Annotated in this window: 374 protein-coding genes, 1 tRNA gene and 9 pseudogenes (2 of these 384 running past the window's edge); 206 read left to right on the top strand and 178 right to left on the bottom strand. The window is 62.2% G+C overall.

The genetic code is table 11. The features are described from left to right. On the bottom strand, positions 1-686 hold the 5' portion of the coding sequence (locus tag N005_RS09740) for an MFS transporter (RefSeq protein ID WP_047700988.1). It extends 685 nt beyond the left edge of the window; the window shows 686 of its 1371 coding nt (coding positions 1-686); it begins with the start codon at positions 684-686; its stop codon lies off the left edge, out of view. Continuing rightward, on the bottom strand, positions 683-1687 hold the full coding sequence (locus N005_RS09735; protein WP_047700987.1) for a cupin-like domain-containing protein: 1005 nt from the start codon (positions 1685-1687) through the stop codon (positions 683-685). Before N005_RS09735 ends, N005_RS09740 begins: the two co-directional genes overlap by 4 nt. 363 nt (positions 1688-2050) lie before the next feature. On the opposite strand from N005_RS09735, the pseudogene N005_RS27780 reads away from it, so the two are divergent. From N005_RS27780 to N005_RS09695, 9 genes and pseudogenes are all read left to right on the top strand, one after another. Beyond that, positions 2051-14800 (top strand): annotated as a pseudogene (locus N005_RS27780) (amino acid adenylation domain-containing protein); the annotation flags it as partial. Positions 14801-14887: 87 nt separating this feature from the next. Beyond that, positions 14888-18175: a non-ribosomal peptide synthetase gene (locus tag N005_RS27770; RefSeq protein WP_280800183.1), complete on the top strand. Its 3288-nt coding sequence runs from the start codon at positions 14888-14890 to the stop codon at positions 18173-18175. Positions 18176-18178: 3 nt separating this feature from the next. After that, a pseudogene (locus N005_RS09725) lies at positions 18179-31762 on the top strand (amino acid adenylation domain-containing protein); the annotation flags it as partial. 530 nt (positions 31763-32292) lie between these two features. Then, positions 32293-33555 (top strand): glycosyltransferase, encoded by a 1263-nt coding sequence (locus N005_RS09720; RefSeq protein ID WP_047700985.1) that lies wholly within the window; start codon positions 32293-32295, stop codon positions 33553-33555. 93 nt (positions 33556-33648) lie between these two features. Further along, a complete protein-coding gene (locus tag N005_RS09715) occupies positions 33649-40914 on the top strand; it encodes an amino acid adenylation domain-containing protein (RefSeq protein WP_047700984.1) in 7266 nt (2421 codons plus the stop codon). Between the two features lie 227 nt (positions 40915-41141). Then, positions 41142-42329 (top strand): FAD-dependent monooxygenase, encoded by a 1188-nt coding sequence (locus tag N005_RS09710; protein WP_047700983.1) that lies wholly within the window; start codon positions 41142-41144, stop codon positions 42327-42329. Positions 42330-42823: 494 nt separating this feature from the next. Beyond that, positions 42824-43651, top strand: a complete 828-nt coding sequence (locus N005_RS09705) for a helix-turn-helix transcriptional regulator (protein WP_047701040.1) — start codon at positions 42824-42826, stop codon at positions 43649-43651. A gap of 84 nt (positions 43652-43735) precedes the next feature. Continuing rightward, on the top strand, positions 43736-45160 hold the full coding sequence (adeC, locus tag N005_RS09700) for an AdeC/AdeK/OprM family multidrug efflux complex outer membrane factor (protein WP_047700982.1): 1425 nt from the start codon (positions 43736-43738) through the stop codon (positions 45158-45160). A 6-nt stretch (positions 45161-45166) separates the two neighbouring features. Next, positions 45167-45373: a YodC family protein gene (locus tag N005_RS09695; protein WP_047701039.1), complete on the top strand. Its 207-nt coding sequence runs from the start codon at positions 45167-45169 to the stop codon at positions 45371-45373. Positions 45374-45578: 205 nt separating this feature from the next. On the opposite strand, the gene hemN is transcribed toward N005_RS09695, so the two are convergent. The 3 genes from hemN to N005_RS09680 all read right to left on the bottom strand — a co-directional run bounded on the left by hemN (position 45579) and on the right by N005_RS09680 (position 48825). Continuing rightward, positions 45579-46967, bottom strand: a complete 1389-nt coding sequence (hemN, locus tag N005_RS09690; RefSeq protein WP_047700981.1) for an oxygen-independent coproporphyrinogen III oxidase — start codon at positions 46965-46967, stop codon at positions 45579-45581. Beyond that, positions 46964-48286, bottom strand: a complete 1323-nt coding sequence (locus N005_RS09685; protein WP_144402652.1) for an oxygen-independent coproporphyrinogen III oxidase — start codon at positions 48284-48286, stop codon at positions 46964-46966. Before N005_RS09685 ends, hemN begins: the two co-directional genes overlap by 4 nt. Positions 48287-48381: 95 nt before the next feature. After that, complete coding sequence (locus N005_RS09680) at positions 48382-48825, bottom strand: CopD family copper resistance protein (protein ID WP_047700980.1); 444 nt, start codon at positions 48823-48825, stop codon at positions 48382-48384. Between the two features lie 385 nt (positions 48826-49210). Between N005_RS09680 and N005_RS09675 the strand changes: the two genes are divergently transcribed. Further along, entirely contained in the window at positions 49211-54820 is a 5610-nt protein-coding gene (locus N005_RS09675; RefSeq protein ID WP_047700979.1) for a putative Ig domain-containing protein, read from the top strand. Positions 54821-55270: 450 nt separating this feature from the next. Here the strand turns inward: N005_RS09675 and N005_RS09670 are convergent, their stop codons facing one another. The 3 genes from N005_RS09670 to N005_RS09660 form a co-directional block, all read right to left on the bottom strand. Continuing rightward, positions 55271-56851, bottom strand: coding sequence for an aldehyde dehydrogenase (NADP(+)) (locus N005_RS09670; RefSeq protein WP_047700978.1), 1581 nt, complete (start codon positions 56849-56851; stop codon positions 55271-55273). Positions 56852-56864: 13 nt separating this feature from the next. Further along, a complete protein-coding gene (gene araD1, locus N005_RS09665) occupies positions 56865-57857 on the bottom strand; it encodes an AraD1 family protein (RefSeq protein WP_047700977.1) in 993 nt (330 codons plus the stop codon). Between the two features lie 148 nt (positions 57858-58005). Then, complete coding sequence (locus tag N005_RS09660) at positions 58006-59328, bottom strand: MFS transporter (RefSeq protein WP_047700976.1); 1323 nt, start codon at positions 59326-59328, stop codon at positions 58006-58008. Positions 59329-59522: 194 nt separating this feature from the next. Here N005_RS09660 and N005_RS09655 point away from each other — a divergent pair, with 194 nt between their 5' ends. The 3 genes from N005_RS09655 to N005_RS09645 all read left to right on the top strand — a co-directional run bounded on the left by N005_RS09655 (position 59523) and on the right by N005_RS09645 (position 67020). After that, positions 59523-61259 carry an IlvD/Edd family dehydratase gene (locus N005_RS09655; RefSeq protein ID WP_047700975.1) on the top strand — a complete coding sequence of 579 codons (1737 nt, stop codon included), beginning with the start codon at positions 59523-59525 and terminating at the stop codon, positions 61257-61259. 202 nt (positions 61260-61461) lie between these two features. Continuing rightward, positions 61462-62181, top strand: a complete 720-nt coding sequence (locus N005_RS09650) for a FadR/GntR family transcriptional regulator (RefSeq protein WP_047700974.1) — start codon at positions 61462-61464, stop codon at positions 62179-62181. Positions 62182-62322: 141 nt separating this feature from the next. Beyond that, positions 62323-67020, top strand: a complete 4698-nt coding sequence (locus N005_RS09645) for a dermonecrotic toxin domain-containing protein (protein ID WP_047700973.1) — start codon at positions 62323-62325, stop codon at positions 67018-67020. Positions 67021-67182: 162 nt separating this feature from the next. On the opposite strand, the gene N005_RS09640 is transcribed toward N005_RS09645, so the two are convergent. From N005_RS09640 to N005_RS09605, 8 genes are all read right to left on the bottom strand, one after another. Beyond that, on the bottom strand, positions 67183-69558 hold the full coding sequence (locus N005_RS09640; RefSeq protein ID WP_047700972.1) for an efflux RND transporter permease subunit: 2376 nt from the start codon (positions 69556-69558) through the stop codon (positions 67183-67185). Between the two features lie 43 nt (positions 69559-69601). Then, a complete protein-coding gene (locus N005_RS09635) occupies positions 69602-70654 on the bottom strand; it encodes a WD40/YVTN/BNR-like repeat-containing protein (RefSeq protein WP_047700971.1) in 1053 nt (350 codons plus the stop codon). Between the two features lie 428 nt (positions 70655-71082). Next, positions 71083-73740, bottom strand: coding sequence for an aminopeptidase N (gene pepN, locus N005_RS09630; RefSeq protein ID WP_047700970.1), 2658 nt, complete (start codon positions 73738-73740; stop codon positions 71083-71085). A gap of 13 nt (positions 73741-73753) precedes the next feature. Next, positions 73754-74584 (bottom strand): DUF2797 domain-containing protein, encoded by an 831-nt coding sequence (locus N005_RS09625; protein WP_047700969.1) that lies wholly within the window; start codon positions 74582-74584, stop codon positions 73754-73756. Continuing rightward, positions 74581-74841 carry a YeaC family protein gene (locus N005_RS09620; RefSeq protein WP_041024166.1) on the bottom strand — a complete coding sequence of 87 codons (261 nt, stop codon included), beginning with the start codon at positions 74839-74841 and terminating at the stop codon, positions 74581-74583. The genes N005_RS09625 and N005_RS09620 overlap by 4 nt, the downstream gene beginning before the upstream one ends. Before the next feature lie 81 nt (positions 74842-74922). Beyond that, a complete protein-coding gene (locus N005_RS09615) occupies positions 74923-75798 on the bottom strand; it encodes a rhomboid family intramembrane serine protease (protein ID WP_047700968.1) in 876 nt (291 codons plus the stop codon). Then, positions 75795-76769: a metallophosphoesterase gene (locus N005_RS09610; RefSeq protein WP_174245343.1), complete on the bottom strand. Its 975-nt coding sequence runs from the start codon at positions 76767-76769 to the stop codon at positions 75795-75797. Before N005_RS09610 ends, N005_RS09615 begins: the two co-directional genes overlap by 4 nt. Then, complete coding sequence (locus tag N005_RS09605; protein WP_024776985.1) at positions 76766-77656, bottom strand: NAD(+) kinase; 891 nt, start codon at positions 77654-77656, stop codon at positions 76766-76768. Before N005_RS09605 ends, N005_RS09610 begins: the two co-directional genes overlap by 4 nt. 103 nt (positions 77657-77759) lie before the next feature. Here N005_RS09605 and N005_RS09600 point away from each other — a divergent pair, with 103 nt between their 5' ends. Next, positions 77760-78731, top strand: coding sequence for a DUF1853 family protein (locus tag N005_RS09600; protein ID WP_047700966.1), 972 nt, complete (start codon positions 77760-77762; stop codon positions 78729-78731). A 126-nt stretch (positions 78732-78857) separates the two neighbouring features. Here N005_RS09600 and N005_RS09595 read toward each other — a convergent pair whose 3' ends face one another. The 4 genes from N005_RS09595 to N005_RS09580 all read right to left on the bottom strand — a co-directional run bounded on the left by N005_RS09595 (position 78858) and on the right by N005_RS09580 (position 84669). After that, complete coding sequence (locus N005_RS09595) at positions 78858-80141, bottom strand: arsenic transporter (protein WP_047700965.1); 1284 nt, start codon at positions 80139-80141, stop codon at positions 78858-78860. Positions 80142-80178: 37 nt separating this feature from the next. Then, on the bottom strand, positions 80179-80529 hold the full coding sequence (locus N005_RS09590; RefSeq protein WP_047700964.1) for a metalloregulator ArsR/SmtB family transcription factor: 351 nt from the start codon (positions 80527-80529) through the stop codon (positions 80179-80181). Between the two features lie 420 nt (positions 80530-80949). Further along, a complete protein-coding gene (locus tag N005_RS27765; RefSeq protein WP_144402651.1) occupies positions 80950-83856 on the bottom strand; it encodes a hypothetical protein in 2907 nt (968 codons plus the stop codon). A gap of 255 nt (positions 83857-84111) precedes the next feature. Further along, complete coding sequence (locus N005_RS09580; RefSeq protein WP_047700963.1) at positions 84112-84669, bottom strand: NADPH-dependent FMN reductase; 558 nt, start codon at positions 84667-84669, stop codon at positions 84112-84114. A gap of 181 nt (positions 84670-84850) precedes the next feature. Between N005_RS09580 and N005_RS09575 the strand changes: the two genes are divergently transcribed. Together N005_RS09575 and N005_RS09570 are read left to right on the top strand one after the other, a co-directional pair. Beyond that, positions 84851-85084, top strand: coding sequence for a hypothetical protein (locus N005_RS09575; RefSeq protein WP_047700962.1), 234 nt, complete (start codon positions 84851-84853; stop codon positions 85082-85084). A 78-nt stretch (positions 85085-85162) separates the two neighbouring features. Then, positions 85163-86056: a LysR family transcriptional regulator gene (locus N005_RS09570; protein ID WP_047700961.1), complete on the top strand. Its 894-nt coding sequence runs from the start codon at positions 85163-85165 to the stop codon at positions 86054-86056. On the opposite strand, the gene N005_RS09565 is transcribed toward N005_RS09570, so the two are convergent. The 4 genes from N005_RS09565 to N005_RS09550 all read right to left on the bottom strand — a co-directional run bounded on the left by N005_RS09565 (position 86022) and on the right by N005_RS09550 (position 89199). Further along, positions 86022-86636 carry a GNAT family N-acetyltransferase gene (locus N005_RS09565; RefSeq protein WP_047700960.1) on the bottom strand — a complete coding sequence of 205 codons (615 nt, stop codon included), beginning with the start codon at positions 86634-86636 and terminating at the stop codon, positions 86022-86024. The genes N005_RS09570 and N005_RS09565 overlap by 35 nt on opposite strands. Positions 86637-86916: 280 nt before the next feature. Next, positions 86917-87669, bottom strand: coding sequence for a DNA polymerase III subunit epsilon (gene dnaQ, locus N005_RS09560; protein ID WP_047700959.1), 753 nt, complete (start codon positions 87667-87669; stop codon positions 86917-86919). Positions 87670-87899: 230 nt separating this feature from the next. After that, the gene (rnhA, locus tag N005_RS09555) at positions 87900-88352 is read right to left on the bottom strand and encodes a ribonuclease HI (RefSeq protein WP_047700958.1); all 453 of its coding nucleotides are present in this window, start codon (positions 88350-88352) and stop codon (positions 87900-87902) included. Positions 88353-88440: 88 nt separating this feature from the next. Beyond that, a complete protein-coding gene (locus tag N005_RS09550; protein WP_047700957.1) occupies positions 88441-89199 on the bottom strand; it encodes a class I SAM-dependent methyltransferase in 759 nt (252 codons plus the stop codon). Positions 89200-89264: 65 nt separating this feature from the next. On the opposite strand from N005_RS09550, the gene gloB reads away from it, so the two are divergent. The 8 genes from gloB (at position 89265) to fabI (ending at position 100062) form a co-directional block, all read left to right on the top strand. Next, positions 89265-90032 carry a hydroxyacylglutathione hydrolase gene (gene gloB, locus N005_RS09545; protein WP_047700956.1) on the top strand — a complete coding sequence of 256 codons (768 nt, stop codon included), beginning with the start codon at positions 89265-89267 and terminating at the stop codon, positions 90030-90032. A 99-nt stretch (positions 90033-90131) separates the two neighbouring features. Then, complete coding sequence (locus N005_RS09540) at positions 90132-91592, top strand: transglycosylase SLT domain-containing protein (RefSeq protein ID WP_047700955.1); 1461 nt, start codon at positions 90132-90134, stop codon at positions 91590-91592. A gap of 265 nt (positions 91593-91857) precedes the next feature. Next, a complete protein-coding gene (locus N005_RS09535) occupies positions 91858-93687 on the top strand; it encodes an extracellular solute-binding protein (RefSeq protein WP_392397531.1) in 1830 nt (609 codons plus the stop codon). Further along, positions 93684-95537 carry an extracellular solute-binding protein gene (locus tag N005_RS09530; protein WP_047700953.1) on the top strand — a complete coding sequence of 618 codons (1854 nt, stop codon included), beginning with the start codon at positions 93684-93686 and terminating at the stop codon, positions 95535-95537. Before N005_RS09535 ends, N005_RS09530 begins: the two co-directional genes overlap by 4 nt. Positions 95538-95541: 4 nt before the next feature. Continuing rightward, a complete protein-coding gene (locus tag N005_RS09525; RefSeq protein ID WP_047700952.1) occupies positions 95542-96615 on the top strand; it encodes a microcin C ABC transporter permease YejB in 1074 nt (357 codons plus the stop codon). A gap of 1 nt (position 96616) precedes the next feature. Then, on the top strand, positions 96617-97636 hold the full coding sequence (locus N005_RS09520; protein WP_047700951.1) for an ABC transporter permease: 1020 nt from the start codon (positions 96617-96619) through the stop codon (positions 97634-97636). A 1-nt stretch (position 97637) separates the two neighbouring features. Beyond that, positions 97638-99248 carry an ABC transporter ATP-binding protein gene (locus N005_RS09515; protein WP_047700950.1) on the top strand — a complete coding sequence of 537 codons (1611 nt, stop codon included), beginning with the start codon at positions 97638-97640 and terminating at the stop codon, positions 99246-99248. A gap of 19 nt (positions 99249-99267) precedes the next feature. Next, the gene (fabI, locus tag N005_RS09510) at positions 99268-100062 is read left to right on the top strand and encodes an enoyl-ACP reductase FabI (protein WP_003202751.1); all 795 of its coding nucleotides are present in this window, start codon (positions 99268-99270) and stop codon (positions 100060-100062) included. 278 nt (positions 100063-100340) lie between these two features. Here fabI and N005_RS09505 read toward each other — a convergent pair whose 3' ends face one another. Beyond that, positions 100341-101303, bottom strand: a complete 963-nt coding sequence (locus N005_RS09505) for a GGDEF domain-containing protein (protein WP_047700949.1) — start codon at positions 101301-101303, stop codon at positions 100341-100343. 147 nt (positions 101304-101450) lie between these two features. Here N005_RS09505 and N005_RS09500 point away from each other — a divergent pair, with 147 nt between their 5' ends. Beyond that, positions 101451-102275 (top strand): helix-turn-helix transcriptional regulator, encoded by an 825-nt coding sequence (locus N005_RS09500; RefSeq protein WP_047700948.1) that lies wholly within the window; start codon positions 101451-101453, stop codon positions 102273-102275. Positions 102276-102299: 24 nt separating this feature from the next. Here N005_RS09500 and N005_RS09495 read toward each other — a convergent pair whose 3' ends face one another. Continuing rightward, positions 102300-102887 carry a LysE family translocator gene (locus tag N005_RS09495; RefSeq protein ID WP_047700947.1) on the bottom strand — a complete coding sequence of 196 codons (588 nt, stop codon included), beginning with the start codon at positions 102885-102887 and terminating at the stop codon, positions 102300-102302. A 178-nt stretch (positions 102888-103065) separates the two neighbouring features. Between N005_RS09495 and N005_RS09490 the strand changes: the two genes are divergently transcribed. Further along, on the top strand, positions 103066-104520 hold the full coding sequence (locus tag N005_RS09490) for a TrkH family potassium uptake protein (RefSeq protein WP_047700946.1): 1455 nt from the start codon (positions 103066-103068) through the stop codon (positions 104518-104520). A 79-nt stretch (positions 104521-104599) separates the two neighbouring features. Here N005_RS09490 and N005_RS09485 read toward each other — a convergent pair whose 3' ends face one another. Beyond that, a complete protein-coding gene (locus tag N005_RS09485) occupies positions 104600-105064 on the bottom strand; it encodes a hypothetical protein (protein WP_047700945.1) in 465 nt (154 codons plus the stop codon). A 157-nt stretch (positions 105065-105221) separates the two neighbouring features. Here N005_RS09485 and N005_RS09480 point away from each other — a divergent pair, with 157 nt between their 5' ends. The 3 genes from N005_RS09480 (at position 105222) to N005_RS09470 (ending at position 107588) form a co-directional block, all read left to right on the top strand. Next, entirely contained in the window at positions 105222-106304 is a 1083-nt protein-coding gene (locus N005_RS09480) for a bifunctional transcriptional activator/DNA repair enzyme AdaA (RefSeq protein ID WP_047700944.1), read from the top strand. Between the two features lie 22 nt (positions 106305-106326). After that, positions 106327-106959 (top strand): DNA-3-methyladenine glycosylase family protein, encoded by a 633-nt coding sequence (locus tag N005_RS09475; protein WP_047700943.1) that lies wholly within the window; start codon positions 106327-106329, stop codon positions 106957-106959. A gap of 140 nt (positions 106960-107099) precedes the next feature. Next, entirely contained in the window at positions 107100-107588 is a 489-nt protein-coding gene (locus N005_RS09470) for a GFA family protein (protein ID WP_047700942.1), read from the top strand. Between the two features lie 97 nt (positions 107589-107685). On the opposite strand, the gene N005_RS09465 is transcribed toward N005_RS09470, so the two are convergent. Beyond that, positions 107686-108291: a MiaE family protein gene (locus N005_RS09465; RefSeq protein WP_047700941.1), complete on the bottom strand. Its 606-nt coding sequence runs from the start codon at positions 108289-108291 to the stop codon at positions 107686-107688. Between the two features lie 160 nt (positions 108292-108451). Between N005_RS09465 and N005_RS09460 the strand changes: the two genes are divergently transcribed. Continuing rightward, entirely contained in the window at positions 108452-109315 is an 864-nt protein-coding gene (locus N005_RS09460; RefSeq protein WP_047700940.1) for a universal stress protein, read from the top strand. Between the two features lie 207 nt (positions 109316-109522). On the opposite strand, the gene N005_RS09455 is transcribed toward N005_RS09460, so the two are convergent. Further along, positions 109523-109993, bottom strand: a complete 471-nt coding sequence (locus N005_RS09455) for a DUF1289 domain-containing protein (protein WP_047700939.1) — start codon at positions 109991-109993, stop codon at positions 109523-109525. Between the two features lie 406 nt (positions 109994-110399). Here N005_RS09455 and acnB point away from each other — a divergent pair, with 406 nt between their 5' ends. After that, entirely contained in the window at positions 110400-113000 is a 2601-nt protein-coding gene (acnB, locus tag N005_RS09450; RefSeq protein WP_047700938.1) for a bifunctional aconitate hydratase 2/2-methylisocitrate dehydratase, read from the top strand. A 310-nt stretch (positions 113001-113310) separates the two neighbouring features. On the opposite strand, the gene N005_RS09445 is transcribed toward acnB, so the two are convergent. After that, entirely contained in the window at positions 113311-114591 is a 1281-nt protein-coding gene (locus N005_RS09445) for a serine/threonine transporter (protein ID WP_047700937.1), read from the bottom strand. Positions 114592-114940: 349 nt separating this feature from the next. Here N005_RS09445 and N005_RS09440 point away from each other — a divergent pair, with 349 nt between their 5' ends. After that, positions 114941-115891: a 2-hydroxyacid dehydrogenase gene (locus N005_RS09440; protein ID WP_047700936.1), complete on the top strand. Its 951-nt coding sequence runs from the start codon at positions 114941-114943 to the stop codon at positions 115889-115891. A 188-nt stretch (positions 115892-116079) separates the two neighbouring features. Here N005_RS09440 and tssA read toward each other — a convergent pair whose 3' ends face one another. From tssA to N005_RS09415, 5 genes are read right to left on the bottom strand one after another with little or no spacing between them, the layout of a single operon-like run. Further along, on the bottom strand, positions 116080-117168 hold the full coding sequence (gene tssA / locus N005_RS09435) for a type VI secretion system protein TssA (RefSeq protein WP_047700935.1): 1089 nt from the start codon (positions 117166-117168) through the stop codon (positions 116080-116082). Beyond that, positions 117165-121031 (bottom strand): type VI secretion system protein, encoded by a 3867-nt coding sequence (locus N005_RS09430; RefSeq protein WP_047700934.1) that lies wholly within the window; start codon positions 121029-121031, stop codon positions 117165-117167. The genes tssA and N005_RS09430 overlap by 4 nt, the downstream gene beginning before the upstream one ends. Continuing rightward, positions 121028-121789, bottom strand: a complete 762-nt coding sequence (locus tag N005_RS09425) for a DotU family type IV/VI secretion system protein (protein ID WP_047700933.1) — start codon at positions 121787-121789, stop codon at positions 121028-121030. The genes N005_RS09430 and N005_RS09425 overlap by 4 nt, the downstream gene beginning before the upstream one ends. An 18-nt stretch (positions 121790-121807) precedes the next feature. Next, on the bottom strand, positions 121808-123139 hold the full coding sequence (gene tssK / locus N005_RS09420) for a type VI secretion system baseplate subunit TssK (protein ID WP_047700932.1): 1332 nt from the start codon (positions 123137-123139) through the stop codon (positions 121808-121810). Between the two features lie 51 nt (positions 123140-123190). After that, positions 123191-123655, bottom strand: a complete 465-nt coding sequence (locus N005_RS09415; protein WP_047700931.1) for a hypothetical protein — start codon at positions 123653-123655, stop codon at positions 123191-123193. 223 nt (positions 123656-123878) lie between these two features. Between N005_RS09415 and tssB the strand changes: the two genes are divergently transcribed. From tssB to N005_RS09360, 10 genes are all read left to right on the top strand, one after another. Beyond that, positions 123879-124439 (top strand): type VI secretion system contractile sheath small subunit, encoded by a 561-nt coding sequence (tssB, locus tag N005_RS09405; RefSeq protein WP_047700929.1) that lies wholly within the window; start codon positions 123879-123881, stop codon positions 124437-124439. Between the two features lie 30 nt (positions 124440-124469). Continuing rightward, positions 124470-125951, top strand: a complete 1482-nt coding sequence (gene tssC / locus N005_RS09400; RefSeq protein ID WP_047700928.1) for a type VI secretion system contractile sheath large subunit — start codon at positions 124470-124472, stop codon at positions 125949-125951. A gap of 235 nt (positions 125952-126186) precedes the next feature. Beyond that, on the top strand, positions 126187-126684 hold the full coding sequence (locus N005_RS09395; RefSeq protein ID WP_014337905.1) for an Hcp family type VI secretion system effector: 498 nt from the start codon (positions 126187-126189) through the stop codon (positions 126682-126684). 10 nt (positions 126685-126694) lie between these two features. Beyond that, positions 126695-127138 (top strand): type VI secretion system baseplate subunit TssE, encoded by a 444-nt coding sequence (tssE, locus tag N005_RS09390; protein ID WP_047700927.1) that lies wholly within the window; start codon positions 126695-126697, stop codon positions 127136-127138. Continuing rightward, positions 127122-128912 carry a type VI secretion system baseplate subunit TssF gene (gene tssF, locus N005_RS09385; RefSeq protein ID WP_047700926.1) on the top strand — a complete coding sequence of 597 codons (1791 nt, stop codon included), beginning with the start codon at positions 127122-127124 and terminating at the stop codon, positions 128910-128912. Before tssE ends, tssF begins: the two co-directional genes overlap by 17 nt. Beyond that, positions 128876-129901, top strand: a complete 1026-nt coding sequence (gene tssG, locus N005_RS09380; protein WP_047700925.1) for a type VI secretion system baseplate subunit TssG — start codon at positions 128876-128878, stop codon at positions 129899-129901. The genes tssF and tssG overlap by 37 nt, the downstream gene beginning before the upstream one ends. A 1-nt stretch (position 129902) precedes the next feature. Next, positions 129903-132446 carry a type VI secretion system ATPase TssH gene (gene tssH, locus N005_RS09375; RefSeq protein ID WP_047700924.1) on the top strand — a complete coding sequence of 848 codons (2544 nt, stop codon included), beginning with the start codon at positions 129903-129905 and terminating at the stop codon, positions 132444-132446. Between the two features lie 57 nt (positions 132447-132503). Further along, positions 132504-132989 (top strand): hypothetical protein, encoded by a 486-nt coding sequence (locus tag N005_RS09370; protein ID WP_047700923.1) that lies wholly within the window; start codon positions 132504-132506, stop codon positions 132987-132989. A 25-nt stretch (positions 132990-133014) separates the two neighbouring features. Beyond that, positions 133015-135024: a type VI secretion system Vgr family protein gene (locus tag N005_RS09365; protein ID WP_047700922.1), complete on the top strand. Its 2010-nt coding sequence runs from the start codon at positions 133015-133017 to the stop codon at positions 135022-135024. Positions 135025-135037: 13 nt separating this feature from the next. Beyond that, positions 135038-135580, top strand: a complete 543-nt coding sequence (locus N005_RS09360; protein WP_047700921.1) for a toxin-antitoxin system YwqK family antitoxin — start codon at positions 135038-135040, stop codon at positions 135578-135580. 1430 nt (positions 135581-137010) lie between these two features. Here N005_RS09360 and N005_RS09355 read toward each other — a convergent pair. Continuing rightward, positions 137011-137406, bottom strand: coding sequence for a DUF4280 domain-containing protein (locus N005_RS09355; RefSeq protein WP_047700920.1), 396 nt, complete (start codon positions 137404-137406; stop codon positions 137011-137013). A 317-nt stretch (positions 137407-137723) separates the two neighbouring features. On the opposite strand from N005_RS09355, the gene N005_RS09350 reads away from it, so the two are divergent. From N005_RS09350 to N005_RS09340, 3 genes are all read left to right on the top strand, one after another. Next, positions 137724-138791: a phosphotransferase family protein gene (locus N005_RS09350; protein ID WP_047700919.1), complete on the top strand. Its 1068-nt coding sequence runs from the start codon at positions 137724-137726 to the stop codon at positions 138789-138791. Between the two features lie 23 nt (positions 138792-138814). Then, entirely contained in the window at positions 138815-139582 is a 768-nt protein-coding gene (locus N005_RS09345) for an SDR family oxidoreductase (RefSeq protein ID WP_047700918.1), read from the top strand. Positions 139583-139794: 212 nt separating this feature from the next. Continuing rightward, positions 139795-140910: a Gfo/Idh/MocA family protein gene (locus N005_RS09340; RefSeq protein WP_047700917.1), complete on the top strand. Its 1116-nt coding sequence runs from the start codon at positions 139795-139797 to the stop codon at positions 140908-140910. Positions 140911-141075: 165 nt separating this feature from the next. Here the strand turns inward: N005_RS09340 and N005_RS09335 are convergent, their stop codons facing one another. Together N005_RS09335 and N005_RS09330 are read right to left on the bottom strand one after the other, a co-directional pair. After that, the gene (locus N005_RS09335) at positions 141076-142524 is read right to left on the bottom strand and encodes an FAD/NAD(P)-binding protein (RefSeq protein ID WP_047700916.1); all 1449 of its coding nucleotides are present in this window, start codon (positions 142522-142524) and stop codon (positions 141076-141078) included. 18 nt (positions 142525-142542) lie between these two features. Beyond that, entirely contained in the window at positions 142543-143106 is a 564-nt protein-coding gene (locus N005_RS09330) for a helix-turn-helix domain-containing protein (protein ID WP_047701036.1), read from the bottom strand. 3 nt (positions 143107-143109) lie between these two features. On the opposite strand from N005_RS09330, the gene N005_RS09325 reads away from it, so the two are divergent. The 7 genes from N005_RS09325 (at position 143110) to N005_RS09295 (ending at position 150311) form a co-directional block, all read left to right on the top strand. Further along, positions 143110-144123 carry a DMT family transporter gene (locus tag N005_RS09325; RefSeq protein ID WP_052126368.1) on the top strand — a complete coding sequence of 338 codons (1014 nt, stop codon included), beginning with the start codon at positions 143110-143112 and terminating at the stop codon, positions 144121-144123. Between the two features lie 130 nt (positions 144124-144253). Further along, on the top strand, positions 144254-147178 hold the full coding sequence (locus N005_RS09320; protein WP_047700914.1) for a monovalent cation/H+ antiporter subunit A: 2925 nt from the start codon (positions 144254-144256) through the stop codon (positions 147176-147178). Continuing rightward, positions 147178-147522, top strand: coding sequence for a Na+/H+ antiporter subunit C (locus tag N005_RS09315; RefSeq protein WP_047700913.1), 345 nt, complete (start codon positions 147178-147180; stop codon positions 147520-147522). Before N005_RS09320 ends, N005_RS09315 begins: the two co-directional genes overlap by 1 nt. Continuing rightward, a complete protein-coding gene (locus N005_RS09310; RefSeq protein WP_047700912.1) occupies positions 147519-149204 on the top strand; it encodes a monovalent cation/H+ antiporter subunit D in 1686 nt (561 codons plus the stop codon). The genes N005_RS09315 and N005_RS09310 overlap by 4 nt, the downstream gene beginning before the upstream one ends. After that, a complete protein-coding gene (locus N005_RS09305) occupies positions 149201-149689 on the top strand; it encodes a Na+/H+ antiporter subunit E (RefSeq protein ID WP_047700911.1) in 489 nt (162 codons plus the stop codon). The genes N005_RS09310 and N005_RS09305 overlap by 4 nt, the downstream gene beginning before the upstream one ends. Further along, positions 149686-149964: a K+/H+ antiporter subunit F gene (locus tag N005_RS09300; protein ID WP_047700910.1), complete on the top strand. Its 279-nt coding sequence runs from the start codon at positions 149686-149688 to the stop codon at positions 149962-149964. Before N005_RS09305 ends, N005_RS09300 begins: the two co-directional genes overlap by 4 nt. Further along, complete coding sequence (locus N005_RS09295; protein ID WP_047700909.1) at positions 149961-150311, top strand: Na+/H+ antiporter subunit G; 351 nt, start codon at positions 149961-149963, stop codon at positions 150309-150311. The genes N005_RS09300 and N005_RS09295 overlap by 4 nt, the downstream gene beginning before the upstream one ends. Positions 150312-150456: 145 nt before the next feature. On the opposite strand, the gene N005_RS09290 is transcribed toward N005_RS09295, so the two are convergent. The 3 genes from N005_RS09290 to N005_RS09280 all read right to left on the bottom strand — a co-directional run bounded on the left by N005_RS09290 (position 150457) and on the right by N005_RS09280 (position 152634). After that, entirely contained in the window at positions 150457-150894 is a 438-nt protein-coding gene (locus tag N005_RS09290) for a DUF3995 domain-containing protein (protein ID WP_047700908.1), read from the bottom strand. Positions 150895-151028: 134 nt separating this feature from the next. Further along, positions 151029-152039 (bottom strand): ABC transporter substrate-binding protein, encoded by a 1011-nt coding sequence (locus N005_RS09285; protein WP_047700907.1) that lies wholly within the window; start codon positions 152037-152039, stop codon positions 151029-151031. 124 nt (positions 152040-152163) lie between these two features. Then, the gene (locus N005_RS09280) at positions 152164-152634 is read right to left on the bottom strand and encodes a hypothetical protein (RefSeq protein WP_047700906.1); all 471 of its coding nucleotides are present in this window, start codon (positions 152632-152634) and stop codon (positions 152164-152166) included. 406 nt (positions 152635-153040) lie between these two features. Between N005_RS09280 and N005_RS28130 the strand changes: the two genes are divergently transcribed. Continuing rightward, positions 153041-153289, top strand: coding sequence for a hypothetical protein (locus N005_RS28130; RefSeq protein ID WP_144402649.1), 249 nt, complete (start codon positions 153041-153043; stop codon positions 153287-153289). A gap of 82 nt (positions 153290-153371) precedes the next feature. After that, entirely contained in the window at positions 153372-153608 is a 237-nt protein-coding gene (locus N005_RS09270; RefSeq protein ID WP_047700904.1) for a DUF2789 family protein, read from the top strand. Positions 153609-153802: 194 nt separating this feature from the next. Here N005_RS09270 and N005_RS09265 read toward each other — a convergent pair whose 3' ends face one another. The 13 genes from N005_RS09265 to N005_RS09210 form a co-directional block, all read right to left on the bottom strand. Further along, positions 153803-155026, bottom strand: a complete 1224-nt coding sequence (locus tag N005_RS09265) for a methyl-accepting chemotaxis protein (RefSeq protein WP_392397530.1) — start codon at positions 155024-155026, stop codon at positions 153803-153805. Positions 155027-155605: 579 nt separating this feature from the next. Further along, positions 155606-156010 (bottom strand): TraR/DksA family transcriptional regulator, encoded by a 405-nt coding sequence (locus tag N005_RS09260; protein ID WP_024780047.1) that lies wholly within the window; start codon positions 156008-156010, stop codon positions 155606-155608. A 326-nt stretch (positions 156011-156336) separates the two neighbouring features. Further along, the gene (locus tag N005_RS09255; protein WP_047700903.1) at positions 156337-157359 is read right to left on the bottom strand and encodes an ABC transporter permease; all 1023 of its coding nucleotides are present in this window, start codon (positions 157357-157359) and stop codon (positions 156337-156339) included. A gap of 53 nt (positions 157360-157412) precedes the next feature. After that, entirely contained in the window at positions 157413-158966 is a 1554-nt protein-coding gene (locus N005_RS09250; RefSeq protein ID WP_047700902.1) for a sugar ABC transporter ATP-binding protein, read from the bottom strand. Positions 158967-159046: 80 nt separating this feature from the next. After that, positions 159047-159973: a sugar ABC transporter substrate-binding protein gene (locus tag N005_RS09245; protein ID WP_047700901.1), complete on the bottom strand. Its 927-nt coding sequence runs from the start codon at positions 159971-159973 to the stop codon at positions 159047-159049. A gap of 53 nt (positions 159974-160026) precedes the next feature. Then, positions 160027-160179, bottom strand: a complete 153-nt coding sequence (locus N005_RS29405; protein ID WP_162843601.1) for a hypothetical protein — start codon at positions 160177-160179, stop codon at positions 160027-160029. Between the two features lie 141 nt (positions 160180-160320). After that, complete coding sequence (locus tag N005_RS09240; RefSeq protein ID WP_047700900.1) at positions 160321-161373, bottom strand: Gfo/Idh/MocA family protein; 1053 nt, start codon at positions 161371-161373, stop codon at positions 160321-160323. Positions 161374-161583: 210 nt separating this feature from the next. Beyond that, positions 161584-162594, bottom strand: a complete 1011-nt coding sequence (gene iolG / locus N005_RS09235) for a bifunctional inositol 2-dehydrogenase/D-chiro-inositol 1-dehydrogenase (RefSeq protein ID WP_047700899.1) — start codon at positions 162592-162594, stop codon at positions 161584-161586. A 22-nt stretch (positions 162595-162616) separates the two neighbouring features. Further along, positions 162617-164548 carry a 3D-(3,5/4)-trihydroxycyclohexane-1,2-dione acylhydrolase (decyclizing) gene (gene iolD, locus N005_RS09230; protein WP_047700898.1) on the bottom strand — a complete coding sequence of 644 codons (1932 nt, stop codon included), beginning with the start codon at positions 164546-164548 and terminating at the stop codon, positions 162617-162619. A 138-nt stretch (positions 164549-164686) separates the two neighbouring features. Further along, a complete protein-coding gene (locus N005_RS09225; protein WP_047700897.1) occupies positions 164687-165508 on the bottom strand; it encodes a TIM barrel protein in 822 nt (273 codons plus the stop codon). 61 nt (positions 165509-165569) lie between these two features. Continuing rightward, positions 165570-166379 (bottom strand): 5-deoxy-glucuronate isomerase, encoded by an 810-nt coding sequence (gene iolB, locus N005_RS09220; RefSeq protein WP_047700896.1) that lies wholly within the window; start codon positions 166377-166379, stop codon positions 165570-165572. Continuing rightward, positions 166376-167269 carry a myo-inosose-2 dehydratase gene (iolE, locus tag N005_RS09215; RefSeq protein ID WP_047700895.1) on the bottom strand — a complete coding sequence of 298 codons (894 nt, stop codon included), beginning with the start codon at positions 167267-167269 and terminating at the stop codon, positions 166376-166378. The genes iolB and iolE overlap by 4 nt, the downstream gene beginning before the upstream one ends. 162 nt (positions 167270-167431) lie before the next feature. Continuing rightward, positions 167432-169369, bottom strand: coding sequence for a bifunctional 5-dehydro-2-deoxygluconokinase/5-dehydro-2-deoxyphosphogluconate aldolase (locus N005_RS09210; RefSeq protein ID WP_047700894.1), 1938 nt, complete (start codon positions 169367-169369; stop codon positions 167432-167434). 311 nt (positions 169370-169680) lie between these two features. Here N005_RS09210 and N005_RS09205 point away from each other — a divergent pair, with 311 nt between their 5' ends. After that, positions 169681-170601, top strand: coding sequence for a MurR/RpiR family transcriptional regulator (locus N005_RS09205; protein WP_041022148.1), 921 nt, complete (start codon positions 169681-169683; stop codon positions 170599-170601). A gap of 159 nt (positions 170602-170760) precedes the next feature. Here the strand turns inward: N005_RS09205 and hcnC are convergent, their stop codons facing one another. Genes hcnC through hcnA form a run of 3 tightly spaced genes read right to left on the bottom strand, consistent with a single transcriptional unit; the run spans position 170761 to position 173760 of the window. Further along, positions 170761-172038 (bottom strand): cyanide-forming glycine dehydrogenase subunit HcnC, encoded by a 1278-nt coding sequence (gene hcnC, locus N005_RS09200; protein WP_047700893.1) that lies wholly within the window; start codon positions 172036-172038, stop codon positions 170761-170763. Next, complete coding sequence (hcnB, locus tag N005_RS09195; RefSeq protein ID WP_047700892.1) at positions 172031-173440, bottom strand: cyanide-forming glycine dehydrogenase subunit HcnB; 1410 nt, start codon at positions 173438-173440, stop codon at positions 172031-172033. Before hcnB ends, hcnC begins: the two co-directional genes overlap by 8 nt. After that, positions 173437-173760: a cyanide-forming glycine dehydrogenase subunit HcnA gene (gene hcnA / locus N005_RS09190; protein WP_041022151.1), complete on the bottom strand. Its 324-nt coding sequence runs from the start codon at positions 173758-173760 to the stop codon at positions 173437-173439. The genes hcnB and hcnA overlap by 4 nt, the downstream gene beginning before the upstream one ends. 296 nt (positions 173761-174056) lie before the next feature. Between hcnA and N005_RS09185 the strand changes: the two genes are divergently transcribed. Both N005_RS09185 and N005_RS09180 read left to right on the top strand, forming a co-directional pair. After that, a complete protein-coding gene (locus N005_RS09185; protein ID WP_047700891.1) occupies positions 174057-174740 on the top strand; it encodes a response regulator transcription factor in 684 nt (227 codons plus the stop codon). Next, positions 174718-176103, top strand: a complete 1386-nt coding sequence (locus tag N005_RS09180; RefSeq protein WP_047700890.1) for a sensor histidine kinase — start codon at positions 174718-174720, stop codon at positions 176101-176103. The genes N005_RS09185 and N005_RS09180 overlap by 23 nt, the downstream gene beginning before the upstream one ends. A gap of 131 nt (positions 176104-176234) precedes the next feature. On the opposite strand, the gene N005_RS09175 is transcribed toward N005_RS09180, so the two are convergent. From N005_RS09175 to N005_RS09160, 4 genes are all read right to left on the bottom strand, one after another. Then, positions 176235-176483 carry a DUF1652 domain-containing protein gene (locus tag N005_RS09175; RefSeq protein WP_047700889.1) on the bottom strand — a complete coding sequence of 83 codons (249 nt, stop codon included), beginning with the start codon at positions 176481-176483 and terminating at the stop codon, positions 176235-176237. 242 nt (positions 176484-176725) lie between these two features. Then, complete coding sequence (locus N005_RS09170) at positions 176726-178210, bottom strand: helix-turn-helix transcriptional regulator (protein WP_047700888.1); 1485 nt, start codon at positions 178208-178210, stop codon at positions 176726-176728. Between the two features lie 95 nt (positions 178211-178305). Continuing rightward, positions 178306-179589, bottom strand: a complete 1284-nt coding sequence (locus N005_RS09165; RefSeq protein WP_047700887.1) for a Zn-dependent hydrolase — start codon at positions 179587-179589, stop codon at positions 178306-178308. A gap of 111 nt (positions 179590-179700) precedes the next feature. After that, the gene (locus tag N005_RS09160) at positions 179701-181179 is read right to left on the bottom strand and encodes an NCS1 family nucleobase:cation symporter-1 (RefSeq protein ID WP_047700886.1); all 1479 of its coding nucleotides are present in this window, start codon (positions 181177-181179) and stop codon (positions 179701-179703) included. 378 nt (positions 181180-181557) lie between these two features. Between N005_RS09160 and hydA the strand changes: the two genes are divergently transcribed. The 3 genes from hydA (at position 181558) to preA (ending at position 185794) form a co-directional block, all read left to right on the top strand. Next, the gene (gene hydA, locus N005_RS09155; RefSeq protein WP_047700885.1) at positions 181558-182997 is read left to right on the top strand and encodes a dihydropyrimidinase; all 1440 of its coding nucleotides are present in this window, start codon (positions 181558-181560) and stop codon (positions 182995-182997) included. Between the two features lie 154 nt (positions 182998-183151). After that, positions 183152-184519, top strand: a complete 1368-nt coding sequence (locus tag N005_RS09150) for an NAD(P)-dependent oxidoreductase (protein ID WP_047700884.1) — start codon at positions 183152-183154, stop codon at positions 184517-184519. Beyond that, a complete protein-coding gene (preA, locus tag N005_RS09145) occupies positions 184520-185794 on the top strand; it encodes an NAD-dependent dihydropyrimidine dehydrogenase subunit PreA (protein WP_047700883.1) in 1275 nt (424 codons plus the stop codon). 114 nt (positions 185795-185908) lie between these two features. On the opposite strand, the gene N005_RS09140 is transcribed toward preA, so the two are convergent. Next, the gene (locus tag N005_RS09140; RefSeq protein WP_047700882.1) at positions 185909-186529 is read right to left on the bottom strand and encodes a TetR/AcrR family transcriptional regulator; all 621 of its coding nucleotides are present in this window, start codon (positions 186527-186529) and stop codon (positions 185909-185911) included. Positions 186530-187098: 569 nt separating this feature from the next. Here N005_RS09140 and N005_RS09135 point away from each other — a divergent pair. From N005_RS09135 to N005_RS09105, 7 genes are all read left to right on the top strand, one after another. Beyond that, positions 187099-188328 (top strand): OprD family porin, encoded by a 1230-nt coding sequence (locus N005_RS09135; RefSeq protein WP_144402657.1) that lies wholly within the window; start codon positions 187099-187101, stop codon positions 188326-188328. 279 nt (positions 188329-188607) lie between these two features. Then, positions 188608-189429 (top strand): NAD-dependent epimerase/dehydratase family protein, encoded by an 822-nt coding sequence (locus N005_RS09130; RefSeq protein WP_047700880.1) that lies wholly within the window; start codon positions 188608-188610, stop codon positions 189427-189429. Between the two features lie 43 nt (positions 189430-189472). Next, a complete protein-coding gene (locus tag N005_RS09125) occupies positions 189473-190378 on the top strand; it encodes an SMP-30/gluconolactonase/LRE family protein (protein ID WP_047700879.1) in 906 nt (301 codons plus the stop codon). Positions 190379-190435: 57 nt separating this feature from the next. After that, positions 190436-191404 carry a TRAP transporter substrate-binding protein gene (locus N005_RS09120; protein WP_042730807.1) on the top strand — a complete coding sequence of 323 codons (969 nt, stop codon included), beginning with the start codon at positions 190436-190438 and terminating at the stop codon, positions 191402-191404. A gap of 76 nt (positions 191405-191480) precedes the next feature. Continuing rightward, positions 191481-192008 (top strand): TRAP transporter small permease, encoded by a 528-nt coding sequence (locus N005_RS09115; protein ID WP_047700878.1) that lies wholly within the window; start codon positions 191481-191483, stop codon positions 192006-192008. Then, on the top strand, positions 192008-193288 hold the full coding sequence (locus N005_RS09110; protein WP_047700877.1) for a TRAP transporter large permease: 1281 nt from the start codon (positions 192008-192010) through the stop codon (positions 193286-193288). Before N005_RS09115 ends, N005_RS09110 begins: the two co-directional genes overlap by 1 nt. 195 nt (positions 193289-193483) lie before the next feature. Continuing rightward, positions 193484-194353 (top strand): aldose 1-epimerase, encoded by an 870-nt coding sequence (locus N005_RS09105; RefSeq protein ID WP_047700876.1) that lies wholly within the window; start codon positions 193484-193486, stop codon positions 194351-194353. Positions 194354-194525: 172 nt separating this feature from the next. Here N005_RS09105 and N005_RS09100 read toward each other — a convergent pair whose 3' ends face one another. Beyond that, positions 194526-195326, bottom strand: coding sequence for a sulfite exporter TauE/SafE family protein (locus N005_RS09100; protein ID WP_047700875.1), 801 nt, complete (start codon positions 195324-195326; stop codon positions 194526-194528). A gap of 293 nt (positions 195327-195619) precedes the next feature. Between N005_RS09100 and N005_RS09095 the strand changes: the two genes are divergently transcribed. After that, the gene (locus tag N005_RS09095) at positions 195620-196483 is read left to right on the top strand and encodes an MBL fold metallo-hydrolase (RefSeq protein WP_047700874.1); all 864 of its coding nucleotides are present in this window, start codon (positions 195620-195622) and stop codon (positions 196481-196483) included. 118 nt (positions 196484-196601) lie between these two features. Here the strand turns inward: N005_RS09095 and bkdR are convergent, their stop codons facing one another. Further along, complete coding sequence (gene bkdR / locus N005_RS09090; RefSeq protein WP_003202929.1) at positions 196602-197090, bottom strand: Bkd operon transcriptional regulator BkdR; 489 nt, start codon at positions 197088-197090, stop codon at positions 196602-196604. Between the two features lie 191 nt (positions 197091-197281). On the opposite strand from bkdR, the gene N005_RS09085 reads away from it, so the two are divergent. From N005_RS09085 to N005_RS09065, 5 genes are all read left to right on the top strand, one after another. Beyond that, the gene (locus N005_RS09085) at positions 197282-198517 is read left to right on the top strand and encodes a 3-methyl-2-oxobutanoate dehydrogenase (2-methylpropanoyl-transferring) subunit alpha (RefSeq protein ID WP_047700873.1); all 1236 of its coding nucleotides are present in this window, start codon (positions 197282-197284) and stop codon (positions 198515-198517) included. A 1-nt stretch (position 198518) separates the two neighbouring features. Next, positions 198519-199577 carry an alpha-ketoacid dehydrogenase subunit beta gene (locus N005_RS09080; protein ID WP_041022171.1) on the top strand — a complete coding sequence of 353 codons (1059 nt, stop codon included), beginning with the start codon at positions 198519-198521 and terminating at the stop codon, positions 199575-199577. After that, on the top strand, positions 199578-200852 hold the full coding sequence (locus tag N005_RS09075) for a dihydrolipoamide acetyltransferase family protein (protein WP_047700872.1): 1275 nt from the start codon (positions 199578-199580) through the stop codon (positions 200850-200852). It abuts the gene before it with no gap. Between the two features lie 14 nt (positions 200853-200866). Next, positions 200867-202252, top strand: coding sequence for a dihydrolipoyl dehydrogenase (gene lpdA / locus N005_RS09070; protein ID WP_047700871.1), 1386 nt, complete (start codon positions 200867-200869; stop codon positions 202250-202252). A 351-nt stretch (positions 202253-202603) separates the two neighbouring features. Beyond that, entirely contained in the window at positions 202604-203623 is a 1020-nt protein-coding gene (locus tag N005_RS09065; protein WP_047700870.1) for a branched-chain amino acid aminotransferase, read from the top strand. 86 nt (positions 203624-203709) lie between these two features. Here N005_RS09065 and N005_RS09060 read toward each other — a convergent pair whose 3' ends face one another. Continuing rightward, positions 203710-204465: an ArsR/SmtB family transcription factor gene (locus N005_RS09060; RefSeq protein ID WP_047700869.1), complete on the bottom strand. Its 756-nt coding sequence runs from the start codon at positions 204463-204465 to the stop codon at positions 203710-203712. Between the two features lie 191 nt (positions 204466-204656). Further along, a complete protein-coding gene (locus tag N005_RS09055) occupies positions 204657-204998 on the bottom strand; it encodes an FKBP-type peptidyl-prolyl cis-trans isomerase (RefSeq protein ID WP_047701034.1) in 342 nt (113 codons plus the stop codon). Positions 204999-205155: 157 nt separating this feature from the next. On the opposite strand from N005_RS09055, the gene N005_RS09050 reads away from it, so the two are divergent. Continuing rightward, positions 205156-206217, top strand: coding sequence for a M4 family metallopeptidase (locus N005_RS09050; RefSeq protein WP_047700868.1), 1062 nt, complete (start codon positions 205156-205158; stop codon positions 206215-206217). Then, a complete protein-coding gene (locus tag N005_RS09045) occupies positions 206217-206540 on the top strand; it encodes a protealysin inhibitor emfourin (RefSeq protein WP_047700867.1) in 324 nt (107 codons plus the stop codon). Before N005_RS09050 ends, N005_RS09045 begins: the two co-directional genes overlap by 1 nt. 4 nt (positions 206541-206544) lie before the next feature. Here the strand turns inward: N005_RS09045 and N005_RS09040 are convergent, their stop codons facing one another. Continuing rightward, positions 206545-206853 (bottom strand): RcnB family protein, encoded by a 309-nt coding sequence (locus tag N005_RS09040; protein WP_047700866.1) that lies wholly within the window; start codon positions 206851-206853, stop codon positions 206545-206547. A gap of 249 nt (positions 206854-207102) precedes the next feature. Next, the gene (locus N005_RS09035; protein WP_047700865.1) at positions 207103-209181 is read right to left on the bottom strand and encodes a putative bifunctional diguanylate cyclase/phosphodiesterase; all 2079 of its coding nucleotides are present in this window, start codon (positions 209179-209181) and stop codon (positions 207103-207105) included. Between the two features lie 246 nt (positions 209182-209427). On the opposite strand from N005_RS09035, the gene pncA reads away from it, so the two are divergent. Together pncA and N005_RS09025 are read left to right on the top strand one after the other, a co-directional pair. Next, positions 209428-210057, top strand: coding sequence for a bifunctional nicotinamidase/pyrazinamidase (pncA, locus tag N005_RS09030; protein WP_047700864.1), 630 nt, complete (start codon positions 209428-209430; stop codon positions 210055-210057). A 4-nt stretch (positions 210058-210061) separates the two neighbouring features. Continuing rightward, positions 210062-210703: a DUF1345 domain-containing protein gene (locus tag N005_RS09025; RefSeq protein ID WP_047700863.1), complete on the top strand. Its 642-nt coding sequence runs from the start codon at positions 210062-210064 to the stop codon at positions 210701-210703. Positions 210704-210765: 62 nt separating this feature from the next. Here the strand turns inward: N005_RS09025 and N005_RS09020 are convergent, their stop codons facing one another. Both N005_RS09020 and N005_RS09015 read right to left on the bottom strand, forming a co-directional pair. Then, positions 210766-212070, bottom strand: a complete 1305-nt coding sequence (locus N005_RS09020; RefSeq protein ID WP_047700862.1) for an ATP-binding protein — start codon at positions 212068-212070, stop codon at positions 210766-210768. Between the two features lie 4 nt (positions 212071-212074). Then, positions 212075-212776, bottom strand: a complete 702-nt coding sequence (locus N005_RS09015) for a response regulator (protein ID WP_024777367.1) — start codon at positions 212774-212776, stop codon at positions 212075-212077. 266 nt (positions 212777-213042) lie between these two features. Between N005_RS09015 and N005_RS09010 the strand changes: the two genes are divergently transcribed. Then, positions 213043-214194: an efflux RND transporter periplasmic adaptor subunit gene (locus N005_RS09010; RefSeq protein ID WP_047700861.1), complete on the top strand. Its 1152-nt coding sequence runs from the start codon at positions 213043-213045 to the stop codon at positions 214192-214194. A 14-nt stretch (positions 214195-214208) separates the two neighbouring features. After that, entirely contained in the window at positions 214209-217307 is a 3099-nt protein-coding gene (locus tag N005_RS09005) for an efflux RND transporter permease subunit (RefSeq protein ID WP_047700860.1), read from the top strand. 50 nt (positions 217308-217357) lie between these two features. Here the strand turns inward: N005_RS09005 and N005_RS09000 are convergent, their stop codons facing one another. After that, positions 217358-221119, bottom strand: coding sequence for an Ig-like domain-containing protein (locus N005_RS09000; RefSeq protein ID WP_047700859.1), 3762 nt, complete (start codon positions 221117-221119; stop codon positions 217358-217360). Positions 221120-221344: 225 nt separating this feature from the next. Here N005_RS09000 and N005_RS27760 point away from each other — a divergent pair, with 225 nt between their 5' ends. Continuing rightward, positions 221345-225316 (top strand): Ig-like domain-containing protein, encoded by a 3972-nt coding sequence (locus N005_RS27760; RefSeq protein WP_052126367.1) that lies wholly within the window; start codon positions 221345-221347, stop codon positions 225314-225316. A 73-nt stretch (positions 225317-225389) separates the two neighbouring features. Here N005_RS27760 and N005_RS08990 read toward each other — a convergent pair whose 3' ends face one another. From N005_RS08990 to N005_RS08960, 8 genes and pseudogenes are all read right to left on the bottom strand, one after another. After that, entirely contained in the window at positions 225390-227714 is a 2325-nt protein-coding gene (locus tag N005_RS08990; RefSeq protein ID WP_047700858.1) for an autotransporter outer membrane beta-barrel domain-containing protein, read from the bottom strand. A gap of 267 nt (positions 227715-227981) precedes the next feature. Then, the gene (locus tag N005_RS08985) at positions 227982-229940 is read right to left on the bottom strand and encodes a hypothetical protein (protein WP_047700857.1); all 1959 of its coding nucleotides are present in this window, start codon (positions 229938-229940) and stop codon (positions 227982-227984) included. 103 nt (positions 229941-230043) lie between these two features. Next, on the bottom strand, positions 230044-232005 hold the full coding sequence (locus N005_RS28875) for a hypothetical protein (protein ID WP_167336854.1): 1962 nt from the start codon (positions 232003-232005) through the stop codon (positions 230044-230046). A gap of 278 nt (positions 232006-232283) precedes the next feature. Further along, positions 232284-233474, bottom strand: a complete 1191-nt coding sequence (locus tag N005_RS08975; protein WP_047700855.1) for a pyridoxal phosphate-dependent aminotransferase — start codon at positions 233472-233474, stop codon at positions 232284-232286. A gap of 42 nt (positions 233475-233516) precedes the next feature. Beyond that, positions 233517-234116 (bottom strand): annotated as a pseudogene (locus tag N005_RS29960) (methyl-accepting chemotaxis protein); the annotation flags it as partial. A 306-nt stretch (positions 234117-234422) separates the two neighbouring features. Then, positions 234423-235142: pseudogene (locus N005_RS29955) on the bottom strand (MCP four helix bundle domain-containing protein); the annotation flags it as partial. 300 nt (positions 235143-235442) lie between these two features. Then, complete coding sequence (locus N005_RS08965; RefSeq protein WP_047700853.1) at positions 235443-236579, bottom strand: glycerate kinase; 1137 nt, start codon at positions 236577-236579, stop codon at positions 235443-235445. 221 nt (positions 236580-236800) lie between these two features. After that, positions 236801-237925: a sugar diacid recognition domain-containing protein gene (locus N005_RS08960; RefSeq protein WP_047700852.1), complete on the bottom strand. Its 1125-nt coding sequence runs from the start codon at positions 237923-237925 to the stop codon at positions 236801-236803. 161 nt (positions 237926-238086) lie between these two features. Between N005_RS08960 and N005_RS08955 the strand changes: the two genes are divergently transcribed. The 3 genes from N005_RS08955 (at position 238087) to rarD (ending at position 241663) form a co-directional block, all read left to right on the top strand. Beyond that, entirely contained in the window at positions 238087-239397 is a 1311-nt protein-coding gene (locus N005_RS08955; protein WP_047700851.1) for an MFS transporter, read from the top strand. Positions 239398-239588: 191 nt separating this feature from the next. Beyond that, positions 239589-240602: an aldo/keto reductase gene (locus N005_RS08950; protein ID WP_047700850.1), complete on the top strand. Its 1014-nt coding sequence runs from the start codon at positions 239589-239591 to the stop codon at positions 240600-240602. Positions 240603-240778: 176 nt separating this feature from the next. Beyond that, a complete protein-coding gene (rarD, locus tag N005_RS08945) occupies positions 240779-241663 on the top strand; it encodes an EamA family transporter RarD (protein WP_047700849.1) in 885 nt (294 codons plus the stop codon). A 116-nt stretch (positions 241664-241779) separates the two neighbouring features. Here the strand turns inward: rarD and hppD are convergent, their stop codons facing one another. Together hppD and N005_RS08935 are read right to left on the bottom strand one after the other, a co-directional pair. Continuing rightward, a complete protein-coding gene (gene hppD / locus N005_RS08940; RefSeq protein WP_047700848.1) occupies positions 241780-242856 on the bottom strand; it encodes a 4-hydroxyphenylpyruvate dioxygenase in 1077 nt (358 codons plus the stop codon). A 248-nt stretch (positions 242857-243104) separates the two neighbouring features. Further along, positions 243105-244049 carry a DMT family transporter gene (locus N005_RS08935; RefSeq protein ID WP_047700847.1) on the bottom strand — a complete coding sequence of 315 codons (945 nt, stop codon included), beginning with the start codon at positions 244047-244049 and terminating at the stop codon, positions 243105-243107. Positions 244050-244275: 226 nt separating this feature from the next. Between N005_RS08935 and N005_RS08930 the strand changes: the two genes are divergently transcribed. Together N005_RS08930 and N005_RS08925 are read left to right on the top strand one after the other, a co-directional pair. Further along, positions 244276-245142 (top strand): LysR family transcriptional regulator, encoded by an 867-nt coding sequence (locus N005_RS08930; RefSeq protein ID WP_047700846.1) that lies wholly within the window; start codon positions 244276-244278, stop codon positions 245140-245142. A gap of 320 nt (positions 245143-245462) precedes the next feature. Beyond that, complete coding sequence (locus tag N005_RS08925; protein WP_047700845.1) at positions 245463-245828, top strand: histone-like nucleoid-structuring protein, MvaT/MvaU family; 366 nt, start codon at positions 245463-245465, stop codon at positions 245826-245828. A gap of 92 nt (positions 245829-245920) precedes the next feature. Here N005_RS08925 and N005_RS08920 read toward each other — a convergent pair whose 3' ends face one another. Further along, complete coding sequence (locus N005_RS08920; RefSeq protein ID WP_047700844.1) at positions 245921-246457, bottom strand: DUF4946 domain-containing protein; 537 nt, start codon at positions 246455-246457, stop codon at positions 245921-245923. Between the two features lie 173 nt (positions 246458-246630). Between N005_RS08920 and gloA the strand changes: the two genes are divergently transcribed. Next, on the top strand, positions 246631-247152 hold the full coding sequence (gloA, locus tag N005_RS08915) for a lactoylglutathione lyase (RefSeq protein WP_047700843.1): 522 nt from the start codon (positions 246631-246633) through the stop codon (positions 247150-247152). Between the two features lie 156 nt (positions 247153-247308). On the opposite strand, the gene ahpF is transcribed toward gloA, so the two are convergent. The 4 genes from ahpF to galU all read right to left on the bottom strand — a co-directional run bounded on the left by ahpF (position 247309) and on the right by galU (position 252270). Then, complete coding sequence (gene ahpF / locus N005_RS08910; protein ID WP_047700842.1) at positions 247309-248871, bottom strand: alkyl hydroperoxide reductase subunit F; 1563 nt, start codon at positions 248869-248871, stop codon at positions 247309-247311. 124 nt (positions 248872-248995) lie between these two features. After that, positions 248996-249559: an alkyl hydroperoxide reductase subunit C gene (gene ahpC, locus N005_RS08905; protein WP_020294651.1), complete on the bottom strand. Its 564-nt coding sequence runs from the start codon at positions 249557-249559 to the stop codon at positions 248996-248998. Positions 249560-249732: 173 nt separating this feature from the next. After that, positions 249733-251088 (bottom strand): glutathione-disulfide reductase, encoded by a 1356-nt coding sequence (gene gorA, locus N005_RS08900; RefSeq protein WP_047700841.1) that lies wholly within the window; start codon positions 251086-251088, stop codon positions 249733-249735. Positions 251089-251430: 342 nt separating this feature from the next. After that, entirely contained in the window at positions 251431-252270 is an 840-nt protein-coding gene (gene galU / locus N005_RS08895; RefSeq protein WP_011061681.1) for a UTP--glucose-1-phosphate uridylyltransferase GalU, read from the bottom strand. A 234-nt stretch (positions 252271-252504) separates the two neighbouring features. Between galU and N005_RS08890 the strand changes: the two genes are divergently transcribed. Together N005_RS08890 and N005_RS08885 are read left to right on the top strand one after the other, a co-directional pair. Continuing rightward, complete coding sequence (locus N005_RS08890; protein WP_047700840.1) at positions 252505-252720, top strand: hypothetical protein; 216 nt, start codon at positions 252505-252507, stop codon at positions 252718-252720. A gap of 116 nt (positions 252721-252836) precedes the next feature. Next, positions 252837-253118, top strand: coding sequence for a putative periplasmic lipoprotein (locus N005_RS08885; RefSeq protein WP_047700839.1), 282 nt, complete (start codon positions 252837-252839; stop codon positions 253116-253118). Positions 253119-253143: 25 nt separating this feature from the next. On the opposite strand, the gene N005_RS08880 is transcribed toward N005_RS08885, so the two are convergent. Beyond that, positions 253144-253494 (bottom strand): hypothetical protein, encoded by a 351-nt coding sequence (locus N005_RS08880; protein WP_047700838.1) that lies wholly within the window; start codon positions 253492-253494, stop codon positions 253144-253146. Positions 253495-253699: 205 nt separating this feature from the next. Here N005_RS08880 and N005_RS08875 point away from each other — a divergent pair, with 205 nt between their 5' ends. From N005_RS08875 to ada, 5 genes are all read left to right on the top strand, one after another. Further along, a complete protein-coding gene (locus N005_RS08875) occupies positions 253700-254002 on the top strand; it encodes a DUF1883 domain-containing protein (RefSeq protein ID WP_047700837.1) in 303 nt (100 codons plus the stop codon). A gap of 25 nt (positions 254003-254027) precedes the next feature. After that, complete coding sequence (locus tag N005_RS29400; RefSeq protein ID WP_162843600.1) at positions 254028-254198, top strand: hypothetical protein; 171 nt, start codon at positions 254028-254030, stop codon at positions 254196-254198. A gap of 150 nt (positions 254199-254348) precedes the next feature. Beyond that, positions 254349-255059, top strand: a complete 711-nt coding sequence (locus N005_RS08870) for a 2OG-Fe(II) oxygenase (protein WP_047700836.1) — start codon at positions 254349-254351, stop codon at positions 255057-255059. Continuing rightward, a complete protein-coding gene (alkB, locus tag N005_RS08865; RefSeq protein WP_047700835.1) occupies positions 255046-255726 on the top strand; it encodes a DNA oxidative demethylase AlkB in 681 nt (226 codons plus the stop codon). The genes N005_RS08870 and alkB overlap by 14 nt, the downstream gene beginning before the upstream one ends. Positions 255727-255814: 88 nt before the next feature. Next, positions 255815-256888 carry a bifunctional DNA-binding transcriptional regulator/O6-methylguanine-DNA methyltransferase Ada gene (gene ada, locus N005_RS08860; protein ID WP_047700834.1) on the top strand — a complete coding sequence of 358 codons (1074 nt, stop codon included), beginning with the start codon at positions 255815-255817 and terminating at the stop codon, positions 256886-256888. Here ada and N005_RS08855 read toward each other — a convergent pair. Next, positions 256852-257340 carry a GyrI-like domain-containing protein gene (locus N005_RS08855; protein ID WP_047700833.1) on the bottom strand — a complete coding sequence of 163 codons (489 nt, stop codon included), beginning with the start codon at positions 257338-257340 and terminating at the stop codon, positions 256852-256854. The two genes, ada and N005_RS08855, sit on opposite strands and share 37 nt — an antisense overlap. 149 nt (positions 257341-257489) lie before the next feature. Here N005_RS08855 and N005_RS08850 point away from each other — a divergent pair, with 149 nt between their 5' ends. From N005_RS08850 to N005_RS08815, 8 genes are all read left to right on the top strand, one after another. Beyond that, a complete protein-coding gene (locus N005_RS08850; protein WP_047700832.1) occupies positions 257490-258563 on the top strand; it encodes an NAD(P)H-dependent flavin oxidoreductase in 1074 nt (357 codons plus the stop codon). 203 nt (positions 258564-258766) lie between these two features. Next, a complete protein-coding gene (gene modA / locus N005_RS08845; protein WP_047700831.1) occupies positions 258767-259519 on the top strand; it encodes a molybdate ABC transporter substrate-binding protein in 753 nt (250 codons plus the stop codon). After that, the gene (modB, locus tag N005_RS08840; protein ID WP_047700830.1) at positions 259520-260200 is read left to right on the top strand and encodes a molybdate ABC transporter permease subunit; all 681 of its coding nucleotides are present in this window, start codon (positions 259520-259522) and stop codon (positions 260198-260200) included. Between the two features lie 3 nt (positions 260201-260203). After that, entirely contained in the window at positions 260204-261283 is a 1080-nt protein-coding gene (modC, locus tag N005_RS08835) for a molybdenum ABC transporter ATP-binding protein (RefSeq protein ID WP_047700829.1), read from the top strand. 236 nt (positions 261284-261519) lie between these two features. Next, complete coding sequence (locus N005_RS08830; RefSeq protein ID WP_052126366.1) at positions 261520-262590, top strand: DNA topoisomerase IB; 1071 nt, start codon at positions 261520-261522, stop codon at positions 262588-262590. 167 nt (positions 262591-262757) lie between these two features. Continuing rightward, positions 262758-263321 carry an ATP-dependent Clp protease proteolytic subunit gene (locus N005_RS08825; RefSeq protein ID WP_041024891.1) on the top strand — a complete coding sequence of 188 codons (564 nt, stop codon included), beginning with the start codon at positions 262758-262760 and terminating at the stop codon, positions 263319-263321. 135 nt (positions 263322-263456) lie between these two features. Beyond that, positions 263457-263639: a con-10 family general stress protein gene (locus tag N005_RS08820; RefSeq protein WP_024777334.1), complete on the top strand. Its 183-nt coding sequence runs from the start codon at positions 263457-263459 to the stop codon at positions 263637-263639. A 63-nt stretch (positions 263640-263702) separates the two neighbouring features. Beyond that, a complete protein-coding gene (locus N005_RS08815) occupies positions 263703-263930 on the top strand; it encodes a hypothetical protein (protein WP_047700828.1) in 228 nt (75 codons plus the stop codon). Between the two features lie 56 nt (positions 263931-263986). On the opposite strand, the gene N005_RS08810 is transcribed toward N005_RS08815, so the two are convergent. Continuing rightward, entirely contained in the window at positions 263987-264520 is a 534-nt protein-coding gene (locus tag N005_RS08810; protein ID WP_047700827.1) for a DUF3087 family protein, read from the bottom strand. 217 nt (positions 264521-264737) lie between these two features. Here N005_RS08810 and ppnN point away from each other — a divergent pair, with 217 nt between their 5' ends. Beyond that, positions 264738-266111 carry a nucleotide 5'-monophosphate nucleosidase PpnN gene (ppnN, locus tag N005_RS08805; RefSeq protein ID WP_047700826.1) on the top strand — a complete coding sequence of 458 codons (1374 nt, stop codon included), beginning with the start codon at positions 264738-264740 and terminating at the stop codon, positions 266109-266111. Between the two features lie 127 nt (positions 266112-266238). Here ppnN and N005_RS08800 read toward each other — a convergent pair whose 3' ends face one another. Both N005_RS08800 and N005_RS08795 read right to left on the bottom strand, forming a co-directional pair. Then, a complete protein-coding gene (locus tag N005_RS08800) occupies positions 266239-266904 on the bottom strand; it encodes an HAD family hydrolase (protein ID WP_047700825.1) in 666 nt (221 codons plus the stop codon). A 93-nt stretch (positions 266905-266997) separates the two neighbouring features. After that, positions 266998-268344, bottom strand: coding sequence for an MATE family efflux transporter (locus N005_RS08795; protein WP_047700824.1), 1347 nt, complete (start codon positions 268342-268344; stop codon positions 266998-267000). A 393-nt stretch (positions 268345-268737) separates the two neighbouring features. Here N005_RS08795 and N005_RS08790 point away from each other — a divergent pair, with 393 nt between their 5' ends. The 14 genes from N005_RS08790 to N005_RS08725 all read left to right on the top strand — a co-directional run bounded on the left by N005_RS08790 (position 268738) and on the right by N005_RS08725 (position 283821). Then, entirely contained in the window at positions 268738-269952 is a 1215-nt protein-coding gene (locus tag N005_RS08790; protein ID WP_047700823.1) for a methyl-accepting chemotaxis protein, read from the top strand. An 11-nt stretch (positions 269953-269963) separates the two neighbouring features. Next, positions 269964-270332, top strand: a complete 369-nt coding sequence (locus tag N005_RS08785; RefSeq protein WP_003203044.1) for a response regulator — start codon at positions 269964-269966, stop codon at positions 270330-270332. A gap of 16 nt (positions 270333-270348) precedes the next feature. Beyond that, a complete protein-coding gene (locus N005_RS08780) occupies positions 270349-270633 on the top strand; it encodes an STAS domain-containing protein (protein ID WP_047700822.1) in 285 nt (94 codons plus the stop codon). Positions 270634-270666: 33 nt separating this feature from the next. Next, positions 270667-272757, top strand: coding sequence for a chemotaxis protein CheA (locus N005_RS08775; protein WP_047701031.1), 2091 nt, complete (start codon positions 270667-270669; stop codon positions 272755-272757). 33 nt (positions 272758-272790) lie between these two features. Next, positions 272791-274449, top strand: a complete 1659-nt coding sequence (locus N005_RS08770) for a methyl-accepting chemotaxis protein (RefSeq protein ID WP_047700821.1) — start codon at positions 272791-272793, stop codon at positions 274447-274449. 38 nt (positions 274450-274487) lie between these two features. Continuing rightward, on the top strand, positions 274488-275024 hold the full coding sequence (locus tag N005_RS08765) for a chemotaxis protein CheW (RefSeq protein WP_024778565.1): 537 nt from the start codon (positions 274488-274490) through the stop codon (positions 275022-275024). Next, positions 275021-275857: a CheR family methyltransferase gene (locus tag N005_RS08760; protein ID WP_047700820.1), complete on the top strand. Its 837-nt coding sequence runs from the start codon at positions 275021-275023 to the stop codon at positions 275855-275857. The genes N005_RS08765 and N005_RS08760 overlap by 4 nt, the downstream gene beginning before the upstream one ends. 8 nt (positions 275858-275865) lie before the next feature. Next, complete coding sequence (cheD, locus tag N005_RS08755) at positions 275866-276363, top strand: chemoreceptor glutamine deamidase CheD (RefSeq protein WP_144402645.1); 498 nt, start codon at positions 275866-275868, stop codon at positions 276361-276363. Positions 276364-276365: 2 nt separating this feature from the next. Continuing rightward, entirely contained in the window at positions 276366-277433 is a 1068-nt protein-coding gene (locus N005_RS08750) for a protein-glutamate methylesterase/protein-glutamine glutaminase (protein WP_047700818.1), read from the top strand. Positions 277434-278169: 736 nt separating this feature from the next. Beyond that, positions 278170-279777 carry an ABC transporter permease gene (locus N005_RS08745; protein ID WP_231983276.1) on the top strand — a complete coding sequence of 536 codons (1608 nt, stop codon included), beginning with the start codon at positions 278170-278172 and terminating at the stop codon, positions 279775-279777. Positions 279778-279788: 11 nt separating this feature from the next. Further along, entirely contained in the window at positions 279789-281093 is a 1305-nt protein-coding gene (locus N005_RS08740; protein ID WP_144402656.1) for an ABC transporter ATP-binding protein, read from the top strand. A 60-nt stretch (positions 281094-281153) separates the two neighbouring features. Continuing rightward, positions 281154-282206, top strand: coding sequence for a sensor histidine kinase (locus N005_RS08735; RefSeq protein WP_047700815.1), 1053 nt, complete (start codon positions 281154-281156; stop codon positions 282204-282206). After that, a complete protein-coding gene (locus tag N005_RS08730) occupies positions 282199-282828 on the top strand; it encodes a response regulator transcription factor (RefSeq protein WP_047700814.1) in 630 nt (209 codons plus the stop codon). Before N005_RS08735 ends, N005_RS08730 begins: the two co-directional genes overlap by 8 nt. A 435-nt stretch (positions 282829-283263) precedes the next feature. Further along, positions 283264-283821, top strand: coding sequence for a GNAT family N-acetyltransferase (locus N005_RS08725; protein WP_047700813.1), 558 nt, complete (start codon positions 283264-283266; stop codon positions 283819-283821). A gap of 16 nt (positions 283822-283837) precedes the next feature. Here the strand turns inward: N005_RS08725 and N005_RS08720 are convergent, their stop codons facing one another. Beyond that, positions 283838-284518: a phytanoyl-CoA dioxygenase family protein gene (locus tag N005_RS08720; RefSeq protein WP_047700812.1), complete on the bottom strand. Its 681-nt coding sequence runs from the start codon at positions 284516-284518 to the stop codon at positions 283838-283840. An 80-nt stretch (positions 284519-284598) separates the two neighbouring features. Further along, entirely contained in the window at positions 284599-285564 is a 966-nt protein-coding gene (locus tag N005_RS08715; protein ID WP_047700811.1) for a hypothetical protein, read from the bottom strand. A 365-nt stretch (positions 285565-285929) separates the two neighbouring features. Between N005_RS08715 and N005_RS08710 the strand changes: the two genes are divergently transcribed. The 3 genes from N005_RS08710 to N005_RS08700 all read left to right on the top strand — a co-directional run bounded on the left by N005_RS08710 (position 285930) and on the right by N005_RS08700 (position 288230). After that, positions 285930-286202: a hypothetical protein gene (locus N005_RS08710; RefSeq protein WP_047700810.1), complete on the top strand. Its 273-nt coding sequence runs from the start codon at positions 285930-285932 to the stop codon at positions 286200-286202. Positions 286203-286669: 467 nt separating this feature from the next. Next, the gene (locus tag N005_RS08705; protein ID WP_047700809.1) at positions 286670-287707 is read left to right on the top strand and encodes an AAA family ATPase; all 1038 of its coding nucleotides are present in this window, start codon (positions 286670-286672) and stop codon (positions 287705-287707) included. Between the two features lies 1 nt (position 287708). Next, entirely contained in the window at positions 287709-288230 is a 522-nt protein-coding gene (locus N005_RS08700; protein WP_047700808.1) for a hypothetical protein, read from the top strand. Between the two features lie 275 nt (positions 288231-288505). Here the strand turns inward: N005_RS08700 and N005_RS08695 are convergent, their stop codons facing one another. Then, positions 288506-290491, bottom strand: a complete 1986-nt coding sequence (locus N005_RS08695; protein WP_047700807.1) for a M10 family metallopeptidase C-terminal domain-containing protein — start codon at positions 290489-290491, stop codon at positions 288506-288508. A 203-nt stretch (positions 290492-290694) separates the two neighbouring features. Here N005_RS08695 and N005_RS08690 point away from each other — a divergent pair, with 203 nt between their 5' ends. Further along, on the top strand, positions 290695-291156 hold the full coding sequence (locus N005_RS08690) for an NUDIX hydrolase (protein WP_047700806.1): 462 nt from the start codon (positions 290695-290697) through the stop codon (positions 291154-291156). Between the two features lie 45 nt (positions 291157-291201). On the opposite strand, the gene N005_RS08685 is transcribed toward N005_RS08690, so the two are convergent. Further along, entirely contained in the window at positions 291202-291642 is a 441-nt protein-coding gene (locus N005_RS08685; protein ID WP_047700805.1) for a GNAT family N-acetyltransferase, read from the bottom strand. A gap of 29 nt (positions 291643-291671) precedes the next feature. After that, positions 291672-292073 (bottom strand): GFA family protein, encoded by a 402-nt coding sequence (locus N005_RS28115; protein WP_081993243.1) that lies wholly within the window; start codon positions 292071-292073, stop codon positions 291672-291674. 135 nt (positions 292074-292208) lie between these two features. Here N005_RS28115 and N005_RS08680 point away from each other — a divergent pair, with 135 nt between their 5' ends. After that, a complete protein-coding gene (locus N005_RS08680) occupies positions 292209-292754 on the top strand; it encodes a hypothetical protein (RefSeq protein WP_047700804.1) in 546 nt (181 codons plus the stop codon). Positions 292755-292798: 44 nt separating this feature from the next. On the opposite strand, the gene N005_RS08675 is transcribed toward N005_RS08680, so the two are convergent. Together N005_RS08675 and N005_RS08670 are read right to left on the bottom strand one after the other, a co-directional pair. Then, positions 292799-293434 (bottom strand): hypothetical protein, encoded by a 636-nt coding sequence (locus tag N005_RS08675; protein ID WP_047700803.1) that lies wholly within the window; start codon positions 293432-293434, stop codon positions 292799-292801. Positions 293435-293565: 131 nt separating this feature from the next. Beyond that, complete coding sequence (locus tag N005_RS08670; RefSeq protein ID WP_047700802.1) at positions 293566-294453, bottom strand: MerR family transcriptional regulator; 888 nt, start codon at positions 294451-294453, stop codon at positions 293566-293568. A 146-nt stretch (positions 294454-294599) separates the two neighbouring features. Here N005_RS08670 and N005_RS08665 point away from each other — a divergent pair, with 146 nt between their 5' ends. From N005_RS08665 to N005_RS08635, 7 genes are all read left to right on the top strand, one after another. Continuing rightward, on the top strand, positions 294600-295046 hold the full coding sequence (locus N005_RS08665) for a PAS domain S-box protein (RefSeq protein WP_047700801.1): 447 nt from the start codon (positions 294600-294602) through the stop codon (positions 295044-295046). Between the two features lie 104 nt (positions 295047-295150). Next, positions 295151-295573: a nuclear transport factor 2 family protein gene (locus N005_RS08660; protein ID WP_047700800.1), complete on the top strand. Its 423-nt coding sequence runs from the start codon at positions 295151-295153 to the stop codon at positions 295571-295573. Beyond that, positions 295570-296322: an SDR family NAD(P)-dependent oxidoreductase gene (locus N005_RS08655; RefSeq protein WP_047700799.1), complete on the top strand. Its 753-nt coding sequence runs from the start codon at positions 295570-295572 to the stop codon at positions 296320-296322. Before N005_RS08660 ends, N005_RS08655 begins: the two co-directional genes overlap by 4 nt. 6 nt (positions 296323-296328) lie before the next feature. Next, a complete protein-coding gene (locus N005_RS08650) occupies positions 296329-297576 on the top strand; it encodes an NAD(P)/FAD-dependent oxidoreductase (protein WP_047700798.1) in 1248 nt (415 codons plus the stop codon). Beyond that, positions 297573-298382 (top strand): DUF1365 domain-containing protein, encoded by an 810-nt coding sequence (locus tag N005_RS08645; RefSeq protein WP_047700797.1) that lies wholly within the window; start codon positions 297573-297575, stop codon positions 298380-298382. Before N005_RS08650 ends, N005_RS08645 begins: the two co-directional genes overlap by 4 nt. Continuing rightward, a complete protein-coding gene (locus N005_RS08640; protein WP_047700796.1) occupies positions 298357-299619 on the top strand; it encodes an SAM-dependent methyltransferase in 1263 nt (420 codons plus the stop codon). The genes N005_RS08645 and N005_RS08640 overlap by 26 nt, the downstream gene beginning before the upstream one ends. Next, positions 299619-300107, top strand: coding sequence for a DUF2878 domain-containing protein (locus N005_RS08635; protein ID WP_047700795.1), 489 nt, complete (start codon positions 299619-299621; stop codon positions 300105-300107). The genes N005_RS08640 and N005_RS08635 overlap by 1 nt, the downstream gene beginning before the upstream one ends. Before the next feature lie 18 nt (positions 300108-300125). Here N005_RS08635 and N005_RS08630 read toward each other — a convergent pair whose 3' ends face one another. From N005_RS08630 to N005_RS08620, 3 genes are read right to left on the bottom strand one after another with little or no spacing between them, the layout of a single operon-like run. Beyond that, positions 300126-300431 carry a DUF6482 family protein gene (locus N005_RS08630; protein WP_047700794.1) on the bottom strand — a complete coding sequence of 102 codons (306 nt, stop codon included), beginning with the start codon at positions 300429-300431 and terminating at the stop codon, positions 300126-300128. Next, entirely contained in the window at positions 300428-300964 is a 537-nt protein-coding gene (locus N005_RS08625; protein WP_047700793.1) for a DUF3833 domain-containing protein, read from the bottom strand. Before N005_RS08625 ends, N005_RS08630 begins: the two co-directional genes overlap by 4 nt. 2 nt (positions 300965-300966) lie before the next feature. Then, positions 300967-301506, bottom strand: coding sequence for a chalcone isomerase family protein (locus tag N005_RS08620; protein WP_047700792.1), 540 nt, complete (start codon positions 301504-301506; stop codon positions 300967-300969). Positions 301507-301613: 107 nt separating this feature from the next. Here N005_RS08620 and N005_RS08615 point away from each other — a divergent pair, with 107 nt between their 5' ends. Continuing rightward, entirely contained in the window at positions 301614-302105 is a 492-nt protein-coding gene (locus N005_RS08615) for a DUF1543 domain-containing protein (RefSeq protein WP_047700791.1), read from the top strand. 425 nt (positions 302106-302530) lie between these two features. Here N005_RS08615 and N005_RS08610 read toward each other — a convergent pair whose 3' ends face one another. Continuing rightward, positions 302531-303742 (bottom strand): MFS transporter, encoded by a 1212-nt coding sequence (locus N005_RS08610; protein ID WP_047700790.1) that lies wholly within the window; start codon positions 303740-303742, stop codon positions 302531-302533. 95 nt (positions 303743-303837) lie between these two features. Here N005_RS08610 and N005_RS08605 point away from each other — a divergent pair, with 95 nt between their 5' ends. Next, positions 303838-304659, top strand: a complete 822-nt coding sequence (locus tag N005_RS08605; protein WP_047700789.1) for an AraC family transcriptional regulator — start codon at positions 303838-303840, stop codon at positions 304657-304659. A gap of 149 nt (positions 304660-304808) precedes the next feature. Here the strand turns inward: N005_RS08605 and N005_RS28110 are convergent, their stop codons facing one another. After that, the gene (locus N005_RS28110; RefSeq protein WP_081993236.1) at positions 304809-304973 is read right to left on the bottom strand and encodes a DUF2986 domain-containing protein; all 165 of its coding nucleotides are present in this window, start codon (positions 304971-304973) and stop codon (positions 304809-304811) included. Between the two features lie 81 nt (positions 304974-305054). Here N005_RS28110 and N005_RS08600 point away from each other — a divergent pair, with 81 nt between their 5' ends. Continuing rightward, positions 305055-305855, top strand: a complete 801-nt coding sequence (locus N005_RS08600) for a hypothetical protein (RefSeq protein WP_047700788.1) — start codon at positions 305055-305057, stop codon at positions 305853-305855. Between the two features lie 62 nt (positions 305856-305917). Here the strand turns inward: N005_RS08600 and N005_RS08595 are convergent, their stop codons facing one another. Then, positions 305918-306667: a substrate-binding periplasmic protein gene (locus N005_RS08595; protein ID WP_047700787.1), complete on the bottom strand. Its 750-nt coding sequence runs from the start codon at positions 306665-306667 to the stop codon at positions 305918-305920. Positions 306668-306947: 280 nt separating this feature from the next. On the opposite strand from N005_RS08595, the gene N005_RS08590 reads away from it, so the two are divergent. Then, positions 306948-307904, top strand: coding sequence for an alpha/beta fold hydrolase (locus N005_RS08590; RefSeq protein ID WP_047700786.1), 957 nt, complete (start codon positions 306948-306950; stop codon positions 307902-307904). Positions 307905-308040: 136 nt separating this feature from the next. Here the strand turns inward: N005_RS08590 and N005_RS08585 are convergent, their stop codons facing one another. The 3 genes from N005_RS08585 to gabT all read right to left on the bottom strand — a co-directional run bounded on the left by N005_RS08585 (position 308041) and on the right by gabT (position 310613). Continuing rightward, a complete protein-coding gene (locus N005_RS08585; protein WP_003203167.1) occupies positions 308041-308529 on the bottom strand; it encodes an Lrp/AsnC family transcriptional regulator in 489 nt (162 codons plus the stop codon). A 44-nt stretch (positions 308530-308573) separates the two neighbouring features. After that, on the bottom strand, positions 308574-309230 hold the full coding sequence (locus N005_RS08580) for an HAD family hydrolase (RefSeq protein WP_047700785.1): 657 nt from the start codon (positions 309228-309230) through the stop codon (positions 308574-308576). Positions 309231-309320: 90 nt separating this feature from the next. Continuing rightward, entirely contained in the window at positions 309321-310613 is a 1293-nt protein-coding gene (gene gabT / locus N005_RS08575; RefSeq protein WP_047700784.1) for a 4-aminobutyrate--2-oxoglutarate transaminase, read from the bottom strand. A 194-nt stretch (positions 310614-310807) separates the two neighbouring features. Between gabT and N005_RS08570 the strand changes: the two genes are divergently transcribed. From N005_RS08570 to N005_RS08560, 3 genes are all read left to right on the top strand, one after another. Beyond that, a complete protein-coding gene (locus tag N005_RS08570; protein WP_047700783.1) occupies positions 310808-311734 on the top strand; it encodes a 2-hydroxyacid dehydrogenase in 927 nt (308 codons plus the stop codon). Between the two features lie 495 nt (positions 311735-312229). After that, on the top strand, positions 312230-313087 hold the full coding sequence (locus N005_RS08565; protein ID WP_047700782.1) for a GNAT family N-acetyltransferase: 858 nt from the start codon (positions 312230-312232) through the stop codon (positions 313085-313087). 33 nt (positions 313088-313120) lie between these two features. Then, the gene (locus tag N005_RS08560; RefSeq protein ID WP_047700781.1) at positions 313121-313828 is read left to right on the top strand and encodes a cupin domain-containing protein; all 708 of its coding nucleotides are present in this window, start codon (positions 313121-313123) and stop codon (positions 313826-313828) included. A gap of 246 nt (positions 313829-314074) precedes the next feature. Here the strand turns inward: N005_RS08560 and N005_RS08555 are convergent, their stop codons facing one another. The 13 genes and pseudogenes from N005_RS08555 to N005_RS08495 form a co-directional block, all read right to left on the bottom strand. Beyond that, positions 314075-315154, bottom strand: a complete 1080-nt coding sequence (locus N005_RS08555) for a tartrate dehydrogenase (protein WP_047700780.1) — start codon at positions 315152-315154, stop codon at positions 314075-314077. A gap of 41 nt (positions 315155-315195) precedes the next feature. Continuing rightward, positions 315196-316653: an NAD-dependent succinate-semialdehyde dehydrogenase gene (locus N005_RS08550; RefSeq protein WP_047700779.1), complete on the bottom strand. Its 1458-nt coding sequence runs from the start codon at positions 316651-316653 to the stop codon at positions 315196-315198. Positions 316654-316917: 264 nt separating this feature from the next. Beyond that, positions 316918-318075, bottom strand: coding sequence for an acetylornithine deacetylase (gene argE / locus N005_RS08545; protein ID WP_047700778.1), 1158 nt, complete (start codon positions 318073-318075; stop codon positions 316918-316920). Beyond that, on the bottom strand, positions 318072-319229 hold the full coding sequence (locus N005_RS08540; RefSeq protein WP_047700777.1) for an NAD(P)/FAD-dependent oxidoreductase: 1158 nt from the start codon (positions 319227-319229) through the stop codon (positions 318072-318074). Before N005_RS08540 ends, argE begins: the two co-directional genes overlap by 4 nt. Next, positions 319226-320602, bottom strand: coding sequence for an FAD/NAD(P)-dependent oxidoreductase (locus N005_RS08535; RefSeq protein ID WP_047700776.1), 1377 nt, complete (start codon positions 320600-320602; stop codon positions 319226-319228). Before N005_RS08535 ends, N005_RS08540 begins: the two co-directional genes overlap by 4 nt. After that, positions 320584-320892: a (2Fe-2S)-binding protein gene (locus N005_RS08530; RefSeq protein ID WP_047700775.1), complete on the bottom strand. Its 309-nt coding sequence runs from the start codon at positions 320890-320892 to the stop codon at positions 320584-320586. The genes N005_RS08535 and N005_RS08530 overlap by 19 nt, the downstream gene beginning before the upstream one ends. Continuing rightward, positions 320889-322733, bottom strand: coding sequence for an ABC transporter ATP-binding protein (locus tag N005_RS08525; RefSeq protein WP_047700774.1), 1845 nt, complete (start codon positions 322731-322733; stop codon positions 320889-320891). Before N005_RS08525 ends, N005_RS08530 begins: the two co-directional genes overlap by 4 nt. A 1-nt stretch (position 322734) precedes the next feature. Next, complete coding sequence (locus N005_RS08520) at positions 322735-323610, bottom strand: ABC transporter permease (RefSeq protein WP_047700773.1); 876 nt, start codon at positions 323608-323610, stop codon at positions 322735-322737. Further along, entirely contained in the window at positions 323607-324563 is a 957-nt protein-coding gene (locus N005_RS08515) for an ABC transporter permease (protein ID WP_047700772.1), read from the bottom strand. The genes N005_RS08520 and N005_RS08515 overlap by 4 nt, the downstream gene beginning before the upstream one ends. A 45-nt stretch (positions 324564-324608) precedes the next feature. Further along, positions 324609-326252: an ABC transporter substrate-binding protein gene (locus N005_RS08510; RefSeq protein ID WP_047700771.1), complete on the bottom strand. Its 1644-nt coding sequence runs from the start codon at positions 326250-326252 to the stop codon at positions 324609-324611. An 85-nt stretch (positions 326253-326337) separates the two neighbouring features. After that, positions 326338-327612, bottom strand: coding sequence for an NAD(P)/FAD-dependent oxidoreductase (locus N005_RS08505; RefSeq protein ID WP_047700770.1), 1275 nt, complete (start codon positions 327610-327612; stop codon positions 326338-326340). Positions 327613-327649: 37 nt separating this feature from the next. Then, complete coding sequence (locus tag N005_RS08500) at positions 327650-328318, bottom strand: haloacid dehalogenase type II (protein ID WP_047700769.1); 669 nt, start codon at positions 328316-328318, stop codon at positions 327650-327652. Between the two features lie 466 nt (positions 328319-328784). Next, positions 328785-329411: pseudogene (locus N005_RS08495) on the bottom strand (LysR substrate-binding domain-containing protein); the annotation flags it as partial. Between N005_RS08495 and N005_RS28855 the strand changes: the two are divergent. After that, positions 329408-329482, top strand: a pseudogene (locus N005_RS28855) (RidA family protein); the annotation flags it as partial. The pseudogenes N005_RS08495 and N005_RS28855 sit on opposite strands and share 4 nt — an antisense overlap. Before the next feature lie 279 nt (positions 329483-329761). Further along, a complete protein-coding gene (locus tag N005_RS08490) occupies positions 329762-331219 on the top strand; it encodes an aldehyde dehydrogenase family protein (RefSeq protein ID WP_047700768.1) in 1458 nt (485 codons plus the stop codon). Positions 331220-331224: 5 nt separating this feature from the next. Here the strand turns inward: N005_RS08490 and N005_RS28105 are convergent. Next, positions 331225-331613 (bottom strand): annotated as a pseudogene (locus N005_RS28105) (GFA family protein). Positions 331614-331702: 89 nt separating this feature from the next. Then, entirely contained in the window at positions 331703-332629 is a 927-nt protein-coding gene (locus tag N005_RS08480) for a LysR family transcriptional regulator (RefSeq protein WP_047700766.1), read from the bottom strand. Between the two features lie 134 nt (positions 332630-332763). On the opposite strand from N005_RS08480, the gene N005_RS08475 reads away from it, so the two are divergent. After that, a complete protein-coding gene (locus N005_RS08475) occupies positions 332764-333162 on the top strand; it encodes a RidA family protein (protein WP_047700765.1) in 399 nt (132 codons plus the stop codon). A gap of 132 nt (positions 333163-333294) precedes the next feature. Here N005_RS08475 and N005_RS08470 read toward each other — a convergent pair whose 3' ends face one another. The 4 genes from N005_RS08470 to N005_RS08455 form a co-directional block, all read right to left on the bottom strand. Next, the gene (locus N005_RS08470; protein WP_047700764.1) at positions 333295-333774 is read right to left on the bottom strand and encodes a VOC family protein; all 480 of its coding nucleotides are present in this window, start codon (positions 333772-333774) and stop codon (positions 333295-333297) included. 144 nt (positions 333775-333918) lie between these two features. Further along, positions 333919-335220, bottom strand: a complete 1302-nt coding sequence (locus tag N005_RS08465) for an Nramp family divalent metal transporter (protein ID WP_047700763.1) — start codon at positions 335218-335220, stop codon at positions 333919-333921. A gap of 159 nt (positions 335221-335379) precedes the next feature. Then, positions 335380-335616 carry a hypothetical protein gene (locus N005_RS08460; RefSeq protein ID WP_047700762.1) on the bottom strand — a complete coding sequence of 79 codons (237 nt, stop codon included), beginning with the start codon at positions 335614-335616 and terminating at the stop codon, positions 335380-335382. Then, positions 335609-336385, bottom strand: a complete 777-nt coding sequence (locus N005_RS08455) for an MlaA family lipoprotein (RefSeq protein WP_047700761.1) — start codon at positions 336383-336385, stop codon at positions 335609-335611. The genes N005_RS08460 and N005_RS08455 overlap by 8 nt, the downstream gene beginning before the upstream one ends. A gap of 329 nt (positions 336386-336714) precedes the next feature. On the opposite strand from N005_RS08455, the gene N005_RS08450 reads away from it, so the two are divergent. The 4 genes from N005_RS08450 (at position 336715) to kefC (ending at position 341217) form a co-directional block, all read left to right on the top strand. Further along, positions 336715-337425, top strand: coding sequence for a response regulator (locus N005_RS08450; RefSeq protein WP_047700760.1), 711 nt, complete (start codon positions 336715-336717; stop codon positions 337423-337425). After that, a complete protein-coding gene (locus tag N005_RS08445; protein ID WP_047700759.1) occupies positions 337422-338771 on the top strand; it encodes a HAMP domain-containing sensor histidine kinase in 1350 nt (449 codons plus the stop codon). Before N005_RS08450 ends, N005_RS08445 begins: the two co-directional genes overlap by 4 nt. Before the next feature lie 96 nt (positions 338772-338867). Next, the gene (gene kefF / locus N005_RS08440; protein ID WP_047700758.1) at positions 338868-339389 is read left to right on the top strand and encodes a glutathione-regulated potassium-efflux system oxidoreductase KefF; all 522 of its coding nucleotides are present in this window, start codon (positions 338868-338870) and stop codon (positions 339387-339389) included. A 1-nt stretch (position 339390) separates the two neighbouring features. After that, entirely contained in the window at positions 339391-341217 is a 1827-nt protein-coding gene (gene kefC / locus N005_RS08435; RefSeq protein ID WP_047700757.1) for a glutathione-regulated potassium-efflux system protein KefC, read from the top strand. A 12-nt stretch (positions 341218-341229) separates the two neighbouring features. On the opposite strand, the gene N005_RS08430 is transcribed toward kefC, so the two are convergent. Next, positions 341230-342198: a GlxA family transcriptional regulator gene (locus N005_RS08430; protein WP_047700756.1), complete on the bottom strand. Its 969-nt coding sequence runs from the start codon at positions 342196-342198 to the stop codon at positions 341230-341232. A 95-nt stretch (positions 342199-342293) separates the two neighbouring features. On the opposite strand from N005_RS08430, the gene N005_RS08425 reads away from it, so the two are divergent. Then, positions 342294-343070, top strand: coding sequence for an MBL fold metallo-hydrolase (locus tag N005_RS08425; protein WP_047700755.1), 777 nt, complete (start codon positions 342294-342296; stop codon positions 343068-343070). Between the two features lie 9 nt (positions 343071-343079). Here N005_RS08425 and N005_RS08420 read toward each other — a convergent pair whose 3' ends face one another. Then, positions 343080-343943: an aldo/keto reductase family oxidoreductase gene (locus tag N005_RS08420; protein ID WP_047700754.1), complete on the bottom strand. Its 864-nt coding sequence runs from the start codon at positions 343941-343943 to the stop codon at positions 343080-343082. A gap of 100 nt (positions 343944-344043) precedes the next feature. Here N005_RS08420 and N005_RS08415 point away from each other — a divergent pair, with 100 nt between their 5' ends. From N005_RS08415 to N005_RS08400, 4 genes are all read left to right on the top strand, one after another. Beyond that, complete coding sequence (locus tag N005_RS08415; RefSeq protein WP_047700753.1) at positions 344044-344946, top strand: LysR family transcriptional regulator; 903 nt, start codon at positions 344044-344046, stop codon at positions 344944-344946. Between the two features lie 194 nt (positions 344947-345140). Then, on the top strand, positions 345141-345815 hold the full coding sequence (locus N005_RS08410; RefSeq protein WP_047700752.1) for an SOS response-associated peptidase family protein: 675 nt from the start codon (positions 345141-345143) through the stop codon (positions 345813-345815). A gap of 20 nt (positions 345816-345835) precedes the next feature. Further along, complete coding sequence (locus tag N005_RS08405; protein WP_047700751.1) at positions 345836-346702, top strand: NmrA family NAD(P)-binding protein; 867 nt, start codon at positions 345836-345838, stop codon at positions 346700-346702. Between the two features lie 69 nt (positions 346703-346771). Next, positions 346772-347152: a RidA family protein gene (locus N005_RS08400; protein WP_047700750.1), complete on the top strand. Its 381-nt coding sequence runs from the start codon at positions 346772-346774 to the stop codon at positions 347150-347152. A gap of 448 nt (positions 347153-347600) precedes the next feature. Here the strand turns inward: N005_RS08400 and N005_RS08395 are convergent, their stop codons facing one another. Then, positions 347601-349031, bottom strand: coding sequence for a mechanosensitive ion channel family protein (locus N005_RS08395; RefSeq protein WP_047700749.1), 1431 nt, complete (start codon positions 349029-349031; stop codon positions 347601-347603). A gap of 226 nt (positions 349032-349257) precedes the next feature. On the opposite strand from N005_RS08395, the gene N005_RS08390 reads away from it, so the two are divergent. Continuing rightward, positions 349258-349815, top strand: coding sequence for a thioesterase family protein (locus N005_RS08390; RefSeq protein WP_047700748.1), 558 nt, complete (start codon positions 349258-349260; stop codon positions 349813-349815). Positions 349816-349952: 137 nt separating this feature from the next. Beyond that, entirely contained in the window at positions 349953-351716 is a 1764-nt protein-coding gene (locus tag N005_RS08385; RefSeq protein WP_047700747.1) for an L-lactate permease, read from the top strand. Between the two features lie 126 nt (positions 351717-351842). Here N005_RS08385 and N005_RS08380 read toward each other — a convergent pair whose 3' ends face one another. Beyond that, entirely contained in the window at positions 351843-352178 is a 336-nt protein-coding gene (locus N005_RS08380) for a lipoprotein (RefSeq protein WP_047700746.1), read from the bottom strand. 264 nt (positions 352179-352442) lie between these two features. Between N005_RS08380 and N005_RS08375 the strand changes: the two genes are divergently transcribed. After that, entirely contained in the window at positions 352443-353099 is a 657-nt protein-coding gene (locus tag N005_RS08375; RefSeq protein WP_047700745.1) for a polysaccharide lyase family 7 protein, read from the top strand. 26 nt (positions 353100-353125) lie between these two features. On the opposite strand, the gene N005_RS08370 is transcribed toward N005_RS08375, so the two are convergent. The 3 genes from N005_RS08370 to N005_RS08360 all read right to left on the bottom strand — a co-directional run bounded on the left by N005_RS08370 (position 353126) and on the right by N005_RS08360 (position 356801). Continuing rightward, complete coding sequence (locus N005_RS08370) at positions 353126-354355, bottom strand: nucleoside permease (RefSeq protein WP_047701029.1); 1230 nt, start codon at positions 354353-354355, stop codon at positions 353126-353128. Between the two features lie 194 nt (positions 354356-354549). Then, positions 354550-355629 (bottom strand): sugar phosphate isomerase/epimerase family protein, encoded by a 1080-nt coding sequence (locus N005_RS08365; protein ID WP_047700744.1) that lies wholly within the window; start codon positions 355627-355629, stop codon positions 354550-354552. Next, positions 355626-356801 (bottom strand): Gfo/Idh/MocA family protein, encoded by a 1176-nt coding sequence (locus tag N005_RS08360; protein ID WP_047700743.1) that lies wholly within the window; start codon positions 356799-356801, stop codon positions 355626-355628. Before N005_RS08360 ends, N005_RS08365 begins: the two co-directional genes overlap by 4 nt. A gap of 179 nt (positions 356802-356980) precedes the next feature. Here N005_RS08360 and N005_RS08355 point away from each other — a divergent pair, with 179 nt between their 5' ends. The 4 genes from N005_RS08355 to N005_RS08340 all read left to right on the top strand — a co-directional run bounded on the left by N005_RS08355 (position 356981) and on the right by N005_RS08340 (position 361526). After that, positions 356981-357991 (top strand): LacI family DNA-binding transcriptional regulator, encoded by a 1011-nt coding sequence (locus N005_RS08355; RefSeq protein WP_047701028.1) that lies wholly within the window; start codon positions 356981-356983, stop codon positions 357989-357991. A 94-nt stretch (positions 357992-358085) separates the two neighbouring features. Further along, complete coding sequence (locus N005_RS08350) at positions 358086-359036, top strand: TAXI family TRAP transporter solute-binding subunit (RefSeq protein WP_047700742.1); 951 nt, start codon at positions 358086-358088, stop codon at positions 359034-359036. Between the two features lie 79 nt (positions 359037-359115). Further along, positions 359116-361143, top strand: a complete 2028-nt coding sequence (locus tag N005_RS08345) for a TRAP transporter permease (protein WP_047700741.1) — start codon at positions 359116-359118, stop codon at positions 361141-361143. Then, entirely contained in the window at positions 361140-361526 is a 387-nt protein-coding gene (locus N005_RS08340; protein ID WP_047701027.1) for a DUF1850 domain-containing protein, read from the top strand. The genes N005_RS08345 and N005_RS08340 overlap by 4 nt, the downstream gene beginning before the upstream one ends. A 41-nt stretch (positions 361527-361567) precedes the next feature. Here N005_RS08340 and N005_RS08335 read toward each other — a convergent pair whose 3' ends face one another. Continuing rightward, on the bottom strand, positions 361568-362659 hold the full coding sequence (locus N005_RS08335) for an SMP-30/gluconolactonase/LRE family protein (RefSeq protein WP_047700740.1): 1092 nt from the start codon (positions 362657-362659) through the stop codon (positions 361568-361570). A 278-nt stretch (positions 362660-362937) separates the two neighbouring features. Between N005_RS08335 and N005_RS08330 the strand changes: the two genes are divergently transcribed. Then, a complete protein-coding gene (locus N005_RS08330; RefSeq protein WP_047700739.1) occupies positions 362938-363906 on the top strand; it encodes an EamA family transporter in 969 nt (322 codons plus the stop codon). A gap of 290 nt (positions 363907-364196) precedes the next feature. Further along, positions 364197-365057, top strand: coding sequence for a CAP domain-containing protein (locus tag N005_RS08325; protein ID WP_047700738.1), 861 nt, complete (start codon positions 364197-364199; stop codon positions 365055-365057). A gap of 100 nt (positions 365058-365157) precedes the next feature. Here the strand turns inward: N005_RS08325 and N005_RS08320 are convergent, their stop codons facing one another. After that, the gene (locus N005_RS08320; protein WP_047700737.1) at positions 365158-365487 is read right to left on the bottom strand and encodes a DUF6124 family protein; all 330 of its coding nucleotides are present in this window, start codon (positions 365485-365487) and stop codon (positions 365158-365160) included. Positions 365488-366036: 549 nt separating this feature from the next. Here N005_RS08320 and N005_RS08315 point away from each other — a divergent pair. After that, positions 366037-367226: pseudogene (locus N005_RS08315) on the top strand (S-type pyocin domain-containing protein). A gap of 6 nt (positions 367227-367232) precedes the next feature. Next, positions 367233-367487, top strand: a complete 255-nt coding sequence (locus N005_RS08310; protein WP_047700736.1) for a colicin E3-like toxin immunity protein — start codon at positions 367233-367235, stop codon at positions 367485-367487. A 62-nt stretch (positions 367488-367549) separates the two neighbouring features. Here N005_RS08310 and N005_RS08305 read toward each other — a convergent pair whose 3' ends face one another. After that, positions 367550-368083, bottom strand: a complete 534-nt coding sequence (locus N005_RS08305) for a cysteine hydrolase family protein (RefSeq protein ID WP_047700735.1) — start codon at positions 368081-368083, stop codon at positions 367550-367552. Between the two features lie 26 nt (positions 368084-368109). After that, complete coding sequence (ggt, locus tag N005_RS08300) at positions 368110-369837, bottom strand: gamma-glutamyltransferase (protein WP_047700734.1); 1728 nt, start codon at positions 369835-369837, stop codon at positions 368110-368112. A gap of 131 nt (positions 369838-369968) precedes the next feature. On the opposite strand from ggt, the gene N005_RS08295 reads away from it, so the two are divergent. Next, positions 369969-370403, top strand: a complete 435-nt coding sequence (locus tag N005_RS08295) for a GNAT family N-acetyltransferase (protein ID WP_047700733.1) — start codon at positions 369969-369971, stop codon at positions 370401-370403. A gap of 179 nt (positions 370404-370582) precedes the next feature. Here N005_RS08295 and N005_RS08290 read toward each other — a convergent pair whose 3' ends face one another. Continuing rightward, positions 370583-370933 (bottom strand): hypothetical protein, encoded by a 351-nt coding sequence (locus N005_RS08290; RefSeq protein WP_047700732.1) that lies wholly within the window; start codon positions 370931-370933, stop codon positions 370583-370585. A 139-nt stretch (positions 370934-371072) separates the two neighbouring features. Between N005_RS08290 and N005_RS08285 the strand changes: the two genes are divergently transcribed. The 7 genes from N005_RS08285 (at position 371073) to N005_RS08255 (ending at position 375097) form a co-directional block, all read left to right on the top strand. Then, positions 371073-371408, top strand: coding sequence for a DUF6388 family protein (locus tag N005_RS08285; RefSeq protein WP_047700731.1), 336 nt, complete (start codon positions 371073-371075; stop codon positions 371406-371408). 224 nt (positions 371409-371632) lie between these two features. Further along, a complete protein-coding gene (gene tusD / locus N005_RS08280) occupies positions 371633-372025 on the top strand; it encodes a sulfurtransferase complex subunit TusD (RefSeq protein ID WP_047701026.1) in 393 nt (130 codons plus the stop codon). Beyond that, the gene (gene tusC, locus N005_RS08275; protein ID WP_047700730.1) at positions 372025-372387 is read left to right on the top strand and encodes a sulfurtransferase complex subunit TusC; all 363 of its coding nucleotides are present in this window, start codon (positions 372025-372027) and stop codon (positions 372385-372387) included. Before tusD ends, tusC begins: the two co-directional genes overlap by 1 nt. Next, on the top strand, positions 372387-372680 hold the full coding sequence (gene tusB, locus N005_RS08270) for a sulfurtransferase complex subunit TusB (RefSeq protein WP_047700729.1): 294 nt from the start codon (positions 372387-372389) through the stop codon (positions 372678-372680). The genes tusC and tusB overlap by 1 nt, the downstream gene beginning before the upstream one ends. Next, on the top strand, positions 372677-373012 hold the full coding sequence (locus tag N005_RS08265) for a TusE/DsrC/DsvC family sulfur relay protein (protein ID WP_047700728.1): 336 nt from the start codon (positions 372677-372679) through the stop codon (positions 373010-373012). The genes tusB and N005_RS08265 overlap by 4 nt, the downstream gene beginning before the upstream one ends. Next, a complete protein-coding gene (locus tag N005_RS08260; protein ID WP_047700727.1) occupies positions 373009-374010 on the top strand; it encodes a glycosyl transferase family protein in 1002 nt (333 codons plus the stop codon). The genes N005_RS08265 and N005_RS08260 overlap by 4 nt, the downstream gene beginning before the upstream one ends. A gap of 88 nt (positions 374011-374098) precedes the next feature. After that, a complete protein-coding gene (locus tag N005_RS08255) occupies positions 374099-375097 on the top strand; it encodes a glutathione S-transferase family protein (protein ID WP_047700726.1) in 999 nt (332 codons plus the stop codon). A gap of 142 nt (positions 375098-375239) precedes the next feature. On the opposite strand, the gene cysG is transcribed toward N005_RS08255, so the two are convergent. From cysG to N005_RS08225, 6 genes are all read right to left on the bottom strand, one after another. Beyond that, positions 375240-376634, bottom strand: coding sequence for a siroheme synthase CysG (gene cysG, locus N005_RS08250; protein WP_047700725.1), 1395 nt, complete (start codon positions 376632-376634; stop codon positions 375240-375242). Then, the gene (serS, locus tag N005_RS08245; protein ID WP_047700724.1) at positions 376635-377915 is read right to left on the bottom strand and encodes a serine--tRNA ligase; all 1281 of its coding nucleotides are present in this window, start codon (positions 377913-377915) and stop codon (positions 376635-376637) included. It lies immediately after the preceding gene. Between the two features lie 13 nt (positions 377916-377928). Further along, on the bottom strand, positions 377929-378306 hold the full coding sequence (gene crcB / locus N005_RS08240) for a fluoride efflux transporter CrcB (RefSeq protein ID WP_047700723.1): 378 nt from the start codon (positions 378304-378306) through the stop codon (positions 377929-377931). Next, positions 378303-379628, bottom strand: a complete 1326-nt coding sequence (locus tag N005_RS08235) for a replication-associated recombination protein A (protein WP_047700722.1) — start codon at positions 379626-379628, stop codon at positions 378303-378305. Before N005_RS08235 ends, crcB begins: the two co-directional genes overlap by 4 nt. A 165-nt stretch (positions 379629-379793) precedes the next feature. Further along, positions 379794-380417, bottom strand: a complete 624-nt coding sequence (gene lolA, locus N005_RS08230) for an outer membrane lipoprotein periplasmic chaperone LolA (protein ID WP_024779296.1) — start codon at positions 380415-380417, stop codon at positions 379794-379796. Positions 380418-380473: 56 nt separating this feature from the next. Continuing rightward, positions 380474-382879, bottom strand: a complete 2406-nt coding sequence (locus N005_RS08225) for a DNA translocase FtsK (protein ID WP_081993234.1) — start codon at positions 382877-382879, stop codon at positions 380474-380476. Between the two features lie 318 nt (positions 382880-383197). Here N005_RS08225 and trxB point away from each other — a divergent pair, with 318 nt between their 5' ends. The 4 genes from trxB (at position 383198) to infA (ending at position 386062) form a co-directional block, all read left to right on the top strand. Continuing rightward, complete coding sequence (gene trxB / locus N005_RS08220) at positions 383198-384157, top strand: thioredoxin-disulfide reductase (protein ID WP_047700720.1); 960 nt, start codon at positions 383198-383200, stop codon at positions 384155-384157. Between the two features lie 84 nt (positions 384158-384241). After that, complete coding sequence (gene aat, locus N005_RS08215) at positions 384242-384922, top strand: leucyl/phenylalanyl-tRNA--protein transferase (protein ID WP_047700719.1); 681 nt, start codon at positions 384242-384244, stop codon at positions 384920-384922. Between the two features lie 56 nt (positions 384923-384978). Beyond that, positions 384979-385686, top strand: a complete 708-nt coding sequence (locus N005_RS08210) for an arginyltransferase (RefSeq protein ID WP_047700718.1) — start codon at positions 384979-384981, stop codon at positions 385684-385686. Positions 385687-385843: 157 nt separating this feature from the next. Beyond that, positions 385844-386062 (top strand): translation initiation factor IF-1, encoded by a 219-nt coding sequence (infA, locus tag N005_RS08205; protein WP_002553999.1) that lies wholly within the window; start codon positions 385844-385846, stop codon positions 386060-386062. A gap of 241 nt (positions 386063-386303) precedes the next feature. Here infA and clpA read toward each other — a convergent pair whose 3' ends face one another. Both clpA and clpS read right to left on the bottom strand, forming a co-directional pair. Beyond that, positions 386304-388574: an ATP-dependent Clp protease ATP-binding subunit ClpA gene (gene clpA / locus N005_RS08200; RefSeq protein ID WP_047700717.1), complete on the bottom strand. Its 2271-nt coding sequence runs from the start codon at positions 388572-388574 to the stop codon at positions 386304-386306. A gap of 29 nt (positions 388575-388603) precedes the next feature. Further along, positions 388604-388966, bottom strand: coding sequence for an ATP-dependent Clp protease adapter ClpS (clpS, locus tag N005_RS08195; protein WP_041023703.1), 363 nt, complete (start codon positions 388964-388966; stop codon positions 388604-388606). 241 nt (positions 388967-389207) lie between these two features. Here clpS and cspD point away from each other — a divergent pair, with 241 nt between their 5' ends. Further along, the gene (gene cspD, locus N005_RS08190; protein ID WP_230166680.1) at positions 389208-389471 is read left to right on the top strand and encodes a cold shock domain-containing protein CspD; all 264 of its coding nucleotides are present in this window, start codon (positions 389208-389210) and stop codon (positions 389469-389471) included. 77 nt (positions 389472-389548) lie between these two features. On the opposite strand, the gene icd is transcribed toward cspD, so the two are convergent. Next, positions 389549-390805 carry an NADP-dependent isocitrate dehydrogenase gene (gene icd / locus N005_RS08185; protein ID WP_024779303.1) on the bottom strand — a complete coding sequence of 419 codons (1257 nt, stop codon included), beginning with the start codon at positions 390803-390805 and terminating at the stop codon, positions 389549-389551. 482 nt (positions 390806-391287) lie between these two features. On the opposite strand from icd, the gene N005_RS08180 reads away from it, so the two are divergent. The 24 genes from N005_RS08180 to N005_RS08065 all read left to right on the top strand — a co-directional run bounded on the left by N005_RS08180 (position 391288) and on the right by N005_RS08065 (position 419634). Next, entirely contained in the window at positions 391288-393513 is a 2226-nt protein-coding gene (locus N005_RS08180; RefSeq protein WP_047700715.1) for an NADP-dependent isocitrate dehydrogenase, read from the top strand. A gap of 214 nt (positions 393514-393727) precedes the next feature. Further along, positions 393728-394174, top strand: coding sequence for an NUDIX hydrolase (locus N005_RS08175; RefSeq protein WP_047700714.1), 447 nt, complete (start codon positions 393728-393730; stop codon positions 394172-394174). A gap of 59 nt (positions 394175-394233) precedes the next feature. Beyond that, on the top strand, positions 394234-395358 hold the full coding sequence (gene mnmA, locus N005_RS08170; protein WP_047700713.1) for a tRNA 2-thiouridine(34) synthase MnmA: 1125 nt from the start codon (positions 394234-394236) through the stop codon (positions 395356-395358). Next, positions 395355-395978 (top strand): high frequency lysogenization protein HflD, encoded by a 624-nt coding sequence (gene hflD, locus N005_RS08165; protein ID WP_047700712.1) that lies wholly within the window; start codon positions 395355-395357, stop codon positions 395976-395978. The genes mnmA and hflD overlap by 4 nt, the downstream gene beginning before the upstream one ends. Before the next feature lie 249 nt (positions 395979-396227). Then, positions 396228-397598 carry an adenylosuccinate lyase gene (gene purB / locus N005_RS08160; protein WP_047700711.1) on the top strand — a complete coding sequence of 457 codons (1371 nt, stop codon included), beginning with the start codon at positions 396228-396230 and terminating at the stop codon, positions 397596-397598. Between the two features lie 84 nt (positions 397599-397682). After that, positions 397683-398849 carry a ribosomal protein uL16 3-hydroxylase gene (locus tag N005_RS08155; protein ID WP_047700710.1) on the top strand — a complete coding sequence of 389 codons (1167 nt, stop codon included), beginning with the start codon at positions 397683-397685 and terminating at the stop codon, positions 398847-398849. Continuing rightward, positions 398842-399267 (top strand): GNAT family N-acetyltransferase, encoded by a 426-nt coding sequence (locus N005_RS08150; protein ID WP_047700709.1) that lies wholly within the window; start codon positions 398842-398844, stop codon positions 399265-399267. The genes N005_RS08155 and N005_RS08150 overlap by 8 nt, the downstream gene beginning before the upstream one ends. Before the next feature lie 252 nt (positions 399268-399519). After that, positions 399520-400281 (top strand): secretin N-terminal domain-containing protein, encoded by a 762-nt coding sequence (locus tag N005_RS08145; protein WP_047700708.1) that lies wholly within the window; start codon positions 399520-399522, stop codon positions 400279-400281. A gap of 492 nt (positions 400282-400773) precedes the next feature. Beyond that, the gene (gene aceA / locus N005_RS08140) at positions 400774-402099 is read left to right on the top strand and encodes an isocitrate lyase (protein ID WP_041021072.1); all 1326 of its coding nucleotides are present in this window, start codon (positions 400774-400776) and stop codon (positions 402097-402099) included. Between the two features lie 629 nt (positions 402100-402728). After that, positions 402729-403142 (top strand): NADH-quinone oxidoreductase subunit A, encoded by a 414-nt coding sequence (locus N005_RS08135; protein WP_024779313.1) that lies wholly within the window; start codon positions 402729-402731, stop codon positions 403140-403142. Between the two features lie 10 nt (positions 403143-403152). Then, the gene (locus tag N005_RS08130) at positions 403153-403827 is read left to right on the top strand and encodes a NuoB/complex I 20 kDa subunit family protein (RefSeq protein ID WP_024779314.1); all 675 of its coding nucleotides are present in this window, start codon (positions 403153-403155) and stop codon (positions 403825-403827) included. Between the two features lie 73 nt (positions 403828-403900). Continuing rightward, on the top strand, positions 403901-405685 hold the full coding sequence (nuoC, locus tag N005_RS08125; RefSeq protein WP_047700707.1) for an NADH-quinone oxidoreductase subunit C/D: 1785 nt from the start codon (positions 403901-403903) through the stop codon (positions 405683-405685). 2 nt (positions 405686-405687) lie between these two features. After that, the gene (nuoE, locus tag N005_RS08120; protein ID WP_024779316.1) at positions 405688-406185 is read left to right on the top strand and encodes an NADH-quinone oxidoreductase subunit NuoE; all 498 of its coding nucleotides are present in this window, start codon (positions 405688-405690) and stop codon (positions 406183-406185) included. Further along, positions 406182-407540: an NADH-quinone oxidoreductase subunit NuoF gene (gene nuoF, locus N005_RS08115; protein WP_047700706.1), complete on the top strand. Its 1359-nt coding sequence runs from the start codon at positions 406182-406184 to the stop codon at positions 407538-407540. The genes nuoE and nuoF overlap by 4 nt, the downstream gene beginning before the upstream one ends. A 137-nt stretch (positions 407541-407677) precedes the next feature. Then, positions 407678-410392: an NADH-quinone oxidoreductase subunit NuoG gene (nuoG, locus tag N005_RS08110; protein WP_047700705.1), complete on the top strand. Its 2715-nt coding sequence runs from the start codon at positions 407678-407680 to the stop codon at positions 410390-410392. After that, complete coding sequence (gene nuoH, locus N005_RS08105; protein WP_047700704.1) at positions 410389-411396, top strand: NADH-quinone oxidoreductase subunit NuoH; 1008 nt, start codon at positions 410389-410391, stop codon at positions 411394-411396. Before nuoG ends, nuoH begins: the two co-directional genes overlap by 4 nt. An 11-nt stretch (positions 411397-411407) precedes the next feature. Then, the gene (gene nuoI, locus N005_RS08100) at positions 411408-411956 is read left to right on the top strand and encodes an NADH-quinone oxidoreductase subunit NuoI (protein WP_024779320.1); all 549 of its coding nucleotides are present in this window, start codon (positions 411408-411410) and stop codon (positions 411954-411956) included. A 9-nt stretch (positions 411957-411965) separates the two neighbouring features. Further along, positions 411966-412466, top strand: a complete 501-nt coding sequence (gene nuoJ / locus N005_RS08095) for an NADH-quinone oxidoreductase subunit J (RefSeq protein ID WP_024779321.1) — start codon at positions 411966-411968, stop codon at positions 412464-412466. Between the two features lie 4 nt (positions 412467-412470). After that, positions 412471-412779 (top strand): NADH-quinone oxidoreductase subunit NuoK, encoded by a 309-nt coding sequence (nuoK, locus tag N005_RS08090; protein WP_017131317.1) that lies wholly within the window; start codon positions 412471-412473, stop codon positions 412777-412779. Continuing rightward, positions 412776-414629, top strand: a complete 1854-nt coding sequence (nuoL, locus tag N005_RS08085) for an NADH-quinone oxidoreductase subunit L (RefSeq protein WP_047700703.1) — start codon at positions 412776-412778, stop codon at positions 414627-414629. Before nuoK ends, nuoL begins: the two co-directional genes overlap by 4 nt. Before the next feature lie 39 nt (positions 414630-414668). Then, on the top strand, positions 414669-416201 hold the full coding sequence (gene nuoM, locus N005_RS08080; RefSeq protein WP_047700702.1) for an NADH-quinone oxidoreductase subunit M: 1533 nt from the start codon (positions 414669-414671) through the stop codon (positions 416199-416201). A gap of 7 nt (positions 416202-416208) precedes the next feature. Next, positions 416209-417672 carry an NADH-quinone oxidoreductase subunit NuoN gene (gene nuoN, locus N005_RS08075; protein ID WP_024779325.1) on the top strand — a complete coding sequence of 488 codons (1464 nt, stop codon included), beginning with the start codon at positions 416209-416211 and terminating at the stop codon, positions 417670-417672. Positions 417673-418228: 556 nt separating this feature from the next. Beyond that, positions 418229-418597 (top strand): DUF6124 family protein, encoded by a 369-nt coding sequence (locus tag N005_RS28085; protein ID WP_081993231.1) that lies wholly within the window; start codon positions 418229-418231, stop codon positions 418595-418597. Positions 418598-418815: 218 nt separating this feature from the next. Then, complete coding sequence (locus N005_RS08065) at positions 418816-419634, top strand: DeoR/GlpR family DNA-binding transcription regulator (RefSeq protein WP_047700700.1); 819 nt, start codon at positions 418816-418818, stop codon at positions 419632-419634. 302 nt (positions 419635-419936) lie between these two features. Here N005_RS08065 and otnI read toward each other — a convergent pair whose 3' ends face one another. From otnI to ltnD, 5 genes are all read right to left on the bottom strand, one after another. Then, the gene (gene otnI, locus N005_RS08060) at positions 419937-420728 is read right to left on the bottom strand and encodes a 2-oxo-tetronate isomerase (RefSeq protein ID WP_047700699.1); all 792 of its coding nucleotides are present in this window, start codon (positions 420726-420728) and stop codon (positions 419937-419939) included. A 10-nt stretch (positions 420729-420738) separates the two neighbouring features. After that, complete coding sequence (locus N005_RS08055; protein ID WP_047700698.1) at positions 420739-422199, bottom strand: GntT/GntP/DsdX family permease; 1461 nt, start codon at positions 422197-422199, stop codon at positions 420739-420741. A 181-nt stretch (positions 422200-422380) separates the two neighbouring features. Further along, positions 422381-423019 (bottom strand): 3-oxo-tetronate 4-phosphate decarboxylase, encoded by a 639-nt coding sequence (gene otnC, locus N005_RS08050; RefSeq protein ID WP_047700697.1) that lies wholly within the window; start codon positions 423017-423019, stop codon positions 422381-422383. Next, positions 423016-424308: a 3-oxo-tetronate kinase gene (gene otnK, locus N005_RS08045; protein ID WP_047700696.1), complete on the bottom strand. Its 1293-nt coding sequence runs from the start codon at positions 424306-424308 to the stop codon at positions 423016-423018. The genes otnC and otnK overlap by 4 nt, the downstream gene beginning before the upstream one ends. 9 nt (positions 424309-424317) lie before the next feature. After that, the gene (ltnD, locus tag N005_RS08040) at positions 424318-425244 is read right to left on the bottom strand and encodes an L-threonate dehydrogenase (RefSeq protein WP_265086718.1); all 927 of its coding nucleotides are present in this window, start codon (positions 425242-425244) and stop codon (positions 424318-424320) included. A 184-nt stretch (positions 425245-425428) separates the two neighbouring features. Here ltnD and N005_RS08035 point away from each other — a divergent pair, with 184 nt between their 5' ends. After that, entirely contained in the window at positions 425429-426535 is a 1107-nt protein-coding gene (locus N005_RS08035; RefSeq protein WP_047700694.1) for an NAD(P)/FAD-dependent oxidoreductase, read from the top strand. 583 nt (positions 426536-427118) lie between these two features. Next, on the top strand, positions 427119-427595 hold the full coding sequence (locus N005_RS08025) for a PA2171 family ribosome-binding persister protein (RefSeq protein ID WP_047700692.1): 477 nt from the start codon (positions 427119-427121) through the stop codon (positions 427593-427595). Positions 427596-427644: 49 nt separating this feature from the next. On the opposite strand, the gene N005_RS08020 is transcribed toward N005_RS08025, so the two are convergent. The 7 genes from N005_RS08020 to N005_RS07990 all read right to left on the bottom strand — a co-directional run bounded on the left by N005_RS08020 (position 427645) and on the right by N005_RS07990 (position 434471). Next, entirely contained in the window at positions 427645-428523 is an 879-nt protein-coding gene (locus tag N005_RS08020) for a LysR family transcriptional regulator (protein ID WP_047700691.1), read from the bottom strand. Between the two features lie 253 nt (positions 428524-428776). Then, a complete protein-coding gene (gene ycaC, locus N005_RS08015; protein ID WP_041024338.1) occupies positions 428777-429406 on the bottom strand; it encodes an isochorismate family cysteine hydrolase YcaC in 630 nt (209 codons plus the stop codon). A 142-nt stretch (positions 429407-429548) separates the two neighbouring features. After that, positions 429549-431387: an amidohydrolase gene (locus N005_RS08010; protein WP_047700690.1), complete on the bottom strand. Its 1839-nt coding sequence runs from the start codon at positions 431385-431387 to the stop codon at positions 429549-429551. Positions 431388-431541: 154 nt separating this feature from the next. Further along, the gene (locus tag N005_RS08005; protein ID WP_047700689.1) at positions 431542-432168 is read right to left on the bottom strand and encodes an antibiotic biosynthesis monooxygenase; all 627 of its coding nucleotides are present in this window, start codon (positions 432166-432168) and stop codon (positions 431542-431544) included. After that, positions 432161-432574 (bottom strand): DoxX family protein, encoded by a 414-nt coding sequence (locus N005_RS08000; RefSeq protein WP_047700688.1) that lies wholly within the window; start codon positions 432572-432574, stop codon positions 432161-432163. The genes N005_RS08005 and N005_RS08000 overlap by 8 nt, the downstream gene beginning before the upstream one ends. Beyond that, positions 432571-433518: a LysR substrate-binding domain-containing protein gene (locus tag N005_RS07995; RefSeq protein WP_047700687.1), complete on the bottom strand. Its 948-nt coding sequence runs from the start codon at positions 433516-433518 to the stop codon at positions 432571-432573. Before N005_RS07995 ends, N005_RS08000 begins: the two co-directional genes overlap by 4 nt. A 131-nt stretch (positions 433519-433649) precedes the next feature. Further along, the gene (locus N005_RS07990) at positions 433650-434471 is read right to left on the bottom strand and encodes an alpha/beta fold hydrolase (protein ID WP_041024343.1); all 822 of its coding nucleotides are present in this window, start codon (positions 434469-434471) and stop codon (positions 433650-433652) included. A gap of 220 nt (positions 434472-434691) precedes the next feature. Here N005_RS07990 and N005_RS07985 point away from each other — a divergent pair, with 220 nt between their 5' ends. Next, positions 434692-437496 carry an ATP-binding protein gene (locus N005_RS07985; protein WP_047700686.1) on the top strand — a complete coding sequence of 935 codons (2805 nt, stop codon included), beginning with the start codon at positions 434692-434694 and terminating at the stop codon, positions 437494-437496. Here the strand turns inward: N005_RS07985 and N005_RS07980 are convergent. Then, the gene (locus N005_RS07980; RefSeq protein WP_047700685.1) at positions 437443-438906 is read right to left on the bottom strand and encodes an ATP-binding protein; all 1464 of its coding nucleotides are present in this window, start codon (positions 438904-438906) and stop codon (positions 437443-437445) included. The genes N005_RS07985 and N005_RS07980 overlap by 54 nt on opposite strands. A 183-nt stretch (positions 438907-439089) precedes the next feature. Further along, positions 439090-440040, bottom strand: coding sequence for a GlxA family transcriptional regulator (locus N005_RS07975; RefSeq protein ID WP_047700684.1), 951 nt, complete (start codon positions 440038-440040; stop codon positions 439090-439092). A gap of 294 nt (positions 440041-440334) precedes the next feature. Between N005_RS07975 and N005_RS07970 the strand changes: the two genes are divergently transcribed. The 3 genes from N005_RS07970 to N005_RS07960 all read left to right on the top strand — a co-directional run bounded on the left by N005_RS07970 (position 440335) and on the right by N005_RS07960 (position 442193). Then, positions 440335-441057 carry a pirin family protein gene (locus tag N005_RS07970; RefSeq protein WP_047700683.1) on the top strand — a complete coding sequence of 241 codons (723 nt, stop codon included), beginning with the start codon at positions 440335-440337 and terminating at the stop codon, positions 441055-441057. A 326-nt stretch (positions 441058-441383) separates the two neighbouring features. After that, complete coding sequence (locus N005_RS07965) at positions 441384-441785, top strand: hypothetical protein (protein ID WP_047700682.1); 402 nt, start codon at positions 441384-441386, stop codon at positions 441783-441785. A 201-nt stretch (positions 441786-441986) separates the two neighbouring features. Continuing rightward, the gene (locus N005_RS07960) at positions 441987-442193 is read left to right on the top strand and encodes a hypothetical protein (RefSeq protein WP_047700681.1); all 207 of its coding nucleotides are present in this window, start codon (positions 441987-441989) and stop codon (positions 442191-442193) included. A gap of 64 nt (positions 442194-442257) precedes the next feature. Here N005_RS07960 and N005_RS07955 read toward each other — a convergent pair whose 3' ends face one another. Beyond that, a complete protein-coding gene (locus N005_RS07955; protein WP_047700680.1) occupies positions 442258-443298 on the bottom strand; it encodes a GlxA family transcriptional regulator in 1041 nt (346 codons plus the stop codon). Positions 443299-443558: 260 nt separating this feature from the next. Here N005_RS07955 and N005_RS29950 point away from each other — a divergent pair. Then, positions 443559-444641 (top strand): annotated as a pseudogene (locus tag N005_RS29950) (cache domain-containing protein); the annotation flags it as partial. Positions 444642-444647: 6 nt separating this feature from the next. Next, complete coding sequence (locus tag N005_RS29945; protein ID WP_425337466.1) at positions 444648-445502, top strand: methyl-accepting chemotaxis protein; 855 nt, start codon at positions 444648-444650, stop codon at positions 445500-445502. A 153-nt stretch (positions 445503-445655) separates the two neighbouring features. On the opposite strand, the gene N005_RS07945 is transcribed toward N005_RS29945, so the two are convergent. Continuing rightward, positions 445656-446261 (bottom strand): dimethylsulfonioproprionate lyase family protein, encoded by a 606-nt coding sequence (locus N005_RS07945; protein WP_047700678.1) that lies wholly within the window; start codon positions 446259-446261, stop codon positions 445656-445658. A gap of 92 nt (positions 446262-446353) precedes the next feature. Then, positions 446354-447256: a glycine betaine ABC transporter substrate-binding protein gene (locus N005_RS07940; protein WP_047700677.1), complete on the bottom strand. Its 903-nt coding sequence runs from the start codon at positions 447254-447256 to the stop codon at positions 446354-446356. A gap of 290 nt (positions 447257-447546) precedes the next feature. On the opposite strand from N005_RS07940, the gene N005_RS07935 reads away from it, so the two are divergent. Next, positions 447547-449583 (top strand): NADH:flavin oxidoreductase, encoded by a 2037-nt coding sequence (locus N005_RS07935; protein ID WP_047700676.1) that lies wholly within the window; start codon positions 447547-447549, stop codon positions 449581-449583. A 109-nt stretch (positions 449584-449692) separates the two neighbouring features. On the opposite strand, the gene N005_RS07930 is transcribed toward N005_RS07935, so the two are convergent. Both N005_RS07930 and N005_RS07925 read right to left on the bottom strand, forming a co-directional pair. Next, positions 449693-450478 carry a pyrroline-5-carboxylate reductase family protein gene (locus N005_RS07930; protein ID WP_047701025.1) on the bottom strand — a complete coding sequence of 262 codons (786 nt, stop codon included), beginning with the start codon at positions 450476-450478 and terminating at the stop codon, positions 449693-449695. After that, entirely contained in the window at positions 450468-451175 is a 708-nt protein-coding gene (locus N005_RS07925; protein ID WP_047700675.1) for a TetR/AcrR family transcriptional regulator, read from the bottom strand. The genes N005_RS07930 and N005_RS07925 overlap by 11 nt, the downstream gene beginning before the upstream one ends. A 167-nt stretch (positions 451176-451342) precedes the next feature. On the opposite strand from N005_RS07925, the gene N005_RS07920 reads away from it, so the two are divergent. Beyond that, positions 451343-452005, top strand: coding sequence for a class I SAM-dependent methyltransferase (locus N005_RS07920; RefSeq protein ID WP_047700674.1), 663 nt, complete (start codon positions 451343-451345; stop codon positions 452003-452005). 18 nt (positions 452006-452023) lie between these two features. Here the strand turns inward: N005_RS07920 and N005_RS07915 are convergent, their stop codons facing one another. After that, on the bottom strand, positions 452024-452362 hold the full coding sequence (locus tag N005_RS07915; protein ID WP_047700673.1) for a hypothetical protein: 339 nt from the start codon (positions 452360-452362) through the stop codon (positions 452024-452026). A gap of 174 nt (positions 452363-452536) precedes the next feature. On the opposite strand from N005_RS07915, the gene N005_RS07910 reads away from it, so the two are divergent. Beyond that, entirely contained in the window at positions 452537-452983 is a 447-nt protein-coding gene (locus N005_RS07910; RefSeq protein WP_047700672.1) for a hypothetical protein, read from the top strand. 419 nt (positions 452984-453402) lie between these two features. Here the strand turns inward: N005_RS07910 and N005_RS07905 are convergent, their stop codons facing one another. The 11 genes from N005_RS07905 to thrS all read right to left on the bottom strand — a co-directional run. After that, complete coding sequence (locus N005_RS07905) at positions 453403-454044, bottom strand: DUF4276 family protein (RefSeq protein ID WP_144402641.1); 642 nt, start codon at positions 454042-454044, stop codon at positions 453403-453405. Continuing rightward, positions 454041-455210 carry an AAA family ATPase gene (locus N005_RS07900; RefSeq protein ID WP_047700671.1) on the bottom strand — a complete coding sequence of 390 codons (1170 nt, stop codon included), beginning with the start codon at positions 455208-455210 and terminating at the stop codon, positions 454041-454043. The genes N005_RS07905 and N005_RS07900 overlap by 4 nt, the downstream gene beginning before the upstream one ends. A gap of 144 nt (positions 455211-455354) precedes the next feature. Then, positions 455355-455431 (bottom strand) — tRNA-Pro (locus N005_RS07895). 90 nt (positions 455432-455521) lie between these two features. Next, positions 455522-455878, bottom strand: a complete 357-nt coding sequence (locus tag N005_RS07890; protein ID WP_003179985.1) for a MerR family transcriptional regulator — start codon at positions 455876-455878, stop codon at positions 455522-455524. Then, positions 455859-456161 (bottom strand): integration host factor subunit alpha, encoded by a 303-nt coding sequence (gene ihfA / locus N005_RS07885; RefSeq protein ID WP_002553164.1) that lies wholly within the window; start codon positions 456159-456161, stop codon positions 455859-455861. The genes N005_RS07890 and ihfA overlap by 20 nt, the downstream gene beginning before the upstream one ends. A 3-nt stretch (positions 456162-456164) precedes the next feature. After that, the gene (gene pheT, locus N005_RS07880) at positions 456165-458543 is read right to left on the bottom strand and encodes a phenylalanine--tRNA ligase subunit beta (RefSeq protein ID WP_047700670.1); all 2379 of its coding nucleotides are present in this window, start codon (positions 458541-458543) and stop codon (positions 456165-456167) included. A 36-nt stretch (positions 458544-458579) separates the two neighbouring features. Further along, positions 458580-459596, bottom strand: a complete 1017-nt coding sequence (gene pheS, locus N005_RS07875) for a phenylalanine--tRNA ligase subunit alpha (RefSeq protein ID WP_047700669.1) — start codon at positions 459594-459596, stop codon at positions 458580-458582. Positions 459597-459705: 109 nt separating this feature from the next. After that, the gene (rplT, locus tag N005_RS07870) at positions 459706-460062 is read right to left on the bottom strand and encodes a 50S ribosomal protein L20 (RefSeq protein ID WP_024779372.1); all 357 of its coding nucleotides are present in this window, start codon (positions 460060-460062) and stop codon (positions 459706-459708) included. Positions 460063-460092: 30 nt separating this feature from the next. Continuing rightward, on the bottom strand, positions 460093-460287 hold the full coding sequence (gene rpmI, locus N005_RS07865; protein ID WP_002553160.1) for a 50S ribosomal protein L35: 195 nt from the start codon (positions 460285-460287) through the stop codon (positions 460093-460095). Positions 460288-460347: 60 nt separating this feature from the next. Next, positions 460348-460899 (bottom strand): translation initiation factor IF-3, encoded by a 552-nt coding sequence (infC, locus tag N005_RS07860; protein WP_169432615.1) that lies wholly within the window; start codon positions 460897-460899, stop codon positions 460348-460350. Beyond that, on the bottom strand, positions 460899-461373 hold the end of the coding sequence (gene thrS, locus N005_RS07855; RefSeq protein WP_047700668.1) for a threonine--tRNA ligase. It continues 1448 nt past the right edge of the window; the window shows 475 of its 1923 coding nt (coding positions 1449-1923); the start codon falls outside the window, past its right edge; the stop codon is at positions 460899-460901. The genes infC and thrS overlap by 1 nt, the downstream gene beginning before the upstream one ends.

Below are 461373 nucleotides of genomic sequence, written 5' to 3'. Positions count from 1 at the left end.
GCGACGAAGAATTTCAGCGCCGCGGCGACATTGCCCAGGGCGCCGCCGAACACCGTGCCCTTGGCCATCGCATCGTGATGCTCCGCTGACGGCCGCACATGGGAAAACGCCTTGATCACCAACAGCGTGCCGGAGCAGAACGTCACCAGATCCACCGCCAGGATCGTCACCAGCCCGGCCTTCGCCATGATCGCCCCCGCCAAGAGGGGCGCCACCAGGGCCGAAGCGTTCTTGCTGATGCTGATCAATCCCGAGGCACGGGTGAATTTATCCGGAGCGACAATCGTGCTGACGGCCGCCTGGTACGCCGGCTTGCGGAACGCGCTGACAATCGACGCCAGGCAATTGAAGATGTACAGGTGCAACGGCTCCAGCCGCTCGAACCAGAGCAACGCCATGACGCCCAGCAACAGCACCGCCAGGCTGACATCGCAACAGACAATGATGACCCGGTGACTGATCCGGTCCGCCAGCCCTCCCGCCAGCGGCAGGAACAGCACCGCCGGCAAGGTGGCCGCCAGTACCACGTTGGCGAACGCCACCGCCGAGCCGGTGTGGGTGTATACCCAGACGCCGAGGGCGAACTCCATCAGCGCCGTGCCGATGACCGCCAGGGACTCGCCGCACCAGAGGAAATAGAAACCCCGCCCCAGATCGAAGCCCCTGCGGTCGCTCACCAGGCTCATGTGCGCACATCGCGAGGCGTGGCAAGATCGACCAGCTTGCTCATCAGTCGATAGACCATGGAATACGCCACCGCGCCGAGCACCAGCGGCGCATAGCGGGAAAACAGATAGGTGCGCAACACCCGCCTGGCGATGGGCGAACTGATGTTGCCGCTGACATGCAGAGGCGTCGGGAACGTGGCCGCGACCGTGGCGCCGAATGCATCGTCCATCGACTGGACCGCATGCCACCAATAGACCGGGATGTACAACGCATCGCCCGGCTCCACCACTGTACGCAGGGCACGCAGGTCCAGCGTTCCGGGGAAGCGCCCGGTGTCGATGTCGTACAGGTAGCCCGCTTCTTCGATCACCGGTCGCAACGCCCGCCAACTCTTCTCGTCCGGCGGCAGCAGCAGGACCTCCTTGGCCCCGACTACCTGGGCCATGAACGTCTCGTCGGTGACATGGAAGTGCCAATCGGTGTAGGAGTTGCGGTACAGGAAACTGCGATGGGGAGGATAGGCCCGGGTCTTGCCCAACTGAGGCATGAACGGCAGGCCACCGACGTCATCCTTCAACCGCTCGATGGCCGAGCCTTCGGAGAAACGGCAGCTGTCGGCCACCAGCGGCGAATCGCCCTCCCCGAGGCTGTCGAGGAATTCATGGAACGGCATGTCCCGGTAGACCGTGTTCGCGTACTCGGTCAGCTCGGCCTTGACCTTGGGATTGGACCAGCCGATGACTTCCGAGACGATCTGCGAACGGACCACCACGTTATTGTTGTGCGAATGGGCCTTGAGGTAGTCCAGGCGATTCCACTTGTGGAAGGCCGGCCAGTGCCGCACGGCATTCTTGATCAGGCAGGGCCGGTTGCGATTGACGTAGCGGCGGGTGAAATCTTCTTTGGAAATCGCCAGCGCATCGATCACTTCGACCGTCCCTGCCTGCGGGTGATTGGGAAAACGGGACAGGCTCCAGAACTTGGAAACCGGGCGTTCCGATTCGGCGGTCAGTGGCATGTTCAACCCTCGCAAACTCACTCAGGGTCGTTGGTATAACAGACTCGCGCGACCACGCCCAAGCGCCGCAAAGCCGCGTTTCCCACCGTTGTCCCTGCTTCCCATGACAGACATCGGGAAACGGATCCTCTAATTTTTTCCCACCTTGTGAAGGGACATCAGGCGTGACCGAACGGCAGGACGGCCCATCGACAGCCGCACCACAGCCCCCCCAACGCCCCCCTCGCATCAGGCGCCTGCCTACGGCCCCGATGTCCCTCTCCACGACTATTTGCATCCGCCGATTGGCAGTCGCCCAGGCCTCATGCACCGCCATTCGAACGGAGACAAACCTCAATTGATTCTGCCTGCAGGTGCTCCGAAATGGATTCGTCGACCGAAATGCTGCCCACGCAAGACTGCGCCACCCACGAATTGGCCTCCGTCCAGCAGGGCATCTGGCTCGACCAGATCGCGCACCCGGACCTGCCCTACTACAACATCGGCATGTCCCTGGAGATCAAGGGTGAAATCGACATTCCGCTGTTCGAGAAAGCCATCGAGCTGGTCGCCAACAACCACGACGCCCTGCGACTGAGCTTCAGCCATGAAGGCGGCATCGGCCGCCAGCGGGTCTTGCCCGAGGTCAAGGTCAAGCTGGAGGTGGTGGAGTTCACCGAAGCCGAAGCCGATGCCGGACTGGCGATGGAATACCTGCGCAACGCCTTCCGCCAGCCGTTCCCGGAACTGACCGGGCAACTCTGGGAAGCGCGCATGGTGCGTTGCGGCCCGAACCGTCACTACTGGCTCAACCGCTACCACCACCTGGTCACCGACGGCATCGGCGTGGCGCTGATCGGCCATGCCGTGGGTGCCGCATACAATGGCTTGCTGGTCGGCAACGACGAAGTCGCCCAAGGACATTCCTACCTGTCGTTCCTGGAGGACGACCGCGCCTACCTGCAATCGTCACGCTACGAGCGCGACCGCGAGTTCTGGCAGGAAACCTACGCGCAGTTGCCACCGTCGCTGCTGCAACGCCGGGCCGATTTCAAGACCGGCCAGGCCAATGAACTGGCCCCCAGCGCGCAAGTCCAGGCAATGCTGCCGAGGGCGCTGTACAACGCCCTGACGGAATTCGCCAGCGAGCGCAGCCTGTCGGTGGCCCACGTGTTGATCAGCGTGGTCGCCACGTATTTCTGCCGTACCGTGGGCGTCGACGAGATGGTCATCGGCATGCCCGTGCACAACCGCACCAACGCCCGAACCAAGGAAACCGCGGGGATGTTTTCCTCGGTGAGCCCGATTCGCCTGCCCGTCGACCTCGACGCCTCGCTGCTGGACCTGATGCACGCCGCCGGCGGCCAACTGCGCCGCTGCTACCGCCACCAGCGCTTCCCGATTGCCGAACTCAACCGCATCCTGCGCCTCGCGCAAACCGGGCGTCGGCAGCTGTTCGACGTTTCGCTGTCATTCGAAAGCCTGGACGGTGACGACCAGTTCGGCGGTACCTCCTCCACCGTCATCACCATGGACAACGGTTACGAACAGACGCCCATGGCGATCTTCGTGCGCGACTACCATCCGTTCGAAGACGTGCATCTGGACTTCAACTTCAACACCGCCTACTACAGCGTGGAAGAAGCCCGCCTGCTGCAACAACGCATCGTCTCGATGCTCGAAGCGGTACTTGAGCAGCATGACACGCCAGTGGGCGACTACCCGCTGATGAGCGCGGCCGAGCGGCAGCGCCTGCAAGTCGAGTTCAATGCCACCGCCCGCGAATATCCGCGGGATGTGCTGATCCACACCCTGTTCGAACAGCAGGTCGAGCAACGTCCTCATCACTGCGCCGTGCGCGGCGACAGTGGGCCGCTGCTCAGCTACGAACAGCTCAACCGCCAGGCCAACCAGCTCGCCCATCGCCTGATCGAACTCGGCGTGAAGCCGGACGCCAGGGTGGCCGTGTGCCTCAAGCGCAGCCCGGAAATGGTCGTCGCCCTGCTGGGCGTGCTCAAGGCCGGCGGCGCCTATGTGCCCATCGACCCGGACCTGCCGAGTGCGCGCCAGGTCTATATGCTCGAAGACAGTGCCCCCCGCGCTGTACTGAGCAGCCACGCCTTGCTGAACCAGTTGCCGCCATTGAATATTCCGGCGCTGGCGCTCGATGACGAGGACGTCCTGAGCGCGCTTCCCACACACAATCCGGATTCGCAGGCGCTTGGCCTGACGCCGCAGCACCTGGCCTACGTGCTCTATACCTCGGGCTCCACCGGTACCCCGAAAGGGGTGATGAACGAACACCTGGGCGTGGTCAATCGCTTGCTGTGGGCCCGGGACGAGTACGGCGTCGACGCCAGCGACCGGATCCTGCAAAAGACCCCGTTCGGTTTCGACGTGTCGGTCTGGGAGTTCTTCCTGCCCTTGCTGGCTGGCGCCGAGCTGGTCATGGCCCGTCCCGGCGGTCATCAGGAACCGGCTTACCTGGCCCAGATAATGCGCGAGGCGAGCATCACCATGCTGCACTTCGTGCCGTCGATGCTCGACCTGTTCCTGGAGCACCCCGACAACCGCGACTTCCCCGAACTGCGTCGGGTGCTGTGCAGTGGCGAAGCCCTGCCCCGTGCCCTGCAACGGCGTTTCGAGCGGCAACTGGCCGGCGTTGAACTGCATAACCTGTACGGTCCGACCGAAGCGGCCATCGACGTGACCGCCTGGCACTGCCGCCCCAGCGATCCCGGCGAAAGCGTGCCCATCGGCAAGCCGATCGCCAACATCCAGATGCACGTGCTCGACGCCCGTGGCAGACCGCAACCGTTGGGTATCGCCGGGGAAATCCATATCGGCGGCATCGGCGTGGCGCGCGGGTACCTCAACCTGCCGCAACTCAGCGCCAAAAGCTTTATCGCCGACCCGTTCAGCAGCGAGCCGAACGCCCGCCTGTACAAGACCGGCGACCTCGGCCGCTGGCTCGCCAACGGCGCGCTGGAGTACCTGGGCCGGAATGACTTCCAAGTGAAGATCCGCGGTTTGCGCATCGAGATCGGCGAAGTCGAAGCGGCCCTTGCCCTGTGCCCCGGCGTTCGCGAAGTGGTGGTCATCGCCCGGGAAGACATCCCCGGCCAACCCGAGAGCAAGCGCCTGGTGGCCTATGTCTGCGGTGAACCGGCGCCTGCCGAACAGCTGCGCAGCGCCCTGCTCAAGCACCTGCCCGAGTACATGGTGCCCAGCGCCTTCGTACACCTGGACGCCCTGCCCCTGACCGCCAACGGCAAGCTCGACCGCCGCGCCCTGCCCGAGCCCGGCCTGGAAGCCCTCGCCAGCAAGGCCTACGAAGCGCCCCAAGGTGACACCGAAGTCGCCATCGCCGAGATCTGGAAAAACCTGCTGCACCTGGACCAGGTCGGCCGTCACGACGGCTTCCTCGAACTGGGTGGCCATTCCCTGCTGACCGTGCAACTGCAAGCCCGCCTGCACCAGGAGCTCGGTGCCGAGATCGACCTGCGCACGCTGTTCGCCCAGACCTCCCTGAGCGAACTGGCCCGACACGTCGAGCAGACCGGTCAGTCGCGGCTCCAGTCCATTGCCGTGGTCTCCCGCGAGCAACCGCTGCCGCTGTCCCTGGCCCAGCAGCGCTTGTGGTTCCTCGATCAACTGGACCATGCCGCCAGCGTCGCCTACCACATGCCCGCCGCCCTGCACCTGCGCGGCAGCCTGGACCGCCAGGCCTTGCAACGGGCCCTGGACCGCATCGTCGCCCGTCACGAAAGCCTGCGCACCACCTTCGAACGCCAGGACGGCGAAGTACGCCAGCGTTTCGCCCCGGCTGACATTGGCTTCGCCCTGGTCGAGCATGACCTGCAGACCCTGGACGCCGAGACCCGGCAACAGGCCGTCGAACAGCTGTCCCAGGAAGAAGCCCGCGCCGCCTTCGACCTGAGCGCCGGCCCGCTGATTCGCGGTCGACTGCTGCGCCTGGCCGAGGACGAGCACATCCTGCTGGTGACCCAGCACCACATCGTCTCCGACGGCTGGTCGGTGGCGGTGTTGATCGGCGAGTTCAATGCGCTGTACGCCGCGTTCAGCCAGGACCGCGAAGATCCGCTGCCACCCCTGACCCTGCAATACGCCGACTACGCCGCCTGGCAACAACAGCACCTGCAAGGCGAACGCCTGCAAGCCCAGACACAATTCTGGAAAGACCATCTGGACGGTGCCCCGGCGCTATTGGAACTGCCGGCCGACCATCCACGACCCCAGATGCAAAGCTACCAGGGCGCCGCACTGGCGCTGCAACTGCCCGCGCCATTGAGCGCACGCCTGCGGCGTTTCAGCCAGCAGCGCGGCCTGACCCCGTTCATGACCCTGCTGGGGGCCTGGTCGATCCTGCTGTCGCGCCTGAGCAATCAGTCGCAGGTGGTGGTCGGCACGCCGGTCGCCAACCGCCCACGGCGTGAAACCGAAGCGCTGATCGGCTTCTTCGTCAACACCCTGGCCCTGCGCATCGACGTACAGCCCGACAGCCCGGTCGAGCAGTTGCTCGAACGCATCAAGGCCACCACCCTCGACGCCTACGGCCATCAGGACCTGCCGTTCGAACAAGTGGTCGAAGCCCTGCAACCGGAGCGCAGCCTCGGTCATAGCCCGCTGTTCCAGGCCATGCTGGTGCTCGGCAACACGCCACAGGACCAGGCTCTGGAACTGCCTGGCTTGAGCCTGAGCCCACTGGCCCAGCCCACCGGCACCACCCAATTCGATGTGAGCCTATCCCTCAACGATGACGGCGAAACCATCAGCGGCCAGTTCGAATACGCCACCGACCTGTTCGACGAAGCCACCATCGCTCGCTGGGGCCGGCACCTGCTGCACTTGCTCGATGAGATGCTCGACGATGCCACGCAGCCGGTGGCGACTCTGCCGTTGCTGGATAACCAACAACGCCGGCAACTGCTCGGCGGCTTCAACCAGACCCATGCGCCGTTCGCCGAAGGCATGCTGCTGCAGGAATGGTTCGAACAGCACGTACAGAAGCGTCCCCAAGCCATCGCCGTGCAGGCCGAAGGGATCAGCCTCAGCTATGCCGAACTCAACACCCGGGCCAACCGCATCGCCCATCGCCTGATCGCCGCGGGCCTGCGCCCGGATGAACGGGTCGCCTTGCTGGTGGAACGCAGTCCGGAAATGATCGTCGGCATCCTGGCCATTCTCAAGGCCGGCGGCGCCTATGTGCCGCTGGACCCGAACTATCCGCAGGATCGCTTGCAGCACATGCTCGACGACAGCACCCCGCGGGTCCTGCTCACCCAGGGCTACCTGATCGAAACCATGGCCGAACAACTGCCGGCGCTGCACATGCCGCAGCTGTTGCTGGACGACTCGACTGATGGCGATGACAGCAATCCAAGGGTCGAAGGCCTGACCTCCCGGCACCTGGCGTACGTCATGTACACCTCCGGCTCCACCGGCAAGCCGAAAGGCGTAATGCTCGAACACCGCTCGGTGTGCAACCAGATCGGTGCCCTGCAGGAACGCTACGGCCTCAATCCCCAGGATCGCATCCTGCAATTCGCCACCATGACCTTCGACATGTCGGTGGAAGAGATCTTCGGCGCCTTGTTGTCCGGCGCCACCCTGGTGCTGCGCAGCGACGCCTGGATCGCCGGCACCGCCGCCTTCGCCACGCTCTGCGAGCAGTACGCAATCAGCGTCGCCAACCTACCGACCGTGTTCTGGCAACAGGTCGCCCGGGACGCCCATGTCGCCCTGCCTACTTGCCTGCGTCAGTTCATGATCGGCGGCGAAGCAGTGGGCAAGCAGGCGGTGAGCCAGTGGTTCGCCCGCGCCGGCCATCGCCCGGCGCTGTTCAACGCTTATGGTCCGACCGAAGCCACGGTCAACGCCTCGATCCGCCGCATGGAAAGCGACCACGACGATTTCCGCTCCATCGGCAAACCGCTGCGCAATACCCAACTGCACGTGCTGGATGCGCTCGGCGAACTGGTCCCCATGGGGGTCGCCGGAGAAATTCATATCGGCGGTGTCGGTGTCGCTCGCGGCTACCTCAATCGCCAGGAGCTGACCGCCGAGCGTTTCATCGCCGACCCGTTCAGCACCAATCCGGACGCACGCCTGTACAAGACCGGCGACCTTGGCCGCTGGTGCGCCGACGGTACCCTGCAGTACCTGGGACGCAATGACGATCAGGTGAAGATCCGCGGTTTCCGCGTGGAGCTGGGGGAAATCGAAGCCGTCCTCGCCGGCTGTGCCGGTGTCCGCGAAGCGGTGGTGGTTGCCCAGGAAAGCAAACCGGGGCAGTCCGACAGCAAACGGCTGGTCGCCTACCTGTGTGGCGAGCCGGTGCCGGTGGAGCAATTGCGTGCCGCACTGCTGGCGGCGCTGCCTGAGTACATGGTGCCGAGCGCCTTCGTCCAGCTTGAAGCGTTGCCGCTGACCCCCAACGGCAAACTCGACCGCCGCGCCCTGCCCGCGCCGGGCCAGGAAGCGTTCGCCAGCCGCGCCTACGAGGCACCGCGAGGCGAGATCGAACAGATCGTTGCCAACGTCTGGCAGGACTTGCTCGGCCTCGACAAGGTGGGCCGTCACGACCGTTTCTTCGAACTCGGCGGGCATTCGCTGCTGGCCGTGAGCCTGATCGACCGCTTGCGCCAGCATGGCCTGAGCGCCAGTGTACGCACGGTGTTCACCGCGCCCAGCGTACGAGAAATGGCCCAGGCCCTGAGCCGCGGCCAGGACACTCCGTTCCTCGCCCCGGCCAACCGGATTCCGGATGGCTGCACTGCGCTGACACCCGACATGCTGCCGCTGGTGGAACTGAGCGAGGCCGAGCTCGAACGCATCGTCGCCGCCGTACCGGGCGGGGCCGCCAATATCCAGGACATCTACCCGCTGGCCCCGTTGCAGCAAGGGATTCTGTTCCATCATCTGCTGGGACACGAAGGCGATGCGTACCTGGTACGCTCGCTGATCGAATTCGACAACCACGCACGTCTCGAGGCCTTTGTCGGTGCCTTGCAGCAGGTAATCGACCGCCACGACATCCTGCGCAGCGCCGTGCATTGGGTCGGCCAGCCGCAGCCGGTGCAGGTGGTGCAACGCCGGGCCACGCTGCCGCTGCAGCACATAGCCCTGGCCGCCGATGAAGACCCGCGTGCTCAACTGGAACGCCTGAGCGATCCCCGGCACCTGCGCCTGGACTTGCAGCAGGCGCCGCTGATGCGCGCCTGCATCGCCCGGGTTCCGCACTCCGAACGCTGCCTGCTGGCGCTGCTCGACCATCACATGATCAGCGACCATGTGTCCCTGGGCATCGTCCTCGAAGAAGCCCAGGCCCTGTTGCAAGGCCAGGGCGACAGCCTGCCGCCGCCGATGCCTTATCGGGAATTCGTCGCCCAAGTCCTCGCGACACCGCCCCAGGCCCATGAAGCCTATTTCAGCCAACGCCTGGGCACTGTCGACGAACCCACCGCGCCGTTCGGTGTGCTGGATGTCCAGGGTGACGGCAGCCAGGTCGCCGAAACCAGCGTGCGTCTCGATCCCATCCTGAGCCAGCGGATCCGCGCCCAATCGCGCACCGCCGGCGTCACGCCAGCCGTGCTGTTCCACATCGCCTGGGCCCAGGTACTCGGGCGCTGCACCGACCGCGACGACGTGGTGTTCGGCACCGTGGTCGCCGGCCGCCTGCAAGGCTCGGTGGGTGCCGACCGGGCGCTGGGGGTGTTCATCAATACCCTGCCGGTGCGGGTCCGACTGGCCGGGTTCGGGGTGGCCGCGCTGGTGGACGAAACCTACCGCGACCTCAGCGAACTGCTGAACCACGAACAGGCCTCCCTGGCCCTGGCCCAACGCTGCAGTGGCGTCGGCGCCGGCCTGCCGCTGTTCACCACGCTGCTCAACTACCGCCATCAAACCGACGGCGGCTCGCTGGCCAATACCGATCAGGTCCTGGCCTGGGACGGTGTGCGCTTCCTGAGCAACGAAGCCCGCACCAACTATCCGATTGAAGTGGCCGTGGCAGATGAAGGCGATGACTTCTCCGTGACCGCCCAGGCTATCGCCGACATCGATCCGCAACGCATCGCCGCCTATCTCGGCCAGGCCGTGGCTGCCCTGGTGGACGCCCTGGAGCAGGCCCCTGACCGCCTCGCCAGCAGCCTCGACGTGGTGCCTGCCAGCGAACGCCAGTTGCTGCTCGAAGACTTCAACCGCACCGCCCGCGATTTTGGCCCGGCGCAACCGATCCACCAGCTGTTCGAAGCCCAGGTGCAGGCCAACCCCGACGCGGTGGCCCTGGTCTGCGAAGACCGCCAGTTGAGCTATCGTCAGCTCAACCGCCGCGCCAACCACCTGGCCCGGCAACTGCTTGAACTGGGCGTGCAACCCGATCAGCGTGTGGCCATCTGTGCCGAGCGCAGCCTGGAGATGATCGTTGGCCTCTTGGGCGTGCTCAAACGGCCGCGCCGGATGCACGGGTAGCTGGGCGCCCATCCGGCCGAGCGCATGGCCTTCATGCTCCAGGACAGTCAGCCACAGGCGCTGTTGACCCAGTCGGCGCTATCGCTGCCGTCCGGGGAACTGCCGGTGTTGCTGCTGGACATCGTGGAATCGTTGCAAGCGGCGGACGATGCGGCGTTCGACAACAACCCACAAGTACCGGGCCTGACCGCGGAAAACCTGGCCTACGTGATCTACACCTCCGGCTCCACCGGCCAGTCCAAGGGCGTAATGGTCGAACACCGCTCGGTGTTCAACTTCTGGCACGTGCTGACCCGCACCACCCACCAGCACTGCCCGACCCCGGCCACCGTGGCCCTGAACGCCGGATTCTTCTTCGACATGTCGATCAAGGGCATCTCGCAGCTGTTCTCCGGCCATCGCCTGGTGATCATCCCGCAGCTGATCCGCGCCAGCGGCAGCGAGTTGCTGGACTTCCTCGAACAGCACCAGGTGCACGCCTTCGACTCCACGCCGTCGCAGCTCGACACCCTGCTCGCCGCCGGCCTGCTGGAGCGCCAAAGCTACCAGCCGGTGAGCGTGCTGCTCGGTGGCGAAGCAATCAATGCCGCCACCTGGGAGAAACTGCGCAACTGCCAGAGCATCCGCTTCTACAACATGTACGGCCCCACCGAATGCACGGTGGACGCCACCATCGACCTGATCCGCGACTTGGGTGAACGGCCGAGCATCGGTCGCCCCTTCGCCAACGTCCAGGTCCATGTGCTGGATGCGCGGGGCGAGCCGGCGCCATTGGGAGTGGCCGGGGAAATCCATATCGGCGGTGTCGGCGTGGCCCGGGGTTACCTCTTGGCCGGCCTCGACTCACGGCTCGCGAACATCGCCGATCCGTTCAGCCATAAGCCGAACGCCCGTCTGTACAAGACCGGCGACCTCGGCCGCTGGCTGGCCGACGGCACGCTGGAGTACCTGGGTCGTAACGACTTCCAAGTGAAGATCCGCGGTTTCCGCATCGAGTTGGGCGAGATCGAGAACGTGCTGCTCGGTTGTGCCGGCATCACCGACGCCGTGGTCATAGCCCGGGACGACAATCGCCTGGTGGCCTACCTGTGCGGTGAACCGGCCAGCGCCGAACAGCTGCGCAGCGCCTTGCTCAAGCACCTACCCGAATACATGGTGCCCAGCGCCTTCGTGCACCTGGACGCCCTGCCCCTGACCGCGAATGGCAAGCTCGACCGCCGCGCCCTGCCCGAGCCCGGCCTGGAAGCCCTCGCCAGCAAGGCCTACGAAGCGCCGCAAGGTGACACCGAAGTCGCCATCGCCGAGATCTGGAAAAACCTGCTGCACCTGGATCAGGTCGGCCGGCACGACGGCTTCCTCGAACTCGGCGGCCATTCCCTGTTGACCGTGCAACTGCAAGCCCGCCTGCACCAGGAGCTCGGTGCCGAGATCGACCTGCGCACGCTGTTCGCCCAGACCTCCCTGAGCGAACTGGCCCGACACGTCGAGCAGACCGGTCAGTCGCGGCTCCAGTCCATTGCCGTGGTCTCCCGCGAGCAACCGCTGCCGCTGTCCCTGGCCCAGCAGCGCTTGTGGTTCCTCGATCAACTGGACCATGCCGCCAGCGTCGCCTACCACATGCCCGCCGCCCTGCACCTGCGCGGCAGCCTGGACCGCCAGGCCTTGCAACGGGCCCTGGACCGCATCGTCGCCCGTCACGAAAGCCTGCGCACCACCTTCGAACGCCAGGACGGCGAAGTACGCCAGCGTTTCGCCCCGGCTGACATTGGCTTCGCCCTGGTCGAGCATGACCTGCAGACCCTGGACGCCGAGACCCGGCAACAGGCCGTCGAACAGCTGTCCCAGGAAGAAGCCCGCGCCGCCTTCGACCTGAGCGCCGGCCCGCTGATTCGCGGTCGACTGCTGCGCCTGGCCGAGGACGAGCACATCCTGCTGGTGACCCAGCACCACATCGTCTCCGACGGCTGGTCGGTGGCGGTGTTGATCGGCGAGTTCAATGCGCTGTACGCCGCGTTCAGCCAGGACCGCGAAGATCCGCTGCCACCCCTGACCCTGCAATACGCCGACTACGCCGCCTGGCAACAACAGCACCTGCAAGGCGAACGCCTGCAAGCCCAGACACAATTCTGGAAAGACCATCTGGACGGTGCCCCGGCGCTATTGGAACTGCCGGCCGACCATCCACGACCCCAGATGCAAAGCTACCAGGGCGCCGCACTGGCGCTGCAACTGCCCGCGCCATTGAGCGCACGCCTGCGGCGTTTCAGCCAGCAGCGCGGCCTGACCCCGTTCATGACCCTGCTGGGGGCCTGGTCGATCCTGCTGTCGCGCCTGAGCAATCAGTCGCAGGTGGTGGTCGGCACGCCGGTCGCCAACCGCCCACGGCGTGAAACCGAAGCGCTGATCGGCTTCTTCGTCAACACCCTGGCCCTGCGCATCGACGTGCAGGCCGACAGCCCGGTCGAGCAGTTGCTCGAACGCATCAAGGCCACCACCCTCGACGCCTACGGCCATCAGGACCTGCCGTTCGAACAAGTGGTCGAAGCCCTGCAACCGGAGCGCAGCCTCGGTCACAGCCCGCTGTTCCAGGCCATGCTGGTGCTCGGCAAGTGCGGTGTCCTGGTCCGAGACCTTGACGGAGGCTTGAGCCTGAACCCACTGGCCCAGCCCACCGGCACCACCCAGTTCGATGTGAGCCTGTCCCTCAACGACGACGGCGAAACCATCAGCGGCCAGTTCGAGTATGCCACCGACCTGTTCGACGAAGCCACCATCGCCCGCTGGGGCCGGCACCTGTTGCACCTGCTCGAAGCCATGCTGGATGACGCCGCGCAGCCGGTGGCGACGCTGCCTTTGCTCGATGACACGCAACGCCGGCAACTGCTGGAGACGTTCAACCCTGCGTCCGTTGCCCTGGATGAAAGCCCGAGTCGCTTCCCCCACGCGGTGTTCGCCGCACAGGCGCGCCGCACCCCGGATGCAGTGGCGTTGGTCGGTGCCGGGCAAACCCTGAGCTACGCCGAACTCAACGCCCAGGCCAACCGCGTGGCCCACGGCTTGATCGCCCTGGGTGTACGACCTGACGACACCGTCGGCCTTTGTGCACGTCGCAGCCCGGAGATGGTCATCGGCCTGCTGGGCATCCTCAAGGCCGGGGCGGCCTATGTGCCGCTGGACCCGCAGTACCCGGCGCAACGCCTGGCCCACATGCTCGCCGACAGCGCGCCGCGGGCCCTGGTGCGCCAGCAAGGCCTGGACGAGTTGCCGGTGCCGCAAGGCCTGGCCACCCTCGAACTGGGCAGCCCGACGCTGCTGCAGCAGCCGGCCCATGACCCGCAAGTGAAGCTGAACTTCGGTCATCTGGCCTATGTGATCTACACCTCCGGTTCCACCGGACTGCCAAAAGGTGTGATGGTCGAGCATCGCGGCCTGCGCAACCTGCTGGACTGGTACCTCGACGACCTGGGTTTCCATGCCGGGGACGCGGTGCTGCTGGCCTCGTCCTATAACTTCGACCTGACCCAGAAAAACATCCTCGCCCCACTGATGGTCGGCGCTTCGTTGCACCTGGCCGAAGAAGGCAAGTTGGGCTCGCGGTAGCAGCGGGTCATCGCCGAAGCCGGCATCACCCACCTCAACATGTCCCCCAGCGCCTTCCACGCCCTGGTGGACGCCGATCAGCACGAAGCACTGGCCTGCCTGAAACGGGTGGTGCTGGGCGGCGAGCCGATCCAGGTCGCCATGCTGGAAAAACTGCCGTTGCCAAGGCCGGCGATCATCAACAGCTACGGGCCGACCGAGTGCAGCGACGTGGTCGCCTGGTACACCGCCGACACCGATCTCGGGGCTTACCGCAACCGCTCGATTCCGATCGGCCGACCAATCCGCAACATGCAACTGCATGTGCTGGATGCTCACGGGCAACTGCTGCCAACGGGTGTACCTGGCGAGATCCATATCGGCGGTGTCGGTGTCGCGCGGGGTTACCTCAACCTGCCGCAGCTCAGCGCCGAACGCTTCATTGACGACCCGTTCAGCGAGCGGGCCGGTGCGCGCCTGTACAAGACCGGCGACATCGGTCGCTGGTTGCCCGACGGCACCTTGCAATACCTGGGACGTAACGACGATCAGGTGAAGATCCGTGGCCTGCGGGTCGAGCTTGGGGAAATCGAAGCCGCCCTCGCCGCCCTTTCCGGGGTCCGTGAAGCAGCCGTCGTCCCCCGCGATCACCAGACCGGCAAGCGCCTGGTGGCCTACCTGTGCGGCGAACCGGCGGCCGCCACAGAATTGCGCGCCGACCTCCTCGGCCGCCTGCCCGAGCACATGGTGCCCAGCGCCTTCGTGGTGCTGGACGCCCTGCCGCTCACCCCCAACGGCAAGCTGGACCGCCGCGCCCTGCCCGAACCCGATCAGGACGCCTACGCCAGCCAGGCCTACGAGGCACCGCAAGGGACGGTGGAACAGACCATTGCCGATATCTGGCAACAACTGCTGGGCCTCGAACGGGTCGGCCGCCACGATGGCTTCTTCGAACTCGGCGGTCACTCGTTGATGGCGGTCAGCCTGATCGAACGCCTGCGCGAACACGGCCTGAACGCCGACGTGCGCAGCGTCTTCGGTGCACCGACCCTGCGGGACCTTGCTTCGGCCCTGACGGATGCCAGCCACACCGCCTTCCAGGCCCCGGCCAACCGCATCCCGGCCGATTGCACCGCGCTGACCCCGGACATGTTGCCCCTGGTGGACCTGACGGCGGATCAGCTCGAACGCATCGTCGCCGCGGTACCCGGCGGCGCCGCGAACATCCAGGACATCTATCCCCTGGCCCCGCTGCAGCAAGGCATCCTGTTCCATCACTTGCTCGGACACGAAGGCGATGCCTATCTGGTGCGCTCGCTGCTCGAGTTCGACGACCGTCAGCGCCTCGATGCCTTTATCGGCGCCTTGCAGCAGGTGATCGACCGCCATGACATCCTGCGCACCTGCGTGCAGTGGGACGGCTTGCCCCAGGCGGTGCAAGTGGTGCAACGCCAGGCGCGCCTGCCGGTGCACAGCGTCACCCTGGACAGTCACCAGGACCCGCTCAGCCAGCTCGAAGCCCTGAGCGACCCACGGCAACTGCGCCTGGATCTGCGCCAGGCACCGCTGATGCGGGCCTGCATCGCCCGGGATCCGCGTTCCGAACGCTGGCTGCTGGCGCTGCTCAATCACCACATGGCGAGCGACCACGTCACCCTGGAAATCGTCCTGGAAGAAATCCACGCCATTCTCCACGGACAAGGCGACAGCCTGGGCAAACCACAGCCTTATCGCGACTTCATCGCCCAGACCCAGGCCACCCCGGCCCAGGTCCACGAGGCCTACTTCAGCCGTCGACTGGCCGACGTCGATTCGCCCACCGCGCCCTTCGACCTGCTCGAAGTACAAGGGGATGGCAATCACATCGAAGAGGCCAGCGTACAACTGAGCCTCGAACTCAACCTGCGCCTGCGGGCCCAGGCCAGAGAACGCGGCATTACCCCGGCGGCGCTGTTCCACGTGGCCTGGGCGCAGGTGCTGGCCCGCTGCACCGGGCGCGACGACGTGGTGTTCGGCACCGTGGTCGCCGGGCGCCTGCAAGGCTCGGCGGGGGCCGAACGGGCCCTGGGGGTGTTCATCAACACCTTGCCGGTGCGGGTACAACTGGCCGGCGCTGGCGCCAACGACAAGGTCCTGGCGACCCACCGCGACCTGATCGAACTGCTGGCCCACGAACAGGCCTCCCTGGCCCTGGCTCAACGGTGCAGCGACGTGCCCAGTGCCTTGCCGCTGTTCACCACCCTGTTCAACTACCGGCACCAGCGCGACGACAGCCAGTTGCAATGGCCGGGCATGCGCATCCTGAACAGCGCCGAACGCACCAACTACCCGCTGACCCTGTCGGTCAACGACTATGGCGATGCCCTGGGGCTGACGGTACAGAGCGTCCGGGCGGTGGACCCGCAACGCATCTGCGCCCTGATGCAACGGGCCCTGGAACAGCTGACCCAGGCCTTGATGTACACGCCGCGGATTCCGCTCACGCAACTGGACGTGCTGCCGCCCCAGGAGCGCAACCTGCTGCTGGAGACCTTCAACCAGACCCGCGAGGACTACCCGACGCACCTGTGCATCCAGCACCTGTTCGAAGAGCAGGTACTTCGCACACCGGACGCCTGTGCCCTGGTCGACGCTCGGCAGACCTTCACGTACGCCGAGCTCAACGCCCAAGCCAATCGCCTGGCCCATCACTTGATCGCCGCCGGGGTGCAACCGGGCGATCTGGTGGCGATCTGCGTTGAACGCAGCGCGGCGATGATCAGCGGCCTGCTGGGCATCCTCAAGGCCGGTGGCGCCTACGTGCCGCTGGATCCGACCTACCCGGCCGAACGCCTGGCATCAATTGTCGAGGATGCACGGCCGCGCCTGCTGCTGGCCGATCCGGTCGGTCGCGCAGCCGTTGGCACGCTGCAGGAAGGCACCCGCTACCTGGCCATCGAACAGGCCCTGGCGGCGCAGACCAGTACCCGCGATCCGCGCTGGGACGCCACTGGCCTGACCCCGACGCACCTGGCCTACGTGATCTACACCTCCGGCTCCACCGGCAAACCCAAGGGGGTGATGATCGAACACCGCAACCTGGTCGCTTCGACGCTGGCCCGGCGCACGGTGTACGGGCCATCCATCGACAAACGCTTCCTGCTGCTCTCGTCGATTGCCTTCGACAGCTCCGTGGCAGGGATCTTCGGCACCCTGGTCAGCGGCGGCACCTTGTGCGTTCCGACGGCCGAGGCCGCCCGCGACCCGCAAGCCATCGCCCGCTTCATCGGCGAACAGGCCATCACCTCACTGCTGTGCGTGCCGTCCCTCGGCCGGCTGGTGCTGGCGAGCCTTGCCAGCGAAAACGGGCACGGCAGCCTGCGGGAGATGATCGTCGCCGGCGAAGCCTGCCCGGCCCAGTTGGTACAGGAATGTGCCGGCCTGGAACCGGCCATCGTCCTGTACAACGAGTACGGCCCCACCGAAGCCACCGTCTGGGCGACGGTGCATCGCTGCACCGCCCAGGACCAGGGCACTGTGCCGATCGGTCGTGCCATCCCCAATAGCCGCTTGTATGTGCTCGACGAACAAGGCCGGCCGGCACCGCTCGGCGTGCCGGGTGAACTGTATGTCGGTGGCGCGGGCGTCGCCCGGGGCTACCTGGACCGTGCGCAACTGAACGCCGAACACTTCCTCGCCGACCCGTTCAGCCCGGACGACGAGGCGCGGATGTACCGCACCGGCGACCTGGTGCGCCTGCGTGCCGACGGCGTACTCGAATTCCTCGGACGCAACGACCAGCAGGTCAAGATCCGCGGTTTCCGCATCGAGCCCGGCGAAATCGAAGCCTTGATGCTGACCCTGCCGGGGGTGCGCGAGGCAGCCGTCATCGCTCGCGAAGACAGCCCCGGAGCCCTGCGTCTGGTGGCCTACCTGAGCGTCGAGCCGCACCTGGCCGGCCGCAACGCCAGCAGCACCTTGCGCCCGTACCTGACCTCGCAGTTGCCGGACTACATGGTCCCGGCGGCGTTCGTGGTGGTCGAGCAATTGCCGCTGAGCCCCAACGGCAAGCTGGACCGCCGTGCCCTGCCCGCGCCGCGCAGCGAAGACTTCGCCTACCGCGAGTACGAAGCCCCCAACGGCGAAACCGAAGAACTGCTGGCGCAGATCTGGGCCGACCTGCTGGGCCTGGAGCGGATCGGTCGCCACGACGATTTCTTCGAACTCGGCGGCCATTCGCTGCTGGCGGTACAGGTCACCCTGCGGGCGCGAGAAATCTTCGCCGTCGAAGTGCCCCTCAGGAGCCTGTTCGAACACCCGTCCCTGCTGGCACTGGCCGACCTGATCACCACTCTGCAATTGGCGCAGTACGAGTCGGACGAATTGATGGACCTGCAACAAGAAATGGCTTCGCTGTCTGAAAGCGAACTGCTCGCTATCGTCTCCAAGGATGCTTAACAATTGAACGAACATAACGATAGTCTCGACCAGTTGAAACGTGCCGCACTGCTGCGCCTGCTCAAGCAGCGCGGCGCCACACGGGTCATCGAAACGGCTCCCGACGACATCACCGGCGCGGATCGCGAGGGTCCGCTGGCGCTGTCGTTCGCCCAGCAACGGTTGTGGTTCCTCGATCAGCTGGACCCGACCGCCAGCGCCGCCTATCACATCCCCGCCTCGCTGGTGCTGCGCGGCGCCCTCGACCGGGTTGCGCTCAAGAGTGCCCTCGATGGTCTGGTGGCGCGGCACGAAAGCCTGCGCACCACTTTCCGCCGCGATGGCGAACAGCCGGTGCAGGTGATCGCCCCGGCCGACTGCGGCTTCAACCTGCAGGAACAGGACCTGCGCCACTTGCCTCGGGACGAGGCCGAACGGCAAGCGGCCCGGCTGGCGGAAGAGGAAGCGGCCCGAGCGTTCGACCTGCTGCACGGTCCGCTGATCCGCGGCACGTTGCTGTGCCTGGCCGACGATGAGCATCGGCTGTTGATCACCCAGCACCACATCATTTCCGATGGCTGGTCCATCGGCCTGCTGGTCAAGGAATTCGCCGCGCTGTACCAGGCATTCAGTGCCGGACAAGCCGATCCGCTGCCGCCGCTGGCCCTGCAATATGCCGACTACGCCGCCTGGCAGCGTCGTCACCTGCAAGGCGAGCGCCTCGACCAGCAGGTGGAATTCTGGCGCGCTCACCTGGCCGGCGCCCCGGCGTTGCTCGCGCTGCCCACCGACCGGCCACGCCCGGCGGTGCAAAGCTATCGGGGGGAAACCCTGGGCTTCGACCTGCCCGCCACGCTGTCCGCGGCCATCGCCCGGTTCGCCCAGTCCCGCGCCGCAACGCCGTTCATGACCCTGATGGCGGCCTGGGCGGTATTGCTGGCGCGAATCAGCGGCCAGCAGGACCTGGTGATCGGCACCGTTGCCGCCAACCGCGACCGCCAGGACGTGCAGTCGCTGATCGGCTTCTTCGTCAACACCCTGGCCCTGCGCATCCGTCTGGAAGCCAACCCGACCCTCGAACAGGTATTGCAGCAGGTCAAGGACTTGATGCTGGAGTCCTCCAGTCGCCAGGACACCCCGTTCGAACTGGTGGTCGAAGCCCTCAAGCCACCGCGCAGTGCCAGCTACAGCCCGGTGTTCCAGACCATGCTCTACACCAATGCCGGGGGTGCCGGCGGCCAGTTGCAGTTGCCGGGTCTGGACCTGGAGTTCCTGCCGTCGCGCAAGGACAACACCCAGCACGACCTGTCCCTGCACATCGACGAAGGTGGCCCGAACCTGTCATGCAGCCTGTCGTATTCCACCGCGCTGTTCGATGCCGCCACCGTCGAACGCCTCGCGGCGCGCTTCGAACGCCTGCTGCACTGTTTCACCGAAGCACCGGACACCCGTATCGGTGCATTGGAACTGGACCCGACCCTGGTCCTGCCGCCCATCACCGCGCTGACGCCGGTGCCGGAGCGCATGCCGCTGTCCTATCACCAGGAACGGCTCTGGTTCGTCGACACCTTCGAGAACGGTTACCTGTACGACGCCAACCCGGTCTATCACAACATCCCCTTGCTGCTGGAGCTGACCGGCGAGATCAACCAACCGGCCCTGCAAACCGCCCTCGACGGCCTGCAGGCTCGTCACGACATCCTGCGTTGCCGGATCCAGAGCGACGGTGCGAGTGCCTGGCAGTGCTTCGACGGACCGGCAACCCTGTCCCTTGAACGGATTCAGGGCAATCCGGTCGACCTCGCGTCCCAGGCCCTGGCCGAGACGCGTCGGCCGTTGGCCATGAACGGCGGCAGCCTGGTGCGCGCCAGCCTGGTGCAGGCGGACGAACGCAACGCCGTGCTGGCGATTGCCGTGCATCATTTGCTGGCCGACCGCACCTCGATGCAACTGCTCAAGCGCGACCTGCTGGCCCTCTATGAAGCCGCCTGCGCCGAACGCAACGCCGAGTTGCCGGCCCTGCCGCTGGGCTATGGCGACTTTGCCGCCTGGCAACGCCAGCTCCCGGCTGCGGTGCTGGAGAATCTGCGGGCCTACTGGAGCTACCAGTTGCGCGGCAAGCTGCAAGCCCTGGAACTGCCGCTCAATCGGCCGCGCATGGCCGTGCATGTGTTTGCCGAAGCGACCCATGCCTTCAGCCTCGAAGCGCCGCTGGTCCGTCGCCTCGAAGCCCTGGCCCGGGAAGTCGGCGTGAGCAGCGACAGCCTGGCCCTCAGCGCCTTTACCGCGCTGCTGCGCCGCTATGCCGGCCACGACGAACTGGTGATCGGCACCACGGCCGCCTGCCGCGAGCCCGGCCTGAACGACGTGGTCGGGCCGGTGGACAACCTGCTGGTGATGCGTGGCTTCTGCGACAGCGACACCACCTTGCAACAGCTCTGGGAACAGACCAGCCACAACCTGACCCAGGCCCTGAGCCATCGGCACATGCAGTTCGACCAGTTGGTGCTGGCGCTGAATCCGGCCAAGGACATGAGCCGCACCGCGCTGTTCGACGTACTGTTCAACTTCCAGCGCGACACCGACGCCAGCGCCCTGGTCGCGGGGCTGGCGGTCAATACCCTGGAAAGCAACCTGGGCTACGGCAAGAACGACCTGCACTTGCTGATCAGTGCTGGCGAACAGCGCTGGACCGGGCATGTGGTGTACAACGCGGAGTTCTTCGACGCCGGGTTCATCCAGCAGTTGATGCGTCACTACGTGCGCCTGCTGGAAGCCTTTGTCGAAGATGCCCTGCAGCGGGTCGACGACGTTCCCCTGCTGGACAACGCCGAACGGCAGCGGCAGATCATCGACTTCAACGACAGTGAAGCGGCCTGGCCCGACACCCTGACCCTGCAGCAGATTTTCGAGGAGCAGGCCCGCCGGACACCGGAACGCATTGCCGTCAACCTCGGCGAGGAACAGTTGAGCTATCGCCAGCTCAACGAACAGGCCAACCGCCTCGCTCACCGTTTGCGCGCCGCAGGTGTGCGGCCCCAGGAACTGGTGGCCATCACGTTGGAGCGCTCGGTGCAGATGATCGTCGCCACCCTGGCGGTGCTCAAGGCCGGCGGCGCTTATGTGCCCATCGACCCGGCTTCGCCCCAGGAGCGCATCGCCTACGTGCTGCGCGACAGTGGCGCGCGCAAGGCCATCGCGCGCCAGGGCATGGCGCCGGCGCTGCAGGCGCTGGGTATCGAAGTCCTCGATCCGTCCCTCGGCAACGTCGACGCCAGTGTCGCCAACCCGACCCACGTCAACACCCCGGAGCACCTCTGCTATGTGATCTACACCTCGGGTTCCACCGGTGAACCCAAGGGTGCACTGCTCGAACACCGCAACGTCGTGCGGCTGCTGCATAACAACCGCCCGGACTTCCAGTTCAATGCCGAGGATGTCTGGTCGCTGTTCCACTCCAACGCCTTCGACTTCTCGGTCTGGGAAATCTTCGGTGCGCTGCTTCATGGCGCACGCCTGACCCTGGTGCCCGAAGCCTTGCGTCGGGATCCGGCAGCGCTGCTGGGTTTCCTCGAACGCGAACAGGTGACCGTGCTGAACCAGACCCCCTCGGCATTCCATCAGCTCAGTGCCGCTGCGTTGACGACGCCGGAGGTGCGCCTGGCGCATTTGCGCTACGTGATTTTCGGCGGGGAAAGCCTGGAACTGGGCAAGCTCGATGCCTTCCACCGTGCCTTCGGGCATGTGGCCCTGGTGAACATGTACGGCATCACCGAAACCTGCGTCCACGTCACCTACAAAGCCATTGGCGCGGCCGACATCGCCGCCGGCATCTCCAACGTCGGTCGGCCGATTCCGACCACCGTGACCTACGTGCTCGATGCCCAGCAGCGGCTGCTGCCCGTCGGCGTGGCCGGTGAGATCTGCGTCGGTGGCCTGGGGGTCGGCCGCGGCTACCTGAACCGTCCGGCCTTGAGCGCCGAACGCTTCATTGCCGATCCGTTCCGTCCCGGCGAGCGGCTGTATCGCTCCGGAGACCTGGGCAAATTGCTGGACAACGGCGAGATCGTGCACCTGGGCCGGATGGACGCCCAGGTGAAGATCCGCGGTTTCCGCATCGAGCTGGGGGAGATCGAAGCCAAGCTGCTGGCCTGCGAGGGCGTGCGGGAAGCCAAGGTGCTGGCCCGTGATGAGGCGAACCAGGGCAAGCGCCTGATCGCCTATCTGATTCCCCGTGGGGGCGCGGTGCTGGAAGTGGCGGCCTTGCGCAAGCAATTGGGCGCGACCCTGCCCGACTACATGATCCCGACGGCCTTCGTCAGCCTGCACGCCTACCCGCTCACGGCCAACGGCAAACTCGACCAGGATGCCTTGCCCGAGCCGGACCTGGGCGCCATGTCCGAGCGCGGCTACACCGCCCCCGAGGGCGCCACCGAAACCGCCCTGGCGCAGATTTTCCAGGCGTTGCTGGGCCTGGAGCGCGTGGGTCGCCATGACAGTTTCTTCGAGCTGGGCGGGCATTCCCTGCTGGCCGCGCAACTGGTTTCCCGGGTGCGCCAGCAGTTGGGCTGCGAGCTGATGCTGCGCGAACTGTTCAGCCACCCCACCGTGGAAGAACTGGCACGGGTGGTGGGTCACCCGCTCACCGCCGAGGCCGAGACCATCGGCCTGGTCGACCGCAACGGGCCGCTGGCGTTGTCGTTCGCCCAGCAACGCCTGTGGTTCCTCGACCAACTCGATTCCGGCGCCGGCAGCGCCTACCACATGCCGGCGGCCCTGTTGCTGCGTGGCGATCTCGACCGTGCGGCCCTCAAGGCCGCGCTGGACCGCCTGGTGGCCCGGCATGAAAGCCTGCGCACCACCTTCGAACGCCGTGGCGAACAGCCGGTGCAAGTCATTGCCCCCGCGGACTGTGGCTTCGCCCTGGCCGAACAGGACCTGCGTGCGCTGCCCTATGAACAGGCCAGCCTCAGCGCATCACGCATCGGTAACAACGAGGCCCTGGCGCCGTTCGACCTGAGCCGTGGGCCGCTGATTCGTGGACGCCTGCTGCGCCTGGCCGATGACGAGCACATCCTGCTGGTGACCCAGCACCACATCATCTCCGACGGCTGGTCGGTGGGTGTGCTGGTCAAGGAATTCGCTGCCCTCTACCGGGCCTTCAGCCAACAGCAGCCCGATCCCCTGCCGGCGTTGCCGATCCAATATGCCGACTACGCCGCCTGGCAGCACCAGGCCCTCGACGGCGAACGCCTCGATCGCCAGGCCGGGTTCTGGCGTGAGCACCTGGAAGGCGCGCCGGCCCTGCTGTCCCTGCCCACCGACCGCCCACGTCCGGCGATGCAGAGCTATCGGGGCGGCGACGTCGCGGTGACCATCGCCCCGGCCTTGCGCGAACGCCTGGAGCAGTTCTGCCAGGCACACAACGTGACCCTGTTCATGGCGCTGCTCAGCGCCTGGTCGGTGCTCATGGCGCGCCTGGGCAACGAACGGGACGTGGTCATCGGCGTACCGACGGCCAACCGCGGCCGCACCGAGACCGAAAACCTGATCGGTTTCTTCGTCAACACCCTGGCCCTGCGCGTAGACCTGACGCAGAACCCGAGCGTGGCGCAACTGCTGGAGCAGATCAAACAGACCACCCTGGCGGCCCACGAGCACCAGGACATTCCTTTCGAGCAAGTCATCGAAGCCGTACAGCCGCCGCGCTCCCTGAGCCACAACCCGCTATGCCAGGTCGCCCTGTCGCTGGACAACACCCCGGGCGGTGGCGAACTGAGCCTGCCCGGCCTGACCCTGGTGCCTGTGGCCCAGGCCCATGAAACCTCGCAGTTCGACCTGATGCTGACCCTGGGCAATGACGGCGCCACGCTGGCTGGCGTGATCGAATACGCCAGCGACCTGTTCGACCGCACCACCGTTGAGCGTTTCGCCCAGCATTTCCAGACCCTGCTCGAAGCGATGGTGGCGGATGTCGAGCAACCCGTGCTCGGTTTGCCGTTGCTCAGCCCCGCACAGCGCCAGGCCTCGCCAGCGGCGCTGCCGCCCAAGGCGGCGTTCAGTCCGGAAGCGTTGATTCATCAACGCTTCGAACAACTCGCCGCCGCCCAGCCCCACAGCGTCGCCCTGGTCTTTGGTGAAACGCAACTGAGTTACCAGGCCCTCAATCGCCGGGCCAACCGCATCGCCCAGACACTGCTGGCCCAGGGCGTGCGCCCTGACGACCGGGTCGCGATCCTGGCCCAACGCGGCGTGGAAATGGTCTGCGCGGTACTGGCGGTGCTCAAGGCCGGTGCGGCCTATGTGCCGCTGGACCCGGCCTACCCTGCCGAACGGCTCGGCTACCTGCTGGACGACAGCACCCCGGTCGTGCTGCTGGCGCAACCGACGTGCCTCGGCGCGCTGCCCGAGCACGCCGTGCCGGTGGTGAGCCTCGACGCGGACCTCGCCGCCGACGACCTGGCGGACCTGGACCGCAACCCGGACGCCCAGGCGCTTGGCCTGACGTCGCGGCACCTGGCCTATGTCATCTACACCTCGGGTTCCACCGGTTTGCCCAAGGGCGTATTGGTCGAGCACGGCAACGTGGCGCGTCTGTTCGATGCCACCGCCGAGCTGTTCGACTTCGGTCACCAGGACGTCTGGACGCTGTTCCATTCCTTTGCCTTCGACTTCTCGGTCTGGGAAATCTGGGGCGCGCTGAGCTACGGCGGCAAGCTGGTGGTGGTGCCGAGCGACGTGGCCCGTTCGCCCGACGACTTCTACGCACTGGTCTGCCAACAACAAGTGACCGTGCTGAACCAGACGCCGAGCGCCTTCCGCCAGTTCATCGAAGCCCGTGAGTGCAGCGACCTGGAGCACGGCCTGCGGGAAGTGATCTTCGGCGGCGAAGCCCTGGACTTCCGCAGCCTGCGGCCATGGACCGCGCGTACGGCGCTGTCCCGCACGCGCCTGGTGAACATGTACGGCATCACCGAAATCACCGTGCACGCCACCTACTACCCGGTCAGCCAGGAGGAAATCGACGCGGGCGCGCCAAGCCTGATCGGCCCGCCCCTGCCCGACCTGTGCCTGCGGATTCTCGACGACTACGGACAACCGGTGCCGGTGGGGGTCAATGGCGAGATCTACATCGGCGGCGCCGGCGTGGCCCGACATTACCTCAATCGCGACGAACTGAACGCCGAGCGTTTCATTCCCGACCCGTTCGCGACACGCGCCGATGCCCGGCTGTACCGCACCGGCGATATCGCCCGCTACCGCGCCGACGGTGGGGTGATCTATGTCGGTCGCAACGACTCGCAGATCAAGATCCGCGGCTTCCGCATCGAGCTGGGCGAAATCGAAGCCCAACTGCTGGCCTGCGCCGAAGTCCGTGAAGGTCTGGTGACCGTCCGCGAAGACCAGCCTGGCGACAAGCGCCTGGTGGCGTACCTGATCGCCCATGAAGGGGTCGTCGTGGAGTCGTCGGCCTTGCGCAGCCAGCTGGCGAGCGTGCTGGCCGAGCACATGGTGCCCAGCGCCTTCGTGACCCTGACGGCCTGGCCGCTGACCACCAACGGCAAGCTGGACCGCAACGCCTTACCGGCACCGGACGCCTCCGCCGCGGCGAGCCAGCGTTACGAAGCGCCGCTGGGCGCCATCGAAATCACCCTGGCCAATGCCTGGCAGGAGTTGCTCGGGGTAGAACGGGTGGGTCGCCAGGACCACTTCTTCGAACTCGGTGGCCATTCTTTCCTGGTCATCAGCCTGATCGAGCGTCTGCGCCAGGCCGACCTGCAACTGGACGTGCGCACGGTGTTCTCGGCGCCGACCCTCAAGGCCATGGCCGCGGTCCTGGCCGGCGGCAACACCGCACAGCGGGTCGTACCGGAGAACCTGATCCCCGCCGATTGCACCGTCATCGAACCGCACATGCTGCCGCTGGTGACCCTCAGCCAGCAGGAAATCGAGCAGATCGTCGCCGATGTTCCCGGCGGCGCCGCCAATGTGCAGGACATCTACCCGCTGTCGTCGTTGCAGGAAGGCATCCTGTTCCATCACCTGTTGCAGTCCGAAGGCGATGCGTACCTGATGCGCACGGTGGTGACGTTCAGCCGGCGCCGGTTGCTCGATGACTTCCTGGCCGCCGTGCAGGTAGTGATCGACCGCCACGACATCCTGCGCACCGCCCTGCGTTGGCAGGGCCTGCCGCAGCCGGTGCAGATCGTCCATCGCCAGGCGCAACTGCCGGTGGTGACCCTGGACTGCTTCCCCGGCGAAGACGCTTTGCAGATCCTGCGTGACACGACCGACACCCATCATCTGCGCCTCGACCTGCAGCGAGCGCCGTTGATCGCTGCATACATCATCCAGGATGAGCCTCGCGGGCAATGGCTGCTGGCACTGCTCGACCACCACCTGGTCAGCGACAACGTGACGTTGCGGTTGATCATGCTGGAGATCCAGGCGGTCCTGGCCGGCCAGGCCGACAGCCTGCCGCCGTCCCAGCCTTACCGGAACTTCATCGCCCAGGCGGCCAGCGTGTCCCAGGCCGACCACGAAGCCTACTTCCGCCGCTTGCTGGCGGATGTCGACTCCACCACCGCGCCTTACGGGGTGCTGGATGTGCGTGGCAACGGCGCCGGGATCAAGCGCGCGGTCAAGCACTTGGGCGATGAGCTGAGTGCCCGGGTGCACCGCGCGGCGCGCCAGCAAGGCGTGCCCACCTCAGTGTTGTTCCATGCGGCCTGGGGCCTGGTGGTGGCCGCGACCAGCGGCCGCGACGACGGGATTTTCGGCACGGTGTTGTCAGGTCGTTCCCAGGGCACTGCCGGTGCCGACCATGCACTGGGGATGTTCATCAACACCTTGCCGATGCGCATCCGCTTGCAGCAGCACACCGTCAGCGACATCGTCCATGACGCCTACCAGCAACTGAGCGAGCTGCTGACCCACGAACAGGCCTCCCTGGCCCTGGCCCAGCGTTGCAGCGCGGTGGACGCTTCGTTGCCGCTGTTCACGGTGATCCTCAACTGCCGTCACGGCGATCTGGTGAACGCCTCAGGAGAAAACGTCGAGGACATGGGCGAGCACGAAGGCATGCACTTCATCGCCTCGGAAACCCGCACCAACTACCCCATCGAAATCGCCGTGGCGAATGTGGCGGACGGCTTCTCCCTGACGGCCCAATCCATCACCGGCATCGATCCGCAACGCATCGCCGCCTACCTCGGCCAAGCCGTGGCCGCCCTGGTGGACGCCCTGGAGCAAGCCCCTGACCGCCTCGCCAACAGCCTTGACGTGGTGCCTGCCAGCGAACGCCAGTTGCTGCTCGAAGACTTCAACCGCACCGCCCGCGATTTTGGCCCGGCGCAACCGATCCACCAGCTGTTCGAAGCCCAGGTGCAGGCCAACCCCGACGCCGTGGCGCTGGTCTGCGAAGACCGTCAGTTGAGCTATCGTCAGCTCAACCGCCGCGCCAACCACCTGGCCCGGCAACTGCTTGAACTGGGCGTGCAACCCGATCAGCGCGTGGCCATCTGTGCCGAGCGCAGCCTGGAAATGATCGTTGGCCTGCTGGGCGTGCTCAAGGCCGGCGCGGCCTACGTGCCCATCGACCCGGCCCATCCGGCCGAGCGCATGGCCTTCATGCTCCAGGACAGCCAACCTCAGGCATTGTTGACCCAGTCGGCGCTATCGCTGCCGTCCGGGGATCTGCCGGTGTTGCTGCTGGACATCGTGGAGTCGTTGCAAGCGGCGGACGATGCGGCGTTCGACAGCAACCCACAAGTACCGGGCCTGACCGCGGAAAACCTGGCCTACGTGATCTACACCTCCGGCTCCACCGGCCAGTCCAAGGGCGTGATGGTCGAGCACCGCTCGGTGTTCAACTTCTGGCACGTGCTGACCCGCACCACCCACCAGCACTGCCCGACCCCGGCCACCGTGGCCCTCAACGCCGGGTTCTTCTTCGACATGTCGATCAAGGGCATCTCGCAGCTGTTCTCCGGCCATCGCCTGGTGATCATCCCGCAACTGATCCGCGCCAGCGGCAGCGAGTTGCTGGACTTCCTCGAACAGCACCAGGTGCACGCCTTCGACTCCACGCCGTCGCAGCTCGACACCCTGCTCGCCGCCGGCCTGCTGGAGCGCCAGCGCTACCAGCCGGTGAGCGTGCTGCTCGGTGGCGAGGCGATCAACGCCGCCACTTGGGAGAAACTGCGCAACTGCCAGAGCATCCGCTTCTACAACATGTACGGCCCCACCGAGTGCACGGTGGACGCTACCATCGACCTGATCCGCGACTTGGGTGAACGGCCGAGCATCGGTCGCCCCTTCGCCAACGTCCAGGTCCACGTGCTGGATGCGCGGGGCGAACCGGCACCGTTGGGGGTGGCCGGGGAAATCCATATCGGCGGTGTCGGCGTGGCCCGGGGTTACCTGAACCGGCCGGAGCTGAGTGCCGAGCGCTTTATCGCCGATCCGTTCAGCGGTGAGCCGAACGCCCGCCTGTACAAGACCGGCGACCTCGGTCGTTGGCTGGCCGATGGCACGCTGGAGTACCTGGGCCGGAACGACTTCCAGGTGAAGATCCGCGGGTTCCGTATCGAACTGGGCGAAATCGAAAACGCCCTGGTGGCTTGCCCGGGCATCCGCGAAGCCGTGGTGATCGCCCGTGAGGACAGCCAGGGTGACGCGGAGAGCAAACGCCTGGTGGCCTATGTCTGCGGCGAACCGGTCCCGGCCGAGCAACTGCGCAGTGCGCTGTTGAGCGGCCTGCCCGAGTACATGGTGCCCAGTGCCTTCGTGCACTTGGACGCCCTGCCCCTCACCGCCAACGGCAAGCTCGACCGTCGTGCCCTGCCCGAACCCGGTCAGGACGCCCTCGCCAGCAAAGCCTATGAGGCGCCGCTGGGGGACACCGAGATCGCCATCGCCGAAATCTGGAAAGGCCTGCTGCACCTGGATCAGGTCGGCCGTCACGACGGTTTCCTGGAACTGGGCGGCCACTCGCTGCTGGCCGTGCAGTTGCTGTCCAGGCTGCGCCGCAAACTGGGCGCGCGGATCACCCTGCGCGAACTGTTCGACGCACCGACGGTGCGCGGCCTTGCGGCGCTGGTCCACAGCGCGTCGCCCAACGAGGCGGCATCGATTCCCCTGGCCAATCGCTCGGGACGACTGCCGTTGTCCTTCTCCCAGCAACGGCTGTGGTTCCTCGACCACCTGGACCACGCCGCCGGCGCCGCCTACCACTTGCCCCTGGCCCTGCGCCTGACCGGTTCGCTGGACAAGGCCGCCTTGCAGGCAACCCTCGACCGCCTGGTGGCGCGCCATGAAACGCTGCGCACCCGTTTCGAGCTGGTGGACGGCGAGCCGGTGCAAAAAATCGCCCCGGCCGACTACCGCTTCCAGTTGGAGCAACAGGACCTGTGTTCGATGTCGGCCGACGAACGCACGGCGACGCTGGAGCACCTCGGTAACCTCAACGCCACGCAATTGTTCGACCTCAGCCAGGGACCGTTGATGCGCGGCCATCTGGTGCAACTGGCGGACGACGAGCACGTGCTGTTCATGACCTTGCACCATATCGTCTCCGATGGCTGGTCCAACAGCGTCCTGGCCCGGGAAGTGAGCGTGCTCTACAGCGCATTCGCCCAAGGCCAAAAAGACCCGTTGCCGCCGCTGGCGCTGCAATACGTCGACTACGCCGCCTGGCAGCGCAAATCCCTCGAAGGTCCGGCCTTGCAGGCGCAGATCGACTTCTGGCGGCAACAGCTGGAAGGCGCGCCCGCGCTGTTGAACCTGCCACTGGATCGCCCGCGTCCGGCGATACAGAGCTATGCCGGCGGTATCGTCGACTGTGCCTTCTCTGCATCCCTCAGTGCCGAGCTGCGTGCCTTCAGCCAGGCCCAGGGCACCACGTTGTTCATGGTGCTGCTGGCCGGCTGGTCGGTGTTGATGAGCCACCTGAGCGGACAACACGACGTGGTGGTTGGCACCCCGGTAGCCAACCGTCAGCGCCCGGAGCTGGAAGCGCTGATCGGCTTCTTCGCCAACACCCTGGCGTTGCGGATCGATACCGGGCGCGACAGCCGTGTCGACGAGTTGCTGGGGCGGATCAAGGACCAGACACTGGCGGCCTACAGTCATCAGGATCTGCCGTTCGAGCAAGTGGTCAGTGCATTGCAGCCGACTCGCAGCATGAGCCACAGCCCGTTGTTCCAGGTGATGCTGAGCCTGGACAACACGCCACCGGCACCGCTGCAACTGCCGGGGCTTGCGGTGCAGACCCTGGAAAGTCCGCACAACACCACCCAGTTCGACCTGTCCCTGTCGCTGATCGACAATGGCGAGCGCATCGGCGGCAGCCTGCAATACGCCAACGATCTGTTCGACCGGGAGACCGTGCAGAACATCGCCGGACTGTTCGCCAAGGTGCTGGATAACCTGGTGACCGATTCACGGCAATCCATCGGCCAGCTGTTGGAAAACACGCCGCCGCTGGAGCGCTCGGTCACTGCTGTGGATTCACTGACCGGCACTGAAGACAGCCCGGCCCCGGCCTTGCCTTACGAAGCCCCTCGGGGCGAGACCGAAATCGCCATCGCAGCGCTCTGGCAAGACCTGTTCAAACAGGAGCGCATCAGCCGTCACGACGACTTCTTCAGCCTCGGCGGAATTTCGTTGATGGCGGTGCAGATGGCTTCGCGCCTGCGCAAGGTACTCGGCAAGCCCATCGCCGTGCGCGACCTGTTCGTCGAACCGACCATTGCCGGCTTCGCCAGGACCCTCGATGGGCAAGCCCGACCGGGGGTCAACAGCAACCTGGTGCCGATCCGTCGCAGCGGTTCCCAGCGGCCGCTGTACCTGGTGCACCCACTTGGTGGCGAGGTGCAATACGCCCGGGACCTGGCGCCGTCGCTGGATCCTCAGGTTCCAGTTTATGGCCTGGCGGCCAGCGGCCTGGTGGCGGGAGAAGCGCCGCTGTCGGATGTCCCGTCCATGGCGACGCGTTACCTGGCGGGCATCCGTCAGGTCCAGCCGCAAGGGCCGTACCGGATTGCCGGGTGGTCGGCCGGTGGTTTGATTGCCTATGAAATGGCCCGTCAACTGCAGGCCGCCGGAGAAGTGGTGGAATTCCTCGGCATCATCGATGCCTCGGCCCGTCCTGAACCGGTGCCGACACAAGCGCTGAGCGAAGCGCAGTTCCTGATGGCCTGGCTCCCCGAACAGATCGCCCCCGACCTGCTCGGCCAACTGACGGAACTGGCGCAACACTCGGCCATCGACGCCATGCTGGCGCTGTGCATCACCCACCGCCTGTTGCCGGAGGAACTGCCCCACGACATCGACGCCGCCCTGCTGCGCACCCACCTGGGGGTGGCCTATGCAATGCGGCAGGCCATCGGCGCCTACATCAGCCCACCGAGCCCGCTCGAGGTATCGCTGTTCACCGCGAGCGAACAGCAACGCAACGACCCGACCCTGGGCTGGCGCGGCTTGCTCAACGACCAGGTGAACGTGACCGCCCTACCCGGCACCCACAACACCGTGGTCAAGGCCCCCAATGTGGCCCGGTTGGGCGAGGCAATGTCCCAGGCCCTGAAGGATTGCGCCATGGCATAGGATCGGGCTTGCGCAGGTCAGTCAGCATGGATGCTGGCTGACCTGCCGCTATCGCGAGCAAGCTCGCTCCCACATCGGACTTTGGGTGTACGCAGCCTTTGCATCCACCCCAACCCCCTGTGGGAGCGAGCCTGCTCGCGATGACACCGGCACATCCAACATCTGCATGACAGACACTCCGCTATCGCGAGCAAACTCGCTCCCACATTGGATCTGGCGGTGGACGCAGCCTTTGCATACACCCACCGGCCCCTGTGGGAGCGAGCCTGCTCGCGATGGCGGCGGCACATTCAATACCTCCGTGACAGACACCCCGCTATCGCGAGCAAACCCGCTCCAACACCGGATCGCAGCTGTACGCCTACCAGTCGTCGAGTGTCCCCATTTTCCGCCACAGACTTTTGCTTTCTGCCAATGCCTAATGCCCCCCGACAGGCTGAATCGTTTTAGTGGGCGGAGTCCCCGGACGGGCTCTGATCGCTGCTGATCAGGGTGGCCTACCACCGCAGGATCACTCTGGAGGGAACCTTATGCATGTGATCATTACGGCCGTCGGTTCGGCCGGTGACGTTCATCCATTTGTCGGCATCGGCCGTACGCTCGTGGCACGCGGGCATCGGGTCACGTTTTGCGCCAGTGCGGCGTTCGCGCCGTTGATCGAGCGCTGTGGTTTCAATTTCTTGCCATTGGGTACCCGTGAGGAATATGACGAGGTCATGGCCGATCCGGCGCTGTGGCATCCGCGCACGTCGCTGCCGACCCTTTGGAAAACCATCGCCAGCACCCTGCGCGAACAGTACCGGCTGCTGGAGCAGGCCTGTGACGACGAAACGGTCATGCTCGGGTCCTTGTGGGCATTCTCCGCGCGTCTGTTGCAGGAGAAACACGGTATCCCGCTGGTCACCGCTCAGGTGTCGCCGTTCGGTTTCTGGTCGGCCGCCGCGCCCTCGACCCACCCACCAGGAGCCAATCTGCCGGCCTTCGTACCCTATCCGGTGAAGCGGCTGTTGCTGGGGATGATCGAACGGGCATTTCTCGACCGGGTCATGGCACCGGAGCTCAACAGTTTCCGCCAGGAGCTGGGTCTCGCGCCGACCAAGCGCATCATCAGCCAATGGATTTCCTCCCCTGACCGGGTGCTGGGGTTGTTTCCGGAGTGGTTCGCCCCCGTGCAACACGACTGGCCTGCCCAGACCGTGCTGACCGGCTTCCCATTGTTCGATGAGTCCGGGCTGCAACCGCTCGACGCCGAACTGGAAGACTTCCTGAACGAGGCATCGCCGGTGGTGTTCACCCCAGGCTCGACCATGGTCAATGGCGAGCAATATTTCACTGCGGCGGTGCAAGCACTGAAATTGATCAACCGCCGCGGCGTGTTCCTGACCAGCCAGTCGGTAGACCCTTCAGTGTCCAGCGAAGGCAGGATCCTGGTACGGCGCTACGTGCCGATGAGTCGCATCCTGCCCCACAGCGCGGCACTGGTGCATCACGGCGGCGTCGGGACCACGGCCCTGGCCATGGCCGCCGGCGTGCCGCAGATCGCCACGCCGTTCGCTCACGACCAGTTCGACAACGCCGCGCGAATGGAGCGTCTGGGCTGTGGCTTGCGGGTCTTCCCGCCCGCCTCTGCCGAGTCGCTGGCCAGCGCGCTGGACAAGATCTTGAACAGCCAGGAAGTACGCGCCAGTTGCGAACGCTATCGCACGTTGATTCCGAGCGGTGACAGCGCCAGTGAAGCGGCGGCCCTGCAGATCGAGGCGCTCGCCCGGACTGCCAGGTCACGCGCTGCCTAAAGCCGACATCGCTCAGCGTAATCATGGATGAAACAGCCATCGACAGAAGAACGCCAGCCGTTTTTCTGTCTGGCTTTGAAAAGGACGACGAACATGGACGTACTCTACCCGCTTACCGCCCCGCAGCTGGACATCTGGCTGGATCAAGTGCTGCATGGCGACAGCCCGCTGTACAACATAGGCGGGTATGCCTGCATCAACGGCCCGGTCGATGCCGCAAGGTTGAAACAGGCCATCGACCACGTGATCAGCCGCCACGACGCCCTGCGCATTCAACTGGTGCCCGGCTCGGCGGAGCATCCCCTGCCGCGCCAACGCTTTTTGGAATCGGCCAGCGCATCGCTGACCTTGCACGATGTATCGGCAGAAGCCGATCCGCAGGCCAGCGCCCTGGCCCTGTTGCAAGTCAACCTGCAAACGCCGTTCTCCTTTGAGGGCGGATTGCTGTTTCGCACGGACCTGATCAAGGTGCGCGAGGACCTCCATTACTTTTTCGTCAACTGTCACCACCTGATCATCGACGGCTGGTCCTTCGCCATGATCGGCCGGGCCATCAGCCAGGCCTACACCGCCGCACTGGACCCGACGCAAGCGCCGCTGCCGGCACCGACCTACCAGGCGTACATCGAACAGCAGAAGAACGACAAGGCGTCACCGGCCTTCCAGCGCCAGCGCCAGTATTGGCTGGACAAATACCGCAGCGTGCCCGAACCTCTGCTGGCGCCCCGCCACCCCGGTCGATTCGAGCAACGCCTGGCCCCCAGCCAGAACCACGCCTGGCGCTTGCCGCGGGCGCTCTACAATCGTCTCGGCGAACGGGCCAAGGCCTGCGGACAGGCGACGGTTTTCCACGCCATGCTGGGGCTGCTCTACAGCTATTTCGCGCGCACGGCACAACGCGATGAAATCGTGATCGGCCTGCCGGTCCTCAACCGCGCCAACGCCACACACAAGGCCACCGTCGGCCTGTTCGTCGGCATGAGCCCGGTGCGCCTGAGCCTGGGCACCGAATTGAGTTTCAGTGAGTTGGTGAGCCGGATCGCCCTGACACTCAAGCAGGACTATCGCCATCAACGCTATCCGCTGAGCGAACTGAACCGTGAGCTGGGCCTGCAAAACGTGGGTCGGCGGCAATTGTTCGACCTGGTGGTGTCCTACGAGCAAGACCAGGACACCTGGTACGGATCCGCGCCCGCCCAGCCGGTCAAGCTCAGCAATGGCTACGAACAGATGCCCCTGGCGATGCACATTCGCGAAGCCGCGCCGGACGACGACGTGTGGATGCACTTCATCTACAACGAGGCCTGGTTCGACGCGACGCAGATCGAGGCCCTGCAACAGCGCTTCATGACCGCGCTGCACGCTGTGGTCGATGATTTCGAAGTACCGGTCAACGCCCTCGACATCATGCCGCCTGTCGAGCGCTACCGGGTGGCACATGAATGGAACCACACCCCGGTCGACTACCCCAGGGACGTAATGCTTCATCAACTGATCGAAGCCCAGGTGGCCGCGCGTCCCGAAGCCACGGCGGTACGCTTCGAAGACCGGACGCTGACCTACGATGAACTGAACCGCCGGGCCAACCAGGTGGCCCATGCCCTGCTCGAAACAGGTATCGGTCCTGACGCGCGGGTCGCCATCTGCCTGGAGCGCAGCCTGGAAATGGTGGTGTGCCTGCTGGGCATTCTCAAAGCGGGCGGCGCCTACGTGCCCCTGGACCCGGGCTATCCCGCCGACCGCTTGAGCCACATGCTGAGCGACAGCGCCCCCAGCGCCCTGCTGACCACTCGCGTGCTGCTCGGCAGCCTGCCCGCCGTGACCATGCCGGTGCTGTGCCTGGACACCGATCTCGAGCAACTGTCGCGGCAACCTCAGCACAACCCGGACCCCGTCGCCCTGGGACTGACGCCCCAGCACTTGGCCTACGTGATCTACACCTCCGGCTCCACCGGCCTGCCCAAAGGCGTCATGAACCAGCATGACGGGGTGGTGAACCGGTTGCTCTGGGCCCGCGACGCCTATCAGGTCGATGAACAGAGCCGCGTCCTGCAAAAAACCCCGTTCAGTTTCGACGTGTCCGTCTGGGAATTTTTCCTGCCGCTGCTCAGTGGCGCGCAACTGGTGGTCGCCGCTCCCGGTGGGCACCAGGACCCTCGCTACCTGCTGGAGATCATGGCCAGCGCCGGCATCACCCTGCTGCATTTCGTGCCCTCGATGCTGCAGGTGTTCCTCGATCAGGTCACGGCGCAGCCATTGCCAGCCCTGAAAAAAGTCCTGTGCAGTGGCGAAGCCTTGCCCCATACGTTGCAGACGCGCTTTTTCGAGCGCCTGCCCGGGGTGCAGTTGCACAACCTCTATGGCCCCACCGAGGCGGCCATCGACGTGACGGCCTGGCATTGCCGGCCCGATGTACACCCGGGCATCGTCCCCATCGGCCAACCGATCGCCAATACCCAGCTGTACATCCTCGACGCCAACCTGCAACTGTTGCCGCCGGGCATCGCCGGCGAGCTTCACATCGGCGGCATCGGGGTCGCGCGGGGCTACCTGAACCGTGAACAACTGACCGCCGAGCGGTTTATCCGCGACCCGTTCCAGGCTGACCCGAAAGCGCGCCTGTACAAGACCGGCGACCTCGGCCGCTGGCTGCCCGATGGCAGCATCGAGTACCTGGGCCGCAACGATTTCCAGGTGAAGATCCGTGGCCTGCGTATCGAACTCGGTGAGATCGAGGCTCACCTGGCGGCTTGTGAAGGCGTCAAGGAAGTCGTGGTCATTGCGCGCCAGGAAACCGAAGGCGATGCCTGCCTCAGCGCCTACCTGGTGGGCGAGCCCGGCTGTGTGCTGTCACCCCAGGCCCTGAGTGCAACCTTGCGCCAGCACGTGCCCGACTACATGGTGCCCCGGCACCTGATCCAGCTCGAACAATTGCCCTTGAACGCCAACGGCAAGCTCGACCGCAAGGCCTTGCCGGAACCCGAGCAGTCCTTCGGCAGCACCGACACCACCGCGCCGCGCAACGCCCAGGAACAGGCTCTGGCCGAACTCTGGGCAGACAACCTGCAACGCCCCGTGCCCGGGGTCCACGACAATTACTTCATGCTCGGCGGCGACTCCCTGAAAGTCATTCACTTGCAGATCAAGGCCCGTGAACAAGGGATCACCCTGACACTGGCACAGGTCTATCAGAACCCGACCATCGCTGAATTGGCTCAGGCTCTGCAGGCGCAAGCCGTCGCGTCGGCGGATCTGTTGCCCGCGGCCCATGTCGCACCCTTCGCCCAGGTGCCGGAGGCGATCCGCCTGGCCAGCGAAGGTGAATTCGAGGATGTTTTTGCCGCCTCGCAACTGCAGGTCGGGATGATCTACCACTCGATGATGCATCCGGATTCGGCGATCTATCACGACATCTTCCGCTACCGCCTGCGCCTGCGCTGGGATCCGCTTGCCTGGGATCGGGCCTGCCGTGCGTTGATCCGCCGTCATCCGGCATTGCGCATGTCGTTCGACATCGGTCACGCCGAAACCCCCATGGCCCGGATTCATTCAAGCGTCGAGCCGCCGGTGCAGGTCATCGACGCCGTATCGCTGAGCGCCGAAGCACGGGCCCAGACGATTGCCGCCTATGTGGAGGAGCGCAAGCGCTACCGCGAAGACTGGCAACGGGCGCCGCTGTATCAGTTCTGTGTGTTTGTCGCGGCCCGGGAAATCGACCTGGTGTTGAGTTTCCACCATGCAATTCTCGATGGCTGGAGTGTCGCCACCCTCATGCGTGACCTGATCACGCTCTATACCTCGGCACCCGATACCGACGCACTGCCCGTACTGACAACGACACCCGCCGACTTTGCCGCCCTGGAGCAGGACGCGATGGCGTCCGACGTCCACCGGCACTTCTGGCGCGAATACCTGCGCGACGCCCCCGCCGCCTCCATGACCAGTTGGGTCTCTGCGGTTGCCCCCGATCCGGCGCCACACCGCTCGGCCTGGCGCGAGCTGCCCGCGGCCGACCTGGCGCGGCTCGAAGCGTTCTGCCGCGTCCACGACCTGCCGCTGCGTGCCGTCCTGCTGGCGGCCCACGGTTTCGCCCAAGCCATCCTCTCCAACCAGACGGAAGTGCTGTGTGGCGTCATCAGCCACGGGCGACCGGAGTTCGAAGATGCGGCCTCGGTGCTGGGCCTGTTCCTCAATACCCTGCCCATCCGCTTCAACACCCAGGGCCGCAATTGGCTCGACGTGATCCGCGCGCTGATGGCCCAGGAGCAGCAGGTGTTCGCTCATCGGCGCTATCCATTCGCACTGATCCATCGCGAAACCTCCGTCGCCCTGGACGTAGTGTTCAACTACGTCGACTTCTACGTGCTCAAGGACATGCTCGCGCAGGACGAGGAAATCCTCACCGAATGGGAGACCACGGAAGCCAGCAACTACGACCTGCTGACCACCATCGGGCGGCATCCCGCCAACGGTTCGCTGATGCTGAAGATGGACTACTGCACGGCGCGGGTCGCCACCAGCCAGGTCGAGGCCTACGCCGATTACCTGCTGCGTACCCTTGAACTGATGATTGCCGGACCCGGCTCCACGCCGAGCATACCGGCCTGGCTGCCCGCCCCCGTCCAGGCCATGCCGACGGCGGTCACGACAATGCCCCATGACAACCTGTCGACCCTGTTGCTGGACAGCCTGGCGGGTCACGACGAACAGACCGCCGTAAGCTTCGAGCAGACCCGCTTGTCCTATCGCCAACTGAGCGACAGCTCTGCGCAACTGGTGAGCTGGCTGCACCGGCAGGGTATCGGCCAGGGTGACCGGGTGGCGATCATGATGCCCCGCTCGCCCGAACTGATCGTCGCCCTGCTCGGCGTGGTGCAGGCCGGCGCGGCGTACGTGCCGATTGACCTGAGCTACCCCCAAGAGCGTATCCGGCTGATTCTCGAAGACTCCCAACCGAGCCTGCTGCTGTTCGCCGATGCGTCGGCCACCCTGGCGGCCACGCTGGCCGGTCAGACGGTCAAACGGCATTGGAACGACGTGGCCGCCGGGTTCGACAACGATCTGGCCCGCAGCCACGAACTGGTCGCCACTATTGCCGCAGGCATTGCCGGCGAAGACAACGCCTACCTGCTCTATACCTCGGGCTCGACGGGACGCCCCAAGGGCGTGGCCATGCCGCACCGGGCATTGACCAACCTGGTGCTCTGGCAGAACCGCCAGCAGGACGCCGGCATAGCGTTGAAGACCCTGCAGTACTCGCCCATTTCGTTCGACGTCTCGTTCCAGGAGATTTTCTCCACCCTGTGCGGCGGTGCAGAGCTGGCCATGATCGATGAAGGGCTGCGCTACGACTTCATCCGGCTGCTGAAATTCATCCAGTCGCAGGACATCAATCGGCTGTTCCTGCCCTACGTCGCCTTCCAGGGGCTGGCGGAAGTCGCCCAGCAACTTGATATCCGCCCCGTCTCGCTGCGCCAGATCAGCGTGGCCGGCGAACAGCTGAAGATCACCGCCGAGATCCGCAACCTGCTGGATGGCCTCGACGGTTGCCGAGTGGAAAATCACTACGGTCCGACCGAAGCCCACGTGGTCACCCGCCTGAGACTGGAGGGGGCCGCGGCGTCCTGGCCGAGCATGCCGCCGATTGGCGCAGCCATCGACGGGGTCCGCATGCATGTCCTGGACGCCGAGGGCAATGCCTGCTCGGTCGGGGTCACGGGAGACCTGTTCATCGAAGGCATCTGCCTTGCGAACGGCTACTGGAATCGGCCTGACCTGACGGACGAGCGCTTCATCTATCGCCAGCTGGAAGGCAAGACCCGGCGTCTTTATGAAACCGGCGACATCGGCTTCTACCTGCCTTCGGGCGATCTCGTTTACCAGGGCCGCAGCGACGCGCAGGTGAAGATCCGCGGCTATCGCGTCGAACTGGGAGAAATCGAAGTGGCCATGCTCGGCTCCAGCCGGTTCGGCGCCGACATCCAGCAGGTGGCAGTCATCGACAAGGCGGCAGCGGATGGCAGTCGCTACCTGGTGGGCTTCGTCCAGGCCATGCCGGGGCGCGAGCCGGACCTGGATCGACTCAAGGCCGAAATGCGCCTGGCGTTGCCCGACTACATGGTGCCGAACACCCTGGTCGGCATCGAGCGGATACCCCTTGGCCCCACCGGCAAGATCGACCGCCGGCAACTGCAGAAGATCGAGGTGCAAACCACCCTGCTGCGCCCCTTCACCGGCCCCAGGAACGCCACGGAGGACTTGCTGCAAGCCTACTGGCAAGAAGCCCTGGGCCTGGAAGACATCAGCGTGCACGACAATTTCTTCGAGCTCGGCGGCAACTCCCTCAAGGCCGTGCAACTGGTTGCCATGCTGACCCGGCACCAGGGCCTGGAGCCGTCATTGTCCGATTTCATCCAGGCTCCGACCATTGCCGAATTCGCCCAGGTCCTGCAGCGGACCGAAGCCGCGTCTTCCGACACCGGTGCGCTGGTGGACTTCAAGAATGCCAGCCGGGCGCCGACGCTGTTCCTGGTCCACCCCATCGGCGGGCATGTGCTGTGTTACGCCGCCCTCGCCCGGACACTCAAGGACCAGGTGCATCTCTATGCGCTGCAAGCGCCAGGAACCTGGGATGCCCGTGAGCCGTTGCAATCGGTGCAGGCCCAGGCCGTCTGCTACGCGGATGCCATCGAACAGGTCGCGCCCCAGGGCCCGCTGAACATCGGCGGCTGGTCCTATGGCGGCATCGTCGCCTATGAGCTGGCGAGCGAATTGCGGCGACGCGGCCGGCGCCTGCACAACGTGTTCCTGCTGGACACCATCGTGCGCGTCAAACAGGGCGAGGTCCGGATAGAACGCAGCGAGTTCATGAACTGGTTCATGTGGGAGTTGCTCAGCGGCGACGGCCAGAAGGAATACGACTACCAAGCCCTGGACTTCTCCTGCATGAGCGACGCGGACGCCTTCGATGCGATCAAGCAGCACGGTATCGAGCAAGGCATTTTCGATAACAACATCAGCCTGACTGCCTTGACGCAACTGTTCCAGGTGTTCCATGCCAACTGGCAATCGCTGCTGGACTACCGCTTCCCGCCGCTGGACCTGCCGATCACGCTGTTCGCCGCGGATGTCGAGCTGCCCGACGTGTTGCAGGCGCCCCATGAGCTGGTGGGCACGGCCTTCCACGACCCGTATCGCGGCTGGCGGACGATTGCGCCCCAGGTGCAGCGGGTGGCCGTGGAAGGCGACCACCTGACCATGATGCGCGAGCCGTACATCGAGCGGGTGGGCGAGATCATCCGCTCACGAATGGACGCGGCCCGGGCCGCACATGCCGGTGCCCAGGCGGCGCTGGCCTAGCTGCTCAAGGGTCCAGCTGAAATTAAATCTGTGGCGAGGGGATTCAGCGAAACGTCGCACCGCCCCGTTGGGCTGCGTAGCAGCCCCAAACCAGTCACAGCGGTGTGTCAGTTGGATTTAATCAACTGTATTGGGGCTGCTGTGCAGCCCAGCGGGGATGAATCCCCTCGCCACAATGATTCATACAAATCTCAAGTGAATAGCACCACGAAACAGGTGAAACCAACATGACAACACCCAGGAAAGCCATCGTGGCAGGCGCCGGTATCGGTGGACTGACCGCAGCCATCGCCCTGCAACGAGCGGGCTGGCAGGTCAAGGTCTTCGAAGCGGCCCAGACGCTGCGCACCGGTGGCACCGGTTTGTCGATCATGGCCAATGCCATGGCGGCGCTGCATTCGATCGATGCCCACGTGCCGGTGGAACAGGCAGGTCAGGCGATCCGGCACTTTTTCTTCAAGAAGCACAACGGCGAGCCTATCACCCGCATGCCAATCCACGAGGTCGGCGAACAGCTGGGCCACGCCAATGTGAATATCCAGCGCCCGTTGCTGTTGCGCGCCCTGGCCCAGCAACTCGCGCCGGACAGCCTGACCACCGGGCTGCGCTGCGTGGGTTACAGCCATCGCCCGGATGGCGTGACGGTGCAGTTCGAAGATGGCAGCAACCAGGAGGCTGACCTGCTGATCGGCGCCGATGGCCTGAACTCGGTCATCCGCCGGCAGATGCTCGGCGAGACTCCGACACGCCCTTCGGGCTATATCGCTTGGCTGGCGGTCACGCCGTTGCGTCATCCGGTGATGACCGAGGGCTACGTGGCGCATTACTGGGGCCGCGGCAAACGGTTCGGCTTGTGTGACGTAGGGGACGGCCACGCGTACTGGTGGGGAACCTGCAACCGCGCCAATGCGGCGGATGACGCCTTGAACGTCAGTAAACAGGAAGTGCTCGGCGCCTATGCCGGCTGGGCACCGGAAGTGGTTGCCGCCATCGACGCCACGCCCGAGAGCGCCCTGTTGAAGATGCATGCCCGGGACCGTCATCCCGTAAAACAATGTCGTGACGGCCACGTAGTGCTGTTGGGCGATGCCGCCCACCCGATGCTGCCCAGCCTGGGCCAGGGTGCGGCACAGGCCATCGAGGATGCCGTGGTGCTTGCCGATTGCCTGGCGCAGACGCCGGACCTTGGCGGTGCGCTGGCGCGGTACCAGGCGTTTCGACTCCCCCGGGCCAACGGCATCGTCGATGCCGCGCGCTTCATGAGCGGTATCGAACAGGCCGAGTCGACATTCGCCTGCTGGGCCCGGGAATGGTACTTCCGCCTGACCCCACAGAGCAGCTGGCGCAAGAAGAACCTCGACATCCTGTCGTTCAAACCCGGCCTACAACCGGCTGCAACCTACGTCAATGACTGAAATCGACTCACGCATAGACAAAAAATGAAAAAAAATTCAAAAATAGGAGGCGTCCTACAGATTTGGAACTTTAATTCTGGACGTTTCCCCCAGGAAAAAAGGGCTTTCGGGGCGCCGAAAACCAGGCACAGGAGCCAGATAACGACCCAGATACATCTGTAACCTTATGTTTTAAGTGGGAATTTAAAAATCAGTCAGTCAGGCCGGATGCCCGTACTGACCAGGCATTTTGCAAGGAGAGAGGTTTTCTCCGGGAATCGTCAGCCAAAACAGGACCGTCGAACTGTCCCTGTTTTCCCTTACAGACTTTTCCTACATGAGAATGCTTAATAGTCCCACCGGCTGAATCGTTTTTCATGTGAATGGATTCACAGGTGATTTTGATCCTCAGGTCTTAAATCCAGAAAAGGCTTCAGCATTTTAGGAAGCGATCGGATTTTTCTCCGTCGACGGTCACTGAGATGCAGAGCAGTTTCGATATGCAGGATAAGCATATGAATCGACATGCGGTTTTTGGAGGTGCGCAAAACACGCACATCTACGCGGAGCTAGGAAAGCTGATTTCAAGTGTCGGACACGAGAGTTTCTTGACCAACATGCACCAACTGATCGAAACATCGGTGCCTGTCAGTCGGCTCGAACTGAGTGAGTGGACAATTGACGATGCCCAGGCGACGGTCCTCGACGTGCAGTTGCTCGGGGATGCAGGCCAGCCGAAAAGCCCGCAAATGCAATCCGTTTGCCCTACCACCGCGATACAGCGCAACGACCATCCCCTGGTGAAACGGGTGCTGGAAGTGGAGGACGCCCTGCTGATCCATCTGGGCGCACGGATGAAGAATGAAAAGGACAACAACTGCCTGGGAACCTCACATCAGTGCAGCCTGATTTCGCGCAAGGGCAATCGCCGCTGTGTGATCTCGTTGCATCGCCCCCAGGCACAGCGCGACTTTTCCCTGCAGGAACTGTCCTTTTTGAAATACCTCTCCGAGACACTGTTGCCGCTGGGGGAGCGCCATGCCCACCTCAATCGGCAGTCGTCCATCAGGAACCCGGGCAGCGCTTCGTCGCATTCGCTGAACAGCGCTGACCAGACACAGTTGCAACGGGATTTCGATGAGCGATTGAGCCCGTGTGACGTGACCCTTTCGGTGCGGGAAAAAGAGGTCTGCCTGGGGCTTCTGGCAGGCGGTACCGTCCCGGAAATAGCGGAAAAGCTGCAGGTCAAAAACAGCTCCATCGAAACCTACCTCAAACGCGCCGCCGCCAAGCTTGGTGTCAGCGGACGGCATGGGCTGGCGAAATGGATGATCGGATCCTGATGCGCAGGCACTGGCGAGCACGGATCTAACCGAACCCCTGCCCGTGCCACCGGGGCCTGGCAGGCATCACGATGAGACAGGTCGATGCGTAAACTCCTGAGCCCCTTGACGGCCGCGACACTCCTGCTCGGCGGTTGCTCGCTGATCCCGGATTACCAGCGCCCCGATGCTCCCGTCGCCGCGCAATACCCCCAGACGTCCGCCTACGCCCCGGCCCTGTCGGGCCCCGCCGCGGCCGATCAGGGCTGGCGGGACTTGTTCCATGATCCGGCGCTGCAACAACTCATTGAAAGCGCACTGGCCAATAACCGCGACTTGCGCGTGGCGGCCCTGAACGTCGAGGCCTACCAGGCGCAATACCGGATCCAGCGCGCGGACCTCTTCCCAGCGATCAGCGCCAACGCCACGGGCTCGCGCCAGCGGCTGCCAGGCAGCCTGACGGGGACCGGCAAGCCGGGGATCAGCAGCTCGTATTCCACCACGCTGGGCATCAGCGCCTATGAGCTGGATTTGTTCGGACGTATACGCAGCCTCAGCGACCAGGCATCCCTCATCTATCTGTCCAGCGAAGAAGCCCGCCGCAGCACTCAGTTGAGCCTGGTGGCCAGTGTCGCCAGTGCCTACCTGACCTGGCGTGCCGACCAGGAGCTGCTGGCCCTGACCCGTGACACGCTGCAATCCTATGAAGAAAGCCTGCGCCTGACGGAACGAAGCAATCAGGTGGGCACCGCCTCGGCCCTGGCCCTGAGTCAGTCACGCACTTCGGTGGAGGACGCCAGGGCCCGCCTGGCCCAGTTCCAGCGCCAGGTGGCCCAGGACTTCAACAATCTCACCTTGCTGGTCGGCACCTCGGTCGCAGATGACTTGCCCGCCCGCCCCCTGGCCTCCGAGCTGCTGACCGAGGTACCGGCCGGCCTGCCTTCGGACCTGTTGCAACGCCGCCCGGATGTGCTCGAGGCCGAATACTTGCTGCAAGCGGCCAACGCCAATATCGGCGCGGCCCGTGCCGCCTTCTTCCCGAGCATCAGCCTGACCGCCAACGCCGGCACTTCGAGCAACGAATTGTCCGGACTGTTCAAGGGCGGGTCGGGCACCTGGCTGTTCCAGCCCCAGATCAACCTGCCGATTTTCAATGCCGGCAGCCTTCGGGCGAGCCTGAACTATTCGAAAATCCAGAAGGATATCCGCGTCTCACAGTACGAGAAATCGATCCAGACTGCCTTCCGGGAAGTCTCCGATGGCCTGGCGGCGCGCAAGACCTACAAGGAACAACTGGTCGCGCAGTCCGATCTGGTGCAGGCCAACCAGGATTACTACCGGCTGGCGGAGCGTCGCTATCGCATCGGCGTCGACAGCAGCCTGACGTACCTCGATGCACAACGCTCGCTGTTCAGCGCACGGCAGACCCTCATCGTCGACCGGCTGTCGCAACTGCTCGCCGAGGTCAATCTGTACAAGGCGCTGGGTGGGGGTTGGGTCGAACGCACAAACACGATCACAGTGAGGTGAATGAAGATGGGCACATTCGAACCGGGAACACTTGTCCGTTTACGCTCGGGAGGCAAGACCATGGTGGTCAAGCCTGCCTCATCGATCGCCCAGTTACCCGATACCTTGCTGCTGCTTTGCGAGTACCGGGCGAAGAATCGGCTGGTGCAAGGGTTCTATGCCGTGCGCGACCTGATCCCGGCGTCCACGGCACCCGATGGTGAACGAACCTGACCTGGCTTGGCAGTTACTGACCCACCGCTATCGCGAGCAGGCTCGCTCCCACAGGGGATTGGCGCCGGACGCAAATACCGGATGCGCCGCGGACAATGTGGGAGCGAGCCCGCTCGCGATGACGGCGGCACATTCAGCATCGATGCAGGCTGACCCACCGCTATCGCGAGCAGGCTCGCTCCCACAGTGGCGTTTCATCACTGTCTCAAACCGTTCGCGAATACTGGACCGCCGGGGCTGCTTCCAGGTAGGCGTCGAAGGCCATGGCGACGCTGCGCATCATCAGTTGCCCCTGGGGCAGCAGTACCAGCGCGTCGGAGTGGATTTGCAGTAATCCGTCGCGCACTTGCTCCTGGAGCCCGGCCAGCGCATCGGCGAAGTATTCGTTGAAGCAAATGCCATGACTGGCCTCGACCCGGCTGACATCCACCCGCCCATGGCACATCAGTTCGCTGATGACCTCACGCCGCAAGCGATCGTCGTCGCTCAGGCGATAGCCGCGCTGTACCGGCAGCAGGCCCTGGTCCAGGCGGGCGTAATACTGGGACAGCTCCTTGACGTTCTGGTTATAGCTGTCGCCGACCTTGCCGATCGAGGACACGCCCAGGCCGATCAGGTCGCAGTCGGCGTGGGTGGAATAGCCCTGGAAATTGCGTTGCAGGGTACCTTGGCCACGGGCACGCACCAGTTCATCGTCCGGCAGCGCAAAGTGGTCCATGCCGATGTAGACATAACCCGCCTCGCTCAACCGATTGATGGTCAGTTCGAGCAACTCCAGCTTGCGCTCCGGCGGCGGCATGTCTTCAGGGCGGATCATCCGCTGCGCCCTCACCCGCTGCGGCAGATGCGCGTAGCTGTAGGCCGCAATCCGGTCGGGACGCAGGGCGATGATCTTGTCCAAGGTGACATCGAAACTGGCGAGGGTCTGCAACGGCAGACCGTAGATCAGATCGACGCTGACCGACTTGAAGCGTACCTCGCGGGCGGCCGCCACCAACGCCGCGACCTGGGCTTCGCTTTGTACCCGGTTGACGGCGGCCTGCACCTGGGCATCGAAATCCTGGATGCCGAAGCTCAGGCGGTTGAAGCCCAACTGCCGCAATCCCCTGACCTGCTCGGCATCGATGGTGCGCGGGTCGACCTCGATGGAAAACTCATGGGCATCGCTGTCATCCATGTCGAACGACTGGTGCAGGCAGTCCATCAGTTCGGCCAGTTGCTCGTGGGTCAGATAGGTCGGCGTACCGCCCCCCAGATGCAGTTGGGTCAGCTTGCGCGTGCGATCGAACAAGCTCGCCTGCAGGGCGATTTCCCGCTTGAGGTACGTCAGGTATTCGGCGGCGCGATGGCTCTTGCGGGTGATGATCTTGTTGCATGCGCAGTAGTAGCACAGGCTTTGGCAGAACGGGATATGGATGTACACCGACAGCGGCTTGGGCACCAGCGCCTGGTTGCTGCGCCGGGCGGCCTCGCGGTACTCGTCCATGGCAAACGCCTGGTGAAACTGCGGCGCCGTGGGATAGGACGTATAGCGTGGGCCCGGGCAGTCGTATTTCTCGACCAGGGCCCGATTGAACGCGGATGGGGAATTCATGATGGATTCAACCTTTCAAAAAGCCTGGTCGGTGTAGGTTCGAAGGGTACGGCGACTGCATCGTCGGGGCATGGGTCGAACAGATTGCAGATCGCGTCCACGCTCAACCGGCCGGCCGGCAGGATGCCGATGAAACGGCTCGACAGTTCGATCAATCCATCGCTATCCAAGGCTTCCAACTGCGGCCAGATCGACGCGAAATGCTCACGGAAAACCAATCCGAAACGGGCTTCGATGGCCCGAATGTCCAGTTCCAGGTCACAGGACAGCTGTTCAGTCACCGTCGCCCCGACCTGATCCCCAGCCTCACAGCGCCAACCGTGACAGACCGGCAGTTGCCCGGCCTCCAGTTGCTGGCGGTACTGCAACAGATCGTCGGTGTTCTGCACGTACAGATCGTCGATCTGGGTGATGGCCGCCAGCCCGAACCCCACATGATCACAGCAACCATGCCGGGTGAAGCCCTGGCAGTTATGGTGCAAGCGACCGTGTTCCTGGGCGACCGCAAGGTCATCGTCGGCCCGAACGAACAGCCCCTGGCCAATGTAGTGATACCCCGCGCCGATCAATTGTTCGCAACTGATCCGGCGCATGGCGTCCTTGTCCGCCTGACTGCAAAAGCTGCCGGCCAGCGCGGCGTCCGTCGAACGGTAGCGACACGGCGCCCGGGCATAGTCGAAGACGTGTAGCCGGTCCGGTTCCAGTTCAATCAAGGTGGCCAGCTTCAGTGCGAAGCTGTGGGGCGTCTGCCAGGCGTGGCCATAACCGAGGTCGATGCTGATGGAGCGAAAGCCGAAGGTCCGCGCCGCGTCGATCAATGAATGAATCGGCGCCGGGTTCTGGTAGCTATCCACCGACAGGTCGCGGTCGCCGCCCATGTCGGGGACACCGATGCTGGCGTGGGTAAAGCCCTGGTCGCGGATCAGGCCCATGGTCGACCAGTCGGTGCGATGCAGGTCCAGCTCGATGCCCTGGTCGCCGCTCTCGGAAAAGTCGAAGCGCTTGCGCAGTTCGTCCATCAGTCGCTGTAAATGGACGATCACCGGTGTGCCGCCGGTCAGCCAGAACTGATCGACCCGCCGGCCCGTTCCCAAGTGACAGCCGACCAGGCCGATCTCGTGCATCAGCGATTGCAGGTAGACATCGATCCCGGCGCACTGGCAAACGCTGGCAAGGGAGGAACACGACGGGTGTCTCAGGCGCGACGGCAGGTGCATCGACAACGAGAGCGGTCGTCGTTTCTGGCGACTGTGGCGCAACCCCCGGAGCAGATCGAGGGAGCCGACGCCTCCGTGGAATTTATGTAGCGGGTCGAACATGACAATCTCCGAGTGGCTGCGCGGGGATATTGTCCGGCTTCACCCGCCACGCCACCTTGACCTGTATCAAGCGCCTTGGACCCACGCCACCACTGTTACCAGCTGATGTAGAACATGCCCTTGGCCAACAGCACGATCGCTACCAGATGCAGGAACACCCGGGTGTGGATGACCTGGACGTAACGGGGGTTCATGCGCCCACGCCTGAACAGCCACATGGCCCAGAGGAAATGCCCCAGCACGCTGGCCGCCAGCAGGATCTTCAACCCCAGCAACAGACCGAATGACGATTGCCACGGCGCCATCAACACCGGCCAATAGCGCAACCAGACCATCCCGCCACCCGCACCGAACAGCGCCAGCAACACCCAGGGCATCAACTGACGGGCACGCCGACTGATGCCCTGCTCAAGCAGCACCATGACTTTGGCGGGCAGTTGCCGGCGGATGCTCTCCAGGAACAGCACCTCGAAGAACACCGTGCCGATGAACACCAGGGCGGCGAAGAGATGGAGGGTCAGGAGCAGCGGATACATCATGGGAGCCGTCCGGTTGCGCTCGATGGTTTACCCGAGGCTACCCCGTGGACTGCATCCCCGGGTTGATGCCAATCAAGGAACTGCCCATCAAGCCACAACTCCCCCTGTGGGAGCGAGCCTGCTCGCGATTGGCGGCGGCACATTCAATATCGATACCGGCTGAGATCCACCGCTATCGCGAGCAGAGGCTCGCTCCCACAGGTGCGGCGTCAATGAAACGTAAATTTTCCGAGCGAAGTTCCCGACCGCTGATCCGGTAGTTCAGCTTTTTGACACTTCCCCGACATTCGGTCACAACTTTCCCGCTCCGTCAGGTCTTAACCCTGTGGTCGCCGATGGAATATTGGCATCTACCGTGGTTCCAGCCCGATACGGAGATAAGCTCATGATTTTCAACGTTCAAAATTTTGGCGCCAAAGGAGACGGTATTACCGATGACACCGCGGCCATCCAGGCAGCGATTGACGCGGCGGCAGCGGCAGGTGGGGGCGAGGTGTATGTGCCAGCCGGAACCTACATCGTTTCGGGGGGCGAGGAACCTTCCGACGGTTGCCTGATGCTCAAGAGCAACGTCCACCTGTATGGCGACGGCATGGGCGAGACCACCGTCAAGGTGGCCGACGGCTCCGATACCAAGATCACCGGCGTCATCCGTTCCGCCTACGGCGAAGAGACTCATGATTTCGGCATCAGCCAACTCACCATCGACGGCAACCGCGACCACACCACCGGCAAGATCGACGGTTGGTTCAACGGTTACATTCCCGGCGAAGAAGGCTACGACTCCAACGTCACCATCGACAGCGTCGAGATCAAGGACTGCTCCGGGTACGGCTTCGACCCCCACGAGCAGACCGTCAACATGGTCATCAAGAACAGCGTGTCCCATGGCAATGGCCTGGACGGCTTCGTGGCCGACTTCCTCAGCGACAGCACCTTCGAGAACAACGTCGCCTACGACAACGACCGGCACGGCTTCAACGTCGTCACCAGCACCCACGACTTCACCCTTACCAACAACGTCGCCTATGACAACGGCGGCAACGGCATCGTGGTACAGCGCGGCAGCGAGAACATCCCCTCCCCCAGCAACATCACCATCACCGGCGGCGAGGTGTACGGCAACGGCGCCGAAGGCGTGCTGATCAAACTGTCCAGCGAAGTGACGGTCACCGGCGTCGACATCCACGACAACGCCAGCGCCGGGGTACGCATCTACGGCAGCAACCACGTCGAGATCCTCGACAACACCCTCAACAACAATTCCCTGGGCGGCGCGGTCCCCGAGATCATCATCCAGTCCTACGACGACACCCTGGGCGTCTCCGGCAAGTACTTCAACGGCAGCGATAACACGATCCAGGGCAACCTCATCAGCGGCAGCGACCTGTCGACCTATGGCGTGGCCGAGCGCAACGAGGACGGCACCGATCGCAACGCGATCATCGCCAACACCATCAGCCACACCAGCAAGGGCGCCACGCTGATCTATGGCGATGGCAGCTACGTCAGCGCCACGGCACCGATGACCACCGTACAAGGCACGGCCGGCAACGACACGCTGCTGGGCACCAGCGCCAGCGAGATCTTCTACGGCGGCGCCGGCAACGACACCATCAACGGCGCCGCCGGTGGCGACATCCTGGTGGGCGGCGCGGGCGTCGACAAACTCACCGGCGGCACGGGCGCCGACACGTTCCGCTTCGCCAGCCAGTCCGACAGCTACCGCAACGCGACCACCAGCTTCGACGACACCATCACCGATTTCGACGTCACCCAAGACAAGATCGACCTGGCCGGCCTGGGCTTTACCGGCCTGGGCAACGGTCGTGGCGGCACCCTGCAGGTCAGCTACAGCGCCAGCAACGACCGCACCTACATCAAGGACTTCGACGCCGATGCCAGCGGCAATCGCTTCGAGTTGATTCTCTCCGGCAACCTCGCCAGCACCCTGACGGCAAACAATTTCATCTTCAACCGGGTGATCACCGGCACCAGCGGCAATGACTCGCTATCGGGCAGCGACTCGGCCGATACCCTGCTCGGCCTGGCGGGCAACGACAGCCTCAATGGCGGCGCCGGCGATGACAAGCTCGACGGCGGGGCCGGCATGGACACCCTCACCGGCGGTGCCGGGGCGGACACCTTCGTGTTCTCCAACCGCCTGGACAGCTACCGCAACTACAATACCGGCGGCGTCAACCTGGGCGACCTGATCACCGACTTCAACGTCGCCTCCGACAAGATCGACCTGTCGGCCCTGGGCTTCACCGGCCTGGGGGACGGCAAGAACGACACCGTGTACCTGGTGCTCAATAGCGCCGGCACCAAGACCTACATCAAGTCCCTGACCGCCGACGCCAATGGCAACCGCTTCGAAGTGGCCCTGGACGGCAACTACCTGAACACGCTGACCAGTGCCAACTTCGTCTTCGCGACGTCGTCGCCGACCAACCATGCACCAGTGGTGGCGACGCCGCTGCTGGACCAGAGTGCGACGGAAAACACACCGTTCAGCTACGTGGTGCCGGCCACCAGTTTCAGCGATCCGGACAACGACAGCCTCAGCTACACCGCCAAACTGGCCGACGGCAGCGCCCTGCCCAGCTGGCTGGTGTTCGATGCCGCCACGCGCACGTTCAGCGGCACGCCAAGCGACACCGCTTCGGGCACCTACGCCATACAAGTCACCGCCACGGACGGCAGCAACGCCACCGTCAGCGACAGTTTCACCCTCGCCGTGCAGGACGTGCCCACCCCCGTCGTCATCAACGGCACGCCGAACAACGACACGCTGACCGGCACCGCGGCCAACGAACAATTGTTCGGTGGCGCCGGAAACGACACGCTCAATGGCGGGGCCGGGAACGACATCCTGGTCGGGGGTACCGGAGTGGACAAACTCACCGGCGGCACGGGTGCCGATGTGTTCCGCTACACCTCGAAGCTCGACAGCTACCGCACCAGTTCCACCAGCGCCAGTGACCAGATCCTCGACTTCGACGTGGCCGCCGACAAGATCGATGTCTCGGCGCTCGGCTACACCGGCCTGGGCAATGGACTGAATGGCACCCTGCAACTGACCTACAGTGCCACGTCCAACCGCACCTACCTCAAGGACCTGACCGTCGATGCCAACGGCAACCGCTTCGAAGTGTCGCTGGCGGGCAACCTGGTCAGCAGCCTGACGGCCAGCCACTTCGTGTTCGCCGACCAGAACAGCCCCGGCAACGTGGCGCCAGTCGTGGCCATTCCGCTCCTCGACCAGACCGCCAGCGAAAGCACGCCGTTCCGCTACACCGTGGCCCACGACAGCTTCACCGACGCCAACCAGGACGTGTTGACCTACACCGCGACCCTCGCCGACGGCAGGGCCCTGCCCGCGTGGCTGACGTTCAATGCCACCAGCCTGACCTTCAGCGGCACGCCGACCAGCACCGCGTCCGGTAGCTATGACGTGCTGGTCAAGGCCACCGATCCTTCCGGTGCCTCGGTCAGCGACAACTTCGCCCTGGTAGTGGCCGATGCCCCGGCCAACACCATCACCGGAACCAGCAGCGCCGAGACCCTCAACGGTACCGCCGGCGCGGACCTGATCCTCGGCCTGGGCGGTAACGACACGATCAAGGCCGGCACCGGTGCGGACATCGTCGACGGCGGCGCCGGACGCGACTCCCTGTATGGCGGCGATGGCGCCGATACCTTCCGCTACACCAACGTGTTCGACAGCTACCGCGACTACGACACCGGTGGCGTCACGGCCACCGACACGGTCTATGACTTCACCGTGGGCGTGGACAAGATCGACGTGTCCAGCCTGGGCTTCATCGGCCTTGGCGACGGCACCAACGGCACGCTGTACATGACCCTGAACTCGGCCGGCGACAAGACCTACATCAAGTCCGCCGAAGCCGATGCCGATGGCAACCGCTTCGAGATCGCCCTCAACGGCAACTATCTCAACACTCTGACCGCCAGTGATTTCGTGTTCGGCGAGCGCGCCCAGCAAGACATCCTCTACCTGCCGACCCTCGGCCAATCCAATGCACGCCTGCTGCGCATGACCGAGGATGACGATCAATCCGGCACCTCGATGCTGGTCAAGGACCTGGACCGCTACACCACCTATGACGTACGCAGCCAGTTCACCGACGCCGACGGCAATGGCATCGACATCGCGGTGGGCGGCAGCACCGTCAACGGCCTGTCGACGCTGGGCCCCGAAGAGCTGAAGCTGTGCTGGTGGCTGACCGACACCAACCAGCCCGGGCCCGCGCTGTTGCGCGCCGTGACATTGCTCAAGGACCAACTCAGCGAACTCAAGGCCATCGATAACGTCACCATGGGCATCATCTGGGGCCAGGGCGAGGAAGGCGCCCAGGAGATCGCCCGCGCCACCGACAAGCAGGCCGCGGCCGCTGCCTACAAGGCCGCGACACTGAAGGTATTCGACTACCTGCATGCGCAGCTCGGCAATTTCGACGTGTACCTGATGGAAACCGGTCACTACGAGCAGGACGCGGCGCGAGCCCGTGGCTATTCCGAGGAAAAGATCGCCGCGATTGTCGAAGGGGTCGGCTATGTCCGCGCCACCCAGGAAGCCATGGCGGCCGAGCGCGCCGACGTCAAGCTGGCGGTGGACTACACCGACCTGCCGTTGCGCTACGAAGTCGATCCGCTGGTGTACCCGGACGACGTCTGGCATCTGCACGAGGAATCGGCGGAAATCGTCGGCCAGCGACTGGCTGACTACATCGCCGATGACCTGGGCTTCCATGGCGATCCCAACGACAACAACAGCGTGCAGGACATCTTCGACCACGCCAACCAGGGCGGGATGATCTCAGGTACCGACCAGGCGGATACCCTGGTGGGCAGCTCGGGCAACGACACCCTGGATGGCGACCTGGGGGCGGACTCCCTGACCGGTGGCGACGGCAATGACATCTACGTGGTCGATAACGCCTTCGACAGTGTGGTGGAAACCAACACCTCGACCTCGCAGATCGATACGGTAAAGGCCTCGGTGAGTTGGACACTGGGGGCCAATCTCGAGAACCTGGTGCTCACCGGCGTCTCGGACATCGATGGCACCGGCAATGAACGACGCAATTTCATCACCGGCAATATCGCCAACAACGTGCTCGACGGAGCCGCCGGCAACGACAGCATGAGCGGTGGCGATGGCAACGACACTTACTATGTCGACAATACCGGCGACACGGTGATCGAAACCAACAGTAATCCGCTGACCGGAGGCATCGACAGCGTGCACAGCCGCCTGGCGAGCTACACCCTCGCCAGCAACGTCGAGAACCTGTATATCGATACGCCAGACGCGGCCAACGGCACGGGCAATACGCTGGACAACACGTTGTTCGCCGGGGCCGGAAACAACGTGCTGGACGGGCGTGAAGGCAACGACACGGTGTCCTTCGCGCAGGCGCTGGCGGGGGTGACCGTGACGCTCTCGACGTCGGCGCAACAGAACACCATAGGCTCGGGCCTCGATACGTTGAAGAACTTCGAGAACCTGACCGGCAGTGCCTACGCCGACACGCTGACCGGCAACAGCGGCGGGAACATCCTGGATGGCGGCGCCGGCAACGATACGCTGGTGGGTGGCTCGGGGGATGACCGCTTGATCGGCGGTGCCGGGACCGACAACCTCACCGGGGGGACCGGCGCGGACACCTACGTGTTCGGAGCGCTGGCGGACATGGGCACCGGGACGTTGCGCGATGTGATCAACGGCTTCAAGAGCGCTGAACTGGACCACCTGGATCTCACCGGGCTGGACGCCAACCCGTTGACCGCCAATATCGATGCCTTCACCTTCATTGGCAGCAACGCCTTCGATGCCACCAACGCCACCGGCCAGCTGCGCTTTGCCGACGGCATTCTCTACGGCAGCGTCGACGCCGACGCTACCGCCGAGTTCGAGTTCGAACTGGTCGGCGTCAAGGAGCTGCATGCCAGCGATTTCACGGCGTGAACGTTATGTGAGGGCTGGGCTCTGACCGCGATGGCGACGACACATTCACCGTCGCGATCGCGAGCAGGCTCGCTCCCACAGGGGATCAGTGGCGTGTGCAAGTCCTGCATTCACCCAGGAACCATTGTGGGAGCGAGCTTGCTCGCGATAGCTGTGGGTCAGCTCGCACTGATGCTGAATATTCCACCGCCATCGCGAGCAGGCTCGCTCCCACAGGGGATNAGTCCTGCATCCACCCAGGAGCCACTGTGGGAGCGAGCCTGCTCGCGATAGCGGTGGGTCAGTTGGCACCAAGGCTGAATGTGCCGCCGCCTTCGCGGGCAAGCCCGCTCCCACAGGGATCAGTGGCGTGTGCAAATCCTGCATTCACCCAGGAACCATTGTGGGAGCGAGCTTGCTCGCGATGGCGGCAGTCCATCGAACCTCAATGGTACTGCCGCCCCGCGACGGTCAGAGCGCCTCGCGGCCCGGTACCCCGTCCACCAACCGCAGGATCCCCAGCGGATTGGCATTTTTCAGGGGTTCCGGCAGCAGGTTGTCGGGGTAGTTCTGGAAGCACACCGGCCGCAGGAAGCGGTCGATGGCCAGGGTGCCCACCGACGTGCCACGGGCATCGGAGGTGGCCGGGTAAGGGCCGCCGTGGACCATCGAATCACACACCTCGACACCCGTCGGGTAACCGTTGAGCAGGATCCGGCCGACTTTCTGCTCCAGCAACGGCGTCAATTCGCTGAAGCGCTGGAAATCGCCCGGCTCGCCGATCATGGTTGCGGTGAGTTGACCGTGCAGGCCGTTCAGCGCGGCACTGAGTTGCGCCTGGTCGGCCACTTCGACGAACACGGTGGTCGGACCAAACACCTCTTCCTGCAACGCCTCGTCCCCTTCGATCAACAGACTGGCGTCGGCCTTGAACAGCTGCGGCTGGGCCTGGTTACCCTGCTGTGCGCGTCCGGCCAGGTGCTCGATGCCCGGGTGGGCCAGCAACTTCTGCAAGCCCTTGCCATAGCTCTGCAAGGTGCCGGCATTGAGCATGGTCTGTGGCGCCTGGTCGCCGATCAGCGCGGCGACCTGCTGGGTGAAGGCGGTGAACTGCGGCGAGCGGATGCCGATCACCAGGCCCGGGTTGGTGCAGAACTGGCCGCAGCCCATCACCACCGAGGCGGTCAGGTCGCGAGCGATACTGTCGGCGCGGGTCGCCAGCGCTTCAGGCAGGACGATCACCGGGTTGATGCTCGACATCTCGGCAAACACCGGGATCGGCTGCGGACGCGCGGCGGCCATGTCGCACAGGGCCCGCCCACCCCGGAGGGAACCGGTGAAACCCACGGCCTGGATCGCCGGATGCTTGACCAGCCATTCACCGACGCCACCGCCGTAGATCATGTTGAAGACACCGGCCGGCATCGCGGTTTTTTCGGCGGCACGGATGATCGCATCGGCCACCCACTCTGCGGTCGCCATGTGACCGCTGTGGGCCTTGAACACCACCGGGCAGCCGGCCGCCAGGGCCGACGCGGTGTCGCCACCGGCCGTGGAAAAGGCCAGCGGGAAATTGCTGGCGCCGAACACCGCCACCGGGCCCAGGCCGATGCGGTACTGACGCAGGTCCGGGCGCGGCAGCGGTTGGCGCTCCGGCAGGGCCCGGTCGATACGCGCACCGTAGAAATCACCGCGACGCAGGACTTTGGCGAACAGGTGCATCTGCCCGCTGGTACGGCCCCGCTCCCCCTGGATCCGTGCCGCAGGCAACGCGGTTTCACGGCAGACCACGGCGACGAACTCATCGCCCAAGGCGTCCAGCTCATCGGCAATGGCCTCGAGGAACTCGGCCCGGCGCACGGCGCTCAGGCTGCGGTAGGCCGGGTAAGCCGCGGCCGCCGCCTTGGCGGCTGCATCGACCTCTTCGACCGTGGCCTGGATGAAATCACCCGGCAAGGCTTCGCCAGTGCTGGCGTCGAGGCTCTGCAGACGCGTCTGGCCGGCCGCACTGCGCGCCCCACCGATGTAGTTGTGACCAAGGATCTGGTTCATCGCAAGTCTCCTCTTAAAGTGTGCCGATAGTACCCGGGTTGAACGCCGCGTCCACCGGGGCTATGCCGTTGACCAGCGGCGCGCCGAATTCGGCCTGGCTGATTTCGAACACGTCCCCCGGCTGGGTACGGATGCCATCGGCGAACGACAGGGTCGCGGTGCCGAAGAAGTGAACGTGCACATCCCCCGGACGCAGGAACTGACTGTACTTGAAATGGTGGAATTCCAGGTTTTCGAGGCTGTGGCACATGTTGGCCTCGCCGCTGAGGAATTCGTTCTGCCACAGCACTTCGCCGTTGCGCAGGATACGACTGCTTCCGGAGAGATGTTGAGGCAATTCACCGACACGAAGTTCCGGACCAAAACTGCAGCTGCGCAGTTTCGAATGGGCCAGGTACAGGTAATTCTTGCGCTCCATCACGTGATCGGAAAATTCGTTGCCCACCGCGAAACCCAGGCGATAAGGCTTGCCGTCGAGACCAATGACGTAGAGGCCGCTGATTTCCGGCTCCTCGCCGGCGTCTTCGGCGAACGGCGGCAATGGGAACGGATGACCCGGACGGACGACGATGCTGCCATCGCCCTTGTAGAACCATTCCGGTTGCACGCCGGCCTGACCGGCCTGGGGCTTGCCGCCCTCGACGCCCCACTTGAAGATGCGCATGGTGTCGGTCATGGCGGCTTCGTCGCCGGCCTGCTGGTGCATCTTGTCCCGGGCCGAGGCGCTGCCCAGGTGGGTCAGGCCGGTGCCACTGACCAGCAGGTGCGCCGGGTCCGGGTGATCCAGCGGCGGCAGGATACGCAGCTCGGCGAGCAACCGCGGGTAATCATGGTCGGCGCCGAAGCCGAGGCCATTGACCTGCTGTTCAAGCTTCACACCCGCCTCGATGGCCGCCAGCGCCAGCTCACGCACGGTCGTCGCGCACTGCACTTCCCGTACCCGGTCGCCGTCGACCACACCGACGCGGCGCTCACCGTTATCCAATTCGAACTGAACTAAACGCATGGTTTTCTCCTGTAAACACAACTCAAATACAGCGCCAGGCCCCTGTGGGACGCTCGGACGAGCGCTTGACGGCGGCACATTCAACCGGGACGCAAGCTGACCCACCGCTATCGCGAGCAGGCGCGCTCCCACAGTTGATTGCAGCACCTCATGTACGCGTCGCCCCTCTCGCACTGGCCGCGAACTGGTCCGCCGGCAGCACATGCTTGCGCTCCAGCAGGCGATACACCACGCCGGTCAACACCAGGCCGAACACCATCACACAGGACAGGAAGTACAGCCCAGAGGCCAGGTTGCCGGTGTATTCCTTCAGCGCGCCGATCACGAACGGCCCGATGTAGCCACCCAGGTTGCCCACCGAGTTGATCAAGGCGATGCCCGCCGCCGCACTGGCGCCGGCAAAGAAGCGTCCCGGCAAGGTCCAGAACACCGCCGTGCAGGAAAACAGTGCGAACGCCACCAGGCACAGCGCCGCCAGTTGCAGTATCGGCACCGACAGCCAGGCGCTGAGGAACAGGCCCATGGCGCCCAACACATAAAGCACAGCCAGGTGACCGTAGCGATCATTCAAGCGGTCGGAGCTGCGGGGAATGATCAGCAAGCCGATGATGCCGAAAATATACGGCACCGAAGACACGAATCCGGTCACCAGGTCACTGCCACCGAACTGCTTGATCAGCGTCGGCAACCACAAGCCCAGGCCGTAGATACTCAGGGTCACCGGCAGGTAGAACAGCGCCAGCAGCAGGACCCGCTTGTCCTTCAGGGCATGCAGCGGATTACCGTGACGGGTCTGGCCGTATTCCTGCAAATCCTTTTTCAGTTCACCGGTCAGCCAGTCCTTCTCCGCCTGGTCCATCCACTTCACCTGTTGCGGGCCATCCGGCAGGTAGCGCAGCACCGGCCAGGTCAGCAGCACCGCCGGCAGGCCGATGACAATGAACAGCCACTGCCAGCCGTGCAGGCTCAATACGCCGTCCATGCCCAGCAAGCCGCCGGACACGGGACCGGTGATCATCATGGCGATGGGTTGGGAGAGAATGAACAGCCCCAGGATCTTGCCGCGATGGCGAACCGGAAACCATTGGGTGATGTAGTACAGCACGCCGGGAAAGAAGCCGGCTTCGGCGGCGCCGAGCAAGAAGCGCATCACATAAAAGCTGTGGGGCCCCTGCACAAACGCCATGCCGATGGTGATCGCGCCCCAGGTGACCATGATCCGGGCGAACCAGCGCCGGGCACCGAAACGTTCGAGCATCAGGTTACTGGGAATCTCCAGCAGGAAATAACCGATGAAAAACAGCCCTGCGCCCAGGCCGTAGGCGGCATCGCCGATACCCAGGTCGGCGCCCATGTGCAGCTTGGCAAAGCCCACCGCAGAGCGGTCTACATAAGCGATCAGGTACAGCAGGATCAGGAAGGGAATCAGTTTCAGCGTGATGCGACGGATAAGCCGCAATTCCTGGCTCATGGGACCGGTCTCCGATTGTTGTTGTTATGGAACCACGGGGGATTTCTCTCGCGAATGCACGCCAGGACAACCCCCTCCTTTGAGCCGGACTATATAGTAATACTATTTACCCAACAACACTTCCAAAGCGCGTAAATTGCGCTTATGTTACGCTTCATCTGGAACAATATAGTCATACAATAAGAGAATCGATCATGTCTGATAAAAAACCCTCCCTGCGCTCGGCCCAATGGTTTGGCACTGCCGACAAAAACGGCTTCATGTACCGCAGCTGGATGAAAAATCAGGGCATCGCCGACCATCAATTCCATGGCAAGCCGATCATCGGCATCTGCAATACCTGGTCGGAGCTGACGCCGTGCAACGCGCATTTCCGGCAGATTGCCGAGCACGTCAAGCGCGGCGTGATCGAAGCCGGGGGCTTCCCGGTGGAATTCCCGGTGTTCTCCAACGGCGAATCGAACCTGCGCCCTACCGCCATGTTGACCCGCAACCTGGCGAGCATGGACGTGGAAGAGGCGATTCGCGGTAACCCGATTGACGGCGTGGTACTGCTCACCGGTTGCGACAAGACCACCCCCGCCCTGCTGATGGGCGCCGCCAGTTGCGACGTACCGGCCATCGTCGTCACCGGTGGCCCCATGCTCAACGGCAAGCACAAGGGCCAGGACATCGGTTCCGGCACGGTGGTCTGGCAATTGAGCGAGCAGGTGAAGGCCGGCACCATCACCCTCGACGACTTCCTCGCGGCCGAGGGCGGCATGTCCCGCTCGGCCGGCACCTGCAACACCATGGGGACCGCCTCGACCATGGCGTGCATGGCCGAAGCCCTCGGCACGTCGCTGCCCCATAACGCCGCGATTCCGGCCGTGGACGCGCGCCGCTATGTGCTGGCCCACATGTCCGGCATGCGCGCCGTGGAAATGGTCCGTGAAGACTTGCGGCTGTCGAAGATCCTGACCAAGGAAGCCTTCGAAAACGCCATCCGCGTCAACGCGGCCATCGGCGGCTCCACCAACGCGGTGATCCACCTCAAGGCCATCGCCGGGCGCATCGGCGTGCAGCTGGACCTGGACGACTGGACCCGCATCGGTCGCGGCATGCCGACCATCGTCGACCTGCAGCCGTCCGGGCGCTTCCTGATGGAAGAGTTCTACTACGCCGGTGGTTTGCCCGCCGTGCTGCGTCGTCTCGGTGAAGCCAACCTGATTCCCAATCCGGATGCCCTGACCGTCAACGGCAAGAGCCTCGGCGAGAACACCAAGGACGCCCCGATCTACGGCCAGGACGAAGTCATCCGCACCCTGGACAACCCGATCCGCGCCGACGGCGGTATCTGTGTGCTGCGCGGTAACCTGGCGCCATTGGGGGCGGTGCTCAAGCCCTCCGCCGCCACCCCCGAGCTGATGCAGCATCGCGGTCGCGCGGTGGTGTTCGAGAACTTCGACGAGTACAAGGCACGGATCAACGATCCGGAACTGGATGTGGATGCCGACTCGATCCTGGTGATGAAGAACTGCGGGCCCAAGGGTTATCCGGGCATGGCCGAAGTGGGCAACATGGGCTTGCCGGCCAAGCTGTTGGCCCAGGGCGTGACCGACATGGTGCGGATTTCCGACGCGCGCATGAGCGGCACCGCTTATGGCACCGTGGTGCTGCATGTGGCACCCGAGGCCGCCGCCGGCGGTCCTCTTGCAGCGGTGAAAGAAGGAGATTTCATCGAGCTGGATTGCGCCAGCGGCCGCCTGCACCTGGACATTTCCGACGCCGAACTGGCCGCCCGCCTGGCCGACCTGGCCCCGCCACAACAACTGCTGGTGGGTGGCTACCGTCAGCTGTACATCGACCATGTACTGCAAGCGGACCAGGGCTGCGACTTTGACTTCCTGGTGGGCTGCCGCGGCGCCGAGGTTCCGCGACACTCCCACTGACCCTGCAAATCCCTGTGGGAGCGAGCCTGCTCGCGATGGCGGCGAGTCAGCCGACATGGATGCTGGCTGACAGGGCGCCATCGCGAGCAGGCTCGCTCCCACAAAGGATCTCTGGCCACCTCAAAAAATCGCACTAGCGACCCGCCCTCGCTGCGCCTGCTATCATGCGCAGCATCTCCTCCACAGGATCGCGCCGCACCCCATGGATTACCGCAAACCCTCCGACCGCAAAAGCATGCACGCGCGCATCGTCCAGGAACTGGGCATGCAGATCGTGTCCGGACGCTTCAAGCCCGATGACAAGCTGCCCGCCGAAGCCTTGCTGTGCGAAGAATACGCCGTGAGCCGTCCGGTACTGCGTGAAGCCACGCGGGTGCTGGTCGCCAAGGGCCTGGTGTATTCGCGCCCGCGAGTGGGCACGGTGGTCAAGGCCCGGCGGGAATGGCACATGCTTGACCCGGATGTGTTGCACTGGCTGATGCAGAGCAGCCCGCAGAACGAGTTCTTCGGTTTGCTCACCAGCGTGCGCAGCATCATCGAACCGGCCGCAGCCGCCCTGGCCGCACAGTTCGCCACCGACGCCGACATCGCTGCCATCCGCGAAGCCTACGAACGCATGGACGCGGCACCGACGCCCGAAGCCCTGCTGCAACCCGACCTGGATTTCCATAGCCGGATCGCCGACGCCACCCACAATGACCTGCTCGCCAACCTGTGCAACATGTTGTCGGTGGCCATCGCCGAGGCGCTCAAGCATTCCAACCAGCGTCCCAACCTGCATGAACTGGCGATGCCACGGCACAAGGCGATCCTCACCGCCATCGAGAACCGCGACGCCCTCGGCGCCCGCCATGCGACGCTGGTGCAACTGGACGACGCCCGCAGCGCGCTGAACGTGGTACTGGGCAACGACCACGGCTGATCCCCCGCCCTCGTTGCCGAACAGGCCTGGCACACTCCTCCCCTGGCGCGGTGGTATCTATCTACCACCCGCACCTGACTGAGCAGTCGATACTTTTCTCGCCGTCATCCCGACGGCCATGTTTTGTGAAAAGGACTTCTCATGACCACCTCCTCCACCACGACCTCGATCCCCGCATTGGCCCAACGCGTCAGCCTGCAATTCGCCAGTCGCCCGACCTTCGAACAGGTCGCCCGACGCATGCTCGAACAAGCGATCAAGAAAAGAGACCCCTGGCTGGAGATCGACCTCTCCAAGACCCAATTGGCGATGCCGGACCCAGCCACCCGCGGTTGGCACTTCCAACCCCTGATGTCCGCGGTCCTCGATTACCTGGCCACCGGCACGCCCCCGGACTTCGCCCCACAGGGCGCGCTTGACTGTTTTCTCTCCGACAGTCCGCCGCGGCGCCTTTGGTCAGGCGACCGGGGACTGGACATGCAGCTCATCAAGAAATCCATACTTGAACTGGCCTGGACCCTGCCGATCGGGCTGGAGGATGCGCTGGTCCGTTACTGGAACGAGAACATCGACAGCGCCGGCCAGACCGCTGCGAGCAGCCGCTGGCGCTGGCTCAGCGACGTACTCAGGAACACACTGAGCATCCGTGGGCTGCAACAGCCCGGGCTCACGGATACGGCACGGGAGGCGCTGGACCAGATCGTCCGCTGGCCGGACCGCGGGCTACGCTTCTGTCTCAACCGACAGGCGCCGGTGTACGCCTACAGCCTGGAAACCCGGCTCACTCAAGGCACCCACAGCAGCGTGCTGGTCGGCAGCGATATCCTCCTGGTCCGGGTAACGAACGGCACCGCCGAATTCCTGCTGTGCAGCCCCGGCAGCGCCGTCAAGTCCTTTGCCTCCCTGGAGGCCTTCAACCAGCATTGGGGCGAATGGATTGCCCGCCAGTACACCGTCGACACCATCACCTGCCAACGCTACGAAATCAGCGGCAACGTCTTCGAGCGCCAGGCGGCGATGTTGCTGGAGCAGCAACTGGCCGACCTCAAGGCTGTGCAACTGCCTGCCCGAATCGACCCTCAAGACCTGAAGCGCCTCTACGCCGACTTGAGCGACCCGGCGCGCTCGCTGCTGGAGGCCCCCCGACCGTCGCCTGACACTTCGGCACGCCTTGGGTCGCTGTTGCCCGAATGGCTGAAAAACGCCTCCATCGTCGACCAGACGACCTTCCAGCACTACAGCCTGGCCCTGGCAAGCGCCAAAAAACGCCACCAGGGCCAGACCTTCCTCAGCGGCATCGACGACATCAAGGCCTTTGCCGCCGACGCCTTGCTCATCCGTCTGCGGAACACCAATGACAAGCGACCGGACAAGCTACCAACGAGCCCCTACCAGCCCGACGATGTGCTGCTGACGTTCAGCGTCTCTGCTGGCTATCCAGGCACCATCGGCCTCACCGAGAAACGGCAGATGCCCCTCACCGAACTGGCCATCCATAATCTCGTCGGCCGTCCCAGCGGTACTTTCACCCTCAGCCATCGCTTGGGCCAGACGCTGCCGGCCTGGCTGACGCCGGGGTTCATAACCGGCTTGATCGAACAGGTCGATATTGGCGCGACCTATCCTCGCTATCTGCAACAGCACTTGCTCGGCGATTCGCCCCAGGCGCAGAACCGGCAACGGATCTTCGCCGAGCAGCTCCCGGCGCAACTGATGCTCGAGGCACTGAAGCAGAACCTGAACCACGAGAACGGCCTGACCCGTCAAGGCTTGCGCCTGCTGGAAGCTGTCCTGCAACCCGACGCGGCGGGCCAGCAGGTCGACGGGCACCCGGTAGTCATTCGCCACCTGGGTCTGCTGCGCAAGCCCCAGGCCCAGCCCGATATCGTGACCAACATGTTCATCATCGAAGCGCAGGACATTGCTACCGGCCCACACCTGTTGTATCGACCGCTCTACGCACCCTCGCTGCAGGAATTCGCGACACGCGAAGCATTGCTGCAGGCCATCGCCGCCCCAGGAAAACTGCAGGACAGCCTCCTGACCTGGCTGCCTGACTCCGCACGCCCGATCTACGCCAACGACGGAATCCTGGAACCCCATATCGTGCGGTTCTTCAGCGGTGACGAATTCAGTCTCCCCGACAAACCCGCCCCAGCCGCCCTCGCCGTCGACGATACCCGCGGCGAGCTGTTGCAATCGCTGCAGGAGGGCGAGCTGATGCAGTACCTCTACGGCTGCAACGCCCAGGCCCTGCTCACCCAGGCCGACCGGGACTCGGTGTCCAACAGCGAGAGCCGCTGGGCGGTGTTGCTCGACGGTGGCGGCCTGTTGTTCAACACCTTGCTGTTTCCTTTGCTACGCGGCCCGGCCATGACCACCGTCTGGCTCTGGAACCTGATGGCCAGCGCCCAACAAGACATTCCGGCGCTGACCGGTGAGGACCCGGTGGCCCGGGAGCTTGCTGCCGTCGATCTGCTCGTCAACCTGGCCCTGTTGGTGAGCCAGCTGCCCGCCGGTCATGGGCCTTTGACTCGTGCGAGCGTGCCCGAATCGATAAAGGAGCAAGCCATGCGTCCCCCCGCGCCACGGGCCATCGCCGAGCAGTGGCCTGCACCGGAGGCGCCCACCCTCGTGGAGGGGACCGTCACCTTGCCCGACGCCCACACCGATACCGACAGCAGGCGCCTGGATTTCAATTTCGCCAGGGCCACTGGTCGCCTGACGCCGGCACTCCAGGCCCGGCTGCAGCGTTTGCAGGTCTCGCCCCCCGCTTCCCCGCTCGCACCGATTGAGAACGGCCCCTACAAGGGCCTGTATGTGATCGACAATAAATGGCATGCCAAGGTTGAAGGTGCCCTGTATCGGATCACGCCTGAAGCGGGCGGCAGCGCAACCATCGTTGACCCGCTCGATCCACTCGACGCTGAAAAAAACGGTCCCTCGCTGCGAGTCGATAAGAACGGACACTGGCATCTGGATCTGCGCCTGCGTCTACTCGGCGGTGCACCGCCCAAACGGGTGGAGGCACAGCGCCGTGTCAACCTGCAGCGGATCCAGCAGTTGACCGATGAATCCCATCGGTTGGAGGCACAAGATGCCGAGCGACAAAAAGCCCTGGACGTGGCCCAGCAAGTCATGACCCGGACCGAGGAAGGCGGCACCTACACCGAGGCCCAGCGGGCGGCGAGACGCAAGATTTTCTATGACCTGCTCCAGGAGCAGACCGAGATGTATCTGAAGCTGGCGGACAGCGCGGCCGAACGCGTAAGCCTGGGCATCGGTTTCCCGCCCGGTTACATACATGTGCTCATGGAAAACGTGATCAACAATGCCCGCAAGGCATTCCTGATCACTGAAAAAGAGCGCGTGGCCATCCAGCGAGCACATCCCCAGTTTGGAGAGCGTGCCGACATCAGGGAAATTGTCGGCCGCGACTACGATGCCTACATGAAGTACCTCGACGCCAAGAGTGACATCAACGACCGAGCGATCTACTGGTTGGAACTCAAGGACAGTTATCTTGAGCAGCTATCGAACCTTGATGCGTCGGGCGCACGGGCATTTGAACGGCTGACCAGCAACCGTCCCCTGGATGAGAAGAACGCCATCGGCAGCAAAACCATGCAGCTCTCCACGCTCCCCGTACTGTCGGTGAAAAACCGGCAATCCGCCCTGCCCAACCGCCTGCTTCGCATTCTCATGCCATTGATGGAGCACATGCGCTCCCATTGGGACCTGCAAACATACGAAGTCTCCCCGGCGGAAAAACTCGAAGTGCTGGAAAGCCTGACCGAGCATTACGGCAAGACCCTGGATACGTTGAAGGGGACAAAGGCCCTTTACCTGGACGACATCAACGAGTCCTATTTCGACAGGCTGGTCAAACTGGTCGAGGGCCTTTACCAAGAGGTCTCCAGCAAACTCGCCGCCGAAATCAAACCCGAGCCAAAACCGCGCAAGCGTACGCCGAAACGCCCCAGGACCGGCGCCGGGCTGCCACAGAAAAAGTTAATCAGAACCCGACACAATGGCGTCCTGATCGGCGACCTGAAACCCGCCGGCACGAGCCTGCCCATCGAAGTCGTCGAAATGCGCTCCGAAGCCAACAACCAGGTACTCGCCACCTATTCGCGCCACGAGGACGTCTGGGATGTGGTCGACGTACGGCGTCCGACCCCGGCGCCCCAGACGCGATCAATCAAGGCGATCCGGGCCCATGGGCGAGCACTGCTCGACGAACTGGACAAGCGCATGAGCCGCGCCGAAAGCTACAAAACCCACTGCCGTCATCCTCAGGAAATCGAGGAAATCCTCAACAATGAGGCGAGCCACTTCCGCACGCTTTCCGAAGAACTCGATCGAGCTCTCACTGCATCGCCAACCTCACGCCCCCCGGCAAACGAAGCACTGGGTCGGCAGTTGTCAGACGCTGCCGCCAACCTGACCGCCAAGGGCAGCGACCTGCGCACCGAATTGAGCCTGAAACTGCCGCCCACCGACGGCAACCTGCGGTTCCTGTTCGAGAAGAACCTGATCCAGGTGGCCCGGCTCGGCGATCGCACGGCCTTGCAAGGCGCCCGCAAGGATTTCCTCCAGGAATACGCCATCAACGACCGTGACGGTTTTCCGATCTGGTATGCGCACTTTCATTACGAAGCGGCCGACACGCCGAAAGAAAACTTCAGCGTCGCGCACCTCAAGACCAAGGAACAACGCAAGGAGCACTACCACTCACTGCTGGCCAAGGCCACCAGCCCTTACGCGGTGGTGAACGTACACCGGGGGCAGATCAGCAAGTCGCTGGCACAGGGCAGGTTCTTGCCGTTGGCGCCTTGACAGAAGCTATGGCGCTGCTCCTGTGGCAAGGGGATTTAGCGAAACGTCGCACCGCCCCGCTCTGTGGGAGCAAAGCTTGCTCGCGATAGCGACAGACCAGTCAACGTTGTTGCTGACTGGCTTATCGCAATCGCGAGCAAGCTTTGCTCCCACAGGTATCGATCAATGGGCAAACAACGAATTACCCCGCTGCCCCGCCAGCTTCTCCGGCTTGATCAGGAACCGCGCCAGTGCCGGCAGCAGCCACAAGGCACCGAACATGTTCCACAGCAGCATGAAGGTCAGCATCAAGCCCATGTCGGCCTGGAACTTGATGGCCGAGAAGATCCAGGTGCACACACCGATCGCCAGGCACAGGCCGGTGAACAGCACGGCTTTACCGGTGGACTTCAGCGTCTGGTAATAAGCTTCCTGCAACGGCAATCCAGCCCTCAGGAAGCTTTCCAGGCGGCTGTAGATGTAGATGCCGTAGTCGACGCCAATCCCTACCCCCAGCGCCACCACCGGCAGGGTCGCGACTTTCACGCCAATGCCCATGAAAGCCATCAGGGCGTTGCCCAGCACCGAGGTCAGCACCAGCGGCAGGACGATGCAGAGGGTCGCCGCCCAGGAGCGAAAGGTGATCATGCACATGGTTGCCACGCAGATGTACACCAGGATCAGAATGGTCAGTTCCGATTCCTTGATCACTTCGTTGGTGGCCGCTTCGATGCCGGCGTTGCCGGCGGCGAGGATGAACTCCAGGCCATCGCGGTTGTTCTCCTTGGCGAACGTCTGCACCGCCTTCACCGCACGGTCCAGGGTCTCGGCCTTGTGGTCGTTGAGGAACACCAGCACCGGTGCCAGGGAACAGCTGTTGTTGTACAGGCCATCGGCCCGGGCGATGGAGTTGTTCAGCACGTCAGGGTTGCGCGACAGGGTTTCCCATTTGAGGTTGCCCTCGTTCATGCCCTTGATCATCTGCTTGGACACGGTCACCAGGGAAATCGCCGACTGCACGCCCTCGGTGTTCTGCATTTTCCACATCAGCTCATCGATGGGTGCCATGGCTTCATAGCGCGAGCAGCCTTCGGCCTTGGTCTTGACCATCACCACCAGCACGTCGGAACTGGTGGAGTAGTTACTGATGATGAAGTTGTTGTCCTGGTTGTAGCGCGAGTCGGGACGCAGCTCCGGCGCCCCTTGGTCGAGGTCGCCGATCTTCAGGTTCTGGCTGTACCAGAGGCCGCCACCGAAAGCGAGTACTGCCAGGGCAATGGACACCGGCGCGACCTTGGCGCTGGCGAAGTTCGACAGCGCCCGCCAGAACGGATGCTCGCGGGTCGCGTCTTTCTTGCTGCGCTCGATGGCGCGCTTGCTGATGCCGACGTAGGAGATGGCCACCGGCAGCAGGATCAGGTTGGTGAACACGATCACCGCCACGCCGATGGACGCCCCGATGGCCAGCTCGCGGATCACGCCGATGTCGATGATCAGCAAGGTAATGAAACCCACCGCATCCGCCAGGATCGCGATCATCCCCGGCAGGAACAGTTGCCGGAACGTGCGCCGCGCCGCCGTCAGGGCGTTGTCCGCCTCGCTGGACTGCAAGGCGATGCCGTTGATTTTCTGCACCCCGTGGGAAATCCCGATGGCGAAGATCAGGAACGGCACCAGCATCGAATAGGGATCCAGCCCGAACCCGGCGGCGTGCATCAGCCCCAGTTGCCAGACCACCGCCACCAGCGTGGTGCTCAACACCGCGACGGTGCTGCGCATGCAGTGGGTGAACCAGTACAGCAGGACCAGGGTGATGACGAAGGCCACACCGAAGAACATCACCACCATGATCAGGCCATCGATCAGGTCACCGACCTTCTTGGCGAAACCGACGATGTGGATCTGCACGTTGGGGTTCTGGGCTTCGAACTTGTGGCGGATCTTGTCTTCGAGCTCGTGGGAGAATTTCTGGTAGTCCAGTTTCAGCAACTTGCCTTGGTCCTGGGGGTCCGGGTAGGACTCCAGCAACGGGATGTCGACGATGCTCGATTTGAAATCGTTGGCCACCAGCCGCCCGACCTGGCCGGACTTGAGCACGTTGTTGCGCAGTAGCTCGAGGCTGTCGGCCGAACCATTGTAGCTCTGGGGGATCACTTCGCCGCCGGCGAAGCCCTCTTCCGTCACTTCGGTCCAGCGCACGCTCGGGCTCCACAGCGACTTGAGGCCGGAGCGGTCGACGCCGGAAATGTAGAAGACCTCGTCATGGATCTGGCGCAGGGTCTCCATGTAGTCCTTGGAGAAGATGTCGCCGTTGGTGGCTTCCACGGAGATCCGCACGGTGTTGCCGAGGTTCGCCAGGTCGTTGCGATGTTCGAGCATTTTCTCGATGAACGGATGCTCGAGGGGGATCATTTTTTCGAAGCTGGTGGACGGACGGATCAGCGTGGCCTGCCAGAACAGGAAGATACTGACCAACAGGCAAATGACGATCACTGCCGGGCGGTTGTTGAAAATCAGGCGCTCGAGGAACGTCGCCTTGTCTTGGTGATGACTGCTCATGGGGTCCGCCTTCTTGTTATTGTGCCCGACTCATATGCGCGGCTCATTTGTTCAGTTCAGCGCCGCTGGCCGTGGTGACGCGCACGCCCCCCTGTCCCGCCAGGATCAGATTGCCATTGCCCGCCGCCGTGACGGCCGCCACGGAAATCCGGTCCGGGCGGTTGAAGACGCTGAAGGTCATGCCGTCGTCGGTGCTGCGCACCACGCTGCCGCCGTTGCCGACGATCACGATGGAGCCGTCCGGCAACAAGGTCGCCCCTGACAAGCCGAACTCCAGGGCGCCCCGGGCGGCCTTGAGCTCGACCTGCTCCCAGGAGCCGCCGAAATCGGTGGAGCGATAGAGGTTGCCGCGCAAGCCGTAGGCCAGCAGCGTCGAAGGCTGGGCAGTGCCGATGACCCCGAACAGCGAACCTTCGTATGGACCTTCGACCTTTTCCCAGGTCTGGCCCCAGTCGGCGGAACGGAACATGCTGCCGGCCTCGCCGACGATGAACAGCCCGGCGTCCTTTACCGCAGTGATGGCGTTGAGGTGGAACTGGTCTTCGTTGTCGAGACGGTCGCTGGCGTCTTCCCAGTGCTTGCCACCGTCGGTGGTTTCGAGCAACGCGCCGTAGGCACCCACGGCGAAACCCTGGCTGGCGTCCTTGAACCAGACGTCCAGCAGCGGTGCTTCACGGGTGAGGTCTTCGAACTGCCGGGTCCAGGTGCTGCCGCCGTCTTCACTGGCGAGGATCTGCGCATCGTGCCCCACGGCCCAGCCGTGCTTGTCATCGACGAAGAACACGGCGGTAAGCAGTTGGCGGGTCGGCACCTTGGCCTGGGTCCAGGACTTGCCCTGGTCGTCCGAATAGACAATGTGCCCACGATCGCCGACCGCTACCAGGCGCTGGCCGGCGTGGGCCACGTCGAGCATCAGGGTCTTGCTGGCCTTGGCCGATTCGACCGAATAGATGACATCGGTTGTCGTGGCTGCAACGGCCAACGCCGGTGCCGACAACACGACAGAGCCCAGCAGCGAGAGCGCCGAGGCCAGCAACGCGACTCGCCGCAGCACCGGCTGGCGGGCGCGACCCACGGCCATGACAGGCTCGTTCATAGACCTTTTCCCCCATTATTATTGTTCGGCCATACGGCCTTTCAGGGCGCCGTAGGCAGCTCGATCGGGGCGCAAACCTGCAATCTAGAGCCACTTCGGAAGCTGACCTATCCTATCGGGCTTTCGGAAGGCCTGACAATCGACGCCACGTTATCTTTTGTTAACCAGGGGGAGATCGGCTAGAGGTGAATCAGAAGGTATTCGCGAGGATGATGAATGTGGCGAGGGAGCTTGCTCCCGCTGGAGGCCGAAGGCCTCCCCGCTCCTGGCTCACCCGCTGTTTTATCGATCGTTCCCACGCTCCGCGTGGGAATGCAGCCATGGACGCTCCGCGTCCGCTTTGAGGCATGACGCAGAGCGTCACCAGATGCGTTCCCACGCGGAGCGTGGGAACGATCAGTGCGCCTGCGTGGGAACGATCAATCGAGTCAAGCCAGACTCTTGCTCACCACCTCGAACACATCGCTGGACAGCCCGCCGGATGCCAGGATGCGCTCCAGCTCGGCCTTCATCAGCGCCTGGCGGGCGCTGTCGTATTTGCGCCAGCGGGTCAGCGGCGCCAGTTGTCGCGAGGCGATCTGCGGGTTGAAGCCGTTGAGCTGGATGACCAGGTCCGCCAGGAAGCGGTAACCCGAGCCGTCGGCGGCGTGGAAGTTGATCAGGTTCTGCCCGGCGAACGCACCGATCAGTGCCCGTACCTTGTTCGGGTTCTTGATGTTGAACGCCGGGTGCTCCATCAGCGCCTTGACCCGCGCCAGGCCACCCGGCAACGGGCTGCCGGCCTGGACGCTGAACCACTGGTCCATGACCAGCGGGTTGCCCTTGAAATTCTCCGCAAACACTTCCAGCGCCCGGGCCTTCTCGGTTTCGTATGGCGAATTGACCAGCACCGCCAGGGCCGTGAGGCGTTCGGTCATGTTGTCGGCGCTGTCGAACTGCTCCAGGGTCGCGCTCAGCACCTCGGGCTTGTCGGTCAGCATCAGGTACGACAAGGCGATGTTCTGCAAGGCACGGCGGGCAAAATGCTCGGCTTCGGCCACATACGGTGTGCGCTTCGACAAGTCGCGGTTGGCCTCGTAGCGCAGCCACAGGGCTTCGAACAGGTTGTCAGCCAATTGCTGGCGGGCGAACTCACGGGCGGCATGGATCGCCTCGACGTCGGCCACTTCGCTGATTTCCGTCAGATAGGCTTCGCTTGGCAGCGAGAGCATTTCCGCGACCATGGCCTGATCCAGGGATTCGTCGGACAGCACCGTGCGCAAGGCAGTCATCAGACGCGGGTCCAGCACCAGGCTCGTGCCCTGCTGATGCTGGGCGATCAGTTCCTGCAGCACCTGCACCGACAGCTGCTGGCCGGCATCCCAACGGTTGAAGCCGTCGCTGTCGTGCTGCATCAGGAACATCAATTGGTCGCGGTCATACGGGAAGCTCAGCTTCACCGGCGCCGAGAAGCCCCGCAGCAAGGACGGCAGCGGCTTTTCGGCGATGTCGACGAAGGTGAAGGTCTGCTCGGCTTCGGTCACCGAAATCACCCGGGACGTGCCGTTTGCCGCTGCCTCGCCGCTCAGGCGCAACGGGATCTCGGCGCCCCGGCTGTCCAGCAGGCCCAGCTCGACGGGAATCACGAACGGCAGTTTTTCCGCCTTGTCCGGAGTCGGCGGGCAGCTCTGGCGGAAGGTCAGGCTATAGGTCTTGGCGGCGGCATCGTAGGACTCGCTGACCGCCAGCCGTGGCGTACCGGCCTGGCTGTACCAGCGCTTGAACTGGGTCAGGTCGACGCCGTTGGCATCTTCCATGGCCTTGACGAAATCATCGCAGGTCACGGCCTGGCCGTCGTGGCGCTGGAAATAGAGATCGCTGCCCTTGCGGAAGCCTTCAGGGCCCAACAGGGTGTGGATCATACCGACCACTTCCGAGCCCTTTTCGTACACGGTCAGGGTGTAGAAGTTGGCAATCTCGATGAAGCTGTCCGGGCGCACCGGATGGGCCATGGGGCCGGCATCTTCGGCGAACTGATGGGTACGCAGGTAGGCCACGTCCTGGATGCGCTTGACGGTGGCGGAGTTCATGTCGGCCGAGAACCCGGCGTCGCGGAACACCGTGAAGCCTTCCTTGAGCGACAGCTGGAACCAGTCGCGGCAGGTCACGCGGTTGCCCGACCAGTTATGGAAATATTCGTGGGCAACGATGGCCTCGACCCGCTGGTGCGCGGCGTCGGTGGCGGTTTCGGCGCGGGCCAGCACCGCGCTGGAGTTGAAGATATTGAGGCCCTTGTTCTCCATGGCGCCCATGTTGAAGTCGTTGACCGCGACGATCATGAAGATGTCCAGGTCGTACTCACGGCCGTACACCTCCTCGTCCCAGCGCATGGACTTCTTCAGGCTGGTCATGGCGTGCTGGCATTTATCGATGTTTTCCGGCTCGACGTAGATGCGTAGCGCCACGGTGCGTTCGGTCATGGTGGTGAAGGTGTCTTCGACGCACCACAGGTCACCGGCCACCAGGGCGAACAGGTAGGCAGGCTTCTTGAACGGGTCTTCCCAGGTCACCCAGTGCCGGCCGTCTTCGCCGGGGCCGCTGGCAATCGGGTTGCCGTTGGACAGCAGCACCGGATAGCTGTGCTGCTCGGCCACCACGGTGGTGGTGAACTTGCTCATCACGTCCGGACGGTCGAGGTAGTAGGTGATCTTGCGGAAACCCTCGGCCTCGCACTGGGTGCAGAACATGCCGCCGGACTTGTACAGGCCCTCCAGGGCGGAGTTGGTTTCCGGGTGGATCCGTACCGTGGTGTCGACGGTGAAAGCCTGGGCCTTGGGTTGCAAGGTCAGGTGGCTGTCGTCCAACTGGTAATCGCCCGACGCCAGGTCGGTGTCGTCGAGCTTGATCGAGACCAGCTCCAGGTGCTGCCCGTCGAGCACCAGCGGCGGCAGCCCGGCACCCCGCTCGGGGTTGCGACGCATCACCAGTTGCGCATGGACCAGGCTGTGGTCCTCGAACAACTCGAAGGTCAGGTGCGTCTCGTCGATCAGGTACTCAGGGGCCTGATAGTCCTTCAGGTAGATCATCTTCGGTTGTTCGGTGCGCATGGGTCGAATCCTTCTACTGATGCACGGCGAGCTGGTAAGCCGTGTATTTACGAATGTTGATCACGCCGGTGTCGAAAATAAGGTACTGGCCCTTGATCCCCAGCAGCGTGCCTTCGGCAATCGGGTCCTTGTCCAGGTTGAAGCTGACGATCTTGGCCGGGTATTGCTCCACCGGATAACGGATCTCGAGGGGTTCGACGTCCGCTATGGTCTGGATCGCCTGCAGGCCGAATCGTTCCTGCAAGCCTTGCAATCCCTGGGCGCAACTTTCAAACAACGAATCGCGGATGCGCGGCAGGTCCACCGCGACCGCATCGCCCTTGAGCAGGGCGCGCCAGTTGGTCTTGTCCGCCACCTGGCTGCGGAACAGGTCTTCGACGAACCCCGACTGCTGGCGCGTGGCCACGCGCAGGATCGGCAACGCCTGGCTGGCGCCCTGGTCCAGCCAGCGGGTCGGCAGTTGCGTGGCGCGGGTGATACCGACCTTCACGCCCGAGGAATTGGCCAGGTACACCACATGATCGGTCATGCAGAACTGCTCGCCCCACGCCGGCTCACGGCAGGTACCCGCCTCGAAATGGCAGCGTTCGGGGCTCATGATGCACACATCGCATTGCGCCAGCTTGGTCATGCACGGGTAGCAATAACCCTGGCTGAAACTGGTCTTGGTCCGGCGTCCGCAGTGGCTGCAGTGGATCGCGCCAAGAAACTCCAGGCGCACCGTGCTGCCGATCAACGGGTTGACCGGCACCTCGACATCGCCCAGGCGAAAGGCATATTGAACGGTCGGCCCGTCCAGGCGTGCCGACATCTTGCTGATTGCACCGCGGCCGATCTCGATCAATGGATGGCATCCGACTTGAACAGGATGTTCGGCACTTCGATCGATTTCGACTGGCACTCCTGCGGGCCCATGTAACCGGTGCGCTCTTCTTCGGGCAGGTTCTGGATTTCCCAGGCGATCATCGCCTGCAACGACAACTCGCGTTGTTCGGCAGTGAGCTTGTTGCCATCGGCCCATTTACCGATTTCCACGGCCAGCTTCAGGCTCTTGTAGATGTCGGGGGTGATGTTCTGGATCATTTCGTTGAACGAGGACATGGGGTCTCCGCGCGTTCGTTTAAGTGGCAATAAAGATAAGTTGGCTTCGGTCCGCGGCGAGCAAGCTCCCTCGCCACAGGATCATTGTCGGGCCATTTTACGACGGGCAAACAGCCCGCCCAACAAGCCCGTGAAGCAGCCGACGAGCAGGCCGCCGACATGAGCGCCGTTGGCGATTTCGCCGAAACCGATCATCGAGACCAGCCCGGACAGGCACAGCGCCAGCCATACCAGCATCATCACCAGAACCCCACGGGGCAAGTGATAGGCCGGGTTCGGCGCCAGCAGTTGATAGATCCAGCAGTGGCCCAGCAGGCCGTACAATACACCGGACAAGCCACCGAACAGCGTCGCGCCGCTGACAGCATACTGGACGAAGTTGGACACGAAGCTGAACAGCAGCGTCAGCCCGAGCAGGTTGATGCTGCCCTGGCGCGCTTCGATCCGCCGCCCCAGCTCCCAGTACCACATGCCATTCATGGCGATGTGCAGGAAGCCGAAGTGAATCAGCATCGGCGTCACCAGGCGCCACCACTGCCCTGCCGCCAGGCTATCGGCCAGGGGCGAGAACTGGATGTAGTCACCGACCACACGAAATTCCAGGAAGGTCAGCCACCGCAACGCCTGGAGATTATCGCCCAGCAGGGTCACGGCGCTGACTACCAGACTCAGCAACAGTACCAGGGCGGTGACGGGGCTTCGGGTCAGTTGTTCGACGAACCCGGGCCGTCGCGTGGTGGTGCCCAAGGCTGGGAGCTCCAACGTCTGCTCCGGATCGCCCACCGGAAAACGCGCGTACAGGGAGCGCACGTCTTCACCGATTTCGTCTGGCACCCAGAGCACCTGCTCGCCCGCCTCTTCGCTGACGCGGTGAGGCACTTGCAGGCGCTGCAGGAGCTTGACGAAGCCGCTCAGATCCACCGCCAAAGGCAGGCGCAACACCGCGACGAGGCTCATTTCACCATCTCCGGACGCTCCACATCGACCCAGACGAATTTATGCGGGTCCAGCTGGGTTTCCTGGTCCAGGCGATAGGCGGCCAACTTGCCGTAGAGCACCGCACTGTAGTCCAGGCACGCCAGGTTCGCGCGGATCGGCGCGGGTTTGCCGCTGCGCCAGTAGTGACCGACAAACAGCAGTGGCTCATCGGCGCCGTAGCGCAGCAGGTTGTTCTTTTCATCCGGGGACAGCGGCCTGCGTGCCACCGGCTCGGGCAAGGCATCGGGTTGGAACACGATGTCGCCGTAGGTTTTCGGATCGTCCTCCCAGAATTTGGTACGGAAGAACGAACGGGTCAGGCCATCGCCCCCGGTCAGCGTCATGCCGTGGGGCAGGCGCATGTCGGTGCCGCGCAGCAGGCGATCGAACACCGTGCAGGCGAAACTGCCCGCCTGCGCCGAAGCCTGGAGAAACGGTTCGTCGATCCGACCGTCCGGGAACAGGCCCCGCAACGGCTCGATCAGGCCGGCATCCCAGCAGGCGTGGACCACCCGGAAGCGACCGGCGTCGACAAACAGCGGCAGTTCATAGAACCACTGGAGGAAGTCGTGCCATTCGCCAGGGTATTGTTCGAACTGGGTCAGGGTTTCCTTGAGCAGGCGGGCATGCCGCGGCGTGTGTTCGCGCACATGGCGCTGGCCGCTGCCGGGCGGTGCCGGCGTGCTCCAGCCCAGGGCGTTGAACTCGTGGTTGCCCATGATGCACAACGCCTGACCGGCCACGACCATGTCGTGGACGATGTGCAACGCCTCGCGGATTCGCGGCCCACGGTCGATGATATCGCCCAGGAACACGGCCATGCGCGACGGATGCCGCCAGACCCCGCCCTGCTTGTGGTAACCGAGTCGGTCCAGCAGGTGTTCCAGGGTCAGGGCGCATCCGTGCACGTCACCGATCAGATCGTAACTGCGCGCAGGATCGAGCATCAGTCGCCTCTACCTCCCAATCGACTGCCCCAGCCGAGCTTGGTCCGGCAGACTTCGTAGTAATTGTGATCCAGGGGATGGATCAGGCGCAGCTTCTGCGCCTTCTTGCTGACGGTGATGGTGTCACCCGGCGCGCAGGTAAAATGGTTCTGGCCATCGCAGGACACTTGCGGGTAGATCTGCATATCCTTGGACACGACGATTTTCAGCTCGCTGTTGCCATCGACCACGATGGGTCGCCCAGACAAGGTATGGGGGTACATGGGCACAATCACAATAGCGTCGAGCTTGGGATGCATGATCGGGCCACCGGCGGACAGTGCGTAGGCAGTGGAACCGGTAGGCGTGGCGACGATCAGGCCGTCGGCCTTCTGGCTGCAGACGAACTGGCCGTCGATGTACAGCTCGAATTCGATCATGCGCGTGGATTTGCCGGGGTGCAGCACCACGTCGTTGAGGGCGTCGCCCTGGCCGATGGCCTCGGCGTGACGGCGGACCTCGGCTTGCAGCAGGAAGCGGTTTTCCACCAGATAATGGCCGTCGAGTACCTCGGCCACTTTGGTTTCCAGCTCGTCGGGGCGGATATCGGTGAGAAAACCGAGGCTGCCGCGGTTGATCCCCAGCACGGGAATGTTGTGCCGCGCCAGGGCCCGCGCGGCGCCCAGCAGGCTGCCGTCGCCGCCGACGACGATAACCATGTCGCAGACTTCGCCGAGCATCTTGCGCGACGAGGTCTGCAGGCCATGGCCCGGCAGCACTTCGGCGATGGTATCTTCGAGGATCACATGCAGGTGTCGCTCCAGGAGGAAACGTTTGAGGCGGCGAACGGTGTCCAGCACCTGCGAACTGCCCAGGCGACCGATGATGCCGATATTGCGAAATTGCTCCATGGGGCTCCTGCGAGGGTCTGCGGCGGGCGAAAAACCCGATTATGGGCGAAAGCGGCCCATAGACAAAATTCTTTAAGCCTTTCCTACAGGCTATGCTCGCAAAATGATCCTGTTTCCCGAATTGCTGGACCTGCCCCGCCGCTTGCGCCATCCCGAGGTGCGCGATCTCGCGTGGGTGATACTCGCCCCGCCGATGCTCATCGACGCGCCCTGGCCCCAACGGCATCCCCTGACCGGCAGCGACTGGGTGCAACACCCCCATCGGCTGGAACATTGGCTGCAACAGCTGGACCGCGACAGCTACCCGCTGCTGCACTGGCTGTCCAAGAGCCGGACCCAGCGCCTGGGCCTCTATTACGAACGGTTGTGGCAATTTGCGGTGCAGCATGCGCCGGACATCGAGCTGATTGCCGCGAACCTGCCAATCCGCCGCGAAGGCCAGACCCTGGGTGAACTCGACCTGCTGCTGCGCGACGGGGACGGCATCCATCATCTGGAACTGGCGATCAAGCTGTACCTGGGACCGCAACAGGGTGACGGCCGCGACCCGGCGCAATGGCTTGGCCCGGGCTGTCATGACCGGCTCGACCGTAAACTGACCCATCTGCGGGAGCACCAGCTACCGATCTCGGCACGCCCGGAGAGCCGTGAAGCCCTGGCGGCACTGGGCATTGAACCGGCGGGCCTCGAGCGGTTCCGCTCCGAGCTATGGCTGGGGGGCTACCTGCTTTATCCCTGGCCCGGACAGGCCGAACCGCCAGGCGGCGCGCATCCCAGGCACCTGCGCGGCAGTTGGCTGCGCCAGCGAGACTGGCCGGCGTTCATTGCCCAGCGTCCGCCGGGCCGCTGGCAACCCCTGCCCCGCGCCGCCTGGCTGGCCCCGGCCCATTATCCGGCAGAACAGACCTGGAGCATCGAGCAATTGGATGCCTGGCGGCTGGCCCTGGACCCGATGGCGCCCGCACAGTTGATGGTGCGCCTGAGTGAAAACGCCGAAGGTGAGTGGGAAGAGGCCGAGCGGGTGTTCCTGGTGGCAGATCCGTGGCCGGATGTGCCGGGCAATGGTTCAGTTTAGCGGTGCCTCGGCGGCCCTCATCGCGAGCAGGCTCGCTCCCACAATGGATCTTCAGTGAACACAAATTTTGTGTTTGTCATGAATCCCCTGTGGGAGCGAGCCTGCTCGCGATGAGGCCGCTACGGCCTAGACGGACAAGCGCAACGCCAACGCCGCCAACGTCACCAGCAACACCGGCACCGTCAACACCACCCCGACCTTGAAGTAGTAGCCCCAGCCAATCCGGATATCCTTGCGCGCCAGCACATGCAGCCATAGCAACGTTGCCAGACTACCAATCGGCGTGATCTTCGGCCCCAGATCGCTGCCGATCACGTTTGCATAGACCATCGCTTCCTTCACCGCACCGGTGGCATGGCTGGCGTCAATGGACAACGCACCGACCAGCACCGTCGGCAAGTTGTTCATGACCGACGAGAGCAATGCCGTCAACACCCCGGTGCCCATGGCCGCGCCCCACACGCCGTAACCGGCGAAAGCGTCGAGCCAGCGGGCCAGGTAATCGGTCAGCCCCGCGTTACGCAGGCCATAAACCACCAGGTACATGCCGAGGGAAAAGATCACGATCTGCCATGGCGCTTCCTTCATGGCCTTGCGGGTGGAGATCTTGTGGCCGCGCGCCGCAACCGCCAGCAGCAACGCGGCGCAGACAGCCGAAATGGCACTGATGGGAATGCCCAGGGGCTCCAGGGCAAAGCACCCCAGCAACAGGATCACCAACACGACCCAGCCGGCATAGAACGTGGCGGTGTCGTGGATGGCACTGGCCGGATCGTCCAGTTGATGCGGGTCGTAGTCACGCGGAATATCGTAGCGGAAAAACCACATCAGGATCGCCAGGCTGGCCGCCACCGCCGCCAGGTTCACCGGCACCATCACCGCCGCGTAGCGGTTGAAACCGATGCCGAAGAAATCCGCCGAGACGATATTCACCAGGTTCGACACCACCAGCGGCAGGCTCGCGGTGTCGGCAATGAAACCGGCCCCCATCACGAAAGCCAGGGTCGCCGCCGGGGAAAAGCGCAGGGCCAGCAGCATGGAAATCACAATAGGCGTGAGGATCAGCGCCGCACCGTCATTGGCGAACAATGCCGACACCAGGGCACCGAGCAGCACCATGTACGCAAACAGCTTGCGCCCACTGCCCCGCCCCCACCGGGCTACGTGCAGTGCTGCCCAGGCGAAGAACCCCGCCTCGTCCAGCAACAGGCTGATGATGATCAGCGCGACGAAGGTACCGGTGGCATTCCAGATGATCTGCCACACCAACGGGATGTCGGAGATCTGCACCACCCCGCTCAACAACGCCAGCAGTGCGCCCAACGTCGCGCTCCAGCCGACGCCGAGCCCTTTGGGCTGCCAGATCACCAGGGTAATGGTCAGCAGGAAAGTCAATGACGCGACAAGCATGCGCTACAGCCTTGGAAAAAGGGATTGATAAGAAGCGTCAGCAGCAACGCGCCACCGGACGATCGGCCATCGCCGCCAGGCGCTCGACATCCGCCGCCAGCCAGGCCGAATTGGCCGCCAACGCTTGCTCCAGCAACGTGCTGATCCAGGCGGGCAATTGTGGATGCAGACGGTAGTAGACCCACTGCCCTTGCCGTCGGTCACTGAGCAGGTCGGCATGTCGCAACTGCGCCAAGTGCCGGGAGATTTTCGGCTGGCTCAGGTCCAGCGCGGCGGTGAGCTCACAGACACACAACTCCCCCTCACGGGCCACCAGCAGCGCAATGCGGGTTCGGGTGTCGTCGGCCAGGGCCTTGAAGACCTCGACGGGATTGTGGGGATTGGACATGACGGAAAAAAGTCTGGGGAAGCGAAGGATGAATATATGGAAACGCGAATATTCAGTAAAGCAGCGATTCGAAGCGACAGATAAACCTGTGGCGAGGGAGCTTGCTCCCGCTCGGTCGGTCCGACGCCTCGGGCGTAGCGACCGCCAAAGAAGGCCTGCTTCGCAGCCCAGCGGGAGCAAGCTCCCTCGCCACAGAGGTGGTGTGTCAGCCAACACGACCTGATCGTTCCCACGCTCCCGCGTGGGAATGCCGCCTGGGACGCTCCGCGTTTCGCTTCTGGAGTTGAATGCAAAGCGTCTACTGGCCCGGATGGACGTTATCCAGCGCGCGGTTCGCCAGTAACCTACTTTAGAGATCAGCGTGTAGTCGCGCTGACCACGCCTTTTTGCTTTTTACCTTTTATCTAACTCCGCTTTCTTTCATAGCTGGCGAATTCGAATGTTATCCACATCGATGGCCCCCCGATCTGCACAAGTGAACAACAGCTTATCGATTGGCGCTTCAAGGGTGAACCGAGCTGAAACTGGCAGCCAGTAATTAAAAGTCTGGGTGACGAAGGAAAACTCTCCGGATCCAAGGGTCAAAAAAACCAGGCGAATGCTGCCGACGCTACGGCAAACAAAGCTGACCTCATAGGGAACGCCTGCTCGAAGTGAAAGATTCAACGCTGTTGCCCCGTCGTTGGTTGGGGCATCGCTACCAATTCGGCCAAAATAGTTACCATCCTCGTGAACGACCTCAAACAATTTTTCATCGCGCCAACCATTAGCATTCCCACCATCAAACGGGGTGTAATGATCCACCATCCGCTCTTCGTTTCGAACCGTATAGGTTCGCAAGGGGAAGGTAACTGCCTCTCCCTGGTTGCTACCGCGATTGAACGTCACCTCCAACACCACCTTGAGCTGAGAACCGTCACGCAGTTTTTCGAGCTCGGCCCGAGGGAGCTCCTTGGACAACCCGGTCGATACATCGCCCGACTCCAGCTCTGTGCCGGCATAAAGCGTAATTGTGTAATCCGAGCCGTTGCTGGCGGTCCCTTCACAGCGCAGCCAGACCCGCTGCCCGGCGGCAATCAGCGGCCAGGGTGCCGCCGTGACGCGGGCATCGCCGGTGAAGCTACTCAAATCCAGTTCGCTACCGATACCGCCCTGCGCCGCTTGCGGAATCAACGGCATCGCCAGGCTGGACACGGGAATAACTTGTACGTTCAACGTCAAGGGAGCCGACGGTGGCAGATCCGCACCAGCGTGGTTGACCGTGTAGGTCACCGTCACCGCTTTGCCCAAGCTAAACGCCACTACACTGTTGTCGATCGGGATTTCCCAGCCGTCCCTGACCAGCCATTCATCCGAGGTGTATGAACCCTCGGCCGGCGTGCCCGGGGCACCGGTCCAGGTCACTTTCAGCTTGTCGCCAGGCAGCAGTGCGGGGTTGGATGGCACGATAATCGTCAGCGTGTCCTTGGCATTGACCGGATTCAAGGTGCTGCCGCTGGCCTCTTTGACCGAGGGCGCGCGGAGCTCCAGGGCCGAGCCGATGCTCAGCTGCCGGACAATGGAATTGCCCAATGAAGTCGTGCCCCGGGTGATGGAGTAGCTGACATCCACGGTGCCGTTGAGGTTCTCGCTCACGTACCTGAACGGCACGGTAAATGGCACCACCTTGCCCGCCGTATTCGCGGTCAGGGTTCTTGGCTGGTCCGGGGCATTGCTCGACGAGCCGCGCCAGCGCAGTACCACGACATCCCCGGGCAGGGTGGCGGTGTAGGTCGCGATCACATTGGCGCCGATGGCGGGGTTGACGTCTTCCGGGTTCAACACGTCGTCGGGGGCTTCCACGACCGTCGGGATCGGCAGCGAAGGCACGGCGACACCCACCATGAGTAACAAGTGCTCCGATTCGGGCTGGCCGTTCACGCTGTAGTACACGGTGAGCGAGCCGCCATCGAGGCGCTTGACCTGCTCTTTTTCCAGGTTCGCCAGCACCGGCGCGCCGACCGCCTCCCCGCCCACGACGGCTATCACTTCATGGTAAGTCGGAAGCGTGGTGGAGGTACGACCGTCGCAAATGATGATGATCTCATCGCCAGCCACGCGTCCCGGATAATAAGGAACGGAAAGCGTGTAGAAATTCAGGTCCGGGTCCAGCGTGCCGCCCACGGCTTCCACAATGTCGGGAGCCAGGTATTGGCGGGTATCGCCGATCACGGTCACGGAGGTGCTTTTCGACGGAAGGTCCCTTTCGCCACTGCGGATCCGCACGTAACCCACCGTGGCCCGCCCTTTGGCGATCGCCGCGACATCGGTATAGGGGATGGTGAAATCATAGAAGTAGGGAATGGTTTGAACCGTTTCCTCCAGCGGACCGACGATTACCGGTGAACTGTCCGCGGCGGTGCCGCGCCAGGTCATACGCAAGAGATCTCCAATGGCATGCTCGTAGCGGTTGGCGGTGACCCGCACAGTGACCGGATTTCCAGCCAGTTCGGCGAGGTCGATTTCCTCGACCGGAAAGCCGTTGACCAGCACCAACGGCGGATCGAGCCGATTATTGTTCAGATCCACCAGAACATGGGTCACCGCCGACCAGCGCCAGTAGCCGCCTGGATAGTTGCCGCATTCATCAACCACCTGATAGGCCACGGCAAGGGCATCGCTGTCTTCGGCAAGCTCGATGACCTCGAGGGGGACAGTGATGATGATCTCCTCGCCTTCCTCGTTTTCGGCCACCGTGCGGTAGATGTTTTGCGTGCCCCAGGCCAGATTGATCCTGTCATTGCGGCGCATGAATTTGTACGGCTTGATGGTCACCTGCACACCGGCTGCGGCCTCTTCGGGGCCAACGCCATTTTCAATAATGTCCTGGGGAATCGAGTACTCCAGGCCCGAGTGGCCCGGTGTGCCCTGGTCTTCATCGTAACCGCCGGGTGGGTCGAGTTTGACCAGCAGCTTCAGCTTCGGCTCCGACTTCAGGGAATCCGCGGCGCCTGCGGGCAGCACACTATAGAACACAGGGAAAGCGTCGCCCCTGACGATATGCCCCTCATCGATACGGAAAACCAGACGGTAGTTTTTCTGGTTTGCGTCGATATTCGTGCTCCAGACCGGGGTGGTGTCATCGTTCCAGTAGAGGTTGAAAGCGTCACCGATCTCCATGTAGTTCCAGGGATCGACAATGCAGAGCAACCCGCCCTCCACTAGCCTGGCCGGGATACCGGCATCATAGTCCTCCACCGGACGCGTCCAACCCGGAAAAATGGGTGGGCGAAGGTCAAGCGGCGCCTGGTTGTCGGGCGAGCAGCGCGGGGGAAATCGCTTTTCCATGGAGAACACCTCGATGGTTGAGGGGCAGCCAATAAAGCGGTAGAGGCGAAATGACGATCATTAAGACGCGTCGAGGTGGGAGGGTCTACTGTCAAGAATGACAGGTGGAAGCAAGTTTAAGACGAAAGGTGGGCTGAAGCGAAACCTGTGAGGGCGAAGCTTGCTCGTGACGGGTGAATCAGTTGACAACTGCTTTGGCTGGTCCGCCGCTATCGCGAGCAAGCTTTGCTCCCACAGATTTATGGACTGTATCGATCAGAGCTTTTTATGCTGCTCGACCCACTGGCCATAGGCATTGATGAATTTCTGCAGGAACGGCTTCACCGACTCCGACACGTGGCCCGCCTCGTCGAACGCCGTGCCGGCATTGCTCAGGTAGCCTTCCGGTTGTTGCATGCACGGTACGTCGAGGAACACCAGGGACTGACGCAAATGATGATTCGCGCCAAAACCGCCGATGGCACCTGGCGAGGCGCTGATCACCGCACCCGGCTTGCCGCTCAGGCAGCTCTGGCCGTAAGGACGCGAGCCGACGTCGATGGCGTTCTTCAACGGTGCCGGCACGGAACGGTTGTACTCCGGGGTGACGAACAACAAGGCGTCGGCGGCGCCTATCCGCTGGCGGAAGGTGCTGTAGGCAGCGGGGGGCGAGACATCAATGTCTTCATTGTAGAGCGGCAAGTCGCCTATCTCGACGATCTCCAGCTTCAGGTTGGCCGGCGCCAGGTCCGCCAGCGCCAGTGCCAACTTGCGATTGATCGACGCCTTGCGCAGGCTTCCCACTAAAACGGCCACTGTATAGACATTACTCATTGGAGGTTCTCGCTAGGGATCAAAGGGACTCTACTTATAGATGATCGGGCGGATTATTGGACCAGCGGAAAGCCGAAAACCTGCCGCCTGGACTATTTTTTTCTTGTAGGAAAACTTCCCGCGCGTGGGCAGGGTCTACAGAACCGTAAATCGAGTGATCTATTTCCAGAGGTTCTAAGCAATGGCAGCAGTACTTGTCGGACAATTTCATGCGCGGGACGCCGAAGGTCGCGTCTATTCCGTGCATGAATTCCAGGAATCGACCCCGTCGCCGGACGGAAACGGCAAGGAGCCTGTCACCACTTACAAACTGGCCATCGGTGATCGGGTCAGCAAGCTCGATGAAGACAGGTTCCTGCTGGTGCAGTCAGGTATCGAACTGGTACGCGAACCCGAACCACAAATAGCTTTATGACATAAGCAGAAGTCATGCCCGGACTTGGGTTAGGATTCAGCCATTCAATGGCTCACCTGCCGCACATGGACTTCTTGCATGCGATTACGCCACATCGAAGTGATCCAGGCGCTGTTGCAGACCGGCCACCTCGGCACAGCGGCCGAATGGCTGCAATTGCCGGTCGCTGAAATCGAGACAACCCTGCGCGATGCCGAAGCTCAACTGGGCTTCATGCTGTTCGCCAGCGTGCGCGGACGCTTGCAGGCCACCCGCGAAGCCCTTGAACTGCGCGACGGCATCACAGGCGTGTACGACGCCCTCGAACCGGTGCAACGCTTGGCCAGCAGTTTGAAGCATTATCAGGCGCCGCCCCTGCGGATCATCTGCACCCCGCCACTGGCCCAGCAATTGTTGCCCCGCAGCATGGCCGGCCTGCGCCGCCGCTATCCGGATGCGCCTTGCACGCTGCTCAGCCAACCGACCCGCGAAATCGTCCGCAGCCTGCTGCTGCGCGACAGCGACCTGGGGCTGAGCCTGCACGATCCCGAACATCCCGACATCCATTGCCAGATGATCGCCCAGGGCAAACTGCAATTGCTCGCCCCTCACGGCTGGCTGCAACCCAGGCAGAAGTACATTTCGCTTCAGGATCTCGCGGGCCAGTCACTGGTAGGCCTGGATGGCCAGGATCCGTTGAGCCCTGCGTTCGACAATAAACTCGGAACGCTGCGCCCGGCGCCGGTGATCCAGATCCGCGTCCAGACCCACCAGATGATGCGCGCCATGGTCGAGGCCGGCGAAGGCCTGGCCATCGTCGACCCCTTTACCGCCTCGGGCGCCAAGGATGGTGGGCTGGACGTATGCCCGGTATCGCCCGCCGTTCCCATCTGCCTCTATGCCCTGCGCCTGACCGGCACGCCCCCGTCACCCACGCTGCAAGCGCTGCTGGAGCTGGTTACGGAACAAGCCGAGGCGTTGCTGAGCCACTGACCGACATGCCCAGCGGATCGTCGAACAACCGGTACCAGAACAACGCCACTTCGGCGGTATGTCGGTCGATGCCGCGATAGCGCAGGTGATCGATGCCGCCGAGCACATAGCCACAGCGCTCGTAGAGTCGACAGGCCCCCAGGTTGTTGTTCTGGGTTTCCAGCATGATCCCCGGCAGTTTTTTCTTGCGGCTCCAGAATTGCGCCACGTCGAGCAAGGCCTTGGCCACCCCATGACGACGGGCCGGGGCATGCACCGCCAGTTCGTCGATGTGGGCAAAACCATTCCAGTTGGTGCTGACCACCAGATGCCCCACCGGCTGGTCGTCCAGGTAGGCCATGAAGATTTCGCTGTCCGGGGCGTCGTGGAAGCTGCTGAACTCTTCCGGGTCGATGCCATAGCACTTCTGATAGGGAACAATGGGCGTTACCGGCCATTGGCTCACGGGACGACCGATCTGCGCCGTGCCGTAGGCGCTGACTTCGAAACTGAAATCACTGCCCCAGATGTACGCAGCGAAGCCGTCATCGACGACCCGCACCGACAGGCCGGGGTGTTTGGGATTCATGACCGACTGCATACTGGAAAACGTCCTCATTCCTTGAGCCAACCGACGGCGCGTCGCAATCCATTGCCCTTGCCTCTCGAAACTGTGCACATCAAGCGGCTACCCATGGACTGCCGTTACCTCAGGTTAGAAGGTACTGACGATTGTGGCGAGAAATGAACAATAAACAATGACACTTCTACCCCTGTGGGAGCGAGCCTGCTCGCGATAGCGGTGGTTCAGTCACTGATGGGGGGGCTGACATACCGCCATCGCGAGCAGGCTCGCTCCCACAGGGATTCACATCAATTCCTCACTGCCCGGCTTCAGCCAACTGCGTCCACAGTGCCGGGGCACCGGCGGACTTGGCGATGGCTTCCAGACGTGCGGCATGTTCGGCCAGGTCGGTTTCACTGGCACGGATGATCCGCGCGGGCCGACGGTCGGCGGGCAAACGCCGGATTTCGCTGGCCTGTGCGCCCGAGCCTTCGCCGGTCCCATTACCGTCCGACGCGTTGCCGGCCAGGGACAGGCTGGTCTGGCCGCCGGTCATGGTCAGGTAGACGTCGGCAAGGATCTCGGAGTCGAGCAAGGCGCCGTGCAGTTCACGGCCGGAGTTGTCGACGCCATAGCGCTTGCACAAGGCGTCGAGGCTGTTGCGCTGCCCCGGGTGCCGCTCGCGGGCCATGACCAGGGTATCGAGGATGGTGCAATGCTGGCTGATGTCGGCCCGGTCGTGCTGGCCCATCAAGGCGAATTCGTTGTTGATGAAGCCAACGTCGAACGCCGCGTTATGAATGATCAGCTGCGCGCCCTGGATGAACTCGAAGAATTCATCGGCCACCTCGGCGAAACGCGGCTTGCCCACCAGGAATTCGTTGGTGATGCCGTGGACGCCAATGGCGCCTTCGTCACTTTCACGGTCCGGTTGCAGGTAGACGTGGAAATGGCGACCGGTCAGTCGTCGACCGATCAGCTCGACACAGCCGATCTCGATAATCCGGTGACCATCGGTCACCGGCATGCCGGTGGTTTCGGTATCCAGTACAACAGATCTGTTGGCCATCAGTGTTCAGCTCTCAACGGGCATGCTTGCAAAAGCGGGGATGGTAACACGCTCAAGGAAATGGCTGGCCGCAGCTTTTGTGGCGAGGGGATTTATCCCCGCTGGGGTGCGAAGCGCCCCCATTAAACTTCCTGACACACCGTGCTGCCGGGTTTTAGGGCCGCTTCGCAGCCCAGCGGGGATAAATCCCCTCGCCACAAGGTATATATGCCCAATTAAACAGGGCTGCATCAGGCCTGCTTGTAACCCCGCACCTCGTCCACCCCACGATTGGCCAACTGGTCGGCCCGTTCGTTGCCGTGGTGGCCGATGTGCCCGCGCACCCACTTCCAGGTCACGTTATGGCGATTGACCTGCTCGTCCAGCAGCTTCCAGAGGTCGGCATTCTTGACCGGTTCCTTCGCGGCCGTCTTCCAGCCGCGCTTCTTCCAGTTGGCCATCCACTCGTTGATGCCTTTCATCACATACTGCGAGTCAGTCACCAGCAGCACGTCACAAGGGCGCTTGAGTTCTTCCAGGCCGCGGATGGCGCCCATCAGTTCCATGCGGTTGTTGGTGGTATTGGCTTCGCCTCCCCAGAGTTCCTTCTCTACGCCCTTGAAGACCAACAGCGCGCCCCAGCCGCCCGGACCGGGGTTGCCCTTGCAGGCGCCGTCAGTGAAGAGTTCTACGCTATCGCTCATGCCCATCCATCCAGAAAAAATGCAAAGGCCTGCCGCCGGGGACCGCCAACCTCCAGGTTGACGATGCCGGGCAGGCCATCAGAAACGGTTATGGCTCGATATGACGACGATTGACCTTGGCCATCGGCAAGGGAATCAGCTTGCCCATCGGCTCGCGCCGGACCTGGCGCACCGGGCGCAGCCCGACCGCGATCTTGCGCGCCACCAGCAGATAGAAGCCGCCACCGGACAGTTGCCAGTCGCCGGCCCTGCGCTCCCACCCGGCCAGGCGGGCTTGCCACTTGGGCGACGCAAGCGGCGGACGATAGCACCCGAAGCGGCGTTTCTCCAGCGCGAAGCCCAGCAGGTTGAGCCAGTCGCCCACCCTCGATGCCGAGATGCAGCGGGCCTGGCGCAAGCCATCATGGGCGAAGACATGGCGCAGCCCCCAACTGCTCCAGGGGTTGAGGCCGATGATCAACAGATGCCCACCCGGACGCACGCTGCTGGCGGCTTCACGCAGCAGGCCGTGGGGCGACAGGCAGAAATCCAGGCCGTGCTGCATCACCACCACATCGGCGGCGTGTTCGCTCAACGGCCAGGCCTGCTCCTCGCAGACGATCTCCACCCCGGGCAGCGGTGCGCCCAGGCGCACGTTGCGCTGGACCTGCGGTGCCGACGGCGGTGTCTGCGCCGACGGACCGTAGTGCACCAGGTAACCGCCGAAGAAGCGACCCAGCTCGTCTTCGAGCATGCGCCGTTCCTCTTCCAGCAAAAATTGCCCGACGGGGCCGGACAGCCATTCACGGGCTGCGCTGATCAACGCCAGCCAGTCGGGATCAGCCTGAGCGAACGCTTCGTCAGTCATTGCATTCTCCAACGCGTCAGGAAGTTCTAAGATGCGCCTTTGTTTTCCGCTTGGCGAATTCCGCGATGATACAGATCAGTGCCCTGCCCGCCTTCACCGATAACTACATCTGGTTGTTACAGGATCACTCCAGCCGCCGCTGCGCCGTGGTCGATCCGGGCGACGCCGCGCCGGTCCAGGCCTGGCTCGAGGCCCACCCAGGCTGGGTCTTGAGCGACATCCTGATCACCCACCATCACCATGATCATGTCGGCGGCGTCCAGGCGCTGAAAAATGCGACGAACGCCACCGTCCACGGTCCTGCCAGCGAGAACATCCCGGCGCGGGACGTGGCGCTCGAGGACAACGACCAGATCGAGGTGCTCGGCCTGGACTTCGCTGTCTACGCCGTGCCCGGCCATACATTGGGGCATATCGCCTATTACCACCATGGCCTGCTGTTCTGCGGCGACACCCTGTTCGCCGCCGGTTGCGGACGGCTCTTCGAGGGCACGCCGGAACAGATGCACCACTCCCTCGACCGCCTCGCCGCCCTGCCGGACGACACACTGATCTACTGCACCCACGAATACACCCTCAGCAACCTGAAGTTCGCCGCCGCGGTGGAGCCAGACAACCCGGACATCGCCGCCCGTCTGGAAAAGGTCGGCCGGCAACGCAGCGAGGGCGTCATTACCCTGCCGTCGACCCTGGCCCTGGAAAAACTCACCAATCCGTTCCTGCGCACCACTGAAACATCCGTTAAACAAAAAGCAGACGAACGGAACGGCCAGCGAAACGGGACGCCGAGTGAGGTTTTTGCGGCCTTGAGGGCCTGGAAAGATAAGTTCTAAGGCAGCCATCGGCTGATACAAAAATTCTGAATGGTTGACCTGTTGGGGTGCGCTTTCTAGAATCGGCCGACATTTTTGCCCGGAACTTACTTCCAGCCAATGTCGTCATCCATACGCAGGTCCGTCCCGTCAGCTACATTGACCCGCCTGGCTCAAGCCATCGCGGTGGCTGTGTCCGCCATCCTGGCGGGCTGCCAAAGTTCGGGCCAGATGCCCCAGACCGACACGGCCGTGCCAAAGAACATGGCGGCCCGCGCCAAGCAGAAGCCGGTCTGGCTCAGCGAGAAGCCCAGCCCCCAGGTTCCCCAGGACATCTGGGAACGCATGCGCCAGGGCTTCCAGTTGCAGGAGACCGCCGGGGTCAACCCGCGTATCGAGCAACAGCGCCTGTGGTTCGCCAGCAACCCGTCGTTCCTCGAGGGTGCCGGCGAACGCGGCAGCCTGTACATGCACTACATCGTCGAACGCCTCGAAGAGCGCAATATGCCGCTGGAGCTGGCGCTGCTGCCGGTGATCGAAAGCGCCTACAACCCCATGGCCTACTCCCGGGCCAACGCCGTTGGGCTGTGGCAGTTCATTCCGTCCACGGGGCGCTACTTCAACCTGCGCCAGACCCGCTTCTATGACGGGCGTCGCGACATCACTGCTTCCACCACGGCGGCCATGGATTACCTGACGCGCCTGCACGACATGTTCAACGGTGACTGGCTGTTGGCGCTGGCCGCCTACAACGCTGGCGAAGGCACGGTCAGCCGCGCCATCGAGCGCAACGAAAAACTCGGCCTGCCCACCGACTACTGGAACCTGCCGCTGCCCGCCGAGACCCAGGCCTATGTGCCCAAGCTGCTGGCATTGTCCCAGGTGGTGCTCGCCCCCGATGCCTATGGCGTGAACCTCAACCCGATCGCCAACGAACCCTATTTCCAGGTCGTCGAGATCAACCAGCGCATGGACCTGTCCAAGGTCGCGGCGGTGGCGAACATCGACGAAGACGAGCTGTTCCAGCTCAACCCGGCCTTCAAGCAGCGCACCACCATCGACGGCCCGCAACACCTGCTGGTGCCCACCTCCAAGGCCCAGCTGCTGACCGCCAGCCTGTCGACCATGCGTCCGGAAGAACTGATCAGCCAGCGCTCGCTCAAACCGGTTTTCGAAAGCGTCGATGACAGCGAAGTCGAAGGTGCCCGGCGCAGCTACCGGGTCAAGCGCGGTGACAACCTGGCCCAGATCGCCAAGGCCAACAACGTCCAGACCAAGGACCTGCAACGCTGGAACAAGCTCAGCGGCAACAAGCTCAAGGTCGGCCAGACCCTGGTCATGCAGGACACCAAGCCGACCAAGGCCACCAAGGCGAGCGGCAAGCGTATCAACACGGTGGTAGCCGCCAACAGCAAAGACCAGAAGAAGCAGCAGACCCAGTACAAGGTCCAGCAGGGTGACTCGCTGTACGTGGTGGCCAAGCGCTTCAATGTCGAGATGCAACACCTCAAGCGATGGAACCCGCGCATGGGCAAGGCCCTCAAGCCCGGCCAGATGCTGACGGTCTATTCCCCGCACTGATATTGATGTAGCTGGGATTTTTTGTGGCGAGGGAGCTTGCTCCCGCTGGGCTGCAAAGCAGCCCCAAAACCGCCCCCTCAGGTATGACAGATTGGTTTAAGCCATTGCTTTTCAGGGCCGCTTCGCGCCCCAGCGGGAGCAAGCTCCCTCGCCACGGTTTCCGGTGAACCCTGATGCTTTGAGCCCCCGCCTTTTTCCTGCCGATACAAGCTGTTACTGTACAGGCCATAAAAGCCCAAGCCGCCTGGATCGGATACCAGACTTGATACGTCCCCTCCTCCTGTTCCTGATCAGCCTGGCCCTGAGCTCCACCGCCAGCGCAACCATCAGCGAAAGCCATGGCTACGCACAATTCGGCACGCTCAAGTACCCGGCCAGATTTACCCACTTCGACTGGGTCAACCCGCAAGCGCCCAAGGGCGGTACCTTGCGGGTCATGGCATTCGGCACCTTCGATACACTCAATCCCTACACCTTCAAGGGCAGCAGCCCGGTCTCCACGGCGAATTTCCTGCAATACGGCATCAACGAGCTGAACGAGCCGCTGATGGTCGGCACCGGCCAGTACGCACCTTCCGGCGACGAGCCTACTTCGAGCTACGGCCTGATCGCCCAGAGCGTGGAATACAACGAAAACCGCAGTTGGGTAGTCTTCAACCTGCGGCCCGAGGCGCGGTTTCACGATGGCGTGCCGATCACCGCCTATGATGTGGCGTTCTCCTACCGGACGCTGCTCAAGGAGGGCCACCCGCAATACCGCACCAACCTGCAGGAAGTGCTGCGGGTCGACATCCTCAATCCGCTGAAAATCCGCTTTGTCTTCAAGCGCGCGGGCAATCCGTTGTTGATCCTGCGCCTGGGCGAGCTGCCGGTGCTGCCCCAGCATTACTGGGAACACCGCGACTTCAAGGCCACCACCTTCGAACCGCCCCTGGGCAGCGGTCCTTACCGCATCTCCAAGGTGCAGCCGGGCCGTCAACTGGTGTTCGAGCGGGTCAAGGACTACTGGGGCAAGGACTTGCCAGTCAATCGCGGCAAGTACAACTTCAACCGCATGGAAGTGGAGTTCTATCGCGACAGCGACGTAGCCTTCGAAGCCTTCAAGGCCGGCGAATTCGACATCTATATCGAACATCAGGCCAAGAACTGGGCCAACGGCTACGACTTTCCGGCGGTCAACCGCGGCGATGTGATCAAGGCGCAGATTCCCCACCAGATCCCGACCCAGACCCAGGGTCTGTTCATGAACACCCGGCGCAGCACGTTTGCCGAGGTCAAGGTGCGAGAGGCCCTGGGGTTGATGTTCGACTTCGAGTGGACCAACCGCACGCTGTTCAGCAGCGCCTACAAGCGCACCCTCAGTTACTACCCCAACAGCGAGTTTTCCGCCAGTGGCCTGCCGGTGGGGCACGAATGGCTGTTGCTCAAGCCGTACCGCGAACAATTGCCGCCCCGGCTGTTCACCGAACCCTTCAGCCTGCCCCATACCGACGGTCGCGGCATTCCCCGGGAAACCCTGCGCAAGGCCCTCGGGTTGCTGAAAGAGGCCGGATGGACCCTCAACGGCCAGCGCCTGTTGAACGCCGACGGCAAGCCCCTGAGCTTCGAGATCCTGCTGGTGAACCCGAACCTGGAGCGCATCCTGCAGCCCTACGTCGAGAACCTCACCAGCATCGGCATCCAGGCCCGCCTGCGCACGGTGGATCGCGCCCAGTACAAACAGCGCCTGGACCAGTTCGACTTCGACATGGTCCTGCTGACCCTGAACCAGACACTCAGCCCGGGGCTCGAACAGTGGCAGTACTTCCACTCCAGCCAGGTCGGGGTCAAGGGCAGCAAGAACTACGCCGGGATCGCCAACCCCGTGGTCGACCACCTGTTGGAAAAGCTACTCGCCGCCCAGACCCGCGACGAACAGGTCGCCGCCGGCAAAGCCCTCGACCGTGTGCTGCTGTGGCAACACTACTGCATACCCAACTGGTATCTGAATTATCATCGCCTGGCCTACCGTAACCGGTTCGCCTTTGTCACCACGCCGCCCTACACCCTGGGCCTGAGCGCGTGGTGGCTGAAATCTTCGGAGAAAGATCAATGAAGCCTCTACGCGCCCTGCTCCTGCAGGCTGGCGGCCTGCTTTTCACCGGGCTGGCCTGTGCCGCGCCGCAGCACGCCGTGACCTTGTATAACGAGCCGCCGAAATACCCGGCCGACTTCAAGCATTTCGACTATGTGAACCCGGACGCGCCCAAGGGCGGGATATTCCGTCAGGGTGGCTTTGGCGGTTTCGACAGCCTCAATCCGTTCATCAGCAAAGGCGTGCCGGCCGATGACATCGGCCTGATCTACGACACCCTGGCCAAGCAAGGCCTCGACGAATCCTTCACCGAATACGGCCTGATCGCCGAAAAGATCGAAAAAGCCCCGGACAATGCCTGGGTGCGCTTCTACCTGCGCCCCGAGGCCCGGTTCAACGACGGCCATCCGGTACGCGCCGAAGACGTGGTCTTCAGCTTCCAGACCCTGACCAAGGACGGCGCGCCGATGTTCCGCGGCTATTACAACGACGTCGCCGAAGTCATCGCCGAAGACCCGCTCAAGGTGCTGTTCAAGTTCAAGCACACGAACAACCGCGAACTGCCACTGATCCTCGGCCAACTGCCGGTCTTGCCCAAGCATTGGTGGGCGGACCGCGACTTCAACAAGGGCAACCTGGAGATCCCCCTGGGCAGCGGTCCCTACCGGGTTACCGAAGTGAAAGCCGGGCGTTCGGTCCGCTATGAGCGGGTCAAGGACTATTGGGGCAAGGACCTGCCGGTCAATCGCGGCTTCTATAATTTCGACGTCCTGACCACCGACTACTACCGTGACAACACCGTCGCGGTCGAAGCCCTGAAAGCCGGGCAGTTCGATTTCTGGCTGGAAATGACCGCCAAGAACTGGGCCAACGCCTACAACATTCCGGCCGTCACCGAAGGGCGGTTGATCAAGGAGCAGATTCCCAACGGCAACCCCACCGGCATGCAGGGCTTCGTCTACAACCTCCGTCGCCCGGTGTTCCAGGACGTGCGGGTGCGCAAGGCCCTGAGCCTGCTGCTGGACTTCGAATGGACCAACAAGCAACTGTTCAACGGCGCCTATGCCCGCACCCGCAGCTATTTCGAGAACTCGGAAATGGCCGCCACCGGCCTGCCCGGCGAGGACGAACTGAAGATCCTCGAGCCCCTGCGCGGCAAGATTCCCGAGCAGGTCTTCACCGAAGCGTTCCAACCTTCGATGTGCGATGGCAGCGGCATGATCCGCGACCAGCAGCGCAAGGCCTATCAATTGCTGCAGGAAGCCGGCTGGCGCATCGTCGACGACAAGATGGTCGATGCCCAGGGCAAACCGGTGGTGCTGGAGTTCCTGCTGGCCCAGACCGAGTTCGAACGGGTACTGCTACCGTTCAAGCGCAACCTGAGCGACCTGGGCATCGAGCTGGTGATTCGCCGGGTCGACATCTCGCAATACATCAACCGTGTGCGCTCCCGGGATTTCGACCTGATGGTGGGCAGCTTCCCGCAGTCCAGCTCGCCAGGGAACGAACAGCGCGAGTTCTGGATGTCGGCCGCCGCCGACAAGCCCGGCAGCCGCAATACCATGGGCTTGAAGGATCCGGCCGTCGACCAGTTGGTAGAACAACTGATCAACGCCGATTCGCGCAAGAGCCTGGTCGCCCACGCCCGCGCCCTGGACCGTGTGTTGCAATGGGGCTACTACGTGATTCCCAACTGGCACATCAAGACCTGGCGCGTGGCCTACTGGAACCACATCGGCCACCCGAAAGTCACGCCGACCTATGACATCGGCACGACCACCTGGTGGGTCAAGCCGGACACCAAACCTGCCGATGAAGTAAAGCAAGTCATCGAACAACAGAACAACGCTGCCCCGGCGAGCGTGGAGTAACCCGATGCTGGCTTATATTTTCCGGCGGCTGCTGCTGATCATCCCGACCCTGTTCGGCATCCTGCTGATCAACTTCGTCATCATCCAGGCCGCGCCCGGCGGGCCGGTGGAGCAGATGATCGCCAAGCTCGAAGGCTTCGAAGGCGCTACCAGCCGCATCGCCGGCGGCGGTGCCGAAGTCTCCGTGGCCGGTTCGTCCTATCGCGGCGCCCAGGGCCTGGACCCGGCGCTGGTCAAGGAAATCGAGCGCATGTACGGGTTCGACAAGTCGGCCCCCGAACGCTTGTGGATCATGATCAAGAACTACGCCCATCTGGATTTCGGCGACAGTTTCTTCCGCGACGCCAAGGTCATCGACCTGATCAAGGAAAAGATGCCGGTGTCCATTTCCCTCGGGCTGTGGAGCACGCTGATCATGTACCTGGTGTCGATCCCGCTGGGGATCGCCAAGGCCACGCGGCATGGCAGCCATTTTGATGTGTGGACCAGTTCGGCGATCATCATCGGCTATGCGATTCCGTCATTCCTGTTTGCCATCCTGCTGATCGTGGTGTTTGCCGGCGGCAGCTATTTCGACTGGTTTCCGTTGCGCGGCCTGACCTCGAACAATTTCGATCAATTGAGCTGGGGCGGCAAGATCCTCGATTATTTCTGGCACCTGGCCCTGCCGGTGACCGCCCTGGTGATCGGCAACTTCGCTACCATGACGTTGCTGACCAAAAACAGCTTCCTCGATGAGATCAACAAGCAATACGTGGTCACCGCCAAGGCCAAGGGCCTGACGCGCAACCGGGTGCTCTACGGCCATGTATTCCGCAACGCCATGCTGTTGGTCATCGCCGGTTTCCCTTCGGCGTTCATCGGCATCTTCTTCACCGGCTCCTTGCTGGTGGAGGTGATCTTCTCCCTCGACGGCCTCGGGCTGATGAGTTTCGAGGCGGCGATCAACCGCGATTACCCGGTGGTCTTCGGCACCTTGTTCATCTTCACCCTGCTGGGGCTGGTGGTGAAACTGATCGGTGACCTGACCTACACCTTCGTCGATCCACGCATCGACTTCGAAAGCCGGGAGCATTGAGATGAACCTGTCCCCCCTCAATCGCCGCCGGTTCGAACTGTTCAAGGCGAACAAGCGTGGCTGGTGGTCGCTGTGGCTGTTCACGATCCTGTTCGTCCTCAGCCTGGGCGCCGAACTGATCGCCAACGACAAGCCCCTGGTGGTGCATTACGGCGGCGGCTGGTACTTCCCGGCCCTCAAGCGCTACCCGGAAACCACCTTCGGCGGCGAATTCCCGCTGGAAGCCAACTACAAAAGCCCATACATCCGCGAACTGCTGGCGGCCAAGGATGCCTGGGTGTTGTGGGCACCGATTCCGTTCAGCTACCAGAGCATCAATTACGACCTGAAGGTCCCCGCCCCCGCACCTCCCTCCGCGGTGAACTGGCTGGGCACCGACGACCAGGGCCGGGATGTACTGGCCCGGGTCATCTATGGCTTCCGCATTTCGGTGCTGTTCGCCCTGACCCTGACACTCCTCAGCTCGATCGTCGGCGTCATCGCCGGGGCCTTGCAGGGCTTCTATGGCGGTTGGGTCGACCTGGCCGGCCAGCGCTTCCTGGAGATCTGGTCCGGCCTGCCGGTGCTTTACCTGCTGATCATCCTGGCCAGTTTCGTCCAGCCCAACTTCTGGTGGCTGCTGGGGATCATGTTGCTGTTCTCCTGGATGAGCCTGGTGGACGTGGTGCGCGCCGAGTTCCTGCGCGGGCGCAACCTCGAATACGTGCGCGCCGCCCGCGCCCTGGGCATGCAGAACGGTGCGATCATGTTCCGGCATATCCTGCCCAATGCCATGGTCTCGACCATGACCTTCATGCCCTTCATCCTCACCGGCGCCATCGGTACCCTCACCGCCCTGGACTTCCTCGGTTTCGGCCTGCCGGCCGGCGCGCCGTCCCTGGGCGAGCTGGTGGCCCAGGGCAAATCCAACCTCCAGGCGCCCTGGCTGGGCATGAGCGCGTTCGCCGTACTGGCGATCATGCTGAGCCTGCTGGTGTTCATCGGCGAGTCCGCTCGCGATGCCTTCGATCCGAGGAAGTGACATGAACCAGGACAATCTGATCGAAGTCCGCGACCTGGCGGTGGAATTCGTGGTCGGGCAACACCGCCAGCGCGTGGTCGAGGGCGTCAGTTTCGACATCAAGCGCGGCGAAACCCTGGCCCTGGTGGGAGAAAGCGGCTCGGGCAAGTCGGTAACCGCCCACTCGATCCTGCGGTTGCTGCCGTATCCGCTGGCCCACCACCCCACCGGCGCCATCCAGTACGCCGGGCAGAACATGCTGGGGTTGAAGGAAAAAACCATCCGTCACATCCGCGGCAACCGGATCGCGATGATCTTCCAGGAGCCGATGACGTCCCTCAATCCGCTGCACTCGATCGGCAAACAGATCAATGAAGTGCTCGGCATCCACAAGGGCCTGACCGGCAAGGTCGCGACCCGGCGGACCTTGGAGCTGCTGGAACTGGTGGGCATCCCCGAACCGCACAAGCGGCTCAAGGCCCTGCCCCACGAACTGTCCGGCGGCCAGCGCCAGCGGGTCATGATCGCCATGGCCTTGGCCAACGAGCCGGAACTGCTGATCGCCGACGAACCGACCACTGCCCTGGACGTCACCGTCCAGCTGAAAATCCTCGATCTGCTCAAGGATCTGCAGGCACGATTGGGCATGTCGCTGCTGCTGATCAGCCACGATTTGAACCTGGTCAGAAGAATTGCGCACCGCGTATGTGTCATGCAGCGCGGTTGCATCGTCGAACAGGCATCGTGCACAGAATTGTTCCGCGCGCCGCAGCATCCGTACACTCGGGAACTGCTGGCCGCCGAGCCCAGCGGCAACCCGGCGAGCAACGTGGTCGGCCCGCCGCTGTTGCAGGTCGAGGACCTGAAAGTCTGGTTCCCGATCAAGAAAGGCCTGTTCAAGCGCACGGTGGATTACATCAAGGCCGTGGACGGCATTCGCTTCAGCCTGCCCCAGGGCCAGACCCTGGGCATCGTCGGCGAAAGCGGCTCCGGCAAGTCCACCCTGGGGCTGGCGATCCTGAGGTTGATCGGCAGCCGGGGCGGGATCCGCTTCGAAGGCAAGCAGCTGGACAACCTGACGCAGCAGCAGGTGCGACCGCTGCGCCGGGAGATGCAAGTGGTGTTTCAGGACCCGTTTGGTAGCCTGAGCCCGCGGATGTGTGTGGGCCAGATTGTCGGTGAAGGCCTGCGGATCCACAAGATCGGCACCGAAGCCGAACAGGAACAAGCGATAATCGCGGCATTGAAGGAGGTAGGCCTGGACCCGGAAACCCGGAACCGCTACCCCCATGAATTTTCCGGAGGGCAACGGCAGCGTATCGCCATTGCCCGAGCCCTGGTGCTCAAGCCGGCGTTGATTCTGCTGGATGAACCGACGTCGGCCCTGGACCGTACCGTGCAGCGCCAGGTGGTGGAGCTGTTGCGGTCGCTGCAAACCAAGTACAACCTGACGTACCTGTTTATCAGCCATGACCTGGCTGTCGTCAAAGCGCTGAGCCACCAATTGATGGTGGTCAAGCATGGCCAAGTGGTCGAACAAGGTGATGCCCGCAGCATATTCGCCGCGCCGCAACACCCCTATACACAGCAGTTGCTGGAGGCCGCCTTCCTGGCCCCAACAGCTGCCGAATAACCTGAAAGAGGAGCAACACATGGGTTTTCTCGCCGGTAAGCGCGTACTGATCGTCGGTGTCGCCAGCAAGCTGTCCATCGCATCCGGCATCGCCGCCGCCATGCATCGCGAGGGCGCTGAACTTGCCTTCACTTATCAGAACGACAAACTCAAGGGTCGTGTCGAAGAGTTCGCCCAAGGCTGGGGTTCGAGCCCTGAGCTGTGCTTCCCGTGCGACGTGGCCAGCGATGAAGAAATCGCCAAGGTCTTCGAAGAACTGAGCAAGAAGTGGGACGGCCTGGACTGCATCGTGCACTCCGTGGGCTTCGCCCCGGGCGACCAGCTGGACGGCGACTTCACCGAAGCCACCACCCGCGAAGGCTTCCGCATCGCTCACGACATCAGCGCCTACAGCTTCGTCGCCCTGGCCAAGGCCGGCCGCGAAATGATGAAGGGCCGCAACGGCAGCCTGCTGACCCTGTCGTACCTGGGTGCCGAGCGCACCATGCCGAACTACAACGTCATGGGCATGGCCAAGGCCTCCCTGGAAGCCGGCGTGCGCTACCTGGCCGGTTCCCTGGGTCCGGACGGCACCCGCGTCAACTGCGTCTCGGCAGGTCCGATCCGCACCCTCGCCGCTTCCGGCATCAAGAACTTCCGCAAGATGCTGGCCGCCAACGAAGCGCAAACCCCGCTGCGTCGCAACGTCACCATCGAAGAAGTCGGCAACGCCGGCGCCTTCCTCTGCTCCGACCTGGCCTCGGGCATCAGCGGTGAAATCATGTACGTGGACGGCGGCTTCAACACCACCGCCATGGGCAACATCGAAGAGTAATCTTCGCCGCGCATGAAAAACGCCGCTCGTCCTGGAAGGGACGAGCGGCGTTTTTCATTCCCGATTCCCCAGCCCCCCCACTCCCCTTGTGAGAGCGAGCTTGCTCGCGATGGCTATCTGTTAGTCGCATCAGTATTGGCTGGGCCACCGCTATCGCGAGCAGGCTCGCTCCCACAGGGGTTCCGGGGCTGGCCGCAAAATCTCCATCCATCGCCAATCCCCTGTGGGAGCGAGCCTGCTCGCGATGGCGGTGGGTCAGTTGTAGATGATGGAGGGCTTCAGCACCGTTTGCCCTGTTTCTGGGCATACATGGCTGCGTCCGCGTCAGCCAGCAAGCTGTCGATCGATTCGTGGTGTTGTGGCCCGTACTCGACCTGCCCGACGCTGAAGCGAATGTCATAACCGCGCTGCAGCATCGCATTGCGTTCATCGAGGACTTCCCGGAGTCGCGCCATGATCGCCGAGATCTCGACGTGGGAAGAGCCGGTCAGCAAGGCGACGAATTCGTCACCGCCCAGACGGCCGATCACGTCGCTTTCGCGAAAGGCGATGCGCAGCACGTCGGCGAAGGTTTTCAGCGCGCTATCGCCCTCGGCATGTCCGAAGCGGTCGTTGATGGGTTTGAAATCGTTGAGGTCGAAGTATAACAGCGTCGCCGGTCGCGACAGTCGCTCACACACGTTCAGCGCATGTTGGGCCAGCGTCCTGAAACCGCGCCGATTGGACAGCAACGTCAGTTCATCCATGCTCGCCATCTGCACGGCGACCATTTCCTGCTCGGCCATGCGCGCCAGGTCGCGCAGCAGCTCGCGCTCTTCGTCATCGAGCCTGCGCGGACGGGTGTCGATCAGGCACAGCGTCCCCAACTTGCTGCCACCCTCCAACCTCAGCGGCTGCCCCGCGTAGAAGCGAATGCCGGGATCCCCCGTGACCATTGGATTGTCTCGAAAGCGTTCGTCCTGCTCTGCGTCGCAAACCTCCATGATCTGATCCTGCAGGATCGCATGCCCACAGAAGGAAACCGCCCGCGGGGTTTCACTGACGCTCATGCCGCCATTGGATTTGAACCATTGCCGGTTGGCATCCACCAGGGAGACCAGCGCGAAAGGCACATCGAACAGCCGTCGAGCGAGGCGGGTCAATCGGTCGAATCGCTCTTCGGGTGCGGTATCGAGCAGTTTCAACGATTGCAAGGTCTTGAGACGGACCGCTTCGTCGTCAGGTTTACCGGGTTCGAGCATCGGTCGCTCCGTTGTGGGCAATGGTTCCAGTCTAGCCCAGCCCTGCTCCGCTTCCACTGCCGACGAGATCGCGTGACCGAATCGGACGGGCATTTGCCGACGAGGGCTTATACACTACGAAACTGGTTCAATAAGAGGCGTTGACCGATGAAGTCCCTTCCCCACGACTCCGCCCCTCGTTTCTGGCGCGACCCGGCCCTGCCGTTCATCGAAGCCCGGGGCATCGCGGATGGGCGCAAGGTCTGTTACTCACGGCATTCCCACGACCATTTCTCCATCGGGGCAATCACCGCCGGATGCAGCACCTACGTGCATGGGCAGTCGAACTTCAAGATCGAAAGCGGCACCGTGGTGCTGATGAACCCCGGTGACGTCCACGCCTGCAACCCGATTGACGACCAGCCATGGTCATACGTGATGCTCTACGTCGACACCCTGTGGCTGAGGGACCTGCAGCGACGAATCGGCTTTGACGAGCAACTGGAGTTCCAGGGCTTTACCACCACCCACAGCCGCGATGCCGAGCTGTTTGCCGCACTGCAAGGGTTGTATGGGCACTTGGTGGATGAACGGCTCGCCCCCTCGTCCAAACAGGCCGCCGCCGAGGCGTTTTTCATCGATCTGCAACAGCGTCTCAATCCCGCGGGGCGTCCGGACCGGGGCAGCCATCCGGGGTTGATGCGGGCGGCACAGTTCATCCATGACCATTGCACCGAAGCCTTGACGCTCGAAGACATCTGCGCCGCCGCAGAGCTGTCACCGTCGTACCTGAGCCGGGCTTTCAAGCGCCATTACGGTATGACGCCCCATGCCTTCCTGGTCAATCGCCGTATCCAGTTCGCCCGCCGGCAATTGCGCGAAGGCAAGCTGATCGCCGATGTCGCGCTGGACAGCGGATTTGCCGACCAGGCGCATTTCCAACGCGCCTTCAAGCAGCACCTGGCGGCTACGCCGGGGCAGTATCGCGGGTGACCTGCGGCAGCCCCCCGAGACAGCTCAAGGCAACAACAAATACACCGCACTCGCCACCAGCAACACCGCCATCGCCCGATTGAACAGCCGCATGGTCGCCGGATTGCCCAGCCAACTGCGCAGGAAACTGCCGGCATATGCCCAGCAGCCCACCGAGACGTAGCAAATCACCAGGTAGATGGCCGCAAATTGCCAGACCAGCCTGGCCTCGCCATCGGCCACGAAAGCGCCCATTCCCGCGACACAGGCCAACCAGGCCTTGGGGTTGAGCCATTGCATCAGTGCTCCATAGAACATTGACGGTGCCCGCCCCTCGTCATTGGCGCCCAGGTGACCATTATCCATAGCCAACTTCCAGGCCATGAACACCAGGAACGCCACGCCGCCCCATTGCACCACTCGCGCAAGACCGGGCCAGCGCTGTAGCACTTCATGCAACCCCAGCCCCATCAGCACCAGCAACAGGACGAACCCCAGGGTGGCGCCGGCCACATGGCGCAACGTCGCACGAAAGCCGTACCGGGCCCCAGAACTGAGAGCCACGATATTCACAGGACCCGGCGTGATGGAGGCGACCAGGGCAAATGCCGCCATGGAGAAAAACAGAGTCATCGCATACCTTCTTCATGTTGGTGAGGTAGCGCACACAGTAAGTCTGCGAAAGCCGTGGGTATTGAATAAAACTGCCCCATCGCAACCACGCTGTACCGTAGTGATTTTTACGTAAACTTTATGCAGTATCCGGCCAGCGGAGCCGATACTGTGCGGCTTACTCAACCAGGCGTGCCCTATGTCCTTTGCGGTAGTGCGATTCATCGGCTTCATTCTCGGTATTTTCCTGATCACGCTGGCCGCAAGCATGGTTATTCCACTCATCACCCTGATGATCTATGGGCGAAACGATGACCTCTCGGCGTTTTTATGGTCGAGCCTGATCACCTTCACCTGTGGCATCGCGCTGGTGGCCCGCGGACGGCCCGCACAGACGCAGATGCGCCCTCGGGACATGTACCTGTTGACGACCGCCAGTTGGATTGTTGTCTGCGGGTTCTCCGCGCTGCCGCTGGTGCTCATCCAGCACATCAGCTACACCGACGCCTTTTTCGAGACGATGTCAGGCATCACCACCACCGGCTCGACCGTCTTGACCGGACTGGACAACGCATCCCCCGGCCTGCTGATCTGGCGCTCGATGCTGCACTGGCTTGGCGGGATAGGCTTTATCGGCATGGCGGTGGCGGTCCTGCCGCTGCTGCGGGTCGGCGGCATGCGACTGTTCCAGACCGAGTCATCGGACTGGTCGGAAAAAGTCACTCCACGCTCCCATGTCGCGGCGAACTACATTCTGTGGATCTATATAGGATTGACCGCTCTGGCAGCCCTGGCCTTGTGGCTGGCAGGCATGACGCCTTTCGAAGCGATCAATCATGGGATGTCCCTGATCTCCACGGGCGGCTTTTCCACGTCGGACGCCTCCCTGGGACACTGGCCTCAACCGGCCATTCATTGGGTATCGGTCGTTGTCATGATGGCCGGTTCGCTGCCATTCACCTTGTATGTAGCCACCTTGCGCGGCAATCGGCGAGCGTTGTTCAAGGACCAGCAAGTCAAAGGGTTTATCGGCTTCCTGATCGTCACCTGGCTCGTGGTCGGAACCTGGCTGAGCCTGAATAGCGACTACACATGGTGGGACTCGGTTCGTATCGTGGCCGTCAACGTGACTTCCGTGGTCACCACCACCGGCGTTGCGCTGGGTGACTACACCCTGTGGGGCAGTTTTGCCTTGTTGTTGTTCTTCTACCTGACGTTCGTCGGCGGTTGTTCCGGCTCGACCGCAGGCGGCCTGAAAATCTTCCGCTTTCAGGTGGCCCGAGCCTTGCTGATGGGCAGCTTGAAACAATTGATCCATCCGCGGGCAGTGATTCAGAAGAAATACAACAACCATCCCATCGATGAAGAAATCGTTCGCTCGCTGCTGACATTTTCATTTTTCTTCACCATCACCATCGGCGCTATCGCCCTGGGTCTGGCACTGATCGGCCTGGACTGGACAACCGCCTTGACCGGCGCGGCCACCGCCGTGTGCAACGTGGGACCGGGGCTGGGATCGATCATCGGACCAGCGGGTAACTTCTCGACCTTGCCGGATGCCGCGAAATGGCTGCTGACCGTTGGCATGTTGCTGGGTCGCCTGGAGATCCTGACCGTCCTGGTATTGTTTACCCCGGTGTTCTGGAAGTACTGAATCCTTCGCCCTTTTGCACAGTACAAGGCAAAAAAAACCGCGACACCTCGATAGAGGCGCCGCGGTTTTTTTCAGGCGATCAGCGGTCGTTCTTGATCGAAGAGCTGGTCGCGTTGGTCAGTCCCTTGGTGTTGTGGGTACCGGGCGTGGCATCGGAGATCGCCGAAGCCTTGGTCAAGCCGCGGGTGTCGCGGTCGTTGGCAATGCTCGACGTGACCGACGCATGGCTCGCACGATCAGTGCGAGTGGTCCCGGTGTGCTTGCCGCTGACGCCATGATCGCGGGTGCGCGTGGCGGTGCCGGTGTGGTCGCTGCTCAGGCCTTTGCCGTGACCACTGGAATCGCTGGATTTGCCGCTGCCCTTGCCACCACCATTGCCACCGCCGCTGCCGCCTCCGTTGCCACCGCCATGACCGCCACCATTGCCACCCGCTGCGGCGTAGCTCGCGCCAATGGGCGACAGATCCGCTGGCAGCAAGGCAGAAGCACCGAGCATCAGGGTGCAGACTGCGGCGGCGATTAACGACTTCTTATGTTTGGACATGTTGTCTCCGAAAGACAAAATCAACGGTTGAACCTCTAAGACCAAAAGGTTCAATTTTTGTTCGCGACCTCCCGACCAACGACAGGACCCAACGACAGAAAATTCACTGTCGATTTTTCGGTGGAGCTGTACCGGACGCAGTTCTATGCTCAGCCCCATGAACAGACAAGACTCACTGCTCCCGCCCCACGCCGAGATGGTCCGCGCCATGCTCGAACGAGACACCGCCTATGAGGGGGTGTTCTTCACTGCGGTCAAGACCACCGGCATTTTCTGTCGCCCTGCCTGCACGGCGCGCAAACCCAAACCGGAGAACGTAGAGTTTTTCGCCCATGCCGACGAAGCCATGTCGGCCGGCTACCGCGCCTGCCTGCGCTGCAAACCCCTGGACGCTGCCGCCATCGCACCGGACTGGATCCAGGCGCTGCTCAAGGCGGTGGACGCCGAACCCGATCTGCGCTGGACGGACGCCCTGCTGTTGGAACAAGGCATCGAGCCCTTGAAGCTGCGACGCTGGTTCAAGCAGCATTTCGGCATGACCTTTCACGCCTACCTGCGCACCCGGCGCCTGGGCATCGCCCTGGGTGGCATCAAGGAGGGCAACTCCATCGACAACGCGGCGTTCGATTCGGGCTACGAGTCCCTTAGCGGGTTTCGTGACGCGTTCGTGAAGTCTTTCCACTTCACGCCGGGCCGCGCAGCCCACAGCGAGCCCCTGCTGTTCACGCGGCTGACCACGCCATTGGGACCGATGCTGGCCATGGCCGAACGACGCGGGCTGGTCCTGCTGGAGTTTCTCGACCGCCCGGCCCTGACCCGGGAAATCGAGGAGCTGCAACAGCGCTACGGCTACACCGTCGCGCCGGGGCACAACGCGCACTTGCAGCAGATCGAAACCGAACTGGCGGATTATTTCGCCGGCAACCTCACGACTTTCAACGTCCCATTGCACATGCCGGGCAGTGCATTCGCCGTCCGGGTCTGGGCCGAACTGCAAAAGATCCCTTATGGCGAGACTCGCAGCTACGGCGCCATCGCCGCCCTCCTCGGCAGCCCTGGCGCCAGCCGTGCCGTGGGGCTGGCCAATGGGCAGAATCGCCTGGCCATCGTTGTACCGTGCCATCGGGTGATCGGTGCGGACGGCTCCTTGACCGGCTATGGTGGCGGACAACCGCGCAAGGCCTTCTTGCTGCGACTGGAAAAAGCCGCCGTGCAGGTTTCCCTGCCCCTGGCGTTCTGATCAACCCGAGGACACAGCTCCGATGCCCGTGCCGTACCACGATGCCAGCGTCTTTCTTGCCAGCCTCGATGAAGAGTGGCGGCGCCATGTCGAAACGACCGGTCCCTGCCTGCTGCAACCCAGGCCAGCCCGCGATCCCTACGAAGTCCTGGTGCGGGCCATTGCCTACCAGCAGCTGCATGCCAAGGCCGGCGATGCGATCTTTGGTCGGTTGTTGGCGTTATTCCCGACGCAGCCGTTTCCCAGGCCGGAGCAGATTCTGGCGACCGACTTCGAGCAGTTGCGCGGCTGCGGTTTCTCCGCCAGCAAGATCGCAACCATCCAGGGCATCGCCCAGGCGGCCCTGGACGGCGTGGTGCCGGACTACCCGACAGCGCTGGCCATGGACGACGAAGCCTTGATCGAGCGCCTGGTCACCCTTCGCGGCGTCGGTCGCTGGACCGTGGAGATGTTGCTGATCTACAGCCTGGAGCGACCGGACATCCTGCCGGTGGACGACTTCGGCGTGCGCGAAGGTTATCGGCGCTTGAAGGGCCTCGAACGACAGCCCGCTCGCAAGCAGATGATCGACATCGGCCTGGCCTGGAGCCCCTATCGGACGGTGGCGGCATGGTACCTGTGGCGAGTGCCGGTGCCTGCCCGGGGGACCGCGTGATCGTTCATCGTGAGCAGGCTCGCTCCCACAGGGGAACGCATTTCAATGTGGGAGCGAGCCTGCTCGCGAAGGCGCCAGGCCTGTCGAAACGCTGACCGTCTACGCTGTCCAGGATCATTCCAATTCCATCGGAGGCTCCCATGCAGCTCGAAGGTTCCTGCCATTGCGGCGAGGTGTCATTCAGCCTGACCTGTGCCCACCCCTACCCTTATCAACGCTGCTACTGCTCGATCTGTCGCAAGACCCAGGGCGGCGGCGGTTTTGCGATCAACCTGGGCGGCGATGCCCGCAGCCTCAAGGTTCGGGGTCGCCGGCACATCTCGATCTACCATGCGCGACTCAAGAACGAAGGCGATAAACGCGCCCACCGCAGCAGTGCCGAACGGCATTTCTGCTCTCTTTGCGGCTCGGGATTGTGGTTGTTCAGCCCTGAATGGCCGGAATTGATCCACCCTTTCGCCTCGGCCATCGACACACCACTGCCGGTTCCGCCGGAGCATACCCACCTGATGCTCGGCTCCAAGGCCCCTTGGGTGGAAGTCGAAGCGCAGCCGGGCGACCAGCGGTTCGAGGTTTATCCCGAGGAGTCCATTGCGCAGTGGCATGAACGCCTGGGGTTGACGGCTTAACGCCCCCATCGCGAGCAGGCTCGCTTCCCACAGGAGGAATGCGTTTCCCTGTGGGAGCGAGCCTGCTCGCGATGGAGTCAGTACAAACGACGCAGGACTAAAGCGCCGGCACCCCACTGTGAAACCGAAATTCCACATCCGGCGACTCGATCAAGTCCCGCTCGGCCTCACGCACCTTGTCAATCACCTGGGCGATGTCCTTGGCATCACCATACTGGTAGGCCAGTTTCAGGTAGCCCTGGAAATGCCGGGCCTCGCTTTTCAGCAGGCCGAAATAGAATTTGCCCAGTTCTTCGTCCAGATGCGGCACCAGTGCCTCGAAACGCTCGCAACTGCGGGCTTCGATGAACGCACCGACCACCAGGGTATCCACCAGCTTGACCGGCTCGTGGCTGCGCACCACCTTGCGCAGGCCCGAGGCATAACGCCCGGCGGAGAGCTGGCGCAAGCCCACCTTGCGCTTTTTCATCAGGCGCATGACTTGCTCGTGGTGCACCAGCTCTTCCCGGGCCAGGCGCGACATCATGTTGATCAGATCGACATGGGAATGGTACTTGGCGATCAGGCTCAGGGCAGTGCTGGCGGCCTTGAACTCGCAGTTCTTGTGGTCGATCAGCAACGTTTCCTGATCGGCCAACGCGGCCTGGACCCAGGCATCGGGGGTGCGGCAGCCGAGGAATTCGTGGATTTCGGGAAGGATCATGGGGCTCACGGGGGAAAGGTAGTCGAGCGAAGGGCGCCGATTATACCGGGCTGCCTCCAGACCACCAGCCACCGCCGTTGATATGCATCAAGTCGACGACTCACCGGCAGGAACTATAGTTGAGCAACATCATGCCTTTTCATCGCTGGAGACGCCGATCATGCAAGCCATTCGCAGCATCCTGGTGGTCATCGAACCCGAACATTCGGAAAGCCTGGCGCTCAAGCGCGCCAAGTTGATCGCCGGCGTGACCCAGGCTCACCTGCATCTGCTGGTATGCGATAGGCAGCACGACCATGCCGGCATGCTCAGCGTACTGAAGGCCGCGCTGCTGGCAGATGGCTACAGCGTCACCACGGAACAGGCCTGGAACGAAAGCCTCCACGAAACCATCATCGACGTGCAGCAGGCCGAAGGCTGCGGCCTGGTGATCAAGCAGCATTTCCCGGACAGCCCGCTGAAGAAAGCCCTGCTGACGCCATCGGACTGGAAACTGCTGCGTCATTGCCCGACCCCGGTATTGCTGGTGAAAACCGCCGGTTCCTGGCGGGACAAAGTCATCCTGGCCGCCGTTGACGTGGGCAATGCCGACGGCGAGCACCGGCACCTGCATACCACCATCATCGACCACGGCTATGACATTGCCCGCCTTGCCAAGGCCCACCTGCACGTCATCAGCGCCCACCCGTCGCCCATGCTCTCGGCGGCCGACCCGACGTTCCAGCTCAAGGAAACCATCGAGGCCCGTTATCGCGAGCAGTGCCGCTCGTTCCAGGCGGAGTTCGACATCGATGACCAGCACCTGCACATCGAAGAAGGCCCGGCGGATGTATTGATCCCGTTCATGGCGCATAAACTGCAGGCGGCGGTGACCGTGATCGGCACCGTGGCCCGCTCCGGGCTGTCAGGGGTGCTGATCGGCAATACCGCCGAAGCAGTGCTCGATGCCCTGGAAAGCGATGTGCTGGTGCTCAAGCCGCAGGAGGTGGAGGATCACCTGGTGGAGCTGGCAGTCAAGGGCTGACCTGACCAGCCTTTGTGGGTACTGTCCTTTTGGGAACCTTCCCTTGTGGCGAGGGGATTTATCCCCGCTGGGCTGCACAGCAGCCCTAAATCCTGACACTTCGGTGCAACAGATAGATTGTGTTGATTGTATTGGGGCTGCTTCGCAGCCCAGCGGGGATAAATCCCCTCGCCACAGCAGATCCTCCTGCCACAATTAATCACCTTGTCAGCCGCCCATCGCATCCTTCAGGAACCCCGGCGCGATGTAGCGCTGGTAATGGGCTTCGGACAGCAGGAAGAATTCCCGATCGATGGCATCGCGCAGGTCCGGCAGTTCCCAGTCGCGAAACTCCGGCAGCAGCACCATGCCGTAGGCTTCGAGGTTGTTGATCACCCGGGCGCCCCGGGCGATCAACTGGTAGGCCCAGCAGTATTCCGACTGGTGCGCCACGAAGCGGATCTGGCGCGCGACCAGTTGCTCGCGCAGCAGCCCGGGGTCGAACACCTCGAGCTTCGCCACCATGACTTGCACCAAAAGTTGCTCCAGGCGCATCCACACCGCGCGTTTCTCGTCCTCGTTGTAGCCGTTCCAGTGAATCACCTCGTGGTGGAAGCGCTTGCAGCCACGGCACACCAGGTCACCGTAGACAGTGGAGCAAAGGCCGACGCAGGGGGTCTTGATGAGCTGGTTGGGCATAACGGAACGCACACGCAAAAGCAGGACAGGCCGGCATGTTAGCCCTTTGTCTAAGATTGATCACCCCTCAAACTTCCCGGCCCAACTTACCTTTAATTTTTTTTTCCCGTAGAATCAGCCAGCCTTTTAAGGCGCCAATGTCCGTTAGAAGCTGTTTTCAAAGCGTCACGAGCACAGTCGTTCCTTCAGAACGGTGTTGGCGGAGGGTCTTTCCAGCGGGGAAAGCCCGACGCCAACCCTCATCAGCTCCCCGTTCTGCAGGCGTAAAACTTTGAAAGCAGCTTCTGTGAGGAACCCCGGAAACCCTGGCGTGGTGGCTCAAAAAGCCCCCGACGCGCATGAGTACCGTGGGTTTCTGGATGAGCGTCCCGGACACCCATTTGGGACCACTGATGAGGGTAATACTGTGCTTGAAGCCTACCGCAAACATATCGAAGAGCGTGCAGCACTGGGTATCGTTCCCCAGCCGCTCAACGCCGAACAAACCGCAGGCCTGGTCGAGCTGCTGAAGAATCCCCCGGCTGGCGAAGAAGCTTTCCTCGTTGACCTGATCACCAATCGCGTTCCACCGGGAGTCGACGAAGCCGCCTACGTCAAGGCCGGTTTCCTCTCCGCCCTGGCCAAGGGCGAAGTCCAATCCCCTCTGCTGGACAAGAAGCGCGCCGTTGAACTGCTCGGCACCATGCAGGGCGGCTACAACATCGTGACCCTGGTAGAACTGCTGGACAACGCCGAGCTGGCGCCAGTGGCTGCCGAAGAACTCAAGCACACCCTGTTGATGTTCGATGCGTTCCACGACGTGGCTGAAAAAGCCAAGAACGGCAACGTCCACGCCAAGGCCGTGCTGCAATCCTGGGCCGACGGCGAGTGGTTCAAGAAGCGTCCGGTACTGGCCGACAAGATCAGCCTGCGGGTCTTCAAGGTTCCTGGCGAAACCAACACCGACGACCTGTCCCCTGCCCCGGACGCCTGGTCGCGCCCCGATATCCCGCTGCACGCCCTGGCCATGCTGAAAATGGCCCGTGACGGCATCGTACCGGACGAGCAAGGCAAGACCGGCCCGATGAAGCAGATCGAAGAAATGCGCGGCCAGGGTTTCCCGATCGCCTACGTCGGTGACGTGGTCGGTACCGGTTCCTCGCGTAAATCCGCCACCAACTCGGTGCTGTGGTTCTTCGGCGACGACATCCCGTACGTGCCGAACAAGCGTGCCGGTGGTTTCTGCTTCGGCAGCAAGATCGCCCCGATCTTCTACAACACCATGGAAGACGCCGGCGCCCTGCCGATCGAATTCGACGTGTCGAACATGAACATGGGCGACGTGATCGACCTGTACCCGCATGCCGGCAAGGTCTGCAAGCACGGTACCGACGAAGTCATCACCACCTTCGAAATGAAGACCCCGGTCCTGTTGGACGAAGTCCGCGCCGGCGGCCGTATTCCGCTGATCATCGGCCGCGGCCTGACCGAGAAGGCCCGTGCCGAGCTGGGCCTGCCACCGTTCGACCTGTTCAAGAAGCCTGAAGCCCCTGCCGCCAGCACCAAGGGTTTCACCCTGGCGCAGAAGATGGTCGGCAAGGCGTGCGGCGTAGCCGGCGTGCGTCCTGGCACCTACTGCGAACCGAAGATGACCACCGTGGGTTCCCAGGACACCACCGGTCCGATGACCCGTGACGAGCTGAAAGACCTGGCGTGCCTGGGCTTCTCCGCTGACCTGGTAATGCAGTCGTTCTGCCACACCGCGGCGTATCCAAAGCCGATCGACGTGACCACCCACCACACCCTGCCTGACTTCATCATGACCCGTGGCGGCGTTTCCCTGCGTCCGGGCGACGGCATCATCCACTCGTGGCTGAACCGCATGCTGCTGCCAGACACCGTCGGTACCGGTGGTGACTCCCACACCCGTTTCCCGATGGGCATCTCGTTCCCGGCCGGTTCCGGCCTGGTAGCGTTCGCCGCTGCCACCGGCGTCATGCCGCTGGACATGCCGGAATCGATCCTGGTGCGCTTCAAAGGCAAGATGAAACCTGGCATCACCCTGCGTGACCTGGTTCATGCCATTCCTTACTTCGCCATCCAGAACGGCCTGCTGACCGTCGAGAAGAAAGGCAAGAAGAACGCCTTCTCCGGCCGCATCCTGGAAATCGAAGGCCTGGAAGGCCTGACGCTGGAACAGGCTTTCGAGCTGTCCGACGCGTCGGCCGAACGTTCGGCTGCCGGTTGCACCATCAAGTTGTCGAAAGAGTCGATCACCGAGTACCTGCAGTCCAACATCACCCTGCTGCGCTGGATGATCGGCGAAGGCTACGGCGACGCCCGTACCCTGGAACGTCGTGCCCAGGCGATGGAAGCCTGGATCGCCAACCCTGAGCTGATGGAAGCCGATGCCGACGCCGAATACGCCGAAGTCATCGAAATCGATCTGGACAACATCAATGAGCCAGTGCTCTGCGCGCCGAACGACCCGGACGACGCCCGTCTGCTCTCCAGCGTGGCTGGCGAGAAGATCGACGAAGTGTTCATCGGTTCGTGCATGACCAACATCGGTCACTTCCGCGCTGCCGGCAAGCTGCTGGATCAGGTCAAGGGTCAGCTGCCAACCCGTCTGTGGCTGTCGCCGCCGACCAAGATGGACGCTCACCAACTGACCGAAGAAGGCTACTACGGCATCTACGGCAAGGCCGGCGCACGCATGGAAATGCCAGGCTGCTCGCTGTGCATGGGTAACCAGGCACGTGTAGAGCCGAACAGCACCGTGGTGTCGACGTCGACCCGTAACTTCCCGAACCGTCTGGGCGACGGCGCGAATGTCTACCTGGCCTCGGCCGAGCTGGCATCCGTTGCATCGATCCTGGGTCGCCTGCCGACCGTCGAGGAGTACATGGAATACGCCGGCAAGATCGACAGCATGGCAGCGGACGTGTACCGCTACCTGAGCTTCGACCAGATCGCCGAGTTCCGTGAAGCGGCGGCAAACGCCAACATCCCGGTCGTTCAAGCCTAAGGCTTCGACGCTCGACTGAAAACGCCGCCCTCTTGCGAGGGGCGGCGTTTTTTTATGCCTGGAATTTTTATGCAAGCCGGACCGCCGCCATCGCGAGCAGGCTCGCTCCCACAGGAGATTTGGGGTGGGCACAATTCCCGAGAACACCTCAGAGCCTGTGGGAGCCGAGCTTGCTCGCTCCCACAGGGGATTTGGGGTAGACACAACTTCTGTGGGCACCCCGGAACAACTGTGGGAGCGAGCCTGCTCGCGATGGCGTCGGGTCAGCCAACCACCTTCGCGAGAAAGCTCGCTCCCACAGAGCCGGCGATCAAGCCGTGAGGGAATAGACCAACGCAGTAATCGCCACCAACCCCACCGATACCACGAAGACATTCGATGCCTGGCCACGATAGCGGGCCATGGCCGGGACTTTGCGGATGGCGTACATCGGCATCAGGAACAGGATGGCCGCGATCACCGGGCCGCCCAGGGTTTCGATCATGCCGAGGATGCTCGGGTTGAGCGTGGCGACGATCCAGCACACCAGCAACATGAACACCGCCGTCAGGCGATCCAGGGTCTTGGCTGCCGGGCGCCGGCCGCTCTTGACGATCAGCCCCTTGAGACCTTCACTGGCGCCGATGTAGTGCCCCAGGAACGACTTGGAAATCGCCACGAAGGCAATCAACGGCGCGGCAAACGCGATGGTCGGGTTGCTGAAATGGTTGGCCAGGTACGACAGGATCGACAGGTTCTGCGCCTTCGCTTCGGCCAGTTGCGCCGGCGACAGGGTCAGCACGCAGCTGAACACGAAGAACAGAACCATCACCACCATCAGCACATGGGCGCGGGACAGGATCTGCGCACTGCGCTGCTCGGCGCCGTCGCCGTAGCGACGTTTCTGGTCCACCGCGAACGCCGAGATGATCGGCGAGTGGTTGAACGAAAACACCATCACCGGAATCGCCAGCCACAGGGTATGCAGCAGCGCCGAAGGGGCCGGCAGTGTGGACGCGGTGCTCAGGATGCCGCCGCTCCAGTGCGGGATCAGGAATACCGCCAGGAACAGCAAAGCAACGATGAACGGATAGACCATCAGGCTCATGGCCTTGACGATCGCCTGCTCGCCACACCGCACCACCGCCAGCAGGCCCAGGATCAACACCAGGGACAGCACGGCGCGGGAAGGCGGCTGGATATGCAGTTGATGTTCCAGGAAGCTGCCCACGGTGTTGGTCAATGCCACGCTGTAGATCAGCAGGATCGGGAAAATCGCAAAGAAATACAGCAAGGTGATCAGCGCACCTGCCTTGATGCCGAAATGCTCTTCCACCACCTCGGTGATGTCCGCGCCATCACGCCCGGACAGCACGAAACGGGTCAGGCCCCGGTGCGCGTAGTACGTCATGGGATATGCCAGCAATGCCAGGATCAGCAGGGGCCAGAAACCGCCCAGGCCGGCATTGATCGGTAGAAACAACGTACCGGCACCGATGGCGGTGCCAAACAGGCCCAGCATCCAGGTCGTGTCCTGACGGCTCCATTGGCTGAGGGTGGCTGGGGCTGTCGATTCAAAGCGCTCTTCGACGCTATTGGCCTGATCATTCATCCGGTCGGATCTCCGCTTTCCGGTCATGTGCACCCGGCCAGGACGAGTCGGAAAAACCCGACAGGCAGCGCCCTGGCCGAAACAGGGGCGCGATTGTCCGGGATTAGCGAGCAGAAGCAAAGACTTAGCTGAGGAGCGGTGGTGAATGGCAAAAAAATGCCAGGGCCCGAGGTATCGCCGCTCTGCCCCAGCTCCTACACTCACAAACAGAATCCACAAGACCTGTGGGAGCGAGCCTGCTCGCGATGGCGACCTGTCAGCCAACATGGCGTCGACCGACTCACCGCCATCGCGAGCAGGCTCGCTCCCACAGGGTGTTCGTCAGTACGATTGCCCACAGGAGCCCAGCATGACCGCAACCGTCCTGGTACTGGTTGAAACCGTCAACGACTACCTGCCGATTCTCGAACGCCAGGGTTATCACCTGGAGCTGGCACCCACGCCAGCCGAGCGCAAGGCGGCGATTTTCGAGCATGGCGAGCGGTTCAATGCGGTGCTGACCCGCGGCCCCCTGGGTCTGACGGCCGACGAAATGGCCGCCCTGCCCAATCTGCAGATCATCTGCGTGATCGGTGCCGGCTACGAACAGGTGGACCTTCAGGCTGCCCGTAGCCGCGGTATCGTGGTCACCAACGGCGCCGGGGTCAACGCCTCGTCGGTGGCCGACCATGCCATGGCGCTGCTGCTGGCGCTGGTGCGCGACATTCCCCGGGCCGATGCCTGCATACGCCGGGGAGAATGGACCAAGGTCATGCGCCCTTCCCTGGCCGGCAAACGCTTGGGCGTGCTGGGCCTGGGCGCGGTAGGCATGGCGATTGCCAAGCGCGCGGCCCTGGGCTTCGACATGAGCGTCAGCTACCACAGCCGACGGGTGCGCAACGATGTGCCCTACACCTTCTGCGCCACGCCCACGGAGCTGGCCCGGGTGTCGGACTTCCTGATCGTCGCCACGCCCGGGGGCCTCGACACCCGGCGCTTGATCAACAAGCAGGCCCTCGATGCGCTGGGTCCCAAGGGTTTCCTGGTGAACATCGCCCGGGCCAGCGTGGTCGCCACCGACGAGTTGATCAGCGCGCTGGAGCATCGGCGCATCGCCGGAGCTGCCCTGGACGTGTTCGATCACGAACCCGAAGTACCCGAAGCGCTCAAGCACCTGCCCAATGTGGTCCTGACGCCCCACGTCGCCGGCCTGTCGCCGGAAGCGACCCGGGCCACGGTGGAGCTGGTGGGCCAGAACCTGACAGCGTTCTTTTCCGGTAAACCGGTGCTGACGCCGGTGCCAATGCCGGAGCCGAGTTGATTACAAAGCTGTAGAACGGACACCGAACCTGTGGCGAGGGGATTTATCCCCGCTGGGCTGCGCAGCAGCCCCAATACAATCAACACAATCTATCTGATGCACCGAGGTGTCTGGGTTTAGGTCTGCTTCGCAGCCCAGCGGGGATAAATCCCCTCGCCACAAAAGCCATTCACCAGTACTAGCACAACTCAGAGAACCCCCAACAACGTCCACAACCGCCGGGACTCGGCGTCGGCGCTGATCAGTTCCCCCAGCAACTCGCTCAAAGGCTTGTTGCCCCACTCCACGCCCCGCCGGATCAGGTAGGGCACCGGGCTGTGGGGTTCGGTGCGCGACAGGTAACCGGCGATGACCAGCAACTGCCGATAGGCTTCTTCGCGACTGGCCGGTTCCTGGAAGGCCTGGGCCGGCGCGGCACCGGACTGGGCCTGGACAGTCGGCGGTGCGGCCTCGGATGAGGCAGGCACCGGTACGATGGTAGGTTGCTGTGGATGCATCGCGATGAACTCCTCTACCAGCGCCAGCAGCGCCTGGATCACGTCCTGCAGGGATTTGTAACCTGGGGCCAGGTTGCCCAGGTAGGCGTCGCTCCAGGCTTCGAGCCGTTGCAGGTGCTGTTGGCTCAACATGAGGCTGCCCTGGCGATGCAGCCAGAACGACAGAGGCGTGCCGCGAATCAGTTCGTCGAGCTTTTTCTGATCGCTGCGCGCCGCTTCCGCCGAGGCTTTGGCGTTCTTGCTGTCGTTGCCCTGGACTTGCTGACGCTGCAAGCGTTGCCAGTCGTCCAGGCAGAAACCGTCGAAGGCCGAGTCGCGGCCATTGAACAAGGGCACCCGCGTCAACAGCACCTCGCTGTAGCGCCGGGCCAGCCATTCCAGCGGGATCACCCGCCATGACTGGTCGCCCTCTTCGGCCAGGGGATGCAACTGATCGGGGTAACGCTCGCACAGGCCCGCCACCAGCGCCAGGCTGCCCGGCAAGCCCTCCAGCCCGGCCAGGTGCAACCAGGCCTCACCCAGCCAGGCGCTGATCATCAGATCCTTGCTGCGTTCGAGCAGCAACGTGGTGGCGAGTTTTTCCAGCTCCGGCCACTGCGCGCGCTTGACCTGGGACTGCCACACCCCGGTGGGCAGGCTGGTGTCGTCTTCCCGACGCAACTCCCGCAATTGATCGTATTCCGGCTCATAGCGCAGGTCCTGACCGCAGGGCGGTTCAGCGCTGACCGGCTCGAGCAACTGGCTGATCAGCTCGGGCAAGGGGGAGATAGGTACGCTCACAGACCCTCCTCACGGGTGGCGATGGCGGGGCTCGACGAGGTCGCCATGAAAGGTGAACGGGGTGCCTGGGTCGGCAGCGGCGGTATCGACAGCGGCAGCTTCGAGCCCTGGCTCATCAATGACAGGCGCAGGAACATCAACGTCTGCTGCGTCGTGCGGGCCTGGAGCTGGGCCTGGGCCGGGCTCTGGGCTGGAATCTGGCCCGTTACCGGCAGTTGCAGGGTCAGCGGGAAATCGGTGTAGTCGACATTCGGCTGGCGTTGCACCGACACCAGCGAGCGCATCAGGCGCAGCAACGACCAAGGTCCCTGGTATTCCCACCCGGCCTCCAGGTCGCGCACCACCAGGTTCGGCTGCAACGGGTCGTTGGCCGGTCGCTGGTAACCGTTGCGGGCCCAGCGCAAGGTCAGCCGCACGGGCTGGCCGACCATCCAGCGCAGGTTCTGCTGGGCGTCGCCGGGGTAGTTGATCTGTTGGTTGCCGGCGTTCAGTCCCCAGGCGATCACTTGGTCGGCGCCGCGCTCTTCGTTGCGATCGGTGCGCCAGCGCACGTCCATTTCCACGCCGAGAATGCCGCTCTTGTCCCGCACGAACAGCGGGCCCAGCCAGGTACCGGCCTGTTTCAACCGGTTGAGAAAGTCCTCGGCGGCCAGGCGCTCCGGGGTCTGGCTCAACGCCAGCCCGGCCTGGGCCAGGGGCAGGCGTGTGTCGATCAGTTCCAGCAAGCGCTGGACCCGCGCCGGATCGGCGTCACTGGCCCGCAGGTCCTGGGAAAACGGAAAGCGCCCGGCCAGGTATTGATTGAAATAGTTGGCCACGTCGTTCCAGGCCGTCGCCGCCTGATTCTGTTGCAGGTACAGGCAGCGTTGCAGCGCACTCTGCTGCAAGCTGACGGCACGCTGGGCCAGGTCGCCACGACCACCGGACAGGTTGGAGGTCTGCAGGATCTGCGCGCAGGAAGCAGTGTCCATCTGGTTGAAGTCCCGGCTCACCAACTGTTCCAGTTGCGCCGCCGAACTGGCCGGGTTCTGGCTCTTGTATTTGAGCAACTCGTCGTTGATGGCCATGAACCGCGACACCCGGTCGTGCTCCAGGGCCGAGAGATCGTCTTGCTGGACGATCAACCATTCCAGGGCCGGCATGCGTTGTTCGGCGATCTGTACCATGGCGTCGAACTGCTGGTTCAGGCTCAGTTTCAGACCTTGCGGATCGCTGGCCCCGTAGAGCTGCAAACCGAAGTTCTTCGAGCCGTCCCAGCGCTGGACATCGGCCCGTTGGCTGAACAGGGGCTGGGCATCGATTTCATCCAGGCCACTCTTGATCTGCGCCAGAGCACGGCGGTTGAGCAGGCGCTGAAAGCGCGTCGCCAGGTCGGCACGGTGCACGTCCATGAAGGCCTTTTGCAGCGCGACGGCCTGGCTGGTCTGGACGTTGAAACCCATGCCCGGCAATTGCTCCTCGTTTTCATCCAGGCTCAGCCACATCGCCCGGGCCGCGGCGCCTTCGGCCGCCTGGATCAAGGCGTCGCGGTAGTCCGGCGGGATGCGCGGCAGTTCCTCGCTGGTGTAGCTCTTGTAGCTGGCGAAATAGTTCAGGGCGACGCTGAAGTCGTCGCTGCCGCCCTGTCCCATGGCGTCGGAATTGTTGCCGGACGGATCCTTCTGCAACGCCAACGCTACGAAATCACGCTTGAACAAAGCCTTCACCGCCTCATTCAGGGCCGTGACATGCTCCTGCAACACCAGCAAGCCACTGCCCTGCTGGACCAGCAGGTTATCGCGCGAACCGGTCTGGACGATCCACTGGTCGCGAAAGCTCTGTTGCAGCTTCGCCGCCTGGCTTTCCAGGTCCTGGGCTAACTCCGGCCCGAGCAAGGTGCTGTGGCTGACCTTGTCCATCATCTGGGTGTAACCGGGCACCAGGTCCTGGCCCTTGCCTCGTCCCCAGGCTGCGTTGGTCAGGTTGACCAGGGTCTGCAAATCGTCGACCAGCGCCATCAGGTCTTCGAGCTCGCTCAGCGAATTGCCACTGCCCGCCTCCAGGCGTTGCAGGTGCAACTTGAGATAACCGGCCTGGCGTACGAAGTTGTCGGCCAGGAAGTAATGATCGAGCCAACGCTGCATCAGGCCGGTGAAGTTATCGCCGACTACCGCACGCGCCGCATTCAGGTCCAGCCCTTGCAGGTCCTGCTCTTGTGCGCCCAGGTTTTTTGCATCGAACAGCACCCGGTTGTAGAACCGCGCCCGGCTCAATGTGCCGGCGTTGAGGTTCAGCGACAGGGCGTTATTGCTCAATTGCACCAGCTCATCCAGCGGCGCCTTGGGGTTGCTCACCGCCTGGCTGAACAACTGATTCTGCTGTTCGAGGCGCACCGCACGGTCCACCAGATCCTTGGCCTTCACATAGCTCTGCCATTGCGCCGGGTCTTCGCTTTCCACGTTGCCCCGCCGCTCGGTGTTGCGGATGGCCTTGAGCTGCTCCAGGTCCGACACCAGCAGGTCACGCAGGGGCAAGACCCAGTGATGCCGGGCGGTCAGGCGCAAGCCCTCTTCCAACTGCGTGTCCACGTAGGAGAACCACGAGGTCGGGAACACCACCGCAACGAAGCGCCAGCGCGGGGCTTTTTCCAGCATGTTCCAGTAGGCCTGCACGTTGTAGCGGGTCGGCTCCAACTGCGGTTGGTCAGGGTCGACCACCACGTAGTTCTTATGGGTGCGCAGGATCAACTGCGACAACTCCGCGGCCTCTTCCACCGAATCGTGCCAGACCCAGAGCATGCCCCCCAGCCAGACCAACCCGACCACCAGCGCGACCCCACCGGCCAGCCGATGCCAGCGCTGACGCAGACGCAACAGACGAGGCACGGGCTGGGCGAGGCCGCGTTCAGCGACGAAACGCCGCGCCCACAGCTGCCGGGCGAACACCGTCTGGCGCAGGCCCTTGTCGCCGGCGGCAAAACCATCCCCAGTGACGGTCGGGGCCTGGCTCGCGGTGAAGTAGATACCGCGAAAGCGTGGCGACTCGCCCTGGGCATTGCCCTGGAACACCGGCTCAAGGAGGATCTGCAAGGCCCGCCGCAACCCCTCGAAGCGCTCCGGCAGGCCATACAGATCGCCGCTCAACTGCCCGGATAGCGCGCCGATTTCGATGATCGACTGCGACAGCGCGGCATTGACCTGGTCCAGCGCCTGGTCGCTCCAGTGCGACTGCCAGGCCGCGTCGGGAGAATATGGCGACGACCAGCCCAACGTCGACTCCCGGGCCTCGGCGGGCAGCGCGCTGACCAATTCCTGGAAGCCGGGCAACTCTTCCATCCCGGTAATCACCACGTACACCGGCAGGCTCAGGCCGAAGCGTTGCAGCAGGTCGATGAAGCAGCGGCGCACCTTGAGGCTCAGCTCGGTGGTGTGCTCGATGTCGTCGAGTCGGCCGAATGGCACGGTCCAGACCACTGCGTCCATCGGCCGCCGGCTGCGCAATCGCAGGATCAGCCCCAGCAGCCGCCACCAGTTGCCCCGCTGCCGGTTCATGCCTTCATCGGGCAGGAACAGTGCCTGGGGCACCACCAGCACCGCACCCTCGGCATCCGACCACCAACGCCCGAACCATGCGGCCTTGTCCGTCGGTTGCAAATGCCATTGGGTACACAGCTGGGCACCGTCGGTTTCGTTGCCGAGCATCAACAGCCAGGGGATCTGGTAGCGGTCGCGGGTGCCCTGCTCCTGTTCCATGTGACGGACCGCCCCATAGAAACTGCGGATCGCCGCGCCACCCTGGGTCCGCAACCACCAGATCAACGCCGCGACCAGCAGCACCGCGACAATGGCCAGCACCACCAGGGCGACGATGCTCAGGGGGCTCATGAGTCCTGCTCCTGGACCACCGACTCGTTCAATTGCAGCACCGGCTCGAGTTCCGAGCGGATGTCACGCCAGAACAGGTGCCCCAGCCCGGTCAGCAGCAACACCATCGCCAGGATCGCCAGCCCCAGGCGCAACCCGTCCGGCAGCGATGTCTGTGCCGGCAGGCGTACCGGCGGTGCCGCCGCAGACATCGCCAGGCGCTGGCTGACGTCGACATAGTCTGGTTCATGCTGCCAGGCAAAGGTGAACAGCGCCGCGCGCCATTTTTCATGCTGGATCTGGCCGGGCTCGCCGCGCAGGCGCCCCTGGAACCCGAGGATCAGGCATTGCAGGTAGACATTCGCCAAGTCGCGGGTGCCGGGCATCTGCTCATCCAGCAATTTCTTGATGGCCGCGGGCAAGCGCTCGCCGGCCTGGCGGCTGGAATACATGCGTGATTCAAGGGGATGCTGCTGCCAGGCCAGTTGCCCCGGCCAAGGGGTGAACAGCAAGGTTTCGTCCACCAGGGCGACGAAGGCATAGACCAGCGACTTGACCTGCTCGGTCGCCGAGTCGCCGACGGTGGCAAAGGCCACCCGCCACAAGCGCTGGGCGCTGCGTCCGGAAAACTCCACCACCCGGCTGACCAGGGCCGCGGAGTCGTTGTCCTTGGGCAAGTCCTGCCATTCCTGGAACCATTTCAACCAGGCCTGACGGAACGCGCTGCTCAGCGGCGCCTCGTGCAGACCCCGGACCGCCCCGCCACTTCCGTCAGGCATATGACTCCCCTCTTGCAATCAGGCACTTTCACCGACTTGCGGGACAAACAACACCACTTGCCACGGACTGCTGGCCTGGGTCGACGCCGGCGCCACGATGTGCAACGGCAGTTGTCCATCGAACCATTGGCCGCTGGCGGCCACCACGAACAACCGGGTGTCATCGCCCACGCTATAAGCCACCTGCTCGTTGCGGCTCATGGCCTGATGGGGTAACCCGCTCATGCGCTGTCGGCTCAACAGCGGGACATGTGGCGCAGAGGCGATGATCGCACCGCGCAACCAATCGGCGGCCGCCTGCTCGCTGGCACCATTGGGCATCCGCAGGCCGATCACCAGGCGTTGGCTCGGCTGGTCGTCGGGCAATTGGATGGAGAAAACCTGATCATCGCGCTCGAATGCCAGGCTGCGATAACCGGCGCGGACCAGTTCCAGAGTGGTGTCGAGCCAGTCGAGCAACGGTTCGTACCCGCGTTGCAATTCGAGGAAATCCAGCGGTGCAAACGCTGGCACACCGGCCAGCGGATCGAGGGCCGACCAGGCCCCGGCCAGCCCCAGCAACAGACCGTGCAACGCCTGGGGAGTGGCCACCCGCGTGTTCAGGCTGCCTTCGACTTCCGGCAGGCGCGCCCACAAGGCGGTCATCTGCCGACGGATCTCCAGCGCATCGTCCTGGTTGCCGGCCGCCTGGGCCTGGCGCAACCGACCGGCGAGGAACAGGCACTTTTCCCGGACCCGGGCACACAGCCCGGCCACCCGCCGACCGAGCGCCGACTCGGGCAACAGCACCGGCGTGGGAGGCGTATAGGGCAGCCGCAGAAAGCCGCCGCCTTCCTTGCGAATGCGCAGCATCGGCAGGCAGATCGAATCGGCCTTGCTCAGTTGCGTGCACAGCCGCGGGTTCGGACGCCAGACGGTAATCGATTCGGGAAACTCGCCACTGGTGAGGTCCGGCAACGCATCGCCGACCACCGATTGCAGACGCCCCTTGAGCGGCAGCAATTGCCCGGCGCGCCAGAGCGGGCTGATCGCCAGGTACACGGTGACGGTGGCATCCTCGGTCTTGTTGACCGCCTCGGTGATGTCCAACTCCAAGGTGGGCCCGACACCGGCCTGGAGATTGACCGGCAAGCCGTCCGGCAAGGTGCCTTGCAGTTGCAGCAACCGCACTTGTCCGGCGCTGAGGGCCGAAGGGTCGACCTCCAGTTGGCTGACACCCCAGAACCAGGGATTGCAGGCGGCCGCGACATGGGCGGCCAGGGCCTCGGCACGCAACCCTTGCAGTTGAAAATGTTGGGGCAACAGTTGCATGCCCTCATGCCAGCACACCGCGTCAGGTAACAGACTCATACGACTCCCTTCGACATCCCAGTGTCGCCGCGCAAGGCGGCCCGCGGTCACTCAAGGCTGACTGGCATTGAGCTGGCCATCGTCGACGAGGCTCATCTCCCGACTGTCGAACTTCAGCCAGGCCTTGCGCCGATCGTCCAGCCGGAGCCGGTGGGCTCCGGGAGTGTTATAGCTGGCGAAGACCAAAAGTCCAGCGGCGCGCCGGCCCTCCAGCGGGAAGGGTTGGCGGTCGATGAACTGCCCCGGGACCAGCTCCAGCCCCCACACCGACATGAGGTGACGATAGTCGCGCTGGAACTGTTCGCGCTCGGCGAACCACTGGCGGGCGCTGATCGCCGACAGTTGCTTGAGCAGGTCGGGATCGTTCACCGCGATGAAATCCACGGCGATCGGCGTGTCGTCGTTGGCGCGGGACGCGACGTCGAGGGTCAGGCTGTCCAGGTCGACGCTGGGCGCGAAGAACGAGCAACCGCTGAGCGCCAGGCTGAAAAAAAATCCATAAAAAAACACACGCAAAATGAATCTTCCTTTTCGTCGCGGTCAAAAATTGTTTTTGCTTGCATTTTTATAGACCTGTTCTAGCGTCTTGGATAGTTCGACCTGCACGGTCGAATGGACCAGGTTCGTCAAGGGAATGACAGGTTTTCTGCCCTCCATTTGCAACCTGCGGATCAGCAAGGGAATGCGATGAGCGGGCCTCCCGATGCATTGCTCCCCACATGCATCGGAGTCGGCCGCCATGGCAGAAAGTACCCAGCACAAGCTCGACAGAGTCCGTCCTCCCCGCGTCCAGATCACCTACGACGTGGAAATCGGCAATGCCATCGAAAAGAAAGAATTGCCACTGGTCGTCGGCATTCTGGCCGACCTCTCGGGCAAGCCATTGGACCCGCTGCCCAAGCTCAACGAGCGGCGCTTCACAGAAATCGACCGCGACAATTTCAACGAGGTGCTCGCCTCGATCTCCCCCCGCGCCACGCTCCAGGTGAACAACACCCTCAGCGGCGACGACAGCAAGCTCAACATCGAACTCAACTTCCGCCACATCGATGACTTCGACCCGGTCAAGGTCGTGGAGCAGGTCACGCCGTTGCGCCGCCTGTTCGAAGCCCGTCAACGCCTGCGCGACCTGCTGACCAAGCTCGACGGCAACGACGACCTGGACAAGTTGCTGCGCGACGTGATCGCCAACACCGAAGGCCTGCAAGAGATCAAGTCGGCCCGACCCCAGGACACACCGCAGGAGCTGCCGACCGTGGCCGCCAACGATGATCCGGCCCCGGCCGAACCACAGGCCTGATCGTGCTCATCACTCAAGGGAGATAAAGCCATGCCTGCTTCATCCAGCGCTCAAACCAGCGAGAGTACGACCCAGACCCTGTCCCTGCTGGACAAGATCATCGCCGAAGGCCGTATGGCCCATGACGACAGCCAGCAGGATTACGCCCGCGACATGCTGGCCGAATTCGCCACCCAGGTCCTCGACGAAGGCATGGCCATCGACAAGGACACCGTGGCCATGATCAATGATCGCATCAGCCAGATCGACCAGTTGATCAGCGCCCAGCTCAACGAAGTATTGCACCACCCCGACCTGCAGAAACTCGAAGCGTCCTGGCGCGGCCTGCACCTGTTGGTACAGAACACCGAGACCAGCACCCGGCTCAAGTTGCGCCTGCTCAACGTTACCCAGAAAGAGCTGCAGAACGATCTGGAGAAAGCCGTCGAATTCGACCAGAGCGCGCTGTTCAAGAAAATCTACGAGGAAGAATACGGCACTTTCGGCGGGCACCCGTTCAGCCTGCTGGTGGGCGACTACACCTTCGGCCGGCACCCGCAGGACATCGGACTGCTGGAAAAACTCTCGAACGTCGCCGCCGCGGCCCACGCCCCATTCATTGCCGCCGCCAGCCCGCGCCTGTTCGACATGACCAGTTTCACCGAACTGGCGGTGCCCCGGGACCTGTCGAAGATTTTCGAGAGCCAGGAGCTGATCAAGTGGCGCTCGTTCCGTGAAAGCGAAGACTCGCGCTACGTGTCCCTGGTGCTGCCGCACTTCCTCCTGCGCCTGCCCTACGGCCCGGACACCCGGCCGGTGGAAGGCATCAACTACGTCGAGGACGTCAACGGCACCGACCACAGCAAGTACCTGTGGGGCAACGCAGCCTGGGCGCTGGCGCAACGCATCACCGAAGCCTTCGCCAAATATGGCTGGTGCGCGGCGATCCGCGGGGCCGAGGGTGGCGGCGCGGTGGAAGGCCTGCCGGCCCATACCTTCCGCACCAGCTCCGGCGACCTGTCGCTCAAGTGCCCGACCGAGGTGGCGATCACCGACCGCCGCGAGAAAGAACTCAACGACCTGGGCTTCATCGCCCTGTGCCACAAGAAGAACAGTGACATCGCGGTGTTCTTCGGCGGCCAGACCACCAACCGGGCCAAGGTCTACAACACCAACGAGGCCAACGCCAACGCGCGGATCTCGGCGATGTTGCCCTACGTGCTCGCGGCCTCGCGTTTCGCCCACTACCTGAAGGTGATCATGCGCGACAAGGTCGGCAGCTTCATGACTCGCGACAACGTGCAGACCTACCTCAACAACTGGATCGCCGACTACGTGCTGATCAACGACAACGCGCCCCAGGAGATCAAGGCGCAATACCCGTTGCGCGAGGCGCGGGTGGACGTGACGGAAGTGGCCGGCAAGCCCGGAGCCTACAACGCCACGGTGTTCCTGCGACCGCACTTCCAGCTGGAGGAACTGACCGCCTCGATCCGCCTGGTGGCGACCCTGCCGCCACCAGTTGCGGCCTGACGGCTGAAACCTGTGGCGAAGATGCTTGTTGTGGCGAGGGGATTTATCGAAACGTCGCACCGCCCCGCTGGGCTGCGAAGCGGCCCCAAAAAAGCAGGGCCGCTTCGCGCCCCANGGCTGTTCAAGGGGCTGCTACGCAGCCCAGCGGGGATAAATCCCCTCGCCACAGGGGTTCGGCATTCGTTTCTAGCGGTATTGGGTACCACCTACTTGTCCTCTTCTGGAGTTCCAAACCATGGATGCAATCATTCTCGACCTCGGCGGCGACATCAAGGGCGACAGCCTGCTGGAGGGTTTCACGGACAAGATCGAGGTCATGTCCTACAGCCACAACGTGGCGATGCAAGTCACCAATGACGTCAGCAACTCGGAGCGCACCTCCGGCAGACCGCACATCGGTGAGTTCACCCTGACCAAATTCATCGACAGTTCTACCCCTTCCCTCAACGAATACTGCTGCGCCGGCAAACCGATCCCGCAAGCCGTCATCACCATCGGTCGCAACGCCGCCGAAGGCAGCGGCCAGATCATGCCCTTCATCGTCTACACCCTGACCAACGTCGTGCTGTCCAACGTCAGTGTCAGCGGTGGTACAGGCGGCAAGCCGGTGGAAACCCTGTCGCTGAATTTCACCAAGATCAAATGGGAACTCACCGCCCAGAAAGACGACGGCACCAAGGAAGGCACGGCGGGCACGACCTGGGACCTGGCGGCCAACAAGATGACCAAGTAAGAGCGCCGCCATGGCTGGCTTCGGGCTCCGCCCACCGCTGTTCGAACGCCTGGCCAGCCAGGCGGATGACCATGGTCGGGTGTTCGACCGGCAGGCGCTGCAGGATTCGGTCCACGCCGAACTGCATCGCCTGTTCAACACCCGACGCGGTCCCCGGGCACTGACCGATCCGCCGAGCATTCTCGATTACGGGATTGCCGATTGGACCGCGTTGCAACAGCAGCGCAGCGATGACCGGCGCCTGCTGACCCGGGAGATACACCAGGCCATCAGCCATTTCGAACCGCGCCTGCAACTGGGCGAGGTTCAGGTCGTCCCGGTACCGGGCCACCCACAACAACTGGGCATACGGCTGTCGGGGGTACTGCGTGGCGACCCGCACGCATGGCCCGTGGCATTTGTCATCGAGCACGCCGGCGACGGACTTGAGGTGCGACATGAGCGACTCGATTGACCCGCAACTGCTGGATTACTACCAGCGCGAACTGACCTGGTTGCGTCATGCCGGCAGCCTGTTCGCCGAACGCTACCCGAAGGTCGCCCGGCGCCTGGAACTGTCCCCCGGCGAGTGCCCGGACCCGCACGTCGAACGGCTGCTGGAAGGTTTCGCGCTGCTGGCCGCCCGGCTGCAACGCCGGCTGGACGATGACTACGCCGAATTCAGCGATGCCTTGCTCGAACAGCTGTATCCCCTGGCCATGCGTCCGTTGCCTTCCTGCGCCATCGTGCAATTCGAGCCCGACCCGAGCAAAGGCAACCTCGACGACGGCTATCCCCTGCCCCGGGACACGCCCCTGTTCGTCACCACCGACAAGGGCCAGAGCATTCACTTTCGTACCACCGCCGCCGTGCACCTGTGGCCGCTGGAAGTCAGCGAAGCCGTGCTGCTGGGCAGTGACGAAGCCCAGGCGCTGACCGGCGTGGTCCAGGCGCGGTCGGCCTTGCGCCTGAACCTGCGTTGCCTGGGCGAGCGCCAATGGTCGACCCTGGAAATCGATTACCTGCGGGTGCACCTGGCGGCCTCGCCGATGATCAACGCCTGGCTGTACGATCTGCTCGGCGCCCACACGGTCAAGGTCCTGGCCGGCGCGCCGGGCTGCGTGCCGGAACCGTTGGCCGGCCTGCCGCGGATCGTCGGTTTCGCCAGCGACGAAGCCCTGCTGCCAGATGAGGACGGCGTGCATCCGGGCATGCGCCTGCTGGCGGAATATTTTGCCTTCCCCGACAAGTTCGGTTTCTTCGACCTGCCCCTGGCCGGAGCGACCAGCGACAGCTCATCCCTGTACTTGTATATCGTCTTCGATCGCGCCCCTGCCAATCGCCTGCCGCTCCAGGCCAGCGACATCGCCCTGGGCTGCACGCCGGTGATCAACCTCTTTCCCAGGACCAGCGAACCGCTGCGCCCGGATGGCACCCGCAGCGAATACCGGCTGGTGGCCGACAGTCATCGGGAAAACAGTGTCGAGATCCATAGCATCCGCACCGTGCGTGCCACGTCCAGCCAGGGCGTGCGCAAGGTGCCGGCCTACTACGGCAGCCAGCACGGCAACGACCAGACCTGCTACTGGCATGCGCGACGAGTCAGCGGCATGAGCCCGAACCGGCTGGGCACCGACTTGATGGTCAGCCTGGTGGACACCCAGCTCGACCCGCTCGCCGATACCCGCGACTACAGCCTCACCGCCGAATTACTCTGCACCAGCCGGCACCTGGCCCAGAGCCTGCCGGCGGGCACGCCACTGGGTTTCGAACGTCCGGGCCCGGTGGCCTGGGCGCGCCTGCGCAACCCGCCGAGCCCGCAGAGCCTGCCACGCCTGGACGGTGAATCGCGCTGGCGGCTGGTGTCGCAGTTGACCCTCAACCATTTGTCCCTGGTGGAAGGCCCTCAGGCGCTGGATGCGCTGCGCGAGATCCTGACATTGCACAACCTGCGGGACGAAGCCAGCGCCCATCGCCAGATCGCAGGGGTCATGGGCCTGGGTTGCGACCGGGTCATCGCCCATGTCGGCGAAGACGCCTGGCGCGGCTGGCGCAACGGCCTGGAAGTCCGCCTGCAACTGGACCCGCAGCATTTCGTCGGCAGCAGCGCCGTACTGTTCTCCGGCGTGCTGGCGCAGTTCTTTTCACTGTATGCCACCGCCAATCGCTTCGTGCGCACAGTGCTGGTCCAGTCCGACAGGGAGGTGAAGACATGGCAACCCCAAGCCGGCAAACCCCTGACGCTCTGAACCTGAGCCAACGCCTGCGACACGACCCGCAGCGTTTCGAGTGGCTCCAGGCATTGTTGCTGCTGGAGCGTGAGCATCCCCAGGCCGAGCCCCTGGGCAGCGGCACCGCGCCCCACGCCGAAGCGTTGCGACTGCGGGGACCGTTGACCCCGCTGTTCGCCGCCAGCGAAGTCGAGAACCTGAGCGAGGAACCCGGCGAGTCGCCCGTACTGACCACCCCGATCTTTGGCCTCGGCGGCCCCGACGGCCCGTTGCCCTATGCCTATCAGGAATGGCTGCAACAACGGGCGCGGGCGCGGGATCATGCGCCGGCGGAGTTTCTGGACCTGTTCCAGCACCGCCTGCTCAGCCTGCTCTACAAAGTGATGCGCAAGCACCGCATCGCCCTGGGCTTCACCCCTCCGGGCGCCTCCGCCGTGCAGGCCCAGTTGCGAGCCCTGACCGGCCTGCTGCCCAAGGCCTTGCAGGAACGCCAGGCCGCCCCCGACTCCGCCGCGTTAGCGTGCAGCGCGCTGTACGCCGACGGCCGCCGTTCCCTGGCCGGGTTCGCGGCCATTGTCCGCGAGCAGTTCGGCCTGCCGGTGGAGCTGAGTGCGTATGAAGGTGGCTGGCGTGAGATCCCACCGGCCAGCCGCAGCCGCTTGCAAGCGGGCGGCCGCAACTTGTGCCTGGGCCGTAGCGCGGTGGCCGGTACGCGGGTCTGGGACGAGCATGCCGGCGTGCGCCTGACCCTCGGGCCATTGAGCGCAACCCAGGCCGGCGGATTGCTGCCCAACGGCGAGACCCATCCGCTGCTTGCCAGCCTGTATGCCCTGTATTTCGGTCCCGACCTGGATTGCACCCTGGTGCTGCTGATCCGCGGCGCCGGGCCGTTGCAACTGGGCCATCAGGCCCCGCCGCGACTGAACTGGAACGGGGGCCTGCAACGACAATCCAGCCTGGCCCTGCAACGCATCGAAACCCGCCTTCGTCAGCCGGAGATCGCCTGAAATGGAACTGGCCAGCCTGATCGGACGCCTCAACCCGGACAACCGTCGCGCCCTGGAACGGGCCGCGCAGCGCTGCATGCAGCGCAGTCATCACTACGTGGAAATCGAGCACTTGCTGCTGGAGTTGCTGGACATCGAAGGTGGCGACTTCGCCTGCCTGCTGCCGCGCTTCGGGCTGGAACGGGACGCGGTAGCGGCGGAAACCAACAAGGCCCTGGACCTGTTCAAATCCGGCAGCACTCGCACGCCCGCCTTGTCGGCGCAAACCATCGGCCTGCTGGAAGACGCCGTGGTCCAGGCCAGCGTGCTCGGCCTGGACAGCATCCGTTCGGGGCTGTTGCTGCTGGCGCTGCTGGATCGCGACGAGCGCCGCAGCCTGTTGCTCAACAGCGCCTCTTCGCTGCTGCGCATTCCCCGGGATGCCCTGCGCGCCCATCTGTTGGAATGGACCGAAAGCTCCCGGGAGCACGTCGGCGTTGCTCGTCCGGCCAAGCCCGGGGAGGCCGCGCAAAAACAGGATCCGGTGCTCGACCAGTACACCCAGGACCTCACCGACGACGCCCGCAACGGCCGCATCGACCCCATCGTCGGGCGCGACGGCGAGATCCGCCAGTGCATCGATATCCTGCTCCGGCGCCGGCAGAACAACCCGATCCTGGTGGGCGCGCCGGGGGTCGGCAAGACCGCCGTGGTGGAAGGCCTGGCCCTGCGCATCGCCGCCGGGGATGTGCCGCCGTCGCTGCAGGAGGTCACGCTGCGAGTGCTTGATCTGGGTCTGTTGCAGGCCGGCGCAGGGGTCAAGGGCGAATTCGAACAGCGCCTCAAAGGCGTGATTGACGCGGTACGCAGCGCCGAGAAGCCGATCATTCTGTTCATCGACGAAGCCCACACCCTGATCGGTGCCGGCGGCGCAGAGGGCGGCAGCGATGCAGCCAACCTGCTCAAACCAGCCCTGGCCCGGGGCGAACTGCGCACCCTGGCTGCCACCACCTGGCTGGAATACAAGAAATACTTCGAGAAAGACCCGGCCCTGGCCCGCCGCTTCCAACTGGTGCAGGTCGAAGAGCCGGACGAACTCACGGCCGTGGAAATGCTCCGGGGCGTGGCCAGCAAACTGGAACAGCACCATGGGGTACAAGTGCTGGATGCGGCGATCCACGAAGCGGTGAAGCTCTCTCACCGCTACATTTCCGGACGGCATCTGCCGGACAAGGCCATCAGCGTGCTCGACACCGCCTGCGCCCGGGTCGCGCTTGGCCAGCACGATGTGCCGCCGCCATTGGAAAGCCTGCGCCACCGGCAGAACAGCCTCAAGGACGAAGTCGAACGCCTGCGCCGGGAGCAGGCCACCGGCCTGGACCATCGTGAGCGCATTACCCTGCTCGAAGGCGAATCCACCGCCAACGTGCAGGCCATCCGCGAACTGGAAACCCGCTGGGGTGAAGAACGCGAAGCCGTGCGCGAACTGCTCGACACCCGGCGCGAACTGCTGGCCCTGAGCGAGCGGGCCGACGCGGAAAAAGCCGACACCGAAATCGATAACCGCATCGACCACCTGGCCGCCGAACTGCTGCGCCTGGAAGCCGGCCTCGATGCCATTCGCCAGGACGATCCACTGGTGCCCGAACAGGTGGACAGCAAGACCGTGGCCGCCGTAATCGCCGGCTGGACCGGCATCCCCGTCGGCAAGATGCTCGCCGATGAAGCCCATGCCGTGCGCACCCTTGGCCAGCGCATGGGCCTGCGGGTGATGGGCCAGGCCACGGCGCTCAACACCATCGCCCAGCGCCTGCAGGCCTACCGCGCCGGCCTTACCGACCCGCAGAAACCGGTGGGCGTGTTCCTGCTGGTCGGCCCTACCGGCGTGGGCAAGACCGAAACCGCCTATGCCCTGGCCGACGCCTTGTACGGCGGCGAACGCAACCTGATCAGCATCAACCTCTCGGAGTACCAGGAAGCCCACACGGTCAGCCAACTCAAAGGCGCCCCGCCCGGCTACGTCGGCTACGGCAGCGGCGGTGTACTCACCGAAGCGGTGCGGCGCAAACCCTATTCGGTGGTGCTGCTGGATGAAATCGAAAAGGCCCACCCGGATGTGCTCGAAGCGTTCTACAACGTCTTCGACAAAGGCCTGATGGAAGACGGCACCGGCCTGGTGGTGGACTTCAAGAACACCGTGATGCTCGCCACCAGCAACGTCGGCGCCGAACTGCTGCTGGACACACCGGCCGCGCAACTGGGCAGCGATGCCTTCAACGAAGCCCTGCACAAGGTGCTGCTGCAGGCGTTTCGCCCGGCGTTCCTGGCGCGCATGACAGTGGTGGCGTACCGGCCACTGGATGAGACGACGCTGGAAGGGATCGTACTGGCGAAGCTGGAGAAATTGCGCGGGCGCTACAAGGCAGCGACGGGCAAACAATTCGAGTTCGATGCCGGGATCGTCAAGGCGGTGCTTGCCAAGTGCAGCGCGGCGGGGGCGCGGGATGTGGAGAATGTGTTGATGACCCAGGTGACGGGGAAATTGGCGGAGTGGGTGTTGGAGTGACAGCTGCCGCTTCGGGAACTTCATTTTGTTTTTCAGAATGCGAATAGCGGAGACAACATGGCGGGTGACTTGATACTGGCGAGTGTGAACGATAGCACCCTGACGACCCTGACCGATGCGGGAGGCAAAATGGGCGTGGAAATCTACCATGCCGACAAATACAGTCAGCAAAACTGGGATCTTCTGCGAGCCAGAGTAGCGGAGGCAACCACCGGGAGCGTAACCAACAACAGGTCAGGACTCCCACCACATTTCTATATCAGCTTCAGGCAGTCCGACTACAAGGGAAGCGGCAGCGATAAATTCAAGAAGCTCATACGCCATGCTACTCGCCCTCTTACGGTGGTCAGTAGCCATCCCGGACTGACCAACTGGACCAGTCAGACTGGCGACGAGGTGTCAGCCGAGAACTGCTTTCGCGAGGCGTTGCAAAAAGGCAACGTCACGTTGGAAATCTATAAATATGACGCACACGATCTCATCAACCGAACCACCGGCGCCGTGAATGACAATATCAGCTATATGAAGCTGATTGATGAGTAGGTAATTGCCTTGCCGAGGACCTCAGATGCCCCGCTCCACCGACAGCAACACCACTCTGTCGCTCACCGCAGCAACCCTGTCGGCGCTATATCCTGAATCCCTGTCGGGTACAGAAAGCCTCAATACCCTGGGCTCGCACATCCTCAATGGCATCGTCGACGGCGCCCCGCTGACGCTCGCCAGCGCCGTCGCCAGTCATGTCACCACCACCCTGCACAAGGACGCTCTGCTGCGCCCGCTGGACTGGCTGGTCGCCGAAATCCGCCAGTTGCCCGCCGATGCCACCGCCGAGCGTTATCAGCTGCTGCTCAGGCCCTGGCTCTGGTGGCTGAGCCTGGCCAGCAACAACCGGGTGTTCCAGAACCTCGCCACGTCGGACATCGTCACGACGATCTTCAAGGCCCACGCCTTTACCGATTTCCAGCTCAAGCTCAGCGGCAGCTACACGCCGAGGGAGTACTGCGTGCAGTACGGCGAAACCGATCTGGCCTTCGTTTCCCGGCTGTTGGAAGAAGACGGGATTTTCTGGTTCTTCAGCCATGAAGCCGGCAAACACACCCTGGTGCTGGCCGACAGCAACGACGCCTTCGCACCGATTCCCAACGGACCAACGGTGAACTATCTCGGGCAGGGAATGGGCGAGCGGGAACTGCATGGCATCCGCTCGGGCCACGTGTCCCTGCAAGCGGTGGCCGGGGTCTATCAGGCGACCGACTATGAGTTCACCACACCGACGACCTCGCTCTACAGCCAGGCCGAAGCCGTGGCCGGGCCCAGTTCGATGTACGAGCATCCGGGCGGCTACAACGCCAAGGCCCAGGGCGATGCACTGACCAAGCAGCGGGTGGACGGCTTGCGCAGCCAGGCGCAGCGGTTCGTCGGTGAAAGCGATTGCCGCTGGCTGGTGCCGGGGTATTGGTTCACCCTCGCCGGCCACGAAGACCCGTCGTTGAACATCGACTGGGTGGTGACCTCGGTCAGCCATGAAGCCAGCCACGACAGCTACCGCAATCGCTTCGAAGCGATCCCCAAGGCCACGCCGTACCGACCGGCCCGCCTCACGCCGAAACCGCGCATGCACACCCAGACCGCGTTGGTGGTGGGCAAGGCCGGCGAAGAAATCTGGACCGATGAATACGGACGGATCAAGTTGCAGTTCCCCTGGGACCGCACCGGCAAGAACGACGAAACCTCGTCCTGCTGGGTGCGGGTGGTACTGCCCTGGAGCGGCAAGGGGTTTGGCATGCAGTTCGTGCCGCGGATCGGTCAGGAAGTCATTGTCACGTTCATCGACGGCGACCCCGACCGACCACTGGTGACCGGCTGTGTCTACAACGGCGACAACGCCCTGCCCTATGCATTGCCGGCGAACCAGACCCAGTCCGGGATCAAGACCAACTCGTCAAAGGGTGGCGGCGGCTTCAACGAGCTGCGCTTCGAAGACAAGAAGGACGCCGAGGAGGTGTTTCTCCAGGCCCAGAAGGACTTCAACATCAACGTGCTCAACGACACCACCGCCACCGTCGGCCATGACGAAACCCTCACGGTACAGAACGCCCGCACCCGCACGGTGAAGGATGGAGACGAGACGGTCACCCTGGAGAAAGGCAAGCGCAGCGTGACGATCCAGACCGGCAGCGACAGCCTCGATGTGAAAGACACCCGCAGCGTGACCGTGGGCTCGGACCAGAACCACAGCACTGGCGGTAACTACACGCACAAGGTCACCGGCAACTACGAACTGACCGTGGACGGCAACCTGACCATCAAGGTCAGCGGCACCCTGACCCTGCAAAGCGGCGGCAGTTTCGCCATCAAGAGCGGCGCAGACCTGGCAGCCCAGGCCAGCACCTCCATCAGCCAGAAGGCCGGCACGGCCCTGAGCAATCAGGCCGGCACCTCGTTGGAGAACAAGGCCGGCACCACCCTGACCAATGACGCCGGCATCAGCCTGGTCAACAAGGCCGCCGCCGAACAGACCGTGGACGGCGGCGGCATGCTGACCATCAAAGGCGGCCTGGTGAAGGTCAACTGACAGGAACGCAACGATGGCCTCGAAGAAGCTCGATGTGGAACGTGGCGACAGCCAACTGGGCGGTCAGTTGATCGACGGCCGGCTCGACGGCCCGTTGCACATCGAAGAAGCCCGACGCCCGCAAGCGAAACTCAACTACAGCCAAGGTGAACTGCAAGGTACCAGCACCCTGTACCACCCCAATGGCAAGGTTTCGGCAGTATTGCCGTTCGTGAAAGGCAAGCTGCAGGGCGTGGCGAGCTTCTACGCGGCCGAAGGCGGGCTGCAACGCCAGGCCACCTATCGCGGCGGACTGCTGCACGGCGAAGCCAACAATTACTTCCCGGACGGGCAACTGGCCGAGGCCGAGTTCTATCGCGACGGCGTGCGCGACGGCCGCTATCGCCGCCTGCACCCCAACGGCAACCCGGCCGTCGAAGCCCGTTACCTCAACGGCCAACTGCTGGAACCAGCCCACGCCTACGCCGAGGACGGACGCCCGCTGGACGCCGACGGCAAGCCGATTTCCCGGGTACGCTGGTGGTTCCGGCGCTGGAACGATCCGGCGCAGGCATGAGCGCCTGGCCTCTGCTGGACTTTGAGACCTGAACCCACCGACAAACCCTGTGGGAGCGAGCCTGCTCGCGATGACAGCGGCACATTCACCATCACCGTCAACTGAGCCACCGCTATCGCGAGCAGGCTCGCTCCCACAAGGGATCGATTTATGCCGGAAGAACCAGACCACCTGTAAGGCCGCCTCGCTTTGCTTTTGCTTTTGCTTTTGATCTTCAGGCCCCGTCAACCACGCTGGCCGAACGCAGGCATTGCGTAGTGGGCAATCCGGCATGGATGCCGGATTAGCCGCGCTGGGCCACAGATGGCCCTTCGCGGCGGGCCCTCGGAGCAATGCCGGAGTGAGGGAACACCTCGCCTTGGCGAGGTGCCGAGTGGTGGGGCAAGAGCGTTTTGGTTACTTTTGCGCTTTTCAAAAGTAACCCGCCGTCAGGGCGGAACCATAAGCCGCCATTACCGCAACAATGGATATGTACCCGGCCAACAAGACCTTATGGGAGCGAGCCTGCTCGCGATGACAGCGGCACATTCACCATCACCGTCAACTGAGCCACCGCTATCGCGAGCAGGCTCGCTCCCACAAGGGATCGATTTATGCCGGAAGAACCAGACCACCTGTAAGGCCGCCTCGCTTTGCTTTTGCTTTTGCTTTTGCTTTTGCTTTTGCTTTTGATCCTGAAAGCCCCGTTAAACCACGCTGGCCGAACGCAGGCATTGCGTAGTGGGCAATCCGGCATGGATGCCGGATTAGCCGCGCTGGGCCACGGATGGCCCTTCGCGGCGGGCCCTCGGAGCAATGCCGGAGTGAGGGAACACCTCGCCTTGGCGAGGTGCCGAGTGGTGGGGCAAGAGCGTTTTGGTTACTTTTGCGCTTTTCAAAAGTAACCCGCCGTCAGGGCGGAACCATAAGCCGCCATTACCGCAACAATGGATATGTACCCGGCCAACAAGACCTTATGGGAGCGAGCCTGCTCGCGATGACAGCGGCACATTCACCATCACCGTCAACTGAGCCACCGCTATCGCGAGCAGGCTCGCTCCCACAAGGGATCGATTTATGCCGGAAGAACCAGACCACCTGTAAGGCCGCCTCGCTTTGCTTTTGCTTTTGCTTTTGCTTTTGCTTTTGCTTTTGATCCTGAAAGCCCCGTTAAACCACGCTGGCCGAACGCAGGCATTGCATAGTGGGCAATCCGGCATGGATGCCGGATTAGCCGCGCTGGGCCATGGATGGCCCTTCGCGGCGGGCCCACGGAGCAATGCCGGAGTGAGGGAACACCTCGCCTTGGCGAGGTGCCGAGTGGTGGGGCAAGAGCGTTTTGGTTACTTTTGCGCTTTTCAAAAGTAACCCGCCGTCAGGGCGGAACCATAAGCCGCCATTACCGCAACAACGGATATGTACCCCGATCAACAAAACCACGACCGCCCCAGTCAAGGAATCAACATCAACACCTGCCCCGGCACCACAATCTTGATCACCCCCGCCCAGCTGCACATCAAAGTACTGTTGGCATCGATCGCCGGCATATTGCCCAACAACAAGGTCGGCGCCCCACCCGGTATCCAGGGCGCAGCAGTAGCCGGAATACAAGGCATGGGCGTCAACACACCCAGGGCCGCCGCAGTCGCAGCGGCTACCGAAGGGTTCGCCAGGCTCATGCACATCCCAAACGTGGTGACGTTCACCAACGGAATGTGATCCATGATATTCGCCGCCGGCATCCCACCGGTCAGCATCCGATTGACCGGCAGTACATTGAGCACCGCCGGGGCGGCGCCGAAGCTGCATTGCAGGGTGGCGGTGCTGCAGACTTGTGGGCATCCCATGGCGGCGACTCCTTGAAGCGACCCCGAAACCATAGCTCACCCACGCGCATCAGGCCCGCTGATTATCCAGCAACACGCTAACCTATAAGACCGGAGCGTGCTTGTGACGCCTCCCACGCACCATTAGGCTTTGTACGAAAAGTGCCTGCGCGACGATCAGGCTGCGTTGAAAACAGGCTCGGAATGCTCATTGACAACCAGTCAACTCCGCTTCCTCGCCTGTTTTCGCCTTGCCTGATCGCCGCTCGGCGACTTTTCGTACAAACCCTTGATTAGCCAATGATCGATGGCCTCCAGAATAAGCAGAAGGGATAAGCATGGCGTTTACTGATCAGTCCACCCGCGTGCGCGATGGTGAAGAACTCGATGCCAACCTGATCGACCCGTACCTCAAGGCCCACATCCCCGGCCTGACCGGCGCACCACGGATCAGCCAGTTTCCCGGCGGCGCATCGAACCTGACCTACCTGCTGGAGTACCCCGAACAGGAATTCGTGCTGCGCCGTCCGCCGTTCGGCCACAAGGCCAAATCCGCCCATGACATGGGCCGTGAGTTCCGCATCCTCAACCAGTTGCGCGATGAGTTCCCGTATTGCCCAAAAGCCTATGTGCACTGCACCGATGAGTCGGTCATGGGCGCCGAGTTCTACGTGATGGAACGGGTCAAGGGCATCATCCTGCGCTCCGACCTGCCGCCCGAGCTGGGTTTCGACGCCGCCCGCACCGAATCGTTGTGCAAGAGCTTCATCGACCGGCTCGTCGAACTGCACCGGGTCGATTACCACGCGTGCGGCCTGGCCGACCTGGGCAAACCCGAAGGCTACGTGGCCCGGCAGATCCGTGGCTGGAGCGAGCGCTACGAGAAAGCCCTGACCCCCGACGCGCCGAAATGGGAGGCGGTCAAGGCCTGGCTCAACGACAAGATGCCCGCCGATCACCCCGTCTCCAGCATCGTCCACAACGACTACCGTTTCGACAACGTGATCCTCGACCCGGACAACCCGATGCAAATCATCGGCGTGCTGGACTGGGAACTGACCACCCTCGGCGACCCGCTGATGGACCTGGGTAACAGCCTCGCCTACTGGATCGAGGCGACGGACCCGGCCCCCGTCCAGTTGATGCGCCGCCAGCCCAGCCATGCCCCCGGCATGCTCACCCGTCGCGAGTTCGTGGATTACTACGCCGAGCGCGCCGGGATCCGCATCGACAATTTCGACTTCTATTACACCTACGGCCTGTTCCGCCTGGCCGGCATCGTCCAGCAGATCTATTACCGCTTCTACCACGGCCAGACCCAGGATCAACGCTTCGCCCAGTTCGTTCAGATGAACAAACTGCTGGAGCAGATGAGCTTGCAGGTCATCGGTCAATCCACGCTCTGAGCGCCCCATGACAAGGAAACAGCATGTCCAAGACCCAGTTGTTCGACCTCGACGGTAAAATCGCCTTCGTTTCCGGCGCCAGCCGTGGCATCGGCGAAGCCATCGCCAAGTTGCTGGCCCAGCAAGGCGCCCATGTGATCGTTTCCAGCCGCAAGCTCGACGGTTGCCAGCACGTGGCCGACGCCATCATCGCCGCGGGCGGCAAAGCCACCGCCATCGCCTGCCACATCGGAGAAATGGAGCAGATCAGCCAAGTCTTCGCCGGCATTCGCGAGCAGTTCGGGCGCCTGGACATCCTGGTGAACAACGCGGCCACCAACCCGCAATTCTGTAACGTCCTGGACACCGACCTGGGCGCCTTCCAGAAAACCGTCGATGTGAACATCCGCGGCTACTTCTTCATGTCGATAGAAGCCGGCAAGCTGATGCGCGAGAACGGCGGCGGCAGCATCATCAACGTGGCGTCGATCAACGGCATCTCGCCGGGGATCTTCCAGGGCATCTACTCGGTGACCAAAGCCGCGGTGATCAACATGACCAAGGTATTCGCCAAGGAATGCGCGCAGTTCGGCATCCGCTGCAACGCCCTGCTGCCGGGCCTGACCGACACCAAGTTCGCCTCGGCGCTGGTCAAGAACGACGCGATCCTGAAAACCGCCCTGGCGCAGATCCCGCTCAAACGCGTGGCCGATCCGAGTGAAATGGCCGGCACCGTGTTGTACCTGGCCAGTGACGCGTCGAGCTACACCACGGGTGTGGCGCTGAATGTGGATGGTGGGTTCCTTTCCTGATACTGCACTTTCCCCCTGTGGGAGCGAGCCTGCTCGCGATAGTGGTGAGTGAGTCGACATCAATGTCACTGAACCACCGCCATCGCGAGCAGGCTCGCTCCCACAGGGGATCTTCACCAAGCATATGAATATTTATTCCATAATTTGCAATTTGCGAATATTTATTCCATAAAGAACCCTCCTGAACGCCACCATTCAAAGGGCTCTTTCTCATGCGCGAACTTGGCATTGGCTTGATTGGCACCGGTTTCATGGGCCGTGCCCATGCGTTGGCATTCAACAATGCCAGGGTTGTATTCGACCTTCCCCTGAACCTGACCCTGGTGGCCCTGGCCGATGCCGATCCGCAGCGTGCCCGGCAATGCGCCAACAGCTGGGGTTTCGAGACGGTGCATAGCGACTGGCAACAACTGATCGAAGATCCGAAGGTCCATCTGGTCGCCATCACCACGCCCAACCACCTGCATTACCCGATGGCCATGGCGGCGCTGGCGGCGGGCAAGGCGGTCTATTGCGAAAAACCCCTGGCGGTCTCCCTGGAACAGGCCGAGCAAATGCGCCAGGCCGCCAAGGCTGCCGGTGTGGTGACGCGGGTCGGCTACAACTACCAGCACAACCCGATCATCCAACTGGCACGGGACATCATCCAACGCGGGGAGCTGGGGTCGATCGTCAGTTTCCAGGGCGAGTTCAGCGAAGACTTCATGGCCAATCCGGCCTCGCCATGGTCATGGCGCTGCGAAGCGGCCCATGCCGGCGGTGCACTGGCGGATCTGGGCAGCCACTTGCTGGCGATGGCCCGGCACCTCTTGGGCGATGTCGAGGCGGTGTGCGCCGACAGCCAGACCGTACACACCCGACGTCCCGCCAGCGCCGGCGACTGCGAACAACGCGCCATCGCGGTGGACGACCAGGTCCACGCCCTGCTGCGTTTCAGCAGTGGTGCCCGTGGCACGGTGAGCAGCAGCTGGCTCAAGCACGGCTTCAAGAACCACCTGGCGTTCGAAATCAGCGGCACCCTGGGAACATTGGCGTTCGATCAGGAACGGCTCAATGAACTGCGCCTGTGCCGCGCCGGCGAAACCGGCTTCCAGCGCCTGCTGGCTGGCCCGGAGCTGCCTGGCTATGCCGCCTTCAGCCCGGCCGCCGGGCACCAGTTGGGGTACAACGAATTGAAGACCCTGGAGGTGCAGGAACTGGTCCTGGCAATGGCCGGCGAAACAGGTCACGGCACGGACTTCGAAGAGGCCTGGGCGGTGGAACGCCTGGCGACGGCGATTCGCCTGGCGGCGCGGGAGGCGCGCTGGGTGACGATCAGCGAACTCTGACCTCTCACTCGAGTAAACACCTTGTGGCGAGGGAGCTTGCTCCCGCTGGGCTACGAAGTAGCCCTAACCATTCACCCTGGTGTGTCAGGTTGATTGCATTCAACCTCTTTGGGATTGCTGCGCAACCCAGCGGGAGCAAGCTCCCTCGCCACAGAAGGGCGGTGTTCAGCTTGAAGCCTGGGTCTGCAACTCAACCAACCGCGCCGCCAACGCCTTCGCCTGGCTCGCCACATCGGTCACGGCGGTACTTTCCCACCACATCCCGCGCAGTGGCGGACCCATGGCGAACAGGCGGTCGGCGGGCTCACCTTGGGCGTCGAGCACCGCGCCGTCGGGCCTTGCGGCGATGCCCAGGGCCAGCGGGCCGGGCTGGATCAGGCCGCGGGCCAGCAGCTGTTGCGGCAACGGCCGTGCAACCCGTCGCCAGTCATATTCGATGCCACTGGAATTGATCAGCGCAGCGCCCTGCACCACGCTCGTCCCGGCCTCGCCGCGTCGACGGATGCGAATCCCCACTGTCCCCTCGGCAGACTCAACCAGCCCCTTGAACGACGCGGCCTGAATCCGCAACCGCCCTTCTTCGTGCAGACGCGCCACCAGCTCGGCGCTCAACGGCGGCGAACGGTGGTGATGGCTCTCCCACCATGGACGGACATGCCGCACGAACTGCCGGCGCTGCACATCGCTGGCCTGGCTCCACAAACGCCCGATATGGGCGCGTACCGTGTCCAGCGGCGCCTGCCAATCGATGCCTTGGGCCTGGGCCTGGCGGCACTGATGACGCAACGCACGCATCAGTTGGCGTGGCGAACGCAGGCCAGGGTCTTCGGCAAGAAAATCCACCCATGTGGGCGGTTGGCGACGCACATGCGGCAACAGCCCATGGCGGGAAAACACCTCGATGGGACCACGGTGTCCGGCCTGTTCCAGGGAAACGACCGCGTCGACCATGGTCAGCCCCGAACCGATGATCAGCACCGTGGCCTGGGGATCGAGCCGGCGCATCGCAGCCACATCCCAGGGATCCAGGGCTGCGGCGTTCAAGCCGCAGGATTCGGTTTGCGGCGTTCGTGCCGCCGGGAACATACCGGTGGCCAGCACCGCGAAACGCCCGCTTAAACGTTGGCCATCGTCCAAGGTCAGCCGCACTGCGTCATCCGCCAGTTGTACGTCCACCACTTCCGCGCGCACATGCTCTGCCGTGGAACCGTTTCGCGCCCCCAACGCACGGGCTTCGGCCAGGCGTTGCTGGACATACAGGCCAAAGATTCCCCGGGGTGGGAACAATTCGCTGATCGGCACGTGCTGCTGGTCCGATTCGGGCCAGCCACCGGCTTCGATGAATGCGGTCAGCCATTGGGTCAAGTCGTCGGCGTTGTCCGGATCGACGCTCATCCGCGCCGCATTGCCGTTCAAGGTGTGCCCCAGCTCGACGGCACTGTAGGCCTCGCCCCGGCCCAGCTCGCTGCGCGGCTCGACGATCAGCACCTTGCGCCGACCCGGCAGGCGCAGCAATTGCGCCGCCAGCAGGGTGCCGCTCAGGCCGCCGCCGACAATGACCACATCGGCTTCACGGTCGATGTCGTTCGCCTGTTGCTCCGGCGCTGTATCCATACCGCTCTCCCCCAGGCGTCAAATCACTACGTTGCGTACAAATCGCACCGCCACCGGCCCCTCATTGCGATAAGCGTGGGGCTGGTTGCTGGCAAACATGAAAAACTCCCCCGAGCCGATCCGCCGCTCTTCATCGCCCAGCAGCACCGTCAGGCACCCTTCGAATACATAGAGTTGCACGCTCCAGCCGTCGTTATCCGGTTCAGAAGCATAGTGTTCGCCAGGCTCCAGGCGCCACTCCCACAGTTCGACTTCGCGACTGGCGTTGGCCTTGGCCAGGAGCACGGCTTTGCTGCCGGGGATCGCGCCGGCCCAGGCCAGCTCGTTGATGCGGCTCGGGTCACGGGCGTCGGGCGCCTGGATCAAGTCGCTGAAGGCTACGTCGAGGGCCTCGGCGACACGATCCAGGGTGCTCAAGCTGACATTCTTTTCACCGGCCTCGATGGCGACCAGCATCCGCCGGCTGACCCCGGACAGCTGCGCCAGCGCCGTCTGGCTGAGCTGCGCGGCGTGTCGCAGACGGCGGACGTTCTGGCTGACGTGTTGCAGGACTGAGGCGCGCTGGCCATTTTCTTTGTGCACGGCATGGCTCATTTATCGAGGTTGCGCATTATACTGCCCAACTTCGGACGCATTGTGCGTCCCCCTCCAGTGGCGCGCAAGGTCATGGCATCGGTGAACTCCCCTCAAACTTCCTCCCGTTTCCTGCGGCTCAGCAAGGCCGAGTGCGTGCTGGTGCTGATCACCATGATCTGGGGCGGTACTTTCCTGTTGGTGCAGCACGCCATGACCGTCAGCGGGCCGATGTTTTTCGTCGGCTTGCGCTTTGCCGCCGCGGCGGCGTTCGTCGCGTTGTTTTCCTGGCGTCATCTACGGGACCTGACCCTGTTCGAACTCAAGGCCGGCTGCTTCATCGGCGTGGCGATCATGCTTGGCTACGGTTTGCAGACGGTCGGCCTGCAAACCATCCCCAGCAGCCAGTCGGCGTTCATCACCGCGCTCTACGTGCCCTTCGTGCCGCTGTTGCAGTGGCTGGTACTGGGCCGGCGGCCGGGCTTGATGCCGAGCATCGGCATCATGCTGGCGTTCACCGGGCTGATGCTGCTATCAGGCCCCGCCGGCGCATCGCTGAATTTCAGTTCCGGCGAAATCGCCACGCTGATCAGCGCCATCGCGATTGCCGCCGAAATCATCCTGATCAGTACCTACGCCGGCCAGGTCGATGTACGCCGGGTGACCGTGGTGCAACTGGCGAGCACCGCGGTGCTGGCGTTCCTGATGGTCGTGCCGACCCAAGAGGCGGTTCCGGGATTCTCCTGGCTGCTGCTGTTCAGCGCCGTGGGCCTGGGCGCAGCCAGCGCGGCGATCCAGGTGGCGATGAACTGGGCGCAGAAAAGCGTCTCGCCGACCCGCGCCACACTGATCTATGCCGGCGAGCCGGTGTGGGCCGGTATTGCGGGGCGCCTGGCGGGCGAGCGGTTGCCGGGGATTGCCTTGTTTGGTGCGGCATTGATCGTGGCGGCAGTGATTGTCAGTGAACTGAAGACCCGGAACAAAAGTGCCATCGAGACGGATAAGGTGCTGGAACGGGAGGGTTGAGGCCTTTCCCTGAAACAACGCAAAACAGGAAAACTCCACCTATCTTGTAGGATTCTGCGACATCCTCGCGGTTGGTGATCAGACCCACGCCACGTATGATCCCTCGCAACCTCCCGCCGAATAGAAGCCTATGTCACTGATAGTTCTATTGCTTTTGCCCTTCGTCGGCAGCTGTGTCGCGGCGCTGCTGCCGCATAACGCCCGTAACGCCGAATCGCTGCTGGCAGGCCTCATCGCGCTGGTCGGCACCGTTCAGGTGGCCTTGTTCTACCCACAGATCGTCAACGGCGGCGTGATCCGTGAGGAGTATTTCTGGTTGCCCAGCCTGGGCCTGAACTTCGTGCTGCGGCTGGACGGGTTTGCCTGGTTGTTTTCGTTGCTGGTGCTGGGCATCGGTACGTTGGTGTCGTTGTACGCCCGCTATTACATGTCACCGGAAGATCCGGTGCCGCGCTTCTTCGCGTTCTTCCTGGCATTCATGGGCGCCATGCTCGGGCTGGTGATCTCCGGCAACCTGATCCAGATGGTGTTTTTCTGGGAACTGACCAGCCTGTTCTCGTTCCTGTTGATCGGCTACTGGCATCACCGCGCCGATGCCCGGCGCGGCGCCTACATGGCCTTGATGGTGACCGGGGCCGGCGGGCTGTGCCTGTTGGCCGGGGTGCTGCTGCTCGGTCACGTGGTGGGCAGTTATGAGCTGGACAAGGTCCTGGCGGCCGGCGATCTGATCCGGGCCCATGCCCTCTACCCCGTCCTGCTGCCGCTGATCCTGATTGGCGCCCTGAGCAAAAGCGCCCAGTTCCCGTTCCATTTCTGGCTGCCCCACGCCATGGCCGCGCCCACCCCGGTCTCGGCCTATCTGCACTCGGCGACCATGGTCAAGGCCGGGGTATTCCTGCTGGCACGGTTGTGGCCGTCGCTGTCGGGCAGCGAACAATGGTTCTACATCGTCGGCGGTGCGGGGGCCTGTACGCTGTTGCTGGGTGCCTACTGCGCAATGTTCCAGAATGACCTCAAGGGGTTGCTGGCCTATTCCACCATCAGCCACCTGGGATTGATCACCCTGCTGCTGGGCCTGAACAGCCCGCTGGCGGCGGTCGCGGCGGTGTTCCACATTCTCAACCACGCCACTTTCAAGGCCTCGCTGTTCATGGCTGCGGGGATCATCGACCATGAAAGCGGCACCCGGGACATCCGCAAGCTCAGCGGCCTGGTGCGATTGATTCCCTTCACGGCGACACTGGCGATGGTCGCCAGCGCGGCGATGGCCGGGGTGCCGCTGCTCAACGGTTTTCTTTCCAAGGAAATGTTCTTCGCCGAGACGGTGTTCATTTCCGCCACGGCCTGGGTCGAGCTGGCGCTACCGATCATTGCCACCATCGCCGGCACCTTCAGCGTCGCCTACTCCCTGCGCTTCACCGTGGATGTGTTCTTCGGCCCGACGGCCACCGACCTGCCCCATACCCCCCACGAACCGCCGCGCTGGATGCGCGCGCCGGTGGAACTGCTGGTGTTCACCTGCCTGCTGGTGGGGATTTTCCCGGCCCAGGTGGTCGGCTCCTTGCTGGCGGCGGCCGCGCTGCCGGTCGTGGGCGGCGCCCTGCCCGAATATAGCCTGGCGATCTGGCATGGCCTCAATGCTCCGATGATCATGAGCCTGGCGGCCATGTCCGGCGGCGTCGTGCTGTACCTGCTGCTGCGCAAGCAATTCAAGCGCGGGCAGATCACCCTCACGCCCTTCATTGGCCGGTTCAGCGGCAAGCGGCTGTTCGAGCGCAGCCTGGTGCTGACGATGCGCCTCGGCCGGCGACTGGAACGACTGATCAGCACCCGGCGCCTCCAGGCCCAGTTGTTCCTGCTGGTGCTGGTTGCGGTGCTGGCCGGGCTGATCCCGATGCTGCACGGCTCGCTGGTCTGGGGCGACCGGCCGAAGATCCCCGGCTCCATCGTCTTCGTCATCCTCTGGCTGCTGGCCATTGCCTGCGCCCTGGGCGCGGCGTGGCAGGCCAAGTATCACCGTCTCGCGGCCCTGACCATGGTCAGCGTCTGCGGCCTGATGACCTGCGTGACCTTCGTCTGGTTCTCCGCCCCCGACCTGGCCCTGACGCAACTGGTGGTGGAAGTGGTGACCACGGTGCTGATCCTGCTGGGCCTGCGCTGGCTGCCGCGGCGGATCGAGGACGCATCGCCGCGGCCCAACAGCGAACGGCGCGCGCGGATCCGTCGCCTGCGGGACTTGCTGTTGTCCGGCGCAGTAGGCGGCGGCATGGCGCTGCTGTCCTATGCGATGCTGACGCGCCAGACGCCCAACGACATTTCTTCGTTCTACCTCAGCCGGGCCCTGCCCGAAGGCGGCGGCAGCAACGTGGTGAACGTGATGCTGGTGGATTTCCGCGGCTTCGACACCCTGGGGGAAATCACCGTGCTGGTGGCAGTGGCCCTGGCCGTGTTTGCCCTGCTACGGCGTTTCCGGCCGCCGAAGGAAAGCATGCAGTTGCCGGCGCAGCAGCGCCTGCTCGCGCCGGACGTGGTCACCGACCTGGTCAACCCGCGACACGCCAGCGATACCGCATTGGGCTTCATGATGGTGCCCTCGGTGCTGGTGCGGCTGCTGCTGCCGATTGCCCTGGTGGTGTCGTTCTACCTGTTCATGCGCGGCCACAACCAACCGGGTGGCGGCTTCGTGGCCGGGCTGGTGATGTCGGTGGCGTTCATCCTGCAATACATGGTGGCCGGCACCCAGTGGGTCGAGGCGCAAATGAGCCTGCGGCCGCTGCGCTGGATGGGTACCGGGTTGCTGTTCGCTACGGCGACGGGGCTGGGGGCGATGGCCGTGGGCTATCCGTTCCTCACCACTCACACCTGGCATTTGAAAGTACCGCTGCTGGGTGACATGCACCTGGCCAGCGCACTGTTCTTCGACATCGGCGTATATGCCGTGGTGGTCGGCTCGACACTGCTGATCCTCACCGCGCTGGCGCACCAGTCGGTGCGGGCCCACAAGCCGGCCCTGCAGTCCAAAGCCGCCGCCCCTCTCAAAGGAGCCACCACCTGATGGAAGAAGTCATCGCTATAGCAATCGGCGTCCTGGCCGCCTCCGGCGTCTGGCTGCTGCTGCGGCCGCGGACCTTCCAAGTGGTCATGGGCCTGTGCCTGCTGTCCTATGGCGTCAACCTGTTCATCTTCAGCATGGGCAGCCTGTTCATCGGCAAGGAGCCGATCATCAAGGACGGCGTACCCCAGGACCTGCTGCACTATACCGACCCGCTGCCCCAGGCCCTGGTGTTGACCGCCATCGTCATCAGCTTCGCCATGACCGCGCTGTTCCTGGTGGTATTGCTGGCCTCCCGGGGCCTGACCGGCACCGACCATGTGGACGGCCGGGAGCCCAGGGAATGATGTTGACGCCCCATCTGATCGCCGCGCCCATCCTCCTGCCGCTGCTCACCGCCGCGTTGATGCTGATGCTGGGGGAAAAACACCGCGCGCTCAAGGCACGGATCAATCTGTTCTCCAGCCTGCTGGGCCTGGGCGTTGCGGTATTGTTGCTGTATTGGACCCAGGACCAGGCCCTGCCCGCCTCCATCGGCGTGTACCTGCCGGGCAACTGGCAGGCACCGTTCGGCATCGTCCTGGTGGTGGACCGCCTGTCGGCACTGATGCTGGTGTTGACCGGCATCATCGGCGTCAGCGCCCTGCTGTTCGCCATGGCCCGCTGGCACGGCGCCGGGGCGAGTTTCCATGCCTTATTCCAGATCCAGCTGATGGGCCTCTATGGCGCCTTCCTCACCGGGGACCTGTTCAACCTGTTCGTGTTTTTCGAGGTGTTGCTGGCCGCGTCCTACGGCTTGCTGCTGCATGGCTCGGGGCGGGCACGGGTGTCGTCGGGCCTGCACTACATCTCGATCAACCTGCTGGCCTCGTCGCTGTTTCTGATCGGCGCGGCGCTGATCTATGGTGTCACCGGTACCCTGAACATGGCCGACCTGGCGCTGAAAGTGCCTCTGGTGCCGGAAGCCGATCGGGGCCTGCTGCATGCGGGGGCGGCGATCCTCGCCGTGGCGTTCCTGGCCAAGGCCGGCATGTGGCCACTGAACTTCTGGCTGGTGCCGGCCTATAGCGCCGCCAGTGCCCCCGTGGCAGCGCTGTTCGCGATCATGACCAAGGTGGGCATCTACACGATCTTGCGCTTGTGGACCTTGCTGTTCTCCGGCCAGGCCGGCGCTTCGGCGTACTTTGGCGGCGACTGGCTGATCTATGGCGGCATGGCGACCATCGTCTGCGCGGCCATCGCCATCCTGGCGGCCCAGCGCCTGGAGCGCATGGCCAGCCTGAGTATCCTGGTATCGGCGGGCATCCTGTTGTCGGCCATCGGCTTCGCCCAGCCGAACCTGGTGGGCGCCGCGCTGTTCTATCTGGTGAGTTCGACCCTGGCGCTGTGCGCGCTATTCCTGCTGGCCGAGTTGATCGAACGCTCGCGTTCGGCCAATGACCTGTCGCTGGAGGACGACCTCGACACCTTGCCGCGACCGCTGGAATCCCTGCAACCGCCCAGGGGCACCAACCTCGACGATGAGCAGAAAGCCGTGGTCGGGCAAGTGATTCCCTGGACCATGGCCTTCCTCGGCCTGAGTTTCATTGCCTGTGCGCTGTTGATCGTCGGCATGCCGCCGCTGTCGGGATTCATCGGCAAACTGGGGCTGTTGAACGCCTTGCTCAATCCCCAGGGGCTCGGAGCCGACGCCGGCCAGCCGGTGTCGCCCCAGGCCTGGGGCCTGCTGGCGTTGTTGATCCTGTCCGGGCTGGCCTCGTTGATCGCTTTCTCGCGCCTGGGTATCCAGCGCTTCTGGACCCCGCAGGAGCGACCCTCGCCGCTGCTGCGGCCGTTCGAGTGCCTGCCAATCCTTGCACTGCTCGGCCTGGGCATCGCCTTGACGTTCAAGGCCGACCTCCTGCTGCGCTACACCCAGGACGCCGCCAACGCGCTGAACACGCCGGAGCATTACGTGATGTCGGTGCTCGGCACCCGCAGCGTCCCCGGCCCCGATGCCATCAGTGCCGTGCCGGAGGTGCAGCCATGAAGCGCCTGTTTCCCGCGCCATGGTTGTCCCTGGCACTCTGGGCGCTGTGGCTACTGTTGAATCTGTCCCTCAGCGCCGGGCACCTGCTGCTGGGGGCGGCGCTGGGCTTCCTGGCACCGCTGATGATGCGCCCGTTGCGGCCACGGCCCATTCGTATCCGCCGCCCCTGGGTGGTGCTGCGGCTGTTCCTGCTGGTGGGACGCGATGTGCTGGTGTCCAATCTGGCGGTGGCCCGGGGCGTGCTGAACGCCGGTCGACGCCCGCCGCGCTCGCGGTTCGTCAAGGTACCGCTGGACCTGCACGACGCCAACGGCCTGGCGGCGTTGTCGATGATCACCACGGTGATCCCCGGAACGGTCTGGTCGGAACTGGCGCTGGATCGCCGCATCCTGCTGATGCATGTGTTCGATCTGGAAGACGAAGCGTCGTTCATCGCGCATTTCAAGGCCACTTATGAGCGGCCCCTGATGGAGATTTTCGAATGAGTCCGTTGCTGTCCAATGCGATTCTGCTGAGTCTGTTCCTGTTCTCCCTGGCGCTGGTGCTGACCCTGTTGCGGCTGTTCAAGGGGCCGTCGGCGCAAGACCGGGTCCTGGCCCTGGACTACCTGTACATCGTGGCGATGCTGATGATGCTGGTGCTGGGCATTCGCTACGCCAGTGACACCTACTTCGAGGCGGCGCTGCTGATCGCCCTGTTCGGCTTCGTCGGCTCGTTTGCCCTGGCCAAGTTCCTGCTGCGTGGCGAGGTGATCGAATGACCGGGCAATTGTCGCTCTGGATCGAGATCCCGGTGGCGCTCCTGTTGGTACTCGGCAGCCTGTTCGCCCTGGTCGGAGCCATCGGCCTGGTACGCTTGAAAGATTATTTTCAGCGCATGCATCCACCGGCCCTGGCCTCGACACTGGGGGCCTGGTGCGTGGCGCTGGCCTCGATCGTTTATTTTTCGGCACTCAAGTCCGGGCCGGTGCTGCACGCCTGGCTGATACCGATCCTGCTGTCCATCACCGTACCGGTGACCACCCTGTTGCTGGCCCGGGCGGCGTTGTTCCGCAAGCGCATGGCCGGGGATGATGTGCCGGCGGAAGTGAGTAGCCGGCGTCAGTGAAGGATCAGACGGTGCAAACCTGTAGGAGCAAAGCTTGCTCGCGATCGCAACAGACCAGTCAACATTGTTGCTGACTGACTTACCGCAATCGCGAGCAAGCTGTGCTCCCACAAAATCTCCCTCGCCACACCAGTAATGCTGTGTTTCAGGCCCAGGCCACCGCCAGCAACCCGGCGCCCAGCACGACGCACAGCGGCGAATAGACCCAGGTGTCGAGCCGGGCGAAGGTGGACTCCTTGAACTCCTTGAAAAAGCCCACCAGGTTCGACTCGCCAATGGCCCGGGCGAACATCAGCAAGGCAATCGCACTGATCAGCCATTGCAGCGCGCGATGGGTGACAGGCGGCGCCAGCAGGCCGCCGCGCAGGCACACCAACACGGCGATGAACAGTAGCGCCAGGGCCACCAGCAGGGTCAACCAGCCCGAGGGGTCGAACGCCGGGCGCAGGATGTCACCCTGCTTGACCGGGACCTGGGGAACCACTGCCTGGGCCGCCCAGCGTCCACCCAGAGCCCAGTACAAATGAATCAAACTGATGGTCGCAAACACCGCGACCAGCGTCCGTGCCAATAAAAGCGTCATTCGCCAGCCTCCTGGAAAAGGTTGAACAATCATCCTAGCTCGAATTTGGCATTTCGCAGGACGGGCGCAGATTGCCCGTTTCCAGCGGATGACACATTGCTCGGGATCAAGTGTTCAAACGCCGGCAATCGACGCTACAGACCGGCAGACACTTTTTCCGCCACCTCGCTGGGCACCCAGGCCTGCCACACCTGGGGATGGGCCTTGAGGAACGCCTCGGCAGCTTCGCGGGGCGGCGTGCGCTTTTCGCTCATATCCGCCAGGGCCTTGTTCAGCGGATCGATGGGCAGGTCGACCTTGCTGAAGAATTCGGCGATGTCCGGATGCTGTTTCTGGAACGGCGCCGAGACGCCGATCGACAACTTCGATGCCAGCGAGCGGGTCGGCCTGGGATTGGGATTGTCGGCGTCGGTCAGGGTTTTCCAGGCTTCGGCATCGAAGGGCGGCTCTTGCAGCTGCACCAGCTTGAATCGCCCGAGCAGCGGCGTGGGTGACCAGTAGTAGAACAGGATCGGTTTGCCCCGGCGAATCGACGAGGTGATTTCCGCGTCCAGCGCCGCCCCGGAGCCGCTGCGAAAATTCACGTAGCTGTCGGTCAGGCCATATGCCTTGAGCTTCTGCTTGTTGACGACCTCGGATGTCCAACCGATGGGGCTGTTGAGGAAGCGCCCCTTGTCGGGACTCTCCGGGTCCTTGAACACATGCTTGTAGCGCGCCAGGTCGCTGACGCTGCGAAGGTCCGGCGCCAGGGGCTTGATGCCCTTGGCGGGATCGCCCTTGATCACGTATTCCGGCACCCACCAGCCTTCCGTCGCGCCCTTGACCGTATCGCCCAGGGCGATCACCTTGCCCTCGGCTTCGGCCTTGACCCATACCGGACTGCGACCGGCCCACTCTTCGCCGATGACCTGTAAGTCGTTATTGGCCAGCGCGGTTTCCAGGGTGATGGTGGTGCCCGGCAAGGTGTCGGTTTTCAAGCCGTAGCCTTTTTCGACGATGGTCCGCAGGATATCGGTGATCAGGCTGCCGCTTTCCCAGTTCAGGTCGGCGAAGTGGATCGGTGCCGAAGCCGCCGATGCCGGGAGTGATGAAGCCAACACAGCGCAGGTGGCCCAGGCAGCCAGCCACTGTCGAACTCGTTTCATGCGATGTTCCTCATACCAGACAGCAAGAGCTGAACGGTCCTGCGTAATCGAACGCAAGCCCCTGAATCATTCAGTCAACTGACTGTAGCCGAGGTTCCAGCAAAACGGTCGCCGCGCCTGGGTATCACTCGCTGGCCTTGAACGTCACCAGCTCGCCCTTGCGCCACTTCGCGGCCTTGGCGGTGACCGCCTTGAGGGTCTTGGTCAAGCCTTCTTGCAGCTGTTCGTTCGCCGCATACACGGTCACCACGCTGTGGCCTTCCTTGAACAGGATGGCCTCGCCGCCCGGGGTCGTGACGAACGCGTAGTCCCCAAGGCCATAGACCGTCAGTTTGATTTCGCGAAACCTGATCTCGAACTTGCCCCCTTCACGGCTTGGCAATACCGCCGCGCGAAAATGATCGCCCACCTTGAGCTCGAGCCTGGGCTTGTCATCGACCACAAGGGCCGATTCGGTGTCGATTTCGGCGACGTAGATACCTTCGGCGGTCTGCTCGGTGATGTAGACGAAACGTGACTGGAACAGTTTGACCAGTTTTGCCCGCAGGTCACCCAGTACAAATAACGCATGCGTATCGAGATTACTTACTGCCAAGGAAACATCCCCATCTTGAAAACGGCCCGCTCCGCAGAAAGAACGGACCACGAGAACCCGTGCCGACTGCAGCGTCGCAATGGACCTGTAACTGAAATTCGAAGTAAACGGCGCACCCTGTCCCGGGGCGAGAGAAGCCTAAAGGATTGCCACTCTCGCCGTCTTTCCCAGGAGGTCGTCAGAAGCTGAAGGAAATAGCCACTCTGAGCATCGGAAAAGGTGGGACTACTAACTTTAGGGAAAATTCTCACTTAGAAAAGCATTTTTCTGACATCGAGCCTAAAAAAAATTGCTTTAGATAGGCGCAACCGTCCGCACAGCGCCATCGATTCTAGAGCAGCCGGCGGTACGGAGACTACTTGAAATACTTGGCAATTCGTCGGTAAACCATAGAAAAGGAATTCACATGGGCACTTCCACAACCTTGCTCCACCCCGCCGCACCACGCATCGTCAATCCCCATGACGCCTTTGACGGGATTCATTACCTGCCGGTCTCGCTGATACAACCGCGATATCGGGTCGTCCTGGCCGGCAAGTGTTTTTTCCATATCGAAGAAACATCGACTGGACGTGTAAGAGGTTTCCGTACCGATCATAACGAAGCCTGCTACCTGGCCAGGCATCTCGAGCGAAATGCCGGAACCCCGCAATAATCGAACTCCTGACGCGCACTTGCCTCAGATAAAGGGACGCAACCGACGCGCCATGACGGCGCATGCCCAAAAGGAGAACCCCATGGAACAGCCTTCCCACGAACTCAAGACCTTGTTCGATCAACTGGGCCTGCCCTCGGACGAAAAAGCCATCGACAGTTTCATCGTGGCACACCCCCTGGACCCGGAGACAAAACTGGTGGAGGCCGATTTCTGGTCGGATCAGCAAAAGGACCTGCTACGGGAATGGTTGCTCGCCGATGGCGAAGAGGCGGTGCTGGTGGATCAACTGAACGTGCGCCTGCACGACGGCAAATAGCCGGCCGACAGCATATTTGCCCTGTGGGAGCGAGCTTGCTCGCGATAGCGGTGGGTCAGTTTGCATTGATGTTGGCTGTGCCACCGCCATCGCGAGCAGGCTCGCTCCCACAAGATCCCGGAGCACCACAAATCCCCTGTGGGAGCGAGCCTGCTCGCGATCAGCGGTGAGCCTGGCCTATCCAAATGGATAGCCTAGCGCGGCTTCTCGGGCTTATAACCCAACCGCAACCCACCCCAGTGGCGCCCCTTGATCATGATGGGCACGGACAGGTCATGCATCAGCTCGCCCGTGTCGCGGGTATAGGTCTGCAACAGCACCGGTTGCTGGTGGCTGCCGCATCGAATTCCGGTGCGATCGGAGAACTTGCGCTTGGTACGGTTGTTCAGCGTGTCGACGGCAGGATCGCCGGTCAACGGCTGGCTGAAGACTTTGTTGTGGGTCGGCACATACCCTTGCTGGGTACAGGCAATCGCAAACACCAGGCCTTCATGCCGGGCGAGCAAAGGCTCCTGGATGGCCGGCAGGACCTGGTCGGTATAACGGTCGAAACGGGTCTGGAACTTGGCGGGATGGGTATTGGGAATAGCCTGGTAGTTACGATCGAACAGGTCCTCCAGGCTGACACGCCCTTGATCGATATCCGCCTCGAATTGCGCGGCGATCTGGCTCGCGCCTTCCCGCGCCAGGTCGTAGACCCGCTGGTGATAATCGTCGAGACCCACCTCGGCCAGGCGCTCGCTGATGGTTTCAGCCTGGCCTTCCATCTGCACGGCCGCTTCGGCCAGGCGTTGGGTCTGCTGGTCGCTGATGGACAGGTCGCTGCGCATTTGTTCGATGGCGTGGAACAGACTGTCGAGCTGTTCGCGGTTGGTGTCGGTGCCCTGGGCGATGGCGCTGACCTGGGTTTCGACACCGGCGGCGAGCCGGGCAATGTTCTCAAGGTGTTGGCCCGTGTGCTCGACCTGCTGCACACCGCTGTCCAGATCGGCGGCCAGTTGGCGGATCTGCTCGACCACCTGGGCAGTGCGCTGCTGGATATCCGCCACCATGACCCCGACCTCGCCGGTCGCTGCCGCTGTGCGACCCGCCAGGCCACGGACTTCATCGGCAACCACGGCAAAGCCACGACCATGTTCCCCGGCCCGCGCCGCCTCGATGGCCGCGTTCAGCGCCAGCAGGTTGGTCTGGCTGGCAATGGACTGAATCACCAGGCTGACCCGCTGGATCTCGTCGCTGCGCACGCTCAAGGCCTCGATCAACTCGCGGCTGTCGTTTGCCCGCTGGCTGAGCTGGTGCATGCGGCTGATGGACTCCACCAGTTCGCTGCGCCCGGCAACGCTGCTGCGATGGGCTTCGCTGGCAGCGCCCAAAGCTTGCTGGCTGAGTTGGGACGTGGCCTGTTCGGTGACGATCATCGCTTCGGCGTTGCTGACGATCTGCGCGGCCGCATCGAGTTGTGACTGGACCTTGCCGGCGAGTTGCCTGACCGAATAAGCGACGCCGGCGGCCGACAACGCGTTATGACTGGTGGTGTAGGACAGGTCCCGGGTCAACTCGGCCAGTGAGCCGGTATTCGACGAAGGCTGGGATGCGGCGACCAGGCGCGAGCGCAGGCGCGGCAACCAGACGATCAGCATCGCCAGGGGCAGGCCCAGGTACAGCGACCAGCCTCCCAACACCATGCCGCACAGCAGCAAGGTCAGGGCAAGACTCTGCAAGGTCGGCGTCAGCCAGCGCGCCGTGCTTTTCGTAGCCGATACCGAGGCAGGCACCGCCGCCAGAGTTCCATCTGTCGCCATGTTCGTCACCACACTTCTCGTTGTTATGCCCGCATTAAACGCCACTACGGAGCCATTATCCATGGTCCATTAGTCGCGTTCTTGCAGCAGATCAACGCAGGTGTGGGATTTTCGAGGGCCGCTACGTGGCCTGGCGGGAGCAAGCTCCCTCGCCACAGGGTCTGCGCAGCCTTCGATATGGCGAAAAGTAGCGGATCAGGCCTGACGCTGGTGCTTGTCGATCTGCTCGTGACGTTCCTGGGCTTCGATGCAGTACTTGGTGGTCGGGCTGATCAGCAGGCGCTTGAGGCCGATCGGCTCGCCGCTGTCGTCGCACCAGCCGAAGCTTTCGTCGTTGATGCGATCCAGGGCCTGCTCCAGCTGGGGCAGCATGCGCTGGTCACGATCGATGGCGTTGACCAGCCAGGTGCGCTCTTCTTCTACGGAAGCAGCGTCGGCCGGGTCTGCCGGAGAATCCAGGCTTTCAATGGCGATTCGGTTCTGTTCGATGCGCTCGTGGGTTTCGACTTTCATGTTCTGCAACAGCTTGGTGAAGAAAGCCAGCTGCTCGGCGTTCATGTAGTCATCCGCCGGCATGGCCAGCAACTTTTCCTTTGTCATTGATATCTCTATAAAAAAACGTGCATTAAGGCGAATTATGGAGCGTCCCGCAGCGCAGCTGCCACGCTCGTCAGGAAGGCGCCGTCTATTCCAAGCGCCACCCGGCACTCAATTTACGAGGGGCGGCAGTCTAAGGCCGAGTCGAGGCCTCAGCAACCGAAAACATGGGAAAATGTCCGACAACCCCTTCAAATGTTCTCTGACAGGCTTCTGGCGATCATCGGAGTGCGTTTATAACAAGAAATTCGCTGTAATGGCTGTATCAAGAAGACAAATGGCAACGCCACGCGGATCAGGCGTGGCGCTTTGTCGCAGCAGGGCAATCGTTAACGCTTGAGTTTGCGCTTGTTGCGGTATTGGTCGATGACCACCGCGACTACAATGATCAGCCCCTTGATGATGTCCTGGATGTAGGCATCGACGCCGACGAACGTGAAGCCGCTGGCCATGACGCCAAGGATCAGCGCGCCGATCACCGTCCCGGTGATGCGCCCTACTCCACCGGCCAGGCTAGTACCGCCGATCACCGCCGCGGCAATCGCATCCAGCTCATAGGACATGCCCATGCCGGCCTGCCCGGTCGCAGCCCGCGCCGAAGCCACCACCCCGGCGAGGCCCGCCAGCAACCCGGCGATGCTGTAGACGATGACCAGGTGCCGCTTGACGTTGATCCCCGAGGTACGCGCCGCCTGCATGTTACCGCCGATGGCATAGGTGTATTTGCCGTACTTGGTGTAGCGCAGGGCAATATGGAAAATCACCGCCACCACCAGGAAGATGATCACCGGCATGGCGCCATGACCGATGGCGGTGTAGGAATCCGACAACATGCTCACCGGCTGGCCTTCGGTGTAGTAACGCGCCAGGCCGCGGGCCGACACCATCATGCCGAGGGTGGCAATAAAGGGCGGGATGCCGGTGATGGCGATGATGCTGCCGTTGATCGCCCCGGCCAGCAGCCCCACGCCCAACCCTGCCAGCACCGGTATCCATGCCGGTAGATCGGTGAGGGACGGAAACACGGCACGGGCAAAATCCGAGGTCTGGGCCAGGCTGGCGGCGATCATGGCCGACAACGCCAGTACGGAACCGGACGACAGGTCGATGCCGGTGGTGATGATGACCTGGGTCACCCCGATGGCCAGCAGGCCGATGATCGACACTTGCAGGATCATCAGGACCAGCCGCTGGGAGTTCATCAGGAAACTCTGGTCGCGCATGATCCAGCCGAACAATTCGAACACCAGGCCAATGCCGATCAGCACCAGGAAGATACTCAGCTCCGTCGGCAACCGCCGGCGCGTCCTGGCCGGTGCGGCCGCGGGTTTGTTTTCCAGTATCGCGTTCATTGCCATCCACCTTTTTTATCTGTTGCGAGGGCTTACTGCTCGGCCTTGCGGCCTCAAGACAGCCCCGAGGCCAGTTGCATGACCCGCTCCTGGGTCGCTTCGCTGCGGTCGAGGGTGCCCATCAGGTCGCCTTCGTGCATCACCAGGACCCGGTCGCTCATGCCCAGCACTTCCGGCAGCTCGGAGGAAATCATGATGACCGCCATGCCCTCGCTGGCGAGGTAGGCAATGAGCCGATAGATCTCGGCCTTGGCACCGACATCGATGCCACGGGTCGGCTCGTCGAGGATCAGGATCCGCGGGTTGGTCATCAGCCAGCGGGCCAGCAGCGCCTTCTGTTGATTGCCGCCGGACAAGGTGTCGATGCACTGCTCCAGGGACGGGGTCTTGACCCGCAGCTTCTTGCACATGTCTTCGCACAAGGCGCGCAAGGCTTTCTGCTGGATGAAGCCATTGCCGACGTAATGGGGCAGCACGGCCATTTCCATGTTTTCCAGCACCGACAAGCACGGGAACAGCCCACTGAGCTTGCGATCCTCGGTCAGCAAGGCAAACCCTTTCTCGATGGCCATGTGCGGGTCGCTGATGCGCACCGGTTGGCCATCCAGCAGAATCTCGCCGCCGGTACTGGGCGTGACGCCGAAGATCGCTTCGGCCACATTGGTCCGTCCCGAACCCATCAGCCCGGCGATGCCGAGGATCTCCCCAGCGTGCAGGTCGAAGGAAACCCCCTTGAAGATGCCGTCCAGGCTCAAATCGCGCACCGACAGCACCAACTCGCCAATGGGTTTGTCTCGCTCCGGAAACAGCTGGCTCAATTCCCGTCCGACCATCATCGAGATCAGACTGTCGCCGTCCATGCTGTCGGCCCGTTGCAGACCGATGTAGCTGCCGTCGCGAAACACCGCCACCTCATCGGCGATGGCGAACACTTCGTTCATTTTATGGGTGATATAGATGATGCCCTTACCCTGGGCCTTGAGGTCGGCAATGATCGAGAACAGGTGGGCGACTTCCGTTTCAGTGATGGCCGAGGTCGGTTCGTCCATGATCAGGATGTCGGAGTCATAGGACACCGCCTTGGCGATTTCCACCATCTGCCGCTCGGCAATGCTCAGGTTGCCCACCTGTTCCTCGGGGTCGAGGTTGATCCGCAGGCGCTCCAGCAAGCTGGCGGTGCAACGGTGCATCTCCCCGTGGTCGATCATGTGCAGGCCATTGAGCTGTTCGCGACCGATCCAGATATTTTCGGCGATGCTCATGTGCGGCATCAGGTTCAGTTCCTGATGGATCATCGCAATGCCGGACTGCAACGCCGCCAGGGGCGTGTCGAAGGTGACCGGCTTGCCCCGCAGGCGCAGCTCACCGGCGTCCGGCTGGTAGATGCCGGCAATGATCTTCATCAGGGTGGATTTACCGGCGCCGTTTTCGCCCATCAGGGCCAGGACGGAACCGGGGCGTACCCGCAACTGCACGTCGGACAAGGCCACCACGCCGGGAAATCCCTTGCTGACATTGACGACTTCCAGCAGATACGGTTCGTCAGGTAGTACGCCCGGCGGGACAGTCATTGCCGGGGCGCTCGAAGCTATCGCTGAGGCAAACATGGTCAGGTACTCCCTCGGCAAGGTCGGCGTGGCGTCCTTGCCTGCTTAGTGTTGTGGTCGAACCAGCGGTGCGAGGAACGTTACTTGAACTGGTCGACGTTTTCCGGCGTGATCAGGCGATAAGGCACCCAGACGGCCTGTTCCACCGGCTGTTTCTTGATCATCTTCACCGCCGTGTCGATCGAACCGTCGGCCTGGCCCTTGGCATCCTGGAACACCGAGACCGCCATGTCGCCCTTCTTCACGGCGTTCAGGCCATCCGGCGTGCCGTCGACCCCGGCAATCAGTACGCTGCCCTTCTCCTTGCCGGCGCCCTTGAGCGCCATGGACGCGCCGATGGCCATCTCATCGTTGTTCGCTACCACCGCATTGAACTCACGTCCCTGGGTCAGCCAGTCGTTGACCAGGGTCATGCCCTTGTCCCTGGACCAGGTACCGGTCTGTTCCTGTTCGATCTTGATGTTCGGGTACTTGGCGAGCACTTCCTTGACGCCCTTGGTGCGGTTGGTAGTGGAGTTGTTGGCCAGGTCTCCCAGCAGGATCACGATATCGCCCTTGCCGCCCATTTTGTCGGCCAGGTATTGCATCTGCATCCGCCCGGCTTCCAGGTCGTCCGAGGCCACGGTCACCACGCCGGTCGGCAGTTTCAGGTCATCGGGGCGACGGTTGACGTAGACCAGCGGAATGCCGGCCGCCACGGCGGACTTGGTGATGCGCTGGGTGGCGGCGGTGTCCACCGGGTTGACGATGATGGCGTCGACTTTCTGGCTGATGAAACTTTCGACCTGGCTCAGTTGCTTGACCACGTCACTGCGGGCGTCTTCGAATTGCAGGGTGACGCCATCCGGCATGGACTTGGCCTTCTTGTCCATGGACTCGCGCAGGTAAGTCAGCCAGGTGTCGTCGAACTGCGACATGCTGACCCCGATCTTCAGGTCCGCCAGGGCAGCGCCGCTGGCAAGCATCAACGACAGGGCCAACGAGGCGATACGGGTCTTGGTCTTCATGAACGGTCTTTCTCCACATTCTTGTTGGTTTTATGGATAAGGCGTGTCGGAACTCAGGAACGCGGCAAACGCACGATGGGCGCGCCGGGCATGCAACACACCACGGCGCCGTTGCGCTGGATGCACAGGGATTCGAACAGGGGAAGGACTGCGGACAAGCGCAGCAGATGTGACAGATGAAACGCAGAGCGGCTGAAGGTTTTCATCGACGGTACCTGGCTGTGTTTCTTGTTTTTGTTGAGTCCGCCGCCTGTTTAAAAAGCCGTTGCACAAGCGGGAACTGGATGTCGGTAACCTGAAAAAGACTTTATTGGAAAAAATTTTCCACATCAACAGATTTTAGAATTTTATTCGTTTTCTGTTCCATGACCGATGGGCGTGGCCCACATCACCACTTCATGACGTTCCGCGCTCTGCCGGGCAGCATCCAGCAAACGGGTGGTCGCCAGTGCATCACGGGGCAGGACTGGCAGCGGGCCAGCTCCCTGCAAAGCGGTTTGCAAGCGCTGATAGAATTCGATCCAACAACCGCGCTCCGACGTCACCCGCTCGCGCTCGCTGCCGTGCTCGAACCAGCCCCAGCGTCGATGTTCTTCGGCCCCCCAGCGTTCGCCCTCGGTCGCCGGACTCAAGCCAGCCAGGGCCTGGGCTTCCTGCCCATCCAATCCCTCGACGGTGTAACAGCCCTCGGAACCACTGACCCGGAACCGTGGGCGCGGCGCGTTCTGCAGGCAACTGCCACTCAAGTGCGACACCACGCCGTTGGCATGGCTCAGGGACATGAAGAAGCCATTGTCGAAAACCTGGCCTGGCTGCCGATAGTCCAGCTCGGCGTACACCTGCACCACCGGCCCGAACAGTTGCAGTGCCTGGTCCACCAGATGACTGCCCAGGTCTCGCAGGAATCCGCCACCGCTGCCCTTGCCCACCGAGGTCGGCGAATAGCGTTCGACGCTGGACTCGAACCGCAGGACCTGTCCCAGGACACCGGACGCCAACAATTTGCGCACGGTCAGGAAGTCCGAGTCCCAGCGCCGGTTCTGGTACACGCAGAGCGGCACGTTGTGGCGTTCGGCCGCCAGCACCATCGCCTCGGCCTGCTGGGCATCAGCGGCGAACGGTTTGTCGCTGACCACCGCGACGCCCCGCTCGATGGCCTCCATCACCAGCGCCGGACGACCGTCCAGGGGCGTGGAAACCACCACCGCGTCGACACCCGCCGCCACCAGTTGCTCCAGCGTGTCGAAAGCCTGGACAGCGGGATGTTCGGTCGCCAGTTGCTGGCGGCGCTCGACGGACCGGGTCACCACGCCGACGAACGTCGCTCCCGGCAAACTGCTGATCAGCGGCGCATGAAAGAACCGTCCACCCTTGCCGTAGCCCACCAGTCCGATTCGCATGAAAGCTCCTTATAAATCGTTGAGTGGACGCGGTCCTTGTGGGAGCCGAGCTTGCTCGCGATAGCGTCGGATCAGATGGCATCGATGCTGACTGAACTACCGCCATCGCGAGCAAGCTCGGCTCCCACAGGGACAACCATCAACCGTAGAATGATGTCGCCTGACACACCGCCATCGCGAGCAGGCTCGCCCCCACATTTAAAACAGTGATCAGCCGTAGAAACGCGGCCGCTCAGGCAGCTCCACCTTGACGATCTGCCCACTGCCCTGCGCCTCGATGCAGGCATCCGCCGCCACCGCCGCGGCGAAACCGTCCCACGCCGAAGGGCCGCCCACCTGGCCGGCGCGAACGCCGTCGATAAAGGCCTGCAACTCGACGTCATAAGCGGCGATGAAGCGATCCTTCCAGTCCATCAGGATGGCATTGGACAGCTTGGCGCCGCTGCGCAGCTGCACCTGGGACGGTTCCGGCAACTTGGCGATGCCGGTCTCCCCCACCACTTCGCACTGGATGTCATAGCCGTACTGGCAGTTGACGAACACTTCCACGTCGATGCGCGTGCCCTTGGCGGTTTCCAGCAGGACGACCTGGGGATCGCGCAGGTGAGCCAGGGCCTTGCTGGTCTTGCGCGGAAATACCACCTGCACCGACACGTAATCGTCGGCCAACAGCCAGCGCAGCACATCCAACTCATGGATCAGGGTGTCGGTGATCGCCATATCGGTCTTGTAGTTTTCACCCACGCTGGGGTTGCGGTGGGCGCAATGCAGCATCAGCGGTTCACCGATCTGGCCGCTGTCGATCACCGCCTTGAGCGCCCGATAGCCTTCATCGTACGGGCGCATGAAACCGACCTGCACCCGTCGCTTGCCATGGGCCACCTCGGCCTCGACGATCCGGCGGCAACCTTCAGCCGTGACGGCCAGGGGCTTTTCACAGAACACCGGTTTTCCGGCGGCGATCGCCGCCAGCACGAACTCCTCATGACTCGGCCCCCAGGACGTGACGAGGATCGCCTCGACTTCCGGGGCCTTGATCAGCGTGTGCCCATCGGGATAGACCTCGGCGGTCAGTTTCAGGTCGGCCACCACTTTCGCCGCCTGGGCCAGGTTGATGTCGGTCACCGCCACCACCTGGCTGTTGAGCAAGGTCTGGCTGCAACGACGGATATGGTCCTGGCCGATGGCCCCGGTGCCGATGACGCCCAGCTTCAAAGACATTTGGAACTCCTTGTTGTTGTGATCAGTACTGACGGGCCTGGGCCAGTCGTTCATTGAGGGCCTTGGCGACGGCGTTGGTCCGGGCGCTGGTGGAGACTTGCGCCACACCCACCCGCCACCACGACAGGTAGCCGTGGATCATGGTCTTGGGCAGGACCTTGATGTCGATCAGGGTCGAGACCGTTTGCAGCCGTGCGTCGGCCAGGGCCGCGCGCAGTTCATCGAGGGTCTTCACCTTGTAGGTCTTGCAACCGTAGGCCGCCGCGCTCATGGCGAAATCCACCGGCACGAAAGCGCCGTCGAGCTTGCCGGTGTCCGGGTCGCGGAAGCGGAACTCGGTGCCGAAGCTGTCCATCCCGTTTCCCATCTGCAAGTTGTTGATGCAGCCGAACGCCATGTTGTCCAGCAGCACCACGTTGATCTTGCGCCGCTCCTGGATCGAGGTCGCCAGCTCCGAATGCAACATCATGTAGGAACCGTCACCCACCAGGGCGTACACCTCTTTATCAGGCTCGGCGAGCTTCACCCCCAGTGCCGCATTCACCTCGTATCCCATGCAGGAATAGCCGTATTCGAGGTGGTAGGTGTTCACGCCCTTGCTGCGCCAACTGCGCTGCAAGTCACCGGGCAGGCTGCCGGCGGCGGCGACGATGATCGCGTCATCCGCCAAGGCTTCGTTGAGGGTGCCCAATACCCGACTCTGGGTCAGGCAGGAGCCGGTGAGTTCGATGAATTCGCGAAACACCGCCGGGTCCATGCCGTCGTTGATTTCCGGGACGAAATCCTCGGCCTGGTAATCGGCCTGGTAGACCCGGTCCACCTCAGCCTCCAGTTGCCCCTTGGCGTCGGCGATCCGCCCGCCCCATCCGGCACGGTAATCCCCCATGGCGGCGAACAGCGCTTCCAGCCCCGCGCGAGCATCGGCCAGCAACTGCACGCCGTCGAGTTTCAGCGCGTCGCATGGGCTGATATTCAGGTTGAGGAACTGCACCCCCGGCTGCTGGAACAGCCATTTTGAGCCGGTGGTGAAATCGCTGTAGCGGGTACCGATGCCGATGATCAGGTCCGCTTCCTTGGCCAGCAGGTTCGCCGCCAGGCAGCCGGTTTCGCCAACACCGCCGACGTTCAGCGGATGACTGGACACCACGGCGCTCTTGCCGGCCTGGGTCTCGGCAAAGGGGATGTCGAAGCGTTCGGCAAAGGCTTGCAATGCGGCGTTGGCGCCGGCGTACTTCACCCCGCCGCCACAGATGATCAGCGGCCGGCGCTTGCCCTTGAGCAGGGCCAGGGCATCGCTGAGCATCGCCGCGGTGGCCGGACGGCGGTCGATGCGATGCACGCGCCTGGCCAGGAAACAGTCCGGGTAGTCATAGGCTTCGCCCTGCACATCCTGGGGCAACGCCAGGGTCACCGCGCCGGTCTCGGCCGGATCGGTGAGCACGCGCATGGCCTGGATTGCGGCGCTCATCAATTGCTCGGGACGGTTGATCCGGTCCCAGTATTTGCTCACCGCCTTGAACGCATCGTTGGTGCTGATGCTCAGGTCGTGGAACTGCTCGATCTGTTGCAGCACCGGGTCCGGTTGACGGCTGGCGTAGACATCGCCGGGCAACAGCAGCAGCGGAATGCGATTGGCCGTCGCGGTGGCTGCCGCGGTCACCATGTTCGCCGCACCGGGGCCGACCGACGAGGTACAGGCGTAGATCTTCCGGCGCAGGTTCTGCTTGGCGAAGCCAATGGCGGCGTGGGCCATGCCCTGTTCGTTGCGGCCCTGATGGACCACCAGCTCGCCGCTGTCCTGTTCCAGCGCCTGGCCCAGGCCCAGCACGTTGCCGTGGCCGAAAATGGTAAAGACCCCGGCGACGAACTTGCTCTGGACACCGTCGACCTCGACGTACTGGTTATCGAGGAATTTCACCAGGGCCTGGGCCATGGTCAGTCGTGTTGTGGACATGCTTGCACCTTGTCTGGAATGCGATCCCTGTGGGAGCGAGCCTGCTCGCGATGGCGGTGTGTCAGCCGACATCAATGTGCTTGGCAGGCCGCCATCGCGAGCAGGCTCGCTCCCACAAGGGGGTTCTTGGAGGTTGGGTCAGGCCTGTGAATCCTGCAAATGGCTCATGCTCGCCCCCAACGCCTGGCGGATGTCGGCCAGTTCATGAACGCTCTCGGCGAACGGTTCGAAGGACAAGTAACCGTCATAGCCACCGGCCCGCAGCGCTTCGATCTGCGCGGCGTTGCCGAGGATGTCGGCCTTGCCCACCAACACCCGGTGACCGTCGCGGATCGTCGCCAACGGTGCCTGGGCATCTTCCACGCCGGAGATGTGCACCAGCCCGGTCAGTTCGGGGAAGAACGCCTGCTCACCCGCCAGATGGTGATGAAAGGTATCGTGCACCAGGCGGAACACATCCAGCCCGCCGGTGGCCTTGATCGCTGCTACCGCCGTCCCCTTGCGACGCAACGAACATTCCTCGAACCCCAGGGGCTCGATGAAGCCGTAGATACCAAAAGCCCGCAGGATCGGCGCCAGTTCGCTGAGCGCCGTACGCAGCCCCGCCGCGCGCTCGGCCTCGCTGCGTGGGTCGGCACGCTCATTGAGCGGGCACATGACCAGGCCCTCGGCGCCACATTCGCGGGCATAGTCGGCCAACCTCAGGGCTTGGGCGCGGCGCTCCTCGTTCCACACGTCGAAGGGATAGAGAGCGTTGATCGACAACACCTTGATGCCCCGCTCTTCGCACAACTCGCGCACGCGAGCCGGCGCCATGCCGTTCTCGATCTCGATGCCTTTCAGATCGTTGCGGATCTCGATGGCATCGGTTTTCAAGGCCAGCGCCAGATCGATGAATTCGGGCAACGACAGGCGCGGGGCAACCATTCGGTTCAAGGCAAAACGCAGGGGCTTATTCATCTTGTTATCCCTCCAGTGTCCATACGAAACGGCGTGGGTGAGCGGGCAGCAAACGGTGTGTTCAGAGATCCAGCAACCAACTGTGCTGCGGGTCGTTATGGAACTGCCAGACCCGCTTCGGACCGGCCATGACGTTCAGGTAGTACGACTCGTACCCGTAAGGCACGCTGACCGGGTGGTAGCCCTTGGGCACCACCACCAGGTCGCCGTTCTCCACGGCCATGGCCTGGTCGATGCTGCGGTCGTCGGTGTAGACCCGCTGGAACACGAAGCCCTGGGACGGATTGATCTGGTGATAGTAGGTTTCCTCCAGGAAACTCTGGTGCGGCAGGTCGTCGGTGTCGTGCTTGTGAGGTGGATAGCTCGACGAATGACCCGACGGCGTGCGCACTTCCACCACCAGCAGCGAGTGGGCCGGTTCGCTGTCCGGCAGGATGTCGCAGATATACCGGGTATTCGCGCCTTTGCCGCGCACGCTGCGCTTCATATTGTCGGGGCGGATCAGCCGTGGGCCGTAATCGTTCTGGCTGGAACCCGGCGCGGCACAGACGGCGAGCTGTACGTCGCTCAAGGCGGTCACCTGGGCCTGGCTGCCGGGCGGCAAGTAAGCAGCGTAGGGCGATTTGTCCTCGAACACCGACTGGCGATCGCCGAGGTTGTCCCAGGCGAAACTGCCCTGCCCCGGCGCTTCGCCGTTGAGGCCGATGCGACCACTGAGCAGCACCAGGCATAGCTCCTTGTCGCCGGCGGCCACCGGCAGGGTTTCACCGAGGCTCAGGCGGTAGGCGGCGAACCCGACGTACTCCAACTCGCCCTGGGGCAGTTGGACCATGGTCCGGCCTGCGGGCTGGTTCTTGATCAACAGACTCATGAGGAACTCCTTTCCAACAACAACGCGCGCAAGGTGTCGTAGCCCTTCTTGGCGTAGGCATAACTCGGCGCCACGGCCGGGTCCTGTTCGGCTTCCACCACCAGCCAGCCCTGGTAATCGGCGGCCAGCAGGACGTCCAGCAACGCGGCGAAATCGATGTCGCCGTCCCCCGGCACAGTGAAGGTGCCATTGACGATGCAGTCCGGGAAGCTCCAGAGATGGTTGCGCGCCAGTTGCACCACGGGCTTGCGCACATCCTTGAAGTGCACATGGCAGACCCGCTCGATGTGCTTGCGCAACACCTGCAACGGCTCGCCACCGCCCATGTAGCAATGGCCCGAGTCGAACAGCAGGCCGACCTCACTGCCGGTCAGGGCCATCAGCTTGTCGATGTCCGAGGGCGACTCGACATAGGCGCCCATGTGGTGGTGATAGGCCAGGCGCACGCCGTGGGACAAGGTGAAGCGGGCCAGTTCGGTGAGCTTGTCGGCATAGGCCTGCCAGGCGTCGTCGGTGTGAAAGCGCGGCCGCTCGATCAGGGGAATGCGCTGGCCTTGGATAGAGTCGGCGACTTCGCCATAGACCAGCACCCTGGCGCCGTTTTGCGCCAGCAACTGCACATGGGCGGCAATCCCATCGATTTCCTCGGCCGCCGAGCGTCGGGCCAGGCGACTGGAGTACCAACCGGACACCAGCGCCAGGCCATAGGGACGCAGCACATCGCCGACGCCCTTGGCGTCCTTGGGAAACTTGCCGTTGAGCTCGAACCCCTCGTAGCCGATGGCCTTGCCTTCGCTCAGCGCAGTGCTCAACGGCGTCTCACCACCCAGGGACGGCAAGTCGTCGTTGCTCCAAGAGATCGGGTTGATGCCAATTCGAATAGCGGGCATGGCTGCACCTTTTATTGTTTTTACATAGCAATTGAAAGCTGCGGAGAACCTTGTGGGAGCGAGCCTGCTCGCGATAGCGGTCTTTCAGACGACTGACTGCTAACAGTTAGTCCGCCATCGCGAGCAGGCTCGCTCCCACATCAGGCTCAGGGTTCACAATATTCAGCTGCGGGCAGCACGCCACGCCTCGATCAACTCCACAAACGTGTCCTGCACCTGCCGGATCAGCGTTTCATCATCGATTTCCCCCGCCAGCCAGGCCCGGCTCGGCTCCTGGAAAATCGTGCGGCCCACGGCAAATCCCCGGCAGGTCGTGCTCTGGCTGGCCTGGCGAAACCCTTCGGCCAAGGCGGCAGCCGGGGCGTTGAGCCCCAGGAGCACGACGCCACGACAATACGGGTCGCGCTGTTGGATCAGCTCGTCGAGCTGTTTCCACTCCTCCGCTGTCTGGGCTTCGATCTTCCACCACGCCGGGTAGATGCCCAGGTTGTAGAGGCGCTTGAGCGCGCGATACAGCACGTCAGGATGGGGCGACGGATGATCTTTCGGTGGAATGACCTCCAGCAGCAATTCATGGCCGCTGACCTGGGAGGCCTTGTAGAGGCCCATCAGTTGCGCCTCCTGCTCCAGGCGCAGCAGCGGTTCGTCGTCAGGGTGGAACTGCACCAGGCACTTGATGATCTGTTCGCTGGGCCAGGCAATGAGGTTGCTGCCGATGGAACGCCCATGTTCGAACGCCAGCGGACGCGAACCTTGCACCTCCACCGGCCGGGCAACCCACCAGCCGCGCCCGGTGGCGGCGTTCAACGAGTCCTGGCCGAAACGTTGATCGGCCAGCAAGCCGACATCGGCCTCGACGCCCTGACGCTGCAGGTCGGCTTCGACCCGTTCCACCGCCTGGATGAACAGTTGCTTGAGGGCGCCAATGCAACTCAAGTCTCGATCACCCTTTTGCGCCAGTTCCACCAGTTGCCAGCGATGGTCAAAAGCAAAGATGAACAGTTGCTTCCAGGCCTTGCGCGGCACGCTGACCTGATGCAAGCGCTGCAGCACGGGGTCCTGGTCGGGTCGGGTGATCGGCACCGGGCTGTCGAACAGGTAGTCGAGTTCAGCCCGGGTCGGCATCGCCGGCGCGCAGCCGTGACGCGACACCACCAGGCCACCGCAGGCATTGGCCAGTTGGCAGCAACGCTCGTCGCTGGCGTCCTCCAGCCAGCCGGCGAGGAAGCCCGACATGAAGGCATCGCCGGCCCCCAATACATTCAGTACCTCAACGCGTACACCCGGATAAATGGCACCGTCCTCGAGTCGGGCCGGGATGACCCCGTGAATCACCGTGCAACCCTGCGGGCCGAGCTTGACCACCAGGGTGGCCGCCGTCAGCGAACGGACGGTACGCAGTGCCGTCAGCAGATCTTCGCTGCCGCCGGCAATCAGGAATTCTTCTTCGGTGCCGACGATCAGATCGAAACGCGGCAGGATGCCTTGCACATGCTGGCTGACTTTCTGGTCGGCGACGAAACGGGTTTCCCCATCGGCCTTGCCCGTCAGGCCCCAGAGCACCGGCCGGTAATCGATGTCCAGTATGCGTTTGACGTTGTGCTTGGCGGCATGATCCAGCGCCCGGAGACTGGCGTTGTAGACGCCTTCGGTAGAGAAATGAGTGCCGGTGATCAGCAGGGCTTTGCTCGAAGCGATGAAGGCCTCGTCGATGTCTTCGGCGCGCAGTGCCATGTCGGCGCAGTTTTCCCGATAGAACACCAGGGGAAAGGTTTCCCGATCCTTGATGCCCAGCAAGACCAGGGCGGTCAGGCGCTCGGGGTCAACCTTGATGCCACTGACATCGCAGCCTTCGCGAGCCAGGGACTCCACCAGGAAACGACCCATGTGGTCGTCCCCTACCCGGCTCAACATCGCCGACCTGAGCCCAAGTCGCGCGGTACCGAAAGCGATGTTGGCCGACGAGCCGCCCAGGTATTTGGCGAAGCTCGACACATCCTCCAGCCGTGCCCCGACTTGCTGCGCATACAGGTCCACGCCCAGGCGTCCCAGGCAGATCACATCCAATTGACGCCCACTGGCAAAACGAGTCTGGCCCATGCTGGCTCCTGTTATTTTTATCAGCCTGCGTTCGCTGCCGGACCGGCGCCAACGCTCTTGGTGAATGCAGACTAAAACGAGCGAGGAGCAACAATCAATAATTTTTCTATAAAATTTTTATGTGGAATATATTTTCCAATAAACTGCAAATCAGCTGTGTCAGACACGGTGCGTCGTTCCAGTCATGGATTGCGACGTTACCCGTCATGATTTTCCCTGCCCCTACGCTGTAGACTGCGAGCAGCCAACTTATTGTCGAGGGCCGGTCTTTCAGCGGACGGCTCTATAAGAACAAGCCAGAAGGATTATCTATGACCCGCCCCGATCTGCCGGCGCCATCCGAGAGCGCGTCCGAGGCCGCCCTCGCCAGCCCACCGATCAATGCCGAGCGTCTGTTGCAACTGATCACCGACGAATATGAAAGCCTGCCGCGCCAGCTCAAGCGTATTGCCAGCTACATGAGCCAGCAAAGCGACCGGATCATGGTCGATCGCATCAGCGACATCGCCCGCGAGTGCGAAGTGCATCCCTCGGCCATCGTGCGCTTCTCCCAACGGTTCGGCTTCAGCGGGTTCAGCGAAATGCAGGCCTTGTTCCGCGAGGCCTATACCCACAAGACCACGCCGGTACAGAACTACCAGCAACGCATTCGCAGCATGATCGCCAACAAGTCGCAGAAAGCCAGCGGCGGCGACCTGGCACGCGAGTGCATCAACGCCACGCTGTCGGGCATCGAACGACTGGGGCTGGAACTGGACGACCAGGCGTTCGACAAGGCTGTCGACCTGGTGGTCAATGCCGACAATATCTATGTGGTGGGCGTGCGACGCTCCTTTGCCGTGGCCGATTACCTGGTCTATAACCTGCAACACACCAACAAACGCATCCATCTGGTGTCCGGCCTGGGGGGCAGTTATCGCGAGCAGATGCGCAGTGTCCGCGCCAATGACCTGGTGATCGCCATCAGCTTCACGCCCTATGGCAAGGAAACCCAGCACTGCCTGCGCATCGCCCAGCATCACCAGGCCAAGACGCTGATCATCACCGACAGCAACCTGTCGCCCCTGGCAAAACGCGCCAACACCGTACTGCTGGTGAACGAAGGCAGCTCCTTCGCCTTCCGCTCGTTGAGCGCCACCCTGTGCCTGTGCCAAGCGTTGTTCATCGCCGTGGCGTACCGGCTGGAACTCAAGGTGGATGAGATCCATGAACAGGTGGGGTTCGAGGATTAACGACCGACGTACACGCCATCCCTGTGGGAGCAAAGCTTGCTCGCGATAGCGGTGGATCAGCCAACATCGACTCCATTGACCCGGCGCCATCGCGAGCAGGCTCGCTCCCACAGGATTCCCAGATGGCTGCAAATGTTGTGTTCACAACAGCTCGCCGTCTCAGGCCAGTTCAACATCCTTCGGCTCAGCAACCCTCGACGTCACCTCGAAACGGTCTGCCAGGAACGGCGTGATATCCAGCGGCAGCGGCTCGTTGTTCACCAGCCTGTCCAGCAGGACCCCGGTAATGGCCGAGGTCAGGATGCCGGTGCGGAAATGCCCGCAGGCATTGAGGTAACCTTCCACCCCTCGCATCGGCCCCAGGATCGGCAATTCATCGGGGGAGCCCGGGCGCAGGCCGGCCCAGGTCCGCTTGAGGTTGATGTCGGCCAGTTGCGGGATGCAGCGCATCGCCCCCTGCACCAGCCCCTCGATCTCCGGGTAGGTCGTGGTCACGTCGAAGCCCTTGTCTTCGGTGGTGCTGCCGATGAGGATTTCGCCGTTGTCTTTCTGCGCCACGTAGCAGTCGCTGGTGGTCAGGCAGCCGTTGAGAAGCTTCGGCATGCGCTCGGTCAGCAGGATCTGCCCCTTGACCGGCTTGACCGGAATCCGCACGCCGGTGGCCTGCTCGCTCAGGTCCGCCGCCCAGGCACCGCTGGCATTGATCAGGGTCCGGCAGTGGAAGGTTCCGGCCTCGGCGGTTTTTACTCCCGTCACCCGTGTCCCGCTGCGCAACACTTCGGTAACGTGGGTGTTGAAGTACAGGTCGACACCATTCTGCCGGGCACCTTCGGTGTAGGCATCGGCCAGCCGGAACGGGCTGACCTGGTGATCGCACAGGAACTCCAGTGCGCCCCGGGCCTCATGGCTGACGCTGGGCTCGGCCTCGCGCAGGGCGGCCTGGTCAAGCCAGCGCACCTGATCCGACAGGTGGGGAATGCAGGCGACGATGTGCTCGGCATACAAGCGATCCTCATCGTCGTAGATCACGAACTTGAGCCCGGTTTCCTCGAACTTGATATCCATGCCATGGTTGTCCAGCAACTCCCGGTGCAGCTGGGGGTACATCGCGTTGGACTGCAAGGCAAAATCGAAGAACGACTGGGGCAGGATGTGCGGCGTACTGGCATCCACCGCCACGGCCGCTCCCTGGGTCTGGCGCTTGCGGTTGGCCGACATCATGCGAAAGAAGATCACCCCGCATCCCAACCCCACCGACTCGCCGATGGCCCACAGGCCGCCGGCCGACGCGCGGGTCGCGTTGCCGGGGCGCTTGGCATCGATCAGGGCGATTCTCAAGTGCTTGCGCTTGGACAACTGGTAGGCACAGGAAGCGCCGATCACGCCACCACCGGCGATAACCACATCGTAGTCCTGGATCCCTGGGTGCTTAATCATGGTGCGCGCCCTCCATGCCGACATTGCGGAACGCTGAAAACGGTATCGGATCGATCGGGAAGCGCGGCCGCAACCAGCCGACGTCGGCACGCCCGGTGGCCTCGCGCAGGCGGTCGCTGCAGTACCCCACGCACATCCGCCCCTGGCAATCGCCCATGCTCACCCGGGTGCGCATCTTCAGGCTGGCGACGTCCTGCACGCCCTGTTCAATGGCCCGGTCGATGTCGGCGCGGGTGGCGTGCTCACAGCGGCAGATCACCGTATCGGCCGTCGGCAGCGCGGTTTGCCCGGCTCCGCGCCGGGTGTAGCGGTCCACGGCGGCACGGAAGCGGATGATCCGGTCCAACTTCGCCTGATACTGCCCCCGCCGTTCGAGGGCGGCATGGGAATACAGCACATTGCACTGCATCAGCACCGACAGCGCAGCGATGCGTCCGCTCAACATGGCCGCTTCACCGCCGCGAATCCCGCCCATGTCACCGGCCAGGTGGATGTGCGCCTCGCTGCTTTGCTGCCAGGCATCGGACACCGCCCGCAGATAGCCATCGTCGCTGAAACCATGCTCCAGGCCCATCTGCTGGCTCAACTGGGTGCGCGGTATGAAACCGTAGCCGACCGCCAACGTCTGGGCCGGTACCTGTTCGGCACGTTCGAGGTCGGGTTCCCAGTCGTTGGAATACGGTGCGACGGTGACCATGTTCAACTCGCCCTCGCCATGGGCCTGCACCACGCCCCAGCCATAGCGCACGGGTATGCGATGACGCTTGAGGTAGGCCAGCATGCTCAGGCCATCGAGGAAAAGCTGCGGCTTGTTCAGCAACGCCAGGCTTTCCTTGGCAATCCGGCCGAATGCGCAGGCTTCATAGACACCGGCCACGGCCACGCCCGCGGCATGCAGCTGACACGCCACCAGCGGCAGCAACGGGCCGGTACCGGCGATCACCACCGGGCTCGGTGGCTTGACCACTCCGCTCTTGATCTGCAGTTGCAGGCCCCCCAGCAGCATCACCCCGGGCAGGGTCCAGCCGGGGAACGGCACGCTGCGCTCATGACAACCGGCCGCCAGGACCAGATGGGAATAGGCGACCTCGCATACACGCTCCTCGGCATCCAGCAGCATCAGCGCCCGCAACCCCTCGGCCCCGACGACGCGGTGGTTGAGCCGGACGTCGATCAGCCCGGCGTGCCGGTCGAACTCGCCGTGGAGTTTTTCCAGGGCTTCGCTGTAGCGCGGTCCCAGGTAGTCGAGGCTGACGCCGTCACGCAACGGCCCGCGATATACCACGCCGCCCAGGCGCGGTGCCTCTTCCAGCAACGTGCAGCGCAGCCCATGGGCTGCCAGTTCGATGGCGGCTGCCATGCCGGCCGGTCCACCGCCGACGATCACCGGAGCGAGGTTCATGGCGCCTCCGTTTCGACGATACGGTTGGTCCGGGTTTCGATCTGCATACCGGGGCGTACCTGGGTCTGGCAGGCGCGGCGCTTGTGACGACCGTCGATCCTGACCAGACAGCATTGGCACACGCCCATGCCGCAGTAGGCGCCACTGATCTGGCCATGATCGTTACGGGCTACCTGGCGCTGACCCTGGGACTGGATAACGGTCAGGACGGTTTCGCCCCGGGCGGCATTGACGATCCGCCCGTCCAGGTGCACCGTCATGTCGGGCCGGGTCAAGGGTTGGATATCGAATTTTTGGCGTAGAAGGTCTTGAGGCTGCATGATGCGGCTCTTCCTTGATGTGAATGCTTTATCGAAGACCGGTGAGGTCTCGGCTCCTTGCAGCACACCATCACCGGTTTAGCGTCGGTACCCGACGGCGACAGCGCGCCAAGGCAGGGCAACGGACGCAACATAATGGTGCGCACTCGATTCATGTTAGGGATTATTTGTGACCAAGTGTTGATCCAGGCCAGTGAAACCATTTGCCCGTCCATGAACTTTTTTTCAGAAAGCCGACAGGTTTTCTTTGGCAGAATGCTGCGCAATGGCATCAATTTCCCAACCCGGTACCGCCCATGAACCGCATCCTGACCATCGAAGACGACGCCGTGACCGCCCGTGAAATCGTCGCCGAGCTGACCCGTAACGGCCTGAACGTCGACTGGGTCGATAACGGTCGCGAAGGCCTGGAACGAGCGGTGAGCGGCGACTACGACCTGATTACCCTCGACCGCATGCTGCCCGAGCTCGACGGCCTGGTGATTGTCACGACCCTGCGCACCATGGGCGTGGCGACGCCGATCCTGATGATCAGCGCCCTTTCCGATGTGGATGAGCGCGTACGCGGCTTGCGGGCCGGCGGTGACGATTACCTGACCAAACCGTTCGCCACCGATGAAATGGCCGCCCGGGTCGAGGTGCTGCTGCGGCGCAACAATGGCGCCCGGGAACCGGAAACCATCCTGCGGGTGGCCGATCTGGAACTGGATCTGATCAGCCGTGAGGCCAGTCGCAACGGGCAACTGCTCAGCCTGCTGCCCACCGAATACAAATTGCTGGAGTTCCTGATGCGCAACAGCGGGCAGATTCTTTCGCGCATGATGATCTTCGAGGAAGTCTGGGGCTATCACTTCGACCCCGGCACCAACCTGATCGACGTCCATATCGGTCGCCTGCGCAAGAAAATCGATCCGCCGGGCCTGGAACCGCTGATTCGCACCGTGCGGGGTTCGGGCTATGTCATTGCTGAACCCCGCTAAGGGCTGGCGCTCTTCCAGCAGCCGCCTGCTGGCGCTGTACAGTGCGTTGTTCGTGCTCTGGAGCGCGATTTTGATGGGGGTCATGTACTACGAGGTGTTCGGCTACCTCGACAGCCTGGCCAAACATTCCCTGATGCAGCGCCAGCATCTGTTCGCCCGCATCCACGGCGATCAACTGGAGGATGCGCTCATGGCCAGCCTGACCCTGGACGATCGCGGCGTCGACGCCTATGGCCTGTTCGATCCCCAGTTGCGCCACCTGAGCGGGCCGATCCAGCGGATCCCCACGGACCTGCCGCTGGACGGCAAAATCCACATATTGAGCGATTGTGTCGACTACGACGATCCGGGCGTGCCCTCCGACAGTTGCGACGCCGTGGCGAACCGCACCCAGGACGGACGCTGGCTGGTGCTGGCGCGGGACAACGGCTCGCTCTTCGCAGTGACTCGCATCATCCTTCACGCGCTGTTATGGGGTGTATCGCTGACCATCCTGCCGGGGATTGCCGGCTGGCATCTCTTGCGCCGCCGACCGCTGCAACGCATCCGCAAACTGCAGGCCAGTGCCGAGGCCATCGTCGCCGGCGACCTGACCCATCGCCTGCCGTTGTCGAGCCGGCGGGATGAACTGGACATGCTGGCGGCAATCGTCAATGCCATGCTCGATCGCATCGAACGCCTGATGAACGAGGTCAAGGGTGTGTGCGACAACATTGCCCATGACCTGCGCACACCGCTGACGCGCCTGCGTGCCCAGCTTTATCGTATCCAGCAGCAGGCCGCGGATGGATCCCCGGAAGCCTTGCAGATGGATCAGGTGATTGCCGAGACCGATACCCTGATGGCGCGGTTCCGAGGCTTGCTGCGGATCTCCGAGCTGGAAGACCAGCAGCGTCGCTCGGGCTTCGTGCGCCTCGACCCGCTGCAGTTGCTACAGGAATTGCATGATTTCTATCTGCCCCTGGCCGAGGAAGGCGAACTGATCTTCAGCCTCGAAGTGCCCGAGACCCTGCCTTTGCTCAACGGCGACCGGGCCCTGCTGTTCGAAGCGGTGTCGAACCTGTTGAGCAATTCCATCAAGTTCACCCCGGCGGGAGGCAAGGTGACCCTGCGCGGTATCGATCAGGGCGACAGCACCCGCATCGAGGTGCTCGACTCCGGTCCCGGCATTCCGGAGCCGGAGCGCAAGGCCGTGTTTCGCCGTTTCTATCGAGCCGAGGGCAGCAGCCACCATGGCGGGTTTGGCCTGGGCCTGTCGATCGTCGCGGCGATTGTCAACCTGCACGGGTTCACACTGGAGGTGGGCAGCAGCGAATACGGCGGCGCGCGGCTGGCGCTCGATTGCCGGGCGACGCTGTTGTAAGGATTGAACCCAGTTCACCTATGGCGAGGGAGCTTGCTCCCGCTTGGGTGCGAAGCGCCCACAAGAAAGGGGCTGCAAGCTCCCTCGCCACAAGCAAGCTCCCTCGCCACAAAGGACCGCATTCAATTTAGCTAGGCGGGATCGTTGCGATGCCCCGGGGTGTTCTGCAGCTCATACCGCAGTTCGTCGATCAGCTTCGCCAGGCTTTCTTCCGAGCGAACGCTGTCGAGGTTCAAGCCGCTCACCACCAGGTCCACTTCCCCACTTTCGCGGCGATAGAGCCGGACGGTCAGGGTACCGTCACCGTTGAGGCTGCATTCGCAGGACAGCGGCGAGAAACTTTCTTCGAGGCGGGCGCGCAGGGGGGCCAATTGGGTCATGGACGGCACCTCAACGCAAGCCACACAAAGGCGCGACAAACAACACCGCCCCCCGGGTTCCGGCAGACATCCTGTCGATGGCACGTTGGCTTCGAATCACTACACATTACGGCGTATTCCTTGACTGTTTCGTGGGGACGCGGCACCGTTCTGAAAGTGCCGCACCCTCACATCCTAAGCAGCCACCTGCCCGCCAGATACCCGAATTTGCACTAACCCTTCCGGTGCATTTGCACTGGCTATCATGGTGCCTTCATGTTCCAGTCATTCCCGAACAGACCCCGCTCCCGGGCCCAGACGATGGCCTCGCTGCGGCTGTGGACATCCAGCTTCGAATACAGCGTAGCGACGTGATTTCGCACGGTATTGGGCGCCAGTTTCAGGCGTGCGGCGATCTCCTTGTCCGCCAGGCCCTGGCAAATGAGCCCCAGCACATCACGCTCACGGGCAGTCAGTTCGGTGTAGGAGGTGCTGGGCAGTTGCGTGTTGATGCTCTTCACGTTGGCCAGCTTCTCTATCAGCGTACGACTGAACCAGGACGCGTCCTTCATCACCTCCTCGATCGCCGCCACCAGCTCCAGTTGCGAGCGCTTGCGTTCGGTGATGTTCACCAGGACCAACAGGTAACAAGGCTGGTCCTGGATGATCACGGTGTCGGCCGCCACTTCGCAGTCGATCATTTCGCCGCCCTTCTTGCGCACCACGACATCGACATTGGATATCGTCGCGGTCTTCTCCAGACGGGCAAACAGCGTGGCACTGGCGTCCTTGTCGAGAAAGCCGATTTCCGCCACCGTCTTGCCAAACAGTTCTTCACTGGCGTACCCGGTGGTTTCGAGGAAGGCGTCGTTGATTTCCAGCAGCAGTTGCTCGGCGCTGCACACCAGGGTAGGCACGGGGGACAGGCGAAACGACTTGGCGAAGCGCTCCTCGCTCTGGCGCAGCGCCGTTTCGGCCTTGCGTCGCGGCTCCATGTCCATGAAGGAAAACAGCATGCAATCTTCGTCGTGCAGGTCCAGTGGCTGGCCAGCGACGATCACCTGCTTGCTCGTGCCTTCCGGCAACTTCAGCTCGGCCTGCATCTGCGGAATGGTCGCGCCCTGTCCCAGGCGCTCGATGGCCAGCTCACGGCGCTCGGCGGCCTCGAGCACGTCCAGCTCGTAGACCGAACGGCCGATCACCTGCTCACGGCTGTAGCCGGTCATCTCCAGGAAGCCCTGGTTGACCTTGATGTAGCGCAGGTCGCTGAGGCGGCAGATCACCGCCGGCGCCGGGTTGGCGGCGAAGGTTTTCTCGAACCGCTGTTCGGCGCTGGCCCACTCCGTGGCGTCGCTGAGAATCAGCACCAGCAAGGTCGGTTCGTCGTTGCGATCGGTCAGCACCATGCTGCGAATGCGGTGGACCCAGGTGCGGTCCGGATCGGCCACCGGCGTGACCTCCACCAGCACATCACTGAACTCATCGCCACGGGCGACCCGAGCGATGGGGTAGCTGTCCTCCGTCAACGGATGGTTGTTGCGATAACGCAAATTGAAGCGTCGGGCGTACTCCCGGGCATTGGCGCCCAGTTCCGCGAGGCTCTTGACCCCATGCATGTTCAGCACGGCCTGGTTGGCCCAGGCAATGGTCTGGTCGACTTCGATCAACATCACGCCGTCCGACAGTCCGGCGATGATTTGCAGCAATTGACGACGATTGGTCTCCGTGGTCGGGACGTCCTGGCTCATTGGGTCTCCATAGGTCAGAAGCGCATGGAGGTTACGACCGTCCGTGGTCGCCGTGCGTTCCCTTGCAGGCGGTGGCGAAACCGCCCCCCGCTCGTTCAAGCCGCCATGCGTCCCTCGGCGATGGCCTGGGAAGCGGCCAGCATTGCCCGTAGCAGCACCGCGCAGCCGGCGGCAAGATCGTCGGGGGCGGCGTTTTCAATCTCGTTGTGGCTGATCCCGCCTTCACAGGGCACGAAGATCATGCCGGCCGGGCCCAGCTCGGCGAGGAAAATCGCGTCATGGCCGGCGCCGCTGACGATGTCCATATGGGACAGGCCCAGCCCTTGGGCAGCTCCGCGGACGGCGTCGACACAACCCGGGTCGAAGTACAGCGGCGGGAAGTCGGCGGTGGGGGTCAACTCGTAGCTCAAGCCGTGTTGCCGGCAGGTATCGTCGATGACCTGCTTGACCTCGGCGATCATCGAGTCCAGCCGCGCCGGTTCCAGATGGCGGAAATCCAGGGTCATGCGCACTTCACCCGGAATGACGTTGCGCGAGCCCGGGTAGGCCTGCAGGCAACCGACAGTGCCGCAGGCATGGGGTTGATGGCCGAGGGCGGCACGGTTGACCGCACCGACGATGATCGAGGCGCCGACCAGGGCGTCCTTGCGCAGGTGCATCGGGGTCGGGCCGGCATGGGCCTCGACACCCCGCAGCGAGAGGTCGAACCATTTCTGCCCCAGTGCGCCCATGACCACACCGATGGTCTTGCGTTCGTCTTCCAGGATCGGGCCCTGTTCGATGTGCGCCTCGAAATACGCGCCCACCGGGTGACCGGTGACCTGACGCGGACCGGCATAGCCGATGGCATTCAGCGCCTGCCCCACGGTAATGCCTTCGGCGTCGACCTTGGCGAGGGTTTCTTCGAGGGTGAATTTCTCCGCGAACACCCCCGACCCCATCATGCACGGCGCGAAGCGCGAGCCTTCTTCGTTGGTCCACACCACCACTTCCAGCGGCGCCTCGGTTTCGATGTTCAGGTCATTAAGGGTGCGCAGCACCTCCAGCCCGGACAACACGCCAAAGCAACCATCGAATTTGCCCCCGGTGGGCTGGGTGTCGATGTGGCTGCCGGTCATCACCGGCGGCAGGATCGGATTGCGTCCTGGACGACGGGCGAAAATATTGCCCACCCCATCGATGCTGACGGTGCAGCCGGCCGCCTCGGCCCACAGCACGAACAGGTCCCGGGCCTGGCGATCGAGGTCGGTCAGGGCCAGCCGGCATACGCCGCCCTTGACCGTGGCGCCCAGGCGGGCCAAGTCCATGAGCGACTGCCAGAGGCGGTCGCGGTTGATGTGTTGATGGGTGGATTGCAGGACGTCGACGGCGGCGTTCATGGAGATCTCCTTTTTCCAGGCACTTTTTTGGCGTATTCGAAGCCGCCATCGCGAGCAGGCTCGCTCCCACAGGGGAATGCATTTCAAGCCTGCTCGCGACAGGGCCCTCCTCTACACGGCAGATTTGACAACGGATGGGCTCGCACGCAAACCGCACAACCCGTAATAAATCACCCCACCCAGCGCCGAGCCGGTGAACCAGCCGTAGCTGTAGAACCAGTTGAACGCATCGCTGCCCAGGGACAGCAGCGTCAACGCCACCGGCACGCCGAAGGCGATGAAACCGTTCCAGTTCCACGCCGGGTAAACGTCGTCGCGGTACAACCCGGCCAGGTCCAGTTGTTGTTTCTTGATCAGGAAGTAATCCACCACCATGATCCCGGCAATCGGCCCGAGCAGGCTCGAGTAACCCAGCAGCCAATTGGAATACACCGACTCGAGGCTGACGTCGGAGACGATCCAGCCAAGTTTTTTCAGCAGTTCGTGGGCCATCAGGGCCAACCCCACCAGGCCGGTCAGCATCACCGCCTTGGAACGGCCGATCAGCCTGGGCGCGAGGTTCTGAAAGTCATTGGTGGGTGAAACGATGTTGGCGGCGGTGTTGGTCGAGAGCGTGGCGACGATGATCAGCACCATGGCCAGCGCTACCCACAACGGGCTCTGGATATGCCCGATCAAGGTCACCGGGTCGGAGACGGTGACGCCCACCAGTTTTTCCGAGGCGGCGGTCATGACCACGCCGAGGGAGGCGAACAGGAACATGGTCAGCGGCAAGCCGATGATCTGCCCGACGATCTGGTCCTTCTGGCTCCTGGCATAGCGGCTGAAGTCCGGAATGTTCAGCGACAGGGTTGCCCAGAAACCGACCATGGCCGTCAGCCCCGCCAGAAAGTAGCCGGTCACGCCGGCCCCTTCGGGCCGTTTGGCCGGGACCGCCATCAGTTCGGTCACGGAAACGTTGGGCAAGGCCCACACCAGCAGGCCCGCCCCCACCAGCACCAGCAGCGGCGCAGACAGGGTTTCCAGCCACTTGATCGATTCGGCGCCGCGCAGCACCACCCACAGGTTCATCACCCAGAACATCATGAAGCCGAGTACCTCGCCCGTGCCCCCCAGGCTCTTCCAGCCCTCGAACACCGAACCGAGAAACAGGTGGATCGCCAGCCCGCCGAACAGGGTCTGGATCCCGAACCAGCCGCACGCCACCAGGGCGCGGATCAGGCAAGGGACGTTGGAACCGATGACCCCGAAGGACGAGCGCAACAGCACCGGAAACGGTATGCCATATTTGGTTCCGGCAAAGGCGTTCAGGGTCAGCGGAATCAATACGATGATGTTGGCAAACAGAATCGCCAGCAGCGCCTCGCCCACCGTCAGGCCGAAATAGGCGGTGAGTACGCCGCCGAGGGTATAGGTCGGCACGCAGATCGCCATGCCGACCCACAGGGCGGTGATGTGCCATTTGTTCCAGGTTCGCTCATGCACCTTGGTCGGTGCGATGTCGTGGTTGTAACGGGGGCTCTCGAGCACGTCGCTACCGGCTTCAAGCTCGAACAACCCGTCGCGCTCGGTCACAGTTGATCTGGTCATGTCCGCTCCACTGTTTTCATTATTTTTGCTCATCGACGGGGCGATGGCCGGAGGACTTGCAGTAAGGCACGCGTACTACCACGGCTCAACGGCGATCAAGCCGCTGATTTGCCGTAACAAATCTCGCTCAAATAACGATCCTGTCAAGCTCGTCAAAATGGCCTGGTAGCGCAGAATCCTGCCGTTTTTTGTATTTATTCGTTTATTTTCAATCAATTAATCAAAAAACCGACTGATCGAAAATAATCTTGCTCATTTCGATATCTCCAACTAGCGTCTAATCCTGACAGCAGTGACAGGAACACCTCTCACTGCACGCCGTGATCGATACAACACCAAGAACCGACATCAGTCGGTCATGCCTGCGAGGAACTCGGAATGTCTCTGTTGATCCGTGGCGCCACCGTGATTACCCATGATGAAAGTTACCGCGCCGATGTGTTCTGTGCCGACGCCATGATCAAGGCCATCGGCGAAAACCTGGATGTTCCGGCCGCGACCGAAGTGCTCGACGGCAGCGGTCAATACCTGATGCCCGGCGGCATCGATCCCCATACCCACATGCAGTTGCCATTCATGGGCACGGTGGCCAGCGAAGACTTCTTCAGCGGTACGGCCGCCGGGCTGGCCGGCGGGACCACGTCGATCATCGACTTCGTGATTCCCAACCCCCAGCAGTCGCTGATGGAAGCCTTTCACCAATGGCGCGGCTGGGCCGAGAAAAGCGCCAGCGATTACGGTTTTCACGTCGCAATCACCTGGTGGAGCGAGCAGGTCCGTGAAGAAATGGCCGAGCTGGTCAACCACCACGGCGTGAACAGCTTCAAGCATTTCATGGCCTACAAGAACGCGATCATGGCCGCCGACGACACCCTGGTGGCGAGCTTCGAACGCTGCCTGGAGCTCGGCGCGGTGCCCACCGTGCACGCCGAGAACGGCGAGCTGGTCTACCACCTGCAACGCAAGCTGTTGGCCCATGGCATCACCGGGCCCGAAGCCCACCCACTGTCACGGCCCTCGCAGGTGGAAGGCGAAGCGGCGAGCCGGGCCATCCGCATTGCCGAGACACTGGGCACGCCGTTGTACCTGGTGCACGTTTCCACCAAGGAGGCGCTGGACGAAATCACCTATGCCCGCAGCAAAGGCCAACCGGTCTACGGTGAAGTGCTGGCCGGGCACCTGCTGCTGGACGACAGCGTTTATCGCGATCCCGACTGGCAGACCGCCGCCGGTTACGTGATGAGCCCGCCCTTCCGTCCTCGTGGGCATCAAGAGGCACTGTGGCACGGCTTGCAATCGGGCAACCTGCACACCACCGCCACCGACCATTGCTGTTTCTGCGCCGAACAGAAAGCCGCCGGTCGCGACGACTTCAGCAGAATCCCCAACGGCACCGCCGGCATCGAGGACCGCATGGCCGTGCTCTGGCACGAAGGGGTCAACAGCGGCAAATTGTCGATGCAGGATTTCGTCGCGCTGACCTCCACCAACACCGCGAAGATCTTCAACCTCTACCCACGCAAAGGGGCGATCCGCGTCGGTGCCGACGCCGACCTGGTGCTCTGGGATCCCCAAGGCAGCCGCACGATCTCGGCCAAGACCCACCACCAGCAAGTGGATTTCAACATCTTCGAAGGCAAGACCGTGCGCGGCGTGCCCAGCCATACCATCAGCCAGGGTCGGCTGGTGTGGGCCGACGGTGACCTGCGGGCCGAGCGCGGGGCCGGGCGCTACATCGAACGACCGGCGTATCCGGCGATGTTCGATTTGCTGAGCAAGCGGGCTGAATTGCAAAGGCCCACTGCGGTGAAACGCTGAAAGCGGCCGTCGGCCTATCGCGAGCAGGCTCGCTCCCACAGGGAACCGCATTTCAAATGTGGGAGCGAGCCTGCTCGCGATGAGGCCAGCGCAGGCCCCAAAAAAAGACACTGCCCACCAGAGGCAGCACCTCCAACACCGTGAGGCCCATTCCATGATCCAGCCCTTGAGCCACCTTCCCCACTCTCTGGAAGACCCGACCACCCTCGCCGCCCGCTTCAGTGACCTGGCGCCACCACTCAACGCCCGGCAAGCCCATCTGGAGGCGTCCCGGTGTCTGTATTGCTACGACGCCCCCTGCGTGAACGCTTGCCCGAGCGACATCGATATTCCTTCGTTCATTCGCAACATCCACCAGGACAATGTCCAGGGCGCGGCCCAGAAGATTCTCTCGGCCAACATCCTCGGCGGCAGTTGCGCCCGGGTCTGCCCTACGGAAATCCTCTGCCAGCAAGCCTGCGTGCGCAACAACAGCCACGAATGCGCCCCGGTGTTGATCGGCCTGTTGCAGCGCTACGCCGTGGACAATGCCCACTTCAGCGAACACCCGTTCAAACGGGCTGCCGCCAGCGGCAAGCGTATCGCCGTGGTCGGTGCCGGCCCGGCGGGCCTGTCCTGCGCTCACCGCAGTGCGATGCACGGCCATGACGTGGTGATTTTCGAGGCCCGGGACAAGGCCGGCGGCCTCAACGAATACGGGATCGCCAAGTACAAACTGGTGGACGATTACGCCCAGCGCGAACTTGACTTCCTGCTGGAGATCGGCGGCATCGAAATCCGCCACGGCCAGAAGCTGGGGGAAAACCTCAGCCTGAGCGACCTGCACCAACAGTTCGACGCGGCGTTCCTCGGCCTCGGCCTGGCCGCCAGCAAACAACTGGGCCTGAGCGATGAGCAAGCGCCGGGGCTGCTGGCCGCCACCGAGTACATCCGCGAGCTGCGCCAGGCCCATGATCTCAGTCAGTTGCCGTTGGCCGACCGCTGCATCGTGCTCGGTGCCGGCAACACCGCCATCGACATGGCCGTGCAGATGGCCCGTCTCGGCGCCCGGGACGTCACGCTGGTCTACCGTCGCGGTCTGGAGGACATGGGCGCGACCGGCCATGAGCAGGACATCGCCAAGGCCAATCAGGTCCGCCTGCTGACCTGGGCCCAACCGCAACAGGTGCTGCTCGACGACGCTGGCCACGTGCGGGGCATGCGCTTCTCCCGCACCCACCTGGAAAACGGTCGGCTGGTCATCGACGCCGAAACCTTCGACCTGCCCGCCGACGGCATTTTCAAGGCCATCGGCCAGGCTTTCGACGAGGACGCGCTGGCGGACCCATTGGCCCGGGAACTCAAGCGCCAGGACGGGCGGATCCTGGTGGACGAACACCTGCGCACCAGCATCCCCGGCGTGTATGCCGGCGGCGATTGCACCAGCCTGGACCAGGACCTCACCGTACAGGCAGTACAGCACGGCAAGCTCGCCGCCGAGGCGATCAATGCCCAACTCATGCTCAACGTGGAGGCTGCGTAAATGGCCGATCTGTCGATTGTCTTCGCCGGCATCAAAGCCCCCAACCCGTTCTGGCTGGCCTCCGCGCCACCCACCGACAAGGCCTACAACGTGGTGCGTGCCTTCGAGGCCGGCTGGGGTGGCGTGGTCTGGAAAACCCTGGGGGAAGACCCGGCGGCGGTGAATGTGTCGTCGCGCTACTCGGCGCACTTCGGCGCCAATCGCGAGGTGCTGGGTATCAATAACATCGAGCTGATCACCGACCGCTCCCTGGAGATCAACCTGCGGGAAATCACCCAGGTGAAAAAGGACTGGCCGGACCGGGCGTTGATCGTGTCACTGATGGTGCCCTGTGTCGAAGCGTCGTGGAAACACATCCTGCCCCTGGTGGAAGCCACCGGTGCCGACGGTATCGAACTGAACTTCGGTTGCCCCCACGGCATGCCCGAACGGGGCATGGGCGCGGCGGTCGGCCAGGTGCCAGAGTACGTCGAACAAGTGACCCGCTGGTGCAAGACCTATTGCTCGCTGCCGGTGATCGTCAAGCTCACGCCGAACATCACCGACATCCGCGTCGCCGCCCGGGCGGCCCATCGCGGTGGCGCGGATGCGGTGTCGCTGATCAACACCATCAACTCCATCACCAGCGTCGACCTGGAGCGGATGGTCGCGCTGCCCACCGTCGGCAGCCAGAGCACCCACGGGGGTTACTGCGGCTCGGCGGTCAAGCCGATTGCGCTGAACATGGTGGCGGAAATCGCCCGTGACCCGCAGACCCGCGGCTTGCCCATCTGCGGCATCGGCGGCATCGGCAGTTGGCGCGATGCCGCGGAATTCATCGCCCTGGGCAGCGGCGCGGTGCAGGTGTGCACGGCGGCGATGCTGCACGGTTTTCGCATCGTCGAAGAGATGAAGGACGGCCTGTCACGCTGGATGGACAGCCAGGGCCACGCCAACCTCCAGGCGTTCTCCGGTCGTGCGGTAGGCAACACCACCGATTGGAAATACCTGGACATCAACTACCAGGTCATCGCCAGGATCGACCAGGAGGCCTGCATCGGTTGCGGCCGCTGCCACATCGCCTGTGAAGACACCTCGCACCAGGCCATCGCCAGCCACAGGCAAACTGACGGAACGCGCAAATATGAAGTGATCGATGAAGAATGCGTAGGTTGCAACCTGTGCCAGATCACCTGCCCGGTACAGGATTGCATCGAGATGGTGCCGGTGGAGACGGGCAAGCCGTTTCTGGATTGGGATCATGATCCGCGCAATCCCTATCATGTAGCGGTTTGAGGGCAGAGGTGCCTGGACTGGCGCCATCGCGAGCAGGCTCGCTCCCACGGGGGATCGCATTTCCAATGTGGGAGCGAGCCTGCTCGCGATGACGCCCTCAGCCACACCCCAGTTTCAAGGCTCCAACCCGATCCCCCGCAAAATCACCCCGGTCACCGTCTGCACCGCCCGCTCGAACTGCATGTCCGACAACGGCTGGTGATCGTTGAGGATGTTGATCTGGTGATCGAAGTCAGCGTAGTGCTGGGTCGAAGCCCAGATCATGTAGAGCAGGCTCGAGGGCTCCACCGGCAGGATGCGTTTGTCCTCCACCCACTGGCGAATCTTCGCTTCCTTCATCTTGGCCCATTCATAGAGGCTGGCGTCCAGCGCCTGCCCCAGCGCGGGCGCGCCATGGATCACTTCGTTGGCCCAGACCTTCGAGCCATAAGGCCGGCTGCGGGAGTGGTTCATCTTGGCGCGGATATAACTGCTGAGCACCACCCGCGGATCGTCGAACATTTCGAAGCACAAGGCGTCCTGCTTCCAGACTTCCAGCAGGTCGAACAGCACGGCACTGTACAGCTCGCTCTTGGTGCTGAAGTAATAATGCAGGTTGGAACGGGGCAACTGCACTTCAGCCGCGATGTCGGCCATGGCGGTGCTGCCGAAGCCTTTCTCGGCAAAGACCTTCTCCGCGGCCAACAGGATTTTCTCGACGTTACTGCGACGAATCTCGATCTTGTGATTGCCCATGAGGGCTCCCTGGCAACAGCGATGCCCAAGACTAGCATTCACCCACTGTCGAAAACACCGCGAGTCCCTGCGGGAGTCGCTCCTTGTGGCGAGGGGATTTATCCCCGCTGGGCTGTGAAGCAGCCCCCTAGGCACTCGCACAATATGTCTGATGCATCCAGGTCTCTGTAATTAGGGCTGCTTCGCACCCCAGCGGGGATAAATCCCCTCGCCACAGAAACTGAGGTGCTTCAAGGGGACCATTCGACCAATGTCTTAGACCAGTCATCGCATAACCCTTCAGGCTCGGCTGCTGCCCGCCATGAGCCGCCGCCAAGGCCTCGTCCTGCACTTTCCTTCGCTGCAACCATTGACCCAGCTCATTTTCAAGCATCGCCCAATTGGATAATTCCGATTATGGCCAGTTGACAACGCGCAACGGCCCACAAATAATCCGCCTCATGTTGTACGACGACGTATGACAAATAAAAACAACAAAAAAGTAGGGAGCCGTCATAGTGAGCACACGCGTCCGTTTTTCGCCCGTCCACCGTCCAACCCGCCGTACTCTTCTCCATTCCAGTCCCGCAATGCTGTTGCTCGGTTGCAGCGGCCTGGCCGCGTTCCTGCCAACCGTCGCCCATGCCGAAGGTTTCGTCGATGACGCCAAGGCCACGTTGAACCTGCGCAACGCCTATTTCAACCGCAACTTCACCAACCCGAACAACGCCCAGGGCAAGGCCGAGGAATGGACCCAGAGCTTCATCCTCGACGCCAAGTCCGGTTTCACCCAGGGCATGGTGGGGTTCGGCATGGACGTGCTGGGCCTGTACTCGATCAAGCTCGATGGCGGCAAAGGCACCGCCGGCACCCAGTTGCTGCCGGTCCACGATGACGGCCGTCCGGCCGATGACTTCGGTCGCCTCGGCGTGGCCCTCAAGGCCAAGGTGTCGAAGACTGAATTGAAGGTCGGCGAATGGATGCCGGTGTTGCCGATCCTGCGTTCCGACGACGGTCGCTCCCTGCCGCAAACCTTCCGCGGCGGCCAGGTCACCTCCACCGAAATCAGCGGCCTGAGCCTCTACGGCGGCCAGTTCCGCGGCAACAGTCCGCGCAACGATGCGAGCATGGAAGACATGTTCATGAACGGCCGCCCAGCCTTCACCTCCGATCGTTTCAACTTCGGCGGCGGTGAATACGCCTTCAACGACAAACGCACCCAGGTCGGCGTCTGGTACGCGGAACTGAGCGACATCTACCAACAGCAGTATTTCAACCTGACCCACAGCCAGCCCATCGGCGACTGGACCCTGGGCGCCAACCTCGGCTACTTCATCGGCAAGGAAAACGGCAGCGCCCTGGCCGGCGACCTGGACAACAAGACCGCCTTCGCCATGCTCTCGGCCAAGTACGGGGGCAACACCTTCTACGTCGGCCTGCAGAAACTCAGCGGCGACGATGCCTGGATGCGCGTCAACGGCACCAGCGGCGGCACCCTGGCCAACGACAGCTACAACTCCAGCTACGACAACGCCAGGGAAAAATCCTGGCAAGTGCGCCACGACTTCAACTTCGCTGCCGTCGGCGTGCCGGGCCTGACCCTGATGAACCGCTACATCAGCGGCGACAACGTGCACACCGCCACGGTGGACGACGGTAAGGAATGGGGCCGTGAAAGCGAACTGGCGTACACCGTGCAGAGCGGTGCGCTGAAGAACCTCAATGTGAAGTGGCGCAATTCGTCGTTGCGTCGGGACTTCAGCACCAATGAGTTCGATGAGAACCGGATCTTTATCAGCTACCCGATCAGCTTGTTGTAAGGCGGCTGGGGTGGGTCTGCTGGATCAGATGGCGTTTGGACTGCCGTCATCGCGAGCAGGCTCGCTCCCACAGGGATGATGGCAGGCATCACTGAACCACTGTGGGAGCGAGCCTGCTCGCGATGGCGGCGGTACATCCAACATCCATGCAAGCTGCCCCACCGCTTTCGCGAGCAAGCTCGCTCCCACAGGGGACATCAGCAAAAGGACAAGGATATTTTCCAGCGGTCAAACGGCAACCTATAACTGATACCTCTCACTGTTCGCTCAGGTAATTCCATGACTACCACACACATTCGTCACCCGTTCAATCGCTTGTTGCTGACCGGTGCCGCCGGCGGCCTGGGCAAGGTCCTGCGCGAACGCCTCAAGCCTTTCGCCCGGCACATTCGCCTCTCGGACATCGCCAACATGACCCCGGCCATCGATGAAAGCGAGGAAGTGGTGCTGTGCGACCTGTCCGATAAACAGGCGGTGCATCAGCTGGTGGAGGGCGTCGATGCGATCCTGCATTTCGGTGGGGTTTCGGTAGAGCGCCCGTTCGAAGAAATCCTCGGCGCCAACATCAGCGGTGTGTTCCACATCTATGAAGCCGCTCGCAAGCACGGCGTCAAACGGGTCATTTTCGCCAGCTCCAACCACGTCATCGGTTTCTACAAGCAGGACGAAGCCCTCGACGCTCTCTCCCCTCGCCGTCCGGATGGCTACTACGGCCTGTCCAAGTCCTACGGCGAAGACATGGCCAGTTTCTACTTCGACCGCTACGGCATCGAGACTGTCAGCATCCGCATCGGCTCGTCGTTCGTCGAACCCCAGAACCGCCGGATGATGAGCACCTGGCTGAGCTACGACGACCTCACCCATCTGATCGAATGCTCGCTCTACACCCCGCAAGTCGGGCACACCGTGGTGTACGGCATGTCCGCCAACCGTGATGTCTGGTGGGACAACAGCCACGCCGCGCACTTGGGTTACCAGCCCAAGGACAGCTCCGAAATCTTCCGCGCCAAGGTCGAAGCGCAGCCGATGCCGGCCGCCGATGACCCGGCCCGGATCTACCAGGGCGGCGCCTTCGTGGCAGCCGGCCCGTTCGACGACTGATTCACCTGTATTTCATGGGATACGAATGCACAAGGGAATCACCATGCAAGCTGAATTGATAGTCGACGCACGCAATGCCGTTGGGGAAAGCCCGGTGTGGGTCCCCGAGGAAAATGCGCTGTATTGGGTGGACATCCCCAGCGGCGGCCTGCAGTGCTGGAACGCCGGGACCGGTCAACTCAAGGGCTGGGGAACGCCGGAAATGCTCGCCTGTATCGCCCGTCACCGGGACGGTGGCTGGGTGGCCGGCATGGAGAGCGGTTTCTTTCGCTTGCACCCCAACGACGACGGGACGTTGGACAGTGAGTTGTGCGCCAGCGTCGAGCACAGCCGCGCCGACATGCGCCTCAACGATGGCCGCTGCGACCGTCAGGGGCGTTTCTGGGCCGGCAGCATGGTCCTGAACATGGGCGCCAACGCCGCCGAAGGTCGGCTGTACCGTTATGAGGCGGGACAACGCAGCCCGGTCGAGGCGCAGTTGAGCGGTTTCATCGTGCCCAACGGCCTCGGCTTCAGCCCGGATGGACGGACAATGTACCTCTCCGACTCTCACCCTCTGGTGCAGCAGATCTGGGCTTTCGATTACGACACCGACAGCGGCACGCCTTCCAACCAGCGTGTGTTCGTCGATATGAAACCGTTGGCCGGCCGCCCCGACGGCGCGGCCGTGGACGCCGAGGGTTGCTACTGGATCTGCGCCAACGACGCCGGGCTGATCCATCGTTTCACCCCGGATGGCCGACTGGACCGTTCGCTGGCCGTACCGGTGAAGAAACCGACGATGTGCGCCTTTGGCGGCAGCCGTCTGGACACCCTGTTTGTCACCTCGATCCGCCCAGGCGACGACAACGACCCGCAATCCCTGGCCGGGGGCGTGTTCGCCCTCGACCCTGGGGTCAAGGGCCTCGCTGAACCCGCATTCGGAGAATTGAAGCACTCCACAAACTGACCTGCATGGCCGCTTCACCGGATGAGCACATAAAAACAACAACACTGGAGATTGAACATGAATTTCAAACGCACGCTTTTGATCGCCGCTTTGCCCCTGGCCTTTCTGGCGCAGGCGGCTCATGCCCTCGATATCAAGATCGCCGACATCCATCCCAAGGGCTACCCGACCGTGGTCGCCGAGGAATCCATGGGTAAAACCCTGGAAAAGGAGAGCAACGGCGAGCTGAAGTTCAAGTATTTCCCAGGTGGCGTACTGGGCTCTGAAAAAGAAGTCATCGAGCAGATGCAAGCCGGCGCGATCCAGATGTCTCGCGTCAGCCTGGGTATCGTCGGCCCTGTGGTACCGGACGTGAACGTCTTCAACATGCCATTCATCTTCCGCGACCAGGCCCACATGCGCGCCGTCATCGACGGTGAAGTAGGCGATGCGATCCTCGACCGGATCACCAACTCCGAGTTTGGCCTGGTCGCCCTGGCCTGGATGGACGGCGGCACGCGCAACCTCTACACCAAGAAACCAGTGCGCAAGCTCGAAGACCTCAAGGGCATGAAGATTCGGGTGCAGGGCAACCCGATGTTCATCGAGACCATCAACGCCATGGGCGGCAACGGTATTGCGATGGACACCGGCGAGATCTTCAGCGCCTTGCAGACCGGCGTGATCGACGGCGCGGAAAACAACCCGCCGACCATGCTCGAGCACAACCACTACCAGAACGCCAAATTCTACAGCCTGACCGGTCACCTGATCCTGCCCGAGCCGATCGTGATGTCGAAAATCACCTGGAACAAACTCACGCCGGAGCAGCAGGACATGGTGAAAAAAGCCGCCAAGGCGGCCCAGGCTGAAGAACGCGTGCTGTGGGACAAGAAGTCCGCCGCCAGTGAAGAAAAACTCAAGGCTGCCGGCGTGGAGTTCATCACCGTCGACAAGAAACCTTTCTACGACGCCACCGCACCGATCCGGGCCAAATACGGTGCGCCCTATGCCGATCTGATCAAGCGTATCGAAGCGGTCCAGTAACCCCTCTCGATCTGTACTCATGAAAAGGCTGGGCGCGCCTGTGGTTAAAAGGCGCGCCCGGTTACGGTGGAACCCGATGAAGAATTTACTGCTGCGTATCAACGACACGATTTACATGACTTGCATCTGGGTGGCCGGCCTTTCTGTCCTTGCCGTCGCGCTGATGATTCCGTGGGGGGTGTTTGCCCGCTACGTACTCGGTACCGGCTCAAGCTGGCCGGAGCCCACCGCTATCTTGCTGATGATCGTCTTTACCTTCATCGGTGCCGCCGCCAGCTACCGCTCCGGCTCGCACATGGCCGTGGACATGGTCACCAGCCGCCTGCCCCCGCGCTGGCAAACCCTGGCGTCGGTTTTCACCCAGCTGTTGATGGCCGCGGTGTGCATTTTCATGACCATCTGGGGCACCAAACTGTGCATGACCACCTGGAATCAGTTCATGAGCGCCATCCCCACGCTGCGCGTCGGCATCACCTACATGCCGATCCCGATTGGTGGTTTCCTGACACTGATTTTTGTCCTGGAAAAGCTCTTGCTGGGTGATCAAAGCAAGCGTCGGGTCGTGCAGTTCGATCTGGTTGAAGAAAACGAAGGTGCCGCTTAATGGACGCTCTGATTCTGCTGGGCAGTTTTTTGTTTTTGATCATGATCGGCATGCCGGTCGCCTACGCGCTGGGCGCTGCCGCCCTGATCGGGGCGTGGTGGATCGATATTCCGTTCCAGGCCATGATGATTCAGATAACGGGCGGCGTGAACAAGTTCTCGTTGTTGGCCATTCCCTTCTTCGTCCTGGCCGGTGCAATCATGGCCGAGGGCGGCATGTCCCGCCGGTTGGTGGCTTTTGCCAGTGTGTTGGTCGGCTTCGTGCGCGGTGGCCTGTCATTGGTCAACCTCGTGGCCTCGAGTTTTTTCGGTGCGATCTCCGGTTCCTCGGTAGCCGATACCGCTTCGGTCGGTTCGGTACTGATCCCGGAAATGGAGCGCCGCGGCTATCCCCGTGAGTTCGCCACCGCCGTCACCGTCAGTGGTTCGGTGCAAGCGCTGCTGACACCGCCCAGCCACAACGCGGTGCTGTACTCCCTCGCCGCTGGCGGCACCGTTTCCATCGGATCGCTGTTCATGGCCGGCATCGTCCCCGGCATCATGATGAACCTCTGCCTGATGGCGCTGTGCCTGGTCTTTGCGAGAAAGCGCAATTACCCCAAGGGCGAGGTGATTCCGCTCAAGCAAGCGTTGAAGATCTGCAAGGAAGCCATGTGGGGCATGATGACCCTGTTCATCATCCTGGGCGGCATTCTCTCGGGTGTTTTCACGGCCACCGAGTCGGCCGCCATTGCCGTGGTCTGGGCATTCTTCGTGACCATGTGCATCTATCGCGACTACAAGTGGAGCGAGTTGCCAAAACTGATGCACCGCACGGTGCGCACCATCTCCATCGTGATGATCCTGATCGGCTTCGCCGCCAGCTTCGGCTACATCATGACGCTGATGGAAATCCCGGCGAAGATCACCACCGCGTTCCTGACCCTGTCGGACAACCGCTATGTGATCCTGATGTGCATCAACGTGATGTTGCTGCTGCTCGGCACCGTGATGGATATGGCACCGCTGATCCTGATCCTGACGCCGATCCTGATGCCGGTGATCATGGGCATCGGCGTCGACCCGGTGCAGTTCGGCATGATCATGCTGGTGAACCTGGGTATCGGCTTGATTACACCACCGGTGGGCGCGGTGTTGTTCGTGGGTTCCGCCATTGGCAAGGTCAGCATCGAAAGCACTGTCAAGGCGCTGCTGCCGTTCTACGCCATGTTGTTCCTGGTGTTGCTGCTCGTGACTTATGTTCCTGCCATTTCACTGTGGCTGCCGCATCTGGTGTTGTAACTCGAAGCTAATCCCCTTGTGACGAGGGGGCTTGCTGTGGGAGCAAGGCTTGCCCGCGATGAAGTCAGCACGGTTTTACTTTGGAACCGTGTCGCCTCTTTCGCGGGCAAGCCTTGCTCCCACAGCAAGCTCCCTCGCCACAAAAGCGCTCACACAAGACCGTTCCCATCATTCAATTCCGGCAGATAAGGCACCATGACCTCACCCCTGCTGCTCCTCGAAGACGAACTGACCCGCCTCATCCTTGCTCCGCACCTGGGCGCCAGCCTCGTCGAGTGGACCCTGCGCAGCAACGGTGCGCCGCTGCTACGCCCGCCAGCACCACAAGCCGTGGAGAACGGCCTGCCCGGCAAGCTCGGCTGTTTTCCATTGATCCCCTGGTCGAACCGGATCGCCAACGGCGGCTTCGATTGTCCCGGCGGCTGGCTGGCATTGGCGGCCAACAGCCCCAACGATCCTTTTCCGATTCACGGCAGCGCCTGGCAACAGGCGTGGCAGGTGATCGAACAGGGGCCTCAGGAGGCATTGCTGCAACTGCACAGCCAATACCCGTTCGCCTATTGCGCCAACCTGCGGATTCGCCTGGACGGTGGTCAATTGCAGCTATCGATGCAGGTCACCCACCAGGCCGAACAGCCGGCCTGGCATGGGTTGGGCCTGCATCCCTACTTTCCCCGGACCATCGACACCCGCCTGCAAACCCGCGCCACCCACGTCTGGTTGAGCGATGCCACGAAGCTGCCGACGCAGTTGAGTGACGTCCCTGCGCACTGGGACTTCCAGCAGCCTCGCGTGCTGCCGGATACCCTCGTGGACAATGGTTTCGGCGGTTGGGATGGACACTGCCTGATCGAGCAGCCCGACCTGGGCTATGCACTGGAATGCCAGGCCAGCGGCAGCGATTACTTCCTGCTGTACTGCCCGGTGGGCCTGGACTTCTTCTGCATCGAGCCGGTCAGCCATCCGGTCAATGCCCACCACCTGCCGGGACGCCCGGGGCTGCGGCTGCTGGAGCAAGGTCAGTCGGTGGCGTTGGGGTTTTCGATGCGGTGCAGACCTCTGTAGACACTACCCTCTGTATGTTGACTGTTGTAGACAGTTCCTGTGGCGAGGGAGCTTGCTCCCGCTGGACTGCGCAGCAGGCCCTTACGGTTTAACCCAGGGGCGTCTGCTGCGCAGCCGAGCGGGAGCAAGCTCCCTCGCCACAAAAGAGCATGCGCAATCCTGAGCATTGCAGCTACGCCCGCACGAGCATATACACCGCCACCCCCAGGCAAACCCCGGCAAACCCCACCTGCAACACCCGGGCCGGGACTCGGGACGCCAGCCGCCGGCCCAACACCATGCCGACAATGCTGCCGACGATGAACACCGCCCCGACCTGATCGATACGCACCCCGGCATGAAAGGCACCCACCACGCCGATCAGCGAAATCAGGCTGATGACCATCAGTGAAGTGGCGACGATCCCGCGCATCTGCACGTCGGTCAGTTGCTTGAACGCCGGCACGATCAGGAAACCGCCGCCCACGCCCAGCAGGCCGGACACCACCCCGGTCACCGCGCCGAGCGTCGCCAGCGTGGCAGTGCAGCGCGGGGTCCAGGCCAGGCGTCCGGTCTGGCGGTCGAGCATGCAATTCTTCTGGCCCCAACTGGCCGCGCCGTGGTCGCTCGGCCCCGCCTGCGGAGTTTCCCGGCGCAACATGCGCGCCGCCACCAGCACCATCAACAAGCTGAACAGGATCATCAGGATTTTTTCCGGGAGCTGATGGGCCAGGAAGATGCCCAGTGGCGAAAACACCGCCCCCAGCAACGCAATCAGCAACGCCGCGCGATAGCGCACCAGGCCATGGCGCAAGCCATCGATGGCGCCCACCGCCGCCGCACTGCCCACGGCGAACAACGCCACGGGCGCGGCCTGGGTCATGGTCAAGCCCAGGCCCAACACCAACGCCGGAACCGCGAGGATACCGCCGCCCGCCCCGGTCAATCCCAGGACCAGGCCCATGGCCACACCGAAAAAACTCGCCAGTAACATAAGGTTCTCTCACGCCGCGCACACCTGTTGGCAGGTGTGATCGCATTTGCAGGACGCCTTGGCCCTCACTAAGCTCTGTACGAAAAGTCTTGAGACGAAGGTCAGGCAAGGCGAAAACAGCCGAGGAACGCCCGGGGTCGCGTCCGACTGTACTGGAGTACATGAGCATTCCGAGGCTGTTTTCAACGCAGCATGAACGAGTATCAAGGCTTTTCGTACGGAGCCTAAGCTGCGGACCATATTTTGCTAACCTTAGATGTTGCAACCGGTTCCTTCCGCACAGGTTAGTCGTCATGCCCGCGCAGATCCAAAGCTTCCTCGACCCCGCTTCAAAGACCTACACCCATGTCGTTTATGAACAGGACGCCGGGCCATGCGCGGTGGTCGATCCGGTGCTCGACTACGACCCGGCCTCGGGGCGCAGCGGCACCGCTCAGGCCGACCGGGTGATCGCATTCGTGCGGGAACACCGGTTGACCGTGCAATGGCTGCTGGAAACCCACGCCCACGCCGATCACCTCTCCGCCGCGGCCTATCTGCGGCGGGAACTGGGCGGCAAGATCGCCATCGGCCAATCCATCGGCCAGGTCCAGAACGTGTTCAAGGCGCTGTTCAACCTCGAAGCGCAGTTTGCCGTGGATGGTTCGCAGTTCGATCATCTGTTCGGCCCCGATGAAACATTCTTCATCGGCAACCTCAAGGCCACTGCGCTGCACGTGCCCGGTCACACCCCGGCGGACATGGCCTACCTGATCGACGACGATGTGATCCTGGTGGGCGATACGCTGTTCATGCCCGATGTCGGCAGTGCCCGTTGCGACTTCCCGGGCGGCAACGCCCACCAGCTCTACGCCTCGATCCGCAAGCTGTTGGCTTTCCCCGCCGGCGTGCGGTTGTATGTGTGTCATGACTACCCGCCGGAGCATCGCGAGCCCCACTGCATGAGCACCGTGGGCGAGCAGCGCCAGCACAATATCCACGTTCACGATGGCATTGACGAAGCCACCTTCGTCGCCATGCGCACCAAACGCGACGCCACGTTGGGCATGCCGACGCTGCTGTTGCCGGCGATCCAGGTCAATGTGCGGGCAGGCAACCTGCCGCCGGCCGAGGCCAATGGCGTGACGTATCTGAAGATTCCGCTCAATCAACTTTGACGGTCAACCCCTGTGGGAGCGAGCCTGCTCGCGATAGCGGTGGATCAGCTTGCATAGATGGCGCAGGTGCCGCCGCTATCGCGAGCAGGCTCGCTCCCACAGGGGATGTGGCTATCGTTCAGGTACCCAACGTCAACCCATTCGCCGGCAGCGGCAATGCCGTCTTGTAGCGCACCTGCTTGAGCGCGAAGCTGGAGCGGATGTTCGCCACGCCCGGGACCTTGGTCAGGAAGTCCATCATGAACCGCTCCAGGGACTGGATCGTCGGCACCAGCACGCGGATCAGGTAATCCGGATCGCCCGCCATCAGGTAGCACTCCATCACCTCGGGCCGGTCCGAGATCGCTTCTTCGAAATGCTGCAGCGCCTCCTCCACCTGCTTCTCCAGGCTGACGTGGATGAACACGTTGACGTGCAGGCCCAGCAGGTCGGCATCGAGCAGCGTGACCTGCTCGCGGATCACCCCCAGTTCCTCCATGGCCCGCACCCGGTTGAAGCACGGCGTTGGCGAAAGGTTGACCGAACGGGCGAGATCGGCGTTGGTGATGCGGGCGTTCTCCTGAAGGCTGTTCAGAATGCCGATGTCGGTGCGATCCAGTTTGCGCATGAGACAGATATTCCTGATTTTTATCGTTGTGCAGATTTTTTATCTGCAAATAGTCCGAACAGCAAGCCAACAGAGAAAAATATTCTTCGCCGTCGAGCCTATGATTGTTGTAGGACAATTCTCCTTACCCAGGAGATTTGTCAGCTAGCGCGCCCACTACAAGAAATTCACAAGATCGAGCGTAGAAAGCCATGAACCCAGCGTATGAACCGCTACGCCTGCACGTCCCTGAACCTTCGGGCCGTCCCGGCTGCAAGACCGACTTCTCCTACCTGCATCTGAGCGATGCGGGCACGGTGCGCAAACCCTCCATCGATGTTGAACCTTCCGATACCGCCGACCTGGCCCGGAGCTTGATCCGTGTGCTCGACGACCACGGCAATGCCCACGGTCCATGGGCCGAGGACGTGCCCCTCGAGATCCTGCGCAAGGGCATGCGCGCCATGCTCAAGACGCGGATCTACGACAACCGCATGGTGGTCGCCCAACGCCAGAAAAAGATGTCGTTCTACATGCAGAGCCTCGGTGAAGAAGCCATCGGTAGCGGCCAGGCCCTGGCGCTGAACATCGATGACATGTGCTTCCCCACCTATCGCCAGCAAAGCATCCTGATGGCCCGTGACGTGCCGCTGGTGGACATGATCTGCCAACTGCTGTCCAACGAACGGGACCCGCTCAAGGGCCGCCAGTTGCCGATCATGTATTCGGTCAAGGAAGCCGGTTTCTTCACCATCTCCGGCAACCTCGCCACGCAGTTCATCCAGGGCGTGGGCTGGGGCATGGCCTCGGCGATCAAGGGCGACACCAAGATCGCGTCGTCCTGGATCGGTGACGGTGCCACCGCCGAGTCGGACTTCCACACCGCCCTCACCTTCGCCCACGTGTACCGGGCGCCGGTGATCCTCAACGTGGTCAACAACCAGTGGGCAATCTCCACCTTCCAGGCCATCGCCGGCGGTGAAGCCACCACCTTCGCCGGACGCGGCGTCGGCTGCGGCATCGCCTCGCTACGGGTCGATGGCAACGACTTCATGGCCGTCTACGCCGCCTCGCGCTGGGCCGCCGAACGCGCCCGCCGCAACCTCGGCCCGACCCTGATCGAATGGGTCACCTACCGCGCCGGCCCGCACTCCACCTCCGACGATCCTTCCAAGTACCGTCCCGCCGATGACTGGAGCCATTTCCCGTTGGGCGACCCGATTGCCCGGCTCAAGCAGCACATGATCCGCATCGGCCAGTGGTCGGAAGAAGAACACGCCGCCGTCACCGCCGAGCTGGAAGCCCAGATCATCGCGGCCCAGAAGGAAGCCGAACAATACGGCACCCTCGCCGGCGGCCAGGTGCCGAGCGCCGCGACCATGTTCGAAGACGTCTACAAAGAGATGCCGGAGCACTTGAAGCGCCAGCGTCAGCAGTTGGGGGTCTGACATGAACGATCACAACAACAATATTGCGCTGGATACCGCCATGACCACTACCACCATGACCATGATCCAGGCCCTGCGCTCGGCCATGGACGTGATGCTCGAACGTGACGACAACGTCGTGGTGTTCGGCCAGGACGTGGGCTACTTCGGTGGCGTGTTCCGCTGCACCGAAGGCCTGCAGAACAAATACGGCACGTCGCGGGTGTTCGACGCGCCGATCTCCGAAAGCGGCATTGTCGGCGTGGCCGTGGGCATGGGCGCCTACGGATTGCGACCGGTGGCCGAGATCCAGTTTGCCGACTATGTCTACCCGGCCTCGGACCAGATCATTTCCGAAGCGGCGCGCCTGCGCTATCGCTCGGCCGGCGAGTTCACCGCGCCAATGACCCTGCGCATGCCCTGCGGCGGCGGCATCTACGGCGGCCAGACCCACAGCCAGAGCATCGAGGCGATGTTCACCCAGGTCTGCGGCCTGCGCACGGTGATGCCCTCCAATCCCTACGACGCCAAGGGCCTGCTGATCGCCTCCATCGAGAACGATGACCCGGTGATCTTCCTCGAACCCAAGCGCCTGTATAACGGCCCGTTCGATGGCCACCACGACCGCCCGGTGACGCCGTGGTCGAAACACCCGACGGCCCAGGTCCCCGACGGCTACTACACGGTACCGCTGGATGTCGCCGCCATCACTCGCCCAGGCAAGGACGTGACCATCCTCACCTACGGCACCACGGTCTACGTATCCCAGGCCGCCGCCGAGGAAACCGGCATCGATGCCGAGGTCATCGACCTGCGCAGCCTCTGGCCACTGGACCTGGACACCATCGTCAAGTCGGTGAAGAAGACCGGCCGTTGCGTGATCGTCCACGAAGCCACCCGCACCTGCGGCTTCGGCGCCGAGCTGGTGTCGCTGGTCCAGGAACATTGCTTCCATCACCTGGAAGCGCCTATCGAGCGTGTTACCGGCTGGGATACCCCCTACCCGCACGCGCAGGAGTGGGCGTATTTCCCAGGGCCGTCCCGTGTGGGCGCGGCGTTGAAACGGGTCATGGAGGTCTGAATGGGCACGCACGTTATCAAGATGCCGGACATCGGCGAAGGCATCGCGGAAGTAGAACTGGCGGCATGGCACGTCAAGGTCGGTGACCTGGTGACCGAGGATCAGGTCCTGGCCGACGTCATGACCGACAAGGCCATGGTGGACATCCCTTCGCCCGTGCATGGCCGGGTCATCGCCCTGGGCGGTGAGCCAGGTGAAGTCATGGCGGTGGGCAGCGAACTGATCCGTATTGAAGTGGAAGGTGCCGGCAACCTGAAGGAATCGGCACAGGCACCGGCTGCGGCTGCGGCACCAGCCGCCGAGCCCACACCGCCCAAAGCACCTGAGCCTGCGGCAGAGAAACCCGTCGCCGCGCCACGCCCGGCCCGGCAACCCCAGGCCCCGGTGGCCCGCGATCCCGACGAGCGCCCGTTGGCCTCGCCGGCGGTGCGCAAACACGCCTTGGACCTGGGCATTCAGCTGCGCCTGGTCCAAGGCAGCGGCCCTGCCGGCCGGGTGCTGCACGAAGATCTGGAGGCCTATCTGGCCCAAGGCCCCTCGACGCCGGCCAAGGGCGGCTCGGGCTACGCCGAGCGCCACGACGAGCAAGAGATCCCGGTGATCGGCATGCGGCGCAAGATCGCCCAGCGCATGCAGGAAGCCACCCAACGCGCCGCCCATTTCAGCTACGTCGAGGAAATCGACGTCACGGCCCTGGAAGAGCTGCGGGTTCACCTGAATGAAAAACACGGCGCCAGCCGTGGCAAGCTGACCTTGCTGCCGTTCCTGGCGCGGGCGCTGGTGGTGGCCTTGCGGGATTTCCCGCAGATGAACGCGCGCTATGACGACGAAGCCCAGGTCATCACCCGCTCCGGTGCGGTGCATGTCGGCGTTGCCACCCAGAGCGACGTCGGCCTGATGGTGCCGGTGGTGCGTCACGCCGAGGCCCGCAGCCTGTGGGACTGCGCGGCGGAAATCTCGCGCCTGGCCACGGCGGCCCGCAATGGCAAGGCCAGCCGCGACGAACTGTCCGGCTCGACCATCACCCTGACCAGCCTCGGCGCGTTGGGCGGGATCGTCAGCACGCCGGTGCTGAACCTGCCGGAAGTGGCGATCGTCGGCGTGAACAAAATCGTCGAGCGGCCCGTGGTGATCAAGGGCCAGGTGGTGATCCGCAAGATGATGAACCTCTCCAGCTCCTTCGATCACCGGGTGGTCGACGGCATGGACGCTGCGCAATTCATCCAGGCCCTGCGCGGCCTGCTGGAACAACCCGCCACCTTGTTTGTGGACTGATACCAGGAGCAGGCATGCAACAGACTTTGAACACCACCCTGCTGATCATTGGCGGTGGCCCTGGCGGTTACGTCGCGGCGATCCGCGCCGGCCAGCTGGGCATCCCGACCATTCTCGTGGAAGGCCAGGCGCTGGGCGGGACGTGCCTGAACATCGGCTGCATTCCGTCCAAGGCATTGATCCATGTGGCCGAGCAATTTCACCAGGCACAACACCATAGCCAGGGCTCGGCCCTGGGTATCAGCGTGTCGGCGCCGGTGCTGGACATCGGCAAGAGCGTGGAATGGAAGAACGGCATCGTCGATCGCCTGACCACCGGTGTGGCGACACTGCTGAAGAAGCACAAGGTCCAGGTCATTCACGGCTGGGCCAAGGTCATCGACGGCAAGACCGTCGAGGTTGGGGATAGCCGCATCCAGTGCGAACACCTGCTGCTGGCGACCGGCTCGAAAAGCGTTGACCTGCCGATGCTGCCCATCGGTGGTCCCATCGTGTCTTCCACCGAAGCCCTGGCCCCGACCTCGCTGCCCAAGCACCTGGTGGTGGTTGGCGGCGGTTACATCGGCCTGGAACTGGGTATTGCCTACCGCAAGCTTGGCGCCGAAGTCAGCGTCGTGGAAGCCCAGGAGCGGATCCTGCCGGCCTATGACGGCGAACTGACCCAGCCGGTGCATGAGGCGCTCAAGCAATTGGGCGTGAAGCTGTACCTCAAGCACAGCGTCGAGGGTTTCGATGCCCAGGCCAGCACGTTGCAGGTGCGCGACCCCGCCGGCGACACCTTGGACCTGGCCACCGACCGGGTCCTGGTAGCCGTCGGTCGCAAACCCAATACCCAGGGCTGGAACCTCGAAGCCTTGAACCTGACGATGAACGGCTCGGCGCTGAAAATCGACAGTCGCTGCCAGACCAGCATGCGCAACGTCTGGGCCATCGGCGACCTGAGCGGTGAACCGATGCTCGCCCACCGGGCCATGGCCCAAGGTGAAATGGTCGCCGAACTGATCGCCGGCAAGGCACGCGAATTCGCCCCGGCGGCCATTCCCGCGGTGTGCTTTACCGATCCGGAACTGGTGGTCGTGGGCAAGACGCCGGACGAAGCCAAGGCCGCCGGCCAGGATTGCATCGTTTCCAGCTTCCCGTTCGCCGCCAACGGCCGGGCGATGACGCTGGAGTCGAAGAATGGTTTCGTGCGGGTGGTGGCGCGTCGGGACAACCATCTGATCGTCGGCTGGCAAGCGGTCGGCGTTGGTGTCTCGGAATTGTCCACCGCGTTTGGCCAGTCCCTGGAAATGGGCGCACGGCTGGAAGACATCGCCGGCACCATCCATGCTCATCCGACCCTGGGCGAGGCGGTGCAGGAAGCGGCGTTGCGGGCGCTGGGGCATGCGTTGCATGTATAGGCGCGTCGCGCATCTGTAGGCATGGGTTTCACCTGTGGCGAGGGAGCTTGCTCCCGCTGGACTGCGCAGCAGGCCCTTACGGTTTAACCCAGGGGCGTCTGCTGCGCAGCCGAGCGGGAGCANCCCAATCCGGGTAGCAGGATCGCTCAGTCACACCGCGTTGACCGGATTGCGACTGCTTCGCAGTCGAGCGGGAGCAAGCTCCCTCGCCACAGGGAGTCGGCAGAAAATCTGCTTGTCACCTATCGAGCAGGCTGCGAAACACCCCTGGAATGAAGTATTGTTGTCCCCATCCAAAAAAACGTCAGAAGCCTTGACCGTTTCGACGGCTACGAAGATATAGAGGGTGTCATGGGTAACGAGAGCATCAATTGGGACAAACTGGGCTTTGACTACATCAAGACCGACAAGCGCTACCTGTCGCACTGGCGCAATGGTGCCTGGGACACCGGCACCCTGACCGACGACAATGTGCTGCACATCAGCGAGGGCTCCACTGCCCTGCACTACGGCCAGCAGTGCTTCGAAGGCCTCAAGGCCTACCGCTGCAAGGACGGTTCGATCAACCTGTTCCGCCCGGACCAGAACGCCGCCCGCATGCAGCGCAGCTGCGCCCGCCTGCTGATGCCACACGTCGACACCGAACAGTTCATCGAAGCCTGCAAGCAAGTGGTTCGCGCCAACGAGCGCTTCATTCCACCTTACGGCACCGGCGGCGCGCTGTACCTGCGCCCCTTCGTGATCGGCGTGGGTGACAACATCGGCGTGCGCACCGCCCCCGAGTTCATTTTCTCGGTCTTCTGCATTCCGGTTGGCGCCTACTTCAAGGGCGGCCTGACCCCGCACAACTTCCTGATCTCCAGCTTCGACCGCGCCGCCCCACAAGGCACCGGCGCCGCCAAGGTCGGTGGCAACTACGCCGCCAGCCTGATGCCCGGCTCCCAGGCCAAGAAGGCCAGCTTCGCCGACTGCATCTACCTCGACCCGCTGACCCATTCGAAAATCGAGGAGGTCGGCTCGGCCAACTTCTTCGGCATCACCCATGACAACAAATTCGTCACGCCCAACTCCCCGTCGGTCCTGCCGGGCATCACCCGCCTGTCGCTGATCGAGCTGGCCAAGACCCGCCTGGGTCTGGAAGTGGTTGAAGGCGATGTGTTCATCGACAAGCTGTCGGATTTCAAGGAAGCCGGCGCCTGCGGTACCGCGGCGGTAATCAGCCCGATTGGTGGCATCAGCTACAAGGACAAGCTGCACGTGTTCTACAGCGAAACCGAAGTCGGCCCGATCACCCAGAAGCTCTATAAAGAGCTGACCGGCGTGCAGACCGGCGACGTGGAAGCGCCGGCGGGCTGGATCGTCAAGGTCTGATCCGACAGTACCGAGGGGGCCTGCCCTCTCGCGTGGTGTTGCTGATGACGCCATCGCGAGCAGGCTCGCTCCCACAGGGCTGGCGTTCAACGCAATTCCACGGTGGGAGCGAGCCTGCTCGTGATAGCGCCGGTCGGTTCGACATCCCTTTCTGCACTGACACCCAATCGCCCAACCATCTCCCGACGCCCCTTGGTCGTTACCGCCAGTGCCCGGCTGTCCAGGTCCTGGGTTACCCACTGGCGCTTGATCGCCAACTGCAGCAACGCCGCCCCCAAGGCACCGCCCAGATGGGGCCGACGCATGCTCCAGTCCAGGCAGGGGCAGGCGAATCGGCGTCGCTCACTGGCCAGGGCCTGAACATCCACGCCCAACGCCTCGAACAGCGTCTTGCCGGACTCGCTCAGCCGATAATCCTGCCCTTCCACCTCCAGCAACCATCCGGCGCCGATCATGCGGTCATGCAACCGCACCGCGAGGGTGCCGGCCATGTGGTCGTAGCAGGTGCGGGCGAATTGCAGGCGATCCGGGGTGCGCGACACGAAAGCCGGCGCGGGTTTCTGACCGATCACCATCAGCGCTTCCAGCGCCTGGGCGACACGCTTGTCCGCCAGGCTGTAGTAGCGATGACGACCCTGGACGTGCAGCCGCACCAGGGCCAGGTCCTTGAGCTTCGCCAAATGCGCGCTGGCAGTCGAGGCGCTGACCTCGGCGATACTGGCCAATTCCGTGCTGGTGCGGGCATGCCCGTCCATCAACGAACAGAGCATCCGGGTACGCGCCGGTTCGGCAATGGCCGCAGCCACTTGGGACACACCAACATCTGACTGTTCTGCGCTCATATTTCGCTCCTGGACGAATCAAGCCATGCACCGACTGGAGAGAGTAGCAACACTTCAGCCATCACCCACAAGGCAACGCTGCATGGATCCGATCATCGCCGCTCGATGCTACCGTCCCTCCATCAACGGACACATCCCGATATTCAGTGACCGGTCCGGTTCGCAAGCATCCTGACGTGCCCCGGCGCCCGTCAATCGTCCCGGGTCAGCACTTCCAGCAGTTCGATTTCAAAGATGAGGTTGGCGTTGGGCTTGATGTGGGCGCCCATGGATCGCTCGCCATAGGCCAGGTGCGCCGGCACCAGCAGCTTGCGCTTGCCGCCGACCTTCATGCCCATCAGGCCCTGGTCCCAGCCCTTGATGACGCGTCCGGTGCCGATCACGCACTGGAAGGGCTTGCCGCGACTGTAGGACGAATCGAACTCGGTGCCATCCTCCAGGGTGCCGCGGTATTGAGTGGTAATCAGCGCGCCTTTGACTACGCTTTTCCCGTCGCCCTGTTCCAGGTCGATGATTTGCAGTTCTTCGTTCATGGGCATTCCCGTGTCATTTCCAGGCGCGGGTTTTCGCAGAAATCAGCGCGCCTGGCAACTGATAGCCTGCAGATGAATCCCGTAAGCAGGAGGGAACCGCAGCGCCCGCTTTGGTTCACATGGGTATCGACCCTGCTATTCAGATAAGGATGTTCTGATGATCGACTCTCGCCCGCTCCACGGCTTCATTCCGCCCTATATTCTCAATCGCATCATCGCCCACGGTTCCGAACAACAACGCTCCAGTGCCCTCGGCACCCTGACCCATGTACGCAGCCTGCGGCACAACCCGGGCCCGCCCAGCACTCCTCCCGCCGCCGCTGTGCTGCCCAAGCCGGGCAAGGCCGGACACCCGCAACGCAGCGTGCACGATGCCCAGAACGGCATGGAACTGCCCGGCCAGCCGGTGCGCCTCGAGGGCCAGGCGGCCAGTGGCGATGCGGCCGTGGACGAGGCCTACGACGCCCTGGGCGCTACGTATGATTTCTTCTGGAAGGTCCTGGGTCGCGACTCCATCGACAACAAGGGCTTCGCGCTGGTGGGCAGCGTGCATTATGGCCAAGGTTATGAAAACGCCTTCTGGAACGGCGCGCAGATGGTCTTCGGCGACGGCGATGGGGAAATTTTCCAGCGCTTTACCCGCTCCCTGGATGTCGTAGCCCATGAGCTGGCCCATGGCGTCACTGAAAGCGAAGCGGGATTGATCTATGCCAACCAATCCGGTGCCTTGAACGAATCCATCTCTGACGTGTTCGGCGTCCTGGTCAAACAGTTCGTCCTCGAACAGACGGCCGATCAGGCCGATTGGCTGATCGGTGCCGACCTGCTCACCGACAAGATCAACGGCGACGGCCTGCGTAACATGGCCAATCCAGGCACCGCCTACGATGACCCGCTCCTGGGCAAGGACCCGCAGCCCGCCCATATGCGCCAGTTCGTCATCACCCGCGAAGACAACGGCGGCGTACACATCAACTCCGGTATCCCCAACCGCGCCTTTTATCTGATAGCCACCGCACTGGGCGGATTTGCCTGGGAAAAGGCCGGCCGTATCTGGTATGAAACCTTATGCGACAGGAGCCTGGCCAACGATGCGACCTTCAGTGCCTTCGCCCACCTGACCGTCGAGCATGCCCGCCGGCGTTTCGGCGAACGGGAAGTACGCGCGGTACAGGACGGCTGGGCCCAGGTCGGCGTCAACCTGACCGAGGAGAGCTGATGAAAACCCTTCCAGAGCTTGACGACAACGCCGTAGTGCGCCTGTCCCGCCAGGGCGGCGTGGCGGCGATCCATGCCTTGACCCGCCCGCGGGAGATCGAATTCGCTCAATGCGACCTCGACCAGCGCACGCGCATCTGTTCGGTTCTGGAGGGCTGCCTGCCGCTGACCTCCTCCACCTCGGGGCGCGGGGATCAACGCTTCTTCCAGATCGAAGTGCGCTATCGCGCCAACGACCAGGACGATGAAATGGTGTTGCAGGTGCCCGAGGACCGGGCACCCGGCGAGCTGGTTCATCTGTGGGACAAAGGCGAAATACTCTGAAGGCCTAACGCGTGGCCGGAACGATCTTGACGATCGCGCCGGACACGGTTTCGATCAGCAAGTACTTGTCGTCGATATGCACCCATTGCTGGTCGTCTGTCGGCTGTTCGAGCTTCTTCTGTTTCCAGTCTTTCATGGCTCGGTCCGCGCGCTGGTAATCCGCAGGTACCCGGTCGTTCTCCACCAGCCTGCGGCCATTGCTCGGCGAATGCTCCAAGGCATCCCCGGTTTTCTCGACCGCCTGTGCAACAGGCCCAAGGGCTCCGAGGCCGACGATCAGGGCCAGGCTGGCGATCAGGGTTGGTTTGCGCATAGAAAGACTCCAGTTATCAAGGTACTGAATCTCCGACTTCAACGGCGGCGAATCATTCCTTTTACTGTCGCGACCAACCTGGGCACATAAACCTGTGGCGTACAAAAAGGCTGCGTACCCCCGAATCCAGTGTGGGAGCGAGCCTGCTCGCGATGGCGGTGTATCTGTCACAAAACTGTCGAATGGACCGCCGCTATCGCGAGCAGGCTCGCTCCCACAGGGGAATGGCAGTGGATAGAGGAAGCTGTTTCAGACCACCGCCAAGCGTGGCGCCTTGCGGATATTCTGCAGGAAGCGATCGGCCGGCAGCGGATGGCCCAGCAGGTAGCCTTGCAGCGAATCGCAGCCCAGTTGGGTCAGGAAATCCTGCTGCACATCGGTTTCCACCCCTTCGGCGACGATCCGCAGGCCTAGGGCCTGACCGAGGGCGACGATGGCCGAGACGATGGCGGCGTCGTCGCTGTCGTGCTCCAGGTCGCGCACGAAGCCGCGATCGATCTTCAGCTCGTTGGCCGGCAGGCGCTTGAGGTACATCAGGCTCGAATAGCCGGTGCCGAAATCGTCGATGGACAAATCCACGCCCATGTCCGAAAGCTGCTGCAGCACTGTCATGCTGGCATCGGCATCGCTCATGGCGGTGGTTTCAGTGATTTCCAGGGTCAGGTTGTTGGGCAACAGTTGATGAACCTCCAGCGCCTTGGCGACACTTTGCACCAGCCCGGCGTGGCAGAACTGCAAGGCCGAGAGGTTCACGGCGATACGCCAATCGGTGTAACCGAGCACGTACCATTCGCGCATCTGGCGACAGGCCTCGTTCAGTACCCATTCGCCGATGGGAATGATCAGCCCGGTCTTTTCCGCCAGGTCGATGAAGGTGTCGGGCATCAACAGGCCCTGGGTCGGATGGTGCCAGCGCAGCAACGCCTCGGCGCCGACCGGACGACCGTGGGCGGCGTCGAACTTGGGTTGGTAATGCAGGCTGAACTGCCGCTGTTCGACGGCGATGCGCAGGTCTTGCAGCAACTGCAATTGCTTGCGGGCATTGCTGTTCATCGAGGCATCGAAAAAACTGTAGCCGTTTTTGCCGGCGCCTTTGGCGTGGTACATCGCCGCGTCGGCGTTCATCAGCAACTCTTCGGCACTCAGGCCATTGCCCGGATACACGGCGATACCGACGCTGGCGGAAATCTGCAGATCATGTTCGGCGACCCGGAACGTGCGACCGATCAAACCGACCTGGCGTGCCGCCAGCCGCAACGCATCGTCAGGCTCGGCCAGTTGCACCAGCAGCACGAATTCATCGCCGCCGATCCGCGCCAGGGTGTCCTGGCTGCGCAAGTCTTCGCGCAGGCGCAGGGCCACGTCGCGCAGCAACAAGTCACCCATGTGATGGCCAAACGCGTCGTTGACCGGCTTGAAGCCGTCCAGGTCGATGAACATCAAGGCGAAGCAGCCACCCTGCTCCTGCACCCGATGCATGGCCTGGTCGATACGGTCGGCCAGCAGCACCCGGTTGGGCAATCCGGTGAGGGGGTCGTGCAAGGCCAGTTGAGTCAGTTCCCGGTTTGCCAGGGTCAACGATTGGGCCAATTCCGCAGTGCGGGCTTCCAGGCGTGCGTCGAGAATCGACGTGAGCAAGGCGATGGCCAGTACCGCCAGGGTCGTGATCAGCACCACGTTGTCCAGGCCCTTGCCACTCAAGCCGTCGAGGGAACCACAGAAGCTGCCGTCCCTGAACTGCGCCCCGGCCATGCCGGTGTAGTGCATGCCGACAATGGCGATGCCCATGATCACCGCGGCACCGGCGCGGGCCAGTCGCACATGGGGGCTGTTGTGGCGCAGGCGAAAGGCAATCCACAACGCCGCGGCGGAGGCCGCTACCGCGATCACCAGCGAAGCGCCGAACAGCGTCGGGTCGTAGTCGATGCCCGGTTGCATCCGCAGGGCCGCCATGCCGGTGTAATGCATGGCGCTGATGCCAGCGCCCATGATCAGTGCGCCGAAAGCCAACTGCCAGGCCGGCAGACGTGGCTGGCTGACCAGCCACAGGGCAAAACCGCTGGAAAGGATGGCGATCAACAACGACAGCGCGGTGATCGACACATCGTAGCCAAGCTCCACTGGCAGGGTGAATGCCAGCATGCCGATGAAATGCATCGACCAGATGCCCACCCCCATCGCCAGCGCACCACCGGCCATCCAGAGATGGGCTGCACGGCCACGGGTGGTGGCAATACGCCCGGCCAAGTCCAACGCGGTGTAGGACGCCAGTACCGCAACCAATAGGGAAATCGAAACAAGGGCGGGGGAATAACTGCCGATGAGCATGGGGGTTTTCTCGTAACTGAAACGCCGAACTGCCTCCATGCCCGGTTGAGGCCGGGATTGTACCCAATCCCTTTGGAAGAAGTATCAAAAAGCCATCAAGGTTGGAATATTTGCGACGAAAGACATCCTGGTCCGAATGGAGATTGCCACCGGATGTGCCGCCGCTTCGCAAGCAGGCTCTGTGACGATACTGGATCCGATCCGGTTCGGCTAAGCTTGCACACGGACTTCAAGGAGAACGCAGCAATGACCCGCGCCACAACCGCTGCATTATTGGTGATAGACGTACAAAACGACTTCATCCCGGGTGGGCCGCTGGCCGTGCCGGGAGGCGACGAGATCGTGCCGCTGATCAACCGCTTGGGCCGTTCATTCAACCAGGTCGTCCTCGCCCAGGACTGGCACCCGGCCGGGCACGCTTCGTTTGCGTCCAGCCACCCTGGCAAGCAACCCTTCGACACCACCCAGTTGCCCTACGGCGAACAAACGCTGTGGCCCGACCACTGTATACAAGGCAGCCAAGGTGCGGCGCTGCACCCGGCACTGGACCTGCCCCACGCCCAACTGATCATCCGCAAGGGCTGCAACCCGGACATCGACAGTTATTCGGCGTTCATGGAGGCCGACCGCCAGACGCCCACCGGGTTGGCGGGCTACCTCAAGGAGCGTGGCGTCGACACCGTTTACGTAGTGGGGCTGGCCCTGGATTTCTGTGTGATGTTCACCGCCCTGGATGCACGGATCGCAGGGTTCAATGCCATCGTGGTGCTCGACGCCTGCCGAGGCATCGATATCGAGGGTTCGATGGAAACGGCGCTCCGCCGGATGCAGACAGCAGGCGTGGAGCTGATTCAGTCCTCTGCCATGACGGCCTGACCCGGTGCCCTTCCTCGCTCGCACCCACCCACGCCTTTCCGGCGCAACGGCCCTTGGCCTGATCGCGGGACTCCTGGTTCCCGCGGATTCTGTCATCGGCAAAATCCTGGTCGGCTGGAATATCGGGGTCTGGACGTACCTGGCGTTGATGTTCTGGCTGACCGTCCGAGCCAAGGCCCCCGACGTCAGGCGCATCGCCGAGATCGAAGACGAAAATGCCGGGCTGGTCCTGCTGGTGGTCTGCATCGCGGCCTTGGCCAGCCTGGCAACCATCACCTTCGAGCTGGCCGGCAGCCGCGACCTGCAAACCGCAGGCAAGCTGATGCACTACGGTTTCACCGCGCTCACGGTCATTGGTTCATGGCTGCTGATCGGAGTGATCTTCAGCGTTCATTACGCGCGGTTGTATTACACCTGGGACGGCAAGGAGCCGGCCCTGCGGTTTGCCGAAGGGCTGACCACGCCCAATTATTGGGACTTCCTGTATTTCTCGTTCACCATCGGCGTGGCGGTCCAGACGTCGGACGTCGGCGTTGCCACCCGGCAGCTGCGCAAGATCGTGCTGGCGCAATCGTTGATCGGGTTTGTGTTCAACACGGCGATTCTCGGGTTCTCGATCAATATTGCGGCGGGGTTGTTTGGGTGATGTTGAGGGGGCCGCTTTGCGGCCCGGCGGGAGCAGGCTCCCTCGCCACAGGAACCGTGCGGTCAAGGCAGCCGCGTTGTCAGCCACAGCCTGAAGCGGGCGCCGCCCAGCGGTGAGACTTCAGCCGTCAAGGTGCCGCCCTGGGCTTCCAGGGCGCGGCGGCTGATGGCCAAGCCCAGGCCGAAGCCGCCCGTGGCGCGGTCGCGACTGCGGTCCAGGCGGTAGAACGGCTCGAACACCCGCTCGCGCTCACCGTCGGGAATGCCGATGCCGTCGTCGTCGACCCAGATCTCGCAGCCCTCAGCGCTCACCCGCACGCCGACCTGGATCCGCTTCTCGCAATAACGCATGGCATTGCGCAACAGGTTCTGCAGTGCCCGGGCCGTCAGCCGCGGGTCCAGGACAAAACGCTCCAGCGCGCCATGCAAGAGCACGTCGATCACCACGTCCGGCGCCGCCAGGTCCTCGTCGACGCTGCCCAGAATGCTGTCGATGAATTCGTCCAGCGGCACCTCGACCCGTTCCGGCAAACGCTCGGGGTTCTGCAACCGGCTGTAGGAGAGCAATTCCAGCACCAGCTCGTCCAGCTCGCGAATGTGCGCCACCAACCCTTGCAGGCGCTCGCGGCTGGCCGGCGGCAAGTCATCGGACAGCGCCAGGGCCAGGCCGAAGTCGAGCCGGGTCAAGGGCGTGCGCAGTTCGTGGGAGACCGCGTTGAGCAGGTCCCGTTGCTGATTGAGCAGGCTCTCGATATCGCTGGCCATGGTATCGAACACATGGGCCAAGCTACCGATGTTGGAACTGGAGGCGATGTGCGTGCGCTCGCTCAAGTGACCCTTGCCGAAGCGTTCGGCGGTGCTCCTGAGACGCTCCAGGTCACGCCAGTGCGGCCGCAACCAGAGCAACAGGCACGCCAGCATCGTCGCGCCGATCAACACGTTGATGCTCCAGTACAACCAACTGACGTCGGCTGGATCCGGAGGAACGATCATCTTGACCACCGTACGCTCGTCCAGCGGCGCCACCGCCAGGGTTCGCCAGGCCCAGTCGCCGAGGCGCACCACGTTTTCACCCTGCTTGAGACGGGCTTGTTCATTGGCACTGAAGTCCACATCATCGATGGCAGCCAGCTCGATGCGCAGCGGGTCGAACTCCTTGTCCATCTGCGCCGCCAGCGCCGGCCATTGCTCACTCGGCACGGCGTGGAACTGCTTGCTCATCAGGGTTTGCAGGCCACGGGAATAGTCGAGGTTGTAGCTCATGAACCGCTCATGGAACAGGCGGATCACCAGTTCCGGCATCAGGTAGATCGCTGCGCTGTAGGACACGATGGTGACCAGGTAAAGGCGGATCAACAGCTTCCACATCGACTCAGCACTCCCACTCGGAGCGACTGAACAGATACCCCTTGCCCCACACCGTCTTGATCTTGCGCGCTTCGCCGGCGTTGTCGTCGAACTTGCGTCGCAGCTTGGAAATCGCCACGTCCACCGAGCGGTCGGTGCCGTTGAATTCGATGCCGCGCAAGCGTTGCAGGATCTGGTCGCGACTCAATACTTCACCGGAATGACGGGCCAACACCACCAGCAGGTTGTACTCGCCACTGGACAACTCCACCGCCTGCCCGCGCCAGGTCACGGTGCGCTCGGACAAGTCGATGCACAGGTTGCCCATGAGAATGCGGTCGTTGGCCGTCTGTGGCTCGCTGAGGCTACTGCGCCGCAGCAAGGTCCGCACACGGGCCAGCAGCACCCGTGGCTCGCACGGTTTGGTGACGTAGTCGTCGGCGCCCATCTCCAGGCCCAGCACCTGGTCGTGACTGTCGTCCCGGGCGGTGAGCATCAGGATCGGTAACGTCGCCGAATCGGCCCGCAGCAAGCGGCACACCTGCAAGCCGTCCAGCCCCGGCAGCATCAGGTCGAGGATCACCAGGTCCGGCGGATCGACCCGCGCCCGTTCGCGCACATGATCGCCCCGGCTGAGCACGCTGACCTGATAACCGTTGCGTTCCAGGTAACTGGCGATCAGTTCGCTGAGGGCGGTGTCGTCTTCCACCAGGAGGATGTTGGGCATGGGGGTTTCCAGAAAGTGCTGTGGCGCCTGACACACCGCTATCGCGAGCAGGCTCGCTCCCACAGGGTTTGCGTGAACTTTGTAGGAGCGAGCCTGCTCGCGATGAGGCCCTGCCAGGCACAGAAAATCTCAAGCTGCCAAGGATATACGCCCTCACCCACCCGCGAGCAAACCCCTTACACAATTTCACACACCCCCTACAAAGCTTTACCGCTGTCCCCCATCACTCTCCGTAGCATGGGGGTGTTCATCATCGGGGAAGCACCATGCCAAAGAACTCTTTCGCCACCCTGGGCCTGTTGCTCGGGGTCCTGTCGTTGAGCGCCTGCGATAACGCCTCGGCGCCCACGGACGAAGCGCCGCGCCCCACCGTTGCCGTCGAAACCGTCGAAGCCCGGCCGCTGTCCATCAGCAGCGAGTTGAGCGGGCGTATCGCCGCGCCGCGCATCGCCGAAGTCCGCGCACGGGTGCCCGGCGTGGTGTTGCAGCGGGTCTACCGCGAAGGCAGTGATGTGAAAAAGGGCGACGTGCTGTTCCGCATCGATCCGGCGCCGTTCAAGGCCGACCTGGACAGCGCCGAGGCAGCGTTGCGCAAGGCCGAGGCCAACGCGTTCCAGGCGCGCTTGCAGGAGCAGCGCTACGCCCGGCTGATCGAGGACAACGCCATCAGCGCCCAGGACTATGATAACGCCCGCGCCGCCGCCCGCCAGACCGCCGCCGATGTCGCCGCCAACAAGGCCGCCGTCGAGCGGGCCCGGTTGAATCTGGGCTATGCCACGGTCACCGCGCCGATTGCCGGACGCATCGGTCGGGCGCTGGTCACCGAGGGCGCGCTGGTGGGACAGAACGAAACCACGCCGCTGGCGCTGATCCAGCAACTCAACCCAATCCACGCCGACCTCACCCAATCGACCCGCGAACTCAACGAGTTGCGTCGGGCCTTGCGTGCCGGCCAGCTGCAGCAGGTTGGCCAGGACCAGGCCAAGGCCACGTTGATCCAGGACGACGGCAGCCTCTATCCGTTGCCGGGCAAGCTGTTGTTCACCGACATCAGCGTCGACCCGGGCACCGGCCAGATTACCCTGCGCAGTGAGTTCCCCAACCCCGATCTCGATCTGCTGCCCGGCAGCTTCGTGCGGGTGCGCCTGGAGCAGGCCGTCGACCGTCAGGGCATCAGCGTGCCGCAACGGGCCATCCAGCGTGACAGCGCAGGCACAGCCCAGGTGCTGCTGGTGGACGCCGAGCTGCAAGTCAGCCTGCAACCGGTGGAGCTGGGCGGTGTGCAGGACAACCGCTGGATCGTTACCCACGGCCTTAAGCCAGGCGACCGCATCGTTGTCGAAGGCCTGCAACATGCCCGCCCTGGTGAAAAAGTCCAGATCGACAACTCCCCTCTTCCACTTGCCTCTGGTCAGTAAGCAGGACGTTTCTCATGCCGCAGTTCTTTATCGACCGTCCGGTGTTCGCCTGGGTGGTCGCGTTGTTCATCCTGCTGGCCGGTGTGCTGGCGATCCCGCAATTGCCGGTGGCCCAGTACCCGGACGTCGCGCCGCCGCAAATCGAGATCTACGCGGTGTACCCCGGCGCCTCGGCGCAAACCGTGGACCAGAGTGTCGTCAGCCTGATCGAGGAAGAACTCAACGGTGCCGACAACCTGCTGTACTTCGGTTCCCAGAGCAGCCTGGGCAGCGCCACCATCACCGCGACATTCAAGCCCGGCACCAACCCGGAACTGGCTCAGGTCGACGTGCAGAACCGCCTCAAGGCGGTGGAGTCGCGCCTGCCCCAGGCGGTCACCCAGCAAGGCTTGCAGGTGGATAAGGTCTCGGCCGGTTTCCTGCTGCTGATCACCCTCACGTCCAGTGACGGCAAGCTCGACGACGTCGCCCTCAGCGACTATCTGGCGCGCAACGTGATGAACGAAATCAAGCGCCTGGACGGTGTCGGCAAGGCGCAGTTGTACGGCGCCGAACGGGCGATGCGGATCTGGATCGACCCACAGAAGCTGCTCAGCTTCAACCTGACCCCGGCCGATGTGAACGCTGCCGTCCAGGCGCAGAACGCCCAGGTTTCAGCGGGTAGCATTGGCGATTTGCCGAGCCGCGGCACCCAGGAAATCACCGCGACCATCCTGGTCAAGGGCCAGTTGTCGACGCCGGAAGAATTCGCCGACATCGTGCTCAAGGCCAACCCCGACGGCTCCACCGTGCGCATCGGCGACGTGGCACGGGTGGAAGTCGGCAGCCAGGAATATCAGTTTTCCACCCGCCTCAACGGCAAGCCCTCCACGGCGGTCGGCGTGCAACTGTCGCCGGGGGCCAATGCCCTGAACACGGCGACCCTGGTGCGGGCGAAAATGGATGAACTGGCGCGCTACTTCCCGGCCGGCGTGGAGTACAAGATCCCCTACGACACCTCGCCGTTCGTCAAGGTCTCCATCACCAAGGTGATCTACACCCTCGGCGAGGCCATGCTGCTGGTGTTCGCCGTGATGTTCCTGTTCCTGCAGAACATTCGCTACACCCTGATCCCGACCCTGGTGGTGCCGGTGGCGCTGATGGGCACGTTCGCCATCATGCTGGCCCTGGGCTTCTCCATCAACGTGCTGACCATGTTCGGCATGGTATTGGCCATCGGCATTCTGGTGGACGACGCCATCGTCGTGGTGGAGAACGTGGAGCGGATCATGGCCAGCGAAGGGCTGTCACCCAAGGACGCCACGCGCAAGGCCATGCAGCAGATCACCGGGGCCATCATCGGCATCACCCTGGTGCTGGTGGCGGTGTTCATTCCGATGGCGTTCATGCCGGGCTCGGTGGGTGTGATCTATCGCCAGTTCTCGCTGTCCATGGCCACGTCGATCCTGTTCTCGGCGTTCCTGGCCCTGAGCCTGACGCCCGCGCTGTGCGCCACCCTGCTCAAGCCCATCGGCCAGGGCGAGCATCACGCCAAGGGCGGCTTCTTCGGCTGGTTCAATCGCCGCTTCGATCGACTGGGCGAGCGCTATCAAGGCTGGGTCGCCTATGCCCTCAAGCGCACCGGTCGCTACCTGGTGATCTACGGTTTGCTGCTGGTGGGCATGGGCCTGTTGTTCAGCCGCCTGCCCTCCTCGTTCCTGCCGGTGGAAGACCAGGGCTACACCATCACCGACATCCAACTACCCCCCGGCGCGAGCAAGAACCGCACGGTGCAGGTGGTCGAACAGATCGAAGCCCATAACGCCGGCGAGCCGGGTGTGGGCGACAGCACGGTGATCCTGGGTTTCAGTTTCTCCGGCAGTGGGCAGAACGCGGCGCTGGCGTTCACCACCCTCAAGGACTGGTCGGAGCGTGGCAACGACGACTCGGCCGGCGCCATTGCCGAGCGCGCCAACCAGGCCTTCGGCGGGATCAAGGACGCCATGGCCTTCGCCGTGTTGCCGCCACCGGTGGACGGCCTGGGGACGTCCAGCGGCTTCGAGTTCCGCCTGCAGGATCGCGGCGGCCTCGGCCATGCCACGCTGATGCAGGCTCGCGACGAATTGCTCGCCGCCGCCGAAAAAAGCCCGGTGCTGATCAATGTGCGCGAAAGCGCCCTGGCCGAAGCACCGCAAGTGCAACTGGAAGTCGACCGCAAGCAGGCCAATGCCCTGGGGGTGTCTTTCGCCGACGTCGGCAATGTGCTGGCGACCGCCGTGGGCTCGAGTTACGTCAACGACTTCCCCAATCAAGGGCGCATGCAGCGGGTGGTGGTCCAGGCCGAGGGTGACCAGCGCAGCCAGGTGGCCGATCTGCTGAAGATCCACGTGCGCAACGATGCCGGGAAAATGGTGCCGTTATCGGCCTTCGTCCAGGCCAAGTGGACCCAGGGCCCGACGCAACTGACCCGCTACAACGGCTACCCGGCCATCAGCATTTCCGGCGAACCGGCACCGGGCTACAGCACCGGCCAGGCCATGGCGGAGATCGAACGGCTGGTGGCCCAGGGCCCGGCGGGCCTGGGCCAGGAATGGACCGGTCTGTCGTTGCAGGAACGTCTGTCCGGCAGCCAGGCGCCAATCCTGTTGGGTCTATCGTTGCTGGTGGTGTTCCTGTGCCTGGCGGCCCTCTATGAGAGCTGGTCGATTCCAGCCTCGGTGCTGTTGGTGGTACCGCTGGGGGTACTCGGCGCGGTGCTGGCGGTATCGTTGCGCGGCATGCCTAACGACGTGTTCTTCAAGGTCGGGCTGGTGACCATCATCGGTCTGTCAGCGAAGAACGCGATCCTGATCATCGAGTTCGCCAAGAGCCTGTACGACGAAGGCCACGACCTGATCGACGCCACCCTTCAGGCAGCACGCTTGCGCCTGCGGCCGATCATCATGACCTCCCTGGCGTTCATCCTCGGCGTGGTGCCCCTGGCAATCGCCACCGGGGCCAGTTCGGCGAGCCAGCAGGCCATCGGGACCGGGGTGATTGGCGGGATGATCAGCGCGACGTTGGCGGTGGTGTTTGTGCCGGTGTTTTTCGTGGGGGTGATGAAACTCGTGCGCAGGTCAGACCAACAACGCTGAATCCGTGAGAGCGGGCTTGCTCGCGAAAGGTCAGGCCCGCTCCTACAGGATCAACGTTGTCCATTGTCTGGTTGTGAGTCTGGAATACTCGCCAGCACCTGGCCCGCGTTATAGGGTATCCGACAGTAGGCGCCTAGATAATCCTGAATCGCCTGCGTTCCAATCTCTCCCGTGTAGGGGTTCGCCCAAAGTGGCCACAGGGGATTGCCATTCTCGAATGCTCCGGTCCAGTGCCTGTAGTTAAATCCTGTGGGCACGACGTAGTACGTTCGAATGGCTTGCATGGTGCCACCGTCCGGACGTGGGGGCTGGGCAAATGAATTCGCCGCCCCTTGGGAGTTTGCCCAGTTGGCCGCTTCTCCCCCTGTGATGGTCCCGATCATTGCCATCTGCCAGGCGTTCGACCGGATCACCACATAGGACGCTGTCTGCCCGGAAGCATCGGCGACGGTGATCGTTGCCTGTCCATTGGCCCACCCTTCGACCGTACCGTAGCCATCCACGCGGGCCACATTACCGTTCGACGTGTAGTAAGCGTATCCAGGATTCCCCGCTAGAGGGGTCCGATTGAATGTTGTGCCAGCTGGCATGGGGGTACCGTTTCGCGGTTGTCCGATGTACAGGAAAAACCCGCTGAGGTACACGGGGCCGGTATCGATCACCAACTGCTTGGCTACATTGATCCCCCAACGTTCAGACTCTGGATTATTACTGTACAGCGCCTTGGCACTGAAGATGTTGGGGCCCTCGGCCAGCCCACTCAACGGCAGGCTCCAATTACCATTGCCATCGACGTTTGCGGTGCCCTTCGAGTCGGCGCCTTCGAAGATCTGTACGTGCATGCCCAAGGAGGCCCTGCCGTGCAAGGTCACGCTGGTGGCGAGGGTATAACCGCCGTTAGCGATGTCGGCATCGTTGGGATCCTTGACCGCCGTGATCGTCGGCTGCGCAACGGCAACCACATTAATCCCCCAGACTCCGGATACTGGATTATCGCCATAGAGCGCCTTGGCGGTGAAGATGTGTGGGTTCACCGAGAGGCCGCTTACCGGCAAGGTCCAGTCGCCATTGCCGTCGGCGCTGGGTGTGCCTTTCAAATTGCCGCCATCGTAAACCTCCACCTTCTGGCCGTTCGCCGCCTTGCCGCTCAGGGTGACGCTGGTCTCGACGGTATACCCGCCATTGACGATTGGGGTTTGATGCGGATCCTTGGCTGAGTCAATCGTCGGGACGATCAGTTCAATGGTTTGGACTGTATAAACGCGCAACGGAAACGTAGTGGCCTGGTTTTCGTCGATGCTCTGGTTAAAGGAGGCCTTGAACTCCACGGTGAGCGTGCTGCCGTCCTTCAGTTCTCGCAGATCATTGAGTGGCACGGTGTTGGTCGCGAAGCCATCTGAGACCCAACCTGGCGAAACTCGGCTGCCAAGGACGCTGCTCCAAAGTGTGAGTTCATAATCCGTGTCATCGTTGTTTTTGCCCTTCACGCGCAACCATACGTACTGATTCACGGCAATCAGCGGCCAACTATCGATGCGCACGGTGGCGTGGCCTGTTAAGGACGCCACATCCAGTTCCGGCCCTTCGCCATTGTTGCCGGCTTGCAGGATCTTCGGTTTGGAACCCGACAGATCATTCTCGGCAATAGTCTGTACCGCCAGAGTTAGCGGGACTGATGCTGGCGATTCGTTGCTGCCACTACGGGTCACGGTGTAGCTGACTGTGACCGAGCGGCCCAGGTTATAGGCGATCACGCTAACCGGAAGATCAATCTCTCGATTGGAAGGCAAATCGCCGGCCGGCTTGGTGTAAGAGCCCGCACCTGCAGTGCCGGTCCACGTCACACTGACCTGATCGCCCGGCTGGACGCCATAGTCCGGAATCACCACGGTCAGGGCATCCTTGGCCGTCACCGGGTTCAGTTGCTGGGTCGGTGAGCTGCCTGTGGCTTGCTTGACGCTGGGCGCAGTCAAATCCATCCCCGCACCAATGCTCATCAGCAGCGTTTCTGACGGACTGGTCCCACCCCCAGCCCGCTTCACCCAATACATCGCCCGCACCGTGCCATTACGGTTGCCCTCGATCAACGCGGCACTGATGGTGAACGGGATGTCCTGGTTCGCGGTCACTTCAGTGACCGGAAGCGAATCCCGATACCGGCCGGTTATCGACCCCCACCACAAGATATGCACTTGGTCGCCGGCCTCCTGCCCGCTGTATTGGCGAACGATCAGGCGCGTGCCGTTCGGTTTGTCCGCCGGGTCCAGAACCCCGTCGCTCTCGCCCTCGACCACCGGTGGTGGCAATTCGGCCTGGGGCATGCCGATAGTCAGCAAGTCGGCGTGCAACGATTCCTCTTCGATGACTTCCCGGCTCACCGCATCGCGCAGCAGCTTGTAGTACAGATCCAGCGTCCCGCCTTCAATGGCGGTGAGGTGCTCGCCAGCCACGACGATTTCAATCGGTACGCTGCCCTCCGCTTCGTTCTTGCTGAGCGGATGCAGGGGCAAGTCAGGCGTGTAAGCGCTGCCGCTCTCGGTAATACCGTTCCAGATCAACGCAATGGCATTGCCCTCTTCCATGGCCGGGTCCAGCGGGATCTCGATGGTGGTACCGGGCAGTTGGGGGTCGAGGGTGCCGGCGATCTCGTCCAGGGGGATCGGCGCCGCCAGGGGATTGGCCCGGCCGACGATCCGCGGGGAGAATACTTTGGAGGTCAGGTCATCGCTTCCATCCGCCTTGATCAGCCGATAGAAAAAAGCCGCATGGAGACCGCCGGCCAGCTGGCGTACCTCGGCGCTGGGGCGTTTGAACTCGAGGATACTCGGAACACTGAGAATTTTTTCAGGCGCAAAGATGACTTCGTCGATCTTTTCCCCCTCTGCCGTTGTGCCCGTCAAATGGATCTCGACCTCATCGCCCGCCTTGAAGTTGGCATCCATCGCGACCACTTGAAAGGTCAGGTCTGCCTCACCGAGCTGGTCCATGTCCAGCACCAGATTGACCGTCTCCTTGATCAGCGGCGCCATCAAGCGCGAGTTGCCGGTGTCCACGATCACCCGCACTTCGGCACTCCAGTCTGCGGACTTGTTGTCCACCACGTCATAGACCTCAAACACCACCGCCAGTCCGTTGGTATCGGTGTCCCCGGCCTTGAGAATGGTGGCTTCATCGACGGTGATCACCAGGGGCACATTCTGCGGTGGCAGATGCTGTGGCTCGACAGTGGCCCAGATGATTTCGCCGCCCCAGGACAGCTTGATCCGGTCCCCTTCGGCCATGATCGGATAAGGCTCGATGGTCACCGGGACACCCTGCCGGGCGGCGTCCTGGTCCACCGCGTCGGGTGGCAGGAACGGGGTCGTCAGTTTCAGCTCGGAGTGACCGGGCGTTGCTCCGTCCAGATCCGGACCACCGGGCGGGGCAAAGTCGATCTTGACGTGGATCTTCGTCACCGCTGAAGGCCTGTAGTCGGGCTCCCCCAGGATCCTCACGTCGTAGTTCAGGTTGAAGTCCCCATCGATCAGCCTGTCCCCCGGGATATGCCGCTTAACCGGCTGGTCCACCTCAGTCTCTTCTTCGATAGAGCCCGTCACCATGGGGAGATTGTCCAACTTGATCCTGAAAGCATCCCCCTGCCCCATGTTTGCCCAGGGCGGTAGGACCAACAGTAACCCGTCGTGGGGAAAGACCTGCCTGGCAGCGGCAATGTTGATGCCGACGCTGTCGGCTGGAGCCGGCGGATGCGCCGGGTTGCCGTCGGGAATCTCCAGCGGGTCATAAACCAGGGGGGTGTTGTCTGCGGTGTCCATGGCGGGGTCCCAGTCGGATGAGGTCTGGGTTATTCAATGCCGGAAAGGGTGGTGTGCCTACTGTCAGAGTTGACAGTAGGCGCGGGGAACGTGGCCGATGACCGGACGTATGCAAACAAGGTCATAACCGACCAACGGCAACTCCACCTGTCAATCCTGACAGTTGGCAAATCTTCACTCGACTAGCAGATTACGGTTCAGCCCTCCTATCACTGGACGTTCCTCATGACCCGGTTCATGCCCTGGCTGCTTCCTCCCCTCACCCCTTCCCAAGCACCGCTGGAACTCAGGGGGCTGTTCATTGCAGGTTGGACCAGCCCGGTAATCGATGCTGATTTCGGAATCAACCGCAGCATTGTCTTCGACCTCGCAATCCCAGATCCTCCCAAGGACGCACTCTGCGTCATCGATCCCTGGAACCATCAGAAGGAGGGCGACCATGTCGATGTCTACCTGAACGACGAAATAATCGCCCAGAAGACTGTTCCGATCGGAGGGCTTAACAAACGCCTGTTTTTGTCACTGCCACACGAAAAGATCGCCCCCATCTGGGGCGAGAACTTCCACTTCCAGTTGACCCGAGTAGGCGAAACCGCGCCCAGCGACGGGTCGACACCCTGGCGTTTGCGTATCAAGCTGGATCGACCGGGCGGCAAGGATAGAGAACCTCACAACCCCGGTCATTCGGAACTGAAGGCTCCACTGCCCCCTCAGGATGTGATCGATAACGGGGTGGACGCCGGCTCCGCCAAGGACGGTTTCGACCTTGAGATCATGCATTATCCCGGTCGTGCGGCCCACGACACCATTCAGTTGGCCTGGGGTAGTGCTTTTATATACCGCGAGATAACCCCGCAAGAGGCGGCGACTACCGATTCGATATTCATCAGGATCGACCAGCAAACCATCCTGGCCGGCGGAGACAGTGCCCGACTCCTGGTGCACTACATGGTGTTCGATCTGGTTTGGAATTATGCCGAAAAATATTCCTTGCGCACTTATGTGTCAGTAGATGCCGGAGCCGCGCGACTACCCGAACCCATCATCAAGGAAGCTTCCAACGGTGTTATCGATTTGCCGACGCTGGGCAAACAGCCCGTAACGATCCAGATTATCGCGCTGGCACCGAACTTTGCCCTGAACGACACGTTGCATATGACCTGGATCGGCACTCCAGTGATCGGCCTGCCTTTGGAAAACCGTCAATCCAAAGTCATCGACAACTTGCCCGCCGTCTATGAATTCGAGATTCCCAACGCTGAAATCCGCGCCCTGGCGGGTGGGTCTGGCGACGCATTCTATATCCTGGAAAAAGCCAACGCTGATCCTCCCCTGTCATCCAGACATGCCTTTGCAAGTGTCGAGGGGCAGATATCCGCCCTGCCTGCACCGACGCTTATCGAACTGATTGGAGACATACTCGAACCGGACCGGCCCTTCGCCACAGTGATCATCCATGCTTACCCGGGCATGAAGGGTGGCGACCATCTCAAACTGGTCTGGCTGGGTGAAAAGGCCAACAACGCAGGCCCCTACCTGCATGAAGACGAACACATTGTCAGCAACAATGAAGTCGACACGGATATTGTGATGTTTGTCCCCGGTGAACACATCGAGGTCCTGAGGGGAGGCAGCCTGAGACTAAGCTACTGGGTCTCCAACGACAACGCCGTCGTGTATGACGTCAGGGAGTCCGACTTCCTCGACGCCCTGGTCCAGGTCATCCGAGCCGAAATCCCCGCGCCGGTGGTCGTTGAAGCACCTGATAATAAACTGGACCCGGACATTCATACCGGCAGCGTAACCCTGCGTATCGGCTACCTCGGCACCGCCAAAGGCGACATTCTCACCTACTACTGGCATGGCAACCCTGGAGGTGGCAGCACCAGCGATTGGGTACCGATATCCCAGGTCAGCGCCGGCAAGCCACTGGACTTTACTATCCTGCGCAAGTACATCGAACCAAACATCAGCGACATCGTCCGGATTCGTTATGTCGTCCTTGAAAAACTCACCGGCCGGTATCGCTATTCAGGCTTGCTTGAGCTGGTCATCGGCGACCTGCTGGGCGAACTGCCCGTACCGGCGGTGATCGAAGCCTCGCCCCCGGATGAGCTCGATCCGATGAATGCACTCGGCGGCGCCACGGTAGAAGTGCGATACGCAAGCATGGAGGAGCCACACAAGGTTCATTTGAATTGGCTGGGCAGCCCCGGTGCGGGTACATCCGATGATCTAGAAATGCCCGGCAGTACCACCGGCAGCGTCCAGTTCAACGTCCCGGCCTCGGTGGTCGGAGCCAATATCAACCGTAATGTAATGCTCGGTTATGAAGTGACGCACAAGGGCTTCGTCTTTCCTTCCAAAACCCTGGCGCTGAAAGTATTGGCCTTCCAGGATCCGGAACACCAGTTGCCCAAGCCACGGATTACCCAGGCAAACGACACGACGTTGGTGTTGAACCTGGCGACGTTTAACGGAAACGCCAACGTCACCCTTGAAAAATGGCCGTTCATCGCCGCCAAACAGCGCATCTGGTTCCGGCTCGAGGGCAGTACCGAGACAGGAACGAACTATTCCATTTCATTGCTGGACAGCCATGAACTGAACAACAACCAGGTCGTCAATGGCCTGAGCGAAACGGCGTTGCGAACCGAGCTGGAACGACTCGGCCACAACACACCGTTAACCGTGGTATGCAAGGTGGGCTTCAGCGCCGAAACAGAAGAAATCTATGCGCTTGCCTTTCCCCTGACCCGCTACACCTTCAAGACTCATCATGACTGGGTCATCCCAGAGATCACCAGCGTCAGGGACTCCTGGGGCGAAGTGGGTGAAGGAGAAAACACCCTCGACAACAGTGTGACATTGAATGGCACGGCAACACCCGACTCCAGTATCCAGCTCTATGACGCCGGTACTGCGGGAGCGATCGTGCCGGTAGACATCGACGGTTTCTGGTCTCATGTCATGTCCCCGCTAAGCGTAAAATCCTACCGGCTCACCGCCCACGCCCTGGACGGCAGCGGCTTCGTTTCATCACCACGTACTTTTTCCGTAGAAGCCGCCAACGCCCCGACCATCACCAGTATCAGGGACGTCTGGCGTGAGATTGTCCATGAAGGCTACACCGTTAACCGGCAAGTCACGGTGAGGGGCCAGGCCAACGCCAGGCAGAACGTAAAAATCACGGGGGTTTCAACACCGGCGCCAGAAGAGCCGACTGATGACAACGGGGGCTGGAGCACCACCTTCAGCGCCCTGGCCCTTCAGCGTTACAGCATTGTGGTCGAGGCGCTTTATGGCGTAGGCGTTCCGCCGTCCGCACCGCGATCATTCACAGTGACCGGCGTTGTCAATCCGAGTATCAGCAGCGTTCGTGACTCGCGCGGCGAACTCAATAACGGTGCCACCACGACCGACAATCGAGTGTCCCTGAGTGGTAATGCCAGTGCCTATCAAGTCGTGCAGATACTTGGCACCACGACGACAGCCCCCGAAATCACAGCAGATGCGGGGGGTATCTGGCAGCTGGCACAGCTGGCGGTGAGCCCTGGGGACTACAGCCTGACTGCCAAAGCGTTATACGGCGACAACGTGCCCATTTCACCGCCGCGAACTTTTAGCGTGCGCGCACCTACACCACCGTTGAACTTCAATCAGAGCCCCGTCACATTGAGTGGAGCAGCCTACATGCTCGTCGGGAGCGCCGCGCTGCCCAACTTCGGCGCCGGCACGTCGGTCCGCCATGCCGCCACTGGCGGCACCCAACCCTATCGGTACAGTTCCAGCAACCCGACAGCCGCCGTGGTTGATGGGGCCGGGCTGGTAACCGTTCGCCGCAATGGCAGCACGACCATCACCGTGACCGATTCGTCCACGCCAGCCCAGTCAAGAAGTTACACCGTTACGGTGACAGGCGTCTGGCTGTGTCATAACCTCGGTGGCGGGCATTACCAGACGATTCGCAGCGTAGCCGCTTCACGTGGCGTGAGTATTCCGGATCTCGGTACGCTGAATGCGATCAGCGCCGCCTACCGGGGACGCTGGCCCTGGGGGGGCGCCTACACATGGTCCAGCAGCGTGAAGTTTCCATTACCACCGGTGTATATGTATGCGCTGACCATGTCCAACGGTGCTACGTGGGGGCTGTGGGACCTTAACCCGATCGGCACCGGCCTGGGCATCGGGCGGTAAGATGAGCCGCTTCAAACGAAAGAACCCTGCACGGTGGCAGGGTTCTTTTGGTATTTCCAGTCGGGCTCAGCGTTTACCAGCTATAGCGCAACCCCACATTCGCGCCGAACGGCATTTCGATATTCTTGCCATTGGCATAGTCGAAATCAGCATGCAGTTGCAAACGCTCGCTGAGCTGAGCAGCTATACCCGCTCCGAGCTCACCGCGGGAACCCGAAAGGTCGTTATTGAATACGTTGTTATTGACTTGCACCTCGTTGTTCTTGGCAAACTCATGGGCCATTGCCAGCCGGACATAGGGCTGCAGCACCGTACCGTCGTCCAGCGTAAAATTACGTCCGCCGGTCATGCCGACCTTGCCGAGGAAAGAACGGGTGCGATCGCCTTCGGCCTGCATACCATTATTCAGACCATAATCCTGGCCCTGGATCACCACCGTGGAGAACTGGGTATAGGGTTCGATGAAGTAGTTGTTGTCCAGCTTGATATGCCGTCCGAACTCCACCGAGCCGCCCAGGCCCGTGGTGTTGTAGGAACCTTTGGCACGGCTGCTGTCACTCATCGAGACTTTCGCCTCATTATGAAAACGGTTCAGCTTGAGCACACCGTCGAAGTAATAGCCCGTGTCCGCATCCAACCACGTCGTATAGGCCCCCACATAGTAGCTTTTCACGGTGCCTGAACTGCCACGGCTCAAATCCAGGTCAGAGTTGCTGTGGCCCGCCATCGCACCGATGAGCCATTGTCCATCGCCCACGGGCAGCGGCGCGTCGGCACCCAGGGAGAAGCCTTGCTGAGTCTGCTTGTAGCCAGTACCGGAAGCTGCATCCACATTGTATTTGTTGCCATAAGTACGGCCCCAGGCGCCCGACTTGCCTCCGTTGAAACGCAACTCACCCATGCGGCTGCGCAGGCTGGTCAACTCACCCAGCCAGACTGTCGGAGCGGTATTGAACAGGGCCATGACAGTGCGGGTGCCGGGGCTGACCGTCGCAGTCTCAGGATCGAGGTACCAATCGGTTCCCCCTGAACCATTCGCGGCGGAAACCAATTTATAGGAATAGGTCCCGACATCCACCTGATCGCCGACCAGGCCAAAGGTAGCGTCGCCCGCCGCCGTTTTCACCAGGGTCAGCGCTTGTGCAGAGACCGGATCGACGCCGGATCCTTGCACCAGCAACGCGTGGTTGCCGTTGGCAACACCGGTGACATTGAGCACATCGTGTTGATTGGTCGCCCAGTCGACATCCATCTTGAAGGTACCGTCGCCCGCCAGGGTGCCCACGTTCAACTGATAGAACTCACTGGCACCGCCAAAGGCCACCGTCCCCCCACTCAAGGCCAAGGCGCCAACCGTATTGTCGCCAGCCATTTCCCACTCGGAACCGCTGTTGATCGTGACGCCGGAAACATTGACCAGATTGCCTTTGAACAACGAACCGTTGGCGAGCCCCAGGGTGCCGGTGCTTCCGGACTCGACAATGAAGTCACCTTCCATGCGGCCCTGATCGAAACCCAGATTGACGGTGCTGTTTCCGGAGACGTCGACATTGCCTTTCAGCACCACACCGCCGCTATTGCTCACGTTCATGTTCACCGTGACACCGTCCACGGCCTCAAGCAAATTGCCATTGCCTGCGATGAGATTCGCGCCATTGGTCAGATCGATGTTGAACTCCGTGGAGGCGGCGCCGGCAGGCACGACACGGATGGCTGCACCGGTTTTTCCTTCAACGGTCGTACCATCGAGCAATACATTGCCTTCACGCGGAAGTGGCCGATTGCCCCGCAGATCCAGTCCATTCAGGCCACCGATGATAGTGCTGTTGGTAAATGTCGCGTCGGCGCTGAACAACCTGACGCCATAGCTGTCGGCACCCGTACCTTCGATATGAGAGTTGCGGACATCCAGGGTACTTAACGCCGAAGCAAAGGCACCGCCGTCCGACCCTTTGATAACGCTACCGGATACCGTCGCCGATGACCCCACTCCGAGGCTTTGCAACAAATGCAGGCCAATCCCATTGGCATTGGTCACGGTACTGTTGCCGATCGTTGCCTGACTGGCTTCCAGTCGCACGCCAGCGATGCCGCCGGTTCCCGTGGCAGTCACCGTGGCACCCTCCAGCTCCACTCGCGAACCGTTACTTGCCCATATCTGCTGGGTCGTACTACCAGGGCGGACATTAATGGTGGAGTTATTTGAAATAACATCCAGTATGTCGGCACCATTCACATTGAGCGTCGAACCTGTAATGACGCTATAGCGATCACTCGGGGTACCCGGGGCAATGTCCCTGATTTCGCCATTCTCTACCAGGTCGGCCTGCACCGACGTGCTTACCAACATCGACAAAACAAGGGAACAAGACACCGGTGTTATACCGGACAGAAGCATTCGTGTGGAATTCGAGGAATACATAGTGATGGACCTGAAGTGAGAGTGAACGTGCACTTCTTCAAGACTCAGCGGCAGTCAAAGTGCAAGGCGGCCGCAGGATACTCAAATAACCACCCACGACATGTAGGAAAACTCCCAAATACAAACAGGAAAAATCCCATAAACGTACATCAACAGAACTTCTCGATCGCTTGGAGAAATAAACGGAAAGAAAAAATCTGTGTTTTTCCTTTCCGCTTTCTCACTTTTCAGACTTAGTGAATATCAAGGGTTTATTGGACACAGGCCTGCCGCATCCTTCGACGCGGCACGTATCGTAAGCGTGCCTGACAAGGTCGTGGTGCCAACCACCACCGAATAGTCGACCTTCAACGCCCCCCTGCGTCCCAGTAAATCGCTAAAATGAGCGGTCCTGGGGCCTACCATCTCTACAAAGCCATCCTCCACTTGCGATTCGCTCAGTGAAGTAATCGTCTTTCTCCAAGGCGTTCCCACTTCGTTAAGAGGTGGGAATTCGGAATATCCTTGCACGACAATGTCCATCTGCTGACCTGCCGACAGCTTTGGATTCGGTGGTATATGCAACCGCAAGTTTGCGTCTGGTCCCAGCCAGGACGAGCAATTGATCCACCAGACGGTTCCGACGAATCGAGCATCAAGAAACTCCGGCTCGGACAGCCTGATAGGTACCGCCTCCTCGACATTCACTTTCGTAACAGGAGATGGAGAAGGGTTGTTATCACCGGTTACGCCGACCTCATACCATACGTCAATAAGAATACCCGGTACTTGCTCGATATCAGTCCAAGGCACATCGAATTCGACATCCGCGCCTACAGCCGGTACGGGGCTTACTTCAGCTACATAATCGGGTAGATCGCCCCAGTACAACCTTGCCCAGTCAACACCAACCAGGCCCGGAGGCACGGTGAACGTCGCCGTTGCATTCAGCCCCTTGTCGGTCTCCAACAATTTGTCATCTTCTGGCGCTGCGCCACCGCCCCGGACAAGCACCCTTGGCAGAATACTAGGGTCGATGACCTGGGATAAATCGACTTTGATGTTCAGCGCACTGTCAGCATCGTATACGTCGTAGCCTCGTTTTATCTGATAAGTCACGGCCGTTGGTTTTTCACCCGTGGCGGCACCATAATCCGGTATGATCAGTTCAGCATCGCTGACATCAATGATGATTGGATTTGTTGGGCTAATTCCGACCTTGTGGGGAAAAGTAGCGGTCTGTGTGCCCCATGTCAGGTAAATACGATCATTCGGTCCTGGGTTCGTATAGAGCGGCACCAACGCCCGGACGCCCGTTCGAACATCGGCCAGATCAATCAAAGTCTTGGCATCTTCGGCCAGGGGCACTCTCAGGGGATTGAACGGCCCGACAGGATCGGGACGCAGCAGCAAATGCGTTTCGAGAGGGTCCGAGAATGGGCCAATATTACCCACGATATCTTTCAGTTTGAATTTGAAAGCCAGTAAACCATCTTCTTTTCCCATCAAAAATATAACCGGAATAAAAATGATCCGATTATTGGGAATTTCATCATCAAATACGTTGTACGGAACAAGGTCTTCTTCCAACAGAGCGTAAACCTCAATGGCGTCCTGATTACGTGCGCCGGAGTACGGAGGGATGATCAGAGGCACGCCTGTGCTACTGACACTGTCCAGGTAGGCCTTGGTCAACCCGCGGTCTTTAGCGACCTGATCTCTGAATTCCAGACGGGCGGATGATTGATTGTCATTGGGCGGGGTCTTATCGATAACGAATTCCGCTTCAACAGATCCCGAAGTGTCCCCTGAAGCGATTGTTACAGTGTACTTCAACTCATAAGTTCCTTCCTCTGCAAAAGCGGAAGCACTCACGGTGGTCGGATAGGGAAAGTCATCAGAATCAAATGGCCCGGGAATATCATGTATATCCGTAGGGTCTCCCCAATCGGCGCTCCCTTTGCGTCTGACGTAAATCATGAGCGTATCTATCTCGCTCGTTTGGGCTGGCTCTGGCCATTCCGGGACCGTCAATTCAAGATTATCTTCCTGTAGCGCCCGAGGTATGTAGTTTATATATTCGGGATACTGTGGAAAATAGTCAGGGATATTAATCGGCAGCAAGACAGCAGCCGGTTGCTCGGCCCGCTCATGCAAATACCAGGTATTGTAGGCCTCACGAGCCTGCGCAGAGGTCAACTTGCTTTTCGTCTGGTCATTCATTTTTCAGCTCCAGTAGATATCAGTTAGATATATCCATGAACAGCTAAAATACTTACTGCCTTTTCCTTTCCATCGAGCCTGACATCAAACAGCTCGTAGACCTTCAATCCTCGTGCTTTGAAGCGGCGCACTGTTCCTCCGTAACGGTCTCGACAATTTTCAAATTTTCCGGTGCCGGAGAAGTGCCAAACTGTCCATCCGTCTTGGTCAGTGTGTAATAGGCGCCCCATGATCCTCGCGACACCGGTTTTATATGCGGATCGAAAGGCAGGATCCAGACGTCGATAAAACCGTCACGAATATGCTCGGATCTTATTTCTTGCGGAAACTCACCGTAGGTTTCATCGATGGGATCGGTGGAGTTGAATGATCGATAGCCTTGCCAGAACACCCTGACTTCGTCGCCTGCTGCAAAATGGCCGCTGTCGAATTTGATACGAACCCGAATGCCTTCCCACGGCTTATCTTCGCAACCGATATAACCAAAGCCATCCGCATCTTCAAATACCGGGGCCGGTAAATCATCAATAGTGGTGACCTGAACCCGCACATAAGTATTTTCCGATTGCTGTTCATTAACCCCGTTACTGGTTGTGTAGTAAACCGGCAATCTCGCGTTATTGGGTTCCGTGTCGATCACGTCCCAGGATACGGCGGAGAACGAGACTTCCGCGCCTTCGGCATCCCCCGCCTGCACGGTATAAGTGGCGACGGCTCCGCTGTATTGTCCCCAATAAAGCTCAAGCACCTCCCCTGGATTGGGCGCCTGATAAAGTTTCAGCTTCGGGATGACCGGAGAGGTCCGGTCACCGGGCAACAGCACATTCGGCACGCCCGAACCGCCTACGATATCAATGAGCGGTAAAAGCGGGTTGAGCAACGCCGGGGCATTGGAATGGTCCTGACCCGCGACCGTGAAATCGATGTTGATATCGGCTTCTTCCGAGGGACGCGAGCTGCCACTGCGAATGAAGTTGTACCCCACCTTGATGACCGCTGGTCCCGGACCATTTGCGATCAACACATTCCATGGCACCGGTATGCTCAACGGAAGCACGGCGTTGCGTGGGGGCAACGCAACGCCATCCCAGACCAGTTCGATCTGGTCATTGGGTTGCAATGGGGGGGGAATATTATCAACGACCGCCTGCACCTGCGCTCGCGCATCGGCCCGGTGCACGAGGTTATCATCGTCGTGCAGAGGCACGCTGGGCGGCGGAAGCCGGCTGGGCCAAGGGATGAGTGAGACGGTCCCGGTGGCAGGCTTCGAATAGGTCAGCGTTTCGTTTCCGGCACGATCCCGAACTTTATAAAAAGCATGGAAGGTGCCATTTTGGTTCGGCGCACGAATGTCGTCGCCCATCAAGTCCACACGAATGTCTCCGGCATCGATCTCTGCCTGAAGAATCGTTTTTGTCGTGACGAAAGTCTCTGTGGGTGGGTTCGTTTGGGACCAGAACAACTCAAGCACATCACGATCCGCCGCGCCGGTATAAAGGGGCAACGGAAGACGAAACTCGACCTTGTCATTGTTGTTCAGAAGATATTCTTCGGTGATAACGTTTCCCGGCAGATTACTGGGGAACAATAATGCATCAAGTTGTTTATCGTAACTGGGCGGTTCGCTATCAACCGTCACGAATCGATGTTCAGAAGGTGCCCCCGGACCGCCAGCAGAAATGACAATTTCGTACCATGTTTCGAAACGACCGTCGGGTTGAAGAGCGTTTTTCGGTACGCTAAGGGGATAGGGAAACATATCCTCTGTAATGGGGCCTGGAAGTGTAACTGTTTGAACGGGTGTGGCAGCCCTATTGTTGGGCCGGTCCCAGTACAATTCGATAATGTCTTCTTCACCCGCAATCGCATATTCCGGCCATCGTTCAGGTATATAGACAGGTAATGGTTGATTCTGCGACCCTGTGGGAAGCAACCCGTCCGGGTCGCTGTCGTCAATAATCAAGGGAATCGATAATTTCTCCAGATCAGCCAATATCGGGCTTCTTTTCCGCATCGAGGACCCTTCTCTTTCACCCAGGTCTTTACTCTCTTTCGATTCGCTCACTTGCCACTCCAAACTCGCGATGATTGAGATTATCTGCGCCGCGCTGAATGATGCGTAGTTCACGTCGGGTCTGCACGGCAGAACCCAAGTGAAACCTATTCGACTCTCTATCCGGTGGATTGAATACTGTCAGAGTTGACAGGTACGGATACCGTTCGTCGCCTTGGCAAACAGCAAGCGGCAATATCTCAGTTCAATATGAAAGCGCCTTGCACGCGAACAATGCCCTTTGAATCGGGAGTTATTTTTGAATACGCTGCGATAGCGTGTGTTGAGGGTTATAAAACTTCAGCGAGCTTGTATAACCGACCAGCACACAAGGCGATTCGCCTGCATGCATCCGCCAGCTTCACTTGATCGACCACCAACCCTATCCGGATATGCCCCGCCGCACTCGGCCCGAACGCCTCACCGGCCAGCACAGACACGCCATACCCATCCAACAGCCGCTCGGCAAACGCCTGGGCAGCGAGCCCCGTCCGGCGCACATCCACCATCACGAACATGCCACCGTCAGGCCGAATAGGCGTGAGCCCCGGGCAGTCATCCAGCATGGCGCACATCAGATCCCGACGCTGGCGATACTCGTCACGCATGAACGCCACTTCAGGCAGTTCTTCCTCCAGCGCCACCTGGGCCGCCCGCTGCACAAAATCCGGCAGGCCGAACAACATGCACAACGAAAGATTCGCCAGGTGCTCGGCCAGCGGTTCGGGGCCGATGACCCAGCCGATGCGCCAGCCGGTCATGGCGTGGGATTTGGACAGGCTGTTGATGGTCGCGGTGCGTTCGGCCATGCCCGGCAGGCTGGCCGGGCTGATGTGCTCGCCTTCGTACAGCAGGTCGCTGTAGACCTCGTCACTGATCAGCCACAGGTCATGCTCGATGCACAATTGCGCCAGCGCCTGCCAGGTGGGCAATGGCAGACTGGCACCGGAAGGGTTGTTGGGGCTGTTGAGCAGCAGGGCCCGAGTCCGAGGGGTAATGAGGCGGGCCACATCGGCCGGTTCGACCCGAAACGCATTTTCCGGGCGTACCGGTACCGGCAGCACTTTCGCCCCGCAGGCGCCGAACACCGCCTCGTAGGTGACGTACATCGGCTCGGCAACGATGACTTCGTCGCCGGGGTCGAGCAGGCATTGCGCGACGGCATACACCGCGCATTGCGCGCCCGGCAGCACCGTGACGTGCCCTGCCCCGACCGACTGGCCGCTACGCCGGCGATGACGGCCCGCGATGCTGGCGCGCAAACCGTGGATACCGCGAACGTCGGAATAATGGGTGTCCCCGGCTCGCAGGCTGTCCACGGCGGCGTCGACGATGGCGCGCGGCGTGTCGAAGTCCGGATCGCCCACCGACAGCAGCACTACGTCCATGCCCTGCTCACGCATGGCCAGTGCCCGGTCGTGGATCTGCCACGCGGCGGCACCTTCACCGGTGATGCGTTGGGTCAAGGCTGAGTAGCGCATGTATTGCTCCTGGTTTATGCGATGTCCAGCCTCAACCCTATCTCAAATCACAAACCGCGCCACCATCGCATTCAAGCCCACCGCCAGGCGCGACAGTTCGTGGGTCGCGGCGCTCGTCTGTTGCGCGCCCGAGGCCGATTGCGTCGCCAGGTCGCGGATGTTCACCAGGTTGCGGTCCACTTCACGGGACACCTGGGCCTGTTCTTCCGAAGCGCTGGCAATGACCAGGTTGCGTTCGTTGATCTGATGGATCGATTGGGTGATCTGTTCCAGGGCGACGCCGGCGGCGCGAGCCAGTTCCAGAGTGCTCTGGGTGCGCTGGTTGCTCTGCTGCATCGATTGCACCGCCTCGCCGGTGCCGTTCTGGATGCCGGCGACCATTTTCTCGATTTCCTGGGTCGACTGCGCGGTTCGATGGGCCAGGGCCCGGACTTCATCGGCGACCACGGCGAAACCGCGTCCGGCCTCCCCTGCACGGGCCGCTTCGATGGCAGCGTTGAGTGCCAGCAGGTTGGTCTGTTCGGCGATGGCGCGGATCACATCCAGCACCTTGCCGATGTCGCGCCCCTGGACGGCCAGGCCCTCGACCATGGTGGCGGTGGCTTGCACGTCGTGGGTCATGGTCTGGATCGCCTCGACGGTTTCCACCACCCGGCTGCGACCTTCCTGCGCGGCCTGGGTCGACTGGTTCGACGCTTCGGAGGTCGACACGGCGTTGCGGGCGACCTCTTCCACGGCGGCGGTCATCTCGTTGACGGCCGTCGCGGCTTGCTCGATTTCATTGTGCTGGCGTTGCAGGCCACGGGAGGACTCCTGAGTGACCGCGCTCAGTTCCTCGGCGGCCGCGCCCAATTGCGTGGCGGAGCCGGCGATCTGCTCGATGGTCTTGCGCAGGCTGCCTTGCATGTCGGCCAGGGCCTGGAGCAGACGGGCCGGTTCATCCTTGCCGTCGACCTCGATGGCCTGGACCAGATTACCGCCGGCAATGACCCGCGCCGCCTCCAGCGCGCGGTTCAGCGGTGTGACGATGCTGCGCGTCAGGAGCAGTGCCAGCACCACGGTAGCCAGCGCGGCGGCGACCGAGACGACGATGATGCCGGTCATCGCGCTGTCATAGTGCTCGCCCGCCTTGGCCGACGCGTCAGTGGCGCCGGTCACGTTGATCGCGATGAGCTTGTTGAGCTGCTCGCCCATCAGGTCGGTGCCTTCCTTGATCCGCGTATTGATAAGAGTGCGCAACTGATCGGCCTTGTCCTGGCGAGACAGCTCCAGCATTTCCTTCTGGGCTTGCAGGTATTTATCGAGGGTCGCCGAGAAGGTCTTGTAGAGTTCGGTCTCTTCCGCGGTGGCCGGCAGCTTGGCGTAGCTGTCATTGGCCTTTTGCAGCTTTTCTACCAGCACACCGATGCGGGTCTCGGCCTCCGCGAGACTGGCCGGGTCCCGGTTGACCAGGATCCGGAACGAAAGAATGCGCATGCGCAGCACGTTCTCCAGCACGTTGGCCAGGTAGCCGACACTGGGGACTTGGGTCTGCTCCATGTCAACCGAGGCCTGACGGATAACGGACATGCGATTGGCGGCAAATACGCCGAGGGCGATCACCAGCAAGGCAATGAAGGCAAAGCCGAGAAAGGCTCGGGGGGCGATATTCAGGCTGCGTAACGACATGGGAAGACCTCGGGGTGATGGGTCGAGCGTCCATGCCGGTCATGCGTATCGATTGGAGGATTTATGGGAACGCTTGACCCGTTATCGGCTGGGCTTCAGCCTTCTTTTAGGGCGCCCGCGAAATATATTTCATGATGTGTCAGAAACTGTGGCGAGGGAGCTTGCTCCCGCTGGGTTGCACAGCAAACCCAAGAATCACCCTGCCATCGCGGCAGATTTGGTAGGCCAAGGGGTCTGCTACGCAGCCCAGCGGGAGCAAGCTCCCTCGCCACAACAAGCTCCCTCGCCACAGTTCGCCGGTTATCGGGCAGCGATCCGCCAGAGCCGGGCAACGTCCCGAGCGCGTTCGCGCAGCAGGCGGGGCGCGTCGGCACAGGCTTCCTGCAGGGTCATCGGCCCGCTGACCAGGGCGAAGGCGGCATCGATGCCGTGCTCATACAGCGCCTGGTAACCCTCCCCCAGCGTGCCGGCAATGACCACCACCGGTACGCCGTGACGCCGCGCAACGCGAGCCACGCCAAAGGGCGTCTTGCCCCGCAGGGTCTGGGCGTCGAAGCGGCCTTCTCCGGTAATCACCAGGTCAGCGTCCTCGACGGCCTCGGCCAGGCCAGTCAGTTGGGCGACAACGTCCACGCCGGGGCGAAACTGCGCGTGCAAAAATGCCTTGGCCGCGAATCCCAGGCCACCGGCGGCGCCACTGCCCGGTTCGTCTCTTGCATCGCGGCTCAGCACCTGGGCGCACTGTCCGGCGAAGTGCGCCAGGGCCTGGTCCAGTTGCTGCACCTGCTGTACCGATGCGCCTTTCTGGGGACCGAAAATCACTGAAGCGCCGTGGGGTCCGCACAGGGGATTGTCGACATCGGCGGCAATCTCGACACTCACGCTGGCCAGGCGCGGGTCCAGGCCACTCAGGTCGATGCGCGACAATTTAGCCAGGGCCAGACCACCGGGTGGCAGCGGTTGCCCGTGCTCATCCAGCAACCCCACGCCCAGTGCCTGCATGGCTCCCGCACCGGCATCGTTGGTGGCACTGCCGCCGATCGCCAGGATCACCCGCCTGGCCCCTTCATCCAAGGCCGCGCGAATCAACTCGCCGGTGCCGTAGGTGCTGCTGGAACAGGCATCGCGCTGCCCAGGCGGCACCAACTGCAGGCCACTGGCCTCGGCCATTTCGATGATCGCCGTGCGGCTGTCGGCCAACCAGCCCCAACGCGCCTCGACCGCGATGCCCATGGGCCCTTGGACGCGGGTACGACGCCATTCGCCGTTGCACGCGGCCAGCACCGATTCCACCGTCCCCTCGCCGCCATCGGCCATCGGGCACTTGATCAACTGCGCATCAGGCCAGACCTCACCCAGCCCGGCCGCGATGGCATCGGCTACGCCCTGGGCGCTGAGGCTGTCCTTGAACGAGTCGGGGGCGATGATTATTTTCATTTTGGTCTCCGGTTCCGATGCTCGACATGCTGCCAGCAGACGGCCGACGTCGCGCCGGTCTGCCGCACAAAAGACACCTGGGATTATTGTTCAGATTCACAAATGCCGGTGCGTACACCGAAGATCCACTGTGGGAGCGAGCCTGCTCGCGATAGCGTCAGTTCAATCAACATTGATGTGACTGACACAGCGCTATCGCGAGCAGGCTCGCTCCCACAGGGTTATGTGACGGGGCTTTCGGTCTGCGGAAGTAGCTGGATGCCAAGGTACAGCGCCAGCATCCCATCCAACCGCAGCGGGTCCACGCCGCTGAGCTCGGCGATGCGCTCCATGCGGTAGCGCAGGCTGTTGCGATGGATGCCAAGGGCCTCGGCGCAGGCCTGGCTCTGGCCGTCGTGTTCACACCAGCTGCGCAAGGTCGCGAGCAGTTGGCCGTTGCTGTCCTTGGCGATGACTTTGCGCAACGGCGTGAGCAACTCGTCCAGGGCGTCATCGTCGCGATGGCGCCAGAGCAGCACTGGCAACCGATAGCGATTGAGCGTCAGCAAGCGTGACTGTGGCAGCACATCCCGTCCATAGGCCAGCAAATCCCCCACGCGCCGGTAGCAACGCCGCAGGCCCGCCAGTCCTTCGGCCTGGCCGCCCACCGCGACTCGCAGGATGTTCCAGCCCAGCCCGTCGAGCTTGCCCAGCAAGCGCTCGTTCTCCACCGAGGCGGTGACCGGTCGGCACCAGAGCAAAGAGGACTTGGACGAGGTCAGGCACCAACTGTCGGGGTAGCGCGACATCAGCCAGGCGCTCAGGGCCTCGACGGTCTGCCCGGGCCCATGTTCCAGCCCCAACTCGAACAGATACGGCACTCGCGACAATTGCGGCTTGAGGCCCATTTGCCGTGCTTCATCCAGCAACCTGGGCGAATCCCCGGCATCCCCCAGCAACAACGCCAGCAAGTCATCGCAACGCTGGCGACGCCACTGTTGCTCGGCCTGCTGGTTGCGCTGGCCCAGGAGCATTTCGGCGGTCATGCGCACCAGCTCGGCATAGGTGCGCAGCTGCTCCGGCTCGCCGGTGATGCCTAGCACGCCGATCAGCCGTTGATCGAGCATCAGCGGCAGGTTGATACCCGGTTGCACGCCCTTGAGCTGCAACGCGGTGTGCGCGTCGATCTCCACCACCCGTCCGTTGGCCAGGACCAGTTGCGCGCCCTCGTGACGGGTATTGATCCGCTCCCGCTCTCCACTGCCCAGGATCAGGCCCTGGTTATCCATGACATTGACGTTGTACGGCAGGATCGCCATCGCCCGGTCGACGATGTCCTGCGCCAGGTCGTGATCGAGTTCGAACATGGGCGGTGTTCCTTGCAAGGGAGGATTGGTCAGGCGCACAGGGTCCGGGCGCAAACCCTGTGCCCAGGCACAAAGACACAAGGCCCTGGGCTGGCCGAGACTCAAGGGGCGGTCAACGTTAACCCTTGGCTCGCAAAAATCATAATAAAGAGAGACCCGCCATGTCCCAGAGCGCGACAGCCGTCCTGGCTACGCCAGACGAAAAAAACAGCGTCTACAAACGCATCACCCTGCGTTTGATTCCCTTCATCTTCATCTGCTACCTGTTCAACTACCTTGACCGGGTCAACGTCGGCTTCGCCAAACTGCAGATGCTCGACGCGCTGAAATTCAGCGAAACCGTGTACGGCCTCGGCGCCGGGATCTTCTTCATCGGCTACGTGCTGTGCGGCGTGCCGAGTAACCTGGCCTTGAGCAGGTTCGGCCCACGGCGCTGGATCGCCCTGATGATGATCACCTGGGGCACCTTGTCGACCTGCCTGCTGTTCGTCACCACTCCTACCGAGTTCTACACCTTGCGCCTGCTCACCGGCGCCGCTGAAGCCGGATTCTTTCCCGGCGTGGTGCTGTACCTCTCGCAGTGGTTCCCGACATTCCGCCGGGGCCGGATCATGGCGTTGTTCATGTCGGCCATTCCGGTGTCCGGCCTGCTGGGCAGCCCGTTTTCCGGCTGGATCCTCAACCACTTCGCGGCGGGCCAGGGTGGCCTGGCGGGCTGGCAATGGATGTTCCTGCTGCAGGGGATCCCCACCGTCATTCTCGGCGCCCTGGCGTTTTTCCTGCTCAGCGACACCTTCGCCCATGCCAAGTGGCTGACCGCTGAAGAACGCGCCGTGCTCACCGCCGACCACGCGCAAGACCTGGCGAACAAGCCGAAGACCGCCAGCGACTCCCTGCTGGCCGTGTTCAAGAACCCGGCGATCTGGGCGTTCGGCCTGGTGTATTTCTGCATCCAGAGCGGCGTATACGCGATCAACTTCTGGCTGCCGTCGATCATCAAGAACCTGGGCTTCAGCGATAACCTGACAATCGGCTGGCTGAGCGCGATTCCCTATCTGCTGGCTGCGCTGTTCATGCTGCTGGTGGGGCGCTCGGCGGACCTGCGCAAGGAGCGTCGCTGGCACTTGGTGGTGCCGATGCTGATGGGTGCGCTGGGGCTGCTGATCGCGGTGAATTTCGCCGGCACGCCGGTCATCGCCATACTGGGCCTGTCCATCGCCACCATGGGCGCCCTCACCGGCTTGCCAATGTTCTGGCCGGTGCCCACCGCCCTGCTCAGCGCGGGCGCGGCGGCCGGCGGCCTGGCGTTGATCAACTCCATGGGGCAAATGGCGGGTTTCCTCAGCCCGTACCTGGTGGGCTGGGTGAAAGATGCCAGCGGGTCGACCGACGCGGCGTTGTACCTGCTGGCGGGGGTGATTGTCTGCGGGAGCGGGCTGGCGTTGCGCATGACCCGTACCTTGAAAGCCTGACGCCAGACCTGTGGGAGCGAGCCTGCTCGCGATAGCACCGTGTCAGTCAATATCCAAGTTGATTGGACTGACGCTATCGCGAGCAGGCTCGCTCCCACAGTGGGTTCCTGGGTGTTTGATAAATGTGTTTGATCCATACGGTCGTTCTGGGGTTTGATTGAGCCTTTCCCATCGATAAAAAGGATCTTGTCATGAGCTACCGCACGCTGGGTCACTCCGGGTTACACGTCTCGACATTGACCCTGGGCACCATGATGTTCGGCGAACAGACCAGCACCGAGGATTCGTTGCGGATCATCGACAAGGCCTGGGACCAGGGCATCAACTTCATCGACACCGCGGACGTCTACACCAATGGTCGCTCCGAAGAAATCGTCGGCGAGGCGATTGCCAGTCGCCGCCAGGAATGGGTGCTCGCCACCAAGGTCGGCTTCGGCCCGGCGGATGGCGTGCCCAACCGCAGCGGCCTGAGCCGCAAGCATCTGTTCAACGGCATCGAAGCCAGCCTCAACCGGCTGGGCACCGATTACCTGGACATCTACTACCTGCATCGCGAAGACCACAACACTCCGCTGCACGTCACCGTATCGGCCATCGGCGACCTGATCCGCCAAGGCAAGATCCGCTATTGGGGCTTGTCCAACTACCGTGGCTGGCGCATCGCCGAAGTGATCCGCATCGCCGACAGCCTGGGCATCGACCGGCCGGTGATCAGCCAGCCGCTGTACAACATCGTCAACCGCCAGGCGGAAACCGAGCAGATCACCGCCGCCCAGAACTATGGCCTTGGCGTGGTGCCCTTCAGCCCCCTCGCCCGGGGCGTGCTCAGCGGCAAATATGCGCCGGACGTGGCGCCGGACGCCAATAGCCGCGCCGGCCGCCAGGACAAACGCATCCTCGAAACCGAATGGCGGGTCGAGTCCCTGCGCATTGCCCAGCAGATCCAGCAGTACACCCAGGAACGGGGCGTGGGTATCGTCGAGTTCGCCATCGCCTGGGTGCTGAACAACCGCGCCGTCACCTCGGCCATTGTCGGGCCGCGCACCGAGGAGCAATGGGATGGCTACACCAAGGCGCAAGCCGTGACGATCACCGCCGAGGACGAAGCCTTCATCGATTCGCTGGTGACGCCAGGGCACGCGTCGACGCCGGGCTTCAACGATGTGGGGCATTTCGTGCCGGGGCGTGTGCCGCGCACGTCATAAAATCACTGAGTGCAGCGAACCTCATTGTGGTGTGCTGGGCTGTGGGAGCAAGGCTTGCCCGCGACGAAGGCACCTCGGTTCCCAGGTGAATCGCGTTGACTTCATCGCGGGCAAGCCTTGCTCCCACAGTGTTGTGCTCATTGTTCAAGTACTGTTTCATTTCCCAGAGAGTTATCGTGTCCAAAGGCATCGCCCTATCGGTCTCAGCCTCCGCGCTGTTCGCCGTCATGTATTACTACACCTCGTTGCTCGCACCGCTGACCGGCGTGGAGATTTTTGGCTGGCGCATGCTGCTGACGATGCCCTGTATGACAGTGTTCATGCTGGTGGCGCGGGAATGGAAACTGGTTGCGGCACTGGTTCAGCGCCTGATCGCCACGCCACGATTGCTGATCGGCGCGACGGTGTCTTCGGCACTGATGGGCGCGCAAGTCTGGCTTTTCATGTGGGCGCCACTCAACGGCTACAGCCTGGATGTGTCATTGGGGTATTTTCTGTTGCCGCTGTCGATGGTCCTGACCGGGCGCATCGTCTATGGCGAACGCTTGTCCTACCTGCAGAAAGTCGCAGTGTTCTTCGCCACCCTTGGCGTGTGCAACGAGTTCTATCAAGTAGGTGGGTTTTCCTGGGCGACCTTGCTGGTGGTGATCGGCTATCCCATCTACTTCGTCCTGCGCAAACGCATCAAGACCGATAACCTGGGCGGGCTCTGGCTGGACATGACGCTGATGCTGCCCGTAGCCCTCTGGTTCGTGCAAAGCGGTGAGCAAGGCTTCAACGTGTTCGATCAGTACCCGTGGCTGTCGCTGCTGATCCCGGTGCTCGGGGTGATCAGCGCGTCGGCGCTGGTGTCCTACATCATCGCCAGCCGGCTGTTGTCGTTCGGCCTGTTCGGATTGTTGAGCTATGTCGAACCGGTGCTGCTGCTGGTCGTTGCGTTGTTGCTGGGCGAAAGCATCAAGGCCGGAGAATGGCTGACCTATATCCCGATCTGGATGGCCGTGGCGGTGCTGGTGTTCGAAGGCTTCAGGCACATGACGCGGCAGCGGCGCCGGACTTGAGCTTTACACAATCCCATGTGGGAGCGAGCCTGCTCGCGATGACGGCCTGTCAGTCAATGCATCGGTGACTGACACACCGCCATCGCGAGCAGGCTCGCTCCCACAGGATTCGGGTATTACTCGGTCGTCAACACCCCACGCCGCACCTGGTCACGCTCGATGGACTCGAACAGCGCCTTGAAGTTGCCTTCGCCAAACCCATCGTCGCCCTTGCGCTGGATGAATTCGAAGAACACCGGCCCCATCAGGGTTTCCGAGAAGATCTGCAGCAGCAGGCGCTTGTCGTCCGGGTTGGAAGAACCGTCCAGCAGGATACCCCGCGATTGCAGTTCGTCCACCGGCTCGCCGTGGTTCGGCAAACGGCCTTCGAGCATCTCGTAGTAAGTGTCCGGCGGCGCGGTCATGAAGCGCATGCCGATCTTCTTCAGCGCGTCCCAGGTCTTGACCAGGTCGTCGGTGAGGAACGCCACGTGCTGGATGCCTTCGCCGTTGAACTGCATCAGGAACTCTTCGATCTGCCCGGCGCCCTTGGACGACTCTTCGTTCAACGGAATACGGATCATGCCGTCCGGGGCGGTCATGGCCTTGGACGTCAGGCCGGTGTACTCACCCTTGATGTCGAAGTAACGGATCTCGCGGAAGTTGAACAGTTTCTCGTAGAAGCCGGCCCAATAGGCCATGCGGCCGCGATACACGTTGTGGGTCAGGTGGTCGATGATCTTCAGGCCCGCGCCCACCGGATGACGGTCAACGCCTTCGAGGAACACGAAGTCGATGTCATAGATCGAGCTGCCTTCGCCAAAACGGTCGATCAGGTACAGCGGTGCGCCACCGATGCCCTTGATCGCCGGCAGGTTCAGCTCCATCGGACCGGTTTCGATATGGATCGGCTGGGCACCGAGTTCCAGGGCACGGCGGTAGGCCAGCTGTGAGTCCTTGACCCGGAACGCCATGCCGCAGACCGACGGGCCATGCTCGGCCGCAAAGTACGACGCCACGCTGTGGGGTTCGTTGTTGAGGATCAGGTTGATCGCGCCCTGGCGATACAGGTGCACGTCCTTGGAACGGTGCGTGGCGACCTTGGTGAAGCCCATGATCTCGAAGATCGGCTCCAGGGTATTGGGTGTAGGGGATGCGAATTCGATGAATTCAAAGCCCATCAGGCCCATCGGGTTTTCGTATAGATCTGCCATGTCGGCGCCTCATCATGCTTATCAATTAACGGAACGTTAGTTGCTGGCCATGCTGAGGGCACACGGTGGCGCGCAGGAGATACCGCGAACGCTGCGGGCGAGGAAATCGCCATAGATCAGTTGTAACCCAAGTATCTTCATTGTCGACCCAAGGCTTTTGCGGGCGAGGCTTCTGCTGCCAGAAGACGTTATTCTTATATGCGTAAACCGATTCTACACAGCGTAACCGGATTTGTCCGCCTCCTCTATCAAATCGCCTTTTTCGCCGCCCGCGCAAGGGGTCTGTTGCACAGGAAAATACCCGTCAGGATCAACCCGCCGCCCACGCACATTAAGGCCGTGAGCCGTTCGTCCAATAGCAGCGCACCCAGCAGCACCGCCGTCAGCGGGTTGAGGGCGATGAACACACCGGAACGGGTTGCGCCGATCCGGCGAATACCGTCATACCAGGCGATGTACGCCAGGGCTGAGCCCAGCACGCCAAGATAAAGCAGGCTCAGCCACTGCCGCATGTCCAGCCCGCGCAGGGCTTCGAAGCGAACCTCGCCCCCGGCCGTACAGGCCAGCCACAACATCGCCGTACCCAGCAGGATCGACCAGGTTACCGTTTGCAAGGGGCCGAGGCTTTCGTTCAGGTTTCGGGAAAACAGCGAATAGATGCCCCATCCCACTACGCAACCGAAAATCAGCAGATCACCCATCCACCCCTGCGCGGACGCCGCCAGCAAGGAAGGATCGCGACTGACGATGACCAGCCCCGCGCCGCCGATGCACAGCACGATTCCGCCCACTTTCAACCGGCTCAACCGCTCCTTGAACAGCCACCAGGACGCCAGGCCGATCACCGCCGGGTTCAAGGCCACGATCAGCGAGGCCCGCGAGGCATTGATGTAGTGCAAGCCGTAGAAGAAACACAGGTTGTAGAAAAGAATTCCGAAGAACCCCAGCACCGCCAGTTGCACACCCTGCTTCAGCGTAGGTCTGGCCAGCGGAATCCTTGCCAGGGCGAGGAATAGCAGCAAGGCCACGCTGGCCAGCAGGAAGCGCAGACTGGCGGCCAACAGCGGCGCCAAGGCATCGGACAGGATCCTGCCAGCCACGAAGGTGCCGCCCCAGATCATGGTGACCATGGAGAGCTTCAGGTACACCGGCAGGTCCGAGGGGGTTGGCAAGGCTTGTTCGAGGGTTTTCATGGGTCACCATTGAAATCACACAAATACCTGGGCTAACAGAGCTTTTTGTGGCGAGGGAGCTTGCTCCCGCTCGATTGCGTAGCAATCGCAAAAAGCGAGGGCTACTTCGTAGCCCAGCGGGAGCAAGCTCCCTCGCCACAAAAGCTTCCTTGCCAGAGTTTCCGGTCATGCCCGGATGCCGTATTGTCTCGCTCATGTTTCATCATCGTAAAATGAGCAATCCCTCATGACCCTCACCCAACTCGAAATCTTCTCCCTGGTGGCCGAGCTACGCGGTTTCACCGCTGCGGCGACGCGCCTGGGCATCAGCCAGTCGGCGGTGTCCCACGCCATCAAGTCGCTGGAGCAGGAGCTGGGGGTCGAACTGCTCAGGCGTCACCAGTCCGTGGTAGAACTCAGCGACATCGGCCAGCAGTTGCTCCTGCGCGCCCGCGCCATGCTCGGGTTGGCCAATACCTTGCGCCAGGAAGCCGCCGACGCCCGCGGCATGCGCCGTGGCACTTTGCGCATCGGCTCGTTCGGCCCGACCTCATCGATGAAGCTGTTGCCTACCATCCTGCGGCGCTATCGCGCCCTGCATCCGGGTATCGAGGTGCACATCGACGAAGGACCGGACCGACAAGTCATCCAATGGCTGGATGAACGACGGATCGATGTCGGCTTCGTGGTGCTGCCCGAGGAGCGTTTCGATACGTTCTCCCTGATGGCAGACCAGATGGTCGCTCTCCTCCCCACTGCCCATCCCCTCGCCGCTCGAACCAGCCTGAGCCTGCGTGACCTGTGCGACGACCCCTTCGTGCTCACCGAGGCCGGATCGGCGGAGTTGGTCACGCGCCTGTTCAATGCCGCCCGGCTCACACCCAACGTGCGCTATCGCTGTTCCCAACTGCTCAGCACATTGAACACCGTCAGCCGGGGTGAGGCCGTGACCGTGGTCTCCGAGGGCTCGCTGCCGGAGGGGGATCATCCGGGCTTCGTGGTACGGCCCTTGTCGCCTCCGGTTCCGCGCGAGATCGGCCTGGCGGTGCTGGACAGTCGCCAGATTTCACCCGCCACTCGGGCCTTTATCGAGTTGGCCGTGTCTATCGAATGAAGAGAAGCTTGGTTCTACTGGACGATATCGTAATGCCATCCGTGGACAATCGAAGCACAACTTCCAATCGGATTACCCATTGAATCTATACTTGTACACACACCGGCCTTGCGCAGACAGCGATGCAACTTGAGGAAAACGTTTGCTCTTGTTACATGACGAAAAAGATACGATTTACACTGTCCGGTTTAACTACTACAATTTTTCTGCCTGTGCTGGATAGCAGGAGAGTCATTTATCACCGAGGCGCTTCAAAGCGCTTGGCTTATAGCTTTGTCTGCGGTTGGTCTCAGCCAAATATTTGATTGGAGTAACGATAATTGTCCAGACTCGTTGAATTTCGTAAAGCCGAAAAGGCCCTTCAGGATCAGCTCAAACAGTTGGAATTGCTGAAGAATGATGCCGGGCTCAAGAAAGAAATCGAATTCGAAGAAAAGCTCCAGGCACTGATGAAGACCTACGGCAAGGGCCTGCGCGACATCATCGCAATTCTTGACCCGAACCCGTCAAAAGCGGGCTCTGCATCGACCAAGGCGCCTAAAACCCGCCGCGCGCGAGTGGTCAAGGTCTATCAGAACCCGCACACCGGCGAACTGATCGAAACCAAGGGCGGCAATCACCGCGGCCTGAAAGCCTGGAAAGAACAATACGGCGCGAGCACCGTCGACTCCTGGGTACGCAGCTGACATCCAGGATGAATAAAAAAGCCCTGAATACCGCAGGGCTTTTTCATTGGCTCAAACTTCTGGAGTAAGCCTGGCGTATTAGCTTGATAGCCCTATAGTTTCAGACTATTTCGTACCGCCTGTATTTCATCCTGGCTTTCAACAAACACCTGCGCCTGTCCCGCATAGGACAGTACATAAGCCCGGCCTTCATTAAGTGCTGCAACCAGTGTCTGAGACAACACATGTCGGCCGTTCTGCGTGATCGTACAGGTAGTTTCCAGCGCGGCTACCCCGCCCAACAGGGAAGCATGAATCTTATTACATACACTTTGATAACCACCCTGGAAAAAATCCTTCTGGATTGACTTGCGCATTTCCAGGAGCACGCCTTGCAAGTTGACTCGGTGATCGGGTTCGACAGGCGTTGCGGTCAGCTCCATGACCATGACGGCATTGCCTGCCGAGTCATTCTTGGTCGCCCGTTGCCGAGAGGTTCCTGGCGCCGCCGGCGCGGAAGACGCATCGGAAGGCAGCGGCTCGATGAACCAGCCCTGGGGCCAGGTGACCTGCGGTTCGGCGGCCTGGGCGCTGGCACTCGCAGCAATGGCAAAAAACAGGACGAACAACGAAAGGAACGGTCGAATCATTGCACTTCACTCAAGGACGAATCGCGAAGTCTGAAGCTCACCGCATGACCAGGCAATAGCCGCGCACGGTTTGGCGATGCCGCGGCCTCTGCGTATCATGTCTGACGCAAGCCACAGAACCGTCGCGCCAAGCCCTGCGACGTCGTTTGCCCCACTTATTTTCCGGAGGGCCCATGAGCCTGCACGAACTCGACACTTTCCCGGGCGTCACCGCCCAACCTGACGCCGCCACGACCCACTTCGTCTTCAACCACACCATGTTGCGGGTCAAGGACATTACCAGATCCCTGGATTTCTATACCCGCGTCCTGGGCTTCTCGCTGGTGGAAAAACGCGACTTCCCTGAAGCCGAGTTCAGCCTGTACTTCCTCGCCCTGGTGGACAAGCGCCAGATTCCGGCGGACGCCGCGGCACGCACCGAGTGGATGAAATCGATCCCCGGCATCCTGGAACTGACCCACAACCACGGTACCGAAAGCGACCCGGCATTCGCTTACCACAACGGCAACACCGATCCGCGCGGGTTCGGTCACATCTGCATCTCGGTACCGGATGTAGTCGCCGCCTGCGAGCGCTTCGAAGCGTTGGGCTGTGACTTCCAGAAGCGCCTGAGCGACGGTCGCATGAAAAGCCTGGCGTTCATCAAGGACCCGGATGGCTACTGGGTCGAGATCATCCAGCCTGCGCCGCTCTAAGGTTCACCTTGCCCTCATGTGGGAGCGAGCCTGCGCGAGCAGGCTCGCCATCGCGAGCAGGCTCGCTCCCACAGGGCTCGGCGGTGGATATGAAAGCTCAATAAAAAACCCCATGGGCCAGGCCCATGGGGTTTTGTTTTTCCAGCCCGTGGCTGCTTATGCCGGCGCGGAGGTACGGATCAGATGGTCGAAAGCGCTCAACGAAGCCTTGGCCCCCTCGCCTACGGCGATCACGATCTGCTTGTACGGCACGGTGGTCACATCGCCGGCGGCGAACACGCCGGGAATGGAGGTTTCACCCCGGGCGTCGACGATGATCTCGCCACGCGGTGACAATTCGACGGTACCTTTGAGCCAATCGGTGTTGGGCAACAGGCCGATCTGCACGAAGATCCCCTCCAACGCCACGTCCAGCACTTCACCGCTCGGACGATCCTTGTAGCGCAGGCCGTTGACCTTCTGACCGTCGCCCGTCACTTCGGTGGTCTGGGCATTGGTGATCACCGTCACGTTCGGCAAGCTGTGCAGCTTGCGCTGCAACACTGCGTCGGCGCGCAGTTGCACATCGAATTCCAGCAAGGTGACATGGGCGACGATGCCGGCCAGGTCGATGGCTGCTTCGACGCCGGAGTTGCCCCCGCCGATCACCGCCACGCGCTTGCCCTTGAACAGCGGACCGTCACAGTGCGGGCAGTACGCCACGCCCTTGTTCCGGTATTGCTGCTCGCCCGGCACATTCATTTCACGCCAGCGGGCACCGGTCGCCAGGATCACGGTCTTGGCCTTGAGGCGCGCACCGCTGGCGAACCGGACTTCGTGCAGTGCGCCGTCCGTGCCCGGCACCAGCGCATCGGCACGCTGCAGGTTCATGATGTCCACGTCGTATTGCTTGACGTGCTCTTCCAGGGCCACGGCCAGTTTCGGCCCTTCGGTTTCCTGGACCGAAATGAAGTTCTCGATGGCCATGGTATCGAGTACTTGCCCGCCGAAGCGTTCGGCCGCTACGCCGGTGCGGATGCCTTTACGGGCCGCATAGATCGCCGCCGATGCACCGGCCGGGCCACCGCCGACCACCAACACATCGAAGGCATCCTTGGCGCTGATTTTTTCGGCCTGGCGTTCGATGCCGCTGGTGTCGATCTTGGCGAGAATCTCTTCCAGGCCCATGCGGCCCTGACCGAAGTTCACACCGTTCAGGTAGATGCTCGGCACGGCCATGATCTGACGTTCGTCGACCTCGGCCTGGAACAGCGCGCCGTCGATGGCGACGTGGCGGATGTTCGGATTCAGCACCGCCATCAGGTTCAGCGCCTGGACCACGTCCGGGCAGTTCTGGCACGACAGCGAGAAATAAGTCTCGAAGTTGAACTCGCCTTCAAGGGCGCGGATCTGTTCAATGACTTCGACACTGGCCTTTGAAGGGTGACCGCCGACTTGCAGCAAGGCCAGCACCAGCGAAGTGAATTCGTGGCCCATGGGGATACCGGCGAAACGCAGGCTGATATCGGCTCCCGGGCGGTTCAACGAGAACGATGGCTTGCGCGCATCGGTGCCGTTGTCGAGCAAGGTGATCTGGGTGGAGAGACTGGCAATGTCTTTGAGCAGCGCCAGCATTTCCTGGGATTTCGCACCGTCGTCGAGGGATGCAACGATCTCGATCGGTTGGGTGACCCGTTCCAGATATGACTTCAACTGAGCTTTAAGATTGGCGTCCAACATACGGGCGATTTCCATTTTTTGAATTTCAGAAAAAACAACGCCCGAGCGAATCTCGCCCGGGCGTTTTTGGGGGCGAAGCGGCTTACTTGATCAAGAGCTGATCGCCCTCGGATGACGCATGGACTTAGATCTTGCCGACCAGGTCCAGGGACGGAGCCAGGGTGGCCTCGCCTTCTTTCCACTTGGCTGGGCAGACTTCGCCAGGGTGAGCGGCGACGTACTGGGCGGCCTTGATCTTGCGCAGCAGCTCGGAAGCGTCACGGCCTACACCGCCGTCGTTGATTTCGACGATTTTGATCTGACCTTCTGGGTTGATCACGAAAGTACCGCGGTCAGCCAAGCCAGCTTCTTCGATCAGCACGTCGAAGTTGCGGGAGATGGTCAGGGTCGGGTCGCCGATCATGGTGTACTGGATCTTGCCGATGGCTGGCGAAGTGTTGTGCCAGGCAGCGTGGGCAAAGTGAGTGTCGGTGGACACGCTGTAGATCTCGACGCCCAGCTTCTGGAATTCGGCGTAGTTGTCGGCCAGGTCTTCCAGCTCGGTTGGGCAAACGAAGGTGAAGTCAGCCGGGTAGAAGAACACGACAGACCACTTGCCTTTCAGGTCGGCGTCCGACACTTCGACGAAAGCGCCGTTTTTGAATGCGGTAGCTTTGAACGGTTTAACTTGGCTGTTGATGATAGGCATCGATGTTTCTCCATCAGGGTTGAAAAGTTGATGGAGGGAAGCTTACCCATTCATTCCCAAGCTGGCTCATTGGCAAAGCTGATGCGAATAATTGGTTTTGGCTATCAGGGAACCGTATAGATAGAAAAAATCTGTAGAAGCTGCCACAGCCCGGCAGCTTCTACACAACAGCGTCAGGCCGCAGGTGTACGCATGGTGACGAACTCTTCGGCGGCGGTAGGGTGCACACCAATGGTTTCGTCAAAGTCGCGCTTGCTGGCGCCCGCCTTGAGGGCGATGGCCAGGCCCTGGACAATTTCCCCGGCGTCCGGGCCGACCATATGGCAACCCAGGACCTTGTCGGTCCGGGCATCCACCACCAGCTTCATCAGCGTGCGCTCCTGGCACTCGGTCAGGCTCAGCTTCATCGGCCGGAAACGGCTTTCGAAAATCTGCACCTCATGCCCCTCTTCCCTGGCCTGTTCTTCGGTCAGGCCGACCGTGCCGATGTTCGGCAGGCTGAACACCGCCGTAGGAATCATCCGGTAGTCCACCAGCCGGTACTGCTCGGGCTTGAACAGACGCCGCGCCACCGCCATGCCCTCGGCCAGGGCCACGGGGGTCAGTTGTACGCGACCGATCACATCGCCAATGGCAAGGATCGACGGCTCGGTGGTCTCGTATTTTTCATTGACCTTTACAAAACCTTTCTCGTCCAACGCGACGGCGGTGTTCTCCAGGCCGAGGTTGTCGAGCATCGGCCGCCGTCCGGTGGCGTAGAAGACGCAATCGGTCATCAGCGTACGACCGTCCTTGAGGGTCACTTCCAGGCTGCCATCGGCCTGCTTGTCGATGCGTTGGATATCGGCATTGAACTGCAGGTCCAGGCCGCGGCGCGTCAGCTCTTCGGCCAGGTGCTTGCGCACTGCACCGTCAAAGCCGCGCAGGAACAGCTCGCCGCGATACAGCAGGGACGTCTGCGCGCCCATGCCGTGGAAAATCCCGGCGAACTCCACCGCGATGTAGCCACCGCCCACCACCAGCACGCGCTTGGGCAGTTCCTTGAGGAAAAAAGCCTCGTTGGAACTGATGGCATGCTCGCGCCCTGGAATCTGCGGGATGACCGGCCAGCCACCGGTGGCGACCAGAATGTGCTCGGCGGTATGACGCTGGCCGTTGATCTCCACCTCATGGGGGCCGGTGATCTTCGCATGGCCCTCATGCAACGCCACGCCGCTGTTGACCAGCAGGTTGCGATAGATGCCGTTGAGGCGGTTGATCTCCCGATCCTTGTTGGCAATCAGCGTGGCCCAGTCGAAATTCGCCTCCCCCGCCGACCAGCCGTAGGCCGAAGCCTGCTCGAAGTCTTCGGCATAATGCGCGCCATAGACCAGCAGCTTCTTCGGCACGCAACCGACGTTCACGCACGTACCGCCCAGGTAGCGGCTCTCCGCCACGGCCACCCTGGCGCCAAAACCGGCGGCGAACCGCGCAGCCCGCACTCCACCGGAACCGGCACCAATCACATACAGGTCAAAATCGTAGGCCATTACTCTCTCCTTTGGCAGGCCACCAGCATACCCGCTGTTTCCAGACGGGTCAGCGTTGGGTGCGTTATGGGGGCGGAAATTGAAAATGCCAGGGTGAGCTTAATCAAACCGAGCGCGGATCCTGTGGCGAGGGGATTTATCCCCGCTGGGCTGCGAAGCAGCCCTAAAACCAGGCGACTTGGGTGTGTCAGGCAGATTGAGCCGGTTGCTTTTGGGGCTGCTGCGCAGCCCAGCGGGGATAAATCCCCTCGCCACAGGGTTCTATGCCAGCCGTGGCAATATTCTTACCCCAAAAAAAACGCCCCGAACCAGTCGGGGCGTTTTTTCAGTCGCGGCGGGCTATCAGTAAGCCTTGCCGGTCTTGTAGAAGTTCTCGAAGCAGAAGTTGGTCGCGTCGATATAGCCTTCGGCGCCACCGCAGTCGAAACGCTTGCCCTTGAACTTGTAGGCCATGACGCAGCCGTTCTGGGCCTGTTTCATCAGGGCGTCGGTGATCTGGATTTCACCACCCTTGCCTGGTTCGGTCTGTTCGATCAGGTCGAAGATGTCCGGCGTGAGGATGTAGCGACCGATGATCGCCAGGTTCGACGGAGCGTCTTCAGGCTTCGGCTTTTCAACCATGCTGTGCACGCGATAGATGTCGTCGCGGATCATTTCGCCGGCGATCACGCCGTACTTGTTGGTTTCCTGCGGATCGACTTCCTGGATCGCCACGATGGAGCAGCGGAATTGCTTGTAGAGCTTGACCATCTGGGTCAGCACGCCGTCGCCTTCCAGGTTGACGCACAGGTCGTCCGCCAGCACCACGGCGAAGGGTTCGTCGCCGATCAATGGGCGGCCGGTCAGGATCGCGTGGCCCAGGCCTTTCATTTCAGTCTGGCGGGTGTAGGAGAACGAACATTCATCCAGCAGTTTGCGGATACCGACCAGGTACTTTTCCTTGTCGGTGCCCTTGATCTGGTTTTCCAGCTCATAGCTGATGTCGAAATGGTCTTCCAGCGCGCGCTTGCCACGGCCGGTCACGATGGATATTTCATTCAGGCCCGCATCGAGGGCTTCTTCGACACCGTACTGGATCAGTGGCTTGTTCACCACCGGCAGCATTTCTTTGGGCATGGCCTTAGTCGCTGGCAGGAAGCGAGTACCGTAACCGGCTGCAGGGAACAAGCATTTCTTGATCATATGAATCCTTTAAAAGGCGGTGTGTACGACGAGTTTCGGCGCAGTCTAATCAGGCCGCGGGCACCTTACAATGCCTGCGCTGGCCAACCGATGCCATCATAGAGAAATAAACCGGCGGATAGTTCAATCGCCTTTCGTTTCGGGGGTTCAACGGTCCAACGGCAAGCCCGCTGGCACCGTTTGCGTGCATTTGGCGTATCATGGCGCCCTTGATCCCGCCAACGAGGCAGCTAGATGTCGGCAACACGAAACGCAAACGGTTATTCGGTCAGTCAGGACAAGGACGGCCAGTGGTGGATTGTCAATTACCATGGCGAACAGGTTGCCGGTCCCTTGCCCACCAAGACCATGGCGGTGGAAGTGGCTGCGGTGTTCCAGGATGAGCGCCCTGCGCCCACCGCCAAGGAGCGCGAAAAAGCTCCAGCACGCAACGATCGACGCAAGAAATGACCGGACAGGCCTGGGTCAATTGCCTTGTGGCAGTGGCGCAGGCCTGTTGTTTATCTGTACCGAAATGACCATTCGCTATAACCTCGCGCTATCCCTTCCCTTGCGACGACCACACCATGAAAACTTATCTGGCGCTGTTTACGGTCCTGGCCCTGGCGGGTTGTGCCTCGACGGAAAGTACCTACCTGGCCAACGGCGAGCAGGGCCTGACCATCGACTGTTCAGGCGAAGCCAATTCCTGGGCCGCCTGCTATGAAAAGGCCGATGCCTCCTGCGCCGGCACCGGCTACCGTATCGTCGGCACCGACGGAACGCCCCAGGCCAATGAAAGCGACAAGACCCTGGGCGTGAATGTCGGCAACTTCACCAGCCGCAGTGTCGTGGTGGTGTGCAAGTAAGGTCAGGCCGGAGCTGATACATTGCTCAGCCGGAAATGCAGGCGTTGGCCGCAGCCTGCACATCACCCGGACGCACCGGTACATTGGACATGCTTTCATGCAGCTTGATGCTGCTGCCGCTGGAGCGTTCGTCAATGTCGAACACCGCTGCCGGCAGGCTCGAGAGTTTGCCGGGGACGATCAAGCGGACGCCGTTCTTGTGGGGTTCCATCTGCAATGCGCCGCGACTGTCGGCCAGCTTGTCGGCGACGCACTTGGCATATTCGTGGGGTTTCTTGCCGGAGATAACGCTCATGGTGGGCGGCGTCTGGTTGATGTCCGATACCGATGCACATCCACTCAAGGCCAATGCCAACACCCACGCACTACGCTTCATATGATTCCTCCGACAAAGACCCTCCGACAGCGTAGAAGCCGTTTTTCTCCGGAGCCCTGCGCTTTTTTTATTTGGCACCGTCGCGTTAAATCGGCGAAGCCGGTTCGGAGACCGGCTTTTAACCCTCGGTGCTGATAAACTGCGTCCCATTATTGCAGCCTCTACCGTGTCGAGCGTGTAGAAAAAAGCCCTTCTGGAGGCGCCCATGAAATTCATCCACCAACGCGAGCACCTCAATGAAGACGACATTGTCGTCATCGAATGCTCCCAGACGTGCAACATTCGCCTGATGAACGACGCGAACTTCCGCAGTTTCAAGAATGGCGGACGCCACACGTACCACGGCGGCGCGTTCGATAAGTTCCCGGCGCGGATCACCGCACCGAGTACCGGTTTCTGGAACATCACCATTGACACCGTCAGCCGCCGGGCCATCAGCGTCACGCGCAAGCCGACCCTGACCCACAAGATCAAAATCGTCCGGCGCTCCAGCTCGAAACTGAGCTGAGTCCCCTGCTCACATAGGTAAAACCGTGTCCCAGACAACCAAATACGTCATCAAGTACAAACTCAACGACGAACGCCGATTCGATTTCGCACAGCTGGAAACCGGTACCGAGGAAGAAGCCCGGGCAGTGCTGGAGGCGATGCATGGAACATCCGGCGATGTGATCAGCGAGGTCAAGGTCAGCAAGGCGTTGTAACTCCGATTGAGTGGCCCAAGAGATACAGGGTGCCAGGCCACCCTGCTCTTGTGGGGAGGGAGCAAGGTACTGTCGCACAGCAAGATTCGGAGTGTTGGCCAACAGGACATCCACCAAACTGACCAATCCTCTTCCCCCAGGATTGTCACCATGTCTCCTCTGCCCCAGTTCATCAACGCAATCGACCGGCCAGCCCTGGAGCAGAGCCTCGAACAGGACGGCAGCAGCATACTCCGCAGTCTGCTGTCGGCCACTCAATGCCGACAGCTCAGCGGCCTGTACGCGCAGCCCGGGCTGTTCCGCTCCCGGGTGATCATGGCCCGCCACGGGTTCGGACGCGGCGAATATCAGTATTTCCGCTACCCGTTGCCCGCTATCGTCCAGCAGCTGCGTGAAGCGTTGTATCCGCTGCTGGTGCCCCTGGCGAACCGCTGGAACGAACGCATGGGCCTTGAGGTGAGATACCCCGACGCGCACGGCGATTTCATCCGCCACTGCCATGACGCCGGGCAACAGCGCCCGACGCCGTTGCTGCTGCAATACGGTCCCCAGGATTACAACTGCCTGCATCAGGACCTGTACGGCGAACAGGTGTTTCCATTGCAAGTGGCGATCTTGCTGTCGGAACCGGAGCAAGACTTTACCGGCGGCCAGTTCGTACTCACAGAACAACGCCCGCGCATGCAGTCGCGCCCTCAGGTCATCGGTCTGAAACAAGGCGATGCCGTGGTGTTTGCCGTGCATCAACGGCCGGTCAGAGGCGTTCGCGGTTATTATCGGGTGAACATGCGCCATGGCGTCAGCCGCGTGCACAGCGGCCAACGGCACACCCTGGGAATCATTTTTCATGATGCGCAATGACGACAACCCGATCACCCTGGACCTGTTCGCCGACGAACCGTCGGCGACACCCGGCCAGGTCGAACAGATAGGCCAGCAGGCATTCGTGCTGCGCGGCTTCGCCCTGCCCTGGCTGGAGCGGTTGCTGCCGGCCCTGGAGACAGTCTTGCAGGCCGCGCCGTTCCGGCAGATGGTCACCCCCGGCGGCTTTACCATGTCGGTGGCGCTGAGCAGCTGCGGTGCGCTGGGCTGGACCACCGACCGCAGCGGCTATCGCTACACCACCCATGACCCACAGACCGGACGCCCCTGGCCGGACATGCCGGCGCTGTTCCGCGAACTGGCCCAGGCCGCCGCCCGGGCTGCGCACTTCGAGGACTTCGAGCCCGACGCCTGCCTGATCAACCGCTACGTGCCGGGGGCGCGGATGTCGTTGCATCAGGACAAGGACGAACGCAGCCTCACTGCCCCCATCGTCTCGATGTCCCTGGGCCTGCCGGCGGTGTTCCAGTTCGGCGGATTCGAGCGCAGCGACAAGACCTTGCGCGTTCCGCTCTTCCATGGCGACATCGTGGTCTGGGGCGGCGTCGACCGCCTGCGTTACCACGGCGTGCTGCCGCTCAAGGACGGCCGGCATCCACGACTGGGGGCGCAGCGGATCAACCTGACGTTCCGCACCGCCGGATAACCATGCCGAATTCAACCGCAAAACCCGGAGTGTCGCCCTCCCGCAGGCTGGTTACGGTAGCCAAAACGGGCCAATGGACAGAACGACCATGAACACCACTTCGAACACCCTCGCCCCTGAACTCGACCCTCGCTGGGCCGCCGTGCTCGCCCGGGACCCACGCGCCGACGGGCAATTCGTCTACGGCGTGAAAACCACCGGCATCTACTGCCATCCCAGCAGCCTGTCGCGCCTGCCCAATCCGCGCAACGTCGAATTCTTCGACACGCCGGAACAGGCCCAGGCCGCCGGCTATCGCCCGAGCAAACGCGCCGCCAGGGACCAGACCCAGGTGGCCGCCCAACAAGCCGCCCGGGTCGCGGCGGCCTGCCGGCAGATCGAAGCGGCGGAGGAATTGCCGGGGCTCAATGAGCTGGCCCGAAGCGCGGGCCTGAGCCCCTTCCACTTCCATCGGATCTTCAAGACCGTCACCGGCCTGACCCCCAAGGGCTACGCCGCCGCCCACCGCTCGCGCAAAGTGCGCGAGCGCCTGGCCGATGCCGGGACCGTCACCGAAGCGCTGTACGACGCCGGTTTCAACTCCAACAGCCGCTTTTACGAAGCAGCCGATAAGGTGCTGGGCATGAAGCCCGCCGACTACCGCGCCGCCGGGCAGAACACCGACATCCGCTTCGCCGTCGGGCAATGTTCCCTGGGGGCGATCCTGGTGGCGCAGAGCGAACGCGGCGTGTGCGCCATCCTGCTGGGGGACGATCCCGATGCGCTGGTCCGCGACCTGCAGGACAAATTCCGCCGCGCCAACCTGATCGGCGCCGACCGGGAGTTCGAGCAACTGGTCGCCCAGGTGGTCGGTTTCATCGAAGCGCCCGCCCTGGGCCTGAACCTGCCCCTGGATCTGCAGGGCACGGCGTTTCAGGAGCGGGTCTGGCAGGCCCTGCGGGAGATTCCGCCGGGCAGTACCGCCAGCTACGCCGAGATCGCCCAGCGCATCGGCCTGCCCAAGGCCGTGCGCGCGGTGGCCCAGGCCTGTGGCGCCAACAGCCTCGCCGTGGCGATCCCCTGTCACCGGGTGGTGCGCAGCGACGGCAACCTCTCGGGCTATCGCTGGGGTGTGGAACGCAAGCGTCAGTTGCTGGCGCTGGAGCGCTCGTCCGGGGACTGAACGCCGATGTAGATCGCCACCGAATCGGGGCCGCTGTAGACCTCGAAATCGGTGGCGAAGCGGCGCAGGGTCTGCGGGTTGTCGGCGAAATACGCCCAGATCAGGCCCCAGGTCTGGATCACACAGTCGGGCATCGGTCCCTTGGCCGAGAAGACCAGGTAATCCCCGCCCTCGATATCCACGGCGGGGTAGCCCGGGCTCGTCGCGTCGACCTCCACGCCGGCGGTCACATCGAAGTGGCCGGTCGCATCCGATTCATAGTTGGAATACACCCCATAGACGAACGACTCCGAGCGCCTGGCCGGAATCCGGTCGAACAGCCCCTCGGTGAAGAACCGCTCCCACATCGGGCCGATCCTTGCCGTGTCGGGTTGTTGCTCGTCGGTGTTGCGGGTGCGGACTTGCAAACCCGCCACGCTGAAGGGTTCGACTGCCTTGAGTTTTACGTCCATGGCTAAGGCTCCTGGGTAAGTGAAGCACGCATGGTAATCCTCTTGCCCGAGGGATCAAGCGTCGGCCTTCGATTGAAAAACTCGACTGGCCCAAGCGGGGTCACACCTGCTACAAACAGGGTTTCTTGCCCTGCTGGAGCACCTTGCACATGAGCCAATGGCCAGACACCCGCATCCTCGACCTGCTCGGTATCGAGCTGCCCATCATCCAGGGGCCGCTGGCCGGGGTGGCCGGGCCCGCCATGGTGGTCGCCACCTGCAATGCCGGCGGGCTGGGCTCGATGCCGGCGGCGATGCTGGATGTCGAGCAACTGCGCCAGGCGCTGACGACGATCAGCGAACAGACCGACAAGCCGTTCAATGTGAATTTTTTCTCCCATCAGCCACCGGCCTTCGACCAGCAGCGAGCCGAGGCCTGGAAGCAGCGGCTCAAGCCCTACTATGAGGAGCTGGGCGCCGATTTCGAGGCGCCGACGCCGGTGTCCAACCGCACGCCATTCGATGACGCGGCCTGTCGGGTGCTGGAGGAGATGCGACCCAAAGTGGTCAGCTTCCATTTCGGCCTGCCGGAGCAATCCCTGTTGGATCGGGTAAAGGCCACCGGGGCGAAGATCCTTTCTTCGGCGACCACCGTCGAGGAGGCCATCTGGCTGGAACAACGCGGTTGCGATGCGATCATCGCCATGGGCTACGAGGCCGGCGGCCATCGCGGGATGTTCCTCAGCGACGACCTCAACACCCAGGTGGGCCTGTTCGCCTTGCTGCCCCAGGTGGTGGATGCGGTGAAGGTGCCGGTGATCGCCACCGGCGGCATCGGCGATGCGCGAGGGATCGTCGCGGCGTTTGCCCTGGGCGCATCGGCGGTGCAACTGGGCAGCGCGTACCTGTTCACGCCCGAGGCCAAGATCAGCGCGTCCCATCACCGGGCGCTGCGCACCGCCAGGGAAAGCCAGACCGCCGTGACCAATCTGTTCACCGGGCGGCCGGCCCGGGGCATCGTCAACCGGGTGATGCGTGAAGTCGGCCCGATGAGCCCGCTGGCACCGGCATTCCCCCTGGCAGGCGGCGCCTTGATGCCGCTGCGAGCCAAGGATGAAGCCGACTTCAGCAACCTCTGGGCGGGCCAGGCGTTTCCCATGGGTCGGGAATTGCCCGCTGGCGAACTGACCCGGCGCCTGGCCGACGAGGCACTGGCGCGGCTTGGCAAGGGTTCAGGTGCCTGAACACCTGGTCGCCGGTCAGAACGCCATCGCGAGCAGGCTCGCTCCCACATGGACCGAGGGCAAACACAGGGCTGGCTGTCACAACAATCCCCTGTGGGAGCGAGCCTGCTCGCGATGAGGCCGGCACATTCAACCCATTTCCGTTTGCCTGGCATTCGCTATATATTTCCGTATATAACGAACCCAGCCCTACGGAGTTTTCAATGCGCCCCACCCGCTTCGCACCCTGGCTGCTGACCACCCTCCTGACCGCCGGCGCCGTCCAGGCCGATGAAGTGCAGGTGGCCGTGGCCGCCAATTTCACCGCACCGATCCAGGCCATTGCCGCCGATTTCGAAAAAGACACCGGGCACAAACTGGTGGCAGCCTACGGTGCAACCGGGCAGTTCTATACCCAGATCAAGAATGGCGCGCCCTTCGAAGTGTTCCTCGCCGCCGACGACACCACCCCAGCCAAACTGGAAAACGAACGCGACACCGTCAAGGGCTCACGCTTCACCTACGCCATCGGCACACTGGCGCTGTGGTCGGCCAAGGACGGCTATGTCGACAACCAGGGCCAGGTGCTCAAGAACAACGGTTTCCAGCACCTGTCCATCGCCAACCCCAAGGCCGCGCCCTATGGCCTGGCCGCGACCCAGGTGCTGGACAAACTGGGGTTGGCTGCACAGGTCAAGGGCAAGATCGTCGAAGGCCAGAACATCACCCAGGCCTATCAGTTCGTCTCCACCGGCAACGCCGAGCTTGGCTTCGTCGCGCTGTCCCAGGTGTACAAGGACGGCAAGCTCACCGGCGGTTCGGCATGGATCGTCCCGGCCGAGCTGCATGACCCGATCAAACAGGACGCGGTGATCCTCGCTAAAGGCCGCGATAATCCCGCCGCCAAGGCCCTGATGGACTACCTCAAGGGCCCGAAAGCCGCCGCCATCATCCAAGCCTACGGCTACCAACGCTAAATGCCGCTGACCAGTGCCGATTATTCAGCGATCTGGCTGACCCTGAAGCTCGCCTCGCTGACGACGGTGATCCTGCTGCTCATCGGCACGCCCATCGCCCTGTGGCTGTCGCGCACCCGATCCTGGTTGCGCGGGCCGGTGGGCGCGGTGGTGGCCCTGCCGCTGGTGCTGCCGCCCACGGTGATCGGCTTCTACCTGCTCCTGGCATTGGGCCCCAATGGCTGGATCGGCCAGCTGACCCAGGCCCTCGGGCTGGGCACCCTCACCTTCAGTTTCACCGGCCTGTTGATCGGCTCGGTGATCTACTCCATGCCGTTTGTGGTGCAGCCGTTGCAAAACGCGTTCTCGGCCATCGGCAATCGTCCCCTGGAGGTCGCCGCCACGCTGCGCGCCGGTCCCTGGGACACCTTCTTCAGCGTCATCCTGCCCTTGGCCCGTCCCGGCTTCATCAGCGCCGCCATCCTCGGCTTCGCCCACACCGTCGGTGAGTTCGGCGTGGTGCTGATGATTGGCGGCAATATCCCGGACAAGACCCGGGTGGTGTCGGTGCAGATCTACGACCACGTCGAAGCCCTGGAATACGCCCAAGCGCACTGGCTGGCGGCGGCGATGCTGGTATTTTCATTCGTTGTGCTGCTGGCGCTGTATTCCAGCCGCAGGACCCGGACAGCCTGGAGCTGATCGATGATTCAGGCGCGCTTGCAGCTCGACCATGGCAGTTTTTCCCTGGACCTGGATGTGCAACTGCCAGGCCGCGGTGTGACGGCGTTGTACGGTCCGTCCGGCTCCGGCAAGACCACCTGCCTGCGCTGCATCGCAGGCCTGGAGCGCGCGCCGCGGGGCTTGGTGCAAATCAATGGCGAGGTGTGGCAGGACAGCGAACGCGGCGTGTTCGTGCCACCCCATCGACGAGCGCTGGGGTATGTGTTCCAGGAGGCGAGCCTGTTCAGCCATCTGTCGGTGCGGGCCAACCTGGCATTCGGTCTCAAGCGCATCGCCCCGGGGCAACGGCGGGTGGACATGGACCAGGCCACCGAACTGTTGGGCATCGGCCACTTGCTCGAGCGCCGGCCCCACCACCTGTCCGGCGGCGAGCGCCAGCGGGTGGGTATCGCCCGCGCGCTGCTGACCAGCCCGCGGCTGTTATTGATGGATGAGCCGCTGGCCGCACTCGACACCCGCCGCAAGAACGAGATCCTGCCCTACCTGCAACGGCTCCACGACGAGTTGGACATCCCGGTGCTGTACGTCAGTCATTCCCAGGACGAAGTGGCGCGCCTGGCCGACCACATTGTGTTGCTCGAGGGTGGTCGCGCGTTGGCTAGCGGCCCGATTGGCGAAACCCTGGCGCGGCTCGACCTGCCGCTGGCCCAGGGGGACGACGCGGGCGTGGTGATCCAGGGCACGGTCAGCGATTACGACCCCGCCTATCAGTTGCTTACCCTGACGCTGCCCGGTAGCCCACTGCACGTGCGGGTGGCCCATACGCCTCTGGCCGTCGGGCAGCCGCTGCGCTTCAAGGTCCAGGCCCGGGACGTCAGCCTCAGCCTGGGGAACGATGCCCAGACCAGCATCCTCAATCGCTTGCCGGTCACGGTGACCGGCGAACTGGCCGCCGACAACGCCGCCCACGTATTGATCCGGCTGGAAGCCGCCGGCACGCCGCTGCTGGCACGTATTACCCGTTACTCCCGCGATCAATTGGCGTTGCATCCGGGGCAGGTGCTGTGGGCGCAGATCAAGGCGGTGGCGGTGCTGGCTTGACCTGTGACGCGGTCTGACAGCCGCCCTGTCTTTCGGAGTGCACGCGTTTCCCTGTGGGAGCGAGCCTGCTCGCGATAGCGGTCTTTCATTCGACATTGATGGCGACTGAACCAACGATTCGCGAGCAGGCTCGCTCCCACAGGGGTTACGGGTCTTCTCAGAATTTCGGCACGACGGCAACGGGCCGCGGTCAATGAATCCATAGGCCACCGCATTCGCTGCCCAAGGATTTCTCCATGCCCGACACCTCGCCACCGGAAGCATTACCGGCCGACCTGCATTATGTCGATGACACCAGCCCGGGCATCACCCGCAAGAAGTTGCGGGGCAAGTTCTGTTATTTCGATCCGCAGGGCCAACGCATCACCGATGCGGCCGAAATCCAGCGCATCAATGCCCTGGCGGTGCCGCCCGCCTATACCGATGTGTGGATCTGCAGCGACCCGCGGGGACATCTCCAGGCCACCGGCCGGGACGCCCGCGGACGCAAGCAATACCGTTACCACGCGCGCTGGCGCGAGGTGCGCGATGCCGACAAGTATTCGCGGATGCTGGAATTCGGGCGCACCCTGCCCCGCTTGCGCAAGCGCCTGGAGGCGATTCTCGCGACCCCCGGCTTCAGTCGCGACAAAGTCATGGCCACCGTCATCACTTTGCTGGACGTGACCCTGATCCGCGTCGGCAACAGCCAATACGCCCGGGAGAATCGCTCCTACGGCCTGACCACCCTGCGCAGCAAGCACGTCGAGGTCAACGGCAGCGCCATCGCCTTCCAGTTCCGTGGCAAGAGCGGCGTCGAACACCAGATCACCGTGAAGGACCGGCGCCTGGCGCGGATCATCAAGCGCTGCCAGGAAATGCCGGGGCAGAATCTGTTCCAGTACCTGGACGAGAACGGCGAACGCCACGCCATCAGTTCCTCGGACATCAATGCCTACCTCAAGACCCTGACCGGCGCCGAGTTCACCGCCAAGGATTACCGCACCTGGGCCGGCAGCGCGGCGGCCCTGGCAGGCTTGCGGGCGTTGCGCTGGGAAACCGAGACGGAGGCGAAAAAACACATCGCCGAGATGGTCAGGCAAGTCGCCCGGCAATTGGGCAACACACCGACCGTCTGTCGCAAGTGCTACATTCATCCTGCGGTGCTGGAAGGTTTCCTGCTCGGCACGCTGAAGCAGCTGCCCAAGCCCCGGGCCCGTAAAGGCCTCAGCGAAGAGGAAGCCGGGCTGGCGATGTTTTTGCAACGGGTGATACAAGCCACCGTGGCGAGGGAGCTTGCTCCCGCTGGGCTGCACAGCAGCCCCTAGCTTTTGCGGTCGCTACGCAACCGAGCGGGAGCAAGCTCCCTCGCCACGACAAGCTCTCTCACGCATGAGAATTCTCTCTCTACAATGAGAGGAACATCCGTCCACGAGTGAACTCCCAACTGTACGATCCCGCAACACCTCACGCGTGAAATCGACAGGAGTCCTCGATGTCCGAACACATTGTCCATTTCCATTGCCAGATCGATCAGGGAACCACCGAACGCTTCCGCGACAACTGCCTGGAAGCGATCGAGAAAGGCGCGGATTCGCTGATGCTCAATCTCTCCACGGTCGGCGGCAGCACCAACTTCGGTTTCACCCTCTATACCTTCATCAAGTCCCTCCCGGTGCCGGTACGCGCGGTGAACGCCGGCAATATCGAGTCGATGGGCATCGTCATGTACCTGGCCGCCAGCGACCGCACCACCACCCCTCATTCGCGCTTCCTGATCCATCCCATGAACTGGTATTTCGGCCAGAAATCGGTGGATCACTCGCGGCTGCGCGAATACCTGTCCAGCCTGGACAACGACGTGGCGCGGTACGTGGAGATCTACGTCAAGGAAACCGCCGGGGCCGCCACGCAGTTGGATATCTTCAAATGCCTGTGCAACGAGGAACGGGTCATCCCGGCGGAAAACTCCCTGGCGTTCGGCATCGCCCATCGGGTCGAGCAGGTGGTATTCCCTACGGATGCCAAACATTGGAAAGTCAGTGGCGGCGAGGATTAGGCGCTCAAGTCTTTAATTACCGGTTATGACCATTCGTCGCCAGCGCAACGCTTTTATTAAACTTCCCCCGCCGCTTACCTTTCACATTTAATGCGAGGCACGTTGCTCGCTTAAACCAGTATGAGGATTCTCGAAATGGCTAACAGCGGAAACAAAAACCCAGGCAACTTCGCAAACGATCGTGAAAAAGCATCTGAAGCCGGTAAGAAAGGCGGACAGGCGTCGGGCGGCAACAACACCAACGACCGTCAAAAAGGCTCTGGCGCCGGCAGCAAAGGCAGCGAACGCGGCCAGAGCGGCGGTGGCCGGAAGTCGTAACTCCTGAGACCCGCTGGGGCGCAGCCTTGCTGCGCCCTGGTGCTGGATGAGTCGAGGTGAAACATGAGCAATCAGGAGCGGTTCATTGTCAGCTTTATCGCCAACGGCCAACCCGATAGCCGAGTGATGGAAGCCGACAGCGAGACATTGAGTGTCAGCGAGGCAGAAGCCTTGTTGAGAGTTTCTTTCAGCGAACTCCAAAGCGCTCAATTAAGTGACATTCAAGTTCAGAAAAGAACACGACCCATTGAACAGGAACATGGCGTACCCGGACACTTTAAACAGCCATAGCCGATATTGTTTAATGTTTATAACGTTATATGAAGCAGCGACCGCCTCCTAGCCGATCAGCGCTGCGCATAGGTGCTTTTCAATGTCTCGATCCACGCCGGATCCAGGTACGACTGCTCGGTATCCATGCCCATTCCCCGCATCCTTTCCACATGTTCATCGGCTTCTCGCGCCAACGCCCTCTGGTCGCTGGAATTGGCATCCAACCGATGCATCTGCTCCAGCCCCACGTGGTAGAACCGCAGCAGCTTCATGGCGACCGGGTCCTGGGCCTGCACACCGGCCTTTACCTGATGCATGACGTTGGTGATGCGCATCAGGCTGCGCTTGAGCTGCCAGCCGTACACCGCCGCGGCCATCCAGGGTTGCGTCCAGAGATACAAGCGCATCAGCGTGGCCATCACCAGCACCGCCACAATCACCCCGCCCAGGTTGAAACGAAAGTTATCGCCCCCAGGCGTGCCGAACAGCATCACGGCCAGGCTGGACAACAGCATCGCCAAGGCCAGGAACATCACGGCAATGATCAGCGTGCTGCGGCGGGTCTGCTGTCGGTAGAGGTCGGCATCCCAGGGTTTGATCTCGAACATCGCGGTGCAATTTCCTTGTACGGCACGAAAAGAGTCGAGCATTATCGCCTGCCCGGCCGATTTAGCTATGCTGGGGCTCATTTTGTGTTGCACCCGCCCCGAAGGATCCGGATCAAAGTCCATGGCGATACCGCAAGGATCGTGCGATCTTTCTGCGTGGACGTATTTTTCAAGATGCCGCCTCAGTGTGCACGGCATCGTTTTCAAGGAAAGCTGAATGACTCAAAGACATGTAATCAACGCTTCGGTGAGCCCCAAAGGCAGCCTGGAGACCCTGTCCCAGCGCGAAGTCCAGCAACTGAGCGAAGCCGGTTCCGGCAGCATCTATACCCTGTTCCGCCAGTGCGCCCTGGCCATCCTCAATACCGGCGCCCATGTCGACAACGCCAAGACCATCCTGGAAGCCTACAAGGACTTCGAGATCCGCATTCATCAACAGGACCGCGGCGTGCGCCTGGAACTGTTGAACGCGCCGGCCGACGCCTTCGTCGACGGCGAGATGATCGCCAGCACCCGGGAAATGCTGTTCAGCGCCCTGCGCGACATCGTCTATACCGAGAACGAACTGGACAGCCAGCGCATCGACCTGAGTTCGTCCCAGGGCATCAGCGACTACGTGTTCCACCTGCTGCGCAACGCCCGCACCCTGCGTCCCGGCGTGGAGCCGAAGATCGTCGTGTGCTGGGGCGGTCACTCGATCAATACCGAAGAATACAAGTACACCAAGAAGGTCGGCCACGAACTGGGCCTGCGCAGCCTGGACATCTGCACCGGCTGCGGCCCGGGCGTGATGAAAGGCCCGATGAAAGGCGCCACCATTGCCCACGCCAAGCAACGTATCCATGGCGGTCGTTACCTGGGCCTGACCGAACCGGGCATCATCGCCGCCGAGGCGCCGAACCCGATCGTCAACGAGCTGGTAATCCTGCCGGACATCGAGAAGCGCCTGGAAGCCTTCGTGCGGGTCGGCCACGGCATCATCATTTTCCCGGGCGGCGCCGGTACCGCGGAAGAGTTCCTGTACCTGCTGGGCATCCTGATGCACCCGGCCAACCAGGACCTGCCCTTCCCGGTCGTCCTCACCGGGCCGAAAAGCGCCGCGCCGTACTTCGATCAACTGCATGCCTTTGTCGGTGCGACCCTCGGCGAAGCGGCCCAGAAGCATTACCAGATCATCATCGACGACCCGGCCGAAGTGGCACGGCAGATGACCCAGGGGCTCAAGGAAGTGAAGCAGTTCCGCCGCGAGCGCAACGACGCCTTCCACTTCAACTGGCTGCTGAAGATCGATGAAGGCTTCCAGCGGCCGTTCGATCCGACCCACGCCAACATGGCCAGCCTGGGCTTGCGCCTCGACCTGCCGTCCCATGAGTTGGCCGCCAACCTGCGCCGTGCGTTCTCAGGAATCGTGGCCGGTAACGTCAAGGACAAGGGAATCCGCCTGATCGAAGAACACGGCCCTTACGAGATCCACGGCGATCCCGCCATCATGGAACCCCTCGACCGTCTGCTCCAGGCCTTCGTCGCCCAGCACCGTATGAAACTGCCGGGCGGCGCGGCCTATGTGCCGTGCTATCGGGTGGTGACCTGATCCTCAGGAACACCCTGCCCTTTGTGGGAGCGAGCCTGCTCGCGATGACGGCGGTACATTCAGCATCGATGCAAGCTGAACCACCGCTATCGCGAGCAGGCTCGCTCCCACAGGGATCATGTGGCGGCTATGGAATCCGGGTCAGTCGCAGGAAGCCATTAGTGTCTACAGTGACGCCAAGTCCACGGTAATCCTCGATCGACGGATGATCAGTCTCCACCGGATGCACATGCGTCGCCGTCACCACCATCACATCCGCCCCCGCCGCCTCGCCGGCCCGGATGCCGGCTTCGGCATCCTCGAACACCAGACAATCCTCCGGCGCCACCCGCAGCCGCTCGGCAGCCAGTCGATAGCAGGCAGGGTTGGGCTTGCCGTCGCTGACATCCTCGGCGGTGACCATCACGGCGGGACGCGGGATGCCGGCGGCCTCCATCCGACGCAAGGCCAGTGCCATGGGGGCCGAGGTGACGATGGCCCAGCGTTCGGGTGGCAGGTCGTTCAAGAACGCCACGGCACCCGGCACCGGCACCACGCCTTCGACGTCTTCGATTTCCTCCCGGGTGATCTGCTCGGCCTCAGCCTGGGCATCCACCCCTGGCAGATGCTGGCGAGCGATGGTGTCGACGGCTCGCACGCCGTGGATGGTGGGCAGGAATGTCGCCACGTCCACGCCGTGGCGCAGCGCCCAGCGGGTCCAGATCCGCTCGGCGGCGGCGATGGAGTTCAGCAGGGTGCCGTCCATGTCGAAGAGGAACGCGTGGTAGGCGGGGGATGAGTGCTTTACGGACATCGGGTTCTCACAGTCAAAACATTGGACCCCTGTGGGAGCGGCGAGCAGGCTCGCGCAGGCTCGCTCCCACAGGGGCTATGGTGTCTGGGGCATTTATACCAACCGCTCGATCGACTGATGCTGCCAGACCCGTTTGTAATACAGCACCTGCAGCAACAGCATGCTCAGGTACGCCACGGGAAACGCCATCCATACCCCTTCCAGGCCGAAGTGGGCGTCGAGCAGGTAAGCCGCCGGCACTTGTACGCCGACGATGCAGAAAATCGAGATCGCCACCGGCATCAACACCGTGCCGCTGGCGCGCATGATGCCACCGACGATGGCCTGGAATCCGAACACCAGCAAGCTCCAGAGCATGATGTGCAGCAGGTGTTCGGCCTGGACCCGTGCCGCCGGGTCGGTGATGAACAAACCCAACAGCCAGTGGGACAACAGGTACCCCAGCACCACCAGTCCACCCGTCAGGTAGACGTTGATCAGCAGCCCGGTGCGCAGGATCGGCCCCAGGCGCTCCAGGCGTCCGGCACCAATGGCCTGGGCGCCGAGGATCGAGGCGCTGATGGCAATCGACAACGCCGGGAACTGCACATAGTTGACGATCTGCGTCACCGCGCCATAGGCGGCCGTGGCCTGGGAACCGTGGCGATTGACCAGCGCCAGGATCACCAGCTCCGACAACGAGATCACCACCATCTGCAACCCCGTCGGCAGGCCGATGCGCAGCACCTTGGCAAGGATCTCCCGGTCCAGGCGCATCGCCGCGAACAACGCCCGGTCCGGCGCCAGGGCGTGCTCGCGACGGTTCAAGCGCCACGCCAGCAACACCATGGCCGACGTCGTGCCCAGCAGCCCCGCCAGTGCCGCGCTCTGGATGCCCATCTGCGGCAGTCCCAGCCAACCACGAATCAACGCCGGCGTGAGCAACATCCCGACCCCGGTGGACACCAGCAACGCCAGCAAAGGCGTCAGCGTATCGCTGACCCCGCGCAACAACTGGGTGAACAGGACGAACACCAGCAATATCGGCAGAATCCACATCATGACCCGCGCATAGGCAACGGCGTCCTCCAGCACATCCGCTGGCGTGCCCAAGCCTTGCAGGGCCTGACGGGTAAAAATACTGCCAAGCACCGCCGCCACCAGACCGATGATTGCCCCCAGCAGCAGCGTCGAGCCGGCAATCGCCTTCACCGTGCCGGTTTCCCGCGCACCGTAGGCCTGCCCGATCAGCACCCCGGCCCCCGCGCCCAGGCCGATCACCAGCGCGATGAAGAAGAACAGGATCGGAAACATCCCCGACACCGCCGCCAGCGCCTGGGTGCCGAGCATCTGGCCAATGTAGATGCTGTTGAGCGTGCCGGACATGGACTGCAGGAAATTGGACAGGACCATGGGGGTGAGGAACAGGAGGTAGGTTTTCCAGAGCGGCTGGGTCGGCATGGGGGCTCTTGATGGCAGGTTCGACAATTCAGGTGTCGGTAATTTAGCGCAATCCTGAGCAACCTGTGGGAGCAAAGCTTGCTCGCGATAGCGGCAGACCAGCCAAAACTGTTGCTGGCAGACTTACGTCAATCGCGAGCAAGCTTTGCTCCCACAGGTTCGTGGCTTGACTGGTATCAGGGCAAGCCTTGCTCCCACAGGTTTCATCCTGTCAGCCCGATTCGACATTTCACAGACTGTGGCTAATCTGAAATAGCACAGTGCCACGCCCTGAGTAGGCCTTTGCCTACAGCAGTCGGAAATCGGACGACTGGTCTTCAAGTCAAATCCGAGGTCGCAGATAACCAGTTATTCGCCAATAACCAGTTAGCAACACTGTTCAAGGACCGAACCATGACGTCGTACCCACACGGTCATTCCTTTTCTGCAACCCTGCCTCGCCTCCTCTGGAGCCCCGTGCTCGTGGCCGTTGCCGCCGCTGTCGGCGTGCTGGCACTCAACGAGACGAATGCACAGAACATCGGTTTCAGCGCAGTGCTGCTGGTCCTCGGCCTCGGTACCGGCCTGTGGAGTGCGCGGGTGCAACGTCGGCAGTTCGACGACGCGCTGGCCGCCACCGCCCGGCAGGACCTGCAAGCCGCCGAGCACGTCAATCACAAAGCCAGCGCACAACTCAACGAAGTCATCCTCGGTGCCATGCCGATCTGGGCCAAACAGGTCGAGAGCTCCCGGCAGCAGACCGAGACCGCGATCGTCTCGCTGACCAGCCGCTTCACCGGCATTTCGTCGCGCCTGGAAGATACTGTGCAAGCCTCGCAACTGGCTGCCGGTGAACTGGCCGGGAAAAGCAGCGGCGGCGCCGTACAGGTGCTGGCCCAGAGCGAAAGCGAACTGGTGCGGGTGATCGATTCCCTGAAAGCCACCCAAGCCAGCCGCGACGAAACCCTGGCCCAGGTGCGCAACCTCACCGCCTACACCGGCGAACTGCGGACCATGGCCGCCGACGTCGCCGCGATTGCCGCGCAGACCAACCTGCTGGCCCTCAACGCCGCCATCGAAGCCGCCCGGGCCGGTGAAGCCGGGCGCGGTTTTGCGGTGGTGGCCGACGCCGTGCGCAGCCTGTCGAGCAAGTCCAGCGAGACCGGCCAGCAGATGTCGGCCAAGGTCGACATCATCAATACCGCCATCACCCAACTGGTCCAGGCCGCCTCCAGTGGCGCCGATCAGGACAGCCAATCGGTCTCCACCTCCGAGGACAGCATCCAGCGCGTATTGGAGCGTTTCAAAAGCGTCACCGGACAGCTCGCCGAATCAGCGGACCTGCTGCAACAGGAAAGCTTCGGCATCCGCGACGAACTCACCGAGGTGCTGGTCAGCCTGCAATTCCAGGATCGGGTCAGCCAGATCCTCAGCCACGTGCGCGACAACATCGAGGACCTGCACGTGCATATGCAGCAGGCCCAGCAGTCGCCCGACCAGGCCGTGTCCATCGATGCCCGCCAATGGCTGGCCCGCATGGAAACCACTTATGCCACCGACGAGCAACGCCGCAACCACCACGGCGACTCGGGCGTGCAGCAAGCTTCACAGGAAATAACCTTCTTTTAGGAGAGCCGTTCATGGCTAAAAGTGTATTGGTTGTCGACGACTCCGCGAGCGTTCGGCAGGTTGTCGGCATCGCGTTGAAAAGTGCCGGCTACGACGTAATCGAGGCCAGCGATGGCAAGGATGCGCTGGGCAAGCTCAACGGGCAGAAAGTGCATCTGATCATCAGCGACGTGAACATGCCGAACATGGATGGCATCACCTTCGTCAAGGAGGTCAAGAAGCTGGCCAGCTACAAGTTCACGCCGATCATCATGCTCACCACCGAATCCCAGGAATCGAAGAAACAGGAAGGCCAGGCGGCAGGCGCCAAGGCCTGGGTGGTCAAGCCGTTCCAGCCGGCGCAGATGCTGGCGGCGGTGTCCAAACTGATTCTGCCTTAGAGGGCTGGAGGCTGTGATGCCGCTGCTGTACGAAACACAAGGTGACACCGCGCAAGTGCAGATCGACGGCGAGCTGACGATCTACACCGCCGCCGACCTCGCCGCGCAATTGCTGCCCTGCCTGGGCAATACGCCGCACATGGAGCTGGACCTGTCACAGGTGACCGAAATGGACGGCGCCGGCCTGCAACTGCTGCTGATTGCCCTGCGCGAAGCACCGAAGGCCGGTACCCAACTCACCCTGACCGCGCGCAGCAAGACCGTCAGCGAAACACTCGAGCTGTGCAACCTGCTGGCTTAGAAAGCACCGCCCGACACGACAAAGGATATGAGCGTGAGCATCAATCTCGACCAGGCACAACAGACGTTCATCGTCGAGGCACGGGAGCAGCTGCAGGCGATGGAAGAATCCCTGCTGCAACTGGAAAACGACCCGGCCGACGATGACGCCATCGGTGCGATCTTCCGCGCGGCCCACACCATCAAGGGCTCGGCCGGGCTGTTCGGCCTGGAACCGATCGTCAGCTTCACCCACATCGTCGAAGATGTACTCGATCGCCTGCGCAACGGCAGCGTCGAGGTCGATACCGGCCTGATCGCGGTGCTGCTCAAGTCCAGCGATCACATGCTGGAACTGATCAACGTGGTGGCCAACCAGGGCGGGACGCTGACGCCGCCGGCCCTGAAACGGGAGAGGGAGCTGTGCCAGGTGCTGCAGGAGTACCAGGCGCCCCCGTCCGACGACGCCCCGGCAGCGACGACCGAAGCCACAGCGCAGGAGCCGTCCGAAACGCGTCTCTGGCACATCAGCCTGCGTTTCGGCCAGGACGTGTTCCGCAACGGCATGGATCCGCTGTCGTTCCTGCGCTATCTGCAGACCCTCGGTGAAATCGTCCACCTCGACACACAAACGGAAGCGTTGCCTAGCGTCGAAGCCTTTGACGCCGAATCCTGCTACCTGGGATTCGACATCGATTTCCGCTCGGCCGCCAGCCATGGAGCGATCAACGAAGTCTTCGATTTCGTCCGGGAAGATTGCCTGATCGAGATCGTGGCCGTTGATGAGCGGGCGAACACCGGGCTGGTTGCCACCGCCCAGGAACCCAACGCCGAAAGCACCGCGCTGGTCGCCACCGGCGAACTGCTGCCGGACCAGCGCAAGACGCCGCGAACGTCAGGCCAACTCCCGGCGGACAGACCACCGGCCAGCAGTGAAAACAAGGCCAAGGACGGCGCCTATGTACGGGTCAATGCCGACAAGCTCGATGAGCTGATCAACCTGGTGGGGGAACTGGTCATCGCCAGCGCCGGCACCAGCCTGCTGGCCCGTAACTGCCACGATGACACGTTGCAGGAAGCCACTTCGACGGTGTCCGGGCTGGTAGAGGAAATCCTCGACGGCGCCTTGCGCCTGCGCATGATCCCCATCGGTGAAACCTTCAACCGGTTCCGCCGGGTGGTGCGCGATGTCAGCCAGGAACTGGGCAAGGACATCGACCTGATCATCAGCGGCGCGGAAACCGAGCTGGACAAGACCGTGGTGGAGAAGATCGGCGACCCGCTCATGCACCTGCTGCGCAACGCCATGGACCACGGCATCGAAACCGCCGAAGCGCGGCTGGCCGCCGGCAAGCCGGCCAAGGGGCATCTGCACCTCAACGCTTATCACGACTCGGGCAGCATCGTGTTGGAAATCGCCGACGACGGCGCCGGCCTGAACCGTGACCGGATCCTGGAAAAAGCCCAGGAACGTGGCCTGGTCGCTCCCGGCGCCAGCCCAACCGACCAGGAGATCTACAACCTGATTTTCGAACCCGGTTTCTCCACCGCCCAGGCCGTCACCAGCCTGTCGGGACGCGGAGTGGGCATGGACGTGGTCAAGCGCAACATCACCCTGCTGCGCGGCACCGTAGACCTGGACAGCCAGCCGGGCCAGGGCACCGTGGTGCGCATCCGCTTGCCGCTGACCCTGGCGATCATCAACGGCTTCCTGGTGGGCATCGACCAGTCCACCTATGTCATTCCGCTGGACATGGTCCAGGAATGCATCGAACTGAGCGAAGACGACGGCACCGCCAGCCGCGAACAGGGTTACCTGGACCTGCGCGGCGAGGTGCTGCCCCTGGTGTACCTGCGCGATCACTTCAATCACGAAGGCCGGGCCGCACGCCGGCAGAACGTCGTCGTGGTGCGCTATGCCGAACTCAAGGCCGGGCTGGTGGTGGATGACTTGCTGGGTGAATTCCAGACCGTCATCAAGCCCCTGGGCAAGTTGTTCGGCGCCCTGCGCGGCATCAGCGGCTCGACCATCCTCGGCAGCGGCGCCGTGGCGCTGATTCTCGACGTGCCGGCGCTGCTCGCCCAGATCGCCCAGACAGAAAACCGCTACACCCCTACCCCACTATCACAAGCCAACGCTCGCTGACGCTTTAGCAACTCCATGGAGAGGTATTTCCCAATGAAATGGTTCTACGATCTTAGAATCGCCACCAAACTGATCACGTCATTTCTTGTGGTGCTGGCCCTGACCGCGGTCATGGGGGTGTTCTCGATCATCCAGCTGGGCGAGGTGAACGGCACCACCACCGAGATCCGCGAAAACTGGATGCCGTCGATGCGTGCGGCCTCCGGCATGCGCTTCTATGGGGCGAACTATCGCCTCAAGGAAAACCGCCATATCACCGCTGACTCCGAGCAGGAACGCAGCACAGTCGAACAGGAAGCGGAAGAAGCCAGGAAAGGTTTCGAGACCCGTCTGGCGACCTATGAAAAACTGCTGTCCAATGCCGAAGACCGTCAGCTGTTCGAGACGACCCGCAACGACTGGGTCGCCTATCTGGCGATCAGCAAAGACCTGATGGCACTGTCCCGGCAAAACCTCACCGACCAGGCCCATGCGCTGCTCAAGGGCGAGTCCCGGCGCCGATTCGAGCTGGTGACCAGCGACTTGCAGAAACTGGTGGAACTCAATGACGCCGGTGCCGGCGCGGCCAGCGAACGCGGCATGGCGCTGTTTGAAAAATCCCGCCTGTCGATCATCGCCGTGCTGGCTGCCGCCCTGCTGATCGGTCTGGGCCTGGCGCTGTTCATCTCCCGGGTCATTTCCCGCCCCTTGAAGCAAGCCGCCTCGGTGGCCGAACAACTGGCCGAAGGCAACCTGAACGCGAAAATCGAGGGCGGCTCCAAGGACGAAACCGGCATGGTCCTCAATGCCATGCAGAACATGGTGGGCAAGCTGTCCCACATCATCGGTGAAGTGCGCAACGCGGCGGACAACCTGGCCAGCGCCTCCGAAGAAGTCAGCGCCACCGCGCAGTCCATGAGCCAGGCCACCAGCGAACAGGCGGCCAGTGTCGAGGAGACCAGCGCCTCCATCGAGCAGATGAGCGCCAGCATCAACCAGAACACCGAGAACGCCAAGGTCACCGACGGCATGGCCAGCAAGGCCGCCAAGGAAGCCACCGACGGTGGCGAATCGGTGCAGCAGACCGTGGTGGCGATGAAGAAAATCGCCCAGCGCATCAGCATCATCGACGACATTGCCTACCAGACCAACCTGCTCGCGCTCAACGCCGCCATCGAAGCCGCTCGTGCCGGCGAGCATGGCAAAGGCTTCGCCGTCGTTGCCGCCGAAGTGCGCAAACTGGCCGAACGCAGCCAGGTCGCCGCCCAGGAAATCGGCGAACTGTCTTCCAGCAGCGTCGACATGGCCGAGAAGGCCGGCAACCTGCTCGATGAGATGGTGCCGTCGATCAACAAAACCTCGGACTTGGTCCAGGAAATCAGCGCCGCTTCCGAAGAGCAGGCTGCCGGCGTGGCGCAGATCAACACGGCCATGACCCAGCTCAACCAGGTGACCCAGCAGAACGCCTCCAGCAGCGAAGAACTGGCCGCCACCGCCGAGGAAATGAGCAGCCAGGCCGAACAACTGCAACAGGCCATGAGTTTCTTCACCCTGGACACGCCGCCCAAGTCGGCCAGCCTGCCGGTGAAGGTCGACCACACCCCCGGGCCGTCCAGCCGCAAACCGGCCCGGGCCTCGGTGACCGCGTTGCCCAAGGCGTTTGCCTACAACATGGCCAGCGCGCCGGACGAATCCGAATTCACCCGGTTCTGACGGTCCGCTTCCACAGGCTCGCTTAAAGGAGAAAAGCCATGGGCGCCATCGCTACCACCCGTCAGACCGCCATCGCGGTCGAGGAAGAAGCGCAATACCTGACATTCATGCTGGGCACGGAGATGTTTGCCATCGGCATCCTCTGCATCAAGGAAATCATCGAATACGGCAACCTGACCGTAGTACCGATGATGCCGGCCTTCGTCCGTGGGGTGATCAACCTGCGCGGTGCGGTCGTGCCGGTGGTGGACCTATCGGCCCGTTTCGGCCGGCAGAACTCGTCGATCACCCGGCGTTCGTGCGTGGTGATCATCGAGGCCAACACCGAAGACGGCCACGCCCAGGACATCGGCCTGCTGGTGGACACGGTATCGGCAGTGCTGGAAATCCCGGCCTCGCAGATCGAACCGCCACCGAGTTTCGGGGCAAAGATCCGTGCCGACTTCATCAGCGGCATGGCCAAGGTCGACGGCAAGTTCGTGATCGTGCTGGAGGTGGGCCGTGTGCTGTCCATCGACGAAATGTCCCAACTGGCCGAAGCCAGCCCCACCGCGCTGGAGTTTGAAAGCCAGTGAACACCGACACCTGCAAGGAACGCACCGTGAACTCACTGGCCCTCAGTGACCGGGAGTTCAGCCAGTTTCAATCCTGGCTGTACAAGGCCGCCGGCATCAACCTGTCCGACGCCAAGAAAGCCCTGGTGGCCGGGCGCTTGTCCAAGCGCCTCAAGCACTATGAACTGGGCAGCTACGGCGAGTATTTCAAACTGATCATGAACGGCCAGCGCAGCGACGAATTGCAGGTGGCGCTGGACCTGCTCACCACCAACGAAACCTACTTTTTCCGCGAACCCAAGCACTTCGATTTCCTGCGCCAGCACGTGCTGCCCCACGCCGCACCGGGGAAAACCTTTCGCCTGTGGAGCGCGGCCAGTTCATCGGGAGAAGAGCCCTACAGCCTGGCGATGACCCTGGCCGAGGGGCTGGGCACCACGCCTTGGGAAGTCATCGGTTCGGACATCAGCACCCAAGTGCTGGCCAAGGCCCGCTCCGGGCATTACCCCATGGAGCGCGCCCGTACCCTGCCCCAGCCACTGCTGGTGAAATATTGCCTCAAGGGCACCGGCAGCCAGCAAGGCACGTTCCTGATCGACCGAGCGCTGCGCAACCGCGTCAACTTCGTCCAGGTCAACCTCAACGAAACCTTGCCGGATCTGGGAGAGTTCGATGTGATTTTTCTGCGCAACGTCATGATCTATTTCGACCAACCCACCAAAAGCAAAGTGGTCGCCCGATTGATCCCCCGGCTCAAGTCCGGCGGCTATTTCATCGTGAGCCATTCGGAAAGCCTCAACGGCGTGTCCGACGCGTTGAAGATGGTGATGCCGTCGATTTATCGCAAACCATGAGAGCCGCCTTGCAACCCGCGACGAGGGACGTGGCCGAGGTCTACCTGGCACCGGGCGAATTCCGCTTCGCCACCTGCCCGACCCGGCTACGCACCATCCTCGGTTCCTGCGTAGCGATCACCCTGTGGCATCCAGAGCACCGGATCGGCGGCATGTGCCATTTCATGCTGCCCAGCCGCGTACGCTGCTCCACGGCCCTCAACGGTATGTACGCCGACGAAGCCATCGAACTGTTTATCCGCGAGGCGCGGGCTCATCACACCGAACCCGAGGAATACCAGCTCAAGCTGTTCGGCGGCGGCGAAATGTTTCCCGAGCTGCAACGGCAAGTCCCTTTCGGCGACGTTGCGCGGCTGAACGTCAATGCGGCGCTGGAAATGGCCGCCCTCTATCGCCTGGACCTGATTGCCCAGGACATGGGCAGTACCGGCTACCGGAGCATCATCTTCGACCTGTGCAGCGGCGACGTGTGGGTCAGACACCAACCGATAAGGACACGGCATTAACCATGTCAAAAAAGATCAATGTATTGCTGGTGGATGACTCTGCCGTGGTTCGCCAGGTACTGCTGGCGATTCTCAGTGACACCCCGGACATCCACGTCATGGGCGCGGCCTCCGACCCGATTTTCGCCATGGACAAGCTGGCCCGGGAGTGGCCGGACGTGATCGTGCTGGACGTGGAAATGCCGCGCATGGACGGCATCACCTTCCTGAAGAAAATCATGAGCGAGCGACCGACCCCGGTGGTGATCTGCTCGTCCCTGACCCCCAGGGGTGCGGAAACCACCTTGCAGGCGATGGCTGCCGGGGCAGTGGAAATCATCACCAAGCCCACCAGCGGGCTGAAGAATTTCTTGCTGGAATCGGCACCGGAACTGGTGGCGGCGATCAGGGGCGCCGCCCAGGTCAATGTCCGCAACCTGGGCAAGCGTCCCGCGCCACTGGCACCGGCCACCAAACTCAGCGCCGATGCCATGCTGCCCGCCGCGAACGGCCACGCCATGGCGCAGACCACCGAACGCATCGTAGCGTTGGGAACCTCCACCGGCGGCACCCAGGCCCTCGAAGCGGTGCTGACCGCCCTGCCGCGCGTATGCCCGGGCATTGTCATCGTCCAGCACATGCCGGAAAAATTCACCGCCTCGTTCGCCGCCCGGCTCAACAGCCTGTGCCAGATCGAAGTCCGCGAAGCGCGCAACAACGACCGTATCCACCCGGGCCTGGCCCTCATCGCCCCCGGCGGCAAGCACATGATGGTGACCCGCAGCGGCGCGTTCTATCACGTGCAGGTGGTGGACGGGCCGCTGGTCAATCGCCATCGCCCGTCGGTGGACGTACTGTTCCGCTCAGTGGCCAAGTTCGCCGGCCGCAACGCCACCGGCATCATCATGACCGGCATGGGCGACGACGGCGCCCGCGGCCTGAAGGAAATGCTCGACGCCGGCAGCGCCACCGTGGCCCAGGACGAAGCCAGTTGCGTGGTCTTCGGCATGCCCAAGGAGGCCATCAAACTCAACGCCGCACAGCGGGTGATGGGGTTGCAGGAGATTGCGCAGGTGATTTTGCACCGCTAGCCATCGGGCCCTTAGTGGCGAGGGAGCAAGCTCCCTCGCCACAAAAAAGCAGTGGCGCGTCCTACACCGGGGGAATCGTCGCAAGCACGCCAATCAGCAGGGTCAACGCCAGGAAACCACCCAGAAAAATCGCCATCTTCGTCATAAGCACTCCTGAAAGAAATACACAGCAAGCAGCCACCTCACAACCCCTGTGGGAGCGAGCCTGCTCGCGATGACGTCGGCACAGTCAACTTCCTTGCCGACTGACAGACCGCCATCGCGAGCAGGCTCGCTCCCACAGGGTTCCGAGGTGAACTCGATTGCCGATGAATACCCCGGAAAACTGTGGGAGCCGAGCTTGCTCGCGATAGCGGTGGGTCAGGCGACTTCTGATTGGCTGTCAGTCCGCCATCGCGAGCAAGCTCGGCTCCCACAGGATTCTGGCTTGAACCCAGGTTGCATTACAGCCGCACCTGCCAGCAAAAAAACCGGATCAGATGCCCTCGCCACACCCCTCGATATACCAACGTATATTTTCCCGCCCTTAATCTCAGTGGTCATCGTCGGAGGCTGGACTTAATCTCGTCGCACTCAAACACCGACGATACAAAAGAGGTGCACGATGCGCTCTCCACTCGCCGCCTCCGCATTGACCCCTTTCAACTACAAAGAGCCTGGCGCCTGGTGGGCAGATGTCACCCTGGTTTGCCTCATCGTGGCGTTGGCCGTGTTCATTGCCTATGGCGTCGAGCAAATGAACCAGCCGCTCACTGTGCTGGATGCTTCGCCGTTGTCGCTCGATCTGGCCCACTTGCTGGGATACACCCTGCGCACCACCTTGCGCATGTTCATCGCGCTGTTCGCCTCCCTGATGTTTTCCCTGCTCATCGCCACGTTGGCAGCGAAAAGCCGCAAGGCCGCCCTGGTCATCCTGCCGGCGCTGGATATCCTTCAATCCGTGCCGGTCCTCGGGTTCCTGACCTTCACCGTGGTGTTCTTCATGGGGCTCTTCCCCGGCAAGGAAACCGGGGTGGAATGCGCAGCGATCTTCGCCATTTTCACCAGCCAGGTCTGGAACATGACCTTCAGCGTCTATCAATCGCTGAGGAGCGTGCCCAACGATCTCTATGAAGTCAGCCGGCAGTTCGCGTTTTCGCCCTGGCAGCGCTTCGTCAAGTTGGAGTTGCCCTTCGCCACGCCAGGGCTGGTGTGGAACATGATGATGTCGATGTCCGGCGGCTGGTTTTTCGTGGTGGCGTGCGAGGCCATTACCGTCGGCAACACCACCGTGAGCTTGCCGGGGATCGGCTCGTGGCTGGCGCTGGCGATCGAACGCAAGGACATCGCTGCGACCGCCTGGGCCGTGTTGGCCATGGTTGCGGTGATCATGCTCTATGACCTGCTGTTCTTCCGGCCGATCGTGGCCTGGGCGGATCGGTTTCGCTTCGAACAGACGGCCTCTCAGAAGCGCCCTCGCTCCAGGGTCTATGACCTGCTGCGCTCGACGCGCCTGGTGCCCTTGGCGTTGCGGGCCCTGGACGGTCTCAAAACTTCTTTATTCCTGGACAAACTCCCCAGGCTGCCACGCCTGCGCTTCAAGGCCAGCGCCCGTTTCAGCCGAGCGGCAGACTTGCTCTGGATCAGCTTGATCGTACTGGCCTGCATGAGCGGTATCGTTCAATTGTCACGCTTCATTGGCGGCACCTTGGGCCTGGAAGATGTCATCGGCGCCTTCGGCCTGGGGCTTGCCACCCTGCTGCGGGTCGCCGTGCTCATCGCGCTCGCCAGCCTGGTCTGGGTGCCCATCGGCGTGTGGATCGGCCTGAACCCGCGCTGGGCCGAACGCCTGCAGCCAGTCGCGCAACTGTTGGCAGCTTTCCCGGCGAACCTGCTGTTTCCGTTTGCGGTGGTCGCCATCGTGGCCTTGAAACTGAATCCCGACATCTGGCTGTCGCCACTGATGGCGCTGGGCACCCAGTGGTACATCCTGTTCAACGTGATCGCCGGGGCCAGCGCGCTGCCGACCGACCTGCGGGAAGCCACACGCAGCTTCCATCTGCGTGGTTGGCAATGGTGGCGACGGTTCGCCCTGCCCGGCGTTTTTTCCTACTACGTGACGGGCGCCCTGACGGCGGCGGGCGGCTCGTGGAACGCCAGCATCGTCGCCGAGGCCGTGTCCTGGGGTAACGAGCATCTGTATGCGTCAGGACTCGGCGCCTTTATCGCCCAGGCCACCGAGGCCGGAGACATGCAACGGGTGGCGTTGGGGGTCGCGGTCATGGCGATCTTCGTCGTCGGTTTCAATCAACTGCTGTGGCGTCCCTTGTACGGTTTCGCCGAGCGCCGACTGCGAATCGATTGAGGATGAATCCAATGCAAGTGATGGAGAAACGCTGCCTGGTCGACGTGCAGCAAGTGGGGCATGTCTATGGTTCGGCCGGAGGCGCCGAACGGCGGGTCCTGGACGACGTCTGCATGCGCCTGGACGAGGGGGAAATCGTCGGCCTGCTGGGGCGCTCGGGGTCTGGAAAGTCGACCTTGCTGCGCGCTATCGCAGGTCTGATCTCACCCACCGCCGGCGTGGTTGATCTTCCGGTCGATACCCAAGGATTACCAAGCTCGGTGCGCATGGTGTTCCAGAGCTTCGCCCTGTTCCCCTGGCTGACAGTGCTGCAGAACGTCGAAATCGGCCTCGAAGCCTTGAACGTGCCCGTGCCCGAGCGCCGCCGACGGGCCCTGGCCGCCATCGACATGATCGGCCTCGACGGCTTTGAAAGCGCCTTCCCGAAAGAGCTGTCCGGCGGCATGCGCCAACGGGTCGGCCTGGCGCGGGCGTTGGTGGTCGCCCCGGATGTGCTGTTGATGGACGAGCCGTTTTCCGCGCTGGACGTACTCACCGCCGAAACCCTGCGCACCGATCTGCTGGACCTGTGGCGTGAAGGGCGGATGCCGATCAAGTCGATCATGCTGGTCACCCATAACATCGAAGAAGCCGTGCTGATGTGCGACCGGATACTGATTTTTTCCTCCAATCCGGGGCGCGTCGTGAAGGAAATCAGCGTCGACCTACCCCAGCCGCGCAATCGCTCCGACCTGGCGTTCCAGGCCCAGGTCGAGCATATCTATGTACAGATGGCCGGCGGTGGTCGTTCAGACTCGCTGCCCCAGGGTGTGTTTGCCGGCAGCGGCGTGGGCATGGTCTTGCCGTCGATCTCCACCAATGCACTGGCCGGGTTGATCGAGGCGGTCCAGGATCATCCCTTTGACGGCCAGGCCGATCTGCGGGAACTGGCCGGAGCGCTGCGCTACAGCGACGCCGATCTTTTTCCGGTGGCCGAGGTGCTGCAACTGATGCGTTTCGCCGACCTCCACGATGGGATCCTGACCCTGCTTCCCGCCGGGCACCGCTATGCCGAATCAGATGTCGATGAGCGCAAGCAGCTGTTCGCCCGGCACCTGCTCCGGTATGTCCCGCTGGTGGGGCATGTGCGAAGAGTGCTGGATGACCGCCCCACCCGCACGGCACCCGCCCGACGTTTCCGCGATCAACTGGAGGACTTCATGTCCGAGCACGACGCCGCCCATACCCTGGACTGTGTCACGCAATGGGGACGCTACGCGGAGCTGTTCGCCTACGATGAAGTGGCCGATCAGTTCAGCCTGGACAATCCGTCCTGAGGTGATTCAAATGACAAGGTCGAAGCCCGGCCGGGTCGAGCGATACGAGATGAATATTCAATGAGAAAGACTCAATGGGCGCTGCGTCTGCTGCTTCTGCTGGGCCTGGCGCTCGGCATCGCGGCCATAGACACCATCACCGATCTCGAGATCGCCGTGGGGGTCTTCCAGATCGTCGTGGTGCTGATTGCCGTGAGGATCCTGCCGGCGCGTGCGGTCGCGGGTGTGTCGTTCATTTGCATGGTGCTGACGATCCTCAGCTATCGGCTGACACGCTTCGGCGATTCGGAGGCCGGCCAGATCAACGTGCTGATCAGCCTCGCCGCCATCGCCGGCACGACCTACCTGGCCCTGCGCCTGTCCGCCGCCATCGAAACCGTGCACAAAACCCGCGCGCACCTGGCGCACATTGCCCGGGTCAACATGCTTGGCGAACTCGCCGCCTCCATCGCCCACGAAGTGAATCAGCCCCTGGCCGCCGTCGCCAACAGCAGCGGCGCCTGCCTGCGCTGGATGGCGACGGAGCCGCCCAACCTGCCCAAGGCCCGCCTGGCCGTGGAACGCATCATCGCCGACACTCATCGGGCCAGTGAAATCATCACCCGCCTGCGCGGCATGGCCCGGCACCAGGCCCCCACCAAGCAATGGCTGAACGTCGCCGACACGGTCAATACCGCCCTGCGGCTGTTGGCCGGAGAACTGAACGAGCAAGGCATCACCCTGCGCGTGCATATCCAGGAAGGCCTGCCGCCGATGCTGGTGGATGAAGTGCAGATCCAACAGGTGATATTGAATCTGGCCATGAATGGGATCGAGGCGATGCGTCAGGTCGACGCCGATGATCGCATCCTGGAATTTCATGCCGAGCTGGAGTCCGGTCAGCAACTGTTGTTTTCCGTGTCCGACCAGGGCAAGGGTCTGTCCGGAAACGACCATGAGCGGGCGTTCGACGCGTTCTACAGCACCAAGCCTGACGGCATGGGCATGGGCCTGGCCATCAGCCGCTCGATCATCGAAGCCCACGACGGCCGTATCTGGGTATCCAGCAACCCGCAATCCGGCGCAACCTTCCACTTCACCCTGCCGGCCGTGACAAGGGAATCCGATGACTGAGCCCGATATTGCCGAATCGATGGTCTACATCGTCGACGACGACAGCTCCGTACGCGTCTCGCTGCAAGACCTGCTGGCCTCGGTGAACCTGCCCAGCATGGCCTTCGCCTCGGCCCGCGAACTCATGGCCGCCACGCTGCCGGACATCCCCGCCTGCCTGATCCTCGACGTGCGCATGCCGGGGATGAGCGGGCTCGACTTCCAGCAGGAAATGGCCCGCTTGAACCTCCAGCTCCCGGTGATCTTCATCACCGCCCACGGTGACATTCCCATGTCGGTGAAAGCCATGAAGGCCGGGGCACTGGAATTCCTGACCAAGCCGTTTCGCGAACAGGACCTGCTGGACGCCATCAGCCAGGGCCTGAACCGGGACAGGGAACGGCGCAAGACGGACGCGGTGATGGATGATTTGAAAAGACGCCATGACAGCCTCACCGACGGCGAACGGGAAGTGATGGAACTGGTGGTCTCGGGGTTGCTGAACAAACAAGTGGCCGGGCGCTTGGGATTGAGCGAAGTGACCGTGAAGGTCCGACGCGGCGCGTTGATGCGCAAGATGGATGCAGACTCGTTGGCGGCGTTGGTCAAGATGTCGGAGCGGCTCAAGGGTATGAGTCACTAAGGAACCCCGAGGCTCTGCTTTTGGTGGGAGCAAGCCCTGCTCGCGAAGACGGCAGCACATCCAACCCCATGCCAGCAGGCCCACCGCCATCGCGAGCAGGCTCGCTCCCACAGGGGATCTGGGGCGAACTCAGGTCATGTAGCAGGCCGCAATCCAATGTGGGAGCGAGCTTGCTCGCGATGGCGGCAGCACATCCAACATCAATGCCCGCAGACCCACCGCTATCACGAGCAAGCTCGCTCCCACAGGGGATCTGGGGCGAACTCAGGTCATGTAGCCAGACCGCAATCCAATGTGGGAGCGAGCCCTGCTCGCGATGGCGGCAGCACATCCAGCACCGATGCCAACAGACCTACCGTTTTCACTCCCATCCCAGTCGACATCGATACCGGAATCCAATTACCTTCATCCCTCCGCGCTCAAGGACCGACCGCCATGCCCTACCTCCCGACCTTCCAAACCCAACGCCTGATCCTCACTCCACTGCAACTGACCGACGCCCCCGCCATCCAGGCGCTGTTCCCCCAATGGGAAGTGGTCCGCTACCTCGATAGCCGAGTGCCTTGGCCCTACCCCGCCGACGGCGCGCTGGCCTACGTGCGAGACCACGCCCTACCCGCCATCGAGCGCGGCAAAGAGTGGCACTGGATGATCCGCCTGACGTCAGACCCGGCCCAGATCATCGGCAGCATTTCCCTCTTCGACCAACCAGACAACCACCGCGGCTTCTGGCTGTCACCGCCATGGCAAGGCCACGGCTACATGGCCGAGGCGTGTGAAGTGATCAATGATTACTGGTTCGTCACGCTTGGTCGCCCAGTGATGGTGGTGCCCAAGGCCGTTGGCAACCAGGGCTCGCGGCGCATTTCAGAACGGGAGGGAATGCGATTGCTCAGGACTGAACGGGGGCGATTTGTCAGCGGGGAATTGGACAAGGAAGTATGGGCGTTGGATCGTGAGCAGTGGCTGGGGCGTACTGCGCAGATACGGTAGTTGACTACTGCATCGGCTACATCGAACCGAAGACAAAATCGGCAGGCTCGAATCGCTCGCTCGTGTCCATCCGAATATTGCGCAGGTGCGCGGTCTCCAGGTGCGACGCATAAAGCCGCTCGGAAAAATAGCCCACCAGGATCGAGCGGCGACGTGCCCCGCTCACGTTCAGACTGGCCCCGTGAACCAGCTCGGCATCGAACACCAGGATGTCGCCGGCACTCCCCGAAAGCTGCACGGAACGGGACTCGTCCGCAAAGTCGAAAGACGGCGTTCCTGGCAGCGGACGATGGCTGCCGGGCACGATACGCGTCGCGCCGTTCTCGGGACCGTAGTCGTCGAAAAAAGCCAGGGCGACTGCCGTATCGCCTGGCCGTTGGGCCGACAGGTCGCGGTGCAACTGCTGATGACCGCCACCCGTCAGGGGCTCGCGTCCCTCCACCTGCGCAAGAAAGAACCGCTCGCCGATCAACTCTCCTACGGCTGCCAGCAACGGTGGCAGACGACACACTGCCTGGATCGTTGGATCGCAGTCCAGCAGGGAGTGACGCCAGTCCCAGCCACGGGGAGTTGGCCACTGATCCGAGGGTATTACGCCCGCGTCGAATACGCTACGCAGCCCTGCGAGCCACTCGGTTGGGATCGCACGATGCAGCAGGACGTAGCCATCCAGGTGGAGTTGATTGCGGTTGGTCATGGCGCTGGCAATATCCTTGTATGTGGCGAGGGGATTCATCCCCGCTGGGCTGCGAAGCGGCCCCCATCGAGGCTTCAGAATTACCCTCTGGAATTGGAACCCATCCGCCCCCGAAACGCCATGCGCAGGCACCCCCGGGCGATGGCTCCAACGATCAACACCTCCGCGACACCCATCAGCAAATTGAAGGAAAAGCTCAGCGGTTGCTCCGCCCAATAGAAAATCGTCGAGCCCGTCCGAAAACCGCTGGCGTGCAGCCGTCCGGTAAACACAGACGGCACCCATGCGACCAGGTTAATCAGCTCCAGCACCGCGAGGAAGGTACCCAACAGCATGAGCAAGGCGCGGGCAGGCATACCAAGCTCCGCGCTCGATTCGGACGCAGCCGCGGCCTCCTTCCCTCTCCGTCTTCTAGCTTCCCTCACCGCCTTACCGCTGGTGGGCGCTGGAGCCGGCCTGTAGGCAGCCTTCGCAGCCATCGCCGAAGCACCGACGACCTCGGTAGGCACCGCCACGTTCAGGTAATCGGCCAACTCACGCAACCACAAATCGGTGCGCTGACTGCCCGGCACTACCGGAACGTTATCGGTGGTCAGGCGATGCTCACTGCCATCGCGCATCACCAGCCACAGCTGGGTTCGGGCTTGCTCAGCCTGCGGAAGACGACGAAGTTCAAGGTATTTGACGGCGTCGATTCTGAATACCAACTGCACACGCTCGCGACGTCCAAAAAAGTTTCGGGTCAGGCGCTTGCCTTCACCGTCGACGCGCGACAACACCAAGCTCTCGCGGATGCCGGTGTAAACCATCAGCATCAGGCCAAGGGACGGAATCAGCAGCAGCCCGAGAACGATGAGCAACGAGGACAGCGGATCCAGGCCAACCGATGGCGAAAGTCCCTCAGCGACCGCGAACACGGCGAACGCCATCGGCAAGAGGAAGGCAAGCGCGCCTACCAGCAACACGGCGGTACTCTGCACCTTATTGCGCGAGTGGATATGCAGGTCATCCTGGGCGGTGCGTTCGAAGCGGTGTCCGATCAACATGCAGAACTCCTTCTCACTGTCCTACGAATCCTGAAAATGTTGGTTCGTTTCCGCGCAGAACTCTCACGATTCCTACGATGCTCTCGGAATCTCTCACCTTGTCCGGTTTGGGCGCGAAAAACTATAGTCTTTCCCGTCGCCCAAGGGGGGCGATCAGGTTTGGCGACCTGGGATCACGTGCAAAAGTACTGCGCTTTTTGCGAAGGCTTTGGCACACTTGCGCGGCTACCCGTTATGGTAGTTGCGCGCGGGAGACCTTAGGGTCTGCCGGTTTCCGATCCCGGTTCGCCAACCTGCGTGCAACTGCCACCCAATTGTTTGGCGACGATTGAGTGGTCTAACCTCACTAGATCGGAGTTTCAAACATGAAACGATACGTCCCCATCACAGGCATTGACTGCACCCCGGCTTCCCTGCTCATCGATACACAAGCACCGCTTGACGTTCTTCACGCAACCGCTGACTACCGGATTCGTGTGGTGACTCAGGTATTGGAGAACATAGCGTTCCGATCAGAGATTGCCAGCGAGACGGTGGTGCTTTCGGACTTTGCACAGCTTCTGGTGATTCCGTTGCGTGATGGGTGTGATTTGTTGGAGGTGATTGGTAGACGACTTCAGGCTCAGGTCGAAAGCTGATACAACGACGGGCGCTTGAGAGCGCCTGTTTTTCCTACCGGATGATTGCACAGACAGGCCCACCCGTTCGTGTCCTCAAGCCTTACTACCGCGTCGGTTTTATCAAACATGTCAGTGATTATGCGTGACCGAAGACTGCCATCAACACTCACAGCCCGGAAGGCTGCTTTCGGCCAAATCCGGTCAGTCGTGACGTCTACGAAACCTGAGCTGATTCACTATGTCGCCAGTACCTCAGATTTATCGCGGTCGTAACGAGCAATCAGCTTCGCTCACCATCGGCGACAGTAACGCACAAGCTTTCGCGCCTCAAAAGCAAATCATAGGACTTAGCGACCACCTCAATGTAAGCTTATCTCCAGACTGCACTTGAAAAACTCGTATTCTCCGCCGCCCTCACAACCAGCGGCTTCTCAGCAATGCTGAGGCGCGAAAGGTCAAAATGCGGCAACATTTGAGGACCCAGCATGCTGAAAAGCGCCAACATCAAAAACTTTGGACCGTTACCCAATACCGAGTTTCGTTTTGCCCCTGGGCTGAACGTCGTGATCGGCGAAAATGGTTGCGGCAAAAGTCAGCTGCTGAAGCTCCTGTATACCTTGCTCAAGGTGCAGGCCGACAACAAGGAACTAAATAAGTCTACGTTCCAGAAGAGTTGTGCCGAAAAGCTAGTAGGAGTATTTCGCCCGGACAGTCTCGGCCGCTTGGTTAAGCGCAGCCAAGGTCGAGTGAAGTGTGAGATTGAATTAAAGATGAAGGAAAGTAAGGCGAACCTGGCAATCAGCTTCGCCTCTCAAGCCACCACATCAGTTCAAATAGACGAATTGCCGGAATCAAGACTGCAGAAATCGCCAGTTTACCTTCCAACTCGTGAGTTGATAACTCTTTCTCCTTGGTTCGTTCCACTTTACGATAATTATCACCTTGAATTCGAGGAGAGTTGGAGAGATACGGTGTCGCTATTAGGCAATCCGACTCTTAAAGGCCCTCGGGAAAAAATAGTAGCTATGATGGTTAAACCTTTAGAAGACGCATTGGGAGGACGCGTCATGATTGATCCGGGCACAGGGCGCTTTTATCTGCAAATGCCAGGTGAAGGTAAAATGGAAATGCCGCTGGTAGCGGAAGGTCTGCGCAAAGTGGCTATGATTGCACGTCTAATTAGCACCGGGACTCTATTAGAGCAGGGTTACCTATTTTGGGACGAGCCGGAAACCAATCTCAATCCAAAACTAATCAAGCTCGTCGCCTTCAGCATAATGAGTCTCTGCAAACAAGGCATCCAGGTATTTGTAGCTAGCCACTCGCTATTTTTATTGCGTGAATTAGAAATGCTTGCGGAACAATCTGAATTCAAGACTGTTCAACAACGTTACTTCTCACTCAAGTCAAGCGACGATGGCGTAAAATTAGAGTCTGGCGATAGCGCGGAAGACTTGCATACCTTGGTTATGCTAGATGAAGAACTTAAGCAATCGGACCGATTCATCGGTTTGGAGAGCTGAAATGGCCGTTATTGAACAGGTAATCCAAGAAGGACGCCTGACCTTCAATTTCCCTGAAGATGCGCTAGCCAGTAAATATGATGATTGGGCTCATTACCGAAGACAATTCAATCCGGCGTTTGGTGGTACCAAAGCAGTCGATCTCGTATTTGTGGATGATACAACTGGTTGGCTTATTGAACTTAAGGACTATCGCGAATATCGACGAACCAAAACGATTGACTTGGCCGATGAAATTGCAGCCAAGGTTCGGGATACTCTTGCGGGCATGATCTCAGCCAAGCTTCATGCTGCTCACACCGATGAGCGAAGATTAGCCAAAGCTTTTCTGCGCTGTAGTCGAATGCGCGTGGTATTACACCTCGAACAACCAGAAAAACACTCGAAATTGCGGCCTCGGGCTATTGACCCAGCAGCTGTTTTGCTAAAGCTGAAAGGGCTAGTAAAAAGCATAGACCCTCATCCATGCGTAGTTGATAAACGCAGTCTTAAAGGTGAAATGAAATGGATAGTCGCAGGATAACTATAGAGATCCCTTCATACTACCGAAGTCAATCAGCTTGATAATTTTATAAGCCAAAAAGTTGGAGGCCCTTTAGGCTGCTTAAATCCCGCATGCGGGATCGTCTCGGATACTTTTAAAAAGCGGATGACTGCTTCTAGCCGATTGCTGACCATCGCGAAAGACTGAAATGGCTCAATCACTGCCGGTCACAAAAAGTAACTTTGAAAAGGGGAAAGATTTATTATCAAGAAAATAAATTTGGGCCCTTTTTCCGCTCCACCTTTTTCCCGGTTCTACCCCCAGAGATCAGCCACTCCAATCAATTGAAAGACCTCATCCCCCGAGGGCTCGGCGAAGATGATGTCCAGGTTCCGGTAACCGGAGTGGTCCCCTGCCAAGCTCAACTCGAATCGAGCCCCCTGATCGTCGGTTTCATAGTTCTTCAAGTACGTCAGGTTCTTGGTTTCATTGAACACCACGTCCAAGGTGCCGTTGTAACCATTTCCCAACTGGGTGAAGCCCAAGGCGGACACATCGATCCTGTCTTCACCCACGGTGTAGTCAATCAGCCGATCAGTGTGGTTCTCGGTGGCGGTACGGTAGCTGTCGCTCAGCCCATCGAAGCGGAACACATCGTTGTTGCCGCCCCCCACCAACAAGTCCCGGCCCTCCCCGCCAACCAATATGTCATTCCCCAGCGCGCCATGAAGGCGATCATCGCCCGCCAATCCTTCGATGATTTCGCCTCGGGCGTTGCCCTGTAAACGATCGGCTTCTTCGGTGCCCGTCAAGCTGGCCTGCTGAAACAGAAGGTTGGTTTCATTCAGCGTTTGGCTCAAGTCACCGTCGAAGACCAGTTCGAAGCGTTCCCCATTTGCGTTGGCATCGAAACTTTTGAGGTAGGTCCGCGTCCCGCCTTCATTGACTCGAATCGCCAGAGTTCCGTCATGTCCATCGCCCAGCCCGAGGAAGCCCAGGGAGAAGAGCTCGATGGTATCGGTGCTGGGGTCGAAGTCGGTGATTCGGTCGCTATGCGCAGCCGTTGCGGTTCGGTAGCTGTCCGTGACTGACTGATAACGGAACGTATCGGTCCCGGCACCGCCCGTCAGCAGGTCACGGCCTTGCTGGCCATCGAGCAGATCGTTACCGGCGCCGCCCGAAATCGCATCGTCGAACGAGGCGGTACCCAGCAAGAAGTCATCATCGCCGCCACCATCAAGGTGGTGATAGCCGTCGTCGGGATTGCCGAAGCTGTGGTCCAGGCTGCCGTCAGCGTTCAACTGGACCAAGGCGGCCAGATAGCCGTCCGCGCTCGTACCCTGGCTTCCGCCAATCAACAGCTTGCCGTCGGCCAGCACGATCATGTCGGCTACAGCGAAAGGAGCGCTTTCCGAGCCCCAACTGACCTGCCCCTGATGCCCGAAATCGGTGTCAAGCGAGCCGTCGCTGTTGAGCCGGATCACGGTCGCCACGCCACCCGAGGCGCCCGCCAGGAGGATTTTGCCGTCGTCCTGGATGACGAGGGCGTTTGCATGGACATCCAGGGCCAGGCTGCCCCCGTTCGCAAAGCTGCTATCCAGAGTACCGTCCTGGTTGACGCGAGTCAGAGTATCCCGCCCCGTGACCAATACCTTCCCGTCTTCCTGCAGCGAAACGTCGATGATGCTGGCGGGGTAAATGCCGACGGACGCCGTCAGGTCCAGGATCCCGCCCTCGGCGAAAGACGAGACCAAAGTCCCCGTCGCGTCGAAGCGGGCGATATGGATCTCCCCGGAGGGATACCCAGCGCTTGCGAAAAAACTGCCGTCGGTTTGTACAGAGAACGACGCTTGTTGGCTTAGAAAATCATTCCAATAGAAAGGTACTGTGGCAACGCCGCCGTTCCCGAAACTCGCATCAAGGCTCCCGTCAGCCAAGGTACGACTTATGCCCGACACCCAGGCGCCGCCGACTTGCACGTAATGCGTCGCCAGGTACCCGCCTCCCGGCTGCACCGCGGCATTACCACCGTCCTCAATATCGAGCGTTACAGGCAGCAGGGATTTACCGTCTCCACTGAAGCTGCGGTCCAGGCTACCGTTGGTATTGAACCGGACCAGGCTGCCGGTGAAACCCGAATCCTCTTCGCCTCCTAGTCCCAGGCGACTATAAGCCCCCAGCCAGATTGCACCGTCCGAATCGACCGTGATACCGCCGATTTTGTCCGAGCCCCATAAGGGCGTAACCACCATGCCTGTGTTCCGCACAGCTGAAGCGGCGGGCGAAATGCTCTGGCCCATGTCCTTGCCTCCGTTAGCTATCTGTCGTCCGAAACCATAGACACGGGTCAGTCTGGTTGCCACTTTACGAGACGAAAGGAGGTTCTTGGGCGATGCTCTACGCTGCTATCGATGCAACCAGTCAGCCACCAGCCTGTCTTTCTCCAAGCTTGCCGGTTAACTTGACAGCCCCTAATCTGCGCCCCTTTCACGAGGGACCGCATATGCGAGAGCGACAGGCAGCACGATTACTGGTGATAAGCCCCTCAAAAGAAGTCCTTCTTTTTCGGTTTCACCATACGGACGATGCGTTGGCCGGCACAAGCCACTGGGCCACACCTGGTGGTGGCTTGGAGGATGGCGAGACGTTCCACACAGCCGCCATACGTGAGCTACGCGAAGAGACAGGCATTCAAGTCGCGACCGTTGGCGAGCCTTTGGCAAATCGGCGGCTTCCGTTGCTTTTACCCAGCGGCGAAACGGTGCTCGCTGTTGAGCAGTATTTCGTCGTGCATACTCAGGATACGGTCCTTTCCCGATCTGAGTGGACAGCGCATGAGAAGATGGTCATGGCGGATCATCACTGGTGGTCGATTCAGGAGTTGAGAACCACGAGCGATACGGTATGGCCGGAGAACCTGGTTGAAATGCTCTTGAGCACGGATATATTCAAATCGCCTACTTGAGCAGCTACATGTTAGTCAGGATCGCGTGAACACCAAATTGAATTTTTACTCTACCTCGGACGATCCATACCGTTTTATAAATCGACGCTCATCAACCGCGTAACCTTGCCGCTGGTAAAAGGTGTGGGCCTCTGCTCGGTTTTCACCGCTAGTCACCTCAGCCCGAACGCAACGTCGCTTTTTAAAGAACACATCGGCAGCGGCAACCAGCATTGCTCCCACCCCCTGTCTCCGGAAATCATTGTCAATGACCAGACAGGTAATGCGTCCGAGCCTGCCTGGCTGATGAAACAGTTCCATTACATGTAAGCTGATGACCCCGATGATTTGTTCACCGTCTTGCGCCAGCAGCACGGTATCGCAGGTACTAGCTTCCAAGGCCTCAAGCTTATTACGAATGAGCTCTGGTGAGGCTTGGTAGCCTAGCTGGTCCATGAGCTTAGACACCGACTCCGCATCGGTTAGTAAGGCGTTACGAATCTTCATATCGTTCTCGACGATCCCGTCCCAAGCAGTTAGTCACCCTGAAAACCTGATTCCAATGGCATATACCAATCAACTAAAGACTCGGCATAGACATGTTTCTGCTTTCCAGGCACGAAGGGGGTATCAAGAGTACCCAACGCTACCGATACCCAATTAGCGAACTGACCTTCAGCGCTCGACCAGAACAAGCTCGAACCACACTCCCCGCAGAACTCGCGTAATACCGTCTTCGAGGAAGCAAATGCCTTGATACTGGCAGCGCCTTCAACTATCCGTAGCGCGTTACGCGGAACGCTGCCATATGAGGCAAATGCGGCTCCATGGCCTTTACGACACTGACTGCAATGACAGTGGCTCACCGCTTTTGGCGAAGTGAGCAGTTCGTACCTGACCGCTGAGCACAAGCAGCTTCCCTGGAATCTCTCGTCCATGTTGTCAATCGCGCATGTGAAGAGGCCCGATCCTATCATCTCGATGTTTTCAGAGCACTCCAGCACTTCCAACCTTGATAGCGCAATGCCATCCACCGATAATCCCCCTCCCAAAAAAGCACATAAGGATTTGCTGTGAAGAAGCTCTACCTGGCTCTACCATTCTGCGCACTGTTGCTCCAAGGCTGCGGCGTGACCATGGCCCGTTATGAACCCAACTACCAGAACGTTCAGCAGCTCAAGCAACATGAGCCGATGCAGCCTCTGCGTGAAGCCCAGGTGAATGCCGATGCCGGCCAAGGGTCGCTGATGGTGCGGATGAATCCGATCTCCTCGCCCGCAGGCAGCGTTCCACTGCACATCCAGGCGGCGATCAACGATGAGCTGCGCCAGGCGGGTCTGTTGGACCCACGTGCTGATCGACAATTGCAGGTTCAATTGGTCAAGAACCAGCTGACTGCCGGCATGGGCAGCGGTCATGGCGAGCTGTCTGCGCGTTTCACGCTGCGCAAGGGTGACCAGGTTCTCTACGAAACCACCAAGGACGTGCAACGCGAATGGGACAGCAGCTTCTTCGGCCCGATCGCCATTCCGGCGGCCGCGAATAACTACAACCCGATGGTGCAAGACCTGCTCAAGAACTTGTACAGCGATCCACAATTCACTCAAGCGTTGAAGTAAGCACAAAAAAAGAGCCGCAATCGCGGCTCTTTTTTTATCGGCTGTCAGCCCCGTGGGATGTGGGTGTCGACAGCGGAGTATTTCATGCGGTTGTTGTCGACCCAGTTCTTCAACAGCGCATTGACCTGGCGGTGGAAGGTGTCGGTGACGGCCGCCTTGGGCGTGTTGCCTGCCAGCGGCAGGAACCAGATGCCGATCCAGGTGTTGATCGCATCGTGGTTGCTGGCCTTGGCCAACGATTGACCCCGCTCGTCCACGGTTTCCAGGCTCATGGTGTACTGGTCTGTTCCCAGTGCTGGAATAACCCCGAGGGAAAAACCACTGATGAACGCCAACACCATTTGCCCACCGCTTGGCGCATGGTTGTAGACCTTCAAGCGCAGGCTGTAGTCGCCGGGTTGTTTCTGGAATTCGTCGAAAATCACACGGCCGAACAGCCCTGATTCATCGAAGGTCCGTTTCAGCTCGGGCTTGAGCATGTCCCGGGCCTGCGGCATTTCGGTGGCCTTGGCGTTGTCGGGTTCGCCTTGATAGAAGTCGAAGTCGACGTAGACGTTCGGCTTGTTGGAGTAGCTGGCCATCGAAGGCAGGTTCACGGGGGCGACTTCATCTTTGGTGAAGCTGGCGCAGCCAGTGAGGCTCAAGGCCAGGGCGAGGCCTATGGCTTTTCCAAATTGCATATCAACTTCCTTGCGTAATTTGCTGTATGCCGCTCATGGAGAGGGTGGCGGATTCTAGCGGGATTCGAATGAAATCAAAAGGCCATCACTTGAATGGCCTAATGTTTGTCCGCAGAGTCGTGAAACGCTCTTCACAGGTCCAGGTTGCCCCTGATCAAGGCATTGAGCAGGCCCTCGACATCGGCGTCCTGTTCGTTCAGCAGGCACAGCGGAATACCTTGCAAAGCGGCTTGCGAGCGGCCCAGCCCCGCACCCGACAGGGCCAATGGACAAGCGATATCCATCTGCAACGAACGGAGTCGCTTGGCCAGGATGGGGTTCACCGGTGCCTGCAGCGCAATCACCAGCGCTGCCGGCTGGATGGCCGCGCACACGAGCGGAAGCTCTTCCAATGGCTGCCCGCAGCCGAGCACTTCGACGCGCTGTTGCTGGCCGCCCAGCAGCACGCCGGCGCACAGCAACTGCAGTTCGGCGTGCCCTTCGGTGCCTGCCAGCAGCACGCGCGGCGCATCCGCCTGGTCCACCTGAAGGCGCAACAGCAGCCGGCCGCGCAGGAAGGTATCGAGGAACAGCCATTGGCTGCACTCACCTGGCGCACTGCCTGAAGCCAGGTCATTCCAGACCGGCATCAATACCTTGCGCAACACGACAGCCTTGGGCAACAGCATGAATAGCTGGCGATAGAGCGTTTCCAGCGCCTGGGCATCGAAGGTTCTGGTGGCGTCCATGACGGCCGCCCGCCAATCGTCGAGCTCGCTGTCCTGGGGCGGGAGCGCCTCACGCTGGCCTTCGAGCATTTCGCCAACCTTGCTGATGGACAAGCCAGCGGCCGTCCAGCGCAAGATATCGCGTATGCGCTGCACATCATCGGCCGTGTACAAGCGATGGCCACCCTCGGTGCGCTGGGGGCGGATCAGCCCATGGCGCCGCTCCCAGGCACGCAGTGTCACCGGATTGATGCCGGTCAGGCTGACCACGTCGCGCATGGGCAGCAAATCGGGTGAAGTGGCTTCAGTCATCGAGGGATTTATCCGAAAGGTGGCACATTCTAAACCCATACAGTCTTTCTGCGGCGAGCATCCGTAGGTCATCATGTGGCAAACCGCGCCGGCGCTTCGCACAGGTGCGCTACGCAGACTGCTGCATACTTTCGTGGGTGGGCCAAATGATCGACGCAAAACTGCTGCAATTGATGGTCGAGAACTCCAACGATGGCATTGTCGTCGCCGAGCAGGAGGGCGATGACAGCATCCTCATCTACACCAACCCCGCCTTCGAGCGCCTTACCGGCTATAGCGCCGACGACATCCTCTATCAGGACTGTCGCTTTCTGCAGCGCCAGGATCATGAGCAGGCGGGCATCGCCGCCATCCGCGAGGCGATCAGCCAAGGCCGGCCCTGCCGCCAGGTCCTGCGCAACTACCGCAAGGACGGCAGCCTGTTCTGGAACGAATTGTCCATCACGCCCGTGCACAACGAGGCGGACCAATTGACGTACTACATCGGCATCCAACGCGACGTCACCGCGCAGATTGCCGCCGAGGAACAGGTTCGCGCGCTGGAAACAGAAGTTGCGCAACTGCGCCAGCAACTCACCGAGGCCAATCGCTGAACAAAAAAACTGTACAATATGATTGACTTGTACAGATTTAACCGTACGCTTCAGACATACCTGTACAACATTTCTTTTTTGTACAGGATTCTCTGGAGCGCCGCATGTCAGCTTATCTACAGCAATTCGCCGAGGATTTTGCCACCCTCAGGGGGGACAATCTTGATGCACTGGAAAAGCTGTACAACAAAGACATCATCTTTCGCGATCCCTTGCATCAAATTCAGGGCCTGACGCACCTGCGGGCCTACTTCACCGAGCTGTACACCAACGCCGACGCTATCCGCTATGCCTTCACCCACGCCGACGAAGTCCGTCCTGGGGAGGGTTACCTGCGTTGGACCTTGCAATTCCGCCATCCACGCCTGGCTCGCGGCCAGCCGATTACTTTGCAAGGCTGCAGTCATTTGCAGTGGCGCGACCGGGTTCATTTTCACCAGGATTATTTCGACGCAGGCGCCCTGCTCTATGAACATGTTCCAGTCATGGGCGGCGCCATCCGTTGGCTCAAGGGCAGGTTGGCATGAGCCGCTGCTGGTTGACCGGTGCCAGCAGTGGTATCGGTGCCGAGCTCGCGCAGAGCCTGCTGGAGCAAGGTCACCAAGTGGCCTTGGGCGGTCGTCGCGCGGATAGCCTGGCGCCCCTGGCAGAACGTTTTCCCGGCCAGGTGCTGTTGGCCATTGGTGATCTCGACGACCCGGAGCAGGCCGCCGCGATCGCAGCCCAGATCCAGCGGGACTGGGGAGCACTGGACATGGCGATCCTCAATGCAGGTACCTGCGAATACCTGGAGCCGGGACATTTCGACCCAGCGGTGGTCGAGCGAGTGGTCCGCACCAATCTTATGGGGGTCAGCCATTGCCTGGCCGTCGCTCTGCCCTTGCTGCGCGCCGGCCAGCGTCCTCACCTGGTAGTGATGGGCAGTTCGGTGACCTGGCTGGCGTTGCCCCGCGCCGGTGCCTATGGCGCGTCCAAGGCGGCCGTGCGCTATCTGGTGGAATCGCAACGTATCGACCTGGCCCGCGAAGGCATCGACGTCACCCTGGTCAGCCCTGGCTTCGTCGATACGCCACTGACCCGCCGCAATGACTTCCCCATGCCGCAACTGTGGTCGGCGCAGCGAGCCGCCCGGCATATCGCCAGGCGTCTGCCCCGGCGCCCGCTGGAAATCAATTTCCCCGGCATTTTTACCCTGGCGTTGCGCCTGCTCGGGGCCATGCCCGCGCGTGTGCGCCTGGTACTGGGCCAGCGCCTGGCCCGTCATGAACAGGATTGATGATCGATGCGCATAGCAATCATTGGCAGCGGCATCGCGGGTCTGACCTGCGCCTACCTGCTTTCCCGCAAACACGAGGTGACGGTTTTCGAGGCCGACGAATGGATCGGCGGCCATACGCATACCGTCGATGTGGACTGGCGTGGCGAACAGCATGCCATCGACACCGGCTTCATTGTCTTCAACGACTGGACCTATCCGAACTTCATCCGCTTGCTCGATCAGCTCAAGGTCGCCTCGCGGCCGACCGAGATGAGTTTCTCCGTGCATGACCCGCAAACCGGCCTGGAATACAACGGTCACGACCTGAACACACTGTTCGCCCAGCGCCGCAACCTGGTGTCGCCGGGATTCTGGGGGATGCTGCGCGACATCCTGCGCTTCAACCGCCAGGCACTCGCCGACCTGGACGACCGGCGTATCGACGCCAGCACTACCCTTGGCAGTTACCTTCGGGCGCAGGGCTACGGCCATCGCTTCATCGAACACTACATCGTGCCGATGGGGTCGGCGATCTGGTCAATGTCGCCTGCGGACATGCTCGATTTTCCGCTGCAGTTTTTCGTGCGTTTCTGTCGCAACCATGGGTTGCTGTCGGTGAATCGGCGTCCGCAATGGCGGGTCATCGAAGGCGGCTCGCGCAGCTATGTCGCGCCGTTGTGCAAGCCGTTCGCTGAACGTATTCGCCTGAACTGCAAGGTTCGCCGAGTCAGCCGCGACGAAGGCGGTGTAACACTTGTCAGCGCCGCCGGCCCGGAACGCTTCGACACGGTGGTGTTCGCCTGCCACAGCAACCAGGCCCTGGCGCTGCTGGAGGCGCCCAGCCCGCAAGAGCGCGCCGTACTGGGCGCCATCCGCTACGCCGACAATGACGTCGTGTTGCACACCGACAGCCGCCTGCTGCCGCGTTGTCGGAGGGCCTGGGCCAGCTGGAACTATCGCCTTGGCGGCAGCAGGAAGGCCCCGGCTGCGGTGACCTACAACATGAACATCCTGCAAGGTATTCAGGCTGCGGAGACCTTCTGCGTGAGTCTCAACCAGACGGCGCTGGTGGACCCGACGAAGATCATCGCCCGCTTCCAGTACGCTCATCCGCAGTACAGCCTCGCCGCATCTACCGCGCAAGCGGACCAGGCGCAACTGCAGGGCCAGCAATTGAGCTACTACTGTGGCGCCTACTGGGGCAACGGCTTTCACGAGGACGGGGTGGTCAGCGCGCTGAAGGTAGCTGAGCATTTCGGAGAGACATTGTGAACAGCAGCCTTTGCCTGGGCTGGATCAGTCACCGTCGCTTGTCGCCGCGACGCCACGCCTTCCGCTACCGGATCGGCCTGTTCTACCTGGATCTGGACGAGCAAACCTGGCTACTCGGCCTGTCGCGCTGGCTAGGGCGCTGGCGCCTGGCACCTTTGGGCTGGCGCGAGACCGACTACCTACCCGCGCGGACCCGCCAAGGCGAGCCATTGGCCCAGGCCGCCCGCTTGCTGGTCGGACAGGCCACGGGGCAAACGCCCGACGGCCCGGTCCGGCTGCTCACGCAACTGCGTTGCTGGGGCCTGTCGTTCAACCCGGTGAGTTTCTACTTCTGCCATGACCATGACGGGCACCTGGCGGCGATCCTGCTTGAGGTGCGCAACACGCCGTGGCGTGAACGTTTCCATTACGTGCTGCCGGTGCGAGACAACCTCGCCAAGCCGTTCGCCGTGGCCAAAGCCTTCCATGTGTCGCCGTTCATGCCGCTGGACATGGCCTATCACCTGCGATTCGTCCTGGACGAACAACACATGCACATCCACATGGAGAACTGGCAAGGCGCCGACAAGGTTTTCGAGGCCGACCTCGCCTTGCGCCGCCAGCCGCTGGATCGAAAGGCGCTGCATCGATACATCCTGGCTTTCCCATGGATGAGCCTGCGCACAGTCTCGGCCATTTACTGGCAAGCCCTGCGCCTGCTGTTCAAGCGCACCCCCATCCATGACCACACGACCTGCCAGGGCGACCTGGCGCTCGGCCAACCTTGCGAGAACCCCGACCATGTCCAATTCCATCCTGAGCGTTAACAAGTCCACGGGCCTGGCGCCCTTGCTTGGCGGGCTGGCGCGCACCGCCGTGCTCGCTCAATTGGGCAAGCTGCGCCGCGGCCATTTGCGATTGCTCAGTCACGGGCGCCAGTGGAGCTTCGGTGATGCCGCCAGCCCGTTGCAGGCCGAAGTGGAAATCCTCGATGACAGCACCTGGAGCATGATCGCAGGCAATGGCTCGATCGGCGCGGGCGAGGCTTATATCCACGGTTTCTGGCGCAGCCCGGACCTGGCCCTGGTGACCCGCTTGTTCGTCGCCAACCTCGAGGTACTTGATGCTCTTGAAGGTGGCTTGGCACGCTTGGGTCGCCCGGCTTTGCGGCTGCTGCACTGGTTGAACCGCAACAGCCGGCGCGGTTCCCGACGCAATATCCTGGCCCACTACGACTTGGGCAATGCGTTGTTCGAGCGGCTACTGGACCCAACCATGATGTACTCCGCCGCCCAGTTCGAGCAGCCTGGACAAACGCTGGAGCAAGCCCAGTTACACAAGCTGGGAAGCATCTGCCAGAAACTTGAACTGCACCCCGGCGATCATCTGCTGGAGATCGGTTGCGGCTGGGGCAGCCTGGCGATCCATGCGGCCACCCGGCACGGCTGTCGGGTTACCACCACAACGCTTTCCGAAGCGCAGTACGCTCATACCTTGCAACGTGTCCACGCCTTGGGGCTGGAGCAGCGCGTGACGGTGCTGCGCGAGGACTACCGCGACCTCAAGGGCACATTCGATAAGCTTGTCTCGATCGAAATGATCGAAGCGGTCGGCCACCGTTACCTGCCAGCGTACTTTCGCCAGTGTGCGGCACTGCTCAAACCCGACGGCCTCATGCTGTTGCAGGCGATCACCATACGCGACCAGCGCTATGCCCAGGCGCGGCGCTCGGTGGACTTCATCCAACGCTACATTTTCCCCGGTGGCGCCCTGCCCTCGCTGAGCGTAATGCTGGACACCGCCAGCCGTCATACCGAGCTCAACCTCGTGCACCTGGAAGATTTCGGCCTGGACTACGCCCGAACCCTGGAGCATTGGCGGGACAACTTGCGCCAGGCGCGCACAGAATTGATGACGCAGGGCTATGACGATACGTTCCAGCGTTTATGGGAGTTCTACCTGTGTTACTGCCAGGGCGGTTTCCAGGAGCGTGCCATCGGTGTGGCGCAACTGCTTTGGGCCGCGCCCCAGGCGCGGCGTGCGGCCTTGCCCGGGCAGGCTTGATGCCCAAGCGTTGGCAGGTCGCCAATGCACTTTGGTTGCAGATCGGCTGGTGGATCTGCGTCCTTGGGGCCCAACACCCCTGGCTATTACTGCTGGTGCCCATCGGCTTGGCCTTGCACCTGTGTCTGTGCCGGGATTTCAATGCCGAGGTAAAAGCCCTGCTGCGCACCGCGCTGGCCGGTTGCGTGCTGGATGGCCTGTTGGGCGCATTTGACGTGTTTCGATTCGATAGCTGGCCACTGCCCCTGTGGCTGGCATTCTTGTGGCTGGTCCTGGCCAGCGGCTTGCGCCACAGTCTGGCCTGGGCCGGCCGGCCCTTTTGGCGCGGGGCGTTGCTGGGCGCCATTGGCGGTCCGCTCGCCTACGTAGGCGGTGCCAGGATGGCATATGTAGACTTGCCGCTGGGCGCTATGGAAACGGGCTTGCTGCTGAGCGTGGTCTGGGCGTTGGCTTTCCCCCTGCTCGTGCGTATCGCGGCGTGGCACTGAGCCACGGCGTCTTCCACCCTACCACTGGCTCGCCAGGGCCAACGGCAAGCGCAACGGCGCGATGGGGCCGTCACGCTGCCCGCACATTTCATCATGCACCACGTGCTGCACCAGCGTGCAGGGCACTGGTGGCAGGTCTATCAGCAACTGGCGCAACTCGGTGGATGAACGCAATCGAACAGTCTGTCCTTGCGCATTGCTCAAGGTGACCGGACCGGTAGAGGTAATGGCCCGCAGGATATAGAAGCCGCCTTCCAGCGATAGAAGTTCAAGCGCTTCGACTTCCCCGGCCGTGACTCGCTCGGTGAGATTACTCAAATTCATGGCGTACCCTCCGGCAGGCGACGGAAGAACAAAGTGATCTGGCCGATCTCCACCCCCAGTTTGCTCATGCTCGAACGGTTGATCAGGGTGTCTTCATCCATCAGGTACATCCAGTCGTCCAGGTCCACCTCCCAATGCCGCTCTTCGACAGGCAAGTCCAGCCGATAACGCCAACGCAATGCGTTACCGGCCACTTCACCCCGGGCCTCGCCGATCACGTCCCCTGCTGTCCCGCGCCAGGCACCCGGGCCGTCCGGCAAAATCGTCCAGGTACGCTGTTGTCGCGTGCCGTCGCTGTAGAGGAAATGTTCGTCGAGGATCAGCCGCTCCCCGTCCCGGCGACTGTCGATGCGAACGTGGAAGCGCTTGACCACCTCCCCGGATCGCTTCTGGAACATCCCCCAGGCCTGCACCGGTCGCGAGAAGAACACCGCCAGGTCCAAATGCGGTTGTTCCCTGGCGTAGCGGTCGACATCGACATTGCCACAGCTGCCAAGAAACAGGCAGGCAGCCACTAAAAGCGCTTTGTACATGTTCAGGTCCCTCGATCGTTATCAGCCAGGCCGAGCAGGCGCTGGCGCAATTGTGGCTCCCGGGCCCGCGGGTCCAGCCAGATGGCGAAGAACGCCCGGGCAAACAGCGGATCGGCAATTTCATGGCTGAGCTTGCCTTCCACGTAGAAACGGCAGCCCTTGCCCGGCAGATACAAGCCGGTGATGCGCATGCCAGGGCGCACATCCACGAATGCGGCCTCCATCGCCTGGGCCCAGTCCGCAAGTGATTGAGGCGTCACGTTGCCGGTACCAAGCCGCCGCATTTCCTGGAGGCTGGCCTGCACCAGCGTCTCCCGGGACATCGATCGGTGGTAAAGCAGCTCCAGGGCGAAGGGTTGGTTCCAGTCCTGAAACGGGCCGACGGTCCACAAACGGGCGGTGTACAGGCGCAAGCCGAACCAGCTGAACTCCCCCTCACCCAGCCGTTGCGCGGTTGGCAGCGTTGTTCGCCAGTCAGCGGCGACTGGGGACATCATCGTCAGCATCAGGCAGAGACAGGCCCAACGAACAGGATGCGCCATGAGAAACCTGTAGAATGATAAATATCTGTACAAGATTAGTTTCTTGTACAGATAAATTCAAAAAATGTATAGATTTATGCGCTGCACATTCCCTCAAAGGAGTTTTCATGCTGTACATAGTCATGCTCGGCGGCCGGCATCCTCGCGCCAGCATCGAAGTACACGACGTGGTGTTCGCGCAGGCGGACTCACTGGAAAATGCGTACCCTCAATTGCGCCAGAGTTGGTTCGGCAGCCAAAAGGGTTTGCACATAGACGCCTGGTGGGAAGTTGACGGCATCGATACCTACCGGGTCGAACTCAGCCCGATGGCCCCGGCCCCCGATGAGCCAAGGCTGTTTTTCATCAACCTCGGCGGCTACGAGCGCGACGTGTTCGGCGAGGCACACCGCTACCTGCTGGTAGTGGCTCGGGACAAGGCCCAGGCCAGACAACTGGGCAAGCGACGCATGCCGGCGGATTGGCTCAAATCACACACCGACGCCGTGCTTGAGGTGGATGACTGCCTGCCGGTTGACTGGGTGAACGGCCATTACGTCCACCTGGTCACAGGCGCCCACAAGGGCCTTCTCCAATGCAGTGATTACATCCAGATCTGAGGCCCCAGAGCGACGATGAGGTCGACGTCCACTGGTGGTGTATCGGAGAGCCTGTCTGATGGCCAGAAAAAACGCGTAGGGAATGATTGTCCTGTTTTCTCTGAGGATGGCGGCGCCTTCAGCATCTCAATGCCAGGCACACCGCTATCGCGAGCAGGCTCGCTCCCACAGGGGATTTGCGTGGTACACGCCATCTGCATACAGCGCCGGACCTGTGGGAGCTGGGCTTGCCCTGATACCAGTCAGTTAAGCCATAGACCTGTGGGAGCAAAGCTTGCTCGCGATAGCAACAGACCAGTCAACGTTGTTGCTGACTGAACTACCGCAATCGCGAGCAAGCTCGGCACCCACGGGATTTGCAGCGGACGCAGATCCTGTGGCACCTCAGGAAATGTGGAACACCGGCCAATAAAGCCGCCCCGCCTTTAAACGCCTTTGGTCGACGGCAGCAAAATGGTCAGCACACCCAGCAACGGCAGGTAGGAACACAGCGTGTAGACGTACTCGATGCCGTGGATGTCCGCGAGATACCCCAGCAACGCCGCGCCAATGCCGCCGAAGCCAAACATCAGGCCGAAGAATACGCCGGCAATCATGCCGACATTGCCCGGCACCAGCTCCTGGGCAAAGACGACGATGGCGGAGAACGCCGAGGCGAGGATGAAGCCGATGATCATGCTCAGCACGCCGGTCCAGAACAGGTCCACATAAGGCAGCGCCAGGGTGAAAGGTGCCGCACCCAGGATCGAGAACCAGATGACTTTCTTGCGGCCGATCTTGTCGCCGATGGGGCCACCGAAGAACGTCCCGGCGGCCACCGCTCCCAGGAACAGGAACAGGTACAACTGGGAGCTGGTCACCGACAGATGGAATTTCTCGATCAGGTAGAACGTGAAGTAGCTGGTGAAACTCGCCATGTAGAAGTATTTGGAGAACACCAGCAATGCCAGGACCACCAGTGCGGCGGTCACCCGCGCCTTGGACAGGCCATGGGTTGCCTTGCCGCCCTGTTTCAGCTTGAACAGGTTGAGGTGGTTACGGTACCAACGACTCAAGCCGTACTGCACGAAAATGGCGAATACGGCAAACAGGCCGAACCAGGCAACATGGCCTTGACCGTACGGAATCACGATGGCCGCGGCCAGCAACGGGCCGAAGGCGCTGCCCGCATTGCCGCCAACCTGGAAGGTCGATTGCGCCAGGCCATAGCGACCGCCTGAAGCGAGCCGGGCCACACGCGAGGTTTCCGGGTGGAAGGTCGACGAGCCGATGCCCACCAACGCGGAGGCCAGGAGGATCGCGCCAAAGCTGCCGACGAACGCCAGCATCATGATGCCGATGAGGGTGCAGACCATGCCGGCAGGCAGCAGCCAGGGCTTGGGGTGACGGTCGGTGTGATAACCCACCCAGGGTTGCAACAGGGAGGCGGTCAGTTGAAAGGTGAGCGTGATCAGTCCCACCTGGGCAAAACTCAGCCCATAGTTGGCCTTCAGCATCGGATAGATGGAAGGCAGTACGGCCTGAATGAGGTCATTGATCAAATGCGCGAGCGCGCAGGCGCCAATGATCCGCATGACAAGCGGGCTCGTTTGGTTGACGACTGAGGCAGTGGTCGAGACTGTGGCGGTGGTGGACATGACAAAAGCTTCCAGGCGAAAGGTCTGAAAAAAAACCTGGGCAGAAGATGACAGCACTTTCTGACAGGCTGGTCGTCATCCTAGAATCCATGTAAATGTCTGTCTCACTGGACAAGGGAATCAACCGTCGCAAAAAGGACATCATGATCAAACCCTTGAATGAAGCGTTGCTCGAGATCGACGAAGGCGCCTGGACCATGATCGGGCGGGCAACCGATTACCCTGCGGACTGGTTCATCCCACCGCACGCCCATGAAAAGCACCAGCTGATCTACGCCGTCGAAGGCGTGATGGTTGTGCACACGGCGTCAAGCCAGTGGACCGTCCCGTCGAATCGGGGGCTGTGGATGCCATGCGGGCAGCGACATTCCGTACGGTGCGTGGGCCACGTCAAAATGCGCAGCGTATTCGTCCGGCCTGACGCAGTGGCAGACCTTCCGACCGAAACGAAGGCCGTCAGCATTTCCGCCCTGTTGAGAGAACTGATCAAGGTCGCCGTGCACCTTCCGCTTCCGCACACCCCGAACACCCGCGCAGCCAGGGTAATGGAGTTGATTCTCGATGAGCTCGCCCTGCTCCCCACCTTGCCGCTGCACCTTCCGCAACCCACGGACCCGCGGATCAAGAAGATCTGCGTCACGCTGCAAGGCGATCCTGCCGATGGCTCGACACTGTCGGATTGGAGCGACCGCCTCGGCCTTGATGGAAAGACGATCCAGCGGCTGTTTCGCAAGGAAACCGGGATTACCTTCGGGCAGTGGAGGCAGCAGGTGCGCCTGCTGCAAGCGGTGGAGCGAATGGCGGTGGGAGAAAAGATCATCGATGTTGCGCTAGCGCTGGGGTACGACAGCCCGAGCGCGTTCACGAACATGTTCAGGAAGCAGTTTGGCAAGACGCCGAGCAAGTTCTTTATATGAAGGGAGCGTTTCCAGAAGCACCGGCGGTGGCTGGCTGGCCGCTATCGCGAGCAGGCTCGCTCCCACATTTTCCCGGGCGGTCACAAGATCCTGTGGGAGCGAGCCTGCTCGCGATGACGGCAGCACATTCAACATCCCGGCGACTGACACTACTCGGTTTCAGGGGGAGTGACTGAGTCTTCACTGGACTCAGCAGCCAGTTTCAATCGATCCGCTTTACTGATGTACTTGGGCTTGTTCTTCGGCGCCAACTTGGCACTCGCCTTTTTGGCGTGGGCCTTTAGTAGCTGCTTGATTTTTTTCTGACGATTCATACGCTTCTGCTCAAATCCTGGCTTCCAGGATAATGACAGACCTCAACCCGTGAACGCCACAACCCCTATGATCGGACCCACATGAACCCAATCGACGCCCTGCCGTTCCAACGCATCGTCGCCGCCCATGGCGCCCTCGACGGTGCGGTGTATTTCGACGCTGAAGAAGATCTCGTCCAGGAGATATTTCCCGATCGCATCGTTTTCCAGACCAACTACCTGGACTACCGCAGCTACGAAGTCGATCTCGTCGACGGCGCGATACGTGTCCTCAAGACACGACTGGACAACTACCAGCGCGGCGATAAGGCAAGGGTGATCGAAGATGATATGGATGAGGAAGACTGGGAGGAACTGGGCAATCTATGGCAGCGCCTGAGCAGGGACCTGGACACCCAAGGGTCGGGGCCACAGCTCGATCAGGTCGATACCTTGGCCGATCTGTTCGACTGCCTGTTCGACGAGGACCAGGCACAGGCGCTCATCCAGGGCATTGCGCCGCCCACGGCACAGTGGGATTGGGCGTGGACTCAGCTCGAAGCAGCACTTGCCCAGGCCAATCAACTGGCCGGGTTCGAATGGAAAGAGTGGTCGTCCCATGGGGTCTGCGCCGTCAATAGCCTTGCCCCGCTACGGCAATTGAACATCGAGATCGCTACGCCCGACCGTAAAGCCATCGATACCGTCAACGGCGCCGACGATTGGGAACGGGCGCTGCTCCAGTATTTCAACGCACAGCTGGATCCCCACGATCTGAAACTGCTGGCCATCGGCACTCATTTCGATGAGCACCAGACCTTTGCCTGCCTGCCCATGAACGGCTTGGGCCTGGCCAATGCGTTGGAAATCATGGGCAGGCTGGGTATCGTCTATAAGTTCTGAGCCTCGAGTCGACGACATGAAAATCTGTGATCGATGCAGGAGCCTTCTTTCGGGTTAACCGGTCACTGCGCCGGGGGCTGCTCGTAACGATGCTGGATACGCTTCAACTCGCCAGATTGACGTAGCTGCTCCAAGGCTCTGGCCCATGCCGCGACCCGTTCATCCTCGCTGTCGGGACTGAAAGCGATGTACAGCGATGAGCGGTACAACTCGATGGGTATCTTGCGTAGGGTGCCGGGGGCGATGTTCAACTGGCGGCTGTAATACGCCACCCCCGCATCGGTGTCCCCCACAATGATATTGGTGCGCCCCGCCAATAGCATGCGGTAGAGCAACTTGCTCTCGGTGGCACTTTTGTCGAGGTTCTTGAAGCCCAACGATTGCAGTTTCTCCGGCACCAGCCCGGCGTGCCGCGTGGTGATCTGCGGGGCGCCCAGCAATTGTTCCAGGGAGTTCACCGGCGGCGTACGCGCCAGTTGATAAGGATAGATGGCTTCCTCCACGATCGGTCCGACCCACTTGTACAACGGCTCACGCTCCGGCGTGCGGAACAGCGAGTACATGATCGTCTTGGGCCGGTTCTTCAATATCTGGGTGGCGCGCATACTGGGCTGCAACAGCACCTCGAACTCATCCCCGGTCAGCGCCATGATGGCCCGGACGATTTCCGTGGTCATGCCGGTGAGCTGACGGTTCTCCTGATAGTTGTAAGGGGCCCACTCCTCGGTGACCACCTGATATTCCCCGGCGCTGACCACACCCGTGCCGAGCAATAGACAGAGCAACGCCGTGGCGGGGGTCAAAGACTTCACATGTTCTCCTGAAGGACCGTTGGCTTTCCATGGGCGGGCTGACCGCAGGGACAAGGTAAGCATAGACCCCAAACACTGCTGTGCGGGATGAGCAGACGATTCATCTTCACCACCTCATCGTGAACAAGCTTCCATAATCAAAGCCTTGCAAGTATCTGTTATTCCTATAGTCGCTATCGATACCAGCGCCGTTCTCGTCATTGCCCTCTCTCTCTAATCTGCCCACCAACGCGAACGACAACGATCGCGACAATCACCCAGTCCTTATGGAGAGAGCCCAATGAACACCTTCAACCGCACCCTGGCCATCGCTACCTTGGCACTCGCGAGCGTCGGCGCGCAAGCCGCGCCGGCTCAGACCAGCGCCACTGCCACCGCCTCTGCCGTCGGCAGCGTTATCCAGTCCGCCAGCTACATCACCACCAAGGACGGCGTGCAGCTGTACTACAAGGATTGGGGCCCGCGCGACGGTCAGGTCGTCACCTTCAGCCACGGCTGGCCGCTGGACTCCGACAGCTGGGAAGCGCAGATGATGTTCCTCGCATCGAAAGGTTATCGGGTTGTCGCCCATGACCGTCGCGGCCATGGACGCTCCAGCCAGCCGTGGGAAGGCAACGACATGGATCATTATGCCGACGACCTGGCGGCGGTCATTGAAGCGCTGGACCTGAAGGATGTGACCCTGGTGGGCTTCTCGACCGGGGGCGGTGAAGTGGCTCGCTATATCGGTCGCCACGGGACTGCCCGAGTCAAGAAAGCGGTGCTGGTGTCCTCTGTTCCGCCACTGATGCTCAAGACCGACACCAACCCCGGCGGCCTGCCGCTGGCGGTATTCGACGGCCTGCGCAAGGCGTCCCTGGAAAACCGCTCGCAGCTTTATCTGGACATCGCCTCCGGCCCCTTCTACGGCTACAACCGCAAGGGCGCCAAGCCGTCCCAGGGCCTGATTCAATCGTTCTGGGCCCAGGGTATGCAGGGCGGCGCCAAGAACACCTATGACTCGATCGCCGCGTTCTCGGCCACCGACTTCCGCGACGATCTGAAGAAGTTCGACGTGCCGACGCTGGTGATCCATGGCGACGCCGACCAGATCGTGCCGATAGATGCGTCCGGCAAGGCTTCGGCGGCGTTGATCAAGGGCGCCCGACTGATCGTCTACCCTGGTGCACCGCACGGCTTGACCGAGACCCACAAGGATCGTTTGAACCAGGATCTGTTGACCTTCCTCAAGGAATAAAGCCAGCACATCCACCACAACCTTGCGGGAGCGAGCCTGCTCGCGATGACGGTGTATCAGATGCATGGATGCTGACTGATATTCCGCCATCGCGAGCAGGCTCGCTCCCACAGGGGTTCCTGGTTAGATAAGCAGATCAGTGCCGCAGCAACTTGCGCAGCGGGATCTCGTCCTTGCGTACCGGCGACTTGATCACGATGTAGCTGAAGTACTTGGAGATGCCGATGTTCTTGTCCAGCAGGCTTTCCATCACGTCCTGGTAATCCTGGATGCTGCGGGTCATGAAGCGCACCAGATAGTCGTATCCGCCGCTGATCAAATGACACTCCAGCACTTCGTCCACCAGGCGGATGTTGGATTCGAATTTGGCGAAGTCTTCGCGCTTGTGGTCGCTCAGGGTGACTTCGGTGAAGACCGTCACCGAGTCGGTGATCTTGGCCAGGTTCAGGTGGGCCTTGTAGCTGGAGATGTACCCCAACGACTCCAGACGCTTGACCCGTTGCAGGCACGGGCTCGCGGACAGCCCCACGGCATCGGCCAGGCTGACGTTGGTCATGCGGCCGTCTTTTTGCAGCTCGACCAAAATGCTGATGTCAATACGGTCCAGTTTCGCTAAACCTTCCATCGCATACCCCTTGCGTGCCGTTTGTAGGCCATCTTCTAACAAAATCAGTGACGTAGCGACAACTGGTGCTGCGCCACCAGGTCCGCCATGCTGCTGATGCAGTAGTCCGCCGCGCACGGCTGGAGCGGCAACTCGGGGTTGCGGCAGATCAGGCACACAGCCCCGGCCCGGCGTGAATGGGCACCCGGACGGGTTATCTGGAGAATAGCCGCGGCATCGAGACCGTTGGCCGCCAGCCAGTCGGGATCCTGCAGAGGGTCGCTCGCCAGGGAAACGAAATCCTCCGGCTCGATGCCCAAGCGCTCGCACAACACGCCCCGGTCCTCGACATCACGGTCGCCCAGCACCAGCAGGCGATAGAATTTGCGCAGGTAGAGCATCGCACCCGGTGCATCCTCGAACAGCGTCCAACTGGCCGCCGAGCGAGCGAAGCTCATGCCCTCCTCCCAACTGACCTTGAGCTTCCAGCGCTCGGCCAACTGACGGTGGGCGAAGCACAGCAGGCCACTGAAGCCCAGCTCGCCAAAGCGCGGATAGAGGGCCCGCAGCGCCTCGTCGAACTCGGTCAGTACCTGGGTTTTGTCCGGCGGGTCGCCATGGTTCTCCAGCAACGGCTGCAAGGCCGCCCAGATGCCCGAGTCCCGATCCACCAGGACCTCGTCGCAGTCGATCAACAACGCTCGATATTCAGTCAGCCTCATGGCTAAAAGCCTCCGATGAGTCCCTAATGCAGGTCATCCAACGCGTTGGAATGAGTATGGCGAGAGAGCCTGCTCCCCCGCCACAGGCGTTCAATTCAAGACTCGCGCCAACGCCCCTTCGAGAATCTGCAACGCTTCATCGATTTGCGCTTCGCTGGTCACCAGGGGGGCCAGAAAGCGCATTACGTTGCGGTAGACGCCGCACTTGATGACCAGCAGGCCACCCACACGGGCTTCGTCGATCAGGCGTTGGTTCAGATCGGCATCCGGGGTGCGCGCTTCGTCATTCTTGATCAGCTCCATGGCCAGCATGAAACCGCTGCCGCGCACATCGCCGATCTGCGGGTAGCGGGCTTGCAGGCGCAACAGCCCCTGACGCAGGCGCTCGCCCAAGGCTTCGCCGCGCGCCAACAGATGCTCCTGCTCATAGGCTTCGATCACCGCCAACGCCGCCGCGCACGATAGCGCGTTGCCGCCATAGGTGCCGCCCAGGCCGCCAGGCAGTGGTGCATCCATGATCTCGGCCCTGCCGACTACGCCCGACAATGGCAAGCCACCGGCCAGACTCTTGGCGACGGTGACCAGGTCCGGCTGGATACCGGCATGTTGGAAACCGAACCACTTGCCGGTGCGCCCGAAACCGGTCTGGATCTCATCGAGGATCAATACGATGCCATGTTTTTCGGTCAACGCACGCAGGCCCTGAAGGAACTCTACCGGCGCCGACAGGAACCCCCCATCGCCCTGCACCGGCTCGATGATGAGCGCCGCGACACGCTCAGGCGCCACTTGGGTGGCGAGCAGTTCGTCCAGGGCCTGGAGCGCCATCTCGCTGGTGACGCCCCGATAGGCATTCGGATAAGGCGTATGGAAGACCTCCGGCGCGAATGGTCCGAAGTTCTGTTTGTAGGGCTGGCTCATTCCGGTCAGTGTGGTGCCGAGCAATGTCCGGCCGTGGAACCCGCCACGAAAGGCGATCACCGCCGAACGGTTGGTGTGGGCGCGGGCGATCTTCACGGCGTTTTCCACCGCCTCGGCGCCGGAGGTGAAGAAGGCCGCTTTATAGGCGTGCTGGCCGCCGATCATCTGGCACAGGCGCTGGGCGAGGTCCAGGTACGGCTTATAGGCCACGACCTGGAAACAGGCATGGGAAATCTTTTGAAGTTGCGCCTGCACCGCCGCCACCACCTTGGGGTGATTGTGGCCGATGTTCAGCACACCGATGCCACCGACGAAATCCAGATAGCGCTTGCCGTCGACATCCCACAATTCCGAGCCCAGGGCCCGATCGATCACCAAAGGATGCGCGGTCACCAGGCCACGGGGGACGAATTGATCACGCTGACGGAGCAGATTTGGAGTTTCTTCGACTTTACTGTTCATGGCATTTCCCATAGTGAGCCAGGCAACCCGAAGCGGCTGCGATGTGTTCACAGGTTAAGCGTTCGACACAATCGTCTAAGCCGAACTTGCCCGCTGAGAAATCCGGATCGACTGTTTACACCCCGGCAAACAGCAGAATCCTCTCGCCCCATTGATGCATGCTGGAGGCTCCTTATTTCCTGGCGAGAAGACCCATGGCCCTGCTCTACAAAGCTGACCCGGTACGCGGCGAACAGTGGAAGCGCCTGTTCGCCGAACATGCTCCGGATATCGAATGGCGCGCCTGGCCGGACATCGGCGACCCACGGGATATTCGTTACCTGGCGGCCTGGCAGGCACCGGACGAGATCGAAACGGTGCTGCCTAATCTCGAGGTGCTGTTCGCGCTATCGGCCGGGGTGGATCAGCTCGATCTGGAGCGCCTGCCGACGACGCTGCCGGTGGTGCGCCTGCTCGACCCCGGCATCAGCCAGGGCATGTGCGAGTACGCCACGTTCGCCGTGCTCGGCTTGCATCGGGACATGCTGCGCTATCGGCAACAACAGGCCGAACGCTGCTGGCAGGCACACCGACTGGTTCCCGCCGGGCAGCGCCGGGTCGGGGTCCTGGGCTTGGGCCTACAGGCCCGGAACATACTCGCCGCCCTGCAGCCATTCGGCTTTGCCCTGTCGGGCTGGGCCCGCAGTGAACACCAGATCGCCGGGGTGGCGTGCTTTGCCGGTGCCGAACAACTGCCGGCCTTCCTGGGCCAGTGCGACATCCTGTTGTGTGTCCTGCCGCTGACCGACCAGACCCGGGGGATTCTCAACCGCGACGTGTTCCGACAACTGCCCAAAGGTGCGGCTCTGGTCAACATGGGGCGCGGCGGGCACCTGGTCGAAGCGGATCTGTTGGAGGCCCTCGCCGATGGCCAACTCAGCGCGGCGGTGCTCGATGTAATGGAACAGGAACCAGCCGTCCCGGAGCATCCGTTCTGGCACCACCCGCAGATCCTGCTGACCCCGCATATCGCGGCGATGACCCAACCTGAAAGTGCGTTTGGCGTCCTGCTGGAGAATATCCGTCGGCATCAACGGGGCGAATCGATGCTCGGCCAGGTGGATCGGGAACGGGCCTACTGACCTGCTTGCGATGGCGGCGGCACGGGCACCATCACTGCCAACTGACCCACCGCTATCGCGAGCAGGCTCGCTCCCACANATCGATGCTCGGCCAGGTGGATCGGGAACGGGCCTACTGACCTGCTCGCGATGACGGCGGCACAGCCAACATTACCGCCAACTGAACCACCGCTTTCGCGGGCAAGCCCGCTCCCACAGGGGATTTGGGAGTGGGCACCATTTCTGTGAACACCCCGGAAAAATGTGGGAGCGAGCCTGCTCGCTCCCACAGGGATCTGAGGTGAACACGATTTCGGTGTTCGTCCGGCAAAAACGCTCCGATATTTACTGCTGGCCCGACACTGGATTTGAGCAAAAAATGTGGCCGGCCAAGCCGTCGTCAACGGAACCTGCCGAATCGATTCCAGGCTCTTGTCAGGCCCGTTTGCAGGTGAGATACAAGGGCTCTGAGCGGACAAATCCGTCCGATTACACGCCTTCCAATGGGGATCTGCCATGTCCATTTCGCAACGCCCTGCTTATCTCTATCGACCCATGACCGCGGCGGATGTCCCCAACGCCCATACATTGTCCGTGAAGCTGAAATGGCCCCATCGCCCGGAAGACTGGGCGATGCTGGAGCGTGTCGCCCAGGGCTTTGTCGCGGAAGACCAGGGCCGCCTGATCGGCACCGCGTTCACCTGCCCGCAAGGCAGCCATGCCAGCATCGGCCTGGTCATCGTCGATGACGAATATCAGGGCCAGGGCATCGGCCGCCGACTGATGGAACTGGCCCTGGAGGCGTGCGGGACGCGGACGCCCATGCTCAATGCGACGCTGGCCGGGGCGCCGTTGTACGCCAGCCAGGGCTTCGTCGATTTCGGGCATATCCAACAACATCAAGGGCAAGCAATTTCGCTTGCACCGCAGCCGCTGTCCCCTGGCGAACGCTGCCGCCCGCTGACCGAAACCGATCAGACCAAAGTGATCGAACTGGCCAATGCCGGAAGCGGCCTGGATCGAACTATCGTGCTGAACGACCTGTTCGATGTCATCGAGCATGCCGTAGGCACTGAGCGGGACGGCCATCTATGCGGCTTCGCCCTGCTGCGCCCGTTCGGGCGTGGGCGCAGCATCGGTCCGGTCGTTGCGCAAACCCTGGAGCAGGCGCAGCACATGATCGCGGTGCTGCTGGCCCGGGTACCGGAGGCTTTCGTACGCATCGACATTCCTTCCAACAGCGGCCTGGCGGCCTTTCTGGAAGAAGCCGGGCTCAAGAAAGTCGACACCGTCGCCCAAATGGCCCTCGGCACACCTCCCCAGGCCACCGGCGCGGCGCAGCAGTTCGCCCTGGTGACCCAGGCCATTGGCTAACACCTTTATACATTTCCCTGGAGCGTCACCCTCATGCACAAACCTACTGCAATGCTGTTGGCCCGCGCCGACGGCCGTCCTGTCGCCACGACTTTCATCCTGACCTCGTTGAGCGCCAACGATCCACTCGACCGACTGATCGCCTACGCCGGGGAGGACGGCATGGCGGCCGGTGTGGTCGAGGTGAGCGGCCAGACCCGTGTCGATCACTACCCCTTCAGCGAAATGATCGTGGTCCACGCCGGGGCCGTCACCCTGCGCAGTCAGGAGCAGACGCTCCAGCTCAAACCCGGTGAAAGCGCGGTGATTGCCCGCGGTACAGCGGTGGAGATCGACGCACAACCCGATTCGCGCTGGGCCTTCTGCGCCGATACCCAAGCCATCGAAGCCAGCAACCCCGGCCTCACGGCATTGCCTGCCCTCGCCCTGCTCTCGCCTTCTGCCGCACCCGATGACGAGATCCTGCTCAGCCCGGCGCCGCAGTGCCGCTCGTACAATCTGTTCGTCGAGCAAGCCACCGACCTGCGCATCGGTGTCTGGGATTCGACCCCCTACACCCGCCGGGCGCGACCTCACAAGCTGCATGAACTGATGCACCTGATCGAAGGCAGCGTCACCCTGCAGACGGCGGACGGCAGCGACCTGATCGTCAACACCGGCGACACCGTCTTCGTTCCCCTCAACGCGCCCTGCGCCTGGAAGAGCAGCGCCTATGTGCGCAAGTTCTATGTCGTCAGGTAGTTTCGATTGAGGCAGTACCGCCGTCATCGCGAGCAGGCTCGCTCCCACGGGGGATCTGAGGTGGACACAATTTCTGTGACCACCCGGAACCACTGTGGGAGCGAGCCTGCTCGCGATGGCGGCGGCACAACTACCATCATCTCCAACTGACCCACCGCTTTCGCGAGCAAGCTCGCTCCCACAAAGACACCCACGCAAAAAAAGCCCGCAGTGTGAGCGGGCAAAAGGTGTTGCGTGACTGTGGGTTCAAAGCGCTGCAGCGATCGCCCCGCCGACGTCCTGGGTCGAGCCCTGCCCGCCCAGGTCCGGTGTGACAGGCCCTTCGGCAATCACCCGTTCGATGGCCTTGAGAATCCCGTCATGGGCCGCCCGGTAACGCTCATTGCCATTCCCCAGGAAATCGAGCATCAAGGCGCCCGACCAGATCATCGCAATCGGGTTGGCGATGTTCTGCCCATAGATATCAGGGGCCGAGCCGTGCACCGGCTCGAACAACGATGGGAAGCGCCGCTCGGGATCGAGGTTCGCCGAGGGGGCGATACCGATGGTGCCGGCACAGGCAGGCCCCAGGTCGGAAAGGATGTCGCCGAACAGGTTCGACGCCACCACCACGTCAAACCGGTCAGGCTGCAAGACGAAACGCGCACACAGGATATCGATGTGCTGCTTGTCCCACTTCACCTCGGGATACTGCTCGCCCATCAACGCCGTGCGCTCGTCCCAGTACGGCATGCTGATGGAAATCCCGTTGGATTTGGTCGCCGACGTCAGGCGCTTGCGTGGCCGGGTCTGGGCCAGGTCGAAGGCGAACTTGAGAATCCGGTCGACGCCGCGCCGGGTAAACACCGACTCCTGGAGCACGAATTCATGCTCGGTGCCTTCGAACATCTTGCCGCCGACAGAGGAATATTCGCCCTCGGTGTTTTCACGGATGACGACGAAATCGATGTCCCCCGCCTCGCGCCCGGCCAACGGGCATGGCACGCCGGGGAACAGGCGCACCGGGCGGATGTTCACGTATTGGTCGAAGTCGCGACGGAACTTGAGCAACGAGCCCCACAGGGAAATATGATCCGGCACCTTGTCCGGCCAACCCACGGCGCCGAAGTAGATCGCGTCGAAGCCCTTGAGCTGTTCGAACCAGTCGCCGGGCATCATCTGCCCATGTTCGAGGTAGTAGTCGCAGTGGGCCCAGTCGAGCACTTCGATGCTCAAATCCAACTGCCACTTCTTCGCCGCCTGTTCCAGTACCCGCAGCCCTTCCGGCAAGACTTCCTTGCCGATGCCATCGCCGGCAATGGCGGCGATCTTGAATGGTTTACTCATCAATCCTAGTCCCCTGCTGTCTGTTCAAAACGATGACCGACTCACAATCCGCCGATGTGGAAGGCCTTGACCTCGAGGTATTCGTCCAGGCCGTACTTGCTGCCCTCACGGCCCAGGCCCGACTGCTTGATGCCGCCGAAGGGCGCGACCTCCATGGAGATAATCCCGGTGTTGAGGCCGACCATGCCGAACTCCAGCGCCTCGCCGAAACGCCAGGAACGACGCAGGTCCTGGGTGAAGAAATATGCGCCCAGGCCATACGGCGTGGCATTGGCCATGGCCAGGGCCTCTTCCTCGGTGGTGAAGCGCATCAGCGGCGCCACCGGACCGAAGGTTTCTTCGTTGGCCAGCAACATGCCAGCATGGGCTTCGCCAAGCACAGTGGGCTGCACGAACTGGCTGTCACCCTCGGGGACGCCGCCACAAAGCAGGCGAGCGCCCTGGCTCAATGCATCGTCGATATGCCGGGCGACCTTGCTGACCGCCGCCGGGTTGATCAGCGGGCCGATCATCACATCCGCTTCCAGGCCATTGCCGATCTTGAGCTTGCCCACCTCTTGCACCAGGCGTTCGGCGAAACGCTCGTAGATGCCGTCCTGCACCAGGATGCGGTTGGCGCAGACGCAGGTCTGCCCGGCATTGCGAAACTTGCTGAGCATGATGCCGGTCACGGCCTGCTCCAGGTCCGCGTCATCGAACACGATGAAGGGCGCATTGCCGCCCAGTTCCAGGCTCAAGCGCTTGATGTGCTCGGCGCTCTGGCGCATCAGCAGCCGACCGACCGCCGTGGACCCGGTAAAGGAGATCTTGCGCACCGTCGGGTTGCCGGTCAGCTCTTCGCCGATGCTGGCGGGCATGCCAGTGACGACGTTGAACACGCCGGCCGGAATCCCGACCCGCTCGGCCAGCACCGCCAGGGCCAGGGCCGACAGCGGCGTGAGGTCCGAGGGTTTGACAATGACCGGACAACCCGCCGCCAGGGCCGGGGCGCACTTGCGGGTGATCATTGCGTTGGGAAAATTCCACGGAGTGATGGCCGCGCAGACACCCACCGGTTGCTTGAGGGTGAGCAGGCGACGATCGCCGCTGGGGGCCGGGATGGTTTCGCCATAGACCCGGCGGGCCTCTTCGGCAAACCATTTGGCGAAACCGGCGCCGTAGCGGATTTCGCCCTTGGCCTCGTTCAGCGGCTTGCCCTGTTCACAGGTCATGATCAACGCGAGATCGTCGAGATTATCGACCATGGCCTGGTACCAGCGCTCCAACAGCGTTGCACGCTCCGCCGCCGGACGCGCGCGCCAGGCCGGCCAGGCACGCTCGGCAGCCTCGATGGCTCGGCGGGTTTCCACACCCTGCAGGGCCGGTACGCGGGCGAGCAGCTCGCCACTGGCGGGGTTGATGACGTCAAGGGTGGCGGCACCGTCGGCAGCGCTCCATTGACCGTCGATATAGGCGAGCTCTGCCAACAAGCTAGGGTCTTTCAATAGATTCTTGAGCATGGTGGTGTCCTGTTCCGAGGTATTTCCAGTCTAGGGAGAGCCCGCGGCGCAGGATGCTGAAAGCGGGGTTTGGGCAGTGTGGGATGCTGAAGTTGCGGGGTGGGACGGCAGCCTATACCGGGATATGAAAATCACCATCAATCCCTTGTGGGAGCGAGCCTGCTCGCGATAGCGGTGGGTCAGTCGACGACGATGTCGGCTGTGGCATCGCTATCGCGAGCAGGCTCGCTCCCACAAGGGGTTCGGTGATGATTTGAGAGGGGTTTACCGTTTCAACGACCCCAGCAACCCCTCCAGGAACCGTTCGCCCGCGTCCATCTGGCTGACCTCGATGAATTCATCGGGCTTGTGCGCCTGTTCGATGGAGCCCGGACCGCAGACCACCACGGGTACATCGAGACGCTGTTTGAACAGGCCGCCTTCGGTGCCGAAGGAGACCTTGGCGGTACCGGTGTCCGGGGCGGCGAATTTTTTCAGGAAGCGCACGGCCTCCACGCTCGGATGGGTGTCCAGGCCCGGGTAGACGTTCAAGGTGTCGATCTCGATGTCCGCCACGTTGGAGAGCTTTTTAGCTTCGCCGACGATCATTTCCGCACGCTCGCGCAGTTGCTCGAGGAACTGATCCAGGTTGTCAGCCGGCAAGTTGCGCACTTCGAAATCCAGGGTGCACAGGTTCGGCACGATGTTCAGGGCCTTGCCACCGACGATCTGGCCGACATGCACGGTGCTGTAGGGCACGTCGTAATCCGCGTCCTGGGCGCCCCGCTCCTGCAGTTGCTGCTGACTCTGGCGCAGCGCCGCAATGAAATCGCAAGCCACGTGAATCGCGTTGACCGAACGTGGCGCCAGCGAGGAGTGCGCTTCCAGGCCCCGGCAATAGGTGCGGTAGGAACCCTTGCCCTTGTGCCCGAGTACGAACTGCATGTTGGTCGGCTCGCCGATCACACAGAGGAACGGCCGGACCGGCGCCAGGTGAAGCACGTCGAGCAGGCGACGCACTCCAACGCAACCGATCTCTTCGTCATGGGACAGCGCCAGTTGCAACGGCCGGCTCAACGGGTAATCGGCGGCATCGAGCACGGCGTCGATGGCCAGCGCGATGAACCCTTTCATGTCACAGCTGCCGCGGCCGTAGACCCGCCCGTCGCGCAGCGTCGCCTGGAACGCCGGGACGGTCCACGCCTGCCCCGCCGCCGGCACTACGTCGGTGTGACCGGACAACAGGATCCCCGGCTGCTCACGGGGCCCGCTGCTGGCGAAGAGGTTGGCCTTCTTGCCGCTCTCGTCCTTGACGATCAGCGACTCGATGCCCTTGCTCGCCAGCAGCTCGCGGACATACTCGATCAAGTCCAGGTTGGACTCCGAAGAGACCGTTTCAAATGCCAGCAGGCGTTCGAAAATCGCCAGTACCCTTGGTTTCATGAGGCCTTGCTCCGTTGCTCGGCAGAAGAGGCGAACCGGCAAATGGAGAACGGCTCGATGGAAGTGCTGGTGCTGCCGGTGCTGATCAGTTCGGCCATGACATCACCGACACCCGGGCCGAGCTGGAAGCCGTGACCGCTGAAACCGAATGCATAGTACAGGCCGTCCACCTTGCCGCTGGGGCCCATCACCGGCAGGGAGTCGGACAAGTAGCCTTCGATACCGCTCCACACGCGGATGATGTTCAGGTTGCCGATACCTGGCACCAGGCGGCGCATCTGGTCCAGCTGGTTGAGAATGCTGCGCGGCTCGACATGGGCCCGACGGTTGAGCATATCCGGCTTGCTGCGATAGCCACCGCCGATGATGATGTTGCCCCGGGGGATCTGACGGAAGTAGATCACCTCTTCGGGAATCCTGGTGTACACCCCGATCACCGTCGGCAAGGCATAGGGCACCGGCTCGGTGACCGCCATCTGCGGGCCGTTGGTCTCCAGCGGCACCGGTTCACCGAACTGCTCCGAGAGCTTCTGGCCCCACGCCCCCGCCGTGATCAATAACCGGCCGGCGCTGAACCGACGACCATCGGTGGTGGTGATGCTGAACCCATCGGCGTTGACCTTCTGCACTTCGGCCACTTCGGTCCGCTCTTCGATACGCGCCCCCAGCCGCCGGGCCGCCCGCGCAAACGCAGGCGCTGCCAGACGCGGGTTGGCGTGACCGTCGTGCGGCGCATAGGAGCCGCCCTTCACGTCTTTGCCGAGGAACGGAAAACGTTCGTGCAGTTCGGCGCCACGGTAGATCTTCAAATCCAGCTGCGCCGCTTCAGGGGCTGCCGCGTAAGCCTCAAGCTCAGCAATCTCGTCTTCGCGATAGCACACGCGCATATGTCCGCTGGCGATGAATTCCAGGTCATCGTCGATCAGCTCCGGCAAGCGCTTCCACAGGGCGAAGGAGCGATTCGCCAGCTCCAGCTGCCCAAGGTAACGCCCCTGGCGCCGGACATTGCCGAAGTTGACGCCGCTGGCGTACTGACCGATCAGGTCGCGCTCCAGCAGAATCACCGACTGCCCTCGCTGGCGCAGAAAAAATGCCGACGCCGCGCCCATCACACCACCGCCGACAATCACTACGTCGGCATTGTCCTGGGTCATGGCGTCACCTCCCGGGTGAGCATCGAAAGCGGTTTGACCGGCGCCTGGCCACGTTGGCGGCCGACCTCCCGGACATCGACACCGGCCGCGGCGGCAATCACTTCGGCCCCGGCCTGGGCGCAATAGCGTCCCTGGCAACGGCCCATGCCGACCCGGCTGAAAGCCTTGGCCCGGTTAACTTCGCAAGCACCCTTATCACTGACGGTACGCCGCAACTCACCAGCGGTGATCATTTCACAACGGCAGACAATGGCCTCGTCCGGCAACGCCTTGGCTTGCGCCGCCGGCCAGGGAAACGCCTGGGCCAGGCCGTGGCGGAACGCATCCATCACCTTGAGCGCCTGGCGCTGTTCGGCGACCTGGGCGGCGTCCACCGGCTGTTGCAGGTCGCTCAACACCGCCAGGGCAACCAGGCGACCGGCGCATTCGGCGGCATCGGCACCGCGAATGCTCGAACCATCACCGGCGGCATAGACACCGCTGACCGAGGTCCGCCCTTCTTCATCAGTCGCCAGCAGCCATTGGCTGGATACCTCATCGAAACGCATGAGGCAGCCAGCCAGATCGGCCAACTGGGTTTCCGGGCGCAAGTGATAACCCAACGCGACGGCGTCGCAATCCACCGTCAGCGTTTCGCCGACGGCGGTACGCACACGCACGCCGCTGACGCCACTGTCCGCCTCGCCCAGGATTTGCAGCGGCGAAATACCCAGGTGCAGCGGGACTTTCGCTTGGCGCAACTGCGCCAGCAACTTCATGCCGGTGAACAATAAACGGGGACGCGCCATGAGTTTGGACAAGGCCTTGATACGCTTGCCCAGGGGCGAAGTGTCGAGCACCGCCGCCACATTGGCGCCGGCCTTGAGGTATTGGCTGGCAACGAGATAGAGCAACGGCCCGCTGCCCATGAACACCACCCGGTGGCCAATGGAAACCGCCTGGGCCTTCAACGCGATCTGCGCCCCGCCGAGGCTGTAGGTGCCGCCCAACTGCCAGCCCTCGATGGGCATCAGGCGGTCGGTGGCGCCAGTGCAAAGCACCAGCGCGTCGTAATCCACCGTCGAATGCTCGCCCTGGCTGACGCAGCACAATTGCCCCGGCGTCAGGTTCCACACCAGGGTGTCCGGACGGTAGTCGATCTGTGGGCGCAAACGGTCGAAACTGTCGTGCAGGTCCCGGGCCTTCTCGGCTTCGGTGCCATACAGGGTGACGTAGGTGCGGGTGAATCCCTCGGGCTGGCGCCGGTAGATCTGTCCGCCGTCGCGCCGGTTTTCATTGATCAGGATCGGCCTGAAGCCTGCCGCGACCAGCGTCTGGGCACACCGAATGCCCGCCGGCCCGGCGCCGACTATCGCTATCCGCGCAGTGGCCATATTGCCTCCGGTTGCCGGGTAATGATGTCCAAGCCCTCGCGGACTTCATTGGAGCAGGCACGCAGGCGTTCGCCGCTGCGGGTCCAGACCCAGCAGTCCTGGCAGGCGCCCATCAGGCAGAAACCGGCACGACTGCCTGGATCGAACTCCGACTGGCGCAACGCCGGGCCGTGGGTCAGCAGCGCGACCATCAACGTGTCTCCCTGCAACGCCTCGACGGGGGCGCCGTCCACAGTCAGTTTGACGACGGGCCGGCCCTGTTCGGCCAGCCTCACGAAACGAGCGCTCATGCGTAGGCTCCGGCAATCATGCTGTTTGAACCTTGCTGCGTCTTGAGCAGCTCGCCACCGTCGTGATGACAAAGCACTTCGCTGCCGCCTTCTATGACACGCCGGGGTGGCGCGGTGCGGTTGCACAGGCCGTCGACGCGCACCGGGCAGCGATTGAGGAAGGTGCACAGCGTCGACGCATCGGCCTTTTCACCCAACGTCGGCAGCGTGGCGCAAGTAGTCGTGCCGCAGCTTTCCAGCCAGCCCTGGCGCAGCTCCGGCACCGAATGGATCAGCAGATCGGTGTAGGGATGGAACGGCGCCTGAGCGAACGATTGCCGTGGGCCCTCCTGGACCTTGTGACCGCTGTACATCACCACGATGTCGTCGCACAGCGCCCGCACCGTGGAAATGTCGTGACTGATGAACAGGTAGGAAACCCCCAGTTGCTGGCGCAGGTCGCGCAACAGTTCGAGAATCGCCGCGCCCACCACGGTATCGAGGGCCGAGGTCACTTCATCGCAGAGGATCAGGTCCGGCTTGGCGGCCAACGCACGGGCCAGGTTGACCCGCTGCTTCTGCCCGCCGGAGAGTTCGCCCGGACGGCGCTCGGCCAGGGTTCGCGGCAGGCGCACCAGGTCCAACAACTCACCGATGCGCTCGCGCAACGCTGCGCCCTTGAGGCCGAAATACATTTTCAGCGGTCGGCTCAGAATGGTGCTGATGCTGTGCATCGGATTGAGCGCGGTGTCGGCGTTCTGGAACACCATCTGGATCCGCCGGAACTGTTCATCGGTGCGCTCGGACAGGCTGCCACCCAAGGGCTGGCCATCGAACGTCAGCCCACCAAGGGCCGGTGGCAACAACCCCGCCACCACCCGCGCCAGGGTGGATTTACCCGAACCCGATTCGCCGATCACGCCGATGGCCTGGCCCCGGCGCACGGTCAGGTCGATGTCCTCGAGCACGCGGATCATCGGCATACCGTGACGATCCTTATTGCCATAGCCGGCAGTCAGGCCCTGGATCGTCAGCAGCGGCGTGTCCGCGGCCACACCACAGGGTGGACGAATCGCCGTGTCCGGCCGCGCCGCCGCCAGCAGGCTGCGGGTGTATTCGTGAGCCGGCCCCTTGAGCAGTGGCGCGGTGGCGCTCTGCTCGAAGATCTGCCCGCCGTTGAGCACGACAATCTGGTCGGCCATCTGCGCGACGACCGCCAGGTCGTGGGACACGTAGACCGCCGTCGCGCCACGCTCGCGCACGACCCGCTTGAAGGCACGCAATACGTCGATCTGGGTCGTGACGTCGAGGGCCGTGGTCGGTTCATCGAGCACCACCAGCAACGGATCGCTGATCAGCGCCATGGCGGCCATCACCCGTTGCAGTTGCCCGCCGGAGACCTGATGGGGGTAGCGTTTGCCGATGCGTTCGGGGTTCGGCAGCGCCAGGTCCCGGAACAGGCCGATGGCCTTGGCTTCGAGCGTGGCCCGGTCGCCCAGGCCATGGATCAGCGCGCCTTCGACCACCTGGTCGATCAGCTTCTTGGCCGGGTTGAACGCCGCCGCGGCGCTCTGGGCAATGTACGAGACACGGTTGCCGCGCAGGCCCTGCAGTTCGCTCTCACCCAGGGCCAGCATGTCATGCTCGCCGATACGCACGCTGCCGCCGGCCAGGCGGCAACCGCGTCGGGCATAGCCGAGCAGCGCCAGGGCGATGGTGGTCTTGCCGGAACCAGACTCGCCGATCAGCGCCAGCACCTCGCCTTTTTCCAGGGAAAAACTCACGCCCTTGACGATCTCGACTTCGCCGCGCTCGTCACCGGCGACCACGCGCAGGTCTTCGACTCGGATCAATTCGCTCATCTCAATGACCTCCCGAACGTCGATTGCGCCGCGAAGACAGGCGGTCGATAAACAGATTCACGCCGATGGTCAGGGTGCCGATGGCCAGGGCCGGAATCACGATGGCCGGCGCGCCCTGGTTGAGGCCGCCGATGTTCTCGCGCACCAGGGAACCGAGGTCGGCGTCCGGTGGCTGTACGCCCAGGCCGAGGAAGCTCATGCCGCTGAGCAGCAGCACGATGAAGCCAAAGCGCAGGCCCAGGTCCGCCAGCACCGGGTTGAGGATGTTCGGCAGGATTTCCACGCAGGCGATGTACAACCGACGCTCGCCTCGGGTACGGGCCACTTGCACGTACTCCAGGGCCTCGATGTTCACCGCCATGCTGCGGGCGATACGGAAGGCGCCCGGGGTGTAGCTCAATACCGCCGTGCACACCAGCAGGGTCACCGACGAGCCGAATGCCGAGACCATGATCAACGCCAGCATCTTGCTCGGGATCGAAATGAACGCGTCCATCAGGCGGCTGATCAGTTCGTCCAGCCACTTCGGTGAAACCACCGAGAGCAGCGCGCAGGTGGTGCCGAGTCCACTCGCCAGTACCGCAGCGACCAACGCCAGGCCCACGGTGAACTGCGCGCCGACCAGGATCCGGCTGAGCATGTCGCGGCCCAGGTAGTCGGTGCCCAGCGGGTAAGCGGCACTGAGGCCGTCGAAGACGTTGTCGGACACCACTTCCCCTACCGGGTGCGGTGCCAGCCACGGACCGAAGATCGCCACCAGCAGCCAGATGGCACACATAGCGCCGCCGATCAGCCCAAGCCAGGACGAACCATGAGCGTCCTTGCCCAATGCCAGTGCGACCGCCGCAGTCGGGGATTTCACAATGGGATTGCTCATTGGTTTCTCAGCCTCGGATTGGAAAGGATCGCGCACAGGTCGGCAATCAACACCAGCGACAGGTACGCGGTACAGAACAGCATGGTGCAGGCCTGGACCAACGCCATGTCGCGGTTGGTCACGGCATCGACCATCAGGCTGGCGATACCGGGATAGTTGAAGATCGTCTCGACGATTACCACGCCGCCCAACAGGTACGACAGGCTCAAGGCGATGGCATTGGCAATGGGCCCGATGGCGTTGGGCAGCGCATGACGCAGCACCACCCGCACCGGCCTCACGCCCTTGAGGCGGGCCATTTCCACGTAAGGGCTGTCGAGTTGATCGATCACCGCCGCCCGGGTCATGCGTGCCATCTGCGCAACGATCACACAGCACAAGGTCATCACCGGCAAGGCGTAGGTGCGCATGAACTGCAACGGCGAGGTGATTTCACTGGAGTACGACAGCGCTGAAAGCCAGCCCAGGTTCACCGCGAAAATCAGCACCGCCAGGGTGGCCACCAGGAATTCCGGCACGGCCACCATCATCAGGGTGAAGAAGCTCACGAAGCCGTCGATGCGACCGCCGCGCCCCATGGCCGAGCCGATGCCCAGGACCAGCGCCAGCGGCACCGACACCAGCGCCGTCGCGGCCGCCAGCATCAGCGTGTTGGGTACCCGCCCCGCCATCAGTTCCGCCACCGAAGTGGCATTGGAAGCCGACACCCCAAGGTCGCCGCTGAGCAGGTTCGTCAGCCAGTGCAGGTAACGCAACACACCCGGCTGATCGAGCCCCATTTTCACCCGCAACGCGGCTACCTGCTCTGGCGTGGCGAATTGTCCGAGAGCCTGTTGTGCCGCGTCTCCCGGCAACACCGCCGTGATGGCGAACACCACCATCGATACAATCAGAAGCGTCACGATCGCGGCGCCGAGGCGCCGGCCGATCAACCACAGTGTGTTGCTATTCATCGCCCTATCCTCGTGCACTGTCACCCAGCGAAAAACCGACGCTCATCACGCGTCCAGCCAGACCTGCTCGGCGAACATGTAGCCCATGAAGCCGCCCAGCGGGTTGGTGCCGTAGCCCTTCACACGCTGGTCGGCGCCATCGATGTTGCTGATGAACACCGGGATGCCGATGCCGCAGTGGTCATGTACCAGGGTCTGCATGTCGGCGTACATCTTGCCGCGCTTGGCTTCGTCGGTTTCGCCGCGGGCCTGGATCAGGAGCTGATCGAACTGCGGGTTCTTCCAGGCGGACTCGTTCCACGGTGCCGTCGACTGGAAGAACTGCGAGAACAACATGTCGGCGTTGGGCCGAGGGTTGATGTTGCCGAAGCTCAGCGGGTGCTTGGCCCAGTGGTTGGACCAGTAGCCGTCGCTCGGCAGACGGTTGACGTTGAGCTTGAGCCCGGCCTCCTTGGCCGATTGCTGGAGCAGCACGGCAACATCTACCGACCCGGTGGCGGCCGGAGAACACATGACCGGCATGCTGATGTTTTCCATGCCAGCCTTCTTCAACAGGAAGCGCGCCTTCTCCGGATCATAGGTCCGTTGCGGCAGGTCGGCGTTGTGGAAACGCGAACCAGGGGCAATCGGATGATCATTGCCGACCCTGGCGAACCCGCGGAAAATCGCCGATTTGACCTGCTCCCGGTCCAGCAGCAGCTTCATGGCTTCAGTGAATTCCGGACTCTGGCCGGGCATCTGGTCCTGGCGGATGATCAAGTCAGTGTAGTTACCCGACGGCGAGTCCACGACCCGGTGGGTATTGCTGTCCTTGATGCGCGTCGTCGAGCGTGGGTTGACCTCATTGATGATCTGCACGTCGCCGGACAACAGGGCGTTGACCCGTGACGGCTCGTCGGCGATGCCGATGAACTCGATCTCGTCCAGATACGGCAAGCCGGGTTTCCAGTAATTGGTGTTGCGCGTGCCGATGGATCGCACGCCCGGCTTGAACTCCTTGACCTTGAAGGGTCCGGTACCGATGCCCTGGCTGAAGTCGGTGGTGCCTTCAGGCACGATCAGCATGTGGGAAATGGCAAAAATCGATGGCAGCTCCGCATTCGGCCCGCTCAGTTGTATTTGTACCTCATGAGTGCCATTGGCCTTGACCTCGGCAAACTGGGACGCCAGGGGCAGGACCTTGGACCCGGTGATCGGATCCTTGTGGCGCAGCAGGGAAAACACCACGTCTGCGGCGGTCAGTGCCTTGCCATTGTGGAATGTCACTTCCTTGCGCAGGGTAATCACCCAAAGCGTAGCGTCGGTCGTGTCGATGCGCTCGGCCAGTTCCAGTTGCGGCACCATGTGGCTGTCGAAGCGGGTCAGACCGTTGTAGAACATGTAGTGGCGTACGTAATCGGTGGATGACGAGCCTTTGGCTGGATCCAGGGTATCGCTGGTGGAACTGGTGCTGCCGGCGACACGGATGCGGCCACCCGGCTTGCCCTTGCCTGGGCTCGCGGTCTCGTCGGCCAGCAGTTTGCCGGCGGCGCCGAACAGGCTCCCGGCACCCGCCGCAGCCACCCCGGCCAACCCCAACATCTGCAATGCATGACGGCGCGACATGCCGCGATTGAGCCCTTCGAAAACACGCAGACTTTCTGTGCCGGTAATCAACTGGCTGTCGATGCTGTTTTTATTGTCAGTCATGTCAGTTCTACCTTTCCAAGTAATAAGGGCTCGGTTGCGCACGGTTGACGCAACGTGGTTGAAACGCGAAACAACACCATGAAAATCAGTGCAGGTAATCCTGCAGGCGGTAATACGCACCCACCAACGGCAGGAACCACGGTTTGCCGAAATGCCCGGGAATGGCCGGCCAATCGAGCTCGCGCCAGGGGTTGGCCTCGACCTTGCCGGCCATGACCTCGGCCATGACCTGGCCCATGTGCACCGACATCTGTACACCGTGGCCGCTGTAGCCCATGGAGTGATACACCCCGCCATGCTGGCCGGCCCGAGGCAGCCGGTCGGACGTCATGTCCACCAGCCCGCCCCAGCAGTAGTCGATCCTGACGTTGGCCAGTTGCGGGAACATCTGCAGCATCGCCGCTTGCAGCACCTTGCCGCTCTTGGCATCGGAAACGCTGTCGGACATGGCAAACCGCGCACGACCACCGAACAACAGACGATTGTCCGGAGTCAGGCGGAAGTAGTTGCCGATCATCCGGCTGGTGACATAGGAGCGGCGCGCCGGCAGCAAGCTGTCGATCAGCGCCTGAGGCAGCACCTCGGTGGCGATCACGAAACTGCCCACCGGGACGATTCGCCGCCGATACCAGCCCAGACCGCCATGCTGACTGGCACCGGTCGCCAGCAAGACCTGCGAAGCGTGCAGCGTCCCCTTGCTGGTGTTGACCTGATAACCGCCGGCACTGGCCTTCCAGTCCTTGACGGCCACTCCCTGGAAGATCAACGCGCCGTGACGCGCGGCCGCCTCGGCCAGGCCGACACCGAAGCGCCCGATGTGCATCTGCACGCCGTTGCGCTGCAGCAGGCCACCGTGAAACTGGTTGGACTTGACCTCCGCCCGAGTCTCTTGGGCGGAGAGCAATTCGACCTCGGCATCGACTTCCTTGCGGATCAACTCACAGGTGCGTGCCAACCCTTCGTAGTGCATCGGCTTGGCGGCCAGTTTGAGCTTGCCGTTGCGCTTGAGGTCGCAGGCGATTCCCTCCTGCTCCACCAGCGCGACGACGCTCTGCACGGCGCTTTCATAGGCCTGGTAATAGGCTCGTGCCTTATCGGCACCGAGACTGGCGGTGAGTGCCGCGTAATCCTGGGCGACGCCGGTACTGCAATGCCCGCCGTTACGCCCCGACGCCTCGCCAATCACCCTTCCCGCTTCCAGCACCGCCACGCTGGCCCCCTTCAAGGCCAGGGCACGGGCCGCGGCCAACCCGGTGAAACCACCACCGACGACAGCGACATCGACCTGCCCCGGCAACCCGCCGAGCTGGGCACCGGTGAAGGCCGGTGCGGTATCGAGCCAATAGGACTCACTGCCCATGTCTAACCCCTTTCACCTTGAAGAGTGTGCGTGTGTCTCAGAGACCGACCAGGCCAGCCAGACCGCCGATGTCGGGGATCTGGTGGTAGCCGTAGATCGCATTCCCCGGCTGCTCATGACCACGGGCAACGAAGGCTTTGTTCTTGATCTTCATGTCATGGGCAGACATCAGGTCGTAGCGGAAGCTGGAAGATACGTGCAACAAGTCTTCCGGCCCGCAGCCGAGGCTGTCGAGCAGGAACTCGAAGGCGGCCAGGCGTGGCTTGTAGGCCTGGGCCTGTTGGGCGGTGAAGACTTTATGGAAAGGCGCGCCGAGCTTGTCGACGTTGGACATGATCTGCTCGTCCATCGCATTGGAGAGAATCACCAGGGGGATCTTGTCGGCAATTTTCGACAGGCCCGCCGGCACATCGGCATGAGGTCCCCAGGTCGGCACGGCGTCGTAGTAGAGCTGGCCTTCTTCGCGGTATTCAACCCCCCAGCGCTTGCAGACACGGACCAGGGACGTCTTGAGGATTTCATCATAGGGGCGCCAGTCGCCCATCACCTGATCCAGACGATAAGCGGCGAAGTCCGTGACGAACTGATCCATCTGCCCGGCACCGACACGATCGGCGAACAGCTCGCGGGTCATGGTTCCCATCTGGAAGTTGGTCAACGTGCCGTAGCAGTCGAAGGTGATGTACTTGGGTCGAAGAAAGCTCATGAGTGCGGTCCTGAATGGTTGTAGAAGGCATGAACGCGGCAGGCATTGGCGCCATTCGTTAAGCACCGGCACAACGCTGCATCACATTTTCATTACAACACCAAGAGACCGTGGATAATCCGTTAAAAATAGTGGCGGCTTGGTACAAACCACCGTTTTGCGGGGCTCCCTCAGCAGACTTTGCGGGATGCTCCAGACACGGGCGTTGCGCCTGTGTTTCAGTGGGTTTGCGGGCAGTTATGGTGCGCCAGACGGCACGGCTTCGAGCCATTGGCGGCAGAATCTGCGCAGGAACTGGGGCCATTTCAGCATCTTTGTCGAATGGGCTGACGCCATCGCGAGCAGGCTCGCTCCCACAAGGGATCTCTGTGAACATGCATTCCGCGTCCGGCACCAACGCCTGTGGGAGCGAGCCTGCTCGCGATAGCGATGGTACTGTGAAAAGGCAGCATGGCGGCGCCTTCGATCAGGCCTTCAACTCAGCCTCCAGAAAGCTGACCAACGCCTGGACCCGCGCGCTGCGTCCTTTGCGCGACGGTACCAGCAGGTTGATCGGGGCGCTGTCGAATTGCCAATCGGCGAGCACCCGTACCAGGCGTCCATCGGCAACGGCGCTGCTGACATCCCATCGCGAACGCAACACCAATCCCAGCCCCTCCTCTGCCCAACGCCGCGCCACGCTGCCATCGTTGCTCAATAAGGCAGGCTTGATCCGCAGCGTCTTGTGTTCCTGCTCATTACGCAGGTGCCACAGCGTGACGTCCTCGTCGTTTTCGCGGATGCAGATGCAGCGGTGGTCAACGAGTTGCTCGGGCGCTGAAGGGGTGCCGTTCAGCGCCAGGTAGGCAGGGCTCGCGCACAGCCAGCGAGCATTGTGGGTCAGGAGCCTGGCGACCCACTGGCTGTCGCTGAGGTTGCCGATGTGGATTACCGCGTCGCTGTCATGCCGATCCGGCCAAGGCGTTTCCCGCAGATCCAGGTGCAGGCACAACTGCGGATGCAATCTGGCGAAACGCGCCAGTAACGGCGCGAGACGCTGGCGTCCATAGTCGAACGGCGCCGCCAGCCTCAGGGTACCGACCAGTTGCTCGTCCTGCCGTGGTGCCGGTTCCGGCCTTGCATCATGGCTACCTGATCGAAATCGAGGCGCTGGCCCGAATATGAACCATAGCGAGGGAGCTTGCTCCCGCTGGACTGCGCAGCAGGCCCATCTTGCGGCTGCTACGCAACCGAGCGGGAGCAAGCTCCCTCGCCACAAGGGTCGGGGGGACCGCAGTGCGCGTTTCGCGCGTTTCGCCCGGTTAGCCCGGCAGATTCAGCAGATTATCCTTTGCCGACCTCAAGAACGGCACATCCCATCGGGACCGCTTTGTTAGCTTATTGAGCAGACCCGGCATCACGATCTACTGGCAATGCCCTCACCGCTCTATGGGAGCCCGTTGCATGACAACCCGATCTTCTGACAGTTACCTCGACCCACAGACCTTGGGGCAGCTTTATATCAATGGCACCTGGTCGCTCCCGACGCATCCGACCACGCTGCCGGTGATCAACCCGGCCACCGAAGAGGTGGTCGCCGAAGTCGCCCAAGGCTCCTCCACAGACGTGGACCGGGCGGTGGCAGCGGCACGAGCAGCGTTTCCCGGCTGGTCCGCGACCCCGTCCGCAGCCCGCGCCCAGGTCCTGGACAAGATCCATGAACTGATCCTTGAACGAAAAGAACAACTGGCCCAGGTGATCTCCCTGGAGATGGGCGCAGCCATCGGTTTCGCCCGGACGATGCAGGTGCCGCTGGCGGCCGAGCATGTTCGGGTCGCCCGTGACCTGCTGTCCAGCTACAGTTTCCGCAAGATAGAAAACGGTACGGCCATCGAGCGCGAACCCATTGGCGTTTGCGGGCTCATCACGCCGTGGAACTGGCCGCTTTACCAGATCACCGCCAAAGTCGCCCCCGCGATTGCCGCCGGCTGCACCGTGGTGCTCAAGCCCAGCGAACTTTCACCCTTGAGCGCCCTGCTGTTCGCCCAGTTGCTGCATGACGCGGGCCTGCCGCCGGGCGTGTTCAACCTGGTGAATGGCAACGGTGCCGAGGTCGGCGCAGCCATGTCGGCGCATCCGGACATCGACATGATCTCCATCACCGGTTCCAACCGCGCAGGCGCGCTGGTGGCCCAGGCCGCCGCCCCGACGGTCAAGCGTGTCACCCAGGAACTGGGCGGCAAATCACCAAACATATTCTTGCCCGACGCCGATTTTGCCAAGGCCGTGCCGCCCGGGGTGATGTCGGCGTTCCGTAACGTCGGCCAGTCCTGCAGCGCGCCGACCCGGATGATCGTGCCCAGAAACCGGCTGGCGGAAGTCGAAGCATTGGTCACCGCCACCGTCGACGGAATCATCGTCGGCGATCCCCGGTCGGAAGAAACGCAACTCGGGCCCATCGCCAACGAAGCCCAGTTCAATCGTGTGCAGACGATGATCGAGGCGGGCTTGAATGACGGCGCCAAGCTCCTCTGCGGTGGCCCGGGACGACTGCAGGGTTTTGCCAAAGGCTTCTACGCCCGCCCAACGGTCTTCTCCGATGTAGACAACGCCATGCGCATCGCCCAGGAAGAAATCTTTGGCCCGGTGCTGTGCCTCATCCCCTATGACACAGTGGAAGAAGCCATCGCCATCGCGAACGACACTGTCTACGGCCTCAGCGCCCATGTGCAAGGCCAGGACCTTGAAGCTGTACGTACCGTGGCCTCGCGCATCCGCGCCGGGCAAGTACTCTTGAACTACCCAGCGTGGAACCCGTTGGCCCCGTTCGGCGGTTACAAGCGCTCAGGCAATGGCCGTGAATACGGAGTCCACGGGTTCGAGGAGTATCTGGAAATCAAGGCGATCATCGGGTTTGGCTGATCGCCCTACTCCTCGGACCGCCCTTTCCCGGCACGATCATGCTCGTATCGTGTCAACGGAAACGCCGGCAGCCACGCCTCGCGCCGCACGGTCCAGCATTCGTAGGTAGGCATCAATTGGTCAGGGGCATCCAGGCTTCCCAGGTTCACTTCGATCTCGTCACCGCTGCGGGCAAAGACCGGCGAGCCGCAGCGGGGGCAAAAGCAGCGACCGGCGTAGTCGTGGGTTTCACCTTCGATCTTCACCGCGTCCTGGGGAACATGGCGGCAGCGTAGAAAAGCGCGCCATGGTGCTTGCGACAGTCGAGACAGTGGCAGAGGCCGACCCGGTAGGGGCGCCCTGTAGCTTCGAAACGAACGTTGCCGCACAGGCAACCGCCGGTGAATCGGTCCATGGTACGTCTCCTCTGCAATCGAGCGGTGTAAGCCTTCGACCGTCCTCGTCGCTACGGGTTTAAACCTTTGTTGCCGGCAAGGCGCCCGTCTACACACCACTTCGATCCGCAACCGGCGCATGCTGCGCCATCAATTCCACCATCCATTCGATGAATACCCTCAACCTGGCGCTGATATGCCGGTTCGGCGGGTAAGCCAGGTAGAGCGGCATCGGGTCGATGCGCCACGTTTCGAACAGCGGCACCAGCTCGCCGTTGGCTTCGTGGGGCCTGGACATGTATTTGGGTAGCCACAACACCCCCAGCCCCGCCAGGCCCGCCGCGAGGTAGGCGTTGCCATCGTCGACGGCCAGGGCGTAGCGCCCGTTGATGTGCAGATGTTCATTGGCGTTGTGCATGGCATAGGGCACGGCCTTGCCGGTGCGGGCCCAAAGGAAGCCGACGATACGATGCAGGGAGTCTTCGAGGTCTCGTGGATGCCCGGGGACGCCGACACGCGCGAGGTAGCTCGGTGCCGCGAAGACGCCCAGCTCGAGATCACCGATGCGCCGGGCGATCAGCGACTGGTCCGTCAGTTCGCCACCACGCACCACGCAATCGACATTTTCATCGATGATGTCCACGATGCGATCGCTGACGCCCATGTCGATCTGGATATCCGGGTAGCGCGCATGGAACGTCGGCAGCGCCGGCACCAGGATCAAGGCGGCCAGCGGGCTCGGGACGTCTACCCGCAAGCGGCCCCTGGGCAATGCCTGGGCATCGGACAGGCTGGTTTCCGCATCCTCCATGTCGGCGAGCAAGCGCAACACCCGTTGGTAATAGACGGCACCCTGGGCGGTGACGTTGACCTTGCGTGTCGTGCGGTTGAGCAGCTTGACCCGCAGCCGTGCCTCCAACTGCTGCACCAGCTGGGTCACGGTGGTCTTGCTCATGTGCAGGGTCTCGGCGGCCTTGGTGAAACTGCCCGCCTCCACCACCCGGGCGAATGCCTGCATTGCATCGAAACGATCCATTGCTGCTCCGTAATCGATCAGATTGTTTGGATTTCACAAACAGTGATCGCCAAGGTTGCGCGTTTATCGCCCGGGCACAAGCCCCTAGAGTGACTTCATCGTTGATTTCCCACTGATTCCCGATGGAGGTTCCCATGACGCGTGATGTAGTTTTCCCACCTGGACGCCAGGCGCTTTACGAGCGTAATCGTTATTCGCCGGCGATCCGTTCCAATGGTTTCCTGTTCGTCTCAGGGCAAGTCGGCAGCACCGACGACGGTTCACCTGAGGCCGATCTGGAGGTTCAAGTCCGCCGTGCGTTCACCAATCTGGAAGCGATTCTCGCCGCAGCCGATTGCACCTTTGATGATGTGGTGGATGTCACCGTTTTCATGGTCGATCCCGAATCGAAGTTCGAGACGATCTGGAAAGTGGTGCCTGAATTCTGGGGCAACGCGCCGCACCCGACACTGACGGCGGTAGGCGTGACGTGGTTGTATGGGTTTGAGTTCGAGATCAAGGTGATTGCCAGGTTGCCTGACGCTGGGCGGTGAGTCAGTGATGACGCCATCGCGAGCAGGCTCGCTCCCACAGGGTTTTTGGGTGTTTCGCGGATATCGAGTTCGCTGAAGATCCATTGTGGGAGCGAGCCTGCTCGCGATAGCGGTGGAACAGTCGCCGACCGGCTAGCCTTTCAGCGCCGCTTCAATCGCCGCGATGTCGATCTTCGTCATTTGCATCATGGCCTCGAACGCGCGTTTGGCGGCGGCTTTGTCGGGGCCGGCGACGGCGTCGGTCAGGACGCGCGGGCTGATCTGCCATGACAGCCCCCACTTGTCCTTGCACCAGCCGCAGACACTTGCCTCACCGCCGTTACCGACAATCGCATTCCAGAAACGGTCGGTTTCGGCCTGGTCCTCGGTGGACACCTGGAACGAGAAGGACTCGTTGTGTTTGAACACCGGGCCGCCGTTCAGCCCGATGCAGGGAATGCCCATCACCGTGAACTCCACCGTCAACACATCGCCTTCCTTACCCGACGGATAATCGCCAGGCGCGTGATGGACGGCGTGTACCGCACTGTCCGGGAACGTCGCGGCATAGAACTGCGCCGCCTCCACGGCATCGCCTTCGTACCAGAGACAGATCCTGTTCTTGTTATTCATCCGGCTTCTCCGAGAGGGATTGGTCGGTGCAGTCTAGCAGTGCACTTTTTCCGGGATCGAACAGGTGATGAACGGCTTTGCGCCTCGAACGCCGCGGGCTGAAAAGCCGCGGTGACGAATCACCACGGCTTCCAGATCCAAGCTTCAGGCAAACAGCTCCACCCCCAGCTGGAACGCCACCCACAGCGCCAGGCCGGTGGCAAAGGCCAGTGCAATGTTTTCGAACAGGTTGTTGCGGTACTCCTTGCCCAGCAACGACTTCTGGTTGGACATGATCAGCAGGCCCAGGGAAATGACCGGCAAGCCGACGATATTCAGGGCATTGACGCCGATGGTCAGCGTAACGAAATCCGGCATGCCGGGCAGCGACCAGACCAGCGGGGTCACCAGGATGAAGAGCATGAACCATTTGTGCATCGGGTCGCGGTGGAACTCCTTGCCATAACGTTCCCGGCGCTCGGGCCGCACGTGCTGGAAGGCGTCGGTGATGAGCATCGGGAATGCCGTGGTCTTGCCCGAAATACTGGCGAACAGCGTGGCGAATACCCCGACGAAAAAGATGTACCAACCGATCGGGCCGAAGAACATCTCCAGCGCCTTGCCCAGATCCCCCAGGGTGTTGACCTCGATGCCATTGGGCCGGAGGATTTCCGCACCGACGATCCAGATCGCCAGATTGATGACGATCCCGACGAACACCGCGAACAGCAGGTCGTTGCGCTGGACGCGCTTGTGCTCAGGGCCTGTCCAACCCTTCTGGCGCATGACATAAGGGTGTACGAAGTTGGCGATGGAGCCGGCAACCGCACCGATCACCGAGACAGCCACCAGCAGCGCGCCGTGCACGCCCTCGTCGGGAGGAATGCTGAAGCCGATGGTGCCTTTGACGATACCGGCGACATCCGGGCCGGACATGACGGCCAGGGCCAGGAACGCCAGCGTCATGATCGCCAGCAGCGCCTTCATCACCCCTTCGATCATCGAGTAGATATTGCGCCCAACCAGCAGCCACACCGCCAGCACCACCGCCACCGAACAGAGCAACGGACGGTCGATCTTCAGCAACATGGCCAGCGCCTCACCGGCGCCCTTGATCATGTAGGCATTCATCAAATGCCCCATCAGCAGCGCATAAACCAGCAGGAACCAGGCGAAAAACGGGTTGAGTTGGGCATAGCCCTGCAGGATGGTCATGCCCTGGTTATTGCAGAGCTGGAAGCGCGCGATGATGTTGACGATCAGGAATCGCAACAGCAAGGACACTGCCAGCACCCACATCATGGCGTAGCCGTAGTTCGCACCGGCCACGGAAGAAGTGATGAGGTCGCCTGCGCCCAGCCACGCCAGTACCGCGATGATGCCGGGGCCAAGCAGCTTCAATAGGCGCACGAAACGGCTTTGCGTCGACGCTGCTGCCGGGTCCTTGACAGAAGGAATGCTCGTCATGAGGGGGAGTCTCCGTTTATTTTTTTTGTAAGAAACGGAGACAGTCGAACACACTAGATACGACATCGTACAACATCTAACTGTGTAAAAATGTTTCTTGGCACGAGCCTGTCGACAGTGGGCGCTGCATGAGGTTTCCCCACCGGCCAGCGCACCCGGCTACGTCCTCACCCGCTCCCCATGCGCCATCATCCAGCGAATCAAGTGCGTCATCGACACCTGATGCTGCTGGATGACGCACTCACCGCCCTGCTCATGGTGGTAGCGTTCGACGTAACGACTGAGCAGCACATGATCGCCATCCTCCGCCAACCGTAGCTCTACCTCGCGGCACTGCAGGCCATCCTCGCCGAGCGCCTTCACGCTTCGCCGCAGAACCAACGCATCGTCAGTCATCGGCCTGCCCTCCTTCGCATTGGGCGGTCACCGCCCCCAGTTTGCCTTGCGCGACAACATCGGCGCGCTGCTGCGCCACGGCGTCGCGCAGGGCCACGTAGTAATCCGGCTGGGTCCGCAGTTGATCCGTCAGCGGCAGCGCCTGGGCACGGCCATCGACGATGCCGCCTGCGGTATTGATCGTGCTCAGGGTATCGACGGTGCTGCTGTCGCCGCCAAACGGGTCGACCACGAAACCGATCACCTTGCCGGTGGCATCCCTCAGGTTGGCCGTCCCCAGCAGCGGCAGTTCCACCGTCGGCCCCGGGGCGATATTCCAGACGCCGAAGGTCTGGCCGAAATCAGCCTTGTGACGCTCGATGCCGAGTTTGCCCGAGACATCGATCAAGCCGACGATGCCGGCCGTGGTGTTGATGACAAAACGCCCCAGGGTGTTGACCGAGCGCTGCGCATTGCCTTGCAACAGGTCGTTGATGAACACCTTGGGCTCACCGAAGTTGGCCACGAAGTTGTGCATGCCGGTCTGCACGGCATCCGGAAGATGGCGATAACCACGGGCGATGGGGGCCAAGGCGTAGTCGTCTACGGTGCGGTTGAAGGCGAAGATGCCGCGGTTGATGGGCTGCCCGGGATCGTAAACGGTGTACGGAACACTCTCGCAACTGCCAGGTTTTGCAGCGGGCGTGCTGGCGCAGCCGCTGGCGAGTGCTGCGAGCATGATGACCACGGAGTGACGAACGCGGAGCGAAGCGGGATCGGTGAGCGGCATACGGGGCTGTCTCGGCAAGGAATGGGCGACGCCAGTCAGTCGAGGAATGAAGCCATTCACAGTTCCCGTGGGAGCCGAGCTTGCTCGCGATAGCGGTGGTTCAGCCAACATCTTTATCAACTGACCAGCCACTATCGCGAGCAAGCTCGGCTCCCACAGGTTCTGCGCTCAACGGGACGGGCATTGAGCAATCCTGCCGCTGTTTTTTTGCCTGGAGATTTCCAGAATATTGCCCGCCGGCAACTTTATTGCAGGATTGAAATATATGACGCAGGGCGTGGATTGACCCTAGTATCGCTCCCTGTATTCATGACCCGACGTGCCCCACCGTGAGCCATTTACTACTGGTGGACGATGACCTCGAAGTCCTCGCCCTCTTGCGCAAATTCCTCGAACAACATGGCTACAGCGTCGACGTGGCCGCCGACGGTGCCGCCCTGTGGCAGGCGGTCGAGCGCCAATTGCCGGACCTGATCATCCTTGACGTCATGCTGCCAGGAGACAACGGCCTGGTACTCTGCCAGCGCCTGCGGGCCGAACACAGGGTCGGCATCATCATGCTCACCGCCATGGGCGAGTTGAGCGACCGCGTCGTCGGCCTGGAGATGGGTGCTGACGATTACCTGACCAAGCCTTTCGACGCGCGGGAGTTGCTGGCCCGGGTGCGGGCCGTGCTCAGGCGTACCGCCGAAGCCAGGGGCACGCCGAACGACGCCTCGCGACCGGTCCTGGAGTTCGAAAAGTGGCAGTTGGACGTCACCCGGCGTGAATTGCGCTCACCGGATAAGGTCATGATCCCGCTTTCGGCGGGCGAGTTCGAATTGTTGCTGGTGTTCGCCGAACACCCGCGTCGGGTGCTGAGTCGCCAGCAGTTGCTGGACCTGGCGCGCGGCGAAACCTTCGACGCGTTTGACCGGAGCATCGATGTGCAGGTCAGCCGCTTGCGTCGCAAGCTGGAGACCGATATCAGCGGCGCGTCGATGATCCGCACCGTGCGCAACAGTGGCTACTACTTCAGCCCCCACGTGGTGAAACGATGAAACCGCCGATCCCTGGCACTCGCCGCCCGCGCGATACCCTGGCGCGCTGGATCGCCCTGACCACCCTGGTTGCCATGCTGACGCTGCTGGCCCTGAACGCGTTGTTCAGCCAACTGGCCGGAGCCTGGGCACGCCCGCCCCTGATGGAAACCGGCCTGTTTGAAAAGATCTCCGCCATCGCCCGCATCATCGACTCGGTAGCGCTTGAACAGCGGCCCGCCATTGCCAAGGCCGCCAGTGACCGGGAATTTACCACCCAATGGCTGCAAGACCATGACGAGGCGCGAGTACCGGTGGTCGATGACGACGCGGAATACAGCGACGGCGCGGCACGGCTGCGCCAGCAACTGGGCAGGCCCGATGCACGGATAGAAGGCTACGAGCCGAGCGACTGGCCCGCCGACCAGCCCGGCGGGCGCTACGCCGCGCTGATCGAGCTGAGCGACCATTCATGGGTGATGTTTTCCATGCCCGCGCGCAACTGGGGCCTGGAGGAGTGGGTGCGCAATCTGATCATCATCGCACTGATCCTGTTGTCGGCATTGATCGTCGCGCTGGTCGCCACCCGACACTTGGCCGCGCCGCTGGAGCGCTTCGCCGAAGGCGCCAGGCGTTTCGGCGTGGATCACAAGGCGCCGCCGATTCCAGTCATCGGCCCCTACGAGATCCGTCAGGCCATTCTCGCCTTCAACGCCATGCAGGCCCAGCTCAAGCACTTCATCGAAGATCGCACGCAAATGCTCGCCGCCATCTCCCACGACCTGCGCGCGCCGTTGACCCGCATGCGCCTGCGCGGGGAGTTCATCGAGGACGCCGAGCAGCAATCCCGGTTGTTCAGGGACGTGGACGAGATGCAGGCAATGGTCAATTCGGCCCTGGAGTTTTTCCGCGACGACGCACGGCTCGAACATGCCACCGCTTTCGATCTGGCGGGGCTGCTGCACACCGTCATCGACGATTTCAAGGACGCCGGCAGCGAGGTGGCATTCGAAGCCCCCCCTCGCTTCGTTTACGTGGGCCGGCCCATCGGGCTCAAGCGCGCGCTGGTAAACCTGATCGACAACGCGATCAAATATGGCGCAGAACCCGGTGTCCAGCTCAAGACCTGGAGCGATCACGCCGAAATCCGCATTCTGGACCGGGGTCCGGGGATCGAGGCCAAGTACCACGAGCAGGTCTTCACCCCGTTCTTTCGTCTCGAAGGCTCGCGTAACAAGAACACCGGTGGCGTCGGGCTCGGCCTGTCGGCAGCGCGGGCGACCGTACTCGAGCACGGTGGAACGTTGACCCTGGGCAATCGCCGCGACGGCGGACTGGAAGTCCGGGTTTCGCTGCCATTGACCTGACCTGCCACGGGTCCGATGGCAAACAAAGCCTAAACAACCAGGGCCATCCTCGGTAGGATGGCCGGCCTTTCCCTGGACCCGCCCTGGAATCGCTCGATGATCCTGATTGTTTACGCCCATCCCTACCCCGACCAATCGCGGGTCAACCAGCAGATGCTCGAACGTGCCTCCAGCCTCCCGGACGTGGTCGTGCGGTCCCTCTACGACCTCTACCCGGATTTCGACATCGACGTCGACGCCGAACAGCGCGTCATCGAGCAGGCAGACCTGGTCGTCCTCCAGCACCCGATGTACTGGTACAGCATGCCGCCCCTGCTGAAACTGTGGATCGACAAGGTCTTCACCCATGGCTGGGCATACGGCAGAGGCACCACCGCACTGAAGGACAAGAGCCTGCTGTGGTCCGTCACCACCGGGGGCGAGCCGGACCACTTCGAGATCGGTGCCCATCCGGGCTTCTCCGTGTTAGCCCAGCCCCTCCACGCAACGGCCCTCTATTGCCGCATGCGCTGGCTGGATCCGGTGGTCGTCCACGGCGCCTATGCCGCCGAATCGCAAGCCCAGCACGCCCAAATCGAACACTACCGCGCCCGCCTGGCCTCCTGGAAGGAAGATTGATATGGAGACTCACAGCCTGATCGAGATGCTCATCTACCTGGCCTCGGCCACCTTGATCGTGCCGATTGCCGTCAGGTTCGGCCTGGGCCCGGTGCTGGGTTACTTGCTGGCCGGGTGCGTCATCGGCCCGTGGGGGCTGAAGCTCATTACCGACGTCAAGGCCATCCTGGAATTCGCCGAAATCGGCGTCGTGCTGATGCTGTTCATCATCGGGCTCGAACTCGATCCCAAGCGGTTGTGGGCGCTGCGGCGGATGGTGTTCGGTGGCGGGGCCTTGCAGATGCTCGCCTGTGGCGCTGCCATCGCGGTGTTCTGCGCCGCCCTGGGCCTGAACTGGACGGCTGCGTTGCTGGTCGGCCTGACCCTGAGTCTGTCCTCCACGGCCATCGCCATGCAGGCGATGAATGAACGCAACCTGACGGCAACCGCCGTTGGCCGCAGCAGCTTCGCCGTGCTGTTGTTCCAGGACATCGCGGCCATTCCCCTGGTCGCCATGATCCCCTTGCTGTCGGCCCACGGCGAAACACCGTCAGGCACCGCCCTGGCGCTGTCGATCGTCAAGATCGTCGCGGCCATCGGCATCGTTGTGCTGCTGGGACGCTATGTGACCCGGCCATTGCTGCGCTTCGCCGCCCGCTCGGGCTTGCGGGAGATCTTCAGCGCCGTGGCACTGTTTTTGGTGTTCGGCTTCGGTTTTCTCCTGGAAGAGGCCGGCCTGTCGATGGCCATGGGCGCTTTCCTCGCCGGGGTGCTGCTGGCCAGTTCCGAATACCGGCATGCCCTGGAAAGCGACATCGAGCCGTTCAAAGGCCTGCTGCTGGGGCTGTTCTTCATCGGTGTGGGCATGTCGATCGACTTCGGCACCCTGATCAACGCGCCATTGAAGGTCGCCACCCTGACCCTGGGCTTCATCCTGATCAAACTGCTGGTGATCAGGACGGTGAGCCGGTTCCTCAACGTACCCGCAGGCCAACGCTCATGGCAGGCGGTGTTGCTGGGCCAGGGCAGCGAATTCGCCTTCGTGGTGTTCGGTGCCGCGACGCTGGCCGGCATCCTGACCGATCAATGGGGCAAGAGCCTGACGCTGGCCGTGGCCTTGTCCATGTGCCTGACCCCCTTGCTGATCCTGTTGCTGGGTCGCCTGGAATCCGTCACCAAGAAAAACCACGAAGAATCCGACCTCGTCGACCAGCAGAACCCGCGCATCATCATTGCCGGGTTCGGCCGTTTCGGGCAGATCGCCGGCCGGCTGCTGATGTCCTGCGGCGTCGAGGTGGTGGTCCTGGATCACGACCCCGACAACATCGAGACGCTGCGCAAATTCGGCGTGAAAGTGTTCTACGGCGACGCCACGCGCCTCGACTTGCTGCACGCGGCCGGCGCGGCCCAGGCCGTGGTGCTGATCAATGCCATTGACGATCAGCAGGACAACCTGACGCTGACCCGGCTGGTCCAGGAGCATTTCCCCACGTTGAAGCTGATCGTGCGGGCGCGGGACATGGGGCACCTGATCACCCTGCGGCAGATGGGCGTGGAGGCGGCCGAACGGGAAACCTTCGAGAGCGCCCTGTCATTGGGTCGACGTGCGCTGGTGCAGATGGGCGTCGGGCCCTACGAAGCCCGCGAACGGGCGGATCAGTTCCGTCGCCTGAACCTGCGAATGCTGGAGGAAATCGTCGCCCAACCGGAAGACGACCTGAAGTTCCGGCACGACGCCTATCGCCGCGCCAACGCGCTGCTCACGGACATGTTCAACGAAGACCGCGCCCGTCCCGTCGACCGCTGGCCTGAACATCATCGCAACGAGACGGACGAGGCGCGTAGCTGACGTTTCACGGCCTCACACGCGACCGAACTGGCGCCGGTACTCCACCGGCGTCAGCCCCGTCAGCGCCTTGAACATCCGTTGCAGGTTGGAACTGCTGCTGAAACCCAGCTCCGCGCCGATGCTGGCAAGGGGCAGCGAAGTCAGCGTCAGGCGCTCGCCAACCTGGTTCAACTTGATGCATCGGGCGTACGCAGCGACGGTCTGGCCCGTCTCACTGCCGACCTTGCGCGCGAGCGTGCGCTCGGACATGGCGAGCCGGTCCGCCAGCGTCTTGACCGTGATCCGCTCCGCCGGCATTTGCTCGATCAGCCCGTGCAACCGGCGCAACAACCCGTCGGGCTGCTGGATCAGGGCAATGCCCTGGAATGCCGCATGAGGGACGGCCGGACGTGGTAGCACCATCAACCGGGTGATGTCGCGCAGCGCATCACGGCTGACACTTCGCTCGATCAGTTTTTCAGCGATGGGCAAATAACCGTTCACCCCCGAGGCGGTGGCGGTCTGTTCGTTGAACACGCAGTTCTGCTCGCTTTGCCAACGCACGTTGCGATACCGCGCCTGCATTGCCTGCGCCAGCCACCACGTCACCGTCGCGCCCTGCCCGTCCAACCGGCCGGCCGCAGCCAACAGGCAGACGCCCGTGCAATAGGCCCAGAGCTGAAGGCGGCGGGGCTGTTTCGACAGTGCCTTCACCAGCAGCGCCTGCCCGGCAACAAGCGCATCCACCTGTTCGGCCGACTCGGCCCAGAAACCGGGCACAAGGATGGCGTCCAGCTCGATATCCGCCAGCGCCGCCTGCGCCTGGAGGCTGATGCCATGAGCACACGTCACCGAACCCGTCTGCTGGGCGACATAGGTAGCCTCGAACAGCGTCCGCCCCTTTCTGCGATTGGCTGCGTGCAGCAGGTCGGCGAAGGCGAACAGGCCGGCGGGCATGCAACCGGGGAACAGCAGTAGACCGATTCGGATTGTCTGGGGCATGGCATGAAATGAATCAATGATGTCAGATCCGGCCATTATGCCCATTGACCCGGGCCGGCACCATGGAGCCCTCGCCCCCTATCCAGGAATGCTTCATGAAGATCCAGCAGATCCGCAACGCCACGATCATCCTCGAATCCGGCCCGTATCGCCTGCTCGTCGATCCGATGCTGGCCGGCAAGGGCACGCTGCCGCCGTTGCGGCTGTTCGGCGCCACCCAGCGTAATCCGCTGGTGGAACTGCCGGCCGCGACGGCAGAAGCCTTGGAGAGCGTCACTCACTGCCTGATCACGCACTGCCAGAAAGGCCATTTCGATCATCTGGACCGCGCCGCCAAACGGTGGCTGAGGGAAAAACAGATTCCTGTCATCTGCACGGCCCACGACGCCGGCTACCTCGCCAAACGCGGCTTGAATGTCCAGCCGCTCGCCAAGGACCCTGACCAGGCCAATCGGTTTCTCGGCGGCACCCTGCGCTCCGTCAGGTGCACCCACGGACGCGGCCTGGTGGGCAAGCTGATGGAACACGGCGTCGGTTACCTGATCGAGCTACCCGGCGAGCCCAGCGTCTACCTCACCGGCGACACCCTGCTCACCCCCACCGTGCGTGAGTGCGTGCTGCGCCATCAACCCCAGGTCAGTGTGGTTCCGGCAGGCGGCGCACGGTTCGATCTGGGCGGCGATATCATCATGGGGATTGAAGCAGCCATCGAGTTCACCCGCCTGTCTCGCGGAACCGTGGTCGCCAATCACCTCGAAGCAATCAGCCATTGCCCGACGACGCGAACAGCCCTGCGCGACGCCGCGGCAATGGCCGGGCTCGGAAGCCGGCTGCGAATACCCGAAGACGGCGAGACACTGGCGTTCGCTTAGGCCAATGCGTCAGGCCAATGCGTCCAGCTCGGCCAGCATCGGCGCCGGAATCCGCAGCTCGCTCGCCGTGAGGTTTTCCCGCAAGTGCGCCACCGACGACGTGCCGGGAATCAGCAGCAGATTCGGCGAGCGTTGCAGCAGCCACGCCAACGCAACGCACAGCGGTGACGCCTCCAGGCGCGCCGCGACACTGGAGAGGGTCTGCGATTGCAACGGTGTGAAACCACCCAGGGGGAAGAACGGCACGTAGGCGATACCCTGCCGATTCAGGTCGGCGATCAGTTGCTCGTCGCCTCGATGGGTCAGGTTGTAGTGGTTCTGCACACACACCACGTTGGCGATACCCTGGGCTTGCTTGACCTGCGCAGCCGTGACGTTGCTCAGCCCCAGGTGGCGGATGAGACCCTGCTGTTGCAACTGCGCCAATGCGCTGAACGATTCCTCGATGGAGTCCTCCGTGGGCGCTTGCATGTTGCCCCAGGCCCGCAGGTTGACCACGTCCAATACGTCCACGCCCAGGTTGCGCAAGTTGTCGTGGACGGCCTGGGTCAACTCGGCGGGACTCAAGGCGGGATTCCACGAAGCGTCGGTGCCCCGGACGGCGCCCACCTTGGTGACGATCACCAGATCACTGGCATAAGGGTGCAGTGCTTCGCGAATCAGGCGGTTGGTGACATGGGGGCCGTAGAAGTCAGCGGTATCGATATGATTGACCCCGGCCGCCAAGGCCTCACGCAGCACGGCGACGGCCGCTGCCGGGTCTTTCGGTGGCCCGAACACGTGCGGCCCCGCCAGTTGCATCGCGCCATAGCCCATGCGATTGACCTTGCGGTCACCCAGTAAAAAACTGCCTGCCTTGTCTACCTTGCTCATCGCGTACCCCTTGGATTAATGCGTGAGCCGACTATAGGCGTTGACCACTCCACTGATAATCAGGTGCAATCCGCACGGGTTGTACGGCACAGAGAACACTATGACGGATATTCAAGACCTGCTGTCCTTCGTGGCCGTGGTCAATGCAAAGGGGTTTCGCGAAGGCGCTCGGCTGAGCGGCAAATCCGCCTCCAGCCTCAGCGATGCCGTACGACGGATGGAAAGCCGGCTCGGCGTGCGCCTGCTCAACCGCACCACCCGCAGTGTGGTGCCGACCGAGGCCGGCGCCCGGTTGATGGAGCGCATCGTGCCGGCCCTGGGTGAAGTCGAATCCGCGCTGGACGTGGTCAACGAATTCCGTGACCGCCCTTCGGGCACCCTCAGGCTGAATGTGCCGGTCAGTGCAGCGACGCTGGTATTGCCCTCGATCATCACTCCGTTTCTGCAAAGCTACCCCGACATTCGCCTGGAGATCATCACCGAAGAAAGTTTCGTCGACATGCTCGCGGCGGGGTGTGATGCCGGCATTCGCTACGACGACCGCCTCGAACAAGACATGATCGCCCTTCCCATCGGCCCACGCGTGCAGCGCTTCGCAACCGCCGCCTCGCCGGCCTACGTCCAGGCCAGGGGGCGCCCGGAACACCCTCGGGATCTGCTCCAGCACGCCTGCCTGCGGGGCAAATTCCCCAGCGGGGCCATGCCGCTCTGGGAATACGAACGTGACGGCGAAACCGTCAGCGTGGACCCGGGCGGCCCCTTGGTTTTCCGCGTGGCAGGCGCGGTGGACCTGGCCATAAAAGCCGCGCTGGATGGGCTAGGCGTGATCTACCTGTTCGAGGACTGGCTCAAACCCCATCTGGACAGCGGTGCACTGGTGCCGGTGCTGGAACCCTGGTGGCAGGGTTTCAGCGGGCCGTATCTCTACTACCCCGGCCGGCGCTATCTGCCCTCGCCGTTGCGGGCTTTCGTGGATTTCATCAACGGGAATCGGGAGCGCTGAGACTCCGCTGCACTGTCTCGCGCAGACGGCTACAGCCGCTCGTCTCCCCGCTTTGAAGTTTTTTCGAACCAAGCCCCCGCGCACGGCTCGGACCTACATGACACCACTGAAATCAGTGATGACGCGCTGGAGGAGTCGAGACTCGAACGGCTAGCGCGACGATCCGTTGCGTTTCGATTCCGGGAGTTTTCGCCATGTGTGAGGGTTTTGTTCAGCACGTTTCCTCAAAAGACGCCTTGGCGTATTTCGCCCAGCGAGACACGCCGGACGGACGTTTCGATACCGGCGTGACGCACCTGGACTTGTACAGGACAGCACCCACCGGGCCACAGGAACGGCACAGCCTGATCAAGCCGAACATGCAAGTCAGCGCCATTCGCCGTCGTGGCGGGCACCTGGAGTCCATCAAGGTTCGCTGGGGCTGGTCGCCCATATGGTCGGTGGGAACGATGCCCCCGATGACGCATCTGCCGCTGCACCTGGTGATGCGCTCCAAGGTCTTTGACCCCATCAAGCGCGAAGGTCGGGTACTGGTGGCCGTGGAGGGCTGGTACGAGTCGCAAGCGCCCGCCGACTCCCAGCTGCAACATTCAAGCTACACGACGTCCCGGCAATCGGCCCCGATTTTCCTGGCCGCCCTGGCCCAGGCCAGCGAAACCGCCTTGGGCTGCGACGGCCTGGCCCTGGTGACCTATGGCGATCTTGCCAGCCAACAGCAGCGTGTCCTGGCCTTGAGCGCAGACGAGGCACTCGATTGGTTGGAGCCCGATTTCGGATGGGAGCAGGCACAACAATTGGCAGAGCGCCTGAACAGCGCGGAACCGCACCTTGAACCGGCGATGACGACCCAGATACCGGTCAACCTTTGACCCTGGGCGGGAGGTGAAACATGTATGTGATCATGGGGGGGACAGGACATGTTGGCTCGGCCACCGTCGAGGCGCTGCTGGCCCAGGCAGCGCCGGTGATTGTCCTGACCCGCAACGCCGCCCATGGGGAGCAATGGCGCGCCAAAGGCGCTCGGATCGTCGAGGCGGATGCGCAGGATATCGACTCGTTGCGGGCCGCCTTCCGACTCGGGCGCCGGGCTTTGCTCCTCAACCCGCCAGCCCCTCCGAGTACCGATACCGATGCGGTGGAACGGCACACCGTGGCCAACATTCTCGCCGCGCTGGACGGCTCGGGCCTCGAGAAGATCGTCGCCCAATCCACCGCCGGCGCCCAACCCGGTGAGCGACTTGGCGACCTCAGTGTCTTGTGGGGGCTGGAGGAAGGCTTGCGCAAGCAATCGATCCCGGCGGCAATCAATCGCGCCGTTTACTACATGAGCAACTGGGACGGCCTGCTCGACACCGTCCGCGCTACAGGCAAGCTGCCCACCCTGCTTCCCGCCGACCTGGCGCTGCCCATGGTTGCCCCCCGGGACATGGGCGAAATGGCGGCGACGCGACTGTTGTCGCCGCTGACCGACACTGGCGTTCGTTATGTACAGGGGCCTCGCCTGTATTCACCCAACGATGTCGCGCAGGCTTTTTCCCAGGCGCTCGGCCGGCCGGTCGAGGTGCAGGTAATACCGAGGGACCGTTGGGAACAGGCTTTCCTGGACCTCGGCTTCAGCCCTGCCGCCGCGCAATCCTACACGCGGATGACCGAGGTCAGCGTCGACAGCGGCTTCGAGGTTGCCGAGGATGGGTTGCGCGGCACCACCACGCTTGAAGCCTACATTCGGGCGCTGGTGCGCAACGAGGATAGATAAAGGAAACCGGGAACGGCGCACCAATGGACGGTAGACTGCGTGTTTTTCCTTTCCTGCATGAGGTGCCGCATGGCTAACCCAGACATCACGTTCACTCCCGACCCGGATGCGGACTCCATCTCCTCCGACGTCGCCGGCTTCGGCGGCCTGCTGGTCACCACCCAGATCCCGACCCGCGCCGACGGCAGCCTGGAACTGGGCGATATCACCCTGCAGAGCGAATGCACCTTGCAAGCGCTCAAGACTGCGCTGGAGCGTGCCGGCAGCTCCCTGGACCGGGTCATGCACCTGACCATCTACCTCACCGACATGACCGAACGCGCCGCCTTCAACGAAGTGTACAAACGCTTCTTCGCCAAACCCTGGCCAGTGCGCGCCGCGATCGGCGTGGCGGCACTGGGGGTCGAGGGCATGCGGGTGGAAGTCACGGCGATGGCGGCCAAGGGCTGAAGGCATCGCAGCACGCTTGCTTGCAGTGGGGTTGGCCGCGCCGACGCCATCGCGAGCAGGCTCGCTCCCACAGTTTTTTCCCGGCGTTCACAGATTCAACGTACACCCACAGATCCTCTGTGGGAGCGAGCTTGCTCGCGATAGCGGTGGGTCAGCTTGAAGTGATGTTGGCTGGACCGGCGCCATCGCGAGCAGGCTCGCTCCCACAGTTTTTTCCGGCGTTCACAGACTCAACGTACACCACAACTCTCCTGTGGGAGCGAGCTTGCTCGCGATAGCGGCGGGTCAGCTTGCAGTGATGTTGGCTGCGAAGCCGCCATCGCGAGCAAGCTCGCTCCACAGTTTTTTTCCGGCGTTCACAGACTCAACGTACACCACAACTCCCCTGTGGGAGCGAGCCTGCTCGCGATAGCGGTGGGTCGGTTTGCAGCGATGCTCGGCGCTGCATTCACCTATGCCTCAACCACTGCAGAAAACGGTTTCTCTTGGGCTCGACGGTTTTCTGCATGACCACGGTCTCGCGGATTTCCTCGCGCTGGCCCTGCAGGTTGCTCAAGGCCGCTTTCAACTCGCCGAGGTGCACCAGCTCCCGGCACAGGGCGTTTTTTTCGATGCGGAACAATCGTCCGCTGGTGATGCCGCGGAATTCGCCTCGCGATGGATTAGCGGCCAGGATCCCCTCCTCACCGAGGATTTCCCCCGGTCCCATGCGTCCGGCCTCGACCATTTTCTCGCCGTCATGGATCGAGACGGAAACCACCCCGCTACTGATGACCATCAGGCAATCGGCAACTTCACCGAATGCCAGGATCACCTCATCGGCCTGATAGTCCACCGGAGCCATGTCGTCGGCCAGACGTGCGCGCTCATCGTTATCCAGCGCGCGGAAAATACGCACGTCCTCCAGCAACTGGCGCTGGCGGCTCCAGGGCTCAGTGTCCAGCCCGCTGCCCCAGATGACGCCGGAGGCTTCGAGGTGGCGATGGGCAAGGTCGAACATCAGGTTGCAGACTTCCGTCTTGTGCCTGGCCGAGGCGATGAAGCCCTTGAGCTCGTATTCGGTGTATTCCAGATGGGAAGCCTTGACCGAGGCCTTGGCGGAGAACGCCGGCAGTAACGCCCGGGTGCCATGCAAGGCTTTTTCCAGGGCATCGATGACGCGACGCGGGCGTACGTGGCTGGGCACTGCGATGCAGACACTGACCCCGTGCGCGTCTCCCGGTCGGCTGAAGTTGAGCAGGCGCGCCTTGGCCGCCAGCGAGTTGGGCACCACCGCCATGCCGCCCGTATCGGTCATCAGGTGAGTGGAGCGCCAATCGATCTCCACCACCCGGCCCTTGATGCCGTCGATGGAGATCCAGTCATCGATCTGATAAGGCTTGGTGGTGTTGAGCACGATGCCGGAAAACATGTCGCTGAGGGTGCTTTGCAACGCCAGGCCCACGATGATCGCCATGGCCCCGGAGGTCGCCAGCAGCCCTTTGACCGGCAACTGCAAGACATACGCCGCGGCACCGATGATGCCGATCAGGAAAATGACCGCGCCCATCAGGTCCTGGAGCAAACGTGCGCTGTGGCCGACACGGGTCAACAGGCCGTTGCCCAGCAGCACCGTCAGGGTCCTGGCCGCGAACAGCCACCAGCCGATGCCGAGCACGGTGCCCATCAGGTTCAGGATCGCATCGTCGGGCCATAGCGGCGGTTGCAACGGGCTGATGCCGGCGGCGGTCATGACCCAGCAGAACATCACGAAGACGCCGACACGTGCGCACATCCGCAGATGACGTCGCGAGGCGCCGATAAACTGCCACAGCGCCAGGTCGATCAGCACCAGAACGACGCCACAGACCAGCGGATGATGTTGTGCAAACGTGATCATGACGGACCTCCCCGGCGCGTAACCGGATGCACGGGTCATGCACTGTAAAGGACCGGCTCACGAGGGGCATTTCTACATCGGTGCTAGCGGTTCATACCTGGGTATGAGCGACCGGGCATTCAAACATGTCCCAAGTGCGCGTTTTCCGGGAAAACAGTCATTTACGCACCTGGCCCAGGCCACTGCACCTGTCTAAAGTGGGCTTTTTTTCCCTTGCGGTGTTTTCATGAATCTCTGGTTCCGACTGTTGCTGATGCTGTTTCGTCGTCCCTGGCGCAAGCTGATCGGCCCTCTGGACACTACCGTGGTGCGCATGCGCGTATGGCCGCTGGACCTGGACCTCAACCGCCATGTCACCAACGGCCGCTACTTCACCCTGGCCGACGTTGGCCGCATGGATTACGTGCTGCGCAGCGGCGCCTACAAAGTGGCGCTGCGCAACCGGGCGGTGCCCATCGTGGGGGATGTCTGGGGCAAGTTCCGGCGGGAATTGAAGCTGTTCGAAGCGTTCGAGGTGCATACCCGGCTGCTCGGCTGGGATGACAAATGGACCGTCATGGAGCACCGTTTCATGAGTCGCGGGCGTGTGGTCGGGGTGGTGATCATGCGTGGTCTGTTCCGCTCGGCCAAAGGCACGGTGGCACCGGGTGAGTTTGTCCGCGAACTGGGCTTGGCCGAACAGTCGCCGGCCATGCCGCAGTGGCTGACGGCCTGGGCGCAAAGCTGCGATGACTTGAGCCTTGAGCTTCGACTGGAAGAAGGTGGCCGCACCGACGCGCGTTAACCAGCACACCTCGCCACAGGTGTCCAGCCTGCTCATCGGCCAGGGCATGCCCCATGCCCTGGCCGATCCCCGCCTATACTCTTCTGCCAATCCCCCCTGGGGCCTGCACTTCCAACAATAAAAAGCAGAGGTGGAACATGGTCTGGCAACAAGTCTACGATCCCTTCGGTAATGCGGTGCTGTCGACGCTCCTGGCGGCGGTCCCGGTGGTGGTGATGCTGGCGTCCCTGGCGTTCTTTCATATCAAGGCCCACCTGGCGGCGTTGCTGGCCCTGGCGTCGGCGCTGCTGATCGCAATCTTCGCCTTCGGCATGCCGGCCGGCATGGCCGGTTCGGCGGCGCTTTATGGCGCGGCCAATGGGTTGCTGCCGATTGGCTGGATTGTCCTCAACATCATCTTCCTGCATCGGCTGACCACCGAAAACGGTTCGTTCAAGGTCCTGCAGGATTCCCTGGCGCGCATCACCGACGACCGGCGCCTGCAACTGCTGCTGATCGCCTTCTGTTTCGGGGCGTTTTTCGAGGGGGCGGCGGGCTTCGGTACGCCGGTGGCGGTGACCGGGGCGATCCTGATCGGGCTGGGTTTCTCACCGCTGGCCGCCTCGGGCCTGGCGCTGATCGCCAACACCGCGCCGGTGGCGTTCGGCGCCTTGGGCACTCCCGTCATCACCCTGGCCAAGGTCACCGGGCTGGATGAAATGGAGCTGTCGATGATGGTCGGCCGGCAGTTGCCGTTCTTTTCGGTGATCGTGCCGTTCTGGCTGATCTGGGCCTTCGCCGGCTGGCGCAAGATGCTGGAGGTCTGGCCGGCGATCCTGGTAGCCGGCGTCAGCTTCGCCATCCCGCAGTTCGTGGTCTCCAACTACCACGGGCCGATGCTGGTGGATGTGATTGCCGCGCTGATTTCCATGGCCTGCCTTGCCGGGTTCCTCAAGGTCTGGAAACCGGCCACGGTGCATACATCCGCGGCGTTGTCGGGGCGTCATGACGATTCGAAGATCGATGCCAGCGAAGAACAGCCGCCGGCGACCGGCACGGCGTTTTCCAGCGACAGCCGGCCGGCGGTGCTGCGAGCCTGGATGCCGTGGATCATCCTCACGGTGTTCGTGTTCGCCTGGGGTACCCAGGGCTTCAAGAACCTGTTCGATACCCGCCCGGCGATCGACCCACAGACCCAGTCGGCCAGACTCGACCCCCAAGGCAAGCCGATGCGCGAGGCGAATCCGCTGTTCTCGCCCATGGTGACCTTCAGCACCCTGCACCAGCAGATCGAGAAAGTCCCGCCCGTGGTGCCGCAGCCTAAAACCGAGGAAGCGATCTACAAGTTCAACTGGTTCACCGCCACCGGCAGCGGCATCTTCCTGGCGGCGATTCTCGGTGGGTTGCTGATGGGCTACTCGATCCCGCAACTGCTGCGCCAGTACCTGCGAACGCTGTGGGTGGTGCGTTACTCACTGATCACCATCGTCGCGATGCTCGCGCTGGGATTCCTGACGCGCTATTCGGGCCTGGACGCCACCATGGGCCTGGCCTTCGCCGCCACGGGCATTTTCTACCCCATGTTCGGCACCCTGCTGGGCTGGCTCGGCGTAGCTTTGACTGGCTCGGACACCGCTTCCAACGTGCTGTTTGGCGGCCTGCAACGGGTGACGTCAGAGCAGTTGGGTCTGAGCCCGGTGTTGATGGCCGCCGCCAACAGCTCCGGCGGGGTCATGGGCAAGATGGTCGATGCCCAATCGATCGTGGTCGCCTCCACCGCCACCCGTTGGTATGGCCATGAAGGGGAAATCCTGCGCTACGTGTTTTTCCACTCGGTGGTGCTGGCGATCCTGGTGGGCGGGCTGGTGACGCTGCAGGCGTATGTGGAGCCATTCAGTCGTATGGTGGTTGGTGGGCATTGACCGGCACGTCTACCGATCAGAACGGAACGCGGAGCGTCCCGGGCGGCGTTCCCACGCAGAGCGTGGGAACGATCGATAGCACAGCCATGGGATGGCTTTTTGTGGCGAGGGAGCTCAATGAGCTTTTTACTGAACGTTCTTCAGCTTGACCACATCCCCGGACACCGACGTGGTGTAACCGGTCAGGACCCAGGCCCAGAACCAGTTTTCCTGCACTTGGGTGTTGATCATCGCGTCGCCGCCCTTGGCCTGGATCGCGGCGGTCTGCGCGCGTACGAAACGGTTGTTCTGGCGGATCGGGATCACCCCGAACAGCAGCAGGCCGGTGGCCTTCGCTTCACTGTGGCCGACAACGGTGTACTGGCTGCTGTCGTACTGCTGGGTCTTCATCGGGGTGCCGGTGCAACCCGCCAGGACCAGGCCGAACAGTGCGGTGGCGACAACTTTGCTGAAACTTTTCATTGACTACTCCATGGGGAAACGCCCGGGATCCATCTCTCGGGCGGCGCGTACTCTACCCGATCAACATCAAATTGACATTATCTACGCGCGACACCCAGCCCCACGCTGAACCCTCCAGCTAGAGCCATTCGTCAGTTGCTCCTCCTGCCCCCTCCAGCGAATCAGCGCCGCGTCGATAACCAGACGATTGCGCCACGGAAGGCAAATCCTGCCCTTGCCGGCTGACACCGATCTGAACCGGCTGTACCGTTGGAGCGCTTGACCATGATTGACCTGACTGTCTGGAACATCACCCTGCCGATACAAACCCCGGCCCTGACCATTGCGACCAAAGCGGTTCCGACCCTGCGCAACCAGTACTTCACCAACACCGGCGACAAGATCGTGTTCTGGGCCCCGGTGACCGGCTCCCACACGGGTAAAAGCGAGTTCCCGCGCTCCGAACTGCGGGAAACCTCGAAGGACGGCAAGCTGCGCAATTGGCGCTACAACAGCGGGATCAATACCCTCAAAGGCACCCTGGCCGTGAACCAGGTGCCCTCGGCCGGTCGCGTGGTCGTCGCGCAGATCCACGCCAAGGATGCGCCCGCCCCCCTGCTCAAGCTCGTCTACCGCTTCACCAAGGGTGTCGGCAACCTGGATGTCGAATACCGGGTCAAGCCCAAGGATGCGAAAAGCCCGGTGATGTTCACCGTGCCGAACGTTGCTTTGAACAAAGTCTTCACCTATTCCTTGCAGATGGACAAACAGGGCAAGGTCTCCGTGCTGATCAACAACCTCGGCAAACAGGTGAAGCTGGACCCGTCCTGGTATGGCTATAACTTCTACTTCAAGGCGGGCGTCTACACCCTGGACAACGTCGGCTATGCCAGCGAAGGTGGAAAAGTGACCTACACCAAACTGGACGTCAGTCATCTGTGACCGACGTCCAGCCCGAGGCCCGCATTTCAGCCTTTTGAGGGGACGGCTACCGCTTGGCGGCCGCTGAAGGCAAACAGGAAGCAGACCAGCACCAGCAGTGCAAAACCGGCCGGGAACAGCCAGATGCTGGTCCAGTCATGAGCGCCCGCCTCGGCAAAATGATCGGTGACCTGCCCCGCCACCCGGAAGCCGATCAACATGCCCAGGCCATAGGTCGCCAGGGTAATCAACCCTTGGGCTGAACTGCGCAGATGCTCCGGCGCCTTGGCGTCGGTGTAGATCTGTCCCGAGACAAAAAAGAAGTCGTAGCAGATGCCATGCAGGGCAATGCCGGTAAACAGCATGAACGCCAGGTCACCGTTGTTGCCGTAGGCGAACAGCAGGTAGCGCAACGCCCACGCCAGCATCCCCACCAACAACGCCAACTTGATCCCGAAGCGCTGGATGAACAGCGGCAACAGCAGCATGAACAGCACCTCGGACACTTGCCCGATGGCCATCTTCGCCGTGGGGTTGGTCATGCCGGTTTCGGCCAGGAACGGGTTGGCGTTCTGGTAATAGAACGCCAGCGGAATGCAGATCAGGATCGAGGCGATGAAGAACACCAGGTAACTGCGGTCCTTGAGCAGCCCCAGGGCATCCAGGCCAAGCAGTTGCCTGATGCCGCCACCGGCTTCGGCCTTGAGCGGCGCCGTGGCCGGCAGCGTGAGGCTGTAGATGCCCAAGGCCAGCGAAGCGATCGCCGCCATCAGGAAGGTATTGCGCAAACCGCCCGCCGCAATGGCTTCCCGTGAATCCCAGGCGAACACAAAACTGATGACCACGCCGGCGACAATCCAGCCGATAGTGCCCCACACCCGCACACGGGAGAATTCCAGCGCCGGATCGCGCATCTGCCGGAACGCCACGGAATTGACCAGGGCCAGGGTCGGCATGTAGACCACCATGTACGCCAGCACGAAGGGATAGAAGCCACTGAAATCTTGCGCCGAATACAGCTGATACAGCAGCACCGCGCCCAGCAGGTGCAGCACCGCCAGGATGCGTTCGGCATTGAAGTAGCGGTCGGCGATCAGGCCGATCACGAACGGCGCGATGATCGCGCCCCAGGACTGGGTGGAAAACGCCATGCCGACCTGCCCGCCGCTGGCGCCCAGGGTGCTGGAAAGAAAGGTCCCGAGGGTGACGAACCAGCCACCCCAGATAAAGAACTGCAGGAACATCATCACGCTCAAGCGTGCGTTCATCAAAGTCATGACAGTCACCGTCTGTTTGTTGTTCTTGTAGGCCAGCCCGTTGGGAAAAAGCTTTTTGTTGAGAGAGAGCATTTGTGGGAGCAAGGCTTGCCCGCGATGCAGGCGCCTCATTTTTCTAAGGACCGCGTCGGCTTTATCGCGGGCAAGCCTTGCTCCCACAATGAACTCCCTTGCCACAGTTCTTTTGGTATCGGTTACCTCGGCAGCCCCAACAGCCGCCGATTGGACGCCTCATCCGCCGTCACCCCGGCAAAATCATCGAACGCCTTGCGAGTCTTGCGGATCATGTGCCGCTCGATGAACGCCGCTCCTTCGGCGGCGCCCTGTTGCGAATCCTTCAGGCAGCACTCCCACTCCAGCACCGCCCAGCCGCTGAAGTCGTACTGGGTCAATTTGCTGAAGATCGATTTGAAATCGATCTGCCCGTCGCCCAGGGAGCGGAACCGGCCGGGGCGATCCACCCAGCCCTGGTAGCCGCCGTACACTCCGGACCGGGCATCGGGGCGGAACTCGGCATCCTTGACGTGGAACATGCGGATGCGTGCGTGGTAGCGGTCGATGAAACCCAGGTAGTCCATCTGTTGCAGCAGCAGGTGGCTGGGGTCGTAGAGGATGGCCGCCCGTGGGTGCTGATCGACCGCTTCCAGGAAGCGCTCGAACGAGGCGCCGTCGTGGAGGTCTTCGCCGGGGTGGATTTCGTAGCACAGGTCCACCCCGGCCGCCTCGAAGCAATCGAGAATCGGCAACCAGCGCCGGGCCAGCTCGGCGAACCCTTGCTCGACAAGCCCGCTCGGGCGTTGTGGCCAGGGGTACATGTACGGCCACAACAGCGCGCCGGAAAAGGTTGCATGAGCCTTGAGCCCCAGGCGTTGGCTGGCCCGGGCCGCCAGCTTGAGCTGGTCGATGGCCCACTCGGTCCGGGCCTGGGGTTGGCCGCGCAGATGGACCGGGGCGAAGTCGTCGAACAGCGTGTCGAACGCCGGGTGTACCGCCACCAGTTGGCCTTGCAGGTGCGTCGACAGTTCGCTGATCTCGACACCAGCCTCTGCGCAGATAGCCTTGAGTTCATCGCAATAGGCCTGGTCGTCGGCGGCCCGGGCCAGGTCGATGTAACGGGTGCCCAGGGTCGGCAATTGGATGGCTTTGTACCCTTGTGAGGCGGCCCACCGGGCGATGTTCGCCAAGGTGTCGAACGGCGCCTCGTCGGACATGAACTGGGCCAGGAATATGGCCGGCCCGCGCAGGCCGCCCGGTGTTTGATCGGCGGTATTCACAGCAGCGATTCTCCGGTTTGCAGCGCGGTCCACTTCGCCTCGCCACGATGATTGATGAGGGCGGCCTCGATGAACGCCATGCCGCGCAAACCGGTTTCGATGCCGGGCACGCCAGGCGCATCGGGCCCCTCGGTCCGTTCGCGAATGGCACGGGCGAAATCGCCGTAGAGGTTCGCCATGGCTTCCAGGTAGCCCTCGGGGTGCCCCGCCGGCAGGCGCATGCGGCGCGTGGCGGCTTCGCACAACCACGGCTGGCCGACACCGCAACGCAGGATGCTCAGGGGTTGGTCGAGGGCACGATGGATCAGGCTCGACGGTTCCTCCTGGCGCCATTCCAGGGCGCCTTTGTCGCCATAGACGCGGATCTTCAGCGGATTCTCTTCACCGGCGCAGACCTGACTGGCGATCAGCACGCCACTGACGCCACCACTCATGCGCAAGAGCATCGCGGCGTCGTCGTCCAGTTGCCGGCCCGGGATGTGAGTGCCCAAGGCCGCACAGAGCTGTTCGACGTGCTGCCCGGTCACGAACTCCGCCAGGGAAAACGCGTGGGTGCCGATGTCGCCGATGCAACCGCCCAGGCCGGACTGCTGCGGGTCGTCGCGCCAGCCGGCCTGTTTGTTGCCCTGCCCGGCGACGTCCTGGCTGAGCCAGCCCTGGGGGTACTCGACCAGCACTTTGCGCACGGTGCCGATCACGCCCGCGCGTACCATCTCCCGCGCCTGCCAGACCATGGGATACCCCAGGTACGTATGGGCCAGGCCGTACAGGCGGTCGCCGCCTTGCAGCACGTCCTTGAGCGCGAGCAACTCACGCAGGTTCAACGCCGCGGGCTTTTCGCTGAATACATCGAAACCCGCCTTCAACGCCTGGACGGCAATCGGTGCGTGCAGGTGATTGGGGGTGACGATGACCAGCAGTTCCATGCGCTGGTCCGCAGGCAATGCCGCTTCAGCGTCCACCAGTTGCCGCCAGTCGCTGTAGCAGCGGGAAGCGTCCAGCCCCAGGGCCGCGCCGGTTTGCTGGTTGTTGCGGGCATCGCGGCTGAACGCCCCACACACCAACTCGAAACCGCCATCCAGGCCCGCAGCCTGGCGATGGGCTTGGCCGATGAAAGCGCCCTCTCCGCCGCCCACGAAACCCAATCTTATTTTCGGTGCTACAGGACTCATCGCAATTCTCTCAGGCCGGGGCTGTTGACAATGTAACCGGTTACATCACAGCGGAATCTAGGCGCAGTTCTGCGGCATGTCAAACCCCATGGTCTTCATGCAGGGACGTTTGTGAGGCACCCAACCTGCGGTAAGCTCCCCTTCGTGCCGCCATGTTCCGGCGCTCGATCGAGGTGCTTTTGTCCAATATCCGTGAAGTGGCCCGGCTGGCCGGCGTGTCGGTGGCTACGGTTTCCAGAACGCTCAAATCCCCCGAACGGGTACTGCCCGAGACGCGGGACAAGGTCAACGCGGCGGTGGAACAGGCCGGCTACCGGCCGAACCTGATGGCCGTGCAGTTCCGTTCCCGGCGCACCGGCAACCTGGTGATCCTGGTGCCGGCCATCGCCAATACATTCTTTGCCCGGGTCATCAGCGGTGCCCAGCAGTCTGCCCAGGCAGCGGGTTATCGGCTGCTGTTGTGCGACACCCAGGGCCAGGCAGAAATCGAGCGGGAGTTCGCCGCGCTGGTCTATGCGCACCAGGCCGACGGCGTGATCCAGTTGCGCGCAAGCAATCCTTTCGACTCGCTCCCTCCAGGCGCCGGAGCCCTGCCGCTGGTCAACGCCTGCGAAGTGGTCAAGGGTGCCGACTATCCCACCATCAGTCTCGACAACCGCGCCGCAGCCCAGGCCATGACCGAATACCTGATCGGCCTCGGTCACCGCCGCATCGGCATCATCAAGGGCCCCCGCAGCAGCCCCCTGACCCTGGACCGCGTGGCCGGCTACGAGGATGCCTTGCGTCAGGCCGGTCTGACCATCGACCCAGGCTTGATCTGCCACGGCGACTTCACCCTGAACGCCGGGTACGACGGCGCCGGGGCGATGCTGGCGCTGGCCGAGCGGCCCAGCGCGCTGTTCTGTGAAAACGACGAGATGGCCATCGGCGCCCTCAAGCGCATCAAGGAATCGGGGTTGCGGGTGCCCGAGGACATTTCCCTGGTGGGGTTCGACGACATCCCGTTCGCGGCGTACTGCGATCCGCCGCTGACCACCATTTCCCAGCCTGCCGAGACGTTTGGCAGCAAAGCCGTGGAGATGCTCATCGCGTTGATCGAGAAAAAGCCTATCCCACAGCAGCACGTACTGCTCCCATTCGAGCTGACAGTTCGCGGCAGCAGCGTAGCTCCGGGTCCCGGCACTGCCTGACCAGGCACATCGGTTCTATCGACTCGCCATCGGTCCCGTTTCAACTACAGTGGAAGGGCTCTGCATAAAGCCATAACAAGACGGAGAGTTTTCCATGCGAGTCAACAAGCGCTTCACCCTTCTGGCCGCCGCGGCAGCCTTGGTGGTCACGACCACGGTCCAGGCCGCACCGGTGTACATCAACATCCTGACGGGGGGCACCAGTGGGGTCTACTACCCGATCGGGGTGGGGCTGTCACAGATCTACAGCGCCGGCATCAAGGACGCCAAAACCTCGGTGCAAGCCACCAAGGCTTCGGTGGAAAACCTCAACCTGCTGCAGGCCGGGCGCGGAGAATTGGCCCTGGCGCTGGGCGACTCGGTGGCTGACGCCAAGAATGGCGTGGAAGATGCCGGCTTCAAGGCACCCCTGACCAAGCTGCGTGCCATTGCCGGCGCCTACCCCAATTACATCCAGATCGTTGCCAGCCAGGAGTCGGGCATCAAGACGTTGGCCGATCTCAAGGGCAAATCCATTTCCGTGGGGGCGGCGAAATCCGGCACCGAGTTGAACGCGCGGGCCATTCTCAAGGCAGCGGGACTGAACTACAGCGACATGAAGGTCCAGTATCTGCCCTTCGCCGAATCGGTGGACCTGATCAAGAACCGTCAGCTGGACGCTACGCTCCAGTCTTCGGGGCTGGGAATGGCAGCCATCCGCGATCTGGCCTCGACCATGCCGCTGAACTACGTGTCGATCCCGACAGAGGTGGTGACAAAAATCGGCAACCCGGCCTACCAAAGCGCAACGATCCCGCCCAATACCTATGACGGCCAGACCGAAGCCGTACCCACCGTGGCCATCACCAACATCCTGGTCACCCGTGAAGACGTTTCGGACGAGGTGGCCTACCAGATGACCAAGCTGCTGTTCGAAAACCTTCCCCGTCTCGGCAGCGCCCACTCCGCAGCCAAAGACATCACCTTGGACAAAGCCGCGAAAAACTTGCCTATCCCCCTCCATCCCGGTGCCGAGCGCTACTACAAGGAAGCCGGCGCCCTGTAGGCCGATCCGACGCAGCGGCGACTACCGTCGCCGCGCCCTCCCGGTTCGCACCTTCAATGCAGGCAAGAGGACACCCTTGATGAGTGAGATTCAGCCCGGCATTCCTGCCGACCCTCGGGACTGGCCCAGGACACTGTTCTACGTGGCCCTGCTGTTTTCGGTATTCCAAATCGTCACCGCGGCGTTCGCCCCTGTCTCCAGCCAGGTACTGCGTGCCGTGCACGTGGGTTTCCTGTTGTGGGTGGTGTTTTTGAGTTATCCCGCCCATGGCACCGGTCGCCCCTGGCAACCACTGGCATGGGTATTGTCCCTGGCCGGCCTGACCACGGCCCTGTACCAATGGATATTTGAAGCCGATTTGATCCAGCGTTCCGGTGACCTGACCGACACGGACCTCATCGTCGGTATCGTGCTGATCGTATTGGTATTCGAAGCCGCTCGACGGGTGATGGGCATTGCGCTGCCGTTGATCTGCGGTCTGTTCCTGGCCTATGGGCTGTTCGGCGAATACCTGCCGGGCGATCTGGCCCATCGCGGCTACGGCTTCGATCAGATCGTCAATCAATTGTCCTTCGGCACCGAGGGGCTGTACGGTACGCCGACCTACGTGTCGGCCACCTACATTTTCCTGTTCATCCTGTTCGGCGCTTTCCTCGAGAAAGCCGGGATGATCAAGCTGTTCACCGACTTTGCCATGGGCCTGTTCGGCCACAAGCTCGGCGGCCCGGCCAAAGTCGCCGTCGCCTCCTCTGCCTTGATGGGAACCATCACTGGCTCCGGTATTGCCAACGTGGTGACCACCGGGCAATTCACCATCCCGCTGATGAAGCGCTTCGGCTACAAAGCCGCGTTCGCTGGCGGCGTGGAGGCCACCTCCAGCATGGGCAGCCAATTGATGCCGCCGATCATGGGTGCCGTGGCGTTCATCATGGCCGAGACCATCAACGTGCCGTTCGTTGAAGTCGCCAAGGCCGCCTTGATTCCCGCGTGCCTGTACTTCGGCTCGGTGTTCTGGATGGTTCATCTCGAAGCCAAGCGCTCCAACCTCAAAGGCTTGCCCAAGGACCAATGCCCCAGCGCACTGGGCGCCGTGAAAGACAACTGGTACCTGCTGATCCCGCTCGCCGTCCTGATCTATCTGCTGTTTTCCGGGCGCACGCCGCTTTTTTCCGGCATGGTGGGGCTGGCGCTCACTGCCATCGTGATTCTCGGCTCGGCAATCATCCTGCGCGTATCGAGCTTTGCCCTGCGCTGCGCCTTCTGGATCGCGCTGGGCATTCTGTGCGTGGGTTTTTTCCAACTGGGCATCGGTGTCATCTTTGCGGTGATCGCGGTGCTGGTCATCGTCTGCGGGTTCATCAAAGGCGCGCGGGAAACCCTGACCATTTGCCTCGATGCCCTGGTGGACGGCGCGCGACATGCGGTGCCGGTAGGGATTGCCTGTGCCCTGGTGGGCATCATCATCGGCGTGGTATCGCTGACGGGTGTGGCGTCGACCTTCGCCGGTTATATCCTGGCCATCGGCAAGGACAACCTGCTGCTGTCGCTGATCCTGACAATGCTCACCTGCCTGGTGCTCGGCATGGGCATTCCCACCATCCCCAATTACATCATCACCAGCTCGATCGCCGCGCCCGCCCTGCTGGAATTGGGCGTGCCGCTGATCGTGTCGCACATGTTCGTGTTCTATTTCGGCATCCTCGCCGACCTCACGCCGCCCGTGGCACTGGCTTGCTTCGCGGCGGCGCCCATCGCCAGGGAGACCGGCCTGAAAATCAGTTTCTGGGCGGTGCGCATTGCGCTTGCCGGCTTTGTCATTCCGTTCATGGCAGTCTATAACCCGGCATTGATGCTTCAGGGTGACAATCTGTGGATGACCGCTTACATGTTGATCAAGACGATGCTCGCCGTCGGGCTCTGGGGCATGGCGTCCACCGGCCATCTGCAACAGAAGATGCCGATCTGGGAGCGCCTGCTGTGTTTTGCCGCAGGCGCTTTGCTGGTCGTCGCGTTGCCGCTGACGGATGAGATTGGTTTCGTGCTGGCCGGGCTGTTGATTTTCCAGCACCTATGGCGCTCGCGGCGCATCGGACGGGCCCTGGCGTGATGGGTTTATGCCTGGGCCTGGCCGGTGTGGTCTGGGCCCAGCTTCCCCCGCGGGATTTCACGCTGGCGTGGAATCACACCATCGAGAAAATCCGCTGGGAGGAAGACTACCGGGTTACCGCGCAGGGGTTGGTTCTGGGGGAAGCCAGGGTCAAAGGCAACGGCGCTGGCATGGAGATTCCCGACGGCGCCTGGCTGAAAAACGGCAGCTGGCACTACCTGCGCCAACTGCCGCCGCTGCAACCGCTGAGACTGGGCCGCACACCCCAGGCTGGGGATTACCAGCTGTGTTTGAATGGACATTGCGAGCCAATGAGCCATTGGCTGGGGCCACCAACGGCAGATCAACCGTTGGTGGAATTGTGGAGTTGCGATCCGTCCTGAGCCGACCCACGGCGGCGAGGCCCGCGGCCCAAGCCATTCAGTCAGCTGAATGTGGCCCCTCGGGTATTCACGAACAGCGAATACAGCGAGTGACTGCCGGCCATGAACAAGCGATTACCTTCCCGCCCGCCAAAGCAGATATTGGGGCAGCGTTCCGGCAGGGAAATATGGCCGATGGCTTTGCCTTCCGGGTTGAACACCCGTACACCGTCGAGCTTTTCCAGGTCGGCCTTGGGGTCGCCGTTGCCGCCCCAACCGCACCAGAGGTTGCCGCTTTCGTCGCACTTGATGCCATCGATGGCGGCGTAGTCCAGGCCTTCGATGTGCTTGCGCCGCTCGCCCAAGGTACCGTCGTCCTTGACCGCGATTGCCCAGATCAGACGGTTGGGCTTGGCCCTGCCCTCCACCACATAGAGGGTCTTCTCGTCCGGGGAGAAACACAAGCCGTTCGGCCCCGCCAGGTCATCGATCACCCGGTTGACCTTGCCGGTTTCGCCGTCGATGCGGTACACCGCGTGGGGCTGGGACGGGGTGACCTTGTGGCCTTCGTAGTTGTTGCCGGTCTGGAATGGCGGGTCGGTGAACCAGACCGAACCGTCGCGCTTGCACACGATATCGTTGGGTGAATTGAAAGGCTTGCCGTCGAAACTGTCCGCCAGCACGGTGATGGTGCCGTTGTGTTCGGTACGGGTGACACGCCGCCCCTCGTTCGAGGTGGTGGAGCCTTCGCACACCAGCAACCGCCCCTGGCGATCACGGCACATGCCGTTGGAGAAATTGGCGTTCTCGCGGTACACCGACAGACCACCGGTAATCTCATCCCAACGCACGATGCGGTTGTTGGGAATATCACTGACCAGCAGGTAGCGGCCGTCGCCGATCCACACCGGCCCTTCGGCCCAGCGCAGGCCCGTGGCGAGTTTTTCCACGCTGGCGTTGAAGAGGCGCAGGTCCATGAAGCTGGGATCGAGGATGTTGATCAACGGGTCTGGGTAACGCTGGCTCAACGGCTCCGCCTGAGTGAGCCCGGGCAGGTTCCCGAGGGTGGCGGCAGCGGCCGAGACCACCAGGGATTTTTTCAGGAATACCCGGCGGCCTTGGTCGGCGGGGCTTGTCTGTTGTGAAGTTTCCATCGCGCGTCGCTCCGTTGATTATTATTGGACGGGGCGATAGTTTTACTACGTGATAAGACATCGTACAAGAATACCGTCTTTACCACGTTTAACAGAGTACGAATCATTGGCCGCTTAAAACAGACATATTCAGGATGATTCTGGACGCTACGATTTCTTCGCAACTTGTCCCATCGAACAGGATGCGGTACAAATCCCCAAGTGTTGTACGACAACAATAACCTATCGCTGCTCCGAGGCTCGTCGCTTCAGCGGCCGTTCTCTTGAGAAATCCTGCCATGCCCCGCGCCGCCGCCTCGGACACTCCCGCTCCGTTCCCACGCCATATCGCCGTGCTCGTCCTGCTGTGCATGGGGTGCGCCTTCGCCGGCAACCATGTCGCGGCGCGAGTGGCGTTCGATGATGGCGCCGGTGTGTTACTGGCGATCCTGATGCGCTCGGGAGGGACACTGCTGGTGCTGGCCTTGATGGTGCTGTTGCAGCGCCAGAGCCTGCGCCTTCCACCGGGGGCCTGGCGCTGGCAGTTGCTGCTTGGACTGTTGATCGGCACGCAAAGCTTGTGTCTGTACTCGGCCGTGGCGAGAGTCCCGGTGGCGCTGGCGCTGCTGGTGGGCAATGTGTTCCCGATTCTGCTTGCGCTGTTGACTTGGGCACTGGGTGGCCCTCGTCCCACCACACGCACCGCCGCGCTGATGGGGATGATTCTGGTGGGGCTGGTGTTCGTGCTGGAGGTGCCGGCGCGGTTATCGTCCGGGCAGGACGTCGGCCCGCAATGGCTGCTGGGCGTCGGGCTGGCTTTTTGCGCGGCCTGTGCGTTCGCTTGCGCGTTGTGGATCACCGATCACAAGCTGTCTCAGGTACGCGGCTCGGTGCGCAGCCTGTTGACGATCTTTATCGTGTTCAGCAGCGTCAATCTCGCCGGTCTGAGCGGCGCCCTCCCCGGCGGCTTCAACCTGCCGGCCACCAGCACCGGCTGGCTGGCCCTGGCCACCCTGGTGACGCTCTATGGCACCGGATTTATCGTGTTGTTCATTTCCGTGCCGCGCCTGGATATGCCGCGCAATGCCCCGGTGATGAACGTCGAACCGTTGGCGACCCTGCTGATTGGCTGGCTGGTGCTGGACCAGATGCTCAACCCCGGCCAGGTACTCGGCGGCGCTATCGTGGTGGCCGGAATCGTGCTGTTGACCTATCGCAAGGTCGAACGGATCGGAGCGCCTGCGGCCGGAGTGACTGAGAACAACTGAACTCGCATTTGTGGCGAGGGGATTTATCCCCGTTGGGCTGCACAGCAGCCCCCTATAAGCGCATCGATATTCCTGGGGACACCGCGTTATCAGCCTTTGCCCGACGATGCGTCGGGTCGCCCCTATTTAGGGGAGCGCACAGGGAGGTTATGTGCACCTCTGAAACTTGTTTTCAAACCCACAGTCCTACCCCAGCCGTGAACACCTCGCCATCCCCTGCGAGGCGCTTTGCGGCTGATCGGCGCCAGGCCTGGCGCCCGCGCCACCCTCCCTCTCGAGCCGTCCGCCCCATGCGCCACCTCGTTCGCTCTTGCCGTTTCGTTTCGCTTTGCCTGCTCCCCTTGCTGCCTTTGCTCGCCAGCCCTGCCCACGCCCGGGGCGAGGGACAACTGGTGGATGCCATCAACGACTACCGCAGCCAGTCCCGCCGCTGTGAATGGCGCACTGTCCGGGCCTCCCCGCCCTTGGTGCTGCGCTCGCGCCTGGCGCTGCCGATCGGCTTTCGTGACGGTTTGCGGGAAACCTTGAAAGACGTCGGCTATCGAGCCCAAGCCGTGCGCAGCATCCGCCTGACGGATGCGCGGGACGCCGAAGAAGCCTTCGAGATGCTGGCGGACGAGCACTGCGACGCCTTGCTGGACAACCAGTACGCCGACATCGGCGTCAACCGGGTCGGTGATGAGTGGCGAGTGGTACTGGCACAGCCCATGGGCGGTGCGCCGGTTGGCGACACGTCATCGATTGGCAAGGCACTGCTGGCCCAGGTCAACGCGGCAAGGGCCAAGTCCCGTGTGTGTGGTCGCCAGCGCTTTGCCGCCGCCCGGCCACTGAGCTGGAGCGCCGCACTCGGGTCGGCCGCCCTGGGACATAGCCAGGCAATGGCCCATGGCAACTATTTCGCCCACCGCGATCCCGACGGCCGCTCCGTCGCCGACCGGGCCAAGGGCGCCGGCTACCGTGGCCGCAAGTTCGCCGAGAACATCGCCGCCGGCCAAGGCTCACCGAACCAGGCCATGCAAGACTGGCTCGCCAGCCCCGGACACTGCGCCAACCTGATGAACCCGATGTTCACTCAGGTGGGCGCCGCCTCCGCCAGTGATTCACGCAGCGATGCGGGGGTTTACTGGACCATGGTGTTTGGGGCGCCTTGAAAGCCTTTTCAATGCTGAGGCATGCGCGGTTATGGAGGAGGAGCTGGGTCAGTTTCGCCATCTGGCGTGTCCAAGCTCCCTCCACGGAGAACGGAGGTGGCTAACGCGGGTCGACGTTATCCAGCGCCCGGTTTGCCAGCAATGCGCCCAGTTCAATCAGTTGCTGAATACCCAGGGCCACGTGCCGTCTGGAGCCGTCCAGTTCGAATGCCAAATCACTGGTCATGGCATTGGCCGAGGCCAATGTTTCGCTGAGATTGGCAAGCAGGACTTCAGTGTCGATGCCGTTAACGACAGTAAAGAGTTGATCGGATGTCGAGTCGGCCTCGGTCGGTTTGGGTTTCAGGTAGTAGTCGAGGGCACGATCGGCAGCCTTGTCGTACGAGGTTGAGGTGTCGGCTTCTGGCGGGTTGGGAGTTACTTTGAACATAGATAAAGCTCCGATACATTTTGAAAAGGAGCCATCACTCTCACGCTACCAAACGAAGGGCGGTGGCCATACGAAGGTTGGTAGACCGGGTATCGGAACCGGCGCCTCCGAAGAAGCCCTGCGCATGGCCACCAAAAAGCGAAGCGCATGATTGCACTTGCAGGAGGTGACGCTGTGCACCGAAAACCCGGGCTACCAAACCCGATCACTGATTCGTCAGTGATCGGCAAACGATAGAGGCCGCTTCCCAAGCGCACAAGCCGGCGGATTCTGGCGTAGTTGTAGGCGGTGGCGCAAGACGATGTAGCTCGATCCAGCAGAGCCCAACAGCTCAATAAACACACTGATCGTCGCACTCGGGCGCAGTAAACGAATGCAACCACATCAATCAAAAAGTGCGTTCTGAAAGACGTTGGTCACACATCCATTTATTTTTCCTACAAAGCCTGAGGAAGACGTAACAACTAATACAAAAAAGTCCCTACAGCTCCAGCCTCGGTCCCTGGGTTAGTGTCTCTCCCGCATTGATTGGACGAGATCTGCCCCTCCGTGACACGTCAAAAAGACATCCCCCAAGTCAAGAACCCGCCCGGCGGTGATGGGCACTACGTCACCTATCGGGACATGACGCCCAGCGAATTGGCCGAGCGTGAAGCCGGACAATTGAAGTACGAAGCCATGCTTGACCGGCAGGCCGCCTATGAAAAGGAACGCTGGACCAAGGTCGATAAAACGCTACTGCCCATAAACGGCAGCGTATTCGCCAAGAGCGGCAAGTTGCCCGACGGTGTCATTGATTACAGCAACCCCAACGGCTATGTGCCGGCTGACTTGGTCAGGCAGTACGGCGACCTGGTCTGGCTCGGCGGCAGACGGGCTGACGCATCGGGGACTGTGCCCCTCAAGCAGATTGGCGCCGGCGCGATAACCGCGTTAACCGCGGCACCGGGGCAGCAGTCAGTGGCTCCGTCGTCACGGGTCTGTTAACCGGCATGGTTGCCTTGCTCTGGCCTTCCAGCCTGGGCGATAGCGCCCTTTACTCCGAAGAACAGTTACACAACTTGAAGCAGGCCCGCAGCCGCATGCGCCTGCAAATCGAGCAGCAGGCCGATGGCAGCCTCAAGGGCTATGGTTTCTATACCGGCCAGAACCGCGATTGGGAAATGGTCGACGTCGTTCACCTGGTTCCTCGCGCCGAGCACTACGTCGCTGACTTGGGCGACGGCATCGAGCTGATCTGGACGCCAGCCGTCGATCCGTCCGACACCTTGGGCATCCCTGCCCTGGAAGCGGCACCGCAGGCCCCTCCTATCTGGATTTATCCGCCGACGCCGATGGCCGACAGCATCATCGTTGATCCGATCTATCCGCCGGAGTACAGAGATTTCATTCTGGTGTTTCCGGCAGACTCGGGGGTTCGCCCTGTTTATGTAGTCGTCTCTGTAAGACGAGCAGGTAACGCTGACCACGATTACTATTCGGCCCCAGAAACCGAAGAAATCACGGGTTTTCCAAATCTCAAGACGGCAAAAAAGAAAACACCAAAACAAGCAGGAGCCGGGTTAAGAGAGAGATGGACTGATCTTAAAGGCAGGACAATCTACGAGTGGGACTCCAGACACGGGGAACTGGAAGCTTATCGAGCAAGCGACGGAAGTCATTTAGGGGCTTTTAATCACGAAACGGGACATCAGGTGGGCCCGGCCCAAAAAAATCGCAACATCAAAAAGTACTTGTGAGGACCAATGGGTTTAAAACTGAGACTGGACTGGTACAACAAGAAAACCGAAACGGGCGAAGGCAAAGAGTATTCGATAGACCTGGCTGATGACTTGTCGATAATTACCGTATTGGGTTTGGAAAACGAGCCAGAGCTCTACGATGGCGGTTTTGACTTATCCGAAGGGTGGATATCGATCCTGCAACCCTTTTTCGGCCATAGGATCGACATAGCAAAATATGACTATCAGATCGCGTTTCGATACCGAGCCATTTGGTAGTACGTCCAGCCCGCCTGATTGGATGGCGGGCCAGCCAATTCCACTATCGACATGAGACCGGGTCAGAGACGCACGTCCTGCCCCGGCACCACATCAATCCGCGACACCGCACTACTCAGGCGTCCCAAGCGCTCATTGTGGTTGGCGATGATCTGCTCCGCCGCCAGGCTGCCGTTGTCCACGGTGGTGTGGGCATCGGCCACCAGGACCACTTCATAGCCCAGGGTGTGGGCCTGGCGTACCGTGGCGTTGACGCAATAGTCGGTCTGCATGCCGCAGATCACCAGGCGGTCGATGCTCCGGGCCTGCAATAGCGACAACAGGTCGGTCTGGTAGAACGCGTCCGGTGTGGTCTTGCGCACCCGCAGGTCGTCCGCGGCGGTCAACAGGCCGTCGGCCAGTTGCCAGGCCGCGGAGCCGTACGACAGCGGACCTTGCAGTTCTTCGTGCTGGACCAGGATCACCGGCAGTTCCAGAGCCCTGGCCCTGGCGCTGAGGTCGTTGATGGTCGCGATGACGCGCTGGCTCTCGAAACATTCTTCTTCACCGGTGCACAGGGCGCTCTGGACATCGATGATCAACAAAGCGGTGCTCATGGTTTTCCTCTTCAGAACAATGGCCGTTAATAACCCAACGATAACCCGGTGTTGCGACGTGGATCGTTGGCCCCATAGAACCGATTCTTGCCCACCGGCTTCCCACCCAGCGACGGTGCGCCCACCAGAATCGCGGCAATGTGGTTGGGGTCTTGGGGACCTGTAAACTTGTGCCCCCAGCTTTCCAGGATCTTTTGCGTGTCGGGGCTGGCGGCGAAGGTTTCCAGGTTGGTCTGCTCGGGCATCCACTGCTGGTGGAAGCGCGGCGCGTCGACGGCTTCCTGCAGGTTCATGCCGTAGTCGATCACATTGAGGATCGTCAACAATGTCGCGGTGATGATCCGGCTGCCGCCCGGCGTCCCCACCACCATGACGGTCTTGCCATCCTTGGTGACGATGGTCGGACTCATGGATGACAACGGCGCCTTGCCCGGCGCGATGGCGTTGGCCTCCCCCTGCACCAGGCCGTACATGTTGGGAACGCCGATCTTGGCGGTGAAATCGTCCATTTCGTCGTTGAGGATCACCCCGGTCTTGCTCGCCATGACGCCCGCGCCGAACCAGTCGTTGAGGGTGTAGGTGACGGAAACGGCATTGCCCCACTTGTCGACGATAGAATAGTGGGTGGTGTTGCTGCCTTCGTGGGGTGCCACGCCGGGCTTGATCGCGTGGGAGTTACCGGCCTTTTGCGGTTCGATAGCGGCCCGCAGTTTGGCGGCATAGTTTTTATCCAGCAGATGGTCGATGGGGTTCTGCACAAAGTCCGGGTCACCCAGGTAGCTGTTGCGGTCCACATAGGCATGGCGCATGGCTTCGATCTGGTAGTGCATGCCTTGGGCCGAATGGAAGCCCAGCTCTTTCATCGGATAGCCGTCGAGGATGTTCATGATCTGGCACAGCACCACGCCGCCGGAACTGGGCGGCGGCGCCGAGACGATGTGGTAGCCGCGATAGTCGCACTCCACCGGCGCCAGCTCGCGGGTCTTGTACTTGTCCAGGTCGGCCTGGGTGATGATGCCTTTGTTGGCCTGGCTGGAGGTGACGAGGGCATCGGCGACCCAACCCTTGTAGAAACCATCGGCGCCCTTGGTGGAGATTTCCCGCAGGGTCCTGGCGAGGTCTTTCTGCACCAGCTTCTGGCCGACCTGCATCGGCTCGCCGTTGTGCAGGAAGATCGAACCGGAGTCACGCATGTCCTTCTTGAACACGTCGGTGGCCGTCTCCAGCAGGTCGACGTCGCCCTGCTCCAGGGTAAAACCGTCCTCGGCGAGGCGGATGGCCGGGGCGATCAGCTCGGCCCGGGGTTTGCTGCCGTACTTCTTCAGCGCCAGCTCCATGCCCGATACCGTGCCGGGCACACCCACCGCCAGGTGCCCGCGAGTGCTGAGGTCGGGGACGACGTTGCCGTCCTTGTCCAGGTACATGTCGGCCGTGGCAGCCAACGGTGCTTTCTCGCGGAAGTCCAGGAAGGTCTTGCGCCCATCGGCCAATTGCAGGGTCATGAAACCACCGCCCCCCAGGTTCCCCGCCGCCGGGTATACCACCGCCAGGGCATACCCCACCGCCACCGCCGCATCCACGGCATTGCCGCCGTTCTTGAGCACATCGACGCCCACATGGGTCGCCAGATGTTGGGCGGTGACCACCATGCCGTTCTCGGCGGCAACCGGGGCCTGGGAGGCGGCCTGCACGTATAAGCAACTGAGGGTCAGGGACGTCGCAACCAGGGTCCGGGTCAAGGATTCGAACTTCATGAGCCACTCTCTTCTTGTTTTTGAAATCCAAGGAAGTATGGCCCGGTTTGCGAAATGCGCCCGTTCACTGCCGGACGGTCTTTTGCGGTAGGCTCATGCCGTTCATCCTCCCCGCAATAAGGACATCGCCGATGACGCTGCGAATCGAACGTACCGACGCTCCCACCGACGAGGAGCGCCAGGCCATCCTGGCCCCGCTACGCGCCTACAACACCGCCAAGACCGGCGGAACGGTACCGGAACTGGTCGCCTGGCTGGTACGGGACGAACACAGCGATGAAATCGTGGGCGGGCTCTACGGTCGGGTGTTCTTCCGCTGGTTCTATATCGAGTTGCTGGTGGTGCCGGAACAGGCCCGCGGCCAGGGCACGGGATCGGCCTTGATGCGCAAGGTCGAAGAACTGGCCAGGGAGAAGAACTGCGTCGGCATCTGGCTGGACACGTTCGACTTCCAGGCGCCGGAGTTCTACCGCAAGCACGGCTTCACGGAAATCGGCCAGATCGACGATTACCCGCCTGGGCACAAGCACTTCTTCCTCCAGAAGCGCCTGACTGAGTCCGATTGAAATACAAAACCTGTGGGAGCGAGCTTGCTCGCGAAGTGGTCCCCCCTTCGACACTGTCGTCGACTGACCCACCGCCATCGCGAGCAGGCTCGCTCCCACATGGGTTCCGGGCTGGCCGCAAGATCCCTATCTACCGCCAATCCCTGTGGGAGCGAGCTTGCTCGCGATGCTCTACCGGTTTACAAGCAAGTCGCCAACGCCGCCAACCGGCGCTTGGCCATGAAGTCGTCATGCTTGGCGTAGTAGTTCAACGTCGTACCGGCAGCGCCGGTTTCCAGGTCGACAAAGGATTCAGCAGAACGGGTGTACACCGTCGAGCCGCCTTTCTTGTTCGGTTGCAGGTAAGCCCCGGCGTCGACGCCGAACACCGCCTCGTCCTGCCAGGAAAACTGCACACACTGGGCCACGACCTGTTCCGGCTTGTCCGAGGCCAGTGTCTTGTAAGGGGCCTGGGACCGGGCCTGGTTCATCGCCGAACCCGCGCAGCCGGCCAGCAAGGTGGCGGCCAGGGCCACCGTCAGCATTCGCATTGCGTTCACTCATCGAGAAAAAAACGGACTGTAGCACCGCGCCCCAGGTCTTCGTGCGGCTTTACTGAAATTTATGCGCGACACCGGACGACGATTCGCGCAACCTGTCACGCCTTTTCGTCACAACCAGGGAGTCAGCATGGCGGCAACCGAACAGCAACATGAGCGGGCGTTGGAAAGGTTTCTCGACGAGCACCCTGAACTGCGCGCCGAACTGGACCACCTCAACCCACTGCTGGCCCAGGCCAAGGGCGAGACAGCGGAACAATACCGTGCCGAGCGGTTGCATGAAGCCTTCGAAGCCGAGGCCGAGCGCCAGGGCCTGTTCGCCTGGGAACTGACCCTGCAATTGACCGCCGCCTCGCCAGAGGATTACCAGGCGCAGCGGATGGACGTGCACAGGGAAGTGGCAGAGATGGCGGGGATGGGTTGGGTAGAGTATTGCGAGTTGCATGGGCTTACGGGTGACCGCTGAACCACTGTGGCGAGGGGATTCATCCCCGCTGGGCTGCGCAGCAGCCCCAAAACCAGCCAACTCGATCTATCTGACCCACCGGGATGTTGAGATCAGGGGCTGCGTTGCAGCCCAGCGGGGATAAATCCCCTCGCCACAAGGATGTCCTCACAATCCTGCGGTGCCAATCGCCCCTCCGCCCATAAAGCTTTATCATGGCCGCAGTTTTGCTGATCGGATCCGCCATGAAGTTCGCCATTGCGCTGTTCTCCGCTGCTCATGCGCCGTCCTCGCGCCGTGCCTTGCTGTTTGCCCAGGCCGCGCTGGCCGGCGGGCATGAAATCGTGCGGTTGTTTTTCTATCAGGACGGTGTCTACAACGCCGACAGCGGCGTGGTCACCCCCCAGGACGAACAGGACCTGCCCAAACAGTGGCGCAGCTTTGTCAGCGACCACCAGCTCGACGGTGTGGTCTGCATCGCGGCGGCGTTGCGCCGTGGGGTGTTGAATGCCGAAGAAGCCCAGCGCTATCAACGCTCGGCCGTGAGCGTCGAAGCTCCCTGGGCCCTGTCCGGGCTTGGCCAGTTGCACGATGCGATCCAGGATGCCGACCGCTTGATCTGTTTTGGAGGTCCATGATGGCCAAGTCTCTGTTGCTCATCAGCCGCCAGTCTCCATGGTCGGGCCCCGGCGCCCGGGAAGCCTTGGACATCGTCCTGGCCGGTGGGGCGTTCGACCTGCCCATCGGTTTGCTGTTTCTCGATGACGGCGTAAATCAGCTATTGCCAGGCCAGAACGCCAGGGCCGTCCAGCAGAAAGACCTGAGCGCTAACCTGCAGGCATTGCCCATGTTCGGCGTCGAAGACCTCTTCGTCTGCGCCGACAGCGCCGCCGAACGCGGCATCGACACCGATGCGCTGGCCCTGGCTGACCTGAAGGTACTCACCGCGCCGGATATCACCGCTCTCATTGACCGTTACGACCAGGTGATCACCCTCTGATGTCCACTTTGCATGTGTTGTCCCATTCACCTTTTGGCGATGACCGCCTCGCCAGTTGCCTGCGGGTCCTGGGAGGCGAGGATGCGCTGCTGTTGTGCGGCGACGCGACTTACGCCTTGCAACCCGACACCGCGCCGTTTGCCTGGTTACAGTCCGCCGGCCTGAAGCTGTTCGCACTGGCCGAAGATGTCCAGGCCCGAGGCTTGCAAGCACCCGACTGGGCCAAGGCCATCGACTACCCGGCCTTCGTCGAACTGTCGATCCAGCATGACAAGGTCAACACCTGGCTATGAATGCGCTGAACGTGGGCGAACGCGCCATCGCGCTGGACAAGGACGGCTACCTGGCCGACCGGGACGACTGGTCAGTCGAGGTAGCCACGGCCCTGGCCGCCGCCGAAGATATCGAGTTGAGCCCCGAGCACTGGGAAATCCTCGAACTGCTGCGGGGCTTCTACGACGAGTTCCAGCTCTCCCCCGCCACCCGGCCGCTGATCAAATACACCGCGCTGAAACTGGGCGCGGACAAGGGCAACAGCCTGCACCTGAACCGACTGTTCAAAGGCACTCCCGCCAAACTCGCCGCCAAGCTGGCGGGCCTGCCCAAACCGACGAATTGCTTATGACCGACGTTCCATCGCTGACTCTCGAAACCCCGGCCGAACATCCATTCGCCCAGTTCGTGCGCATCCTGGGCAAAGGCAAGCGCGGTGCCCGTGATCTGACCCGGGAAGAAGCCCGCGAAGCCATGGGCATGGTGCTCGACGAACAGGTCGAGGATACCCAGCTTGGCGCCTTCCTGATGCTGTTGCGGCACAAGGAAGAAAGCGCCGAGGAAATGGCCGGCTTCACCGAAGCCCTGCGCGCACGCCTGGATGCCCCGGCGTTGGCGGTGGACCTCGACTGGCCGACCTACGCCGGCAAGAAGCGTCATCTGCCCTGGTACCTGCTGGCGGCCAAGTGCCTCGGCCAGAACGGCGTACGGATCTTCATGCACGGTGGTGGCGCCCATACGGCGGGTCGGCTCTACACCGAACAGTTACTGGGGTTTCTGCAGATTCCGCTGTGCCGTGACTGGCAGCAGGTCGGCACAGCGCTGGACAACGGCGGCCTGGCTTTCATGCCGCTGGTGGACTGGGCCCCCCAGATGCAGCGCATGATCGACCTGCGCAACACCCTGGGCCTGCGCTCGCCGATCCATTCCCTGGCGCGGATCCTCAACCCGCTGAAGGCCCGGTGCGGTCTGCAGAGTATCTTTCATCCCGGCTACCAGGCAGTGCATCGCGATGCCGGCGGCTTGTTGGGGGATACGGCCATCGTGATCAAGGGCGACGGTGGTGAAATCGAGATCAACCCGGATGCCGACAGTCACCTGTATGGCACCACCGGCGGTGCCAGCTGGGATGAAGAATGGCCACGGCTGTCACAACAGCGTCACGTCAAGCCGGAAAGCCTCGACCCCGAACACCTGAAAGCCCTCTGGCGCGGTGACGTGGCAGACAGCTATCCGCAACTGGCGCTGGTCGCCACCATGGCCCTGGCCTTGCGCGGCCTCGGCCTGGCGCGGGAAGAAGCGTTCGAGCGGGCCCGGCAGTACTGGGACACCCGGGATCGATCGATTTAATCGATGATCAGCGCCCAACCTTTGCGCTTTTTGTTCGAACCTATCGGAATAGACTCACCTCCAACGTTTATTGGCCGAGGAGATCGAGATGGGTTTGTTAGTCGAAGGCCGCTGGCAAGATCAGTGGTATGAAAGCAAGGACGGCACCTTCCAGCGAGAACAGGCGCAGCGCCGTCACTGGATCACCGCCGACGGCAGCGCCGGCCCCTCGGGCGAGAGTGGCTTTGCCGCCGAGGCAGGGCGCTACCACTTGTATGTGTCCCTGGCCTGCCCCTGGGCCCATCGCACCCTGATTTACCGCAAGCTCAAGGGCCTGGAAGGCCTGATCGATGTCTCGGTGGTCAGCTACCTGATGCTGGAAAACGGCTGGACCTTCGACAAGGCCCACGGCTCCACCGGCGACAAACTGGACAACCTGCGCTTCCTGCACCAGCGCTACACCGCCGACACGCCGGACTACACCGGCCGCGTCACCGTACCGGCGTTGTGGGACAAGCGCCAACAGCGCATCGTGAATAACGAATCGGCGGAAATCATCCGCATGTTCAACAGTGCCTTCAACGGCCTGACCGGCAACCACCTGGACCTGTATCCCGAACACCTGCGCAGCAAGATCGATGCGCTGAACGAACGGATCTATCCGGCGGTGAACAACGGCGTCTACCGTGCCGGGTTCGCCACCAGCCAACAGGCTTACGAAGAAGCGTTCGACCAGTTGTTCGCCGAACTCGACCGGTTGGATGCACTGCTGGGCTTACAACGTTACCTGGCCGGCGAATACCTGACCGAAGCGGATATCCGCCTGTTCACCACCATGATCCGTTTCGACGCGGTGTATTTCGGCCACTTCAAATGCAACCTGCGGCGCATCGCCGACTACCCGAACCTGTCGAACTGGCTGCGGGAGCTGTACCAATGGCCGGGCATTGCCGAGACGGTGGATTTCACCCACATCCAGCGGCATTACTACGGCAGCCACAAGACCATCAATCCCAACGGGATCGTGCCCAAGGGACCGGAGCAGGATTTCAATGGGGCCCATGATCGGGCGCGATGGGTGGGGAAAGGGATCTGGGGCGGGGACTGATCCAGGACTTGAAGTGGATCTAAAGGCCTCATCGCGAGCAGGCTCGCTCCCACAAGGGATCTGGGTACAACCATAAGTTCCTGGTTACACACAGTCCAATGTGGGAGCGAGCCTGCTCGCGATTGAAGGCGACGCGGTCTTTCTAGACCTGCCCCTGAGCCCCTTCAAACCACGCCAGCTTCTCGCGCAGTTGCACCACTTCCCCGACGATCACCAGCGTCGGCGCGTGGACCTCATGCTCGGCCACCAGCTTTGGCAGGTCCGCCAGGGTGCCGGTGAACACCCGCTGGTTGGATGTCGTGCCTTGCTGGATCAGCGCCGCCGGCGTATCGGCCGCACGACCGTGCTTGATCAACTCGCTGCAGATGCTCGGCAGCCCCACCAGGCCCATGTAGAACACCAGGGTCTGGGCCGGGGCCACCAGGTCCGCCCATGGCAGATCAGTGGTGCCGTCCTTGAGATGGCCGGTGATGAAACGCACCGACTGGGCGTAGTCGCGATGGGTCAGCGGAATGCCGGCGTACGCCGCGCACCCACTGGCCGCGGTGATGCCCGGGACGACCTGGAACGGAATGCCCTGGGCCGCCAGCTCTTCGATCTCCTCACCGCCGCGCCCGAAGATGAACGGATCGCCGCCTTTGAGGCGCACCACCCGCTTGCCTTGCCGGGCCAACTCGACCAACTGCTGGTTGATCTGGTCCTGGGGCACGGCATGCTCGGCGCGGCGCTTGCCGACGTAGACCCGCTCGGCGTCACGCCGGCATAGCTCAAGGATCGCGGGCGCGACGAGACGGTCGTACAGCACCACATCGGCCTGCTGCATCAAGCGCAAGGCGCGGAAGGTCAGCAGATCGGGATCACCCGGCCCGGCCCCCACCAGATAGACCTCACCTGGTGCGTGCGGCGCCTGGCCGGCGATTTTCTCCCGCAGCAGGCGCTCGGCTTCGGCGCCCTGCCCGGCCAATTGGCGGTCGGCGATAGGGCCCTGGAATACATCCTCCCAAAACGCCCGGCGTTGTTGCACATCCGGGAACAGCCGCTTGACCTGGCCGCGAAACTTCGCCGCCAGACCCGCCAGTTGCCCGTAGGTCGAGGGAATCCAGGTTTCCAGCTTGGCCCGGATCAGCCTTGCCAGCACCGGCGCATCGCCGCCGCTGGACACCGCGATCACCAGTGGCGAGCGGTCGACGATGGCCGGGAAGATCACGCTGCACAGCGCCGGCGCGTCCACCACATTGACCGGCACACAACGCTTGTGGGCGTCGGCCGATACCCGGGCATTAAGGGTTTCGTCGTCGGTGGCGGCGATGATCAACCCGCAACCGTCCAGGTCCGTTTCGAGGTAACCGCGCAGGACGCATTCGCCTCCGCTGCCACTGACCAGATCCCGCAGTTGCGGCTCGATCTCGGGTGCGACCACCCGCAGCAACGCACCGGCGTCGGCCAGCAGGCGGGACTTGCGCAAGGCAATCTCCCCGCCGCCGACCACCAGCACGCGGCTGCCGCGCAGGTTATGGAACAGTGGCAGATAGTCCATTTAGCCGATGACCTCGATGCCGCCCATGTACGGCTTCAACACCTCGGGCACACGGATCGAACCGTCGGCCTGCTGGTAGTTTTCCAGCACGGCCACCAGGGTACGGCCCACCGCCAGGCCAGAGCCATTGAGGGTGTGGACCAATTCCGGCTTGCCGGTTTCAGGGTTGCGGAAACGCGCCTGCATGCGACGGGCCTGGAAATCACCGCAGTTGGAGCACGACGAAATCTCGCGGTACTTGTCCTGGCTCGGAATCCACACTTCCAGGTCGTAGGTCTTGACCGCGCTGAAGCCCATGTCGCCGGTGCACAGGGCCAGGGTCCGATACGGCAGCTCCAGCAGTTGCAGGACCTTCTCGGCGTTGGCGGTCAGGCTTTCCAGGGCTTCCATGGACTTTGCCGGTTCGACGATCTGCACCATCTCGACCTTGTCGAACTGGTGCTGGCGGATCATGCCGCGGGTATCGCGTCCCGACGCCCCGGCTTCACTGCGGAAGCACGGCGTATGGGCAACGAATTTGATCGGCAGTTGCTTGGCGTCGACGATCTCGCCGGCGACGATGTTGGTCAGCGACACTTCCGCCGTCGGGATCAGGTACAGGTCGGCTTCGCCGTCGCGGCCGATCTTGAACAGGTCTTCCTCGAACTTCGGCAACTGGCCGGTGCCTTGCAGGGCCGGGGCCTGGACCAGGTACGGGGTGTAGGCTTCCTCGTAACCGTGCTCGGTGACGTGCAGGTTGATCATGAACTGGGCCAGGGCGCGGTGCAGGCGGGCAATCGGTCCGCGCAGCAAGGCAAAACGGGCGCCGGACAGCTTGGCGGCGGTTTCGAAGTCCAGCCAGCCGAACTTCTCGCCCAGGGCCACGTGGTCCTGCACCGGGAAATCGAACGCTGTTGGCGTGCCCCAGCGACGGACTTCGACGTTGCCCTCTTCGTCTTCACCGACCGGCACCGACTCGTGAGGCAGGTTCGGGATGCCCAGCAGGATCGAATCCAGTTCGGACTGGATCTTGTCCAGGGCCGCCTTGCCGTTGTTGAGCTCGGTGCCCATGCTCTCGACGTTCGCCATCAACGGCGCGATGTCTTCACCGCGCTGCTTGGCCTGGCCGATGCTCTTGGAGATCGCATTACGCTCGGCCTGCAGCTTTTCAGTCTGGGTCTGGACGGTCTTGCGCTGCTCTTCCAGCGCTTCGATGCGCGCGACGTCCAGGGCGAAGCCACGGGACGCCAGGCGGTCCGCTACGTCCTGAAGGTTGCTGCGTAACAGTTTGGAATCGAGCATGTCGGTCTCTCGTTTAGATAAGTTTGGTCAGGGACAGGCCGGCCCAGGTGGCGAGCAGCCCGCCGAATACGCTGGCAGCCGCATAGCCCAGGGCCAGCGGCACCTGCCCGCTTTCCAGCAGGCGCACCGTATCCAGTGAAAAGGACGAAAAGGTCGTCAGGCCGCCAAGGAAGCCGACGATCAGCCCCGCGCGCACTTCGACAGGCACCTCGGGGCGAATCAGGAACAGACCGTATAGAACGCCGATCAGCAGACAGCCCACGATATTAACGGTCAGCGTCGCGGTATAGAAGTGCCGGGGCCAATTTGCGTTGACCCAATTGCCGGCGGCGAAACGCGCCAGGGTGCCGGCAACGCCGCCAGCGGAAACTGCAAGTATCAGGGGGATCAAGGCTTTCTCCGCTGCCGTGGACTCAGTCGGTCCAGTTGCGCCAGGTGGTTGAGCTTCTCGCCGATCTTCAGCTCCAGGCCACGGGGCACCGGCTGATAGAACGACTGCGGTTCGAGTGCTTCGGGAAAATAATCTTCGCCGGCGGCGTAGGCATCCGGCTCATCGTGGGCGTAACGGTATTCTTCGCCATAGCCCAGCTGCTTCATGAGCTTGGTCGGCGCATTGCGCAGGTGCAGCGGCACTTCGAGGGAGCCATGTTCGGTGGCGCTGCGCATCGCCGCCTTGAAACCCAGGTACACCGCGTTGCTTTTCGGCGCGCAGGCCAGGTACGTGATGGCCTGGGCCACGGCGAGCTCGCCTTCGGGGCTGCCCAGGCGCTCCTGCACGTCCCACGCCGCCAGGCACAGACTCAGGGCCCGAGGATCGGCATTGCCGATGTCCTCGCTGGCCATGCGCACCACCCGCCGCGCGAGGTACAACGGATCGCAGCCACCGTCGATCATCCGGGCAAACCAGTACAGGGCCGCGTCGGGGTTGGAGCCGCGTATGGACTTGTGCAGCGCCGAGATCTGGTCGTAGAACGCCTCGCCGCCCTTGTCGAAACGCCGCCGGGTGTCGCCCAACAGGCTTTGCAGCAGCTCGACGCCGATCTCGCTGTCGTCCTCGGCCAGGTCCGAAGCGTTCTCCAACAAGTTGAGCAAGCGGCGGCCATCGCCATCGGCGGCTGAACACAGGATCTGGAAGCCTTCGTCGCTGAGGCTCAGCTTGCGCTTGCCCAGGCCGCGCTCTTCGGTCAGCGCCCGGTGCACCAGCTTGCGCATCGCCGCTTCGTCGAGGCTCTTGAGCACATAGACCCGCGCCCGGGACAGCAAGGCGTTGTTGAGTTCGAAGGAAGGGTTTTCGGTGGTCGCGCCGATGAAGATCAGCGTGCCGTCTTCGACATACGGCAGGAACGCGTCCTGCTGGGACTTGTTGAAGCGGTGCACTTCGTCGACGAACAGAATGGTGCGCTTGCCGTACTGCCCGGCCTGCTGCTTGGCGACTTCCACCGCCTGGCGGATCTCCTTGACCCCGGCCAGCACCGCCGAGACCGTTTCGAAATGCGCGTCGGAGACTTCCGCCAGCAACCGGGCCAGGGTGGTCTTGCCCACGCCCGGCGGCCCCCAGAAGATCATCGAATGCAGCGCACCCTGCTCCAGGGCTTCGCGCAGGGGCTTGCCCCTGGCCAGCACGTGCTCCTGGCCGACGTACTCATCCAGGTTGGTCGCGCGCAGGCGGGCGGCCAATGGCTGGGCAATCGGGGCGCTTCGAAACAGGTCCATCACTGCTTATGCAACCTCCACTGGACACTCTTGAACAGCACAATCCCTCTGTGGGAGCGAGCCTGCTCGCGATGGCAATACCACATTCAACATCAATGCTGACTGACCCGACGCTATCGCGAGCAGGCTCGCTCCCACAGGTCCTGTGTTCCAATCAGCTATTGTTTATTCCTGGATTACATCGGCACCCTTGGGGATGTCGAACTTGAACTTGGACGCCGCGATCGGCTCGTTGGCCTTGACCCCGGTGAACAGGATGTTGGTGCGCTGGCCTACGCTGTCGATCAGTTGCATGTCATTGACCAGGCCGTTGCGGAACGACAGGCGCAGGCTGTCGAACAGGCTGTCCTTGGTCTTGGGCTTGAGGGTGAAGTCGATCACGCCACCCGCTTCCTTGGCCGTGATGTCGAAGCTCTGGCTGATCTTGGAAATATCGCCCGACAACAACAAGGCCGGCGTCTGGGTCAGGCGCTGGTCGAGATTCTTGATGGTGACCTGCTCCAGGTCCGGGTCCCACAGGGAGACTTTCTTGCCGTCGGACACCATCAACTGCTCGGCCGGTGCATCGGTGTGCCAGTAGAACAGCCCCGGACGCTGGAGCGCCATGTCACCGGCGGTTTCCTGCAACTGGGTGCCGCTGCCGTCCAGGGTCAGTTGGGAAAAGCGTGCGGTCAGGGTCTTGGATGTTTCCAACAGCTGGGTCAGGCGAGCCACGTCCTTTTCATCGGCATGGGCCGACAAGGTGGTCAGGGCCAGTACGGGCAACAGCAGCATGCGAATCAGGCGCATGGGAGTCCTCATGAATTCGTGGGGGGCGAGCGGCGCCTACAGGGCCGCCCGGGTCATTAGTCGCGCATCGGGCCCGGCGCCAGCACTTCGCGCGAACCATTGGTGTTCATGGCCGTCACGACCCCGGCCATTTCCATGGCCTCGATCATGCGTGCGGCACGGTTGTAGCCGATCTTGAGCTTGCGCTGGACAGCGGAAATCGATGCCCGGCGGCTTTCCAGGACGAACTGCACCGCCTCGTCATAGAGCGCGTCGGTTTCCGCGTCCTCGTCGCCACCGCCGCCACCGCCCTCGAAACCGCTACCGGCTTCTTCGACGCCGTTGAGGATGTCGTCGTTGTATTCGGGAGCGCCACGCAGCTTCCAGGCTTCCACCACGCGGTGCACTTCGTCGTCGGAGACGAACGCACCGTGTACCCGGATCGGCAGGCTGGTGCCCGGCGGCATGTAGAGCATGTCACCGTGACCGAGCAATTGCTCGGCGCCACCCTGGTCGATGATGGTCCGCGAGTCGATCTTGCTGGACACCTGGAACGCCATGCGGGTCGGGATGTTGGCCTTGATCAGGCCGGTGATCACGTCCACCGACGGCCGCTGCGTGGCGAGGATCAGGTGGATACCGGCCGCACGGGCCTTCTGGGCGATACGGGCGATCAGTTCTTCGACCTTCTTGCCGACGATCATCATCATGTCGGCGAATTCGTCCACCACCACCACGATGGTCGGCAGCTTGTGCAGCAGCGGCGCTTCGTCATGGATGTTTTCGCGGTGGTACAACGGGTCGGTCAGTGGCGTGCCCGCCTCTTCGGCTTCCTTGACCTTGGCGTTGAAGCCCGACAGGTTGCGCACCCCCAGCTTGGCCATCAGCTTGTAGCGGCGCTCCATCTCGGCAACGCTCCAGCGCAAGGCGTTGGCGGCGTCCTTCATGTCGGTGACCACCGGGCACAGGAGGTGCGGGATGCCTTCGTAGATCGACAACTCAAGCATCTTCGGGTCGATCATGATCAGCTTGGCGTCTTCCGGGCCGGACTTGAACAGGATCGACAGGATCATCGCGTTCACACCCACCGACTTACCGGAACCGGTGGTACCGGCCACCAGCAGGTGGGGCATCTTCGCCAGGTCGGTGATGACCGGCTTGCCGCCGATGTCGTGGCCCAGGGCCAGGGTGACCGGGGATTTGTGGTTGTCGTACTCGGGGGTCGACAGCACTTCGGAGAAGCGCACGATCTGCCGGTCTTCGTTGGGAATCTCGATACCCACGGTGGTCTTGCCGGGAATCACTTCCACCACCCGCACGCTGGTCACGGCCAGCGAACGCGCCAGGTCCTTGGCGAGGTTGGCGATGCGACTGACTTTCACGCCGGCGGCCGGCTGGATTTCGTAACGGGTGATGACCGGGCCCGGGTGAATCGAATCCACCGACACCTCGACACCGAACTCCTTGAGCTTGATCTCCAGCAGATGACCGACGGCCGCCAGGGATTCGGGAGAATAATTGAGCTGTTTCTTTTCCGCCGGGTCGAGGATCGAAATCGGCGGCAAGGTGCCTTCCACCGCGCTGTCGACGAACAGCGGTACCTGTTTTTCCTTCTGCACGCGCTTGCTCGGCTCAGGCGGCTTGGCCGGCGCCATGGTAATGACCGGCGGCACCTGCTTCTCGCGCTCGGACATGTGCTTGCTCAAGGCCTGCTCGCGCTCGATCAGGCGTTCCTTGACCTTGGCCTGCTCGCGCTTGTCGGGCACGGTCGGGGCCACCACGTCATGGACCCGGTCGTCCACTTCACGCAGTTGCGCCACCAGTTGCTTGCGCTCGGTGCGCGCCGCCCACCAGCGATTCACAGCGCCCTGGATCAGTTCGATCAGGTCGAGGGTGATCTTGCCGGTGACGTCCATGACCTTGAACCACGACAGGTCGGTGAACACCGTCAGGCCAAACAGGAACAGGGCGATGAACAACAACGTGCTGCCCTGGATGTTCAGGGCGTTCCTGGCCAGGTCGCCGAGGCTTTCCCCCAGGGCGCCACCCGCCCCGGCCGGCAGGCCGGTGGGGGCATGGAAATGGATATGGGCCAACGCGGCCCCCGACAGCACCAGGAACACCAGGCCGATCAGCCGCCAGGAAAACAGCCAGCCGCTCCACTGCCATGGCTCGTGGCGCTGGCGAAAGATCTGGTAGGCCTTGATCGCCAGCAACAGCGGAAAGATATAGGCGAAATAACCCAGCACCATGAACAGGATATCGGCGCTGTAGGAACCGGCCGGACCGCCGAAGTTCTGCACGTCGTCGATCTTGCTGTTATGGCTCCAACCCGGATCGTCCTTGCCATAGGTCAGCAAGGCCATCATCAGGAACAGGCACAAGGCGCCGATGGCGATCAATGCACCTTCCTTGAGCCGGTAGTGCAATTGCTGGCGCCAGAGCGGAACGACTGTTTTAGGTGCTGCGGTGGATTTCTTCAAAACGCTTCTTTTCCTGCGCCAACGGCGCGTCCATCTGTTGAATGACTATAAAAAACTGCTCATTACAAGCAGGTAAAAAAGTGAATGTGCACAACCGGTACTACTTTTACCACTGAGAGGTGCGTCCGGAAAACCGCAGGTGTTGCCGAAGATGTTGATCTTTAGCCCATCCTGCGTTCAACACTCAAGCATTGTACGGGTTTGTCGGCGCCAAGGCATTGCCCGCACGCCGGGCGACAGGGTCGCCGGAAACAGGTCGCACAAGCGCCAATTGGACCATGCATTGTCTTTTGTGACAAAGGCTTATGAGGTGTTTTTATGAACGAAGTGAAGCATTCACGCCTGATCATTCTCGGCTCCGGCCCCGCAGGGTACAGCGCAGCGGTCTACGCCGCCCGAGCCAACCTTAAACCCGTTGTCATTACCGGCATACAGGCCGGTGGCCAGCTCACCACCACGGTCGAAGTCGACAACTGGCCCGGCGACGTCGAAGGGCTGACCGGCCCGGTCCTGATGGAGCGCATGCAACGCCACGCCGAGCGCTTCGACACGCAGATCGTCTACGACCATATCCACACCGCCAAGTTGCAGCAGCGCCCGTTCGAGCTCATCGGCGACAGCGGCACCTACACCTGCGATGCCTTGATCATCGCCACCGGCGCCTCAGCCCAGTACCTGGGCCTGCCGTCGGAGGAAACCTTCTCCGGCAAGGGCGTTTCCGCCTGCGCAACCTGCGACGGATTCTTTTACCGCAACCAGGTGGTGGCCGTGGTCGGCGGTGGCAACACCGCGGTAGAAGAGGCCCTGTACCTCTCGAACATTGCCCGGGAGGTGCATTTAATTCACCGCCGGGACAAGCTGCGCTCGGAAAAAATACTGCAGGACAAGCTCTTCGAAAAGGCCGCCAACGGCAACATAAGGCTGCACTGGAACCAAAACCTCGACGAGGTGCTGGGAGATGCCAGCGGCGTGACCGGCGCGCGCCTGCGCAACAGCCAGAGCGGCGAAACCAGCACCTTGCAATTGGCCGGGGTATTCATCGCCATCGGCCACAAGCCCAATACCGATTTGTTCCAGGGCCAGTTGAGCATGCGCGACGGCTACCTGCTGGTGCGCGGCGGCAGCGAAGGCAACGCCACCGCCACCGATATCGAAGGCGTATTCGCGGCTGGCGACGTGGCCGACCACGTGTATCGCCAGGCCATTACCTCGGCCGGCGCCGGCTGCATGGCCGCGCTGGATGCGGAGAAGTATCTCGATGACATTCCGGCCGTTTGACGGTTAATCTTCGAACCAGTGCTCATGGCGAGGGGCTTCACCCCCTCGCCACACCGCCCTCCCCTTCTGCAAGTTCGGACAACAATGCTGACGTGGTTACAACGCAACACATTCGACTTTCCTCCCCTGGAAAAAGCCATGCGCGATCCCAATGGCTTGCTGGCCGCCGGTGGCGATCTGTCTGCGGACCGGCTGATCCAGGCCTATCGCCATGGCTGTTTTCCCTGGTTTTCCGAGGGACAACCGATCCTGTGGTGGTCTCCCGACCCTCGCACGGTGTTGTTTCCCGACGAACTGCACGTCTCGCGCAGCCTGGGCAAGCTCCTGCGCAAGCAGCGCTATGAAGTGACGTTCGACAAGGACTTCGCCGCGGTCATCCAGGCCTGCGCCGCACCGCGGGCGTATGCTGAAGGCACCTGGATCACCGAAGCCATGCAAACCGCCTATCTGGAGCTGCATCGGCGCGGTTACGCCCATTCGGTGGAGGTCTGGGACCAAGGGTTGCTGGTGGGCGGCCTGTATGGCCTGGCGATGGGCCAATTGTTTTTCGGCGAATCCATGTTCAGCCGGGCCGACAACGCGTCGAAATTCGGCTTCGCCACCCTGGTCCAACACCTCAAGGCGGCCGGTTTTGTGCTGATAGACTGTCAGATGCCCACCGAGCACCTGCACAGCCTGGGCGCGCGATCGATCGCGCGCACGGCATTTGCCGGCTACCTCAAGGCGCACCTGGACCAGCCCAACCACGCAACCTGGGTTTGCTGAGCGACATTTGCCCCAGTGGCTTACACTTAATCCAAAGCTTATCCCGAGGGTTGATCATGACCGAGTTGGCGCGCTTGAAGTTTTATGCCACTCAACCTCACTCTTGCAGTTATCTGCCCGAAGAGCAGGCCACGACGCTGTTCCTCGACCCTAGCCAGCCCATGGATGTGCATGTCTACGCAGACCTGTCGGAAATGGGCTTTCGGCGCAGTGGCGATCATCTCTACCGGCCCCATTGCCAGCATTGCAATGCGTGTGTGCCGGCGCGCATTCCCGTGGCGCAATTCACCCCCGACCGCCAGCAGAAACGCATTTTCAAGCGCAACGCCGATCTCCAGGTCCGGCCGGCCAAGCCACAGTTCAGCGAAGAGTATTTCGACCTGTACCAGCGCTACATCGAGCAGCGCCATGCCGACGGCGACATGTACCCGCCGAGCCGCGATCAGTTCTCGACCTTCCTGGTGCGCGACCTGCCCTTTTCCCGCTTCTATGAATTCCGCCTCGAAGGACGACTGGTGGCGATTGCCGTGACGGACTTGCTGCCCAACGGACTTTCGGCGGTGTACACCTTCTATGAGCCAGACGAAGAACGGCGCAGCCTGGGGCGCTATGCCATCCTCTGGCAGATCAACGAAGCACGACGCCTGGGCCTGGAAGCGGTGTACCTGGGCTACTGGATCAAGAACTGCAAGAAAATGAACTACAAGACCCAGTATCGGCCGATTGAACTGCTGGTTAACCAGCGTTGGGTTGTCCTCAGCTAGTGTCCTGCCTCGGAAACAAGCCGTTCATTTTTGGCGGAGCCTGAGACAGGACACCAGAACCCCTTGGCTTGCCCCCCCTTTTTCGGGCACAATGCACGCCGCTTTTGCCTGGCGCAGTTGCACCGGGCCATTCACTGGACACCGAGGGCTTTACTGCATGTCGAAAGAAGACAGCTTCGAAATGGAAGGCACTGTCGTCGACACCCTGCCCAACACCATGTTTCGCGTGGAGTTGGAAAATGGGCACGTCGTTACCGCGCACATCTCCGGCAAGATGCGCAAGAACTACATTCGTATTCTTACCGGCGACAAAGTGCGCGTCGAGCTGACGCCCTATGACTTGAGCAAAGGGCGCATCACTTACCGCGCTCGCTAACAGGTCAATACAAAACGCCCGGCTGATACCGGGCGTTTTTGTTTGCCCGGGATTTGATAACCACGCAGATCCCCTGTGGGAGCGAGCCTGCTCGCGATGGCGGTGGGTCAGCTTGCATTAATGTTGAATGTGTCGACGCTATCGCGAGCAGGCTCGCTCCCACAGGGGGCGGCGGTGAATACGAGTAACCAGACAGCAAAAAGGCGCCTTTCGGCGCCTTCTGCTTTGTTACACCTGACGATCAGGCCATTTCGGCCGTGGTTTCGAAGTCGAAGGTCAGCTCGCCGTCCTTGATGTCGATGTGGACCACACCGCCATGCTCGGCCAGTTCGCCGAAGAGGATTTCCTCGGCCAGCGGACGCTTGATCTTGTCCTGGATCAAGCGAGCCATCGGCCGCGCCCCCATCGTCACATCGTAACCACCCTCTGCCAGCCAACTGCGGGCCGCATCGGTGACTTCCAGCAACACACGCTTGTCTTCGAGCTGCGCCTGGAGTTCGGTGAGGAACTTGTCCACCACGCTCTTGATGACCTCATGGCTGAGGCGACCAAACTGGATGATGGTGTCCAGACGGTTGCGGAACTCAGGCGTGAAGCTCTTCTTGATCACTTCCATCGCATCGGACGAATGGTCCTGATGGGTGAAACCGATCGAAGCACGCGCCGCGGTTTCGGCGCCGGCGTTGGTGGTCATGATCACGATCACGTTGCGGAAGTCCGCCTTGCGCCCGTTGTTATCGGTGAGCGTACCGTGGTCCATGACCTGCAGGAGCAGGTTGAAGACTTCCGGATGCGCCTTCTCGATTTCATCGAGCAACAGCACGCAGTGGGGTTGCTTGGTGATGGCTTCGGTCAGCAGGCCGCCCTGGTCGAACCCGACATACCCCGGAGGCGCACCGATCAGACGCGATACGGTGTGGCGCTCCATGTACTCGGACATGTCGAAGCGTACCAGCTCGATCCCCATCGCCTTGGCCAGTTGCCGCGCAGCCTCGGTCTTGCCGACACCGGTGGGACCGGCGAACAGGAAGGAACCGACCGGCTTGTCCGGCGACTTGAGACCGGCGCGGGACAGCTTGATGGCGGTCGACAGCGAGTCGATGGCAGCATCCTGGCCGAACACCGTCAGCTTCAGGTCACGCTCAAGGTTACGCAGCAGTTCCTTGTCGGAACTGGTGACGTGCTTGGGCGGAATACGTGCGATCTTCGCCACGATGTCCTCGACTTGAGGCACTTCGATGCGCTTGACGCGCTTGTCCACCGGCTGCAGGCGCTGATAGGCACCTGCTTCGTCGATCACGTCGATGGCCTTGTCCGGCATGTGCCGGTCATTGATGTAGCGCGAGGCCAACTCGGCCGCGGCCCGCAGGGCTTCATCGCTGTATTCGATACTGTGGTGCAGCTCGAACCGCCCCTTCAGGCCGCGCAGGATACCGATGGTGTCTTCCACCGAAGGCTCCGAGACGTCGACTTTCTGGAAGCGCCGGGCCAGGGCACGGTCCTTCTCGAAGATCCCGCGGAACTCCTGGAAGGTAGTCGACCCGATGCAACGGATATCGCCCGACGACAGCAGCGGCTTGAGCAGGTTCGAGGCATCCATGACCCCGCCGGATGCGGCGCCCGCACCGATGATGGTGTGGATCTCGTCAATGAACAGGATCGCCTGCGGACGTTTCTTCAACTCACCCAGCAGTGCCTTGAAGCGCTTCTCGAAATCGCCGCGGTACTTGGTACCGGCCAGCAGGGCACCCAGGTCGAGGGAATACACCACGCTGTTGGCCAGCAGGTCCGGCACCTGGTTGTCGACGATGCGCTTGGCCAGGCCTTCGGCAATCGCGGTTTTACCCACGCCCGCCTCGCCCACCAGCAACGGGTTGTTCTTGCGACGCCGGGCCAGGATCTGCGCAACGCGCTCGACCTCGACTTCGCGCCCGACCAACGGATCGATACGCCCCTGGCGCGCCAGTTCGTTCAGGTTGCTGGCATAGGCATCCAGCGGATTGCCCGAAGAAGAAGACTCACCACCCTCCTCGTCCTGCATATCCTGTTCACCTTCGGAATGATCGCCATGCCCCGGCACCTTGGAAATGCCATGGGCGATGTAGTTGACGACATCTATACGGGCAACGCTCTGCTGCTTGAGCAGGAAGACCGCCTGGCTTTCCTGCTCGCTGAAGATGGCGACCAGCACGTTGGCACCGGTGACTTCACGCTTGCCCGAGCTCTGCACATGAAAGACAGCACGTTGCAGGACACGCTGGAAGCCCAGAGTTGGCTGGGTTTCGCGATCCTCGTCATGGACAGGGATCAATGGCGTGGTGGAGTCAATGAACTCCTGCAGATCATGCTTGAGTTTATCGAGGTTCGCGCCACAGGCACGCAAAACGGTGGCGGCAGCCTCGTTATCCAGTAGGGCCAGCAGCAGGTGCTCGACGGTCATGAACTCATGACGCTTCGAACGGGCCTCCTTGAAGGCTAGATTGAGGGTGACTTCGAGCTCGCGGTTTAACATGGCTTCACCTCATACCCAAGTGGTCGGCGTTAACCGTCCTTCTCGATTTCACAGAGTAGCGGATGCTGGCTTTCCCGGGCGTACTGGTTGACCTGCATGGCCTTTGTTTCGGCGATATCGCGGGTAAACACTCCACACACTGCCCGTCCCTCTGTATGAACGGCCAGCATGACCTTGGTCGCCAGCTCGCGATTCAGGTTAAAAAACACCTCGAGCACTTCGACGACGAAATCCATCGGTGTGTAGTCATCGTTGAACAAAACCACCTTGTACATCGGTGGCGCCTGCAACGTAGGCTTTGCTTCCTGAACAGCAATGCCTGCGGAATCGTCGTCATGTAGATCCGGGCGATCCTGATTGAATGTTAGTCGAATCTGGCTGATTGCATGCATGGAAAGAAAGGTTCGTTTAGTTGGCAAATACAGTGATGGGGGCATTGGCTGACGATTTCAACCGCCGCTGCCAGGTCACCTTGACTATCGGCAAAACGGTGTTACAACCAATAGAGCCCATCGTGGGTTAAAAAGGTCCGTGGAATCGATCCTTAAAACAAGATTAGATTGCGGATGAACTGGATGATACTCCAGTGATGGAGTGCGTTGCAGAGGGAAATGGTCTATGTCGGTCGTCAAGATGAGTGGCAAGGTGAAATGGTTCAACAACGCCAAGGGCTACGGCTTCATTCTGGCGTCTGGCAGGGATGAAGACCTTTTCGCGCATTTCTCGGCTATCAGGATGGAAGGCTACAAAACCCTGAAGGCCGGGCAACCTGTCACATTCGAAGTGATCCAGGGCCCCAAGGGGCTGCATGCGGTCAATATTTCGCCGGTCGAGGTCGAAAGCACCTCCACCCCCGAAAAAGTCAAAGTCAAAACCAGAGTCACTGAAACCCATTGACCTGCTGTAGTCATCGGTCAAAAAGACGCCCGGCTCGATCACTCGAGCCGGGCGTCCTTTATTGCGCGTCGATCCGCTTACATGTGTGAGATCAAGGCATCGCCGAAGCCCGAGGACGACACCAGCTTGGCGCCTTCCATCAGGCGTTCGAAGTCATAGGTCACGGTCTTGGCCGAAATCGCGCCATTGGTGCCCTTGATGATCAGGTCAGCCGCTTCGGTCCAACCCATGTGACGCAGCATCATTTCTGCAGACAGGATCAGCGATCCCGGGTTGACCTGGTCCTTGCCCGCATACTTGGGCGCGGTACCGTGGGTCGCTTCGAACATCGCCACGGTGTCGGACAGGTTGGCGCCCGGCGCGATACCGATACCGCCCACTTCCGCCGCCAGGGCATCGGAGAGGTAGTCGCCATTGAGGTTCAGGGTTGCGATCACGTCGTATTCAGCCGGACGCAACAGGATCTGCTGGAGCATCGCATCGGCGATGGCGTCCTTGACGACCACGTTCTTGCCGGTCTTCGGATTCTTGAATTGCATCCACGGCCCGCCATCGAGCAGCGTCGCGCCGAACTCTTCGGCAGCCACTTCGTAGGCCCACTCCTTGAAGGCACCTTCGGTGAACTTCATGATGTTGCCTTTGTGCACGATGGTCAGGGAATCGCGGTCATTGTCGACCACATATTGCAAGGCTTTGCGGGCCAGGCGCTTGGTGCCCTGCTTGGAGACCGGCTTGACGCCGATGCCGCAATCTTCGTCGAAACGGATCTTGGTGACGCCCATTTCTTCTTTCAGGAACTTGATGACCTTGGTGGCCTCGGCCGAACCGGCCTTCCACTCGATGCCCGCGTAGATGTCTTCGGAGTTCTCACGGAAAATCGTCATGTCCACGTCGCCAGGCTTCTTCACCGGGCTCGGCACGCCTTCGAACCAGCGCACCGGGCGCAGGCAGACATACAGGTCCAACTGCTGACGCAGGGCTACGTTCAACGAACGGATGCCGCCGCCGACCGGCGTGGTCAGGGGCCCCTTGATGGAAACCACGTAGTCCTTGACCGCATCCAGGGTTTCCTGGGGCAGCCAGGTGTCCTGGTCATAGACCTGGGTGGCTTTTTCACCGGCATAGACCTCCATCCAGGAAATCTTGCGCTTGCCGCCGTAGGCCTTCTGCACCGCAGCGTCCACAACCTTGATCATGACCGGGCTGATGTCGACGCCAATGCCGTCGCCTTCGATGAAGGGGATGATCGGGTTGTCGGGAACATTAAGAGAATGGTCTGCATTGACGGTGATTTTGTCACCGACGGCTGGAACCTGAATCTTTTGATACCCCATGCTGAACTCCATTGCTTGGATTGAACATCTGGCTGCGTTCGAGCGTACCCCAGTTGAATCGACGCGCAAACCCTACGTTAGACCCATCGGCGGGAAACTCGCACAGTTCGCCGTGTACAAGCCTGAAAAACAAGGGAAAAGCGCCAATTGTGAGCATAGTCCATGGCCCGGGGCCTGCGACGTTTAGACCAATGGACGTGTACGGAGGTCTATGAACCATCGGCAGATTGCCAGCTACCTATGTATAATGCCGCCGCTGACCGCAGGGTCACGACGGCTGACTGCTCTACCAAGAGCCTTCCCGCCAGTTATAAAGCCGGACCGTTACCGCGGCCCGACCGCTTGACGCTCGACTGATGCACCCAACATCACCGCGAAGAAACCTCGACATTCGGCTCACGGCTGACTTTGAACGAACGCGCTTACCCGGCGCCCCTCGAGTTTCTGCGCATGCTTTAGCAAAGAAGAGAGTTAATCCGAATATGCCCACCCGCTCGAAGATCATCTATACCTTCACCGACGAAGCGCCCGCCCTCGCCACCTATTCGCTGCTGCCGATCGTCGAAGCCTTTACCGCTTCGGCCGAGATTGCCGTGGAAACCCGCGACATCTCCCTCGCAGGGCGCATCCTGGCCAGCTTCCCCGAGCAACTGGGTGACAAAGCCGTAGCCGACCACCTCGCCGAACTGGGCGACCTGGCCGTTACGCCTGAAGCCAACATCATCAAGCTGCCGAACATCAGCGCCTCGGTGCCGCAACTGCAGGCCGCGATCAAAGAATTGCAGGCCCAGGGCTACGCACTGCCGGACTACCCGGAAACCGTGACCAGCGAAGCCGACAAAGAAGCCAAGGCCCGCTACGACAAGGTCAAGGGCAGCGCCGTGAACCCGGTCCTGCGTGAAGGCAACTCCGACCGCCGCGCACCGCTGTCGGTCAAGAACTATGCCCGCAAGCACCCGCACAAAATGGGCGCCTGGACCGCAGACTCGAAATCCCACGTGGCCCACATGAGCACCGGCGATTTCTACGGCAGCGAAAAAGCCGCCCTGATCGACGCCGCCGGCAGCGTGAAAATCGAGCTGATCGCCCAGGATGGCACTGCCACCGTCCTGAAGGAAAAGACCACCGTGGAAGCCGGTGAGATCCTCGACTGCGCCGTGATGAGCAAGAATGCCCTGCGCAACTTCATCGCCGCCGAAATCGAAGACGCCAAGGAAAAAGGCGTACTGCTGTCGGTTCACCTCAAGGCCACCATGATGAAGGTCTCCGACCCGATCATGTTCGGCCAGATCGTCGCCGAGTTCTATAAGGACGCCCTGGCCAAGCACGCCCAGGTGCTGGAGCAGATCGGCTTCAACCTGAACAACGGCATCGGCGACCTGTACGCCCGCATCAAGGCCCTGCCGGCCGAGCAGCAGGCGCAGATCGAAGCCGATATCCAGGCGGTCTACGCGGTGCGCCCATCCCTGGCGATGGTCAACTCCGACAAGGGCATCACCAACCTGCACGTGCCGAGCGACGTCATCGTCGACGCCTCGATGCCGGCCATGATCCGTGACTCCGGCAAGATGTGGGGCACCGACGGCCAGCTGCACGACACCAAGGCCGTGATCCCGGACCGCTGCTACGCCACCATCTACCAGGCGGTGATCGAAGACTGCAAGGCCAACGGCGCCTTCGACCCGACCACCATGGGCAGCGTGCCGAACGTCGGCCTGATGGCCAAGAAAGCCGAAGAGTACGGTTCCCACGACAAGACCTTCCAGATCAAGACCGACGGCGTGGTCCGTGTCTCGGACAGCAACGGTCGCACCCTGCTGGAGCAGAACGTCGAGGCTGGCGACATCTTCCGCATGTGCCAGACCAAAGACGCACCGATCCAGGATTGGGTCAAGCTGGCGGTCAACCGTGCCCGCGCCAGCAGCACCCCGGCCATCTTCTGGCTGGATCCGATGCGCGCCCATGACGGCGTAGTGATCGAGAAGGTCCAGGCTTACCTGAAGGACCACGACACCACTGGCCTGGACCTGCGCATCATGTCGCCGGTCGAAGCGATGAAGTTCACCCTGGCCCGTACCCGCGAAGGCAAGGACACCATCTCGGTGACCGGCAACGTGCTGCGCGACTACCTGACCGACCTGTTCCCGATCATGGAACTGGGCACCAGCGCCAAGATGCTGTCGATCGTGCCGCTGATGAACGGTGGCGGCCTGTTCGAAACCGGCGCTGGCGGTTCCGCGCCGAAGCACGTTCAACAACTGCTGGAAGAGAACTTCCTGCGTTGGGATTCCCTGGGCGAGTTCCTGGCCCTGGCCGCTTCCCTGGAACACCTGGGCGTGACCTACGACAACCCGAAAGCCCTGGTGCTGGCCAAGACCCTCGACCAGGCGACTGGCGAGTTCCTGGACCGCAACAAGTCGCCTTCGCGCAAGGTCGGCGGTATCGACAACCGTGGCAGCCACTTCTACCTGACCCTGTTCTGGGCCCAGGCACTGGCCGCCCAGGATGACGACGCAGCCCTCAAGGCGCAGTTCACCACCCTGGCCAAGACGCTGACTGACAACGAAGAAAAAATCGTTGCCGAGCTCAATGCCGTTCAAGGCAAGCCGGTGGACATCGGCGGCTACTACTTCGCCAACCCTGAGCTGACCAGCAAGGCCATGCGCCCGAGCGCAACCTTCAACGCGGCAATCGCTGCGCTGGTGTAAGGTTGTAAGGAAGCACCACAAACCCCGGCCTTGTGCCGGGGTTTGTGCTTCTGGCCCCCCCCAATTTCCCTTACAAACCTATTACCCTGTGGGAGCGAGCCTGCTCGCGATAGCGGTTTATCATCCAACACCTGTATGGCTGACCCACCGCTATTGCGAGCAGGCTCGCTCCCACAGGGCTTGTGTTTCATTATTCAAATTTCGAGGAAGCCACATGGATTGGAAACCCCACATCACCGTCGCCACCATCGTCGAGGACAACGGCCGCTTCCTGATGGTGGAAGAATCCAAGGGCGGGCGCGCGGTGCTCAACCAGCCCGCCGGGCACCTGGACCCGGACGAGACCCTGATCGAAGCCGCCGTGCGCGAGACCCTGGAGGAAACCGGCTGGGACGTCGAGCCCACCAGCGTGATCGGCATCTACCTGTACACCGCTCCCAGCAATGGCGTGACCTACCAGCGGGTCTGCTTCGCCGCCAAAGCCCTCAAGCACCACCCCAACTATCAACTGGACGACGGCATCCTGGACGCCCGCTGGCTGACCCGCGACGAACTGCTCGAACAGCGCGATCATTGGCGCAGCGAGCTGATCATCCGCTGCATTGACGATTATCTGGCCGGCCATCGCCACAGCCTGGCACTGATACGCCCTTCCCTTTAGCCTTGCGCGCCCGGGCCTGATAGAATCGCGTCCTTTTTCAAGACACTCATTGAATCCCTATGCGTGATCCAGCTCCTTCCGGCACCACCAAGAAACGCGTCATTGTCGGCATGTCCGGCGGCGTGGACTCTTCCGTTTCCGCCCTTCTGCTGATCGAGCAGGGTTATGAGGTGGAAGGCCTGTTCATGAAGAACTGGGAAGAAGACGACGGAACCGAATACTGCACCGCCATGGACGACCTGGCGGACGCCCAGGCCGTGTGCGACAAGATCGGCATCAAGCTGCACACCGCCAACTTCGCCGCCGAGTACTGGGACAACGTGTTCGAGCACTTCCTGGCCGAGTACAAGGCCGGTCGCACGCCGAATCCGGACATCCTCTGCAACCGCGAAATCAAGTTCAAGGCGTTCCTCGACTACGCCATGATGCTCGGCGCCGACCTGATCGCCACCGGTCACTACGTGCGCCGTCGCGACATCGACGGGCGCACCGAACTGCTCAAGGGCCTGGACCCGAACAAGGACCAGAGCTACTTCCTGCATGCCGTCGGCGGCGAGCAGATTGCCAAGACGCTGTTCCCGGTAGGTGAACTGGAGAAGCCCGAAGTTCGGGCCATCGCCGAGAAACACGCCCTCGCCACCGCGAAGAAGAAGGATTCCACCGGGATCTGCTTCATCGGCGAGCGCCGTTTCAGCGATTTCCTCAAGCAGTACCTGCCGGCCCAGCCGGGCGAGATCAAGACCACCGAAGGCGAAGTCATCGGCCGTCACCATGGCCTGATGTACCACACCATCGGCCAGCGCCAGGGCCTGGGCATCGGCGGGTTGAAAGACGCCGGCGAAGAGCCGTGGTACGTGCTGATCAAGGACCTGGAGCATAACGAGCTGATCGTCGGCCAGGGCAACGACCACCCCTGGTTGTTTTCCCGCGCCCTGCTCGCCTCCGACATCTATTGGGTCAACCCGATCGACCTGAGCGAACCGCGTCGCCTGACAGCCAAGGTGCGCTATCGCCAGAGCGACCAGCCCTGCACCCTGGAAAAGACCGCCGCAGGCTACCGCGCCACCTTCGATGACCCACAACGGGCGGTGACGCCCGGCCAGTCCGTGGTGTTCTATGACGGCGAAATCTGCCTGGGCGGCGGCGTGATCGAAGTCGCAGAGCCGTGGAGCAGCAAGGCATGAGCCCGACCCAGGAGCAACTGACAGCGCTGGGTGGTGTGTTTCTCGCCGCCGTGCTGGTGGACCGGATCGCCAAGACCGGCCAGACCTCCGAGGCCGGCTTGAGCTGCATGCTCGGCAGCCTGCTGGTACGCGACCCCAAGGACACTCTGGAAGTCTATGGCGGCGACGACTTGAACCTGCGCGAAGGTTATCGCGCGCTGATCGGCGCCCTCGAGCGCGATCCCAGCGCCCTGCAGCGCGAGCCGCTGCGCTATGCCCTGTCGATGCTGGGCCTTGAACGCCAGCTCGCCAAGCGCGACGACCTGCTGGACACCATCGGCAAGCGCTTGCCGCAGATCCAGTCCCAGGTCGAGCATTTCGGCCCCACCCATGAAAACGTTATCGCGGCCTGCGGCGCGCTGTACCAGGACACCCTGAGCACCCTGCGCCAGCGTATCCAGGTCCACGGCGACATGCGCAACCTGCAGCAACCGAGCAACGCCTCGAAGATTCGCGCCTTGTTGCTGGCGGGCATCCGTTCGGCACGGCTGTGGCGACAACTGGGCGGGCATCGCTGGCAGTTGGTGATCAGCCGACGCAAATTGCTGAAAGAGCTTTACCCGTTGATGCGCAACGAATAGTCGCCTCAACTCGTTTTTTTGTGGCGAGGGGATTCATCCCCGTTGGGCTGCGAAGCGGCCTCAAACCAGGCAACTCGGTGCGCCAAGAAGATTGAGTTCGCTGCTTTTAGGGCTAAATCCCCTCGCCACAGGTAATAAACAGTTTTATTTCGTTACGCGTAATACGCCGGTCAGTTGGCGACGGACCGGCGCTTGTTTTCATGTATGATACGCGCCCCATTTCGTTGCCCGACTGTCCGAGAACACCCCATGCAGCTCTCTTCGCTCACTGCGGTTTCCCCTGTAGACGGCCGCTACGCCGGCAAAACCCAGGCCCTGCGCCCGATTTTCAGCGAGTACGGCCTGATCCGTGCCCGCGTCCTGGTTGAAGTGCGCTGGCTCCAGCGCCTGGCCGCCCATCCCGCCATCGGCGAAGTCCCGGCGTTCTCCGCCGAAGCCAACGCGGTGCTCAACGCCCTGGCAGAGAACTTCGCGCTGGAGCACGCCGAGCGCGTCAAAGAGATCGAGCGCACCACCAACCACGACGTCAAGGCGATCGAATACCTGCTCAAGGAGCAGGCGGCCAAGCTGCCGGAACTGGCGAACGTCAGTGAGTTCATCCACTTCGCCTGCACCAGTGAGGACATCAACAACCTGTCCCACGCCCTGATGCTGCGCGAAGGCCGTGACGACGTGATGCTGCCGCTGATGCGTCAAGTCGCCCAGGCCATCCGCGAACTGGCGATCCGCTTCGCCGACGTGCCGATGCTGTCGCGTACCCATGGTCAACCGGCGTCGCCGACCACCCTGGGCAAAGAGCTGGCCAACGTGGTGTATCGCCTGGAGCGCCAGATCGCCCAAGTCGCCGCCGTCCCGCTGCTGGGCAAGATCAACGGCGCCGTGGGTAACTACAACGCCCACCTGTCGGCCTATCCACAGATCGACTGGGAAGCCAACGCCCGCGCCTTCATCGAAGACGAACTGGGCCTGAGCTTCAACCCGTACACCACCCAGATCGAACCGCACGACTACATCGCCGAGCTGTTCGACGCGATCGCGCGCTTCAACACCATCCTGATCGACTTCGACCGCGACATCTGGGGCTACATCTCCCTGGGCTACTTCAAGCAGCGCACCGTTGCCGGCGAAATCGGTTCCTCGACCATGCCGCACAAAGTCAACCCGATCGACTTCGAAAACTCCGAAGGCAACCTGGGCATCGCCAACGCGCTGTTCCAGCACCTGGCGAGCAAACTGCCGATCTCCCGCTGGCAGCGCGACCTGACCGACTCCACCGTGCTGCGCAACCTGGGCGTGGGCTTTGCCCACAGCGTCATCGCCTACGAAGCCAGCCTCAAGGGCATCGGCAAGCTGGAACTGAACGAGCAGAAGATCGCCGCCGACCTGGACGCCTGCTGGGAAGTCCTGGCCGAACCGATCCAGACCGTGATGCGTCGCTACAACATCGAAAACCCGTACGAAAAACTGAAAGAACTGACCCGTGGCAAGGGCATCAGCCCTGAAGCGTTGCAGACTTTCATCGACGGCCTGGACATGCCAGCCGATGCCAAGTCGGAGCTGAAGAAGCTGACCCCAGCCAGCTACATCGGCAATGCGGCGGCCCAAGCCAAGCGTATCTGACACACGGCTGCACCCTTGAGACGCCCGGCCGCGCCGGGCGTTTTTATTCGCGTCTGAAAAGTATATTTTTTCAATAGGTTACACATGAATCCTGATATTCCTCTGCAACTCCTGGGCGGCATCACGGTACGGGAGTTCCTGCGCGACTACTGGCAGAAAAAGCCGCTGCTGATCCGCCAGGCGATTCCTGACTTCGAAAGCCCGATCGATGCCGACGAACTGGCCGGCCTGGCCCTGGAAGAAGAAGTCGAATCGCGCCTGGTGCTCGAGCACGGCGAGCGCCCGTGGGAACTGCGTCGCGGCCCGTTCGCCGAAGACGAATTCAGCAAACTGCCGGAGCGCGACTGGACCCTGCTGGTGCAGGCGGTCGACCAGTTCGTCCCGGAAGTCAGCGAACTGCTGGAGCACTTCCGCTTCCTGCCGAGCTGGCGCATCGACGACGTGATGATCAGCTTCGCCGCCCCCGGTGGCAGCGTGGGTCCGCATTTCGACAACTACGACGTGTTCCTGCTGCAAGGCCATGGCAAGCGCAACTGGAAGATCGGCCAGATGTGCGACTCCGACAGCCCGCTGCTGCCTCACGCCGACCTGCGCATCCTCGCCGACTTCGACGCCACCGACGAGTGGGTCCTGGAACCGGGCGACATGCTCTACCTGCCGCCGCGCCTGGCCCATTGCGGCGTGGCCGTGGATGACTGCATGACCTACTCCGTGGGTTTCCGCGCGCCGAGCGCCGCCGAAGTGCTGACCCACTTCACCGACTTCCTCAGCCAGTTCCTGCCGGACGAAGAGCGCTACACCGACGCCGACGCGCGCCCGGTGAGCGATCCGCACCAGATCCAGCACGACGCCCTCGACCGCCTCAAGGGCCTGCTGGCCGAACACATGAGCGACGAACGCCTGCTGCTGACCTGGTTCGGCCAGTTCATGACCGAGCCGCGCTACCCGGAACTGGTGGTAGGTCCCGAACTGGAAGAAGACGACCTGCTGGCCGGCCTGGAACAGGGCGCCGTGATCATCCGCAACCCGAGCGCGCGCCTGGCCTGGTCGGAAGTGGATGACGACCTGCTGCTGTTCGCCAGCGGCCAGAGCCGCTACCTGCCGGGCAAGCTGCGCGAACTGCTGAAAATGATCTGCGCGGCCGATGCCCTGCACATTGAAAACCTCAGCCCATGGCTGGCCGACGAAGACGGTCGCGGCCTGATCCATGAGCTGGTCAAGCAAGGCAGCCTGGGGTTCGCCGATGAATAAAATCCACGTTCGTGTCGCAGACTGGCAAAAGGAAAACGCCGAGATCCGGCGCATTCGTGAGAGCGTATTCATTGTCGAGCAGTCCGTTCCGCCCGAGCTGGAATGGGACGCCGACGATCAGGGCGCGGTGCATTTCCTCGCCTTCGAAGGCGACTTCCCCATCGGCACTGCACGCCTGCTGACCGACGGTCACATCGGCCGTGTCTCGGTGCTCAAGGACTGGCGCGGCCTGAAGGTCGGCGACGCCCTGATGCACGCGGTGATCGCGGAGGCCGAAAAGCGCGGCCTCAAGCAACAGAAACTCAGCGCCCAGGTGCACGCCACGCCGTTCTATGAGCGACTGGGCTTCGCCGTGGTCAGCGAGGAATTCCTGGAAGCCGGGATTCCCCATGTGGATATGGTGCGTCGCTCGGCCTGACACAGTCTTGATCTGGGGCATGATGAACACCTGTGGCGAGGGAGCTTGCTCCCGCTCGAGTGCGCAGCGCTCGCAAGCTTTTGGGGCTGCTACGCAGCCCAGCGGGAGCAAGCTCCCTCGCCACAAAAGCATCAACCCCAAGACGCCCCGCCATCCACCGATGCCGGGGCGTTTTGCCGTCTATCATTCAACTTGCCCCACCCTGGGCCGACAAACTGGCAATATCCAGCCTTTGTCCCGCGGAGAAACGGAATGTCCCTACGCACCCTCCTGGCCACCCTGCTGCTCGGCTGCAGCCTGTCGGTCATGGCCGATACGCAAATCGTGCCGTTGAACTACCGCACCAGCGCCGACCTGCTTCCGGTGGCGCAGAATTTCATCGGCAAGGACGGCCAGGTCAGCGCCTACGGCAACCAACTGATCGTCAACGCCGCTCCCGGCAAGATCGAGGAACTCCGGCAGTTCCTGGCCCAGTTGGACACCGCCCCCAAGCGCCTGCTGATCACGGTCGACACCAACGAGAACAACCTGCAAGGCGACCAGGGCTACTCCATCAACGGCGCCGCCCCCAGCCAGACCCGCATCATCAACCGCAGCACGGCCAGCCGTGACGGCGGCGTGCAACAGGTACAAGCCAGCGAAGGCCAGCCGGCACTGATCCAGGTCGGCCAGAGCGTACCGTTCACCAGCAACCAGACCGACAGCTACGGCCGCATGCAAAGCCAGACCGAATACCGCAACGTCACCCAGGGTTTCTATGTCACCGCCAGCGTCACCGGCGAGACCGTTCATCTGAGCATCAGTACCAACCGTGACCGCATGAGCCAGGAACGTCCTGATGTAGTGAACGTTCAGAGTACCGACACAACGGTCAGCGGCCGACTGGGTGAATGGATCACCCTGGCGGGCGTGAATCGCCAGACCCAGGCCGATAAACAAGGCCTGACCCGCAGCTACTCGACACAAGGCCGCGACGACATGATTCTGCGGGTCAAGGTCGACACCCTGAACTGAAGCACCAAAAACTGACTGATGAGTCGTATTAGACCAAAGATGTAGTGCTTGAAAAAAAGCACTACAAAACGTTTGACGAGCCAAAAAACCGAAGGCATGATGGCCTCGCTCCCGCTAATCAGGGGCCCTGGCAAGGGCCTTCGGGTCGCCGCTTGCACCTACCCCGCAAGCCGATTCGTGTCTGTACTGCCCACAAGGTGTGTTTGACGAGGTTGCGACTGGAACGAAGTTGTCCCGAGGGACGGAAGCGTAACTAGGTAACCCGGCATCACTCTGAGTTCGTACAAGGGCCCACGACGCCCGAATGCGCCCGCAGTCCGCCTCTACCTGCTCACTTTCCCCTCGAGCCCATCGTTCATCCCGTCGCCTCCCCGCCTGAACCGACTTGTATGCCCGGCCCCCTGGCCAGCGAGCAGCCTTCTTCGCCAATGACTGGCGGATCGGCAGGAGCAGGAATCTTCCACACCCGACGATGCGACGAGGTTTATTTCCATGGCACTGACACGCGAACAGCAAATTGCAGCCCTTGAAAAAGACTGGGCTGAGAACCCACGCTGGAAAGGCGTGAAGCGCAATTATTCCGCTGCTGACGTCGTCCGCCTGCGTGGCTCGGTTCAACCTGAGCACACCTTTGCGAAAATGGGCGCCGAGAAGCTGTGGAACCTGGTAACCCAGGGCGCCAAGCCATCCTTCCGTCCCGAGAAAGATTTCGTCAACTGCATGGGCGCCCTGACCGGCGGCCAGGCGGTACAGCAAGTCAAGGCCGGCATCCAGGCGATCTACCTGTCGGGCTGGCAAGTGGCTGCGGACAACAACTCCGCCGAGTCGATGTACCCCGACCAATCGCTGTACCCGGTGGATTCGGTTCCGACCGTGGTCAAGCGCATCAACAACTCGTTCCGTCGCGCCGACCAGATCCAGTGGAAAGCCGGCAAGAATCCAGGCGACGAAGGCTACATCGACTACTTCGCGCCGATCGTGGCTGACGCCGAAGCCGGTTTCGGCGGCGTCCTGAACGCCTACGAGCTGATGAAGAGCATGATCGAGGCAGGCGCCGCCGGCGTTCACTTCGAAGACCAGCTGGCTTCGGTGAAGAAATGCGGCCACATGGGCGGCAAGGTACTGGTACCGACCCAGGAAGCCGTGCAGAAGCTGACCGCTGCCCGTCTGGCTGCCGACGTTGCCGGTGTACCGACCATCATCCTGGCCCGTACCGACGCCAACGCTGCTGACCTGTTGACCTCGGACTGCGATCCGTACGACCAGCCGTTCGTGACCGGGACCCGCACCCAGGAAGGCTTCTACAAAGTCCGCGCCGGCCTCGACCAGGCCATCGCCCGCGGCCTGGCCTACGCGCCGTACGCCGACCTGATCTGGTGCGAAACCGCCAAGCCGGACCTGGACGAGGCTCGCCGCTTCGCCGAAGCGATCAAGAAGGAATACCCGGACCAGATCCTGTCGTACAACTGCTCGCCTTCCTTCAACTGGAAGAAAAACCTGGACGACGCGACCATCGCCAAGTTCCAGCGCGAACTGTCCGCCATGGGCTACAAGCACCAGTTCATCACCCTGGCCGGCATTCACAACATGTGGCACAGCATGTTCAACCTGGCGCACGACTACGCCCGCAACGACATGACCGCCTACGTGAAGCTGCAGGAGCAGGAATTCGCCGACGCCGCCAAGGGCTACACCTTCGTGGCTCACCAGCAGGAAGTGGGCACCGGCTACTTTGACGACATGACCACCGTGATCCAGGGCGGCACTTCGTCGGTGACCGCACTGACCGGTTCGACCGAAGAAGAGCAGTTCCACTGATCAATGGGCAACGGCCCTTGCGGACCGAATAAAAGCTAACCGCAAGGCCGACGATCTGACGCCCCGACTGGTTCGGGGCTTTTTTTCGCCTACCCTTTACCAGCAACACATCTTCCCTGTGGGAGCGAGCCTGCTCGCGATAGCGCCGGCATATTCAACATCAGTACAAGCTCATGCACCGCTATCGCGAGCAGGCTCGCTCCCACAAGAAAAAAGTGCGACTTCAGAAAAATTGATCGAACGCAGTAACAGGTAGTCTGAAAAAGAGTAAAACGGCCGGCGCTGACAATTGCAGTAGCGAACCTGTAAGAAAAGTTCTCAGCGACTGCACCGGATTAATGATGAAAAGCCCGGACAAACAATAATAATTATCATTTGAAAGGCATTATCATTGTTGCAGCGCGAACAAAGCAGAGTGAATGAATAATCGGCCAATGCCCGCAGGGCCGGGGCTGCGCAGCCTTGGAGGTGTGCCATGTCCTTATTCCAATAAATAATTTCGCTATCGGAATTTTACTTGCCCGGTGTTTAGCCATAAAATCACCGCGATTGATTGCTGCGACATATCGTCACTGCGTTATTTCTTTTCAAGCTCAGAGGCCCTTTGCCCTCTGTTAAGGATTTCCAGCATGCCCGAAGCGACAGGACTCATGGCCCACAACTGGGGCTTTGCCATTTTCCTTCTGGGTGTCGTCGGCCTGTGTGCCTTCATGCTCGGGCTGTCGAGCCTGCTCGGGTCAAAAGCCTGGGGCCGCAGCAAAAACGAACCGTTCGAGTCCGGCATGCTGCCTACCGGTGGCGCCCGCTTGCGGCTCTCAGCCAAATTCTATCTGGTCGCGATGCTCTTCGTGATCTTCGATATCGAAGCCCTCTTTCTCTTTGCCTGGTCTGTGTCCGTCCGCGAAAGCGGCTGGACCGGATTTGTCGAAGCTCTCGTTTTCATAGCAATTCTGTTGGCAGGTCTTGTCTACCTATTCCGGGTGGGGGCACTTGATTGGGCTCCGGAAGCTCGGCGCAAGCGGCAAGCGAAGCTGAAACAATGAGGCTTTGGCAATGCAATACAATCTCACCAGGATCGACCCCGATGCTCCTAACGAGCAGTATCCGATTGGCGAACGGGAAACCGTCTCCGATCCGTTAGAAGATCAAGTCCACAAGAACATCTTCATGGGCAAGCTCGAAGACGTGCTGAACAGCACGGTCAACTGGGGTCGCAAGAACTCCCTGTGGCCGTACAACTTCGGCCTTTCGTGCTGCTACGTGGAAATGACCACCGCCTTCACGGCGCCCCACGACATCGCGCGCTTTGGCGCCGAAGTGATCCGGGCATCGCCGCGTCAGGCGGATTTCATGGTTATCGCCGGTACCTGCTTCATCAAGATGGCGCCGATCATCCAGCGTCTTTATGAGCAAATGCTCGAACCGAAGTGGGTGATCTCCATGGGTTCGTGCGCCAACTCCGGTGGCATGTACGACATCTATTCCGTCGTTCAAGGGGTGGACAAGTTCCTGCCCGTGGACGTCTACGTGCCTGGCTGCCCGCCCCGCCCCGAAGCTTTCCTGCAAGGCCTGATGCTGTTGCAGGAATCGATTGGCCAGGAGCGTCGCCCACTGTCCTGGGTCGTCGGCGATCAAGGCGTCTATCGCGCCGAGATGCCGTCGCAAAAGGAACAGCGCCGCGAACAGCGTATCGCAGTCACCAACCTGCGCAGCCCCGACGAAGTCTGATCCAGCTCTGTTCCTGAACAAGAAACACGAACCTGGCTTCATTCTTTACGTTGACCGAAAGCGATAAATAACCATGACTACAGGCAGTGCTCTGTACATCCCGCCCTACAAGGCAGACGACCAGGATGTGGTCGTCGAACTGAACAATCGTTTTGGCCCCGAGGCGTTCACCGCCCAGCCGACCCGCACCGGCATGCCGGTGCTGTGGGTCGCCCGTGCCAGACTCGTCGAAGTCCTGACCTTCCTGCGCAACCTGCCCAAGCCGTACGTCATGCTCTATGACCTGCACGGCGTGGACGAGCGCCTGCGCACCAAGCGCCAGGGCCTGCCCGACGGCGTCGACTTCACCGTGTTCTATCACCTGATGTCGATCGAGCGTAATAGTGACGTAATGATCAAGGTCGCCTTGTCCGAGAGCGACCTCAGCGTGCCGACCGTGACCGGCATCTGGCCGAACGCCAACTGGTACGAACGTGAAGTGTGGGACATGTACGGGATCGATTTCCCCGGCCACCCGCACCTGACGCGCATCATGATGCCGCCGACCTGGGAAGGTCACCCGTTGCGCAAGGACTTCCCGGCCCGTGCCACCGAGTTCGACCCGTTCAGCCTGTCCCTGGCCAAGCAACAGCTCGAGGAAGAAGCCGCGCGCTTCAAGCCTGAAGACTGGGGCATGAAGCGTTCCGGCGCCAACGAAGACTACATGTTCCTCAACCTGGGCCCGAACCACCCTTCGGCCCACGGTGCGTTCCGCATCATCCTGCAACTGGACGGCGAAGAGATCGTCGACTGCGTCCCGGACATCGGCTACCACCACCGCGGCGCCGAGAAAATGGCCGAGCGCCAGTCCTGGCACAGCTACATTCCGTACACCGACCGCATCGACTACCTCGGCGGCGTGATGAACAACCTGCCGTACGTGCTTTCGGTCGAGAAATTGGCCGGGATCAAGGTGCCGGACCGGGTCGACGTCATCCGCATCATGATGGCCGAGTTCTTCCGTATCACCAGCCACCTGCTGTTCCTGGGCACCTACATCCAGGACGTGGGCGCCATGACGCCGGTGTTCTTCACCTTCACCGACCGCCAGAAGGCGTACACGGTGATCGAAGCCATCACCGGTTTCCGCCTGCACCCGGCCTGGTACCGCATCGGTGGCGTGGCCCACGACCTGCCACGTGGCTGGGAAAAGCTGGTCAAGGACTTCGTCGAGTGGATGCCCAAGCGCCTGGACGAATACACCAAGGCCGCCCTGCAGAACAGCATCCTCAAGGGTCGCACCATCGGCGTCGCCGCCTACAACACCAAGGAAGCCCTGGAATGGGGCGTCACCGGTGCCGGCCTGCGTTCCACCGGTTGCGACTTCGACCTGCGCAAGGCACGCCCTTACTCCGGCTACGAGAACTTCGAGTTCGAAGTACCGCTGGCAGCCAACGGCGATGCCTATGACCGCTGCATGGTTCGCGTCGAGGAAATGCGCCAGAGCGTCAAGATCATCGAGCAATGCCTGCGCAACATGCCGGAAGGCCCGTACAAGGCGGATCACCCGCTGACCACGCCGCCGCCCAAGGAGCGCACGCTGCAACACATCGAGACCCTGATCACGCACTTCCTGCAGGTTTCGTGGGGCCCGGTCATGCCGGCCAACGAGTCCTTCCAGATGATCGAAGCGACCAAGGGCATCAACAGTTATTACCTGACGAGCGACGGCGGCACCATGAGCTACCGTACCCGGATCCGTACCCCAAGCTACCCGCACCTGCAGCAGATCCCTTCGGTGATCAAAGGCAGCATGGTCGCGGACTTGATCGCGTACCTGGGTAGTATCGATTTCGTTATGGCCGACGTGGACCGCTAAGCATGAACAGCACGCTTATCCAGACAGACCGTTTCGCCCTGAGCGAAACCGAGCGCTCGGCCATCGAGCACGAGCTGCATCACTACGAAGACCCGCGCGCGGCGTCGATCGAAGCCCTGAAGATCGTCCAGAAGGAACGTGGCTGGGTGCCTGACGGCGCGCTCTACGCCATCGGCGAGATCCTCGGCATCCCGGCGAGCGACGTCGAAGGCGTCGCCACCTTCTACAGCCAGATCTTTCGCCAGCCGGTAGGCCGCCACATCATTCGCGTCTGCGACAGCATGGTCTGCTACATCGGCGGCCACGAATCCGTGGTCAGCGAAATCCAGAGCAAGCTGGGCATCGGCCTCGGCCAGACCACCGCCGACGGCCGCTTCACGCTGCTGCCGGTGTGCTGCCTGGGCAACTGCGACAAGGCCCCGGCGCTGATGATCGACGACGACACCTTCGGTGACGTTGCACCCGCTGGCGTCGCCAAATTGCTGGAGGGCTACGTATGACCCTGACTTCCTTCGGGCCCGCCAACCGCATCAAGCGCTCGGCCGAAACCCATCCGCTGACCTGGCGCCTGCGTGACGACGGCGAAGCCGTGTGGCTGGACGAGTACCAGGCCAAGAACGGCTACGCCGCCGCGCGCAAGGCGTTCGCCGACATGGCCCAGGACGATATCGTCCAGACCGTGAAGGACTCCGGCCTCAAGGGTCGCGGCGGTGCGGGCTTCCCCACCGGCGTGAAGTGGGGCCTGATGCCCAAGGACGAATCCATCAATATCCGCTACCTGCTCTGCAACGCGGATGAAATGGAACCCAACACCTGGAAGGACCGCATGCTGATGGAGCAACTGCCCCATCTGTTGATCGAAGGCATGCTGATCAGCGCCCGTGCGTTGAAAACCTACCGTGGCTACATCTTCCTGCGCGGCGAATACACCACCGCCGCCAGGCACCTGAACCGTGCCGTGGAAGAAGCCAAGGCCGCCGGCCTGCTGGGCAAGAACATCCTGGGCAGCGGCTTCGATTTCGAACTGTTCGTCCACACCGGCGCCGGACGCTACATCTGCGGTGAAGAAACCGCACTGATCAACTCCCTGGAAGGCCGCCGCGCCAACCCGCGCTCCAAGCCGCCCTTCCCGGCCGCTGTAGGCGTGTGGGGCAAGCCGACCTGCGTGAACAACGTCGAGACCCTGTGCAACGTGCCGGCGATCATCGCCGACGGCGTGGACTGGTACAAATCCCTGGCCCGCGACGGCAGCGAAGACATGGGCACCAAGCTCATGGGCTTCTCCGGCAAGGTCAAGAACCCGGGCCTGTGGGAACTGCCTTTCGGCGTCACCGGCCGCGAGCTGTTCGAGGATTACGCCGGCGGCATGCGCGACGGCTACAAACTCAAGTGCTGGCAGCCCGGCGGTGCCGGTACCGGTTTCCTGTTGCCGGAACACCTGGACGCACAAATGTACGCCGGCGGCATCGCCAAGGTGGGCACCCGGATGGGTACCGGCCTGGCCATGGCGGTGGACGACAGCGTCAACATGGTGTCGCTGCTGCGCAACATGGAGCAGTTTTTCGCTCGCGAATCCTGCGGCTTCTGCACCCCTTGCCGCGATGGCCTGCCCTGGAGCGTCAAGCTGCTGATGGCCATCGAGAACGGCGAAGGCCAGCCCGGCGACATCGAGACCCTGCTGGGACTGGTGGGTTTCCTCGGCCCAGGCAAGACCTTCTGTGCTCACGCACCGGGTGCCGTGGAGCCGTTGGGCAGCGCGATCAAATACTTCCGCTCTGAATTCGAGGCCGGCATCGCGCCTACCCGCGCAGGCGATCTCAATCAGGTGGTCACGCCGACCATGGTCGGCGCGTAACACGCTTAAGAAGGCGAAGGGTCCGTGCCCTTCGCCTTTCGTCCGATGACGCCTTTGCAGGCTGTTTGGATTCGGACGAATAACAAGATTCCATTAGCCACGCCCGCTGACACCGGGCCAACGAAGAACTTTGAACCATGGCCACTATCCACGTAGACGGCAAAGCGCTCGAAGTCGACGGGGCAGACAACCTGTTACAGGCATGTCTGTCGCTAGGCCTCGACATCCCTTATTTCTGCTGGCATCCCGCGCTTGGTAGCGTCGGGGCCTGTCGGCAGTGTGCGGTCAAGCAGTACACCGACGAGAACGACACCCGTGGTCGTATCGTCATGTCCTGCATGACCCCCGCCACCGACAACACCTGGATCTCCATCGACGATGAAGAATCCAAGGCGTTCCGCGCCAGTGTCGTCGAATGGCTGATGACCAACCACCCGCACGACTGCCCGGTCTGCGAGGAAGGCGGTCACTGCCACCTGCAAGACATGACCGTGATGACCGGCCACAACGAGCGCCGTTATCGCTTCAAGAAACGCACCCACCAGAACCAGCAACTGGGCCCGTTCATCTCCCACGAGATGAACCGCTGCATCGCCTGCTACCGCTGCGTGCGTTACTACAAGGACTACGCCGGCGGCACCGACCTCGGCGTGTTCGGCGCCCACGACAACGTGTACTTCGGTCGCATTGAAGACGGCACCCTGGAAAGCGAATTCTCCGGCAACCTCACCGAGGTCTGCCCGACCGGTGTGTTCACCGACAAGACCCACTCCGAGCGCTACAACCGCAAGTGGGACATGCAGTTCTCGCCAAGCATCTGCCACGGCTGCTCCAGCGGTTGCAACATCAGCCCGGGCGAGCGCTACGGCGAACTGCGTCGCATCGAGAACCGCTACAACGGCTCGGTGAACCAGTATTTCCTGTGCGACCGCGGCCGCTTCGGCTACGGCTACGTCAACCGCACGGACCGTCCACGCCAGCCGCTGCTGGCCGACGGTACCAAGCTGAGCCTGGACGCCGCCCTGGACAAGGCCGCCGAACTGCTGCGCGGCCGCAACATCGTCGGCATCGGCTCGCCACGGGCCAGCCTGGAAAGCAACTACGCACTGCGTGAACTGGTCGGCGCCGAGCACTTCTACAGCGGCATCGAGGCCGCTGAACTGGAGCGCATCCGCCTGGTGCTGCAAGTGCTCAAGGACAGTCCGCTGCCCGTGCCGACGATGCGCGACATCGAAGACCACGACGCCGTGTTCGTCCTCGGCGAAGACCTGACCCAGACCGCGGCACGCATGGCCCTGGCCCTGCGCCAGTCGGTCAAGGGCAAGGCCGAGGACATGGCCGACGCCATGCGCGTCCAGCCGTGGCTCGACGCTGCCGTGAAGAACATCGGTCAGCACGAGCTGAACCCGCTGTTCATCGCCAGCCTGGCTGAAACCAAGCTCGACGACGTCGCCGAGGAATGCGTTCACGCCGCCCCTGACGACCTGGCACGCATCGGCTTTGCCGTCGCCCACGCCCTGGACGCCAGCGCCCCGGCCGTCGAAGGCCTGGACAGCGAAGCGACCGCCCTGGTCCAGCGCATCGCCGACGCCCTGCTGGCCGCCAAGCGCCCGCTGGTGATCGCCGGTACCTCCCTGGGCTCCAAGGCCCTGATCGAGGCCGCCGCCAACATCGCCAAGGCCCTGAAGCTGCGCGAGAAGAACGGCTCCATCAGCCTGGTCGTGCCGGAAGCCAACAGCCTCGGCCTGGCCATGCTCGGTGGCGAATCGGTGGATGCCGCCCTGCAAGCGGTGATCGACGGCAGCGCCGACGCCATCGTGGTGCTGGAGAACGACCTGTACACCCGCACCGATAACGCCCGTGTGGACGCCGCCCTGAACGCCGCGAAAGTGCTGATCGTCGCCGACCACCAGAAGACCGCCACCACCGACCGCGCCCACCTGGTGCTGCCGGCGGCGAGCTTCGCCGAAGGCGACGGTACGCTGGTCAGCCAGGAAGGCCGCGCCCAGCGCTTCTTCCAGGTCTTCGACCCGCAATACCTGGACGCCAGCATCCTGGTCCACGAAGGCTGGCGCTGGCTGCATGCGCTGCGCGCCACCCTGCTGAACCAGCCGATCGACTGGACGCAACTCGACCACGTCACCGCTGCCTGTGCCTCGAGCACCGCGCAACTGGCCGGCATCGTTGACGCCGCGCCGTCCGCCGCGTTCCGCATCAAGGGCCTGAAACTGGCCCGTGAACCGCTGCGTTACTCTGGCCGCACCGCCATGCGCGCGAACATCAACGTTCACGAACCACGCACCCCGCAGGACACGGACACCGCGTTCGCCTTCTCCATGGAAGGTTACTCGGGCTCCGCCGAACCGCGCTCGCAAGTGCCGTTCGCCTGGTCGCCGGGCTGGAACTCGCCGCAGGCCTGGAACAAGTTCCAGGACGAAGTCGGTGGTCACCTGCGTGCCGGTGACCCGGGTACCCGCCTGATCGAAAGCCAGGGCGATGGCCTGAGCTGGTTCGCCAGCGTGCCGCGCGCCTTCAACCCGGCACCGGGCACCTGGCAGGTCGTGCCGTTCCATCACCTGTTCGGTAGCGAAGAGAACTCTTCCAAGGCCGCACCGGTGCAGGAACGCATCCCGGCCGCCTACGTGGCGCTGGCCAAGTCCGAAGCCGACCGCCTGGGTGTCAACGATGGCGCCCTGCTGAGCCTGAACGTGGCCGGCCAGACCCTGCGTCTGCCGCTGCGCATCAATGAAGAACTGGGCGCCGGCCTGGTGGCCCTGCCGGCCGGCCTGGCGGGAATCCCGCCGGCGGTGTTCGGTAAAACCGTCGACGGTCTGCAGGAGGCAGCGCAATGAGCTGGTTCACCCCTGATGTGATCGCTGTGATCCTGACGGTCCTCAAGGCCATCGTGATCCTGCTGGCCGTAGTGGTCACAGGCGCGTTGCTGAGCTTTGTCGAACGTCGCCTGCTGGGCTGGTGGCAGGACCGCTACGGTCCGAACCGCGTCGGCCCGTTCGGCATGTTCCAGATCGCCGCCGACATGATCAAGATGTTCTTCAAGGAAGACTGGACGCCGCCCTTCGTCGACAAGGTGATTTTCACCCTGGCGCCGGTGGTGGCCATGAGCGCCTTGCTGATCGCCTTCGCGATCATCCCGATCACCCCGACCTGGGGCGTGGCGGACCTGAACATCGGCCTGCTGTTCTTCTTCGCCATGGCCGGCCTGTCGGTCTACGCGGTGCTGTTCGCCGGTTGGTCGAGCAACAACAAGTACGCCCTGCTGGGCAGCTTGCGGGCCTCGGCCCAGACCGTGTCCTACGAGGTGTTCATGGGCCTGGCGCTGATGGGCGTGGTGGTCCAGGTCGGCTCGTTCAACATGCGCGACATCGTCGAGTACCAGGCCCAGAACCTGTGGTTCATCATTCCGCAGTTCTTCGGCTTCTGTACCTTCTTCATCGCTGGCGTGGCCGTGACTCACCGTCACCCGTTCGACCAGCCGGAAGCGGAACAGGAACTGGCCGACGGTTACCACATTGAATACGCCGGCATGAAATGGGGCATGTTCTTCGTCGGCGAGTACATCGGTATCGTCCTGATCTCGGCATTGCTGGTGACGCTGTTCTTCGGCGGCTGGCACGGTCCGTTCGACATCCTGCCGCAACTGTCCTTCGTGTGGTTCGCCCTGAAGACCGCGTTCTTCATCATGCTGTTCGTCCTGCTGCGCGCCGCCATCCCGCGCCCGCGCTACGACCAGGTGATGGACTTCAGCTGGAAATTCTGCCTGCCACTGACCCTGATCAATTTGCTGGTGACCGCTGCGATCGTGTTGTTGAACATGCCTGCGGCCGCGGTTCAGTGAGGATTTGACCCATGTTCAAATATATTGGCGACATCGTTAAGGGTACCGGTACCCAACTGCGAAGCCTGGTCATGATCTTCGGCCATGGCTTCCGCAAGCGCGACACCCTGCAATACCCGGAAGAGCCGGTCTACCTGGCACCGCGTTACCGCGGCCGCATCGTCCTGACCCGCGACCCCGACGGCGAGGAGCGCTGCGTGGCGTGCAACCTGTGCGCCGTAGCCTGCCCGGTGGGCTGCATCTCGCTGCAGAAAGCTGAAACCGAAGACGGTCGCTGGTACCCGGACTTCTTCCGCATCAACTTCTCGCGCTGCATTTTCTGCGGCCTCTGCGAGGAAGCATGCCCGACCACCGCGATCCAGCTCACGCCGGATTTCGAAATGGCGGATTTCAAACGTCAGGACCTGGTGTACGAGAAAGAAGATCTGCTGATTTCCGGTCCCGGTAAAAACCCTGATTACAACTTCTATCGTGTTGCAGGTATGGCCATTGCCGGTAAGCCGAAAGGCGCCGCGCAGAACGAAGCCGAACCGATCAACGTGAAGAGCTTGCTGCCTTAAGGAAGAAAGATGGAATTCGCTTTCTATTTCGCATCGGGTATCGCGGTGGTGTCCACGCTTCGTGTGGTCACCAACACCAATCCCATACATGCCCTGCTCTACCTGATCATTTCGCTCATCGCCGTGGCCATGACCTTCTTCGCCCTCGGCGCACCGTTCGCCGGGGCCCTGGAAGTGATCGCCTACGCCGGCGCCATCATGGTGCTGTTCGTGTTCGTGGTGATGATGCTGAACCTCGGCCCGGCCTCGGTCCAGCAGGAGCGCAACTGGCTCAAGCCCGGCATCTGGGCGGGGCCGGTGATTCTCGCCGCCCTGCTGCTGGGTGAACTGCTGTATGTGCTGTTCGCTCACCAGAGCGGCCAGGCCATCGGCCACACCACCGTAGGCGCCAAGACCGTGGGCATCAGCCTGTTCGGTCCGTACCTGCTGGTGGTCGAACTCGCCTCGATGCTGCTGCTTGCCGCAGCCGTCACGGCGTTCCATTTGGGCCGTAACGAGGCGAAGGAGTAATCACATGCCTGCTATCCCTCTCGAACACGGTCTGGCGGTTGCCGGCATCCTGTTCTGTCTCGGTCTGGTCGGCCTGATGGTCCGCCGCAACATTCTGTTCGTGCTGATGAGCCTGGAGGTCATGATGAATGCCGCCGCCCTGGCCTTCATCGTCGCGGGCGCTCGCTGGGCTCAGCCGGATGGACAGATCATGTTCATCCTGGTGATCAGCCTGGCAGCCGCCGAGGCCAGTATCGGCCTGGCGATCCTGTTGCAGCTGTATCGCCGCTTCCACACGCTCGACATCGACGCTGCCAGTGAGATGCGCGGATGAACATGATCTTTCTGACTTTCGTATTTCCCCTGATCGGTTTCCTGCTGCTGGCGTTCTCCCGTGGACGCTGGTCGGAAAACCTCTCGGCACTGGTTGGCGTCGGCTCCATCGGCCTGTCGGCGATTGTTGCCGCGTACGTGATCTGGCAATTCAACGTCGCACCACCCGAAGGTGGTCACTACACCCTGGTGCTGTGGCAATGGATGGCGGTGGAAGGCTTCACGCCGAACTTCGCCCTGTACATCGACGGCCTGTCGATCACCATGCTGGGCGTGGTGGTCGGCGTGGGTTTCCTGATCCACCTGTTCGCGTCCTGGTACATGCGCGGTGAAGCCGGTTACTCGCGTTTCTTCGCCTACACCAACCTGTTCATCGCCAGCATGCTGTTCCTGGTGCTCGGCGATAACCTGTTGTTCCTGTACTTCGGCTGGGAAGGCGTGGGCCTGTGCTCGTACCTGTTGATCGGTTTCTACTACAGCAACCGCAACAACGGCAACGCGGCACTCAAGGCCTTCATCGTCACCCGCATCGGCGACGTGTTCATGGCCATCGGCCTGTTCATCCTGTTCCAGCAACTGGGCACGCTGAACATCCAGGAATTGCTGGTCAAGGCACCCGAGCACTTCAAGGTCGGCGACTTCTGGATCGTCCTGGCGACCCTGATGCTGCTGGGCGGCGCCGTCGGTAAATCCGCGCAACTGCCGCTGCAGACCTGGTTGGCGGACGCGATGGCCGGCCCTACCCCGGTATCGGCCCTGATCCACGCCGCCACCATGGTGACCGCGGGCGTCTACCTGATCGCCCGTACCCACGGCCTGTTCGCCCTGGCGCCGGACATCCTGCACCTGGTGGGCATCGTCGGCGGCGTGACCCTCGTACTGGCCGGCTTCGCCGCCCTGGTCCAGACCGACATCAAGCGGATCCTCGCCTACTCCACCATGAGCCAGATCGGCTACATGTTCCTGGCCCTGGGCGTCGGCGCCTGGGAAGGCGCGATCTTCCACCTGATGACCCACGCCTTCTTCAAGGCCCTGCTGTTCCTTGCTTCCGGTGCGGTGATCGTTGCCTGCCACCACGAACAGAACATCTTCAAGATGGGCGGCCTGTGGAAGAAACTGCCGTTGGCCTACGCCAGCTTCATCGTCGGCGGCGCGGCCCTGGCGGCCCTGCCACTGGTCACCGCCGGCTTCTACTCCAAGGACGAGATCCTCTGGGAAGCGTTCGCCAGCGGTAACCAGGGCCTGCTCTATGCCGGCCTGGTGGGTGCGTTCATGACCTCGCTGTACACCTTCCGCCTGATCTTCATCGCGTTCCATGGTGAAGCCAAGACCGAAGCCCACGCCGGCCACGGGATTGCCCATTGGCTGCCGCTGTCGGTGCTGATCGTGCTGTCGACCTTCGTCGGCGCCATGATCACCCCGCCGCTGCACGGTGTGCTGCCGGAAAGCGTCGGCCATGCCGGCGGCGAAGCCAAGCACAGCCTGGAAATCGCCTCCGGTGCCATCGCCCTGGCGGGTATCCTGCTGTCCGCCCTGCTGTTCCTGGGCAAGCGTCGCTTCGTGACCGCGATCGCCAACAGCGGCCTCGGCCGTGTCCTTTCGGCCTGGTGGTTCGCTGCCTGGGGCTTCGACTGGATCTACGACAAACTGTTCGTCAAGCCATACCTTGCGATCAGCCACATTCTGCGCAAAGACCCGCTCGACCAGACCATTGGCCTGATCCCGCGCATGGCCAAGGGTGGCCACACTGCCCTGAGCCGTACCGAGACCGGTCAATTGCGTTGGTATGCGGCTTCCATGGCGGCTGGCGCTGTGCTGGTTATCGGCGCCATCGTGCTGGTAGCGGTCTGATATGAACCTTGCGAACTTGCGAAAGGAAACGAGCCCGTCATGATTCTGCCCTGGCTAATCCTGATTCCCTTCATCGGCGGCCTGCTGTGCTGGATCGCGGAGCGCTCCAGCTCCACGCTCCCGCGCTGGATTGCGCTGCTGACCATGTCCCTGGAACTCGCGCTCGGCCTCTGGCTGTGGGCGACCGGTGACTATTCATTCGCCCCGGCCCCTGGCGCCAACCCGACCTGGGCGCTTGAGTTCAAGCACCTCTGGATCGAGCGCTTCGGCATCAGCGTGCACCTGGCCCTCGACGGCCTGTCGCTGCTGATGATCCTGCTGACCGGCCTGCTGGGTATCCTCTCGGTCCTCTGCTCCTGGAAAGAGATCCAGCGTCACGTCGGCTTCTTCCACCTGAACCTGATGTGGATCCTGGGCGGTGTCGTCGGCGTGTTCCTGGCGCTGGACCTGTTCATGTTCTTCTTCTTCTGGGAAATGATGCTGGTGCCGATGTACTTCCTCATCGCGCTCTGGGGTCACAGTTCTTCGGACGGCAAGAAGACCCGGATCTACGCGGCGACCAAGTTCTTCATCTTCACCCAGGCTTCCGGCCTGATCATGTTGGTGGCGATCCTGGGCCTGGTGCTGGTGAACTTCAACAACACCGGCGTGATTACCTTCAACTACGCCGACCTGTTGAAAGTGCAGATGTCGCGCGGCACCGAGTACGTGCTGATGCTGGGCTTCTTCATCGCCTTTGCGGTGAAGCTGCCGGTGGTGCCGTTCCACTCCTGGCTGCCGGATGCCCACGCCCAGGCGCCGACCGCCGGTTCCGTGGACCTGGCCGGTATCCTGCTGAAGACGGCGGCCTACGGCCTGCTGCGTTTCGCCCTGCCGCTGTTCCCCAACGCCTCGGCCGAGTTCGCGCCGATTGCGATGACCCTGGGCCTGATCGGGATCTTCTACGGTGCGTTCCTGGCGTTCGCCCAGACCGACATCAAGCGCCTGATCGCCTTCTCCAGCGTCTCGCACATGGGCTTCGTGCTGATCGGGATCTACTCCGGCAGCCAGCTCGCCCTGCAAGGCGCAGTGATCCAGATGCTCGCCCACGGCCTGTCGGCGGCGGCGCTGTTTATCCTCAGCGGCCAGTTGTACGAGCGCCTGCACACCCGGGACATGCGTGAGATGGGTGGCCTGTGGTCGCGCATCGCCTACCTGCCGGCCATCAGCCTGTTCTTCGCGGCCGCCTCCCTGGGCCTGCCGGGTACCGGCAACTTCGTCGGCGAGTTCCTGATCCTGATCGGCAGCTTCGTCAGCGCGCCGTGGATCATCGCCATCGCCACCTCCGGCCTGGTGTTCGGTTCGGTCTACTCGCTGATCATGATCCACCGCGCCTACTTCGGCCCGTCGAAATCGGACGAAGTGCTGCGCGGCATGGACGGTCGCGAACTGATCATGGTGCTGGGCCTGGCGATACTGCTGGTCTACCTCGGCGTCTACCCGCAGCCGTTCCTCGACACGTCTGCCGCCACCATGCATGGCGTGCAGCAGTGGCTCGGCACCGCCTTCTCTCAACTCGCTTCGGCCCGGTAAGAGCGCTATGGAATTCACGATTCAACACTTTATCGCGCTTGCACCGCTGTTGATCACCAGCGCCACGATCATCGTGGTGATGCTGGCGATCGCCTGGCGGCGCAATCACTCACAGACCTTCCTGCTGTCGGTGGCGGGGCTGAACCTGGCCTTGCTGTCGATCCTGCCGGCCCTGAAAGTCGCACCACTGGCGGTCACGCCATTGCTGCAGATCGACAGCTTCGCCTGCCTGTACATGGCGTTGATCCTGGTCGCCACCCTGGCCTGCGTCACCCTCGCCCACGCCTACCTCGGCGACGGCGGTTCGGGTTACCCGGGCAACCGCGAAGAACTGTACCTGCTGATCCTGATGGCCGCCGCCGGTGGCCTGGTCCTGGTCAGCGCACAGCACCTGGCCAGCCTGTTCATCGGCCTGGAACTGCTGTCGGTGCCGGTCTACGGCCTGGTGGCCTACGCCTTCTTCAACAAACGCTCGCTGGAAGCCGGCATCAAGTACATGGTGCTGTCGGCCGCCGGTTCGGCGTTCCTGTTGTTCGGCATGGCGCTGCTCTACGCGGAAGCCGGTACCCTGAGCTTCGTCGGCATCGGCCAGGCCCTGGCGGCCACCGGCCTGCCTAGCCCGATCGCGCAACTGGGCCTGGGCATGATGCTGATCGGCCTGGCGTTCAAGCTGTCGCTGGTGCCGTTCCACCTGTGGACCCCGGACGTCTACGAAGGCGCCCCGGCGCCAGTGGCGGCGTTCCTGGCCACCGCTTCGAAAGTGGCGGTGTTCGCGGTCATGGTGCGTCTGTTCCAGATCTCGCCAGTAGCCAGCAGCGGTGTGCTGAGCAACGTACTGACCATCATCGCCATCGTGTCGATCCTGTTCGGTAACCTGCTGGCACTGACCCAGAGCAACCTCAAGCGTCTGCTGGGTTACTCGTCCATCGCCCACTTCGGCTACCTGCTGATCGCCCTGATCGCCAGCAAGGGCCTGGCGGTGGAAGCCATCGGCGTGTACCTGGTCACCTACGTGATCACCAGCCTCGGCGCCTTCGGCGTGATCACCCTGATGTCCTCGCCGTACAACGGCCGCGACGCCGACGCCCTGTACGAATACCGCGGCCTGTTCTGGCGCCGTCCGTACCTGACCGCCGTGCTGACCGTGATGATGCTGTCCCTGGCCGGCATCCCGCTGACCGCCGGCTTCATCGGCAAGTTCTACATCGTCGCCACCGGCGTCGAGGCGCATCAATGGTGGCTGGTCGGCTCCCTGGTGCTGGGCAGTGCCATCGGCGTGTTCTACTACCTGCGCGTCATGGTCACCCTGTACCTGATGGAACCCAACCTGCGTCGCCACGACGCCGAGTTGCACTGGGAACAGAAAGCGGGCGGCGTGATGCTGCTGGCCATCGCCATCCTGGCGTTCTTCCTCGGTGTGTACCCGCAGCCGTTGCTGACCCTGGTCCAGCAGGCGGGCCTGACAGGCTGATCGCCTGAGCCCCGGCGCTGTGAAAAAACCCGTATCGCGAGATGCGGGTTTTTTTATGCCTGTGTTCCCTGGGTGTAATCGGACCCCCTGTGGCGAGGGGATTTAGCGAAACGTCGCACCGCCCCGTTGGGCTGCAAAGCAGCCCCAATGCTGACCACTCAACTGATCTGACCCACCGAGTTGCAGTAGGGGGCTGCTTGCAGCCCAGCGGGGATAAATCCCCTCGCCACAGGACATGGTGTTCCTACAAGAAATTTGCAGAACAGGAATTTTCTGACGAGTCGCGGCGGTTGCCGGTTCGGAAGGCGCGAAGATAGGCTTTGTGGGTCGCTGCAAATTCAGCGATCAGGTTTGGTCACCTGTCCAATGTCAGGCGCATACGCGCCAACCTCAGCATGGCGACACTTTTGTCGGTATGCTTTGCGGTGGGCTGTGCGCGGGGCACTTTCGAGTGCGCCGGGTGCCTGACTTCCCGGTTGACCAACCTGCGTACCGCCCACCACCCTCGTTTGGTCACGGGGGGAATGAGCGCCACTTCCAAGTCAGGAGCTTCACCATGGTCAAGGTAACCCCCAATCCCCCAAAGGCTGAAAACCTTTCCGCCTACACCTCTCTCGATACAAAAAAGCTTCGCGAAGCCGCCGATCGGGCGCTGAATGTACATTTATCCCCATCCAACCCAAGTAAACCCGACACCCAGGACAGGCAGGTCTTTTCAGTGGTTCCGGGTATCAACACGGAATCGGTGTTGACCACTCTCAGCGAAACCCTCGCCTCGGCCAATGCAATGGTCAGTGACCTGGCGTTTGAGCTGGAAGGTTCTCGACGACATGTGGCGTTAGGGATTCAGCAATTGGTCGAACTGGGTTCATTACTGGCAAACCGAGCGCTGGATGACATGGAGCCTCAAAAAGCTGCTCCCTAGCAGGCGATGCCCTTTAACCTGACAGACCCGGGCCCAAGTTACAGGAGTGCTGCGCCTGTCAGTTTCCTTTGAGCCGTCCGGGTTGGGGCCGCTTCGCAGCCCAGCGGGAGCAAGCTCCTCCGCCAGAGGGGTTAGGGGTGCATTCATAGTTGCGCCTCGTCCATTGCTTGCAGATTCGCTACTATTCCCCTGCCCTTTCAGTCACCGAGCCCACACCAATGCCCACCTCCAAGGACATGGCCAACGACAGCCCCGCACCGATGATTCCCGAGCAGCGTCGGGAACAGATCCTGCGTCAGTTGCGCAAGCATCAGGTGCTGAGCGTTCACCAGTTGATGGAGATGTTCGATTGCTCGCACATGACCGTGCGCCGCGACATCGCTTTGCTGGAGCAGGAAGGCCGGGCCTATTCGGTAACCGGTGGGGTTCGTATCGCCAGCCAGCTACACAGCGAGCCGAGCCACCAGTCCAAGGCCGTGGTGGAGCTGCCGCAGAAGCAGGCCATGGCCAAGCTGGCGGCCAGACTGTTGAAGGATGATATGACGGTGTACCTGGATGCCGGCACCAGCACCCTGGAGATCGTGCCCTACATCAAGGCGCTGTCGGGGATGACGGTGGTGACCAACGATTTCGGCGTGGTCCAGGCGCTGATGGAAGCGCCGCAGGTGACGGTGATCCATACCGGCGGGCAGCTGGATCATTCCAACCACTCCTGCGTCGGCGGGCTGGCGGTGGCAACCTTGCGTCAGATCGTGACGGACATTGCCTTCATGTCCACCAGTTCGTGGGACCTGCAACGGGGCATCACCACGCCGTCGGCCTTGAAGGTGGAGGTCAAGCAGGTGGCGATGCAATCGGCCTCGCAAGTAGTGCTGGTGGCCAGCAGTTCCAAGTACGGCACCTTCAGCATGTACCGAATCGCCGGGCTGGAGCAGTTCGATTTCATTATCAGCGACGACGCCCTAGCACCGGCGGCGGCCGATGGTATCCGCAAGCAGGGCGTCGAGTTGCTGTTACCGGATGGGCAGCCTGCCTGACATCGTCGCGTGCCGGTCCATCGCTATCGCGAGCAGGCTCGCTCCCACAGGGGTATTGATGGCGAACGCAAGTCTTGTGAACAGCCGAAATCTCTGTGGGAGCCAGGCTTGCCCGCGATGACGGCGGCACAAATAACATCGATGCAAGCTGACCCACTGCCATCGCGAGCAGGCTCGCTCCCACAAGGGTATTGATGGCAAACCACAGATCTGGCGAACAACTGAAATCCCTGTGGGAGCGAGCCTGCTCGCGATAGCAGTGGAACAGTCAACATCAAAGCCGGCTGACCCACCACCATCTCTCACAGTTCCTGGCGCGCTTTCCAGTCTCGCAGCCATTGCAGACCGGCCGAGGTATCACCTCGGGGACGGTATTCGCAGCCGACCCAGCCGTTATAGCCCAGCTCGTCCAGCAATCCGAACAGGAACGGATAATGGACCTCCCCCAGGTCCGGCTCATGCCGATCCGGCACGCCGGCGATCTGGATGTGCCCGATGCCACTGAAGTCGCGCCTGAGTTTGCTCGCCAGGTCGCCCTCGACGATCTGGCAGTGGTAGCAATCGAACTGGACCTTGAGATTGTCTGCCCCGACCTCCCGGCAGATGGCATGGGCCTGGTCCTGGCGGTTGAGAAAAAAGCCCGGCATGTCCCGGGTATTGATCGGCTCCAGCAACACCGTGATCCCGGCCTTCGCCGCCTGGGTCGTGGCGTAGGCGAGGTTTTCCAGGTACACGGCGTGGTGCCGGGCACGCTCGGCTTCGGACGGGAGCAAGCCCGCCATCACGTGAATGTTCGAGTTGCCGAGCACTGCGGCATATTCCAGGGCCCGCTCGAAACCTTCACGAAATTCCTGCTCGCGCCCGGGCAACGTCGCCAGCCCCCGCTCCCCCGCCGCCCAATTCCCGGGCGGTGCGTTGAACAGCGCCTGGACCAGACCATTGTCATCCAGCCGCTGCTTGAGCACCTCGGGGCTGTACTCGTACGGGAACAGGTACTCCACGGCATCGAAACCATCGGCCGCCGCAGCCGCGAAACGGTCGAGGAAATCATGTTGCGGATAGAGCATGCTGAGGTTGGCTGCGAAACGAGGCATACGATATTCCTTAAACGAAAGGCCAGATCAACAAGGTGATTCCAAAACCGAGTGTACCGAGCAGCGTGGTGATCACCGTCCAGGTGCGCAGGCCGTCCGCCACGTTGAGCCCTGCCAGTTTAGTGAAGATCCAGTAGCCGGCATCGTTGATGTGGGACATCGCCAGCCCGCCACCGCCCATGGCCAGGCACAGCAGCGCCAGGTGATTGGGGGTCAGCCCGAGCGTAGCGATCAACGGGCTGATGATACCGGCGGTGGTCACCAGCGCTACCGTGGTCGAACCTTGCACGGCACGCAACAGCATGGTCAGCAAAAAGCCCAGCGCCAGCACCGGCAGCCCGGTGGTGCGCAACATGTCGGACACCACCGCTCCGATCCCGGTGTCCACCAGGACTTTGCCAAAGACGCCACCGGCACCGGCGATCAGGATCACCATCGCCACCCCCGGCAACGCCGAGCCGATCACATCGGACACTTGGCTGCGACTCCAGCCCCGCCGTGAACCCAATAGCCAGGCGCAGAGCAAGGTGTCGATCAGCAGGGCCACCAGCGGTGCCCCCAGCACCGTCATGACACCGCGAACCGTGGACTCCACCGGCAGCAGCGTGGTCGACAGCGTACCCAGCAGGATCAGCACGATTGGCAACAGGATCAGCCCGACAATCAGGCCGAAACCCGGTGGCGGCGCCGGTGGCAGCTTGGCGACCAGCGAGCCGGTGGATTCTTCCAGCCCCATATGGGACACCGCGACGGCGGCTTGCAGCGGATCCCGGCCGTTACCATTGCTCCAGGCGGCCAGGTCTTCGTTGGTGACGTGGGGACCATAGACTTCGGCGCGGATGTCATCGGTCATCGGATAAAAACGACGGGTCATGCGCCCCGCCACTTTATAGCCGACAAAACACAGGAACGCAGTCAACGGCAGGCCGAACATCAACACACGTCCCAGGTCGGCCCCCAACTGGCTGGCCGCCGCCACCGCCCCCGGATGCGGCGGCAGGAACGCATGCACCGTGAGCAACGCCGCGCACATCGGCAAGGCGAACACCAGCAACGGCTTGCGGGCGCTGCGGGCCACGCCATAGGCCAGCGGCATGAGGATGATGACTCCCACCTCGAAGAACACCGGCACGCCGATGATGAAGCCGGCGATGGTCAGGGCCAGCGGTGTGCGCCGGTTGCCAAAGCGTTCGATCAGGGTTTTCGCCAGGGCCTCGGCGCCGCCCGACAGTTCGATGATGCGTCCGATCATCGCGCCCAGGGCGATGATGATCGCGATATGGCCGAGAGTCTTGCCCATGCCGCCTTCGATGGTCGCCACCAAGTCGGCCGGCTTCACCCCGGCCACCAGCGCCACCAGGATGCTCACCAGCATCAGCGCCACGAACGGTTGGAACTTGTACTTGAGCACCAGGAACAACAACAGCGCAATCCCGGCCCCGGCCGTGATCATCAGGATGACCGGGCTCATGGGCGCGACCCTCCGGAGAGAATCGGGAGAACGCTTTCACGACAAACACTGCGGTTGAAATGGATCATGGAGTGAATCCTGTTGTTATTGTTTTTTCAGCCAGCCCGCACGGCACCGCTGGCGAGGGAATCGATCCCCTCGCCACTGGCTGTGCAAGGCTTTGGTTCTTGTGGCGGGTCCCTTACCAATCGGCGCCGAAGATATTGCGCAGCTCATCCAGTGCCGCCTGATCGAGCGGCTCGGGCCGGGGATTGCTCAGCAGCCAGAGCCGCGCGGTCTCCTCCAACTCTTCCAGGGCGTAGCTGGCCCGGGACACCGTACTTTCCCAGACCACCGGGCCCAGCCGTTCGAGCATCACGCCGCGCACCCGATTGGCTAGTTGCGCCACCTGCTCGGCCACGTTGGGCGAGCCGGGGCGCTGGTAGTCGATCAATGGAATGTGCCCGACCTTCATCACCTGATAAGGCGTGAGCGGCGGCAAGATATCGTCGGGCCGCCAGACCCCGGCCAGGGTCAGCGCCACCAGATGGGTGGAGTGGGTGTGCACCACGCCGCCGACCGTCGGGTTGCGGTCGTAGACCTGGCGATGCAACGCCAGGGTCTTGGACGGCTTGTGCCCGGACACCCAATCGCCGGCGGCATTGACCTTGGCGATGGCCGCTGGATCGAGACGTCCCAGGCAGGCGTCGGTCGGCGTGATCAGCCAACCGTCGTCGAGCCGGGCGCTGATGTTGCCGGCGCTGCCGACGGTGTAGCCACGCTGATAGAGGCTCAGGCCGACTTCGCAGATCTCTTCGCGCAAGGCGCTTTCGGGGCTCATCGGGCGCCTCCGGCCAATTGCGCGAGGGCCTTGGCGAAGAAATCGCGACCGCCGAAATTGCCCGACTTGAGTGCCAGGGCCAGCGGTTCCGCGCCACTGCTGAGGGTGGCCGGCACACCCGGATCGATCTGCGCGCCGATCTGCAACAGCGTCACCTCCAGCGCCTTGACCACCGCGCCGGAGGTTTCGCCACCGGCAATCACGAAACGCCGTACACCTTGCTCGCGCAAACCCCGGGCGATCTCGCCCAAGGCGTTCTCCACCAGCGCACCGGCCCGACCAGCGCCCAACTGTTGCTGCACAGCCTTGACTTCATCGGCGCTGTTGGTGGCATAGATCAGCACCGTGTCCGCCGCGTCGCGGGCAAACGCCAGGGCTCGGGCGACCACCGGCTCACCGGCCGCCAGCGCCACGGGATCGATGCGCAAGGCCGGCCGCCCGGCCTCGAGCCAGGCGGCCACTTGTCCATTGGTGGCGATGGACGCGCTGCCGGCCAGGACCACTTCGCCACCAGGGACCTGGGGCAGCGTCGACACATCGAAATCCCTCAGCTGGCCGGCTCGGCGGAAGTTGTCCGGCAACCCCAGGGCCAGCCCGGAGCCACCCGTCAGCAAGGGCAGGTCCGCGCAGGCCGCACCGAGGGTGTACAGGTCCGCATCGGACAATGCGTCGGCGATGGCCATGCCGACGCCTTGGGCGCGCAACCCGGCAATCTTCGCCCGCACGGCGTCCACGCCCTGGGCGACACTGTCGTAGCGCAACAGGCCAACCTGGAGGGAAGTCTGGGCTTGCAGCACACGCACCAGGTTGGCGTCGGTCATCGGCGTCAACGGGTGGTGTTGCATGCCCGACTCGTTCAGCAATTGATCCTGCACGAACAGATGGCCGCGGAAAATCGTCCGGCCGTTTTCCGGAAACGCCGGGCAGGCCAGGGTGAAATCACTGCCCAGGGCTTTGAGCAGGGCTTCGCTGACCTGGCCGATGTTGCCCGCAGCGGTCGAGTCGAAGGTCGAGCAGTACTTGAAGAAAATCTGCTGGCAGCCGCGTTCACGTAACCAGGTCAGCGCCGCGAGGGATTCGTCGATGGCCTCGGCCACAGGCAGGGTCCGCGACTTGAGGGCAATGACGATCGCATCGGCCGCCAGGCCTTCAGCGTCGTCGGCACCGGGAATGCCGATGCTCTGCACCGTGCGCATACCGCCGCGCACCAGCATGTTGGCCAAGTCCGTGGCACCCGTGAAGTCGTCGGCAATGCAGCCCAGCAGCGGGCGCGCGTTGGAGAGGGTCATGTCGGTTCCTCAGATCGTGTCGGGCTTGGCGGTCGGCAGGTCGATGCCCGGGAAAATCTTGATCACCGCCGAATCATCCTCCCGCCCGAAACCGGCGCTGGAGGCCTGCATGAACATCTGGTGCGCGGTGGCCGACAACGGCAACGGGAATTTGCTGGCGCGGGCGGTATCGAGCACCAGGCCCAGGTCCTTGACGAAAATGTCCACCGCCGACAGGGGCGTGTAGTCGGCCTTGAGGATGTGCGGCACGCGGTTTTCGAACATCCAGGAGTTGCCGGCGCTGTGGGTGATCACTTCGTACAACGCATCGGCATCCACGCCTTCACGCAGCCCCAAGGCCATGGCTTCGGCCGAGGCGGCGATGTGTACGCCGGCCAGCAATTGATTGATGATTTTGACTTTGGAACCCAGGCCATGGACATCGCCCAAGCGATAGACCTTGCCCGCCATACCCGCCAGGACCGCTTCGGCCTTGGCGTAGGCCGGTGCCGGGCCGGACGTCATCATGGTCATCTCACCGGCCGCGGCCTTGGCCGCGCCGCCGGAGATCGGCGCGTCGAGGTACAGCAGGCCGGTCTGCGCCAGGCGCTGGCCCAGTTCCACGGCAAAGGTTGGCGCCACGGTGGCGCACCCGATGACCAGGCTGCCCTCGCGCAAGACTTGCACGGCCCCGTTTTCGCCAAACAACACGGTGTCGGTCTGCTCGGCATTCACCACCACGGTGATGATCACATCGCATTGAGCCGCCATGTCGGCAGGCGACACACAGGCCACCCCGCCCTCGCCGGCAAATTGCTCGGTAACGGCGGCGCGCACATCACAGGCATGCACATTGAAGCCCGCGCGCAGCAACGAGCGGGCAATGCCCAGGCCCATCGCGCCGAGACCGATCACACCGACATTCTTGTTATTCATGAGGCACTCCGGAAGAGACAGCGAACTGTTCTGTTGGGTCTTGTGAGCGAGCTTTGTCCTACAGGTTGGGGTCGATCATCCACCAATGAACAGATCTTGTGAAGTATTTTTTCAATCTAACATTTTTTAACATTAGCATTGCACTTCACCCGTTGCCCAGGCAGGACTACCCTGAAACGCCTGAGAGCCCTGAGGAGACATGAGGGTGAGCGTCGATATCGAGTGCGTGGTGGTGGGTGCGGGGGTGGTCGGTCTGGCCGTGGCCCGGGAGCTGGCCCAGGCCGGTCATGAGGTGTTGCTGATCGAAGCCGGCGGCGCCATCGGCATGGGCACCAGCTCGCGCAGTTCCGAAGTCATCCATGCCGGTATCTACTACCCACCGGGCAGCCTCAAGGCCCGGTTGTGCGTCGAAGGTCGGCACCGGCTGTATGCCTATTGCGAAAGCCACGGGGTGACGACTCGCCGGCTCGGCAAGCTGATCGTCGCCAAGGACCCGTCGCAGGTGGCCGGGCTCCGGGCATTACTGGAACGCGGCTTGCTGAATGGCGTGGACGACCTGCGCCTGCTCGATCAGGAGCAGGCGTCGGCCCTGGAGCCGGCGCTGGCGTGTGTCGCCGCGTTGTATTCGCCTTCCACGGGCATTGTCGACTCCCATGCATTAATGCTGGCGTTGCAAGGCGATGCCGAAGCGGCCGGCGCGACCATTGCTTTCCACACGCCATTGTTGGGGGCTCGCATCGGTACCGGGCGCTTCATACTGGCATTGGGCGGCACGGCCCAGATGAACCTGTCCTGCCGCCGACTGATCAACGCCGCCGGTCTCCAGGCGCCCGCCCTCGCCCGTCGTCTGGAAGGCCTGCCGGCGCAAACAGTGCCCCCTGACTATTTGTGCAAAGGCAACTACTTCAGCCTGGCCGGACGTGCGCCCTTCCGGCATCTGGTCTACCCGGCCCCGGAAGCCGCCGGGCTGGGCATCCACATGACCCTGGACCTCGCGGGCCAGGCCCGTTTCGGACCCGACGTCGAATGGGTCGAACACGAGGACTACCGGGTCGATCCCGGTCGCGCCGAAGCCTTCTATCCGGCGATTCGCACTTATTGGCCCGACCTGCCCGATCACAGCCTGCAACCAGCTTATAGCGGTATCCGCCCGAAGATTTCCGCCCCCGGTGAACCCGCCCGCGACTTCCTCATCAGCAGCGCCGCCGAGCACCAGGTGTCCGGACTGATCAACCTGTTCGGCATCGAATCGCCGGGGCTGACCTCTTGCCTGGCGATTGCCGGGCGGGTGCGGCAGTTGCTCGATGACTGAGCTGCAAATCCCCTTTGGGAGCGAGCCTGCTCGCGATGAGGCCAGGCCAGTCGACATCATCATTGGCTGGACGACCGCTATCGCGAGCAGGCTCGCTCCCACAGGAGATATGGGGGTGAGCAGGATTTGCGGGACGACGCGGAAAAACTGTGGGAGCGTGCCTGCTCGCGATGAGGCCAGGCCGGTCGACATCATCATTGGCTGGAGGACCGCTATCGCGAGCAGGCTCGCTCCCACAGGAGATATGGGGGTGAGCAGGATTTGCGGGACGACGCGGAAAAACTGTGGGAGCGTGCCTGCTCGCGATGAGGCCAGGCCGGTCGACATCATCATTGGCTGGAGGACCGCTATCGCGAGCAGGCTCGCTCCCATAAGGGTTCTCGGTCAGGGCAGCGCAAAGTGCAAGGCGCTTTGGCCCCTCTTCATGCAGCCTGCACGATGCCAAAAATGGCGATCTTTTCAACTCCTTGTTTTAAAAGGACTTTATAAAGCCTCTTGGCTGGCACGGCCGATGCAACTCTCGGTTAACACGACGTCGGCGCTTGAAGCCGGCTCGTAACCGTGAATTGCCGAGGAGCTGTATATGAACGCCATCGATCTGTTGAAAGCTGACCATGAACGCGTCAAGGGCATTCTTGCTCAACTGAGCGAATCCACCGAGCGCGGCGTGAAGAAACGTACTGACCTGTTGGCGAAGCTGGAAATGGAAGTCACCATTCATACCCGGCTGGAAGAAGAAATCCTGTACCCCGCCTTCAAGCAGGCAGGTGGCAAGGATGAGGCGGAAATGTATTACGAGGCCAAGGAAGAACATCGCACCGTCGATTCCCTGGTGCTGCCGGACCTGAAGGCCACCGATCCTTCCCAACCTGAATTCGCCGGCCGGGTGAAAGTGGTCAAGGAACTGCTTGAGCACCATATCGAAGAAGAAGAGAAAGAGATGTTCCCCCAAGCCAAGAAAGTGCTGGGCAAAGCCAAGCTGGATGCCTTGGGTGAGCAGATGGAAACCATGAAGGCGCAGTACAAGAAGGAACTGACCGGCGCCAACATGGCCGCCTGATCGGGTATCGCTGGAGCTTTCAGTCGTCTTGCGACGGCTGGAAGCTCAGTCATTGCATGTGTTCACGTAGAAATTCCACCAGCGCCTGCACCGGGCGCGAGCTTTGGCGATGTTGCGGGTAGACCGCCGACAGGGCCAGGGGCTCGGTCTCAAAGCCCTCCAGTACCTTGACCAACCGCCCATCCTCCAGCGCGTCGCCGAGGATGAAGGTAGGGAGATAGGTAATGCCCATGCCGGCGATGGCCGCATCCCTGAGCAGATCACCGTTGTTGGCACGCATGCGTCCAGTGACCTCCAACACCAGCGGCTTCCCCCCTCCTCCGAAACGCCACTGAACCTGACGGCTGTGACCATAGGGCAGGCAGTCATGGCTGCGCAGGTCTTCGGGGCGCGCGGGAATGCCACGTCGCGCCAGGTAGGACGGGCTGGCGCAGTAGACCCGGTCGATGGTCGCGATGCGACGGGCGATCAAGGTCGAATCTTCCAGCACGCCGATCCGTAGCGCCAGGTCGTAACCCTCCCCCAGCAAATCCACCGAGCGGTCGCTCAGGTCCACTTCGACGCTGACCTGGGGATAACGCTGCAAGAACAACGGCAGCAGACAGCCCAGGTGCGCCACGGCAAAAGACAGCGGCGCGCTGAGCCGAAGGGTGCCGCGAGGCTCGCTGGTCTGGCCGCTGATACCCTGCTCCACCTGCTCGATTTCGCTGAGCAGACGCAAGGCCGCTTCGTAATACCGCTGACCCAATGGGGTAACGTCCAGCCGCCGCGTCGAACGGTTGAGCAGGCGAACCCCCAGCCGCTGTTCCAGCTCCATGAGCTTGCGGCTGACGAATTGTTTGGACAACCCCAACTTGTCCGCCGCCGCCGTGAAGCTGCCCGACTCCATGACCTGGGTGAAAATGCGCATTTCTTCGAAGGGGTTCATTGTCACTCCAGGGGTGGACAGTGAGGGAGTTCAGTTGAGCATTGTGGTCGGGGTGAGACAGGTTGGGAAGGGTTGTATGGGCTGACGCCATCGCGAGCAGGCTCGCTCCCACATGGGTTTTGTGGCGGACATGCCCCTTGAGAACGCCCGAATCCTCTGTGGGAGCGAGCCTGCTCGCGATGGCGGCCTGTCAGTCGACCAAAAACCAAAACGCCCGCACAAGGCGGGCGTCGTCCAGCTAGAACCGCTCAGCTTACTTGGCAGTCAGCGCCGCATAGCTGTTCATCAGGTTGCGGTAGTTCGGAATGCGCTGGGACAGCAGGTTGCCCAGGCCTTCGATGTCGTTGCGCCAGTCGCGATGCAGTTCGCAAGCCACCGAGAACCAGTTCATCAGTTGCGCGCCAGCCGCGGTCATGCGGGCCCAGGAAGCCTGCTGCACGGTTTCGTTGAAGGTGCCCGAGGCGTCGGTGACGACGAACACGTCGAAACCTTCGGCCAGTGCCGACAAGGTCGGGAACGCGACGCAGACGTCGGTCACCACGCCGGCGATGATCAGCTGCTTGCGGCCGGTGGCCTTGATCGCCTTGACGAAGTCTTCGTTGTCCCAGGCATTGATCTGGCCTGGACGCGGGATGTATGGCGCGTCCGGGAACATTTCCTTGAGCTCCGGCACGAGCGGGCCGTTAGGGCCTTTTTCGAAGCTGGTGGTCAGGATAGTCGGCAGACCGAAGAATTTCGCCAGGTCGGCCAGGGCCAGCACGTTGTTCTTGAACTCGTTGGGCGAGAAGTCCTGGACCAGGGAGATCAGGCCGGTCTGGTGATCGACCAGCAGGACGACGGCATCATCTTTGTTCAGGCGGTTGTAGACAGGGGCGTTGCTCATGGGATGACTCCTTTGGATGGAAGTGCGAAACCTGTGGGAGCGAGCCTGCTCGCGATGGCCGATCGTCAGGCGACAGCGGCGCTGAATGTTCAACCGCTAAGCGCTCGTCCGAGCGAGGGTGTCCCCCTTACAACACTGTTTGTCAGAACGCGAAGCAGGAACAGCCAAACGCGCCCCAGAAGCCTTGGAAATCGCTGACCGGGACGTTCGACAGCCGCGCCCGCTCATGGCTATGGGAATGCACCGTGCAAGGACCGCTGCACTGGTGCACCTGGGCCTGCAACGGCGAGGTCGGGCGCCAGTGACCTGGCACCTTGACCACCGGCGACCAGTCCGGCAGTACCGGGACGCTGGCAGGGCCGAGTTTTTCGAAGTCGCCGGCGGCGTACACCACCTTGCCGTCGACCACCGTCAGCACGGACTCGATCCACTTGATGGCTTCTTCCTCGACGCTGAAGAAGTCGGCGCTCAGTGCCGCCAGGTCCGCCAGTTGGCCGACCTTGATCTGTCCCTTCTTGCCCTGCTCCGAGGAAAACCAGGCGCTGCCATGGGTGAACAGCTCCAGCGCGGTGAGGCGCGGCAGGCCTTCTTCGTGCAGCGCCAGGCCACCGACCGTGCGGCCGCTGACCATCCAGTACAGCGAGGTCCAGGGGTTGTAGCTCGACACCCGGGTGGCGTCGGTGCCGGCACCCACCGGCACGCCTTCGGCCAGCATGCGCTTGATCGGCGGCGTCGCTTCGGCCGCCTTGGCGCCGTAGCGGTCGACGAAATACTCGCCCTGGAAGGCCATGCGGTCCTGGATGGCAATACCGCCGCCCAGTGCGCGGACCCGTTCGATGTTCTGCGGGGTGATGGTTTCGGCGTGGTCGAAGAACCATGGCAGGCCGTTGAACGGGATGTCGCGGTTGACCTTCTCGAACACGTCGAGCATACGGCTGATGGACTCGTTGTAGGTGGCATGCAGGCGGAACGGCCAGCGCTGCTCCACCAGGTGCCGCACCACCGGTTCCAGGTCCTGCTCCATACTCGCCGGCAAGTCCGGGCGTGGCTCCAGGAAGTCTTCGAAATCCGCTGCCGAGAACACCAGCATTTCACCGGCGCCGTTGTGCCGCAGGAAATCATCGCCCTGGTGCAGCTTGACGCTGCCGGTCCAGTTCTTGAAGTCGCTGAGCTCTTCCTTGGGCTTCTGGGTGAACAGGTTGTAGGCGATGCGCACCGTCAACTGTTCTTCCCGGGCCAACTGCTCGATCACCGCGTAATCGTCCGGGTAGTTCTGGAAACCACCACCCGCGTCGATGGCACTGGTCAGCCCCAGGCGATTGAGTTCACGCATGAACTGGCGAGTGGAGTTGACCTGGTACTCCAGCGGTAACTTCGGCCCCTTGGCCAACGTCGAGTAGAGGATCATCGCGTTGGGACGCGCCACCAACATGCCGGTGGGCTCGCCCTTGCTGTCGCGCACGATCTCGCCGCCCGGCGGGTTCGGCGTGTCACGGGTATAGCCGGCCACCCGCAACGCGGCGCGGTTGAGCAAGGCGCGGTCATACAGGTGCAACACGAACACCGGGGTATCGGGGGCGGCCTGGTTGAGTTCTTCCAGGGTCGGCATGCGCTTTTCGGCGAACTGGAATTCGTTCCAGCCACCCACCACGCGCACCCATTGCGGCGCCGGCGTACGGTCGGCCTGGTCCTTGAGCATGCGCAGGGCATCGGCCAGGGACGGCACCCCTTCCCAACGCAGTTCGAGGTTGTAGTTCAGGCCCCCGCGGATCAGGTGCAGGTGCGAGTCGTTGAGTCCCGGAATGACGGTACGCCCCTTGAGGTCGATGACCTGGGTACGGCTGCCACGCAGGGCCATGGCCTCGGCGTCGGTGCCCACGGCAACGAACTTGCCCTGGCTGATGGCCACGGCGCTGGCCCGGGGCTTTTCCCGGTCGACGGTGTGGAACTGGCCATTGAACAGAATCAGATCGGCGTTCATCGGGTTTTCCTTCAACTATCAAAAATGAATACCGTGGCGAGGGAGCTTGCTCCCGCTGGGTGGCGCAGCGCCCCAAAAAACTTAGGGCCGCTTCGCGCGGGTCGCCCTCGTTCCTCCCTCGCCACACAAGCCTTCCTTGCCACAACGGTGTCAGCTAAGACTCCAGATGCTCATGCGCCTTCGAGGCCTCCATCCAGGGCGCGAACAAACGGGTCGCCAGCGGCATGCACACGTAGCAGACCGAGAGCACGATGGTCAGGGTGATCAGGAACGTGGCGACGACGTAGTTGGATAGAAAAGCGTTGAGCTGCAGCACCGGGCCCCAGATCAGCGGCACCAGCAAGGTGTGCGGCAGGATCACCAGCAACGTCACCACGGCCTGCTTCCAGCGCGGTGGCGGTGTAGCGGCATCCGCCAGCGGGGTGAACCAGAACTCCTTGTGGGAGGCGACTTCGGTCTGGTCGCCGTCGGCCAGCAACGGCGCGGCCTCCTCCACCAGTTCGCGGCGCTCAGGCGAATCGAGCCAGCGCTGCAGGGCCTCGGTGGAAAGGAAGCGCAGCACGCAAGTGAACAGCGATAACCCACCCTGCTTGCCCCGCACCACATCCACCCCCAGGTGGCCCGGCCAACGGCCGGCCACGGTCACGATGCGTCGCAACCAGGCCTCATAGGCCGCGTCCTGGCCGGCCTTGATCCGGTGTTTGACGATCAGCGTGACGATTTCGTCGGAGCCGGGTGAGGCAGTGCCCGTTGTGGACTCTATAGCTTGAGATTCAGACATGGCGTAACACTCCGGTAAAACGCGCATTCAGCGCCAGGCGACCCGGCCCGGCGATGAACACGCAGGTAAAGATGATCAGCAGCAGCCAGCCGAACTGCCCTTCTTCGAGGCTCCATTGCGGGTGGACTACCCACAGTGCAACGGCCAACAGGAACAGGATGGGCAGGCACGCCAGGCGCACCAGGACACCGGCCGCGATCAGCAACGGGCACAGCACTTCGGCGAAGATCGCCAACATCAGGGTGAGGCTCGCCCCGAGGTGAAACGGGTCTTCGATGCGGGTGAGTTCGTCGCTGTAGTGCAGCCACTTCGGCAACCCGTGGACCCACAGCAGAAACAGCGCGCCACTGAGGCGCAGGAACAGCAGTCCCCAATCCTGCAGGGTACGTTCGTCGGCGGCGTTCATCGGTGTGCTCCGTCCGGATCCGCGTAGGCGGCGGCCGGCAATGGTTGGGACATGTGGGTGGCAATGCGCGAGCGCAGCCAGCGCTCCGCCGGGTCGTTGTCATGCACGCCGCTCCAGACCATCGACAGCTCGGCCGCGTTGATCTCGAACGGCGGGTCCTCGGCCCGCAACGCGCAGCCTTCCACCAGCGCGCAGGCCGCGTAGTCGGGCACGGTGGCGATCAGTTCGGTGCCGGCCAACAAGGCCCGCAAGCCACTGAACTGCGGGACGCCCAGCACCACCTTGCGGGTCCGGCCAATGCGCGCCAGGTCCAGGTCGATGTTGCCGCTCAGGTCGCCCGAGAACGACACCATGGCGTGGGGTCGCGCGCAGTACTCGTCCAGGGTCAGCGGGCCCGGACGCTTGTCGCCGCGCAAAACCTTGCAAGGGATGTCGCGCAATTTCTTGCGCTTGGCGTTGGCCGGCAGATCAGTGGTGTAGCTGACGCCGACGCTGATTTCCCCGCTGCCCAGCAACGACGACATCAACAGGTAGTTGGCCCGGCGCACCACCACGATGATGCCCGGCGCCTCTTCCCGCAGTTGGCTCAGCAAGGGCGGAAACAGGCCGAACTCGGCGTCGTCCGACAGGCCGATGCGAAACACGTCGCAACTGGTGGACGGATCGAACGCCTTGGCCCGGCTGACCGCGCCGGAAATCGTGTCCATGGCCGGTTGCAGCTCCCGCAGGATCGCCATGGCCCGCGGCGTCGGTTCCATGCCGCGACCGTGGCGGATCAGCAGCGGGTCATCGAACAGATCCCGCAGCCGCCCCAGCGCCGCGCTCACGGCAGGCTGGCCCATGAACAGCTTTTCCGCGACGCGGGTCAGGTTCTTCTCGAACATCAACGCCTCGAAGATCACCAGCAGGTTCATGTCGAGACGGCGTAAGTCGTTGCGATTCATCGGTTAGAGTCCTATGGAATGCCGATCCTGTGGGAGCGAGCCTGCTCGCGAAGCGTCGACACATCCGACATCGTCACAAGCTGACCCACCGCTATCGCGAGCAGGCTCGCTCCCACAGGTTCTCTGCTCGATCAGCCGCGGATGAACGCCAGCAGATCCGCGTTCAGTCGATCCTTGTGGGTATCGGTCAGGCCATGGGGCGCGCCGGGGTAGACCAGCAGTTGCGAGTGCTTGAGCAGCTTGGCGGCTGCGATGCCGGCGGCTTCGATGGGGACCACCTGGTCGTCATCGCCATGGACCACGAGGGTCGGCACGTCGATGTTGCGCAAGTCTTCGGAAAGATCGGTCTCCGAGAACGCCTTGATGCAGTCGTACGTGTTCTTGTGGCCGGCGAGCATGCCTTGCATCCAGAACCAGTCGATCATGCCTTGGGACACCTTGGCGCCCGGACGGTTGGCGCCGAAGAACGCGCTGGCCACATCCTTGTATAGCTGAGAACGGTCGACCAGGGAGGCCTGGCGGAAACCGTCGAACACTTCGATGGGCAGGCCACCCGGATTGGCCGGGGTCCTGAGCATCAGTGGCGTCACCGCCGAGATCAGCCCGAGCTTGGCGACGCGGGCGGCACCATGCCGGCCGATATAGCGCGCCACCTCACCACCGCCGGTGGAAAAACCGAGCAACACCGCGTCCTTCAGGTCCAGCCGCTCGATCAACTCGGCCAGGTCATCGGCGTAGGTGTTCATGTCATTGCCATCCCAAGGCTGGCTGGAACGCCCATGCCCACGGCGGTCGTGAGCGATCACCCGGTAACCGTTGGACGCCAGGAACATCATCTGCGCTTCCCAACTGTCCGAGTTCAACGGCCAGCCATGGCTGAAGACAACCGGCTGACCACTGCCCCAATCCTTGTAATAGATCTCGGTGCCGTCGCGGGTGATGAAGGTGCTCATGACATGACTTCCTTGAGAGGGATGGAGGTCTCCATGGTCCGGTCAGAGGGGGTGTATGCGTGAGTTAAACGTTGTTAATTTTTTCGGATTGGTGTGTTGGAACCGAGACTGTGCTGCTTTTGTGGCGAGGCATGAAGGCTCTAAACCGTTGCACCTGAAGCCAAACCTGAGGAACATACTCGGATATGCCTCCTGCATCAGACCAGACGTTGAGAACACAATGAGCCACCCCTCTGCCTTGCCCGTCGAACAGACGGTGCATTTCGGCCCTTACCACGTCCATCCCCGCCAGCGCCTGGTGCTGGAGGGCGGGCAACCGTTGCGCCTGGGGCGGCGGGCGGTGGAGATCCTGCTGGTGCTGCTCGAACACGCCGGCGAGGTGGTGAGCAAGCAACAACTGATCGCCCGTGTCTGGCCCAGGAGTGTCGTGGAAGACACCAACCTGCGGGTGCACGTCGCGGCACTGCGCAAAGCGTTGGGGGATGGTCAGGCCGGGCAGCGTTACATCGTCACCGTGGCGCAGCGCGGCTACAGTTTTGTCGCGCCGGTGTCGACCGAGCCCCTCGTCCCCATGGCGAATATCGCGCCTGCGTCACTGGCCCACAACCTGCCGCCGCGTCGTAACCGGATGATCGGACGCCAGGCGGTGGTGGAAAACCTGGTGGACCACCTGCCGCGCAAGCGCTTCATTACCCTGGTCGGAACCGGCGGCATCGGCAAGACCACCGTGGCCCTGCGGGTCGCCGAGCGGCTGATCGATCATTACCGCGACGGCACTTATCTGCTGGACCTGTCCTTGCTCAACGATCCGGCCATGATCGCCCCGGACCTGTGCGCGCTGCTGGATCTGCCGCAGCCGGACAGCGACCCGCCGGCGACCATCGCCCGCCAGCTCAAGGACCGGCATCTGTTGCTGGTGATCGATAACTGCGAACATCTGATCGACGCCGTTGCCCAGCTCTGCGAAACCCTCCTGCGCGGCGCCCCGCACCTGCATATCCTGGCGACCAGCCGTGAAGGCCTGCGAGCCGAGGGCGAACACGTCCAGCACCTGGATGCCCTGGCCTTTCCACCCCGGGAGACACCCATCGAAGGTTACCCGGCCCTCGAATACCCGGCCCTGCAACTGTTCGCCGAGCGGGCCATGGCCAGCCATGACGACTTCGAGCTGACCGACCGCGAGGTGCCCCTGGTGGCGGACATCTGCCGGCGACTGGACGGAATTCCCCTGGCCATCGAACTGGCCGCCGCACAAGTGGGCCGCTTCGGGCTGGAGGCGCTTCACCGGCAACTGCAAGACAGCGTCGCCCTGCTCCACAACGACGGCGACGTTGCGCCGCGCCAGCAGACCCTGCGCGCCACGCTGGATTGGAGCTTCGCACTGCTCACCGTGTGCGAGCAGATCTGCCTGCGACGGCTGTCGATGTTCATGGGCAGCTTCAACCTGGCATCGGCCGCCGCGGTGATCATCGGCCCCCATGTCGCGCCCGACCAGGTGCTGGTGTCGATCAGCCAATTGGTCGCCAAATCCCTGCTCAACGTCGAGGTCGGCGATGAAGAGGTGCGCTATCGCCTGTTGGATACCACCCGCAGCTACGCCCTGGAGAAACTGCATGAAGCAGGCGAACTGGCAGCCAGCCAGGAACGCCATGCCGAGCGCTGCCTGGCCCTGATGGAGCAAGCCGAGCAGGATTGGGAAAACACCGCCACGCCAGTGTGGATCGCACGTTACGCGGCCTATCGCGATGATATCCGTGCCGCCCTCGACCGGGGATTGGCCCCGAAGGGCGCTCATCAAGTGGCCATCCGCTTGACCGCGAGCACCCTGCCCCTCTGGCAAGAGCTGTCGTTGCTCAAGGAGCATGGGCTTTACGTCAACAAGGCGCTGCAACTGCTGCGGGCCACTCCGTCGCCATGCCCCAGGCTGAGCCTCGCCCTGGAGTTGGCCCATGCCACTTTCAATTACCACACCGAGGGCGGTACGCCGGCCACGGTTCAAGCCTTCGTCACCGCCCGGCAGTTGGCGCAACAGTGCCAGAACCGCGCCGGCGAGCTCCGGGCGGTGTCGGGACACATGGCGGTCAACCTCAGTTGCGGCCATTACCAGCAGGCACTGGAACAGAGCCAGGACTTCGACCGCCTGGGCACCCAGGGCGACCCGCTGCTGTCCTTGAGCGCCCAACGCTTGCGGGTGCTGGCGCTGCATTTTGCCGGCGACCAGGGTGCCGCCCGACAAGACGCCGAGCAGGTCATCCAGCGCCTGGCCCAAAGCGGCCATCTCAGCCGTTTCACCCACGGTTTCGGCGTGCAATACGACCAGAGCGTCGCATCGCTGACCATACTGGCGCGCATACTCTGGCTGCAAGGCTTGGCCGAAAAAGCCCGGCGGGCCGCCAGTCTCGCCCTGCAAATTGCTTTGCAGATCAACCACGGCACCTCGATCTGCTACACCCTGGCGCTGGCCGGTTGCGTGATTGCGCGCTACAACGGCGATCATTCAGTTGCGACGGAAAGGCTCGCCATGTTGCGGTACCAGGCCAAGAAGCATTCGGTGATGCTGTTTCATGACTGGGCCCGCCACTATGCCGGTGCATTCGATGACGCGCCCCTCGAGGCGAATCCGGTCAACGGGCTGATCGAGGACATTGTCGTGACCCTGCGGGCCGATCAGGTCAGCCCCGGGCAACTCGCCCGCGCCCGCAGCGGGGCGGCGGGCTGGTGCACGGCCGAGATCCTGCGGGCCGAGGCGCTGGCCTTGCTGGCACGCAACGACCCCGCCCTTGACCACAGCGCCGAGGAACAATTGGTGACAGCCTTGGACGTGGCCCGCCGTCAGGGTGCCCTGGCCTGGGAACTGCGCAGTGCAATGGCCCTGGCGCGACTATGGCAACGCCAGGGCCGGATACAGCCCGCGCAGCAATTACTCGAGCCGATCTATCGACGCTTCACCGAAGGCTTCGATACCCCGGACCTAGTGGAGGCCGACGCGCTGCTCCACAGCCTGTCTCGGCAGTGCGGGGCTTGAATGAACAGGCTTCCATGCGCCCTGCAGCACATAACGCCGATGATACAAATGCCATTGACCACTGCGCCGCAGTTTTTCCTCGGCATAGGCACGCGTGGTGTTGAGCCAGTGGAAACGCACGCCACTGGCGCATTCTTCGACCCTCAACAGGGACTGGTTGGCCAGCCGTGACAGTAGCCAGGGCAACTGCCCGACACCCAGTTCGGGACAACTGATCACGGCAATGGCCGCCTTGGCAGTAAAAGGCCGGTCGAACACCGCGAGGCGCTGGAATACCCTCTGCTCCGGCGCACTCAAACGCTCGAAACTCCAGTCCAGCAAGGCTTCCAGGCTCCGGTGACGAGGCACGGCCGTGCGCCGGCCAAAGCTCAGGAGCGATAGCCCGAACTCCAGTTGCTCCAGCACCCCAGCCACACCCAGGGCACTGACTTGGGCTGCCGCCAGTTCAAGGGCCAGCGGCAACCCGTCCAGGCGCTGACAGATCTGCGCCATCGCCACCAGGTCGCGGTCGCTGGGCTTGAAACCTTGCTGCCGGGCGCCAACCCGTTCCTTCAGCAATTGCACCGCCGGACACGCCAGCAATTGCTGCTCGGGCTCAAGGGGCGACGCCACCGTCAGGCCCGGCAGTTGCACGATATGTTCGTCGGTGAGACTCAGTGGTTCACGACTACTCAGCAACAGCGACACGCCCGCTGTCGACGCCCGCAACGCCAGCGCCAGTTCACGACAGGCCTCGAGCTGGCGCTCGCAGCCGTCGAGCACCAGCAGCATCCGGCGACGTTCGAGTTGCTCGTTCAGGGTGTCGGGCTCCAGGCCCAGCGTGCAAGCAATCCGTGCCCGTACCTGGCAAGGCTCGGTGGTGGCCGCCAGGTCGACGAACCACGCACCGTCGTCAAAGTGCTCCAGCAACAGCTCCGCGACCCGCAGCACCACGGTGGACTTGCCGACGCCGCCCGGGCCGGTCACCGTGGTCAGGCGCTGGCGCGGCACCTCGGCCAGCAACCGGCCCAGCACTTTATCGCGGCCGATCACCGGGCTCAGCCGTGCAGGCAGGTTGTGTTTTTCGCGGATGGACGAAGCCAGCGGCGCGGCAAAGCAATAGCCCCGCCGCGGATCGTTGAGGATGTACCGGCATCCGTCCCGCCCCTCACCGAACGCCCGCCGCAATGCCGCAATGTGCACCCGCAGGTTGATGTCTTCCACGACACTGTCCGGCCAGACCTCGGCTATCAGCGCTTGCTTGCTGATAAAGCTGCCGGCGTGATCCACCAGTACCTGGAGAACGTCCAGCGCCCGTCCGCCCAAGGTGAGAGGTTCGCCGTTTCGGGTGACCAACCGCTGCTGCCGGTAGAAGGCAAACGGACCAAAGCCCACCGCCATTTCGGTATCGGGTTTGATGAAACTGTTCATGCTGATTCAGCGCCGAAGAACCGGTATGGGCATAGCGCGTCGCGGTCATCGGACGCGTCTGCCCCGGCTCTCTTGCATCCTTTCCAGAGGGTTCGCCGTTATCTTGGCAGCCCGCGACCGGAGAACAATGCTGGCACAGGGTGCATGACGGACATCACGGTGCCCTGGACGGACACCGGAGGCTCAACTGAACTGCTGGCGATACTGCACGGGGGTCAGGCCGAGTTTTTCACTGAACAGGGAGCGCATGTGCCGGACGCTGCCGAACCCACTGCGAAACGCCACGGTCTTGAGGGGCAGGTCCGTGCTTTCGAGCAATTGGCGGGCCCGGTCGATCCGCGCACCTTGCAGGAATTCCATCGGCGTCATCGTCACTTCGCGGGCGAACATCCGCGCAAAATGCCGCGGGCTCATGGAGGCCAGCGTCGCCATGCGCTCGACGGTGAAAGGCTCTTCCAGGTGCTCCATCACATAATGCTGCACCCGGGTGATGGCCGACTCCTGGGCCGCCACCGCCGCCACCAGAGGACTGAACTGGGCTTGCCCGCCCTGGCGCTTCATGACCACCAGCAAAACCTTGGCCACGTCCAGCGCCACTTTGCGGCCGTGGTCCTGAGCGACGATGGCCAATGCCAGGTCGATGCCGGCGGTGACGCCGCCGGACGTGAACAGGCGCCGGTCCTGCAGGAAGATCTTGTCGGTTTCCACCAGCGCCTTGGGGAAGCGCCGGATCAGGCGATCGGTGTAATGCCAGTGCGTGGTGACGCGGTAGCCGTCGAGCAATCCCGCCTCACCCAATACAAAGGCCCCGGTGCAGATGGAGCCGTAGCGCGTGGCCCGTTGCGTCGCGGCGCGCAGCCAGGTGTGCAACCCCGGATGCCGATCGTTGTAGGCCCCCGGCCCGCCCGGCACCAGCAATACATCATAAGCGGCCCAGGCCTGGTCGATGTGCATGTCGGCTTGTACCGCCACACCGTTGGACGCACGCAACGCCCCGCGTTCAGTGCCCAGGGTCAGCAATTGGTAGCGTTGGTCCGGCTCAAGATAGCGATTGGCGATGGAGAACACCTCCATCGGCCCGGCCATGTCGAGTAGCAAAAAGTCCGGGAACAGCACCATTGCAATGGTTTTCATCAATTAACACGCCAAAAAATCCAGAGGAACGCAGCAAGCCCGCCTGATAAAACCTGTGGGAGCGAGCCTGGCGAGCCTGCTCGCGCTCGCTCCCACAGGATCCGATGTGGCCTCAGGCGCAACTTCGACATTATGGCAACGGGATGCATTGGCCGGTAGGTTTCGTTTATTGTCCACCCATAGGCGACAGTCTTTCGTTTTCAAGCTACTTATTGAGCCTTTCGATAACCATTAACCTTCTTCTGTCCCCGGCGAACGGCCAAAGCCGTCGCCCACTGAACCAGGAGAACTACCATGCTGACCCTTCGCAAAGCTGCGGACCGCGGAATCGCCCGTCACGGCTGGCTGACCTCGTTCCACACCTTTTCCTTCGCCAACTACCGTGACCTCAATCAACAAGGCTTTTCCGACCTGCTGGTCATCAACGACGACCGGGTCGCCGCCGCCAAGGGTTTCGGCCAGCACCCCCACCGGGACATGGAGATTTTCTCCTACGTGCTCGAAGGCGCGCTGGAACATAAAGACACCCTGGGCACGGGCTCGGTCATTCGCCCAGGCGACGTGCAACTGATGAGTGCCGGCAGTGGCGTGGCCCACAGCGAGTTCAACCACAGCGCAGACGAGCCGGTGCACTTCCTGCAGATCTGGATCGTGCCGAATGTCAGCGGTGCCAGGCCACGCTACCAGCAGGAGCATTTCAGCACCGGGCAGAAACGCGGCCGCCTGCAATTGATCATCTCCCCGGACGGCGCCGACGGCTCCCTCGAGGTACGCCAGGATGCACGGGTCTACGCCGGACTGTTCGACGGCAGCGAAAGCGCCACCCTGACATTGGCGCCTGAACGTTATGCCTACGTGCATGTCGCCCGAGGCAATGTCGAACTCAATGGCGTGTCGTTACAGGAAGGTGACGGCGTGCGAGTGCGGGAAGAACAGGTACTGACGTTGAGCAAAGGCCAGGATGCCGAGGTGCTGGTGTTCGACCTGCAACCCAGGGAGTTGCCACAAATGCCATGATTTCCCGCGGGGTCACCCGCGGTTCTCTCCATACCTGAGGCTTGGCTGCCGGCGCCAGCCGGCTCGCTTTCAACAACGACCAAGCCTCAGGTTTTCATCCCCACTGCCGATAGACCTTTTGTGGACAGTCAACCTCGAGAAACGACGGTAACGTAGGACTTTTCCGCCAAACAAGGCTAAGCTCTGAAAGTTCCGACACGCTTGGTTTACCCGACCAACGGTCGAACGCGTCATCTTTGTGTAATGTTGACTCGATGTTACAAGCCAAGCACAATGATCTCACTTGGCCACTAACCTCCCTGGCTTGCTTATTCATGGAAGAAAGCATGAAAACGGTTATTTCTCTCGTTGCTCTTTGCGTAGCGTGTCATGCGACAGCGGACGTGCAAAAAATACAGTACGGCTACGATGATTCAGACGCCGAGTATTCCCTGGTTTCGTTTGCCGAAAGCGGTTCTGCCATTCAGGCCATCGTACAAAGGGAAGGTACTTATTTCACCAGCTATACCAAGGTGGAACTCGATTGTGCCAATCGCAGTGTTCGCCACATGGGGATGTACAACAGCCTGGAAGGTTTGGAAAAAGCCCAATTCGACCAGATGCAAGGGCGAATCGTTGAAGGTTCCATTGCCGATGAAGTGGGCAAGGTCTTATGCAAAGGCACGACCATGACCGCCTCGCAAACCGACAACGTGCCTGCCGAAGAACAACTGGACGATAGAACCTGATCCGATGCCGCGTCACCCTTCGCCTTCGGGCGAATGTCACTGCTGAGTGAAGTTCTCGGACACGGAATGTCTGCTGGTGGATGACGAAGCCTTGCGGCGCTCGCCTCCCCTGCTGAACCCCTTTATTTCTGCGCAGACAGAAAAAGGTACCTGACCGACAACCTGAAGTACCCGCCCTTGACCGGCGGGTGGAAGACACTTATGCACGCAAGAAAGATATTCGAATTTCTGATGACGCTGTTGGCTTTCGTCCTAGTTACGCTGCTTTGGTTTGTCTATGCGGTTCCCGGCATGATCGACTACGACTCCGACCTCACATTGATAGTCGCTGCCGCCGGCTCGATTATCTGGCTATGCGCGACAGGCTGCATCGTCCTGTATATGGTCCAGAAAACGCGCAATAGCTGAGCACAAAGATCGGGCTCGCGCTACCCGATAAGCGCGAGCCTGGTGTAAGCCCTCCAGAGAGCACTTATCCTGACGTTTGTTTTCGCCCAAACGACGAACGATAGCTGCCTGGCGGAACGCCGAAGAAATCCCGGAAACGCCGCTGGAAATGCGGGGAGCTGACGAAGCCCGTCGCCACGGCAACTTCTGTCATCGATCGATTGGTCTGCTGGATGAGCTGGCGCGCCCGGGTCAGGCGCAACTCCAGGTAGTAACGCGTCGGGGTCGCCCCGAGAAAACTGCAGAAGCGTCGCTCCAGCTGGCGCTTGGAAATCTTGACGCAGGCCGCCAACTCATCGATGGTCAACGGCTCTTCGATGTTCTGCCACATCAATTCCAGCGCCAGCTTGAGGCTTTCCGGCAGCCGCGGGTCCGTCTCGACGAAGACCGGCGGCAAATCCGAGGCGTCGCCCGATTCGTCACACCGCAGGATTTCCTCGATGGCCCCCACCAGGGCCTCTCCTCCCGTCTGGCGGATCAGCTGGAGCATCATCCGCAGCGAACTGTTCGCCCCGGCACAACTGACCCGTCCACGATCGACGACATAGGCCCGGCTCGACACCTTCACATGGGGGAAGACCTCCATCATCATCGCACGGCTTTCCGGGTGGACGGCGCATTCGAATCCATCCAGCAGGCCGGCATCGGCGACGAAGAATACGCCATTCCACAGCCCGCCCATTATCGCCCCGTATGCCGCATTGGCGCGTAGCTTGCGCCGCAGCAGGGGCACACCTTGCAGCTTCACGCGAAAGCCGCCGGCGACGATGAGCACGTCTTGGTTTTCCGGTAATTGCGCCAGCTCGATGTCGGTGGAAATGACAATACCCAGGTCACTCGTTACCTGATTCCCCGACACCCCTACCGTCAGGATCTCGTAGAGGGGCATGTCACACATCAGGTTGGCCGTCACCAGGGCGTCCACCGCACCGGTGAAGGACATCATCGAGAAATTGTCCATCAACACGAACGCGACACGGGTCGGCGCCTGATCAACCCCCGGCGAACCGAGTGGCCGATAAGCCATGTTCTTGTTTTTAAGTACGCTCTCGAATGCACTTGGCATAGGGCCTCTTCCTGAAGACGATCAGACTGGCGTCACTCTCGCATCTCGGACAAAGGGCCATGGTATGGGGAACGTCGCTATCGTGTGGATTAGCGACGCGGATGCCCATCGACGCCCTTTAAATACCCGCCGCTCTAAAGTCTGTACGCCTTTAGTCGATAGACTGAAAGTAGACATGGGCGCTTTCCCTTCCAGCACTCGTAACGCGCACTGCCATTGTTTCCGCCGACCCAACACTTATAAAACCCGCGGGAGAAGTCATGAATATCAAACAGAAGCTGACATGGGCGTTCGCGACCATCGCCTGCCTTCCGGTCATCCTGGTGGCAGTGCTCGTCGTGCTGAACCTGCGCGACGCGGCGAAAACCAACTTCCTCGACAGCAGCAGCCGGGAAATCCGCCAGATCGACAATGGCATGAAAACCTTCTTCGACGGCATCAGCCAGAACGTCGAACAATTCGCCAAGGATCCGCGCATCATCGCCGCCAAGGGCCTGAAGAATTACTCCGGCGCCGACGCCGCGAACATTCCTCTTACTGACACCAACAAAGAGCTGTTGGCGATTTTCGACGGTTTTGCCAAGACCCATCCGACCACGGCCTATCTGTCCGTGGCGCAGACTGATGGCGGCTACGCCAGTTGGCCCGACGACGCCAAGCTGTCGAACTACGACCCGCGCGTGCGTCCCTGGTACAAAACCGCCATGGCTTCGCCGGGGACCATCGGCCGTACCGACGCCTATTATTGGGCACCGGATGACGTGACCCTGATCTGCACCGTACACACCGTCGCTGATGCCAGCGGCAAGGTCATCGGCGTTGTCGGCCTGGATGTGTCGCTCAATCAACTGACCGCCTTGGTCAAACAACTCAAGCTGGGCGAAAGCGGCTACCTGATGCTGATCGAGGGGAACGGCAACGTCCTGGTCGACGCCAGCGATGCCAAGCACAACTTCAAGCCCCTTGCCGACCTTGGCCCCAACTATGCCGCGCTGGCCAAGAGCAGCGATGGCATGACCCAGGTCGAGATCGATGGCGTGTCCTACATGGTCAACATCGTGACCTCCAAGAGCCTGGGCTGGCGCTTCATCGGCCTGATCAAGAGCGACGAAGTCATGGCTGGCGCCTCCAGCCTGACCTGGTTGATCGCCATTATCGCTGCGGTGCTGGCAGGGATTTTCGCCGTGGTCGGCGCAAGTTTTGCCAGCGTCATCGTGCGACCGATTCGCGGCGTTGCAAACGGCTTGCAGGAAATCGCTGAAGGCGAAGGCGACCTCACCCGTCAACTCTCGGTACAAGGCAAGGACGAAACCGCCACCCTGGCAAGCTGGTTCAACCAGTTCCTGGGCATGATCGCGCAGTTGGTACAGCGAATCGGCAGTGCCTCCTCCGACTTGCAAAGTGCGGCGGCCGACACCAGCGAAGTCGCCACCAACATGAACGAAGCCGCCGGCCGCCAGCGCCAGGCGGTGGAACTGGTCAGTACCGCGTTCAATGAAATGGTCGCCACCGCCAACGAAGTGGCCCGCTCCTGCAGCCAGGCCGCCTCCAGCGCGGACACCGGCTACCGTGACGTGCACGACGGCCAGCATCACATCGGTGAAGCCACCGGCAGCGTGCTGAAACTGAGCGAAGACCTGCAGCAGTCGACCCAGACCATGCAGGCGCTCGAACAGGACAGCAAGAACATCAACACCATCCTCGACACCATCCGCTCGATTGCCGAGGTCTGGTTGGACGACCGGCTCAACGCCGCCATCGAAGCCGCGCGCGCCGGCGACCAAGGCCGTGGATTCGCCGTCGTGGCGGATGAAGTGCGGGCCCTGGCGCGGCGCACCGCCGATTCCACCGGCGAGATCGACAGCCTGCTCGGTAACCTGGCCCGCCGCACCCAGGAAGTGACCCAACAGATGCAGAGCAGCCTGCAAGTGTCGCAAACCAGCGTGGAACGCATCCAGCAGGCCCGCGACAGCTTCGACAAGATCCGCAACTCGGTGGACTCGATCCGCGACCAGAACACTCAGATCGCCACTGCGGCCGAGGAACAGCACCAGGTGGCCGAAGACATCAACCGGCACATCGCGCAGATCCATGCCGATGCGCAGTTGGTCGAGGAATTTGCCCACTCGGCACAGACCGGCTCGGGCCGCCTGACGGACATTTCCGGTCAACTGAGGGGCTTGGTCGGACGCTTCAAGTTCTAAACAAGATTGCCTGAAGGAGCCAGGGACGGCTCAAAGGTCAAACTTATTGCAACGCCCCCCACTCACTCATGGCAACTCCAGCCAAACGGGCACGGACGATGGCTGAGAGCTTCCCCCCATCTGCGACTGCCCCGCCTCTTCTGCAGCGGGGCATTAATGAATCAGCCCCCAAAGCGCCAGGAGCGGCACGTTCGCCGACCTCATGGCATGGATGCACGATGGGGGATTGAACACGACGCCGCCTGCTCCGGGACTCCACCAGCCGACGTCCTCCCGGTACCAATCGCCTGGCGAAAGTACGAGGTAGAACTCGGCTGGTGGATGCTGATGAAAGGGATAGCAGGTCTCCGGTGCCATGAGCGCCAACCCCAAGGTCAGAGAGGGACATTCAAACAATCCCACCGGGCCGGTGATCATTCCATGACGGTGTCTCTGTACGAACGAATCGTCCTGGCCCGCCTGAGCCTGGCGCTTGATCCAGGCGACATGGGGCAACAGGAATCTTAAAGCCCCCACCACACCGTCCAGATGTTCGTGGGTCCTTGGTGCTGCATCGACTGCCCGGGACAGATCGGGCAGCAGGCACTTCGGCAGCGCATCCGGGGCATCCGACGGGGGCTTAAACGTCCATTGAGCCGCGCCTATGGAAGCGGCACAGGCCTGGGCACCAGGACACGCACTGTCCGACAGGACCTTATGCAGCGATCGCTGGAGCAACTGCGCGCTGCCCATCAAATCCACACTCAACGGTAAAGCCATCGTTCCATTCCCTCCTGAGCCCGGCTCCGAGGTGGATTCAAAGCGGCTCACTCAGATTTCGACCTTCTGGAAGCCCTGGAGGACAGCCACAGTCATGGCTGAACGGTTGTCGCGGAGGCCGCTTGATTGCCAAACATGGCCTCGAAGCGCGGCTTGTTGGCAGCATAGTATTCGGCCACCACTTTGTCGGCAGAACTGTCACGAGCGGTCGCCATCAACTTCTCAAGATCGGCCTGAGGAATCTTGAAGTTGGCGAAGAACCGGGCCACATCGGGATGTTCGGCACTGAACCCTTGGCGGGCAACCGCGTGGATCTGCTCGGCCCCACCGAAAATCTGCTTCGGGTCATCCAGGTAGCGCAGCGACCACTTGGAGAACATCCAGTGTGGGCTCCAGGCATTGATCAACGACCATTTGTCACGCTTGAGATTACGATCCAGCTCACTCAGCATGCCGGACTCCGAAGAGGCGACCATCTTGTAGCCATCGAGCTTGTACTCCTTGATGGCTTTCTCCGTGAGTTTGTACTGACCATTACCGACTTCGGAGGTGAGGATCTTGCCGCCGAGTTTTTCCCGCACTTCGGGCTTGTTGAGGTCTTCGACACTGGCGATCTCAGTGGTCGGAATGGACGTCGGCACCGCCATGCCGATTCGCCCTTCGTACAGTGAGCCGAGGTCTTCAAGCTTGTCTTTGTACTTGTCATAAAAAGACTTGTGGGTGCTCGGCAGCCAGACCATCGGAATCAGGTCGATACTGCCGTTCGCCAACGCCTGGAACTGGATGCCGATATCGGCCAGGACCAATTTGACCGGCTGTTTCAGATGGTCTCGCAGCGCCGTGTCCGCCAGCTTTACAGCGATTTCCGTATCCGACCAGTTCACCCATCCAATCCGGATAGGCGTGGGTTCCTCGGCTTGGGCCATCAGGCAACTGGAGGCCATCGCCAGGCCGGCGAGCCAACCGATACTCGTTTTGCTGAACAACGTCATCATGATGCATCTCCGCGTCTGTATTAATAGTTATTGGCAGGGCAGCAGAAAGACTAATGCGCCCTCATGAAGCGCAGTGGGCCTGCGCCTCCGAGGGAACACTTGGATCTGGTTATGCAAATGACTCGCGCATTCAGGTCGTTCCACCTGGTTGCGAACCGATACTAATCCCGGTTTTTTTGCCACGCAAGAAGAAATGTACACATGTGTCACACTACATTGACATCCATGAACATTGAACATACGGTTATGTCAAAACCCAGCCTGATGTTCTGTTCCCGGAGCGCAACACCATGTCCAGCGATCCCTTGCTGCAGCCCTATAAGATCAAGCACCTGACTCTCAAGAACCGGATCATGACCACCTCCCATGAACCGGCCTACCCTGTCGACGGCATGCCGAAAGAACTGTATCGGGCGTACCACGTAGAACGGGCAAAGGCCGGCGTGGCGCTGACCATGACCGCCGGCTCCGCCGCGGTTTCCCGCGACAGCCCGCCGGTGTTCAACAACGTGCTGGCGTACAAGGACGAAGTGGTCAAATGGATGAAGGACCTGACCGACGAATGCCACGAACACGGCGCGGCGGTGATGATCCAGCTGACCCACCTGGGACGGCGTACGCGCTGGGACAAGGCTGACTGGCTACCCGTGGTCTCGCCTTCACATCGTCGGGAAGCGTCGCACCGCTCTTTTCCGAAAAAACTGGAAGACTGGGACATCGATCGCATCATCAAGGACTATGTGGACGCCGCCGAACGGATGAAGGCCGCCGGGCTGGATGGCTTGGAACTGCAAGCCTACGGGCACCTCATGGACCAGTTCTGGTCGCCGCTGACCAATGACCTTGACGGCCCCTACGGCGGTTCGCTGGAAAACCGGTTGCGCTTTACCTTCGACGTCCTGCGCGGCATCCGCCAGCGCTGCGGCGAGGATTTCCTGCTGGGGGTGCGCTACACCGGCGATGAAGACTTGCCCGGCGGTTTCGGTGCGAGCGACGGCATCCGGATCTCGCACATGCTCAAGGACAGCGGCCTGGTCGACTTCCTCAACGTCGTTCGCGGCCACATCGACACCGATGCCGGCCTCACCGACGTGATTCCGATCCAAGGCATGCGCAACTCCCCGCACCTGGATTTTGCCGGCGAGATCCGCTCGGCCACTGGCTTCCCTACTTTCCATGCCGCGAAGATTCCCGACGTTGCCACGGCACGCCATGCCATCGCCTCGGGCAAGGTGGACATGATCGGCATGACCCGGGCGCACATGACCGACCCGCACATCGTGCGCAAGATCATCGAGAAGCGCGAAGAAGAAATCCGTCCCTGCGTAGGCGCCAACTACTGCCTGGACCGTATCTATCAGGGCGGCGCCGCATACTGCATCCACAACGCCGCCACTGGGCGTGAAACCACCATGCCCCACGAGATCTCCAAGGCGCCGCTCAAGCGCAAAGTGGTGGTGATCGGCACCGGTCCGGCGGGCCTGGAAGCAGCGCGGGTCGCCGGCGAACGCGGCCACGACGTCACGGTGTTTGAAGTCGCCGATCAACCTGGCGGTCAGATCCGTCTGACGGCGCAGAGCGAGCGGCGGCGCGAGATGATCAGCATCATCGACTGGCGCATGGCGCAATGCGAACGGCTGGGCGTGAAGTTCCGTTTCAACACCTGGGCCGAGGCCGAGACAGTGCTGGCGGAAAACCCGGACGTGGTCATCGTCGCCACCGGCGGCTTGCCGCACACCGAAGTGCTCGAACGCGGCAATGAACTGGTGGTGTCGACCTGGGACATCATTTCCGGCGACGTCAAGCCCGGCCAGAACGTGCTGATCTTTGACGACGCGGGCGACCACGCGGCGCTACAAGCGGCCGAAGTCATCGCCCACAGCGGGGCGAAACTGGAGATCGTCACACCGGACCGCTCGTTCGCGCCCGAGGTGATGGCGATGAACCTGGTGCCCTACATGCGCAGCCTGCAAGACCTCAACGTCACCTTTACCGTTACCTATCGGGTCGACTCGGTGGAGAAACGCGATGGGCAACTGGTGGCGAACTTCGGCAGCGATTATGGCCAGGTGCACAAACAGCGGGTGGTCGATCAAGTGGTGGTCAATCACGGCACCCTGCCCCTCGACGATCTGTACTTCGAGCTGCGTCCCCATTCGCGCAACAACGGTGCGGTGGAACAGCAGGATCTGATCGCCGGGAAAACCCAGAACATCGTGACCAACCCCGAGGGCCGTTTCCAATTGTTCCGGATTGGCGACGCGGTGTCGGCGCGTAATACCCATGCCGCCATCTACGATGCGCTGCGGTTGCTCAAGGACATTTGAGGTCATGCCCCCTGGCGTCAAGCACTAGGGGCCTGCTGCGCAGTCCAGCGGGAGCAAGCTCCCTCGCCACGAAAAGCGGTTTTGTGGCGAGGGACCTGGAATAGCCCCATCAGGCATGCAGCCCTTTTCGGGCAACCGCAGCGCCGGCTTGCAATGCCCGGCCGACGTGCTCCTCGAAGCGACTGTCGATCATTGATTGCAACGCTGCGGCCGTGACGCCTCGATAGGCGACCAAGGCGTCGATCATCTCCAGCGCATCGTGGCTTTGCAGAAGCTGACTGCTGTTGACCACGACGTTCCTTGCAGCCAATTGCGCAATATCGGCAGGCAGGCCGGCGGCCACCGCCTGGTTGGTCAGCGCCGTCATCAGCAAGGCCGGCAAGGCAGGACCGGTGCCCGACAGCGCAGACAGGTAGTCGATGAAGCCTTCTTCCCGGACCTCAACCGCGGTGCCCACCGATTCGAACAGCCGCTGCATCAGCTCCTTCGTCGCCTCACTCACCTCCCCCCAGCAAAACCAAGGCGTAAAGGATTGCCGGATTTCCACTGCCGCGTTGGGCATCGCCCGCACGATTGTCGAAGCCGAGGTCTGCGCGGCAATCGCCTGCGCCGTGATTCCGGCCATCAGGGAAACGACGGTCTTGCCCGTCGCGTCGATGTCCAGGCCGGCGAAATGCTCGGGGCGTACCGCGATGATGACCACGTCGCTGCGCGTCACCAGCGCCTGGTTGTCCGTAGCCAGGCAAACGCCTTGCCGGGCCAACGGGTGGCTACCGGAGCGGTTGGAAATGACCAGGTTGCCCGCCGGCACCAGCGCCTGCTCCAGCAACGCCTTGGCGATTGCCCCGCCCAACCAGCCGGTGCCACCGATGATCCCCAGGGTCTCATTGATCATCGCCAGCGCCTTCATCGAACGTGTCCGTCAAGGGAACGAAAATCCCAGGTTCTTTTTCGGCATAGCCAAACTTTCCATAGAAGCGATCCAGCTCGCGTTGCTTGGGAACCTTGCCGGTAAAAATGCTGACGTAATGAGGAATACGCTGGAAACGCGTGGTGATCAGCTCACTGGTGTTCATGCTGATATAGCCGATCTGGGTCAGGTAAATCGTACGGGCGCGGGTATCGGCGCCCTGGCTGTCATAGCCAAACCGCTTGAACATGCTCGCCAGGGCGCTGATCCGCTGTTCGTCCACGGTAGCGACCTCCTGGGCCACCTCAGCCGACTGCAGCGCCCAACTGCGCACGGCGAACTCGAATTGCGAATCGAACAATTGCGGGTTGAGCCAACACTCGAACACATTCAGGATCGCTTCGGAAATACTCTCCGCATAGCTTTCGCTCTGTCGGATCAAGCCCCCGGTGTTGGTCTCCCGCCAGCGGGAAAGCAAGGCAGCCAGCAACTGCTCACGATCCTCGAAAAACCAGTAGAAACTGGTTCGCGACAAACCGAGGCGCTTGGCGAGCGGCATGACCCGGACCGCATCGATACCCGACTCCTTCAAGGCATCGTAGGCAGCCTCCAGCCAGCCCTCCGGCGAACCGCGCCAACCGCTGTCCTGGGCTTTGCCACGGGCCTTCCCCAATTGGGACATCTCGCTCACCTTATTCAAAAAACGTGAGTTGAATGTACCCTGCCCCCCGAAGAATGTACACCGGAGTACATTTTGTCGACTCGACGCTCGAAGTGAAGCCGAACCCAGGATAAAGCGACTGGAAAACGTATTCTATTCTTGTATTCAGGCCCCCACCGGACACTGACATGCCCACCCACGAATCAGAGCTTCTTCAAAGCTGGCACCACAACGCCCAGGCCTGGATCGATGCCGTCCGCGCCGGCGCCATCGAAAGCCGGCGCGAAGTCACCGACCAGGCCATCCTGCTGGCAATACTTGGTCGCCAACCCGAGCGCGTGCTCGACCTGGGCTGCGGTGAAGGTTGGTTATTGCGTGCTCTGGCTGGACGGGGTATCGAGGCCGTTGGGGTGGATGGCGATGCCACGCTGGTGGAGTCCGCACGGGCGGCCGGCTCTTCACCCGTGCATCTGGCCAGCTATGAAGCGCTGGTGCAGGCGAAGGTGGATGTCGGCAGCGACTACGACCTGATCTGCGCCAACTTCGCCCTGTTGCACCAGGACATCATCCCTCTGCTCGTCGCCCTGAAGGCCCTGCTCGCCCCTGGCGGCGCCCTGGTGATCCAGACCCTGCATCCATGGGTCGCCGCAGCGGGCGACTATCAGGATGGCTGGCGGCAGGAACGCTTTGAAGGCTTCAACGGGCAGTGGCAACCGATGCCGTGGTACCTGCGCACCCTGCCCAGCTGGTTCAATGCCCTGGACATGGCCGGCTTTCGGCTGACGGGCCTGCAGGAACCGCAACACCCTCAGCGTGCGGTGCCGCAGTCATTGTTGCTGGTGGCTGAATGAGGGCCCCGATGCGCCGAATTACTCCGGCGCATAATCCTTGCACATACCCTGCGCTGTGCCGGCCAATGGCGAGTTGACGAGGTTATTCGCCATGCTCATCACTTGAAACTTATAAGCCGGATCGGACTTTATCTTCCTGACTTCCGCCTTGGTCGCCTCGTCGATCCTGGGATCGGCGGCCATGGCATTCTCCACGTCACCGTTGAGACCAGGGTTGGTTTTGTTGCACACCTGTTCCATGGCAACCAAGGCGACCAGTCCCTGATGCTTTTCATCCTGCTGATTCGCGAAAACGCCGCCAGCAAACCCGAAACCTGCCAGGCACAGTGAAAGTGTGGACATCCTTAACAACGACATTCAAACGCTCCTTGATCGTAGAACCCAGGCCATCTGTCGGCCAAAACGTGCGCACTTTATCATCACGCCGTTTGGCGAACATCCCTCGTCCCGCAGAGGCACGAGCAGTGTGCAAAGTGACAACGCGCATTGTATAAAACGGGTCCACAAGACCATGGAAGGACGATTATCTTGATGAACACTGCAAACTCACTGACGCCATCACCCAGCCCAGGCACGCCCTGGCTGACAACTGCGATAGCGCTTGGAACCTTCATCGTAGGCATCGGCACCACCTTTGTGGTGGGGGGCATGAATTTTGGACAACAAAAAAACGCGCTGGAGAACCAGACAACGCGTAACCAGGAACTGCAAAAGCAGAACGATGAGCTCGCTGCCTTGCTTCAGAAATGGAGAGAAGCCGTGGCGCAACGAGACGAGCTGCTTGCATCGACCCAGTCCAGACTGGCGGCCATGCAGAATGACCAATGCGAAGCCATACGGAGTGAAATCGACGATCTGGAAAACAGTCTCAGCTGGGCCGACAACAACCACATGTCGGAACTGAGGCGTTCGGAAATCAACCGCCTGATAACGCAGCATCAACAGTCGTTGCAAAGTTGCTTTGCCGCAAGGCGATAGCGACGTCAGGGGTCACGGCAGAATTTCGAATCAGAATCGCCTGTTCAGGCAAGCTCTGCCGTACCACAACTCAAACGTTTGAAGATGAACATACGTTCATCCCAATCATGGCCAAACATGTCTACCCTGCGGGTTACAACATAGTGACTACAGGCGTACCCACCATGTTCTCGCACGAAAGCACCCCATTGATCCTGATGTTCGTCATATTGCTGTTGTGCTTGCTTTTAGCCGTTCTACGCCCGGTTCACGCTTTCTTTGGCTGGGTTCGGAGGTGCAAGGCAAGATCAGCCATCGAGATCTCGGAGAAGGTGGATTCGCGTTGAATTGTTTAGAAAAGCCCGGCAGAGCCAAGGCCTTTACTGTCCCCTTTGCGATAGGGCTTACACCAGTTCGTCCAAAGATGTTCGAATGCATACTCACATACGTAGTTCAAGAGTCTCAACAAATCGTTTGGCCCAGGGGGACGCCTCACTCACCTTGCCTGGGTCAATAAGCCCCAGCAATTTGAAAGAATGTTCCCCCTTACCATACTGACTCTTGGACTTGCAGCCTCGGGTAGCCTTGGCAAAAGCATCATATACCTGTGCCTTGGGCACACGCTCAATGGGGTTTCCAAGCGCCGGCAATTGTCCTTCCTGGAAGCCCTGGCCGAAAAAATCCTTGAGCACTCGCCGATCCGCCAACAACCAGCTTTCCATGCACTGAACCATCAAGTGGCACTGCCAATCCTCAGAGCCCACAGGTTTTTTCCAGCCATCGCCCTTGCGTTGCTGCAAATGTTGCCATGGCAGCCACCGGGCCCGATCGATAGACTGCAAGGCATCTCCTGGCTGACTTAACTCGGACAACGGTGCTTCGCTATCGACCAACAGCATGGCCGGCTCCTGATTACGCATCGCCGTACAAAAGGAGTCGAAGGCATCGTTACGACTACCGCAGGCCACTATTCTAGGCATACGGCCTTTGAAACCGGCCTTTTCAAGAAACTTCGAAAAACCTTCACGACAAGCCGTTTTCAGCGAAGCAGCATCCCCTCCTCCTTCTACATAGAGTTTCACCAGCGCGTTCCTCCAATCTCCCCCCGCGTCCACAACTGTCCGAGCCTGTACTTCTCCAGCCAAGGCTTCAGTTTTTCGGCGTTCAGTCGCGTCAGCGTCGTACCAACGTCTGTTTTGTCCGCTACCAGGACGGACTCAGGCTGGTCGCTCATAGCATCTATCAACACATCAGAATGTGTAGTCACAATAAGCTGGGTACGTGTAGCCGCGTCCTTCAGCAGTTGTGCCAACGTCGGCAGAATATCGGGATGTAGCCCCAGCTCAGGTTCCTCGATGCAAATCAACGGTGGCGGATTGGGATGACACAGCACGGCCAGCAGGCATAAATAACGCAAAGTACCGTCAGACAACCGGGTCGCCGGTATCGTATATCCACCCTCGTGGAAAAATACCTGTACCGTGCCACCTTCGATCTGCACGTCGTAGTCATCGATGCCGCTATAGAGCACCTGCAAGGCCGTCAGCAGACGCTGCTTGACAGCAGGGTCACGGCGCAGCCGGTTGAGCACGAGTCCCAGGTTGCTGGAGTCCGACTCCAACACGTCGTTGGGAAGGTCCGCTTTTTGCGGTAACCGAGGGGCCGTATAGCGGCCAAAACTCCATTCCCTGTAAAGCCGAATCTTGCCTAACGTCTGTCCTAAATAAGTGACTTCCGGGTACTGATCTGGATCGCGACGCTGAGACAGTATCGACTTTTCCAGATCGACATCTTCCTGCCTTAAAGAACGAGCCCCTCCGCCCTTCAGGTTAAGTACCGGTCGGCCTTTGTTGAAATGGTAAAAAAAGTACGGCTGAGGATGCTTGGGGCCATCTGGCGCCTCGTTTTCGACCCGCTCATCCGCGATCTCGAAACGCTGTCCAACCTCAGTAAAAGCCAAGTGATAACGCAGATTTTGCGGTCCCTTGGGGTGCGTAAGCAGAACATCCAGCGACGCTGTTGGCGTACCCTTCGCACCTTTCCATAGCCAATCACGAACTCCGCCACCCTCGCGAATAGGCTTTAGCAACTGCTCCGGTGCACTGCGCAACAGCTCAATAGACTCCAGCAGATTGGACTTTCCCGATCCGTTCGGCCCGATAATGACATTCAACGGCCCTAGGGGAATGGTGGCTGATGAAGCACCAAAGCTCAGAAAGTTCGTCAATTGAATGGACTGGATCAGCATCGCATCTGCTCCTTGGTTAAGACCTGATTAGTCTCCCATTGCCCCCATCATAGAGGGAGCGTTTCAGGATATCTAAACAAACCGGCTTCCTGCGGACATGAAAAAGCCCAACCGTTAATGGCTGGGCCTAATCAAGGAAAAATATGGTCGGGACGGAGTGATTCGAACACTCGACCCCTAGCACCCCATGCTAGTGCGCTACCGGACTGCGCTACGCCCCGACTAGGCGTGAATCTTGTTCCGCTTCTCAGCGGAACGCTCAGGAATATAACGCAAGCTTTTGAAAACTGGAAGTATTTAAAAGCAGAATTTTATTTCTTGAGCACCACCAGCACATCTTCGAGCTCGGCGATCATCTGGCGGATCATCTGTTTGTACTGGGTGGTATCGTCTTTGGCCTCGTCACCGGAAAGGCGCAGGCGCGCGCCACCGATGGTGAAGCCCTGGTCGTACAGCAGCGCGCGGATCTGCCGGATCATCAACACGTCCTGTCGTTGATAGTACCGGCGGTTTCCGCGGCGCTTGACCGGGTTGAGTTGAGGAAACTCCTGCTCCCAATAGCGCAGCACGTGTGGTTTTACCGCACACAGCTCGCTGACTTCACCAATGGTGAAGTAGCGTTTGCCCGGGATGACGGGTAGCTCGTCGTTATGACTTGGTTCCAGCATAAGCCTCAACTCGGGCCTTCAACTTCTGCCCTGGACGAAAGGTGACCACACGGCGAGCCGTGATCGGGATTTCTTCTCCCGTTTTCGGATTGCGGCCAGGCCGCTGGCGTTTGTCCCGAAGGTCGAAATTGCCGAAACCGGACAATTTGACCTGTTCGTTGTCTTCGAGAGCGTGCCTGATTTCTTCGAAAAACAGTTCGACCAGTTCTTTGGCCTCCCGTTTATTCAGGCCCAGCTCCTCATACAGACGTTCCGCCATCTCAGCTTTCGTCAGAGCCCCCATACGTCACTTCCTTAACGTGGCGTTCAACCTGTTTTCGAGCGAGGTGAGGATATTCTGCGTTGCGGTATTCACCTCATCGTCATTAAGAGTGCGCGATGGATGCTGCCAGGTCAAGCCGACTGCGAGGCTTTTTCTATGCGGATCAATGCCTTTACCCTGATACACGTCAAATAGCCTGAGGTCCGTCAGCCACTCGCCTGCATTTTCACGGATTACGTCCAGCACAGCGCTGGAGGCAACGTCGCGGTCAGCCAGCAACGCCAGGTCACGGCGCACTTCAGGAAAGCGCGATAACTCCTGGAATTTCGGCATTTTCCCCTGTGCCACTTCGGCCAGAACCAGCTCGAAGACGAACACCGGGCGATCGAGGCCCAGGGTTTTCGACAGTTCAGGGTGAATGGCGCCGACATAGCCTACTTCACGCCCGTCTCGCTCGATGCGCGCAGTCTGTCCCGGGTGCAGGGCTGGATGCTTGCCCGGCACGAAGGTGAATGCATCCAGCGCACCGGCGAAGCCGAGTACCGCTTCCACGTCAGCCTTGACGTCGAAGAAGTCGACGACGTCGCGACCCTGCGCCCAGCCTTCCGGCAGGCGGCTGCCGCAGACGACACCGGCGAGCATCGGTTCCTGCTTCAAGCCGTCCAATTGACCGACGAAGCGCAGGCCGCTTTCGAACAGGCGCACACGGTCCTGCTGACGGTTCAGGTTGTGCTGCAGCGACTTGACCAAGCCTGGCCACAGGGACGAGCGCATGGCCGCCATGTCGTTGGAGATCGGATTGGCCAGCAACAGCGGCTCGACGCCCGGGCTGAACAGTTCGAACTGGCGTGGATCGATGAAGCTGTAGGTGATCGCTTCCTGGTACCCACGGGCCACCAACAGGCGGCGCAGTTCCGGCAGGTCGCTGCGGGCTTCGGCCTTGGCTTGTGGGGCCAGGCGAGCCTGCGGGTAGCGAACCGGCAGACGGTTGTAGCCGTACAGGCGGGCCAGCTCTTCGATCAGGTCGACTTCCAGGCTGATGTCGAAACGATGACTTGGCACTTCGACGCGCCATTGCCCTGCTCCATCGGCAGTGATGTTCAGGCCCAGGGCGCTGAGCAGACGCTCGACTTCGGCGGCCTCCATGTCCATGCCCAGCATCTGGGAAATGCGCTGGGCACGCAGAGTGACCGGTGCGATCTTGGGCAAATGCTGTTCGCTGACGGTTTCGATGATCGGGCCGGCTTCGCCGCCGGTGATCTCCAGCAGCAGGCCGGTGGCGCGCTCCATGGCTTCACGGGCCAGTTGCCAGTCCACGCCACGCTCGTAGCGGTGCGAGGCATCGGTATGCAGGCCATAGGAACGAGCCTTGCCGGCGACAGCGATCTGGTCAAAGAACGCGCTTTCGAGGAATACGTCGCGAGTCGACGCGGAAACGCCGCTGTGCTCGCCGCCCATCACGCCGGCAATGGCCAGGGCGCGGGAGTGGTCGGCGATCACCAGGGTATCGCTGCGCAGGGTGACTTCCTGGCCGTCGAGCAGGACCAGCTTCTCGCCTTCCTCGGCCATGCGCACGCGGATGCCGCCATTGATTTCAGCGAGGTCAAATGCGTGCAGGGGTTGACCCAGCTCCAGCATCACGTAGTTGGTGATGTCGACGGCAGCGTCGATGCTGCGCACGTCGGCGCGGCGCAGGCGCTCGACCATCCACAACGGCGTCGGCTTCGACAGGTCGACGTTACGGATCACGCGGCCCAGGTAACGCGGGCACGCGGTCGGGGCCAGGACCTCGACCGAACGCACTTCGTCATGCACCGCAGGAACCGGCGCAACCGTCGGGCGAGTCACCGACGTGTCGTACAAGGCGCCCACTTCACGGGCCAGACCGGCCAGGGACAGGCAGTCGCCACGGTTCGGCGTCAGGTCGACTTCGATGCTGGCATCGTCCAGGCCCAGGTATTCACGAATGTCCTGGCCCACCGGCGCATCGGCCGGGAGTTCCATCAAGCCATCGTTGCCTTCGCCGATCTGCAGCTCGGCCTGGGAGCACAACATGCCGTTGGACTCAACGCCACGCAGCTTGGCTTTCTTGATCTTGAAGTCGCCCGGCAGCTCGGCGCCGATCATCGCGAACGGGATCTTCAGGCCCGGACGCACGTTTGGCGCGCCGCAGACCACCTGAAAGGTTTCCCCGCCATTGCTGACCTGGCAAACCCGCAATTTGTCAGCGTCCGGGTGTTGTTCGGTGCTCAGCACCTCGCCCACCACCACACCGCTGAATTCACCGGCGGCCGGCGTCACGCTATCGACCTCAAGACCGGCCATCGACAGGCGAGCAACCAGCTCGTCCCGGCTTACCTGCGGGCTGACCCAGCCGCGCAGCCATTGTTCACTGAATTTCATCCTGCTCTCCTAATAGATTCGTTACGGACCCGCGACCTAGCGAAATTGCGCAAGGAACCGCAAGTCGTTGTCGAAGAACAGGCGCAAGTCATTCACCCCGTAACGCAGCATGGCCAGGCGCTCGACGCCCATGCCGAAAGCAAACCCCGAGAACTCTTCCGGATCGATCCCGGACATGCGCAGCACGTTCGGGTGAACCATGCCGCAGCCCATGACTTCCAGCCAGCCAGTCTGCTTGCAGACCCGGCAGCCCTTGCCGCTGCACATCACGCATTCCATGTCGACTTCAGCCGATGGCTCGGTGAATGGGAAGTACGAAGGGCGGAAACGCACGGCCAGTTCTTTCTCGAAGAACACCCGCAGGAACTCTTCGATGGTGCCTTTGAGGTCGGCGAAATTGATGTCGCGATCGACCAGCAGGCCTTCGACCTGGTGGAACATCGGCGAGTGGGTGATATCCGAGTCGCTACGGTACACACGGCCTGGGCAGACGATGCGGATCGGCGGCTTTTTCGATTCCATGGTGCGGACCTGTACCGGCGAGGTATGGGTGCGCAGCAGCATGTTCGCATTGAAATAGAAGGTATCGTGCATCGACCGGGCCGGGTGATGGCCTGGGATGTTGAGCGCTTCGAAGTTGTGGTAGTCGTCTTCGACCTCAGGGCCCTCGGCGATGCCGTAGCCGATGCGGGTGAAGAACTGCTCGACGCGTTCCAGGGTCCGGGTCACCGGGTGCAGGCCGCCGGAGGCCTGGCCACGGCCAGGCAGGGTCACGTCGATGGACTCGGCGGCGAGCTTGGCAGCCAGGTCCGCCTCCTCGAACAACGCCTTGCGCGCATTGAGGACTTCTGTGACACGTTCCTTGGCGACGTTGATCAGCGCACCGACTTGCGGACGCTCTTCGGCCGGCAGGTTCCCCAGGGTCTTCATCACCTGAGTCAACTCGCCCTTCTTGCCAAGGTAGTGAACCCGGATTTGCTCCAGGGCATTGATATCTTCAGCGCTTTGCACAGCCTCTAGTGCTTGAGAGACCAGCGCATCCAGGTTTTCCATGTACAGACTCCAGATACGAAATAGGGGAAGAGCTTTAAGGCTCTTCCCCTATTCATGACGTTTAACACCTGGGCCCACAGAGGTGGACCCCGGTGACTGCCGGGGGTACTTAAGCCAAGGTGGCTTTAGCTTTCTCGACAATCGCAGCAAACGCCGCTTTTTCGTTCACTGCCAGATCAGCCAGAACCTTACGGTCGATCTCGATGGACGCCTTTTTCAGGCCAGCGATCAAACGGCTGTAGGACAGGCCGTTGGTACGAGCACCAGCATTGATACGAGCGATCCACAGAGCGCGGAACTGACGTTTTTTCTGACGACGGTCACGGTAGGCGTATTGGCCTGCCTTGATTACGGCTTGCTTGGCAACACGGAATACGCGGGAACGCGCACCGTAGTAGCCTTTAGCAAGTTTCATAATTTTCTTGTGACGCTTACGGGCAATGACGCCACGCTTTACACGAGCCATGAGTTACTTCCTCTATTCTTGATCCAAAAATTAACGAAGGCGCAGCATGCGCTCGACTTTTGCCACGTCAGACGGATGCAGCAAGCTGCTACCGCGCAGTTGACGCTTACGCTTGGTCGACATTTTGGTCAGGATGTGGCTCTTGAAAGCGTGCTTGTGCTTGATGCCGTTAGCAGTTTTCAGAAACCGCTTGGCAGCACCACTTTTGGTTTTCATCTTTGGCATGTTCGGATACTCCGCATTCAGTTGATAAACATAATCGCAAGGCCTGCCGTGCCCTGGTGATTACTTCTTCTTTTTCGGGGCGATGACCATGATCAGCTGGCGTCCTTCCATCTTAGGATGCTGTTCGACCGAACCGTACTCGAGCAGGTCTTGTTCAACCCGCTTGAGAAGTTCCATCCCCAGCTCCTGGTGGGCCATCTCACGGCCGCGGAATCGCAAGGATACCTTGGCCCTGTCCCCGTCACTCAGGAAACGTACCAGGTTGCGCAGTTTTACCTGGTAATCCCCTTCCTCCGTCCCTGGACGAAACTTGATTTCTTTTACCTGAATCTGCTTCTGGTTTTTCTTCGCCGCGGCAATCTGCTTCTTCTTCTCGAAGATCGACTTGCCGTAGTCCATCACCCGGCAAACGGGTGGGACTGCGTCCGCGGAAATTTCCACCAGATCAAGCTTGGCTTCTTCAGCAATACGAAGCGCTTCATCAATCGAGACGATGCCAATCTGCTCGCCGTCAGCGCCAATTAACCGAACCTCGCGTGCCGAGATATTCTCGTTGATCGGGGCCTTCGGTGCAGCTCGTTTATCTTGTCTCATTTCACGCTTAATAATAATTACTCCGAATCTGGGCGACCACGCCGGGAAACCGCTTGTGCGAGGAACTCGGCGAATTCGGCGACGGGCATCGAGCCCAGGTCAGCACCTTCACGAGTACGCACAGCGACAGTCTGCATCTCGACCTCCCGATCTCCAATAACCAAGAGATAGGGAACCTTGAGCAAGGTATGCTCGCGGATTTTAAAGCCGATCTTTTCATTTCTCAAGTCAGACTTGGCACGAAATCCGCTTTGGTTGAGAGTTTTTTCGACCTCGGCGGCAAAATCTGCCTGTTTATCAGTGATATTCATGATCACTGCCTGGGTCGGCGCCAGCCACGCTGGGAACGCACCCTCGTAATGCTCGATCAGAATCCCGACGAAACGCTCGAAGGAACCGAGGATCGCGCGGTGAAGCATGACCGGGTGCTTGCGACTGTTGTCTTCGGACACGTATTCGGCGCCCAGACGGATCGGCAGGTTGAAATCGAGC

The sequence above is a fragment of the Pseudomonas mediterranea CFBP 5447 genome, assembly GCF_000774145.1.
GTDB lineage: Bacteria > Pseudomonadota > Gammaproteobacteria > Pseudomonadales > Pseudomonadaceae > Aquipseudomonas > Aquipseudomonas mediterranea.
The sequence above is the reverse complement of the archived record's forward strand: the minus strand, read 5'-3'. Positions and strand labels throughout refer to the sequence as shown.

Coding starts and splice junctions, on each gene's coding strand:
- N005_RS09735 (WP_047700987.1), bottom strand. CDS start 1,687: ATGCCACTGACCGCCGAATCGGAACGCCCGGTTTCCAAGTTCTGGAGC.
- N005_RS27770 (WP_280800183.1), top strand. CDS start 14,888: ATGTTGCCCCTGGTGGACCTGACGGCGGATCAGCTCGAACGCATCGTC.
- N005_RS09720 (WP_047700985.1), top strand. CDS start 32,293: ATGCATGTGATCATTACGGCCGTCGGTTCGGCCGGTGACGTTCATCCA.
- N005_RS09715 (WP_047700984.1), top strand. CDS start 33,649: ATGGACGTACTCTACCCGCTTACCGCCCCGCAGCTGGACATCTGGCTG.
- N005_RS09710 (WP_047700983.1), top strand. CDS start 41,142: ATGACAACACCCAGGAAAGCCATCGTGGCAGGCGCCGGTATCGGTGGA.
- N005_RS09705 (WP_047701040.1), top strand. CDS start 42,824: ATGAATCGACATGCGGTTTTTGGAGGTGCGCAAAACACGCACATCTAC.
- adeC (WP_047700982.1), top strand. CDS start 43,736: ATGCGTAAACTCCTGAGCCCCTTGACGGCCGCGACACTCCTGCTCGGC.
- N005_RS09695 (WP_047701039.1), top strand. CDS start 45,167: ATGGGCACATTCGAACCGGGAACACTTGTCCGTTTACGCTCGGGAGGC.
- hemN (WP_047700981.1), bottom strand. CDS start 46,967: ATGAATTCCCCATCCGCGTTCAATCGGGCCCTGGTCGAGAAATACGAC.
- N005_RS09685 (WP_144402652.1), bottom strand. CDS start 48,286: ATGTTCGACCCGCTACATAAATTCCACGGAGGCGTCGGCTCCCTCGAT.
- N005_RS09680 (WP_047700980.1), bottom strand. CDS start 48,825: ATGATGTATCCGCTGCTCCTGACCCTCCATCTCTTCGCCGCCCTGGTG.
- N005_RS09675 (WP_047700979.1), top strand. CDS start 49,211: ATGATTTTCAACGTTCAAAATTTTGGCGCCAAAGGAGACGGTATTACC.
- N005_RS09670 (WP_047700978.1), bottom strand. CDS start 56,851: ATGAACCAGATCCTTGGTCACAACTACATCGGTGGGGCGCGCAGTGCG.
- araD1 (WP_047700977.1), bottom strand. CDS start 57,857: ATGCGTTTAGTTCAGTTCGAATTGGATAACGGTGAGCGCCGCGTCGGT.
- N005_RS09660 (WP_047700976.1), bottom strand. CDS start 59,328: ATGAGCCAGGAATTGCGGCTTATCCGTCGCATCACGCTGAAACTGATT.
- N005_RS09655 (WP_047700975.1), top strand. CDS start 59,523: ATGTCTGATAAAAAACCCTCCCTGCGCTCGGCCCAATGGTTTGGCACT.
- N005_RS09650 (WP_047700974.1), top strand. CDS start 61,462: ATGGATTACCGCAAACCCTCCGACCGCAAAAGCATGCACGCGCGCATC.
- N005_RS09645 (WP_047700973.1), top strand. CDS start 62,323: ATGACCACCTCCTCCACCACGACCTCGATCCCCGCATTGGCCCAACGC.
- N005_RS09640 (WP_047700972.1), bottom strand. CDS start 69,558: ATGAGCAGTCATCACCAAGACAAGGCGACGTTCCTCGAGCGCCTGATT.
- N005_RS09635 (WP_047700971.1), bottom strand. CDS start 70,654: ATGAACGAGCCTGTCATGGCCGTGGGTCGCGCCCGCCAGCCGGTGCTG.
- pepN (WP_047700970.1), bottom strand. CDS start 73,740: ATGCGCACCGAACAACCGAAGATGATCTACCTGAAGGACTATCAGGCC.
- N005_RS09620 (WP_041024166.1), bottom strand. CDS start 74,841: ATGTCCTCGTTCAACGAAATGATCCAGAACATCACCCCCGACATCTAC.
- N005_RS09615 (WP_047700968.1), bottom strand. CDS start 75,798: ATGAGCCTCGTCGCGGTGTTGCGCCTGCCTTTGGCGGTGGATCTGAGC.
- N005_RS09605 (WP_024776985.1), bottom strand. CDS start 77,656: ATGGAGCAATTTCGCAATATCGGCATCATCGGTCGCCTGGGCAGTTCG.
- N005_RS09600 (WP_047700966.1), top strand. CDS start 77,760: ATGATCCTGTTTCCCGAATTGCTGGACCTGCCCCGCCGCTTGCGCCAT.
- N005_RS09595 (WP_047700965.1), bottom strand. CDS start 80,141: ATGCTTGTCGCGTCATTGACTTTCCTGCTGACCATTACCCTGGTGATC.
- N005_RS09590 (WP_047700964.1), bottom strand. CDS start 80,529: ATGTCCAATCCCCACAATCCCGTCGAGGTCTTCAAGGCCCTGGCCGAC.
- N005_RS27765 (WP_144402651.1), bottom strand. CDS start 83,856: ATGGAAAAGCGATTTCCCCCGCGCTGCTCGCCCGACAACCAGGCGCCG.
- N005_RS09580 (WP_047700963.1), bottom strand. CDS start 84,669: ATGAGTAATGTCTATACAGTGGCCGTTTTAGTGGGAAGCCTGCGCAAG.
- N005_RS09575 (WP_047700962.1), top strand. CDS start 84,851: ATGGCAGCAGTACTTGTCGGACAATTTCATGCGCGGGACGCCGAAGGT.
- N005_RS09570 (WP_047700961.1), top strand. CDS start 85,163: ATGCGATTACGCCACATCGAAGTGATCCAGGCGCTGTTGCAGACCGGC.
- N005_RS09565 (WP_047700960.1), bottom strand. CDS start 86,636: ATGCAGTCGGTCATGAATCCCAAACACCCCGGCCTGTCGGTGCGGGTC.
- dnaQ (WP_047700959.1), bottom strand. CDS start 87,669: ATGGCCAACAGATCTGTTGTACTGGATACCGAAACCACCGGCATGCCG.
- rnhA (WP_047700958.1), bottom strand. CDS start 88,352: ATGAGCGATAGCGTAGAACTCTTCACTGACGGCGCCTGCAAGGGCAAC.
- N005_RS09550 (WP_047700957.1), bottom strand. CDS start 89,199: ATGACTGACGAAGCGTTCGCTCAGGCTGATCCCGACTGGCTGGCGTTG.
- gloB (WP_047700956.1), top strand. CDS start 89,265: ATGATACAGATCAGTGCCCTGCCCGCCTTCACCGATAACTACATCTGG.
- N005_RS09540 (WP_047700955.1), top strand. CDS start 90,132: ATGTCGTCATCCATACGCAGGTCCGTCCCGTCAGCTACATTGACCCGC.
- N005_RS09530 (WP_047700953.1), top strand. CDS start 93,684: ATGAAGCCTCTACGCGCCCTGCTCCTGCAGGCTGGCGGCCTGCTTTTC.
- N005_RS09525 (WP_047700952.1), top strand. CDS start 95,542: ATGCTGGCTTATATTTTCCGGCGGCTGCTGCTGATCATCCCGACCCTG.
- N005_RS09520 (WP_047700951.1), top strand. CDS start 96,617: ATGAACCTGTCCCCCCTCAATCGCCGCCGGTTCGAACTGTTCAAGGCG.
- N005_RS09515 (WP_047700950.1), top strand. CDS start 97,638: ATGAACCAGGACAATCTGATCGAAGTCCGCGACCTGGCGGTGGAATTC.
- fabI (WP_003202751.1), top strand. CDS start 99,268: ATGGGTTTTCTCGCCGGTAAGCGCGTACTGATCGTCGGTGTCGCCAGC.
- N005_RS09505 (WP_047700949.1), bottom strand. CDS start 101,303: ATGCTCGAACCCGGTAAACCTGACGACGAAGCGGTCCGTCTCAAGACC.
- N005_RS09500 (WP_047700948.1), top strand. CDS start 101,451: ATGAAGTCCCTTCCCCACGACTCCGCCCCTCGTTTCTGGCGCGACCCG.
- N005_RS09495 (WP_047700947.1), bottom strand. CDS start 102,887: ATGACTCTGTTTTTCTCCATGGCGGCATTTGCCCTGGTCGCCTCCATC.
- N005_RS09490 (WP_047700946.1), top strand. CDS start 103,066: ATGTCCTTTGCGGTAGTGCGATTCATCGGCTTCATTCTCGGTATTTTC.
- N005_RS09485 (WP_047700945.1), bottom strand. CDS start 105,064: ATGTCCAAACATAAGAAGTCGTTAATCGCCGCCGCAGTCTGCACCCTG.
- N005_RS09480 (WP_047700944.1), top strand. CDS start 105,222: ATGAACAGACAAGACTCACTGCTCCCGCCCCACGCCGAGATGGTCCGC.
- N005_RS09475 (WP_047700943.1), top strand. CDS start 106,327: ATGCCCGTGCCGTACCACGATGCCAGCGTCTTTCTTGCCAGCCTCGAT.
- N005_RS09470 (WP_047700942.1), top strand. CDS start 107,100: ATGCAGCTCGAAGGTTCCTGCCATTGCGGCGAGGTGTCATTCAGCCTG.
- N005_RS09465 (WP_047700941.1), bottom strand. CDS start 108,291: ATGATCCTTCCCGAAATCCACGAATTCCTCGGCTGCCGCACCCCCGAT.
- N005_RS09460 (WP_047700940.1), top strand. CDS start 108,452: ATGCAAGCCATTCGCAGCATCCTGGTGGTCATCGAACCCGAACATTCG.
- N005_RS09455 (WP_047700939.1), bottom strand. CDS start 109,993: ATGCCCAACCAGCTCATCAAGACCCCCTGCGTCGGCCTTTGCTCCACT.
- N005_RS09445 (WP_047700937.1), bottom strand. CDS start 114,591: ATGAATGATCAGGCCAATAGCGTCGAAGAGCGCTTTGAATCGACAGCC.
- N005_RS09440 (WP_047700936.1), top strand. CDS start 114,941: ATGACCGCAACCGTCCTGGTACTGGTTGAAACCGTCAACGACTACCTG.
- N005_RS09430 (WP_047700934.1), bottom strand. CDS start 121,031: ATGAGCCCCCTGAGCATCGTCGCCCTGGTGGTGCTGGCCATTGTCGCG.
- N005_RS09425 (WP_047700933.1), bottom strand. CDS start 121,789: ATGCCTGACGGAAGTGGCGGGGCGGTCCGGGGTCTGCACGAGGCGCCG.
- tssK (WP_047700932.1), bottom strand. CDS start 123,139: ATGAGTCTGTTACCTGACGCGGTGTGCTGGCATGAGGGCATGCAACTG.
- tssB (WP_047700929.1), top strand. CDS start 123,879: ATGGCAGAAAGTACCCAGCACAAGCTCGACAGAGTCCGTCCTCCCCGC.
- tssC (WP_047700928.1), top strand. CDS start 124,470: ATGCCTGCTTCATCCAGCGCTCAAACCAGCGAGAGTACGACCCAGACC.
- N005_RS09395 (WP_014337905.1), top strand. CDS start 126,187: ATGGATGCAATCATTCTCGACCTCGGCGGCGACATCAAGGGCGACAGC.
- tssE (WP_047700927.1), top strand. CDS start 126,695: ATGGCTGGCTTCGGGCTCCGCCCACCGCTGTTCGAACGCCTGGCCAGC.
- tssF (WP_047700926.1), top strand. CDS start 127,122: ATGAGCGACTCGATTGACCCGCAACTGCTGGATTACTACCAGCGCGAA.
- tssG (WP_047700925.1), top strand. CDS start 128,876: ATGGCAACCCCAAGCCGGCAAACCCCTGACGCTCTGAACCTGAGCCAA.
- tssH (WP_047700924.1), top strand. CDS start 129,903: ATGGAACTGGCCAGCCTGATCGGACGCCTCAACCCGGACAACCGTCGC.
- N005_RS09370 (WP_047700923.1), top strand. CDS start 132,504: ATGGCGGGTGACTTGATACTGGCGAGTGTGAACGATAGCACCCTGACG.
- N005_RS09365 (WP_047700922.1), top strand. CDS start 133,015: ATGCCCCGCTCCACCGACAGCAACACCACTCTGTCGCTCACCGCAGCA.
- N005_RS09360 (WP_047700921.1), top strand. CDS start 135,038: ATGGCCTCGAAGAAGCTCGATGTGGAACGTGGCGACAGCCAACTGGGC.
- N005_RS09355 (WP_047700920.1), bottom strand. CDS start 137,406: ATGGGATGCCCACAAGTCTGCAGCACCGCCACCCTGCAATGCAGCTTC.
- N005_RS09350 (WP_047700919.1), top strand. CDS start 137,724: ATGGCGTTTACTGATCAGTCCACCCGCGTGCGCGATGGTGAAGAACTC.
- N005_RS09345 (WP_047700918.1), top strand. CDS start 138,815: ATGTCCAAGACCCAGTTGTTCGACCTCGACGGTAAAATCGCCTTCGTT.
- N005_RS09340 (WP_047700917.1), top strand. CDS start 139,795: ATGCGCGAACTTGGCATTGGCTTGATTGGCACCGGTTTCATGGGCCGT.
- N005_RS09335 (WP_047700916.1), bottom strand. CDS start 142,524: ATGGATACAGCGCCGGAGCAACAGGCGAACGACATCGACCGTGAAGCC.
- N005_RS09325 (WP_052126368.1), top strand. CDS start 143,110: ATGGCTCATTTATCGAGGTTGCGCATTATACTGCCCAACTTCGGACGC.
- N005_RS09320 (WP_047700914.1), top strand. CDS start 144,254: ATGTCACTGATAGTTCTATTGCTTTTGCCCTTCGTCGGCAGCTGTGTC.
- N005_RS09315 (WP_047700913.1), top strand. CDS start 147,178: ATGGAAGAAGTCATCGCTATAGCAATCGGCGTCCTGGCCGCCTCCGGC.
- N005_RS09310 (WP_047700912.1), top strand. CDS start 147,519: ATGATGTTGACGCCCCATCTGATCGCCGCGCCCATCCTCCTGCCGCTG.
- N005_RS09305 (WP_047700911.1), top strand. CDS start 149,201: ATGAAGCGCCTGTTTCCCGCGCCATGGTTGTCCCTGGCACTCTGGGCG.
- N005_RS09300 (WP_047700910.1), top strand. CDS start 149,686: ATGAGTCCGTTGCTGTCCAATGCGATTCTGCTGAGTCTGTTCCTGTTC.
- N005_RS09295 (WP_047700909.1), top strand. CDS start 149,961: ATGACCGGGCAATTGTCGCTCTGGATCGAGATCCCGGTGGCGCTCCTG.
- N005_RS09290 (WP_047700908.1), bottom strand. CDS start 150,894: ATGACGCTTTTATTGGCACGGACGCTGGTCGCGGTGTTTGCGACCATC.
- N005_RS09285 (WP_047700907.1), bottom strand. CDS start 152,039: ATGAAACGAGTTCGACAGTGGCTGGCTGCCTGGGCCACCTGCGCTGTG.
- N005_RS28130 (WP_144402649.1), top strand. CDS start 153,041: ATGGGCACTTCCACAACCTTGCTCCACCCCGCCGCACCACGCATCGTC.
- N005_RS09270 (WP_047700904.1), top strand. CDS start 153,372: ATGGAACAGCCTTCCCACGAACTCAAGACCTTGTTCGATCAACTGGGC.
- N005_RS09265 (WP_392397530.1), bottom strand. CDS start 155,026: ATGATCGTCACCGAACAGGCCACGTCCCAACTCAGCCAGCAAGCTTTG.
- N005_RS09260 (WP_024780047.1), bottom strand. CDS start 156,010: ATGACAAAGGAAAAGTTGCTGGCCATGCCGGCGGATGACTACATGAAC.
- N005_RS09255 (WP_047700903.1), bottom strand. CDS start 157,359: ATGAACGCGATACTGGAAAACAAACCCGCGGCCGCACCGGCCAGGACG.
- N005_RS09250 (WP_047700902.1), bottom strand. CDS start 158,966: ATGTTTGCCTCAGCGATAGCTTCGAGCGCCCCGGCAATGACTGTCCCG.
- N005_RS09245 (WP_047700901.1), bottom strand. CDS start 159,973: ATGAAGACCAAGACCCGTATCGCCTCGTTGGCCCTGTCGTTGATGCTT.
- N005_RS29405 (WP_162843601.1), bottom strand. CDS start 160,179: ATGAAAACCTTCAGCCGCTCTGCGTTTCATCTGTCACATCTGCTGCGC.
- N005_RS09240 (WP_047700900.1), bottom strand. CDS start 161,373: ATGCGAATCGGACTGGTGGGCTACGGCAAGGGTGGACGGTTCTTTCAT.
- iolG (WP_047700899.1), bottom strand. CDS start 162,594: ATGTCTTTGAAGCTGGGCGTCATCGGCACCGGGGCCATCGGCCAGGAC.
- iolD (WP_047700898.1), bottom strand. CDS start 164,548: ATGTCCACAACACGACTGACCATGGCCCAGGCCCTGGTGAAATTCCTC.
- N005_RS09225 (WP_047700897.1), bottom strand. CDS start 165,508: ATGAATAAGCCCCTGCGTTTTGCCTTGAACCGAATGGTTGCCCCGCGC.
- iolB (WP_047700896.1), bottom strand. CDS start 166,379: ATGAGTCTGTTGATCAAGAACCAGCCCGCAGGCCGGACCATGGTCCAA.
- iolE (WP_047700895.1), bottom strand. CDS start 167,269: ATGCCCGCTATTCGAATTGGCATCAACCCGATCTCTTGGAGCAACGAC.
- N005_RS09210 (WP_047700894.1), bottom strand. CDS start 169,369: ATGGGCCAGACTCGTTTTGCCAGTGGGCGTCAATTGGATGTGATCTGC.
- N005_RS09205 (WP_041022148.1), top strand. CDS start 169,681: ATGACCCGCCCCGATCTGCCGGCGCCATCCGAGAGCGCGTCCGAGGCC.
- hcnC (WP_047700893.1), bottom strand. CDS start 172,038: ATGATTAAGCACCCAGGGATCCAGGACTACGATGTGGTTATCGCCGGT.
- hcnB (WP_047700892.1), bottom strand. CDS start 173,440: ATGAACCTCGCTCCGGTGATCGTCGGCGGTGGACCGGCCGGCATGGCA.
- hcnA (WP_041022151.1), bottom strand. CDS start 173,760: ATGCAGCCTCAAGACCTTCTACGCCAAAAATTCGATATCCAACCCTTG.
- N005_RS09185 (WP_047700891.1), top strand. CDS start 174,057: ATGAACCGCATCCTGACCATCGAAGACGACGCCGTGACCGCCCGTGAA.
- N005_RS09180 (WP_047700890.1), top strand. CDS start 174,718: ATGTCATTGCTGAACCCCGCTAAGGGCTGGCGCTCTTCCAGCAGCCGC.
- N005_RS09175 (WP_047700889.1), bottom strand. CDS start 176,483: ATGACCCAATTGGCCCCCCTGCGCGCCCGCCTCGAAGAAAGTTTCTCG.
- N005_RS09170 (WP_047700888.1), bottom strand. CDS start 178,210: ATGAGCCAGGACGTCCCGACCACGGAGACCAATCGTCGTCAATTGCTG.
- N005_RS09165 (WP_047700887.1), bottom strand. CDS start 179,589: ATGAACGCCGCCGTCGACGTCCTGCAATCCACCCATCAACACATCAAC.
- N005_RS09160 (WP_047700886.1), bottom strand. CDS start 181,179: ATGACCAGATCAACTGTGACCGAGCGCGACGGGTTGTTCGAGCTTGAA.
- hydA (WP_047700885.1), top strand. CDS start 181,558: ATGTCTCTGTTGATCCGTGGCGCCACCGTGATTACCCATGATGAAAGT.
- N005_RS09150 (WP_047700884.1), top strand. CDS start 183,152: ATGATCCAGCCCTTGAGCCACCTTCCCCACTCTCTGGAAGACCCGACC.
- preA (WP_047700883.1), top strand. CDS start 184,520: ATGGCCGATCTGTCGATTGTCTTCGCCGGCATCAAAGCCCCCAACCCG.
- N005_RS09140 (WP_047700882.1), bottom strand. CDS start 186,529: ATGGGCAATCACAAGATCGAGATTCGTCGCAGTAACGTCGAGAAAATC.
- N005_RS09135 (WP_144402657.1), top strand. CDS start 187,099: ATGCTGTTGCTCGGTTGCAGCGGCCTGGCCGCGTTCCTGCCAACCGTC.
- N005_RS09130 (WP_047700880.1), top strand. CDS start 188,608: ATGACTACCACACACATTCGTCACCCGTTCAATCGCTTGTTGCTGACC.
- N005_RS09125 (WP_047700879.1), top strand. CDS start 189,473: ATGCAAGCTGAATTGATAGTCGACGCACGCAATGCCGTTGGGGAAAGC.
- N005_RS09120 (WP_042730807.1), top strand. CDS start 190,436: ATGAATTTCAAACGCACGCTTTTGATCGCCGCTTTGCCCCTGGCCTTT.
- N005_RS09115 (WP_047700878.1), top strand. CDS start 191,481: ATGAAGAATTTACTGCTGCGTATCAACGACACGATTTACATGACTTGC.
- N005_RS09110 (WP_047700877.1), top strand. CDS start 192,008: ATGGACGCTCTGATTCTGCTGGGCAGTTTTTTGTTTTTGATCATGATC.
- N005_RS09105 (WP_047700876.1), top strand. CDS start 193,484: ATGACCTCACCCCTGCTGCTCCTCGAAGACGAACTGACCCGCCTCATC.
- N005_RS09100 (WP_047700875.1), bottom strand. CDS start 195,326: ATGTTACTGGCGAGTTTTTTCGGTGTGGCCATGGGCCTGGTCCTGGGA.
- N005_RS09095 (WP_047700874.1), top strand. CDS start 195,620: ATGCCCGCGCAGATCCAAAGCTTCCTCGACCCCGCTTCAAAGACCTAC.
- bkdR (WP_003202929.1), bottom strand. CDS start 197,090: ATGCGCAAACTGGATCGCACCGACATCGGCATTCTGAACAGCCTTCAG.
- N005_RS09085 (WP_047700873.1), top strand. CDS start 197,282: ATGAACCCAGCGTATGAACCGCTACGCCTGCACGTCCCTGAACCTTCG.
- N005_RS09080 (WP_041022171.1), top strand. CDS start 198,519: ATGAACGATCACAACAACAATATTGCGCTGGATACCGCCATGACCACT.
- N005_RS09075 (WP_047700872.1), top strand. CDS start 199,578: ATGGGCACGCACGTTATCAAGATGCCGGACATCGGCGAAGGCATCGCG.
- lpdA (WP_047700871.1), top strand. CDS start 200,867: ATGCAACAGACTTTGAACACCACCCTGCTGATCATTGGCGGTGGCCCT.
- N005_RS09065 (WP_047700870.1), top strand. CDS start 202,604: ATGGGTAACGAGAGCATCAATTGGGACAAACTGGGCTTTGACTACATC.
- N005_RS09060 (WP_047700869.1), bottom strand. CDS start 204,465: ATGAGCGCAGAACAGTCAGATGTTGGTGTGTCCCAAGTGGCTGCGGCC.
- N005_RS09055 (WP_047701034.1), bottom strand. CDS start 204,998: ATGAACGAAGAACTGCAAATCATCGACCTGGAACAGGGCGACGGGAAA.
- N005_RS09050 (WP_047700868.1), top strand. CDS start 205,156: ATGATCGACTCTCGCCCGCTCCACGGCTTCATTCCGCCCTATATTCTC.
- N005_RS09045 (WP_047700867.1), top strand. CDS start 206,217: ATGAAAACCCTTCCAGAGCTTGACGACAACGCCGTAGTGCGCCTGTCC.
- N005_RS09040 (WP_047700866.1), bottom strand. CDS start 206,853: ATGCGCAAACCAACCCTGATCGCCAGCCTGGCCCTGATCGTCGGCCTC.
- N005_RS09035 (WP_047700865.1), bottom strand. CDS start 209,181: ATGCTCATCGGCAGTTATTCCCCCGCCCTTGTTTCGATTTCCCTATTG.
- pncA (WP_047700864.1), top strand. CDS start 209,428: ATGACCCGCGCCACAACCGCTGCATTATTGGTGATAGACGTACAAAAC.
- N005_RS09020 (WP_047700862.1), bottom strand. CDS start 212,070: ATGTGGAAGCTGTTGATCCGCCTTTACCTGGTCACCATCGTGTCCTAC.
- N005_RS09015 (WP_024777367.1), bottom strand. CDS start 212,776: ATGCCCAACATCCTCCTGGTGGAAGACGACACCGCCCTCAGCGAACTG.
- N005_RS09010 (WP_047700861.1), top strand. CDS start 213,043: ATGCCAAAGAACTCTTTCGCCACCCTGGGCCTGTTGCTCGGGGTCCTG.
- N005_RS09005 (WP_047700860.1), top strand. CDS start 214,209: ATGCCGCAGTTCTTTATCGACCGTCCGGTGTTCGCCTGGGTGGTCGCG.
- N005_RS09000 (WP_047700859.1), bottom strand. CDS start 221,119: ATGGACACCGCAGACAACACCCCCCTGGTTTATGACCCGCTGGAGATT.
- N005_RS27760 (WP_052126367.1), top strand. CDS start 221,345: ATGACCCGGTTCATGCCCTGGCTGCTTCCTCCCCTCACCCCTTCCCAA.
- N005_RS08990 (WP_047700858.1), bottom strand. CDS start 227,714: ATGCTTCTGTCCGGTATAACACCGGTGTCTTGTTCCCTTGTTTTGTCG.
- N005_RS08985 (WP_047700857.1), bottom strand. CDS start 229,940: ATGAATGACCAGACGAAAAGCAAGTTGACCTCTGCGCAGGCTCGTGAG.
- N005_RS08975 (WP_047700855.1), bottom strand. CDS start 233,474: ATGCGCTACTCAGCCTTGACCCAACGCATCACCGGTGAAGGTGCCGCC.
- N005_RS08965 (WP_047700853.1), bottom strand. CDS start 236,579: ATGAAAATAATCATCGCCCCCGACTCGTTCAAGGACAGCCTCAGCGCC.
- N005_RS08960 (WP_047700852.1), bottom strand. CDS start 237,925: ATGTTCGAACTCGATCACGACCTGGCGCAGGACATCGTCGACCGGGCG.
- N005_RS08955 (WP_047700851.1), top strand. CDS start 238,087: ATGTCCCAGAGCGCGACAGCCGTCCTGGCTACGCCAGACGAAAAAAAC.
- N005_RS08950 (WP_047700850.1), top strand. CDS start 239,589: ATGAGCTACCGCACGCTGGGTCACTCCGGGTTACACGTCTCGACATTG.
- hppD (WP_047700848.1), bottom strand. CDS start 242,856: ATGGCAGATCTATACGAAAACCCGATGGGCCTGATGGGCTTTGAATTC.
- N005_RS08935 (WP_047700847.1), bottom strand. CDS start 244,049: ATGAAAACCCTCGAACAAGCCTTGCCAACCCCCTCGGACCTGCCGGTG.
- N005_RS08930 (WP_047700846.1), top strand. CDS start 244,276: ATGACCCTCACCCAACTCGAAATCTTCTCCCTGGTGGCCGAGCTACGC.
- N005_RS08920 (WP_047700844.1), bottom strand. CDS start 246,457: ATGATTCGACCGTTCCTTTCGTTGTTCGTCCTGTTTTTTGCCATTGCT.
- gloA (WP_047700843.1), top strand. CDS start 246,631: ATGAGCCTGCACGAACTCGACACTTTCCCGGGCGTCACCGCCCAACCT.
- ahpF (WP_047700842.1), bottom strand. CDS start 248,871: ATGTTGGACGCCAATCTTAAAGCTCAGTTGAAGTCATATCTGGAACGG.
- ahpC (WP_020294651.1), bottom strand. CDS start 249,559: ATGCCTATCATCAACAGCCAAGTTAAACCGTTCAAAGCTACCGCATTC.
- gorA (WP_047700841.1), bottom strand. CDS start 251,088: ATGGCCTACGATTTTGACCTGTATGTGATTGGTGCCGGTTCCGGTGGA.
- galU (WP_011061681.1), bottom strand. CDS start 252,270: ATGATCAAGAAATGCTTGTTCCCTGCAGCCGGTTACGGTACTCGCTTC.
- N005_RS08890 (WP_047700840.1), top strand. CDS start 252,505: ATGTCGGCAACACGAAACGCAAACGGTTATTCGGTCAGTCAGGACAAG.
- N005_RS08885 (WP_047700839.1), top strand. CDS start 252,837: ATGAAAACTTATCTGGCGCTGTTTACGGTCCTGGCCCTGGCGGGTTGT.
- N005_RS08880 (WP_047700838.1), bottom strand. CDS start 253,494: ATGAAGCGTAGTGCGTGGGTGTTGGCATTGGCCTTGAGTGGATGTGCA.
- N005_RS08875 (WP_047700837.1), top strand. CDS start 253,700: ATGAAATTCATCCACCAACGCGAGCACCTCAATGAAGACGACATTGTC.
- N005_RS08870 (WP_047700836.1), top strand. CDS start 254,349: ATGTCTCCTCTGCCCCAGTTCATCAACGCAATCGACCGGCCAGCCCTG.
- alkB (WP_047700835.1), top strand. CDS start 255,046: ATGATGCGCAATGACGACAACCCGATCACCCTGGACCTGTTCGCCGAC.
- ada (WP_047700834.1), top strand. CDS start 255,815: ATGAACACCACTTCGAACACCCTCGCCCCTGAACTCGACCCTCGCTGG.
- N005_RS08855 (WP_047700833.1), bottom strand. CDS start 257,340: ATGGACGTAAAACTCAAGGCAGTCGAACCCTTCAGCGTGGCGGGTTTG.
- N005_RS08850 (WP_047700832.1), top strand. CDS start 257,490: ATGAGCCAATGGCCAGACACCCGCATCCTCGACCTGCTCGGTATCGAG.
- modA (WP_047700831.1), top strand. CDS start 258,767: ATGCGCCCCACCCGCTTCGCACCCTGGCTGCTGACCACCCTCCTGACC.
- modB (WP_047700830.1), top strand. CDS start 259,520: ATGCCGCTGACCAGTGCCGATTATTCAGCGATCTGGCTGACCCTGAAG.
- modC (WP_047700829.1), top strand. CDS start 260,204: ATGATTCAGGCGCGCTTGCAGCTCGACCATGGCAGTTTTTCCCTGGAC.
- N005_RS08830 (WP_052126366.1), top strand. CDS start 261,520: ATGCCCGACACCTCGCCACCGGAAGCATTACCGGCCGACCTGCATTAT.
- N005_RS08825 (WP_041024891.1), top strand. CDS start 262,758: ATGTCCGAACACATTGTCCATTTCCATTGCCAGATCGATCAGGGAACC.
- N005_RS08820 (WP_024777334.1), top strand. CDS start 263,457: ATGGCTAACAGCGGAAACAAAAACCCAGGCAACTTCGCAAACGATCGT.
- N005_RS08815 (WP_047700828.1), top strand. CDS start 263,703: ATGAGCAATCAGGAGCGGTTCATTGTCAGCTTTATCGCCAACGGCCAA.
- N005_RS08810 (WP_047700827.1), bottom strand. CDS start 264,520: ATGTTCGAGATCAAACCCTGGGATGCCGACCTCTACCGACAGCAGACC.
- ppnN (WP_047700826.1), top strand. CDS start 264,738: ATGACTCAAAGACATGTAATCAACGCTTCGGTGAGCCCCAAAGGCAGC.
- N005_RS08800 (WP_047700825.1), bottom strand. CDS start 266,904: ATGTCCGTAAAGCACTCATCCCCCGCCTACCACGCGTTCCTCTTCGAC.
- N005_RS08795 (WP_047700824.1), bottom strand. CDS start 268,344: ATGCCGACCCAGCCGCTCTGGAAAACCTACCTCCTGTTCCTCACCCCC.
- N005_RS08790 (WP_047700823.1), top strand. CDS start 268,738: ATGACGTCGTACCCACACGGTCATTCCTTTTCTGCAACCCTGCCTCGC.
- N005_RS08785 (WP_003203044.1), top strand. CDS start 269,964: ATGGCTAAAAGTGTATTGGTTGTCGACGACTCCGCGAGCGTTCGGCAG.
- N005_RS08780 (WP_047700822.1), top strand. CDS start 270,349: ATGCCGCTGCTGTACGAAACACAAGGTGACACCGCGCAAGTGCAGATC.
- N005_RS08770 (WP_047700821.1), top strand. CDS start 272,791: ATGAAATGGTTCTACGATCTTAGAATCGCCACCAAACTGATCACGTCA.
- N005_RS08765 (WP_024778565.1), top strand. CDS start 274,488: ATGGGCGCCATCGCTACCACCCGTCAGACCGCCATCGCGGTCGAGGAA.
- N005_RS08750 (WP_047700818.1), top strand. CDS start 276,366: ATGTCAAAAAAGATCAATGTATTGCTGGTGGATGACTCTGCCGTGGTT.
- N005_RS08745 (WP_231983276.1), top strand. CDS start 278,170: ATGAACCAGCCGCTCACTGTGCTGGATGCTTCGCCGTTGTCGCTCGAT.
- N005_RS08740 (WP_144402656.1), top strand. CDS start 279,789: ATGCAAGTGATGGAGAAACGCTGCCTGGTCGACGTGCAGCAAGTGGGG.
- N005_RS08735 (WP_047700815.1), top strand. CDS start 281,154: ATGAGAAAGACTCAATGGGCGCTGCGTCTGCTGCTTCTGCTGGGCCTG.
- N005_RS08730 (WP_047700814.1), top strand. CDS start 282,199: ATGACTGAGCCCGATATTGCCGAATCGATGGTCTACATCGTCGACGAC.
- N005_RS08725 (WP_047700813.1), top strand. CDS start 283,264: ATGCCCTACCTCCCGACCTTCCAAACCCAACGCCTGATCCTCACTCCA.
- N005_RS08720 (WP_047700812.1), bottom strand. CDS start 284,518: ATGACCAACCGCAATCAACTCCACCTGGATGGCTACGTCCTGCTGCAT.
- N005_RS08715 (WP_047700811.1), bottom strand. CDS start 285,564: ATGTTGATCGGACACCGCTTCGAACGCACCGCCCAGGATGACCTGCAT.
- N005_RS08710 (WP_047700810.1), top strand. CDS start 285,930: ATGAAACGATACGTCCCCATCACAGGCATTGACTGCACCCCGGCTTCC.
- N005_RS08705 (WP_047700809.1), top strand. CDS start 286,670: ATGCTGAAAAGCGCCAACATCAAAAACTTTGGACCGTTACCCAATACC.
- N005_RS08700 (WP_047700808.1), top strand. CDS start 287,709: ATGGCCGTTATTGAACAGGTAATCCAAGAAGGACGCCTGACCTTCAAT.
- N005_RS08695 (WP_047700807.1), bottom strand. CDS start 290,491: ATGGGCCAGAGCATTTCGCCCGCCGCTTCAGCTGTGCGGAACACAGGC.
- N005_RS08690 (WP_047700806.1), top strand. CDS start 290,695: ATGCGAGAGCGACAGGCAGCACGATTACTGGTGATAAGCCCCTCAAAA.
- N005_RS08685 (WP_047700805.1), bottom strand. CDS start 291,642: ATGAAGATTCGTAACGCCTTACTAACCGATGCGGAGTCGGTGTCTAAG.
- N005_RS28115 (WP_081993243.1), bottom strand. CDS start 292,073: ATGGACGAGAGATTCCAGGGAAGCTGCTTGTGCTCAGCGGTCAGGTAC.
- N005_RS08675 (WP_047700803.1), bottom strand. CDS start 293,434: ATGCAATTTGGAAAAGCCATAGGCCTCGCCCTGGCCTTGAGCCTCACT.
- N005_RS08670 (WP_047700802.1), bottom strand. CDS start 294,453: ATGACTGAAGCCACTTCACCCGATTTGCTGCCCATGCGCGACGTGGTC.
- N005_RS08665 (WP_047700801.1), top strand. CDS start 294,600: ATGATCGACGCAAAACTGCTGCAATTGATGGTCGAGAACTCCAACGAT.
- N005_RS08660 (WP_047700800.1), top strand. CDS start 295,151: ATGTCAGCTTATCTACAGCAATTCGCCGAGGATTTTGCCACCCTCAGG.
- N005_RS08655 (WP_047700799.1), top strand. CDS start 295,570: ATGAGCCGCTGCTGGTTGACCGGTGCCAGCAGTGGTATCGGTGCCGAG.
- N005_RS08650 (WP_047700798.1), top strand. CDS start 296,329: ATGCGCATAGCAATCATTGGCAGCGGCATCGCGGGTCTGACCTGCGCC.
- N005_RS08640 (WP_047700796.1), top strand. CDS start 298,357: ATGTCCAATTCCATCCTGAGCGTTAACAAGTCCACGGGCCTGGCGCCC.
- N005_RS08635 (WP_047700795.1), top strand. CDS start 299,619: ATGCCCAAGCGTTGGCAGGTCGCCAATGCACTTTGGTTGCAGATCGGC.
- N005_RS08630 (WP_047700794.1), bottom strand. CDS start 300,431: ATGAATTTGAGTAATCTCACCGAGCGAGTCACGGCCGGGGAAGTCGAA.
- N005_RS08625 (WP_047700793.1), bottom strand. CDS start 300,964: ATGTACAAAGCGCTTTTAGTGGCTGCCTGCCTGTTTCTTGGCAGCTGT.
- N005_RS08620 (WP_047700792.1), bottom strand. CDS start 301,506: ATGGCGCATCCTGTTCGTTGGGCCTGTCTCTGCCTGATGCTGACGATG.
- N005_RS08615 (WP_047700791.1), top strand. CDS start 301,614: ATGCTGTACATAGTCATGCTCGGCGGCCGGCATCCTCGCGCCAGCATC.
- N005_RS08610 (WP_047700790.1), bottom strand. CDS start 303,742: ATGTCCACCACCGCCACAGTCTCGACCACTGCCTCAGTCGTCAACCAA.
- N005_RS08605 (WP_047700789.1), top strand. CDS start 303,838: ATGTCTGTCTCACTGGACAAGGGAATCAACCGTCGCAAAAAGGACATC.
- N005_RS28110 (WP_081993236.1), bottom strand. CDS start 304,973: ATGAATCGTCAGAAAAAAATCAAGCAGCTACTAAAGGCCCACGCCAAA.
- N005_RS08600 (WP_047700788.1), top strand. CDS start 305,055: ATGAACCCAATCGACGCCCTGCCGTTCCAACGCATCGTCGCCGCCCAT.
- N005_RS08590 (WP_047700786.1), top strand. CDS start 306,948: ATGAACACCTTCAACCGCACCCTGGCCATCGCTACCTTGGCACTCGCG.
- N005_RS08585 (WP_003203167.1), bottom strand. CDS start 308,529: ATGGAAGGTTTAGCGAAACTGGACCGTATTGACATCAGCATTTTGGTC.
- N005_RS08580 (WP_047700785.1), bottom strand. CDS start 309,230: ATGAGGCTGACTGAATATCGAGCGTTGTTGATCGACTGCGACGAGGTC.
- gabT (WP_047700784.1), bottom strand. CDS start 310,613: ATGAACAGTAAAGTCGAAGAAACTCCAAATCTGCTCCGTCAGCGTGAT.
- N005_RS08570 (WP_047700783.1), top strand. CDS start 310,808: ATGGCCCTGCTCTACAAAGCTGACCCGGTACGCGGCGAACAGTGGAAG.
- N005_RS08565 (WP_047700782.1), top strand. CDS start 312,230: ATGTCCATTTCGCAACGCCCTGCTTATCTCTATCGACCCATGACCGCG.
- N005_RS08560 (WP_047700781.1), top strand. CDS start 313,121: ATGCACAAACCTACTGCAATGCTGTTGGCCCGCGCCGACGGCCGTCCT.
- N005_RS08555 (WP_047700780.1), bottom strand. CDS start 315,154: ATGAGTAAACCATTCAAGATCGCCGCCATTGCCGGCGATGGCATCGGC.
- N005_RS08550 (WP_047700779.1), bottom strand. CDS start 316,653: ATGCTCAAGAATCTATTGAAAGACCCTAGCTTGTTGGCAGAGCTCGCC.
- argE (WP_047700778.1), bottom strand. CDS start 318,075: ATGAAACCAAGGGTACTGGCGATTTTCGAACGCCTGCTGGCATTTGAA.
- N005_RS08540 (WP_047700777.1), bottom strand. CDS start 319,229: ATGACCCAGGACAATGCCGACGTAGTGATTGTCGGCGGTGGTGTGATG.
- N005_RS08535 (WP_047700776.1), bottom strand. CDS start 320,602: ATGGCCACTGCGCGGATAGCGATAGTCGGCGCCGGGCCGGCGGGCATT.
- N005_RS08530 (WP_047700775.1), bottom strand. CDS start 320,892: ATGAGCGCTCGTTTCGTGAGGCTGGCCGAACAGGGCCGGCCCGTCGTC.
- N005_RS08525 (WP_047700774.1), bottom strand. CDS start 322,733: ATGAGCGAATTGATCCGAGTCGAAGACCTGCGCGTGGTCGCCGGTGAC.
- N005_RS08520 (WP_047700773.1), bottom strand. CDS start 323,610: ATGAGCAATCCCATTGTGAAATCCCCGACTGCGGCGGTCGCACTGGCA.
- N005_RS08515 (WP_047700772.1), bottom strand. CDS start 324,563: ATGAATAGCAACACACTGTGGTTGATCGGCCGGCGCCTCGGCGCCGCG.
- N005_RS08510 (WP_047700771.1), bottom strand. CDS start 326,252: ATGACTGACAATAAAAACAGCATCGACAGCCAGTTGATTACCGGCACA.
- N005_RS08505 (WP_047700770.1), bottom strand. CDS start 327,612: ATGGGCAGTGAGTCCTATTGGCTCGATACCGCACCGGCCTTCACCGGT.
- N005_RS08500 (WP_047700769.1), bottom strand. CDS start 328,318: ATGAGCTTTCTTCGACCCAAGTACATCACCTTCGACTGCTACGGCACG.
- N005_RS08490 (WP_047700768.1), top strand. CDS start 329,762: ATGACAACCCGATCTTCTGACAGTTACCTCGACCCACAGACCTTGGGG.
- N005_RS08480 (WP_047700766.1), bottom strand. CDS start 332,629: ATGGATCGTTTCGATGCAATGCAGGCATTCGCCCGGGTGGTGGAGGCG.
- N005_RS08475 (WP_047700765.1), top strand. CDS start 332,764: ATGACGCGTGATGTAGTTTTCCCACCTGGACGCCAGGCGCTTTACGAG.
- N005_RS08470 (WP_047700764.1), bottom strand. CDS start 333,774: ATGAATAACAAGAACAGGATCTGTCTCTGGTACGAAGGCGATGCCGTG.
- N005_RS08465 (WP_047700763.1), bottom strand. CDS start 335,220: ATGACGAGCATTCCTTCTGTCAAGGACCCGGCAGCAGCGTCGACGCAA.
- N005_RS08460 (WP_047700762.1), bottom strand. CDS start 335,616: ATGACTGACGATGCGTTGGTTCTGCGGCGAAGCGTGAAGGCGCTCGGC.
- N005_RS08455 (WP_047700761.1), bottom strand. CDS start 336,385: ATGCCGCTCACCGATCCCGCTTCGCTCCGCGTTCGTCACTCCGTGGTC.
- N005_RS08445 (WP_047700759.1), top strand. CDS start 337,422: ATGAAACCGCCGATCCCTGGCACTCGCCGCCCGCGCGATACCCTGGCG.
- kefF (WP_047700758.1), top strand. CDS start 338,868: ATGATCCTGATTGTTTACGCCCATCCCTACCCCGACCAATCGCGGGTC.
- kefC (WP_047700757.1), top strand. CDS start 339,391: ATGGAGACTCACAGCCTGATCGAGATGCTCATCTACCTGGCCTCGGCC.
- N005_RS08430 (WP_047700756.1), bottom strand. CDS start 342,198: ATGCCCCAGACAATCCGAATCGGTCTACTGCTGTTCCCCGGTTGCATG.
- N005_RS08425 (WP_047700755.1), top strand. CDS start 342,294: ATGAAGATCCAGCAGATCCGCAACGCCACGATCATCCTCGAATCCGGC.
- N005_RS08420 (WP_047700754.1), bottom strand. CDS start 343,943: ATGAGCAAGGTAGACAAGGCAGGCAGTTTTTTACTGGGTGACCGCAAG.
- N005_RS08415 (WP_047700753.1), top strand. CDS start 344,044: ATGACGGATATTCAAGACCTGCTGTCCTTCGTGGCCGTGGTCAATGCA.
- N005_RS08410 (WP_047700752.1), top strand. CDS start 345,141: ATGTGTGAGGGTTTTGTTCAGCACGTTTCCTCAAAAGACGCCTTGGCG.
- N005_RS08405 (WP_047700751.1), top strand. CDS start 345,836: ATGTATGTGATCATGGGGGGGACAGGACATGTTGGCTCGGCCACCGTC.
- N005_RS08400 (WP_047700750.1), top strand. CDS start 346,772: ATGGCTAACCCAGACATCACGTTCACTCCCGACCCGGATGCGGACTCC.
- N005_RS08395 (WP_047700749.1), bottom strand. CDS start 349,031: ATGATCACGTTTGCACAACATCATCCGCTGGTCTGTGGCGTCGTTCTG.
- N005_RS08390 (WP_047700748.1), top strand. CDS start 349,258: ATGAATCTCTGGTTCCGACTGTTGCTGATGCTGTTTCGTCGTCCCTGG.
- N005_RS08385 (WP_047700747.1), top strand. CDS start 349,953: ATGGTCTGGCAACAAGTCTACGATCCCTTCGGTAATGCGGTGCTGTCG.
- N005_RS08380 (WP_047700746.1), bottom strand. CDS start 352,178: ATGAAAAGTTTCAGCAAAGTTGTCGCCACCGCACTGTTCGGCCTGGTC.
- N005_RS08375 (WP_047700745.1), top strand. CDS start 352,443: ATGATTGACCTGACTGTCTGGAACATCACCCTGCCGATACAAACCCCG.
- N005_RS08370 (WP_047701029.1), bottom strand. CDS start 354,355: ATGACTTTGATGAACGCACGCTTGAGCGTGATGATGTTCCTGCAGTTC.
- N005_RS08360 (WP_047700743.1), bottom strand. CDS start 356,801: ATGAGTCCTGTAGCACCGAAAATAAGATTGGGTTTCGTGGGCGGCGGA.
- N005_RS08350 (WP_047700742.1), top strand. CDS start 358,086: ATGCGAGTCAACAAGCGCTTCACCCTTCTGGCCGCCGCGGCAGCCTTG.
- N005_RS08345 (WP_047700741.1), top strand. CDS start 359,116: ATGAGTGAGATTCAGCCCGGCATTCCTGCCGACCCTCGGGACTGGCCC.
- N005_RS08335 (WP_047700740.1), bottom strand. CDS start 362,659: ATGGAAACTTCACAACAGACAAGCCCCGCCGACCAAGGCCGCCGGGTA.
- N005_RS08330 (WP_047700739.1), top strand. CDS start 362,938: ATGCCCCGCGCCGCCGCCTCGGACACTCCCGCTCCGTTCCCACGCCAT.
- N005_RS08325 (WP_047700738.1), top strand. CDS start 364,197: ATGCGCCACCTCGTTCGCTCTTGCCGTTTCGTTTCGCTTTGCCTGCTC.
- N005_RS08320 (WP_047700737.1), bottom strand. CDS start 365,487: ATGTTCAAAGTAACTCCCAACCCGCCAGAAGCCGACACCTCAACCTCG.
- N005_RS08310 (WP_047700736.1), top strand. CDS start 367,233: ATGGGTTTAAAACTGAGACTGGACTGGTACAACAAGAAAACCGAAACG.
- N005_RS08305 (WP_047700735.1), bottom strand. CDS start 368,083: ATGAGCACCGCTTTGTTGATCATCGATGTCCAGAGCGCCCTGTGCACC.
- ggt (WP_047700734.1), bottom strand. CDS start 369,837: ATGAAGTTCGAATCCTTGACCCGGACCCTGGTTGCGACGTCCCTGACC.
- N005_RS08295 (WP_047700733.1), top strand. CDS start 369,969: ATGACGCTGCGAATCGAACGTACCGACGCTCCCACCGACGAGGAGCGC.
- N005_RS08290 (WP_047700732.1), bottom strand. CDS start 370,933: ATGCGAATGCTGACGGTGGCCCTGGCCGCCACCTTGCTGGCCGGCTGC.
- N005_RS08285 (WP_047700731.1), top strand. CDS start 371,073: ATGGCGGCAACCGAACAGCAACATGAGCGGGCGTTGGAAAGGTTTCTC.
- tusD (WP_047701026.1), top strand. CDS start 371,633: ATGAAGTTCGCCATTGCGCTGTTCTCCGCTGCTCATGCGCCGTCCTCG.
- tusC (WP_047700730.1), top strand. CDS start 372,025: ATGGCCAAGTCTCTGTTGCTCATCAGCCGCCAGTCTCCATGGTCGGGC.
- tusB (WP_047700729.1), top strand. CDS start 372,387: ATGTCCACTTTGCATGTGTTGTCCCATTCACCTTTTGGCGATGACCGC.
- N005_RS08265 (WP_047700728.1), top strand. CDS start 372,677: ATGAATGCGCTGAACGTGGGCGAACGCGCCATCGCGCTGGACAAGGAC.
- N005_RS08260 (WP_047700727.1), top strand. CDS start 373,009: ATGACCGACGTTCCATCGCTGACTCTCGAAACCCCGGCCGAACATCCA.
- N005_RS08255 (WP_047700726.1), top strand. CDS start 374,099: ATGGGTTTGTTAGTCGAAGGCCGCTGGCAAGATCAGTGGTATGAAAGC.
- cysG (WP_047700725.1), bottom strand. CDS start 376,634: ATGGACTATCTGCCACTGTTCCATAACCTGCGCGGCAGCCGCGTGCTG.
- serS (WP_047700724.1), bottom strand. CDS start 377,915: ATGCTCGATTCCAAACTGTTACGCAGCAACCTTCAGGACGTAGCGGAC.
- N005_RS08235 (WP_047700722.1), bottom strand. CDS start 379,628: ATGGACCTGTTTCGAAGCGCCCCGATTGCCCAGCCATTGGCCGCCCGC.
- lolA (WP_024779296.1), bottom strand. CDS start 380,417: ATGCGCCTGATTCGCATGCTGCTGTTGCCCGTACTGGCCCTGACCACC.
- trxB (WP_047700720.1), top strand. CDS start 383,198: ATGAACGAAGTGAAGCATTCACGCCTGATCATTCTCGGCTCCGGCCCC.
- aat (WP_047700719.1), top strand. CDS start 384,242: ATGCTGACGTGGTTACAACGCAACACATTCGACTTTCCTCCCCTGGAA.
- N005_RS08210 (WP_047700718.1), top strand. CDS start 384,979: ATGACCGAGTTGGCGCGCTTGAAGTTTTATGCCACTCAACCTCACTCT.
- infA (WP_002553999.1), top strand. CDS start 385,844: ATGTCGAAAGAAGACAGCTTCGAAATGGAAGGCACTGTCGTCGACACC.
- clpA (WP_047700717.1), bottom strand. CDS start 388,574: ATGTTAAACCGCGAGCTCGAAGTCACCCTCAATCTAGCCTTCAAGGAG.
- clpS (WP_041023703.1), bottom strand. CDS start 388,966: ATGCATGCAATCAGCCAGATTCGACTAACATTCAATCAGGATCGCCCG.
- cspD (WP_230166680.1), top strand. CDS start 389,208: ATGAGTGGCAAGGTGAAATGGTTCAACAACGCCAAGGGCTACGGCTTC.
- icd (WP_024779303.1), bottom strand. CDS start 390,805: ATGGGGTATCAAAAGATTCAGGTTCCAGCCGTCGGTGACAAAATCACC.
- N005_RS08180 (WP_047700715.1), top strand. CDS start 391,288: ATGCCCACCCGCTCGAAGATCATCTATACCTTCACCGACGAAGCGCCC.
- N005_RS08175 (WP_047700714.1), top strand. CDS start 393,728: ATGGATTGGAAACCCCACATCACCGTCGCCACCATCGTCGAGGACAAC.
- mnmA (WP_047700713.1), top strand. CDS start 394,234: ATGCGTGATCCAGCTCCTTCCGGCACCACCAAGAAACGCGTCATTGTC.
- hflD (WP_047700712.1), top strand. CDS start 395,355: ATGAGCCCGACCCAGGAGCAACTGACAGCGCTGGGTGGTGTGTTTCTC.
- purB (WP_047700711.1), top strand. CDS start 396,228: ATGCAGCTCTCTTCGCTCACTGCGGTTTCCCCTGTAGACGGCCGCTAC.
- N005_RS08155 (WP_047700710.1), top strand. CDS start 397,683: ATGAATCCTGATATTCCTCTGCAACTCCTGGGCGGCATCACGGTACGG.
- N005_RS08150 (WP_047700709.1), top strand. CDS start 398,842: ATGAATAAAATCCACGTTCGTGTCGCAGACTGGCAAAAGGAAAACGCC.
- N005_RS08145 (WP_047700708.1), top strand. CDS start 399,520: ATGTCCCTACGCACCCTCCTGGCCACCCTGCTGCTCGGCTGCAGCCTG.
- aceA (WP_041021072.1), top strand. CDS start 400,774: ATGGCACTGACACGCGAACAGCAAATTGCAGCCCTTGAAAAAGACTGG.
- N005_RS08135 (WP_024779313.1), top strand. CDS start 402,729: ATGCCCGAAGCGACAGGACTCATGGCCCACAACTGGGGCTTTGCCATT.
- N005_RS08130 (WP_024779314.1), top strand. CDS start 403,153: ATGCAATACAATCTCACCAGGATCGACCCCGATGCTCCTAACGAGCAG.
- nuoC (WP_047700707.1), top strand. CDS start 403,901: ATGACTACAGGCAGTGCTCTGTACATCCCGCCCTACAAGGCAGACGAC.
- nuoE (WP_024779316.1), top strand. CDS start 405,688: ATGAACAGCACGCTTATCCAGACAGACCGTTTCGCCCTGAGCGAAACC.
- nuoF (WP_047700706.1), top strand. CDS start 406,182: ATGACCCTGACTTCCTTCGGGCCCGCCAACCGCATCAAGCGCTCGGCC.
- nuoG (WP_047700705.1), top strand. CDS start 407,678: ATGGCCACTATCCACGTAGACGGCAAAGCGCTCGAAGTCGACGGGGCA.
- nuoH (WP_047700704.1), top strand. CDS start 410,389: ATGAGCTGGTTCACCCCTGATGTGATCGCTGTGATCCTGACGGTCCTC.
- nuoI (WP_024779320.1), top strand. CDS start 411,408: ATGTTCAAATATATTGGCGACATCGTTAAGGGTACCGGTACCCAACTG.
- nuoJ (WP_024779321.1), top strand. CDS start 411,966: ATGGAATTCGCTTTCTATTTCGCATCGGGTATCGCGGTGGTGTCCACG.
- nuoK (WP_017131317.1), top strand. CDS start 412,471: ATGCCTGCTATCCCTCTCGAACACGGTCTGGCGGTTGCCGGCATCCTG.
- nuoL (WP_047700703.1), top strand. CDS start 412,776: ATGAACATGATCTTTCTGACTTTCGTATTTCCCCTGATCGGTTTCCTG.
- nuoM (WP_047700702.1), top strand. CDS start 414,669: ATGATTCTGCCCTGGCTAATCCTGATTCCCTTCATCGGCGGCCTGCTG.
- nuoN (WP_024779325.1), top strand. CDS start 416,209: ATGGAATTCACGATTCAACACTTTATCGCGCTTGCACCGCTGTTGATC.
- N005_RS28085 (WP_081993231.1), top strand. CDS start 418,229: ATGGTCAAGGTAACCCCCAATCCCCCAAAGGCTGAAAACCTTTCCGCC.
- N005_RS08065 (WP_047700700.1), top strand. CDS start 418,816: ATGCCCACCTCCAAGGACATGGCCAACGACAGCCCCGCACCGATGATT.
- otnI (WP_047700699.1), bottom strand. CDS start 420,728: ATGCCTCGTTTCGCAGCCAACCTCAGCATGCTCTATCCGCAACATGAT.
- N005_RS08055 (WP_047700698.1), bottom strand. CDS start 422,199: ATGAGCCCGGTCATCCTGATGATCACGGCCGGGGCCGGGATTGCGCTG.
- otnC (WP_047700697.1), bottom strand. CDS start 423,019: ATGAGCCCCGAAAGCGCCTTGCGCGAAGAGATCTGCGAAGTCGGCCTG.
- otnK (WP_047700696.1), bottom strand. CDS start 424,308: ATGACCCTCTCCAACGCGCGCCCGCTGCTGGGCTGCATTGCCGACGAC.
- N005_RS08025 (WP_047700692.1), top strand. CDS start 427,119: ATGAACGCCATCGATCTGTTGAAAGCTGACCATGAACGCGTCAAGGGC.
- N005_RS08020 (WP_047700691.1), bottom strand. CDS start 428,523: ATGAACCCCTTCGAAGAAATGCGCATTTTCACCCAGGTCATGGAGTCG.
- ycaC (WP_041024338.1), bottom strand. CDS start 429,406: ATGAGCAACGCCCCTGTCTACAACCGCCTGAACAAAGATGATGCCGTC.
- N005_RS08010 (WP_047700690.1), bottom strand. CDS start 431,387: ATGAACGCCGATCTGATTCTGTTCAATGGCCAGTTCCACACCGTCGAC.
- N005_RS08005 (WP_047700689.1), bottom strand. CDS start 432,168: ATGTCTGAATCTCAAGCTATAGAGTCCACAACGGGCACTGCCTCACCC.
- N005_RS08000 (WP_047700688.1), bottom strand. CDS start 432,574: ATGAACGCCGCCGACGAACGTACCCTGCAGGATTGGGGACTGCTGTTC.
- N005_RS07995 (WP_047700687.1), bottom strand. CDS start 433,518: ATGAATCGCAACGACTTACGCCGTCTCGACATGAACCTGCTGGTGATC.
- N005_RS07990 (WP_041024343.1), bottom strand. CDS start 434,471: ATGAGCACCTTCATCACCCGCGACGGCACCGAGATCTATTACAAGGAT.
- N005_RS07985 (WP_047700686.1), top strand. CDS start 434,692: ATGAGCCACCCCTCTGCCTTGCCCGTCGAACAGACGGTGCATTTCGGC.
- N005_RS07980 (WP_047700685.1), bottom strand. CDS start 438,906: ATGAACAGTTTCATCAAACCCGATACCGAAATGGCGGTGGGCTTTGGT.
- N005_RS07975 (WP_047700684.1), bottom strand. CDS start 440,040: ATGAAAACCATTGCAATGGTGCTGTTCCCGGACTTTTTGCTACTCGAC.
- N005_RS07970 (WP_047700683.1), top strand. CDS start 440,335: ATGCTGACCCTTCGCAAAGCTGCGGACCGCGGAATCGCCCGTCACGGC.
- N005_RS07965 (WP_047700682.1), top strand. CDS start 441,384: ATGAAAACGGTTATTTCTCTCGTTGCTCTTTGCGTAGCGTGTCATGCG.
- N005_RS07960 (WP_047700681.1), top strand. CDS start 441,987: ATGCACGCAAGAAAGATATTCGAATTTCTGATGACGCTGTTGGCTTTC.
- N005_RS07955 (WP_047700680.1), bottom strand. CDS start 443,298: ATGCCAAGTGCATTCGAGAGCGTACTTAAAAACAAGAACATGGCTTAT.
- N005_RS29945 (WP_425337466.1), top strand. CDS start 444,648: ATGATCGCGCAGTTGGTACAGCGAATCGGCAGTGCCTCCTCCGACTTG.
- N005_RS07945 (WP_047700678.1), bottom strand. CDS start 446,261: ATGGCTTTACCGTTGAGTGTGGATTTGATGGGCAGCGCGCAGTTGCTC.
- N005_RS07940 (WP_047700677.1), bottom strand. CDS start 447,256: ATGATGACGTTGTTCAGCAAAACGAGTATCGGTTGGCTCGCCGGCCTG.
- N005_RS07935 (WP_047700676.1), top strand. CDS start 447,547: ATGTCCAGCGATCCCTTGCTGCAGCCCTATAAGATCAAGCACCTGACT.
- N005_RS07930 (WP_047701025.1), bottom strand. CDS start 450,478: ATGATCAATGAGACCCTGGGGATCATCGGTGGCACCGGCTGGTTGGGC.
- N005_RS07925 (WP_047700675.1), bottom strand. CDS start 451,175: ATGTCCCAATTGGGGAAGGCCCGTGGCAAAGCCCAGGACAGCGGTTGG.
- N005_RS07920 (WP_047700674.1), top strand. CDS start 451,343: ATGCCCACCCACGAATCAGAGCTTCTTCAAAGCTGGCACCACAACGCC.
- N005_RS07915 (WP_047700673.1), bottom strand. CDS start 452,362: ATGTCGTTGTTAAGGATGTCCACACTTTCACTGTGCCTGGCAGGTTTC.
- N005_RS07910 (WP_047700672.1), top strand. CDS start 452,537: ATGAACACTGCAAACTCACTGACGCCATCACCCAGCCCAGGCACGCCC.
- N005_RS07900 (WP_047700671.1), bottom strand. CDS start 455,210: ATGCTGATCCAGTCCATTCAATTGACGAACTTTCTGAGCTTTGGTGCT.
- N005_RS07890 (WP_003179985.1), bottom strand. CDS start 455,878: ATGCTGGAACCAAGTCATAACGACGAGCTACCCGTCATCCCGGGCAAA.
- ihfA (WP_002553164.1), bottom strand. CDS start 456,161: ATGGGGGCTCTGACGAAAGCTGAGATGGCGGAACGTCTGTATGAGGAG.
- pheT (WP_047700670.1), bottom strand. CDS start 458,543: ATGAAATTCAGTGAACAATGGCTGCGCGGCTGGGTCAGCCCGCAGGTA.
- pheS (WP_047700669.1), bottom strand. CDS start 459,596: ATGGAAAACCTGGATGCGCTGGTCTCTCAAGCACTAGAGGCTGTGCAA.
- rplT (WP_024779372.1), bottom strand. CDS start 460,062: ATGGCTCGTGTAAAGCGTGGCGTCATTGCCCGTAAGCGTCACAAGAAA.
- rpmI (WP_002553160.1), bottom strand. CDS start 460,287: ATGCCAAAGATGAAAACCAAAAGTGGTGCTGCCAAGCGGTTTCTGAAA.